Here is a 461373-nt window from a genome sequence, read left to right as displayed (position 1 = left end):
CATACCACATATTCTGTGTCAACGGCGCTTTGCACAGTTCGGCCATAAAGTCGGGAGAGCACATCATCAGTTTGGTATCGGAGGCGGCGTTATCGCTAAACCCCGCATTCATCCAGTCGATAAGCAGGGATGCGGTAATGCCTGTTCCGGCGGCGTCCAGGTCTTTTCCCGCCTGTGTCCATATCCCCTCCGTAAAATAGGTATCTTCCGGCTTCCTGTTGTATTTGTTCTTGACATTGCGGATTGCAGCCGATGAACGCCAGTATGAGTTGTTGGTTTCCTTGCGCATCTGATCCAGGGCCTGCTGGACAATATCCGAAATAGTCCACCTGACCTCTTTATTGCGCATCTCGAAGAAGGTGGATTCTTCCACTTCCGCGATGAACTTCTGGAGGTACTGGCTGGAAGGCGTCGGCAGGATGTTATAGACATCGGTGCGTATCTGGAACTCGGAAGCGGCGCGTCCGGCTATGGTAACTTCCGAATCTGCCGGGATGGCCGGGATTGTAAAGCCTGCGCCCTGCCCGTTCACGGCAATAACAATAGGCCTTCCGTCCGCGTGCCTGTCTACGACATACAGCAATAAGGGCCGTGTATCCTGTACATTTGTCCCTGCTTTGCCGTTAACCTTATATCCCAATACCCCCTTTACGATCAGGGTCTGGTTGATAGCTATAAGTGCATTGTCCTGCCCGTCTTCACCGAAAGTAAGGGGTGTTTGCGCACTGCCTCCTGCAAATGCGGTTGTTATTATACTGTCGGACGGTAAGGTGGCGACACTGTAATAAGTAACCACCTGAGACTTGCTGTTCTTTGTACGGGCTTTGCCTATACTCCGGGCGATGGTATCGAGGGGATACCTGTAACGGTTGATCTTTACGATCTCCGAGTCGATTTGCTCCAGCAGCAGCCTTTCTACGTTATCCTCCGTGAACTCTACCGACATCCCCTCATGACGGTTGGCCCCGTCCCCATGTGCGGCTACGCCCTGCGGCTTCCCGTTCGAGAACTCTATTTCCACAGCCGGGGCTACATCGGCTGTCATCGCTCCCGCATCCATCACCCCGAATACGGAACACAACAGCATGATTATTAACACGAATAATCCGCTGTCCTTCATTTTCTCATAAAATCTCTTCATCATTTTTATTTTATCGTTTTAATAATTTTCTCTTCGTACCATTGGCACATTTTCAAATTGGCATATTGGCACATCAACTCTTAATCTCCTTCAACTGGTCGTAAACGCTTTCGGGCCGTGGCTGGAACAACTGCCTGTCCTGTTCTTTCGCTTCCGGCCCTGTCCCGCTTCCCATATCCACAATACCATCCGGACGCTCCGTTTTCTCTTTCATCTTTGCCTTTATGGTTTGGTTCCTGCCTTCGATCTCGGCGGTTGCGATAGCTTCCTCAACATCATTGTCCCTGGTCTGGCCCTTGTCTATCAGTTCAAATATCTCCGTCGGGATATTACCCATCAGGAAGCTCTCCGCCAGTTGCATAAGCCCGTCATAAATGGCGTTTTTCCTTTCTTCCGGCAACTGGTTGTCGGCAACATACTGCCCGAACCTTTCCAGGGATTCCCGGAAGTTCTCCTGCGCTTCTTCCTGTTCCTTACGGCTTTGGGCCTGTGCCTGGTTATACTCCTGCGTACCCCTGATAAAATCCTCATCATCGCTGAATGCATCCGGGCCGTACAGTCTTCCCAGCGCATGGTTGAACGGGATTTTATCTTCCCCTTCGCCGAAGCTCATGCCGATAGCCGCGCCGAAACGGGGGTCTCCGGAGATATAGTCATGGAGTCCCTGTTGTCCCGACATGACTTTCTTATGCGTCCCTTTCAGGCCTGCATAGTCATTGCCTGCAAAGTCCCATAGTTGTTCCTCTGTCGGTTCACCTTCAAATCCGGGATTTGCTTTCATAAATTTTGCAAGGACGCCTTTACGTCCTGCCGGCTTTTCTGTATTTGTTACATCTGTTTCTGCCATATTTTTAATAGTTATACAGTTCCATCGATTCTGCATAACAAAAAAATGGAATAAACAAGGCTTTTGCCGTACTTCATGCAAAAAGTAATAACCATGTAAATAAGTATCCTTACATACAGTCCCGTGTTCCCTCCTAAATCCCGAATTTTAAACCGGGTAAGCAATTAGCAGATAAAGTGAAAAACTAAAAGTGATAAGTGAAAAATATTTTTCATTCTTTATTCTTCGTTTTTCGTTCTTCACTTTTCATTTAAAAATATTGGCACATTGCATTCTTAATTCTTCATTTTTCATTCTTAATTAATTTTTTCACATGGCTAACTTATTTTACGAAGAAGACAGGAACAAAGATTTCCTACAGGCTTGTGAAGCTGTCAGGAAAGAAGAAGGCACTCGCCTGACAGTATCCGGAATAGCATCCAAAGCCATCTATAAAAAGGCCGGGTCATTCTATATACATTATCGGGTTTATATGAAGATTATCAGTAACAATGGGAACAACCTGCCTAAGAATGAAATATCCAGGCAACTGCATACGGAAGTATTGAAACGGGCAAAAGAGATAATGCAGCAAAACAATTATACCCCTGCACAGGCAGCAAAAATATTATCGGAGCAACAAGCCCCGCGTTTTTATATATCGGAAGCACGGGCAATAAGCCTGTACTATAAACTACTGGGAAAGTAAAGTTAATGTGCTGATTATCTAATGTGCCGATGTGCAAATTAAAAGCATGAAATACCTGATTATCCTCATCCTGATACTAACGTATATATTCTTTGGGAATGAATTAGGCTATACAAATGTATCTCCGTTATATACTCATTTCACATATATATTCCGGCATGCGTCTGTACTTCATTTACTGATAAATTCACTCGCTTTCATCGGAATATACACCTCTATGGAGAAGCATCTGAATAAATGGGTATTCCTTGGTATATCTTTAGGTTGTTCTGCCCTGGCTTCCTTTGGTGCGATGTACGATAAACCCACTGTCGGTATATCCGGCATTGTTTATGCAATGACAGGATTATACCTGGGTATCACATTATTACATAAGCATATAAAAATAGCAGATACACGGAAGTACCTGCTATATATATGCTGTATTGTGATTTCTTTGTCCGTCAGCTTTGTAAAAGAGGATAGTAATTTTTTACTTCACCTGTACTCACTGGTAATTGGGATTGCCGTATCTGTACCTCTGGTACGGTTAAAATCACATAATGATCCGGACTGATTCCGGAATTTCATCTTATTGCCCTGAATATTCAACTCAATATGATTTTTTCACTTCATTTCCCAGTGTCCGCTTAATGTAACTATCTCATTTCTATTGTTAAAGACCGCAGCTAACCTTCGAAAATAGCGATCATCGCAAATATGCGCTTATACACGGACAGATACAATCTTTCAAACACTTTATAAGCGAATATTTAAGTGGGATATATATGTGCGGTTGCTGAAATTTATAAATATCACAACCACATGTAACTATAGTTGCGAAATAGGTAATAAACGGATAAAAATAGGTAATAATATTATGAATGCCGGCTTCTACCTTTGTTGTTACTTTGTGCTTGGTATAATAACCGGTAGCTGAAATGCCGGAATCCTTTCGCACAGGATGGCGTTTCCGTTGATTTTGTTTACATCTTTTCCGTACGGGAGGCATTCTTTTTGTACGGGCAGGTGTCCGGATTTTTTAATTGGATTCTATGATAAAAACAGGCAGGGTAAGCAGATTATCCACCGTTTTTCGTACGGTATGTGCGTTCATTTTTCCGCCTGGAAATTTGGAAGTTAGCCGTATTTTGTTAGAGAGAGAGAGAGAGAGAGAGAGAGAGAGAGAGAGAGAGAGAGAGAGAGAGAGAGAGAGAGAGAGAGAGCAGTACGCCCGCGTATAATAATTGTAATTGTAAATATATACTTTTTTTTAAAAGTACAATCCCTGTACAGTTTTTTAGACTGTGCAGGGATTTTTCGTTTTTCATCCGGGCCGTTTCGGTTCCGGACTTACTTGTTTTAAAACGATTGAGCCGGTAATTACCTGTCTCTCTGTCTATAAAAAGTAATTCAAAAAGCAGACCTCACAGGTATGTTGGTATTTTAATAATAAAATTGTGTATTAAGTATGAAGAAAAGAGTGATGTTAATTTTATCCTGCTTATTACTAAGTATAGGATACATTGCGGCGCAAACGACAAAGATCTCGGGAACTGTTGTCGATGAGTTGGGGGAACCCGCCATCGGGGCATCCGTTGTAGTTAAAGGTACCTCTATCGGCACTATAACAAATGTAGACGGAAGTTTCTCTTTAAATGTTTCAGCAGATAAGAAAACATTAGTGATTTCCCTTATTGGCATGAAGACCAAAGAGGTTGCGGCCGGAACAAATTTGAAGATTACGTTGGAAAATGATTCTCAGTTGTTGGATGAAGTAATGGTAGTGGCTTACGGAACCGCAAAGAAATCATCCTTTACAGGTTCTGCATCCGTAGTCAATTCTGATAAAATCAGTTCCCGGCCTATTACAAGTGCCTTGTCGGCGATCGAAGGAAATGCCACCGGTGTGCAAGTAAGTACCACTACAGGCCAACCCGGGGAGTCGGTAGGTATTCGTATCCGTGGATTTGGTTCTGTGAATGCTTCCAATGCACCCCTCTATATTTTAGACGGGTCTATTTATAACGGGAATCTGGCCAGTATCAATCCAAGTGACATTGAGTCAATGACTATATTAAAAGATGCTGCCTCTACCTCCTTATACGGTTCAAGCGCAGGTAACGGAGTCGTTTTAATCACAACTAAAAAAGGAAGGCAGGGAGCAGGTGTAACATTAAATGTTACACAAGGCTGGTCAAACAGGGCTTATGCTGATTATGCTAAAGTAGATGCATATGAGTATTACCCACTGCAATGGCAGATGTTGAAAAACTCAGGTGTTACCGGCGGCAAATCGCAAGCCGAAGCTGCCGAAATCGCTTCCAGAGACATTGTGAGTACATTGAAATATAATCCATTCGTGGGTATAGCCGATGGTGAAGTCGTTGGTCTGGATGGTAAACTAAACCCCGGAGCAACAAACCTGAAATGGGGTGATGACCTGGATTTTGAAGATGCCGCTTTTGGCAATGGCTATCGTCAGGAATACTCTCTCGGTTATAGTAGCAAAACTGATAAGAGTGACACCTATTCTTCCGTATCTTATCTTGATGATAAAGGCTACATGATGAAGACCAACTTCAACCGCATGTCGGCACGCTTAAATCACAACATCACTCCGGTTAAATGGTTTAAGTCAGGGGTGAATCTGGCTTATGCGCGTTCTCAATCTAATTATTCATCTTCTACTTCGGGCAATTCCAGTGCTTACAGCAATCTTACCCGTTTTGTCAGGGTCATGGCTCCTATATATCCTGTACACAGGCATGACCTGAATACCGGAGCCTACCTGGATGCCGCCGGCAATCCGACCACCAATCCGAAAGAATATATTTGGGACTACGCGGGGGCGCGCCTCTCCGGCAACGGCCGTGATGCTTTGGCGGAAACAGATTATAACAGCCGTCAGTTTAACCGGAATGATGCATCGGGGCGCACATATATCACCTTGACGCCCATTACCAACTTAACGCTTACCGCTAATTATAGCATCGATGGCACCGATTACCGTGCCAGAGTATATGAAAACCCGTTAGTAGGAGACGGAACCGCCGGTCCGGGACGTTTGGCTCTCACATCTACCCGGAGTACAACGCAAACATTGAATCAATTGATCGGCTACAATAAAGCGATAGGCAAGCATCATATCGATGTCCTGGCCGGCCATGAAACTTATATTTACTCTTACGAATATTTATATTCCATGAAAGTGGGTGAAGTATTCAGCGGCGTACATGAATTTCCTAACTTTACAACTATCAGCAGTGTTTCTTCTTATACGGACACCTATAAAAAGGAAGGCTATCTGGCTCGTTTGAACTATGATTATGATAATAGATACTATGGTTCTTTCTCTTACAGGCATGATGGAACTTCCCGTTTTTCCAAAGATAGCCGCTGGGGAGATTTCTGGTCTTATGGCGCTTCCTGGAGAATCTCCGAAGAAAAATTTATGCAGGATATAAACTGGATAGACAATCTGAAATTGAGGGTTTCTTATGGGGAAACAGGTGTTGACCGCACACTTGACGCCGATGGCGACAATGATTATTACCCTTATCAGACATTGTATGACCTGGGTATCAATAATGGGCCCGACGCAGGAGTGTATTTCTCTACTTTATCCAACAAAAATCTTGTATGGGAAACGCAAATATCTAAAGACGCAGCTCTTGAATTTGCTTTATTCGGTAAATTATCCGGAGCAATCGAATATTTTCAGAAAGACTCCAAAGACCTGCTGTTCAATGTACATGTGCCTACTTCCACGGGGGCAAGTTCACTGTTGCAGAACATTGGTAAAGTGAGAAACAGCGGTATAGAACTTGAGGTCAACTACCAGGTATTTAAGAATAATGATTGGGCGGTGAATATAGGCGCGAATGCCACACGCATCACAAACAAAATATTGAAGATGCCGGACGAAAACAAAGAAAACGGACTGATAGACGGTTCCAAAAAACTGATGGAAGGCAGTTCTATCTATGAATTTTGGTTGAGACAATGGTATGGGGTCGATCCTGCTAATGGCGATGGTTTATATCTGCTGGATACGGATGCTTACAACAAGGAAAAGGGCACATTAACCGCTGCTATCGAAAAAACAGTACAAGAAATAGATGGTGTCCCCGTGACAAATTCTTATAGTTATGCGAAATATGATTTTAGCGGAACCGCCATTCCTAAATGGTTTGGGGGTTTCAATTTCAATGTAGCCTATAAAGCATTCTCGCTAGGCGCTGTATTCTCCTATCAACTGGGAGGTAAAACCCTTGACAACATGTATCTCAACATGATGGATATGACTAATTACGGTTATGCAATGAGCATAGATGTACGAAAGGCATGGCAAGCCGAAGGCGATGTGACCGACGTCCCTCGCCTGGATAAGACAGCCGTGCATAATACCAATGTAGGACAATCTTATTCCACTCGTTGGCTGGTAAGTACAGACTATTTGAACCTGCGTTCAGTGAATCTATCCTACACTTTACCAAAGAACCTGCTTAATAAAGTGCAGATACGGGAGACCAAACTTACCTTCAATGCGGAAAACCTGTTTATGTTGAAAGCAAGACAAGGGTTGAACCCTCAACAGAACTTCAACGGTATTACCTATAACGTATATATGCCGGCAAGAACATTCACGCTTGGCCTCAACATGTCATTCTAAAAAATAAGCAATTATGAAACAGATATATAAAATAAAGATTAGCGTTGTCGCCCTTGCAGCATTGTTTATACTCTCAAGTTGCGACGACAGTTTTTTGGAAACCACGCCGACAGGTTCCATTTCTGAAGAGACAGTCAGCAGTACATTGGATGGCTTGTATATCGCCTTAAACGGAATTCATCGTAAGATGGTTTCACAAGACCTGAGTAATCAGGGAATGGGCGGTGAACCCGGCTTCATTATCGGACGCGAAGCTCATGGTGACGATATGACCTGGGATACACAAACATGGCACCAAACACATCATACATGGGCGATCAACACAAATGCAAGCTCTTCTTATAATTATGGCGTATGGAATACCTATTATCAATTTATTTTGAATGCCAATAAAATATTAGAGAATTTAGAAACCAAGTATGCAGGCTCTACAGAGCCTTTGGCAAACCAGATCAAGGGGGAATGTTTAGCTATCCGGGGCTGGGCTCATTTCCAACTCGTTCAGTACTACGCCAAACGTTATGCCGCAGGAGCTGGTAATAGCCAGTTAGGCATCCCCTACAGGGAATCATCGGAAGTAACAGAAATGGCCCGTAATACAGTTGAAGAGGTATATACAAAAATCAACAGGGATCTGACGGCGGCAGCTACTTTGCTGGAGGGGTATAAACCGGCTGTTAATCACTATAGCCCGGCTGTTGTTGCCGGACTCAGGGCAAGAGTCGCCTTAACTCAACAGAACTATCCTGAAGCCGCTACCCAGGCCGTTTTAGCTATTAATCTGGCTAAAGCCAATGGGAAGTCTGTCATGAAGCAGGCGGAACTTATGAATGGATTTGCTAACATTACCACAGCAACGAAGGAAGCCTTGTATGCTGCCATCACCCAAGATGACCAAACGGTGTATTTCTATTCATTCTATGCGTATATGTCATGGAATTTCAACTCCAGTTCCATTAAAACAGGGATAAAATGTATCAGCCAATCAACTTACGATTTAATGTCGCCAACCGATTTGCGCCGCCAATGGTGGGATCCGACCGGTACCGCCGCAGTACCAACAGTCAGTACCTATAACAAACGGGTTTATCAAAATCGCAAATTTACGGCCCGTTCCACGGCTGACGCGGTGGGAGATTTTGCTTTCATGCGTATTTCTGAACTCTATCTGATAGCTGCTGAAGCATATGCCCGCTCAGGACAGGATACTCCTGCAAGGACGTATTTGCAAGAACTGATCGCAGAACGTGATCCCGGATATACCGATTCAGGAAATACGGGAACTGCTTTAGCGGAAGAGGTTATGAATCATCGCCGTATCGAACTATGGGGTGAAGGTTTCCGCTGGTTTGACCTGAAACGTTTGAATTTACCTGTCAATCGTACCGGAAGTAATTTCAACCCGGCATTCTGTGGATTCTTAGAAAAACAACCGACAGATAATGGCTGGTATTATGAAATACCTAAAGCCGAAACGGACTATAATACATTGATGGAAAAGAACTATTAGATAATATAAAAAAGCAGTTTATGATACAGGGGACAGGATGCGCTCCTTTATGTCGTAACCAATTTATACAAACACACTCTTGATGCAGTGATGCATTGACATTGAAAGAGTCCGGGCCCGGGCTCTTTCGTTTTTTTTGCTATAGTTACACAGTTCCGGCCCGTTGAAATAAACGGTGGATAAACGCCCTTCCTTTTTCAGTCCATACGGTGATGGTGTTGGTTCCTTTCGTACCATCCTTCCGTTCGTAGCTATGTGTCCGTGGCCGGGTATAACCTTTGTCCTGGTACTTTGCATATAACAGCCATTGCTCCGACTGCCTGAACATGACGCCCCGGTCTTTTAATTCACGTTCCAGGGCAATAGCCGACATTCCCAGTTCTTTGGCTACCTGTGTCATCGTGTAAGTGGATGTGGATTGTAATACCTCATTCGTATAGGCAGCTTTAGGGGCTAAGGCTTTCACTTCGTTAACCAGTTGTTCATTCTGTCCTCCGAGTATTTGGAGCTGCTGCCTTTGAGCCTCCACACGCTTTGCCAGGGTATTCATGGCAAGAAGCAGCATTTCATCCTCGGATTGGGGGAGGGCCTTAGCTTCGAGTTCTTCCCAACGGCGGTTAACCTTTATCCTCAGTTCAATACTGTAACCCGTCATTAAGTCGAAAGTCTGCATTTTGGATAGTTCAAAATACCTGTCCTTCGTTTCCCCTCCGTTTGGTAATTGCCTGATGCTGAACATCTGTCCAATTTTGGGTAAATGTAAATTCTCATAATGTTCATTCAGCTTATCGCAATCCCGCAACACGTGTTGATGGTTTTTCCCTGTCAGCTCCGCAATTTCACGGCTCGACATTGTTTTCCGGTTAAAATTTTCTACATTTGTCATTGTCATAATATATTCCGTTTTAGGATGTATATTACAAAGAGGTGCCCGTTGTCGCTAAACTTTTGGTAGCCTCTTTGTTTTTGTTATATATCCGGTAAGACAAATTTATGCAGGATAAACAGGACACCGGAACTACCGCACGGATACTTATTTACACCCCTGTTACTTTTTGTATGAAGGCCCACTAATTCACTTTTCATTCTTCATTCTTAATTTTTCATTTTTCATTTTTCACTTTTCACTTAAAACCAATACCCCCTTCGCCTCCTTACATTTATCTTTTGCGCCAGTCCGATCATTATATCCGTCCTGTATTTCCCTGTGCCAGCCAAATAAACGGATGCATCGTCCGGGCTTTTATCCTTTAGCCATTCGTACATGATCCAGTCTTTTATAAAATGGAAGATGTAATCCTCTACAGGTCTTGCCATATGCATATTAAAATCATCGTCCATGCCCAGATATACAATATAATCCCTGTCCGTTGTAAAATCCGCCCTTTCAAAATAAGACACATTGACGGGTATGTCCTTTTGATATGCTGCCAGTACAGGGGCAACCTGTCCCTGCGCATGAAAAAATAATTCCCTGAACCTGGGCAGGTAAGCCTCATCGAAAACAAGCTGCTCAAACAGGGGATTACCGTTCTTATCCTGCCTCCTGACGGCAAGCTGGGACGATTCCTGCTTTACCGCCCGGAACACCTGTTCATGTGAAAATATAAATGTAAGCAGTTTCATCAGGCAACCTTCTTGTTATTGTTCAACATGTTTTGTATCAGCGGATTCGTATTCCGTGCGATCTGCTGCTGTATATCCTGCGGTACGACTCCCTGTCCGGCAGGTTGTACTGCCCGGCCCAGCATCATGTTCTCTTGCGCCTGCTCCGCTTCCATCCTTTTGGCCTTGATGGACTGGAGCAGCTTGTCGGCAAAGGGGAAAGCCCCGTTTTCAAGCAACTGCTCTATATCTATCTGCCCCAACTGGAACATCTGCATCAGGAAGTCGTTCATTACCATCCGGTATGCAGGCGTGGATGTGCTTTCGGTTATATTCAGGTCTATCTCCGCGTCGCGCACCAGCTTCGCATCATATACGATAGATTCCGGGCTCGCATTATTCCTGTTCAGGTTGATGTATTTCCTGTCGGGATAGAACTGCTGTATCAGCTTCATATTTTTCATATCCCTTTCTTCCCTCAGTTCCCTGAATGCCTCGTATATCTCGGTCAGGGATGTCGTGGAATTTTGTGTCTGTTGCAAATACAGGGAGGCAGGCGTTCCGGCAGCGGGAGCTTTGCCCTGTAGCGCGCCCTGCACGCCCGATATATCTTCCAGCAGTTTCAACTGTATGGAAAGCATATCGTATGCTCCCGTCTGTGACGAATTGGCGATGACCTGCTGCGGTATTTTCCCGTGTGCGGCGGGCTTGTATGCGATCACCCCGTTATATACGGCCCAACTGTCCGCGATATCGTCCATTGTATAACCTGTGGGGAGCGAATCTTCAGGAAACAGCAGCACTCCCTTGGCGGAAGCCAGCATAACAAAGTCCTGTAAGGTTATCAGCCTGTTGATATAGCGTTGCTGGTCGATAAAGTCCCCGATGAACGGGAAGGCCTGCCCGTCTATAAAGGGGTATATCTTGAATGAGAAGGGGTGCGATTCATGCCAGTAAGGCGTTTCGCCCTCTTTGAGTACATCCCCCTGCGGGGTCATGTAATAAAAATACCAGTATTCATCGATAAACCATTTATAGTCTATCAGCCGCATATCGCCCGGAGCAATGCCCTGTGCCGTCTGCTGCTGTATCCTGATATTGTTTTCCGTATCGAAGCCTGCCTTTGCGCTTAGTTCCTCCTTGTAAAACTCTCCCGTCAGCGTATCATGTACAAGGAGCCTTTCCTTGTATTCCTTTTTCCATATCTCGATAACCCTGCATTGTGCGGGATTGGCAGGCATAAAGAAATTCTTGCTTTCGTTTATATCCTGGTGCAGGGTATCGGCTACATAAGTAACGGTGGCTTCCTCATCCCTGCACCTCCCGTAGATATCCCTTATCCATCCGGCCTTTTGGGGAGAGCCGCCGGCAAACTGCGCCATTACCTGGTGGATGGACTTATCGTGCAACTGTCCTACCAGATGGCAATCGCTGTGCCGGGGGTCTTTCATGTCCGGGTCTACAAAGAAATCGTTGTAGTTGACAAGGTCGTTCCATACATCCATCTTGCCGTTGCGCCAGCCATACACGCTTTTGAAAATACCGATGCCGGAGAACAGGAAGTATTGCAGGTTTACGCTGTCCAGCCCCCAGAGCTTATTTAACTGGTATACATATTGCAGGGTTGCCGACATCATCTCGCCCTTCCCCTGTTCGTCCCTGTCACGGGAGACGCATACCGGTTCGGTCTGTGTGGACTGGAACACCCCGACTACCGAGCGCATGATGGAGCGCATACGGTTGTTCTGTAAAGGCACGCCTCCCTGGTTCAGTATATGCTGGCGTTCCGTGACTGTCTTGCAGCCGACCCGTATATGGTCGCCCCACTGGTCTTCGAATGTATATTTCTTGTTGCGCCTGGCATTGTTCCTGAACTTATCCAGTGCAGCCCATGCCGTATAGGCATCCGTCAGTACATGGTCGTTTTTTTTGAATGTGCCGCCGCTTACGGTATCTATCTTTTCCCTTCCCTTTTGTGGGAAATACTTAGCCGCTATTTTCAGGTTTACTTTTTTCGCTTCTGACATAAACAAGAGGTCGTTAATAATTTTTGAAGCGAATAAACCAATTATGCAGGAACGGGTATGTTCCCGGTGCAAAAAGTTATTTACCTGTTGATTGTTTGGGAATTTTGGTCAGGCTAATACATTTGAACCACTTCTTTCTTAAGGTTGGCAATTATCTTTTCCGCTTCTTTCTGTTCTTCCCCGTCCAGTTCCTTCAATGCGCTTTCATACTTCCTGATTTGTTTTATATACGGGTAGATACGCTTGTACCTCTCGATATCCGGGCTAAAACTGTTTATTTTGGCGGCAAATTCCTCTGTTGTCAGGTCTCCTTTCTGAGCCTGCTCCTTATATCCTTTCACTTTGCGCCGTGTCTCCTGCATATCGTCCGCTATTTTAAAATACTTCGGGTTCAAACCGCTGCCTGCCGTCATTAAATCGCTTCCGGAGGTGTAGAATGTTTTTAACGGTGTTTCGCGTACTTTCAGTTTAAGTTCCCCGGTGTCCGTCCAGTCATAAGCCTTGTATGACATATCCAGCACCTGCATACCCGTTGCATACAGTCCCCCGAAATACCCGTGTATAAGGTGATTCACCTCATCGGGATTAAAGCTGACGATACCTTTCTCCACACCATCCCCGCCTGTGGCCTTGTCTAATGATTCTCCTAACTTTACTAAGAATGCAGGCGCATAGGGTTCTCCTTTCTTATTGGTTCTGATACGCAAATATCCGGGCTTGTTTTCATCCGCCCATTCATTGGTTATCCTGCCGCCCGTATAGTTCCTGTTCGCTTTCAACTGGAAGAACGGCTTTACCGCATCCGGCATCATATCCGCCCAGCTTCCCCGGATCGAACCTGCCGGATTGGCCGGGATCAGGTCGGAAAACGACAGGATGACATCAGGCAATGTTTCTGCTATATCTTTTCTTCCGAAAACTGCCTGGTAGATATTATCCCCCATTGCATGGAAGACACGCAGTTCATGGGGGAGGGGAATTTTTACAAATCCGCTGCCTGTATAGATACACAGGTTATTCTGCCTTTCCCAGTCGCTTAGCTTCATATAATCGTCCAGTCCGTCATCCCCTCCGGTCAGTGCAGTAAGCAGCGGCATTAAAAATCCCGACATGGCATAGGAAGATACAAGGATAGCTGTTTTACCCTTATTCTTCTGTGCTACCTTTGCAAAGTTCGATAAGGCCTGGATACCTGCATTCACAAACAGGTATAAACTCCTGAACCATGCCGCGCCATATCCGCCCGCGCCGTTCCGGTTAAAGTTTACCGTTACTTCCTTGGCGTCCGATATGGATTGCACGACAGGGCGTCCCTGTTCCCTGCTGGTAATATAGACGGACAGCCGGGAGAGGTTCTCTGCAAACTCATTGCATCCTTCCAGCGCATCGAGGAAAGTATGCAATACGCTTTTACTATCCCCTTTTTTTATTTCCCGCTCTATTTTCCTGCGGACTGCATCGAGTTCCACCAGATGTGAGAATCCCGTCTTACCCCCGTTCATAATATATTCGATAACATAGCGGTCTGCTTTTTCCGATAAGTCCGCTTTATTCCTGATATAGCGTTGCAATGCGCCTGCCGAACGGGGTATATTGCTCTGGAATTGCAGGGCATACTTAGCATCTTCCTTAACGCCAAGTATGGAAGATGCAAAAATATAGTCGCGTGAAAAATTTGTCGCTACGAATATAGGGTTGCGGGTTGTAAAGTTGGCTGCCATCTGTCTTGATACTTTTGCTATAAACCGCAAATCCTTATGTAAATCTTTTGCATTTATCCCATTAATGGCACGGGCTACCGCAGGATTGCCATTGATATACACGGCATATTCGGCCCCGTTCTGTGAAACATATACTACGTGCTGGCTGGCCTGTGTCTTTTTGATAAACAGTCCCCCTATATCCAGTTTCCCCCGGTTTTGTACAGCCAGCCCCTGCTCCTGTAATTTTTGCATCCGTTCCTCAAATTCCTCTATATTTATCCTGTACTGATCCGTATTTTCAGAGTAGGCGGGAGCCTGTATCTCATAGACAGGGACGCCGTCTTCATTCAGCCCGGTTTGCATATACCAGGCCTTATTTACTCCGAGCAGTCCTGTCTTGTCTTTTAACGCCAGCCGCAGTATTGTCTGGTTCAGGATATTCCTGTTGGCGGAGCTGACCGCGCTTTGAGCCATTGAGAAGATAAAGGCCAGGGGGCTTTCCGAGCGTGTCCTCCGTCCTTTAGCCCTGATAAGCGGGGCGACAAAGTATGTCCCCATATTGGGGCTGTAGTCCCACCTGTCCTCCGCCGTTTCGTCATCATGCCCGCGCAGGGGGATATAATAGTCATACCTGCCAGCCAGTTCGTCATAGGTCTTTTTGTCTATCAGCCCGCCCTCAAGCTGTTTGCCTATGGAGAACAGGGTGGCATTCTTAACGCTCTTCCAGAAATGATATATAAGTTCTTCCCCTGCCTTGTGCTCAAATTCAGCGATAAACCCTTCGGCATGTGTTCCCACTTCTGCCTCTACAGCCGTAATCCCGGAGAAATCATCCGGCAGGTTTATCTCAAAGCGTCCGAGTTGCTGCGGCGTGGCATCCGGATACCGTTCCGCATACCGCCTGACAGCATCCTCTTTCATCCATTTATTCCGTTCCAGCCCGTGTTTGAGTATGGCATAGTTCTCGATGGCGCGGTAATCGAAGCCTGCTTTTTCCAGTTCGCCGACAGCTTTATTCAATGGCTTCTGGAATTTTTCATTGTAATTCTCCAACCCTGCATCTATCTTGCCGTTTATATGGGTGGCCTGCTTGTAATAGTCGTTATATCCGGCAATATCGGTTCCATGCCTGCGGAGAACGTCCAGGAACTCTTTTACCGCCAGATGCCTGTCTTCCCATGCTTCGCGGATACGGAAGCGGAAATTCTTTAGCCTGCCGTCCAGTTGGCGGCGTGCCGCTGCTGTCATGGCAGAATTGGTTGCAATGGCAATGTCACTGACAGACTGGAAGCGGATATCGTTGTCAGCCGGATCAAAAGAGCCTGTATTATCCGTAGCTGATTTTATCATGCCGCCATTTGCAAACGGGACAATATAAATATCCGACAAATCATTCTCATTATAGTCTTTATTGTCATAGATATTCCTGATAATATAAGGGCGTTGCTCATAAACAACATTCCGTGCCATATCGTCAAGCCCGCCAAGCCCCTCACTGCCTGTCATCGGATTATACAGGGGAATAGCATAAGAGTTATATGATTTTTTACCTGCGTTAAATTCCGCCGGGTTATCATGTTCCCTTATATTTAAGAATACACCGTAATTAACAGCATATTTTTTATGGGGGTAATTCTTCACCGGGATATCCTCTTTTACAGGTGTATGGTATTTTTTTGCATAACCTTTTGCCGTTTCTTTATTACTTGTGAAAAATACCGGCTGGCCTTTAATATACGGGGTAGTCCACCCCCCGTTCTTTGTCCCGTGATACACCACCAAAGGCTCACCATTCTCATCAATTACTTTACTTGCATTCCCAGGATCATTCTCCCAATCCCCGAACCAGTTTTTAAAGTTGGCAGTACGTACCTGTAGCCATTGCCTTTCGTTCAGATTTGTTGGCTCACCATTGGGAGCTTTCATAAACGTACTGTTATTAACCGAAAGCTGCTTTATCTGCTCCATTTCGGATAATTCCTGTTTGCTGATAGCTTCCGTATTTTTACTATCGTTCATATAACCGACCGAATGGGGAACCGTATCAATAAAATATAAATTACCGTCTTTTCCCATCAATACATTAGCAGGACGGACATCGAACAATTCATATTTACCATTGCTCCACACTTCGTGGCCGTTGCTCCAATCCCTTACTCCGTCTTTTTTGAAGCCATGTTCAGTAAGGAAACCATCTATCTCCTCCTGTGTCGCGTTGCGTTCTATATTTTTTATATACGGCTGTTCGGTCACCAATGATGGAAAGCCGTTCTTATTGTCCATAAATCCTTTGATTGTATATACTATGTTCGGGAATAAGGCGTTATGAGCAGATAATCTGTCCACAAGAGCGGCCATGTTATTTTTATGACCTGTGCCCTTTACATAAGAGAGGTTATTTAGTTTGGTAAGGGTGTTACCGTCCGGATTAAGATATACATCATTCTCTGATGTACCTGTTTGTTTCTGGTCGTGTAGTAATATTTTATCGTTCAGGTAATCTTTGTCAAACCACACATTATTTTGCCTGGCCCGATCCTTTAATACTTTCCTGAATACTGTCTTATCGAAGTAAGGGTCTATTCCCCTTGCTTCCAGTTCTTCGAGTTCCTCAGCATCGTAAATTGTGCTGACGCTTCCTGCGGTGTTGACGGCGGCAATGACTTTTGATATTCCGCTCCGCTTTTCTGGTTCTGCCACCAACCCACTGATGGCACTGCGTCCCATTGTTCCTGGGTTATCCAGTCCGGTTTCTGCTCTTCTGCCATATCGTGTATTGTTGTTATTTTTACTTTCTCCAAAGTTATTATTTTTTCCTGGATTTGTCAATCTTTCCCCTCCGAATAAATCCTTAACAGCCCTGTCTGTAAAATCAGATAAGGACATATCCTCAACAGCCATATCCGTATTGAACCCGAATGCTTTTTTGATAACATTCCAAACATCTTTTAACCAAACTTTTAGCTTGTTGACTGTTAACTGTTCACTGTTGACTGTTTTTTCCCCCTTGTCGCCTATAGCCATTGCAAGGGCCTCATCGATCTTCCTTTCTTCCGGTAAGCCGGAGTATGCGGGATTGTTATATATACATTCCCGGTAATACGGGGATTGCCTGATAAGTTCCACCCCCTTTTTCCACAATTCAGGATTGTTTTCTTTTATGAAAGAGTTCCATAAATGCCCGAACTCATGTACAGGCGTATTGGCGTTTATCCGGGTAGCATCCAGATAAATGACGCCATCCGGGGTTACATAGCCGTAGACATTGCCCTGTGTGTCTTTTATCTCCGGATTGCTTCTTATATTTTCATCCAGAACTACCTCAACTGCCAGCCCTGTTTGATTAAGAGTATCTATCAGGCTATTGAACTTTTCAGCAGGAATACTTTCGAAATTACCGGATGATGCTTGTATCCTGGTATCACTTTCCGGAGTATCCTCAATATTCTTTTCAACTATGCCGTCAATGTCAATAGCCTCTACATCTTCTTTCGCCTCTGCTTCTTCTATTTGTTTCAGTTCGGCTTCCATTTGAGCGTTAAGATCCTTAACCTTTTCTTCAGTAGCCCTCAACTCTTTTTCTTTGGCAAATGGTTGTCCTATTTGTGGTTCGTAAGCATCTATATCGCGTTGAGCTTTATCGATACCCAGCTTATACTTCTGTATCCCTTTATCAATATCATAACCGCTCAATAAGTCGTTTATATCATCGATTACATTTTGGATATTTGCGCCCGCCCGGCCTTCAAATACAGGTAAAATATTTTTAGGATCGGACATTAACGGATTATGGAGTTTAACATCAGGAGTAGTATAGAATATCTCTTTTGTTATTCTTGTTTTCTTCGTATCAGTATCATAATTCCTTGTGATATTTACAACAAGATCGACTTTAATGCCGTTTATAGCAATCGAATTTCTTATAATAGCATCATTACGAAGAAAATCTTCCCTAAGTCCGGCAGCTTCCTTATCTATTCTTTTAGTGATATGCTGATTTAAGACGATATCTATATCTTCCGGCGTATTGGCTGATACTTTACCGATCGATATAGTTGTTATCTTTCCGTCAGGAACAAGCCTTTGAAGTTCTTTCCTGTATTCTTCGAATCGCTCTATTGCCTGTCCGTTACCAACGATGATACTTTTTGCTCTTCTTACGGCTCCAGCCATGTACACCTGGTTATCTTCGTGGTATTGCCTGGCGTTTTGTAGCTTCTTCAACTTATTTTGCTCTATCGATAATGCCAGTGCAGCCTGGCTACCGGATAAATTAGCCATCATCTGGTTAAAGTTGCTGCTGTCCGTACTCTCGATGTCTGCTTCTTCGAGCATACGCTGGGAAACATCCCCTTTCATTATCTGGTCGATAAACTTTTTCTTTATCTCCAGGCGTTGGTAGCCTGTAACGTCCAAAGTCTTTTGCACGCCGACACGGAGAATCTTAATAGTCTTATCCATATTCAGGTGTGTATTACCCTGACGCATAATTCTACCGTTGCGTTGCTGATAATCACTCGGACGAAGCGGAGCATCCATATGTACTGCCATGTGCAGGCGTTCCTGTATATTTACACCTACACCTAATTTTTCGGTAGTACCCAACACTACACGAACATCTCCTTTATTCACCGCAATAAACAGTTTTTCCCTTGCGTCGTCCTTATCGAAGTCATTGATGATAGCAACCTGTCCGGCAGGAATACCATTATCTACAAGTTTCTGTTTTATTTCCCGGAATACATTGAAAGCCTTATCGCTACTTTGGTAACTGTCACAGAATATAGCAACAGTGCCTTTGTAGCTTTGTGTATCTTTTAGGTCTTGCACAACTTCCGCAACTGTTCTGTTCAGTTTGCTGTCCGGATGATCCGGCAAATCAGGATCAACCAGACGCACATCAATCGCAGCACGTTTAGCAAGTCCGAACATAACAAGAGGAATATAGGAGTTCTCTTTTTTCTCGGCACCACTCATACGGTCAAACTCTTCAAGTTTATTCCTGATAGCTTTCATGACCGATTTTAGCGGTGGTGTTTGCTCCAGCATAATATCCGCAGGCTTACCGCCTTCTACCCGTGGAGTACCGACACCCTCTTTAAGAGTAGATACTTCCTCTGTCAATACAGTATGAGTCACTTGTCGCCAGGCTGCTATCAGTTCCGGAACATTCGAGTAGGAAGAGAAACGGTTTGTTATTCTGAATTTACCGTTTGAGCCGAACTCTGCACTTTCCTCTATGCTTCCGAAATTGTTTACGAAGGCATCGAAGTTATTCATTTGCAAACGTCCCATTTCTGTACGTGGGTACAGGTAACGCATAAACGTCCACATTTCAGCCATTGTGTTGGATATTGGAGTACCTGTCGCCAACACAACATTCTTTCCGTTACGATTCTCCAATATGTATGATGATTTAAGCCGTGTACTTTGAGCGCGTTTCGATTCTGCCGTATCGATGCCTTTCACACGTTGCAGGGAAGTAACGAAGCCTAGTTTCTTATAGGCGTGTGCTTCATCTATCAGCAGGGCATCAATACCCAACTGTTCAAAGGTCATTGTATTATCGGTACGTCTGTCAAGAGACTTCTCGGCTTTTGCTTCTGCATTGGAACGAACTTTCTCGATATCCTTTACAGAACGCTTGCGCTTCGATTTTGTTGGAGTATCAGACTCTTCCTCTATATCCGGGTTTAGCGTGTTGTCCCTGTCTCTCTCCAATCGTTCAATCTCTTTTTTCAAAGCTCCCATCATCCTGCCTGCATTGGCTGCACCGTCTTCTTTGGCCCTCTCCATTTCTGCAAGAAGGTCCATTTTCTCTGAAATCTTTTCGTCTATGTATTGAGCGACACGTTGCGGATTGTCGGGTATCGAATCCAAATAGGAATGATAGAGCACGACAATATCCCAATCGTTATAGGCTATTTTGGCGAAAAGCTGCTGGCGCTGTTTAGCTGTCAGGTCTTTTTCGGATGGCGCCAATACTTTCGCGTTCGGATATTGGTTTTTAATCTCTTTTACAAATTGCTTATAGGTCGAACGCTGGACAATAATAGCCGGCTTTTTGGCCAGTCCCAGCCTGCGCATCTCCATTGCAATGGTAATAAGGGTAAGCGTCTTACCTGTTCCTACTTCATGAGCCAGAAGCGTAGCACTTTCCAATCCACGGATAACACCTTCTTTCTGGTGCTGGCGGAGAATCTTAGCTGTTCCATTCAGTTTCTTGAAAAATACATCTGCGTCCCCTCTTAAATGAGTGGAATAAATACCCGTTTCAGGGTCTAATTTAAGTCCTAAACTTTTGGCTTCCCTTACAACCAGTTCATTGTCCGCTTCTGTATTTTCTTTGGCTACTCGGTATTGATGAAGTTCTTTTCCGTTCTCCAGTTCCTTGGAGCCTAACGATACTACTTTGCCGCCAACACCGGGGAAACGGTCAAACGAATCAACATCTACCGCTGAATTCACAACTGCATTGAACGTATTGTTATAAATATTCTCCAGCTCTTCATGATATTCTTTCTTTTGTTTTACCCATGCTTCAAAAGTTTCGGCTATCTCTGTCTGTTTGGCTGCCGCCTGTGTTGTTTTCAGGGGGTCAGTAACAGTCTTTCTTTTACCATCTTCCCATACCTGCATAGATATGGTAGTAGTGGCGTTGTTCATTGCATTTAGAGCCAATGTACTTCCTGATGCTTCAGGCATACCCATTTGTATATCCCTGGCATTGTTTTTACCGGATATTTTTCCTATATATTTGTCGGTAGACGTTTTCGTCAGTTTTGCATTTACATCGAATGTTTCTTTGAAGAAATCTTCATACACATTAGTCGGCACCCATGTACTACCCAGAGTCAGCTTGATAAGGTTGATAGGAATATCGGCAGGAATAACTTTCGACAATTCCTCAATATTGCTGTCATATTCATTATCCTGGTTTGCTTGTTGAGCGATAGAAAGTTTATCACGGACATTACCGGATAGATATTGATTGCGAGCTTCTATAAGTCCGGTCTCCGGATTAACAAAGCCGATACGCTTACTGACTATCTCCGATTGTACCTCTTCATTTGTCTTATGAAGTAGCCTGGCTATATATGGTATATCTACCTTTCCGTTCTGATTTATAGATACACGAACAGCATCTTCTACATTGTCTGCTTTCGGTTCAATCTGGTTGTCGATAACACGCTTACTGAATATATCACTCTTAGTGATTGTCTTTTCTCCGTCCTTCCCATCCTCTATGTTTTCAATAGCGGAAACAGAGGGAAAATCGATATCATCCTGTAGGAAGTTTATCTTCTTATTCTCATTCAGGGCGCCGTATTTCTTCACAAAGTTGTCATATACCTTATTCAGGTTCTTACGGTAAGTATCAATATTAGCATCATTGTTATGCTCTGCCTCCAGTAACAGGTCTATGCTTTCTTTTATATCCAGATAGTCTTTTAATATTTCTGTTTTCGGATAACCTGCAGCTTTATTACTGTTCCAATCTACCGGGATAGCTTCGTTATACTGTATGATATAGGCCTGTCCGTCTATGATTGTCAGGCCGCCCTCTTTAGTTCCGTTATTGGCTACTGCTTTAGATGTGTCACTGGCAGGAGTAGTATTATATATATTGCCTGGCAGTTCATCAATCATCCGGTTGATTACTTCCTGTTGATTGATAGCTTTGACAGGTGCAAGCCTTTGTTCGGTAGGACGGATGGCATTACCACCCTCGAAACCGAATTTCATTTCCCCGGCCATCCTCGTGGGATTATCAAGGAAATATTTGTTATACACCATCCGGGCTTTCTTCTCCACCTCTCCTGTGTTATACCCCCATTGATTTTTTTCCTGTATGGTATAGGTAGCTTCACGCTCCATAACGGAATCCTGCATATTCCTGGCATATGGGGATATGCCGTTTACATCACGCTTACGGACAATGATAATATCGGCGGTTGCTTCCGTTCCAGCATCATTTTTGAATGTATCCGTGTTCAGGCGGACAGCATCTATAAAGTCCGCATTACCGTTATTGATAACCCAGTTACGGAGAGCAGAACTCTTATCGAGTGTAGATGATGTTGTGATAAATACCCCTATACCGCCTGCTTTCAGCGTTCTGACGCTCTTCGCTATAAAGTAGTCGTGTATATCAAACCCGGTGGATATATCCTTATTGTTGCTGTCATACACTTTAAAGTTGCCGAAAGGAACATTCGAGATAACAAGATCCATACTGTTATTGGCAATACGTTGTTTCTCGAATCCGGATATATTGATATTGGCATCCGGGTAAAGCAGTTTCAATATACTGCCCGAAACAGTATCCAGCTCAACACCCCTCAATCGGGATACATTGGATATGCTTTCCGGCATCAGGGCAAAGAAATTACCGATACCTGCCGATGGTTCAAGGATATTACCACCTTTAAAACCCAGCTTTTCAATCATATCCCATACAGAAGCGGTTACTTCCGGTGGAGTATAAAAAGCCGTTGTAGTGGATGCACGAGCCGAGTCGTACTCTTCCACTGTGAGTAAATCTTGAAGTGCTTTGTAATTTTTATCGTTTTGTTGGAATACAGAGGACAAACCTCCCCAGCCTGTGTACCTTCTCAGTACATTCATTTGTTCGGGAGTGGCTTTCTTTCCTGTTTCAATCAGACGCTTTGCCAGCTTGATTGCAGCAATATTAGCGTTTATCTTCGCTGTGTTACCTCTCGGTACTACATTTTCTTCACGGGATTGTCTGTTATTGTTGGTATTTAAAGTTTGGCCAGCGTATCTTGTATCTCCTGTATCATCTCGTCCGATATATACATCTCTTGAGGTTCCTCCGGTATATAGCTTGGTTCCAGAAGAGTCTGCATTATTTCCTGAACTTCGTCCGGATCGCCCCCGTTGCTCAACGTTTTCTGTTTCCACTGCAGGGCGTTGTTCACTTTGCGCTCTACCATCTGTTTGAGTTCCTGTGGTTCCTCCCGGAACATCCGCATCAGCATGTCCGGCTGGTATTCTGCCATTTTCAGCAATACGGTTGTCGCTTCGGTTGTCGCTATTAGTTTCATTGACATTCGTATTTGGTGTATTACTTTCTTCTTCAAATATAGTTAAATTATCAACATCAAAAGAGTTTACAATTTGAAAACTATCCATTTCTTCCCGGATGGTTTCCATACCGGGCATTTGCCGGGCTCCTTCGTAGAATGCTTTCAGGTAGGGACGGATATTGTCGCCCAGGTCATCTATCATCCGGCCTGCAAAATCTGCAAACTTCCGTGCGCCCGCTTCTATATTATATACCGCCATTTCTGCGCCGATGGCAAATAACTCCGGGTCGATACCGGCATTCAGGTTGTTCAGCTTGTCGCGCATCCGCTTTTTAAGCTCTTCGTATCTTTCGGTGGATACGAGTTTGTTATTGGCCCCGAATGCAAGGGAGAATTTTTCCGCTTCGTCTCCGGCTGTTTCATCCTGTACAGATGAACTATCAGGGGTAAATATGCTGTCTCCAAGTTCAGCCCTCTTATCATTATAGTATTGTATCAATTCCCTGTCGCTGTCCTCCGGTGTTGCCAGCAGGGGCGTTCGGTCAAAAGACCATTCAATCGCCGTTTGTTCCCGGTCGGTATATTCCCTGCCTAAAGCATTTCGAAAGTCCCTGAAGCTGATTTCTGAAAAGGGATGCCTTTTAACAAACTGCACCCAGGCGGGTATGTCCCATAAATAAACAGGCTGATCCCTTTTTAACCGTATTTCGGCATCGGTTGCTTGTGTGTAATACCTGCGGTCATTCGGATTCGTTTTCTGTATGCCGCCTGACTTTATCTCCCGCAGGGTCGATAATCCCTTCTTTTCAGGCTCCATTATTTCGTATTGGACACCGGAATATATGTCTGTGATGATATCCCCCTTTTTCCGGCTGCTTATCGAATGCAGGATGATCTGGTTTTCTGCCTTTAACGGTTCCGGTTCTCCGGCAGGAGTAATATTGGTTTCTGATTCAGCCGGGCTTATCTCTTGTTTTGTATCCGCTTTATCCGGTTGTATATTTTCATTTTCCGTATTTACTTCCGGACTATCCTCCTGCCCTGAATCCTCTGTTGACGTATTATTTATCCTCTCATTGCTTACCGGAGTTTCTTCTCCGGTTAACTGTCCGGTAATTTGCTGCCTGAGAGGTTTGCTCTCCTGTATAGCTTTTCTGACCTCTTCCCAATACGACAGGCGGTTGTTCAGTTCTTCCAACTGCTGATTGGCGGCACGCTTACCGGCAATATCCTTGTTTATATCACCGGTAGGTTTGGGAGCCTTAGCCTTATCTATCTGCTTCCGGATATTGCCGATAGTAGCGTCCACAACGCCCGACAATTCGGCTGTATCATTATATACTTCGCTCAATGCCCCGATAGTTGCCTCAACGGGAGCCTGTTCGAATAACAGGTTGCCTTTCTCATCCTTCGGTATCTGCCCTGTTGGTGTTAAATTGTCTTGTTCTCCTGCCGGTATATCCTTATTTTGCTGCCCTGTTGCTTGCAGGTTGTCTGCACTTTCAGGGGTAGTTGCCTGCAAATTGTCAGATTCCTGTGTTAACTGTTTACTGTTAACCGTTGACTGACTTACCAGTCCTATAATATCGGCAACAGGCACACCGTTCCCGTCGATGTCCATCATACCCTGCGGACGCAGGCCGTAAGCATCGTTGACAGTGCCCTGTACCCTTTCGCCTTTGTCGTTCCTGTATTCGACCAGCGAGCCGTTTTCCACGCCCTGTATATTATCCTGATTGATTATCCGGCGCGGTTCTGCTTCCACCTGCTCTCCTGTAACCGGGCTTACGATGATATAGTTGCCGCTTTGGGTTATACCTGTTACCTCTCCTGTAAATGTAATACCATTACCCGCTACATCCGCCGTTACCGTTTCTCCGGGCAGGTATTCCCTTACTTCCTCATTCTCCTGTCGGGATATGATGTTTGCCGTTTCTATTTCTATTAATTGGGCGATAGCATCCTGCGCGGGGATATTTTCCCCGATGCTTTCAATAAAGTCAATAGATGTTACCTGTTTGTTCCCTTCCGCATCCACATAGAATATCTGCTTGTCCGATGCTTCACTGTCTATGCTCCCGTCCTCACGCTGTACGATGTTCCCGCCGGTAACCTGTACCGGATTCCCGTTGCCTGCGATAACAGCGGATACAACGGCATTCATCTGCGGGTTGATATTTTCATCTGCCAGCCAGGCCATTTGTTGTTCTGCCTGCTGTATATCTTCCTGTTTGGCCTTATTTATCCCCGAATAGGCGGAATAGGCAGTCACATATTCCACAATGGCCCTTTTCCCGTTATCATCCAGCCGCTCATCCCCGATCACGGAAAGAAGTTCCTGTTTGAGTTCCGCCTCACTGCTGTTATCCACCAGCTTATTGAAAGCAAGTGCAGCCTGCGGTGCATCTTCCCCGAAATACTTATTCAGGCTGTCAGCCGATCTGTCATATGTTTGCCGTATGGCGCGTTTAGCCTGTACGTCCCTTATCCTGCCTATTCCATACCCTGTAGCATTGATAGCAGAGAAGGGTATCTGCATGATAGCCACCGCCCCGAATGTCTCCAGGTTCTGACGCGGATCGAAGAAGCCTTCTATCGTTTGTTCACCCCTGACTATATTTGCCAGGTCTGCATACTTTTCCTCTGCATATTCTGTGATTGGGCCTTGTATTCCTGTCGCGCTGCTTAGTCTTTTGGCTGCATTCGTTTTTAAGAAAGCAGGTACGGGTATTCTGAATTTCTGGAACAGCTTATCGAGGACGACCTCGCCGAGTACCTCCGACTGGTTTTCGATAAATGCGGAAGTCATACCCTGTCCTTGTGACTTCCTGTTACCGAACATGATATTCCCCTGTCCGTCTTTGTTCACGGCCTGTCCCTGCATCTCCTGATAAGCCATTGCATAAGAAGATGGGGAGAACATTGTCTGCACGGCAGGGCGTACACTGAGGTCTATGGCTCCTTTTGCCAGGCTGCTAGCTGTTCCTCCGATACCACGTGACAGTAGCAGGTTTGCCCCTGTCTTTGCAGCTAATGCAGATGCGCCTCCTTTTACGGCGCTGGCTGCCGCGCCGCCGATGGGAGCGGTAAGGATAAAGTCCCGCATAAAAGGAAGGGACTGTTTTGTTGTCTGTCCTATATTATACCAGCTACCCGGATCGACGCCTGCATTAATCTGGTCGGCAATATATTTGGCCTGTATAATGATGGCTTCTTCTTCACTTAACGAACCGGGGGCCTTTTGGTATTTGTCGATAACCTGATTCAGGGCTTTATCATTATAAAAGCTCTCTGTCAATACGGCCAGTTCTTTCAGGTCTTCATTTGTCAGATGTAGCCCTTTCCTGAATCCGTCGCCTTCTTTGCTTGCAGATAACAACAGTTTGGTATTCTTTAGCAGGTTGGCGGCTTTACCGAGTATGGCATCATTCCGGTAATTGGTTCCTTTCAGGCTCCATGCGCTTATATTGTGCCGCCCGGCGTATGCTTCCTTATTTTTCTCCGATGCTTCCCTTATACTTTCAATCCGGTTAAGCAGAATGTCCGCATCACCCTCTAATTGCCCTATAAACTCCTTATGTGCCTGTGCATAGCGTTTACCTTCTTCACTATTGGCGATATAGTCTTTTATAAATGCGGTTTGTTCCGGGGTATTCTCTTTTACGGTAGTCGGATAAGAGCCGCCACCCGTAACAGAAGGGTTGTAATGTGTTAGCTCCCTCGATACCTTGTTCCTCTCCAGCCAGTCTTTAGCGGCAGGCGGCAGGTCTTTATCTGCTACCGTTAAATCAGGAGTACGGGTATTAGCCAGATAGTCATTGATAAGGGATTGCTTTACATTTTCGGACAGGCTGCTGTCGTTCTTCACCTGCTCTACCCAGTCTTTTTCCTGCCTGTACCTGTCGACGGACATATCGAAGTATGCTTCCGGGCTAACGGGCATATTTTGCATGGTATTACTAATGGTTTCTTTTAACGGCTTACCTTTAAATGCGGAAATTCCTGACAGATCCGGCTCTTTTAATTGGGAAATATTTGTGTTTACCGGAATATCGACATAACCTTCTGTTCCATCTTTGAACCTGGTCTTCATTTTTTGAGGTTGATTAGCCCCAAAACCGGAGTTAAAGCCATTTAAAGGTTGATTTGCCGGAGTTATAGCCGCAGAACGGCCTTGTCCGTCCTGAATATCCGACCCTCGTGGGGTTGATATGCCGTTTTGTACCCGCCTGTCCTCGAAATCGGACAATTCCTTACGTGTGGCTTCCCTCGAACCGGGATATTTAGACAGAAATTTTTGTTCCTTTCCTTCCGGAACCAGGCGTATGTTACCTTTGCTGTCTATATAAAATTTATCAGGCATAAACGTTTCCTTTTTAAAAATTAGCAATATTACCCACCGATGGGAACTCTTCGTCTTCTTCCTCTTCCTCCGGTATCCCTGCCTCTTCCGCCTCTTCCGCCTGTACGGGAAGACTTGACGGCGCTACAGGCTGTGTAGCAGGAGGAACATTGTTGCCAAACCCCGGAAGCCGGTTGTTTTGTTCCCATTGCCGGTATGTGTTACTTCCACCTGTCGACGGGACGGAATAATCAGGAGCGGCGGGAGTTGAAGCAAAGCTGTTGTTATACTGTTCCTGCAAGTAGGCGGCGGCTATATCCGTCCTTTCTTTTTCGGTAAATGACCTGGGGGCTTCACCCGGTAGTCCGGGCTTACGGTCATATTGCGGATATCTGGCTTTGAATGCCGGATCGGACAATGCTTCCCGCGTGTACCTGTCTATTTCGCCTTTGGACATTTCAAATACGCGCACATCCGCTCCCAGTTGGTTATCTCTGACGGCTTCCCTATCAGCCGGATTAGCCTCGATCACCATCCGGTAGCCGGTGTTCTTACCGCCACCGGATGAAGAAACCTTTTTCACGTATGCCGACGTCCTGTTTTTAGCATCGCCAACACGCGACCATCCCTGCGCTACCATCGCTTTACGGTAGCTGTCCAGGCTCTTCTGGTTATCTTCCCTTACTTTGCGGTCTTTATCTTTGTTTGCTTGCTCCTGCGCCAGTTTATCATAGGCAAGGCGTTGTTTGTCTTCGAACTGGGCCTGCGCCTGATCCAGCTTTTGTTTTGCTGCCAGGACGCCCTGAATACCCTTCTTTCCGGTATTGTAATCATCCAGCATCCGTTGGAAATCTTTCAGGCGGGCATTGAACAGGCCGTCATTATACCGTGCGGATTGCTGCATATAGCGGTTCTCCAGTTCTTTGGCCCTGCCTGTTGCTTGCGACAGGGCGGATTGGCTGTAATCACGTTTTTCCACATGTGCGCCTTTGCCATAGCTGTACATCTGGGACAGTAAGCCTATACCGTCGGCAATGGAAGCTATCAGTTGTGCGTTCCTGACTTTCTTTTCATCCGGTGCAACAGGTTTGGGTATGGCAGATTCATAGTAACGCTGCAATATATTTTCCCCTGCATCCGGATCGAAAGGGGCCGTAAACCTGATTAACGCTTCGGGAGTAAAGTATTTAAGCAGGTGTTCATACTCGCCGTCATTCAGTCCCTGCGGCTTATTTGGGTATTTTACTGCCTGCCGGGTTGCTGTTCCTGCTGCCGGGTTGCTACCGTTTGCTAACAGATTGCTTTGTCTAGCTGCCGTTACACCCTCATATTGCTGTCCTGTTGCTGGCAAATTGTCCCCGTTTTGCCCGGTAGTTGCTTGCAGATTATCAAAACCCTCTGTTAACTGATGACTGTTTACTGCTAACTGTTTACTGTTAACTGCCAACTCCTGCTCATCCACAGGAAGAAAGGTGTTTACACCCTTCTTTTTGTCCTTAACCAGTATATCGTCCAAGATCATATTTTTTTAAATGAAAAGTGATAAGTGAAAAACGAAGAACATTCTTAAACGAAGAACTAAAAATGAAAAATGAAGTTGAAAGTAGTAAGCACTTATAAACCATAACTTTTCACTTATCACTTTTAGTTTTTCACTTTATTGAATTACTTCCCCCACATGCTTAGCAGGCTTCCCGCCGAATTACCCAGCATATTCAGCCCGTTGCTTTGCAGGTTCTCTCCCGATTGAGCCTTGCCCTGCATGATATTCATGCGCTGGTTGGCTATGCTTTCCCTGCGCGATAAATAACGGTCTGTAACACGGTCTTTCCACTGCCGGCCCATTGCCCCGATATTCGCATAAGTATCGGAGATAGCCTTATTGGCCTGTTCTTTGGCTACTGCCTGCTGTTCCGGCGTGGCTCCCGTGACAACCGCCGTATTGGCTATCGTCTTATTCTGCCTGCCCAGGTTGTCCCTCAACTGCTTCATCAGGTTCTGTACATCCGTCCGCTGTGTATAGTCCGATAAAGCATTGGCGTTATAAAATGATTTATTTTCCGTATCCTGCCTGTTCAGGTAGTCCTCCATCAGCTTGCGCTGTCCGGCTGCCTTATTACCCCCGATCAGGGAAGCACCCAGACCTACCACACCGCCTATTACAGCTCCCCAGGGCCCGAAGGCCGCCCCCGCTGCCGCTCCTTTTCCTGCGCCACTGGCTGCGCTGCCCATATCTACTGCCATATAGCCTGTTGTTTATAAGATAAATAGATTATAAAAGCCCATACGGGACTGTTAAGCCGCAAATAAAGGGATTGATACGGTCTTTGGCTGTTCCCTGTGCAAAAAGATGTGTAGATGTAAATAAGTATCCGCTACGGTGGTATGGAAGCCGATAGCGGCGGGTTATTTTTGTAAATCCTGTATTTAACAAAAATGATATGGCCGGAGTAAAAGGAAAAAGCGGTTTGAAGAAAGGTACTACCAACAATCCCAACGGGCGTCCCAGGGGGAGTGCCAACCTGCTGGGCAGGGAATTAAGGGATACACTGATCGGCAGGCTCACAAAGGAGGATATTATCAATAAGATCATGGATGATATACTGGCCCTTCAGGACCCTGCCGACAGGCTGAACCACCTGAAGAACCTCTATCCCTATATCTTCCCGCGTCCATTGGCCGACGAAGAGAAAAGCGCACTGAATACACAGTCGGTGCTCTTCAAACGCTTATCGCAGCCGGATGAAGAATAAGCCTGTGCCTAAAAAGGCAGGTCTGCGGCTTCCGTGGTATCCGCGATAAATTCCTGTTCCAGTTCCTCTGCGGATTTTGTAAAGCCGATGGATGACTGGCTACCCTGACAATAGCTCTCCAGGTAATCCGTATCATCCTCCTTTCCCTTTTTACCGTTGACAAACGGGACATACCTGCCGTTGGCATAGTCGTAGCTAAAGTAAGCCGCCCCGCATTTACCCAAATGTTTGAACTTGACCTTGTGCACATCCACGCGGACATGGTCTTCCCTGTAATCCCTGTAGACCGTAAACCCGAAGTCGGCCTTGTTGTAGAAGTTCGCCGACCCGTTCACGTCGTAGAGGTTGGGGGCTGTAGGTACGCCGCCTTTCATTTCCATCTTACGGGGATGGGCTACCAGGAATACCAGCACGTCTTTCTGGCGGGCGAATGTTACCAGCTTGCTGAGTAAGGCGGAGATATAGTTCGTTTCATTTGTTCCGTGAGGCATCTGGTGCTCTATCGCATTGTAGGGGTCGATGACAAGCACCCGGATGCCTTTCTTTTTGACCAGGAAGGAAGCCTTTTCCAGTATATTGCCGATACCGAAGTCCTCTTCCGGGTAAATGAATGAGAAGTTATCCCCGATATGGGCGCAGGCCCTTTCATATGCGCCGGGGCGCAGGGATTCCCTGTCGAAGCGTTTGCCTGTGAACTTGGATACCAGCTTTGCCGCCAGGTAGGGCAGCGGATGGTTCTCCGGGGAGAAGTAAGCGAATTTCAGGCCGTAGTTCAGGTTCAGCCGGACGGCTATTTCATCGACAAATTCACTCTTCCCGTGTGACGGTATCCCGGTAACGACGCACAGGCGTCCTGTTTCAAAGCTCAGCAGCCTGTCGAAGTCGCTGTGTCCCGTTGTCATTCCCGGATGCAGCCCCTCCCTGAAAAGCAGGTCGGCCTGCTGCCTGATATCCGGCAGGGTGAATATGCCCTCGATGCGTATCTCCTCCGCATTGGCGACAGCTATACGGAGCGATTCCGGGCCATACTTCACCAGGTGCTCGTTCGCATCCTTGCATCCCGGCCCGTAGGTGACAACCTTACAGCGTTCAGGCCCGAAGCGGCGGATCAGTTCGTTACGCAGGATAATGCCTTTCCTGTCGGTATCCACGGCAATGTAGACCGTTTGTTTGTCGTCGAAATACTCCTCGATGTAGTTATCCAGGTAAGCCGTGCCGTTCGCGCCGTTGGGAACAGAGACAACCGATTCGAACCCGCATTCGCCGAATGACATGCAATCCAGTTCCCCCTCCGTGATGATCACTTCTTCCTTTCCAACCGTAGAGTCCAGGTTATAGAGGATCAGCTCGCACCCTGCTTCGATGGCCCAGGCTTTATCCCCTGTCCTGTATTTTACGTTTACCACTTCCCCGTTCAGGAAGTAGGGGAATTGCAGGGTATTGCATTTCCTGTCTTTGGCCGGGATGTAATGCAGGCCCTCCGACAGCCGGAACTTCTTTAAGGTAGCCTGCGACAGCTTCCGTTCGTCTTCAAGGTAACGCGCCAGCTTGTCCGACAGCTTTGTATTGTTCTGCCATGCAGGCTTGCGGTAAGTCTTTTTCTCCATTTCCCTGTGGTTGTAATAATCTTTTTTCTGGTTGATGCTGCCGGAGAAGCCGCAGTAATGGCACTTGTACAATCCTTCGTCCAGGTTGACAGAAAGGGACTTGTCCAGCTTATGACGCCTCGATCCTTCCCGGCATTTCGGGCAAAGCGTTTTGACCTTGCCGGATGTCCTGCCGAAAGGTATTTCTATCCCTGTATCGCTCCATGTTCCCATAGCAGTCACATAAACCTCGGTTTGGACGGGTCGTCCGGCATTAAGCCGTAACGGGTTACCTCATCGTTCCATGCCTCCTGGCTGATATAGGTCTCGAAGTTCTTCCGGTACTGCTTATCAGGCGTAGACTCCACATAAAGCGGGATATGCTCCAGTGCCGTTTCCCTGCAATGATTTTTCAGGTTCGACCATCTCCTTTCGCTCGTTTTGCGGTTGCCTTTCATGCCGTACATCCGCCAGGCTTGTTCAAACGGAAATTTTTCCTCAGTCACACAAGATATAGATTTATCTATATCTATATTCTTGTTATCATTCTTGTTAATGGATGGGCTATTCGTCAATCTTTCGTGGGTCGCCCGTCCTTTCTTCACCGGTATGCCCGTGGTTCCTTCGTAATTGTCGGGGTTCTGGTAATAATCATAATTACAGATCGTTATCAGGATGCCCCGTGGGTACTTTCGTGTGGCGATCCGTCCGGCTGTTCGCAGGGCGTTCATGGTATGCTTCACCTGAGATTCGCTGTAACGCCCTGTACGGGCCCCAACCGTCCATGAAAGGGCCTCCCGGATCTCCCGGTAACTGCGGAACAGTTGACCCCGTTTTACCAGGTACCCGCCATACTCCGTATCCGAACTGTTGGCTTCCCTGAGCAGGTATGCCCAGGTCTCGCGCACACAGGGGGGAGACTTCGATATGGCGCTCTCACTGATGGCTCGCGGCTGCAAGATATAACCGCCTTTTATTGTCATTGTTTTTATTGTTATGATTAGATTTTGTTATATACCAGGTAAGTGTAATAGTCCGGCTTAACCATTCTGCCCTCCTTCCTCTAAACAGAATGCTAACAGTTCAATATATCCGAGATTCTTATCCCTGAATAATTCATGCGTCAACGTCTTCATGTATTCAATACTCGTTATACCTATAATTTCATTCCTGACTGCTACCACAAGGCCACAGTCCAGCGGTTTTCCGTCAAAGCTGCAACTGACCGGGCGTTTTGTTATCCAGCGTTTTTGTGCCCGGCTGTAATGGATGCCCCACCTTTCATAAATGTCCGCAGACCGTTGTATAATTACTTTCTTTACCATCTTTTTTTATTTTAATGATTATGGATTTATCTTCTGTTCTATTCCCCGGATGCCTGCAATTGCCTGATAACGCTATGCAATAATTCATTCTCAGTCCTCAGCGCCCTTATTACCTCATCCTTCGATTCCAGTTGTCCGGCGACAAGCGATTTTACATCGATGTTGAAGTTGTTTACCGTCATATTGATACTGCAATTATCACCCGCCTGGATCACATCCGCCTGTATGATCATCTCCGTATCCTTACCGCCTTTTGCCAATGTCCCGCCCATAGCCTTTTATTTGTTATATACCAGGTAAGTGTAATAGTCCGGCTTGTCCTTCCCGTTGTTATAACAGGACAGGATTTTGATACAGGCTTCCTTTACCCCGCAGAGGGACAATATCCTTTCTTCCGGCAGTTCAGGCCGGCTGATAATAGCTGTATCCGGCATTTTGAAAAAGTCATGCACCGCTTCCCCTTTCGATACCTCATCGCCTGTAACGTATATCACTTTTGTTTCCATCATTTACAGTTTAGATATATTTATCCTGTTATCCCGTTTTCTTCCATGACCCTGGCTACTTCACGGCTGACGGCTTCCTTCAGGAACACACGTTTCTTACTGGGCAGGATAAGCGTATCCCCCGGACGGTTGAACTTCTTCCCCTCGCGGATATGCTGCTGGAGCGTGGAACGCGCGATACACAGGCACAGCAGGCATTCCCCGTAAGACATATAGTTGTCTTTGAGGTAGTTGTAATCGTTCTCTGTTAACGGCATAATCTTTATATTTATAAGGTTATTATTTGGATACATAAACTCCTGTCGTTACATTTGCGGTGTGTGAAGCCGTTAAGGTTTATGACGGTTGTTTATATCCGTTTATTTGCTTTTATTATGCAAATATATTCCAATAGTGGATTATATTTGGATTAAAAGCATTATATTTGTGTCATGATTAGATTAATTTAACTTTTATATAAATGAAGGATTTTAAATTTCGGTTAAATGAGGCGATGGAAATGCGGCGCATATCCCGGTACAGGCTGGCTAAGGATTGCCATTTGTCTGCTACAACCATCACAAACTGGCTGGAAGGGAAGACCCTCCCTGACAAAACAAAGATCCGGGCGGTAAGCGAATATATGGACATTGATTCAAACTGGCTGCTGACAGGTGAGGGGAATATGATTTCCGGGACTCTCGGACAGCCAAAGGAAGATACGGACACAGGGGAAGATAAATGTATCTGTGGTAAACGGGAGACCCGTCCCCGCATCCCGCTGAATGCTGCGGCGGGGGCTCTGACCTGTGCGATGGATGGCGTCAGGATGTGTGATTGCGAACAAATCCCGGTAGTCAGCATATTCCCGGAATACGACTTTACGATGTTCATCAAAGGGGACAGCATGTACCCCCATTATGAAAGCGGTGATGAAATAGCTTGCAGGAAGATAAAAGGCTCGCAGTTTATACAGTGGGGCAAAGTGCATGTGCTGGATACTACGCAGGGACTTATCATCAAAAGGATATACGATGCAGGCGACAGCATCAGGTGTAACTCGTTTAACCCGGATTATCCGGACTTCGGGATACCGAAAAGTGAAATTTACTCCATTTGTTTGGTAGTGGGGCTATTGAGGCTGTAAGAACGAAAATGGATGATGTCCGGGAAAGCAAAAGAATGGTTGTTGCTAATACCGGAAAACAAATGTATCTTTACATAATCAATCTCATCAGGCGAATGTTATTTTCCGCATTTTTGTTACCCAGTTGTTACTCGCCATTTTCAAAAAGTAGGCTTATGTATTTATTATCAATTGATTACAAATACCATTTACCTTTATTACCTTTTTAACAGTTACGAGTTACTTCGCCCTGCGAGCAGTTACAAGTTACAGGTTGTTAACTGTTGACTGATGACTGTTAACTGAAAAGTCGTTTCGCTCCATTTGCTAATATGCTAATTTACCAATTTGCTAATTGAATTGACATAATTAAAATAACCATGAACAAGACATCTGTACTTCTGACAATTACACTTTGCCTGTTAAGCATTTCGGCGATTGCACAGAAGCGTATTTTTATGATCGGTGACTCCACTATGGCCGATAAAGTTTTATTTAAAACAGTTACCGACAGCATATCGGGTGATTCCATATGTGAACCTTTTCCTGAAAAGGGATGGGGACAGCTTCTTCCGGCCTTTTTCAATGATAATGTTGAAATAAAGAATTATGCAAAAAACGGCCGTAGTTCGCGTTCTTTTATTGCCGAAGGCCTGTGGCGGCAAGTCATAGATAATATAAGTAAAGGAGATTATCTGATTATACAGTTCGGACATAATGATGCTTCTATAGAGAAGAAAGAACGTTATACGACTCCGGAGGAATATGTGAAAAACTTTACAATGTTTGTAGAAAAAGCCAAAGCGAAAGGAGCAAAACCGATCATCTGCACATCGGTGGTAAGACGAAGATTCGATAAGAGTGGAGCATTCCGGGATTCGCATGGTGAATATCTCGATTTGGCACGGGGTGTAGCCAAAAAGGAAAAGACACCGATGATAGATATGTATGAAAAGAGCAAAGCTTTAATCACCGGGCTAGGTGACGAAGGCTCCAAACCATTATTTCTGCATTTGAAGCCGGGAGAAAACAGGAATTTCCCGAAAGGGAACACCGATAATACACACTTCAACGAAAAAGGAGCTACAGCAATGGCAGCCTTGTTTGTAGAAGGGCTTAAAGAACAAAATATAAAGGATTTAGTTAAAGAGTTGAAATAATGAATATAACAAAGAAAACGATTATAGGCTTTTTGTTTTGTATTATACCATTCGGTATCTCGGCGCAAGACTATGTATCTAAGGTATGGGTATCTGACTTAGGAAACGGCAACTATAAGAATCCTGTCTTATATGCCGATTACTCCGACCCTGACGCCTGCCGTGTAGGGGATGATTATTATATGACTGCATCCAGTTTCAACTGTATACCGGGACTACCGATCCTGCATTCAAAAGATTTGGTAAACTGGACTATTATAGGCTATGCTATAAATAAGATGCCCAAAGATGCTTCGTTCGGAAAAGGCGTGAATCATGGAGGTAGTGTATGGGCTCCGGCTATCCGCTATCATAAAGGCGAATTTTATATTTACTACGGCGATCCCGATTTAGGGATATTTATGACTAAAGCCAAAGACCCTGCGGGAGAATGGGAACCATTAACATTAGTAAAAGAAGGTAAAGGATTAATCGACGCCTGCCCGCTATTCGATGATGACGGACAAGTATATCTGGCGCATGCCTATGCAGGAAGCCGCGCAGGAATAAAGAGCCTGCTGGCCGTTACCCGCCTGACACCCGACGGCAAAAAGGCAGTAGGTGAATCGAAGATAATATATGACGGACACGATATAGACCCCACAATAGAAGGCCCTAAGTTCTATAAAAGGAATGGCTATTATTATATATTCGCCCCTGCGGGAGGTGTTGCTACCGGATGGCAATTAGCCATGCGTTCGGGAAATATATTCGGCCCATATGAAAGAAAGGTAGTAATGGATCAGGGTAAAACTGTAATAAACGGACCGCATCAGGGTGCATGGATAGACACGAAAACAGGCGAAGACTGGTTTCTTCATTTTCAGGATGTAGGAGCATTCGGACGCGTTATGCATCTGCAACCGATGATATGGAAAAATGACTGGCCTGTAATTGGCGAAGATAAGGATGGCGACGGCTGCGGTAACCCGGTACTGACTTATAAAAAGCCAAATGTAGGACAAGCATATCCGGTTGCCACTCCTCCCGAGAGCGATGAGTTTAACTCAAACACACTAGGCTTGCAATGGCAATGGCATGCAAACCCTCAGTCATGGTGGTATTTCACCAATCAGGAAAAAGGCTGTCTTAGCCTGTATTCGGTTCCGGTAGCTAATGACTATAAGAGCCTGTGGGATGTGCCGAACCTGCTGTTGCAAAAAACACCAGCTCCTGCTTTTATTGCAACGGTGAAACTTACATTCAGGCCAGATGCACGCTTCTATGGCGAACGTACAGGATTGGTAGTAATGGGTATAGATTATGCCCTACTCTCTTTCGAAAACACAAAAGATGGATTCGTATTATCTCAGAATGAATGTATTAATGCTGAGAAAGGGAATAAAGAGATTGTCAATGAATCCATAACAATGAAAGAATCTACAATTTATCTGAGGGTGAAGGTTATAGCCGATGCTACCTGGATCTTTAGCTATAGTACGGACAACAAGAGATATACAGACTTAGGTAAAAGCTTTAAAGCAAAAGAAGGTAAATGGATTGGAGCAAAAATCGGTACATTCTGTACACGCCCTGTTCTAAAGAATGATGGAGGGCGTGTCGATATAGATTGGTTCAGGATTACTGAATAAATGTTCTTTAGTTCAGATTGTTTTTAGGTTTTATTGGGAGGTGGAGGCAACTACTACTCATTGCCTCTCCCTCCTTGTATAAATGGCTTTTAAAACTCTGATATCTCACTCAATTCGGTCTTGAATCCCTTTACATCCGATAATACATACGGCTCTACACCTTTGGCTACTTTAGCCCGGTAGTTAATCAAACGGCAACCATCCACATCTTTCATCCAAATGGAAGGACGGTAATCCGGCGTCATAAAATCGACCTGCACATTATTGAGTTCTATATTACGTGCATGACGGATAAAGAAGCCCGACGCAGGTATGGTTCCGAACATCCACGGCTCCGGATATAAGCTCTCATTTTCGGGAGGAGTAAGCTTCGCATCCTCCGCCGTGCCGCCACCCTTATATAATATGCGGATATCCGACAGAGTCACATCTTCGATATGATAATCAGGCACACCGCTAATAATAGAAGCATAGCGTGAATCGGCATTATAGACATTGACATTACTGATCGTTATCCTCGACATGCGCCCCATAGGAGTACCTTTCGGACTTCTCATTCGCGAGCCCAGACGAAGAAAGATAGGAGCGTTCACTATATCCCGCATTGTAATATTGCTGATAACGATATCCTCCAGAAAGCCTCCGTCCACCGTTTCGAGGGCAAGACCACGGCAACGTTCGAATACACAATTGGATATGCTGATATTCCTGAATCCCCCGCTCGACTCCGTGCCCAGCTTTATGCGTCCGGTTACATACCCCTGATCCGGGGCTTGTGGCTCATCCCGCCGGAATGTACCGTCTATTAGCGAACCCTTGTCGTATCCGCTTACATAGCAATTAGTTATGGTTATATTCTCCGTATCCCGGAAAAATCCTAAGCCATAGCTGCTTTTCAGTACGATAGCATCATCCCACGGTGAATTTACCGAACAATCCGATATACGGACATTGCGGCAGCAATCTATATCGAAGCCATCCCTGTTTGTATCCACTTTTACATTGTGGATGGTCATATTATCCACGCCTGTAGCCAATAGCGCAAAATGTCCGCAGTTGACCATCGTCACGTCTTTAAGGATTACATTGCGGCATAGTTTCAAGCTCAACGCCTTATTCCCCACTCCGGGCAGCCGGCTTTCTTCGCGGGTAAGCCCGCGTCCGTCTATCATACCCTGACCGCAAACTGTTATGTTCCCGAGTTCTATCCCCCATATCAGGCTATTCTTCCAATGACTATGGCCGAAATCCTGAAAGCGGTTATGTTCATTATCCTCTGCGAGATCATATCCTGATGCTTCTCCGGGATAAGCGGCCAATAATACAGACCCGGCATCCAGATAAAGCGTTATATTACTTTGCAGACGAACAGAATAACTCAGGTATGTACCTGCAGGAAAGAATATTGTTCCTCCCCCGTTCCTTGCGGCATCTTCAATAGCCCGGTTTATAGCCGGCGAATCTATTTGTATGCCATCACCCTTTGCCCCGTAATCTTTTACATTATAAAAAACGGATGCATTCAAATTCAAACAACTGAAAATCAACAATATAAAAAATACATATTTCATAACATTCATTCTAACGGCATTAAACGGAATGTCCGCAATTCGGAAGCATTCCCGTACATTGTATGATGTCTCGACAGATTCCAGAATCCATCTTTCTCTTTTCCCTGACTATTATCATAATCGATAACAGCCCAGCAAAGGCCGATCAGTTTATCCTCCCACAATTCGGAAGCGACCGAATGATCCGCTCCTTTGGGTGAAGCATAATCGAACGGAGTTATATAAAACTCAAGTATAAGCTTACCACTTTCGCCCTCTTTGAAATTATAGTTGTATGCATAACCGGAATAAGGCTTCTCCCTGAGCCACTGCTGCGGGCCCCAATACATGCACCAATCCCCATTTTTGGCCGGGGTGTATATATGATAATTCTGAGCATGCCGCCCGTGAAACAACAGCCAGGCATCTTCCTTACTTACATCCCGGAACGGATAAAACTTATCTATAAAGGGGCCACCCGACCGGTCGCCGTCTATTACAACTTCGAATATATCGACCATAAGATCGTCACGCGCAAAAGACCAGTAATCGTCATAAGCTTCGTAAAGGAAGTATAGCCTGTTCAGGCCTTTCACCCATCCTACTTTCACTTTTATGTCCAGATTCGTCTCATCAGGGCGGCTGTGCTTCCCTTCGTCCTCGGTCATAGATTCCATGCCTATAGTATAGCTATCGGGCACAATATCCCAGTCATCTGTGTTTCCGTCTATCCGTGGAATTCTGTCTGACGGGAAACAAAATACACTGAACACCGTATCGGTCTGCCCCCATAGAGGACTGATAGACATATATTGTATGAAGAGTATAAATACAGCAATACTCTTTTTCATATCATTCACTAATTATACCGGCCGTCTCTTTCCGGAAGAGTGCAGGTAACATATAATGGTTATAATCAGCCTTTTCGTTTTGCCGGTATATACAGAAGTACTCTTTCTGTCCGCTTTTCAGAGGCAAAACAGCCGCTAAAGCCGGAGCATCCGTCTTTTTCCCCGATTCGAAGAAAGAGAGTGGAGACTGTTGCATATAGGCATCCGACAAACGGATTTCGGAAGAAACCGGCATGACAGCATTGATCGTTTTCAGTTTCATACTCTGCCCGTAATACAAAGTAAAGGCTGTCCACTCCACACTGAACACATTATACTTACAGTAAACCGGCCTTAAACTACCATTACCTGTCTTTTCCAATACCTCTCCATAAGCTCCTCCGTACGACCAGAACAGGGAAATATCATCCGGTATTTTTACAGCGGAGACCTCTATGATAACTCCGTCCGAAGAACTCAACGCGACCGCATTTACAGTAATTTCTCCTCCTTTCAATACCGGATCGGAAAGCCTGTATGTCAATTGCCTGCCGGACTGCTTTACATTTTTTACTTTAAAATCTCCCAGCCATTTACTGCTCTGTCCTTGTACAATCCCGAACTTTAAATTTCCGGCCATTTCGGGTAAAAGGAAGGAAAATTCGGGATGTGCGGCGCCTTTTATTTTCGCCTCTTTATTTACTCCATTCAGGGTATAAGGAAAATCCGTTTCTATAGCCACAACACCTGACGGGAAATGAACATTTTCACTATTTTTGATTATAACAGGCTCCCGGTTCTTCGCTTTTATATTTATATTGTCAAATTTCCAGTCTCTTGCATATCTGACATCGCCTATCCTGTCTACATTGGCATCTATATCACTGAAGTTGAAATTCTTCATCAGAGAAGTTTCACTCCCTTCCACACTCATAAACGTTTTCGAATTCCGTACCTTAAAACCGGATAGATATATATTATTGAAGTAGGGCATCCCTTTGTCCGGTTCCACTTCTTCAAGCATTTTCGCCCAATGTTCAGGTATTTCTTTGTCCGTATATTCTTTGGGCAGGGATGAATAGCTATATGATGGGTTCCAGTTCATTGTCGCTTCAAACACCGTTCTCACATTATCCATTTCTACATTCTTTATATAGATATGTTCAGTAGTGCCACCCCTGTTCATCGCTGATTTAAGGCGGATACCTACCGTTGTTCCCTTCGCTTTCAACCCTTCGGCAAGCACATGACGGATACCGCCCGAAGTCTCACTGCCGCATGTCAGCAAGCCGCCACCTGCACGCGATATACAATTGCGTATCACGATATATTCGGTAGGACGGTTTACCCGTAGACCATCGGCATCACGCCCCGATTTGAGACAAAAATTATCATCATTACAATCTATATCGCAGTTTTCTACTAATATATAGGATGATGAATCTATATCCACCCCATCCGTACTCGGCCCATGCCCTCCCACGTTGTTTTGGATAATAACCCCGTCTACAGTGCAATAAGACGAATAGAGAATCTGTATAGTCCAGAATCCCGCCTGACGAAAAGTAAGTCCCTTTACCGTTACATCCGACGATTCGGAAACCAAAAGTGTACGCGGGCGTTTACAATCGTAATCCACAATCCACCTTAACCCCTTAGCTTCGTAATCCTTGCGCATCGCCCAGTAGGAAGCCCAAAATACTTTACCTTGTGCATGTACCACACCTTCTCCGCTCACCATCACGTTTTTTTGTCCCAGAATATTTATTAACGCCGATGGCCACTGCATCTCTATCCCCGCAACCCGTGTATTCATCTCGGGATAATCTTTCAGATCGGTACTGCCGAGTAGAGTGGTACGCTTAGGAATAATAAAATGAACTCCTTCTTTCAGATAAACAGAGCCTGTAAGATATTTTCCCGGAGAAAAGGTAACAGTTCCGCCACCATTTCCGGCACATTCGTCGATGGCCTTCTGAATAGCTTTTGTATTCATTGCAATACCATCGCCCACCGCACCATAGTCGGTTACATTATACGACCTGTTATTTTTCGGTAAATTTCTCGCACCCGTTTTCCCTACCCAGTTCAATTCGGGGATACGGCTCGCATAAGTCATGCAAGTCACATATAAACAGATTATTAAAATGAAAAAACGAATACTATTTATCATAATTATATTTATTAGCCCCCTAGCCCCCATAGGGGGAACTTTTAATACAGCTGTATTCTCTTTGTGGCTTCCCAAAAGGAGCAGCGCTAAAAAGGTAACACATGTAACAACTTTTACAGTGAACAGTTAACAGTCAACAACTCGTAGGATGTAAAAAACCTTTGCGCCTTTGGTCTTTGCGTGAAACAAAATAAACAGGCTGCCTTTTCCGTAACTTGTACCCTGCTGGCGCGGACTTCCAGTCCGTGTCTTGTTGACAGGGCAAAAATGTTTGCTATGCAATACACAGACGGGACGTCTGCCCGAGCGAGGTGTTTACTCGTAATTCGTAACTTGTAACTGTTAAAAGGTAACAAAGGTAACACATATTACATATTTTAAAACCTGTAACATTTCACTCATTATCAACACTTTGACAACACTGTATAGATAAAATTGTTACTTTCCGATCACATTATTTCTTCCGGCTCTGAGACTTTGCCAGTTTCATCATTTCTATACCCGTATCGATGATAAGCCCCAGCCCATGCTTTTCGTTCTCGCCTACCGGACGGTTGTAATAGAAAGGCAAATCGTCGGTGATTCCCGTACCGACACATACATTCCTGAAATGCCCGTCTGCTGTTATCTGCTTTTCTTTCAAGGCCTTCCATGCAATCTGGGCTATAGCGGTATAAGCCGGATCTATCCATTTATTGTTCACAGCCTTAGCAATGCCATAAATATACATGGCTGTAACAGATGACTCGTCATACGATTCAGGCTTATCCAGCAACTGATTCCACATGCCATTTGCATTCTGGTACCGGGATGCACCGACAATCTGTTTTTCAAGCAGGGCTATAAGTTCCCCACGCCTCGGGTGAGTCTCCGGCATTACATCCAGAAGCATCACTAAGGAGACAGTTATCCAACCGTTCGCCCGTCCCCAGAATGCCACACCATTGCGTTTCATATCAGTATAATAGCAATGGTAAAACAGTTGCTTTTCGGGGCACCACAGGTAACCGGCAATATTGATAATCTGGCGTGCTGCCTCATCATAGTATTTCGCTTCCCCTGTCATCTTTGCCATTTGCGACAAAAAGGAGACACTCATATAAACGTCGTCGGCCCAGACCGTCATCTCACGGGGAAATGTCCGGCAAAGCGTACCGTCCGATAAGCGTACCTGCCCATTCATTATATGATCGGCTGCCGTTTCTATATATGTCTTATATTCCGCTCTCTTATCCAGCATATATACATCAATCACCGCCGCGCCCATTGCCCCGCAATCATCCAGTTCCTTTGTATTCCATAATTGTCCGAAAGGCCAGTGCCAATGTTTCCGGTCATTACGGAATGTATTTTTGAAATACCCGTAATTGGCAAAGCCAAAAGCGACATGATTTTTCGCATAGTCCGTATATTTCGGCTCATTGAGGTATTCACCCAGATGCATCATACTCATATCCAGCACTCCATTGGAATAATGCCACTCTGTAAGCGGACTTTTAAACCTGACGTCTTCACCTTTTGGTATCTCCTTTGTACTGTTGTATGTAACTCCGGTGGTGACTCCTACAAACTGTGTCACAGGTTGTTTCAATATATTGTCGGCGACAGCCCTTATACATTCTTCATCGGTACGTTGTTGTCCGAATACCGGGATTGATAATAAAGAGAATACTCCGAGAATGATTGATGCAGTTCGTTTCATATAATTATAAAAGTTTTTATTTCAAGATTTTATGTATCTGTCAATTTTATTCTATTCCATATCAGTTACCGTCCGGTTTTACCATCGAGGAGAATGGAGTGGCCGGAATATCGAATTTATCAGGGTCATCGGGATGAGCCGGATCGAAAGGCCTGACATCTTTTCTGATGTATTTTTTTACAGGCAGGTTATTATCGATCATGCCTTTTAGTATGCACCTGGCTATTTCGGTTCCTCCATAAGGATTGAAATGTGTATTATCAGCCAGCGGTTCTTTCTGATTCGGGAAAGTACCTGCGGGATAATAGACAAAAGCTCGTTTTGAACCTTCCACACCCCAAGCTTCATATAATGTCGCACTCATATTATTGAGGTCGATGAGTGTAATATTTTCTTCTTTTGCCAATTGCCTTACAGCGTCGGGATAATCGCCATGCGTATTTTTCACTTTCCCGTTATCATCAAAGAAGCGGCGGTGCATAGATGTTACCAATACGGGAATCGCTCCTTTTTCGCGGGTTTTACTAGCAAGATATTTCAAATCGCTTTTATAACTTGTATAGGGGCCTTTCCCCTCTCCTTTCTGTTTCTGGTCGTTATGCCCGAACTCGATGAACAGGTAATCGCCTTTTCTCATTTTAGAAAGGAGTTTGGCAAATCTTTTTGAGGCAACGAATGTATTGGCCGCTTCACCCGATTCTGCATAATTGGCTATCGCAATATCAGAGGTAAAGAATCCCGGGAAAATCTGCCCCCAACCGCACCACGGCTCTTCGGCTTCATCCACCACCGTAGAATTTCCTGCAAGGAATATGGTCGGAATATTATCAGCCTTTTCTATTTCTATCTTTGCTACTGCCGGATTCTTCCCGTTAAACTCCAACGTAAGTTTATCGTCCCAAATAAGTTTTCCTGTTTCACGCTTCTTTATCCGCACCGAATCCGTATCTCCGATTTTTGTATTACGAATATTCACGGCAAAAGTATGAGCCGAATATTTACCCTTTGAGGTTTTGATATTGGCAAGCATCAGCCTGCGCGACTCGGCTTTCACGGTTGTGTTGCTTTCACCTTTATTGCTGCCTAATACAACCGTTACTTTATAATTGCCTTCGGGTACATCTACGGAAAAGAAAAATGGATTCCCGTCTATCGGATTTGTATTCAAATCATAACCGTATACCGGGTTTTCACCATAGATAGTATTCGACGGCACAGATGTATAACCTTTTACAGGCTTATCCGTAAAGTTGAATCTATAAGCCGTCTGCTGTCCGAGGACAGTCATCGAACTTAAAAGAAGCAGAAAGATGTAACAGGTTTTTCTCATTTGATATACTGTTTAATCCATATGAAAAACTTCCTGCAACGGAATGGATACGGGCGAGTTATCCGGATTCGTATCCATAATATCAGCCATATAAGCCCACCATTTCTGCACAATCGGATTACCGCCTAAGTCCTGAGAGGAACTATCACCATCAATAACCTGATAACCAAACAATAGATTCGTTTCCTTATCCCAGAAAATCGTATAATCGGATACACCCGTATCTTTGAGTAATTGCTTCAGTTCCGGCCAGATAGCGTTGTGTCTTTTCTCATACTCTGCTTCGAACCCCGGTTTCAAATACATTTTAAAAGCTTGTCTTTTCATGATATGTTATTATTTCAATATATACTGGTTCAAAGAAAAACCATTCAGACTTTGTAAGCCTTCTATTACCGACTGCCCGTTTATGATAGCCCCGTCGTATGTTGTATGCACACTGTCAACGAACAGTTGCTTTCCTTTTTCTTCACCCATGGCATCGCATTTATCAGCCGTGCGATCATTGAGGTCGATAAATTCCACGCCTTCCTGCCGGGCCACTTCTTTTGCCCATTTGGTATATGTTTCGGTCATACGGTTCATTTTTCCGTTTGTCCATCTGTTGCCGGGTGTAGGAGACAGCACAACCGGTATGGCTCCGACCGCTTTCGCCTGACGGATATAGATACGCAGATAGTGACCAAAAGTGAACACTTCTTCGGGGCCTCCGTTACGTTCCATTATTACCACCTGAGACTCATCCCCCGTACCATTGAGTGAAGCACGCGCACGCCCTGTATTCAGAGGGCCGCCATCGTTATGTCCGAACTGTATAAACAGATAATCGCCTTTGCGGATACCCGGCAATACCTTATTCCAGAGATCTTCGGTAAAGAATGTCCGGCTACTGCGTCCGCCTAATGCATGATTTTCTACTGATATACGTGTTGTATCGAAAAATTGCTGAAAGAAGCTTCCCCAGCCCCACTGACCGCCATCACCTTTCCCCCGGCCATTCTTTACGGTAGAGTCGCCGATAAGGAATATCACCGGTGCTTTATCGTTTACCCGTGAGCTGCCTGAGGCGACCGCATCGGGACGTGTAGTGTCCTCTATCCCGAATATAGGGGACTTGGTTGTCTGCGGAGAAGTATAATATTGTATGGCACTGTCATTCATGCGCGGGTAGAATTTTTTCAACAGGTTTATCATTTCCGCTCCTGCCAGTAATACAGGCCCGTAACCATGCGCCGCATATACATTCACCGGACGGTAGTAATAGAATGCCGGATCAAATGCCATGCCTGTACCTACACAAGTACCTTCTACCTCTCCGGCATTGTTTATCTTGGTAGAAACCGCGTTCCAGCCCAGTTGCGCCACCGGACCGTAAGCCAGAGGATCTATCCAGCCTTTGTTTATGGCACGGGCGATACAATATACATATATCGCTGTAGCCGAAGTCTCCGGATACGAATCGTTTCTGTCCAGCAACTGATGCCAGAATCCTTCTCCCGACTGATACGAAGCTATTCCTTTGATATGCGCACGCAGTTGTTCCAGTATGCGTTGCCGTTCAGGATGGTTTTCGGGTAATACATCCAGTACTTCAGTCATAGTCAGCACAGCCCATCCGTTGGCACGTCCCCAGAAAAACGCAGGATGGTCTGCCATAGACTCTACCCAGCCATGCATATACAATCCTTTTTCTTTCACAAACATACGTTCCGAGAATTGTTTGATTTGCTTCACCGCTTCATTATAATATTTGGCGTCCCCTGTCAGTTTTCCCATTTGTACTATCGCAGGGATACTCATATACATGTCGTCGAGCCAGAGCGTGTTCATTTGCGGGCGCTTACGGGCAAATGTGCCGTCGCTCAGGCGGTATTCCTTATACATGATGTAGTTCATATAGTTGTCTATAATGCTTCTCAGCTCATAGTCAGGTTTGTCCGGTTGCAGCTTTATCATCGCGGCACACATAGCGCCTGCGTCATCGAGCGCATGAGGAGTAAGCATCTGTTTCATCTGCGGGTCGATAACCCCGTAATCGTTCATCAGTCTTTTGAAATGAGGAGCGGCATCCGACAATAATCTGAATCTGTCGTCCACATACTTATAATATGCCTTATCACCGGTAGCCTTCGCCACTTCAAGCATTCCGGAATAGGTTACCCCCCATTCATAACTCGCAAGGCGGAAATTACCCCGTTCCAGAATCGCATTTTTGTCCACTTTGGATAAGTCGGTAATTGCCTTATGGCTATCTTTATCTACAACCCGTGCCGGAGTAGCTTCATCCAGATATTTCAGGACCCTGTCCAAGGATGCTTTTATATCCTTTTCGGTCAGTTCCCTGTATGGAGTATTATAATCGGGAGTTAAAAGATGTAATGGCGTATTGAAATCATTTACTTTCTCCTGCTTCTTTTGAGCAAATAAAATGAAACAATTAAATAATAATACGCCCAATATAAATATGTTCTTTTTCATGAGATTTTTTATTACAAATAAAGCTTTTTCCACAGATAGAGAGTATGTAAAATCATTCAAATAGATAGAAATATGGTTCTATTCCTACTTATTTACCGCTTGATCTATATTTACGATCATCAAACTTAACTTCTTCCCATCGGTAAGATAACCGGACTGAATCAATATCCGGGTATTATCCGGACTGAACGACGGATGTGTATGATCCGGCTTCATCCGGTGATTTGCAGTCAACAACTTCCGTTCTCCGGTCATACTGTTTATAAGATAGACTTCCCCTTCGAAATTATCCGATGTTCCCCACTTTCCATCCGAAGTACCTCCGCAATGCCAGAATCCTGAACCGTAATCGAGTTGTCCGAGCAGCTGAACTTCATCAGTTCTCACATTAATGCGGAATAATCCTGTCGGTCTTTTCCGCAAACGGGGTAAATGTCCCATCACATTAAAATATACATGATCCCTGTCTACCCATGTTTCGTGTGTTACCCAATCGTCAGCATCTTCTACAAACAGGGGACGGTTACCCGAGCCATCCGCTTTTGTAATCCACATGCGCTGCGGAGCATCACCCCCTGTTTCCTGACAATATAATATCTCGCCCGCAAGGAAGGGGTTAGCTTGTACATGTCCCATTGTGAAAGGTACATCTACGACAGTAGATATATCACCTGTTTTCAGGTCAATAGCCCTTATACCAGAAGGTACCTGTGCTATACGGAACTCATTATCATCTTCTGCTTTTTCTACTTTTGCACCAATAAGCCGCACACCGACATATGCTTTCGTTTCACCGGCATCGAGTGTAAAACCACCAGACTCCGCCAGATGGGAAGGCAATACTGCAATAGCACGCTCGTAGGCTTCTTTTTGCTTTACCGTATTTCTGTAACTATCATTAAGTAATGAATCGAGATTTAACTCTATCAGTGTTTTTACATTATTCCCTGTTCTGAAATAATATAATTTATTGGAAAGGCGCGCCACATTCAGACTGCCTGTACCTGTACCCTCACCATCTGTCAACTGGATAATCTCCCCGGTCGCCTCCGATACGGCAAATGCCTGTGAATGCTTATCTGCCGAACGGTCGGAAGACCTGAAAACGATATACCTCCCATCCGAAGTCCATTGCGGATGCGTCGGATACAATTTGGCATCGCTATACGTACCGTTTGTAAGTGCCGTTATTGTATATCCGGTACGGGTATCTACCATCACAAATTTCTCAGAAGGAAAACGCTTGCCGATATCCGAAGCCCGGGTAAAAAGTGACAGGCAAAGGAGTACTATTAAGATTGTAGTATATCTATTCATCAATTAAATGTTATATAAACATAGTCCTTAAACTCGCATCCGCGATAAGTCACAGTCAGTTCAACTTTTGTTTTCTTACCTACAGGGATATCTTTTGTTGTTATTTTTCTTATTCTCTCGTTTCCTCCTACCGACCAGCTATATGTGTCATAATCCATTCCTGCATTGAGTTCTATATAATCTTTATCTACAACAATGTCCTTTACGGGAAAACATTTGCCCAAATCGGCTCCGAAATAAAACCCGGGTTGAGTAGGCTGGTTATAAGCCACATTCTGAGTGGCGATACTAATTCTGTAAACAGGGTCTTCGAGAAACGTATGAAACCTGTAATCAGTATCATGTGTAGATACATACAATCTCAGGTTCTTATTGTCTTTTGTCCTGAAAAGCACCTCTTCGCGCCAATCGCCGATAATATCGCCTTGCAGGCACGGAGTAGCTTTCGTCCCATTGTTGGAAAGGCATTCATCGGCAGAGAAAATGACCTTAGAGATCTTGTTTTTATAATCGTACTTTGTAATACTTACTTTATCCAACAACTCTCTCAGCAGATCTCCATCCCACCAGCAAGCCATATTTACCGATACATCCTTTATAGAAGGATTAATGCATTGTCCGTCCACATTGTAAATACCGTTGCTGAAATGCGACCACATCTCCACTCCGGTATGCTCAGGGTCAATATCGGCAGCCATACAGCGCCCTACATCCTCTGAAGATTTTATCTGAAAAAGGACTTCCCCCGTTGCAGCATCACGGTAACTGGAACCATCGCGCCTGTTTTCGTGGCAATCCCAAACCTGCAGTCCTTTTCTGCGGGGATCGAACACAGTCATATGCATCGCATCGCCATGCCCCATCTGTGTGCTATACAGGCCTTTCCCATCATGGTCTATTGCACACGAACCATATATAATCTCATCGCATCCGTCCCCGTCCACATCTCCTACCCTGAGGTTGTGATTGCCTTGTCCGGCATATTTCCCGTTTCCGGGCTGATCGGAGTCAAACACCCAGCGGTTTGTCAGCTTGCCCTTTCGCCAGTCAAAGGCGGCGAGCACTGTGCGTGTATAATATCCACGACACATAACCACACTCGGGTACTCCCCGTCGAGATAAGCGACACAAGCAAGGAAACGGTCTACCCGATTGCCTCTGGTATCGCCCCATACGCTTACATCACCTCTCTGAGGAATATAATCGATTGTAGACATTGCTTCGCCGGTCTGTCCATTGAAGACTGTAAGATATTCAGGCCCTTCTATTATAAACCCGTATTTATTCCGGTAGTCGGCATCAGCCTTACCTATGATATTTCCTTTTCCGTCGACAGTCCCGTCTGCTGTTTTCATAACAATCTCGGCTTTGCCGTCATTGTCCAGATCGTAGACCATAAATTGTGTATAATGCGCACCTGCACGGATATTCCGTCCGAGGTCTATACGCCATAATTTTTCACCGCTCAATTTGTAGCAGTCTATATATACATTTCCGGTATAACCGTTATGTGAGTTGTCATGGGCATTTGAAGGGTCCCATTTCAATATAACTTCATATTCTCCGTCGCCATCGACATCTCCTACCGAAGCATCATTGGGTGCATAGGTATATGTTTGTCCGTCGGGGGTCGCACCCGACGAAGGTATGTCCAATGGAATATTTAAGCAGCCAGCAGGTGCATTAGCCGGTAATGTGTAAGATTGTCCGTCAGCTTCCTTCCCTTTTAGTATTTGTTTCAACTGGTAAGTAAGGGCAACATCCGATTGTATCTTGTCCTCAAAGTATGTTTTTCCCGAAACAGGCTCTGCATTTATCTTTTTCCCGTTTCTGTATATATTAAAAGAAGCGTCTGAAGCATCCGATGAAAGATAACGCCAGCTTATAGAATTTGTATTGCTATTCTTCTTTACTACCACGAGTCCTCTCCCTAACTTCTCCCTTTTGAGCCTAGAATAGTCATAATTGGGTTGGGAGATAATATGTGTGGTAATAAGTAATAATAGGGAAAGTAATAGGTTGTACTTCATACTACTGAATTTTTATTTTATAAATGAGGGTGTGTCAAAAGGGGCACAGTACGATCAATGTGCTACCCTCTTTGTCATCCTGAGTGTAACGAAGGATCTCGATCCTGAGAAACGAGATGTTTCACTCCGTTCAACATGACAAAAAGAAAGTGAAAAATACTTTTGACACACCCTCATTTAAAGATATCCTTAGAAAACAGGCAGATTAATTACCATTCAGGATTTTGCATGGCCTGCTTTTCTCCTGCGGATAAAGATTGTCCGTTTTTAGTTACTGCATCGAGGAAAGTTTGTGGCAATGGACGGAGGTAGTGCTTACTTGCCTTAAAAGCCGAACCTGTAACAACCGAACCGTCATTAAATGCGTTAAACCGTTTTTCAAGCTGTTTGCTACGAGCCAGGTCAGGCCAACGGTGTAATTCACCCATCAATTCACGAGAACGTTCATTCATGATAAAGATCATAAACTTCTCGGCATCTGAACTTGCATTGAGAACATCATAAAATTCTTTTGTGGAATTAAATATATCACTTACCGACGTAAACTGCATTACACTCTTTGTAGAAGCTGTCGTCTCTGGCATATTATTGTTAGATTCGTAATATGTATTTGTTTCCGAATACACTGCAAATCCGGTACCACTCCCGTGTCCGGCGGAATTCTTCTTATAAGCCTGTCCACCATCGATATTTTTACTACGCACTTCCCCATCAGCATATCCGGCTCTCTCACGTAGCTTATTGATATACGGAAGAGCTTCACTGTATTTACCCTGACGGCCATAAGCTTCCGCAACCATCAGATAATCCTCTGCCGAACGGGCCAGTATGCCATCGCGGCATCCGAACTGATCTGCGACTGTAGTACGCGAACCATCACGGAATTTACTTAACGCAACATAACGTGATTTAGTCGCATATGTACCACTGTTACCATGATTCCCGATATATGATTTTTGCTCTCCTTCAAAATAACGGACAAATGTGTGAGGCGCAACAGGATAAAGCTTATTTACCGAATATCTTGTATCACCTGCATCATTCACAATGTAGCGCACAGCTTCTGCTCCTCCTGCAAACTTCTGTTTGTAAGTTGCTTTTCCGGTTTTAGGATCAATACTTTCTATCAAAGACGCATCCGGAATAAAAACTACTTGATTATTAACCTTAACTGTGTCCCATCGAGGAGCGCCTGTTGGATTATTGCAACGATAAGTGGTTATATAGCTTTTCCAAAAACGGGAATCATTTACCCTATCATATACATCAAGGGCATATTCGGTTGTACGTAAACGGGAAAACTCACGGTCACCCGAAATATCCCTCTTCAATCCCGCAAGATTCTGATAAAGAGATGGATAATATAAATGGACCTGATTACCATAACGACCTTTGGATGTGGCATCATTTGAAAACTGGGCGGCTAATACAACTTCCGTTACTTTTTCATTTGCACCGTTAGGTTCCTGATAATTCCACAAATCAACAAAATCATTACATAAAGGACGAGCGGTAATAACCTCCTTAGAAAATTTTATAACATCGTCTAAGTCCTGAGTTTTATAACTACTATTCCATGAATCATTCATTTCACTCGCGCGGAATAAACATGCTTTGGCTATAAAATGAGCTGCCGCCCATTTTGTTAAACGGCCTGTCTCGCTTACGCTGGCCGGGAGTAAATTATAGGCTTCTTTTAAGTCTGATATTACAAGATTGTATGTATCTTCAATACTACCACGTTCAAAATCAGTTTTTGCACCTATAACAGGTTCCTTTACTAAAGGTACTCCTCCGAATTGACAAACCAAACGGAAATAATTGAATCCTCTCATAAAATACCCTTCTCCCAAACGGGTATTATAATTAGCATTACCCGAATCATAATAGAGAGGAACATTCTTTATTAATATATTAGCTGAAGATATGCCGGAATACATATTGTCCCATAGTTCGGGCATTCCGGTACCCCTGCTAGGGTCAAAAGCCGATGTATAACTATTGTAAGGTTCCTGAATCCCGTCATTTGCCACAGCCATCTCGTCCGTCCCGTATTGCCACAAGGTATAGACCCATTCATAGTTGAAATGAAACTCAAGATTTTGATAGAGGCCGATAGAAAGTTTGTCGAGGCCTTCCTGTGTTTCGAAAGACTGCGTACTTTCTGTTGTTATCAATTTCTCATTGAGAAAATCAGCGCTACAAGACGAAAGGCCAAATATTGAGGATGCAATTATCAGCCCCGTATATAATATTTTATATTTATTATTCATAATAAGCATTTATTAAAATCCGACATTAATACCAAAAACAAAACTACGGTTGAATGTAGACCCACCTAAGTCCGGATCGATAAAGTCTATCTTTGAATAAATAAGGCCCGGATTCATACATTGTGCATAAAGCTTAAGATTATTAATACCTAAAGATTTGGTTATTTTTGGAGAGAAATTGTATCCTAATGAGATATTTCTCAATTTGACGAACGAACCGTCGCGATAGCTCATAGTAGATTTTTTATCATCACCGTTTTCGCCTCCCACACCTGGAGCATAATATTCTGCATCTTCATTCACTCCTTCAATCCAGTAGTCAAGTTTACGCATAGCAAAACGGCCGGAAAGAGTTTCCTCTCCTGTACGAACGGTAAACCCAAAACGGCCGTATAAGAAGAACGATAGTTCCCAGTTTTTATAGGTAAATGTATTCAATAGGCCTCCGGACCAGTCAGGACGCGCTTTCCCTACAATTTGCCTGTCATTATTGGCTTCTATATTTCCGTCTCCATTAAGATCCCTGACTTTCAACTGCCCGGGTTCACGACCATATTTTGCAGCTTCTTCTTTTTCGCTGGTTTTCCACACACCGTCGTAGACATAGTCATAATACGAGCCTATAGACTCTCCGACAAACCATCCGTTGGCTATATCCTGAGTCTTTCCATCTGCCAACTCTGTAATCTTATTTTTATCAGCAGAGAACGTAACAGACGAAGTCCATCCAAAATCTTTTGTTTGTATATTAGTTGTATTTAAAGTGATATCAATCCCTTTATTTTCAGTCTTTCCTACATTTGCCCAGGTTCTCAAATAGCCGGTCAGAGAAGGTAAACTTTTTGTCATCAACAGGTCTGAGGTTTTCGATTTATATAAATCGATAGAGCCTCCTATACGTCCTTTCAGGAAAGAGAAGTCTAAACCCAGATTATATTGGGTAGTCTTTTCCCATCCCAATTCCGGATTTGCCATTACTACCGGATCTTTTGCAGAAGGGTCTGATGCGACCATACCATTTACCGTAACGTCTCCGAAATGGTAATAGTTAGGAGCAATAGCACCTTTTGTCGCATATGCATCAATTGCCGAGTTTCCTGTAATACCCACACCTAAACGAAGTTTAAGCAAGTTGATCCAACTCATCTCTTTCAGAAATTCTTCCTGCTCTGCTCTCCAACCCAAAGCTGCAGATGGAAAGAAATCCCATTTATGCCCCTCTGCCAATTGAGACGCTCCGTCCCAACGCCCGGAAGCCGTAAGAAGATATTTATCTGAAAATGCATAATTCATACGAACCATATATGATTGGAGAGATGTTTCTGTGAGATACGTTCCATAGCTTTGGATATCGCTTTTCGAAGCAATGTTATACCAGAGTTCCTGTGATGAATTAACATAGCTTCTCATATTTGAACCTTCCAGATGATAGGCTGATGCACTTTGCAATAAAGTAAGACCTAAATTATGCTTGCCAATAGTCTTGTCGTAATACAACAGATTGTCCAGAGTCCATGAGCGTTTGGTTTCAGTATTGTACTGAGCCAGATTTTTCCCATCCCCATTTATAGATTCAGCCGGATCGGCTATACCTGTACGACCATAACGGAAATCGGGTCCGAACTGGAAACGGTACCGCAGTCCGTCCAATACCTCTGCCATCTTTCCCATATTCAATTCGGCATAAAAACTACCGAAAGCACGAAGATTCTGCCGTTGATTGTTACAATATTCAGCCTCTCTTATCGGGTTGATGATATTTACGTCTCCTCCCGGATTTCGGATATATCCCCCATTATCATCATAAGGTACAGTCCAGGGTAGCATACCTTGCAAAGCAAAATAGAGATTGGATGCACCCGTTGTACTCTTGCGAAAGTTATAACCATACTCCTGGTCTCCCCATGTGACATTCATGCTACCCCCTAATTTGAACCAATCGTTCGCTTGCATATCCACACTCGTTTTTGCAGTATATCTTTGATAACGTTGTCCCGGTTGCGTGCCGTCCTGATTTAAATATCCAAAGGAGAAATAAGCCTGCATTTTATCAGAACCTCCGCTGGCACTAAGTGTATGCTCGTGAGTAAAAGCCGTTTGAAGACCTGCGTCTGTCCAATCATAAGTAGGGACAAGGCTCCCATCCCAAGAACCGCCGGCCCATCCTTTTTTGAATTGAGCCCATGCATAAGGATCTTGTCCATATACCTTTTCATCATTCTCCATCGAAATAGTTGTAGATCCATTATATGTGCCTGCTTTTATCTTTGCCGCACGGCTATAATCAATCCATTCCTGAGAATTCATCATTTCCAGTCGGTCATGCATATTTTCCACGGAAAAAGTTCCTGAATAATTTATTGAGACTTTACCAGTCTTACCTCTCTTCGTTGTAACAAGAATTACCCCATTGGCACCTCTTGACCCATAAATAGCTGCAGCCGAGGCATCTTTAAGAACATCCACCGACTCTATATCGCCCGGATTTAAATTTTCAATACCTAATCCCTGTAATGGAATACCATCCACTACATATAAAGGGCCATTAGTCGCATTGATAGAGCGTTCACCACGTACACGTATAGAACCTGCTTCTCCCGGACGTTCATTAGAAGTTATATCTACTCCGGCTAGCTTTCCCTGCATAGCTTGTAAAACATTTTGCACAGGCATAGCTTTCATTTCTTTCTCGCCGACTCTCACCATAGCTCCGGTCACATCACTTTTCTTCTGAACTCCATATCCAACGACGATTACTTCATCCAGCATCTGTGTATCTTCCTGAAGTACAATCTTAATATGTGTCTGTGATCCTACCGTAATATTCTGCTCAATATAGCCGATGAGCTTTATATTGAGTACATCCTGGGCGCTTGCCACAACAGAAAAATTTCCATCATGATCAGTCACCGTTCCTTTTGTTGATCCTTTTACTGTTATTACAGCTCCGATTACACTATCTCCCAGATCATCGACAACTGTACCGGTTACAGTCTTTGTCTGCGCAAAAACTAATGTCGACATAAAAATGAGAATCAATGTCAACATACCTCTGGCTCTTAAGAGCCGTTTTCCATGGTAATTCCTCATAAATATTAATTTAAAATGGTAATTGAGTTTCGTGTGTTTAAATTCTTTTCGCTTTAGATTCTAAAAATTCCAACACCAGGTTTTTCATATTTCGATTTACAGCAGCAAAACTAAGATTAACATATTTTCAGAAAAATGTATTTTTGTTCATAGTTATGGAAATTCATCATTGATATTCCAAAACATACAATACCATAAAAACACAAATTCCGAAAATTGTTTATAGGAAACGGTTACAAGCCAGACTTTCGCAGATTGCAATACAAAGGAACATGACATCTGTAAAATCGTTCAATCTTATAGATTTTTAGCCACCCGGCCCCGAATAAACATTAGTTTTCGTACTTTTGATAAGAGTTTCAAATATTGTTAGCCTTATGAACCTATTGAAATCTATAGTCTTCATTATTCTATTCATTATCTTACCTGTAAAATCATACCCGGCAAAGGACAACAATTTACAGTTCACACAAATCAGTACGAAAGACGGGCTGTCGCAAAATACTGTCCGGGCAATTCTCGAGGATAAAAAAGGTTTTATCTGGGCAGGGACTTTAGATGGCCTCAACAGGTACGATGGCTATAACCTTATTGCTTACAAACCTCAGCTTAACAATCCGAATTCACTGATAGACCATCGTATAAAAGACGTTTTTCAGGACAAGGACGGGTATTTGTGGATCAAGACATACAAGAATGAATTCAGCTGTTACAATCCGGTTTCCGATTCCTTTGTAAACTATCATTCACAGGGAAATAAAATTCACGAAAACAATGCATATTATATAAATTATTATGAAACTTCGGATGGTACTATCTGGTTGTGGGGAAATACCAACGGTTGCCTGCGAATACGCAAAACGGGAAGTGGGTTTTCCACAAAGTCATTTCTTACCGGGAAGACAACAGAGAATAAGAAAGACTGTAAATTTCTCTTCGAAGACTCCAGAGCTGCCATATGGGTTGGCGGCGAATCCGGCCTTTTCATGATATCGGGAGATAAGACAGATACTCTCTTTTACAATAAGCATTCTTTTACTAAAGCAATAGAGCTTAATAATAAAATATACTTCATTACCGAAAAGTCGGTTATCGTCGAATACGATATTAAACGAAAATCTTTTCAGGAGACGACCAATTCTTCACTTAATGACGTTTATACCGATGTGACCAGACTATCAGATAATGAACTATTGATAACAACAAAAGCGTCGGGACTTATTTCATATAATATAAGCACCGGACTTTTTGACAAACCTGTTTGGGCAAAAGATCCGCAACTCGCAGGTAGTATAGAGTTCATAATTGATAAGAATCAGGGTATCTGGATATATAATCACTCCGGTATAGTATGGTATTATAATCAAAACAGCCGGAAGGTAAAAAAGATGGAATTAATACCATCGGCTATTGCTCAGATCATCGACTTAGAGAGATATAATGTATTCATAGATTCTAAAGGTTTCATCTGGATTACGACATATGGGAATGGACTATTTTACTATAATTCTGAAACTGAGATTCTACAGAACTATAAGTATAGCGCCGACAAAAACAGTCCGGCATCGGATTATCTCCTGTCCATCACGGAAGACAGATATGGTAATATCTGGATTGGGAGCGAATATGCAGGTATCATTAAGGTTACCAAACCCAATTACGACATACAGATTGTCCGCCCTGAGATAGAGACTTCAATTGGGAAAAACAACAATGTACGCACAATATATGCCGACGCATTCGACAAAACATGGGTAGGCACAAAGAATGGCAGCTTATATGTATATGAAGACATCCTGGAAGCCGGGAGATGTATATATAAAGATATGAATCCTTATACTTTGACCGAAGACTCCAGAAAAAGAATGTGGGTAGGGACTAAAGGAAAAGGCTTATACATCATAGATCTGACCACATACAAAGAAATAGCTCACTATACGAATATAGAGACAGATACCAATTCACTCAGCTACAATACCATCTTCAATATATATAAAGACAATAAAAGCCGTATGTGGATAGGCACTTTCGGAGGAGGGATAAACCTTGCCGAAGATACACCCGGCGGTATTAAGTTCAAACGCTTCTTCTTCGACGACGGCAACCGTAGTTATATCCGGTATATATATCAGGATAGTAAAGGACGTATATGGGCGGGAAGTAGCGACGGCATCATTTTATTCAATCCGGAAGAGTTGATAAAGAATCCCAAAGCCTATAAAACGTACCGTATGAACCTGAATAAGAAAAACGGGATCAACTGTAATGATATAAAGACAATATTTGAAGACGAAGAAGGCATCATCTGGATAGGTACTGCCGGAGGCGGACTAAATAAGTTCGTTCCTGCTACCTCGGAAAATGATGAACATTTTATAGCTTATACTACGGCAAACGGTTTGTCCGGTGATTTTGTATCAGGTATCCAGGAAGACAAAGAACATAATCTGTGGATCAGCACAGAAAGTGGAATAACCAAGTTTAATAAGAATACAAACACATTCATAATCTATCAGTTTTCTGAGAAAACATACGGCAACCATTTCAATGAGAATGCAAATATCCATTACAAGAACGGCAATATGCTGTGGGGCAGCCTCGATGGATTAATCGTTTTCAATCCCGAATCGTTCGTGCCCGACCAAAATACCCCGCCAGTTACGTTAACGGACTTTTTCATTTATGATGTCAAGGTCGAGGCCGGAATAAAAGGCTCTCCCCTGAAACAATCGATAAGCTATTCCGATAGAATAAACCTAAGCTATAAGCAGAATACATTCACCATCGAATTCGCCTCCTTAGTATTAAAAGATCCGGCAAAGAACAGGTACGTCTATATGCTGGAAAACTATGACAAGCAATGGAGTGCAATAAGCCACTATAATACAGCTACCTACAAGAACCTTTCACCGGGGAAATATATATTCAAAGTAAGAGGGACAAACAGTGATGGGATATGGAATGAAGAAGTCACTCAAATTGAAATCATTATCGCACCCCCTTTCTGGAAATCATGGTATGCCTATATTATTTATGGCCTGTTAGCAGTACTCCTCTTATATATCGCGTTCAGACTTATCTATAAGTTTAATATGCTTAATAATAACGTAAAGTTAGAAAAAGAGCTGACAAACCATAAACTGCGTTTCTTTACCAATATATCCCACGAGTTCAGAACCCCGCTTACGCTGATCAGGGGGGCTGTAGAAAACCTGAATGAACAGACAGGAGTGTCTCCGCACGCGATGAAGCAGATAAACATTCTGGGTAGAAACTCCGTTATACTCACCCGGCTCATCGACCAGTTACTAGAATTCCGTAAACTACAGAACAATGTATTGACGCTCGATTTGGAAGATACCGATATCATTGAGTTCTCCAAAGACATATATTCCAATTTTCAGGAAGCCGCCAATCAGAAGAAAATAGAATACTCATTTATCAGCGATACCGGCTCATACAAGATGTTTATCGACCGCCGCAAGGTAGATAAGATACTCTATAACCTGTTATCAAACGCATTCAAGTTTACTCCTAACGGGGGGAAAATAGAACTTATGATTTCTATAGACCAGCAAAAGCAAGTATGCCTTTTCAAAGTGAAAGATAACGGTATAGGTGTCGACAAAGATAAGCAGCATATGCTGTTCAGCCGCTTCATGCAAATCAACTTTTCGTCGGCCGGAACCGGTGTAGGTCTGTCTCTGGTAAAAGAATTTGTCGATGTGCATAAAGGCAGAATCTGGTACGAGAACAATGAAGAACAAGGTTCCATATTCAATGTGGAGATATCTGTAAATAAGGAAACTTACAAAGGCGAAAATTTCATTACTCCTACTCATTCCGATATTGTCTCTAATGAAAACAAGAGCAAGATCCTGTATCCGTCAGATACTACCGAAAATATCCAATTACCGGATATAGACGATTCCACACTCTCCAATTACAAGATGCTGATAATCGATGACAACGATGATATCCGCAATTTCCTGATCGATGAATTCAGCAAATACTTTATGGTAGAAGTTGCCGAAGACGGACAAAAAGGGTTGCTGAAAGCAGTCGAAATAAACCCTGACCTTATCATCTGCGATGTGATGATGCCTGCCATGGATGGATTTGAAGTGACGCGGAGACTGAAAGAGGACTTTCAGACCTGCCATATTCCTATCATCCTGTTAACGGCACACTCGTCGATAGAGCATCAGCTGGAAGGCATTCAGAGCGGGGCGGATGCATACATAATGAAACCTTTCAGCCTTAAATACCTTGTTACCAGAGTATTTAAACTAATAGAACAACGGGAACAACTGAAAAAACGTTTCTCAAATGAGTATGTGCTCGACGGCAACCTGATCACATCTACAGACAAGGATAAGGAATTCTTCAACATGATAGATAAAATACTGGAAGAGCATCTTGCCGACACAGAGTTTTCTGTAGATAGGTTTGCCGAATTAGCCAGGCAAAGACGTACTATTTTCTACAAAAAGGTTAAAGGTATAACCGGATTTTCTCCCAACGAACTCATAAAGATAAAACGGTTGAAACGCGCGGCCGAACTGCTTTTACAGGGAGAACTCACTGTATCCGAAATATCTTACAAGGTAGGTTTTGACGATCCGTTCTATTTCAGCAAATGTTTCAAAGCCCAGTATAAATGTTCTCCGTCGAAATATGGTCAACCGATAAATCAGAAAGAGTAAATTTATAAATCCTAAAAGTTGACAAACTTGACACTTTTTACACTATTTTGTCTCTGTCACTTTCAGCCTAAAAGGAAACAGATATATCAGTAAACAGTTAGCAGTTAGCAGTCAACAGTCAATAACTCGTAAGATGTAAAACTTTGCGCCTTTGCGTGAAATCTTGTAACCCCTAACTGTTAAAGGTAATAAAGGTAAATGGCATTTGTAATCAATTGATAATAAATACATAAGCCTACTTTTTGAAAATGGCGAGTAACAATTGGGTAACAAAAATGCGGAAAATAACATTCGCCTGATGAGATTGATTATGTAAAGATACATTTGTTTTCCGATATTAGCAACAACCATTCTTTTGCTTTCCCGGACATCATCCATTTTCGTTCTTACAGTCTCAGTAACCCCACTACCAAACAAATGGAGTAAATTTCACTTTTCGGTATCCCGAAGTCCGGATAATCCGGGTTAAACGAGTTACACCTGATGCTGTCGCCTGCATCGTATATCCTTTTGATGATAAGTCCCTGCGTAGTATCCAGCACATGCACTTTGCCCCACTGTATAAACTGCGAGCCTTTTATCTTCCTGCAAGCTATTTCATCACCGCTTTCATAATGGGGGTACATGCTGTCCCCTTTGATGAACATCGTAAAGTCATATTCCGGAAATATGCTGACTACCGGGATTTGTTCGCAGTCACACATCCTGACACCATCCATCGCACAGGTCAGAGCCCCCGCCGCAGCATTCAACGGGATACGGGGACGTGTCTCCCGTTTCCCACAGATGCATTTATCTTCCCCTGCATCCGTATCTTCCTTTGACTGTCCGAGAGTCCCGGTAATCATATTTCCCTCCCCTGCCAATAGCCAGTTAGAATTAACGTCCATATATTCGCTTACCGCCCGGATCTTTGTTTTGTCAGGAACTGTCTTTCCTGTCAGCCAGTTTGTGATGGTTGTAGCGGACAAATGGCAATCCTTAGCCAGCCTGTACCGGGATATGCGCCGCATTTCCATCGCCTCATTTAACCGAAATTTAAAATCCTTCATTTATATAAAAGTTAAATTAATCTAATCATGACACAAATATAATGCTTTTAATCCAAATACAATCCACTATTGGAATATATTTGCATAATAAAAGCAAATAAACGGATATAAACAACCGTCATAAACCTTAACGGCTTCACACACCGCAAATGTAACGACAGGAGTTTATGTATCCAAATAATAACCTTATAAATATAAAGATTATGCCGTTAACAGAGAACGATTACAACTACCTCAAAGACAACTATATGTCTTACGGGGAATGCCTGCTGTGCCTGTGTATCGCGCGTTCCACGCTCCAGCAGCATATCCGCGAGGGGAAGAAGTTCAACCGTCCGGGGGATACGCTTATCCTGCCCAGTAAGAAACGTGTGTTCCTGAAGGAAGCCGTCAGCCGTGAAGTAGCCAGGGTCATGGAAGAAAACGGGATAACAGGATGAGGGCCTCTTAGATTGTATCTTAAACTATAAAAGATGGAAACAAAAGTGATATACGTTACAGGCGATGAGGTATCGAAAGGGGAAGCGGTGCATGACTTTTTCAGAATGCCGGATACAGCTATTATCAGCCGGCCTGAACTGCCGGAAGAAAGGATATTGTCCCTCTGCGGGGTAAAGGAAGCCTGTATTAAAATCCTGTCCTGTTATAACAGCGGGAATGACAAGCCGGATTATTACACTTACCTGGTATATAACAAATAAAAGGCTATGGGCGGAACATTGACAAAAGGCGGTAAAGATACGGAGATGATCATACAGGCGGATGTGATCCAGGCGGGTGATAATTGCAGTATCAATATGACGGTAAACAACTTCAACATCGATGTACAATCGCTTGTCGCCGGACAACTGGAATCGAAGGATGAGGTAATAAGGGCGCTGAGGACTGAGAATGAATTATTGCATAGCGTTATCAGGCAGTTGCAGGCATCCGGGGAATAAACAGATATACTAACAAAATCTAATCACAACAATAAGAACAATGACAATAAAAGGCGGTTATATCTTGCAGCCGCGAGCCATCAGTGAGAGCGCCATATCGAAGTCTCCCCCCTGTGTGCGCGAGACCTGGGCATACCTGCTCAGGGAAGCCAACAGTTCGGATACGGAGTATGGCGGGTACCTGGTAAAACGGGGTCAACTGTTCCGCAGTTACCGGGAGATCCGGGAGGCCCTTTCATGGACGGTTGGGGCCCGTACAGGGCGTTACAGCGAATCTCAGGTGAAGCATACCATGAACGCCCTGCGAACAGCCGGACGGATCGCCACACGAAAGTACCCACGGGGCATCCTGATAACGATCTGTAATTATGATTATTACCAGAACCCCGACAATTACGAAGGAACCACGGGCATACCGATGAAGAAAGGACGGGCGACCCACGAAAGATTGACGAATAGCCCATCCATTAACAAGAATGATAACAAGAATATAGATATAGATAAATCTATATCTTGTGTGACTGAGGAAAAATTTCCATTTGAACAAGCCTGGCGGATGTACGGCATGAAAGGCAACCGCAAAACGAGCGAAAGGAGATGGTCGAACCTGAAAAATCATTGCAGGGAAACGGCACTGGAGCATATCCCGCTTTATGTGGAGTCTACGCCTGATAAGCAGTACCGGAAGAACTTCGAGACCTATATCAGCCAGGAGGCATGGAACGATGAGGTAACCCGTTACGGCTTAATGCCGGATGACCCGTCCAAACCGAGGTTTATGTGACAGCTATGGGAACATGGAGCGATACAGGAATAGAGATACCTTTTGGCAGGACATCCGGCAAGGTAAAGACGCTTTGCCCGAAGTGCAGGGAAGGATCGAGGCGTCATAAGCTGGACAAATCGCTTTCTGTCAACCTTGATGAAGGCCTGCATTACATCCCGGCTAAAGACAGGAAGTGCAATACCCTGCAATTCCCGTATCTCCTGAATATACCGTATTTAGCGAAAGCTTACGGAACAGGAAGGAGTAAGAAAGGCTGGAGTTACAAGGAGGCTAAGGATATTTTAAAATAGGAACCCAATGCGGAATCGTATATACTATATCCTGAAAAAGCAGGGCTGTCTTGCCGGTAGTGAATACAATCCCATAAAAGGGAATATCCGCCCTTTTATGAAAAACAGTGAAAATAAGGAAAATACCATAAAATGGGGAATTCCCCACTTTACGGTAGATTTTGAAAAACAGGGGCTTAAATAATTTATGTAAATAAGCAACACTTAAAATTGAAAAAAATGGAACGGAAATTTTTAAAAACAGCGGCTCAAAAGCCTTACATGATTGACAACAACGAAGGTATAAGTTTCAGTGTACAGGTAGTAACGCCTAAAATTGGCGGGGTTCCGGCACAAAAGGAGCTCTTATTCCTGGCCGGGGATATTATACCTGATAATTTGACAAAAGACGGATCTTTGGTTATATCCGTCACGAAGGATGATGCAAGGAAACTCATTGACAGGCTTACAAGGCTTGTAGATGAATTATAACATGTATAACAGGCATAACGGATATTTTATTGGGTTGCAGCAGGATGTAATAATACCCTGCTGCAATCATCCGGTAAACGACAGGAGCTTAGTCTTGGAATAGTTTAAAATACTTCTGACAGCTTCCTTGCTTTTAGTAATTTATCAATTGCCGTATACCTGGGAGCTTGCGGGGCCAGCCCTTTCTTATCCTTATCCAGCGGTATAGGCTTAATTTTTACAGGCTCTTTTACGTGAACGATGTATTTGTTCGTATCCTGGTATTTGTCTATGGATATTATTTCGGCATAGTATGTTATAGCCGATACGGGAGAGACCTGGTAAGCAGCTATATACTTTAGCCGGTCTATCATGGAGGCGCTGACACGGATGGCATACCAGCGGTTATTACCTAAGAATTCCCTTTCGAAGCCCTCTTCCCTGGCAGCTACCACTATCGTATTTAACTCTTCCGGTTTAAGGTTGCCGGTGGCTTCTGTCACTTCCCTGATCTCGGCATTAAACGGTGTGAATTTATGTATATAATCATCATTGTGCCTGAAAGTCTGGAATTCTATTATGTCGGTGTTGAGGGTCAACTGTCCCAGTACGTTTTCGAGTTCGGGTGAGGACTGGTCTATGATGACTACCGCATACAATGGCTTCTCGAATATCAGGCTCTCCAGGAAAGCATCTATATTACGGTATCCTGCGCGGATCAGGCCCTCTTCCACCTGTTTTGCCCTTTGTTCGTTACTCATCAGGTGGTCGAGCAGGAATGATTTTATCTTGCGGCCGCTGGCTTTATACGAGATCGCAAATTTCAGGAGCTGTGAACCTATGTGTTTATAAGGGTCATGGCTTGTAGGTTTGTTATGGTTATATTCATTGTTTATTCCCTTTGTTACAGGATTAGGCTACAAAAGTAATAAAAGCAACCGGGATAGCAATTCCCAATACCGGTATATTGCTCCCTGTACAGGAGGTAAATATAGCTTTTCAGTATTGGAAGGGTATTACCTGCTGCAAAAAAGATAAGAGGGTACCGGTCGATAAACAATACAAATCAGGCAGCAACAGCCGGCAAAATACGACCTGCACACCGGATTCATTTTTGTTAAATACAAAAATAACAAAAACAAATCCTGTATAACATGCTGTATATCATATAGATAGTTGCTAACGCTTGTTTTTGGCCGTTTTTACGGTTGTAGTTGCTGTCCGGTGTTGCTTTTAGCTTGGGTGGGTTGCTTGTGGGTTGCTGCTTATAGCTGATGGAAGCAACAGGAGCAACTGACAGGCAACAGGACAGTAGAGGTCATTGGATAGTCTGTGTATTTCAATCCTGTTTTATTTGATATATACAGGAATTGGTAAAGCGGATTCAATGTAATTGTTTGGAAATCATATTTGTTAATGCTTATAATCCCTTGCTGTCCGTTACAGACAGGAGCAATTTTATTATATTATTTATCCTGGTTCTGCTACCTGTGCATAACAAGGACAAAGACAGTGATATAAGATTTTTGCAACCAATAAGCATAAAAATTAAAGAGAATATTAATAATCAGACCGAAGTTCTGTTTTATGCCGAATGAGCAATTTGCAATTCTTCAAGAGTTAATCAGAAAATGCTTTCCTTATTTTATTCTTATCCAGCTTGAAATTAAAAATACGAAACTTATACCCCAATCCCAGACTGAAAGCCTGTGCCTTTATAGCTACTTTATTGTTACCTGTACTCAGCAAGCCGGGAAATCCCCTTTGATATGCAGCGTCAATGCAAATACCATTGGCAAATTCATAGCCGAAAATAATCCCTGCGCCAACATTCCAGCGATTCAGATACTTTTTTGCATCAAGCCCATACCCCGTGTAAGGGCCTATACCTACAAAAGTTTTCCCTGAACCGCTATTGAATTGACTAACTGCGTAAAGGTGCGCTTCAATTCCACGGTAGGTGAATCTGTTCATCCCACCGGATGAATTATCACGAATATTGGAAGTCGCATAGCGGAACAGAAATTCGCCTTGCAATGCAAAGTGTTCCCCGATTTCCAGTTTATCGTAGCTTCCAAGCGTTGCACCAATGCCCGGATTACTTTCGGTATTTATCGGATGGTAATCCGATAAGGCGATATTCGCTTTGATTCCTTTATAAAAGGTCAGTTTCGTCTGAGCGCTTACAGGAGTAAATACGGTCGCCAAAATTATTAGTGAGAAAAAATATTTATTCATTCTTTTTATCAATAAATGGTTAATAAATAAGTGATTGGATTCCATCAGAATGGAAAGAATAACAACTTCATCAATAGAAAAATGAGAAACGTTATCATAATTTTTATTATTTTAATGCACATGCCAATTATATTTTATCATTGAAACAATTTATTTATTTTAGGCTGGATAAGCCAGATTCCTACAGGAAAAAGCCAGACCAGAAAAAATGTCGCTTTGCAGTCGGCAAACGTTGCAGGTTTTTGTAATTCGATGCTTTTCAATGCTTTTGCTATGAAATAAAAGCAATAAAAAGCACAGCACATTGAAATCAAGTGCAATGGCGTGGTAATAGATAACATTTTCATATCCAATGCTTCTCCTGACGAAATTTCGAGAAACAAAAAGTACATCCATATCGAAGCAAATATCTCATGAGCGGCTGATATAAAAAGAAATACCTTGAATACCGGCAACTTCAGTACAGCCGTTTCCGGGAGTTTTCTGTGAAGATTCACTCCAAGCGAATAAAGCCAGCAGAAAATCAGTGAGATAAATACAATCGTCAGGACTGAAATTACCATAACCAATCCGGAAGGAATAGCTGAAAGCATATCGGCAATCCTTACCGGATTAATCATAAAACCGAAAGATAACCGTACCAAATCGCTGTTTGTTAAAACCATTGCGATGATTACCGTTTGAAGAATTACCGGAATAACAAGTAAAACTCCGAATAACTGCCAATCTTTGAGCTTCGGGAAAATGCTCATTGTCTGTTTTTTAGTTGATACATTTTGATTCATAATTATTTATATATTTTATTTGAATGTTTGTATTAGTCAATAGAGTGTTTACTCTATTGTTGTCAAAAAAAATTATACTCTTAATATATTATAAAGTTCATTCCATAAAATTTCCATTCTGGATTTCAGCGCCTCAATATCCTTATCCAGAACATAATCCATTCGATTACCGTCTGATGCATAGATAAACAGTTTAGCGGCAGCATCGTCGGGTATATCCTGTCTTATCTCACCGTTTTTCTTTGCAATTCCTATAATTTTGACCCACGCATTCGTTTCCTGCGCCTGTATTTTTAGCAATTCTTCTTGTAGTTCGGGAAAATATCTTAATGCTTCAAACAGGAAAGAGAAAAAATTCATATTCAAATCAGATTCCGTGTTTCTGTGTAATGTATTGAAGATATTTTGGAAATTGTTCAACGCATGCCGGATAAAATTATACAAGGAATCTTTGGGGGAGTTTTCAAATGTTTGGCGTGTCAGTTTAAACATATACTGTTCCACCACTTCTTTAAAAAGTTGCTCCTTATTTTCAAAATAGTAATAGAACGTGCCATTGGAAAGACCTGTCGCATGTATTATATCTTTCAATGTTACGGCTTTATAGCTTTTTCGCATAAAGAGCAGGAAAGCCTTTTTTAATATATGTTCTTTATTATCCTTCATTTAGTTGTAGAGCAAATACTCCACAAAAGTACAACAAGTTTTTTATTCACCAAATTTTTTTGTGTTTTTTTTCAGAGCGATTTGCAAATAATATTTTTAAAACGCTGAAATACAATAATTTTAAAATTATTTGTAGTGTCTGTTTGGTATCAAAAGTATTACTTCCTTTGCAGTGAGTTGTTTGAAAACAGTGAAAAACAAAGCAGACCTTTAGGTCTGCCCTGTTTCAAAGTCATATCCGTTCCGTAATCTGCTTTTCCAAACTTTCCAGTTTGTGCGAAAGGATTTCCATATCCTGACTGATTTTCTCTTTCGTTATTTTAGCGTAAATCTGGGTTGTCTTGATATTGGTATGCCCCATCATCCGGCTGACCGTTTCTATCGGAACTCCCTGTGAGATGGTCAAAAGGGTTCCGAAAGTGTGCCTGGCAACATGCGAGGTATAACCGCCGCCAATATAAATTGGAAACCGGAAGAATACTTGAGGAAAATTTGTAAAAGAAATAAGGCTGTAATGATTCGATTACAGCCTTATTTGCTTTATTCTTAGATTCAAACCCAATCTAAACAAAAAAAGAAGTTCACAAAATCACTTCGTTAACTTCAGGGCCTTAACAAAAACTTTACAAAACTACATCCATAAAAAAGCATGCGCAGTAAAAAGTTTTACGGAAGTTTAAATTAATATGAAAAAGATATTAGGCAATAGATAGGATATGTGGAAAGGATATCGAAATCCTGATATTTCTTTATAGACGATATCCTTGTCTGGAGAATCTGATGAAGTGGGTTCTTCGTCAAATTTGATGCAGTCTTTTATCCGGTTTTAGATAGCACCACCTTGCGCCTTAACAGTTCAAATCCGGCCCGTCCGTACATTTCCCTTTTCTTATTTTTGAGTCTGTTCACATTTCCTTCCACCAAGCCATTGGTCCATGGATAACGTATAGCATTACAAATTGCATCCCTGTCCCGGATTATTCCATTGACAAAAGAATTTATATTCTTGATATTGAACTGTTTTATTTCGGTTATCCAAGTATCTAGGGCATCTTCATTATCGCCATTAATAATCTTACGGAAAGACTGGCTAATATACCGTAATTCTTGCAGTAAGCTACTGGATGTAATAATTTCCTGAGCAAACTGGCTTTCACGGTTGCGTTTGCCTGTAGCTTCGCAGACTCCCCATTCGGGATTCGATACATATATAGCCAATTTACGCGCCGATATGGCTCCAAAGCGAATTTTCATTTCGATTTGCGGACTTATAGCCTGTTGTTTAACTTTATACTTGCCGGATTTATAGTCAGGAAAACAATAACGGAACCATTGGTAAAAAGGCGCAACCTTACCACGGAAACCTTTCCGGGAAATAGACCGGAATATATCCTTGACAGTTAACCCTTTGCGGCACCCTCCTTTTATTTCATCCAGATAATCCTCATAATTATTCGTGAATGTTCTGAACCTGGGGTGTAATTCCTGTCTGGCTAAATAATACCGCACCATGTTCCGGTTGATATGTAGGGTCTTTGCAATCTGCCTTTGAGAGAATCCGGATTTACTTAAGCGATGGATCTGTTCGAACAGTTCCTGCCGGCGATGAAGAGATGGTGGCCGAATAAAATCGATATCGGTACCGGTATCCGGCATATCAGAGGGCACATTTATATTTTCCGGATGAATATCCGGCGTTCCCTTTTTATGTTCTTCAGTAAAGGTTTTCTTTATTTCCTGATAGCGCAGGAGTACTTCGTCATAAATAGTATCACTCAGATTTTTTACCAGATGGAACTTATCTGCGATCTGGGAACTTCCGGGCAAAGCATCAGTGATAGCCTTGGCATAACTGCTGGCCCTGTCTCTGGTAACATATTTGACTTGCGGATATCCTGACAGCCATTTAACGACATCGGCATAGTCTCTGGAAGCCAACAAATCGATGGGGTGTCCGGTTTTAGCGTTGACAAGGATAGTACCATAGCTCATGCCTTTACGGCTGGCCCAGTCATCTATTCCCACGACATCAGCACCCTCTTGTATGGGAATATTTAACGGGCCGACAATACGCAAACAAGTCGAAGCGCTTACCGGCAAATGAATGGCATCGGTGATATAAGCTCCTTTCCGGGCTGAGATTTCAAGTAGTATTTTTTGAAGATAAACGGTTGTCGCTAACGTTCTTCTGGCGTAAGGCAATGCATAACCGGGATATTGCTCTGAAAATATTTTTTTCCTACATCGGGTATTTTTACAACTAAACCTGCGGACCTGTAATAGAATCCGGATACTATAACCTGATGCAGGCAAATCCATCAGTTTGCGGATATAACGGGAACGTACTGTCTTACTATGTCGCCCGCACGAGGGACAAGTGCCGTGTCCCTTAGTTGAATGAGCGTAAAGATACAACAGGTTTTCTTTAATAATGGACCTTTTTATTTTTACCTGCGCTGTTTCATATAACTTGCATATCCGGATATTACATCTATCCTTATTTGCTTTTTTATTCACTATCAAAATATTGATTATCAATACCTTGAAGTTACGAATTATTATTTGGATATACCAATATTTATACATCTATTTGCTTGATAATGAATAAATTAACTAATACACCCTCTGTCCTAAAATTATTGCATCAAATTTGACGAAGAACCGGCATACTCAAGATTATCCACCTTGTCTCTAAATAGACGATTATTATAAGGGTTTGATAATTTGCAAGCAACTGCTTCGTAATAGCAGGCAATATGTAAGCAATAAAGTGGTAAAATAAAGGTACCACACCAACAAGACAAAGCAATTTGCAAGCAATAAATTAAATACCTTCGGTTGAAAAGGGTAACTTCTGTTCCGGACAGGACACTATCCTTACTTTACTTTAATATTGTCCTGTAAGAGCGCAGCATATGTCCCGGAATGAAAGCCTTATCCAAACAGGCAGTGATATTTAGCCGGAGAAAGCTTGTACAGTATTATATAAAACGATATGTTTGCAGGGAGAATATAAAAATCATGTGAAAGTTAACTGAATAGACGCAGGTTTATGGATCATGCCGGACTTTTAAAACGGATTGCCGAACTGGAAGGGCAAATAGCAGCGCTGACTGCCGAGAAAGATAAACTGCTTCATGCCTTGACCCCACCGGAACCTGCCTCCCCACCGGAAAACCCGTCCACAGGTTCACCTGTCAACAAACATAGTCCACCCAGGCAAAAAATCGAATTATTCATGTCGCTGTTCCGTGGCCGGACGGATGTTTATGCCAAACGCTATTACAACAAGAAACTGGATAAGGGGCTTTATGTGCCTGCCTGCAAAAATGAATGGGATCAGGTATTATGCAAAAAGCCGGAAATAAAATGCAGGAATTGCAAAAACAGGGTACTCCTGCCCTTAACGGACGGGGTTATCGAACGGCACCTGCGTAACAGGGATGAATCCGGGAATGGTATTATAGGCATTTACCCGCTCCTGCCGGATGAAACCTGCCGGCTCCTGGCTGTCGGAACCATAATCATAATAGAAGAACTGGCGTCCGTCCATAACGCTGCGCACAAGCCAGATATATCCCTTGACCGCCTTGTGCTTCCCATCCCGTATAACCGGTATGGTGGTCTCGTCCGATTGTAAGTAATCCGCTTCCATGACCAGTTCCTGCAGGCGGAAGTGTAAAGGCCGCAATAAATCGGCCACTTCCCTGATCCATCCGTTAACGGTCGGGGGCGGAAGGTATACCCCTACTCGCTTGAACATCTCTATCTGCCTGTTTAATGGCAGATGGTCTACATACTTACCGACTGTCAGGTCTGCCAGCAAGCAGGAGGAAGCGTAACTTTTGGCTATCGGCAGAACCGGCATCACACCGGTTTTTATCTCTTTTGTATCTTTGCGTTTTGCCGTATGGCGGATGATCCGCTTAACATAGAACTTTCCGGGTTCATGCATCAGGAGCTCAGTCACTTCTTCTCCGGGAAGCAGCGTCCATTCCCCTTCATTATAGCCTTGAGGATAGATGTGGATTTCTTCACGGGGAAACTCTGCAGGCAGGGGCTTGCGCACAGGCTGTTTCTTATTTGCCACCCGGCGGGCCGTTATAGCCGCTTTTACCGCTTTTATTTCTGTCTCGGCTTCCTGTGCCGCCTCTTCTTCTCCCGGTAGCATATCAAAGCCTTCAAAGTCAAGCCAGCGGTCCAGGGCATCAGGTTTTATAAAACGTTCGGATTTTTTTCCGTATAGTTGACGCTGGAGTTCGCATACCTGTTTCTCCAGGTTACTTATCCTTAGGTCTTTTTTGGCTATGATGGCATCTTTTTGGGACAGTTGCTTATCATAAGCATCCTTTACAGACAACGGCTCCAGCTTTTCAGATGCTATTTCTCTCAGGCGGCTGTTCTCCCGGTAAAGGTGATCACACTTTTCCATGAGTTGCTTTATGAGGTTTGTGCTGTCTGAAGGCATATGACACTAATCTTTTATGATACTAAGATAGTGATTTTTCAGCTAAATTACAATAGTTTCCAGGGGATATTTCGTTATAAATTCCACTTATCCGGACGCCATCTCTTGTGCCGTTTTACCTTACCTGTATCTATCCCCTGAACCATCAGTACAAGCTCATTCCAAAAGGTTTCCTGTGCCTTTAGCCGGTTTTGGCCCGTATCCATATCAGGAAGGTGGAAGAACCCCTGCTCCAGCTTCATGTGGTAGATAACCAAGCCGCCGCATTCCATATGTAAGATTTTCATGGAAGTACAACTCTTGTTTATGAAGATGAAGGCCTCGCCCCTTTGAACATCCATGCCCATCTGGTTAGTCACAAGGCCGCTCAGGGTGTAGAAACTTTTGCGCATGTCGCACGGATACGGGTATAAATAATACCGGTTCGATTCGTTCAGGCTGAACATGGGCTATCGGCTCTGGTTTAACAGGATAAGCGTGCGCAGCATTTCCGGGGAAACAGGCCCGTTAAGCCGGACGGTGACCCCATTGGGATAGGCTATCTCGCAAGTACTCTGGTTGGGTACCGGATCGCAGGAGCAGTGCGGGGGATTATCACGTCCGGGTAACCGTAATTGTCCCCTGTCATTTATCCTGACCGGGATAAAATCACCGTTTTTTGTTAACAGCTTCTTCCGCCATTCGTAGAACCGGTCCGTCAGTATCCCTTCATTCGAACAAAAGGCTTTCGGCGTTAAGCCGCTTTCCTGATAACGCGCATAAATCGTTTCAAACTGCGACAGCGTCCATTTCTTACTTTGCATATAATTTCTTTTTTATTGCAAAGGTAGAAACCTTTTATCCCGCTCGTTGACAGGGTTTACCGAATACTTACTTATTACGCTACTTGACAGGGTTAACCGAATACTTACTTTTATCCCGGCAACATGCACTTGGTGGAAGGCTTACTCCTCATTCACATATACATTCTGATACTTGTTCTGATACACCGGCATCCGCCAGTAGGTTTTGTCCAGATCCCTGTCGATAAGCACATACCTGTAGTTAACGATGGTATCCGCGCTGGTATACCCGACCCGGCTGGTGCGGATCAGCCGCTCATCGGGAACCGGCATGTCCGGGTTCTTCCTCAATTGCCTGAAGGCAAACTGCACCTTGCCGTAGAGGGACGCGTAAAAACAGGTATCCGCGTCGCGTAAGACGAAACGCGCCATTTCATCCATGGCATAATCATAAGGCATGTATGCCCTGATTTTACTGTTGAAATGGAAGCAGCAGGCCAGTTGGACGATAACCACCAGACCGGTTAAAACCCGCCGGTTCAGTTTACCGGTATATTTCTCAAAGGAGATACCTGCAATAAAGACGAGTATGAACCCGTAATAGGAAAAGGTACGGGAAAAAGGGATGACCGAATGTACGGTCAGCAGGAGTACCGGCGCCAACAGCCAGACAGCCGCCACGGACAACCGCCGCTTATCTTTGTTTATAACCAGCGCCAGCAGGGACAGAACCAATACGGATAGTACAACATACCACTCCACACCGGAAATATCACGCAGCGCCGTTCCCAAAAAGGGAAACAATTCCTTCAGTACCGCAAGCCTGTCTCTGGGCGTAACGTAGCCGTTATTACCTATGGATGCGAAACCCTCCAGCAGGATGACCGGACTGTAAAGCAGCAGGACGGCCGCCGAGATGAACGCGCCGGACAGCAATTGCCGTTTAAGACCCTTAGGGTAAAAAACGAGCAGTATCACATTCAGCGTAACAAAAGGGTATAAGAACGAAGACATCGCATAAAAGCCAAGGATACTGCTTACGGAAAAAAACAGCCAGTCTTTCTTCCTGTTGCCGTCGTGGATGATATTATATGCCGCGTAAAGGGCGATGATCAGAAAGAGCAGGACAAGGTAGTATCCCCTCGACGAGAAGCCGTAAAGCAGGGACATAAATACTACCGGGTACAGGCCGGTGACAAATAAGGCGGTGTTGGTTTTGTAGTAACGTTTCAGAAACGACCAGCAAACCATCCATGTCAGCAGCGATAGCAGGATAGCGGGTATCCTTACCTTCACCAGGAGGTCTGTATAAGGCAGCAGCGTGGTAAAATGCAGTATAACCGAATGCAGTATATGGTTGTTGGGTTCCGGGTAATGCAGCATGCAGTAATATAGGGGTTTGGATGCGAAGCCTATGTAGGTGGCGGCCTCGTCGAAATGTACCGGAACGGTAAGCCCGAAATAAACGGTAGCAAAAAACGGGATGGCAAGGATAAGCATATCCGTTGTCTTCACATCATTGAACAGGTTCATCAGTGCACGCCGGAAGTAAAATAGCGATCGGCGCAGGTAGAAATACACGCTGTCGCACCGCCGGACGGCCATAGCTGCCAGCGCCGCCAGCAACAGCAATACCGCCAGCAGGGCGTAATAGTCTGCCGGTGCGGGGTGGGCCTGTCCGTATCCTCCGGTTACCTTATCTATACCGGTGATGAACTGACGGAAGCAGGCATAGCCTTTATATGGCAGATAGAGCAGCGCAAAGACAAACAGGCAGCAAAGGATTGCAAAGCCTGCCTTTAAAACTGGTTTCATCTTATTGTTTTGTAGGATGGTTAATGATGGGTTATTCTTTATTTCTATTTCTAACGTAAGCTATCAGGGCCGCTATGGCTAAAAGCCATATCCCAAGCCGTTTGCCGAGGTTTTTTAGCATTTTGCGTAGCCGTATCCACGGTTTTGCTAACCTGCCCTGTAAAAGCAAATTCCCGCCCGGACGTGATGCCGGGCGGGTTTCTGCGTATTTAGTTGGCTTCGACCTTTTTTTTCTCCTGCTAAGGGTAGCCTGGCGTGGCTGTTGCACAACTCACATTTTGCTACAAATTAAAATAAAATGGAGTTTTTTATATTCATAACAGGTTGATTTTCAATATATATTTTTTCATGAACAATGTCTGTTTTCATAAAATATTAAATTTGTTTAGTTGTGCAACAGACACCTGGCGCTACCCTAAGGGTGGGGAAGGTCGGTGGGGTTTAGCCGGCTATGAGAGCGGCTGAAATAGCTCGATAACAATCTTAAAAAAGTTTCTAGAAGCGTAAGAGGTAAAACCATACAGTTTGGGGTCGGTATTTCGCGGGAAGATATGTCCAATCAGAGAAGCCGGCGCTCGTGTGAGCGGCGACGTTCCCGGCCCAAGGCGTACTGACCGTTCCACTCGCAATTGCGATATTAATGGGGTTCCCTCCCTCGCCGTAGTGGTCGGCGAACGTAGCGACGGACGCAGTGAACACTGATGGAGCAGTGACGACGGGATATATGTTGCCCGAGGACGGGGTCAGGCCGAAGGCGGGAATCCAGAAAGATAGGACAGCGGAAGCGGGGGAATTGACCAAGGCATCCATGATTTGTGGAACGGTGGCCCACTTGGCTTCAACCCAAGCCCGCTGGTCTCGCTCTCCATGGTTTGCCTCGACGAACCACTCGTACATAGGATAATCGGAGAGATCAATGGCAGCATTTGCCCAGTCGGCATAATAGGCCGGGCCAGAAGCTGGGAAACTGGTCGCGTCAGGAGTCGACGTCGAGTAAGCCAGTAAAGGCGTCGCGCCCAGGGCCCAGCCGTGGCTATCGTCGGAAGCGTCCACTTGCGTCACCAACGCCATTGCGCCGTCCACCCCCAGAGGCACTATATCCCCCACTGCAAATTTCTTCGGCACATCAATCGGCGGGTATGTAAACGCAGCCACCTGACCCACACTCAACGTGATCATCCCCTCCGGATCTACTTCCATATCGAATGTATATTGCTTACCCGGCTCGAAGGTGAAGCTTCCCCATGCTTTCTTCCACCAGTCGTATACCCGGATGTTTTTCGTTTTCGCCTGCGCTTCAGGGCCCCCCACGCTGTATTTCACTTGCACATAGAAGTCCGTGGAATTCGGTGAGGCAATTGTGCCGGTGAACGCCGTAGCCTGCGGCATCACCATCAGGCCCTGCGTTTTCCCTGTGATAGAGGTATAATCCTTTCCCACGGTATTCGATGCGCTCAGGTCAACGGTGTAGTCGTCCTGTTTGGTCGGGTCAACCTGCCAGAAGTGCTCGTTAGACCCGCTTGTATAGGTCAGGTAAGCGGCATTTTCATATTCTGGCATCTGGGCCGTAGCGTAACTTGTGTTGTACGTCGCATATGTGAATGGTGATAAGTCCGTCGGTACGCCGCTGCTGTAGTCGTCATCCGCATTGGGTGTCACCCCGGATTTAGATAACAGTACATCGGGCTCCAGTTTCCAAGTCCCGGTCGTATACAGGTTCATTAAAGTCACCTCTTCTATTTTAACCGGTACGTCGGCCTTCTTGCTCCGGGCACGGAAAAGCACCCGGCTTAGCGCATGCTTGAAGTTAACAGGTACGGTACCGGCACTCAGTTCATCGCTGACCGCTACCAGCAGGTCTTCCTGCTTTTCGGGTAGGATCGGCACCGTATAGGTTATCTCCGGTTCCAGGTCTCCCTTGAAGCCGTTGGTCACATTCACGGAGTTGGCCGGGCTGTAAGCGAAGAACCTGACTTCTCCGTTGTCCGGCCATGTCTTTTTCGGGCTGTAATCCCATGAAGTCCCGTCTTCGGAGCGTGTCACCACCACCCCGTCGAACAGGCGTTTCTGTGCGTCGTCAGTACCCGCATTCCAGATGCCCTGCAGGGTGAAGGAAGTGATATCGGCCGTTACCGTACTGGAAGCTTTGGTTACCGGGCGGTCACCCAAGGCCCGGAAGTTGATCTCATTGCCTTGTCCCTGTAAGGATTGGGCAGGATTGTCGTCGCTGCTGCAGGCGACATATACGCCCGAAGCGGCCAGCAACAGGGCGAAACCGCCCATGCGTACCACATTAATAGTTTTGGTTTTCAAAATTTTCATATTTCAACTGTTTAGTAAATAATACCGGATTACGTTTGTATCCGGCGGGTTTTCTATTTTAAATAAATATTTCAAATAACTTCATCTGCTAATTGGCTAATGCAGCCGTTAGCTTATAGCCTTTAGCCTTTAGCAGCGCAAAGCGGAAAAGAGCCATCAGCTAACAGCTAAAACATTTGCTAATTTGCTCATCTGCAAATCTGCTAATAGCCCCGTATCCGAACCGCGGGGCGTCCCTACTGTATGGGAACGTGTGTATTGTCCCAGTCACCCAGGTCGACATCGAATCCTCCGTCCCCGCCCGGCTGGCCTCCGCCACCGCCGTCAGGCACAACCAGCCTGCCATCGTTGTAGAGGATGATATCGAACCCTCCGTTCTGTTCCCGCCAGGCCGTTTGTTCTTCCCATGTGCCGCGGCCTGACGGCCCGCCCATAGCCCCCAGTATCTGGATACCTACCGAGTCTTCCCACTTACCGTACCAGTAGCCCCATGCGCCGTAATAATAGCGGTTGGCGCTGCTCAATGCTTCCACCGTAAGGCGGATGTCCGGGTTGTTGGCATCCACAGGCCCGAAGGTGCTGAATTTGCCTGTTATCCAGTCACTAGTCCAGCCCTTTAGCGGGTCGGACGAGGCCCAGTCAGGGTTTTTACGGGCGAACAATTCCTTCTGCTCCTGAGTCCAGTTACGCCCCTGTCCCCGGGTGAGCGGTGTGACCCGCGTAAACAAAACGGTGGAAGGTGTGCCTGCCAGTGTACCTGTAACCGGGAAGTACGAAGCCGACATGCCCGATATGGCCCCGCTGTTCTTTGCCATGTTCGCGGCGCCCTCCACGCCGTATATCAGGAAAGTAAACTCGCGCAGTACATTCTGCGGGTAGAAATGGAGCTTCAATGTATCGCCCGCGCTGACGGACTGCTTTTCTACAAGCTGTTCGCGCGCATCGGCATAAAAAACATAGGGGTACGCCTCGGCAACAGTCGCTTCACCGGGCACCGGATCGGCATACTGGTTGTACAGGCCTGTAGTGGGTATATTATAGGCTTCGAACTGCCCGGCGTCCCTGCCCGTAGCCCTGAAATCTATCGTTTGAGGCCTGTAGTAGTCCAGGCATATGGCTGTATAGGTGTCCTCCCTGAGTTTTTCCATACCGCCCCGGGCCGGCAGGTCGGCTGCCACTATATCCCCTGTCCGGGGATACCAGTAAATGCGCATATACTCCGGCAATGTGTTCACGGGCTTATCCTCCCAGTGTATGACGACCTGTAGCGGCACTTCCCCGCCGGATGGCGGACACGGGTCGTCCACGCTCAGTTCGCGCAGGCATCCGGTAAGCAACAGGCATAATACAATGGGTAAATGTTTTAATATGCCAATGTGCCAATTATGCGCAAAGCGGTAAAGGCAAATATGCCGGTTACCCGGTGAAGCAGGCAACTGTTGTCTCCGCCGGGCGTTGTCCCGCAACAACAGCAAATGCTTTAAACGAAAAATGCTTTCCCGGTATAACACAGATAACTGGAAGCGGAAAATAGCTTTCCTCCCGTCTGAAATTCTGATTGTCGTGTTATTAACTTTCATATTTTATTCTTCGTTTTTCACTCTTCATTCTTCATTCTTCATTCTTCACTTTCCTCTTTTTATCCCCTGTTTTTATGAGCTTCCGGTTTTCAAAATATTTGAAATACTGCGAGCCTCACGGCTCACAATATTTCTCCATACACAAACGTTACACAAACTACATGTTTTTCAATGAGCATATTTAACTCGTCTTCAATTCGGTGAATGTTGTTTGAACATTGGCAAATAGCGCGAAGCGATATATAATTCTTCTTCATTTTTAATTTTTACATTGGCACATTTTCACATCGGCATATTGCCTCGCCTACGTTTCAGCGAACGTTGTTTGGTACATTAATTTCATTTCATTTGCTAATCTGCTAATATTCGAATTTGCTAATTTTCATATCTGCTAATTCTCAAATTATCCATCCCAAAGCGGTAGACCAGCGACACCCCCGCTCCCGTAGGGCCCCAGTAATTTCTTGTCCCGGTCTTTCGTTCCGGGTAACAGTCCGTACAGCGGCTGCGGTTGTAGGCATGGTATTCCCCTGTGAAATAGCCCGCATTCACGCTGAACTCCAGGTTCAGCTTTGCAGACAGCGGCAGGGAATAGCCATATACCGCTCCCGCCGACCAGCTCCAGTGGCTCAGGTAGCCGTAACTGTCGAGGCTTTTGGTGAACAGCCGCAGGTCGTAGACACCGCCCGTGAAGTATATCCCGGCAAAGTGGCCGTTCAAGGGGCTGCCTTGCCTGTTGCCCCACCACCGCCGTACTTCGAGTCCTGCGTAATTGACCTGGTGGCTCCGGTATTTGGGGCTTTTGGTGTCCCATTTGCTGAAAGCCCCGTTGACGGCTACCGACCAGTGTCCGGCAACAGGCACCTCCACCGAGAGGTTGGGCAGCAGCGCCAGGTCGTACAGCAGGTTGGTCTTCAGTGCCAGCCGCAACGGGGCTTTGCCCCTTAGGGGCCGGTATCCGTTCCTGGCCAGGCGTACAACCGGTACGGCCGCATATACCGTATCTTTCTTTATGCGGAACGCGCTTTTTTCGATATATACCGTGTCCCTTACCAGCTTTTCGGTATAGATATAAACCGTGTCCCTTACGGGCAGGGCCGGCCGGTAGCCTTCCAGCAGGCTTTTGAGGGGGCTTGCGTTTCCCCTGTGGATATAGCTGCCGTCTTTCATCTTCAGCCGTACGGACACGTATTGCAGCAGGTTCCACATTTGCTTTTCGCTCAGGCCGCGGCCGCTCTGCTGCAAAGCCTTGTATCCCTCGTGGTCGATTCCCATCGGCATTATATCCACCGGGAAGCGTTCGGCTACGGCAAGGTGCTGCCAGCGCAGGTAGGTCCACATCGACTGGGCGCGGCGGCGCGCCAGATTGAGGTTATACGGCCGGCTGCCCGAGGGTGAACAGCCGGCGATGATCTGGATCGTATCGATGCCCGCGACCACAGACGGGATATGCAGCAGCGAGTCCAGCGCATCGAACATGAGCCGGTTGTCCTGGTAGTCCCGGAGCAGGTCGGCCTTGGCGTAGGGGAAGTAAAACACTTTAGCGGCATAAGGGTCGATACTGTTTATGGCAGCAGCAGGGGAAGCCTGCGCACGGATAACCGCGGGTGAAAGGATGGACAGCAAAACAGCTATCACAAGCAACGAATGCCGCAGGTAGGCCGGGCTTATGTCTGTTCTCTTTTTCATATTTTTGTAGTCTGTTATATCACGCTATTCCTGTCAGGCGTCGTGTAATTGGTTGGATAATTAACGGATTAGCTCCGGCGAACCGACGGCATTGCCAAATCGGCATCCGCAGGAATACGGCTGAAGCGTGTGTAAAGTGGTGGATACAGGAACACGGAAACGCCAGATCAAAGATGCCGCAAACAGCATGCTTGATTTGGCGTTTACAAATATATAGGTATATTTCAGGCGCGTGTAAGACGGACGCCCCTGTAACAAGGCTAAGGTTAGTCTCTCTCAAAAGACGGCTAACTTCCAAATTTCCAGGCGGAAAAATGAAAGCCCGCATCCAAGGAAAAACGGCGGAAAATCTGCTTAAACTGTATAGTCTTATCATAGGATTCCATTAAATATACCAGCGCCGGCCCGTATAAACAGAATGCCTCCCGGACGGAATAAGTGTAAACAAATTCAAACAAATCACCGTCGTAAGCGTAAGGATTCTGGCATCTCTGGAAGCCGGATATTGTACTAATACAAAGTAACAGGAAAAGCAGGAGATGGTAATCAAAATACTATTACCCATTTTTACCCGTTTATTGTCTATTTCACAACTATAGGTGCATATAGTTGCGATAATGTTAATTATTAACAAGTGATCATTTGTAATAAGCTTAAAAATTAGTTTCAAATACGTAACCGGTGCTTTCCGGATCATAGCACGCTATTACCTCTATACTCCTCCAGCCCGGATACTGTGTAGCCGTCCGCCGCATTGCTGTCAGATAACAGTCGGCGGGCGTACTGCCTTCCACGGTTATATCCGCGGTACGGCCCTGCGGCAGGTGCAGCCTGAATGATCTGCAAACTATGCTGTCTTCCGTTTTTTCTTTTTTCATCCTTTTTCATCTTTTTTCCATATCCCTTACCGAAAACTCCCGGTCTGCAAATAAAGCGGCCAGCCCGGTCAATTGCTTTAAGCGCAGTATTTCATCCATGTCCATCCCGATATGTTTCGATATCCATGTGCCGGATTTTCCTATGGAGATCAGTTCCCTTACGATTTCCGACATCAGGCTTATGTCATGGGTACCTCTGGCCCGGTTATGGCGTATGGTTGAAGCCATCCTTTCACTCAGTTCCCGCCTGGACTCACGTATATAAGTCACGGGAAGCCTGCCCTGTGTACTTTGGGATATCTTACGTGATTTGCGCTCAGCCTTCCTGCGGTGAAACCCGTCCACGATCCGGATGATATCCTTTTCCGGACTGCCGACAACAGGCATGGTATAGCCGTCTTCCTCGATGGAGGTAACCAGCAGGGCCATTTCCGGCGGGGCAACACTGTTCGGGTTATAGTCGTTGCCTTCTATGTTTTCCGACCTTTCCCATGCGACGAAGTCTACCGGATGGTGTTTCATCGGGCTCACCTCATGTAACATCGAGCGGACATAATTAAGGGTGTCTATTTTTTCATCCGTATCTTTCATGTCTTTTATATACCGGCATACAGATGCAGTCATTTGTTGAAAAACATGATTTTCTTCGTTTTGATTTTTCATAGCATTTCTTCGTATTTCCGGATCAATTCCTGTTGCCTTAATATCTGCTTCTTTGTCATCGAGAAAGACAGGGTCCTGCACGTAATATCATTTTTAAGGATAGCCATGCACATACGTTTCCAGGAGAGGAAATCCGTTTTGTTATCCAGGCCGAGCAATGCATCCGGTATGGTTTTGAAACGCACGACATATTTGTCGCCCTTTCCCCGTTTGCTATACTGCCGGGTATTGACGATCATATCCGGGTCCAGTTCGAAGATGTCTTCCTCGCTAACAGGAGAACCGGTACTGTTCCAGTAACGGGTAAACTTTATGAATTTGGCCGTATATATCCTGCGGGTTTCTCCGGGAAGTGTTCTCAGCAGGAACTTACAGTAGCTTTTCCATGTATGTCCCTGAGGAAGGCTTATCCTCCCGGCTCCCGTTGCTTTGGTCCCGCAATAGATATTCCCGAAGTTGGCTCCGCTGACACGGTCTACTACTCTTACCCATGTTTCGGGCTCCAATACGTTGAAAAGGTTTAGCCCCGCCTTTTGCTCATCCCCGTAAGGCTCGCATATCCGCATCCCGGACAAAGGTACTCCCGCCATATAAAACAAATCGTAGATACTGTTATAGGGCTTGCGGTACCTGCCGTTGTATGTCCAGATATCCTCCGTGCGCCAGTCACAGATAGGGTAAAAGTTATAGGTATTGTCCGATATCCGGGTTGAGTAGCTTTTATCCTTATAGGAAAGCTTATCCTTCCGGGAGACGGCATGATAACGGTTCAGGCTTTCGTCGGCCCGGATACCTATCAGGCAGGCGGTCTTTTTATCCCCGTGCTGCCGGGCATACCAATCGCCGAACAGAGGAGTGAACTCTTCGAAAGTCATATTCTCCCTGTAAAAATCAAAGGGATGATTATCCTTATTGATAATGAAGCCATGTTCCGGCATCGGGCGTACCCATTTATCTTTTTTGGCAGGGTCCCAGAAGATCCAGAATGGCTCGTACATGGAAACCGCATTGGTAGTCGTCATCGGAAGGCACACCCAATAGGGTTCGATAAGGTCAAGGTTATCGAGGTACATCCGCTCTATAAAACGGGCGGTTCTTTTATAGGAAGCCTCCACATCCATATACAGCACACCGATTTTACGCTTTATCCCGTGCCGGCGCATATAGTCGAGGACAATATGGAACATCACCCCGCTGTCTTTGCCTCCCGAGAAAGCCAGGTATATATTCTCAAATTCCGAGAATATATATCCGGTACGCTCCAGGGTGACCTCATAAACATTCTTTTCACAGCCGCTCATATGATCTTTGCCATTTTAAAATACTTCGTCCATTCCTTATCTACAGAGAAGCCCATTTCTTCAAGGATAGGCCGGTCGGAATTGTCGGCAACGAAAGTAACGGGCGTCCCTTTCTCTACATCCATCAAGGCCCGTTCGATCAATATCCGTAACAAGTCCTTATCCTGCCAGGTAAAGTCGTTGCACAAACGGTCGTTGACAATGGAAATGAATCCGGTAACCATATTCTTCCCTTTGACGGAAATATACCAAAGGTGGTCTTCCGTGTTTTTGAAAGGGTAGCCTCCGTTCAGGCGGATAACTTCCGGGTTCATCACAAAAGGAGCGATCAGTTCATACAGGCGTTTATCCGTACCCCAGACCTTTTCTATTCGGCAGGTTTGTATATCGTAATAGTTCGGGTAACCGCGTCTTGCAAAGCCGTACGCGAGTTCTTACCTTTGAGGAAAAAACCTATGGAAACGAACGATTATGTGCGAGGAGTGGCGTTGAGCGAAGCCGAAGGCTTTGCCTTGATAGAAAGTTTTTATACAAGTAGACGGGGAGCCGAAGCGTGGTATAGAGGCTTGGGCATGTCCAAGCACACATTCTATAAGTGGAAGCACCGCTACGACGCCATTCACGCAGAGGGAGCACCGTCGGAGCCGGCAGCAGAACCGGAGCCCTGCCGCCTGGTCCCTGTCTGGATAGTAGATACGCCCTCCAGCGAAGTTGTCCGGGGTATAGAGGTTCGCTACCCGAACGGGGTGGTACTGGCCCTTCCGGCTGAGCCGGGCATCGGAATAGGCCAGCTGGCCGAACTGCTAAAACTTAAAGTCTGATGTTCAGCCTGGGAGAAACGGATAAGTATTACTTATATTCGAGTGCCTGCGACATGCGCAAAGGCTTTGACACGCTGTCGGGAATCGTCGCCTCTGTTATGCGGCATGACCCGGCCAGCGGCGAAGTTTTTATCTTTCTTAGTCGCAGCCGGCGAACGCTGAAATTGCTACATTGGGAAAGCGGGGGTTACGTTATCTATCACAAGAGGCTGGAGAAAGGACAGTTCAGCCGCCCTCATTATGATGAAAAGACAGGTTGTTACCGCTTAAAGTGGGTTGAACTGGTGATGATGACCGACGGCATCAGCCTGGAAAAAGTAGTGTACAAAAAAAGATACGAAAAACCCGTCGAAACCTTATAAATAAAAGGATTAACGCTTGTATATCCGGTAAAAAATGTGTATCTTTCATACATGGAATCAAAAGAAGATTTGGAAGAACAATTACGTCAGGTACTGAAACTCAACCATCAGCTGATGGAAGAACAGAGGGCGTTGGAAATGGAAAGAGAACATCTACTGTCCAAACTAAGCAAACTTACCGACGAACTCCTTTATCTTCGCCGGGCCATGTTCGGACGTTCGTCTGAACGCTATGTAAAGGAAGATCCCAACCAGCTGAGCCTGGCCTTCGAGGGTGTTGACAGCCTGCCGGAAGAAGAAAAGGCGCTGGTTGAAGAGTTGCGTCAAACCATTACTTACGAACGTGAGGCCAGAAAGGAAAATTCCTCTAAACCGGTACGCCAGGAACTGCCAGCCGGATTGGAACGTAAAGAAGAAATCATAGAACCCGATCCGATACCCGCAGGAAGTACCTGCATCGGTCAGGAAGTGACAGAGATACTGGAATATACACCGGGAACATTGTATGTGCGCAGGATTATCCGCAAGAAATATGCCTTGGCCGGCCATCAGGGCGTGGTTATAGCGGAACTTCCGTCCCTGCCGCTGCCAAAGAGTAACGCAGGAGCGTCGCTGCTGGCACACCTGCAGGTAAGCAAATACCAGGATCACCTTCCCTATTACCGTCAGATCGACATCTTCAGCCGGCAAGGCATAAAACTGGCCGCTTCTACCGTTAACGGCTGGAATGCCGGTTCAGCCTGCCTGCTGGAACTCTTATACCTCGAACTCAGGAAACAGGTGCTGGCATCGGATTACATCCAGATGGATGAAACCTTCATACCGGTAGTGGACAGGGACAAGCCCGGTGCAACCCGTAAAGGCTACCACTGGATCGTCAAGGCGCCGGAAGAGCGGAAGCTTTTCTTCCATTACGACCACGGCTCGAGAGGGCAGAAAGTGGTGATAGAACTGCTGAGAAATTTTAAGGGAGCCGTCCAAAGCGACGCATACGCCGCCTACGGGATATATGAGAACAAGAAGGATGTCTTGTTGCTGGGCTGCTGGGACCATGCCCGCAGACGGTTTGAGTCGGCATTAAAGAATGACCCTGTGCGTGCATCCTTTGCCATGGATCAAATACAGCTGCTTTACCGGCTGGAGAGGCAGTTCAGGGAAACCTGTCTTGTTCCCGGACAAATTGCTGTGGAGCGTAAGGCCAAAGCCTATCCCATCCTCAAGGCTTTCGAGCGCTGGCTGCTGGATGAGTATCCGAAGGTATTGCCGCAGTCCCTCATTGGAAAGGCAATCGCTTATACCTACAATATTTATCCCCGCCTGGTGCGCTATGTCATCGACGGAAGATATCAGATATCCAATATCGGTGCCGAGAATGGCCTTAGAGGCCTGGCCGTAGGCAGGAAAAACTATATGTTCTGCGGCAGCCATCAGGCTGCTTACCATGCCGCTATCATTTACTCCCTGCTGGGTACATGCAGGCTGCATGGCGTGAATCCCGAAGCCTGGCTTACGGATGTCCTGAACCGGTTACCTGATACCAAAACGGAAGACCTGCATCTGTTGCTGCCCGGAGCCTGGCTGCCGACGGGCCAACATTAATATAAATCCCTCAAGGGCGGCGATGTTCGCCGTCTGCCACACGAATAAAGTAGAGCCGGACGGTCATGTGACCGGACGGCTCTGTCTATTTTGTATGGATAAGCCCGAGGCTGCTGGCACCTGGATCTATGGACGCAATTCCCCGAACTATTACGGTACATGCAGGCTGCATGGCGTGAATCCCGAAGCCTGGCTTACGGATGTCCTGAACCGGTTACCTGATACCAAAACGGAAGACCTGCACCTCTTGCTGCCCGGAGCCTGGCTGCCGACGGGCCAACATTAATATAAATCCCTCAAGGGCGGCGATGTTCGCCGTCTGCCACACGAATAAAGTAGAGCCGGACGGTCATGTGACCGGACGGCTCTGTCTATTTTGTATGGATAAGCCCGAGGCTGCTGGCACCTGGATCTATGGACGCAATTCCCCGAACTATTACTGTATATCGATTTCTGTCAGGTTATTCATCGGTTTGCTTTTCAGGTGACACTTACGGTTCTTCCATGTTCCTTACAGGCAGTACATCGGGCCGGATAGTACAACCGGACGTGACTGTTTTATTTACGTATTTCATCATTTTCAGTGCAGGCTGAAAGCCAGGTTTTATTTTCATTTTATTCCTGTTTGGTTATTGTTATAAAAAAGTGGGTTGTCCGGACTTCTCACAAGCGTGGACAACCCGTCATGAAGACAAATAATATATCCCTCCGGTTTTAAGGAGGGAAAGACAACTAATCGTATCGTTTCATTATTATGGATATCCTGCTTCTTGTTTTATCCGGTCTTCCGTTTTCCCTGCGCTATCTTTATCCTGTTGCCGGTACCGTAACGCGCTTATCCGCTACGGTAGGGCCATCCTTTTAACCGTCCGGCGCCACGCGGTCCTTTGCGGGTCATCACGCGCTGACCCTCAAAGCGTGCGCCGTCCTCGATCTCCAGTTCTGCGGTCTCCAGGTCGCCGAGCAAAATCCCGCCTTTGCGCAGGAAGGTATGCCCGGTGATACCGGCATTGCCGTCCAGTAAACCGTATATATCCAGGAAGGCAGCCGAGATATTCCCGCGCACCTCTCCGCCGGGGCCGATGACCACGGCCTTTGTGCTGCAGATATCCCCGAGGACGGCCCCGTCGATGCGCAGGTCTTCACTGAGTTTTACCTCACCGGTGAAAACAGTACCGTTAGCCACTATGCTCGGAGCCTGAGCCTGCGGCCCGGTCCTCACATTCCTTCCCCTGTTCTTTATCTTTTTCACAACTGTTCCCATCTTTTATTCCGTTTTTTAGTTTTTTTATTTACTCAGTTACAGCTTACATGTATATATTTCATTATCATTTCTTCCTTGTCAGCGTTACCGGCATATCCTCTTCTCCAGCCATATGCAGGGTGCCTCTTAAGAGGTTTCCCTTGATATACATTCCGCCTATCTCAAGGATCAGCGGCGGACGGAGGTCGTAAATCAATGTCAGCGTCCCGTTTTTGATCGTCCACTGGAAAGTCAGGTTACAGGCGGGTTTAGCATTTGAAGCGGAACCGGCATAATATTGCTTGTCGGAGCCTGTACCGTTGTCTATGAAATACAGTTCGCTGGTCACGGGCCGGTCGTCGAAACTGAAGCCCAGATCTCCCACCCATTCACTGCCCATCAATTCGTCATAGATCTCTTCGTCTTTCTGACAGGAAGACAAACCAACGGTTAACACACACAATGCAACTAATTGCATAAAATGTTTCATCATTTTCATTTCACTATTTTTCATTTTACTATTTTTTAATAATCATATAAAGCTACCTTCTCCGCCAGCAAATCCCGGAAGGCTGACCGCTTCACGGTCAGGGGGCATGACCTCTATACTCCTCCAGCCCGGATACTGCGCTGCCGCCCGCCGCAAGGCAGCCATATAGCAGTCGTTAGGCGTGCTGCCTTCCACGGTTATATCCGCGGTACGGCCCTGCGGCAGGTGCAGCCGGAAGGATTTGCAGACGATGCTGTCTTTCGTTTTTTCTTTTTCCATCCCTTTTTCCATCTCCTTACATTTCACGTTCTTTTATGTCCTTATTTACCGTTCCGTCATCTTATATGTTAAGACACTCCGGCTTCCATCCGTACCCCGGGCACGTAATTCCAGTGTAGCCGGCAGCCCGGAGGGTAATACCCGGACCGATATGCCATAGAGGTATCCGCGTACCGGCAGCGGGAAATTCGGGCCTGCGACATATTCCCTGTCGGTTCCGTCTATCGAGGTCAGTATCCGCAGACGCGGGGGCTGTGCGGATTCATAGACATAGGTGATGCCCTGGTAGGTTCCTGCCGTCACAGGGTCCAAGGCTGCCTGCGGATAAGCGATCAGCTCCGGAGTACCGAATGTTAAAGGGTTGCCCGGTGCGTAGAGCGTACAGGGCGCGGTATTTTCCACAATAAAGGCATTGTCCGCGCCGGCTGCCGGATTCTCCAGGGTGATGCGCAGCTTGGCGCAGGCCCGTGTCAGGGTGATACCGGCCGGGCTGGCGGCGGATGTACCGCCCAGGTTGATATTTGCCGCCTGCCCGTACATGGGCAGCCCGGAGCTGAGCATCACAGCAGTGGTCAGCGGCCCCTGCGGGGTGGCCAGCGCCTTTATATCATTTACAGAAAGTATCGCGTTCAAAGAGGCTATATCATTGCAGTTGGCCACCACATAGATATCCCGGAACGCAACCGTAGCGGGATCCAGCGGCAGGCTGACCAGCGTGCAGTCAGCGCCGGAAGGCGTGAATCCCGTATGGATAAAGCGGTTTAACACGGTGTTACCCCCGGGGGCCGCCAGGAAGACGCTCAGGTCTTTTACCGCGTATTCCGCAGGCAGGTCGTCCGGGTCGGCCGCCGCCTTCAGGCCCGGCGCAGGCCTCAGTACAAGGGAGGCCTCCCGGGGAGTTTCCTGAAAGGGCTCCCCGTCGTTGTGGCAGGCGGTCAGCAGGAAAAGCGCCAGGGTGAATGCCATGTATATGTTACCGGTTTTCATTGTTCTTGGTTTTGTTATTCTACATTTCTGACACAGCGCGAGACGGTCGATGAGAAGCTATAGCGCTCGAAGCGCTGGTAGAGCACCTTATCATAATTGGCCGGATCGGCGTAATCCAGGTAACCGCTATACCAGTAGCCTTTGACCTGGTGTACCACTTCCATCGGGTACCAGTCTTCGATGCCCTGGAACGGCGGCGCCGGATAAGGCCATCCGCCCGGAAACTGCCGGCGTGTAACGACAATGTCGCCGGGGGTGAAAAAGTCATCGATGATCCCCAGCTTTTCGCTTCCGAAACTATCCCCTCCCTGCGTAGCGGTCAACACGTATTTGGACATATCCGTCCCGGTTAATTTTCCCAGCAGGTCCTGTGCCTGCCTGCGCAAAGGCACGGAATAAAAGGGCAGGCCGGAATTAATGCCGAGCCAGGTATTGGATTGCCATATCCTGTAAGTCTGGTCGAACAGCGCAAGGAACGACATCATCTCGCAGGAATTGATCAGCCGCCAGCCGGGGCCGTATTTTTTCTCACAGTAATACGCAGGCTGCCCCCTGATGATATTCGGGCCCTGTACATTGGGGTCCCACCAGTTGACCTGGTCGCCGTAAGCGCCCATTAATCCCTGTTGCAGGAATTCATTGGCCGAGCGTATCTCTATCTTCCCGCAGGAGGTAGGCACGATCACACTCGAATCGGTCGGTATCACCGGCGGGATGGCGATGCCCTGCCCGTCCTGGAAGATATACACGTAATCGTCTTTCTTCCACGGCTCCACACAGGTCTTTAAGGTGATGCTTCCCCCGGGGCTGATATAGGCGTTTATCCGGTAGTGGTAATTGCGTATGACACAGCTGTCCGACAGGGAAGGCACGGTACGCCGCTGGGCGGCCAGCCCGGCCCTGGCCTTGTCCGTGAGGATGGGAAAGGCCCGGTTGTTGATATGCAGCCCGGTGAAGCCGGCATTCCCGCTTTTGTTCAGCAGCTCGGGGATATAGAAAGGCCCCACAGCCCCGATCGAGTCCCCGGTATAATCCAGGCCTGCCAGGTCCCCGGCAGGGGAAGTCCCCGCCTGCCCGCTGTAATACGTGTCTGCCGCGGGAACCGAAAAAGCCAGCGCCACGTTTTGCAATTGTACCGAGGAGATCCTGCTGGCAGCCGGCAGGTCGCTGCCCGGCTCTTTCTTATAGAATACGACCTCCACTTTGGCTAAAGACCGTACCAGCTCTACTTCAGGTGTCGGTAAGGCCAGGGGTTCGGGGGAAGCTTCGCTACCGCCCTGCAATACGCTGACCGCTTTGTAATATGCCGACATCAGGAAGCGTCCCGGGGCGGAAGAATTGTCCGGCTTAAAACCCGGATCATAGGTCAACCGGCTGAAACGCGGATCACGCTGCAACTGCGACACACTGGTCACCGAGGCCAGCGCCTGGCTGAAGCCTGCATAGGCCGATTCGTTGGCAAAGAAATAAAAATCGTAGGTTCCCGGCCTGAACTTTATCCCGCGGCTCCGGCTTGCGAAACCGGCGGGAAAATCCGGCAGGCCATTGTAAACGGTATTGCCGCCTGCATCGAAAACCATCATCCGTACTTCGCTCACCCGGTCTTCCCCGCCCGCGTCTTCATTGATGCTCCCCGAAGAGGCTTTTACCGACAGGTAGATATAAGACTGGCCCGCATCGGGGTTCTGCGGGTCTTCTTCACGGCAGCCCGTTAGCAGCAGTAGCCATACGCAAAGCCGGATATATAGGAGCGTCCTGGATTCCATCGTTTTCATAAGTCGGTCGTATAGCTGTGTACCAGCCAGTTATTCACCCAAATTTCCGTAATCATATAGGTCCCGCACCGGCACTGGTCTTTGGCCGTGAAACGGATCGTGAAATCATGGTCGCAGGCCAGGTTCACTTCCGGGTTTTTCAGCAGCAGCGTTCCCAGCAGGTCGCCGCGGTACAGTTCGCTGTTATCCGCCCTGTTGCGTATGACCAGCGAAGTGTTGCAGCCTGTGGCCAGTTTCAGTATGGTCAGCCGTGCTTCCAGCAGGCTGCCGGTAAAGGCCGCCTGTGAACCGTAGGTTATCAGGTCATCGGGGGCTATGCTGCCGTCGGTATGCATCGCCCCGTTGGCCGATTCTATAAATACTTCATAATCGCCGGTAGGAGGAAGGCCTTCGGCCTGTACGGTCAGCCGGTTGGTGATTTCCTGCATATTGATTGCTACGGATTCAAAGACAGACCCGTATTCAGCCGGGTCGGGCAGGAAGACCACGGGGCTTTCCCCGTAATAGATGCGTTTGCCCTCCAGGCTGGCGGCCAGCCCGCCGGAACGCTTGAGGCGGAACAGCAGGCCGCTTTTTTCATCCGCCGGGCTGCGTTCGAATGCATCCGCGTCGAGCCCGGCCCAGGCCGTCACGCTGTACAGCCCGTTTTCCGCCTCCAGCCTGACGGTATAGTCTGCCGTCAGGACGCTATCGCCCCTCTGGCGGTCTGATACCGGCTTGCCCTGGCGGTCGAAGACGCGTAATTCCAGAGAGGATAAGCGCGGATATACCGTATCGGTATGGCACGGGGTTTTGCTGTACAGCCGCACATCGATCCCCTGCGGGCAGTCGTCCGTCTGCTCATAAACACAACCGCTGATACCGGACAGTATAAAGGCGCCCAGCAGGAGGTATCTTCGTTTCCTCCTGCCTGCCGACCCTTGCTTTGCCATCGTTTTGCGCATGCCTTTGCTGTTTGTATGGTTAATTACAGGTCTACGTCATAGGTATGTATCGTCCACATCAGCACCCTGATATCGACGGACATATAGGTGTCGGTCGAACTGAGCGGCTCGGTCGGGTCGACCGGGTTTTCCGGTTCCGGGCCGGTCGGTTTCGGATCCGGGTTATACGGGACATCCGGTCCGGACGGGATCAGCGGGTTCCAGTTCACACCGATGCGTTTGAACGAATTGATATTGACATGGTAGATATTATTCCTTATCACAGGCGAGTTGACCGGACGGGTGATGTTATCCGGGTTCAGCCAGATGTAATACAGCACTTTTCCGCCCGTATAGGTGGAAACAGGCTGGTTCTGTATGCCGGTCGTGTAATCCTGCGCTTTTTGGATGCTGGAATAAATCCGTCCGTCGGAGCCGCCAACATAGAAGGTGCCGCCTGTCAGTGCGCCTCCATCCCTGATCTGGGACGGGTCGGGCGTAAAGGTAGCCCGCACCAGTATATAGGCCGTATTGCCTTTCCGGTACTGGCTGCTCGATTCGTCGGTGCCGCGCTGATGGGTATTCTCCAGCAGGAACTTGCCCGGGAAGGTGATATGGCTACCGTCCGCCGGCTTTACAGGTACGATATCCGTCAGGTTCTGCAGGTCGGTGTAATCGTAGTAATTGGCCGCGGTGGACGTATAATCGACTCCCACCCCGGGCATATAATCAGATCCCCATGTCCTGGTGCTGCCGTCGGCATTGGCCTGCGGGAACAGGTAGACCGCTTTGGCCCCCTGGGCAACCGAATAGGTGATATTGGATACCGTACCGAGTTTGATCCCGTCCGTATTTATGACATCCGCTGACGCCGATGTGGTAATAATCGCACGCGATGGGATGCGGGTAACGTCCAGGGCGATCATATTTTTGCCGCTGGCGGTAACCTCCTCCGCGCTGATGCCGTCCTGTATGGTAAAGGTATTACTTTTTCCGCTCAGGGTCAGCAGGTCGGCATAGATGGTCAGCCCTTCGGGGGTGGTCACACTGGTGCTCCGGTCTATCCGCGCCAGGGAAGACAGCGGCAGGCCGGATGACAGTGTATAGAGGTAATCGTCACCGGGGATTGCCGTCAGCAGGGGCCCGGGACTGTTCAGGATAACAACCAGACGCTTATCGCCGGGAATCGTCTTAAAAGGTGTGGTAAGCTTTATCGCGTCACTCCCGTCGGCATTGCCTCCGAACAGGAAGTCACTTTGCCCGAAACGCCGCGCATCCAGCAGCGTGGCCCCGTCGGAAGAGATCAGGTACAGGTCCAGCGTGGCGAGCTCCGTTACTCCGGAATACTGCCCTACGGCATTGTAGTCCGGGTCATCGGCCGCCTTGGTCGACCGGCTCTGCGGCAGCGACAACGACAGACCCATATAGGTCGTACCGCGGGGGACGGTTTCTTCTTTTGTGCTTTCTTCATCCGAACTGCAGGCCGTGAATCCTGTCAGCAGGAACAGCGCTGTTAAAAAACTCCATAGCTTCCGTTTCATAATTTTAAGGGTTAATTGTTCGTATATATATTATTTATCTCTGCTTATCTCTTTGCTTTATCCCCTGCCACCGCAGGCACCGTATAGCTGATCCGGTACGCACACACGCGCAGGGACGGGTAAACCTCCCGCAGCAGGTAAGCGTAGGGCTTGCCACCGTTATAGGCTTTCAGCCGGGCTTTACGGGCGGATATGTCCGTAAGGTCGAGTATCTGCAGGACACCGGCTTTCTCTTCTTCGCCCAGGGCGTCGCTGTCTGTTACCGCGGCGCGCAGCCCTTCCCAGTTCTCTCCTTTCGAGCGCACGCTGAAGCAGCCGGCATCGAAGCCATAGGCCGCAACCATATAGTCACGCAGGGCTGCCGCGCGTTGTTCGGACAAGCTTATGTTATGGTTTAACGCTCCCTCGGGGGAGGCATAGGCCTCCAGGGTGATGCTTTCTATCCTGGAGCCCGGTATGTCCAGGACGGTCCCGACCGAACGCGCTATTTTGGCCAGCTCCTGCCGGTTATCCCCGTATTCCGGATAGACCACATAGCGGTCGAGGGGAAACAGGATGCAGGCGCTGCCGATTTCATGCCGGTACTCGATTTCGGGGCATGGAACGGTTACGGTATCGTACTGTATGACAGGAGGGTTTATTATTGGGGGTACAGCCGGAACAGGGTATGTCTCAGGCGTACCGTGCCGCCTGGTTGTACTGCCCAGGGTGTAGGAAACCGACAGGCCGGCCCTGGTCGGGCCCCGGTAATGCTTCTGACCGGATTCCAGTTTCTGTCCGCAGGTGCGGCAACCCTCCGGGCCTGTTCCACCGGCGGTGTATTTTGTATAGTCCACATACGCGTATCCGGCGCCGAGGGTAGCCTCCAGCGCCCAACGCCGGGAGAGGTTCCAACGGTACCCGACAGAGAGGCCTGCTCCGGTAAGCCAGCCCTGGTAACGGTAATCGTCGATGATCCCGGCGGTATTGAACTGGGCGCCATGAACGTGCAGGCCGGCAAAGAAGCCCCGGAACGACTCTTTCGTCCAGTAGCGTAATTCAGGCTGGAAGAGCAGCAGCTTCAACTTTTTACCGCCTGTAAAAGTCCAGGGATTGTAGGTCAGGGGAAGATCCAGGGTTAGTTTCCTGTCCAGGCGGAACTCGCCGGCGAGGTTCAGGCTGCCGGTAGCGTCGTACAGCAGGTTCGTCTTAAGGACAGCCGACGGTACACGGACGGTATCCGGTATGTCCTGGGCCTGTACGGTACCTGTGGCCGGGATGCAAAGCAGGATAGGCAGCACCGCCGCAAATATTTTGTCCTTATAATTTCTTTTGTTCTGCATATATCCGTTATTTGTTTACCAGTGCATTTTCTTTTTCTTTACGCGGGCAGTCCGGCAGTGAAACGGGAGGGTGACGCATACTCAATTTACAGGCGGACTCGCCGTTCAGGTCAATAAATTTTGATCCCTGTAAACCACCGGGCTGCATTCCAGCCCGCTGCCCATCCGGCACTGGCCCTCGAAGCGGGCGCCGGGTTCGATCTCCACAGATCCCGCTATCAGGTCGCCCTTCAGCATACAGCCTTTGCGCAGGCAGGCGCTCCCGCCGGCCGTGACAGTACCCAGCACGCAGCCATGGATATCCACTGTCGCGGCGATGATATTGCCGTCTACATTCCCCCCGGGGCCCACCGTAACAGCCTTCTCACTGTAAATGCTGCCTTCCACACGCCCGTCGATGTGCAGGTCTTCACTCAGGTGCAGGTCGCCGCTGAGAACAGCCCCCGACGACAGCAGGCTCGGGTCGCCGGCTACCGGCTGCTCCCGTTTTTTTTTCTTTCCGTACAGTTCCATCGCTTTATTCCATTTTTGTGTTTCTTCATCCTGGCCGGGTGAACCGCTACGCAGGCCGCGCAACAGCTCCAGATAACGGCTGTCCTTATCCAGGGGGTTCAGGCTGCGCAGCAGCAGGTCATATCCCCCGCACACGATACCCGTCTCCAGCGATATCTCATTCGCGCCGACACCGGACAGCTTCAGACCCGCTTTACGCAGGCCCTCCACATCGCTCACTACGCAGGCAAGGTAATCGGCATAGCCCTCCTCGCTGACGCGGAAAGCCGTCTCCATATTACACAGGCTCAGCACGATGCAGGCCGAGCGCTCAAAGCACATCAACGTACCGCCCAGGCGGTACAGGTAAACCATGCCTGTGTTTCCGGCTTCACGGGCAAGTATCGCTTCCAGGCCGGGTACGGACGATTCGTCCGCCATATCCTTTTTTAATCGTAGTGCATACATCGTTGTCCTTCTTTTAGTGTGTGTAATGAACCGGAGGCCGGAGCCTGAACCCGGCTGTTACCGGCTCCGGGGCGGCAACTGCGGCGCCAGGTACTGCTCGACGGCCTGCGCCGAGGCATCCTTGAGCAGTACATGCTTAAAGGCATCCAGCAGGTAGAGGGCCGGCAGGGCTTTCAGGTCGTATAGCTTCTTGCCGAACAGGGCCTGCCCCTTGTCATAGCTAATAATCCACGAGGGAGGCATCTCCCCGGCGTGCTTCTTCCATAAGTCCAGGTCGGAATCGGGATAGACGGCCAGTATGTCCAGCCGCCCGGATAGCAGCAGGCTGTTGATGACCTCCGACGAGGCCAGCGAAGCGGTCGTCTCCTTACAGGCGGGGCAATCCGGGTTGTAGAAAAACAGGAGCGTGTACTCTTTAGGCAGGCTGTACAGCCTGCCCGTTTGCCCACCCGCAAGGGTATAGGTGATATCCGTTGCCTTGTCGCCGACACGGTTCTTGAGCAGCATCTCCAGCTCGAAGGCCGCCCGCTGCCTGTCCGCTTCCGTGCTAAGGCTGTCGGCCAGGATATAACGGATAACCGGTATATAGGAGTCCTCATTGCGCACCGGGGAATTCGGGTCATACAGGTAATTTTTGTACAGTTTCAGGAAATGGCGGTACACCGTGCCGGTAGTATCCTCTTTGACCGTCCTGTCCAGCATGGCCGGGACCGATGCCTCCACCGCCGCCCGGTCCGCATGGGAAAAGACGTCCAGGTAATCGGCAAAGGCCTGTTCGGTGATCGCCGGCAAATGCACATACGCCGTATCGCTGAAATCAAAGTTATCCCAGTAATGGGCAATGAGGTAGCCGGCACGCTCCGCAGGGCGGGTAAGCTCCACGGGTATAACAGGCGGGACGAACCGCCGGACGGCCTCCGGAGCTTCCTGCCTGCCTGCGGCGGGCTTTTCACCTCCCCCGCAGGTCAGCAGGCAGAAGATCATAATCCCCAGAACCAGTAAGGGGTAGATGATAGAAATCAGTATCCTGGTGAATTTAAACATATCGTTTATTCTGTTTTTATGTGGTTTTTAATATACGTGTAACCTGTACGACGGTTCATGGCCGGAGCATGTATAGAACATCAAAAAAATCAGCAGCAGGATGCCTATAGCAACCAGTAACTCCCGCAGGAAGGCTCGCCTGGCTGTCCTTTTCCTTTTCATATGCTACCGGCCCGGCCCGTACCGCTTTCCGGGGCGGGCCCTTCCGGCAACACATCCGCATCTGCGGCGCCCAGGCGTCTGATCTGCGCATCCAGCCCGTATGCACGGACCAGTTCCGCGGTTTCACTATCCAGGCCGATCCTGTAAGCCTTACGCGGGTCGAGTTCCACCGCACGGACCAGGTGCCCGGCGGCATCGTCCCCCTTACCCATCCTGTACGACACGATGGCCAGCAGGTATTCGCTCCCGGCCGTGACCGGAAGCTGCACCAGTATATCGTAAGCCCGGCCGTTATAACCCAGGCAGGCCAGGCACAGGGCTGTATTATAGTCGGGGTAATCCTTGAGTATCTCCAGCGCCTGCCAGTATTCGCGCTGCTGCAAGAGGCGAAGCCCCTGCCCGTAGCCTTCCCGGACTTCATACTGCATCGAATCGGCGGAAACCATATGCGGGCGGCTCATATGGAAGGTGATGTCCATCCGCCGCAGTTTCGGGTAAACGGAGTCGTGGATGACCTTGTAATCCTGCCTGAACCTGGTTTTTATCTCCCGTTCCGTTTCATCGGGGTAGACGGCCCGGCCCAGCAGGCCCAGGATGGAATCCTTATGGGCGATACCGTCCCTTTGCCGCAGCTCTTTTACCAGGCCTTTCCAGTCTTCACCCACAGGGGAGGTCCTGATAAGGTCCCCCCGGAAGAAGGAAGGGTAAGCCGATACAAGGTAATCCTTCAGGGCTTCCGCGCGTTGTGCCGACAGCTCATGGTTCTTATCGTAGGATCCCTCCAGGGAGACGGATGACTGTATCTCCAGGCTGTCCAGCTGCAGACCCATTTCTCCAGTAAGCTTATTGTACGTGCTTATCAGCGTATCCGCCTGACGGCGGTTATCTGCGTAACGGTTATCGAAGCTGCCCTTAGCGGCCGCGAACTCCGGGTAGATGCTCAGCATGTTATACATATTACGGTACAGCTTCGTTGCGGTTACCATCAGCGAGGTATCTGCCAGCTGGGCCAGTGAGGAGATCATATAGGTAAGCGTATCGGAAGCGGCCAGGCTATAGGCGGAACGGTCTGTGGCTTCCACACGGCCGTCCATGACCACACGCAGGCGTCCCAGGCCGGGCGTTACGGGATAGTCCTGGCTATAATGATACCGCAGGCCGGCACCCGCAGCGACAAGGCTGTCCAGGCGCGCCCCACCCTGCCGGGGGAAGGGGATCATGCCATCTTCGGTGTCCCCCAGGCGGCGCAGCTTGCTTTCGTTTTCGGCGATAGCTTCATAAAAATAACTGTGCCGGGCGATCCGCACGGAATCGGCTTCGGTTGTGACATGGTTGGGTATATTTTCCAGCCTTGTACCGTTCAGGTAGAAATCCCTGTATTTACGCGGGAGGTTCTTTTCATTAAACTCCCCGCGCGGTTTATATATCGGCAACAGGTTCGCCCGTTTTTCAAATTTCCGGATATAGCGCGCCATTATGCCGGTGGTATCGCTGCCTGCGGCCAGGCTGCGCAGTACCTCTTCTTCCCCCCGCAGCATGTAATCATGGTAAAGCGCGTTGCGCCGGCCTTTGCGGCGGATATTGGCTGCTTCGTAACGCGCTTCCAGCAGCTTGCGCAGCTTCTCGTATTTATCGGCTTCCTTCCATTGCGAATAGTACATATCCCAGTAATACTCCTGTAGCCTGCGGATCTGCAGGCTGATCTTTTTCCGGTCCGGGAATATGCTGTCATAGGCTGAAGGATGGATAATCGAATTCTTATAGGCGTCATACTCCTTATAATCCTGCGCCTGCTTTTGCGCGAATACTTTTCCGTTCAGTACGAGCTTTTCCAGCGGTACGACCGAGTCGTTATGGAGGATCCGGGGAAAAAGGGTCACACGCCAGTTGTCGTCCAGCAGTTCTCCGGGAACATCCACGATAAAATCGATGCGGACACGGCCCTCGCGTTCGGGCGCGAATGTTTGCTTTAGCCGGGCCGTAACAACCACTTCATTCAGGTATTGCATCTGTTTCAGGCTGGTGGCCTGCTTCCTGAGGGAATCCTCCCGGCGGAGCGCCAGCGAGGTGTTGTCCGCATGCCGGTAGCTGACCCTTTCCTGCAGGGTGGCCTGTAAACCGGCCGCATCGCCGGGCAACCCGACATTGGCGCGTTTGGACTGCATGAACAACGGCCGGACCACCGGCGCGCCGCTCTTACAGGAAAAGAGCAGCAACCCGGACAGTACCAGCCCGGCCAGGCCATGCATACCCATACGGCGGGTAGCTCCGGAAAACAGACTGCCCATGTGTTTCCGTTTTACGTATATAGCAAATTTATTACCGCTTAATCTCATGGCAACCCTTTTCAAAAGTAATAAACAACACTGATGGATACCTTATCGGGTACGAGCCAGACCCCGGTCTGCTCTTCGATCTTCTTCCCGCAACGCTCGCAGGGGTACTTGTCGCGCCGGCTCCAGACAGCGCCTGCGCCGAGTTCGAATTCCATGCTCCAGTTTACGTCCATAGGAATGCTGTAGCCGGCCGACAGGCCCAGGCCGTAAGCCATGCCGTCGTAACGGTAGTCGCCGGCAAGCAGGCCGGCGAAATTGTAACGGCTGACGATCCCGTTAAGACCGAAAAAGTAACCCGTCGTGTAGGTCTGTACCTGCCAGTAGCGTACCCCCGGAAGGACTGTCAGGTTTTTCATCTTGAAGTCGTCCGTGAAATTCCAGGGGTTGTACTGCACCGGCAGGTGAAGGCTCCAGCGATCGTTCAAAGCCAGGGACGCTTCCCCGTTGAGCGTCCCGGTAATCAAACCGAGCATATCGGTCTTGACCGAGTAGGACTGCCCGTAGGATGCCGTGCTGACGGTCAAAAACAGCAGGGCGGCGCAGATGACGCCCCTTAACAATCCTTTGTTCCTTATTTGTTTTTTCATAATTAAACCTTTTTTGCGTTATTTAGAATTTATATTATTTCCTTGCTTGCCGTTTTTTTCCCGATAGCCCTGCTCCAGGCCAGTGTTTCATACGCCCGGTTCAGCAGCGGGAACCGGTCCTGCGGGATGTAAGTGGTCAGCCCCGAATGATGCGCTATAACGAACCCGTTATAACCGGGCATAAAATCCGCGGTGGAGGCCTTCCAGACCACGGCTTTGTCCACCAGGCGGCGCAGCTCATGCCGCTGTTGGTCATCAGCCAGTAAGCCCCCGTAGTAATCCCCGAAATCAAAGAACAGCCTGTAAGACGGATACCGGTCGAAATGCTGTATGCCGCCGATGTCAACAGCCGCGCCCGGGGTGGCGTTCTCCCGTATAAAGCCGGCCAGCGCCTCCAGCTCCGATGTCTTTATCACCGAGAGGGTAGCCGACCGCAAATCCCCGACCCGCCCGTCGGAGTAGCCGTAGGCTTTGCCCGCAAAAGCCCGCAGGCCGGGTTCCCCTTCAAACAGGTCGTTTACCGCCTGCGGGTAGACATCCGTAAAGCCCGGGGAGACGATCTCCGCACTGGAGGCCAGGATATAGGCGGTCTTGTCCTTCAGCTGGTAAGCCACCTCGATGCCGGCCATAAAGCAGGCCTCGAAGACGATATAGTCGAAGGCGCCAACGGGGATGGCCGACGCGAAATCCGCCAGCGCCATCTGGTCGCTCCCGTCGCTGAGTACGGTCTTGGCCCCGGACTTCGGATCGGACAGGGCGCCCTCCGGCAGCCAGCCCGATGCATGGGAGAAGACCAGCAGCCCGTAGCCAGGGGACGGGTACTGCTTCTTCACCTCCGAGATAACCGAAGCGAATACCTCACCTCCGGCCGAGTTGTCCTCTTCATACCGGCGGATCACCTTGGTGTAGGGGTTGCCCTTGTCGCAGCGGCACAGTTCGAGCAGCTGCGGCGCCGCATCGGCCGCGTCGTGGTAGACCAGCAGCCTGCCCCCCTGACGGGCATCCCAGCCCCGGCCCAGCGCTTCGAGCTTCGCGTAGCTTTCACCCGACAGGTTGTTGTCACCGCCCAGGTAGACCAGCAGCACATGCTGGGTGGCCTCGGGTTCCTCCCCGTCTCCGGTGCAGCGGCAAAAAAATACCGTGCAAAGCAGCAAGACAGGCAGGCAGCGCAACGCGATCCGGTACAGTCGGAATCTATCTTTATCCGTTTGTTGTTTTCTTTCTGTCATTTCCATATCTTTCTATCTATCCTCCTTTGCCTTCCGTTTATTTAAAACTGCGCGAATTATCACAACTCACGCAGATCTGAGTGTTTACATAATAACTACATAATGCCCGGTAAACCTGGTGCCACATAAACACTTCTCTTAGTTAGCTTGCTGTATGTTTCATGTTTTTACGTTTCATCTTTCCGGTATCCATTCAGTTGCCCCGGTCAGCCTCACCGGCGTCATACATCTGCCGGGTCAGCCGCGAAAGGGTGCTACAGTAATTAAACCAGGTCTGCCAGGCCTGCGTACAGAACCTTGCCAGGCCGGCATCGCCATACTGTAAGCCCGCCGGGGGCAGGCTGTAGTCCACCGCATAGGCGATACAGCCCGTGACGGAATCCACGTAGAAGCCGCCCCAGTCCAGCTGGCGGTTGATGGCCGACAAGCAGGCCCGCACCAGACGGGTATCTTCTCCCGCCGCGCTCATGGTGCTGATAAGGCGGCTCTCAAGGGTGGCCCCGCTGCAACTGAACAGGTTGCATACACAGCCGTTTTCATCCTCGTGGAAGAGGTAAACCAGGCCGCTGCCGGGATCGTACTGCCCTTCCAGGCTGTGGTCGCCCAGTATCCGCAGCAGTATGCCGGCATATATATCCATCGTGTCCTTTATTCTATGTTTGTTAATTATCATCGTATGTCTTTTTTAATCGTATTCCTTTTAAACAAACCACGCATATTATCACAACAGGCGTGGTTCCACAAACTTTACAAAACTACACAATCAGGCTACTTCACGGCCTGACGTCTTTTCTAACTTATACGGACCTTATGGGTCCGAAACTTTTTACCTGACAATTCATGGAGACTAATAAAAAGGGACCCTGACTGTCATCCCGACATGCAGGATCCCCACCTTAACACAAACTTTACAAAACTTTACAAAAACTACTTCCCAGCCTTTATTCCGGCTACGGAATTATGACCTTGACGCCCGCCGGCGGCCAAGGGTCCTTTTTTATATATCTTGTTCCAATGTCATTGTTTCTTTTATTTTTATACTCATAGCTCGTTACATTGTTCATAACGGCCGGGTAAATGCAGGCTCCCGGTGAAAGAGGTTATATGTATCATCAGAATCTAATAGGGAGCCTGCCAAACCCACTTACATGAACAATGTAATAATGAACTATAACGTTTTCAAGCCGGCAGTCGAGTGCCATATGTACAGCGGTTTTAGTCATGGTCCTGTATAATTGGCTCCTTTTCGCGCGTCGTCCGGCCGGAAACGGATAACAACAGCACAGGGGTGTCGTTGCATCTTCGTGCCGGATTACAGCTTGTTAGCTGTATACTCCGTTCGTTTAAGTACCGGTTTTCCCGGTTGTTATCGTTTTGATTCATCCTGTTATATATTTTTATCTGTTCGTATTCATTTATTTTTATCTATTTGTCAATTCCCGACCTTTGTTTTCTTTTTTAGTAGGGTAGCATAGCGCTTTCCTAGAGGGTCACAGTGACAGTGAACTGAGCCGGATTTGTTTGGCCTCAAATGACTTTGGCGAACTGTCGATTTATTAGCGCTCTGTTATTATAACGTAATCTAATGCGAGCCCAGTCCAGCTTGATTTGCCTACGGCGCGGTGCAAAACACCGATCTTGTACCCGTTTACGATTTTCGTCTCTCGGCCAGGCCTTATAGTCCAATAATAGGTGCCTCCCGCACTCGTGTTTGTCCAAAACCCCGGTGAGGGGATATCATCGTATGTGTAGTCATACCCCTCATACGCAGCCACTGCGGGATTAGTCACCCTACCTGGTTCGTCCACTAGTCTGAAGGTACGTGAATCTACGGGAACAAATTCTATATGATATTTCGGTGCATATATGTCTATTAAAGTGTCGTTCAGGATGGTGAAAGACATAGCGTTGACATTAGCCTCGGTAGCTGTAATGTATACTACCGAGCCCGCAGGCACATAGGAGCCCGGGGGTAGCGGTGTGGGGTCAAGCGCGGTACTTATAGTGAATGATCCTACACCCGTGCCGTAGATAGTACCAACATCGATTTTCACGCGGTCGTCGCCCGACTGCGTAACCGTTACGACATGGGTAAAGTTCCCTGACTGTATTTTGATTTTACCTTCGCGCGCTGCCCCGGTATTTTCCTGAAGCAGCACCGATACGGTTTCCATTGTGTTAGCATCTCCTCCTGGGTCATCTACCGAAAGCCAGCCGCCGTCCGGGGCCGTTGTACCGTCGGCTTCGAAACAAGAGATCGTCCAGGCGGCAGTGGATTTGACGGTGATTTTGTTGTCCGTGGATGCATCGGTTACCTCCTCATAGCCGAAGCTAAAGTCCGGCGCATTGACCGCCAGGTAATTCTTTGCATCCCAATAGACATCCGTAACGTTTTCATCGATGACGAAGACCTGTACGTCGATATTGGTAATGACATCCGTCGAAGCCAATGCGGCGGCAGCCGTAGCAAAGCCCGGGCCGCTGACCTGTGAGACGGTGAAGGTGTACCTATGGTTGCGTACGATCGGCATGAAGTCGCCTTTGGTGGTACCGCTAACGCTGCCGTCGTAGGTGAAGTCCACCGGATAGTAATAATCCACAAGGTTGTATGTCCCCCTGATAATGATGCGGGGGGCGGTCTGGGTGCTTATCGTTGCGGTTGTCGGGGCGGCCGCTTCGAAGGCATAGATCTCGCCGGCCATATTGGCCGACACCGCGGCCCCGGTGTATGTTATCGGGGAGGTGGCATTCTGTACCGCTCCGGGCAGGTTAGGCTGTGCCGGGGAAGCCCCGTATTGCGTATCGTCGTTGACCAGCAGGCCGTTTTTATTGAAGTTGTACAGCATCACGTCTTTGAGCGTAAATGTCGCTGCGGCGCTGTTGACGATATCCACACGCGCCAGCATGCGTACCAGGTTCAGGCCGCTGAAGGTCTGGCCCTGCCTGATACTGATGCCGTTGGTCGTCCCGGCTATTACTTCGCCCGTCATCGGGATGTAATCCGGTGTAGCGGTATCCCATTGTCCGCTGGCATGGGTATATTCGATGGCATTCAGTTCGCTAATGGGGCTGTCGTCGGCCAATGCGCCGACCTGGCTGTTGGCATTGGCGACCACCACCAGCCGGCTGTAATCGCCCGCAGGGATGGACAGGGTCACCTTGACATTTTCATTATTGGTGCCGCTGGAAGTTATATCCGAGGATGTGGCAACGATCTTCTGTTGAAGCTGTTCGGTGCCGCTGACATCCTTGTAGGCCAGCACGGTGAGCTGGCTCACCTGGTTTTCCTGCCCCGCGGTCATGCCGTAGGTCGAGGGTGTTCGGGCGCCGGGGATGCGAACCTCGAGGGTCACATTCTTTTCCCCGTTCTGACCCGGATCAGGCTGACCCGGATTATCGCCATCCGTGGTGCAGCCGGTAACGGCGACCAGACAGGCCAGCAAGAAAGCCAGTGCCATTATGTTATTTATGTGTTTCATTTTTCTGTATTTTTTTATATATCCTGTACAGCTTTTATCATCGTTAATCATATTCAACTCCTTTGTATAATATGCATTTGGCGTTCAGATCATTACATTTTTTTATACGTATATATGTTCCTCTTTCGATACCCTTTTGTAGCATTATCTGAGGCGTTAAAGAGCCGGTGTATTCGTTACCTTGTCGTCGCAGTGACGCCGTTTATTCGTCAGCCTGTGCTCCGGCAACCGGAACAGGATTCAGCAGGCTTCGACTTCCACTATCTTGCTTAACAGGCGGCCAACTCCTTCTCCCAGGCCGAAGCGGTCTGCGTGTAGTAAGGTACCGGGCGGATGTTGTGTTTTAGCATTTTACTCTTTACGTTTATTTTTGTTATATCCTTCGTTTAATTCAGTCGCTTCTCCCTTGTCCTGCCGTCCGTCTTTACGGCGTCAGGATGGCGGAAGGGCTATATGCTGGTTATCACCCGGTTAAAGGTGCTCCGTAGCCGCTTTATGGCGGATACTCCTTGGTTTTTATGTTTTGCCTTCATCCTGTATTTTTGTTTAAGCTATTAGTTTTCATTTATTTATCTCTGTTTGTCACCCCCCCGACCTTTTTTCCCTTTTATATAGGGTAGCCTGGCGCTACCCTATAGGGTGAGGGTGACAGCGAACTGACTCTGGTGCTGTTTTGGCACCTGGGAGGGGTGGCTTACGGGCTGTGCGCTATTAGGTGTCTTTCACGCACTTGGTGGTGGCGCGCATATTCGGCGAATTGTTGTAAACAGTACTAGCCCTTGTCGCGCTTGAGCTGTAATAAGTCCCCGGCACAGTGTTCGATTGTATGATCCTGTCGTTCGAATCCGCTAAGGGAGCGTCCGTCCAGACCGTCCAACCCATGTAATTCCAAACGAGGCCCGCCGGGCTGAACGTTCGGCCTGCCATGTCTACGTAGGAGAGACCTGCCGCCAGCCCGGCGTCAAGGATTTCATTGGTGTATTGTGGCATCGGCCATTTTGTGGTAGCGTAAGGCATGAGGTGCCACGGATCAGGGCAAGCGTCCACCCGAGTGCTTGCAGTATAGAACGGGTATTCGACGCTCTGTAAAGTGGTCATGATGGGAACACCTTCGATAGAGTTTTGTAACGTCCAGCAAACGCGAGATCGAAATAAGCCTGTATCATAGTTGTCGCGGTAGGTTAAGTAGACGTTACTTCCCATTGTTTGGGGTAGAGCGTGGCCAAACCGCCCACAATCGTCCTGAACAAAGTGGATCGTATATTTGAGGTTACCGGTAGTAATCACCGCGGCGCCTTCCAAGAACGCACTTGCGTTGTTGGGAGTGAAGGTCAGATTAACACTGGAATTTTGGGCGCCGCTTGATTGCGAAGGTTGCGCCCAAGTGAGAGTCGCAGCGGTTGTCGCATCCGAGGTATCGAAGTGCCAGCCGGACGGATCGTCCGTTTTTATCGTGATCGTTTTGCTTCCGGCATAAGCTTCAGTGGTTCCATCCAATTTGACCCACAGGTATGGCCGCGACACATACAGGTGGCTCTGGCCGGCTGTCACACTGCCATTGCGGTCGTTCCATGCCTGCACGGTTGCCTGTATTGTGGCTTTCCCCTCAAAGGCTTTATCCGGAGTGTCCGGGCCTTCAAGGTCTATTTTAGTGATGGTAACGTTATATGAATAATTACGCTTTACATCGTAGAACGCGTTTGTTGTATAATTCTTCAGGTCTACACGGTAGTAGGACTTTGTGAGGCTACCGTTGTAATAGCCGCCGACGACCAGGCAGGTGGCGTCCAGCGGATCTGTTCCGGCCTTGGCGATGTTATCGGCCTCGAAGGTATAGATCTTATTGTCGATTGTGTTCGTCGCCGAAGTGGTGAAGGGCCCGAACCTGGTCTTCTGAGCCATCTGGGCTCCTGCTACGATGGTCGGGTTAGTCACGTCTGTACCGGTCCAGTTATCAGGGATTATGCTGCCCTTCTGGCGGGGGTTGTACAGGTAGGCTTCCGTCAGGTCGAAGAGGACTTCGCCATTGGTGATATTGACCCGGGCCAGCATACGCGTCAGGTTGACGCTCAGCCCGCCGATGGGATTATAGCCTGATGTAACGGCCTGGTTGGTGATCTCGCCCCACATCGGGATGCCCGTCATGGTAGATGCGTCGAAAGCGGTACTCTGCTCCAGCAAAAGGCTGCTGATAACGCTCGCCTTGGTGGCTCCCGCAGAGATGGTTCCCAGCAGGGTTTCCACCTGTGTGCGGCAGTTGGCCAGCACGACAAGCGTCTGGTTGACGGCCAGTTCGGCCAGGATAACCTTAAAGGTATTATCGCCTGCCGTATGCCCTACGGTGGCACGGTAGAGGAAGGTTCCCCTGTCCACATCCGCAGTGCCTGCGGGGTCGGTCTGGAAGCACAGCACATCGACCGTATTGACCTTGGCCTCGTCTGTTGGCATGGCATAGGTCACCGGGCCGTCCGCCGGGTTGATGCCGGGTACGGACATTGTGATGGTTATCTCTTTACCCGGGCCGTTCATATCCACGGGATCATCGTTCCTGCACGATGTGTATGCGATCGTAAACAGGCCTAATACCCCGGTCACCAGCAGGGATAACCGGGAGCGCTTATACATTTTATTGGTTTTCATATCCTTGAGCTTTTTTTATATATTGCATTTTTTATATATGTCATACATCAGACTTTTCCTGTTACCGCTGCACGGGATTACCGCCAACCGGCCGGAACTGAATATGTCGTATTTATCGTTCATTTATATCTGTATGGCTCACTTAGCCTTTTTTCCCTTTTTGTAGGGTAGCCTGGCGCTACCCTGTGGTGTTGTTCGCCCACCCTGCTGTAACAGCACTGTACGCTGTACAATATTAAATGCACGAAGGGAATAAATCAAATACGCTCACCTACGTATTGTTACTCGACTACGCAGCGAATGGCAGAGGCGTATCCACGCGCTTGGTTCGAGTTTGTATTCAGGGCGCCAGGACCGAAATCAAGGTATTTTACATTATTACCGTTAATCGCAGATGAACCATATAAGCCGCGGCCGGTATCTAAAGCTGTTAAATTACCGTCGGCACGGCCGCGATGCCCGCAAGCGGGGTAGTAGCCTCGACCATTCAGTGTCCAGTCTGCACCGGTACCGACACTGAACCACTGCGACGTTAAGTCATACCACGGCGAGTCAGAGGTGGGTCCCGAAGCAGGAACCTTCCAACCTTCCGGACAAGGATCGTAAATGGTCTTCGAAGCCCCCCAAAGGGCGTCATTTTTAATGCTGGCTGTGATGCTGTACCAGTCATAACTGTTCGCACTAGACCCGGTATAGAATGTCAGCGGATTTGCCACAGCAACGCCGATATTGTAATTAGGGGAAGTACCCGCGGGAGCTTGGGTTTTTGTAACAGTGGCATAAGTTGGCTCGGTATTCGCAGTAGTACTGGCTGATCCCGGGAATGGATCCTTGCGGCCCCACTGGTACATCAGGCCCAGGGAGCCAACATCGCCCGGTGTATTGTTCATGGCGCCCAGGTTACGCTCCATAAAGGTCTGGCCGTTAGAAACGTATGTACCGGTTTCCGGATTATAATTTGTCACCCAGATATGCCATGACCACAGGATCACTCCACCCTTCTTAATGCATACCACACCGTTTCCTTCGGCTGATCCGGTACTGACAACTATATTGCCATATGGGCCGCTGCCATTTACCGTGACAGTACTAACCGCATTCGCATCGCTTTCCCATACCACTTCCGCAGTGAATGTTTCACCATCGTTTAGCTGTATGCCCAGGTCGGACATGTTGCAATTCCTGACAGGGATTGCGTAGTTATTTGTATTTGGAGCGACTATGAATGAATTTGCAGTAGGCGACATAACCTCCTGGTTCACCGTAACTATATGGGTAAATAGCCCGGACTGTATTATTAGTTTCCCTGTTCGTGCTGCTCCGCCATTGGCAGCAACCAGAACCGAAACGGTAGCCGTCGAGGTGGCAGTGCCTGTTGCGGGGTTGACCGATAGCCAGCCGCCGTTGGGAATAGATGTTGTTCCGTCCGCTTCGAAACATTCGATCGTCCAGGGGGCGGTGGATTTAACGGTGAAGGTATTGCCGGTGGAAGCGGCTGTCACCGCCTCATAGCCAAAATCAAAGTCCGGCGCATTGACCGCCAGGTAATTCTTTGCATCCCAATAGACATCGGTTAAGTTTTCATCGATGACGAAGACCTGCACGTCGATGTTGGTAATGACCTCCGTCGATGCCAGGGCGGCATCTGCAGTGGCAAAGCCCGGGCCGCTGACCTGTGAGACGGTGAAGATGTATTTATGGTTACGCACGACCGGCATGAAAGCACCTTTGGTGGTACCGCTGCTGCCGTCGTAGGTGAAGTCGACCGGATAGAAGTAATCTGTTCCGCTATAGGTACCCTTGATGATGATACGGGGTGAAGTGGCGATATTTGCCAGCACGGGGGCGGCCGCCTCGAAGGCATAGATCTCACCCTCCATCTTATTACCGGACTGCAATGCAGTGTAGTTATAGGTTAGCGGGGAGGTGGCATTCTGCAGGGTTCCGGGCAGGTTAGGCTGTGCCGGGGAAGCCCCGTATTGCGTATCGTCGTTGACCAGCAGGCCGTTTTTCTTGAAGTTATACAGCATCACGTCTTTGAGCGTGAAAGTAGAGGTTGCATTGTTGATTATATCCACACGCGCCAGCATGCGTACCAGGTTCAGGCCGCTGAAGGTCTTCGACTGGCCCTGCCGTATACTGATGCCATTGGTCGTTCCGGCTATTACTTCGCCCGTCATCGGGATGTAATCCGGTGTAGCGGTATCCCATTGTCCGCTGGCATGGGTATATTCGATGGCATTCAGTTCGCTAATGGGGCTGTCGTCGGCCAATGCGCCGACCTGGCTGTTGGCATTGGCGACCACCACCAGGCGGCTGTAATCGCCCGCAGGGAGGGACAGGGTCACCTTGACATTGCCGCTGCCGTCACTCGTGAATTCCGATGATGTGGCAACGATCATTTGTTGAAGCTCTTCGGTGCCGCTGATATCCTTGTAGGCCAGCACGGTAAGCTGGCTCACCTGGTTTTCCTGCCCCGCGGTCATGCCGTAGGTCGAGGGTGTTCGGGCGCCGGGGATGCGAACCTCGAGGGTCACATTCTTTTCCCCGTTCTGACCCGGATCAGGCTGAACCGGATTATCGCCATCCGTGGTGCAGCCGGTAACGGCGACCAGACAGGCCAGCAAGAAAACTTTAGTTATTAATTTCATCGTTCTATCTTTCTTTGTTAAGCATGTATTAAATCGTTATCTATCTTACCGGTTAATTATATTGTTATGTTATTGCAATACAGTGATTGTCATTACAGCGTGTCTACAGGGATGTTTCCCCAGTTCTCGAGCAGCGTGACGATAACCACATTCCCCTCGAATGAGATAAGGATCGGTATGGTGACCTCTTTGCCGTCAGCGATGACGATATTGTTGTCGGCTATGAATTTTTGCAGGTTTACGGTATGGAGCACTGTATTGTCCGTGCTGTTGTCCAGCACGTCTATCGTGATAGGGTTATCGGCCGTGAAGCGCAGCACGTCGCAGGTGGCCTGCGCCTGTTTGTTGCCCGTGTCTACCGTTACCGGCGGATAGTATGTCGTAGGGTTACCGTGGGTAACCATATTATAGTCGTATGCAGGTACAAGGTTGTTCACCCTGATATAAGGATAAAGGGAAGGCGGTGCGCCGGCGTCGGTGCTGGCCAGGCCTTTGACTTGTATGACGAGCCGGATATAGGCCGGTGTGAATGGTACCGTCTCGCTATTGGCTGTGTCCGGTTTGACCGTAAAGGTATGTTTGCCGTAATACAGGGCATCGTTGGTCGGTATGCGCGCGGAATTGAAGTAACCGGGATGAGCCGCTTCTTGCTGGCTTATACCGGCCCCATTGGACAGCCCGTTGATTTGAGTATTATCAAAAGCGTTCCCCCAGCAGACAGCTGTATAATCACCTGCCGGCAGGTATAACCGGACTCCCCGGAAGGCATCCAGATCGTTCTTATCAACTTGCACCGTCTCCACCAGCTTTCCGCTCGGATCGTATATCGCGACTGTCACCCGGCTGATATGGTCCGGAAAGTTCAGGTAGGAAAATGCGAGCGTCAGATTCTCATCCGGTGGGCAATCACTCAGGTCATCACCGATACATCCGGTGAAAAATACGGACGCAACTAGCAGGATTAATGTCTTCAGCTGTTTCATATGTGAATAATTTATTTTTGTAAGGCAATCGCAGGCAATAACCGCGTTACCGCTTGCTTGTTTATTGGCTTTATTTTTTTTGTCGTATCGTTTATTATACCGTTTTACAGGGTCCGTTTCCGGTAAGTTACCGTGAACCGCTTTATGATAAACCCTCCCGGGAGAGGAGGGGCGCCGGTCCGTTATACCCGGAACCCTTCCCCGTCCCTTCTGAAGGTTTTTGATTGGTTTCTCCGAAAGTAGCCGGGCAGTGTAAGCCCCGGCCCCTTTGAGGTGAAAGTTCAATAGCTGTTATTTAAAATACAGGATCAACGTCCACGTTTGTCCATGGAGTTACAGTAGCTGTTACTTGAATATTCTCAGTAGCATTTGTTTCCGGATCCGGAGCCAAATTTCCACCTCCTATTTTAATACCGTCACCAGTGGCAGATCCACCTATGCTGTATACTTTTCCGGGTTCCAATTGTGTTAACGGTGCTCCACCTACTTTCAGGTCTTTAATAGTAATATAAGCAGGACTAGGGAAAGAATAACCGGCAGCAGTTGCGTCCTCTATTTTTAATATGATATGGGGAATCACTGATTGGGCTACCCCGTCGATGGTTGTTCCCACAACCAACGATTTTACAGGCATTACATAATAAGACCATCTGTTAGCCGGTGTAAAGCTTGTAGCGCCTGTAACTCCTGTAAATTCATCTTTGAAACGTGCAGGGTATGAACCGTTGGTCCAAATTGCATCAGACTTGCCATAGCTCAGAATATTAGCAGTCGAAGTCGGCTTAGTTACATAGTCCGTACCGATTTGTGTGTATGTATTGTTGATATAAATCCCTGTCAGTTTGAAACTTGTCAATGGGATAGCTGCAAGCGGATCTGCCAAAATTTCTTTTATCTCGTACCGGGAAATAGCAGGAACCAGCATTACATTGGCTGTATATGCACCCGCACCTCCTGTGATAGTAGCGCGGCCGAATACATTAACACCTGTTTTCGGGTGGGTCTGACTGGCCTGTTGGAACAGTAGCTCGTTCAGTTCCGATAAAGGATCATTTGCCGCTATTGTAGTGATAGCAGGGGATGTTGCTATAGTCGCGGTATTGGCGACAATAACCACTTCGGTTACGGAACCCGGTACATCGGGAAATGTTTTACCTGACGTTACCTCCGCGGTAGTCAGCGTACCGACTTCTGCGATAACACCGCCACCGACGAAGAATACTGTCGCTTCGGCGATATCAGGTGTCACTCCTACAGCTGTCGCTTCATCGGCATAGGTCGACGGCACGGCGATACTCACGGTCACGCTTTTTTTAGGAAGATCGTCCGCCGGAGCGTTCGCATCGTCATTCGAACAGCTGCTGAATCCTAATAGCAGGGCTGTTGCTGCAATAATTGCATGTTTGAAATTTGTTTTCATTCTTTTTGTTTTAAAAATTTAATAAAATAAATAATCAATCGTCTGAATTTCTTAATTGAATTTTTGTAATTGATTTTTGAATTTTTCGAATTGTTTTTTTTGCTTTCTGACTGTTTTGCTTAATCGTTCTTTTGTTTTTTCCGGTTGTTTCTCCTGATCGTTTTTTCCGGGTATTTCTCTTAACTGTTTCTCTTAACTGTAACTGTTTCTTCCAGCTACGTTTAAATCGCTCCTTTCCTGATCTTTACGGCCCTCCTCTTTCCTTGTTGATACTTTTGTTACGTTTGTTTGTTTAATTATCATTACCTTTTATTTATATGTATGAATGGTTATTCGATTGCGGTACCGGCCTGTAAACCGTTGCCGGCGCGCCGTATGTCGACGCAAGCCGGTTTGCGGGGAAGGTTTACCGGCTTTTATACCGTTCCATTTTCTTGTTATCGACCCGTTTGGCCGTTACTTCCTCCAAGTTGCGGGCCGCTTCCTTGCTGCCGGCTGTTTTCGCCCGGTTAAACAGGGCTTCGGCCTGGTCGAGTTCCCCTGCCAGCAGGCGTATCACGCCCAGGTTGTTCAGTACGGCCGGATGGTTGCCGCCACCGGCTGTGCCGGCTGCCTTGTCCAGCAGGCGCCCTGCGCTATTCAGCTCCCCGTTCTCGATCAGCAGCGCCGCCGCGTTGACGTTTGCCGCCACATCACCGGGATAGTATCTGGGAATCGCTTCGAGCAATATATCCGTATAGTCCTTCGTGCCTTTGCCGTAACTTTGGGCCAGGTTGTAAAGCTCCAGTTGTGACAGGTCTTCCGGTTTGCGGCTATACAGCGATTTGCTTTCTTCGACAGTGTAATCCCTGACCGTATAGTCGACCTGGTATTCCACCCTGCGGAGTCCGGGGAACATATCCCGGAGCATCTGCCGGTAGGGCGCACCCTTTGCCAGGCGCATCAGGGCGCCTTCGCGTCCTTCCATTATTCCCGTGGTGGCGATAATGTCCAATATCTTATCTTTGTATTCCATACCGGAGGCCTGTACCTGTACGGCCAGCCCGTCCCAGTCCTCGGCCACAGAGGATACTTTGAAAAGGCCCTCGTCGAATCCGAACTTCGTTTTCAGGTAATCCCTCAGCGCCAGAGCCCGTTCTTTCGATAAACGCTCGTTGGTGGTGTACAATCCGTCGGGGGAAGCATAGCCTTCGATAAACAGGCCGGTAATCACCGCATCGGGGTTGTTTTTCACATCCGAGACGGCTTCGCTGATCCTGGCCAGCTCCGCGGGATTCCGGCGGAAACCGGGATCGATGGCCGACCTGCCCACCCGGAAGTCAAGGAAAGCCTTGTCCTGACGCCTGCGCGTCTTGACTTCCCTGTCCGGAACAAGGAAGGATACACCGGGGCTGACCTGATAGGGCACACGTGCTTCCAATTCCACCTTGCCGCTCAATGCCAACGCATACAGCCGTGATTCCTGCCTGTATCCCGTAACCTGCTGGTAGAGCACCAGGCGGGCGGAATCCATCCAGGATTCATAGGGGATTTTCAGGTTATACAGAAGTGTCGTATCGGTGGACGGACGGGTATTTACCTGCATCAAAGGACGATGATAGGCGGTTACCCGGTCCATGTCCGCAAGGGTAAAATAGCGTTCGTTCAGCTTTTGGCGCCGGTCACCGTTGACCAGTATATAGGGAAAGGTTAACATGTTGCTGTCCGGATCGCTACCGGTACTCAGCTCGGGAACCAGCAGCATCGATTGACCACGGGAGACGGCCCGGCCCTGTATGTGTACGGAAAAACTTAATAGCAGGCTGTCGCCCTCTTCTTTCAGCCCGGCGCTTTCAACCGACAGCCGGCCTTTATAGAAATCCTTATTCTGTGCCGGCAGGCTGAGCGCCGCCAACAGGAAAAATACAGCCGGTATATGGGAAATATGGAATCGTTTCATACGTTTCATTGTCTTATTTGATTATATAGATGATGGATATACCTGCCTTTGTAGGCCCGAAATAATGCTTGCTGCCGCTTTCCAGCAGCTTGCCGCAGGTTTTACACTCATATTTGTCATAATCCGAATAGGCATACCCGAAACCGAATGTGGCTTCCAGGCTCCAGCGGGGGGAGAGCATCCAGTGGTAACCGTAAGAAAAGCCCGCCCCGAAAAGGTCGCCCCGGTAACGGCTGGTCTCCAGGTCCGGGTACAGGTCCAGCGGCAGCTTGATAGCCCCCACATTGTAATTGGCATAGAGCGCATGCACACCGAAGAAATGACCGAAGAACGGCTCGTAAAGCCAGTAACGGAGCTCGGGCTGCACCAGTATATGCTTCAGCTTCCTATTCCCGCTATAGGTGAAGGGATTGTAATTAACCGGTATATCCAGTGTATAGCGGCTGTCCAGCCTGACTTCCAGCCCCAGGTTGAAAGTGGTGGTCGCATCGTACAGCAGATTGGTCTTGACCGCCAGGTGCGGCGAGGATAGCGGCAGGTTGCCTGCTTTGTCCTGCCCCCGTACGGAAACCAGGGCTATGGCTAGAAGCAGAAAGATGAATACGGATTGTTTCATAAAGGATGTCTGTATTTTTATGTATATATTTTTTATATATTATTTATTTGACTTCATGTTGATTGATCATCGCCTGCCGGTTCACTGTTGTATGACGGTTATTTCCGCCTTGTCCATCCACTCCTCGTAGGGAAGGGATATGCGGTAAGGGTAATCGATGACCGCCCTGCCGGCTGCCTGCAACAGCTTTTTTATATGGTAAGAGCGCAATATGTTGCTGCCAAGGCCCCATAAGGCAAGACGCAAAGACCGGTAGCGCGACCCGCCGGCGACCAGAACCATGGGTAACTCCCTGCGCCTGTCCCCGCCGTATAGTACGGGTATGAACCAGTGCGCCCGGTCGGCCGTGGCCATATCCCCCACAAAATGCATGTCCAGGCCGATATAAAACCGTCCGCCCTGCCGCTCCATCGTTACCGGAAAATAGTGAATACTGCACATCTGTTTGTATTGTTTTTGTTAAACGTTCCATCTGTTGCCTTACCGCCGCCTGTATACTGTTTATACCGTTTTATCCCCTCCCGGATGAACCGGAGTAAGATTGCATGCCCCCCTGACGGAAAGGCATGCATCGAGATATATTTATCTGATTCCGGCATCTGACACTTAGCAAGTGTCAGATGGTATGTAGACTGGATTGCAATCGTCTGTATATTAACACATTAACAAGCAATAAATAAATACAAGGGATAACTTCTGACACGAACCGTTAAACAGGCGGACCCCCGACGGCAGGAAAACCGGAGGGCGACGGGCTTTTAATTAATTGATAACCAATAGCCTTTCCGGGTACAAACCGGCCTGACACAGCAACAGCATCATTAAACATGGATTAAACAAACTCAAAACCAACTGAATATGGATTTATCATACCTTAACGAACACATGGCCTGCCGCAACTGCCAGAGCTGCGACAAGGGAACAAGACCGGCCATTGAAACCAAAGAAATCAGTACCGGCAGCAGCCATAAACAACAGGCCCTGCAGAGTAAGATCATCTTCCTGCTCAGGGGGGAGATCACCTATTCCTTCGGGATGTACAATAACCGCCGGATGCGCTGCGGGCAGGCGCTTTACCTGCCTGTAGGCTACAACTTCAGCTACAGGGCTGAATCCGGAGCCCTGCTCCTGTTCATACGCCCTTACTCCAAGCTGCAGTTCTGCGACTGCTACAGGCTGGAGGACCTGGTACACCGGACGCCGGATACGGGAACGGATTCCCCCTACCTGCTGGAAATGAAGGAACCCGTAAAGGGGTATACGGATATGCTGGCCTACTGTATACGCAAAGGGCTCTGTTGCGGATATTATAATGAACTGAAGATAAATGAACTGCTCTACCTGCTCGGGGAATTTTATTCGAAAGAGGAACTCGCGTTGTTTTTTCACGAGGCCCTGAGCGGTGACCCGGGTTTCTCCCTTTATGTGATGAACAATTACCACAACTACCACTCCCTTTCCGAGTTGGCCGCCGCGATGAATATGTCCCTCTCAGGCATAGAGAAGCGCTTCAGGAAGGTATTTAATATATCCGGGTACAAGTGGATGAACCAGCACAGGGCAAAAAAGATATACCATGCCCTCTGCACGGGGGATAAATCGCTAAACGAACTGCGCGCTGAATTCGGCTTTGCATCAAAAGCCTCATTCAGCCGCTACTGTAAGCAGCATCTGGGAGAACCGCCGGGCGGGATACGGCAACATCACAGGTTTGGGTGTGAAATAGGTAAAGAAAGTGTAAAAATGGATAACCGAATCTAACAACATTATTAAAAAATAACGCCTAACTTTGCAATTGTTTATATGCGTTAAACAAACTTATTCCGACACTTGCTAAGTGTCAGATGTTAAGATGAATAGATAAAATGAACGCAAAACGTTCGGTTTTGTGTTGTCCGGCTCAGAATATGCTCCTATTTTCCTCCTTTCAGTAAAAATATGCTTACAAATATAAAAATACTTTTTTATTTTCAGCCGGAAATAAAAGAAAATATGCCCTGCCATATAAAATAGCGGGTAAGCTGATCAAGAAATGTAAGCTATAGTTTTTGTTTGTAAAGGCATATAAACCGGTTTCAGCCCTACAGGCAGGCGAAGCCGGCGGTAGCGGATGGCGGGGAGACCAGGGCCAGGGCGATCTGCTCGTTGGCCCGGTCAAGGGTCGAGCGGTCGAAGGAGGCCAGGTAGGTATAGGTCATCTTTTCGGAGGAATGCCCCAGGCCCTCGCTGATAACCCACAGCGGCAGGTTCTGCTTCTTGCCGATGGTCGCCCAGCTGTGGCGCGAGACATGGGTCGTTAATTTCTCCCCAATGCCGGCCAGGGCGGATAATTTTTTCAGGCGCTTATTCTGGAGGCGCAGGCCGTTCTCGTATTGCAGGCGCGGGGATCTGTCCGCGTCCCGGATGACGGGGAAGAGGTAGGGGCTGTGGCGGACCTCGCCGCTGAAGCTGTCGATGATGCGCTGTAAAGTGGGCGTGACCGTCACCTCGATCTTCTGGCCCGTCTTCTTGCGGTAGTAGCTGATCACCCCCTGGCGGATATTCTCCTTGCGCAGGTAGGCCATATCCACAAAGCTCATTCCCCTTGCATGGAAGCAAAAGAAGAAATAGCGCCACGAAGTATAAAGGGCCCTGTCTGTAGTTTTATCCTCCCGCGGGGCTTCTTTAAGCTGCTTATGCGCATTTACAGGCGGCTGGGTTTGCCGTTCCAGTAAAGCCGAAAAATCAAGGCTGTTCAGCGCGCGGAGGCTTTCGATATCCAATGCCCGTTTACGGGTTTTCTGGAAGCCCGTGAAAACATGGTCAAAAGGATTCTCACGCCGGGCATCGATCAGTTTCTCCTTGACGGCCTTCCAATAGATGGCACGCAGCATACGCATATAGTAAGAGATCGTATTCATGGCCTTGCCCCGCTCCTTGAGGTAGGCCTCGAACTCTTTCATCATACAGGCGTTGATCTGGCTCAGGGGGATATCACGCCCCTTATTGAAGGTGATAAGCCCGCGGCTGACGGTGCGGTAAGCACGGGCGGTACGCTCCTGGCCGGCACGCAGCAGGTTGCGCTCCTGCAGCCCGGCAAAGCCGGAAAGGTTGGCCGGGTTATGCTCCCTATGGTAACTGCAAAGGATGTCATCAACGGTATAACGCCCCGATTTCTCCAGCCGCCCGGCCGCTTCTTCGAATTGTTCGCCGTAAGCGCAAAGGCTTTCGGTTACCTTGCACAGGTAAGGGTAGCGCGGGGAGCCCTCTTCAGGAAGATGTACCCTTTGCCCGGCCCCGTCCCATTCGTGGGGGTAAAGCCGGAAAGGGCTGGTGATGACTTTGACCTTGCGGCTGTGGATCAGGCGAAGGCACAGGCTGCCCTTGCAGCGCGCTCCGCTGACGGACTTGCGCAGGATAAACTTTAATGTGGCCATAATTTAATGCGTTATTGGTATCATATATTATTTGTGAACCTCTCTGTAATTTGTCCCTGAAGACCGGCGCACAGTCCGGGAATTCAATGAGCCCATTTGTGGCCCGCTTACCGGCGCCACTTACGTGCTTAAGCACAAAGGTAAGACAGACAAGCGGATTCAGGGCATTTTAGCCCGGATATTTATCGGGGAATAAGATTTATTCACCTTTACTGTTATTATCGCCCTTTTAGCACCATTATTTTAGAAGCGATGGACAGGGGCTGCATGCAGGAAGGATTTTCCTTGATATACAACAATAATATTTTATCAGGCAATATCCCGTAAAAAAATATTAAAATCATTATATTTACAGGTATAATTATGAACCAATTTTTCAAAATTATGTACAATACATCATCAAAAGCTGTATCTGCCCATGTAGCGGTTGCGGCATTTATCGGAAAAGTCTTTTCATTTAACAGCAGCCTGAAACTGCATCACTGGCATATTACAGGCCCAGGCAGCTATTCCGCCCACATTGCATTGGATCAGGCTATCGAAGACCTGCTGGATGTAACCGACCGCCTGGTAGAAACATCGTATGCTACAATAGGAGACCTGGATATCGTAATTCCTGAAACAAAGAATCCATCGGATATCGTAAAGCATGCGGAAGAGTTTGTCAAATACACGGAATCCCAGAGGGAACTGTTTACGGAAGCCTTCACCCAGGCTATTATCGATGACTATCAGGAAGCAATCCGGCAATTATTGTACCGCCTGAAACGCCTTCAATAACAGGTAGTAATCTTTTATCCAAATACCGGTATTTTCTTTATTCGCAATACCGGTGTTTGCCGTTTATTTATTCTTAAAGAAGGAGTTAATAAGCATGATTCCATGCCGGTACTTTTTAGCGGATCATTTTGAAACCTCGCACATCAATACCCCCTTTCCCGTCACATCCGCTTTGGCAATGGTAACGGCTTTTCCCGTATAGGTTTTAGCGACCGCCGTACCCGCCGCGTTCCAGAGTTTCCATGTATAAGTATATTCCGTACCTGCCGCGTCCAGCTCCTCTCCGCCGCGGTATAGCACTGCTTTAGCGTCCACATCGTTGGCGTCGTTCTTAATAATAAATCCCTTCTGGCTCACGATATCCACCATAACAGGGTCGGACATATCCGAGAAGGAGATAATATCACATACGATCTTATTGGCGGAAGCATTGCCTGCCGAAGTATCCGTGTCTTTAATCGCGCATTTGAAGGTTTCAAAATTCAGGACGGCATCGGCGGTGATGGTAATCTCATTGCTTGTCCACCCTGCCGTTACTCCGCGCGGGTTGGAAGAAGTCAGGCACGACCAGCCCGCTCCCAGCATGGCATTGTAATACGGGTTCCTGACCGTAGCCCCGGATGCGGCCTCCGCCGTCAACGCGGAAGTCAGGGTAACTGCTTTGGTCGAAGTATTGACCGTCGAGATCGTATGTGTAGCCGTACCGATAACAATCTTCCCCCCGGCCTCCATATTGGCTACCGAAGCGACGGTTACGGTAACGGCCCCGGTCGCGGCAGCAGCCGAAAGGGTCGTATTGGCAAAGACGGAAGAATCCTTGATACCCCAGCAATAGGTTACGTTGGTCGTATCGATTGCCGCCCCGCGCCACAGGTCGCAGTGCGCCTTTAACGAAGCGACCTCGCCGTTACGGAAAATGACCCCGTCCGGGGCATAGGCGATAGCGCAGATCGTGGCTCCCGCCGACTGGTGCCGGGTGAATTGTATCTCCGAGCGGAAAGCGATCTCCAGGCCGTTCGCATCAATATACACCGCTTCGAAGGTATACCGTACCTGCGGCGATGTAATGCTCATATGGTTCGTATTGACCGTCAGGGCATATTTGGATGCTGCTGCGGCTATAGTGCAACTGTCTTGTCCCGAGGTGACGGCTACTCCGTCCTTATACCACCTGGACGAGCCGGTCTTGATTCCGGGTGTCAGCGTAGCCGCGTTCCCTACTGAAGTAACCTGGTCGGCATCTCCCTTACCGCTGACGAACAGAGCAGGCGTCAGTACCAGGTAAGGGGACGCCGTCCATGCCGGGGCATAGGCGTTGGTATCTTTCGTATAAATCTGTGTCAGCGGCTGGTTGGAGCCGATAAATGCCTGGAGGCTGACCGCGTCGTTCTGGTCGATAATAGTGACCTGTCCACGCGCTGCTTTTTGTGCCATGATCCTTGTTTTTTATATTGTCGATAATATTACTTCGCAGTCGAATACCGCTTTGCGGTAAACATCCTCTCCGGTTATCTCCAGTGTTTTCCCCGTATGATCCACGCTGTTCCATAGAGCATCGCCGGCAATATCCTTACTGCTCCTTATCCACCTGAAATTCATATCCGGTATTTTTCCGGTCACATCTTCACTGCCTTTATATACCCTTGCCGACAATAGCGTTGAGACAGCTCCGTTTCTAAATACGGAACCGTTGGAAGAGTTTATATAGATAGAATACGCGCTTTGCCCGTCAAATTGTTTATAAATGGAGAAAATATCCTCAAATGCTTCGTCTTTATAAGTCGCTGTATAGCGGAGGGATAAAACATCCCTTCCCTCCCAGTAATGGCCTGTAGGCGATACCTGTATAAAATCCTTATTATTACCTGCTAATTCTTTCCATACTGATTCCGGGGAGAGGTACTGCCATTTCCTTGTTGTCCCTGTAAAGTTATGCTCAGTGGCGTAGATGGTGATCTCCACGGGATCGCAGGCCTCTTCAGGTTTATCCGGATAATGGAATATATCCGTACCGCTCAGGCTTACGGACTTGGGCAACAGGTTTTCCTGCGCTTCCGGATCGAAGTCCTCCCATTTGATCGTTACGTCCTGCAGGCTTATCGTATCTTTTGTCCATTTAAAGCGTCCCGAGGCAAAGTGTCCCGTGCCGTCGGGATTGATAACAAAAGAGTTGTCGCGGGAACTGATGGAGCCGTCATTGTTCAGCTTTAACAGGGGATTTTGTATCGTACCCCCGATACCACCTTTAGAAAACCAGGCCCCGTAATCTTCTACATAGGAAAGCGTCCCGTCTGTAGGCTGGTATTGAGACGGGGTGGAACCTGCCTCCAATTGCGGCGCTGTTATAAGCATTCCGCTGACAGGAGCTTCCAGCCGGATAATACAATCCGTCTCTTTTGAGTCCTTAAAGGTGAAAGGGACGGAATACCTCTTCCAATCTGTAGAATCCGCCTGTATATCCTGCAAATGGTATTCATCCTGGTATACTGCTATATTAGTGGCAATACCTGCTTTTATCCAAATGGAAAAACAATATTTTTTATTCCGATGGGATTCCCGCCATCCGGCTGATTGTACTTTCAGTTTTGTTGTGTTTCCGGTTATCCAGCATTTACCAATACCGACTGGGGAATGTTCTTCGAGGGGTGTAACAGGAGAGTCTGTAAACTCGCAGTCGATACTGTTTCTGATGACGTTCTTATGTATCTTTCCTACATAAAACGTAGAGCTGAACCCGTTCTCATCCCCGGCAGTCAGTGTCCCGGCAATATTGACGTTTTGGGTGGCATACATATTCCGGAAGTAAGCCCCGTAGCCATCAAGCACGCCAAAAACCGGGTCTGCGATCCCCTTTACTTTTCCGATCCGCACTTTTGCCGCGTTGGCGAAGGTGGATATATAGGATTGCAGGACAATATTCAGGTCCGCGATTTCAAACCAGTCTCCCGTCGCCTCCAGTTGCCGGGTAAGGTCAATATAGAGGCTGCGCTGATAATGCGATGGCAGGTCGATGGTTACCATAAACAGCCTATATTGCCATCCTGTATCGATACCGATGGTTTGTTCCCCATCCGCTTGCCCTGCGTCTTCCTTAAAACCTAAAGATACATTTACCCCGGTCATAGCTTTTGAAGCCCTGGCCTTAAACGAAACGATAAGACGCTGGGGATGGCTCAATTGTTTCTCTATCGTCTGCTTTATCCCTAAGAAGTCAGGTTGCCCCACCATTTCATTCCGTGTAATGCGGTATATACGGCCGGCATCCTGTTCCGATTGCTTATAGGCTGTATCCAGAAAAGGGCTTCCGCTACAACTATATTTATTCTTATCCGCATTATCAGGGTTTCCACCCGGTATATAGGGATAACATAATGAATGGTTATATGCCAGGCCGTCTATTACATCCAGATATGGAGCTTCACTGTCAGATGCCGTTAAGTATAAGGCGCCACTCCTGTCATTGTCATGCAGGTTGGTTACACGCACAAAATCCAATAGTTCACCACTCTGAGGTTCATCCCCTTCGATCAGCGCGCCTATGATATAGGAAGATTCTTTTTCGTCGATTATATCAACGCCTGTTTCAAGGACAATCATCAGGGAATAGATAAGGTTGGGATTGTCGAAATATTGCCTGCGGACAATATCCCCGACCTTCAGTCCCTGCATCTTTTTGGAACCGGGAGCTATAAGTATTTTATATTTGTTGTATGTTTGAGTTGCCATGATGGTGCTTTGTAAAATGGAATAGAGAGTAATTAATATTTTTCATCCATTATTGGCTGCTTATATTAATATATCTTTCAGGCTTGATTAAGAATAGGGTATATCAATAGGGACAGGTTTAAGTAATGATTTGCATCAGCACTTTTTCCTTGTAAATTAACCGGATATTTATATCTTTGCAAACCTTTAATACTAAAAAAACGAATATGAGCTTTGTATCGACCGGGGGCAAGATACAAACAAGGAACGACATGGCAAAGGAAAATAAGGATTAATTACCTTTTGATATGTATGTTTTTAAATAGCTAGTAATCAGTACTTATATAAGTATAAGAAACATAATAATTTACGAAAAACGAATAAAGTAACAATTATAAAAATCCATAAGTAACAAACAGGTAACAAATAATAGATAAAAAACGATTATGTAAATGAAAAATAAAAATCAAATTTTACTCTTGTTAACTAATATAAATAGCTATATATAAGTGTATTTAGTTTCATACATATCACTTTTGTTTTCGTTTGTTTTCTTGGAGAATTTTGGAGATAACTTTTAAAGGTAACAAAGGTAACAGTTTTTTCAGTGAACAGTAAACAATCATCAGTAAACAGTATCGTGGTTTGTCATATACTCTGTCCATTTCCAAATTTTTCGTTCCCTCCGCTCGCGCAGACGTCCCGTCTGTGTGTTGCATGTCAACAAGACACGGACTGGAAGTCCGCGCCAGCGGGTTAACTTTTCAGTTAACAGTAAACGGTAAGCAGGCATTAGTTTACAGCTCGTGACTCGTATCTCGTCTACTTGTATCTCGTGTCTCTTTTACTCGTAACTGCTTTAATCAATACTTCAAAGAACAGCTATAAGCTAAAGGCTAACAGCTCCTACCTATAGATAAAGTTTTATGTAATAATAAAGAAATTGTGAGTTATTATTATCTATAAAATAACTATTCCAACAAACCATTCAATATATCTTCAGAAACAGTAAAAGCCGTACCATGCCGCACGCCCACAGGGAAAACAATAGAATCGGAAACATCCTCCCATACTTTCATATCCTTCGACCTTACCGCTCCATATTTATGATCCCTGTATTTATCAAAATACACATAAACATATTCTCCAACTGATAACGGCGCAGGTCCTTCGGCCCAATAGTCTCCTGTAATAGGTTCTGACACCGTAACAGGAAAGCCGTAAGGCTTATCATTGGATACTACACGGATATTCTTCTCCGCCGGACTTGAATTTTCATTCTTTATAAAAAGATAGTAAAGCCCTTCCCTATCCAATATGGCACCGTCAATCACACTGAACCCCGGTTCAAAGAACAGTTTGGTATCGCTGAAGGTTTTGAAATCTTTAGTCGTTACATAATATTGCCTGTGATTTAATCCCTTTTCACTTTCAGAAGTAGGTAAATCCGGAAACACACCCGGTATAGTCGAGGCCCAGAAGATATAGAAAGTCCTGTCTTTCTTATCATAGAATAGTTCCGGCGCCCATGTGTTCTTCGTTCCTTCAAACTTTTCCATAACCGGAATATTCGTCTGTCGCGACCATGTTTTCAAATCTTTGGACGATGCATAGCCAATACCCTGATCCCACCAACCCGAAGTCCATACCATGTGGAAGGTACCTTCTTCGTCCCGAACGATACTGGGGTCACGCATCAGCTTGTCTTTTCCAATTTCAGGTTTCAGGTAAATGGAATCGTTATTCAATGCTTCCCATTTCATCCCGTCTTTGCTATATGCCAAATGCAGGCCGTCTCCATTTCCCTTGAAATACGAGAATAAATACACAGATTTTGCATCCTCGGCTTCTGCCGTTCTTTGCTTTCCTCCACAAGAGAAAAGAAGTACCGGTAATAAAATAAGGTTAATTAATGTCTTCATTCTTTCTCTGTCCTTTTTTGTTCTTTAACCGAATTATTGTTGTATAAAGTTATTCAATTATAGATATTTTTTCATATTGCCGGTTTATATTCAGAGCAAGCCTCATCATCATTCCTTCCATACAGAGACTCCCGCCGCAGGAATATCCTTACCGCCAATCACATATTTTGTGGTTGCGGGCAAAGGCAGCGAATATATTTTGTCCGCGTAATTCACTGCGATTCCAAAGCCGTCACGATATTCGATATGCAATCCCGCAGGCAAATCCGCTAATGGAATATTCAAAACGCCATACAGTTTTTTCAAAACAGCCTTTTCCATCTCCCCCTTTTGAGAATCCACCCCTACATAAGTAACCGTGCCTTTACCCAAACGATGAAATACTATTGCAGGACTTCCTTCATAAAAATCGCCCTCATATGTAGCCCATGTGTCAGTATTTGCTTCGGGAACCAATATTTCGCCCCAGCTTGTCCAGTCATATTTCCGGCCGTCGAATGCTATCCGGTCGGGAGTCCGGGGTTGCAGCAAATCGTAAAAATCAATCTTTGCTCCTATCAAAGAATAGATAGGTTCGCCAAAAGGAGCCTCAAACAATTGTCCGTTGCGTGATTTATGACCAGTGCGGCTCGTTAAAACCAGATTTCCACCTTGCTCCACATAGTTCCGCCAACGTTGCACCAATTCCCTGTCCAGCATCTCATATGCGGGAGCGATCATTACATTATATTCCGAAAAGTCGTTTCGTTCATCTATAAAATCGACAGGCGCCCCGAAGTTTTTCAATGCATTATAATACTTGTCTATATGCTTTTCAGTATCCCATTCGGTTGTCTGCCTGTTACGCTGTATTTCCCATGTATTCTCATGGTTATAAAGAATAGCGGTACGGCGTTTCTCATAACTGTCCGGATTTTTTGTACTACCCTTATATTCCCTGCGCAGTTGTGCGATCTCCTTTATAAACCGGGAATATTCTAGTCCGCTTTTTGTAGGTGTCACACCATCCGGGCCAACAATACCATAGTGATAAAGTTCCGTTCCGTATATCGGCTGACGGTAGCGGTAAGTACAAGTAAATTTGCTCCCTCCCGCAAATACATGCCACAACCACAGCCTGACTGCTCCGGGCAACGGTTGCGAATTTATCCTGCCCCAGTTCACTTGTCCGGGTTGCAGTTCCATCACGCCATACACCCCGTCTATAGTGCGGAAAAAGTCATTCGCCTTTGCTATTCTTTCCACCGGCCCTAAACGATAACCTTTGCGCCCGATACCATAATCTTCACCGAACACCATATAGCGGGTATAGGAGTGGAAGTCCAGCTCATTGCTTTTCCTCAGATGTCCGTCACTATATTCGGGAATGTAGTTAGTAGTAATCCATTGTTGAGGATTCGCATATTTACGTATAAGCACCGCCTGCTCATCCAGAAAACCAGCCATTTCGTCTGTTGTAAAACGATGGTAGTCGAGTATTTGATGGGAATTCATAAACATCTGTGATAAACGGGGAATGTTTATCTCCGAAAAACCAGAATATACCTGGCTCCAGAATGCTGTGCCCCAGGCCTTATTTACGGCGTCTATTGTCTTATATTTAGCCTTCACATAATCGCGGAACCGTTGCTGCGCGTCCTTCCCGTAATCCTGTGCCGGACGTGGTTCGTTGTCGAGCTGCCAACCCATTATACGTTTGTCATCCCCATAATGCTGCGCCAGTTTCTCTATCATCTTCATCGAATATTCCCGATAGAAGTTATTTGAAACCGAGGGGTGCTGGCGTGCGCCGTGATCCATCTTCGTACCGTCCTCATGTTCTATCAGCACATCAGGATACCGGCGTACAAGCCATACGGGAGGGGTAGCCGTGGATGTACACATAATCACTTTCAAGCCGTTTCTGCCGGCAATATCCACCGCCCTGTCGAGCCATGCAAAATCATACACACCTTCTTCCGGTTCAAGCTGCGCCCATGCAAATTCGGCATAATGCACAAAATCGAAGCCGAGCTCCTTTATTTGTTTCAGGTCGCGCTCCCATTGCGATTCGTCCCAATGTTCCGGATAATAATAAGTTCCTACTATCGTAAGGTCTTTCGGATTAAACCTGTCCGGATTTTGGGCTGTGAGGCCAAGTCCTAAAAGCAAAAGGAAGGTCAATAAAAACGTCTTCTTCATGGTTGTATTTTTCTTAATTCTTTTATTGTTACAGGGCCTAATAGTCCCGACGGAACAGGGTTCCACGTATCGAAACGCACATCTTTATAAGTGATGCTCACAAAGTTGATTTCCCGGAATATGCGCCATTCGATACCCCGCTTATCAAAATCGGCAATACGGTTGGCAGGCAGGTTGGTAACTTCGATCTCCAGTGTATTCTCGCCGTTGACAAGCAACTGTCCGATATTTGTTTCGAATGGCACGGCGAACAGCGTACCTGCATCCTTCCCGTTAACACGCACCCTTGCACTTTCACGGACATCACCCAGGCACAAACGGTATTCTTCATTCGCAGGCTTCTTAAAATTAAATTTCATCGTGTAGCGGGCAGTGCCCATATTCCTTTTAAGATTGTTATTGCCAAGTTCGGTCCATGAGCCTAACGTATGTAATTTGAAAGTTTCATCAATGGCCGGCTCACTTTCTACGAAGTTCATCTCCCATCCGTCTTTCAGTTCCGTTTGATTTCCTGCCGGTTGGTAATAATTCCAACTATCCGTTGTTATTTTGGTGTTAGTAAATGTTTTCAGGATAATGGATTCCCCCGGTTGCAACTGCATGTAAACTTCTGTTTTTCCATTCCGCTTTCTTATAGCCGCCTTGCCCTTTTGGCCCGTCATCGGATCAAAGAACATAGCACTTTCTGCATCTACACCCAAAGTCACCCAGTCATCTACACGTTTATTTTTCAGCATAGTAAAGAAATAGTGGTATCCGGTAGCATTCTTGCGGCGAATGAGTTGCCCGCCAAGTTCAGACACAAATATTTCTTTGTCTGCCCCGCATGCCGGTAATATTTCCCCATAGTCATTTCCGGTAATAATTTTCCCTTTACCGGATACATTCACAGAAACTTTACCGAATGAATCTATATCCGGAAATAATTTCATTACCGAAGTAAACTTTGCTCTCCTCTCTTCCAGATTAGATAATCCCGGAACATCGGAAGGATACTGTTCGGCGAAAATAACCGTAGCGCCTTGTTCCGCCAGTTTCTGAATCCGGGCCAATGTTTCAAGCGGGATCAGTTTTGCTGCCGGAAGTATAAGGGCTTTATAAGTGGTTCCACCTTCAGTCTTCAACAATCCGTTTTCTATGGTGGTTGTTTGTATAAAACGATCCGAAATATAGTCCAGATCATAGCCATTAGCCATTATTTGTTCCACAGCCCCGCAAAAATCAGGAAGACGGTCGCGCATTCCATGTATGGCAAAGGTGGTAAAATATTTTCCGCGTTGCCCTTCCCAAATATCATACATTGGCAAATACAATAAGAAGTCGTTATCCGGAGCTCCTTCCTGTAAAAACGACTGTATTCTTGTGATATAACTAAAAAACGCAGGGGCATCACGCCAGATGGAATTTGTCGGGGACATATCCACCGAAGCGTAAAATTTCCAGCCCGGCCAAGCTGCATCTTCAGGTGAATAAGTAGAACCATGAAAGTACACATGGTTTACACCTGATGTAAACATCTGGTCGATCTCCGGCTTACATTGCGATAAGGATGTGCGGAAATGCTCTGTCAGCCAGGTAAATGTTTCGGATGAAGTGTATTTTTTACCTGTTATATGTGCAGCCGAAGACGCATATTTCAGTGTGGTAGGATCTCCATCGTTCTCTTTCCGTATAGAATCTTTACGCAGATAAGGAATATCAAAATCTGTTATACCGAAAGATTCACATTCGGGAATATCTACCGCGGCATATAAATCCAGCAAGTTCGCAGGTGACCCATGAGCCTGATTCTTTGTAGTCGTATTATGTAAATGCGCCCATGTAGTCCATGCCTGAGTAAAGTTTTCCCGCAATATGTCGCCGACAGTTTCACGATAATCGCAAATGACACGTGCCGAAATACCTGTCGCTCCATCCCCCAGTAATTCGGGAAAATAGTCCTGTAGTTTATATCCACGCCTGCGCTCGAACTGATCAAGTAGATCCGGTGTCCAATCCCCGCCATATACTTCGTACGAATCGTTGAAGAAGCTATGCGGAAATGATATTTTATTATCGGAGAAAGCCTTGTCAAACTTGCCGAAATAGCGTTGTACCGCATCTGCATCGAAATGGTTAAGGACATAACCCTGTCCGCCGGGCGCGGCACGTTTTACCTGCTGGAATGTTTTTCCTATAAACAGAGCGACCAGGTTGTAATTATCGCCGGCAGGCGCTATCCATATCAGTTTTCCGTCAGAGCCTACTTTATCTGTTATATCCAGTTTTTCTCCTTTTGAAGAATAAGCGATCAGTTTGCTCAGATAAGCAACTTCTTTTTGCTTATCATCCTTTACCTGAACAGATTCTTTAAGTTCCTGTCCTCCTTTTAGTTCATATTGCTGAAAAATCGCTTTGGTTGCAGCATCTTCAATTGTAATTTCAGGCCCTCCGAACGGCCATCCCGTGCCCATATTCATATCTACCGCCATCCCCAAACGGCTGGCTTCCGATTCGGTAAAAGCTAACATTTGCATCCATTTTGGAGTCAGATAATCGATATAATGACTTTCACGGCCCTTAACTCCATAGATAGGGGTGATTTCCACCCCCCCGATTCCGGCCCTGCCCATCTCCTCCAGATTATAAGTCAGATTCACAGAATCGACATCGCTCCCCATCCACCACCAGCGGGTCCACGGCTTTGCTTCTTTTGTTACTTCGGGCCAGTCCGTTATGCCTTTATCCTGAGTACAGTTGATGAATGTTATCAGTAGTATAACTGCTAATAATAGTTTTTTCATGTTATTATCTTATAATATTTTTCAACTCATCCGGAGCATCTGTCGTATGTGTATTGATACGCTCTCCTTCATTCCTCACCAAATACTCTATTACAGACAGTTGCACTGACTTTTCGGGTACAAAATGAATTGTGTTCATATAGTTTATTATCGAGTAATACAGCTGTCTTGCCACAATACGTCTATCTGGTTCAGTTGTAATATCGGCGCTGCATACCATCATCTTGCCATTCCCCACATTGGCTTCAAACAATGTACCTAATTTACGGTTGATAAACCAGGTATCGATAGGCTGAATGATCGGCTGAAAACCGGCAGGAAAATTATTCATCTCCATCACCTGCCCTTTTTGCACTAGCTCCCACCACTGCAATCCGGTATAGAAGTCTGTAGGAAAATCTTTAAATACAGGATGATAATTATTTATCAATGAGCCTTCTGTATGTGGCGGGCGCATTTTAAACCATGAAGTATTCCAGAACGAAGGGGTCATATATTGTACGACGTCTTTGCCCTGTTCTACTTTTCCGGCTAAAAGCAGGAGGACTTTGCCTCCCTTGTCCAATACGCTTTTTGTTTGTCCGTCTATCCGGTTGGTTATGTATATATCCGAAGTATCCGCTTCCGGTAACTGTGCCGGATATACCCAGAAATCCCAGTTATTGGAAATATCCGTACAATCGAACGATATTTCAAGATTTAGTTTTTGTGCTTTATCGATTGATTGAAGCGCAAAAGAGACTGTGCCCAACTGCTGACAGTTGCCTATCTGAATATCTTTAGGCGAAAGTTGTCCTTTTGCCAGTATTTTCCCGTAAGTATCCGTTATACGCCATTTGACCGATTGTTGTCTCAATACATTTTCTCCAAAATGAGCGACCTCGATACGGGCGGTCATTGTCTCGTCATTTTTAAATGTAAATTTATCCATGCGGGACAATAAGACGGTAGGCGCACAAAACTTACGGAATTCGTCGGCATCAATATATCCTTTTTCTTCCCAGAAAGCATTTAATACACCAACCAGAGCGGTACCCTGCCCCGAGTAATCATTCAGGCTTAATAACTGAAATCCTGCATATTCGGGTGTACGCAATGTCTTTTCTATTTCATGTTTATAGCATAATGCCTGTAATTTGCCCGAAGCCATCAGAAAATCATAGGCCAAATCTCCCATGTGCCTGTCGGCCAAATCTTCACGGAATAATTCAAAATTACGGGCACGCATTACCCCTGTATATTTCTTTATCTCCGAAAAGTCGGGAAATACACACCATTGCCCTGTTTCGTGCGATACATAGGGCTGTTTTACCGTGTCTATACGTGACAAATAATCCGATTCCGATTCCGGTTGATTATCCCATGCAAGCCCTCTGGCTCCCGCTTTCACATGGAACTGATTGTGAGGCTGCCAAGCCCAGCTATTCCCCACCGAAGCACCTGTATAAACACGTCTCGTATCCGCTTCTTTCCAATAATCGACAAATTTACTTACCCATGGCACCCAACGCCCCCGGGGTTCATTGCCAATAGCAAACATGCAGAATGAGGGATAATTGCCATATTGCTTCACTATACGTTCAGCCTCTTTCCACAGATAATCATCTACAGGACGGCCGTCGCCTAAAGACGAACCATGATTAGGCCAGCTGGGTCCTTCAGGTTGCAAATAAAAGCCGACTAAATCAGCTGCTTCCATTGCTGCTTCAGGGGGACAAAATGAATGGAAACGCATATGATTAAGCCCGAAACTACGGCAAATACGGAAAATCCTTTCCCAAGAATCCACATCCATAGGAGCATAGCCTGTAAGGGGAAAAACACAATTTTCGACAGTTCCGCGAAGCATGGTTTTCTGACCATTTACATAAAAGTATTTCCCCTCTATCATAAACTCACGCATACCAAAGCGGACTTCTTTTGTATCTGTTCCTTTCGACGTCTTCAATGATACTGATAATTTATACAGGTTGGGATGAAACTCATTCCAGGTAAGCATTTCATCACCCATAAATAATTCCAGTTCTACCTTTGTAGACTGACTTTTAGCCGTATAATTTTGCAGAACCGGCTCTACCGTATGTACTTTCTCTCCATTGTAGCTTTGCGCCTTAAGTGTTATCTGCCCCGATGCCCGGCCTGCAATGGTGAGTCTTACCAGTGCTTTTTTATTCTTCAGGTCGGGATATAGCTGTACATCCTCTATATATGTAACTGAAGTGGATTGCAGTTCCAGTTTGCCGACTATTCCGTTCCAGTTTCCTTGTGTCTGGTCGGTTATACTGTGTGAATCTTTACCTACATCAATATCTTTTGTACGATTATCAATGCGTAAAGTAATAGTATTACTTCCTGCTTTGAGGAAGCCACTGATGTCAAAAACATGAGGAACAGAAAGAGAATTATCCGTACCTACTTCTTTTTCATTGATCCAAAGGCGGGATTCTGTATGCGGACGCTCCAAAAATAAGACGATCCGTTCTCCCTTCCAATCTGCCGGAATAATCACATCTTTCTGATACCACGCCGCACCGACATAGTATTTTACAGGAGTGAGCCAAAACGGAAGTTTAAGATTGTCCGGTTTACGGAACTTTTCTAACCTCGGATTGAAGAAAAACGAACTGTCGTATATACTGGCTGTCCATTGCGTAGTGAGCGTGACATCGTCCCCTTTGTAATTTTCGGTCATGGAACCGGGCAGATGGATATTATCGTTTAGTTTTTTACTAAACCATTTTTCTTTCTCCCCTATATCAGACCTGTCTACCTGAAACCGCCACTGTCCTTCTATGCTTATTGTTTTATTCTGAGCCTGAGATGTCAGGCAAATTAATAAAAATAGTGTATTGAGTAATATGGAAATGTATTTCATGGTTTTTCCCCGGTTTTATATTTTAAGGTAATTTCATATTATTACATGATACAAAAATACCGTTTAAGGGCATAAACAGGTATGTAATTTCATTCAAATACCTATATATTTTGACAAAATCAGGATAAATATGGCGGATGCATAATAATAGTATTAACCGGAGTAAGAGAAAATTTACATTCAACTACAAACTAAAAATTACCATCCATATCTATTTTTTTAGAGATTAATTTCCTTAAAAAGAATAATTATTATACTTTTGCACCTACAAAAAAGACTCCGTAGCTCAGTTGGTAGAGCAATTGACTCTTAATCAATGGGTCGAGGGTTCGAGCCCCTCCGGGGTCACTTTTAAAAACTTTGTAAGACGTTGTGATCAAGCCGATTGCAGCGTTTTCTTTTTCACAGGGATAGTAACAGGGAATAGAGTCAATTAAGCACAAGCAAAAAAACACTATTAATCAACCACATACACTTTGACAAATTTATTTTTGTAACTTAGTTGCAACTTAATTGTGCCGGTAAAGCATGGGACTCGCATTAATGGAAAGTCTATTTATAAATATATTAAGGAATGTCCTGTTATAAATAAGGCACTCAATATACTTAGCCGCTTGTCAGTGATAGCCGGCTAATTAATATAGAACAGAGATAAAATTATGGTAGAAAAACCTTTAGTAAATAAGGATTATATATTACAGAAATTTGAAGGAAAGGGAGGATGGACCTACGCTGAAATAACCGAAATCCCGATGCCCAAGACGGCTTTCGGAATGATGAAAGTAATGGGAAAGATAGATAATTATAAATTTTCCAATGTCCGTTTATTACCTCTTGGTAACGGGCATTTATTTTTAGCCGTCAATTCGGAATTAAGAAGAAAAATCAAAAAGCAAAGCGGCGACATTGTACATATTGTTCTATATGAAGATAATATACCTGCCGAAATTCCCGAAGAGTTAATTTTATGTATGAAGTATGAAGAGGGTATCTTCGAAAAATTCGAAACATACAGTGATGGCGGGAAAAAAGCGTTTATAGATTGGATATATTCGGCAAAAACAGAGCAAACAAAAGCAGAACGTATTGCCAAGACAATGATAATGATACAAAACGGAGAAAGGTTCTATGATAAAGTAAAGCAGCAGCAAAAGTAATTGTACCGCATTATTTTCTCTTCCTCACATCCTTTTCCTCAAACTCACAAATAGCCTTCACCCACTCATCTTTCAAAGGCATTGTATTTTTACTTGCCAGGTCATAAGTTACCATTGTAGAATTGCAGACACATTTTACCTCTTCAGTTTCTGTATCGATTAGAATCTGGCGTAGGTCGAAGCTCTTGGTTCCGATAGCCGTTACAGCAGTACGAACTGCTATATTGTCTGTACTGAAAATTTGGCTTTTAAACATAACCTCCAGATATACAACAATAATCGCTTCTTTTTCCCAGTCAACATTCGGGCAGACCGAACTAAAATAATCCGTTTTGGCCGTGTCATAAAAGTTTAGATATACAGCATTATTTACATGCCCGAATTTGTCAACATCATTGAAACGAATTTGAAGCGGTAAGGTGTGCTTATATACTATTTCTTCCATAAATATTTAAGTAAATTTACGGACACAAAGTTATAACATTTCGATAAAATATATAATTCTAAGCAACTAGAATTTAAAAGCAATCATATATTATTGAAAATGCAACCTTGTTATGAAATCTATATTTAGACCTTATCTTATTTAAGTTTTACCACATAAATATGATTGAAGTAATTGATTGTAGTTAATACCAATAATCAGCCGATATCAGGTCTATAGAGGATCGTCCGCGTCAATACAAATTAACCCGGACGATTTCCTGTTTTTAAATTCTGTTCCGCCTCATCGATAGCCGCTTATTAGCCTTATTATACGAACCGACTATCAACTAAGCCGGAGTCCCGGAAGAAAAGCATCTTAATATCCTTTATTTTGTGACCAATTGGTATTAGTATTCAGAATATATTTTGGAACAGGGAAGATACGGCGATAAAGTTCCGTTTTGGCACTCGGATTGATAATATGCTTATAACCCCAGTCATTTTCAAACTTACCGAAACGGATCAGATCATTACGGCGCCAGTTCTCATCGGCAAATTCACGGGCACGTTCATCCAAAAGCTCATCCAGTGTCGGATTCCGGGTAACTTTCGGAGCATGAACATAATCCCGGATCTGATTCATCAGAGACATGGGCGTATCCCCGTTAGTAGCGGTAGCTCCACGTAAAACAGCTTCTGCTTTCATTAACAAGACATCTGCAAAGCGGAAAATAGGTACATCATTACTTTGGTTACGACTCTGAGAAGCTGTCGTTTTCAGGTCCATATAGAATTTGATGGAACGATAACCCTGCGAACGGCCTCCATGAGCTGTATTGTCCACCGGCATAGTTTCATCCAATTTATTCAATGTGATATTTTTCGTCAATGTCACCTGCTTTCCGTCAACCACCCAGGGTGTAGAAGTTGCTTTGTAAGTGCTCGCAGAACGCACATATAATGGTCCGCCGATAATCTGTTCGTTACGATCATCTCCCGCCAGATTAAATTTGTCTACAAATTCGGAGTTAATCGCAAAACAACCGCCTACACTACTCGGCAAATCCACGCCATAGAATTCCTTGTTTCCATTACGGTGTGTCCAAAAGCGGGCGTATGTCATACCTTGCTGAGTTTCGCGATCGAAAGGCATGGCATAAATGAAGTCTTTGATATGTGCCCCGTTTTCCGAATTAAATTTAGACATATAGCTATCTGTCAGGTCAAATTTACCGGAAGTAATAATGTCGTCACAGAATTTCACCACATCACTTAGCTTATTATTCGCCATTGCGGGAGTATAGGTAGCCACATCGCCGCAAGTATAAACGGCCCAGTTCAGATAGAGCTTTGCCAACAGGGCATCGGCCATCCAGCGGGTAGGCTTTCCATACGTAGAGATATCAACATTCGTAGACAACAGATCGATAACAGCCAACAATTCCGATTCTATGAACTGAGCTATATCAGCACGGGGTGAGCGGTCTATCGCTTCGTCTTCCGCCAATATACGATTCAGCAAAGGTACATCACCATAGCTATCCATCAATACCCAGAGATAATAGGCACGGACAGCACGGATAGGCGCGGTTACAGCAGCCTCATCCCCTCCCATTTCTGCAATCAGTCCATTACAGGTTGTAATGCCCTGGGTGAAATTTTCCCAATAACCGATTGTAGCATCATCCGGCGTCCAGTTATGCAAAGCCATGTGATTATAACGGCCATTGTCGTAATAATCAGAACCATTAAAAGAAAAAGACATAGTTTCGTCTGAAGACAAAGTCTGAGCGTGATTATAATCACGTCCCAACGGGCCGCGCATAGCAAAATAAGCATTGGCCGCTTTTGCTTCCGCAGCAATCTCCGAATCAGGAAATTCTGTATACTGTGATTTAATATCTACATCGAGATCCGTACAGCTTGCTGCTAAAACCAGCAGAGCAACTGTCATGAATGATTTTATATATTTAACTTTCATATTCATAGTATTTTAGAAATTGACATTAACTCCGAACATAAAGGTACGCGTACGCGGGTAAGTCTGACGATTGTCGATACCCGGTTCTATACCACCCAGATTCACCTCCGGATCAAGACCTTTGTAACCTGTAATAGTAAATACATTGTTGCAGGTGGCATAAACGCGAAGTCCTTTGATATAATCATTCATACGGCCAAAGTTATATCCCAGGGTAAGGGATGACAGGCGTACATAGCTACCATTTTCCAAATAGCGATCAGATGGAGCATGAGAGTTGTTATCAGTTACCGGATTCTCATCTGCGATAGAAGCCAATACATTTTTCCCGGCCGTCACGTTACCGATATTGCTCAGGTAAGCGCGCGAAGCATTCAGTATTTTGTTACCGAATACACCCTGAAAGAATGCGGTCATTGTCCAGTTTTTATAAGTGAACGTATTGCTCCATCCTGCATTCAGTTTCGGTTGTGCCGAACCTGCTTTAGCACGGTCATCGTATAAAGGCTTGCTGGTAGTCACATACTCTCCGGTTTCATTATCGATATAGCGTCCGTCCTCCTGTTTCGTTACTTTACCTTCAAAACCTCCCTGATCTTTATAGATTTCAGTCAGGCTGCTTTCACTATATACATAAAAATTTGAAACTCCATCTTTAACTCCCGCCCATTTCCAAAGGTAGAACTGGCCGATAGGAAAGCCTTCCATCACACGTTGGTTGGTTGCAGTCGCAAAACCTCCGGCATCAACATTCGCTTTGTCGAAATAGTCGACAGAATACATGCTATTGGATAATTTAACGACCTTATTTTTATTGTGGGAAAGATTCAATGACGTTTCCCAGCTAAAGTCATTTGTTTTCACGGGCATTGCATTGATCGTTAACTCAATACCTTTATTACTGATTTCACCAACGTTAGTAGTCAGCCAGTTATATTGGTACTTGGTCGTGGAAACTGCATAATCGGCAATAAGATCTTTTGTACGCTTATCATAGTACTCGATAGTACCACCCAGACGGTTATTGAAGAAACCAAAGTCTAAACCTACATTGAACATGCCTGTACGTTCCCATTTCAAGTCCGGATTAGCATTGCGGGTAGCACCAAGTATATGGATCTGCTCTGATTCACCCGTCGAGGTCAAATGGTCGTACCAGCCTGTCGCACCGTAAATCTGGGTAGCAGTAAATACATCAAAACCTAATGAATTACCACTTACACCATAACCCATACGCAATTTTAAATCGTCAAATATATTCAGGTTCCTGATGAATCCTTCTTCTGAAAGACGCCATGCCAAAGAAACGGAAGGAAAAGTCGCCCATCGGTTGTTATTACCGAAAGCAGATGAGCCGTCACGACGAACAGTTGCCTGGAATAAATATTTGCTGGCGTAAGAGTAATTGACACGGCCGTAGAATGAAATCATGCGCAGAGTAGAAAGCGCCCAGCCTCCAAGACCATTCTTATCTATCTTATTTGCCATACCCATATTGTGGTAAGTCAAATCATCGTTATAATAATTATAAGTTGTCAATTGGAAACCATCGTTATCATTGGATTCTTCCCAAGAGTAACCGCCCATTAAACCAAATTTATGAACATCTTTGAATGTTTTGTCGTAGTTCAGGTATGTTTCAAAAACTTTCTTTTTATTGGTTACGGAAGAGCGTTCGGCCTTACCCTCCATACCGTTAGCAATCAATGACTTGGTAGAGTTATAATTACTATAGATATTTTGTTCGTTCTGATAGGCCAGACTTAAATTATAGACCAAGCCATCTATGAGTTTCAACGAAGCCTTACCGTTTCCCTGAATACGTTTGCTTTCCGTGTCATAGATATTTTCATTGATCAAAGCCACCGGATTATAGTTCTGAGAGATACCGCTATTTTCGTACCAACTGCCGTTATCATTGCGAACGGGCACCAACGGAGAATAATAATACATGGCATCCAATACGCTCTTTCCCTGAGTATCCATCGGGACGGTGTGATTGTTCGTTACACTGGCATTGACATTGAATGACAGGGTCAGACGGTCCTTCAAGCCTTTGGACTGAATAAACGCACGCCCAATCAGGCGATCCATATCTGTACCTTTAATCACCCCCTGACGTTCCATATAATTGATACTGGTATTGTAAGAAGTCTGTTCCGTACCTCCACTGATAGAGACATTATGGTTGTGGCTGACACCTGTGCGTTGTACTTCATCCTGCCATTTGGTATCGGCGCCTAAATCGTTAACCAGCTCGATACCTCCCGATTGTGCATAACTGCGAAGTTGCGCGGCATTCATCACATCATAATTCTTCATCACATTATCCACTGCTACATATGCACTGTAACTGATATTTGTATGTCCGGCCTTACCTTTCTTGGTAGTCACTATAATAACACCATTAGCCGCTTTCGAGCCATAGATCGCGGTTGCCGTAGCATCACGAAGAACGTCTATACTTTCAATATCGTCCGGCGAGATCAGAGATAAAGACATTCCAGGGATACCATCAATTACATAGTAAGGTTCCATCGCTGCCCCTGTACGTAAGGTGGAAGCGCCACGTAATGTGATAGAAGGAGTAGCATTCGGGTTACTGCTTTGGGTAATCGTCAGCCCGGGAACTTTACCTTGCAACAACTGGGAAGGATCTGAATAAACACCTACATTCAGCTTGTCAGCGCTTACCGTAGTGATGGAACTGGTCACATCTTTACGCGTCATAACACCATAACCAACCACCACCACTTCATCGAGAGTTTTGGCGTCTTCTTCCAAAGTAATGTTGATCACATTCTGGCTGACTTTTACTTCTTGTTTGGTAAAGCCAATGAAGGAAAATATGAGGGTTTGCCCTCTTTCCGCTTCTATTGTATATTTACCGTCTACGTCAGTAATATAACCGATTGTAGTACCTGCCACTAGTACATTGGCGCCTGCCAGCGGTTCACCTGTCTTATCGGTCACTATACCGGTCACCTTGTTCTGGGCAAATGCCAAGGTACTACTTAGCAAGAGCACAACAAAGAGCATTCCTCGTGTAAATGTTCTTTTTCTTTTTATTTGCACATTCAGCATAAAATAAAGTTTTAGTTAGAAATTCAGTTCTTATTTTCCTATGTATTTATAAGTACTGTACCAATTGTAGAAATATAATTTACCTGCTTACAGGTATCTTCTCAAAAGTTACAATACGAATCACGGTTATTTGATCAGCTATTTATTGAAGAAAAAGACAAACAGATTTTACATTACTCTTTATATAAAGCAGTGTAAAAGGGATACAGCAATCTTACTGTCCTCCATAATAAGTGTCAATCGGAGGGAGAAACGAAAATGTCTTTGCTTCCATAGTATTCCAGATTTTAATTACGGCAAATTTAAGTCAACAAAAGAAGACGCAGGGGGAAAATGATGCAAAAGAAGAGGAAAATAGTGAAGTTAACATTTTGAATATCCGGAGAGGTTCCCGATATTAAAAATAAAGTCGTACCTTTTCGGGCACTAATCGCACCTAACGGATACTAAAGACGGGAATTATCATGAAACGACATATCTCACTGGCCACCTTTTGGCTGATACAAGTAGTGGTGCTTTTTTCTCAGAACACAGACCGCTTTTTCGACCAATACAACTTCAAATTCATTACAGAAAGCAAAGGATTGCCTTATAGCTTCGTGAGTGATATTTTCAAGGATTCGGAAGGATATATCTGGGTTGCTACACATCATGGGATAGGAAGGTATGATGGTTATGAATTTCTGAATTACGACATGCAAACTGCACCTATACATTTGAAGAACGACTTTGTACACAAAATATGTGAAGACAATTATAAACGGCTCTGGATTGCTTCCGAAGGAGGAATTGATATTATTGACCTCAATACTTATTCTTCCTTCGAACTTAATCTACCCCCGGACAGCCCGTTACAACGGTTAATAAATGAATATGTCAGTACGGTATACAAAGACAAACGAGGCAATTTATGGTTTTCCGGTAACAAAGACCTATGGTGTATAGAATTGGATGAGAAAGGAAATATCAAAACCTATTATTGCCTGAAGAACGCTTCCGCTTCGCCTGTTCACGCGATCCTTGATATAGGCTGGGCCATCTGTGCAGGGATTGATAACCAGGTCTGCCGCATCGAGAAACAACCCGATAACCTCCTGAAGGCGAAGATCCTATCCGATAGTCTGACCTCTTTTAGTGAAGACTGGCGCATTTCATGCATGCAGGCTGATGGCGAATATCTGTGGATAGGTTCGAACCGGGGAGTATTCAAGTATAATCATACGGAACACAGCCTGAAAAGATACCGTTACTCTACTCATCGCTCAGGCATGTTGAGTCAGGCATATATAACGGACATCAAACTGACCGACAAAGAACATCTTATTGTATCTACTCTTAACGGGCTGAATGTCTATCACAGAGATACGGATACTTTCTCATTCATCCGTCAGACCAGTGAACAAAACGGCGCTACGGTCAACTGTAATGCGATTAACTGCCTGCTAACGGATGGGAAGATAATCTGGCTGGGCACCGAAACAGGAGGAGTCAATGTGCTTTCTCCGAAACGTCTGCATACCGAGTTATGGTCATGCGGAACATCTTCTGTCAATATGGATACTCCTACTCCTGTAAATGCAGTGGATGAAGATAAGGAGGGTAATCTCTGGATCGGGATGGTGGAACGTGGGTTGATGAAATGGAGTAAGGAAAATAAGGCATGCACCCACTATCTTTTTTCACCTAATGATATCACCTCCATCAGCAATAATACGATCAATGGAATCCTGATAGACTCTGACAACTATCTATGGGCATATACCTGGGGGGTCGGAATAAATGGTCTGGACCTGAATATCCGAAATAATCGTACCTTCAAACGCTATACCCGTGAGATCATACCTGAATTGGAAGGCGATTTCATTAATAGTGCCTGTGAAGATAAAATTAATCATGGGATCTGGTTTGGGTCCACCCGTGGAGTACATTTTTACGATAAACGAAAAAACACTTTCACAAGAATATTATTCGATCAGTCCGATAACGAATTTGAGGCTATACACGCACTTTTAATCGACCGGAAGAAACGTTTGTGGATAGGAACAACCCAAGGGGTCTTTATCGTCGACCTGCCATCTTTTGCCAAATCCAATAAACGATTCGATTATAAATACCTGAAGTATAAGCTGGACAGCCCGGAGTCGACACAACTGGAAAAGATAAACAGTATAATGGAAGACAAAAACGGCACAATCTGGCTGGGAGGCAATGGAAGCGGATTGTATCAATTGACAAATGACAAGAACAATCATTTCATCTTCAAGAATTATACGACAAGGCACGGGCTGCCCAACAATACGATCATTGGTATGGCAGAAGACGGACAGGGAAATTTATGGCTGGCAACCAATGATGGAATTTCACGGTTGAAAATCCAGTCGATGACATTCAGTAATTACACGCAAGCCGACGGATTACCTGCCACTCAGTTCTATTGGAATGGCATTCATTATTCAGCAATACATGATTTTATATATCTGGCTACTACAGACGGCCTGGTCATCATCCATCCGGAGAGTGAAACTTTATTACATACAGATTCACAAGTAAAATTGTCATCTCTGGCAATCGGAGGAAACACTATTTATCCATCCGGCGGTAATTACCTTGAGAAGAACATAACATTTGCTTCTAAAATCTTTCTACATGAAAAAGACAATCGCTTCTCCATCGGCTTTACTACACAGGATTATGGGAACAGTAGCCGTATCCGATTCGCATACCGGCTGAAAGGATATGAAGAAGAATGGAACGAAACACAGCCCGGAGAGCATCTGGCACGATATACGTCCGTACCTTCCGGAAACTATACATTGCAGGTGCGTGCAACGGATGAATTGGGACGCTGGTCGGATAAGATCACTGAAATAGAAGTTGATATCACTCCTTATTTCTATAAGTCCGGCTGGTTCTATCTGCTACTTATTGGGATAACCTGTCTGTTCATCTATTTATTGTATAAGAGAAAAATCCGTACTTACCGTGAACAGAAAGTACGACTGGAGAGTAAAGTCAAGCAACGCACACAGGAACTGGCAGTCCAGAACAAACAGCTGGAAGCCATGGCACAACACATAAAGGAAATAACGGAAGAAAAAATATCCTTCTTCACCAATATTACCCACGAGTTCCGTACACCCGTCACGCTTATCCATGGCCCTATCGAACATGCCCTGAAAGAAACGAAGAACGAAACTGTAAAAATGCAATTGCAGATTGCCGAACGAAACTCCCGCTATTTGCTCTCGCTGGTTAATGAACTGATGGACTTCCGAAAACTGGAAATGGACAAGGTCGTATTGGATAGGCGTCCGGAGAACGTTGTAGACTTCCTGTCCGAATTGCTTCTGCCTTTCAGGGTCTTTGCTAAAGAAAGACATATAGATATACAGACCTATTTCCGCCTGGATAATCCTTTCCTGATCATCGATGCAGCATATATGCGTAAGGTGATGGTAAATCTGATTTCGAATGCCATTAAATTTACACCGGACAATGGGCATATCAGCATATTTATGGCATCAGTCAAAAGACACGACAGGGAAAAAGCTCTTTATATAAATGTACGCGATACAGGACATGGCATTGTGACAGAAGACATGGAAAAAATATTTGACCGCTTTTATCAATCCAAAAAAGTATTGAAATACCCTGTTTATGGACAAAGCGGCACAGGCATCGGGCTTTTCCTTTGCTGGAAAATAGTAGAACTGCATGGCGGAGAAATATGGGCACGTAATAATCCTGACAAGGGAGCCTCATTCCGCATATTGATGCCATTAATTCCTGCCGGAGATGTAGAACTGACTGCCGGAGAAGACATGAAAATTAAGGAAGACAATCGCCTGCGGAATATATTACAACCGGCTGATGGAACAAAGAAAGAAACGGTTCTTATAGTAGAAGACAATAAGGATATGCGTTTGTATATCCGTATGCTACTTGAGGGTGATTATCGTCTGTTTGAAGCCGAAGATGGGAAAGAAGCCCTGCAAATTGTACAGAAGCATACGATTGATCTGATTGTCTGTGATCTTATGATGCCTGTAATGGATGGAATGGAACTATCACGCCATATTAAAGAAAATCTGGCGACCTCGCATATCCCTATTCTCATCCTTACTGCTGTTCACTCAGAACTTCAGGAGAAAAGAAGTTTTGAAATTGGTGTAGATGAATACCTCTGTAAGCCTTTTGACGAGGAAGTGCTCCGGCTCCGCATCCGTAACATTTTAAATTTGAGAAATAAGTACAAAATGATGTTCTCGGCAAGCAGCAACGTATAGGAACTGCACATACAGGAAGAATCCAGGGACAAGGCATTCATTGCAAACGCCGTCAATCTGATGAAAGAAAATTATGCAGAGCCGGAATATAATCTGGAACGTTTTGTCCGTGATATGGGATATAGCAAGACATTGGTAAACAATAAAATGCAGGATCTGACAGGTCAACCCATCGGACAGTTTATGAAGAATTACCGGCTGAATGTAGCACAAAGAATGCTACAGGAAGGACCGGGAGATATAAATGTCTCCGAAATAGCTTATTCCGTAGGCTTCAATGATCCCAAGTATTTCACTAAATGCTTCAAGGAGTTTTTCGGATATTTACCAAGTTCTAAACTTAATAAGAGATAAGTGTTTTTTTACTATTCGCCATATCTGTATGCACCTCTTATTTGTGTTAAATAGGAGTATGAATAAAGTTTGAACCGACTAAAACGAAAAGTGTAAATTCTCCACTTTACTATTTTCTTCCCAATCTTTCTTATTTTCCTCTTTTCATAGAGGATAAGCCGCTATTTTTGCATATCACCCTAAATAATGGATACTATGAAGATGAAGCCCAAGTTCTGTTTTCTCATTTTTCCTGCTTCCGGTCAGTCAATAAACAGAATTATTGCTGATTCAAAAATTTTGACAAGCAATTACTTCACCAGTCATTTCCGGAATAGGATATTAATAAGATACAAATGAGACAAACCATTTACACATATTGTTTCGCACTGCTTGCTATTATATTGCTACAGTCTATAATGTCGTGCTTCGGCGGCTACCGCGATACTATCGAAGATTCGCGGATAAAATACATCGATACCCGTGTCGGCACTGCTGCGAGCACAACTCATACAGCGGGTAAATTCGGAAAGAATACGGAGGAATACGGACAGACACTCCCTGCGGTACTCGAACCGAATGGCATGAATTTCTGGACTCCTCAAACACGCGATACAGAACAGAAATGTATAGCTCCTTATTATTATGCAGACACATTATTGCAAGGGTTCCGTAACTCTCACTGGATTGTAGGCGGCTGTACTCAGGATTATGGTTCAATGACGCTTATGCCTCTTTACGGGACTCTGCGCTGTCAACCCGAATCCCGGACAACCCGTTTTTCCCACCAGACAGAGAAAGCGACCCCGTCTTATTATGCCGCTCTCCTACCCGATGAGAATATTTATACCGAGATGACAGCCCGTTCCCGTTCGGCTATTTACCGTTTTACTTATAAGAAAGCAGGGAAAGGATATTTGATAGTCAATCCTAACAGCGATGAAGGTCAGGGATACATCTCCATCGATACGCTCAACAACCTGATTTATGGGTATAATCCTGTTCACCGCATTTATCAGGGCTGGGGAGAACCTGCCGGATACAGTGGCCACTTTATTATCCGGTTCAAGAAGAAAATAACAAGCTATGGGACATACAAGGGCGACTCCTTGTTTTCGCATACCAGACAAATAGGAAATGCTAAGCAGATAGGCATATACGCGGAATTTGATGTGGAAGAAGGAGAAGAAGTCCTGATAAAGGCCGCTTCATCTTTTGTCAGCCGGGAAGGTGCCATCCGTAATCTGGAGGCTGAAATTCCTCATTGGAACTTTGACCTGACAAGGACAGAGCTAAACCGGATATGGGAGCAACATCTTTCCACAATACAGGTGGAAACCGAAAACCTTGTGGATAAAGAGCAGTTTTACGGCGCCTTCTACCGGGCCTCTTTCCTCCCACGCACATTTAACGATGTGGACGGACGTTATCCGTCTTTTGCCAAAGGCCTTCCGATACGTCAGTTACCCGGGGGGGAAACGTACTATGAGGATTACAGCATGTGGGACACATACCGTGCACTACATCCTCTGATTAACATCCTCTTTCCTACCAAAGGCGGAAATATGATGCAATCGCTTGTACATAAATACGAACAAGGTGGCTGGCTACCTATCTTTCCCTGCTGGAACAGCTATACTGCCGCTATGATAGGCGACCATTCTATTGCCGCTATCGGCGACGCTTATAGCAAAGGTATCCGCAATTTCGATATTGAAAAGGCATATGAAGGGATGAGAAAGAATGCTTTTGAGACTCCTTCCGATCCGGATGAATATAGAAACGGCATGGGACGCCGTGCACTGACATCTTATCTCAAATATGGTTACATTCCCCTTGAAGATGCCGTGCCGGATGCTTTTCACACCAATGAGCAGGCTTCAAGGACTTTAGAATATGCCTATGACGATTTTGTCCTCGCACAGATGGCTAAATCTCTGGGCAAAACGAAAGATTACCAGGAATTGATATCACGTGCGGCTAATTACCGGAACGTCATTGATCCCCGCACCGGATACGCTCAGGGACGTCATGCCAACGGCACTTTCCTGAATGAATACAATGCTTTCGACTTTGCCCGGTTCATTACCGAAGGAGCCCCTTGTCACTATACATGGTATGCTCCTCACGACCCATACGGACTGATGGAGTGTATGGGTGGTAAAACAAACTATATAGCGAAGTTGGATTCCATGTTCAGCGAACAGCGCTATTGGCACGGTAACGAGCCATGCCATCAGATTGCCTTTATGTTTAACTATGCAGGAGAACCGTGGAAGACCCAACGTGCCGTACGCCACATTATGGCAACGGAATATATGAATACACCGGGCGGACTTTCGGGTAATGATGATGCCGGACAGATGTCGGCATGGTACATGTTCGCAGCTATGGGATTTTATCCTGTCTGCCCCGGTACGCCATATTATATGCTTGCCAGCCCTTCATTCCCCAGTCTTACCCTGCATCTGGAAAATGGAAAGACCTTTACTGTAAAGGCTCCGGATACATCCGAAGAGAACATCTACATACAATCGGCAACGCTGAACGGAAAACCTTATACACGTAATTACATTACCCATCAGGATATAATGAATGGCGGAGCTATTGAATTTGTTATGGGGAACGAGCCGAACCGGGAATGGGGAACCAAACCGAAGGATTGTCCGCCTGATATGATGGAGGCTGCAAAAGACTAACCATAGACAAGTAATTAATCAGAAAAGCTATATTTATGAAAATTAAAGCACTTTTGTTTACCTTATGCGCCATCTCCCTGTTAGGTGCCTGTAATAGCCAGAAGACAGGCGAGAGCACCTATAACATTATAGATTATGGTGCTAAGGGGGACGGAAAGACCGATGATGCCGCAGCAATACAGGCAGCGATTAATGCATGTTCCCAATCGGGTGGCGGCACAGTACTTATCCCCGCAGGACATACTTTTATGTGCAGTCCTTTTGAGCTGGCTTCATATGTCGAACTCCGGCTGGAATCCAATTCCCGCCTGCTCGCCAATTCTGACGAGACGGTATATACACAAAGCGCTTTCCGCGACAACCGGGGCGAAGGCATGATGTGGATACACGGGAAAGATCTGAAAGAGGTCTCCATTACCGGAAGCGGCACGATCGACGGGAACGGCGTCGCATTTATGGGAAAAGAGTTGGAAGACTCTTATGAATTGAAGCCCGTGACCGACTTTGATCCCCGCCCACATGTATTGACTCTCATCAATGTGGAGAGAACCGTGATAAGAGATATTACCATCCGCAACAGTGCCTATTGGACTGTTCACCTTATCGGCTGCAACGATGCTTCCATCGACGGCATCACGATACTGAATGACCTGAAAATACGCAACGGTGACGGCATTGATATAGACCATTCCAAAAACGTACGCATTGCCAACTGCCATATCGAGTCCGGTGATGATTGCATATGCCTGAAAAACCGGCGGGAGTTCGAAGAATACGGCTCCTGCGAGGACATTGTTGTAACAAACTGCACCATGGTCTCCCGTTCGTGCGCCATCAAGATAGGGTCGGAGAATATGGATAAGATCAATAATGTGTTGTTCAATAACTGCATTATCAAGAACAGCAACCGTGGCATAGGCATCCAGAACCGCGACGAAGGAACCGTCACCAATGTGATATTCTCAAATATGATCGTGGACTGCATGTTCTTCTCCGATGTATGGTGGGGAAAAGCCGAACCGATTTACATCACATCTTACCCGCGTGCCATAGGCAATCACAAAGATGCCGGCTGGCGTTTCCCGAAAGGAGCTACCGAAGGCCGATGCGGAGAAGTAAGCCGTATCTGTTTCTCGAATATCAAATGTACCAGTGAGAACGGTATTTTTATAGGCGGGGATACTCCCGACAAAGTCAATCATATCTATTTCAAGGATGTAGACCTGCTATTACAGAAACGTACTGCATACGAAGGCGGCATCTACGACAAGCGTCCGTGCGACGGTGAAGGCTTCATCCGTGATAAGACTTACAGTTTCTACATAGATACGGCATCTGATATCAGACTTGATGACTGCAATATTACGTGGGGTGACATTCGCCCGGATCATGCGGCTGAAGGCATCTGGCAAAAGAATGTCCGCAATTTAAAAATCACCAATTAAGTAGGAAACAGTATTCAATGGTACGCTATCGAATTATAACTTACTCTTGCATTTTCACTTACCAAAGTAATAAACAGGTCTGCGACCTTAAGATAAGGCTTATGAGACAATATATTATATTCACTATACTTTTACTAAGCGGACTTTCGGTCTACTCTCAACCGACGCCGGAACAAACCGGAAGTATTTATTACGCTTATCCTGCTCCTCCCGAGGTCTACACTCCTGCACCGGAAGGATACGAACCTTTCTACATCAGTCATTATGGCCGTCATGGTTCCCGCTGGATGACAGCGGACGAACGTTATATAGAAGTCCTGCACGTTTTTGACTCGCTTTATCAGCGTTCCGAATTGACTCCGCTCGGCATAGATGTCCGTAAACGCCTGCAACAAGTATGGGAAGACGCCCGGGGCAAGAGCGGCAATATCACCCCTCTGGGCGAACGCCAGCAACATGAAATAGCCGGACGAATGTACCATAATTTCCCTCAGGTATTCCGTGGAGATGCATTTATTGACGCCCGTTCGTCCACCTCGCTGCGCTGTGCCATGAGTATGAGTTATTTCACAGAACATCTGAAAGAACTGAACCCTGCATTGCACGTAGACCGGAGAGCTTACCAGCGATATATGGATTATATCGCCTACACCTCACCGGAAGGAGAAAAGTTTTCTTCTGGAAAAGCCCCATGGAGACGTGACTTCCGCGATTTTGAGAAGAAAAATGTTCGTCCGGAACGCCTGATGGCTTCACTGTTTGTAAATCCCGATGCAATAACAAATCAGGATGCCCTTATGCGTGGAATCTACTGGATTGCAGCCGATATGCAGAATGTAGACATAGATGTTACTTTCTATGACATCTTCCGGTATGAAGAATTAGCCGGGATTTGGAAAACAGTAAATGCCCGCATGTATGTCTGCAATGCCGGTGCTCCGCTTAATGGTGGTTTGATGCCCCGTTGCGCCATACCTTTACTACGCAATATAGTGGAAAGTGCGGAAACCGCTATAAAAGAAGGAACTCCTGCGGCCGATCTTCGTTTCGGACATGATACGCACCTCATCCGCCTGCTTACACTGATGCAGGTAGAAGGATGCAGTAATCAGGAAACCGATATGGAGAAATTCCATCTGGCCTGGCAGGATTACCGGGTTTCTCCTATGGGAGCTAATCTGCAACTTATCTTCTTCCGTAATAAGAAGAATGAGATACTGGTAAAACTTCTTTTAAATGAAAATGAAGTAAATTTACCTTTAGAGAGCCATACCGGCCCCTACTATCCGTGGGAGACAGTTAAGGCATTCTTTAAAGAGCAATTAAAACAGGACGAAACCGAAATACATCCGGCTACCCATAGTCCGCTCTCTGAAGATACGGACTACTAGAGCAACGGGTGTGAGGTTATCCATCTTAATTAGCTTTTAATCCGCTAAAAGGTAACAAAGGTAAATGGTTCTTGTAGTCAATTAATAATGAGCACATAAGCCTATTTTTTAAATTCAGTGAGTAACAACTGGGTAACAAAAATACAGAAAACAACATTCGCTTGGAAAGATTAAGTATGTAAAGATACATTTCTTTTCCGATATTACAAACTACCTTTCTTTTCCTTTCTGTAACATCATTATACAGGCAATAGTCGAGAGATAAAAAAAGATAATTGAAATAATTATATACCATGTATATTATCTATAATAAACTATATTTTATAGAATTTATAAATTAAAAAAACATAATCGAAACTATATACTCATCATAAAATCTATACGGCGACTCGCTGTGGTTTATCCTGACTATTTTTTGCTCATAGATATTGTGCTCATCTACCGTATAAAAGTTTAAGGTATAAACATACTTAAATTGCCTCCGCACTCAGTAGTAAGATAAACATCATATGGATAATTAAAACGACAGTAAACACATACACAGCCAAAAACTGCGCATAAATTGCAGCCAACCAAAAAGATAATAATAGAAACTAAAAAATTATAGCCTATGGTATAGGGGCGCAGTAATTATTTCGTATTATCTCCCTGCCGGTATCTCCCTGCTTCTATCATTTTTTTTACCAATCTTGCTGTTATTTAATCTTTTTACTTATTTTTGCATCAATTCCGGCTGGCTGATGCGTCAGTGTTTTGCCGGAAGGACATATTGATAACAGAAGCGTTTAAGATATTATCCCGAATTGGAATCTCGACAATTTCAGCTACTTGGGATGATAAACAAGAACGCTCACGTCTTTGTTATATACTACTCCCTCATACAAGGGGGTGCGCTATATCACAATGGGCGTGGGCTATTGTTTATTACTAAGTAGCGGGCAGTCGAGAGCCTCAATTCGGTAATAAATGATAGTTCCCACGCCTTTTTTGTGTGGTTACCAAAAGCCAAGAATACCTTTAACTAACTTACTGTCAACTATTTAAAAATCAGTTTATGAATCAGAAATTCAAAGGAACAGTAGCGCACAGCACAGTGTGGCGGGAGACTATATCAAAAAACCGCGTCAGGCCGAAAAACGCAGGAGTAGGAATTAACTTTTTAATGGAGGGAAACATGGAAATAACCGGTAGAAAACCGGATTTGAAAAGTCCTTCTCATGGTTCTTAAATAGGCAGATTACAAAGATATAATATTATTTTATAGACAAAAACTAATATTATAATATTTCTGAAAGCAAAATGATATGACAGCAACGGCAGGAATATTGAAATTTATAATTTAACTATATTATTATGTTCAAATCAATTATCAAAACATCAGCAAGTGCAACAACTTGCAGCGCAATAGGGCGGGAGACTATTCCAAAAAACGCAGTTGGCTCCAAAGTATACCGATTTATGAGCAAAGCGTTTTGCTTTTTGATGATAGCAACTGCTATTGCGAGTTTTGCCTCGTGCGATTCCCGCAAAAAGTTAAACGTACAGGAGTTTGAGGACAATTTCAGGGCGGCAGTCGCCATAGAGAAGTATACATACGATTATGGCTTGCCACAATCTTTTGCTCACACGACCGACCCTTACGGCTTGGCAAAAAGAGCAATCGAAATTTTCGATGAAGAAATAGCAAAAGGGAATTTGGTAGTTATTGAGCCTTACGATAATCCATTAGCGATTTCTGAAAAGTATGGCAAAACTTTGACTTTCATTGGCAAAGACAATCATTATTACTTCAAAAATGGACTCTTATATTTCGCAACAGGGGGATGGTCTACGGTGGGAGATGGTAAAATCTTTCATATTGGTGGAAGTCCTGTTTATTTTGTTTCGCAAATAGATAACTATAAAAAGTATTTTCAGGATACTTATGGCATCAGCGAGGAACTGATGGATTGCTTGGGCGACCTGTCTTATACAAAACGCACGAAACATTTTATCGAAGATTACGAGAACACCGTCCTGTCATTGACAAAGCCGGAATTAGTCTCAGAATCCGAGTCGGCAATCGTCCATAGGGTGAAAGACATAAATTCGGGATATGTGTTTTATGTTACCCAAGAATGGTCTGCCGATGGCGCGACAAGTAAAAAATCTTTTAAGTTCAAGAAAGAGTAAGTTTTAATTCATTAAACACAATACTTTAAATGAGAAACATTCCGGTTTTTATTCCTGTTTTGCTCGCAATTTTGTTGATTGCAGGCAGCGGACAAGCAAAAGCAAGCGAGAAAAACACTCAAAGCAGACTGACCGCGATAGGCACAACTTCCACGCCCGCGAATTCGGAAGTGAGTTTAACGCTTGTGCAACGCTTCCAGCAGCGTCAGCAGAAGACAAAATCGCCTGCCGACCGCTACGATGTGACTGTCAATTCGCCGAAGTCGGTCAATATCCTTGACACGAAAGACAAGTTTTATGTACATTCGCTCGAAGGCTGCCAGACTTCCGTTTACCGCCTGTCCGATTTTAAGCCGCTTGCCGTTGTCAACCATATGTTTGACCGCAGGAATCAGCACCTTTTCAGCGAAACCGCCTACTTCGATTACAAATTTAAAACACGAAAAAGCAGCCTGAACGTGTTCGCGGGCAAGCCCGTGGAAAGTTGCTTTTCGCACAACGGCAAATACCTGTGGGTTACTTACTACCGCCGCAGTTACGACCAGAATGCTATCGACCCTTCGGCGTTGTGCGTTATCGACACCGATGCCGATACCATTGTGCGCGTGATGCCCACCGCGCCGCTGCCAAAAATGATTGCCTGCTCTCCCGACAGCCGCACCATTGCCGTAACGCACTGGGGCGACAATACAATGGCGCTGATAGACGTTTCGTCACGCGACCCCAAAGCGTGGAAGTATCTGAAAAACATTACCATTGACCGCCGTTTGTTCTTTAAATTTGACGAAAACGATGCCGTGAAAATAGACCGCGACAATAATTGCGGGCATTGCCTGCGCGGAACGGTTTTTTCGCCCGACAACAACTTTGTTTTGATTGGAAAAATGGGTGGAAACGGTATTGCGGTAATTGATGCTGTCAAACAAAAATATATTGGCACGTTGGCGGGTATGAAACAGAATCTGCGGCATCTGGTTATCAAACACGGCTATATTTATTGCAGCATCAACAAAACGGGCTTTGTTCAGCAAGCCTCGCTTGACGATTTTCTGACACACGCCGCCAAAAATACAGGCAAACTTTTTACCGCGTGGAAAAGTGTGTATGTGGGCGAGGGAGCGCGGACTGTTGTTGTCAGTCCTAACGGAAAATACGTTTTCGCAGCGGTAAATAATAAAAGCAAGATTGCAGTTGTGCGCACCGCCGATATGAAAGTGATTGCCGAATGCGCCGCCGACAGTTATCCGGTGGGAATGGACATTAGCGAAGACGGCAAAACGCTGATTGTTACCGCGCAGGGAAAATCCGGCAACGGCGGCAACAGCGTGATGATATACAGCATTAAGAATAACAGATTAAAAGTATGAAAAAACTTTTGATCGCCATATTCTGTGTTATGCCTTTTTTATCGCGGGCTCAAACGCTTACAGCGTGCCGCGACATTGTAAAAGGCAGTTACAATTTCTGGTTTTACGAGCCTGCAAACGGCGATTCTGCAACAACCCGAAAACCGCTCATTATCTTTCTTCACGGACAAAGTTTGAGTGGAAACAGTCTGTCGCAGGTTTTGCACTACGGAACTGTTGACGCAATCAGAATGGGCAGACCGATTGACGCTTTCGTACTCGCGCCGCAAAAACAGAAAGACGCGTGGCAGCCGTCAAAAATCCTGGATTTGCTTGAATGGGCAACAGCACGTTACGCGATAGACACCGCCCGCGTTTATGTTGTCGGAATGAGCGCAGGCGGCTATGGCACAATCAATTTCGTTGGAACATATCCCGAAAAAGTTGCGGCGGCAATGGCATTGTGTGGCGGCGGCTCGTTGCTGTCTTCCTATTGCGGCTTGACAAAAGTTCCCCTGTGGATTATTCACGGCACGGCAGACCGCGCGGTTACAGTTGCTCAATCGCATAAAGTTGTAGATGCGATGAAGGCTTGCGGCGACACCACCCTGTTGCGTTTCGACCAGTTGAAAGGCGTAAATCATTCCCGCCTTGCCCGTTTTTTTTACTGGGAAAAAACCTACGAATGGCTGTTCGCCCATTCCTTAAACGACTCGGTAAAAACTGTCAGCCGTGACTTTAGTGCCGCACTTGCGCTTAAAGAGGCGTACCGGAATTTTGACAGAACGGCGCAAAAAAATACGGTTATCGACTCGCATCCGGAGGTAAAGAAGGCAGTAAAGAAGCGAAAAAAACATTAAAAACAAAATAAATTCAAAAAATCAGGAAAATGGAAAATCAAGTTTGCAGGGCAAACACACACAGTTTTATGAGCAAAAGATTTTGCTCGGTAATGATAGCAATGGTTATCGTGAGTTTTGCTTCGTGCGACTCCCGCAAAAAATCCAACGAACAGGGTTTAGCAAGGCAACAAGAAACAAAAGAAATAGAAGAATACCATGACGAAAAACTTGTCGGTTTCTGGAAACGTGCCTACAATATTGTAATGGAAGATGGTCGTAAACCTTATAATCGCGGACCTCAGCAACTTCAACTATGGAGCGACGGCGAAGGAAGTGCTGATGGATACCCAATCACATGGTCAGTAACAAAAGGAAGACTTAAATATTCGGATAAGTCAGGCATGATAGCGTGGATGGGCAAATACAAGGTAGATAACACCCATTTGATAACTTTCGATGCTGACGGAGGACCGAGGGATAGTTACAAAAAGCAATAATGTATAACTAACTTAAATTAAAATTCAGAAATATGCAAAAGTTAAATTTCAATCGCGCAAAAGCGCACAGTTTTTTGAGCAAAGCACTTTGTACTTTGATGATAGCAATGGCTGCCGTGAGTTCAATCTCTTGCTCGAAAGATGATGACAACGACAGCGGTAGCCTTGCTGAAACCATCTGGCAGTATGTTTACGTAAAAACGGGCACTTCTTTATTTTATCTCCAATTGGAGTTCACTTCCGAAACGGACGCTACGATGAAAGTAGTGATGTCTGCAAATGACATCATTACCGATGTAACTCAGCCAGCCGACTTCACTTACGAGTATGACGGCAAGAATGGTCTGCTCGATTGGGGAAGCAGCGAACCGCTTAATTTCACCGTCAGCGGCAACAAACTGACATTTGATGAGAGAACTACGGTGCAGGTGGGTATGGGCATACCTTTGGCCGGCACCGTATTCACGAAGAAATAGGACAACGGAAATATAGCCGCATGCGGTGGGACATTCACGGGAGGTCCCTCCCGACGGGTGCGGCTAAACATAACTTTTATTTTCGGGACTTCCCTATTATTTAATTCTTATATCAAGATGAAAAAGATTTTGTTTTTATGTGTATGCGCTTTCGTGGCGCTGGCAGCTTCGGCACAGGAAGTCGGAGACAAGGAAATAGGCGGACACATCAGTTCCCTTTCCGGTGATTTGAAGAAGTTCGGTATAGGCGCAAAGTTTCAGTATCAAGTGACCGAGCCTATTCGTCTGGAAGTGGCTGGAACATATTACTTCGGGAAGAAAGAAGAGCTGGTGAAGAGTGCCTATACTCTGGAAGTGAACGGACACTATCTGTTCCCCGTCAGTGAGAAAGTTACCCTTTATCCGTTGGCAGGCATCGGTGTAATCGGAGGCGGTAAGCCCGATTTGAAAGCAATAGTGGAGGGTAAAGCGAAGGGTCTTAACATTTCCGGGGACTACTTGGACGAGTGGATGGACAAGTATATGGACATATTGGAGGAAGACATGGAGGATATGGGTATGGAGGATTTCTGGGATGAGTACGGTGCTAAAGAAAAGTGGCTTGATGGAACCAAGATTGGTATCAATTTGGGCGGGGGCATAGACTACAAGCTAAACGAGACTGTTACGATCGGCGCCCAACTGAAGAAAATGTTCTTCGGCGACGGCTATTCTCCTATTGCTATCTCGGCGGGCATTACCTGTAAATTCTGATGTAAAAAAAATAAAAACAACTACGTACCAGAGTCTGAAATCTTGACAATTTCAGTTGCAAAGAGAAAATGCTCACGTCGTTGTTATATATCTTCCTCAGTGGACACGTTATATAATGGACGTGGGTATTGTTTATTATCTACAGAAAAAGGCTGCTAAGAGTCTCTGATTAAATAATAGTTCTCTCGCCTTTTTTGTGTGGTTGCCAAAAGTCGGAAATATTACAATTCACTCAATATAAATTGTTTAAAATTAGTTTTATGTATCAGGAATTCAAAGAAGTAGTAGCGCACAGCGCAATGGAGCGAGAACCCATTTCAAAAAACCGCGTCAATCCGAAAAACGTGAGGAGTAGGGTGTGTTTCATGTTGTTGACAGCAATGTTATTTTTGTTTTCAACGGCAAATGTATCGGCTCAAAATCAAAGTGTGAAGTCCCAAGTGGCGAAGCCGGATGTTATCACATTGCTAAACGGTGATGACATTAATGCATCAGTGCAAAAAGTTGGCGACACTGATATTGAGTACAAGAAATGGAGCAATAAGAACGGACCAGCTTACACATTAAAGAAATCAGAGATTTTTAGAATTTGCTATGCAAACGGGGAGAAAGATGTGTTTTTCAAAAAAGAAGAGCAGGCTGTTGTTGCACCCAATCAACAGCAAACAAACCCTCTACAATCAACAAACGCTTCACAGCAAACAGCGACAGATGCCCAATCAAATGAATATGTTGAGATTAATGGTGTAAAATGGGCTACCCGCAATGTTGATGAACCCGGAACATTTGCGGCAACTCCTGAGAGTCCTGGTATGTTCTATCAATGGAATATTAAAGAAGCAATTCATCCATCAGGAAAAGGGGGATATGTAGCAACAGGAGGCTCTTCAGCGAAAATATGGGACGAAGGTAAAGATCCCAGCCCAAACGGTTTCCGTGTTCCAACAGCAGACGAACTGAAAAGTTTGCTTGACACTGAAAAAGTAACTGGTGAATGGCTAATTCAAAATCATCAGTATGGGTACAAATTCACAGACAAAACGTCAGGAAATATCATTTTCTTGCCTGCTGCAGGTGCTTTACAGAAAGGTAAGAATACCATCGCAAATACGTTTGGTGACTACTGGAGCAGTAAGAAAAAGAATTTATTAATGGTAAACTTTCTCCAATTTTACAAAAAAAAGGCAGTAGTAAAAGGTTTCGGATACGTTGGTATCGCGATGCCTATACGTCCTGTTGTTGCCGAATGATTTTCGTTGTACGCCCACGTCAGGTACACGCGACTACAAATGCAAGTCGAGCAGCAATTTTAAAACCTGCGGGAACTTCGAAGCGAAAATGAGAGGTACAAATTATAAAAACAAATAAAGAAAGGAGAATAAATTATGAATTATTCGAAAGATACAGAAAGTTATGAACGCGCTGTTGCTGATGCAAAGAAAGGCAACTATAATGATGCTCTTGATGTATTGAAAAAACTGTATCAGGATGACCCTGGTAATAATGTTTTAATTGAAACAGCATACATAATATTTCAAGTAAAAAGTATAAGGCGGTTATTTATTTTCGCTATTGTTTTTGCCGTTATTGTAGCTGTTTTCTTTGGGTATATCTCCTCTGGTGGCACCGATATTTTTAGCGGAATCTGGCTAGGTTCTGGTCTCGGTTGTGCTGCGGAACATTATTGGAAACATGGGGAGTGGTGGGATGACGCGAAGAATGATTTTTCTAAATTCATTAGATGGATTTTATTCTTTATATTTCTCTTTGGAGGACCTGTTACTCTGCTTATAAGGTATTTGCTCAAGAGGAAATACATACAAGAACTGAAAAATTTATAAATCACAGAGTTTAGTTTCTTGCCGGAGTGTAACGAGTACACTACATTCGGCAGGAAACTAATCATACGAACAAAAGAAAGTAGGAAAATTTATGAACTCAAACATAACAAACGGCAAACTCACCCTGCCTAACGGCGGGAAGTACGAAGGTGAAATCATTGATGGCAAGCCGGTCGGCAAAGGCGTTGTAAAATTCGACGACGGCGAAACCTTCGAGGGAACATTCCTTAACGGTCGTCCGCACGGATGGTGCAAACGCTCGTGGGCTGACGGTATGTATATCGAAAGCGTGTTTGAAAACGGCTCGTCTGGCGACGAAGGCAAAGTGTATCAACCCGGCGTAGGTTTGTGTGAAGGTACTATCTATGGCAGGGGAAAATGCAGAATAGAGTACAGTAGCTGTAAGATGCCCGAAGGCTCATATTATGAAGGCGAGTGCCTTGATATGAAGCCCGACGGGTGGGGGAAAAAGGTGTTGGAAGGATGGTCTGAAACGGAGGGCGAGTGGCGCAACGGAGAGTCGCGCGGTTATTCCGTTAATATAGAGAGTGATGCTTTTGCCGCTCAAATTGGCGCAAAAACCGGATGGACAGGCGAGGGCATTATAACCCAAGGCGCACAGCGACAATGGTGGATTAGGACAGGTTCGGATATGAATAATGGAAAACCGACAATAATACGTGCCTCCGACGAGAATTTTGATATTCCGCAGGAAGATTTGCCCTTAAGCACTAATGCGCAGCTCTTTTTGGGGTTTATTGATATGTATAAAAAGAAAATCAGCGGATTAGAATCACAAATCAATGAACTTGCAACAAAAGACCAAAAGTTAGTTGCAGAATTTAACTCACAGTCCTCAAACGTTAATCATTTGCAGGATGTTGTTACTTCTTACGATAATGAGATATTGAATGCGGAAGATGGCAGTGATGAAGAGGATATGGCTTCTTTCTATGGAAACCTTTCAGAGCAAAATTTGGCAAGTTCCGTAGAAGAGTTGAATACTTTGCGCAGTCAGCACGAGCAAAATGTTTCCCGTTATAATGTGCTTAACGGAGAATGTGATTTACTGGAGAATCTTCTCACTCAACCGATAGAAAAGAAAGCGGAAGCGTATTATGAATGGTTAGTTGAAAGACTAAACGCTGCAAAATCTGCGGAAGAATACTCCGCTTTGGCAAATAAATTCAGCGACATAAGCGAGCACAAAGATTGCGCCACGCTTGCCGACAAATGTAAACAACGTGTAAATAAATAAAAAGAAAGGAGAAAAAATATGTCAGAAAATCAACTTATGGACAAACTCGTTGCGGGATACAACGATATGTGTAAAGAGTTGGAATCATTAGATTCTGAAATCAAAGAATCAGAGTCCGAAATTGACGACCTTGTAAAAAAAATAAAGGACTGGCAGGAGAGTTATGATAATTATTCTCGGATAAGGAAAGGTGCCGCTTATGGAACTTTGCAATACGAAATGGCTGATATGGCAATGAAGAAATTATTGCCTGAAATCCACAAGATGCAACACCACCGTGATGACCTTGTAAAAGAACACGATAATCTTGTAAAAGAACACGATTCGTTGAAAGAAAAACTTGGTAATACTCCCTCTCTATCAGCAGAAAAGAAAGTTGAAGCGTATTATAATTCGTTATGCAAACAAATGAACTGGTCTGCAAAATCCGAAGAGGAATACACCGCTTTGGCAAATAAATTCAGCGACATAAGCGGGTATAAAGATTGTGCCGCGCTTGCCGAAAAATGTAAAGAGCGTGCAAAAGAAGTGCATTATAATTTGTTGGTTAAAGAAATGCAGTCTGCAAAATATAGTTCAACATACTTCGTTTTGGCAAATAAATTCAGTGCTATAAGCGGGTATAAAGATTGCGCTACACTTGCTGAAAAATGCAAAAGGCGTGCAGAAGAAGTGAGAATAATAGATGAACTTGACAAGGAATTAAACACAAAACTTAAATCGCTTGACAATGACATAGCAGAATTAAAAGCAGAATTAAAAAAGGAAGAAGACGATTCTTCTTGGCGGGTTTTATGTGCCGGTGGAGTTCTCGGTATTATACTTGCTCTAATAGTTAAGGGAGGTGTAGGTTACGCGATACTTGGTGGCGTAGTCGGTCTTATCATTGGTTTTATCATTGCTGTTATCATTTGTGCTATTTTGGATTCAAAAAACAAGCCAAAATTGCAAGAATTTGAAAATAAAAAATCCGCTCTACGCTCCGAATACGAGAAGAAAAAGGAAGAAATAATAAAAAACTATCAATCATAATGATTACAGTTTATTTTATGAACGGCGGTCAAGCCGGCTATATCAGCGGTAATAACTTTTACACCACGAGCGGCAGTCAGGTCGGTTACGTCAGCGGTAGCAATGTCTATGAGATGAGCGGTCGGCAGGTTGGCACTGTGTGTGGCAATAATATCTATGCTATGGATGGTCGGCAAATTGGGAGTGTCAGTGGTAACACTGTTTATGCTGTCAGCGGCAGGCAACTCTACACTGCCAACGGCGCATCCACCGTGCAGACAGGTGCGGCAGGGCTGTTGCTGTTGTGATAACCTATGCTTCCGCACAATTGTTCGGTGCGTTGCGTCAAAGACTGACATACTCCCGTCCTCCCATCTATCAGGTTTCACAATCCGTAACACAAAGAAGGCTCCGTTTCAGGAGCCTTTCTTATATAAAAAATCAAACGTTCCATACTCCCGCACCTGTGGTACCCACCGAATGTTTCCACTGTCTACTTTGTACAGGTTTGTCCAGAAACCTTTAGAAAATATGATAATAACGCATGGTCTATTAAAGGGAAATAAATACTATTTTACCTTTTGATTTATATATATTTAATTATTTGATATATAGTAATAGAATAATTAAAAGTAACAGCATATTTTACATAAAATAGATATAGTAACAATTATTTCAATTTTCAAGTAACAGATAGGTAACAAAAGTAACAAGAAAACGAAGATATGATTAAAAAAATAGAGTTATGCTAGTTCGGCATATGTGTATATAACTATTTGTATATATGTTTATTAATTTTAATTACGGCATTTTAATTTTTTTGAAATTTTTTCAGACAACTTTTAAGGTAACAAAGGTTACACTTTTTCTAGCTATTACTTTTTACCCTCTGTGTAGCCTCCCTTTGGGGAGGTTGGAGGGGCCATTCCAATCTTTCAAAGAACTATCAGCTGACAGCTAATCAGCTATATACATAGATAAAGTTTTTAATATCTGATTCGCCTTGATAACATTTTTCAGGCAAGCGCCCTTTTCAGATCGCTAATTAAGTCCCCGGCATCTTCCAGACCTACAGATAATCTAAAAAGTCCGTCTCCTGCAAAATCATTCCATGATTCCAGTTGCTGAGGAGTTGAGAATTTAAACGAAGTTTTTAATAATTCATTGCTATCCAGATAAAAGATCAAAGAACGATGATGACCGAGCGAGACTGCATAATGAATTATTTGTAGTCTCTCCACAAATTTGCGGGCCTGTGACCTTCCGTTATCTATCTGGAAAGTAATAATTCCCGAGAAATTTTTCATTTGCCTCTTTGCCAGTTCATACTGAGGATGTGATGGCAAACCCGGATAAAATACACGCTTAACTTTCGGATGTTTTTCCAGATATGCTGCAATTTTGAGAGCATTCTCCTGATGAACCCGCATACGAAGAGGAAATGTAGCTAAGCCTCTTAATATCAGCCATGCGTTAAACGGGCTCAATACTCCGCCAAAACGGATGGCTGTCTTTTTCCGTAAAGGAACCAGATTTTCTTTACTACCCAGAATGACTCCGCCCAAAGCATCACCATGTCCGCCTAAATACTTGGTAAGTGAATGGATCACAAAATCGGCTCCCAGCGCCAAAGGTTTCGTAGCAGCAGGTGTTGCGAATGTTGAATCTACAGCCAACTTCGCACCCGCTTCCCGTGCAATTTCCGCCACGGCGGCGATATCTGTAAGGCGTAGCAGGGGATTGCAGGGAGTCTCTATATATATCAGGCGGGTATTTGATTTGACAGCCTCTTTCAGAGACTTCAGGTCGGAGGTATTCACTTTTGTGATTTCAATGTCTAACCCGGGAATCATTTCATTCGTCAATTCAGCAAGGGCTGCATAGGCTACATCACTTACAATCGCATGGTCTCCGGCCTTCAGTAAATGGAAAAGTAATGCGACGATAGCACCCATCCCGCTTGCAAAGGCAACAGCCGTTTCGGCTCCCTCGCAAATAGCCAGTTTTTCCTCCAGTTGATGAACGGTAGGATTACCCCAACGGGAATAAAGCCATGAATCATTTTCGTCAAGACCTTCAACGGAAAATCCGGCGTCGGCATCTGTAATAAAAGTTGTGGACATTATTAGATTCGGGGAAGAAGCTTTAGTCACAGGATCGGGAAATTCCCCTCCATGAATTGCTTTGGTTTGCTCTCCCGCATTCAGTAAAAAATCAGATTCTTTAGACATATTCTTCTCTTTTATGTTACTCCGTACTATATTTTCCGGATGACTTTAATACCAGCGAAGTTATATCCTTTATAAAAAAAGAAAAATACCATGTTAGTGGTATTTTCCAAATGAGAACAAAAATCTCTGTCTATAAATATTTCTGAAACCACCGGGTAATTTCGTCCAGGCGTTTGATCCGGTTTGTAGGTTTCCCTGACCGGGATAATTCATGGTTTTCATTGTTGAATATTATCAGGCGGCTCGGGACTTCAAAATATTGAAGGGCATAATACATCTGCACACCTTCAACCAACCAGCATCTGTAGTCCTGATCGCTATGGAGGAACAACGTTGGTGTATTTACCTTATTTGCATATTTCAGGGGAGACTGTTCCCATAGTAGCTCACTGTTTGTCCATAGATTATGACCGATGTATGATTCGGTAAAAGTATGTCCGATATCACTCGTGTTGCTGAAGGAAATCCATGAAGAGATGCTCCGTTGCGAAGCCGCCGCTTTAAATCTATTGGTATGTCCGATTATCCAGTTGGTCATATATCCGCCGTAAGATCCCCCGGTAACCCCCAAACGTTCTCTGTCAATAAACGGAACCTGTTCTATCGCTGCATCCACAAAAGCCATGAGATCGTTATAATCTACAGAGCCGAATTTACCACGCAGATCAGTAAATGCGTTTCCCCTCCCATTACTGCCTGTGGGATTGGTATATAGAACGGCATAACCCTGATTTGCCCAATACTGCATCTCGTGAAAGAATACTGTCCCATAAGTTGCTTTCGGGCCTCCATGTATATTTAGTATAGCCGGATATTTTTCGTTCTTCTTATAATTGGCCGGAGGCAGAATATAGCCGTTTAGTTCCCGTCCATCTTCATTTCTGAATTTTATTTCTATAGGTTTCACAACATTATGATTCTCAAACAGGGCCGTATTAATGGAAGTAAAAAGGGAAATCTCTCCTTTACTGTTGAGAAAATACACTTCTTCACCCTGTTGCTCTGCCATGGCTACAACCAGAAAGCCATCCTTATATGGCACATAATCGTTTATAGAGATATTTTCCGGCGAACGAACGGATATAGAGGTGTCTTTGTTATTTATGTGGATAAGTGGAGCCTGATCTATCACAGTTGAAACAAAATTAAACCCATCTTTATCAAATGTAATTTTGCTACGGCCCCCCGACTTGATATCAGAGCCGATACTATTGCCTATCGCATACAAATCGCCGTCATATATTCCTTTAATATTCCCTGATGACAAATTCAGACGATAAAATTCAGGATTCTCCTGTTTATTGCGTTCTAAGCTGCGATTGACCAGAACAACAAATTCATTATTGTCCGCAAACTGGATTTGGGAGTAAACGGCTTTATTGAACAAATTCCATTCTTTTTTCTCCAATGTTCCGGTATTCAATGATACCAGACTGTTATCTTGTGAAGCCTTCCTCCGGTATGTTTTACGGATATAAACCAGATGCTTCTTATCGGGACTAAGTTCTATGTCGGAAACCGTTTCCAGAGAATCTGAAAGGTCGGTGATTTTTCCTTTATCATAATAATAAAGGTGGGTACGGGTTCCACTGATATCACCCTGACCATTCGACCAAAAGGGTAATTCATCGAAGATACGATACCTTCCGTTTTCTTTTATGTCTTTCAGCACCTCCGTCCGGGATTCTTCTTTCGGAACCAACCGATAAGAAGCTGTAAAAAAGAAACGGTTTCCGTCTATTAGCCGGATATCTTTTACAGCATAAGGCAACCGCAGCCATTCTGTTGCTTCCTGATAACCTTTGGTCAATTTCTGAAATATTGTAAGCCGCTCTCCTTTCTTTAGTCTTTCTTTGTCCTTTTCATCGCGTATACTTTTGAAAATAATAGTATCATCAAGAAAAAAGTAATCGGAGACATTTTCTGAAGATGTCAATCTTAACTCCCTTCCATCCACCAGCTGATATAAGTCACTCCGGTATGTGTCTCCCTCTAAATCCGGCTGACGAAGGATAAAGAATATATCTCCTTTATTTTCTTTCAGATTAGAGATGCTCCTAACTTTCGTAAAAAAGTCGATGCCGACCGGTTCTTTGCCATAGGCCGAATATCCGTAACCTGCATAAATAGGAAAAAGAAAGACAGTCAGCAATACAATGGTATAAATTCTCTTCATATTTTTCGAATTAATTATAAAAATTGGAAGTGCCTGCAAGAAGCACTTCCAACAAATCCACAATCTGGATTTACCTAATTACCTATTTTAACTATACGGCCTTCTATTGTTTGTTCATCCTTCAATAAATTGTATATCGGACAAACTGCTTCTACGGCATCCCGCAACACTTTTATTTGTTCGTATGTTGCCGGAGATTTCACATGCACAGTATAATGAATCCCATACGGATAGCCGGGGACATTCTCAAAACCACTGCGCCCGGCACGAATATCGGAGGTGGCTTTTACATTCACTTCCAGCGAATCGAGCGGAATCTGGCGGGCAGCAGCCTGAATCAGGAAAATATGAGTAAGGCAGCTTGTCAACACGCCTAACTGATGTTCCTGAGAGGTAGGTCCGAGATCGCTTCCTCCCAGATATGCAGGATTGTCGTGCAATATACGGAACTGGCGGATCTGAAGCTGACGGACACCATTATTGTTTACTGTAACCACCAGACTATTACGGTTCTCTTTATTCGCCAGCGATGGATTCTTCTTTCTCTCTTCTTCCCGTTTCTTACCTTCTTCCTGAAGATGTAAGTACGCAGCACGCTTATATTTCAGATATTCACGGAGTCCGGGCTGCCCTCCTTCCGGTATCACCAGCTTATCGGGAGTCCGGGTATAATCAATTTCTCCGGTCACTACCTGCGGCTTTAGGATAAAATTGAATATCGGAGAATTTGCTTCCGCGCCCTTCCGTAATTCTTCCAGTTGCTTATCATCCGCCGATGATTTTATATATGCAGTATAGAGGAAGTTACGGGGATAATTTACTTTATTTGTAGGAGCGGCATCCGGGCGATTTATAATTTCGATTCTTAATGAATCGACAGGTATATTTCTCAGAGCTGCCTGGTTAAGGTAGCTATCTGCCAAGTCACTGGCTATGATCGCAACCTGCGATTCAGGTGAACCCGGCCCTACATTGTAACCCGCAAAGTCTGTCCCGCTATCGCTTATGATCTGGAAGCCGCGGATACGCATTCTCCGTAAGCCCGACCTCTGCTCTGCCGTGGTACGGGCTTCTAATGTCACAGCCTGTAATTCCTCACTTGGCAGGCTTTGCAATTTAATGAGTGCTTCCCGCCTGCTGAAAAGATAGTTACGCAATGGACTGGCATTCTGTTCAAATGTCTTTTTAACCGCATCTTTTACAAATACAGAACTGGGGCCTGTATTAGCATTATCGGTCTGTGCATCAACTGATGTTGTTCCAAATACGGAAAGTATAATAATAGCCAATATACTTATCCGTTTTTTTGTATCCTGTGAATAGATTTTCATATTGCTCTTTTTAATGGGTTTCTATTATATAATTTATTTATTCGAATCCGGCATAAGGATTTGCACCGGTCTTCGATTCGTTATAACCGTCGTATCCCCAGTTCTGCCATAAACCTTCAGGATTTATATTCCGTTGGGATTGAGGTATAGGAAAACGGTAGTTTTTGAGGCTTACGGAACTTTTCTTGTAACTCTCGTCTAATCCCGATTCCTTTAAGGTCCTGACGTAAATTCTCCATCTTACCAGATCGAGCCAATGGCTTTGCTCATAGGTAAGTTCAAACATCCTTTCCTGCTGAACCGCTTTTCTGAAGCCGTTGTAATCAAGCCCTGCCGGCAAATCGTCCGGAGATGTCTGATTTAGAGGGAAATGTTCGAAAGCTCTTCTCCGCACCTGGTTTATTGCGTCATAAGCATCTGTTGTCGGTCCGTTATTCAGTTCATTGATTGCTTCGGCTTTTACCAGCAAAATATCGGCATAGCGTATGATAGACCTGTTGATATTGCGGTTACTGGCCGATCCCAACGGGTCGCTGGCGTCGATATATTTACGATAGCGGGGACGGGTGAATGTAAAGACTGAATTTGTAGCAGGATTATACAATTCTTTGGCGTATGTTCCGCTTTTTCTCTGGTCACGATCGTCAAAAGCGTCATAATATTTATTATCCGAAATAAGTACGTGAGGAGTAGAATTACTGAAACCACTCGAAAAAGCACAATGGGCCAAATGGTTTCCTCCGCTACCGTCGGTAGCAGTACCGGAAGCATGCTGAGTTGAAAAAATACTTTCTTTCCCGTTCTTATTATTTACATTCCAGTTGTCCAGAAAATCTTCTTCCAGTTTGTATCCTGTTACACTATTGGCTGCGTCTACAGATTTCCGGAATCTATCTTTGCGGGCTGTGTCGCCCCCGCTTTCAGATGTTTGTGCCCATACCAGATATACTTTTGATAATAATGCATAAGCGGCGCCTTTGCTCGCCCTGCCTTTATCGCTGTCTGCATAACTGCTTACGTCCGGCAGATTATCCGCAGCACTTTTCAGGTCGTCTTCAATCTGTGCATACACCTCATCTATCGACGCGCGGGTCGTATTTTTTCCATCAACATTATGTAAGACAAGCGGCACTTCTCCCCAAAACTGTACTGCATAATAATAGTAATATGCCCGCAGGAACCTGGCTTCGCCGATAGAGCGTTTCTTAATGGATTCTGAAACGGTTTTGGATTCCGACAATTTATCTATGGCATCGTTTGCGCTTGTAATGCCTACATAAAAAGCAGTCCACACCGATGTCACATAACTATTGGTCGGCTCCCACTGTATCAAGCCTAATAATCCTCCGCCACTGTTCGGATTCTCCCCCGAAACAGTAGTTTCGGTGGTCAGATCTATCATGTACGCCAGCGAAGTGCTTATGCCGACATTCGGCGTATAAATCCCGTTGGTAAGGGCTATGGCGTCCTCATCCGTTACGGGAAAGTTTCCGCCCATCAGTTTGCCTATGGGCGTCACATCAAGACTATCGCTGCATGAAAGAATTGTCACCGATAATATTAAGGTATATAATAACTTCTTCATCTCTTTCTGATTTAATTATTTTATAGTAAGCTGTTTAATAAGATATATTCACGCCAAAAGATATTGTCTTCGCTGTGGGGTATGCTCCGGAATCTATACCGCTGGAAACTTCAGGGTCGTATCCTTTATATTTGGTAAAGGTCAATAAGTTTTGCCCCGTTGCAAAAATTCTGAATTTTGTCTGAGGAGCCTTTGTTATTTTCACAGGAAGGACATAACTCAGAGTTATATTTTTCAGACGTAAGAAAGAGGCATCTTCGATATAGCGGCTATCGAGCCATGTGGCCGATGTGACAGAGGCTTTAGCAATTGTGTTGGACGGATTCTGCGGCGTCCACCTGTCACGGAGTGTAGCTAATACATTGTAGCTGGTGGATGGTGATTCCAGCTCCTGCCGGAGTTGATTGTATAGCTGATTACCTTTACTACCCTGAAAAGCTGCAAATAAGCTCAATGATTTATATCTCAGTGTGGTCGAAAATCCGTAAGTGAAATCAGGTTGAATAGAACCTAAGACAACTCTGTCCTCATCCTGAGTAACTTTGCCGTCGTTGTTTTGATCGACATATTTTACATCACCGGGCTCAACACTCGTTTTCCAGCTCGGCGCAGGCACTTTCGAAATATCTGTTCCGGTTTGTACTATTCCATCGAAGACAACACCATAGAAAGAGCCTAAAGATTCCCCTTTCTTTATGATCGTATTGCCGGACAGGAAATAATCCAGATTACCGATATTGGTGACTTCATTCACATTTTTAGCAATATTGGCAGACAGATTCCATTGCAGGTCTTTCTGATCTATAATGCTGCCTGTCAATGCAAGTTCCACCCCTTTATTCGTAACATTGCCCACATTCATAAGCATGGTACTGAATCCTGTTGTTATTTCCACAGGCACATCCAGCAGCAGGTCGCTTGTCTTTTTATAATAAATATCGGCTATAATGCCTAATCTGCGGTTAAGCAGATTCAGATCAAAACCCAGATTATATTGCGATGTTTCTTCCCATTTCAGGTCGGGGTTTTCAGCATTAGCCCTGCCGTAAGCCGTAACGAGCTGATTATTGAAAGAATATACCTTTGTAGAGTATGTCGCTTCATATCGGTAGTCGCCTATCTCCTGATTGCCGACAACCCCGAAACTTCCCCTCAGTTTAAGATCATTGATGACCTTATTATTTTTCAGGAAAGGTTCTTCGCTGACGTTCCATGACAAACCGATGGACGGAAAATAACCCCATTTATGATTTTTTGCAAACCGGGAAGAACCATCCGCCCTGAATGTTCCGGTAAGATTGTACCTGCCGAGGAAAGAATAGTTGACCCTTCCCAGTACCGAATTGAGGATAGATTCCGAACCGCCAGAACTTGGAGATAAGAGAGTGGCGCCTCCCTGCAGGTTATGGTAAGACAATTGTTCGTTAGCGAAATTACTGGCCGATGCTATCGCGTATTCTATATCGGTGGTCTGGGTCGTATAACCGGCCAATATATCCACATAATGGTCTTTATTCAGCTTCTTTGTGTAATTGAGCGTATATTCATATTGCCACGAATCAAACCGCTTGTTTCCGATACTTCCATACCCTTTAGCCAGAAAACCTGCCGCAGCGCTGGAAGGCGCGAAAAAATTGAGGGTCGTATTACTCAGATTGGTTCCTGCGCTGACCTTAGCCACCAACGAGGGGATGATAGTATATTTAGCGAAAAAGTTTCCGATGACAGTATTATTTTTTGTCTGCGATGTAGTATTAACCAGATCCGATATTGCATTTACGGTACGGTCGCCAAATCGTAAATCCCCTTTTTCGAAAAGGTTATTGTAATTATAGCTTCCATCCTGATTATATATAGAAACTACCTGCGGTATCCTCAATACATAATCGAGCGAGTTTGAAACACCGTTCACATACAGTCCGTTATAGCTGCTCAATCCGCTTTGATCCATTTTACTGGCTGTAACATTCAAACCTACAGTCAGATTCGAGAATAAATCCCTTTCAAAGTTGAACCGTCCGCTATAACGCTTAAAGCCCGTGTTCAGCAAGATACCATCCTGATCGCTGTAATTACCAGATAAGAGAAACCTTGTCTTATCATCTCCGCCGCTTATCGAAAGCTGATGATTCTGGGTTGTCGCTGTGCGCAGGGCTGCATCCTGCCAGTTTGTACCTTCACCCAATTGTGCTACTTTATCAGCGGTAAGACCGGTTTCACTGATATTTTCGGCAGATGCGATTTCCAGATAAAGTTCGCCCCATTCCCGAGCGTTCATCAGATCGAGCTTTTTACGGGCTTGCTGCCAGCCGATAGAATATTGATATTCAATATTCGTCTTCCCTTTTTTCCCACTTTTGGTAGTAATAATAATTACTCCGTTTGCTCCACGCGAACCATAGATGGCCGAAGCGGACACATCTTTCAGCACCTCTATGGATTCAATATCACCGGGATTCAATGCAGCTAACGGATTCAATGCCCCGGCAGCACGGCTTATCCCGATATTGGCCGACGAATTGTCGTTATATATTATAACCCCGTCTATCACATACAAAGGCTCATTCCCTCCGTTTATAGAGTTTCCTCCGCGTATGCGAATGTTGGAAGTAGTTCCCGGCTGACCGGAGCTTTGGGATACATTCAAGCCGGAAACAGCCCCACCCAGTAATCCATCGAATGAAGTAGATAATTGCGATAACGCATCTTTTGAAACCGAAGAAATGGCCCCGGTAAGTTCTTTACGCTTCTGGGTACCATATCCAACCACGATTACTTCGTTCAGATAATTTAAATCTTCCGTTAAGGGAATAATGATCGGCCCGTTATTTTCATATACATCCAGTTCCTGCGATTTGAAACCCACAAGAGCCACCCTGATGGTAACAGGCAGCTGACCCGAAACAGGGAGAGAAAAGGACCCGTCTATATCAGTGAGACTACCCTGTGTGGTAGAAACCAATGCGACAGAGGCTCCCACCAGAGGCTCCCCGTTTTTTTCGTCTACAACTGTACCTTTTATTACTGTTTGCCCTATCATACTACCTGACAGCAATAGAAAGAATATGATAATGTAATAATACTTATTTACACGATACCTGTCTCTCTTATCGCTAAAAGAGCTAATTGTTTTTGCCATAATTTTTTAATGAATATCCATTGTAGCCAGGTATAGAAGGCTACAAGAAGTGTTTGTTTATAGATTGCTTAATTGAAGGATAATATCTTGCGCATTTATTAGTTCAGGAGTTCAGAACCTTTATAGTACAGTTCGGACTACCCCGGAATATATGCGGATATCAATCAGGGGAAATAAACCGATGGGTTTATTTTCGGAATAGTTAAATATAGGTTAACAACACATTCGCATGTGAAAACAAGAAGCCGGGCATTGATCGATGGATGATAATACATGTAGAGAATAAAACCGGGACAAATTCCTTTGTTCCTCATGTTCCCCTCCGGGTATGGAGAAGGCCTTAATGGTAATAAAATTTTTCATAGAGTCTTTTTATATTAGTTAATACTTGAATAACCTCATTCTCATATAGAGGTGCTTATTCCGGTAAATCCGGACTAAGATTCTTTTTATCGGTGTAAGTTGATAAGGCAGGCGTAAGAGTTCCGTCGCTGGTTATATTATGGGCATACCGGAACTCTCATTTATTCTTTTAAAACATCAGAGATTACATCATTTCTTCACTCTGTAATCGAGTGCCGGCTTCCGGTCTCCCAATAACGGTGCGTACCTGAAGCCATTTCCCCTGCGGGTATCGAATTCGGCTCTTATCTCCTTTACCAATCCGGGATTTGTGTATAATTCTATAGCCGAAAGGCTGAACACTTTAGCTGTATTTATCAGCGATTTTGTTCCTATTGTAGAACCTCCCGCCGCTACATTTTGCCAGCTATGCCCCGCACTTCCCGGTACAAAGGTCGCCGTATTGAAACTTACGGTAGGAACTACCCAGCTAACATCACCCACATCCGACGAGCCACCTCCCAGCGAAGGTTTTTCGTCTTCCAGAGGCTTCACCGATTCTGCATCTTTCAGTATGCTGATATCTTTATTCAGTCCCTTTACTATTTCCTCGGCAAAGGCCTTTTCACGTGCGTCATAATGCACGCCACCCACTATCTCGAGTTTACGCTGTACCAGTTCCGACAGTTTGCGGTTATTCAGACGCTCATAAAAACCGGATACAATTTCAGACTTAACTTTTGTCTGTGTCCCTAAGGCTGCACCTTCGGCTGCCTGCCCTATCCATTCCACAAGGTCTTTGAGAATCTCCCTTTTCGGACTCCGTATGTAATAGGACACTCTGGCATAATCGGGTACTACATTCGGGGCTTCGCCTCCATCGGCTATAACGTAATGTATCCGGGATGACATCGGCACATGTTCGCGCAAAAGATTGACCATATAATTGAGTGCTTCTACGCCGTCTAAGGCAGACCGGCCCTTATCAGGACTTGCCGCGGCATGAGCGGCTACTCCAAAGAAGCTGTAGTCTATCATTTGTATGGCTGTTCCCGTATCGGTTGTAACACCATTCCCGGTAGAAGGATGCCAGTCAAGGACGACATCTACGTCATTAAACAATCCGTCCCGTACCATGTAAACTTTACCGCCTCCTCCTTCTTCGGCAGGTGTACCGAATACTTTGATTGTACCTGTGTGTTTTTCTGAATCAAGCCATTGTTTTATAGCGACAGCCCCTGCGACTGCTCCTACTCCGAATGTATTGTGACCGCAACCGTGGCCGCTCCCTCCTTCAACCAAAGGTTTACGATAAGGGACTGTATCCTGCGATAACCCGGGCAAAGCATCGAATTCGGCCAGTACAGCTATCACAGGATACCCTGATCCGTAAGTGGCGACAAATGCGGTAGGCATGCCGGCAACTCCGGCCTGAACTGTAAATTCATTCTCTTTGAGATGGTTTTGTAGCAAAGCTGAACTTTCCGTTTCGAGAAAACCCAGTTCAGGATTACGCCATATCGTTTTCTGTAGTTTATCATACACAGAGAAAGACTTGTCCAGATAGTTAACGGACACATTGTTTAATGGGGTATTCTTTTTAATTTTCTGGGCAGATACAGTGACAGCTAATGTTGTCAGTGCTATTACCAACAATACTTTTTTCATTTTATTTCTTTCGTTTTATATCAATACAGGTCTGATCTGTTTTATCTGAAGCTATTGTATGCATTTATATTATTTCCGAAAACAACAGCGTTAACAAAGGTGCGGGTAGTGGCATCCCAAATACCTCTGAAAAGCGGGTCTTCAGCGAATAATACAATATTTCCGGAGCCTTGTCTTTCTGCTATTATCGAAGCCGATCCTTTCAGATTGCTTAACTGTGAAGCGGAGATATATCCATTCAGGAGCGGGGTATCTGAATAAACTGATACCGTAGCTGACGGATTCTTCGACGGAGCCAGAAAGAGGCTACTCTCACGAGTAACAGGTAAAGACACATTCGTTAACCCAAACGCTAAAGGATGCTTCAGGTTTATCTTTGTTTCGAATACCGATGTCGGAATTCTGTCTCTTTCCTGTGAAAATTGTTGTTCTGATTGTTTTTGCTGGAGAGAATCGGTCTTCAATTTCTGTAATTGTGCTGCACTTATTCCACTATTTACAGCCCATCTCGAAGCAGAGTTGATTGTAATCAATGTTCCTCCGTTGCGCACCCAGTTTTGCAAATCCTGAATTCCCTGTTTCCCGAGAAATGAATAATCACCTCCTGCCAACACAATCCGGTTAAAGCTGTTCAATGGAATTCTGGGAAATACGTTGTAATCAGCACGGATTAACTGATAATTCAGTTTCTGGTCGAAGAGATGCCAGACTTCTCCGGCCTCGGTAGAAGATATACTGCCCCCGGTGACAACCAGCACCTTCGGCCGTTCCACTGTGCGGAAAGCGCTGCTACCCAAATCCACCCCTTTTACACTATAGCCTGTAGAGACGGGTATTATCTCCACATCTGAGGCGACCGCCAATTTCTGTAATGTGGCATATAATTCATCCGGGCTTATAGTCTGGTTGCTGACAGGAATAAGCAGGCTTCCATAAGAGAAGTCTTTAGGTCCGTTCCCGGTTTGTACAGAAAAAGGGCTGAATGACGTCTTTACAAGAATGTTTTTTGCTAATAATTGGAAAAGCAGATGCTGGCTATGCGAATCCCTGTAATCTACAATGTAAGCATACTGTGATGTAGAGAATGATGTATTTGCAGATCTCTCCAGTTTCTCAACCCTGGCTCCGCGAACAGCTTTTGTTATGGAAGCATGCGACAGTCCGGATGAGTAAGCAACCGAAAATCCCGCGCCGTAACCCAGTTTGGACGGATCGGTATAATCTTTGGTTTCATCAAATATAATATTGACCAACGCACTGTTGGGTTGCCCGAGTGGAACAATGTATGATTTCCCTTTTTCGTATTTTACCTTATCCACCGTTATGTCCTCCTGATTTTCATATACTTCGAGGCGGTGGTCAAGTAACAGCTGAACAAACTTATGCAGGCGCGAAATATCATAACCATCTCCTACTATAAATGACTTGGAACTGTCTTTTCCTGTACGCGACACATCGAAAAATTCTTTCTGCAGGTCGAATAAGCTGTTTTTGTTAGCATTAGCGGCATCAACTGTAGCAATACTCGACACCAGTTGGTTGCGTACAGTAAAAGCAAATGTAACGATCCCATTCTCAGACTCCTGATGTATGCCTCTCGAAGAACCTTGTTCGAATAAAATACCCACAGCCCCGTTATAATCAGGGTATGTAGACCCAAAGGTTGGATTCTTATTATCGTAAGACTCTTTCGTATAGTAAAACGAACCGATTTTATCCAAAGCCTTTGAGTAATAATCAGCAAATAAACGGTTCAACTTATAAGTGGTTTGCGGAACAAAGCGGCTCTCATTTCCGTCCGGATCGGTGGGTTCGAAAAAGAATGTGCTATTTGTACCCATCTCATGATGATCGGCCTGTACATGCGGTAACCAATCCTGATAATGTGCAACCCGGGCTTTGCTTTCGGGATGGACAATATTAACCCAGTCGCGGTTCAGGTCGAACCAATAGTGGTTCCCTCTTCCGCGCGGCCATCCTTCAGTGTGTTCCCTGTCATACTGCGATGTATTATAATCGGTTATACTTGTATTCGAATTTACCCATGATACAAAACGTTCCTGTCCGTCAGGATTGCGCACCGGATCAATAAAGTAAATTCCATTTTCGAGCTGTTCTTTTACAAAATCGTTTTGAGCGGCCACATAGTAATATGCAGACAATAGAGCAGCCTCCGAACCCGAAGTCTCATTCCCATGAACGGTACTTCCCAGAAAAACAATTAACGGAGTATCCGGCTTCTCCCCTTTTCGGGCTTGCTGACGTGTCTCTTTGTACTTGTCTATATTCCGGATATTCTCAGGAGAAGAAACAATCAGCACATATAGTTTACGGTTTTCGTATGTCCGGCCTATCTCCACCAGCGAAACACGGTCGGAAAGGGAAGCGAGTTTCTCAAAATAAGCATTTATCTTATAATGTTCCGTAATACGGCTGCCTATTTCATATCCGAGAAATTCTTCGGGAGAAGGTATTTTGCTGTCGAACTGAACGGACGGATCGAAAAAATATGTGATTTTTTCCGCTTTAATACCTGTTACCGCCAATAAATAAAGAAAAAAACTGATAATGATGGTCTTCATAGTGTTCCTTTATACTGATTAGTTCAGCAAATCATTTAATGTCTTTCCTAATTCTTCACCTCTTATATTTTTAGCGACTATCACCCCATCCTTATCTACAAGCAGATTGGATGGAATCGCCCTTACCCCGTATAATTTAGCAGGCTCACTATCCCAATACAGAAGGTCTGAAACATGCGTCCATGTCAGGTTATCTTTTTTTATAGCTGCCACCCAGGCTTCTTTACTTTTATCCAGTGAGACCGCAAAAACATCAAAGCCTTTTCCTTTATACTCATTATACACTTTCACAACATTTGGATTTTCTCTCCGGCAAGGGCCACACCAGGATGCCCAGAAATCGATGAGAAGATATCCTTTTCCCAGACGATCGGACAGCTTTACCGGATTTCCGTCAGTATCTTTAGCTGTAAAGTCCGGAGCCTGTTTTCCGACAGAAACTGACTCCAGTGTTTTCGTCAACTCTTCGAGTACCTGCACATAAGGAGTTTTCCACAATGAGGAATCAAGCAACTGGATATTCGTCTTGATCTCATCGGGAGATAATCTGTACGAAAAATCCCGATACAGAGCATATGCCGAAACCAGCGATTTAGGATTCGCTTTAATAAATTCATCTATCTTAACCCCTCTCTCTTTTTTATAAGCTACAAACAAGTCCTGCAGCGCGGAACCTGTGACTACGCTATTACGGTAATAGGATGATGAATCCAGTTTTACAACAACAGGATCTTTGTCAAGGAACAGAAGCAATGAGCCTTTGGCCGTATCTAATGTCAATCCATATATTTCCGGCAATTGCACATTTTTCGAAAAACTGAATTGTCCGTCTACAACATCAGCAGAATCTATTACGCGATACATTTTATTTTCAAACTTCTGCAAATATACTTTTCCCTCCGAAACCCCTTCTACACTACCGTTTAAGGATAGTCCCTCAGGCTCTCCGGTTCCACAGGAGAATGTGACCAGAGATATTAATATTAATAGGATATACTTCTTCATTTTCAGTTATTTAAGTTGGGATTATTATTAATTTCATTTACCGGAACAGGAAACAGATAGTACGGACTATTCGGAACTAATGCCGTTTTATCAGGAAATGTCCATACATAATGGCCCTTTATAGCTATTACGTTCCCTCCCGGCAGAGCATATGTTTCTGTTGATTCTCTTCTATCGGGGGCTATCTGCAAGCGTAGAATATCGGGTAGACGAAATCCTTCTCCCCAAAGTTCGCGGCGACGTTCGACCAGAATTTCGTCTATCAATTGACTCTCCGTATAATCCGATGCGGAAATCTCTTCCAGGTTCCTTTTCACGCGTAATTCGCTCAATGCCGTTGCAGCTCCCGTAAGATCATGGTTACGGGCTTTTCCTTCAGCTTCTATAAGTACCATTTCTGATGAACGCATTAACGGAATATGACCGGACTGATCTGATTTATTGATAAATTTCTTGTATTTATACCAGCGGTACATCGGGTCGGTCTCTTTTGTAACAAGTTCAAACAATGAGAATCGTACATCCTGGAGGCTGAATAATTTCCTGAAATTCGGATCAGGCATAATACTCCGGTAACCGGTAGCCGGCGTCACATCGAGATACGCGAAATACGAGGCTCCTCCCAAATTCTGATCAGCTGTTTGAGGATGTCCCCATATCCATTCCACATTACTTACATCATTGAAGCCCTGTGTATATTGGCTCGCTTCCATTACCGGATAGCCGCTCCGGGCTTCAGCCGCATATTTTGCAGCCAGCTCCCATTGCCCTGTAGTGAGATAGGTTCTTGCAAAAAGACCTTTTACTACATTAATATCGGGACGGTTTTTTACAGAACGCCTGAATCCGGTGAGTAATTTTTCCGCTTCTGTGAGATCGGAAATCACACGTTCATAAACTTGCTCTACCGTAGCTTTCGGATTAGGAACGGAACTTGGCACGGTCGGCTCTGTATATATAGGGACTGCTTTAGCGTTCTTATCCTTCAAGTATGTGAACTGATACTGACGGACGAGGTTCAGGTAAACGAAAGCACGCAGCGCATAAGCTTGTCCCTTCAAATACTTCTTTTCTTCATCCGTACCTTGTGCTGCATCTACTTTTGCAATGATATTGTTTGCATTATCAATTATTTTATATTGCAATGTCCAGAAGAAAAGAGCGCGGCGTGTCGTATTATCATACGGATCACGATAAGGATAAGAATCCCTGTATCCGTAAACTCCGTCACGGGCTATAGCATCTTCACCCATTACCTCCTGTGTGAGTAATATTGCGCCATACCCCGGATTATCCTGCGATGTGGCATTCTCCATCAGATAACGCAAAGTCCCGTTGACTACTGCATTTATATTAGATGTCGTGGAATATGTTTCACTTCCGGTCAGGTCGCCCGATGGCGAGGTTTCAAAAAAACTGTCGCTGCAGGAAACAAATAGTACCGATGAAACAAACAATATATATATAATCAATTTTGATTTCATAATCGTCCTTTTATTTATTGGTTATTATTGTATGCGTTAAAATATTATGTCTATTCCGAACGATAACGACTTTTGAGCAGGATAACGGTAAAATGTAACACCATCTACGGCCTGTTCCGGGTCCATTCCTCCATGCCCGAAAAATGTCAGAAGATTCTCAGCATTAGCTCTCAGTTTCACCTGTTTCAGCTTTGCATGTGACAATACGGATGCAGGAAGATTATAAGTAAGATTCAGATTTTTCAGACGCGCATATGTAGCATCATATAAGAAGCGTGAGGAAATCGAGTTCCAGTTTGTAGTTGTAGTCGTAAGACGGGGGTAATTGGTATTGCGGTTCTCAGGCGTCCATCTGGTCAAAGCTTCTTGTGTCCATGTCCGGCCCTGATTGTTGCCTGTATGGGCAATCATCACTTCGTCGAGATCGAGGACTTTCCCTCCAATGCTGTACGACAGCAGGAAAGACAGCTCAAATTGTTTGTACGTAAATGTATTTGTTATACCTCCATATACATCTGGTAATGAACTTCCCTGAAAATATTGATCGGCATCTGCATACACATTCGTGGTAGTGCGTCCCGATATCACCTTATTCCCGTTCGCATCCGTTACATATTCATTCTTGTACCATAAAGCATCGCCATTTTCGGGATTTATACCTGCCCATTCGCGGATAAAGAAATCATAGACAGAGCCTCCGACAATCATTTTCTTTGTAGATCCAAGCTGCCCGATAGCACCGGCGATAATCTCTTTTTGAGGAAGTTCTGTTATTTTATTCTTATAATGTCCGAAATTAAGGCTCACATCCCATCTGAGATCTTTGTTTCGTACAGGTACAACCTGTATTTGCCCTTCGATCCCTCTGTTTCGTAATGCTCCTATATTTGCATCTATTTGCCCGAATCCCTGCGATGGAGCAAGCGGCCGGCTAAATAAAAGATCCTTTGATTTGCGTTCATATATATCTACCGATGCCACCAGCCTGTTATCAAACGCTGCAAAATCAATACCGAAATTGAGGTTAAGGTTTGTTTCCCATTTCAAATCCGGGGTTGGAAGTCTCGAACTGATCAATCCCGCTTGTCCTAAACTATTGTAAATAGAGTATAAATCCTGATAGGCGTAATAAGTACCGAGATTATCATTCCCTTGCGCTCCATAACTTGTACGGACGGTCAGATTGTCTATCCATTTTACAGGAGCCAGAAAATCTTCTGATTTTGCATTCCACGAAGCACCGACCGACCAGAAGTTACCCCAGCGCGAATCTTTGCTGAACCGGGATGAACCATCGCGACGAAAGCTGGCCGATAAATAGTAACGATGCAGATAATCATAATCTATTTTACCTAAATAACTCGCTAATTTATAGTTATCCGCTGCTCCGGTAAAACTGTTCAATAATGAAGCTGCTGCCGGTTCTTCCTTATCGAGAAAACCGAAGTTACTACGACTTCCCGACAAAGAGGATACATTATAAACATATACTTCGGGACCCGCAAGTATATTTATAAAGTGCCTGTCTTTGACATTGAAAGTATAATCCAGAAAACTATTCACCGTATAGCCGACAGCCCTGCTGGAACCTTTGCTTACAGAACCCCCGTTACTGATACCGGAGCCATAGGCAGGATTGGTGTATGAATGACTGGTACGTGCATTGTAATCAGCATTGACGCTATTCTTCCACTTCAAACCTTCCAGAAATGTAATAGTTGCATTTGCCCTGACTGAAACTATATCTTGTTTGTTGTCATATTTATTATATTTGGAACTGCCTAAAAGATTGTTTCCTGTCGCTGCCGAGCTCGGACGGTAATTACCATAGTCATAGATTTTGTCACCATTCGTATCAAGGACATACGACCCATCTGCATTCCGTTCATAGATCGGGTATATATCCGCTACTAAACGTTGGAAATTGGCAAAGTTACCCTGACTGCTGTCTGTTTGCGGTGGAGCGCTCTGTTTACTGGTAGAAGCAGAGATTCCGAAGCCGGTCTCCAACCATTTGTTTACTGTAGAAGTTACATTCGCACGGGTGTTGAACCGTTCGAAATCGGAACCTATTATAAAACCTTTTTCATTCAGATAGCCTCCCGAAACGAAGTATTTTGAATTATCGCTCCCGCCGTTCACACTCAAATCATATTGTTGGCGTATACCGGTACGGGACAAGGCGTCAGCCCAACTGTCATTCCATAATGGCTCTGCTCCGGCCAAGATTTTTCCATCAGTGCCTACCGGCTGCGGATATTGTGAACCGAATGGATTTATCTTTAGTGATCCTACCAGTTCGGCCGATGCATACAAAGCAGCGTTTTCCGCCGACTTGCCCTGATCCAACTGGTTATTGCGAATAGCCTCCCATTGCAGTTCATAGTATTCTTTAGTTGTAAGCGTTTTGTAATCTTTAATCGCCCTTGAGGTAAATCCGATAGAGGATGAGAATGCAACCGTCGGCTTCTGGTTAGATGCACCTTGTTTGGTACTAATGATAATAACACCATTTGCCCCACGGGAACCATATAACGCACTCGCCGTAGCATCTTTCAGTACAGATATCGACTGTATATCATTTGCATTAATGGCACTTATGCTACCTGCAAATGGTGCCCCATCCACTACATACAAAGGAGTACTGGATGCATTAACAGATCCTACTCCCCGCAAAAAGATGGCAGCATCGCTTCCGGGCTGTCCGGCCGACGATACGGATTGAAGCCCGGGAATAGCTCCTTGTAAAGCCTTGCTGATATTCGTTACCTGCAATTTTCCTATATCTTTATTACCGATAACGGCAACAGCCCCGGTGTAGCTGGATTTTTTAGCTGTCCCGTAACCGACAACTACAACTTCATCCAGTACATTCTGATTTTCCGAAAGCAAGATTGTAATTTCTTCACCGGATTCATAGACATCTATTTCCTGCGTTTTGAATCCCAGAAATGAAACAAGAAGTGTAATCGGGAACAGCTTATTCTCCGACAACTGGAATTTACCATCATAATCTGCCTGAACGGCATTATTGGTCGACTTCACTTTTACCAGAGCTCCCGATACGGGAATTCCGCTGCGCTCATCCAATACTTTTCCTCTAATTACTGTTTGCCCCTTTGCCGGGAAAGAAAAGAAAAGCAGGAAAAACAGGGATAGATAGAGATATTTTTTCTCCTGTAAGAGTAAATTTTTACCCTTATATAATTGTATATTTGTCATGTTCTAATGCCTTTTTAGAATATTAAGTGCTTCTTTATCCGGCTGCAATTGGAAAGGGAAGCACTTTTTCATATATTAAACGATTATTTCAGATTCATTGTATATAATACTTTTTCCAATTCTTTTACCTGGTATGTAAGTACTTTCTCATCCGGGGTCAGAATACCATAATCATGGTTGAATGTTTTGCCTTCTGTCAAAACCCATACAAGGAATTCTTTCACCGTTTTGTTTCCGGGGGAGTATGCAAAGCCAATGTTATCTACAGGGATCAAATCGATAGGCTCCGACTCCAATAACTCAATCATGTTGTCTATATTGACCGATTCCGTAAAATAGTTGCGGTATTCTTTTTTCACATCCAACGGAAGAATAGTGATATTGTCTTTCAACGCACGGGTATTAATGTCGAATATATTGCCCAAAGCATTGAATGTGACACCCGTTCTATCTTTCTGTATGGCATTTATGAGAAACGCATCATCGCCCGAAATCTTTTTACCTTTCAGGCTTGAAGAAGTATATCCGAAATATGACGCAAAGCTATGTGCTACTGATTCGTTGTTATTTCCCGAATATACAGTTATATCATAATCCGGTTTCGCCGGATTTGTGTCTTCGCTAAGTATATCCTTTTCAAAGAATAAATCTTTAATCCTTTTATCATTTAACTTTTTCTTAGAAAACTCAGCGAGTAACGGATTGTTCTTCCCTATAACAGGTAAGATGGCATATCGTCCGAAAAACAGGATTTGTTCGCCAATCTGCAACCCATTCTTGCTATTATTGGATACCACTACTTTTAAGGCAATATTTTCAGCCTTTATACTATTATCCGCCAGCTTGATCTGCGCCTGAGGATTCACCTTTGTGTATTCATCTATCCATTTTTCAATCAGCGGTGATGCAAAACGCGAGCTTTTGATATATATGGTTTCGTTTATATCATTTTGAGCAAATACCGGAGAGGAGATAAAAAGGACAACCAATATCGATTTGAGAAACTTCATTGTTTTCATATTTCTTCTATGTTATTGTTTTATATATTGTTATATAGAATTATATACCTTTATTCAGGTAATATTATTATAGAACCCTGCCCAGGGGGAATATAGGGAGATTTTATTTCTGAAAATAAAAAAGAGGTAAGATATAGCGGAAGCTATAATAAAGGCTCAGAAGCAACAACACATGGACATTCGCATGCCGGAGATAGTAGAGGGAGTAAAAAAGATAGAAGTAGAAGTAATCGTCAGAAAATCATGTATTCCGGAGGAATCATAACTTTTATCTTTCTGTCGTTTGATAAATCTTTTCATTTTGCTATTTTTTAGAAATTTAAAATCTTTTTGTTATTTGATTTTCATGAAACAAAATTAGGCTTCACCATCATTATATAAAATACCATGATGATGGTATTTTTATACCATGCATTAGGTATATCTTACAAAACAGAGAGTAAGAGTAGCATATTTTTTTATATTATAAGAATTATATTTTGAGAAGATTAGTAAACATTCTGTTGATATCACTAGAAAAATTACAAATCTCATAAATAATATGAATATACTAAATATACCGAAATCAGGAAAAGAGATCCTTTGTGTTTTAGGAAAATATTTAAAGATTCAAACTATCTTAAGCCTGCATCTGATTACAAATAACCATTAATTGTTATAAATTCAGAGAGATTCATATTCCGGTTCAACAACACCATCTGAAATGATTTCCTCATAGCCGATAGAGTTATAGATATCTGGCATCAGACAGCACAACAATCTTATAATAAACAGTTTAACAAGAAAACTACTCTGTAGAATGCAAAAACTAAGAGCTCATACAACACTCTTCACACTATCGTTTTTTGACATTTATTGTATTTTTGAATCTGTATTAACTTGTGGATATATTTTTTTTTAGCTTTATTTACACAAAATAATTATATCAGTATTCTTTCTAGGTTGCAATCACACTAAACTCTTCTTCCCTCTCTATGTGTAATGTTTTTGTCTCGAAACGTGTTTTTATAATCATAATATTTTTATTGTGCGGTTTCTTATATGTCTTTTCACAACAGGGAGAGGCCGTAAATAAAGTTATTGTAAAACTAAAGACAGAATTAGAGAAAGACATAACGGATAAAAGGTCATTGAAGAAAATAAGTGAACTATTGATTAACAGCGGCGATTACAATCAAACTATACATTATGCACTGCTTTTGGATAGTGTAGCTCAACTAACCAATGATGAAACTGCTAAGATGTACTCCTATATATATCTGGGTCAGGCTATGGTGATGAATGGAGAAGAACGGAAATCCAAGTATTATATTGATAAGTCTCTGGAACTGGCTACAAAATTATCCAACGATTCTGCATTAGCATCTGTATATAACGGATTAGGGCTGTATGCATCTAATATAGAAATGGATTATTACAGGTCTGTTAATTATTTCTTTCAAGGCATCGAAGCCGCAAAACGAAGTTCTCACGAACGTTTATATTCAATATTACTATGCAACATATCCGGAATATACTATCTGAAAAAAGATACGCAAGGCCTCAAATATGCGTTGGAATGCTATACTTTGGGACACGAAAAAGGTGATGCCTACCTTATTTATTGCGGGTCTACCAATTCGGCTTATATGTTCTTCTTGTTGGAAAACTATGACGAAGCACTGAAGTATATTAAAGAAGCTGAATTTATTACTGAAAAAAATAATTTCCACGACAAAACGAATTTATATAACTTATACGGAAATATATTATTCAAGTCGGGTGATAATAAGTCTGCAATAGAAGCTTATAACAAGGCTTTGAAATTTAAAGACCAATCGCAAATATCTTCAGTAGCCAACACATACCTTAGCTTGTCAAAAGTTTTTATAAAACAAAAACAATATAAAGAATCTGTTGCATTACTCGAACTTGGATTAGATCTTTCGATCAAGAACAAAAATACGATTCATGTACCGGAATTATATGAGTATATATCCATATCTTATGAATTAGATCACGATTACAATAATGCATTGAAATATTATAAAATTTTCCAATCCTTTTCAGATAGCATATACAATGCAGAGAAAGAACGTTCCTTAAGCGAACTAAGAATAAAGTATGATACTGAAAAGCATGAAAATGAAATAAAACAGAGTAAGTTGAGTTTGCTACAGAAGGAAAAAAGATTCCAGCTACTCCTTTTCGCTTTTATCCTGATCTTTCTTATACTAGGAGGAACCTACATTTCTTATTATAAAAAAAACAAATTATACCTTCAAATAGTAAAAAGAAATAAGGAAGCCATAAAACGTGAAGCGAACCTGAGGCAGCAAATAGACGAATTCAGGAATAGGATAGGAAAGGAAACCGGTACAGAAAAATATTCCGTATCATCGATGAGTGAGGAAAAAGAAGTAAAGCTATACGGAGATTTGACCAACCTTATGAGAAATGAACATATATACAAACAGAATGATTTGACAAAAGAAAAGCTGGCTGCACTATTAAATACAAACAGAACTTATTTATCGCAGGTCATAAACAAATATTCCGGTTTGTCATTTACTCACTTCATTAATACCTTTCGTATAGAGGATGCTGTTCATGTCTTGTCCGACCCCAATAATGATATTCCGCTTAAAGCTCTTTCTTCCGATATTGGGTTTAATTCTACGACTACTTTCTATACGGCGTTTCAGTCTTCGGTTGGTATGACCCCATCTCTATATAGGGAAAAAGTACATCAGCTGGAAAAGCAAGAACGAAAAAGACAATAACCGAATGCTCTCTAATCAACGATAATTATATCATTTTATCACTAAAAGTTTTACAAAAACAACAATTGCCAATATTGACGCATCATTTTCAGTTGTTTTAACAATTGTTTTCTTTTATTTTACCTTCTCGCATGTATTATTTGAAATAAGGTCTAATATGAAGAAAATTGTAGCTTTTAGTATTTTTATGATCTTTATCTTATTTAATATAGATAAAGCTGATGCACAAAACAACACGAAATCTGAATTTACAGTTTCCGGAATTGTTACTGATGAAGACCAACTCCCGATAATAGGAGCGGTCATCTCAGTAAAAAAAGATGGAAAAATTACAGGTGGCGCAACAACGGATACAGATGGACATTATACTATAAATGCCAGGTCGGAATCAGATTCTCTTATATTCTCGTATTTAGGATATATTCCCCGGAATTATATTATAGGAGGAAGGAGGGTTCTGAATGTCGAGATGCGATCATCGATAACGGGTCTGGATGAAGTAGTTGTTACCGGTTATCAGACTATATCGAAAGAACGGGCTACCGGATCTTTCTCTAAGGTAACATCAGGAACACTTGACAAACAACGGCTGAGCGACCTCAATACACTCCTTGAAGGGCAGGTTGCCGGTTTTACCGGAGGATTACTGAGGGGTACAACTTCAATGTATGGAACAACACAACCATTATATGTGGTAGACGGTTTCCCTATAGAAAATGTCAGGTATGATGCATATACCGGCAAAGCAACAGAAGGCCTTCCCGAACTTAATATGGAAGATATAGAAAGTATTACAGTATTGAAAGATGCCGCTGCAACATCGATTTATGGAGCCAGAGCAGCAAATGGAGTCGTTGTTATTATCACAAAAAAAGCATCAAAAGGGAAAGTGCAGGTATCTTTCTCCAGTACGTTCACCTTTTCTCCATATTCTTATTATAAAGACGGATTAACCAATTCAGGTGACATTATCGATATAGAAAGGGAATGGGCTTCAAACAATAAATCATTACAAGGTACCGATGCCCCGGCTTATGCTCAGCGTATGCTTGATTCCCATATATATCCGACCCAGGGGATAACATATATTCTTAATTATTATGCCGGAAAGATATCCGAAACTGAGCTTGAACAGAAATTAAACACTCTCTCTGCGCAAGGTTACAGCTATTATAATGATGTAGAGAAATATGCTAAACGAAATCCATTTTATCAGCAATATAATCTGTCGGTAGGAAAAACAACAGATAATAATATGTTCAAGACCTCCATTACATATCGCGATAACAAGCAGGCAGACCGTTACACCGACGATCAGTCAATAGGTGTTAACATTACAAATAACCTTGAGGTAACCAAATGGCTGAAACTAGACATCGGAACTTATAATTACTACCAGAAGCAAAATAAACAATCTTATGATGCCTTATCTCCGGGATACAAGTATATGCCTTATGATGTACTAAAAAATACAGATGGCAGTAATTATACGTCATTAGCTTCGTCACGGTTGACTAAAGATAATTATGCGCTGATAAGCGATTATGGTTTGTATAATATGGATATAACTCCGCTTAACGAACTGGGTCTGAATAGAGCGAAAACCAACAGTTTTCAAAACAGGACTTATGGCAGATTAAACATAGCATTTGCAGAATGGCTCAATTTCAGTAGCATGTTCCAATATGAATATGGTTCTGACCAGTATTCTAAACTATCAACCAAAGATTCTTACGCTGTACGGTCAAGGGTGAATAATATGGCTTCGCGGACAAACAATACAACAGTATTTAACATTCCATATGGTAATATTTATAACACGGTTGATTTTTATTCTAAAGCATACACATTGCGCCAGCAACTCAATTTTGATAAAATTTTCGGCCAGAAACATCAGGTAACCGCTTTGATCGGAAATGAGATCCGCGAAAATAAATATGAAATATCCAACAATACATTATTTAACTATGATCCTGATATTCTATCATATACTCTTATCGATGCAGCAACATTAGCTAAAGGAGTAAGTCCTTTCTGGGGAGGAACATTCTATTCTTCAGACATTGCTTCCAGGAGTGAAGTGACAAACAGATTTGTTTCTTATTATGGAAATGCAGCTTATTCCTACGATGATAAATATTTATTTACAGGAAGTTTGCGTTGGGACAGGTCCAATCTTTGGGGAACAGCCTCCAAATATCAAAACAAGCCTATCTGGTCTACCGGCTTGGGCTGGAATATAGATAAAGAATCATTTATGACCATTGGATGGATAGACCGCCTTAAACTGAGAACTTCCTATGGGATTGGTGGCAATATCGCGAAAGACAAAGCCCCGTATATGGTTGCTTATTACTCAACAAATGCAAATGTGGGAGGAACTCAGGGATCTATATCTTCTCGTCCCAATCCTTCATTATCATGGGAAAAAACAACCACAACAAATTTCGGTATAGATTTCGCCTTGTTTAAAAACAGATTAAGCGGGACTATAGAATATTATAATAAATACGGTAAAGACCTGCTTTCGAGCACAATGGGGGTACCAACTGAAGGATTCGGCTATTCCACGTATCAGATCAATAATGGTGAAATGAGAAACAGAGGTGTGGAAATAACCTTATCCGGAGATATTATCCGCACTAAAGATTTTACTTTAAACTCTACTTTAATTTACGGATACAATAAGAATAAAGTAACATATGTGAATGTTGAAGCACCCGTTTACTATCTTCAGATAGACTATCCGACAGCTTATCCCCGCATAGGAAATCCATACCAGGCTATATATGCCTATAAATGGGCCGGACTCAGCGCCGACGGGCTACCTCAGGTATATAATGAAAAGGGAGATGTTGTATCCTCTGTGCCTACCAGTCTTGATGCGATTGTATATGCAGGTACTACAGTACCGGTTCATAGTGGTTCGTTTAGCAGTAATATACGTTATAAGGATTTTGATTTATCGTTTATGTTGATATATGAAACAGGACACAAAATGCGTAATACCTTCTTGCCAACATTAGGTACTTCATATTCCAGCGCAGCTTATTCTTATATAACCAATATTACCGCAACCAACAAAGATATTGTAAACCGTTGGCGTACCTCCGGAGATGAAGCTCATACAAATATACCTCGCATTATTTTTGCAGAAAGCCCTTTCTATAGTAGTGATCTGTATAGTATATATGCCAATGCGGATATAAATGTAATTGATGCAGCCAATCTCAGATTGAGTAATATTTCCCTGTCATATAGCGTTCCTGCACATATTTGCAAGAAGGCATTCCTGCGAAACGCACGTTTACAGTTCAATATAGAGAACCTGTTCACTCTCACTAAAAGCCATGAGGCCAAATACCTGCTAGGCGGATACAATAGCCCTAACTATGTATGGGGGTTATATTTAAACTTTTAAATAATTAAATACAATTGATATATGAAAACCAATATATTTCCCATAAAATTATTATTTGTATTTGTTCTTACCTTGTCATTTACAGCATGTAACGATTACCTCGATATTCTGCCGAAGGGTGAAAGAATTCCTACTACCCTTTCCGATTTTGAGGCTTTGCTAAGAGATGAGTATGGAGCCCACAGGCTGGATGCATCCAATGCTATTAATCTACTGAATGACAGATATCAGACAATTGCTAATTTGAATTACTATCCTTTAACCAAGGCAAATTATATGTGGGATGAAAATGCAAACCGCATAGAGCTGAATAATTCGGATGAAACAATGTATTACGCCACTTATGCCTCTATCTCTACATGTAACCTGATTATAGGACATGCACCAACTGCGACAGAAAGCACAGATGCTGAACGTAATGAAGTGATTGCCTATGCAAAAGTACTACGTGCTATAAATTATTTTTATCTGGCAAATTTCTATGCTGAAACTTATCAGGAAAATAATGCTGCCACTAAAAACGCAGTACCCCTTATAACAAATGCTAATATCGGCGCTTCGTATCAACAACTGACCGTAAAAGGAATATACGATTTTATCCTAAATGACATGCAGGAAGCCTTGCCTTTCCTGAAATCTGAATCACCAACCCCTTTACATCCAAACTTAGGTGCGGCTTATGCATTTTATGCACGTGTGTATCTACAGATGAGCAATTATACGAAAGCCCTGGAATATGCAAATCTGGCTTTAGCCGAAAATAGCCAATTGTATGATTGGACAACGTATTATTCAGAAAATAAAACACAGATAGAAATTCCTGATTCATACACCACGACAGCTTCACCAACAGGGCATTACTATATTGAAAATTATTATTTCAGGCATGGAGCTTCATCCTATTCTTCAACAGAAAATCCTATTTCTGTCGAACGCAAAGCTAAATTTGAAGATGGGGATGCCAGAGCTGCTGCTCGCTGGAAAGTCAGAACTGTAGGGACAGAAACATATTGCGTAAGTACTACCCGTGGATTTTTCAACGCAGGAGGCATCACTACTACAGAAGTTTATCTTATTAAGGCGGAATGCCTTGCCCGCAACGGGAAGTACAGCGAAGCAATGAATGAGCTCAACAGGGTCCGGGAAAAACGTATTTTATCCGAAAAATATGTGCCACTTACAGCTTCTAGAGAGGAGGAAGCTATAGAATATATCCGTCGTACGAAAGACAATGAATTAATATTGACTATTATTCCTTTTGCCGATGCACGCCGATATAATACTGAGAGTAAATATGCCCGTACACTGAGCAAAATGGCAGACGGACAAACAATTTCACTGTCACCGGCATCTCACATGTGGACAATGCCTTTCCCTATGGGAGCAATTAAGAATCCGGGGAATGGTACAATTATACAAAACGTAAGTAAATAATAATAAAAAACATAATCGTCATGAAAATTTTAAAGAATTTATCGGCTTTTTTAATAGCAAGTACAATAATGATTTCTTGTACTGAAAAACCAGCTACATCATACACCATTGAGGGAAACCTTCAAGGCACACCGGATGGGGCTAAAGTTGAATTAATTCCGGGAGCTACCCATAAGGATGAAAAACCTGTTGCAGAGTCTGTCGTTACAGATGGGAAGTTTACATTTACAGGAGCCACCGATGAACCCCGGATATTTTATATACATATAGCTGAAAGCCGGGGCTTGGCAAAACTTATGGTTGAAAATGGGAAAATCAAATTAACCGGAGATGTAAAAAAGAATGAACAGGGCGATATTATTAATTATAATTTCGACGGTATAATAGTAAAAGGGAGCAAATCACATGACCTTTATCTGCAAAAAATATCTCCGAGAAAAATGTTGGACTCTTTATACACTGCTTACCATGATAATAATAAGGAAATATCGGAAGCTATCGGTCAGGCGCGTGCAGCCAAAAATAAGGCTCTGTTGGACTCATTAAACCAAACTGATGCGGCAAAGAAACTGGCTGCAGATGAAAAAAACTTCTTTGAAACTGTAGAAAAAACGATGAAGGGTATTATCATGGATAATAAAGATTCATGGTGGGGTCCGATGCTGATGCTGGATGTTATGAGTTATTTTACCGAAGAACAAAATCCTTGGTATGAAGAGTTTTCTCAGGAAGCAAAAAACAGCCATTATGGGAAAATCCTAAAAGCAGAATTATTTCCTGAAGGATTTGTAGGAAAGGCGCTGCCTGCATTTAACCTCGTAGGCAAAGACAATAAAGGAACAACTGTGGGAGAAATAAGCAAAGGTAAGAAATATACTCTTGTCGATTTTTGGGCGTCATGGTGTGCTCCGTGCCGCAAGGAAATACCTAACCTGAAGAAATTATATGAAAAATATTCATCGAAAGGATTTGAGATCGTTAGCATTTCAATAGATAAAAAAGAAGCCGACTGGGAAAAAGCCCTTAAGGAAGAAAAACTGGTATGGCCTAATTATCTGGATACGAAAGGCGCTAGTGATGCCCTTAATGTGAAAGCCATCCCGGCAATGTTTTTAATCGATGACAAAGGCATCATTATCGCAGAAAAAATAAGAGGTGAAGAGTTAGAGCAAAAACTTGCAGAGTTGTTTAAGTAAACGATAAGTAGCCTATGAAAAGAATATTCTTTGCATTATTATTTTCTTTTTTTACTATCGGTTCCATAGCTCAGATTCAGGAACCTGTAAAATTTTCGGCCGAACTGAAAATTACTTCAGATTCAGAAGCGGAAATAATTTTCACAGGAACGATCGATGATGGCTGGCATGTTTATTCTACCGGATTACCATCCGGAGGGCCAATTTCCTCATCCATTACGATAGAAGAAATTAAAGGAGCTGAAACAGATGGGAAACTTACATTCAGAGGCTCAGAAATTAAAGCATTCGATAAAGTCTTCGAAATTAATCTTCGTTATTTTGAGAAAAACGTAGTATTTGTTCAAAAAATAAAGATTACGGCCCCCGTATATCAAATAAAAGGGTATCTCGAATATGCAGCATGCAATGAGGAAAGCTGTTTGCCGCCGGCAGATGTTTCTTTCAATTATACAAACGGGAATGTTGAGGTTGCAACCGGGAACAGTCAGACTGGTGTTTCCGGTGTATCCGGCCTATCGGAGGTAGGTTCAGACTATTGGGCTCCTGTCATCAAAGAGTTGGATAACTTTGGCGAAACATTTGGAAAAGGTGATATACCCTGGATGTATATATTTATTACCGGCTTTTCAGGAGGGCTGCTTGCATTATTCACTCCTTGTGTATGGCCGATAATACCTATGACCGTGAGTTTCTTCCTGAAAAAGAATAAGGACAGGAAGAGAGGTATCAGGGATGCTGTAACCTATGGTGTATCTATAATTGTGATATACGTTCTTCTGGGCTTGGCCATAACTCTGATATTTGGGGCCAGTGCGCTTAATGCGCTATCGACAAATGCAATATTCAATATATTGTTTTTCCTTATGCTGGTTATATTTGCTGCGTCATTCTTCGGAGCTTTCGAAATCACACTGCCTTCCTCTTGGAGTACCGCAGTAGACAGCAAAGCTGAGAAAACCGGAGGACTTATAGGTATTTTCCTTATGGCATTTACTCTGGCTTTGGTTTCATTTTCCTGTACCGGGCCTATTATAGGGTTTCTGTTAGTAGAAGTATCTACGACCGGGAGTATTGTGGCACCGGCCATTGGGATGCTAGGATTTGCAGTAGCTTTGGCTTTGCCCTTTACATTCTTTGCTTTATTTCCGTCCTTTCTTAAATCAGCACCGAAGTCCGGTGGATGGATGAATGTGGTAAAAGTCTTTTTAGGATTTATAGAACTTGCATTCGCCCTTAAATTCCTATCCGTTGCAGATCTTGCGTATGGTTGGGGAATCCTTGACAGGGAAACATTCCTCTCGCTATGGATCGTTATATTCGGCCTGTTAGGGATATATATGCTCGGCAAGCTCAAATTTCCCCACGATGATGACGGTACTAAAGTCAGTATCCCGCGTTTCTTTCTCGGCTTGTTTTCTATTGCTTTTGCAATATATATGATACCCGGATTATGGGGAGCCCCGTTAAAAGCGATCAGTGCTTTCTCTCCGCCGATGAATACTCAGGATTTCAATCTGTATACAAAAGAAGTACATGCAAAATTCGATGACTTCGATATAGGTATGGAGTATGCAAAAAAGAACGGGAAGCCTGTCATGATTGATTTTACCGGATATGGGTGTGTAAACTGCAGAAAAATGGAATTAGCGGTTTGGACCGACAGTAGAGTAAGCAAGATCATCGATAATGACTATATACTTATTACATTATTTGTTGATGATAAACGCCCATTGCGACAACCGATATCAATTACCGAAAACGGAAAAGAAATTACACTTAAATCTATTGGAGACAAGTGGAGTTATCTACAACGGATAAAATTTGGCGCAAATGCTCAACCATTTTATATACTGCTCGATAATGACGGAAAGCCTCTTAACAAATCATATGCTTATGATGAAAGTATAGACAAATATGTCGAATTTCTGCAAACAGGCCTGAATAATTATAAAAAGTAAATAATACTCTTTTCTTACAGATGATCATAGAGGGAACTTTATAGTGTTGATAATACTGAAGTTCCCTCCATTACAACAGATTTTTCAGAGGAAAAATATTTCCAGCTACAATTTCCGCCCTAATGTTTTTTCCTGTATTGTCCATAGCCTGTAATAAATCATTTTTAGAGATTAGTTCCTCATATGAGCCTTGTTCTACAATACGGGACTTTCTTCCATTACGATTATAGTATCGGAAAAGGAGGTAAATAAACAAATAGATAAGTACCTCCTGATATCCTTCATATACTATTACTTCTTGTCGAAATAATTCGAAACCCTGTCGGGACTCAGCATCTGCCAAAGAGAAGCGACAGTCCAGCCGGGAGCAAAAATATCATTGTAAAAACCTTTGCCGTTCTTCCCGTAATCCCAATGAGTGTGTTGTACAACTTCGGGATAATAGCCGACTTTACCTATATCGAACATATGTCCTTCCACAGGCATCAGTTGGAGCATCGAGCTTTTTATTACAGATGAAAATTCAGAGAATCGAGGCTCTTTCCTTTCCACTGCCAGCCAATCGAGTATAGTGGCAAATTCGAAGATAAATACATCGATATGATTATTTTCAACCGATACATTACCCCAGCCTCTCGACTTAAAGCCTACATCACCCAGCATTTGTCCCTGGGCAAACGGTACGTCCCACATATAATACCACGAAAGACAGAAATACGCCGACTCTTTGCACAGGTCGATATAATGCTCACGCTCTTTACCCTTGGTTACAAAAGAAAGGTAATACATCGCCGTAGACGCGTAAAGGGATGCTTCTTTGTCCTCGCAATTAGCATCGAGTGTGGATGAAAAATAATCCGATTTGGAAATCAGTTCTTTTTCGAGATAAACCGCGGTTTTTCGTGCACTCTCCAGATAGTTTTTATCCTTAAAATAGCTATAAGCCATAGTCAGCGGCAGTGTTGCGGATGGTGTACTGCCTCCCGAAGCATCTGTAATATTAAAATTATCATTAAACTTACGCGGGAAGCTTCCGTCTGCCCCTTGTAGTTTAAGGAAATTTCCAAGTATGTTTTTAATCCTGCTCTCCCACTCAGGGTGCGAGCGTCCCTTTTTCTTCTCGTATTGAAGATAGTTCAGGATGGAGAACACCCCTTCCGACTGGCGGCGAATACTGTAAACATTAGGCTCGGCATTATGAGAATAGTCAACAAATTCGCGGAAGAAGCCGTTGGGAGTAAACCCGTTTGTCAAATAACTATCAAGTACTGCATTGGCCTTCCGTACTAAATCGGGACGATTATTTTGTTCCCCATATTCCAATGCATTGAATGCATTAATCAGGACACGTCCCACAAACCCAACTTCGGCAGAGCCTGTGCTCTTGCAATCATCGGTACGCAAATGTACACCGGAAAAATATTTCAGATCATACTTATCCACGAAACTTTCTGTAAAGAAATTGGTCATTACCTTTTTTGCCGACTCCGCATTATACCCGGTTTCAACTGTCTGAGGCTTAAATCTGTCGTATGAATACGTCCATACATCAGAAACAAAAGCAGAGTAATCTTTTACATTCCCCTTTCTGACTTCCCATACAAGATCGCGTGTCTCACCTTTTTCGAGTTTTTCGAAAGCCTGCACAGGTGGGATCAATGTTAGTTTGCGGACATATGCCTTTGGTGCTTCGTGGTAAGGAAAGCCAAATACCAAAGTCGAATTCTCGTCAATATTCCGGAAACCAGTATAACCAATTGATGTTTTCCCAGACAAGATGACCTCACCCGAAGCATGTTGAGCAATAGTCTCGTCCGCAAACTCATCGATCCTTAGTATAGTATAGTAATCGCCTGATTTTTCATTATATATTCCTGTAAGAGGAGTGCTCAGCCGGTCCTCTCTTACCTGCCAGCTATCGCTCGTATGGAAAGACGGGGCTTCCTTAGGAGAACGCATATTGCGGTGATACCAGAATCCCGGCATATAGAACTGGCAATCGCTATGCTTCATTTCAGGCAGCAGATAGGCCTGACTGAAATTGTAATAAGCCTTTTCTTTTGCTTTAATACTAACTGTGATACGGACAATACCGCCATCTGATGTTAGTTTCCTGCTTATCTGCAAAGGCAAATCCGATTCTGACTCCAAATTACCATCCTTATCGGCCGTCAGCTTATATGTTACTGATTTATTGCCGGGAACCTTTATCGAAATATTACTTGACAGCTGTTTGTCTATGGAGTTCGCATTTACGCAAAGAACAGATGCCACAGCAGTAATAAACAATAATACTTTCTTCTTCATATTTTAGTAAAATTTATTTGTAACGTGAATCAGCGGTTAAAACAGTAAACAGCAAACAATTAACAGTTAACGACTTGTTAAAAGGTAACAAAAGTAACAGATATATCAGCCAGTGATTAGCACTTATTGGTCAACAGTTAGCAGTTATTAGCCAACAACAACTATTTCATAGCCTTATTACCACCCGCTTTCAACTGTCAACTAAAAAAGGTAACAAAGGTAACAGATATATCAGTTAACAGTAAACAGTCATCAGTAAACAGTATCGTGGTCTGTCATGCTGAGGGAAACGAAGCATCCCGTCAGAGAGTAGTTAACAACCTGTCTCTCGTATCTTTCTCCCAAAAGGTAACAAAGGTAACAGTATTTACAGTCATCAGTCAACAACTCGTAAGATGTAAAACTTTGCGCCTTTGCGTCTTTGCGTGAAACAAAATAGAGTATCTTGTAACCCCTAACTGTTAAAAGGTAACAAAGGTAACAGATATATCAGTTAACAGTAAACAGTCAGCAGTTAACAACTCGTATCTTGTATCTCGTATCTTGTCTACTTGTAACTTGTAACTGCCCGCAGGGCGCAGAAATAACATTCGCCGAAGCGAAGGCGAGGCAAACTTGTAACTGCTTTAATCAATCTTTCAAAGAACTATCAGCTAACAGCTAAAGGCTATTGGCTTATTATATAGATAAAATTATATGAAAAATCTACACTTGTCCTTAACTGCTGATTCACATTGAATACGTCTCGCTTTTTAACTTCTTATTCCAGTTCTTTAATTTTTATATTCTTAAAGAATACCTCATCGCCATGATCCTGCAATAAGATATTGCCTTCGGTAAGATTTCCGAAATTCGGCCAGTTTTTATATTTGCTATAAGCAACAAGGGCGTTAAACATCTGGTTATTACGCTCATATTCTACAACCTTCACTCCGTTCAGCCAATGTTCTACTTTATTGCCTTTTACAATTACTGTTGCCGTATTAAAATCATTTATATCAAACTTAAATGAACCGCCTCTTTGCGATGGTATAAGGTCATACAAAGAACCCAGTGTCCTGTTACCTTTTACACCTAACTTGGCATCCGGATGGTTTTCATCATCCAATATCTGGAATTCACAGCCAATAGCAGACCCCTCACCTTTATTCAGGTCAGAGTCAACAAAATACTTTACACCGCTGTTTGCTCCTTTTGTGATCTTGAAGTCTACTTTCAGTATAAAATTCTTATACTTTCTCACGGTAACGATATCTCCTCCATTAGCAGCCTCAGCACCGCCACTCTTATGAACCCGGAGTACACCATCTTTTATGCTCCATCCTTTTTGAGGAAAAGCATCGAGTTTAGCACCTCTCCAGCCATCGGTGGTTTTTCCGTCCCATAGCAATTTCCATCCTTCCCGTATTTCTGTTTCGGTCAGTACATTGGGTTTTTCATTCTGAGCCAGCAGGCTAATAGTAAATAAAGAGACTGATATCAGCAATAATAATTTTTTCATGTATTTAATATTTTAAGTAATAGATAGAATTTAATAATATATATCAGAATTATAATGAATTCCTGTTGTTTTGCTTACCGGGTAATGACAGCCCCCTGATTATATTTTATATTCGCTTATAATTTCCACGATCGATCATAAATCCTTCGCTGTTCGGATACGAAAGAGATCAACAATCAAGATCAGTTACTTTTCTAAAAGAGCGACAGCACACCAAAGATAGGGGGCCTGACCATGATAATCTCCGGTACGGCGCGGACGGTCATAATAATACTGTTTGTCGTTCTTTTTATTTGTCCCTACACAAACCTCGCTTACACCGCCTTTCTCATCTATATAGTGAGTTAAAACCATCCAAGCTTTGCGGGCAGCGGGAGCATACTCATTGGCGTCCAGCCAGCCATTCTTAACACCGATAATGAATGCATAAGTAAACATGGCCGACCCTGATGTTTCCGCCCATGAGTCCGGTTCGTCTATCAATTGATTCCACATACCGCTTGGCCTTTGATAATTTTTCAAACTTTTCATCATTGTTCGGTAGCCTTCCATAATACGTGGACGGTCTGCATTGTCTTCGGGCAAATAACGAAGCAATTCCGCCATACCCGCAGCCATCCATCCATTGCCACGTCCCCAGAAAAACGGAACATCCGGTGCATGGTAGAAAAGTCCGTTCGGACGCTGCAATTCATCCAGATACATCACCATTTCTTTTGCTGCCCTGTCGATATATTTCTTGTCTCCGGTTACTTTATACGCCTGAGTCTGCACGATGGTAATCATATACATATCGTCGATCCACAGGCGTGTCTGCCATGTGTATCCTTTTTCTGCCCATGCCTTTTCCTCAGGTTTCGCGTTCGCGGGAACCTGCCACTGGGTATCAGCATATGGCATACCCAAATCCTTATACTTCTTTTCTTTCGTTATCTGATATAGTTCCAAAGGCAGGCTTCCGAACATATTTAAATCAACATGATTCTTAATGGGTAACAGTTCTTTTTCAGATTCCATTAAGAGATTAAACTTATTTTGCAGAAGCTTCAGAAGCTTTTCGTCTTTAGTTATCGCTGCGAATTTAAGAGACCCATTCCAATAAAACGTTTCCGGATAACTAATCCATTTCCCCGCATGAAGTGCATGCTTTGAATCTACAAAACGGTATGCCAAACGCTTTCCGACTTCTTCGGGTGTATATCCTTTGGGAAAATCTTTCAGCATATCAGTCTGTGCAAACACGAACTGAGTAGAGAAAACAAGTAATAACACAAATATTTTTTTACACATAAAATTCTTTTTTTTTATTAAATTAACGAATACCATTGACCGGCTGGACTGTAATTTTGCCGGTCAATAGTATTCAAACATAAAGACTAAAATTTACTCTGTTTTATATTCATCAGCTACAGCATCTTCCCAGTTATCCCATACCGGAGTATCAGGATTATAGCCATCATAGCCGTAATTTTGCCCCAGGTCACCTTTGTTGTTCGCCCTGATCTCCTTATTAGGAATCGGCCAGTAAATATTCTTTTTATCCATCATATAGTTGATGGAACCTTTGGTTGCATTAACGCTTATAGGGCCTTTATTATACATACCTTTCTTTGTAACACGCTGATACCAGTAGCTTCCGCCAGTAGCATCCGTACCGCTCTGTTTGTCGAAGGTATTCAAATTATAAGTATTTCCCCATTCGTCAGGTTTACCGCTACGGGCAAGGCATAGCGACACACGGGTCAACTCTACATTACGCCATTCTTCCCAGTACAATTCGCGGGCACGCTCATCCATAATGTCCCCGATAGTGACGGTAGAGTAAAGTTCGGTACATTTTGCTCTCTTTCTCACTTCATTCACATCATCCTTTGCTGTGGCATCGCCCAGATAAAACTTAGCCTCCGCCCTTATCAGATACGCCTCCGCCAAACGGTAAAGATACCAGTCGGCTATACCTCCATTTGTAGCGCCCCTGTTTCCGTCAGAGCCACTTATATTAGCTTCATTCACAGGGTCATCCAAATAGAATTTGTAATGAGGTACATCGAACCAGCGGCGGATAGTATCGCTACACAGCAGTTTTCTTACAGGTTTTCCCTCAATGACAGTATCATGAAAAAGTTTAACCGGTTTTCCAAACTCTGAGGACGCTTTATTATTTACGCGGTAATCTTCCATCCGTATCCAGTTGCCGGTGGCCGAACTGTGACGCAAGTCGGTGGCGTCCATTTTGCCGTTTACCTCCCATACTGTATGAGTCTGGAAGTAAGAAGGACGGAATGTAGCGATGCCTCGTCCGAATGCACGCATATAATCATACTTGGAATTATAATCAGCGCTATTGCGTCTTATGTTCATCAATGCCTGTTTGCTATCTTTTGTCTCTAGCTTTCCGTCAAAAACAAAAGGATATAGGATACGCATTGTTAACATTTTAACAAAAGATTCAGCTTCTGCCCCACGATTTGGCATCCCCATAATAACCTCTTTGTTCGCGGAAATAAGTTTATTTTCGGCACGGTGCATATCCCAGATTACATTACGGGTAATAGGCCAGGTGGCAGGTTCCCCGCCGTCGTTGAATGTTCCGAAATTTTCAGTCATTAGCGAATAGCCCGATTGGTTGATCAGAATATCTGTCTGGTCTTTGGCTTTGGCATACTCGCCCAATGCCAGATAACATTTTGCCAGCAACATGCGGCAGGCTCCTTTATTTATCATACCTATCACGGACATATCTTTCTGGTCAGGCACCCATTGCACGGCAAATTCCAAGTCCTTGACAAGCATTTGCAAAATGGCATCGCGTTTGGTCCTGCGGTAGTTTTGCTTAGGCACTTCTACCACTTTGGCTGTAAGCGGCACATCTCCATATTGAAAAACCAAAGCATAATAACGGAATGCACGATGGAAGTATGCCCTGCCTTTGAAAGCGTTTTTGGAGGCTTCATTCATTCCTTCAACTCCATCCACATATTGGATAATGGTATTGGCGTACATAACCCCTTTATAAGTTTCCTCATAGAAATACCACATGCTGTTTGTCCTGTCCAGGTTGTTCTGGGTCGATTGATCGCTTGTCGGTGTAAGCATACTTGCTATATTGTCAAGCATTCCACTCTTGTCGGTGGCAGAGCCAACCATCAGGTCGGAGAATATATATTCCGTTCCCAGGGTAAGCATTTCGTTATGGTCGGTCGAGTAATATCCTCTGAGATGGCGGTCACATATGGCCATTGCCGCCATCAGGCCCGATTCGGTAGTGAACGTGGCTCCGGGTTCATAAATGGATAACGGTTCGGGGCTCAGAAAATCCTCCGAACATCCGCTAAATAAGACTGCGCCTCCCATCAGCAAGCTGAGGCATATATAGTTCATTTTTTTTATTATCTTTTTCATATCTGTTACTATTAGAGGTTAAAAGGTTAAATTTAATCCCAGCGTATAAATACGTGTAGCCAATCCTCCATATTTTCCATTACCTGGATCGAAAGCCGGATCTACTTCAGGGTCACCATATTCCCAGTCTTTTGCCCATGTGGCAACGTTGCGAACAGAAGCATAAACTTTAACATTCTGCATATCGAATTTTGAAACCCATTTTTTAGGTAATGAATATCCTACGGAAATATTCTCAAGACGAATAAACGAACGATCGTATAATTTACCCGGACTGGCAGGCCCTCCTATCTTACTAGGTCCCTGGGCATTGATCCGTCCATACTGATTCGAAGGGTTGTCTATACCCCAGTATTCTTTTGCAGGCACATTCTGCAAAGCATAAGTCATACGTCCTCCATCGTCATCAAAATTAAGATAGTAACCTGCCAGACTCTTATGTCCCATATAAGAATAGATATTGAACGAGACAGTAAGGTCTCTCCACAATGTAAACTCGTTACGCACAGACCAATGGATAGGAGGCGATGTTTGTCCCAGGAATTGTCTGTCCTTGTCATTATACACTGGCTTAACAGAGCCATCAGCATTTACTATATCATCAGCGGTGTAGCTGTTTTCCACTTTAGGGTCACCCGGAACCTGTCCGTGTCTTGCAGCTTCTTCTACTTCATCTTTCTGCCATATTCCGGTAACACGATAGTTCCATATCTGGCTGACAGGTTTTCCGATAAACCAACCGTTTGTCAGGTCATCCATTTCTTTGCGGCCTGTTACATTGCCATTGGCGTCCAGCACGTCTTCATACTGGTAGTACAAGTGCTTTATCTCGTTTTTGTTGTATGAAAACCCGAATTTGGTAGTCCATTTAAAATCCTTGGTATCGATATTCAGCGTATTTAATGAAATTTCAACTCCACGGTTATCCACCTGCCCCAAGTTGGTAGTAATATTATTAAATGCCGTAAAGGTCAGCAGACTTTGTCTCATAATCATATCATGGGTTTTCATGTTATAATATTCGAGAGTACCCGATATGCGGTCGTTGAGGAATCCAAAATCAAGTCCAAAGTTCCAAGACGCGGTTTTTTCCCATTGCAGCTTAGGATTTGCCATCCGTTCCGCCATTAAGTAACGGTACAGGTTCAACTCCCCCTTCGAATCGATATAGCCATACATTTTACCGGCTCCTGCATAAAGGTTGGAGAGAGCCTGATAAGGGTCTGACAAACCTCTGTTTCCATTCTTTCCGTAAGATACGCGCAATTTACCGTTATTCATTATATGGCCCCATTTGAAGAATTCTTCGTTTGTAAACGTCCATGCAGTTCCTGCGGAAGGGAAAGTCGCATATTTATTGGATGCCCCGAATCCGGAATATCCATCCCGGCGAATAGTCCCGGTAACCATATAGCGGTCGTCGTATGAATAAAATAAACGGGCTAACAATGCGTCTGCCGTTTGGTATGTATCATAAGAATCGAACGTACTGTTTTCTTTAGTGCCATTTTTGGTATTGTGGAAACCTAATGCATCTGATGGCTGGATATTGCGGGCTTCAATGCGATCCTTCCATGATTGCAGTATCTCGGCTTCCTGCACAAGCGTTAGCATTGTGTGATGCTTTCTATTGAAAGTGTAATCCCATGCAATGGTATTGTTATGCGACCAATCGAAACGCTTTGCCTGTTCACGGTTTACTCCACGTGATGCGGGATCGGAACCCGGCAATTCGGCCGACATAAAATAACGGTCGTAGAAAAACTGGTAGCGTGGCGAAGCATTGAAAGTGTAAGTAACATTGTATGGCAGTGTTATTTTGGCATTGAGTATAGTATTCAATGTTGTGTAACCCTTTTCCAGTTCCAGGTATTGCTTCTGGAAATCGTAGTTATACCCCCTTTGAGCATAACTTCCATCCAAAGGATATTGTACAGGGTTGCCGTTCTCATCCGCATAATCGGCATAAGGGCTGTTGCGCAGCTGATAATCCAGGTCTATACCGACTTCACCGTCCGAACGGTTCTGAAAGTTTACGTTAGCGCCTATCTGAAGCCATTTGGTGACGTTAGCATCCAGTTTCATATTGGCGCGTATAGCTTCATATTCATCACTTTTTGCCGCCCCTTGATTTTTCAGGTAACCCAATGAAAAATAATAGTTTAAATTTTCTCCGGCACCGCTTATGCTGGCATTGTAGTCTTGGTTGAATCCTGTGCGGTAGGTCTTATCTGCCCAATCGACAGTCCTTCCCGCAAGAAGATTATCGAGAGCATTCCCTTTAAATTCCAAACGCTTGGCCCAGACACTCAGATCAGAATCACCAGTTCCGTTAACTGTATAACCACGCCATGTATCCTGAGATACGCCATAGCGGCCAAGACCGTCCACCCTTGCAAAATATCCGGTCGGAAATTGTAGGCTACCGTCTGTTTTTCTTGCCTGATATGCTTCATAAACACCGGTTTCCGGATTCACACCATAAGTTCTCTGTTCGAACCAATCCTGACGGTGTTGCAAATAGTCTTCCGGGCTGAACCTTGCGCGATAGTCGCTCTGTTGTGTAAGTCCGATGCTGGTGGTAAGGTTTATAACGGGTTTACCCTGTTTTCCCTTTTTGGTAGTGATAAGAATAACACCAGCAGCCGCTTTGGCTCCATAAACAGCTGCAGCCGAAGCATCTTTAAGAATGTCGATCTGGGCTATATCATCAGGATTGATTTCGGAAAGTTCCCCGTAAAATTGCATTCCGTCGAGAATGAGCAAAGGGTTATTGTGAGCGCCGTCGCTATAGACAGAACGCTGTCCGCGTATTTCCATGTTGCCACCACCTTTAGCAGTTGCGCTGTAACCTACCTGCAAACCGGGCGTACCACGCAAGATGTCCTGAACGGTCTTCGGATTTTCATTTGCCAGGGCATCGGGACGCACCTGGATAACAGAACCTGTCAGGTCCTTTTTTCTCATGGTACCATATCCTACCACAACGACTTCTTCCAGATTAAGAGCTCCCTCACTTATTACTATTTCATAGTGAGAATTTTCTGTTATTGTTACTTCCTGGGTAGTATAACCGATATAAGATACAACAAGTGTACCTTTCGACGGGACACTCAGTTTAAACTTGCCATCAAGATCCGTCATAGTTCCCAAAGTAGTGCCTTTTACCGCGACTGTGGCTCCGATCACAGGCTCCCGTTGGGTATCCAACACCGTTCCTGTAATATTTTTATTACTTGTCTGTGCATTCATATGAATGCATAAAAACATGCTGTATAAAATCAGCATACAAAATCTAATTTTTGAAATCATACAATACAGATTTATGGTTTAATTATATACAATTGATATATTTCATAGATATAAATATTGGGGGTTGTTAGGAATAATAGGTTTATCATTTTTTATTAATCCTCAAATTATCAGTAAGACTAACCGGATAAATCCTCGAATCTACTGTCTCTTCATTATCTTTCCATAGGCATAAATATTGGTAGTTAATTATTGATTATTGATTTTTCATTTTTTAATTTAGGTTGATTGCTATCAAACGCAGAAAACCTTCCTCCGGGTATTATATAGGGCATATGCTATATATCTTAATTCGTTAGGATTATAAGGTTTTTTGCTGGTATTTTAATAATGGAGGTTCAAAGTAAAAGAATCATGAATCAAATAAACGGGATAGCTTGTGCATTAAAGGAGAAATTCCGGTCAAACCGACCCTGTTGATTAAAAAGTATCATTTTCTGTTTATTTACATTTCTTAATATAGACCAATTTATCACTTAACGCTCATGACCACCGGTTTCAGGATATCATCGGCTATCTGCATAACCGGTACCGTTCCATTTGTAAACCGGACACTGGCAATATACATATGTCTCGGATGAATTTTCTCCTGATTGTTGTGTGCATGAAACACGATCTTCAGCTGTCCATTTTTGTCTTTAAACATGGCACTATGCCCCACGCCAACAAGTCTATCAGGCTTTTGCAAAATAGGGTTTTTATCGTATTTTGTCCAAGGTCCCATAGGTGAGTTCGCCGTAGCATAACCCACACCATAAAAAGGACTTTCGTAACTGTTTCCCGAATAGGTCATATAATACACGCCATTATATTTGGTAACAAAAGCACCTTCATTGACCCGGGGATGGACTTCTTCCCATGCCTGGGATACATTGATACATTTTGCTAAAGTAGAGTGCCTGATAGTTTTAAGATCATCCTCCAACTCTGCCACCCATATATTCAATCCATCGTTAAAGCGGTCGAAATACAAGTAAGGCTTCCCGTCATCGTCAATAAACAATGAATTATCTATACATTTTTCATCTGCGATCATTGGCTGTTTTTCATCCTGGACAAACGGGCCGAGAGGTGAGTCTGAGACAGCCACACATATGTGCTCGTCTGCCGAATAGTACATGAAAAATTTATTTTTCTCTTTTATATAATATACTTCAGGTGCCCAAAACCAGCGTTCGCCCCAGGAATCTTTCTGATGCAGAGCCAAAGCATCCGCTTTCTCCCAATGTGTCAGGTCCCCGGAAGTATATACTTCTATTCCATCTTTAGCATTTGTGCCATATGCGTAATAAACATTCCCGTGAAGCATTATAAACGGGTCTCCCAAGGCAATGGGACCGGTCTTCTCTAACTTGACTTTTCCGTTATTCTGGCAGGATGCTAATACAAAACTGAATAATACAGTTAGCAGGATATTGAGTATTTTCATTTGATAATAGATTTTTTAGACGCTCTTTAATATTTGTAACAATGAATTCGGGTAGAAGCAAAACTCGTTTACAAAAATAGCAGAGGAAGAATATGCTCCAGGATACTTTTTGAAATAAAAAGCGTAAAAATTAGTCAACATGATATGTTTGACCGAAAATTATCATATATTGATTACTTTTTATCATAAATATGCTTTCGACCCGATTTAACCGATTCATATATAAAGTAATTTTACTTATCAAAAACGCTTGCCGACAGATGAACCTAATTAAATATACCATCTTATTATTATCTGCTTTTACTAATTTGTTTTCGTTCTCCCAAAAAGAATCGGATTTTCATTTCAAAAAAATACAGGTTGACGAAGGACTGTCCGAAAATGCAGTTTATTGTATACTACAGGATTCGAAAGGGTTTATGTGGTTCGGAACAAAGGACGGATTAAACAGGTACGATGGAAGTAACTTCCGTGTTTTCCGCCGTAGCGCGGAGAAACCAAATTCGATAGGGAACAACTTTATACGGAGCCTGATAGAAGGGAAAGACCGGAAGCTTTATATCGGCACTGATGCCGGATTATATATAATGGATCCTGTGGAAGAAGTATTCAGAAAGGTAGAGAATACAACAAATAATAAAAAAGATTATCTGGCTTCTGCCGTCAATGCTCTTTATCAGGATCAAACCGGAAACATCTGGATAGCATCTATGAGTCAGGGCATATTTAAATATAATCCGAAACAAAATAAACTATCAAAAATAGAACTATCAAAAAATAGCCTGGACAACAACGCGAGTTGGACAATATACGGCGACCTCTCAGGAAATATTTGGGTAGGAACCCGCTTAGGCTTACTCAGGTACAATAAAGAAACAAACAAACTCGATCCCGTAGAATCCATGTTTGGGTTCTCCGAGGACTTCTCACACGAAACCCTATCCATAATGGAGGATAATAAAGGCAATTTGTGGCTGGGAACCTGGTCTAACGGTCTTTGCTTATACGACAAACAATCGAACAGTCATATATCGTACCTTAACAGGAACGATATATTTCAGTATGTAACACATATCAGGTCTATTTTTCAATACGATGATAAATCTTTATACATTGGTTCGGATGACGGATTATATCTATTCGATCTGGATACGAAGAAAGCCCAAAGAATAGATATGCCGCAACTACAGCATAGCCTCAGCGACCAGAATGTCTATTCCATCTATAGAGATAAAGAGAACGGAATATGGATAGGAACTTATTTTGGCGGAGTAAATTATCTGAATCCGTCCCAATTAAACATTGAAACCTATTATCCGGATCGCCGTGCCGGAACCTTATCAGGGAAAGCGATCAGCCAGTTCTGTGAAGATCAGCTTGGAAATCTATGGATCGCAACAGAAGACGGAGGAATAAATTACTTCAATTCCACAACAAAAAACATCAGTCAGCCAATAACAACATCTTACCACAACACACATGCCTTGCTCCTGGATGGAGATAATTTATGGATCGGGACATTTTCCAGGGGAATAGATGTATATAATACTAAAACGAAATCTCTGACTAACTATAACAGTAAAAGCGGAAACAACAACACACTGAACGACAATTGCGTTTTCTCGTTGTATAAAACCAGTAATGGTGACATCTATGCCGGTACTCCGGTAGGGTTAAATAAATATAATAAGGCTACCAATAGTTTTACACCCATAGAATCGATTGTCGGTTTTATTTATGATATAAAAGAAGACTATTCGGGTAATTTATGGTTGGCAACATATGGAACCGGTGTTATAAAACTGGATGCTAAATCCGACAAATGGGTGTATTATGACCGCATATTAAGCGGAGACAATCCCATCATAAACAGTAAATTAACCAGTATATACATAGACAGCCAGAGGCGAATTCTTTTCTCAAGTGAAGGAAAAGGTATTTTTATCTATGATTCAAAAAAAGACAATTTCGTAAATATTTCAGAATCGGATGGTTTGCCCAACAATGTAGTTTACGGTATACTCGATGACCCTTTCGGCAATTTATGGATCAGTTGTAATAAAGGTCTGGCATGCTTTAACTTATCTGCTCCTCAGAATTCGATTCTATATAATAAAGAAGATGGATTACAAAGCAATCAGTTTAATTATAAATCGAGTTATAAGTCAAAGAACGGAAAATTTTATTTCGGAGGCATAAACGGTTTTAACTCGTTTTATCCGCAAGACCTCAACGCAAATAAAAATATAGTAGTCCCACCGGTAGAAATCACAGGTATAAGTCTATTCGGAAATTCCGACCCGGAAACTGAAAACGAAATACAGATAAAACTTAATAAGGGACAGAAAATAAAATTGCCATACAATAAGTCGTCGTTTACTATATCGTATGTCAGCCTAAGCTATGTTACCCAGACAAAGAATCAATATGCCTACAAACTGGAAGGTGCCGATTCTGACTGGAACTATACCGGGAACAACAAGAGCGTGACGTACGTCAACCTGCCTTATGGAAAATATTGCTTCTGGATAAAAGCTACAAACAACGATGGTTTATGGAACGATGCCGGAGCTAAAATAGAGATAGAAATATTACCCCCGTTTTGGCTCTCATTACCGGCCAAGACTTTATACTTCCTTATATTAATATCATTGGTCTATGTTATCATGTCCCATTACTGGGCAAAAGACAGAAAAAAACGAATACAACAGCTGGAGGCATACAAAACAGAACAGGAAACTTTGGCCTTTAAATCGAAAATAGATTTCTTCACTACTATAGCGCATGAGGTGAGGACTCCGTTGAGTCTTATTACAGCCCCTCTGGAGGAAGTCATTAATATAAATGAAAATAATAGCGAGACAAAGCAAAACCTTCTGATCATTGAGAAAAACTGCAACCGGTTAACCGTACTTATCAATCAACTGCTCGATTTCAGAAAAATGGATTCAACTGTCTACGTCATAAATCCGGAAGACATTAATCTAAAAGAATTTGTTTACGAATTGTATGAGCGTTTCAAAAAGACAGCCCAGCGAAAACAAATAGACTTTGTATTAAATTTACCTCAGGATAAGGAAATAAGGATAAACTCCGATGTTGATGCGCTGACAAAGATAATTGGCAACTTATTGACAAATGCTTTGAAATACACAAAAAACCAAATCATATTATCTTTAGCCTGTAACAATGATAAGTCGTATACCATAACAGTCGAGGATAATGGAAGAGGAATATCCGACAGTCATAAATCGCTGATATTCGATCCGTTTTTCCAGGTTCAGACAGAAGACCGTAATATAGGCACCGGCCTGGGACTATCATTAGTAAAGAACCTGACTGATATTCTGGGGGGAACAATTCATGTAGCGGACGGGGCAAGTGGTGGAACACTATTCATTTTCCAGTTCTCAGATATAGAGCCATCATTTAATGAAACAACATCAGTTTTACCAGGCCAACCGATATCTCTCCAGACAGAAAGTACACTTCAACCGGAGACCGGCTATCAATACTCCATCCTGATTGTTGAAGACAACGCTGAAATGGCCTCATTTATAAAAAAGACCTTACTGAACGATTATACAGTCGATTCTGCACCCGATGCCTCAAAAGCGTTATTACTACTCGAAGAAAAGAATTACGATATCATCATATCGGATATAATGATGCCCGGTATAGATGGGATTTCTTTTACCAAAAAGCTAAAGTCAGATATTAGCTATAGTCATATTCCTCTGATATTACTGTCTGCCAAAACAGAAAATGCAGTTAAAATAGAAGGACTGCTATCCGGAGCTGATGTATTCATTGAGAAGCCATTCTCTACATCTTTTCTCAAAGCCCAAATTCTAAGCTTGCTTGAAAACCGCAAATCAATGCTGGAGGCGTTCAACCGTTCTCCATTAACATCCTATTCGATCCTCGTTTCCAATAAAAATGACGAGGTATTTCTCAATAAACTAAATGAAGAAATAGAAAAACATATATCGGAGGAAAACTTTTCAGTGGAATCATTGACCGGAATACTCAATATCAGCCGTTCCAATTTGCAACGTAAACTGAAAACTATAAGCGGTGTAACTCCGGGCGACTACCTGCGTAATTATCGTTTGAGAAAAGCCTGTAAATTACTGATAGAAACCGACATGAGAATAAATGAGGTTGCCTACAGTATCGGGTTCAACTCTCCATCTTATTTTACCAAAGTCTTTCAAAAAAGCTACAACATGTTGCCTAAGGATTTCGTGAACAAGCATTTAAATGAAAATAAAGATCAGTAAATATAAGTTTCATTACTAAACACACTGCATATATTATTCATCCTTATTTTTGGCCCCTCTCAGTTGTTGTGCAATCTGGGAATGTTTATCGGACAATTCAATATTCCCGATAGCCGCATAAGCCTCGGCTAAATATTCATGGCAGGCAGCATGACGGGGTTTCTGGTGGGAGGCTTGGATCAGATCGGTTAATGCCAGTTCCGCTTCATCTGTTTTTAGCCTGTTCTTACCTCTGTTATATAATGCTTTGAATGATAAAGGGCTTAATTCTACAGCCCTGTTAAAACACTTCATAGATTCATAATAATCCTCCTGATCGTAATAAGTAATTCCTTTTCTAATCCAGGCATCCAGATAGGCAGGGTCTAAATCCAGAGCTTTATTAAAGTTTGCCAGAGCAGCACGATAGTCCTTGTATGATACAATGCACTCATTGCCCATCTGATAATATTCCTTCGCTAAATTCTTTAATACTTCGGTCTGTTCATGCAGCCTGTTCTTTAATGCTATATTTTTTTCTTTAAGTGTATTTATTATATTCAGCTTTTTTCGGATATATCTTTGTTGCAACGGTTTTTCAATATCATAGCGGGCATGGATCGCCTTGAAGAAATGGTTTAAGAAATCATCAAAATTTCCTTCATCGAATTGCTCTATCGCCTCCCTGTATAGATAATTGGCATCCGATTCTTTAAGGGCCTTGTTTATTAATTGCTGATTATTGAACTGCTTGCTGAATTCAACAATTTCGGACCGGACAAATACGTCTGCTTTACTTATACTCTTTTTAAGGATCAGCCCGTCCAGCGAGGTACACCGGCTTAAAGCCACATAAGCCTGCCCTCCGGCAAAAACGCCCCCGCTAAAGTCTACAATTACATTATTGAAGGTAAGTCCCTGGCTTTTATGGATTGTTATCGCCCATGCTGCTTTCAAGGGCAGTTGTGTATATGTACCGATGATTTCTTCCTCAATCTTTTTCTCCTTCTCATTATATCTGTACCTGTAATTCCGCCATGTCTCCAACTCCACTTTCACCTCTATGCCGTCGTCTTTGAGAACATATACATGCCCTTCCTCATCTATTCCCGATACTATACCGATAGTACCGTTAACCCAGCGGCGGGGCCATTGCATATCATTACGGATAAACATAACCTGTGCCCGCTCCTTTAATACCAATTCCTGAGCCGTGGGAAGCGACGATTCCGGAAAGTCCCCCTCTTTGATGCCATAGCTGACAAATTCGAAGGTATCGAGCTCAGCCATCTTCTTTTCATTGATATAATCGACATTATCCCGCTTGGTGGCCAGAGTTATATACATATCTTCCTCTCTTGGACTGAAGCTCTGATTCACCCGATCATTGAGAAGGATAAGGTCATTGCTGCTCGATTTTCCGCTTCTTATGTTATTCAGTATTGAGATAAACTTTTCATCCGTCTGGCGATATATCTTTGTAAACTCTATGGGAATAAGGTGTATTTCGCGGAAAACATTCGCGGTAAAGAAAAAAGCATTCTGGTAGAACTTGCCGATTATCTCCCTTGTATCGGAAGTGACCACCGGTTCAAGCTGGAATACGTCACCTACAAATACAAGCTGCTTGCCGCCGAAGGGAATGCGCATATTATTTGAATAGACCCGGAGAATCCTGTCTATACAGTCTATCGTATCAGCCCTGACCATAGATATTTCATCAATGACTATAAGCTCCACTTCCTGTATAATCTTCCGATGTTCTTTCCGGTACTTAAAAAACTCAAAGATACGGCCACCAACAAGGCTCAGATCTCCATCATCGGGAGCCATCGGCCTAAATGGCAATTTAAAAAACGAATGTAAGGTCGATCCTTCCGCGTTTATCGCAGCAATACCGGTGGGAGCCAATACAACATATTTTTTCTTCGTTGTTTGGCAGAGATGTCTCAGAAAAGTGGATTTTCCTGTGCCTGCTCTTCCTGTGAGAAAAACGGATTGATTACTTCGTTCAATCAGGTCAAGAGCGTTTTTGAATTCTCTATTGGATATATCTATTGAGGTAGTCATAATGATAAAGCAAAAATAGGACTTTTTGTGTAAATCCTATTTTTTCTATTCCAATATTTCTATAAAATCCAGGCATATGGTTCTAACAATATTAATCTGACAGGCTATACCTTCCTGTCCATTGGACTTTGTGGATAACTCCGGGCGGCAAACCCTAATAATAAAAGGCAGGGGATCGGAAATCCCCTGCAATCCGGGAACAAAACAGCTTGCTTTATTTAATTCCCTTTTTGTATTTAAGTCACCATTTAATATTTACAGATACGCCTTCGGGATCATTCTCAAATTCCAGCAAATAAGTTCTGGACTGCTGATCCCAAGCGCCGGCAACGAATTCTTCTTTACCATCGACCTGCACGCTCACCGGATTCCGGGGCAGTAAAATCCGCGATACATTTGTCGTATTAACTGGACTTTTTGCTACAAACGAATAAGAATTCTTATCAGCCTTTTCTTCATAAACCCTGCACGCAGCAGCAAGTACCTGCGGTTTTTGTTTATCCGGAACCCTGTCTATATTCAAGTAGAATGCCTGCTCTCCGGACTGTATCATTTTCGATTTATATACAGGCAGTTTAGGATCGAACAGGTCGATAAGAGTGCCTTTTATCACATATGGTTCGTTACCGGTACTTTCGTCCAGAACAGCAACCAGGTCATAAACACCTCTTTGAAGATAAAAATTATTTTTGAAAAGCAATTTGCCCGCTTTCGCCTTCTGTTCATACATTCTTCTCACAACATCAATCAGTTGCTTATCGTTACCATTTTCCAGTACGAAATTTTTCGGATCTGTCCTGATAATATATACAGAGCCTTTCCCATAGCTGTATTCCCCTTCTTTAGGCGATGCCGCTATGTTCATCTGTTCAAATAAATGGCCGGAAGGAGCTGCATAATTATTGCCCCCTGTATTCCACCATTCCAGTACAGTCTGGAACGGATCGCTGTCGAGTCCGCTATATACCAATACGCCACCCGCTTTCACCCATTGAGCGATATGTGTATGGGCTTCCGGCGACAAAGGTTTCATATTCGAATAAGTCATAAGCAATACCTTTGTATCGGCCAGGGCTTCTTTATAGTCTAAATTTTCAATATGTACCGTTTTTACAGGTACTCCCCGCTTCAGAAAAGGTAAAGCCTGCCCGTAGAAGTTCGACAGCTGCGGGTCTTCATACCCCACATGTGTAGGAAATCGTTGAAACATCAGTGAATTAGCCATCAATACACTTATCCCGGCTGATCCTGTTACCTTGTTGTCCGACAAAGGCATATGATTCAAAGAGTTTACCATCACCTGCATCTGGGTAGAATAATGTCTTGGTATCCTTTCCCGCTGGTCACTATCCGGACTTGTCCTGTAAAGACCTTCATAAATACGCTCGGGCCAAGGCATTATCTCATAATCAGCTATATTGGGATATAGCAATTGTGCCGTAAATGTTGCCTGGTAATTCTTTTTATAGTCTGCCCAGTCTCTTGGCCAGTCTTCGATAGGGTCGGTCAGGAAAAACATTTTACGTCCCGTGGGGGCTGTCATGGATTCCATTGACCCGTATTCGAGAAAAGCCGTTTCAAACACCCTTTCTTTTGCCTTACCATTATAATAGTTTGGTTCGCGTGACGTCCCCGTCCATACCTGCGCTATATAGCCGTCGACACACGACAGGGAGGCCAAACTGGCTTCGGGACTGACGATCATCCATTGCGAATAATTGACAAGCGAATGTGTAGGTACATAGCACTTTACATCCATCCCTTTGCTTTTACCGTATTCCTTAGCATATGTAAATACTTCTTTTAAGGCATTATAATATAATTGGTATTTCAGTTTACTGGACAAATAGGTATTTTCGGGAGACTCATGCTGTGGCTTCCAGTCAAAGCCATAGAATTTTTTCCATTCCCGCTTAAAGGCTTCACTATAACCCGCGCGAGCCCAGAACTCCGGTTCTTCCATAAAGATGGCGTCAATACCGGCATCAATGACCCGTTTCACATGTTTTTCTTTTATGTATTTCAAATAATTTTCGGTGGGAACAATATAAGGTACCATATGTCCGTGCCATATCGTATCCCCGTTTTGTTGTACCTGTCCTTCGTCCAGATGCATTTTCCCATCCCACCGGCCGGTAAAGTATTCCTGATATTCACCCCATGCTATCCCTGTCATGAAGTGGACTGTATAACCCCTGTCACGCCATAACCGCACACGTTCTTCGAAAGGTATTCTCTTTGATTTATCGGATGGGTTTCCTCCTACTCCATATACCATAACGGCATCAGCCCTGTTATCTATTGTAGGCCTCCACTCCCGTGAAGTCTGGAATGTAGTCTTAACATTGTCTTTGATCTGGGCTTTCGGCAGAAGGGTAAGCCCAAAAAGGAATAAGATCAATACACTTTTTTTCATAGCTATATCCAAATTTATTCTTAATTGTTATTCCGAATCAATACAAACCTCAAAAAAGAGGGGAAAGGAAATATTCTTTACTTTTAAAAGTAAGTAATCAATAAAATTACTACAATATTTTCTGAATTAGTTATTTTTTTCCAATTCGTATCGTGCCAGGGTAGCGTATTCGGCAGCAAAAGCAAAGGTAAACATACCTTCCACCCTGTTATTGCCATTTTCACGAGTCCACCCTGCTAATAAATCAGGAGGAAGAAATCCTTTATAGAAGAAGTTTTCGTATCCGTAATCCAGGTTCTTCTGGAAACTATCGATATATGCAGACGCATTATTGTATGAAGGATATACATCGACATATGCACGCATCAGCACTCCATTGAACCAGTTGTTGAAGCCTATTATATCATATGTATAATACCCGGGCTTATTTACTCCCAGTTTAGCAAAATACCTGAAGCTGGCATCCGATAATTTTTTAGCATCTTCCACATATGTATTTTCTCCTGTTGCACGATACAAGTCGGCTGCACCGGAAAGCATGGAGCCGCAATTGTATGAATAGGCAGTTCCCACACGATCGCGCAGGTTGGTATGCTTGCGGTATGTCACGCCATTTACGGTTTCATATGCTACATTACAACCAGGGTCACAACCGCCCATCATATCGTAATACACTCCATCCCCGCGTAACAGGTTGGTCTTTTGCCATGCATAAACAGCGCCCGCAAATTTCAGGTAATAGTCACTTTTCTTTAAGGTAGCGGTTTTACGGCTGCCATCGGTTGCTATATATCTATAAGAAATCTCATCGTTCTTACCTTTATACAGTTCGTGCAACCATACCAGCGGACTTACTGCAGGCCCATTGCTACATGAATGCTTTGTTACATAGCCCGGCCCCCATGGAATACCTCCGTACTCTTTTCCATTGGTATCGAGAACACAGTCCCATCCATCCAGCACATAATCCGCCAGATATTCCGCTTCTGTCAGGTAAGTATTGCTACCCGTCAGCCTATAAGCTTCGATCAGTTCCCTCATTAACCACTGCTGATCGTCATATACATTATGGATACCTTCCACCTGTGCCGTTCCCTTAGCATTCCCCCTGTCTACTCCATATACGGACCAGTCTTTCGTTTGAGTATATGAGGTCAGACGGAACGTGCCCCTGTAATATGCTATATTATCATATAGTTTAGCCAACAAGGCTGTATAACGGTTAAAATGCTTGTCGTACAGTTCTGCCCGGCCGTTCTCCTTATGGGCTTTCAGTCCATGCAAAATTGCATTCACGGCCTCGATAGAGCTTGTATACATCCATACACTGCCTTTTTCATCAGCTCCATCCTTATTTACATTCGAATTTGTATAAGGATTATAATATCTCGACATTGCCATGCCTTCCCCTTTAAAGTGATAAGACACTGCACTGTCTACCAGCTGCATCGACCGGAGTATATTTTGCTCCGCAAGGTTGTCTGACCGGATAATTCCGGAATTATTGCCGCCTCCGTCATTATCGGCTTCAGTATTATCACTACATGCAGCTGTCATTGCTAAACAGGAACTTATGATAGAGCCCTGCAAGACAATGAACATAAAAACTCTCAAAATTTTCTCTAGTTTCATGTTATTCACTTAATATAAAGGAGTTGATTAAAAAGTAAAGTATCAGATAAAATGTATTTTAATTTTTCAGTTTATAATCAGCCAAAGTCAGCTACATAGTATTCTATATCAAATATATAGTTAAAGGGTTAAATTTTGGGTTAAAAGAGGGTTATTAACCGTAAAAAAATCATTAACCTGCCTATTTTATTCTCTATTTATTGAAACCTGGTCTCGTTCTTTAAGGATAAACGAAGTATATGACAAAAGCCATAAAAATTCAAGGCTGGGTCTCACTACGCCTCAAAACCGGCTAAATTTTCAAATAGCGGATAAGCCCAATCAGCTTTTTGCTCTACGCCGTCTCCACCGGACCAGGTTCCCCGCCTTTGAAATAAAGGCAGTTAAAGTAAAACCACGGTTTTATTTCTTATTTTCTTGTCATGCACTAAGGGAAAATTTAATCTTTTTGAAAAAAGTTTATCTATAGGTAGGAACTGTTAGCTTGTAGCTCTTTGAAAGATTATAATAATATTTAAAGATTGGGAAGAAGACAGATGAAAAAGCAGAAAAGTTGTCAACTTTGTCAAGTTTTAACAAGTATTAAGTTTTATGTGGTAAGTATAAAGTACTAATGCGTCAGCCACTGTTGACTGCTAACTGTTTACTGAAAGATGTTACCTTTTAACAAAAGCCTCAGTGAAACTAAGTGCCTTCTCAGTGGTTCTCAGTGTAACATGCAAAAACTGTTACTTTTGTTACCTTTTTAGAGAAAGATACGAGAGACAGGTTGTTTACTACTCGCTGACGAGATGTTTCATGTCTTTCAGCATGACAGACCACGATACTGTTTACTGCTAACTGTTGACTGTTGACTGTAAATGAAAAAGATCAACTTCTTATTACAACGGTTAGTTTTCGGGCGTTTATTCTGGCATTTTTTTGATTTAAAGGATTTTTAATATCTTTACGGCCAAAATCATTTTCTGATTTCAGTTATTACATAGCCATGATAAAAATAATAACAGTCGCAAAAACTTCTTTTTGCAAATATCTGTGTTATATATTTCTCATTTGGGGATTTTTAGTTTCGTCTGAATCATTTTCACAAGGGTTGAAATTTAACGGAGGAGAAATGCCTATAGACAAGCGTACATCTTATAATGTCTTTAGCAATAAATCTGTCGAATTCTCCCAATATTTTAATATTGAGTGTAATCTGTCACTTTATCCTGACACACCAATAGGATATATTATCCGGATCAAAAATGAGAAAAGTAATACAATCTATAATCTGTTTTACGACGGACAGGGACAAACCCATACCTTCAGCTTCAATGAAGAAGGTAAAAGCAATCTGTTTACAGCGGAAATAGACATGGATGAACTCCTCAATGTTCACTGGTTCAAAATGAGAATATCATTCGACCTGAAAAACGACTCTATAAAGCTCACCATCCACGATCATACATTCGGAGCAGGAAATGCAAATCTTCCCGATAAGTATTCTCCGGTCATTATCTTTGGTAAGAGCGATCATATTATCGATGTGCCCTCGTTTGGGATTAAGGATCTGTCTGTAGGAAATCAGGAAAAGTATTCCTTTCCTCTGAAAGAGAGTGAGGGCGATATCGTTCATGATTCGAATGGCAAGGCTTTAGGAGAAGTTTCCAACCCAAGATGGCTGATCAACGATTCCTACCACTGGACATTTTTAGCCTCATTCAAATCTAAAACTGTAGCCGGGGCAAATTATAATCCTGAAAAGAAGGAAATATATTATTTTAACCAGGATTCGGTCTATATCTATAATGTCAGATCAGGGAAAACAGGAATGAGGGCTTTTAGTAATAAATGTCCTGTACAGCTAGCTTTAGGAACTAATTTCATTAATACAAAGAATCACAGGCTATATGCCTACGAGGTTTATAATGACAGAGTACCGGAGGAGGTAACTATGGCGAGTATCGATCTGACCGACTTTGATAATTGGGAAACCGAGTCTACAGATGAACTTCTGTCCCAGTTACATCATCATGGTTCTTATTTTGATCCTTCCACATCCCGGTACACAATATTCGGGGGATTCGGTAATATGCATTATAATCAGAATTTTTATTCTTTCGATTTTAACTCTAAGGAATGGCAGATTCTCGGAGACTTTAAAGGAGACGTCATTTTCCCAAGATATTTTTCATCACTCGGATATCTGGAGAAAACAAATTCCATATATATATTCGGAGGTATGGGGAATGAATCCGGAGAACAAGTTGTAGGACGGAAATATTTTTATGACCTGCATGAGATAAACCTCACAACAAAACAGATCATAAAACGCTGGGAAATACCGTGGAATGAAGACAATGTAGTTCCTGTAAGGGGAATGGTCATACTCAACGATTCCTGCTTTTATACGTTATGTTATCCGGAACACTTTTCCGACTCATATCTCCGGCTTTATCAGTTTTCGTTGAAAGACGGGAGTTATAAAATCCTGGGCAATTCTATTCCCATACATTCGGACCGTATTACCACAAATGCCAATCTGTATTATGACAAACAGCTCAACAGTCTGTATGCCATTGTTCAGGAATTTGATGATGATATTGTTTCCGACCTGAAGGTTTACTCCCTTGCATTTCCTCCCATAACGGCCGAGGACCTGGTCAGCTATCAGCGTTCCGCCGAAGAAAGTGCAATACTGATAATAATTATTTCCTGTGTGGTTATTATAACCGTTACGGTCCTGTTCTTTATGCGAAAATCTTCCAGAAAAGTGCATAATATGAAACACAGGCTGAACAAGAATGCACTGGAAACTGCCCGCCCTAACTCGGTTTATCTTTTCGGAGACTTTACCGTACTGGACAGATCTGGTAAGGATATAACCTATATGTTTTCAGTGCGGCTGAAACAAGTGTTCTGCCTTATTCTGCAATACAGTATGGAGGGCGGCATCACATCACAGCGCCTGAGTAATTTGCTATGGCCTGATAAGCCCGAAGATAAGGTAAAGAATTCCAGAGGTGTTACCATTAATCATTTGCGAAAAGCCCTGAGCGAACTTGACGGCATTGAACTGGTTTATAATAAAGGCTGTTTCAGAATAGAGCAATCAGAAGAATTCTATTGTGACTACACCCGCTGTATGCAGATTATTTCGGCAAATGACACCGAAGGAAGCAAGCAGGAATTGGTGAAATTACTGGCCAGAGGTAAATTTCTGAAATCTTCGGATCAATCTTTGTTCGATTCATTCAAGACAAGTGTAGAGCACAAACTGGAACCCGGGCTATTACTGGAAATGGAAAAAAGCTTTGAAACTGAAGCCTATCAGACCACAATCAATTTCGCGGAGATCATTTTCAATATGGACCCACTGAACGATCAGGCTTTAGCTTATCAGATCAAGGCTTTGCAACGTTTAAAAATGGACGAAGAAGCCCGTATTAAGTATCAGGCTTTCGTAGTTGAATACAAGAAGACCATGGGAAATGATTATCCCCATTCTTTTAAAGACTTAAGCCGGATTAATCGAAATTTCATCGGATAATCCGCCGTCTTATTTTTCGTTCATTGTCAAAGGATTACTGGAACAATCTTTAATAATTACCCTTCCGTTTTCTTATTGGAAGACTCGGGAACATCTTTCTGAAACGAACCATATATGTCTTTATATTGGTTCTGGCGATAATGAAAGTTACAGCCAGGATAATTATCAGCATTCCCAAGGCAAGCCTTGGTGTCAACAGCTCCCCGAAGACAATTACGCCGAAAAACACGGCTGTTACCGGCTCTAACGCTCCCAGAATAGCCGTAGGTGTGGAACCGATGTATTGAATGGCACTTGTTGTACACAAAAAAGATATAGTGGTGGTAAAGACAGCCAATGCAAGCAAATTGCCCCATAAATACCAATCATCCACTATATACAGGCTTTTCCCGAAATCCACACGTACCAGAAATAGCGATAGACCAAAAAGCAATGCATAGAAAGTCAGTTTCAGGGTAGCAGTGCCTTTAAGTACTGATTTGTTGACACCTACAATATAAACAGCGTATGAAAGAGCCGAAACCATCATTAAGACAGTTCCGGTAAGACTGAGAGTGGAACCATCGCCGCCTCTGTAGAGCAACCCTATACCGAGCAATACCATTAAGATACATAATATGGTTTTGAATGTCAGTTTCTCTTTAAATCCGATTACCATGATCAGTGCTACAATAACCGGATAGACAAACAATAACGTCGATGCTATCCCGGCATCCATATAATTATAACTTTGAAACAATGTCAGGGAAGAAAGGGCAACAAGCAGGCCGGCAAGAACTAACGGGAATATTTCTTTAGGTTTCAATTTAAAATCACGTCCTCTGACCTTTATCATAAACCCTAATATAGGCAGGGCAAAAAGATAACGGAAAAACAGCACAGAATCAGCGTCCATTCCTGCCTGGTACAATGGTAAGGCAAATAAGGGATTCATGCCGTAAGTGGCTGCGGCAATCGCCCCCAATATATATCCTTTGGCCTTATTATTCATAGTTTGAAATTTGCGGCAAAATTACTATTTAAAATCTAGCAGGCTCAAACTATTCCGGTTAATTTTCTATCCGGTGATATCAATAGTTCTGAAAACAATGTAATCTGATAATATTCCCATAAGGCACGGCTCCGGTTCGATGTAAAAAAACAAAAATATTCAGAAGAAATAATCCCATCTCTCCTTTTTATTCTAATTTTACTAACTTTCTAATATTTATAATTTTGTAAAGAGAGGTTGCAGTTTATGAAGAAGATATTTTTCCTTATTTTATTGATATTATTCATTAATGATGTTTCTTCAAAGATATCACAGGATACAACTCTCCATAATATCCATAAGTTAATAGAACAGAAAGACATATACATGTCTGAAAAAGAAAATAAGATATCCGAGATAAAAAAAATGCTCAAAGTGCCCAATATAACGGCAGATCAGAAATACGGCATTAATCTCGACTTATATAATGAATACAAAACCTATATCTCAGATTCAGCTATTTATTATGTAAAACAAAATAATTTAATCGCTGAAGATTTAAAACATACAGAGTGGATATATGAATCCAGACTGGATTTAACTTCATTGTATATCATTGCCGGAATGTATATTGATGCCATAAATATTCTGGAATCGATAAACAGTAAAGATCTCCCGGATTGGCTACTTATCAAATATTATGATTGTTACAAGCAGTTATATAACTATTACTCAAACAATAACCCCTACACTCTCATATATGCGGAAAAAAGTAAATTATACAGGGATTCCCTGCTCAATGTCCTGGATAAAAAATCGAACCATTACAAAATAGTATATGCTGAAAAACTTTATGATAACTACCAGCTGAATGAAGCCAGGCAAATACTACAGGAACTCCTTGCCCACACAGAATCGGACACACATGAAAAGGCGGTACTCGCTTATGCCCTTGCAAATGTTTACAAGAAAGAAGGAAATATCGGCTTACAAAAACACTATTATGCCATATCCGCCACATGTGATATAAAAAACGCAATCAAAGAAAATGCGTCGATGCAGGCGCTCGCCTCCATTTTATATGAGACAGGCGAAGTGGAAAGAGCTTATGACTGCATAAAATCATCGATGGAGGACGCTATGTTTTGTAATGCACGGTTAAGAACATACGAAGTTTCCCAGATATTCCCCATTATAGACTCTGCATACAGGGAAAATATAAACAAGCAAAAGGCCGAACTGCAATTATTCCTCATTCTTGTCAGCGTATTGTCCATATTTCTGATAATAGCAGTTATATATGTATACAGGCAAATGAAAAGAGTTGCCCGTATACGTAAAGAACTATATAGGACCAATGTAAAACTGAACGAGTTGAATAATGACTTACAATCTACTGTTAACCAGCTCAATATTGTCAACAGGGAACTCTCGGAAGTTAATACTCAACTTTCGGAAGCCAATCAGATAAAAGAAGTATATATAGGACATTTTCTCGACCTGTGCTCGACTTATATCAACAAATTGGAGAAATACCAGAATACCCTTAATAAAAAGGCTGTGGAAAAGAAACTCGATGAATTATACAAGATGTTGAAGTCGAGACAAATGATAGATGACGAATTAAAGGAACTTTATGAAAATTTCGATAATATATTTTTGCACCTGTATCCCAACTTTGTTGAAGAATTTAATTCACTATTAGTAGAAGACGAGCAATTTGCACTAAAACCGAATGAATTATTAAATGTAGAACTCCGTATATTTGCATTGATACGGTTGGGCATAACCGACAGTTCCAAAATAGCAAACTTCCTCCATTATTCTGCGAATACGATTTATAATTATCGTACCAGGGTCCGGAATAAAGCCGCCGTCCCCCGCGAAGGATTTGAATCTATGGTCATGAAAATAGGTGCTATTAAGAAGAACTGAAGCATACCCTATCTATATTTTCGCAGGCACAAATATCAGTTAATAAACTATAATACAACTGATTGTATCTTTTTGTCTTCTATATTTTATCAATGCAAATTTTCTTCTAGCATTTACTCCTCATATTTTTGTATTTGAGAGGTTATACTCTTTTAAGTTTTGTTACCTAAAAGATAATATTAACCATAAATCAAATAAGAAAAACTAATATCATTAATTGTATAGACCATGAAAAAAAATCAAAAAAGGAAATGGGCCTATTTCAACAGGATAGCCCTGTTTATGCTCTCTTTGATCTTCGCTCTTAATTTATCGGCACAGAACAGGAAAAATATTACGGGAACTGTTTTTGATGAAAAAAGAGAAAGTATCATCGGCGCATCTGTTTCGGTAAAAGGCACTACCAATGGAACAATAACGGACATAGACGGTAAATTCTCTATAGATGTAAATGAAAGTGACATTCTAACAATATCCTATATAGGCTTTTTATCACAGGAAATTCCGGTTGCCGGCAAATCCGACCTGCAAATCATTCTGAAAGAAAATGCAGAAATGCTGGATGAGGTCGTAGTTGTAGGATATGGGGTAATGAGAAAAAAGGATCTGACGGGGGCTGTTTCCTCAATCGATTCAAAGACGATGCAGGACAAACCTGTCGCCAATATCGGAGAAGCTCTCCAAGGAAGAGCTTCCGGTGTGCAGATCATAAATTCCGGTGCGCCGGGTAGTAATGTATCTATCCGTATAAGGGGAATCAGTACCATTAATAACAGTGAACCATTATTGGTAATCGACGGAGTACCTACCGACCTTTCTCTAAATGCGCTCAATATGGACGATGTACAAACCGTAGACGTATTGAAGGATGCTTCTGCAACCGCTATCTACGGATCGAGAGGTGCAAACGGAGTAGTCCTTATCACCACCAAAAAAGGAAAATCCGGAGATGGCATCGTATCTTTTAGCGCCAACTGGGGGATACAGGATGCGACAAGCATACCCGACATGCTGAATGCCAGCCGGTTTGCATCATTCCACAATGATATGATAGCAAACTATAATGGCTCGGAAAGCCTGATGCAAAGGCCAGACTTTGCCGATCCTACAGCATTGGGAAAAGGTACAGACTGGATCGACGAATTATTCAGGACAAGCCTGATCCAAAACTATTCGGTATCATATTCCGGAGGTACGGACAACAGCAACTATTATGTATCTGCGGGAATCCTGGATCAGGAAGGTATTGTGACCGATACATCCTACAAACGCTATACAATCCAATTCAATGGCGAGTCGAAAGTTAAGCCCTGGCTTAAGTTTGGAAACAATGCAACATTAAGTCACGATAATAAAAAACAGGGTAGTTACAGCATTCGTGATGCGATGGCAGCCCAGCCTACACAGGCGGTTTTCAATGAAGACGGCACATACTCCGGCCCCGGCAATCCTGCCTATTGGTATGGAGACATCAAAAATCCGGTAGGAAACGCGAAAGTCAATAGCCAGAGTACCAAAGGATATAATCTGCTTGGAAATATTTTCGCTGAAATAAACATATTGAACAAAGTAACATTCAAGACTTTAGGCGGTATTGATTTCAAGTTCTGGGATCAGGGAAACTTCAGCCCTAAATATGACTGGAAACCGATACCTCAGCCCGAATCGTACCGGTATGAAGAATCGAATAAGAGTTTCACTTATCTGTGGGACAATACACTTACCTATATCGACACGTTCAACGAGAAACATCATTTGAATGTTATGATAGGTTCAAGCGCCCAGAACAATGTCTATAACAAAATGAGCGCAAGCATACAGGGCTTTCTGAGTGATAAAAATAACCAGTTATCCAACGGATTGAATCAGCCGACTGTAGGCGGAACCAAAAACGACTGGTCATTACTATCGTTCATGGGCAGGGCAAACTATAATTATGCAGACAAATATTTACTCACACTGACAGTCCGCCGTGATGGTTCATCCCGTTTTTCAAAAGACAATCGCTGGGGTACATTCCCTTCTGTGGCAGCGGCATGGCGCATATCGGAAGAGTCCTTTTACAGTAAAAACAAATGGGTAAGCGATGTTAAACTCAGGGCAGGATACGGTGTTACAGGGAATCAGTGGGGGATAGATAATTATGCCTATTTTACGAAGCTGAAAACAGGACAATATGTATTCAACGGCATTCCGGTTTCTACACTTTATCCACGTGTAATGCCTAATCCGGATGTAAAATGGGAAACCGTAAAACAATGGAATGCCGGTATCGACCTTTCGTTAATCAACCAACGCGTCAATCTTTCGCTCGATGGATATATTAAAAACACGACCGATATGCTTGTCCCGATGGCAGTACCTATTACAACAGGCTATAACGATGTGCCACCCGATGTGCCAAGCGTAAATGCCGGAAATGTCCGCAATGTGGGATGGGAACTGACTGTATCGTCCCAAAACCTCAGAGGAGAACTGGAATGGAACACAGACCTGAATGTTTCTTTCAATAAAAATAAGGTAATCAGCATGAATGATGGTGTTCCTTTGTTTACAGGCAACGATATTAATATGACGAAAGTATTGGTAAATGCAGAAGGTAATCCGATCAATTCATTTTACGGCTATGTAACCAACGGCTTATTTCAGAACTGGAATGAGGTCAATAACGCATCGATTCAGGTTCCGGGAGGAACAGCTCCGGGCGATATACGCTTCATGGACTTAGATAGTAACGGAGTAATAAATGATAACGACCGCACATATATAGGTAATCCCACTCCTGAATGGTCGTTTTCCATGAACAATAGCTTTGCCTATAAGGATTTCGATTTGCAGATATTCCTGCAAGGGGTTGCCGGAAACGATATTTACAATGCTAACCGCATCTGGCAGGAAGGAATGGCCGTACCTCAGAATCAGACAGCAAAAGTCCTCGACCGGTGGACAGGCGAAGGCACAAGCAATTCGGTTCCCCGGGCTGTATACAGCGACCCGAATAAAAATGCCCGCCATTCAAACCGTTTTGTGGAAGACGGTTCCTATTTAAGAATTAAAAACCTGACATTAGGATACACACTGCCGCAAGTTATTTCGAAGAAAGCTTATCTGCAAACAGTACGTTTATATATGTCGTGCCAGAATCTTTACACTTTCACCAAATATTCAGGATTTGATCCCGAAGTCGGAGCCAATGGTGTAGACCTGAGTACATATCCGCTTACACGTACAATCAGTTTCGGAGTGAATGTCAAATTCTAATATCAAAAAAGAAAAAATCATGAAAAAAATAATATATACAGGCTTTATTATATTAGCGTCCTTACTGGTTTCCTGTTCAGATTTTTTAGACAAGGACCCTTATGAAGACCCGAGTGCGGAAGCTCTGACCGATAAAGAATCCGCTATTGCCCTCGTGAATGGGGCATATCAGCCTCTACAGCGTCCCAAACTGTATAATATGCGTATATGGACACTGGATATTGTTGCCGGCAATAGTGAAGTAGGAGCCGGAGGCGGTACTGACGGGATCGAGACTGTCGACCTGGCCAATTTTGTAACCACTACCGATAATGCCGCGGCTCTGGATATATGGCGCGGTCCAAATCCCGGGATTCTGTATTGTAATACGGTACTGGAGAATATCCCTTCCCTGGATATAGACCAGACATTGAGAAACAGATGTATCGGAGAAGCGAAATTCTTAAGGGCACATTATTATTTCATCCTCGTACAATTGTTTGGCGATGTGCCATTGGCAACCAGCACACCTAAGCCGGGCGATAACCTCAAACCTGCCCGGACAGACAAAATGACCATCTACAATGAAGTAATCATCCCCGACCTGAAAGAAGCGATCGAACTCCTGCCTGTACGGGAGGAATATTCGGGAAGCGACATAGGCCGTGCATCTAAAGGCGCGGCGGCGGGTATGCTGGCAAAGGTTTATCTGACATTAGGAAAATATAAGGAAAGTCTGGAAATGTGTAATTTAGTGGAAAGCCTCGGTTATACACTGAATCCTGATTATAGTGGATGTTTCGGAGGCGAGGCTAAAAATAAAAATACAGCCGAATCTCTCTTCGAAGTACAATACTACGGACTGACAAAAGCTGGTTTCTGGGATGATGAAAACCAGGCTTGCTGGCTGAGTACATACATGGGTCCCAGAAACTCGGGATGGGTAGGCGGCGCTTACGGATGGAATCAGCCTACTCAGGAATTTACAGACCAGTATGAGGACGGCGATTTGCGAAAAGATAAAACGATCCTTTACGAAGGCTGTCTATCTTTCGACGGAAATACATATAAATCGAATATGTCAAATACAGGATATAATGTCCGTAAGTTCTTAGTGCCTCTTTCGGTGTCAGCCGATTACAATACAAATTCAGCAAGCGTTATTGTATTGCGCTATGCCGATGTGCTACTGATGAAAGCCGAGGCTCTGAACGAACTCGGGCAAACTTCCGACGCGGAAGAACCGCTTTATCAGGTAAGAAAGAGAGCAGGGCTGGCTAACCGTAGTGATGTAGAAGGACTGACACAAGATGAGATGCGGGATAAGATCAGACATGAACGCCGCATCGAATTAGCATTTGAAGGGCATCGCTGGTTCGACATGATACGGTGGGACAATGGACGGTATGCTCTCGACTTCCTGCATTCTGTAGGCAAAATAAACGCCTCACAAAAACATTTGTTGTTTCCTATTCCTCAGAAAGAGATAGATACAAATCCAAACTTAAAACAAAATCCGGGATATTAATTCTTAAAACATTGATTATCATGAAACCATTCAAAATAATAGGACTATTAACAATGTTATTGCTCGCCTGGTCTTGTACCGATGAGGATAATACTGAATATAATAAAGGCGGCCAGCCATTGGTTGTCAGCGCGTCAAAGGAGTCAGTAGAACTGGATGCTTTGAATCCGTCTTCAGAAGCCATAAAGTTCGCATGGACATCCGGCACAAACAATGGAACGGGGCTGGCTATAGATTATGTTTTCCAACTGGACAGGCAGGACGGTGATTTTGAAGATGGAATATCACTGGAAATAGGCCGTAATATTTACGAAAAATCATATAAAAATGAAGAGCTGAATGACCTGCTTATCGAAAAATTCGGCATGGCGCCATCTGCCGGAGCCACATTCCAATATCGTGTTATAGCAAAAGTAGCTTCAGAAAATATTGAATCCCAGATTTCGCCGGTACAGGCTATAAATATTAAAACCCATAAGCCTATTACCAAAACATTGTATATAATAGGCGGGGCGGCGCCGAACGGATGGAATGCCGGTGATGCCACCGAGATGAAACCCGTTACAAATACACCTAAAGCCTTCTCCTGGACAGGTGCACTCTCTACCGGGGAACTCAAGTTTATAACTACTTTGGGAGAATTCCTGCCTTCGTACAATAAGGGTGAAAATGAGACCAAACTAGTGCTTCGGGAGACAGATAATGATCAGGACGATAAATTTGTAATTACAGAAGGTGGTACATATACTATCAAAGTAAACCTGATATCAATGACTGTCAGCATTACAAGGGGAGAAGGCCCTGAATTTACCGAACTGTGGTTTGTCGGTAATCCCAGCGGCTGGTCATTCAAACCGATGACCGTTGACCCGCTCGATCCGTTCGTATTCCATTACAATGATGATTTATCCGCCGGCGGTGATTTTAAGATAGGGACAGTTGCCGGAAGCTGGGATGCCGTATTCCTGCGTCCTGTAACAGACCAGCAGTCGGCAGGGACTAAACTCGATGTGGATAAATGGGCAGGCGATCCCGATTATAAATGGAATATTTCCGGCGGTGTTTATAAGATAAGGCTCGATACCCGCGATATGAAAATAGATATTGTACCTTTTACGCCTTTTGCCATGATTTATATGATAGGAGACGCAACTTCCAGTGGTTGGGATATAGCTAATGCCGCGCCTATGACGGTCTCATCCGATCCGTATATATTTACATGGACAGGGACTTTAAATACCGGAGAATTAAAATTCACACTGGATAAACAGAGTGACTGGAACGGCGCGTGGTTCATTGCCGGTGAAGCAGATAAGAATCCGACCGGAGAGGTAGAAAACATAGTTTACAACTATCCGGGAGCAGGTGCAGACTATAAGTGGAGAATATCCGCGGGCGGAACATATACAATTGAACTGAACCAGTTGAAAGAAACTGTTATAATCAAAAAACAATAATAAAATTTATGGTCGGGGTGTATCAAAAGTATTTTTAGGTTCCTTTTTGTCATGTTGAACAGAGTGAAACATCTTGTTTCCGGAGAGCCGGGATTCTTCATTTCATTCAGAAACAACGTTCGGCAGTGTGAAGCGGAGCCAATGACAAAGAGAGTAACACTTTGATAGTGTATTTTTACTTTTGACACACCCTCACTACTTTAAGATGTTAAGACATGAAAAAAACATATGCATTCGTTCTATTTTATTTATCGGTTTTTCTATATAGTTGTGAAGACTATTATGACACAAATAATGATCCCGTAATATATGGTGAAACTTATTTCAAAGCAGATCTGAATACGGATAAAGCCTGTTATAAACCGGGCGAATCCATTCTTTTCACTTTGAAGGAGAAGCCTCCGGGAAATGTAAAAATCAGATACTCGCACCTGGGAAAAGTGATTTCTGAAGATGCCTTATCGTCTACTTCGTGGAGCTGGACTCCCCCATCCGATGATTACAAAGGATATATGGTCGACATTTATGAAGTTATAGACGGCAAGGAGAAGATATACCAGAGTATCGCTGTGGACGTATCGTCAGACTGGAAGAAGTTTCCCCGCTATGGATTTTTGTCTTCATACGGCAAAATTTCCGGAAGTGAGATACAAAATAATATAGAAACGCTCAACCGTTACCATATGAATGGCATCCAGTTTTATGACTGGATGCATGATCATCAGCGCCCCCTTGCCGGAACTGTTGAAAATCCTTCAGCTTCCTGGCCGGATCTCATCGGGCGAATATGCTATTTATCCACCGTTAAAGGATATATCGAGGCGGCTCATAATAAAGGGATGAAAGCCATGTTCTATAATCTTGCTTTCGGGGCCTTAAGTAATGCCGCAACAGACGGAGTAAAAGAAGAATGGTATATATTTAAAGACCAGGATCATTCCGAAAAAGACAATCATCACCTCGATGCACCTTTTCGCAGCAGTATTTACTTGACAGATCCGGGTAATACGGAGTGGCAGAATTACATGGCGGGCAGGAATAAAGATATTTACCAGGTGTTCGACTTTGATGGTTATCATATCGACCAGTTGGGAAACAGAGGAACCGTTTATGATTACAATGGAGATATTGTAAAACTTGACGAGATGTATATGCCGTTCATATCGGCAATGAAACAGGCTAATCCTGATAAACGATTAGTTATGAACGCGGTCTCCCAATACGGACAGCAGAAAGGCATCGCCAAATCCGATGTTGATTTCCTTTATACCGAAATATGGGATGAATCCAAAACGTTCGAACAACTATCACAGGTAATTCTGGACAATAACAATTATAGCGAAAATACAAAGGCTACAATTCTGGCCGCATATATGAACTATGCCAGGTCAGGCAATACCGGCTATATCAATACTCCGGGGATATTGTTGGCCAATGCCGTAATATTTTCATTTGGCGGGGCTCATCTGGAACTGGGAGAACACTATCTGGCAAACGAATATTTCCCCAATTCCAATCTGCAGATGAAGTCGGAAACAAAAAGAGCCCTTACACATTATTACGATTTCCTTGTCGGTTATCAGAATCTGTTGCGTGACGGAGGTGATTTTTCATCCGTCAATATCCAGTCCGCCAACGCAAAAATTTCCTTCGGGAGCTGGCCGGCATCGCAAGGTAATGTAGCCGTATCAGGCAAAAAATTTGCGGAAAGAGAAGTAATTCATCTGATTAATTTCACCAATGCAAGCTCTATGGAATGGCGTGATACAAACGGGACTCAAAAAGAGCCGGCTTTAGTCACCGATATACAGGTAAAAATAGGGGCATCTAAAACAGTGTCAAAAGTATGGCTAGCTTCACCGGACATCAATGGCGGAGTTGCCAGTAATCTGGAATTTTCCCAATCCGGAAACGAAGTCTTAATAACGATCCCTACGCTCAAGTATTGGGATATGATAGTATTGGAATATTAATCAGGAAAAGGTTAGAAGGTTATGATAAGAAAGGTTTGGTTATTTATTACAGGTTTAGTACTTTCTTCGGTAACATTGGTTGCCGGGGAATGTATTTCCTATACGAAAAACGGGAATCAGGTCATTTTCAATGGCAAAGACGGTTCAAAACTGTCTTTGACAATAAACAGCAGTTCTGTGGTAAAAGTCTGGTTCGACCAATCGGGGAAATTTATACGGAACAACGAATCATTTGCCGTAGTAAATGAGAATCTTGAAGATATAGGTAAAATAGATGTGAATGACGAACCGTCATGCTATGAGATCTTTACATCGAAGCTCCGTATCAGGGTAAATAAGAACCCGATGCAGTTACAGATATTCGACAAATGGCAAAAGCTGGTTTTCAGCGATTTTAAGGACAAAGGGCATATGGCTGATGCAAAAGCCGTAAAAGCCTTCAAAGTATTGCGTAACGATGAACAATTCTTTGGCTTGGGAGAAAAAACAGGCCCGTTGAACCGTCGCGGACGCTCTTACAAGATGTGGAACAGTGACCGGCCCTGCTACAGTGTTACGGAAGACCCTCTGGCAAAGAGTATCCCTTTCTTTATGAGCAGTTATCATTATGGTATATTCCTCGACAATACATATAAGACCGAGTTTAAGTTTGGTACCGAATCAGACGAATATTATTCATTCGAGGCCCCGGACGGAGCGTTCATCTATTATTTCATTTTCGGGAAAGACTACAAAGATATACAGGAACAATACATTGACCTGACCGGTAAACCGATCATGCCGCCCAAATGGGCATTAGGCTTCGCCCAGTCCCGCGGTCTTTATACAAAAGAAGCGCAGGCGCTGGAAGTAGCCGCTGAATTCCGCAAGCGCAGGATACCCTGCGATATTATTTATCAGGATATAGGCTGGACACAGTATCTGCAGGATTTCGAATGGCGTCGGGGAAACTATACCGATCCTAAAGGAATGCTGAAAACATTAAAAGAACAGGGCTTTAAGATGATTGTCTCGCAAGACCCTGTCGTTTCGCAGGCGAATAAGAAGCAATGGGAGGAGGCCGATAAATCGGGCTACTTTGTAAAAGATATCCGCAATGGCAAATCGTATGATATGCCTTGGCCATGGGGAGGAAACTGCGGTGTTGTCGATTTCACTATTCCCGGAGTTGCCGACTGGTGGGGCACTTATCAGCAAAAACCGATAGACGATGGCATCAGCGGCTTTTGGACAGATATGGGTGAACCTGCATGGAGCAACGAAGAAGATACAGACCGCCTGAATATGAAACATCACATCGGCATGCACAGCGAAATACATAATGTATATGGCCTCACATGGGATAAGATGGTAAAAGAGCAATTCGAAAAACGTAACCCGAACCGTCGCATTTTCCAGATGACACGCTCGGCCTATGCGGGCCTTCAACGCTATACATTCGGCTGGACCAACGATAGCGGGAACGGCAACGATGTACTGGAAGGCTGGTCCCAGCTCGAAAATCAGGTGGCAGTAGGGGTGTCTGCCGGATTAGGTGGCATCCCTTTCTGGACAACCGATATATCGGGCTATTGCGGAGATATTACCGACTACAATGCCATGGGTGAATTATATACCCGTTGGATGCAATTTGGTGTATTTTGTCCTTTAAGCCGTGCCCACCACGAAGGGGATAACGCGGTAGAACCCTGGATGTTCGGCGATGTAGTAGAGAAAAACAGCAAAGCCGCAATAGAACTGAAGTACCAGCTATTCCCATATTTGTACACCTATTCCCGCAAGGCGCATGATACAGGGTTGCCGATAACAAGGGGGCTGTTTATGGAATATCCTAACGATGCGGAAGCCGTTAAAATTGATAACCAGTTCATTTTTGGAGAAGAAATGCTGGTAGCTCCCGTATTGAAAAAAGGAGAACGGGTAAAACGGGTTTACCTGCCCGACGGGGAATGGATAGACTTTAATGATAAAAAGACTGTTTATCTGGGTGGCCAGACTGTCGCATACCGCGCGCCGCTAAATACAATTCCGATCTTCGTAAAAAAAGGCTCTGTTATCCCGATGATGCCTGTTATGCAATACATACACGAGAAGAAGGATTATCCTTTATTTATCCATATTTTTCCAAATTATGAAGACGAAACCGCAAAATTTGAACTATACGAAGATGAAGGTGAGAATCTCGACTATCTGAAAGATGTTTATTCAAAGACAAATTTTGCCTGTACTACTTTTGCCGATAGTTTTTCGACAACTGTCGAGCCTGAGGACAAAGGCTTTAAACAATCCGAAAAAAGGAATATTGTTCTCAGGTACCATCTGGATAAAAAGCCCGGTACGGTTTCTGTGGATGGTAATGTTACCAGTAATGTAGATGAAAAAATAATTCTGGAGAAACTGGAAAAAGATTTCGCGTCTCCGGAATGGTCCTGGAATGAGGTAACAAAAGAATGCTGGGTGAAGATACCTGATAAACGAAAATCCGTAAATATATCAATCAAATAAGATAAATATGAAGAAAACACTTATACTATTGGGCGTTTGCTTAATAGCGGGAATAGCTTTTGCTCAGGAATTAAGGTCTCCGGACGGGAATTTGGTTATGAGATTTTCCATACAGGATGGGGGAATACCTACTTATCAACTTGATTACAAAGGTAAAGCTGTTATCAAACCGAGTAAATTAGGGCTTGAATTAACAGGGAGTACTACCAAAGTAGAATTCGGAGCCGAAATGGATATAAAATCCGAAAACAAAGACCCGAAGACATCATTATACGATAATTTCGAGTTAGCCGGCACGGAAACAGCTGCTTTTGACGAAACATGGCAGCCCGTATGGGGTGAAACCAAAGACATCCGTAACCATTATAACGAGCTGGCGGTCACTCTCAACCAAAAAGGGACAGACAGGCAGATGGTAGTACGCTTCCGTTTATTTAATGAAGGATTAGGTTTCAGATACGAATTTCCGCAACAAAAGAACCTGATTTACTTTGTCATCAAGGAAGAACGTACCCAGTTTGCCATGACCGGAGACCACACAGCGTACTGGATACCCGGAGATTACGACACGCAGGAATATGATTTTACAACATCCCGGCTGTCGGAAATAAGGGGATTGATGAAGGGAGCTATTACTCCTAACGCGTCACAGACTCCTTTTTCCCCTACAGGTGTACAGACTGCATTACAGATGAAAACAGATGACGGTATCTACATTAATCTGCATGAGGCGGCACTAATAAATTATGCCTGTATGCACCTGAATCTGGATGACAGGAATTTTGTATTCGAATCGTGGTTAACTCCGGATGCCGGCGGCACAAAAGGCCATATGCAGGCTCCGTGCAATACCCCCTGGCGCACAATCATAGTAAGCGACGACGCAAGGGATATTTTGGCTTCCAATATCACCCTCAATCTGAATGAGCCCTGTAAAATAAAGGACACGTCATGGATCAAGCCTGTTAAGTACGTAGGTGTATGGTGGGAAATGATTACCGGAAAAAGTGAATGGTCATATACCTACGATCTGCCGGGTGTACAGCTGGGGATAACTGATTATTCGAAGGTAAAGCCTCACGGAAAACATGGCGCAACTACCGAAAATGTAAAGAAATATATTGATTTTGCGGCTGAAAATGGGTTCGACGCCGTATTGGTCGAAGGCTGGAATGTAGGCTGGGAAGACTGGTTCGGAAATTCTAAAGACTATGTTTTCGACTTTCTTACCCCCTACCCCGATTTCGACCTGAAAGGAATACGTGATTATGCCAAAAGCAAGGGCGTGAAGATGATGATGCATCATGAAACTTCAGCTTCAATCCGTAACTATGAACGCCATCTGGATGCTGCATATAAATTTATGAACGAAAACGGGTACACATCGGTGAAGTCCGGCTATGTAGGTAATATAATCCCACGAGGAGAGTATCACTACAGCCAATGGTTAAACAATCATTACCAATATGCTATAGAGAAAGCCGCAGAACATAAAATCATGGTAAACGCACATGAAGCGACCCGGCCTACAGGACTTTCCCGTACATGGCCTAACCTGATAGGCAACGAGTCGGCCCGGGGTACAGAATATCAGGCTTTTGGCGGCAGCAAGCCTAGCCATGTGACAGTACTTCCCTTTACCCGCCTTATCGGCGGCCCTATGGATTATACACCGGGGATCTTCGAAATGGACATCGAAAAAATCAATCCAAACAATAAGTCACATGTAAACAGTACTCTGGCCAATCAGCTGGCACTGTATGTAACGATGTATAGCCCCTTGCAGATGGCGGCCGACTTTCCGGAACACTACGGACGTTTTACCGACGCCTTCCGGTTCATAAAGGATGTGGCACTGGACTGGGACGACAGCAGGTACCTCGAAGCAGAACCGGGAGAGTATGTAACAGTCGCCCGTAAAGCCAAAGGAACAGGCAATTGGTTTGTAGGAAACGTGGCAGGGGAAAATGGATTTTCTTCTAACATCGTTTTTGATTTTCTCGATGAAGGAAAACAGTATGTCGCAACTATTTATTCTGATGCAAAGGACGCCCATTACAAAACCAATCCCCAGGCTTATGAGATAAGAAGAGCTATCATTACAAATAAATCCCGGCTGAAACAATACTCCGCGCCGGGAGGAGGTTACGCGATAAGTATTGTTCCTGTAACAGATAAAAAACAGTTGAGCGGATTAAAGAAGCTCTAACAGATCCGGTTAACAATTAAACCTGAATTTATAGATCCCCAAGTCTTTCGGCTTAGGGATTTATTGCTTTGTAAAGCCCTGTATTTAACTCCCGGATCTGAGACACCGTCTGCCATCTCCTTCACTGGAGTATCCCGGCCTCTTCTATGCCTTATATACCCGCATTGCCTTTTAGTACAAGGGCATTTACACGATTGCTAAATTGATTACATATTTGCATCAATAAGGCAAACACGCGAAATTAAATATTTTTGAAAAAGTTTATCTATATATGTAGATATTAGTTCTTTGAAATATTGATTAAAGCAGTTACGAGTTACTTCACCCTTCGGGCAGTTACGAGTTACAAGTTGGCTGGCGTTTTGTTTTGTTTCACGCAAAGACGCAAAGGCGCAAAGTTCTACATCTTACGAGTTGTTGACTGATGACTGTAAATACTGTTACCTTTGTTACCTTTTTGGAGAAAGATACGAGAGAAAGGTTGTTAACTACTCTCTGACGGGATGCTTCGTTTCCCTCAGCATGACAGACCACGATACTGTTTACTGATGGCTGTTTACTGTTAACTGATATATCTGTTACCTTTGTTACCTTTTGGGAGAGAGTGTGTCAAAAGTAATTTTTGCTTTCTGTTTACATACACTACGCTCCTGTGACCGTTGGTTGTCATGTTGAACGGAGTGAATTGCAAATCGCCGAAGCGAAGGCGAGGCAAACATCTCGTTTTTGGAGGGTCGGGATTCTTCATTGCATTCAGAAACAACGTTCGGCAGAGCGAAGCGGGCGTTATTTTCTGCTGTCATCCTGAGTGAAACGAAGGATCTCCTTCGATTTAGGAGATGTTTCACTTCGTTCAACATGACAAAGAGGATATAAGAATCTGCAAGGAAAAGAATTAGCTCCGCTGACCGTTGGTTCTTAATTTTTCATTCTTAATTCTTAATTGTTTTCCGTGTTACCTTTGTTACCTTTTAATAGTTACAAGTTACTTCGCCTTTCGGGTAGTTACGAGAAAGGCATTGTTAACTGATAACTGTTTACTGATAACTGAAAAGTTACCTTTTAATTATATATAGTTAACAAATACAAAAATCGCGAGATAAAGACAGAAAAAAAAGTGTCAGATATGTCAGTTTTTAACATTAAGAAATTAATAAAAGTTAATTTAACTAATAATTATAACAGCCAATTTCTGACGCGTTTCCCCTGTTACGGCAATGATTATTTTAAATAAATAATTATCTTTGTTATCAATAGAGTAAAACCACTTAGTTCATTTAATATCCACACATTTTCATGTAATGGAAATCAAAATCATAGACAATCAATGATCTCAAATCAGGAAAATGCCTCCCGCTGGCTGGGTAAAAAAATAGCCGAGGCGAAAGGGGCATATATTTCAGCTTCGTTATTTACGGTTTTAAGCGCGGGATGTTTTGTTGTTTTTTGCTGGTACCTGTCGGAATTCGCCGCTTTGTGGCTGAACGACGGACAGCTTCGGCCTAACACCCTGCTGTTGGCGCTGGTATTTCTCACAGGCAGATATATTTTTGCCCATTTCGCATCGTTGTTTAATTATAAGGCCGGAAATATCATCGTTTCCAGGGTCAGGAAAAAACTTTATCCGATATTGCTTAACAATAATCAATCCGACTCCGTATCGAGTACCTTATTCGTTACCCGGATAAGCGAAGACCTAAAACCCTTTTACGCTTTTTTCATCCCTTACGCGATGGCGTCGCTTCTGGTGAGCGGGATGCTTCTGGCAGTCAGTTTCTGGATGGAAAAGTGGGTTGGTATCGTGCTTTTGGTTTCATTAGTGGTCATCCCACTGCAAATGATCGTTATCGGCGTGGGTGCGGAAGCTCTTCATAAAAAACACATCAATCTTTTCCTGAAATATTCAGCAGTTTTTTACAACCGTCTCCAGACTATCGCCGAAATTGTCAATTTAGACAACTTCAAACCGCAATACCGTTTCCTGTCAGGGAAAAGCAAGGAGTTGAACAAAGCGACTACCAATGTGATGCGCGTAGCCATTCTGTCATCGGCAGTACTGGAGTTTTTTGTTACAATCTGTATCGCTATCATTGCTATCTATTTGGGGATGAGCCTACTTGGTATTATGACAGGACCCAATTACGGAAAAGGTTACGATTTTCGTACCGCATTATTTTTGCTCACTATTTCGCCATATTTCTTCTTTTACCTGCGAAAATTCGTGAGCGCCTATCACGACCGGAACAAAGCTCTGGCATCGGCAAAATTGCTGATACCCCTACTGAACGAAGATACAGATATGCCTCCGGCTGATGTGAAGGAAGAGTTTGGCTCTTTTGAGATCAATGACCTGAACTTTGCTTATCCCGATTCTCCGGTAAAAGTTCTGCATAACATCCATCTGAAATTACCTGCGAAAGGGCTGGTACTGGTGAAAGGTATTTCGGGTTCGGGGAAATCTACACTACTGAAAATATGTGCCGGAAGCCTGCCTGCACAAGACGGTACAGTTTCGGTAAACGGGAAAGACAATGCATGGTCGAAACAATGGTTGAAAGTGAACTCGTCGTATATGAATCAGTTTCCTTTCATCTTCGACGGAACGTTGCAATACAATGTTTTCCTCGATAAGGAAGCGGGTGGAAATAACCGTTATCCTGAATTTTTAGACAAAATTCTTGCCAAGAAAGAAGATGGTTGGCAAACCGCGTTAAGCCACAACGGTAAACAGCTATCAGGCGGGGAAAAACAGTTGGTTACGCTTGCACGCATGATGCTGCATCCTAAGCCAATAGCCATTCTGGATGAGCCTACGGCAAATCTGGACGCCGATACGGCAGAAGTTATTCTTTCGCAAATTGTAAAGTTGTCAGAAAATCAGCTGCTCATTGTAGCATCACATGAGAAAATGTTCGATGCTGTCGCTGATACAATCGTGAATTTAAACTGGGGAGAACAAATGAATTATGAATAAATTTATAGTAAAATATATATTACAGCCCTTAGCGGGAAAATGGTTGCGGGGCTTTTTCCTGTTGCTCCTCTGGACGGTGGCATTCATAGCCCTTCCTGCTATCTCCGGATGGTTTCTGGCTATTTGTAGCGTAGTATTCATTACTGCAAACACTACATTCTCATATCTGGTTCCGTCAGCTATTATCCGTTTATCGGCACTGTTCCGGACGGCTATGAGGTATTTCGAGCGGTTAGAAAACCACAAAACCACACTAGACGCCCAGCAAAGCCTGCAATTGAAAATATTCCAGTCGGTAGCCAAATTTCCCTATTTCAGGAAACAGGTCAACAACAATTCGGCGCTGCTCGAAAACAGCACACACGGTATAGACCAGATACTGAACCATATTCTTCTGTGGATACTGCCGTTTACCGCGCTCATACTCTCACTCAGCATCTACTTTTTCTTCCTTGCCGTATTCTCACATACCATAGCCATAGAATTTCTGGTTTCATCCGCTATTCTTCTATTTATTGTCCCTCAATTAATTTTCAGGAAAAACAGAAAACTTTACGGGGAACTGAAAGTGCATCGCGAGGGTAACAATCAGGCTCTCATTGAGAGCTTCAGGGGCCGGATAGAAATCTCGAAATACGGGATGGAAGGGAAGGCTATCGCACAATACGAACATAGATTGTTACAACTCGAACAGTTGGAAGAGAAACTGCAAATCAATTCGTTCTGGCTGCAACTGATTGCCGGACTGGGATTTAGTTACATTGCCGCATCCTTACTCTGGGATTCACACAATTACGATATAGATGCACCGGTAGCTATCGGAATTTTCTTCGGTATCATGGCGCAGGCCGAATTGGCAGAAATGCTTTTTTCGGGAAAATCTGAAAAAAGTGCGGTTGCACGCCAGATCAAAGATGTGGACACAATTATCAAACAAGGAGAACAGCCTGTGGAAACGGTGGAAATTCATTCCGGCATGGAAAGTCTGAACTTAAAGAATTTCAGTGCAAAAATACCTGAAACATCCGTGCGTACCAGCGAAGTGTCGTTAGAGATAAGAAAAGGTGAATGGATTGCGATCTTCGGTGAAACAGGGAAAGGAAAAACCACACTCCTCAACAGTCTTTTTCACCCCGAATATCGCCTGAGCGGCTCACTAACGTGGAACGATGATACGGAATTGCCGCGCCTGCCTGTTCCCGAATGCATTTATGTTACCCAGAAAGCTTATTTACTTACCGGAACACTGCGTGAAAATTTTGAGGGTTACCCCGATGAAGCGATTGAACAGGTATTGGAAACCGTCGATCTGGAAAGTTGGCGTTTGTCGCTTCCCGATGGACTGGCTAGCTGGCTGGGTGAAAACGGCGAGATATTGAGCGGCGGACAACGAAAAAAATTGCTGCTGGCACAGGCTTTGCTCAAAAAACCGCAACTGTTGGTCGTAGATGAACCCACGGCCGGTATAAGCTCCGAGAACGCGATTGCCATTTTCCGGAATATCAGACACCGACATCCCAATATTTCCATTCTGATGGCTACGCACCTGAAAGATTTTGAATATGTAGCCGATAAAGTGATAAGGCTTTAGGGCTCAAATTTACAGGGAGTAAAAAAGCTCCGGAGGGAAAAAGCACGAAATCTTGCGGCTTCCCGGTTCATACATAATAAAAGAGGAGCCGGAAAGGCATTTGAATACCTTTCCGGCTACAATATAAATTATTTCAGATGAAATACAGGAGAATATATTCCCTGATCGGCACCGGCAGTCCAAACGCAAATGCGGCCAAAAAGAGTAGCAGCATTATTTGCCTCATCGTTTATATCGAATGAATAGGAAAGAGAGCCTGTTTTAGCGTCAGCACCAGTGTAATCGATGCGGTCTATCCTGATATCATCGTCTACAAACTGAGTCCTGTTCACCAATAGTAAAATACGCTCTATCTGGCGGTTCGTCACAATTTGGTTGACAGTGAAAGTAGCAGTCACCTTTTTGCCTGATAGTTTCATATCGGCATTGGTTATTGTGAAATAAGGGGTTACCTCCATATTTTGCACAGTATTACCCTTGACAGTAATGTATGTGGTATCGCGTGAATTGACCCAAGGGCCATTGTTATCACGGGTCACCATCTTGTATTCTCCGTCAAACAATCTGGCGGAGAAAGAGCCGTCCTGGGTTACGAATACTTCAATAGGTGTATAATTCTGGTATCCACCCTGATATAGCTGCAAACGTACCCTTTCATTCGTGCCCCGCACCTGTATTGGTTCGCCTTTGTAAACGACTTTGCCGGCTAATAGAGATTCAGGGGCATCGTAGTTGTCTGTTCCGCAAGAAGTAAGTAAAAAGAAGAACAGCACTGCCTGTAAAATTATTGAAAATGATATCTTCATTTTAATCATATTATTTAATTATTGATAAGGATTCTTCTTCAATTTCGGATTTTTATTTATCCAACCTTGATCTATATCTGCATAGTAGTTCCGATCTTCAAAGTGCATATTGTTCGGGTATAGAAAGTTCATATTGACTTCTTCGAAGAACCACTTTCCATTGTTAGGATCGCCGGGAGCTACTACCAGGTAAGGATATAACCCTCTGCGCTTAGCTGTTTCGGCCTGCCTGTTCCATAACTTATCAGCCAGACGCCAGCGCTTCATGTCCCAGTAGCGTTGATCTTCGAATGCGAATTCTACGCGCCTTTCGTGAACGATGTTGTCGAATGTTACAGTAGCTAATGGTTTTACACCAGCACGTTCGCGTACCTTATTGATGTATGGCAGGGCATCATCAGCCTTATTGGTCTCTACCAGTGCTTCGGCGGCAATCAGATAGGCTTCAGCCATACGGAAGTATGTACTCCATGTGTCAGAACCGGTGAAAGTTGATGCTGATGGATTTTCATCAAGAAACTTAAGGATGGTAAATCCGGTCTTATTTACGTTTATATCGTTAGACATTATAGGTCCGTTGACAGAAGTTACCAGTTTCCCATTTGCATCTTTATCTCCCATATTGTCGAAGGACGCCGCAACCTTTCTCCAACTGCTTCCGTCTTTTACCAACTGTCCGGCTTGTAAAACGATCTCCGCTCCGCCGAAGAAAGAACCCGGATATAAGACAGTACCTCCCAGACGGGGATCTCTGGCTTCGAAAAGTTCGGTAGGCGTATTATAAAATACGGGGCTTGCAATAGTTCCGATATTGAACTTCGCACCTTGTCCGGGAGTTGCCGTATCAACAGGTTCAAATTCTTCAACCAGATTTAATAATACGGACAAATAGCATGATGTGGCTTCACCGGCAATAGAGCGTGGAATACAGTCCTTAGTATAATAATGTTTACTGTTAGGTACCAGATAGTCGCGTGACCATATTACCTCGGTATTGTTTGATTTCACACTGACTGCTTCGAAGAAATTCCGCGCTTTGTTGTCGTTCTTTCTTGCCTGCAATACATACGGACTGTTTTTCACCACATCGTCGGCAGCAGCAAACGCTTTCTGGTAATATGCAGAAGCTTTACCGGCATCGATACCTACAATACCACCCTCGACTGTCAGATTGGGATGAGTTACATTATATTTTGCCAAAGAACCTGCATATAAAGCGGCACGGGCTTCAAGCATTTTAGCTGTCCATTTATTGGCACGGGCCGAGTTCACATTGGTGGTTACAGGCAATGCACCGGCTATTTCGTTACATTCCTGAATGATGTAATCATATATCCCGGCTTCCGAAGAGCGAGGCAACTGCATCGTTGTAATATCCATGCCGGGAGTATAATCGAACACTTGATCTCCTACAATAGGCATTCCACCCAAACTGCGGGCTGTACAGAAATAACACCATGCGCGGAGGAAACGGGCTTCGGCGATCAATGGTTTCTTTTCATCTTCGCTTAAGACCGCGGTTGCTTTAATACCTTCCAGAAACTGGTTGATATTCCGAATTAGTGTATAGTCATATACCCTCCACCAATTGCGGTCAAAAGAATTAATCTCGTCCCTGTTGTGGCGGACGGCTTCGTCCAGAAACGAAAAATCATTTACTGCTCCGCCGGTATTCTGCCCCCATGTAACGCGTCCATAGAAGTTGGCCAGTGTGGTTTTTATAAGCTTGGGATCGCTGAAAACCTGGTCATTATTTAAAATTTTGTCCGGCTCCTCATCCAGGAACCCAGAGCAGCCTGTCAGTGATACAAACAGTAGTGTTGCTATCAGTATTATATATTTCTTCATGATTTCTTAAAACTTAAGATTTACACCTATATTAATTACGCGCATGGTAGGGTATCCCAAACCGTTGTCATCCTGTTGCTCGGGATCAATACCTTGTACATTGCTCAGGGCAAACAAATTGCTTCCTGCTACATATAAACGCAGACTGCTGATGTTTACTTTCGAGACAAGACTTTTAGGGAATGTGTATCCGAATTCCAGATTTCTTAATTTCAAATACTTGACATTTTTCTTCCAGAATGTACTTCCCCAATAGGTATTATCTCCGTTACGGTCTTTGAGTGCCATCGGATATTTTCCGGGAATAAGCGGACTTTTCGCATCCCATATATCAGATAAACTCCAGCTGTCTTCTAATAAGAATTGAGGGCTGTTACCGTTGTTCTGGAAAGCCCGCGCCTGCTCCCATTGTTGAAAATAAGTAGAGAATAACGATCCGGAAAAGTCGACGGCAAAGTCAAAGCCTTTCCAGGCTGCTCCCAGATTGATACCATAGTTGAATACAGGAGTTGCATCCTGGCGATAACCTATCGGACGTTCGTCCATACCATTGATTACTCCGTCTCCATTCATGTCCTTATATTTTACATCACCGGGCATAACGGTTCTGTTTCCCTGGCGGTCGTTATCGATAGGATAACCTGCTATTTCTTCCCAACTTTGGAACTGCCCGATGGCTTCTAATCCCCAGTTCAGATATCCGTAACGTTTTACGATACTGTTCCGGTATTTATCCCATGAGTTTCCTCTGCGGTCGTCGTAGCGTTCCCAGTCATAAAAGCGAGCGTATGTAGCATTAACTCCGACATTATAGGCGAAATCGTTCACATTGTCGCGCCAGCTTATCATACCGTCTACACCTTTGTGTGCATTAGAGTTCAGATTTTCGTACGGTACATCGAATCCTGCTTCGGAAGGAATTACAACATCCCACCTACGTTCCGGAATGCCTGTTTGTATGCGGCTAAAGTAGCTTACCTCTGCTCTTAACCGGTTGTTAAGGAATCCGGCATCAAAACCGACGTCCAGTATCTTCGCTTCCAGCCATGATAAGGTTTTTACAGGGAGTCCGCGGGCTTCCGAGCCTTTAATATACTGGCCGTCGAGAACAGCGCCTCCTCTGTCAAAATTATAACCTGACATATAGTCGAATGCACTGTAATTAGGGGTATCATCATTACCAACCAGACCATATGAACCGCGAATTTTCAGATAATCGAAAAATCCGGAGATTTTGCTTTCTTTCCAGAAGTCTTCTTCCGAGATTCTCCAACCTACAGAGGCTGAAGGGAAGAATCCCCAACGGTCGTTAGGCGGAAACTTCCATGAACCATCGTAACGGCCGGAAAGTTCCACAAGATATTTTTCCGCGAAGTTGTAGTTGACTCTACCAACCCATCCCATCCGGGCCTGAGGCTGATCCAGCGATTCGGTAAACTCTTTTATCTCATTCAGGTAAATATTTTCCATATTATTGGCAATAGGAGTAGACACCACCCTTGTGTGAGGATTTTTACGCTTGATAGTTTCCAATCCGGCAACAGCATCCAATGAATGTTGTCCGAATTTTTTCTCGTATGCCAACTGGACATTCGACGTCATTTCCGTTACTTCTTCATGTACACGTTCACGGTATGGCGTATTCATGGTATAGTCCACCAGATATTCGTCGGTTTGCTTGTCATACCTGAATAGGTCGTATGTATATTCGTGGTTATTGAACAATTTATTGGCGTAATAGTAGCTCACCAAAGCCTTAGCTTTCAATCCCTTGATTATTTCGTACTCGGCATTGGCATTTACCTGCATAACACGCCAGTCCTCAGTCATTTTACCCGATTTGTCGTAACTCAGAATAGCAAAATTCACCTGCTTGTCATCCGATGTAACCTGCGGATAATTAGGGTTGCCGTTAGCATAAGGACCTACTGTCGGTATGTTTCTCAATACGGCGAAACGCGGTAACCAATAGTCGTCTCCTCCCGGTACACCCGGATTGACACGTGACTCGAGACGCCCGTTAAAACCTGCACCTATTTTGAGCTTGTCAGTTACCTGAACATCCAGATTCATCTGGGCGTTGGTACGTTTAAATCCGCCATAGTTGCGGACAGTCGCATCCTGGTTCAGATGGCCGACAGATACATAATAATTTGACTTTTCCGACCCTCCGCTCACATTCATATCCACATACGATTGCGGTGCAGAACCCCAGATATAATCCTGCCAGTTGAAGCTCTGGTATCCAGGCTCCGTGCCTGCCATCCATTTGCCATACTCTTCGCGGGTATATCTGCGTTGGTCTTCTCTCATGCGGCCCTGCGAGATGAGCATGGTTTCTGATTGTACATACTTGGTTACATATGTTTTTGCGTCAGCAGGTTCTGCAAACTTAAAGTTGCTTTGCCATCCGTAATATCCGTTAACGGATACGGTATTCTTCGTATTTCTTCTACCTCTTTTGGTTGTTACCACGACAACCCCGTTGGCTGCCCGCACCCCGTAAATAGAGGCGGAAGCATCTTTCAATACCGAAATGCTCTCGATATCGTTGAAGTTGATGTTGTTAAACTGCCCTCCGTCGGACTGGATACCATCGATTACATACAGCGGATTACCCATGTTACGGATGCTGATTTGAGTGCTTCCTCCGGGACGTCCGTCTGTCTGGCGGGTATTCAATCCCGGGATTTTTCCGACCAAGGCTCCCGAAACCGTGCTGGCAGACGACCTTTCGATGTCTTTGGAACCGATAGTCGAGATAGCTCCGGTAAGAGTCGCTTTCTTCTGGGACAAACCGAAACCGGTTACTATAATTTCATCCAGAGACTGCGTGTCCTCCTTCATCTCCACCTTTATATTGTTTGTATTGGCTACACTTACAGATTGTGTTACAAACCCAAGATAAGATATTTCCAGAACCGCATTTGTATTTACCTCTAATGTAAAATCACCGTTTACTCCGGTTATTGTTCCGTTTTGCGTGCCTTTTTCTTTGATAGTTGCACCGATAACAGGTTCTCCTGTAGCATCAACTACAATCCCCGTTACACTTTTCTTTTCCTGCTGGAAAACGTTAGTTTGCAATAGGGCTTCTGAACTTTTCGCATAGGTATTATTAGTACCCATAACAGAAGAGAGCATCGCAAATGATACCAGGCACAGCCCGATTTTCCATTTTCTGCTCTTCCAATTTAATGCATGCTTTTTTTTACTCATAATTAATTAAATTAAAGAATTAATATACTTGGCTATTTTTTGTCTTTTTCCATATACGAATGGCTTTCTCATAGAATATTTTTTTGTCTTTTATCATTACACTTGCAGATTGCCCGGACAAGGGCTGCAGAGGATACACCCGTCGCATTCCAAGGGCTGTTAGTAACTAACCCTGTCTATATTCAGGAGGAGGACCTGTCAATACGTTCTTTTTCATGTTTATCTATTTTTAGGAAGTATAAATAGTATTATTGAGAGCAGGAATCCGGAGAATGCAGATACCGGTACTATCCTGTTATTTTTTATTTTCCGGATTAACAAGATTTTGATTCATTCCTGATTATGTACTTATTTTATCTGTATCTTTTGTTATTAGTGTCAGCATGGAAGTAGAACTAAGTATCAGGCAAAAGATCGTAACCCTTTTTGTAAGAAGCTTTACAATGTCTTTCATAAATTAAGATGTTAATAATTATTACTTAAAAGGCTAAGAATAGAAAATGGCTCGGACATCAGCATGATTCGGTTATTTTCAGTATTAAATTCTTTCAGGAATAGGTTTTCTGGTAATTATTAATTGTTTTCAACGCAAAAAGCCTTATTCCGGGAACAGGATGTTCGCCGGAATAAGGCTTTTATATTTAAAAAGTAACAGGTGAATATTATCTAAAATATCCGTCCTGTTGTTTTTTATTCTTTTTTTATCTAAATTACATTCTCTCTCTCTCTCTCTCTCTCTCTCTCTCTCTCTCTCTCTCTCTCTCTCTCTCCTCTCTCTCTCTCTCTCTCTCTCTCTCTCTCTCTCTCTCTAGTAAAATACAGCTAACCGCCAAATTTTCAAAAGAAAAAATGGATTTTTTTATTGATCTATTTTGTGAGATTTTACACATTATATATAAATAAGAAGATTTAAGGTATATATCACGTTTAGATTAATTATAATTCTTTTTTGACACTTGTCTTTTTTTGCTCAAATATTGGAATCACAGGGTTAATTAATGGGTTAAAATTGGGTTAAAACACTAAAATAAACATTAACCCTGCCAATTTTAATTCCAATAATTAATGCGAATCAGTAGTTGAGGTGTTCTCATAAAGATACAACCTGCTATGAGTGTCATCAGCATTCATTATTTATTGTATCAGAGTGAAGCTGAAATCTGTGGGCCGGAATGCTCCGCAGATTTTTTTGCATATCCTGTGAAATATTTTACCGGAACTTTATCTATATATTGGCTGATAGCCGGAGCTCTTTGAAAGATTGATTAAAGCAGTTACGAGTTTGCCTCGCCTTCGCTTCGGCGAATGTTATTTCTTCGCCCTGCGGGCAGTTACGAGTTACAAGTTAGTTCACTGTTTACTGCTTACTGTTTACTGTTAACTGACATATCTGTTACCTTTTTGGAGAAAGATACGAGAGACAGGTTGTTAACTACTCTCTGACGGGATGCTTCGTTTCCCTCAGCATGACAGACCACGATACTGTTTACTGATGACTGTTTACTGTTAACTGATATATCTGTTACTTTTGTTACCTTTTATATAGTGTTCTTTGTGTAAACCTTTGTGTCCCTTGCGGTAAAGAGTTTTAACCACTAAGTACACGAAGGGGGCACAAAGGACACAAAGACTAAAAAAGACTGTTACCTTTTTTTAGTTATGAGTTGTTAACTGTTGACTGTTTAGGGCAAAAGCGGAGGAAACAATAAATATTCGTCATTATAGCCTGTAATGCGTCGATAAATATTTAATACTACTTAATTTAAAATAAAACCTTTTCCACTAAGGGAGAAAACGAATAATTTTGAATTAACTTCGCTTTATATCATATAATATCATATGGACTCAAAGGTTTTAATTGTTGAAGACGATAGTGCATTCGGAATACTTCTAAAGAAATGGTTTAGTAAAAACGGATTCGAAGCATTGGTCAGGTCTACTTTAGATGAGGCCAGAAAGGATCTGCTAAAGACAGATTTCAAATTGATCATGACAGACCTAAGGCTTCCCGATGGGGATGGTATTATGTTATTGACATGGATCAAGGAGAAGGGAATAAGTACTCCGGTTATTATAATGACCAGCTATGGAGAGGTCCAAAGCGCCGTTGCCGCCATTAAGTTAGGAGCATTCGACTATATGGAGAAACCCATAAATCCAGATATACTGAAATCCAAGATAAATGAAGCCCTAAATCATATTCCGGTCCAGGCCCCTAAAGAAAATGCCTCTACCGTAAATATCGTATATGGCAAAAACACTTTATCTAAAAAAATGTATGAGCATATCGAACTGGTTGCGCCGACACATCTATCCGTGCTTATAAGGGGCGAAAGCGGAACCGGAAAAGAATACACAGCAAGAATGATACATGACAGCAGCGACAGGCACCATGCTCCGTTTATAGCCGTGGACTGCGGTAGCTTATCCAGAGAGTTAGCCCCGAGCGAATTGTTCGGGCATCTGAAGGGGGCTTTTACTTCTGCCATTGCTGATAAGAAAGGTGTATTTGAACAGGCCGAAGGCGGCACTGTTTTTCTGGACGAGGTGGGAAACCTGTCATATGAGGTACAAGTCCAGTTATTAAGGGCCATACAGGAACGGAAGGTACGTCCGGTAGGCTCGGCCACGGACATAAAAGTAAATGTAAGAATGATCGTTGCAACGAATGAGAACCTGGAAACTGCGATATCAGAAGGACGTTTCCGGGAAGATTTATATCACAGGCTAAACGAATTTACCCTGATAGTCCCCCCTTTACGCGAGCGGGAAGAAGACATTGTACTTTTTGCAAACAGCTTTTTGGCAGATGCGAATAAAGAACTGGAACGGAATGTGGAAAAGTTCTCGGACGATAGCATGCATATATTGAAACAATATCACTGGCCCGGAAATTTACGCGAACTGAGAAATGTGATACGGAGGACTGTACTTTTTGCAAAAGGGACAGAGATTACACCTGATCTTTTGCCTGAATTTATTCAAAGTCCGGCACAGACTGAACAAATCTCTTTATCCCCCATAGATGAACGTGAACAAATCCTTAAAGCTCTGAAAATAACAAAAGGGAACAAGACCAAGGCCGCAAACCTGCTCAATATAGACAGGAAGACCCTTTACAACAAGATGCATCAATATGGCATGGATATTTAATTTAGTGAGATCTTAAATAGTCGTCCGTCCGGGCTGTTATCTGTTCTGCATACTCAATCAGTTCGAGTATATCATCTTCCCATCCGGGATATACCTGATCCTCTCCGGACCGCCGGGAATCTATCTTCTTAAATATATCCAGCTTTCCGGCCGCACCAACCTGTATAAACATCGGCTGCATCTTATGAGTAATAAACTGGACCCTTTTGAAATCACTATCGAGCAATGCAGAGCGAAGGCCGGCGACATTCTCTGTTGTAGATTGTACGAATGAAAGCAGAACCTCACGTAATGCTTCGGGATCTTCCTCCAGGATTTCGCCGAGCGAACCGAAATACGTAGACTTTCCTCCCAGCAACAGCTTCAGATCACTAATTTCTACAGGCTTTTTCAGATAGGCTTTAAACCCAAGTTTGAGGAAATCATCATAGTTAATATCTTCCCGTGCCGTGATTATCGTAACCGGTATATCTGCCCTATTGTATTTCATCCGGCTTAAAACATCAAGGCCACTAAATTCCTCCATTTCCATATCAGTCAGTATCTCATCATATTGGTCTATTCCCAATATCATGTTTTCGAACTCACTGATATTATTGCATGTGGAAGGGATATGGCCTAAAGCCAACAACATATCGCGGATAATTGCCAGATAATATATATCATCGTCTATCGCTAATATTTTTTTAGGGATGAAAGCTTCAGTCACAATACCCTTACTTACAGGGATGGATACTTCGGTTCTGGTTCCTTTTCCTTCTGCCGAAGCGACCTTTATGTTCCCCTGAAATAAATCGACCAGACCTTTAACAACATACATCCCAAAACCTGAACCTTCCGACAGATGAGAGCTTTCATCTATCCGGCTAAATGGCCGGAATATATCATCGATCCGGTTTTGAGGAATTCCTACGCCTGTATCTTCTATCATACAATATAGCCTGGAATCAGAATATTTTACATCGAACCTGATGGAGCCTTCTATCGTATATTTAATCGAATTAGACAGGATATTTATAAGTATTTGCTTAATCTTCAGAGAATCCGATGACAATACCAGATTCTTATCAAAATCGAACAAATGAGATATCGTGAGGCTTTTCTGATTAGCAAGAGGAACGAACATGTCCACAGTCTCTTTACATAGGTCATATAAATTGAAGTTACGATTGGATATACTGGATGTGCCTTGTTCGATACTCGAAAATTCGAGTAAGTTAGCTAAAAGGGCTAAGATATATTTTCCAGAATCTTTCATCGTCCGGACTTGATAAGGCAGGAATTGCTTTGCCGTTTCTTTCAGTTCCAAAGTTCCGAGAATAGAATTAAGAGGTGTTTTAATATCATGTGAAACAGACAGCAGTAATCTATGACGACTATCCATTATTTGCTTGATCCTTACATTCGCCCTTTCTACATTCTGGCGCAGCCTGTAACTTTTGTTTACATCACTTATTATAAGCAATATAAAGATGAAGATCAAAATAAGGGCGACAGCACTGCTAATAATAGAATAGGTATTATTATTGCGGATCAATTGTTCTGTATTTTGTATCTCATCTAACCGGGTTTGGACAGTCTGACTATATAATTCAATTAGTAACGTTGTGATTTCAGAAGATATTTCCTGATCTGCTACAATAAGATTGTTTAAATTCCTTTCGATGGTAATGATCCTATTTACATAGTCATCTTTGGCCTGCTCTGCGATCTCCGTAACTTCAGATACGATATGCAGGGTATCGCTTTTGGGCAAGGTTAATGTATCCAGCTTAGACGTAGTAATTGCCGTTACTGTATCCGTACCTTTAGACGGAGAAAACAATTCCGACAATTTTTTCCAAAACCCCTTTTTAGAACCTGAATGGATTATAGTATCCTGTACTGTTGTGGTGACTAAGACGGTGTCTCTTTTAACGACCGGGTCCATGTCTTTTAGAATTTCATTAATCGATTCTATAGGATTCTTATTGCTAAACTGGCGATTCAGATTTGATACGATCTTACCCTTTTTAATCAAAAGCCAATTAATTTGTTGTAGTTTCTCGTTTTGCAGAGGATTCACATAGCTTAGGGAATCCATCAATTGTTCCACTGTATTCAGGCTTTCATTGAAAAGGCGGAAATGCTTTGTTTGCTTTGTAGATACATAGAGATTTAGTTCCGACTGGGATACGTTTACCGCATTAATCAATTTATTCAAAAAGGAGAGTTCTCGATAGTATTGTTCAATATTCCTTTTTTGGTCATCAATATCATCTCCCATTTTGTAGATATAGATAAGCATTCCACTGCAAATAACAGCAACAATTACATATATTAATACGGCTTTAAATCTTATATTCTTTTCGGGAGTTTCCAGCATCTTCTTATTTTTCTATGTGTACTATATATAAAACGAACAAATAACTATTCTATTTGGTTTTCCACAGTTCTATGTGTGTATTTTTTCCACAGTTCCACATTATCACCATTTAACCAAAGTAGAGCTCCATAAAACCAAAACAATAATAATCAACCAGTTACAATACACAAATCAAGTACATATCTTTTTGGCATAACTATTGTTTATTTAATAACGTAACTGAAGTTTACACATTTTGATGCTCATAATAATAATTAAAAAATTAAAGAGATGAAAAAAATGAAATTAATGATGTTGGCCATTGCGATAGTTTTTGGAACATCAGCTTTTGCAAATGTACAAAGTTCGTCAAGTGAAAATAACGCAACAGTTGCGATTAGCCAGACAAACGATGACGGATATGTAGAAGTAAAATTGGAAGATTTAAACGAGAAAGTTCAGGCAGCGATAAAAGGGTATACCGAATCGTATGATGTTTCAGCCCTCGGATACAATGCTGACAAGAAACTTACAAGAGTAACTCTATCTTCAAAGGCAGACCAAAGTATCAAAGTTGTGATACTGGACGATGAAGGTAAAGAATATGTAGAAGCTACTGCTGAATAAATATACCCAAATTTGATCAAGGCAACTTCACTAGGCCACAGGGGAATACTCAATGTATTCCCCTCCTCTTGTTTACTGACTGTCAAGAAGAAAAAGCTCCCGTAAAGATCTAATTTACAGAAACAATATATATTTTGCATCTTAAATTAGTGAAACTGATAAGCATCAGTTTAAGATCTATGGTGATCGGGAAGAAAATTCTCTATATAATATACAGCCTTATATAATTGCATAAAGAATATGTACCTGGAGAAATTCGCGGGTATAGTTCTTATACAATAATAGGTAAGCCGCCCATTCATCTGTCATTATATGGGTTCCATTTTTTACAACTTTTTGTATGATTGGCTCTAATGTCTTACGCTTGGCATTTGGTACAGAAGTAATTTTTAATTTTCCCTTACATTGTACCCGTTTTCACAGAAAACTGTCTTTTACAATGCGAACATTTCATTCATTTGCTAATCTGCTCATCCGCTTATTCACAAATTTACTATACCATTCTTTCAAAGAGCTAACGGCTAATAGCTTACTACATAGATAAAGTTTTCAATTACCAATTCGCATTCACTTTATTATTCTTTTGGCAGTAAAATATATACTCCCTATACCACTGGGGTCATAGGGAGTATACGATGAAATACTATCTTACTTACTTGGTTTACTATAACAAGACGGAATTTATACCTTCAGTACCAGAGTCTTCACTTCTCTTAGCAGCCTTTCAACAGCTTGTTATACCTGCCCCTTATCTGTCTAGCCGAAGCCTGATATGAGGGTTTATAGGGATAACTTTAGGTGGGGCTTTGATACCGATACCGACCAGTTGCAGGTTTATGCTGTTTTCATCGACCGTGAAAGTGAAGACAGCCTGTGTATTATCGGGTTCTATCTGTCTCTGCGGGATATCATTGACCCAAACAGGCGTATTGTTCACTAATTCGGAGCGGGTGCCGGGTGTAACATCAGTGATATGCCACTTTGAAGGGTCGCTGTTGGTGATCCTAACTGTGTAATTACCCTCCCGCAGGAAGTAGTACAAGTTGCCGGCCACACTGCGGAAAGTGCCGTCGCCGACTATTTCCATTTCGGGGCTGCCGATTATTCCCGTACCCAGAAGCATTGTCTTATAGGAACCTGTAAACTGAGATAAAAATGTGCTATTGTCTTCGCCTGCATCCAGTTTCCCATTGCGGTTCTCGTCGTAGAAAAATTTGCCTAATACCCCGGCCATAGCTGTCTCGGCTGCTATTACCGAGCCGTAAAGCCATGTACCTGAGCCATCTGCTTCACGCCAGCCTTTCTGGTAGCTGCGCCAGAAATTCAGGGTGCCCAGTACGGAGCCATCCTCCAACGAGATGCGGAAAGTGGTTTCTCCCTTGCTGCCGGAATCGCCCACCTTGGCGATATCTTGCGAGGCGATGAACTTCAACATGGTAACCTCTTCCAGAGTGTGTCCGGCAGCCAACAAGTTGGTATATGTATCCCACTGCGGCTTTACCGGAACCCAGCTGTCATCTATACCTCCCTCGGTGAATTCGGTGATAGCTCCCGTATCTATACTGTAGTAGGTGGTGAAGCCGGGGAGCACCACTTCTTCCTCCAGTATGGCCGTCCATTCGGGCTCATGAGGGGCCAGGCCTGGTTCCGATAAATGCGCATCCTGCAGCACCGTATTATAGAATAAATGATCATAATTGATGCCTATCTTTGGTATGGGCAGATAGATTTCCGACCCCGGATAATAAACATCGGCGGAAGTATTCTCATACCCTATACGGATTTCGGCATCGTGGTCGCCGGTTACGGTTGCTATAGAAACGTCGGTACCATTGTAGGAATAAAAGTCCTCTGTATTATCATTATTACCATCAGCGTTATTATCAATAAATACACGTATACCCAACGATACATTCAGTCCCGGATCTTGCACCACCGGTATTCCGGGGCTAATGTTGTTCACATTCCCGGCTATCGCTATTCCGTAGGAGGAGGTTTTTCCTGTCCAGTTATTTACGTCGGGTCCCGTAAACCCGCTTGTGCTGGCGGTAAGGGCAGACCGACCGAGATCGATATTTACTATATCCGCCATAGAAACGGAGGGATAGGCCGCCGAAGCGAGGCTGACATAAGCCATAAAGCGCAAGGTAAAGTAATTCTGGCCTCCGTAACGGTCGGATAAAGTTCCTGTATAATCTTCGTTTTGTGCATTGCGGGCTATAATATCGTACTTGTTGTTGACCTGTATGCGGTAGCTTGTCCATCGTATGCCATCGACAATTTGGGTTTTCGGTGTTCCCGTTACCGATGCGGGAACAAAAACAGGGCCATTCCTGCCTGCCGCCGAAAGTACCTGCAACGAGGCAGGGTCGAGGCCTATCCCTTCAGGCAAATTTATATAGAACGTAGGGTCTGTGATCTCATTAGAGTGCATGCTGTTTGACCAGGAATCGCCGGTGTTGGAGTTGACATCAAAATATATAGGATCGCCGGGAAAGAAAGATCCTCCTTTCTGATCGCCGGCCGGCAGGGTATATGTTTCCATCGAAGGATATCCCTCATGGGATGCGGAAACCTCTATTGTTCCCATCCCGGATGTTGTCCAGCCGATACTGGTATGGCTGGTAGCGGTCTGTGGCAGATTACTCATCACACCGTCGGGGGTGTCGGAGCTTATCGTCAGCGTTACATCCCCTTCTTGCCCGTTTATAAACTTTCCGTAATATACAGTTTGTCCGGTGGTACGATTGTTTGTGAAGTTGGCTACCTGTAATGTTTCCTGTACAATAGTCAGGTTGACCAGGTATTCATTATCCGCCAGCCCCAGCATTACAGGAGTAATCCTTGCCGAACCGTATACATATCCTTGCATGGTTCCGGTATAGTTCACAGTCCTACCAGCGCTGGTAAGGCCTGTAGCGCTTACGTTATAGTCCGTCGTGTTACTTCCCCCGCAGGGTATCTTTACTCCCCGTACCTGTGGCGAGGCTGGGAAAGTAAACTCATATTTCATGTTTTCCGCTACAGTCGGCCCATTATTCGCTATACTGAACTTTCCTACAGCCCAGTCGTAGGGAAAGTCTTGATCCTCATTCAGGTCGCGCCTGACTAAATTCTGCCCGGTCAGGCTAATGTCGATTTGCGGACGCACAGGTGTACGGTATGTGTTTACGGCATTTTTAAGCTTAGTATCACTATCTGCAACCACCATAGAATAGGTATATTGTGTGCCGTCGCCAACCAGTGAGCCGGTAGTAATGGATGTACGGGGTGTAAAATCGATGGGTACATCCCATTTGTTGTTTACCCCGTCTATTTCTGCCGTCCAGAATATCTCCAGGGCTGTACCTGTACTGGCATGTGCCCATTGACCTTTGCTGAAAGTAAAGGTTATTTCGTGTGCGGCGGTATTGTTGCTTACTTTAATATGCCCGTTGTTGAACGAACCCTCGGTAGAAGTACCCGGGTTCAATAGCCATACCCGACTGATATTAAAACCCTTGTAAGTAACCCCTTCTCTGTAGGGAATAGTGATAACGACTTCGTCGACATAGGGTGTCTCAAGTCCCATGCCCGAGTTGTAACTCGAAAAAGTCCATCCTGTATTGAAATCGGCAGTTCCCTTGTTAGGGTCTGTAGAATCAACGACGCCCTCTACCTTTCCGGAGTGCCCGTTATTGGCGCCTGAAATGCTGGTAGTTGCAATATAGGGAATGACAAGCTGGCTTATGTGCGCTTTTACATGGTTGGAAAGTTCAGATGTACCGCTTATCATATCCACTGTAATATCCGGTAAGGTATGGCTGGTAAACAGAGTTGCATCATAAGAGACTTCTATAGAGCCTGTGGCCAGAGCCGGGTCGGTATGCGGTACGAGCGGCATATCGATGGCCAGGGTAAGGGTGAGGACAATACGGTCGCAATTGGAGTTGAATGTATAAACCACCTTGCCATCGTAAGGGCGGATATTCTCCTCTTTTGTGTTAGTATTGTACGGACTCCTATCTCTATAGGTGGTGTATCCCGTAATTACCTGATCGGCGAAAGGTGTACCGTCTCTGGCAGTCAGTAAACTACTCGCTATCATGCTTTGTCTGTCACCCGGAAGGCTGAGCTGTGTGACACCATCGATAGCGTCGGTGCCCGATTTGACGGAGTATTCCTTTATCATATACCCGCGCGGAATATCGACCATTATCTCGCGCGTTTTCACAGAGCCCGGTAATGCAAAATCAGCCGTGATCTGCATCTGCACATTACCCGACTTATTGTTCATCTCTGCCTGGTGAGGCGTAGGCAGGGAATCGACGTTCGTCCAGATGGTACCGTCGCCCCATTTTACCGTCAGCGCATCCTGAGCATGCAGTACGGAGCTGAAACTACATACGGTGCACAGCAAGGTAAGCAGTGAAATTTTGAAAACAGTATATGTAGTTTTGTTGTTTTGATTTGTCATAATTCAATATTTTAGAGTGGTAAGCAGTAAGCAGATGGCAGAATCAAAGATTTACCAGTAGACTACCGACCGTTGCTAATCGCTATTTTACCACAAAAATGACATTGATATAGCTACTTTCCGGGATATTGGTGGAAAGTATCTCGTAAGTCATTTCCCCAGACGCATCGATATCTGTAATTTTCAATACGTCTGAAGGAGAATATGCCGTAACTATATAGTCGAGCTCACTACTACTATAAATCTTCGGCTGTACCTGAGTGAGTGCACTATTGGAAGACACGAACTGAATGTCGTTACTGTCACTTTTGGTGAATTGATTCACATATTCGTTATAAAGATTTACGCTCTGGGTGCCGACTGTCGAAACATCTAGATTGAACGACGGCATGTAGAACCATTTTGGGCTATTGGAATCCTGTACCTTTACCCAAGTGGCTCCGTCCCAGATATATTGCCCCTCGTCGAAATCGTTTGTGGTAGAAAGGTTGTAAACCAGCAGTCCGGTCAGTTTTTCTTTCAGATTGGGATTTGCAGTAATTTCTGCATCTGTAATGAAAGGCAGTAGCTTGCTTGCATCTACAAGATTGACACGCGGCAACAGCAGCCCGCCTCCGGAACCGGAGGTGAGTCCTGTGGTCGGTCCGCCGTTTGTAGATGAATCATCACTTTTCAGGTCGAGCAGTGCGCCCTTGATTGGTTCTTTATCTGCACCCACGGTTACCTGTGCATTAATGGTCACGGACAAGCAGATAAGGAAGACGAATGTTGTTATTAGTCTTTTAAATTTCAGTTTCATAATTCGTTTGTTTGTTACGATTTTCTGTAAAGCATTTGTTTTAGTCACATCATTTTTTTTAAAATTATAAAAAATGCAGCAATTCTTCCATACACCTTTTGTATCGGGTATGGATGTAAGTTTGTAATAAGGTTGGATATTATTTATCCTATTAATCCATTTTGTTTATATAATTTCTTACAGGCGTTGTCGCCGTTTTCCGGATTTGTAATCTTTGTTGTTATATTACAAAAGCTTATATACGCCTCCATTATTTGTCTTCCCGTCTGCTTCGATTATCATTTCGTCATTATAGTTTCTAACGGATTATCTCCTGTTTTTATTTTTTTTAACAAAAAAACTGTATCTTCTACAGGCGGCTATTATTAACCGGATATTGTATAGTTACATTTTATATTTTGCATAAATACACGCAACTATCATATTATCAGAAGATAAAATATAGATCTCAATGCTGTTTTCTGTCTGATTTTCATTATATAATTGAATTCTATTTGCAATTGCAAGTTATCTTTAAAATTTTATATAGATTTTATAGATTTCCGCCATTATGTTTTACATTTTCTCCCGGACATGTTAAAAAAAATCAATAATAGTGTACGGAATGAATGCTTTTATCAAGTTTAAATATCCGACTATCAGCTATTTGTTTTTTCGCAATTAGTATCTATTTCCATGTCCGAAACACACAATTATATTATGAGTAACGATTTTATTCGTATTCACCGAGGATATGTTATCAATCTTAATTACGTGGAGTCTATCGTAGGGAATACTATCAAAATGTTCAGCGGCGAATGGCTACCTATTGGACGGAAATTTCGGAAAACCGTAAATAAATCATTCCCGTTTGCCGTAACAAGAAGCCAGAAATACGAGTAAATATTGCTGTTCGGAGAACGGAATTCTTATTAGAAAAACATATTTCGCCCAAAATGTAAGGGAGCCGTTTTTTACCACTTTGTAGAAAATAAAAATCCTGAAATTCAATGAATTTCAGGATTTTACTTCATTTTACTTATTCTCTTTGTGGAGCTGGAGGGAACGTATCCCCTACTCTATCCCCCCTATAAATGAATATTTTAAAATTCTGAAATTTTGACTGTCCCCGAATTTAGCAGTGCCTGATTCCGCAAAACTAACTGAACATCATACAATTACAAATATATATATTTCTGTGAACAAAACAAAACTTTTAGAACATTGTTTTTCAGCAGATTATAGACAATAATTTGAAAAGCACTCCTTTTTTTCGGAGGGAACTGTATTTTGAGGGCTACAGATAAAGCTCTTTTACAGCAAAAAATTGTGGATTTTCTTGTTATTTTCTGCTTAAGAACGGCTAAATCTTTGGGATAAAATCGACTCACATTTATTTGCTATAAAATCAATGATTTCCATTCCTTTTTTACGAGGGATGCGAATACTCTCTCCAACGATCAGCATATCCTCTATTATAGGAGAACCACTATTGTTTACAGAGGTAGCATGCTCTCCATTATACCCTTCCCGGCTTAGGGTTAAGTCGTATGCGGGTGACAAAGACCATTTCCCTGCACGACAGATAAAACTGAAATTTTTAGCATGGTCGTCTTTATTATCCGTAAGGACATTAAAAACCATCCGACGGAACATTTCATCTACTTGTTCCGGATTCTGTGTCAGAAAACCGGTTAAATGAAGTAATATTTTATAGTCTAATTTAGGATTGTGAATAGACTCGTTGAGCAAAGCTCCTGCAGTAGCAATATGTAAACGTTTATCATTCTCCAGATCAAACCGCTTGCTTGCAAAATATTTTCCTTGCAGAAGTTTGAAGTCTGATACTTCAATACCGCACATACGGGCTATTTCATTATAACGGAATTCCATTTCCCCCATGTTCTTGGGGTCATATGTATTCCGGAATTTCACTAACCAGGCTCCCTCTTCATCCCGGTATAAACATTTCGGTCGACAACCTCCCGAGTTCCCGCTATTAAAATAGAGTACATCTGCACCATCATCCGTCTTTTCTGACAAGATATCAAGAGCCAGCTGTTGCAAATAGTCCAATTCAGGTAAAGTTTTTTCTTTTCCAACTAAAGATTCAGGTATATAGGATAAGGCTCCCATACCGGATGTCCCTACAATACTCAACCGCTGAAGCGGGGTAAGTGTACTGTCATCTATTCCTTGATTTTTCAGCAATCTATTCAGTAAATAGCGTCCGTATCCATCTGGAAGACTATCTTCAAATATGCCGAAATTACCCCAGAATGGTTCTGGTTTGGCAATAAACAAGTCTGATTTTAAAGGTAGTTCTATAGGAGATATAGAAAACCCGGATAATAGCCAACTCTTATCATATTGAAATGCGCATAGCCGATTATCCGGAGTCATCATTAACTCACCAACCTTCTGCTCTCTGTATTGAACTGATAATTTATTTACCTGTTTCATTCCGCCGTCCTCTTTTTCGCCGTTTATTCTGGTTTATAAGTTCAAGCTCTTCCATCGTATTGTAGATAGGTTGAGACAAGAGCTCTTTGATATCTTTAGCATAACCTAAAGCCTTGGTTAAAGCTATATACGAAGCTAAAGAAATCGTATATTTCTGCTCAAATTTAGCAATCGTAGCAGCAGGGATACCACTTATCTCAGAAAGGGTATTTCTTGATAACCCTTTTTCTAAGCGACGATTTTGAAGATTTTGTGCTAAAACTTTCTGAATATCTTCTACTGAATCAATATCAAAATTATACAACAAATACATACTATAATATCTATTAATGATAGAATACAAAGATAATAAATACTATAGTAAATTTTATTAAAATATTAAATATGAGATAAAAATTAATATGAGATAAAAAATGACAGGGATTAATGCTATCAATTGCTATCAATCCATTCATTACTAAAATCCTACATAGCTATAAATTATGGTAACTATATATGGCAATACCTTAAATTATATTTCTATAAACTTTGTGGTATTTCCATTATTTAGGTAAATCTTTTTTACTCATATCAATATCGTCCATTAGAAGAATGTAAATATTTGATAAGGTTACTAAAATAAACATTACCAAATCATAAAATAATACCAAACTTATAGTTGTCAAAGTAAGTTTTATGATATTATCATTAACTACTTTTTGAAGGACAAGCAAAATAATCAAAGCAATACAAATAATGATGATAAACGTAATTTGCTGCACGAAACTTCGCGTAAAATTACTAAAGCGTATCAAATAATTTTTAGTACTATTATCAGTCTTGTTTTTAAATCTTTCTATCCGTTGAGATAATTTATCAGGAACTGTAAATAATACACCAAATATTAATGCAGTGAATATGCTTAATACAGTCAATAATGTATCTATTATATCTTTCAAACTTATTTCCTTCCAAACCGTAATTATGCATATTACAATTGGGACAAAAATAAATCCTAAATATACTTGAAATTTTGACCTTTTATTTCCGTCAATATCGTACAGTAGCGATTTTATTCCATCTTTAATTATCCTATATATTTGTTTAAATATGAATGTCATCTTAATTTAGGTGTATATGATATCTGCCTTTTAATATCATTCAACATTCCTTTGGTATATTGATGAAGATCATCCCATTTTGGCAACTGAGAATTGTCCTCTTTCAGCGAATCATCCAATGTAATTGTCGGCAATATACTATCTATATTTGCTAATGTTGCATTAGCTCTTTTACCTTCTGAATCTACATAGAAAAGTTTTACTTTGTCTTGAGTTTCATCATAATCTGTATCAATTGCCTTTATTTGAGATTTTAATACATTCTTATAGTTTACAACTGATATAAAATCTTTAAAAGGTATTTTAAATCGGCTGAAGATAGATCTCCTTTTTGCATGTGTAAATGGATTAAAAACAGGGTTTAAAGGTCTGTTTGTATCTCTATTACGATGAACTACTTGTATTTCGCTAATGTATCCATCTTTCAAGAATCTGTCTATATATTCATCAGGAATACATTTGCTCCACTCAGCTTTGTAACCCTTAGCTATAAAATAGCTACTAAGTTGTTCTTTAAATAAAGTCGTACAGCCTGTATTTGTATAACTCTGCACCATTAAAATACCTACATTAGAATCAATTGGCATCCATATTTTGTAAAAATAATAAAGTGACGTTACACTATCTCCAGCAACTTTACTTGTAGGTATAGTTGCATTACTAGATTGATATATATCATATTCTATACCTGTAGCACCACCTTTGAATATCCCCCATACCGTATAGTCGTTAGAATCATAACCTTTAAACTGATCTGTTGTAACACTCATTGCTTGAGTATTATTCTTATTTGGCTTGAATGAAGAATTAAAACCGTTTATAAAATCTTCTAAAAAAACTTTCATATAATTTGCTTCATCTATTTCTTCAATAGATAAAGTATTAACGAAGTCTTTAAGTATACATTCATCTTTTTCTGTAAGATATGCTACTCTTTCTTCGCCACGAATCCTCCGTGTAGTTTCTTCTTTTATTTTCTTCAAAGTAAAATAATAGATGTCAAGTTTTAATGTGTATCCCATATAAATTATTCTTTAATTATAACATGTAACATATCTTAAACTTAAGAATCAGAAATAACAAATTTAATAACAATTGATTGATATCCATACATATATTTTAACAAAAATAAAATATTTGCGAATAACAACATGACAAATATGAATAAGATAACTATCGTTATTGAAATACTAGGTAACGGGGTTAAAGACACTATTATAACCGTTAAAAAGAATGTAACAACCATATTTTATTTGAGGAGAGCTTTGATTATAACCTCAAGAGATGTATACTCTTCGATTACACACTCTCTCAGAAAAGTTTTTTACTGAAAATATCCCGAATTGGGAGATAGCTCAGTAATATTATTTATTCATAAATTTATAAATGACATTAGGCTGAGTAACAAAATGGAGGCTATTTTTAATTATAAGGTCAAAGAGATCTTACGTGTTATAAGTATTGTAGTCCACTTCTTTTATTACTAATCACCTATTACAGGTTGCCCATAGGAAACTGATATTTAACTCATATGATTATGGAAGTTTCCCTTTTCTTAGAATTCATTAGGGTATTTAACAGTATGTACAGATTGAATAAATAATTCTCATCCTCATCGAAGAAATGCCATAAACATTCGTTAAATTTGCACTTTATGTCAATAGATGTATAATGTTATGAAGAAACAGAACAGTAGCCAGCTATTGAATATTGACGCAATGAGAGCGGATTAATAAGCGTAACCAATAAAATATGAATAAGCAACAACTTGCATCAAAGATATGGGCTTCGGCAAATAAAATGCGGTCAAAGATAGAAGCCAATGATTATAAAGATTATATTCTTGGTTTCATCTTCTATAAATTTCTATCCGATAAAGAAGAAAGTCTGTTAAGAAAAAGTGATTGGACGCAGGAAGATTTTCCCGAATTGAAGGAAGACGATGAAGAAACGGTGCGTTACTGTCAGCAGCAATTAGGTTATTTTATTTCATACAACAATTTATTTTCTACCTGGTTGAAGAAAGGTAGGGATTTCGATGTTTCTGATGTGCGCGATGCTATTTCGGCATTCAATCGTTTAATAAACGAAACGCACAAACCCGTCTTTGCAAAAATCTTCGATACGTTGCAAACAGGTCTGAGCAAATTGGGTGAAAGTGCCGGATCCCAAACCAAAGCCATTAGCCAACTTATCCAATTGATTAAAGATATCCCTACAGACGGTAGTCAGGATTACGATGTATTAGGATTTATCTATGAGTATCTTATCAGCAACTTTGCGGCAAATGCCGGGAAAAAGGCAGGAGAATTTTATACTCCACACGAAGTATCTGTTTTAATGTCGGAGATTGTTGCCCATTATCTGAAAGATAGAGACAAAATAGAAATTTATGACCCGACAAGTGGCTCAGGATCATTACTCATCAATATCGGTCGCTCCGTTGCCAAACATATCAGCAATAAAGACAATATACTATACTACGCCCAGGAACTCAAAGAGAATACCTATAACCTGACCCGTATGAATCTCGTTATGCGCGATATTCTGCCCGACAATATAAAAGCCCGTAACGGGGATACACTGGAAGATGATTGGCCATATTTTGACGAAACCGACAAGGAAAGAACCTACAGCCCACTATATGTGGATGCAGTAGTGTCCAATCCGCCCTATTCGCAAAACTGGGACCCTTCGAACAAAGAAGCGGATGCCCGTTATTCCCGGTACGGACTGGCTCCAAAGGCCAAAGCAGACTACGCATTTCTTCTTCACGACCTGTTCCATGTTAAACCGGATGGCATAATGACTATCGTACTGCCTCACGGAGTGTTGTTCCGGGGTGGAGAAGAAGAAAAGATCAGGAAGAACCTAATAGAATACAATAATATTGATGCCATCATAGGGCTACCCTCCAATATCTTTTTCGGAACAGGCATTCCTACCATCATCATGGTACTGAGGCAACAACGTGCCGATGAAGATGTATTAATAATAGATGCCTCCAAAGGCTTTGTAAAAGAAGGAAAAAATAATAAACTGCGTGCTTGCGATATCAAAAAGATAGCCGATGCAATTATCAACCGCAGCGATATTCCTAAGTTTTCCCGCAAGGTGTCTCGCAAAACCATACGCGAAAACGGGTACAACCTGAATATACCCCGTTATGTGGATTCATCGGCCGAAGCAGAATCATGGGATATATACGCCTCTATGTTCGGAGGCATTCCCAATGCCGAAATTGATGCTTTGGCAAACTATTGGGCAGCTTTCCCTACGCTACGGGCTCAGCTATTTGCCAATGACGGTACTCCCTATTCATCTCTGTCTGCCGAAGATGTAAAACAGACCATTGCTGACAATGCGGATGTAAAAAGCTTTATCAACCGTTTTAACGAAGCTTTCGCCACATTACCCGCTTACCTGAAAGAGGAGTTGATAGACAACATGCTGACACTGAAAATACAGCAGGAAGAGAATAAAATAAGTATCGATATTTTCAATCGGCTCACCGGTCTGCCGCTATTCGATAAATACTGGAAAATCCAGTGAGCGTTGCCCCCTCGTGCCAAATCTAAATTGACCCCTGAAAAAACTTTATGATTACCCCTAAATTATCCTGGTCGACGGGGTCATTTTTATTTTAGATTTACTTGTTTTTGTCTACCTTCATTTTTCTCACACTCTCACCGGTAAGTTCTATCTGATGCGCCGAGTGGACGATGCGGTCAAGAATGGCATCAGCGACTGTTGGTTCTCCTATTGCATCATACCAGTTGGCAACCGGTAATTGTGAGGTCACAATGATAGATTTGCGCTCATGACGATCTTCGATGATGTCAAGCAATATTGAACGTTCTTTAGCGTCAAGAGGAACAAGAAAGAGATCATCAAGTATAAGTAACTGACATCGTTCTATTTTCTTGAGTTCGGCCTCGAAGATCCCCTTTGTCTTTGCAACTTTTAGCGCTCCCATAAGTTTGGATGCATTGGCATAGTTAGTTCGTATTCCGTTCTTACACGCCTGATACCCAATGGCTGTTGCAATATAACTTTTGCCGGTTCCGGATGAACCGGTAATGAACAGATTCTTTCCTTGACGGATAAAGTCAAGCGACGAGAGCCGTTCTATATGGTTGCGGTCGAGACTTCGATTGATGGTATAGTCTATATTCTCAAGATAAGCCTTGTATCGAAAGCCGGCCCCTCGAATCAGGCGTTGTATGGAGGCATCCGAACGATAGTCCCATTCACGAGCCAATAGTAATGAGAGGAAGCCGTCAGCAGTCATAGACTCGGCAACGGTGGACTGCAGGCTTTCCTTAAAGGCGGCAGCCATACCATGCAGCTTCATACGGTTCATCAGATCCAGAGAAATGATATTTTGGTCTTTCTCCTGAGTAACGGGTGCGGTTTTATTATTTGTTTCCATTGTTGTTGTTAGTTTTTGTTGTTGATTTTGAGAAGTATTCACGTCCACGGATGTTCTTGTGGTGCGGAAGTGATAAGTTGGTGTCCGAGTCCTGATCAGCCTGTGGCAGAAAGTCTGCATCATCGCCCCGGTTCAGGATACCGATAACATCTTGATATCCGTAAACGCGCATCAATGAAGCACAGGCGCATGCCGCCACAAGCCTGTCCTGTCCGAAGGTCTTTTCCAAGGCTAGGATACCTCTGCATGAGCGGAAGGCCTGAGGCATATATTTCTTCTGCGATGCTACATCCTTGAGATAAAGCAAGACGATATTATCTATCTGAGTAGCTCGTTCAAAAACCTCGTCCAGATCCTTTTCGTAGCTACCATGCCTACCGGGAAGATTGTGTGCCTCCTTCCGAGTGTAGCCATAGGGAGTGTCATCACGCTGGTGGGTTGTTACCAGCCGCAGGCCATAGAAGATATCGAGAGTATCAGCATCGTAAACAATATCGACACGCTTGCCTACATATTCCTTTGGCACGCTGTAATGATGCTTCTTGAGAGTTACATAGCTATTACGCATCACGGTCACAGATTTGCGTTCCTTCATCTGATACCGCACAGAGGGTAAAGTTCGTAGATAGTCTTTTTCTACCTCTTCAAACAACTGCCTGCGAGACTGATTGCGTCCGGTAAGTTTTCTCTCGTTGAAACGACTTAGAGATTGGATAATGCAGGCATTGAGTGATTCCAAATCATGGAACATCAGACCTTCGAGATCGGTATAAACAGACTTGTACATCAGTTTTACAGCGTTCTCTACAAGGGCTTTGTCTTTTGGGTGCCTGACACGTGCCGGATATACACTACAACCATAATGCTCGGCAAAAGCGGCAAAGTCTTCGTTAATAACCGGCTCATTGCGATTGCTCCGAGTTACCGCCGACTTCAAATTGTCAGGGACGATTGCAAAGGGCACACCCTCATAGAAGTGTAGTGCATTCTCACATGCTTTTATAAGGTCTTCTTTCTTCTGCGACCAGACTGCCTCACAGTAGGTATAGTGGCTACAAGGAAGGATGGCTACAAAAACTTCAACGGATCTGACTTCGCCTGTTTGCTCATCAACAACCTCTAGACGGTCGCCCGCAAAATCAATATACAGCTGGTCTGCGGCGTAATGCTCAACGTGACCCACCGGACGTGATACAAGCCGATAACGTTGTATGTACGCGCCGAAACTTGCATGACGGAATCCACCCGGATGCTCTCGCCGGTACTCTTCATACAAAGATTTTACTGTCACTCCTTTGCGTGTAAGTCTTGCGGCATACTCAGGTAAGAGCGCCTCCAGTTCCAACTGACGCACTGAAGGGGTACGTTCCCTCTCACCGCTGCTTCCAAACATCTCCTCAAGGCGCTTCGCCGGCATGGACTGAAGCTGCTCCATTGGCATACCACTCTCTTGAAACAAACGCACATACTTGCGCACTGTGTTACGGGATAGCTCAAAGGTCGCGCTGATACCTTTTATACCCATCCCCATTGCATAGCAATGAAGAATGTTTGCTAATTTTGTTGTCATAGTAATTTTAGTTTTAACCCATCGACCAGGAGGGTAAATCTAAATTACATAAAAATCCCCTGTTGGTTTATATTCCGACAGGGGACATTTTTATTTTGGCGAAAAGGGTCAAACATATTTTGGTACATGGGGTCAATTTAGACTGGCACGAGGGGGCAACGCTCACTGGATTTTCCAATAGTTGTCTCTATACGCTGTCCTCCAACGGTTATACGCATAAAGACCGGGCTTTCTCCTTTTTTAGAGATTCTGGATGGTTTTACAAGGAACAAGGTCTTGAAGGTTTTTCTGCTCATAACTTTTAATTTTTTTGATGATTTATTGATTTTAAAAGTATGAGATTCAACTGTTACGGGCAGGTTTTAGATTCGGGTAAATTCTACAAAATGAATATATTACAATCAAAATCGGGGACACTTTTTCGGATTTACGACTGTCCCCGAATTTGTCAGTGAACTATCCCCGAATTTGCCGTTTTTTACCACTTTGCAGAAAATAAAAATCCTGAAATTCAATGAATTTCAGGATTTTACTTCATTTTACTTATTCTCTTTGTGGAGCTGGAGGGAATTGAACCCTCGTCCAAACAAGGAACTAATTTGCTTTCTACATGCTTATCTTCGCTTTAATTGTAGGGAATAGACAAGACCGAAGCCACCAATCTAAACCTTAGCTTCTTTATTTCAGATAAAAGCCGAAGCCTCTCCTATCCTATCTCCGATTTGCCTGCACCACCTTATCGGTACGCTTCGAAGCCACAGCTTCCGGGTGATGTCTTGTCCTTACACCTGTGCAAGGATTAAGCTATATCTACTATACTTCGATTAAGCAGCAAGAGCGTAATTGTTATTGCCAGTTAAATTTGTGACGTCTGAGATTATAGTGCCAGCCGACTATGCACTGCATGCTTACAAACCATTTCATCTCGCTGTCAAAGCCAGTCAGCCCCATGAGTTTGTTATCATCTGATATATAACGCTTTAATATCAAACCTTAGATATCGAGTAACAAAAAATGATAAAAATTTGTCTAAACAATATCTAGTGTAAAGATAATTCTTTTTTAGTATACATACCAAGTTCAATGGAGATTATTGCTAAGTTCCTAATCAAAGACTTAAATATATTAAACAATAAAAGATGAGATTCTCATAAAAACGGTCGATTATTTGAATCTGATCCGTATATCTTTTTAATATGCTTTTACTGTTTTTGTTATTCGTTTGTTACCTGAGCCCACAATAATAACATTCTTCTATTCACAAATAGAAATTACCTTTTTCCATGGATTTCTTGTGGATAACTTAGTACAGGAAAAGCTCAACATTCTTATAAAGGTGATTGTGCAAAACAACACAAGAGAAAAAAAGAGGGTAACATTGCTAAATGCTATAAAGTATAGATTGCTAAAAAATATAAGAGGTTCTTCCTATATAGAAAAGAGGGGGTATCAACAAGTAATGCAATACGTCCTCTATTCTAACAGGTTTTCGGACTTACCCTATCTTTATAACAGCCTCCCCATTCTGATTATGAACAGTAATATTGAGTTTTGTTCAAAGACTTCAGTAGAGTTTACAGCAGCGCGTTTGCCAAGGTTTTCCACCTGATTCCCTTTTCATCTTCAGCTTTCTTGTTACGCTCAGGCCATCAAAAGGGAGGTAATTGTTATAATTTAGATGGTATGTGTGTAAGGGATTGTTGGGTAAGTGACATGAATTGACAGCACGAACGCCCTCAACCTATCGCAATAACGCCTAAGATAATTTATTATTAACTAAATCTTGATTGTGTTATACAACAATTGAATAACCTATTTTAGTAATGTCCGCATAAGTTACTAATCTTGCTGATATCATTTTATATAGAAAATAAGTGAATAACATCATCGTATCTCAATAATAAGGCATTTTTTTGTATTTTTGCTCAATCGAATAATTGATAATTAGATTTTTGCAAGATGCCTGCTTCAGATAATATTTCTATACGAGATAAAAAATATTTTGAAGATTTCTTCAGACGTTACTATCAAACTCTATGTTACTTCGCATTTTCTTTTTTGAAAAATAAAGAGATATCTGAAGACATTGTCCAAAATGTTTTTATGAATATGCTCAATAACACTACAATCCACCTTAGCGAAGAGCACCTTAAACACACGTTGTATAAATCGATACGGAATGCATGCATAAATGAACTGAAGAAAAATGCACTACACTCAGAGGTAATAGAAAACATTATGATTGAGGAATCGGAAGAATATGATTCTAACTTGTTTCATGCCATCGTAAGAGTCGAAATATATCGCGAAATAATTGAGGCCATTAATAAATTACCGACCAAGTGCGGGGAAATATTTAAGCTAGCCTATCTTGAACAATTGGATAATGGAGAAATAGCAAAAGAATTGTCAATAAGCATCAATACGGTGAAAGTTCAGAAAAACAATGCTAAGAAATTATTGCGCGAGCAATTAAAGCACTTATACCCAATCATAACCCTCTTATTCAATCTGTAACAAAATCAAATCAAATCACTCGTTTAAGTGATATTTTGCATCTATTTATTTTTGTTTAATGTTAAAAAAGGCACTTTATCTAACAGGAGTGGTCGGAAGAAATTCCGATCACTTTTTGTTTTCTACGTTTTGAAGAAAATAGAAGGATCACCACCACACTGCACAACAATCATAGATATAATCAGGTTTCTCAATTCCATGGAAAATCTTCTTTTAGCAGTTTTATATCCAAGTTTATTAGCCTGTTTATATATCAAGATAAGTATAGCCACAATCAAAGTCATATATAGGATAACTTTTATTCCATTTTTATTGAGTGACACAAGAGTACTCACATTTAGTTCCTGCTTTATAAATCGGAAGAATACTTCGATATCCCACCTTCGCCTGTAAGCGTCCGTAATATCTTTGGCTGATAAGTTAAGCACATTGGTGATAAACCAAAATTCTTTATCAGGATCATCTTTGCTTTGTGCTACAATTAAGCGAAAAGGTACTTCTACCAGCTCTTCTTTGTAATGGATATTACCTCGTTTATTATTAATAGGCTTACCGGTATATAAATAAACTTCACTATCTTTCAAAAGCATCAAACTACCCAAGTCTAGATCAATATCATCGCTTTTCAAGGATTTTAGTTCAACATGTTTTCGATTCTCTTTTGCTCTTATTATAAAAGGGATAGATTCTCCGGAAAAATCTTTCATGGTTCTAGCTGACTGCAATCCTCTGTCCAAAATGTAAATATTGTGATGTCCGGTTTCTTGTTTCACATGACTTCTTATAACCTCAGGTAAAGCTGTTTCTTCGCCAGAGTATTTGGAGTCTGTAAATATCTTAACATCACAAGGTAAAATGCCATCAAAAGCAATGCTATACTTAACTGACTTCTTTCCGTTTTTATGGTCAATACCTTCTTCTAAGAGTTTGCTACAAGCTTCACTTACCATTGAAGAATCAACTCGTATCAGATTATATTCCTCTTTTTCTGTCGATGAATAGGCTGCTGAGAATTGTTCATAAATACATTCATATATTTGTTTGAAGAAGTCCGCATCAATCTTAGAAAGCCGTTCTGATATGGAACTTCGGCGAACACTCTCTGATTTGTCTAAGTTAAAAAGCATCTTGAAGACTGGATCATTAAAGGTATCCTCTAAGGTTCGCTGACTTAATCTGTCATTCTCTAAAATGCCATACATCAAAAGGTAAAACAATTTCTTGCCATGCAGAACTTTTGAATAATAGTCAACTTTTGTATTTTCGGATAAATGACTTAAAAGTGCCTCTGGAATAACTCCCAATAGTTGATTTATTCCAATCCTATGATCTTTAAATATTGCCATAAATATATGATTATCAATACTTAAAGATAATAAAACTATGTGATAAAAACAAACATAATCAGCTTAATATCAAATGATTATATAAAAAAATAGTCGGAAGATATTTCTTCCGACCACTCCTGCTTTATCTAATCCTTTTACATCTTTTAATTGTATTAATCAATATAGCTTATATCTGTTAGCTCTATTTCTTAATGAATATTGCTTTCTATTAAGGTTGAATTGAACATTAAACAATTGATATATGGAAATAAATCCATTTAAGTTTGCCTCTCTCCTTTTCTCTTATTTGAGGAAAGAGGATATTGATGAAAAGAAGCAGAAGGAAATAGAAGATCTGATGAATGGGTCTTCTGAAATTAAAACCTTACACGATGAATTGTGCGATAAAGAAAAAATAAGTGCTCAACTATCAATAATAAATTCATTCAATACGCAACCAGCGTATGAAAAGGTAACCAGACCCGTAAGATTACGACGTAGGTTGACGTTAGCCCTAAGGGTTGCCAGTATTGTAGCCATACTTGCTATCGCGATTCCCCTTATCTATATTCAAACAAGAGGGTCAAAGTACAACGCAGATTTGATAGGTAGTGGAAAAACGGTGCTGAAAACATCGGACGGAAATATTGTAAGCCTCGATACAATATCATCAATAGCATATCTCAATGATTTATCTGTTCACAATGAAAAAGGAATACTTACGATAACAGAATATGAAAAATCCGCCAAGAAAAGATCGAATGGTAATAATATAATAGAGGTACCATACAAAGGAACATATAAAGTAATATTGCCTGATGGGACTAAGGTAAATTTGAATTCGGGATCAACACTTGAATTTCCTGATCATTTTCTGGCAAGCGAAAGAGTTGTAAAACTAAAAGGAGAAGCCTTCTTCGATGTAGTGAAGGCAGATGGGAAACCATTTATAGTGAACACAAACAATATGTCGATACGAGTACTGGGTACAAAATTCAATGTAAAATCTTATGACAACGAGAGCAATAGCTATACAACACTGCTGGAAGGTAAAATCGAACTATCGACCGATAAAGAACTGAAATCGATACAACCCGGAGAACAGGTTGTATTGAATAAAAAGACTGAAGCGCTGGATATAAAAGAAATAGATACCGAGCCTATTGTAGCATGGGTAGATAATATGTTCTATTTCGACCGCACACCATTAGACGATGTAATGAGAAGCCTGAGCAGGTGGTACGGTGTCGACATCCGGTACGCAGATGATGATCCCAATGTGAAGAAAATAGTATACAGCGGTAAGGTAAGAATGTATACACATCCGGAGGATATACTGAGAAAGTTTGAAAAGACCGGAGGACTAAAATTTGAGTTGACAGACAACACAATCACAATATCAAAAAAGCAATAAATAAATATTTATTAATTCATTACAAATTGTATTTATGAAACAAAATCGGCATCATAAAATTAGATTGCGTTTTAATACATTCCTTGTTTTCATGCTAATAGGGACTTTTCACATATGTGCAAGTGCCTATTCTCAGACAGTAAGAGTGTCTTTAAATGTGAAGAATGCGACAATAGAAGAGGTTTTTCATGAGTTGGAAAAAGCAACTAATTATATATTCCTCTACAAAAGTGAAGTCGTTCAGGGAAAAAAGGCTGTAAATGTAGACGCTAACAATAAACCCTTAACACAAGTGCTTAACGAGCTACTGACACCGGTTGGTCTAACCTATACAATTGATGATAATGTCATTGTAGTTAGTTCATCCAAGAGTAATAGTGGAAATCCTCAACAAAGACCTTCGACCCGAGTTATAAAAGGAAAGGTTTTTGACGAAAGCAACTATCCATTGATAGGTGTTACAGTAAAGTTGAAAGGAAATAACAAGACTGCAACTTTCTCTGATACTGATGGAAACTATCAGATATCTATTCCTGCCGACGGAACGCAAACCTTAGTTTTTAGCTATGTGGGAATGGAACAACTGGAAATGACAGTTAGCAAAGGAGATATACTTAATGCACAGATGAATCTCTCATCGATAGGATTAGGCGATGTAGTTATTGAAGCCGGTTATGGACTTGCCCAAAAGCGTTCGGACATGGTAGGTAGCGCATATCAAGTTGCAGCAAAAGATATCCAGAATTTACCTTCGGCACGGATTGATAATCTACTGGAAGGTTTAGTTCCGGGGTTAGCAATCGGCTATAATTCCGATAGCGAAGGAAGCGTAAGACCGCGCTTATCGACCCGTATACGTGGCGAGGGCTCGTTAGGTGCTAGTTCCGAACCTATTTGGATTGTCGATGGAACCCGTATATATTCAGGCGAACGGACTAATATGGCTTATGGTGTAAATTCGACCCTAAGTCCATTGTCTTATCTCGACCCAAATGATATAGAAAGCTTTACGGTACTTAAAGACCCTTCTACTATTGCACTGTATGGTGCCGACGGTTCGAACGGTGTTATATTAATCACCACCAAAAAAGGAAAGATTTCTAATCCTCAGATTCGTGCATCGGTAAAATATAGCCTCGATAAAATAAACGAAAGCACACGATTCAAGGTGCTTAATGCTCAGGACTACATGACTCTTGCCAAAGAATCGTATATGAACAGGTATGCAGCAACTGATCCCGATATGACCTTTTTCCCATATCAGAATGTCGAAAATAATATGTACAGCCGTAACAACACCGATTGGTATGACAAATATTTCGGGACAGGAAATACCGCCGAGGTCAATGTATCTTATACCGGAGGTAGCGAAAAAATGCAGAATTATGTTTCAGCATCTTATTATCAGAAGGAATATGCGACCAAAGGAAATGACCAGCAACGGTTTTCGTTAAGAACAAATACAGATGTGGAGATTCTGAAAAAACTGACATTTTCTGTCAGGTCATCATTTTCTTATAACGTAAGTAATATATTCTCTCCGGGAACAGATTATTATGCCTTTTTGCCGATTATATCACCATATAACGAAGATGGTACTTATCGTATGTATTATTCGTATATAGAAAAAGACGCAGCAGGGAATCCATCTGAAAAATCAAATAAATTTTTCAATTCCTTGGCCGAACGCGATGAGAATGACAACAGGCAACGTACATTTGCCGGTATGGCAAACCTGTCTTTAAGCTATGACATACTAGAAGGTCTGAACCTTACCGGACAATTTGGGGTTGACTATAAAAGTACACAAGAAAACACATACGGAGCTATGAGCAACTGGTCGGGAAGAGACTCCAATGCCAATGAGCTGGGATATGCTACACGATCAAGTTCTAACACATTCTTATGGAACTCTGTTGTACGTCTCAATTATAACAGGACTTTCGGTAAACACACAGTGGGTGCGCTTGCCGGATTCGAAGCTTCTTCGGATGAGAGAAGGTATACTCAGGCAACTGGAAATACATTCGCCAACGACCACATCAAAGAAATAACCTATGCGGTAAATCGTATCGGGTCGAGCGGTGAGGTTATCAATCATGTTCTTTCATATTTCGGACAAGCCAGTTATTCATTCGACAGACGGTATTATCTGACATTGAATACTCGGCGCGATGGTAACTCCGACTTCGGGGAAGATGTACAATGGGCTCAATTCGGATCGTTAGGGGCATCGTGGAATATTCATAACGAATCGTTCTTCAATATCGACAAGATCGATGTATTGAAGTTGAAAGCATCTTACGGAACCTCGGGAAATTCTCGTCTCGGAAGTATGCAGGCCAAAGGACTCTATGATTATGGCAGCAGTTACAATGGAGATCCGGCTTCGGTAATGAGTTCTATTCAGAATAAAAAGCTAAGCTGGGAAACATCTTATATGACTAATATTGGTTTGAGAGTACGTTTTTTGGACAGATGGGATGTGGAAGTGGAAGTGTACAATAAGAAAACGGAAGATATGCTCAGCAACCATGCCATATCTATGACCACCGGTGCCACTGCAATTGATGCCAATGTGGGTAGTATGCAAAACCGCGGAATAGAGATAACAATAGAGTCTATAAACCTGAAAGCAAAAGATTTTGATTGGGTTACAACGCTGAATATGTCGCATACGAAAAATAAAATACTAGAATTGGAAGCTCCCAGATTGGGTTCTACAAATAAGGTTTGGGAAGTAGGTGGAGATAAGAATAGATGGAACCTTGTGCGTTGGGCGGGGGTAAATCCACGCAATGGAGAACCTCTTTGGTATGATGATAAAGGAAATATTACAAATGTATATAGTACAAGCTATGCCGTACCTTATAAAACATCGGTACCTACATGGGAAGGTGGCATGTCTAACGAATTCCGTTACAAAGACTTTAGTCTGAATGTATTAATGACTTATATGATAGGTGGATATGGGTTCAGCTCTTTCAGCAGTAACAACACCACTTCGGACGGATATCAGATAATGTCGCAAAACCAATCTGTAAATCAGCTGGATAGATGGCAAAGGCCCGGTGACTTGGCTATCTCTCCCAAGCCAATATGGGGCATATCGAACGGTTCATCCCGAACATCTACTCGTTTCTTATTTAACAAGACACACCTGCGGTTGAAGAATATAGCTTTGGGCTACAATATACCGAAAAGCTATGTGAGATCTGTCGGTATCGCCAATGCAAGTGTTCTACTTGCTTTGGACAATATAGCGATATGGACACCATATGATAAATCGGATCGTAACTCGTACCGCCAATCGATGAGTGGTTACCCAATGGAATCCTCTGTAACGATAGGATTAAATGCAACATTCTAAAAACAAACGAAAACAGATGATCATTATGAAAAATTTTAAAATAAAGATTAAATTATCGGAATTGTTACTATTTCTGGCTGTTGCATTATCTTCTTGTAGCGACTTTCTGGAAGTAACCCCCACCGGCAAAACAGTTACACCTACGGCCTTTTCGGATATGAAAGGTATACGAAGTGCTATGGCCGGATCATACTACACGATGTTCAGGTTTTACAGCGGGATCTATTACGCTTATCCGGATCTTGCAGCAAACATGGTTTCATTATCAACAACGGCATCTCCGGCTTCATTAGCGCTATACAATTATGAGATAGAAGATTTAGGTGCCGGATATTGGGGAACATTATATGAAGCTCTTGTCAATATAAACAATATTATAGAGTATCAACCTGCTCTTCTCGGTAAATATCCCGATAGTAAAACGGAGTTGGAAAGTATAAAAGCTCAGGCATTGTTTTTACGAGCCTTGTCTCATTTCGAATTATGTAAAATATATGGGCAACCTTATAATTATACTTCCGATGCAAGTCATTTAGGAGTACCTATCGAACTGATAGCTCCTAATTTCGACCACAAGCCGGCTCGAAATTCCGTAAAAGATGTTTATGCTCAGATTATCAAAGATTTGAAAGATGCTGAAGTTCTGTTTGGAAGTTCAAGTATTGGAACAGATGCAAAAACCAAATATACAGTGACTAAAGAGGCCGTTTATGGATTGCTGTCTCGTGTATATCTATATATGGAAGACTGGGAAAACACAATCAAATATGCAGGATATGTAATAGACAGAGTACCTCTAGTTAAAGGTAGCGATTATGTAGCGATGTATAGACAATTGGACAATAAAGAGACTGAAGTAGTATTTCGTTTCAATGGTTCCAAAAACCAGGGAAAAACGTTGCAAACACTTTTCAATCTCACATACAAGACCGAGACAGGCGGCATGGTAACACCAGTAGTTCCATCGGCGACAGTAGACAATCTGTTGCTCAGCTTATTCAGCCCCGACACCCAGTCCAGTGATATCAGATATAATTCTATTATAGAAAAAGTTACTTCGGGTAGCAGTGTGTATTATGTTACAAATAAGTTTAATGTTACGGATAACGATCCTACTTACGAACATTTTAATCCTATTATTTTAAGAAGTTCGGAAATGTATCTGAACAGAGCCGAAGCTTATCTGAATAAAGATGATTTGTCAAATGCCGCTGCGGATGTGAAAGCAATAATTGCCAGAGCTCTGAATAAAGATGTTGCAGATGTAACTGTTACGGAAACAAACAAAACCGAATTGAAAAGAATCATAGAAAATGAACGTGCAAAAGAACTCTGTTTTGAAGGGCACCAACTATATGATATAACTCGCAGAAAACAGGATATGGTACGTAGTATAACAACATCATCATCGATACAGAAACTAACTTACCCTAACGACTTGTTTCTAAAACCGATTCCCCAGCGAGAATTGGATATTAATCCTGATATGGTGGGTAATCCTACAGTAAACTGATAAAATAAGTTTTGATTATGAAAAGAATATATATAATACCGGTATTCATATTTGCAGTACTATTTTCGTCATGTGGTAAAGACGAAAATATTGTCTTCGATACTCCATTTATCTCTGTCGAACCTATCAACTCATCGAGTGCAGGCCCGATCAATACCGATCAGGAATTTGTTGGGGAATATATGTTATACATGAATGCACAGGCACAATCACAAAGTGTAATCGTTAAGTATGAAATAATCGCCGGCAACGGGCTTGTTGAAGGTGTAGATTATCAAATCCTGACAGAAGGTGAGACTCAGTCTTTCCTTCCCGGCATCTATGATTTGGCAATACGGATCAAATGGCTAAGAACATGTGTTCGTGATGAAGATAACAACATAATAAGTGACACATTGGATGGCACTAAAAACACGACACTTACTATCAGGTTATTAAGTAATAGTGCGGGCTTCACTTTAGGATATCCTGGCCCCGATCAGAAGTATAAAGAAATTGTAATAGAAAAGAAAAAGGCGGAATAACAGAATGGAATTTTATATAAAGCATATACTATTGGGGCTGGCCATAATGTTATTTTCAACCTCAGTTTCGGGGCAAAAACTGAAACAAAATCCGACTTTGATAAAAGGGCGTTTAGATAATGGGTTGACATATTATATATACCCGAATCAAACGCCTAAAGGAGAAGCTGTATATCGGCTCTTCATCAAATCCGGTTCAGTTTTCGAAGAGGATTCACAGAAAGGACTCGCTCACTTTCTCGAACATATGGCATTCAATGGTACGGCACATTTTCCGGACGATGGTATTGTCAGGTTTCTTGAGTCGAAAGGAGCTAAGTTCGGAAAGGACCTGAATGCACATACTTCTTTCAACGAAACTGTATATAAATTGCAGTTGCCTTCGAATAATCCCTTAGTTGTGGATTCTACTATGACTATTTTGTCCGATTGGGCAGGCAGACTGTCTCTAGATAGTCTTCAGATAGAAAAAGAAAGAGGCGTAATCATGTCGGAATGGCTGTCTAAGACCGGGCCAAAACAAGACGCTCAGAATGCGCTGTTGTATGAACTACTGAATAAATCTCGCTTCTCGGATCGTATTGTGATTGGTGACACTGCTGTTATTCAAAATTTTTCACACAAGGATATTAAAGACTATTACCAACAGTGGTATAATCCATCGTTGATGGCTGTCGCCGTGGTAGGAGACATTAATCCGACCGAGATAGAACGTATGATTAAAGAAAAATTCGGAGAACTAAAAACAACACCGAAAAAGAAGAAAGCTCCGACATATGCTATTGATAGTTATAAGGATATGGCAGTCAAAAGTGTTATCCACGAGTCATTAGATAAAGTGGAACTTGTAGCTGTTCAGTTATTACCTACACTGTCACCCGTTCAATCCGAAAAGGAATATCCGGCTTATTTAGAACGTGTTATACTCAACAGGTTGTTTAACGAACGAATGACTTCTTTATCATTCAATGATCCATCCTACAAGAAAGCAAATATTAGTGTTTTGAGTTTTCTGAATACAAAAAGCATATTATTGACATCGGTAGAACTCACGCCAACTAAGATTGACGATGGTATCAATACTTTTGCCCGGGAAATAGAACAGATATATAGATACGGATTTATTCCTCTTGAAATAGAAAAGGTGAAGAAAAGCTATCTGGCTTCTTTAAAGAGAAATGCTGAATCGGAGCGTCCTGTACCTTCAATCAATTTGATGAATGAAATATATTCTGACTTCTATGTAGGCAATAAGGTTGTGACGCAGGAGGAAGAGTATAATTTGGCAAAGAAATACATCTCAAAAATAGACTCTACATCTCTTACCAAGTATTTGCATAAGACAGCCGACTGGTCAAAAACTCACTTCATTCTTTCGGCTTTCGATAAAGTTGCAGAGGAACTTCCGTCCGACGACAACATTAAATCTGTTTTCTCTAAAATAAGCAAAGAAAATATTGCTCCATATAAGAAGACAGTGAATATCCCGGATCAGTTATTGGCATCATTGCCCAAACCCGGATCAATTGTAGATAAGCAATATATCAAAGAAATAAACGCCCATATACTGTCGCTGTCCAATGGGGCCAAAGTTGTATTTAAGTCGACCGACATAGACAAGGATAAGATCACCTTGTCGGGATTCCGTAAAGGAGGCTTATATACGCTCGATTCGCTTGATTTTGTAAACGGGCTATATGCCAAAAACGTGATTGGACTTAGTGGAGCAGGAAATATGTCTCGTGACGAATTGGCTCATTATCTGACAGGCAATACAGCTAAGATGCTTTTCTTAATCGATAACTCGCGTGTCGGAATGGGAGGTTCATCAAACAATGAGGATCTTGAGACCCAATTCCAATTATTATATCTGAAATGGATGTATCCGCGTATTGATACAACTATGTATGAACAGATAAAGAAAAATGCAATAGAATCTTATCGTACGGCCAATAAGGTAGAAAGTGGAAAGTTCTATGAGGATTTGTCATATATTCTTCAAGGCAAAGATTATACTAACCGGGAAGTTAGTGATACTATCTTAGAAAATGAATTGAAACTTGAGGCACTTATTCCTATATACAATCATTCTTTTGGCGGCGCCAAAGACTTTACTTTTGTTATTATCGGCGACTGCGATCTGGAAGCTGTTACACCCTATATAACCCAATATTTAGCTGCGTTGCCTGGTGGAGAGCCAAGCACATCATACCAGTACAAACGGCCGGCAAGAGTGGATCAGTATATCGTATTTGAACGCAACGATGGTGAGTCGCCGCGGGCAATTGTAAACCTTGTATTTCAGCAGAACAGAGTAGATGGAAGTTTGAGATTGGAAAATCTGAAAAATGGCATATTGAAGGCTGTAATAAGAACTAAGTTGCTGAAATCATTAAGAGAAGAAATGGGAATGGTATATAGTGTGAGTGTATCGGCCGGATCGGCAATAGCTCCCGAACCATTGAGCCGTCAGACAATAGGGTTTACGACTGCACCCGAAAATGTAGAAAAACTGTTGGATCGGACATTGAAAGAAATAGAAATGATGATCAATAATCCGGAGTCTTTCGATTCGGAACTGGCAGATATAAAAATGAACCTGATAAAAGAAATGAGTCTCGATGTGCAGAAAAGCTCATTCTGGAGTAGCTTCATACGAAATACTATTTTCAATAACGAAACTGATTGGAATTATGTATCCGATTATAATGATATCGTAAATAGCATTACGGCAAAAGATATAGCTTCATTTGCAGAGAGTAAAATGTATAAAGACAGGTTAATGGTGAAAGCCGTTCTTTATCCTAAGGGATATGATAAGACTGGAAATAAAAGTAAATAAAGAAAGTTATTCATCCATAAAATAAGAATTTTATGAAACAATTAATAAAAAATCTGTGCTATCCTCTTATAGCTGTGCTATTATTTTCGGCGTGTAGCGAAGAGGATAAATCCGTTTCAGCACCCGATATAGTTGGGGCCAAGTTGGTTTCTTTTGGTTTCTATGTCGAAGACAATGAAGGTGTTTTGGATAAAGATTATGTGGTAGATGGTCCTATAGTTGGTAGCGATATTGAGATGAAAATTCCATCTAAAATAGATAAATCAAGTTTGATAGCTCGTTTTACAACCTCAGAAGATAATCCTGCCGTAACGGTTAAAGGTACAGTTCAGGTAAGTCAGCAAACAGCAAATGACTTTTCAGTACCTGTCGATTTCGTCTTGACTAATACCAGTCTGAATAACAGGAAATATACTGTACGGATAAAAAGACCTATCGAGTGGATTAAAAAAGTCCGTTTCTCAGAGTTTCAATTAATGGATGCCATTCTAAAGGTTAATCCCGTAGATAATGTTCCATATGTTATGGGTATTAAAAATAATACGAATACAAGTTACCGGAAAGCTGTACTTTTAAAATATGAAAATGAGACATGGTCTATGGTTGGCGACACTATATCGAACGGCCAGACATCTGATATGGATTTCACTTTCAGCTCGACCGGAACCCCATATGTAGTATATACAGACTACACCAACGCTATACCACAAACAGCTACGGTCCAATATTATGATGGAAGTTCTTGGGTGGTAGTAGGTCGTAATTACAATGATGTGAGAGTTCAGTATAATAGTATTTGTTTCGATGCTATGGGAAAACTGTATGTTTTCTCTATGAATAATTTAGCCGGAGGTGTTGTTGGCCGTCGACTTATGAACATTAGTACTTATAGTGGAGGTTCGTGGACAACTAATCAAACAATGCCTGGACGAAGTTATAACTCTTATAATATGCGTTCTGTACTGAAAAAGGATATACTCTATCTGGCTGTAAATGATTATGCCAATATAAGTGGTACAATATCTGTGTATGTAAATAAAGATGGAGCATGGTCTACACTAGCCCAAGGAATGCGACACGAAGATGCAACTGAAGTTAATTATTATGACCTTGATATGGATGTGGACAACCAAGGAAATATATATGTAATGGGATTAGAGCGTTTGAGTAGTGGTTATAAATTAATTACTCACAAATATACAGCGAGTACCAGTTCGTGGAGTCTGTTTGCAACCCCTGTTAACCTTGCTTCAAATACGAGATATTTCTCTTTGGCACTAAACCCTCAAGGAGTTCCTTCTGTCACTTATAATAACACAGCAACTAATAGTACGACCTCATTTGTCACTATTGACAAAGAGGCTCAAACATGGACATCTCCATTTGTGTTCCCTAATGTGACAACAGGTAAAACCAATATTGCTTTTGGGTCTGATGGAACCGGTTATGCCATATATATTGACGAAAGTAAAAATCTCTTAATATGGGAATACATTGAAGACAATGAATAAATAATATTATTGATAAAGCAGAACACTACTTAGTTACTATGTGGGGGTATTGGTGTGTAATATATCGTGCCCCTACTTTTTTAATTGTTGAATAATATGAAAATAAAAGGTATTGTACTTCTTTGCCTCGCCGGGATATTCTCATTTACTATCGCAGCACAACAGGTAAAAGTGTCGGGTATTGTTTTCGAAGACAAGAACAAGAATGGAGTTAAGGATGCCTCGGAGAAAGGAGTAAAAAATATACTCGTATCGAACGGAAAAGAAATTGTTTTGACAGACAAGGCAGGAGCTTATACAATTAATACTTCTGTTGGCTCGTCTATATTTCCTATAATTCCATCCCAATATGGTGTCTGGAGGAAAAATAAGCCTCAAATACAAAATACGGCCTTTTTATATATTGACACATCGTTGACAGAAAATGAGAATCTTGATTTCGATATTCCTCTAATTCCACTCTCCGAAAAAAAGACATTCAGAGTAGGAGCCATCGGTGACATCCAAATGAAAGATTATCAGGAAATCAATTACGCCAACCAAAGCGTTATATCCGAACTATTGCAACGATCAGATATTGATTTCAATATATTTATGGGCGATCAGATAAATGAAACCCTTGATATTCTGCCCTCAGTTACACAAATGATAGAAAGCCTTCCTATGCCTTCATGGTTGCTCTTGGGAAATCATGATAGAAATGTACGAGGGACAAACCGACAGGATGATGTATTTAACCGTTATTTTGGGGCAAGCTATTATGCGTTTAATTATGGGAACGTACACTTTATCGTACTCAACAACGTCGCATCGAAAGGGGGGCGTGATTACACAGGACTGATCAGTGACGAGCAACTATGTTTTATAAAGAATGATCTTGCCTATGTATCAAAAGATAAAACCGTTGTAGTGTGCCAGCATATACCGATGGTCTACACTCGCAACAGGAATGCTTTTCTCGATTTAGTGAAAGACTATCCTACCGTACTTATATTATCCGGACACACTCATCAGATAAGCCGGCATATACTTGCACCTAACGTTCACGAACTGGGTGTGGGAGCTTCATGTGGAAACTGGTGGATAGGAGAACGCGACTGGTTGGGGATTCCTACAGCACTGATGCAGTGTGGAAGTCCCAAAAATTATTTTACAATAGACTTCGATAAGAATAATTATAAGATCAATTATAAAGGGATAGGACTGAGTGCCGACAGGCAAATGGATATATGGATTGGTGGTCAGGATACAGTAGATACTCATATTGAAGCACTGTCTCAATTGGATAAAAATCTTGTGGTAGCTAATATTTACGGTGGATCGGATAGTACTACAGTCATGATGCAAATAGATGCTGGAGACTGGATCGAAATGGATAAAACATCAATGGTTCCGCCGTCTGTCAGCCGTCTCATATACATGAATAACAAGGGTGGGTATCCCGCTTCATTCAGCCGAAAAGGGGCATTACGAAAAAGGGAATCGCCACACATCTGGACTGTATCATTACCTACGGAATTATCCATAGGAATTCATACAATAAAGATATATGCGAAAGATAAGTACGGATTCGAAGTGAATGGTTCAAGGCTTTTCAGCAAAACAAATTTCTAAGTATGCTCCCCCGCTCTGAATTATAGAAAAAGAAACACACACGGAATAATAATTGTTCCGTGTGTGTTATACATTTGGTTCTTTTAATTTGGCTCCTGGTTCAATAATCGCTCTGCAAAAATATTACACCAATACAAGCCGTCCAAACACAACAGCCCATTAAATATTAATGAGCTATTATTTTTTATTAAGGCACAATATGGATAAATTACAGATTATTGTGTTGGATAACCTTCGTTTTGTTCCAGATTTGGATTGCGTTGCAACTCATCTATAGAAAGAGGCCAAAACAGATCGGAACTACTAAATACGGCACCTGCGCCGTTTGTTGCCCCTATCAGAGGAACATATGTAACTTCACCTTGAGTCGTTTCAGAGATTACAGGAAACATCCCTGTACGTGAGCAATCATCCCAGATTTTAAATTCCAGTGGAAATTCGCGTAAGCGCTCTGTCCAACATTCTTTAATAAAGTCATCATTTGACAAAGCTTGCAGTTCGGTAGAGTATTGAGCAATTGTTTTTCCATTCATGTCAGCGCGGGCTTTGATCTCGGCCAGATATCCGGCAGCTTCAGAAGTCACGCCTTCGGGACTCGCCGCAATAGCTTCAGCAGCAACTAACAAAGCTTCAGCATAGCGAAAGAAATTCCAGTCCTTAGTTGCCCGTCCCGAATTCAGTAAAGCATTTTCATCATAATAATACCAGCATCCGGCACTTTCAGAAGACCATGTCCTCCCGTTATTCGGATTAGTATATGTCCAGTGGAAAAACTGATTAGGCTGAATACGTAAATCGTCTGCTTCATATACATTTAAGAATCTGTCAATCGGTCCATATACTCTTTCAAAAATTGAATATGTTCCAAAAACCGATACAGCTCCAGAAGAGAAAGCATATGTTGGCCACCATCCTCCGGAACTTATACTTTCATCATATTCCTGGGCATAAATTACTTCATCCAGATCATCTATACTGCGTAACTTATTATAAGCGCTTCCCAATGCTAAATCATCATTAGTCTCCAATCTATGAGGAGAACCCGTTACAATCCGGGCAGCATCAGCAGCATCAGAATATTTCTCCTGACGCAGATATACATTTGCTAATGTCATTGCTGCAATGTATTTCGAAATACGGTGTTCGTTCATAGCAAACATAACTTCCGGGAGTGTATTAACAGCTACAGTCAGATCCGCCTCCATCAATGCGTAAATATCTGCAACAGGAGTACGCCCCAATAGCAAATTATCCGTATATGATTCATAAGGTTCTTCGTACATTGGTACATCTCCAAATGTTTTTACCAGATAATAGTAATTAAAAGCCCGGAAGAATTTAGCTTCAGCCACCAATCTGTCTGCGTATGTTTCATCTATTCCGGGAATATCAGGAATATACTTAATCGCACTATTTGAAACATTTATTGCCAGATAACAGTTATCCCAAATATCGTTTAACAGATTAGAAAGTGTACTCAAACTGGTACTCCGTGTAAGCAGGCGGGCATACCTGCATGCTAATTCCTGCCCTTCGTAAGAATTGATAAAATAACCGGTCAACATACCGTCAATGGATGCATTAGGACCTACATAGGCACTACCGGCATTTGACATCCTGCCCTGTGCCCCAACTCTGTACAAAAAGTTTACATTAGCCAAAGCCTGAGCGGGCGTACTATAATATGTATCTTTGACAATTTGTGATTTAGGACTCTCTTCCAAAAAGCTACTACATGCATGAAAAGACAGCATAGTGATATATGCAAATATATATAATATTATTTTTTTCATCTTATTTATTTTTTAAGTTAATCAGAATGTAAGATTGATACCGAATGTAAATGTTCTTGCCCTAGGATATGAGAAAAAAGTCATATTTTGCCCAAACTTATCAGTATCCCCCTGAGATGTACTTTCCGGATCGTATCCTTTAAAATCGCCAGAGGTCACCAGGAATAAATTATTTGCACTTCCATAAACACGTAAGGCTGATACTCCAAGCGACTTACATAATCCCGGAGTGAATGTATAGCCTAATTGTAACATATTGCAACGGAGATAAGAGCCATCGACAACCCATGACGAGTCCACTGTAGTATCTTGTCCGGCATGACCTGAATTACTCAGGTATATCGCTTGTTGCATAGTATTCGGATTTGTTCCGTCATATGCCCCATGCAAAATCTCGGCAAGGCCGTTTGTAATACCAAAACGATCATATGTTGAGTGATAGAATTGTTGCATAGTCTCTACTCCCAATACAAATTGAAAGTCAACAGTCAGATCGAAGTTTTTATATCTGAAGTTGTTGATGAAGCTCCCGGTCCAGTCAGGCGTTCCTTTTCCCAAAATTTCTTTTTCTGTTGAACGTTTTGTTCTACCGACCTGCTCCAGGGTACAGTCTCCGGCATTATAATCTTCTAGTGTATAAACGCCATATCTTCTGTAACCATAGAAACTGTTCATATTTTCTCCTACCCGGATAATACTTTCTGCGCCCCCTACCCATGAATGCTGAAGGATATCTTCATCATTGTCTCCTAGTTTAAGAACTTTATTTTTGTTATAGTTCATATTTAAAGACACATTCCATTCCATGTCATTCGTTCTTACAGGAGTTCCGTTAATCAAAATATCAAATCCCTGGTTCCTTACAGAACCTATATTTCTAAATACCGATTGATACCCCGTAGAGTGAGGGATAGGGGTATCCAGCAACAAATCTGTCGTCTTCTTGGTGTAAAAGGAGACATCAAAGTTCAGACGATCCCTGAATAAACCGAGATCTACTCCTATATCCCATTGTGCTGTCTTTTCCCATTTCAAATCAGGATTTGCAATGTTGCTGATCCATGAATATGGACTACGCGTTCCATTTAATAAGAGTGTACCAGCGGAAACTTTTGCCAAAGAACTATAAGGATTTATTTCGGAGTTTCCTGTAAGCCCGTAACTTGTATGCAGTTTCAGATTGCTAACTGAAGTATTGTTTACTAAAAAATCTTCGTTACTTATATTCCATGCCAGGCCTGCAGAAGGGAAGAAGGCATATTTATTGTTTTCACCAAATTTAGAAGAGCCGTCAATACGTCCTGTAACTGTCGCAGAATAACGATCGTTGAAAGTATAAGCCATACGCAAGAAATAAGAGTTCATAGATTGTTTATTCCAATCAGACTCCGGTGAACCAGGTATTGTACCGGTTGCCATATTGTAATCCTCGTAGAAATCATCGTCAAAACCTTCTGTGTATAGCCTATCGTAATCGTATATAGTTTCAGACCATGAAATACCCGCCATAGCATTGATCCGGTGCTTTTCCAGTACCTTATTGAAGGTCAAATAGGTCTCCTCTTGCCAGTAAAAGGTGTTGCTATGCCATCTTTCAGCTCTTCCGTTTGGCATGGATATATTATTCAAATTAACAGAGGAATACTCTCTGTATTTTACCGCTCTATTATCCAGCCCAAATTGGGTTTTCAGATCCAGTCCGTCCATCAAATGGAATGTCAATGCGGCATTTCCAAATATCTTGGTATTATACAGCATCCGTTTTTGCAGGTCGAGTATCATTGCCGGATTAGACATCCCTTCGAATCCGAATGAATCATTCATCGAAGTAGATGTAGATGTGGTATAATCCCCATTTTTATCATAAATCGGCAACCATGGCAACATCTCTATCATCGTGCGGCGGGCCTCCTGCCCTCCTCCTGTTTCCGGTGTATACCGGCTCCATACATGATTCACCAGGAAATTAACAGAGGTAGATAACCATGGTAATGGCTTGTTGTCATAAGCGACTTTTCCGTTCAAACGTTTAGCATATGTGTTGTTTACAATCCCCTGGTTATCGGAAAAGTTTAAAAATGCCCCCACTGAAGATTTTTCCCCACCTTGCTGAATATTTAACTGATGATTGTGAGAAATTGATGTACGTGTCGCTTCTTTCTGCCAATTCGTGTCATATAAAGGATTGCCGTTTGCATCGAAATAATCTCTGTCCGTAAACCAATCTGTCCGATTCAACGACCAATTCCTTCCTTGGTATTTATTTTCATTTTCCAAACCAATCATGAAAGCGTCTGTCCATTCCTGGGCATTAAGTACATTCATATAGCGGGCTACAGAATTTATACTCATCGAACCTTGATAGCTTACAACCGTCCCCTCGCTTTTGAGACCTCGCTTGGTTGTCACCAGTATGACACCATTAGCCCCCCTTGCCCCATAAATAGCAGCTGCAGAAGCATCCTTTAATACTTCTATACTTTCTATATCATTAGGATTCAATAGGTGAAAATCCGATATAGCCACGCCGTCTACCACGTATAAAGGGTCGGAAGAAGAATTAATTGTAGAGTTACCACGAATAATAACCCGGTTCCCATAGGCTCCAGGCTGGCTGGAGTTGGAAAAAATATTTACCCCGGAAGCCTTACCCCGTAAATTTTCCAATGGGCTAAAGTTTTGGGCTTTTATCATATCAGCCCCTTTAGCTATAGCAATAGAACCTGTTACATCCGATTTTCTCATTGTCCCATAGCCAACAACGACAATTTCGTTGAGTTGTTGGCTATCTTCTATCATTACTACATTAATGGTTGTTCTTCCATTTATTTTTTCTTCATGGGTAAGAAACCCAATGTAAGAGAATTCTAATGAACCATTTGCCTCTACAGACAAAGAGAAATTTCCATCTACATCCGTAACTGTACCATTTGATGTACCTACTTCTTTGATACTAGCGCCAATAAGAGCTTCGCCCAGCTCGTCTTTCACATTTCCGGTAATATTTACTTTTTGAGCAGATAAGCTTATGCTCATAGAGCAAAATATTACCAATGCTAATGCCCTAAAAAGCTTATTTAAAAGCTTCTTTTGATTTTTTTTTCTTGTATCCATGTTAACAATTTTAAAATAAAAATTTATTAGTATTCTTTTTGACAGAGAATTCTTCTTTGTTTTCAATCAGAGGCTATCTTCTGGCTATTTCCGTTTCTTCATAATATTTGATGTATCTTCATAAAAAGTGGACTGAGTTTTTAACTAATCTGTGCAATAGGCATATCACTCTATATCCCTGAGAAGCACTTCTTCTTTTTCGCAGAAAAGTTTTCATGCACTCTCAGCCCTGATTATTATAGAGTTGCCTGTTATTTAAACGTTGAAAAGAGCGTAATAACAATATTCGTCACCAGAGAGACTTATATATCGTTTATCATCTGCCTGAAAGAAATACTGCATCAATTCCTTCATCTCAGACTTCGAGAGAGATTTAAGTGTTCGGCTTAGGCGTAGTAATACATTCAGGTATTATATAAAGGTTAAGGCTTTTTTTCTGAGATAATTTCCACTTTTTGAATCTAAAAACATTCTATTCTATATTTAATTTACCAAAGGAGTCACCATTCTATTAGAGATAATAGTCTGGAAAGTAGATACATTCACATTTACTACAGCAGGTGGAGACCGATAAGCCTCATCGTCGTATGGTTCCCCGATTTCATCTTTTGATTTAATACTATATCTGACAGCAGCCAACCCAATAAAATCACGAGCCGATGTAAAAGTGAGTTTTCCTTCCTGAAAATTAAACAACCAATTACCCTCTGCAGTATCATAAACAGTCATATCATCGACAACTACTCCCAAAAATTCCCCACTATCGTCACAAAAACGGAATGAATTTGGGTTCAGGTGCTCTTTATCTCCGATCTGCGTTTTTGTTATCTGCCCGCTATATCCGATATCGTTATCCAAAACATCAATAACAACAGGCTCCATCCGGGTCGTAGAGGCATAATCATCATAAGCTTCGGCCGAGGAAGGCAGAGATATTTTTAATTCCCTGAGTAAATGAATATCTGTTTCTCCTCCTGTACTGGCAGCAAAGCCAATACGTAAATACATCGGAATAGTTGCATCCAGGATAGTAGGTGTGCTTTCCGGATATACAGAACCACCGATAATGTTATCCCCTTCTAAATCATAGGCATTTTCAGCATATTCAACAAATCTTCTATACGGATAGTCGTTAATAACGATTGTCTCCGTTTCTCCATGCTGAATTGTGACTGATATTTCAAAGCCTTCATTAGAGTCCAAAGGGTAGATTTCAATAATAGCTCTCCTATAATCAGATTGATCTTCTCCTCTTAGATTGAAGTCCCCTCTATATGTATTTATGGAAGAATAGCCTCCTATACCGTTAAGCTGCCACCCTTCATTATTATTCAAGGTTGGCTGACTTATCAATACAGGGTAGCCCATATAGCCGTCGTCCATCCCGGCAATAGACGCAAAGTCTGCCACTTGCGTAGCTCCACCTCTGGCTCCACGTAGAGTTACATTACTGATGTATCTATCCCCTAAATCTCCGGAAATGTCAGGAATCCCATTTATCCGGGAGTCTCCCTGCCAAAACCTATTCTTGAAATTTCCGTAAGAATCCAGTGCTATACCCAGATATGCACCACTCAGTCCTGTTGCCCTGTTTACTGCATAATAGGAATTTGTTCTATTATAAGTATACCCTAGAGCTGAACCGATGCTTCCAATAACAGGATTGTTTATGCCTGCATCAAAGAAAAATACACACATTCCATCAGCACCACTACCACCATACATCAGATATTCAAACTCTATTCGGATGCCTTGTATCGACTGGAATTGATGATCTCCGATAAAAACTGCACCGAACCTACCGGTTTCGTTTGAGGTCAAACGCAGTCCCTCCGATGTAAACGTAGCATCGTTCTGTATCTGAGAATTCTGCGGTGTTACTATATCTATTTCCTCAGGCTGCGTTTCTGTTCTAAAACTTTGAGAATAAGGAAAATCACCATAATTCTGCGCCTGACCTAATTGACAAGTAAAAAACAGTACGACAATTATGATGCAACCAACTATATATTTATCATCCATAACATTATTATTTTAAAACGAATATAATGTTGATTAAAGAGTAAGCCGAGACAGCCTGCTTTATATTATACACCAGTATTCCGGAATCTGACAAAGATATTATCTCAAAGACATCTGTATCATAAACAGTTATATAGTAATAGAGATCGTTGGCAGCAGGCATATGTGGTATACTTGGAGGAGCATCAGAACTTTTCATCATCGGATTTTCAAATTGATCTCTATAAAGTTCATAAAGGTTTTTAGTAAAACCTTCGCCGGTTAATGATGTATCAAAAACCACAGAAGGCATGTAAAACCAGTTGGTAAAAAGAGAGCTTACCTTTTCCCACTTTTCCCCTGTATTATAGTATACCCCCCGCCCTACAAAACCATTTTCTCCGATATTATAGACAAACATACCTTCCTTGTGTTCTGTAAGCGGGGAGGGACTATCAATATCACTTAACTGTACTCTTGGCAATAAAAGACCTTTGGTCGAATTACCATTATCATCTTCTTTTAAATCTAAAAGAGCATTCTCATCAGGAGGAATCCCCGAACCAATAGTAACCTGCGCTTGTATATATAAGACCAGGCCCAATAGAACAGATAAAATAATAGCTCTCACTGCTATCCGGGAATGTTTTAAATTTATATATCTCATTTTATCTTCATTTTAAGTTATGATTGAATAGGATCAGATATTAACTCATTTTCAATAATATTGTAAATTCATAACAAGAACTGTTCGCTCTTTTTTAGTTTCAAAAGTATCTATTACTCTCAATTTTCATGTTCCAATTTTCACCCTTCTTCAGAATACATTTTCTTTTAAAAGAAGAAGGAACTCCTTATTTTCAATATTCAGAAAAAAAAGATTCGTTATCAGTATAATTTGTAATTTCAGGAAGAACGTCCGGAAACTTATTTGCTATTTGCAATAAACACTGCTGAGTAATAAACTAATTTTGGATAGCTAATTTCCTTTGCACTTAGTTGCATTTTTATCAACCTTTACCTCCCGGCATCGGGGAGTATTAGATATTTTTCGTATAAATTCACAAATTTAGAAATGGAATAATGGGAACCTCAATTTAATTTATATCTTTGGTATACCTATATATTATGTATATGGAAACACATGATTATAACAAGACTTTACTTGAGGCAGTAAGAGCTAAACTGCCCGCAGACATTAATCCAGTGTGGTTTGTTATGGATATCTTATCTATCGGAAAAGAAGCTGCTTATCGGCGTTTACGCGGAGAAGTATGTCTTAGCTTACAGGAAGCTGTACTCTTATCAAAAAAATTGGGAATCTCATTAGACGAAGTAACCGGAAACAATGATGAAAAAATCCAGCATCTACACATGCGTCTGGCTGAATTTGAGAACCCGGATGAGAATGATTACCGCATCCTCCAGGAATACATAGACATGCTTTTCAGTTCTCGCATGGATACTTTTTCTCATATAACTATATCTACTAATACTTTCCCGCAACAGATCTATCTGGGTTATAAGAGTTTACTAAATTTCTTCCTATTTAAATGGATTTACCATAACAAATCTGGACGGGGAAAGGCATATCACCAAGTGAAGATACCCAGCCGGATGCAACAGATTTTCAATGATTCGCTGCATGCATATAGACAATTTGCTTCGACCTGTTTTATTTTTGATAAACAAATCGGACAATCCTTAGTTACAGATCTGAAACATTTTGTCTCTATCGGATTAATAAGAGAAGAGGATAAAGAAAATATCCGCAGAGAAGCGTATCTTATGCTTAATTATATGGAGCAGGTCTGTATTGATGGAGTATATGAGAATGGAAATAAAGTCCAGATATACATCTCAGATATAAGCTTCGAACGGTCTTATTACAACCTCAAAATCCATGAGAATTATCTCAGCATCATTGAAGCCTGTATCCTCAACGGCGTAGCTTCTACGAATAAAACCAGCTATCTGAAAATGGAAGACTGGATCGATTCCCGGCGCAGGCTTTCTACTTTGATTACCCAGAGTGGAGAATTTCAACGTATTGAATTTTTCTCCTCGCTGCGTAAACTATTAGATGAGTTGTGATTTAGGTTTTTGGTCCAAAAGGTTCTTATCTCATGCTATTCTACACATTATTCAAAAATTCTAAATGATAATTCATAGTTCCCATATTGTTGACATGTTAGCAGATATGGCGTACTACGGAAATAAAGGCATTTTCTGTTTTGGAATACTTTCCGTAACAAGATTTATTTTCTAATACCATTTGTAACAAAATTCAAGTATGAAAACATATAATTACGACAAGGCTTTACTCGATGCTGTCAAAGCCCGGGTTCCATCAGAAGTCAATCCTGTATTTGTTATCATGAATGTGCTGTCCATAGGCAAGGAAGCTGCTTACCGCCGCCTACGCGGAGAAGTCCCGTTTAGTCTGAAAGAAGCGGCTCTATTGGCCAATGAGCTGGATTTTTCACTTGGCGAAGTTGTAAATACATCTCCAGACAAAAGATTTAATTACAGTATACACTTAGTTGATTTCGAAACGCCCAGTCCTAAAGATTATAAGATTTTAGAGGCCTATTTAGATGATGTCCGCCAGGGAAGCAAGGACCCTTTCTCTCAGTTAGCCATTACGTCGAACAGATTTCCTCAACAATTGTATTTACGTTACAAGAACATTACCCGGTTTGCCCTTTTCAAATGGATATACGAAAGTGGATTACGGGAGGCCAAAGCCTACCACGACGTAAAGATTGAAGAACGTATGCAAGAGATTTTCCGGGCTTCACGGGAAGCCCACATGCAGATACGAAACGCCTATTATGTCTTCGACAGGCAGCTGTGCTGGGCGCTGACGCATGAGCTGAAATACTTCGTATCCATAAAATTATTAAGGGAATGCGACGCAAGGGTTATCATGGGAGAAGTTCACAAGCTTTTGGATTATATGGAACAGCTTTCAATCACCGGCAAATATGAGAATGGAAATGATGTATATATGTATGTTTCGAATACACAGTTTGACAAGGCATTCTATAACTTAAAAGCTGGCCAGTATCATCTCAGTGTTATCCAGGCCTGCGTCTTAAATGGTCTGGCCTGCACAGAGAAAAGCTGCTATTATGAAATGAATAGCTGGATTCATTCACGCCGACGCATTTCTACACTAATTTCCTGTAGCGGAGAGCCGAAACGTATCTTATTTTTTAAGGATTTGCATCATCAATTGGACGAATTCTAATATACCAGAATAGCAATAAAAGAAACCAAGAAGAAAGTGCCTAAACTGATAAAGCAATTCCTTCTTGGGATCAGAACTAAAAAACTACAAAACCCTCTTATTTTAAATATCTATCTATAGTGTTACATCCTGACAATTATTTCATTATTTATAAATAATTCAACAAAATAAATCAGAGAATAGACTTAACAGTTGATCCGTATTAATAATATATTTCCGTTATAGTATTTCTTGATTGGAAATATAAAATTCCAAATCTATCCTCGATATTGATCCTGTCTTCCTTAACCAGATATCCTATAGACATAAATATAATAGTATCCCTGCAGTGAGTATGTTCTCCAATCTGTCTAAGGGTCATCTGCCCTCTTTCACATAAGAGCTCCCATATATTTTCAGCATTACTCCTGATGAAATTTTCCATTTGTTCTTGAGTTATATACATAATTGTCTTTACCGTGTTTATATTACTACAACAACGAGAGACTCGTTTGTAATAAGGAATCCTTATTGTGATTTCTTCCGAGCTACTGACTACAAAACTAGCCTATTATTTTCTACCGGCCGTTTCAATATGCATTTATTCCGGAATATCTTTTTCGCATCACGAAAATCGGTAAAAAAGGCGTATCAGTTTTTGGTATACAGATAAGCTCATTACTGCAAGAGAGAAATCGTTCAAAAAAATTATTGAGACGCTTCGAGAAAGTGAATTGTCCTATAAAAGTGATTTTCCGAAACCGAGGAGTTCCAGAAAAGAATCCCGCAAAATCACTTCGCAGGATTTCTAATAATAACATTAACAATGCAAAATCACAGACAAACATAAATTTTTAATATTTCCAGTTACGGGTAACTAAAGAAACTCATTTCCGGACATTAGCCTATTACCCCTATTTTCTTACTTCTTTATTCTTCTGTTAAGCTTTTGAAATGATATAATCCGAAATAAGGACTGACGCCAATTTATTCAGTTCCCCCTCCTAATGCCTTATATAAAACTACGGTACATTGTAATTGTTCCAGTTTATCATTGACCTGACTTATCAACGCGGATAAAAGATTTTGTTTGGCAGTAAGCACCTCTGTATAATTTGCATCCCCTGCTTTTAAGAGCTCTTGAGTGAAATAAACAGATCGTTGGCCGGTTTCGACTTGTAACTCTCTTGCTTTTTGTTTTTTCAGTAAAGATTCGAAAGTATATAAAACATCCGTAACTTCCTGTGCGGCAATCAAAACTGTTTGTTCAAAAATTAACAAAGCTTCTTGTTGTTGCGCTTTGGCTATCTTCAGGCTTCCAACCAGTTGCTTTCTCGCAAAAAGAGGCTGCGTCAATCCCCCGATTATATTTGCGAAAATATTTCCAGGATTGAAAAAATTAGATAATGTATTATTAGTAACATAACCTATCGATGATGAACTGAGGGTTAGAGACGGATAAAAGCTTGCTTGCGCAGCATTGGTAAGTTCAAAGGCTGAGCGGAAAGATAATTCCGCTTGTTGTACATCCGGACGTTTTGCCAACATTTGAACCGGAACCCCATATTGTAATCTGCTAGGATATTGCTGGTTATATATACTTGACCGTTCTATTTTCTCAGATTTCCTCCCAAGTAAAGTATTGATCGAGTTTTCCATTTGTCTGATTTGACTTTCCAGATCAGGAATAGAGGCCTGTGTACTGTATAAAAGGAATTTGCTTTGCTCTACTGCGGCTCCATTTTGCAATCCGGCCTTTTTAAGAGCTTCCATCGTTTCTACATTTTCTTCTAAAAGATCCACTGTTTCTTTCATAATAGCAAGTTGTTCATCTAAAGCAAGTAAGGAGTAATACGACAAGGCTACATTCGCAATCAATGATGTCTGAATCAGATTCTTATAAGCATAGCTATTCAAAAATTGAGCATATTTCGATCTGGATTGCCTGTTAAGTTTTCCCCAGATATCCAGTTCCCAACTTACCGATACACCTAAAGAATAGTCTGTAGAATGGTAACCGAGTACCTTTTCGCCATTACTCCCGTTACTGAAGCGGGATTGGTCTACTTGTCCGGCTAACGATATGTCGGGGAAATATGCTGCTTTAGCCATACTCAGGTTCGCTTCGGCTTGTTGTATGCGGGTATAGGCTATCTGTAAATCATGGTTTTTCTTTATTCCTTCATCTATCAAAAGGATCAAAAACGAATCTGTAAAATACTCTTTCCATGGAATACCGGTTATGGTAGTTGTATCGGAAGACGTCATTTCTCCGTATAAATTATCACTATCTATTTCAGGAACTTTGTATTTATTCATTACCTGACAGGCAGGAAGACCTGTCAGGATCATAAATCCTAATAAAGTAATATTCTTTATATATTTATATCTACTCATAATTATCTCCTGTTTTGTTGTGCAATAAATTCATCGTTTGAATTTACTATGCCCGATTTGCTAAACCTGTCTTGAATAGTTTGAAATATAATATAAAGGGAAGGTATAACCAACACCCCGACTAGGGTACCAATGAACATACCTCCGATAGCACTGATACCTATCGAGCGATTGCCGATTGCTCCTGCACCTGAGGAAACAGCCAATGGTAAAAGTCCGAAAATGAAGGCAAAAGAAGTCATTAAAATAGGGCGTAAACGGGCTTCAGCTCCATTTATAGCTGCATCTACGACACTCATACCCTGTTGGCGACGCTGAATAGCGTATTCGACAATCAGTATCGCATTTTTTGCCAATAATCCGATTAACATAATAAGGGATATCTGTACATAAATATTGTTCGTTATTCCCTGGCTCAATCCGAATACAGAGAGGAAAATGAATACACCCGATAGTCCCACGGGCAGAGAAAAGATTACAGCCAAAGGCAATATATAACTTTCGTACAACGCAGCTAATAACAAGTAAACAAAGATTAAGCACAGGCCAAATATCAATATTGTCTGGCTACCGGCATTTGCTTCCTCTCGTGTCATATCCGAATATTCGTAGCTGTATCCTGTTGGCAGACTTTGCTCTTTTACTTCTTCAATAGCTTTGATGACATCACCGGTGCTGTATCCTGCCGAATAATCCGGTATAACGGTTAGTTCCATAGAAGAATACAGATTAAAACGCGTACGGGTTTCCGGACCGGTAATGTCACTTACCGTCAGAAAACTTGTTACCGGAGCCATCTCCCCGCTTGCTGTTTTCACAAATATTCCGTCCAGATCATCAATTTTGGATCTATATTCGGGTGCCGCCTGCACCATTACCCTGTACTGCTTCCCATATAGATTAAAATTTGATATATATTGGCTGCCGATATATGCCTGTAAAGTACCCATCACATCATTTAGCGTAATACCTGCATCCTTGATTTTAGTCATATTGACGTCTAATTGTTTTTGAGGGAAATTAGGGTTAAAGGTGGTCATTGCCATCATTACCTCTTTCCGATGATTCATTTCTTCAATAAAATCATTCGTAACATTGTAAAATTCATATATATCCCCTCCTGTGCGATCTTGTAGATTTACTGTTACCCCGTTACTCAAACCAAATCCCTGAATAGTAGGTGTACCGAAAAACATAAAGGTAGCATTCTCGATAAAACTTGTTTTCTGTGTTAGTATTGCAGCAACTTCATTTACTGTTATTTTCCGGTTGTCCCAATGAGTTATACTTAACATAACCGATCCATACGAACTGGCATTACCACTCATGAAACTTATCCCGGTGATGCCGCCTAAGTGTTCTATTTCAGGAATTTCACTCGCTAATTCCAGAACTGCATTTACAACCGAATCTGTCCTCTCCAAAGAAGATCCGGGTGGTAATGTTATGCTGCCCATAAGTCTTCCGCTATCTTCTTGTGGTACAAATCCGGTAGGCATTACTTTCATTAAACCGAACAAAATACAGGTACAGACCAAAATAATCGAAACAGTAATCCATCGGTGCCTCTTTTCTCCCAGAAAGACAAGTGTTTTTCTATATTTTGCAGTTGATATATTAAATCCGATATTGAAAAAATAATAGAAACGTCTGATAAAGCCTCCTTTGAGGGAAGTTTCATCATTTGGCTTTAGAAATAATGCACACAATGCAGGACTTAACGTCAATGCGTTAACAGCAGAAATACTAATCGCGATCGCTAATGTCAAACCAAACTGTTTATAGAAGATGCCGCTTGTTCCCCCGATAAAACTAACAGGAATAAATACCGAAGCCATAACCAAAGTAATAGAGATAATAGCCGGAGCTATCTCCCCCATTGCCTTAATTGCCGCATCTTTTGGGTCTTTTATCCTATTTTCGAGTTCAGAATGCACTGCTTCTACAACAACAATGGCGTCATCAACAACAATCCCGATAGCTAACAAAAGTGCGAACAAAGTAAGCAGGTTGATGGAAAACCCCATCAACCATAGGAAGAAAAATGTTCCTATAATAGCTACCGGAACAGCTATAGCCGGAATAATAGTAGAACGTAGATCCTGAAGAAATATAAAAACAACTAAGAAGACCAGTAAGAAGGCCTCGATTAAAGTTGTAATAACTTTACTAATTGACGCATTTAAAAAATCACTGATATCTACTAAATAAGTTAATTTCAGTCCCGGCGGAAATTCTGATATGGCTTTCTCCAATTCTGCTTTTACATTCGTAAGCACCTCTTGGGCATTCGACCCGGGTGTTTGGTTAATGCGTACCATTACTGCCGGATTACCATCTGTAGACGTAGACGTATTGTATTGTAATCCACCCAATTCTACCGTAGCTACATCACTTAGAAGCACTATTCTTCCTTCATTCGAACGAACGATTACATTCTCAAATTCATTTACAGAGGAGAGTCGCCCTGTATATTTGAGTGTATATTGGAATGCCTGATTACTATTTTCTCCCAATTGTCCGGGGGCCGCTTCTATATTTTGGTCGCTTAAAGCGCTGATCAGTTCATCTGTCGATATTTTATAGGAAGCCATTATATCCGGTTTCAGCCAGATGCGCATAGAATATTCCCTCGACCCGTAAGCAGAGACATTTCCTACACCATAAACACGTTTTATCTGAGGGATGATATTGATGCTGGCATAGTTTTCTATAAACGTAGCATCATATGCCGGATTTTCAGATGAAAGTGACATCATCAGTATATTGCTGGTCTGTTGTTTCCTCACCGTTACCCCAGTTTGGATTACTTCGGCCGGAAGTTGCGATGATGCCTGATTTATCAGATTCTGAACGTTTACACTTGCCATATCAGGATTTATCCCTTGTTTGAAATAAACCGTTATATTAGCGGAACCTGTCTCGGCCGAAGATGTCATATAGGTCATTCCTTCCACTCCGTTGATGGCTTCTTCTAATGGAATAATAACACTATTCATAATCACATCAGCATTTGCACCGCTGTAAGTTGCCTCAACCCTTACCGTAGGAGGCGCAATATCAGGATATTGTTCTATCGGCAGCATGTTGAGTCCGATCATACCCAAAACAACTATAATGATGGATATTACAGTGGATAATACAGGACGCTCTATAAATGTTTTCAACATATCTTCTTGTTTTTATAGTTGTTAAACCTCAGATATCCTGTCAAACAGAATATATAATCTATACCTTTTGACCGTTATTTGATTAATAAGAAGCTGTCAAGCTTTCTTTGATCAATATCTTCATTCCGTTTCGAAGTGTTGCTATTCCATCGTACACGATTGTATCACCATCGGATAATCCATTTGTTACTGCGTAATTCTGTCCATCCGGTGTAGACTGAACAGATATAACCTGCTGTTTTACTGAATCATTTTCCAGTTTATAAACCAATACTTTATCCTGCTGGCTGAATGTCGCTTTTTGTGGTATTATAAAAATATCATTAAGCGTTTTTGGTATAACTATTTTTCCGCTTGTCCCACTCCTCAATTTTCCTGATTGGTTAGGGAATTCTGCTCGAAAATTAGCTGTACCGGTGGTTATATCTACCGTTCCTGTTATAGTTTCTATTCTCCCTTTTTCGCTATATTCGGAATCATCGGATAAGATTAATGTGACAGGAGGTATATTTTTTATTTTCTCAGACTGGGTATTACCCTCCACTCCTTTAAGGAAATCCATCAATTTACGTTCATTTAATGAAAAATAAGCATATACGTTTCCGGTATTAGCTATTGTCGTTAAAATATTATTACTATTAACCAAGCTTCCTTTGCGATAAGGGATAACGCCAACAACTCCATCTACAGGACTGGTTACTGTCACCCAACTGATCGTAGCCCGTGCATTTTTCAGGGTTGCTTTAGCTTGTTCCAAAGAGGCTAATGCCGTTTCGTAAGCATTTTCATATGTCTGTAATTGTACCTCACTTACAATTTCTTTTTCTGCCAAAGGGCGATAGCGGTTAACATTTACCTCAGCCGTATTCACCTGGGCTTTAGCACTGTTCACTGAAGCTTTGGCCGAAGTCAATGCCTGTTCTGATGAAGGAGAGTTTATTTTGAATAATAGCTGTCCGGCCCTAACCACAGAACCTTCATCTACATATATAGCCTCAATAAACCCATCCACACGCGGTTTTATTTCTATATCTTCCTGCCCTCTGATCGTGGCCGGATATACAGATTGCATATCGGCATCCTGCCTGTTCAAAACCATCACAGGATACTTAAGAACCTCTCCACTCCGACCTGTTGTATTACTGTTTCCACATGAAGCAAAGATTAGCAGCACAATTGCCCCAATAAAAATTATTTTTGTTTTCATTATTATCTAATTATTAAAATTATTCAGTTCCCGGGATAGTGATAGTAGTTGAATTGTAAGATTCTCTTTATCAATATTACGGTAGAGGTTGTCACAGCAATTCGCCATTTTAACAAATGCTGTCTTGTAAAGATTTTTCCCATTATCCGTCAGCCCAATATATATCACGCGGTTATCTATTCTTCCCCGTACACGTGTAATCACACATCCTTTTTCCAGATTGCGGAGAATGGTAGAGGTCGTCATCGGGTCAATCCCTGTTTCTTCTGACAAGTTTACCTGTATAATATCCCTTCCGGATGCGCTCATATCATATAGTGACTCCAGAATTTCAAATTGGGAGCCTGTAAGTCCAAATTCATCTAATATCTGTTTTTTGCTTCTTGACCAAAGTTTCAGAACATGACTGATCAATGTATCGATATTTATATTTTCCATGCCGGATGTAGCCCTATTCTTTTCCATATCTCATAAATTGCATTTGTAAATACTTTTATTTTCAAAAATGGAAATTATGAACTATTCCTACATCTCAAAAAAAAAATCAATGAACAGAAAAACTTTCTATACGAAACACTTATAAAGATTCAATTATATAGTTTTATAGATAAAATCTGGTCATATTTCCATTTGTGAAAGGTTTCAGTACTTTAATAGGTATTATCAGGTTATTGATTGAATATATTTGTTTCTTTATCATTATCGCTATTACCTTTATACTGAGTCTTATAACTTTATATTGATTTATGAATAGGATATTAAACCATATACGATCTTCAAAAGAACTTCAATTAATAATTGTTTGGACAGCCGTATTTGTCATGTCATTAATACATATGTTATGGGCAGGGGTAGTATTAGCTCTAATAATAACTTTTATAACAATAGTAAGCCTGTTGATAATATATTTAATGACACAGAGGATACTTGTTCCCGTATTATTGATAAAAGGAAAAAAAGAAAAATACATTATTTTTTCATTTATTCTACTTGTATCATTAGCTTACATTTGTAGCTTATTAGAAATCTATACATTTCAATATTTTGAAGTGGAATCCAAAGATGGATCTCATTTTATTTTTGCTTTGGCAAAATTTCTGGCATTATCTATCCTGACATTTGCCATATCAAACATAATTTTCTTCTCTAAAAAAACGGTAGAAGACAAGAAACAAAAAGAAAAGTTTCTTTTAGAAAAAAGGATGTTGGAAATGAGGGTACTTAAGTCTCAAATCAACTCTCATTTTATTTTCAATGCCCTGAATAATATCTATTCCATGGTTTATTTTAAAGATGAATATACATCGGGCTACGTATTAAAATTAGCACAGATGATGCGTTATGTGATGGATGATTGTGAAACGGAATTTACTCCATTGGCTAAAGAAATTGAATATATAGGAAACTACATTGACTTTCAGAAGTTGAGGTTTGAGAACGATAAGAATATCGTTTTTACTTACAATGTAAAAGATAATGCCAGTATTTCTGTTCCTCCTATGCTTTTCCAGCCCTTAGTGGAAAACTGTTTCAAGTATGCACCTCTCGAAGTCGATCCCAAAAGCTATGTGTACATCGATCTGGAAGCAGATAATAAACAAATCCGGTTTACATCGAAAAACAACCAGCCTGTTCTTAAAAATAATATATCAGCAAAAAGAATGGGAATAGGAATTAAAAATGTAAAAAGGCGTTTATTTCTTTATTATGGAGATAGTTATTCCATAGATATTTTGGATTGTACTGATCATTTTAAAGTCGAATTGTTAATCCGTTTATAAAATAAAATTGATTATGGCCGAGATATTAAAAGTCCTTCTTGTAGATGATGAGTTTCACGCCCGGAAACTGTTATCGGAATATATATCGAAGTTACCTTTTCTTGAGATAGCAGGAATAAGTTTAAATATATTCGAAGCGATGAATATATTCAAGGAAGAAAAGATAGATATTTTATTATTAGACATTCAGATGCCTGAAATCTCAGGATTGGAGTTTGCCCGGAGTTTAAAGAATCCTCCATCAATTATATTTACGACTGCATATTCGGAATACGCAGTTGAAAGCTACGAACTGGATGTAGTCGACTATCTATTAAAACCTATTGCTTTTCCACGTTTTTTGCAGGCGATAAATAAAGTGATCGAGAAAAGGAATAGAATTCATAATACATATCAGGTTGCTCAAACTTCTGCACGAGCTGAAGAGATAGAAGACAATAGTATAGCTATGAAAAGCGGACATAAGTATTATAAGATAAATTATACAGACCTGTTGTATATAGAAGGTCAAATGGAGTATGTTACTCTTCATACTGTCAAAGAGAAAATTATGGTTCTTGCATCATTGAAAGGTTTAGAGGAAAGACTACCTGTGAATAAATTTATAAGAATACATAAGTCATATATTGTATCAGTCAAACATCTGGAGCTAATTGATAAGAATTTTCTTCATATTGCCGGAAAAAAATTACCTATAGGAAGAAGTTTCAAAGAAGAACTTCTGCGAAGATTAGAGAAAATGTAGAATAGAATAAAAGCCTTCCTTCTTGAGAAGTTTTGCATGAATAATTGTTTCAGAATACTTCAGTTTTGCGAATGGCGCACATTCACCTAATCAACCTGTTTAATCAGCATTGTGCGTATATACAATTTATATTTTGAATTAGGTATATCTGTAAACTATATATGGTGTTTACATAAACGCTATATATACAAACTAATATTTTAAATGAAAAAGTTATTAACAAGAGTCTATTTCGGTTATTATGTCGTTCTGACAAGTTTTGTGATGCTGGCCGTACGCGCCGGAGTCGGTATGCAAACATTAGGATTCATCATAGAACCTATGCAAAATGAAATGAAATGGAGCACGACTGGTATTACTTTCAGCCTGACATTCCAGTTAATAGTCGCAGCAGTTCTAGCTCCGTATATAGGGAAAAGGCTGGATGTTTTCGGCGCAAGAAACATCCTGACCACCGGCTTGGTTGCAAACGGCGTCATGCTTGTATTGATGGCCTATGTTCAACAATTGTGGCAACTGACTTTAATGATAGGACTTTTGGGAGGCATCTCGCAAGCATGTATAGGTAACTCTCTGGTTATGCCATTCATATCTAAATGGTTTCATGAAAATCGCGGGACAATGATGGGTATCGTATCTTCAGGGGCAAATCTGGGAGCAGCCATCCTTGCTCCGGTAGTTGTGTTATTGATGAACAGCACGGATAACTGGCGTTCGACCTGGTTTCTTATCGGATGGCTACCGATTATTATCTCTCCTTTCGTCTATTTTATCTTAAGGAAAAATTCAAAAACGGAAAAGGGGAGTACAGATAAGCTAACTTCTTCGGCTCCTCTACCACTACAAAAAAAATCTCCGGAAATCTCTTTTACAGTTAAAGAGACTTTGAAAACACCTGTGTTCTGGCTACTTATAATTGCATGGAATCTTGCAGATTTTGTTATGAAAGGAGCATTACTTAACCGAATCCCGTTCTCTTTGGAAATGGGATATGAAATTACAGATGCTGCGGGCATTGTAGTCGTATACGGCATCATGGCAATTATTGGGAAAATAGGCGCAGGATGGTTTTCGGATCGTATTTCGCCCAATATGCTGGCTGCTCTTCTGAGCTTGTTTCAAACTTCAGCCTTGATCATCTTTGTTTACGGAGCAAATAAGACAGCTTTATATTTAGCTTATTCTATCATTAGCGGGTTAAGCAGCGGCGGTATTATCGCTCTTATGCCGATCATTCTAGCCAAATACTACGGGAGCAAGTTTCAGGGTGCCATAAGCGGTATTACCAATCCTTTATTGTTGTTTGCAGCTTTGGGAGGGCCGTTGTCCGCGTCAGTAATACAGGACATTACGGGAAGTTACAAAAACGGCTTTATCCTATACATGTTCCTTTCCGTTGCTACCGTTATCTTATTTGTCTTTTTGAAAAAGCCGGGATATTCCGGTGATAATTATAAATCTGAAAAAGTATAAAAGAAATGAAAACAATTGCAATCTTATATCCGGGAGAGATGGGATCTGCTATAGCAAGCTGCCTAATCGAACATGGATACCATGTGGTTACTTACCTTGAAGGGCGCAGTGAGCAGACCATATATAATGCTGAAAAATACCATCTCCGAAATATAGAATCTTTGCCCGAATTGATATCCTTGGCCGATGCTGTTCTTTCAATTGTACCACCTCATGCCGTCATACCCGTGGTAGAACAACATATCCGGGCAGTTATGGAAACGGGAATAAAGACGCCATTTATCGACATGAATGCCAAATCGCTAGAAACAGCCCAAGTCATTGCAGCCAAAATGGACTTGGCGCAAATCCCTTTTACAAATGCATGTATCATCGGAGAATCTCAACGGATACAGGAAACCGGGCATATTTATACAAGCGGAGTTAGGTCGGAACTTCTTTCTGTAATATTAAAGGGGTCCATACAGGAAACCTATCTGGGAGATCAGGTGGTGAAAGCGACACAAATGAAAATGTGCTTCACCGGCTTTAATAAAATAATTACCGCATCTATTTTCGAAATGGCATTGGCTGCCAATCATTACGGGCTTTTCGATACTCTCTTCGGAGAAGTAAATACAAAATTACCTGGAATTATGTCTGAACTGGGAAGGCTTATCCCCTCATACTCCAAACATATAAAACGTCGTACTGAAGAAATGGAAGAACTCTCTAAAATGCTCTCTGCATCGGGGACACAGTCTTATATGGCCGAAGCCAGTGCAAAAACATATGCTGAAATCGTTTCGAAAGAATACTTTAAAAAGGAAAAAGCGTCCACAGCTGATAACGTCTGGGATTTTTTGAAATTATTGCATTGAACAGCAAACTCAATTCAAAACTTATTACATCGTCAATTCATTTCAATCAGTCAAGAAAAAGTAATTGAAGATTTTATTGAAAAAGAACTTAAGAACATTCAATAATATCTTTTTATTAACATGGAAAAACAGTATACGGAACCTGGTGCAAAATGGAATCAGTTTGAGGTTTCCGGTAATGCTAAACTCTTCTTTTAACAACACTCAGAAAGATGCATAAATCCTGATTAATCCATTGATAATTCAGCATCTCAAAGCTACACCTTGTCGATTTATGCATCACAAAGCAATAAACCCGGCTATCAGCCGGGTTTATTTATATCCAGGAATACCAAATGAAGTGGTATAATCTTTCATCTCAAATTCATTAAAAAAATGTTGGGATAATGCATCTAACACATATCCCAACATTTTCTTGCGTTTAATTATTTCCCTGAAACCAATTTACCCTTTTCTATATAGCTCATATCACCAAATGACTCCAATTTAAATTTACCATATTTGTAAGTTACTTTACATACAGCTGCATTCCCCATATGTCCGGCATCCGGTTTCTTTCCATAGCTATCAAGATCTGAAAGAAAGATTCCAATAGACATACCATGACCTACAAGCAGAATATTTCCGCCACCATTTGCAGCCTCTTTTTCCGCTATTTCGCGGATAGCTTTTTGCCCCCGGGCTTTTACCTCATTGTAGTCCTCTCCTATTCCCAGTGTTTCCAACGCTTTGAATGAATCCACCATATCTTTTAGTAATGCCGGATTTTTCTCCATAGCAGCCATCATTTCTTTGTAAGACTTGTAGTGTAAGTACAGAGCTGCGTCATTCCACATTTTAGGATTGAATTCGCCTTCGTAACTGCCAAAGTTAGTTTCGCGTACTCCCGGTACTTCAGTCACTACCATATCTTTCTGGCCTTTAGCATCCAATACTATACGGGCTGTTTGACGGGCGCGCCCCAAGTCGCTGGAATATGCGGCTTTGAACTGAATGTTTTCTTCTTTCAGACCTGCACCTAAATATTCAGCAACTTCTACCCCTGCCGGAGTAAGGGGAGTATCGGCCCAACCCTGCACACGGTCCATTGTATTCAATATCGTTTTACCATGACGGGTAAAATAGAACGTAACTGTATTATCTTTCGTTCCTCCTTTTTGTGCAAAAGAGAATGGCATAATGCCTAATAAGACAACTAATAGAAATAATTTACATTTTTTCATAATATGTATTTTTATTTTCTTAATAATTCTCCGGTTTTTAATATGAGGGTGTGTCAAAAGTATTTTTCACTTTCTTTTTGTCATGTTGAACGGAGTGAATTGCAAATCGCCGAAGCGAAGGCGAGGCAAACATCTCGTTTCTCAGGATGACAAAGAGGGTAGCACATTGATAGTGCTGTTCCCCTTTTGACACTCCTTCATTTTTATAGAATTGTTTTGTGTATTGCCGCATTGCAGCTATAAGGTCTGAAAAAGTCTTTCCTATTTCTTAAATATTAGCAACACAGGATAATGATCAGAATAAATATCAGTAAAATCATCTTTTATGATATCACACTTTACAATATCATTCTTCATATTAGCACTCACATAGAGATAGTCGTAGCGAAGAGGGAACGTCGACTGATCATAGAATAATTTAGTTGGGGCAGATGGCACAAATTGCGGATGAGATACTTTGAATGCATCAATAAATCCGAAATCCAATATCTTCTGTTGTATTGTATAATCCAACTCATCATCCTTCCCCAGATTTTTATTATGTGGTCTTTTCTTTCTGTCTTCCCTGATAAAATCGCGCAATAAGTTATTGTCATATCCGCTCTTATCCAGTGGGGACACTGAATTCAGGTCACCCATAAACAACCATTTCCAATCAGCAGGTTTCGATTTTACAGTTGCCAGTATCTGGTCAACTTCATAACCTCTCTTCTCCGATGAAAAAGGATGAAAGTGTGTCACTACAAAATGATGTCCTTCGATTTCGGCAGTGAGGAATCCATGAGAAGCATTTTCTACAACACGGGTTACATTCACAATCGGATATTTGGAAGTAATAGCGACCGGAAAACTGACTGATCCATCCGGAGCCGGTTCCCTTACTATAAATACATAAGGATGACCATAACTTTCTGCAAATTTCTGCAAATTATCAGGATTGGACCCTTTAGGAGCAAATTCAGGATTTTGTTGTGTAAACCCGTTCATTTCCTGTAACGCCAGAATATCCGGGTCCTGCTGTTTTATCCATTTTGCGAACCGGGATTTATTCTCTGTACTATCCTGCCTCATACCCCAGTAAACATTATAACTGATTAGTTTAAATGTTTTTCCTTCCTGAGCTAACGCATATGAAGGAATAAGAATACCAGCAGACAAAAGCATTAATATTTTTAGTATTATCTTTCTCATAATATGCTATTTAAGGATGATCAGAATTTAATCTTTGTCTTAAACTCGATAGTAAACGGACGAATATATGTGCCCACCAGGGGTTTATCATAAAGAGCTGTCGCCTGTTCCGCAGTTGTTGTATTTGTTCCTGAAATAGAGCCTTGAGCACCACTTTGGTTCAACAAGTTTACAGCACTAATGGAAAAGTCCACGTTTTTGTCATATTTGAAGTTCAATCCTGCAAATGTTTCCCAACGCTCGGCAAATACTAATGTATTAGGATAGTTTGCATATTCTTTACTAAAATACCGGGCACTTGCCCATAACCTGAATTTACCCCAAGAGTAACTGGGATCGATTTCGATCAGAGTTTTCGATACGCTGCGTGCTACATTCCCATTGTTACTGAACTTTTCCCCGAACACTTCAAATTCATAATTTTCATATTTAGGATTCTGAAGCGTTAATAAAGCATGCAGCTGGAATCCTTTGAAAGGCTTGAACAAAATGTCGGTAGTCCATCCGATAGTATTTACATCGTAACTGATCGTTTGTTTTTCAGTTATGGTTTCACCGGCTATGACTTTGTTGAATGTAGAGTTATTTTTAAAGTTTGTACGCTTGATCTTTGTCATTTTAGATACTATATTAATCATTGGATGATTAAAATAGACACCTGCCGAGAAACCAGGGATTTCACATTTTTCGATACCCGGATCGTCCGCTCCGGCATACATACTGAGTTTTCCCGCCTGCTGAATATACATAACATCCGCAAGGAAACCTAAGTTCACCGGTTTTTCCGGTGTGCCTAAATTCGGGAGCGCCTTCCATGTAGCACTAGCCGTACCTGTGATATTGAACCAATCTTTCTTTACATCTGTCGTTTTTCCTGATACCCAGTTTGTTCCCCCGGCCTTCCGGTCTTCGGCCGAATACCAGTCTCCATCTATTCTTTGCCATTCCAGTCGTGTGCCCATATCGATGGTAAGCCGGTCATTAACAGTCCATTTCTCTGTACCCACAACCGCCATTTTATTATCTGTCCCATTGTAATATTGCATAGCAACATTATGATTCCTGTTGCCATGCTGATCTGTTTTAGATACCCAGTTTGTTCCATCGAATTGTTCATAAACCAATGCTCTTGGATTTGGAGCAGCTTCAAACTGATAACTATATGTGGCCATATTCACTTTGTCTGCATTATAATACCAGTTGTGAAACCCTACCATCCAATGATGCTTTTCCGATTTCTTGCTTAATTCGAGACGAGCCATTACCGTATTCTTCACAGTACTTGGGGCAGCGATCATCATACCGTTTTGTACAAGACCAGTATAAGGTTGATCCGGATGATCTGCATAAAAATATCTTTTATCCCCTTCTTTAGGTGTCGCACTTGGTTGCTCTGCATTACTGATATTGGACAGGTATGGGTTGTACATACCGGAGTTTGCATAATGATAACGTAATGTATAGTCCAGTACCATATTGTTATCAAATTTATGATCCCCCATCAGGTCTATAACATGAGAAGTACTAGCCAGATCTTTCATAGCATCCCATGCTTTTGCTTCTCCTGTTATTGGATCTATCACATTCAATATACCAGATTGTTCTAAGTATGAATCCCGACCTATCCTGAATCCGGAAATTTTATCCACTGTTCCATCCTTACGATATATGTACGGACTATTTTTAGTATTTATAGCTTCACTATATGCAAATTTATATTGCAACCCTATTTGTCCTCTGCCATATTTCTTGTTAATGACCCCTTTATATATCTGAGTTTTATCCATGAATGTAGATATATTGGAGCGAAAAGTTCCAGGGTCCATATTTATAAATGCTGTGAGAGAATAATAAAAGCCATTCTTCATTGGCCCGCTGATACCAACATCACCTCTTAACAATCCGAATGAGTTAGTTGTAAAACCGGCAGAACCTTTAAATTTTTCAGTACCTCTATTTGTCCAGGTACTGACAGATACGCCGACATCACTCGCAAACAAAGCTGTTTCGGAAACATTTAGCACGCCGAATTTTGCAATTCCGGCATCTTGTCGCCACAGGGCGGTAGGCATCTGCCCCATATAGTCATATGTCACAGGTAATCCATTTTCTAAAATAACAGTTCCACCGACACTGGCAGGCAATCCAATATTTACAGCGCGTGGTCCGTTATCCGCCGAAGCATTCAGCATCACATTGGCTGTCCCTCCCGCTTTAGGATCTGCTACTTTTATAGTATCCGCCGGTGTCTTAGTTTGCGATATAGCAGCAGAGACTCCCATTGTAGAAACCAGAGCTAGTAGTAAAGCTCGAGAATAAGTTCTTTTCTTCATTGTTTAAAGTATTAAATAGGGTTAAAAAGGTTTTCTTCTGAATTTAAGGTTTAGCGTACTTACTTGTGCGATTATCTTTTATCATACCTTTCCAGTTCATACCAAAAGCAAAGTCATATACATTACCCTCAGTATCTTTGTGACATTCCATATCATACGGAACGTCCTCATATTGTTTTTCTACAGTTGACATATTAGCCGGCATCTGTACAGGAAGTAGTCCTGACGGTTCATATTTTCCGGAAACAATATCCAGTATTGATTGAGCGGAGCTCCCGAAATTTACAATTATACCATCCATATATTTTTCAAATTCATTAAATATCATCGGATTAGACACATCTACGATTGCAATCACAGGTTTGTCTACCATCATCTCCCTAGTCTTGAGCAAAACATCCAAATCATTAGAGTTACTCGTTCTTGTTGATTTTCCATTATAAGAACGATTCTTAATATCAGGATCTATAACAGGATCACCTGCTGCAATACTATGTTCTCTGGCTTCTGTTGCTGTATATGGATCGTATTGAAGCGAAATTGGAATATAACCATTCCCTCTGGCTTTGCGATCGGTCAAAGAATACCCCCCATGCTCGCTCTTTGGATTACTCACAAAGACCATGGCAAAATCCGCTTCTGCCGGATTTGCAGTTACATTGTAATATTTCTTCACAATATTTAGGTTTACAGGATAATCTAGTTTTGATTCAGTCCATATTCCCCACCAGTTCTTAGCAGAAGGGGTATATACTTTTGGTATGAACACTGTTTTACGATCTATAATAGGAAGGACATTATTTTTATTTTTTAATAAAACCGATGATTTCAATTGAGCTTCGTATCCTGCTTCCATAAATTCAGGATTACCAACAATTTCTGAGCTTTCCTGTGGATTCAGATATGGATTTTCAAACAGTCCGAGACGAAATATATTTTTAAGCAAACGAACAGCTGATTGTTCAAATCGTTTTCTCATATACGACTTACCAAATTCTTTCTCTCCCATTTTATAGGCTTCAAGAACCGGGCCCTTTTCGTTATTCCCTCCGAATTGATCTACTCCGGCTTTGATTGCTAAATAATGCCTTTCCGCAATAGATTTATCTTCTACGCCCCATGGTTTACCGGCAAATACATCGGGAGTTTCCCCTTCATTAGCTGTAATCAACCAATCGGTACAAACAACTCCATCATACCCATACTTCTCACGCAGCAAGTCTGTCACTATATATTTATTAAAACCGTTTGCATAATTAGAACCATCTTTAGACTGATTATACGATATTGTATAATAAGGCATTACTGCAGAGGCCGTCCGGGTCTTCCCATCGAGATTGAACGCCCCTTCTGTGAAGGGTTTCAAATGCTCTTCAAAATTATTACCCGGGTACACAGCAAACTTACCAAAAGCCCAGTGTCCATCGCGTCCACCTTCCTCAGGACCTCCACCCGGCCAGTGTTTGACCATTGCGTTTACACTTTTATACCCCCATCCATCAGCTATTTCATCTTTACCGGCAGAATCCTGAAAACCATCTACATAAGCCCGGGCCAGATCCGTAACCAGTTTTGCACCCTCTCCAAAGGTCATCCCCATACGAAACCAGCGGGGTTCTGTAGCTAAATCTATCTGTGGTGATAAAGCCGTACCAATGCCCAGCGCCCGATATTCGGCAGAAGCTATTTCTCCAAACCGCCTTACTAAATCCGGATCAAATGTAGCTGCTAAACCCAATTCCCGGGGCCACATAGATATTGTACCGCCACCGGCATTGAATTCTGCATCACTTGTTGTTGCATGACGCGGGTCAGAACTGGTATTCCCTGGTATTCCAAAATCTATACCTTCCAGAAACGCCTGCATTTCATTATTCCATTTCGCCGCGATTTCCGGACTTTGTATAGTCATTACTAATACATGCCGAAGATTGTCTTCTTTCAGAAATTGCTTCTGAGCATCTGTCAGATCCCATGGATTAGCCCCACTTTTAGAAAAAGGTTTACCATCATATGTACTTGAACCAAAACCGAAATCCTGTGCAGGGATGGTTTGATGTATGCTATAAAGCATAAGGCCTGCAATTTGCTCTATAGTCATCTTTTGAGCTAAATCTCCAGCTCTTTGATCTACAGGCAGGCGCCAGTCTTCATATTTATCAAGTTTACCATTCTTATTCAGGTCTTTAAACTTAAGTCCACCGACTGTAATTATCTTCACTCCGGAGTTTGGAGAATAAGCCAGTGTAGCTCCATTGCTATTTTCTACAGTAATAAACTTTTCTTGAGATTGGCTATATAAGGTAATCAGTATAGCTCCAATTAATAATAGTGTGTTTCTCATGATTTCTTATTTTATCGCTAAAAGTGCGTTATTATGACGCAAATATATTTTTAATATTTGGATTTTGAATCAAAAAGTGCGTCAAAATAACGCATAAATGTTTTACAACATATTTTATGTGTCCCATTGACGCACTTTGAATATATTTTAATTATTACCTTTGTACTTATAAGATCGAGCAATATAAGTTCCAACAGAAGATGAGTACAAACAAATTATGGCCATATAATGCGGAGAATATCCATCCGGGATTTTCTGTCGATTGTGTCATTATCAGTTTTCACAAAGGAAAGCTAAAGGTATTGTTGAATAAATTCAACCTTGAAGATTACTGGTCTCTGCCCGGAGGATTTATGCTCAATAGTGAAGCCGCAGATGAAGCTGCATACAGGATACTAAAAACGCGGACCGGATTAACCAATATATTTTTAAAACAATTTTATCTTTTCAGTGATCCCAAAAGGACGATAATGAAGCAAAATATAGATTTTGTAGAAAGGAATGAAACGACAAAAGGTGAAGGGCAATGGCTTTTAAGAAGATTTATCTCTCTGGGTTTTTATGCTCTTGTTAAATATGATGAGGTAAAGTTAACCTCCGTAGAGGGTGAATTATCCAAGTGGTATGATATCAATATCCTTCCCAATCTGTATTCAGACCATAATAATATAATAAAAACAGCTCTTGATACAATCCGTACAATGTTACCTGTAATACCAATAGGATATGAATTGCTTCCGGAAAAATTTACCATGACCGAATTACGTAAGATATATGAAAATATCCTTGGTAAAACACTCGACCGACGCAATTTTCAAAGAAAAATTCTCGCTGAAGGCTATGTATTTCAATTAGAAGAAAGAAAAAAATCTCAGGTGTACAACGCACCCATATTATACTCGTTCAATTTGCAAAACAGAGATGAGAACTTTCTGGGGAAGTTTTAATATAATCCGGCTATATTTCAAATTCAGCATCTCCCATCTTTTTATACTTTTTATAAGAAACGTATAACAATCCCATTACTAACAGGCTTATCAGTATAATGAGAATAATGGTAGAATCGAATTGCATCTCCCCCGCATAACTGTGCATTCCCCCAAGAAAGTAGTTCACACCAAAATAAGTCATCAACACAGTAGAAAATGATAGTAGGCCAAAGGCATGAAAGAAAAACAGATTCGTAAATATTTTCAGATTTTTCTGGTGAATAATCAGACTATACACAAGAAATGTTATCAGCGCCCATACCTCTTTCGGGTCCCATCCCCAATAACGTCCCCACGATATATTTGCCCATACAGCGCCTATAAAAATACCGGCGCCCAAAAATAAAAGACTGGGATAAAGACAGATCAGACTGTAGATTTTATTCTGTTCCAACTTCTTCAGAGTATCCGCAGCATCTTTATTCCGACATAGAGCTATCTGTATCAATGAAATAAGACTGTTAAGCATAATAAAAGCCAATAGTGTATAGGCAAGCATAATCACTGATACGTGAATGCTTAGCAGTGGGGAGGAAAGGACGGGTACCAATGGCGTTATCCGGGGATTCATCATACCCAAATGAGCGACCAAAAGAGAACAGCCCGAGATTAAGTAGCCGAATGATACTATTAAAGGCATTTTGCGTCCTGCTAAAACGGCGATCAACATGGCTGACCATGCAATAAGAAGCATCGTTTCAAATCCGTTACTGAACGGCAATCTTCCTCCGATATACGTTCTGATCCCAATAGAAAAGGTATGCACAATAAAAGATAGAATAAGAATACCGAAGAATATCTTATCTGCATGCTTAACCCTCTTATCCGCCAGAAAAAAGACACATAAGAGTGACAATAATCCCAGAGTAAGATTTATTTTAAACAAGATCGAGGTAAAATTTACATTGGTATAAAAGATCTCTATATCACGATGCAGGTCTGATGGAAGCACTTCCTTTGCATTCGCTTTCTGATAATCACTTATCGTTTCAAGAGCAAGCTTCGCATTCTCTTCGCTATTGACCGAAATTGCCTGATAATAAAACAAAAGAGAATTCCTTATCAGTTTTATATTTTTCTGTTCATCTTTAGTTCTGAGATTTTGCGTAGGGTAAAACCACTTTACATCATTATCAATCTTTTGCGGATATATCTGTAAAAGGCTCCCGTTATGAAGCATATTGATTAATTGTATCTTCTCATCCAGCTTTTCCACCTCTTTCAACAAAGACGTTTTTGGCGAATTACTGCTCAGATCTTTCCAATACTTACTTAGCTTATAGTTACCTTCCGTATCATAGAAATCTATCAATGCAGCTTTTTCGGTCTCGGCATTTAATTCTTCTTTCAGCATACCATCCTTTACCTCGAACAAGGCTACCTGTTGCCATTTGTCAGGAAAAAAGAGAAATCCCATCAGGAATTGATTTGCATCGAGATAACTGAATGATGTCTTCCCTGTAATTTTCAAAGTGAAATCATGGGCAAAGGTTGCTACAGGGCTTATTCTTCCATCGTACAGCATCCATAATTTACAGAATTCCTTTACTTGCTTTTTGTTTACTGACAAGCTATCCTTAGTAAGAATCTGAGAAAAACAGGAAACCGGAATAATAAATAATATGATTATCAATGCTTTTTTCAGGAGGGGATGATTCAGCAACTTCCGGAAAGCATTCTGAGGCGAGAATAAATACCAGATCATCGCTAAAACGAATAAGGCATAACCGGCATAGGTCAGAGGAATTCCCCAACTATCATGGTTGACACTCAATATACTTGTTCGCCAATCGTCTTCGAAAGACGACTGATAGAAGCGGTAGCCATCGTAACTGAATATATTATTCATAGACACCTCTGCTATCGTGGTTTTGCCCGACAGTTTATCCTTTATGGAGAAATGCGAAATATAGTCGGCCGGAGCATTCGTCCCCGCATAGTATGAAACATAGAAAGTATCCAGCCGCATCCGGAAAGGTAGCTCAACGGTATCCGCGTCAGCCTGCATTTTGCTGCAATCCGTATCTTTATTGAGAATAACATAGCCATGTTCGGCAAACAGTTTTGTACAAAAAGCCCCGGCTAGTATCAGTATAAAAGAAATATGGACAAATAGCAATGACAAATTCCTGTACATCTGCCCTTTTACAATTCCTGTAAGGCTGAGTATAACTAATAATCCCCACAAAGCGGAGAACCACCATGAGCCGTATATATGAGAATAGGTATATTCCGAACCATGACTCTTTTCTACAAAGGTTGCCAAAGCCATAATAACGGAAAGGACAAAAACACCCCAAAAAGGAAGCTTCTGTAATGAGAATAATGCCAACAATCTATTTTTCATCTGTCAAGATCAGAATTTCTCAAACTGATTCGCTTCTATTTCTTTGATTGCAATACATTCTATTTCTATCAGCCATCCCGGACGGCAGACAGGAGCCCATACGATTACTTTAGGCAATTCTTTATAATATTTATCAAGATAATCAGAAACTATCTGATAGTCTGCCGTATCGCGCAGATATACAATCATTTTCGAAATATCATTCATTACCGCATCCGCCTCAGCGAGCAGAACTTCTATATTCTCTATTGTCCGCTCTATCTGTTTTTCAATATTGGTAAGATGTACAATTTCGCCTTTATTATCTATACTGGCCGTGCCTGATATGAAAATATGCCTGCGATCGCCATAATCCACCGTAGTTCCCCGCTCGAAAGTCACCCCGTATTCGTGGGTAGGATTCAGGTGAGTAGAGGCATGGAGATATTTGATTTGTTCCTGAGAAATACCTTTAACAGCATAAGCGTCCATCAATACCAATGTCTGAGCATTTGTATACCGCCCTTCTATACCTGTACTTGCAATATAATGAGTCTCTTTATTCAGACCTTCTCTGTTGAAGCAAGCAATACGGGCCTTTACCATCTCTGAGTAATGAACATCTACTCCCTGCACATATATCCAGGTGCGGATACAATTATCCTTCAACGTGCAACCATGCAGATACAATGATTCCAGATATGTATTGAAAATACATTCCGTCTCGGCATACTCATCCTTCAATGACTTCTGCAATTGGGTATTATAAATATGCTTAAAATGAGGGCGCGACAAAACTGTTGTACCATAACCATCTGTATGTATTCTACTATCAGCGACAAAATATGCCCACATGGATACTTTTGTTCCATTCAGAGGAGGCTGTTGTACAACAGAAACGGCAGCGTTCTCATTCTTCTGTTTCAAAAATTGGGATTGATTGACAGCATCACTTACAAAGTACCGTTTCAATACCAATGTGGAACCAAGTAATATATCCGACTGTTGCAAACGTTCCAGCGCGGCTTCTATATCTCTGTACTGAATTTCAGCATTGTTATATTTATTATTTAGCTCAATAATGGCATGATATTCTGCCACCCCGCCTTCGGGTAAGAAGCAACTTAAATTTATATTGACGGACAAGTCGTCCCATCCTATATTTCTATATTTCATTTCTGTTTATGATTATTCACTTTTAGCCCCGCCTTTTATCCACTGCCCGACCAGAACAATATCATCATCTTTAAGAGAAGAGAGACTCGAGTGTTGATTCTCTAAGGCTTCGCCTTTCAATATATCCATCAGATAACTATTCTGGATATTTCCCGGGCTTATCCGCATTTTATCAGGATTATGCAATGCCGTTATATCTACCAAATCTGCATGACTCCTGCCTTCGGTTAAATGCAGGCCCGCAGCGGCAAATCCGCTTCCCCCGTGACACTGGAGGCATTGAGAAAACACCTGTTTCTGCACCCGCCCAAACATTGCCAAATCGATATTTTGAAGTGGAATTTCAAAATCTTCCTGCGGCATATTAACTATCGGATAGGTATAAAAAGGATAAATCTTATAGTTACTATGTTCTTGTACGAGGTATAATGCCAGATATGTTGTATTCTCCGGAATATTAGCCAACGAGACCGTAACCACTCCATTATCTGAGGGTTTAGATATTACTTTCGATGATATTGGATACGCCAGATCATCGTTGAAAGATCCGAACACTATCTTATAGCTTTCAGGAAAAGCCTCGATGTGTGTAAATTGGAAACTGACAGAAACATCTACATCCGTTCCGCCCGAAGTCTTATCTTTAGGATATATATCCCCACTATCGCAACCTGAAGTAATGACAGACAATAAGACGACAAACAATATCCAAAATTTTATCAAATTATTCTTTCCCATGATTTTATTTATCAGAAAGAAAATTGGAACATTACCTGTGCAAAATGTTGAGCAAGACCTAAGTCATCATTATCCCTCTCCAGTTGGTTTTCGTGACCCCATTTTCCCAGATACTGATACATAGCCTGTAATTTCAGGTTATAACCGACAATATAATAATTGAACCCTACTGCCGGAGCATTCAGGATTCCATCGGTTCTGGATGAATTACGGTCAAAAAAGTCATATCGCGCCGCCAATTGCATTTTCGGATTGACAAAATACCCTCCCTGAATATAGCCGCCGACAAAATCGTAAGAATGAGAAACCTGCTGCCTTTCTACAAAATCCATATTTAAATAATAGGCTTCTGCCGAAATATACCAGCGGTTATATAAATAGGAAAATTCCAGACCTGCACGGAAATCATTACTTGCCTGCCAGTTGGCTTCCACATTGTAAGAAGAAGAAAGCGCGACTAAAAATTTATTATTATTCAAATCATCGGGGCTTCCCTGATGGGTAGGCATCACACCCTTAGGCATATAGGCAATACGCCCCGAGTATAACAGTGACGGGATGTGCAGATCGTCGCTGATAGTCTTCTTCGCGCTATTCACAGTTATGCCTGTTCCATTAAAAATCCCTACCCTGTATTCCCATTTATTCTTAATCAAGCCATGTACCTGTACGCCAAGATCGAACCCGGTCGCAAAATTAGGATTGACTGAATTTATAGAATATGGAATATTAACCGGAGCTGTGAGCGAAACAGGTAACGATGGGAAAAGCGTTTCTCCCAATGTCACAAGATAGGCCTGATTAAAAGGAGTTTTAAATTTCCCCACACGGAAGCGCAATTCATCTTTCAAATTGAGGTCTGCCCATGCTTGCTGAAGCAAGGCATCTCCCGACTGAGCCGCATTCAACGTAAGATTGAACGTTACTTTTCCGAAAGCCTTTCCGGCAAAACCGATCAATGCGTTTCCTATCTCAAAGCCGCTATTGGCTACATTATCCTGATCGTCGGCACCTATCTGCTCATCATCGTAGTAATTCATCTTGGCCGATGCCTGTACAAGAGCAAAGGGTTTAAAAACAAAGTCCCCGGCCTTACTTTCGAAGCTGAATCCTTTCTTTCCGGCAAGAGGGATAACATCGCTTTCGATATATTTATCATTATTATCACTCTCCTGTGCTAATAAATTTACGGATAGAAGTAATCCTGCGAATAATAAAAATCTGAATTTCATATCAATGTATTCTTTTCTATTTAGTTTAAAGTGAATTGAGGAATATCTGCAAAGCGTCCCTGTCTTCTTTCGACATGCGACTGAACAACTCCCGCGACACACTACCCTCGCCTCCGTGCCACATGATAGCCTCAAGAAGGTTCCGGGCACGCCCGTCGTGCAGAAAGTGCGTATGTCCGTTTACAGTTTCCTGCAAACCAATGCCCCACAACGGAGTTGTACGCCACTCATAGGTATAAGCCGCTCCCGATTTATAACCGCTGTCCAGCTCACGTCCCATATCATGCAAGAGAAAATCGCTGTATGGATGTATCGTCTGGTTGCACAGCCATGGAAGGCGTGTCCCGTTAAGCAAAACAGGGGCATCCTGCCGGGTGTGTAAAGTAGGGGTATGACACAGATGACATTTGGCTTTATAGAAGTTCTCTTCGCCTTTTTTCACCAGTTCATGCGTAATATTCCGCCGTGCGGGGACACCCAATGTGCTCAGATACAGATCGACATTCTCCATATCATGTGTTGATATCTGGATACCGTAATGTGAGTAACCAACGTTCTGAGACTGTCCTTCGCTCACTTCGAGCGGGTAGCGGTCGTTTGTAACTCCCAGGTCGGACGAGAAACCTAATTCTACGGTCAGGTCTGCATGATGTGCTTTATTCCCGCCCACTCCTATCATAGTTTTGTTACGTTCCTGTATGACGGCAAGCCGTCCCGAAATTCCGTATTCGGGATAGTTGCTTTGTGCAGCCAACCTTCTCAATTCATCTGGATCGAGCGCCATTATCTGCCCCATGCCAACATGCCGGAGAGGGATACGTACATCAATAATCAGATCTTCCGGTTTTATTTCATCGGCATACCATTCCGATATAGAATAATGAGGAGTGATGAGAGAGTACTTCTCCCCATCAGGAAAAGAATACTCTTTCTCTTCATAAGTTACCTTAAGCTTACCCTCCGGCTCAACCCCTACAATAGATTGATCATGTAAGACTCGTCCATATTGACGAAAAAAGGCTCCATTCTTTCGTGTAATATAAGCAAGCATAGAAGAGAAGCCATATTTACCGGAACCTCCTTCCGAAAAAAGAGTGGGATAAGTCCGCCCTGCATTCTTATGGCAACTTCCGCACGAATAACCTGCGTAGAGAGGGCCAAGCCCTCCTTTGTTCGGATCGGACTGGTCTGTTGTCCGGGGATCATCATAAAGTTGATCTCCCAGATTGAATCGGGTCAGCATATCACCCTTCACCCACGGCGCAGGAGTATCATATGCCCTGATCCCGGACATAAATACGGTAGATGTTCCGGCCGATAATTCGTCCGGATGCGCAACTTTTCCATTGGGCTTGTAAATGATATCATCGTCGTTGTCGCTACAAGCTGTAAATGCCGTGATGCAAAGACACATCACGACACCAACTTTTAAGAATTTATATCTTAACATAAATAGTTTTTCATAAATCTGTCAGAATCTAAGTAATATTGTTATTCCCTGATTCTCCTATTTGTTGATTACTTAGTATAGAGAAAAGAGATTATTAATCTTTCAGCTGTTTAATTTTCTCGAAACTCAATTGTAAATCGGTACAAGCATCAATTGCCGCATCCACTTTAGCTCCGGTCAGATTGTTGCGGAAAGGACGTTGCATCCCTTCATTTATCGCTTTATATGCTTTGTCTATTGCGGCAGTAATCTCTGTATCTAAAGCTGCATTCTTAGACTCTACAAAAACAGACATGCTGTGTTGGCTTCTGTTGGATGTTGTTTTATTCAATCCCCCGAAATACGAGTTGCGAATACTGATAATATTGTTTGCATAGTCATCGATTGAGTTCCAGCTATACCATGACTCCACTTCTAGAACCGCTTCGTCGGTTCTTCCATCCAGAGCCAAATCTCTCGGAGCTCCTATTTTCTGGGCAGCAACTTCATCTGCGATTCCGGCACATCCTTCAATTATATTATCAATGGCATCATCCATTGTGGCAAGGTCGACACCACTGCTTGTTATTGCATTCTTGAAATTATAAGCAAAATTGTATTGGGTAGGATCTTCGTCAAACGTATTAATTACAGCCTGATCCTTTGCACTGATGTTTTGAGTTCCATTCCATGCAGCCCACAACATGATGCAGTCATTTCTAAGATATTCGGTTGCTACTACTAAATATTGGATTTCTGCATCGGAAAGAGGCGTAGAGGAAAGCACTTTAGGATTTCCTTCCGAGAATATGAGGTATTCGATTGTATGAAAGCCATGAACACCCGGGTCCATAATCTTATCGATAGTAATATTTCCGGAATTGATTATTTTATCTATATCTCCTTTCTTCAGAGGCCATGAATCCAAAGAAGGGTCAAGACCCAGCCTGTCTGCCGGTCCGTATAAACAACTTTCACTTTGCTCCCAAGGGATACGTGTGGCACGCCAGGCTGCACAAACAGCATTCAGGTTTGTTTGTGTTCTTCCGTTACTGGCGTTAAATGTTTGCACCGCATCATAGAGGGCCCAGGCCTTATTTTTCATATCTGCATACGTAGGAAGTATAACATCATCTGTATATACTTTCAGCACCTGGGTAAAATCATATCCATACCCGTCATCTGTAAATTCACCTCCGGGACTGTCTTCACCGCATGAAGAAAAGAAATATAAAGCAGAGAATAACAGTAAAAAATAAACGCTTAATTTTTTCATTATTTTGGTTATTATGTAAAATTGATATTAAAAGGATTCGGATTAATCAATATTCTTATTTTTTGAAAAACCATCCGGTATACACCAAAGCCAAACCGAATGTATTCTCATCATTATAGTTTCCTCCATCAAGCCTTCTGTTCGAATAATCGGCTTTCAGAACCATATTAGGCAACAAGTTATAGTTTACACCAAATGTGAATATATTCCGTTTGTTTATAGGCATTTCGGCCATACCTTCCTCTACATTTTCAGCACTGTTATAATATTCATATCTTACGAAAGGCATTAATCTTTCTTTTGTCTTGAAAAACGACAGGATATTATATCCGGCCTCAATGGAATATGTTACAGCATTTTTCGCCACAGGTGTCCGGGAGAAACCTGTATTTTTCGATACACTTTTGTTTATTTGAGATACTCTCTTCGACGCGCCGAGGTTTCCATATACAAAATTACCCCTCACAGCCAGATTCTTTGACAGGTATTGGGCATCCGCCGAAATGATGCTGACAGGAGCTTTTATACCGGTCATCTTTTGAGGTTTACTTGCATTCTTTGCCGTGTTTCCATAATATCCGGATGCACTTAATCTCAAATTCCTGATTCCTTTATATTCTACCCTTCCGGCAACTGCGGGATTGGTCATCGTAGAACTTTCAAATATGCTTTGACGCCCGCCTTTTATCCAATTGGCCGATGAGAAGCCATTGGGATCAAGTCCGTTAATAAGCATCAGTTCGTATCTGAACCCGGAGAAATAACCGAGTACCGATATCCCCGTTTCATGCCATGTGCAGGGTAATATCGTAGATTCACCCTCCGGTCTGGTTGTTCCGAAAAAGAATATAGGTTCGTGATGCGCATTCGTAATGCCTATAGGGACAATCATATGCCCGGCCCTGATATTAAAGGCATTACTAAACCGTTTGGTTATATGGAACTGTTCCAGTTCTATTTCACCGCCTTTCTCTATCTCGGTTTCATATTCTCCACCTTCTTCATATTCAAGTTCCATCGCAGAACCTGTACCTCCGTATTCTATCTCAAGTTCGGTAGAAAATACAATGTCAGGCCTGAATTTATATTCGAACGAAAATACAGCTCTGGGTATTGAAATATAAGAGCGTTTGTCGCTTGGTGCTCCTGCCGGATCTTTATACCTGTCGGGACCATAATCCATTTGCTGAAAAAGAATCTCTCCGTATCCTCCAAAACGATATTTATTGTAATTCCATTCGGGAGGAGTATCTGCTGCGATTGTATCGCTTTTTTCAGGGATAGCCTCTTGCTGGGCTAAAATTTTATTACAGAAGAGGATTGATAGTAGTATTAATAACGTAATCTGGGTCTTCATAAATTTTATCTATTTATAATAGACGACAAATGTACAGGTGTTAATTTTATCTAACAATCACTATTTTTTATTATATTTTGATAAAACCATACCTACATCTAGGTATGATTTAGTTAAGAAAAACAAACTTTTCACTACAGAATAATATTGCATGCTCGATTTAAAACCATATAGGCGATATGAATGGTATAAATAAGAGAAATAAATCAAAAAGGCTCCCTAAAAAGACAAATACTACATAAACCTATCCTTCAGACCGTCATACACTTTAATAAATAACAACTTATTAATCAATTAAATACAGGATATATCTTTATAACATATCCTCCGCCGGGAGCCATCAAAACAGGCAATTTACGATCTACCGGAATATCTATAACCTCTTTCCTGTAATCGCGGGCGGCTTTACCGGCATTCACTCCATCCTTAAATACTTCACCTTTGAACCTGCCTTCACCCAGAAAAGACAGATCCAGTTCAAGGCTTCGTGCATCCCAGTTAGTCATGGAGCCGACATACCACACATCTCCTTTCTTACGGGCAATACTTATATATTTCCCTATTTCCCCGTTCAATGAGATTGTGTTATCCCAAATAGTTGGCACTGAGGCGATATATTCTGTACATTCTTTCTCTCGCATATAATTGGAAGGATTATCGCAAAGCATATTCAGAGGAGATTCGAATATGATATATTGTGCAAGTTGACGACAGCGCGTACCCTGACTCATGGCTTCACTATACACAGACCTGTAATTGCTCTTAGTCGCGTTACGCATCGCACCCTGGGTATAGTCTACCGGGCCGGCGACCTGACGGATAAACGGCATTGTAACATCATAAGTTACCTGATCGGTATCTGCATCCCATTTCATCTGCTCCAGCCCGAATACACCCTCGAAATTGATAACATTGGGGTAAGTGCGTTGCAATCCGGTCGGTTTATATGTACCATGATAGTCCATCAGCATTTTGTACTTCGCGGCAATCTGAGCCCCTTTGCGATGGAAGTCCACCATCAGCTGATCGTCTCTATCCATAAAATCCACCTTGAATCCTTTTATTCCCATTTCGGAATAATGTTTACAGATACCCTCCATATCACGATTGAGCGCCCAGTATCCTGCCCATAAGATAAGTCCTACATTTTTCTTGCCGGCATAATCTATCAGTTCTTTCAGGTTTATTTCCGGTACAACCTGCATTAGATCAGCTTGCAGGTTCACAGCCCATCCTTCATCCAGAATAACATATTCAATACCGGATTTTGAAGCGAAATCAATATAATACTTGTAAGTTTCGTTATTCACCCCCGTCTTAAAGTCCACACCATACAGATTCCAGCTATTCCACCAGTCCCAGGCCACTTTCCCCGGCTTCACCCACGAATAATCTCCACGGGCAGGGCTAGCAAGTTTATAGACCATATCGTTATTTGCCAGCTCATAATCTTCCGATGAGATGATTACCGCACGCCACGGAAATTCCGTAGCCCCCTCAAATTTAGCAATATAAGGTTCCACGGAATAAACCTCACCCTGCAACATATTATGGCCGCCTTGCTTAATTTCATCCGGATAAGGAGCAAATACGCCGGAGAGGGTATTACCTCCTGTCTCATTATACAGGTACATACCCGGATAATTCATTAAATCGGCCTCTGCGAGACATACCTTTTTCCCGTTAATACCTTCAATAACCAATGGTGAAAAAGCCAAACGCCCTTTTATCCATTCAGATAAGAGACTATGTTCATATATATTTTCGAACGAATTATAAAACTGCATTTCAAAAGTTGTGTTCTGATAACCGGTCTTAGCCCTCTTCGACTGGTTATCCCTCACATAAGGGATAAAAGCCTTGGTATCGCCGGGGAAATTAAAATCGGCTTGTTCATTTACAACCACAAAAGGTTTCTTCGACGTAGACACAAAACGATAAGCGATACCATCATTATATGCCCTGAATATCACGCTGTAGTCTCCCCTGAATTTTAAGGAAAGCTCATTGTAACGATCTTCAATCTTGTTCTTCTTATAAATAAGGGCGTCGATAGTTTGATTTATTGTCCGTGTCGATGATTTTTCCAATTCAGCATTGACGCCATAATTAAATCCGTCGCCTAAAGTCATGGAGGCAGCAGATCTGTCAAGCATCAGATCTCCTTGATGAAACACAGAATACTCTATGGTTTTACCTATAGATATATTAACTTCAATCTTGCTATCAGGTGATTTCAGAGTAAATTGCTTTTGTGCCAGGATATTCGCCTGACAAAAAACTAAGCTTATCAATAGAATCAAAAAAGTATTATTTCTCATTGGTTTATTGTATTCTTATTTATAAATAATTATTTGGAAAACATGCTGAATTAAGTAATTGATCGCAATTAATGACACATTTCAAACTTTTTCAACTCTATATTTCCTCTTTTTATTAATCGTTTATTTTTCAAGCATATATCATCAAAAGGTAACAAAGGTAACAGATATATCAGTTAACAGTAAACAGTCATCAGTAAACAGTATCGTGGTCTGTCATGCTGAGGGAAACGAAGCATCTCGTCAGAGAGTAGTTAACAACCTGTCTCTCGTATCTTTCTCCAAAAAGGTAACAAAGGTTACAACTTTTACAGTCAACAGTAACAACCCGTATCTCATATAACTTTCAACTTACTACTTAAAACTTACTATTTGTTAAAAGGTAACAAAGGTTACAGTTTTCGCTCATTTTCCGATAGTAGCTTTTTATCTTTCGCATATCACATCAAATCATTTACATACAGATAATTAAATTCATTATTTATTACAAAATTCAAAGTATAAAAACCATATATATAAATATTTTATATTGCTTCCGGATTTTCTATATCTTACTACGGCTATTTAATAACCTCACTATATTCTCCACAGTTCTCTCCACATTTTCTGCTCCTTTCATCATCGCTTCCCCGATAGTCATTGCTCCGGGTATAATCCCCAAGATAGCATCAAACCCCATACTGTACAACTGTTCTATACCCTCTCCTATATACCCGGCAATAGCTATCACTGTTTTATCTGCCGCTTTTGCAGTCCGTGCCACCCCAAAAGGTGTTTTCCCGTATTGTGTCTGAAAATCGATACCACCTTCACCCGTGAATACTATATCCGCTTTTCGTACGATTTCTTTCAGATTGGTATAATTGATTATAATATCAACCCCTTTTTCCAAACGGGCATTGGTAAAGGCTAACAATCCGGCTCCCAAACCACCTGCGGCTCCGGCACCGGGTACATCTTTCACTTCTTTTTTCAAGTCCCTGGAGATAATCCCTGCATAACGATCAAGCGCATTATCCAGAATCGTTACCATTTCAGCAGTTGCACCTTTTTGCGGGCCAAAAACAAAAGACGCTCCGGTCTTGCCGCAAAGCGGATTTGTAACATCACAGGCAACTTCAATATCCACATCTTTCAACCTCGGGTCGAGTGAAGAAATATCTATCCTGTCCAATCCGGCTAATGCAGCCCCTCCCGGGGGAAGCTCCCGTCCTTCTTTATCCAGAAATTTCGCTCCGAGCGCCCGGGCAAAACCCGCACCACCATCATTGGTAGCACTCCCTCCTATTCCAAGAATAATTTTATGAACACCCCTGTCGAGACATGCCTTTACTAATTGCCCTGTACCATAAGTCGTGGTATTGAGTGGATTTTTTGTATCCTCATTCACAAAGTGTATTCCACTGGCAGAAGCCATCTCAATAGCAGCAGTTTTGCCATTACCCATAATTCCATACCGGGCTTTTACTTGTTTACCCAAAGGACCTGTAACGTCCAGTTCATAGATAGTCCCGTTTGTTACATCTACCAGCGACTGCATTGTACCTTCTCCGCCATCGGCCATCGGTACTTTTATACATTCCGCATCGGGTAAAACTTTCTTTATCCCGCGTTCCATGGCATCACAAACCTGCTTCGCAGTCATCGAGCCTTTAAATGAATCGGGAGCCAGAACAAAAACGGTATTTTTCATATATGATAAATATTTGTTTAAACTAAATGATATAAAGTATGCGATTGTATTGTAGAATTAAATATTCTAATCTTCTCGACATAATTCTATTCTTAATTTATATAGGGAATTTTAGCTCAATCCTGCCGCGCCCTCCCGGGCTTGTCCTCACTTTTGGCATTGCCCAAAAGTAAGCAAAAAGCTAGCGCTTCGTTCCTCGGCGACCTGTCAACGGTTTGCCGGCTGAAAGAGACAAACGGGCTATCACCCCGTCCCTTTCTACGCCGACTGCACCGGACAGGTGCCCGCCTGCGGCACTAATGCGCATCCGCTGACGCCTTAGTAAGCGAAGCCCTTTGATGAATAAATACGCGTCAGCAGGCGCCGTATGCTTCACGGACGGGCACCCGTCAGGAGAGAAAGGCTAAAAAACGAAAACGTGTTTGAGCTTATCCGACGATTCGGATTATACAAACCCCGGAGCGAGTTTTTTCGTTTAGCCGTCTCTTCTGCTAACGGGTCGGCCTTTGAAGTGGGGCGCTAAAGCACTTTTGGTTCCTTTTGGGGCTTTGGCCAAAAGGAACACAAGGAATTTTAATTCCGCGTAGAAAAAATGCATAGAATAATTGAACATTTTCGTTAAGCAATGAAGGCAGAATCAAATTTATTTGAATTATGCCATTGCGAGAAAATGACTAATGAAATTGAACTATTCTATATAACAATAAACATTATCCATTCCTCAAAATATAAACCCATACAGAACTGTAGAAACAATTGTCATAACCCCACCTATAATGGCTTCATACGGAACAACTTCCATACGCTCCTTTATCGACATATACATCGAACCTGCCGTTACATGAAAATAATTCCCCTGAGGAAGCTGGTCTATCACCGTTGCCCCTGTGTGCACCATCACCGCCGCTGCAATAGGTGCCGTCCCTATATCAAGAATGGTTTTACCGAAAGAACCCGAAGCCAATATCACCCCCGTGGATGTCGAAGCGGTTGCTGCCGCCATCAAAACTCCTGCGATAGGGGCAAGAAACGTCCCGGAAATTCCGGATTCATTGATAAGAGCCACAATCCTTACCGATAAATCCGATGCGGATATCAATCCGGCTATCGCTCCCGCGCCTATCAGTATAAGTACAGTTGCGGTCATACGGTTCATACCGCTTGCTGTATAATCGAGTATTTTCTTTGCCTTTCCCATTGCCATCATCCCTATTATCCCGGCTACAGGAAGCACATACATCGCATCCAGCTTCAGGCTTTGCAATGCAGGTATCCCAAAGACAGAACCGACAGGATTGACCATTAACAATAATATCGCAACCACCGGTGCAACAATCGCTTTACGAAAAGGGGGATAATCCGAGGTATCGGCAGGCATTTTTATATCGCTGTCCTTTATCTCCGATCCTTTATTTCTTATCATCGTAGCCACAAAAACAGTCACAAGCAATCCGAAAACCGCAGGGATAAAGCCATAGAGCATGACATCACTCAACTCTACCCCGAAGCCATTGGCAACTGCAATAGAATTAGGATTAGGAGATATTACATTACCAGCCTTCCCTCCGCCCGAAAGAGCTAAAAGAAGGGCTATCTTGGAAAAACCCATTGTTTTAGCGACCGACAGTCCGATCGGGGCAACAATCAGCACTGCTACCGGAATGAATACTCCTACGGCCGTGATTATCATCGTGGCCAAGGCAAGAGCAAGAATGGCTTTACTGCCCCCGAGCTTTCTTACGATAGTCTGCGCAATGGTTTCCGCAGCACCCGAGTCCATCATGACCCCGGCCAGTACCCCGGCTGCCAATACCCTGACTACAATACCGATAATACTTTGCGTCCCATTAATTATAATAGTGGTCGTCTGTAAGAAGTCGGCTCCCCCGATCAGGGAGCCTGTTATCGCGCCCAGAAATAAAGAATAAACAGGATTCAGCTTTTTTAAAATCAGGATGATCGCTATCGCCAGACCGATCAGGGCTCCATACCAGTGGATGGTTGCTGCTTCCATATATAGTTTATTTCAGGTTCTTGATCCTTATGTTTTTAAACTTAACAGGCGAACCATGACCAAGGAAACCTATATGTCCTTTTTTGTTGAATAGTCCCGGATGATTTTTCTTATCAGGTATCCCGTTTTTAGTCGCTTCTTTTATATTTCCGTCAAGGATAACAGTCCCGTTAAGAGTTATCTTTATGTTATCGCCATTAGCAATAACTTCCTGATAATTCCATTCTCCGACAGGCTTCAGATATCCTCTCTTGGCCGGAATAATACCATAGACCGAACCATGATACTGATACGGGGCAAGATTGCTGTACACAGGAGCTTCATTATCCAGAATCTGCAGTTCCATACCAACATAAGCGGCATCACCTTCCATCGGGGTACGGATACCCAAACCATTGTTTGCGCCGGAGGTCAACTGAAATTCGAAACGGAAAATAAAGTTGGAAAATTCTTCTTTCGTATATAGATTTCCTCCGTGGGCACTGCTTGGATGCAGTGATATACAGCCATTCTCCAAAATATAGTCAGTTATGTTTCCTGTCCACTGGTCCATATTGGTTCCGTCAAAGAGAATATAATACCCCTCCTTTTTTTCTTCGTCCGGGAGCAGGAAGGGCTTAGGAGGAACTAAACTACTCAGATGATCGCGAATAGCCTGTTTCTGGTACTCAGCATCCGGATTATCAAGAACCAGGATCACCTTATTTAATAAATCTTCCACATTTTTCCCTGCAAAATCTTTATTGACCAGAGCTATCGTCATTACAGCCTGGGCAGCTTCCTGTTGCACAGACGCGTCATCGAGATATTTCCCTGCCGCCAGCATTGCGGGATATACATTGGTTTTACCAAGCTGGGTTAATATAGATTTCTTTTGCGCGGTAGTTCTGGCCAGCAACAAGGCATTGTCAAGATAGCCGAACCGTTCTTCCGCCTTGATCTGAGGCTTAGAGACAAGCCCTATATATCCTGATAAGGAGCGGTCAAAATAGGCGGACAAGCCGGTATCTTTACAGATAGCCAACAAGTCTTTGGCTGCCTCCATACCTTTCCAGTCGAGCAACGACCGGAAAGCGACTTCCTGAGCTTCGCCAGTAGAATTTTTGAAGCCTTCGGATATTATTTTTAATGCCTGTTTGTCTCCGGTTGCGGCTAAGACAGGGTAGTACAGGTATTTTTTATCTGAAGAAGTTTTATCCATCTGGTTAATAACCAAAGTCACCTGCTTATCTGCAGGATATTCCGATAATGAATTTATTATAGCTTGCTGCACCGGAAATACGAAAGAAGCATCGGATTTTTCCAACAACCCATACAGACCGGATAAATTACCGGAGGTACTGACATCTTTCAGTGCTGCATAGGCAGCCGCCTTTACATCTTGTGAATCCGATGTCAATAAGCCGAATACTATATCACCATATTTCGACGCTTTTCGGACTGCCAGTAATTCCAAGGCGGCAACTTTCCCGTCATTGGTCGCCTTATCCATTACGGGAACAATAGCAGCAGATATATTTCCATTCATAGATAACAGGCCATTTTTAGCCATCAACACAACTTCCTTATTATCAGATGCCAGCAAATCCGCCAGAGCCAGTATAAACTTATGCCCTCCGATTCTGACCAAAACATCTATGGTCGCTTTTTTCAGGACCATATCATTGTTTTCTAACTGCTCAATGAATATATCTGTAGCGAAGGAACCTACTAATGCTTTCTTCTTTTCATCTGCGCACTCCTGTAAAAACCAGTTGGTAATATCCGTTTTTACTGCCGGCTGTGCTTTTCGCATTGTTTTTAACAGTTCCCTATACATATTTCCGGAAGCAAATTCCGATGCAAAATTCAGAGCAGCAAACCGATAATTCCTGTTATCCTCTTTCAGTGCAGCCTGCAATAGCTTTAACACATCGCCGGTATTTGCACTCATCAGTATTTGCAAAGCAGCTTCACGCATATGTCCCTGACCTGCTTTTTCGGCTTTTTTCATCAAATCATTTGCCGACTTCGCCACATCTTTTGCGTCACCCTTATCAAGCAATCTTTTCAGCAGCGCTATGTAAGCCTCTGTCGCTCCTGATTTATCCACCGCATAACCCGCCTTCTCCGCGGCTAAGGACAAATCTTTTAAAGAAGCTTTTGATCCGCAACGGCTTAAAGCATACAGTGCGGCTTTCCGGGTATCGTCGTCCTTATCATTGCCCAATATAGCAAGTAATTTTCCTTCCGCGTCTGCTACCTGCATTTCAGCGATAGCTTCGATAATATCTTTTTTCGCCTTTTGATTAGTCGCCGTAGCAAGAGCATCCAACAGTGCCTTGGCGGCATCATCGGATTTGATCGAAACCAATGCACGACAAGCCGGGCCACTTAAAGATTCATCGCTGATAAGCGACGACAGTTTTTCCACAGTTTCGTCTTTTCCTACGATCTGGAGCTGACGGATAATAAAGGCTTTGATATCTTTACTATCAGTCATATCCAATGCTTTTATATAAGCATTAGAAACAGTTATACGATTTGCGTCCTGTCCCTCAGCAGAAACATAGCAGGAAAGCCCGTTCAGGACATATTCCACCTGAGCATTGCTTCCTTTACCGGGAGGATTTATCATTTTTATCAACTGAAAAACACCTTCTTCCTTGGTCGAAACAAGGTCATTTAACAGCGTATTGTATTGTTCTGCATTCTGAGCCGGCATCTGCGCCAGAACATCAGCAACGATAGTCTCAACCGTTCTCCCTGCCGGAGTCTGGCCTAAAGCCATAAGACAATATATATAAGCTAAACATAATAAATATATCTTTTTCATAAAAATCACTTTAAGATTAAACCATTATATATTCCACGGAGAGCGCATTAGTTGATCCACAAGACGGTTTGCCGCCTCATCATTGATAAACTCAAGTCTTACCGGATCGAAATGCAATGTGCGGTTTAGCCTTAATGCTACAAGTCCCATATTCACAATAGTTGCAGACCTGAATCCGTTTTGCTCGTTGAGGACAAATGTTTTCCGGGTTTTCACACTTTCTATAAAGTCCGTGACCTGGGGTTCCGGTTCGGGATAGTCGGCCAGTTTCTTTTCCCAACCGGGAATATCGCATACGAAGTTTTTGTACACATTTCCCTTAGGGCCTGATATATACGGAGTATCAGGATTGCCATAATCACCTCCCCACAATACGATCTGGCAACCATCGTCATACGTATAAGTTATAGAACGCCAGACACCGATGGCATCGGGATGCTGTTGAGGCGCATCTACCTCCACTTTTACAGGACTTGTATGGTCTTTACCCAAAAGATACTGAACGGGATCTATGTAATGCTGTCCCATATCGCCCAATCCTCCGCCATCATAATCCCAATAACCACGGAATGTGCTATGTACACGGTGGGAGTTATATGGTTTGTACGGCGCGGGTCCGAGCCACATGTCATAATCCAGTTCTTCAGGAACAGGTTGCGGTTCAAGATACTCTTTTCCTACCCAAAAGAATTTCCAGTCGAATCCGGTATGTTTACTAATCGTTACTTTCAGCGGCCAACCTAACATCCCACTCTGTACCAGCTTCTTTAACGGCTGAACGGGAGTTCCCAATCCATAAAAATTATCTTTGAAACGAAACCATGTATTCAACCGGAACATGCTTCCGTATTGTTTTACAGCTTCCATCACCCTCTTGCCTTCTCCTATAGTACGGGTCATAGGTTTTTCGCACCAAATGTCTTTTCCGGCTTTGGCCGCTTCTACAGACATGATACCATGCCAGTGCGGAGGGGTTGCTATATGGACAATATCGACATTTTTGTCCATAATGAGATCCCTGAAATCATGGTATGCCGCTATTTTGTCTGTGACAAGGTTTTTACCTAATTCCAGGTGTTTCTTATCTACATCGCAAACTGCGACTAAACGTGTACCAGCATATTTAAGATGTCCACGTCCCATATTTCCTGTTCCAATTATGCCCTTAGTAAGCTGATCGCTGGGAGCTATATAGCCATTTCCCAGTACTTGCCGGGGAATAATTGTAAGAGCAGTGAATGCCCCTAAAGTCTTAATAAAATTTCGTCGGTTAGTTTTCATAATATCTGCTATTTATATTTCATGGTTTAGCGTTTCAAGGTCCAGAACTTCAATATTTATAATATAAATCTTCTCAACTCCGCTTGTACAAATAATTTGCAGTCTATATAATTCTTTTTAAGCTTTATACAATACAAATCTACAAACAGTAATGATTGCCGAGAAAAGAGGGAAGTACAGATTATATATCTGTACTTCCTCAAAGATAAGATTATTTCCGTTACCGTTGAACGATAATTTTCAGTTTACACTTTCTTCCATAGAGTTTTGTCACTCCGGAATAATCGAATCCGGCCAGTCCCGGAGCAGAGTAGTGTGCACTCATACCATTGCCTGAAGCTGGACGATCTATTTTACAGCCATCCTTCAAAGCATCAGAATCGTCCGGAGCTTCCAGTACTTTTATTATACCCCATTTAAATTCACCATCTATATTGCGACGGTTAAAAGCAACATATGTACCTTGTTTAATATTGTGGCTACAGGCATCCACCTGATCTGTAGATGCTCCCTGACGCCACATAACAAGGTTGTTTGTCGTAGCAGTAGATGCAGCTAAATAGCTTTTAAGTCCATCCAACGCCTCGAAAGTTTGCCAATTACCGGTGGCGTCTTCAAAAAAATTATCTAAGTCCATACTTGTAGCAAGGACATCGGTGATTATCTTAAAGTTAGAAAGATTTAGTGTCATGGTAGTTAACCATTGAGCATCTTGTTGCCTGCCTACAGGTCCTCCATTAAGGCGGCTTGCACCAACAAATGCAAATCCACGTTGTGCAGTATAAGCAAAATTAGTCTGGTTACGCCAGATATTTGCAAACATAAAGTCAACATTACCACTACTTGCCGAGATTGCCTCATTTAAGGACAGTACATTCTTAACAGTTCCGTTTACGTTTACTCCATCAATAGAGAATATATACGGCTGGTTCGGATCACCCGGATTTTCCCATTCCGGAGCCATCTCTACATTATCAAATATATAAGCTCTGCCCGGAGGTATTCCTGTTATCCCTTTAATATCCACGAAGTGTACTTTCTCTACATTTCTGATATCGACAGCTTTAATCATAATCGCATCTGCTCTTTCATCATCTACAACAAGAGAGAACTGGAATAATTTTTCTTTATCGTTCGATACAGCAATATTCTTTACATCCTGAAGTTCAAGATATGGTGATTTCTGAACCAAACCATAGCTCAAGGATTTAAGCCCCTCAATGGAAGATACCACCCCCTCCAAAGAAACACTTCCATTTAATTCTACAGACTCTATCCCGGCCGGATTTGTTGTGATTTTCGGAGGTATTCCTGTTATCTTTTCAATCGAAATATTCTGAACCACTTGTTTTACATAAATATCATTGGCTACAATCGCAATACCACCTGCGTCTTCAGCATTTACTGGAACTTCAATAGAAAAGCTATAAGTATTTGGAAATTCCGCTAACTTCACATGCACTCTTTTGTTCGCGTCGATTTCTTCATACCCGTCTGCCGTTTTACGCAAAAGAGTCCCATAAATATTCCGTAACCCATTAGGAGCAGTAACGGTACCTTCCACTATTTTGTTGGTATTTATATCCACTTCGCTATATGATGTTTCAGAAGTCAGGCTTACTGTCGGAGGCGGATAAGCATTATCGTCCAGATAATTGGTCGCTTTGTCGTCATCGCCACAAGCCATAAAAAGAGCAGCTACCATAAACGAAACACACAATAATCTATATCTGATATATAATAGATTCTTTTTCATATTCATTCATTTTTAGTCATTAATTAGTCTCTAAAGTTAACGTCGTGATAATCGGTAAATGATCTGATAATTGGACAACCGGTGTGTATGATTTCACAATTTTCCATACATCCGATGCCGGATAACAGAATATGTAATCTATTTTAGATTTTGGGCTTTTAGCCGGAATCGTAAAATCCATAGTGCTCACCTGCATCCAGTTTTTCATACCATTGGCAATTTCATCCGAATCGGGTCTGGCATTAAAATCACCGCATAGTATGATCGGTGTTTCAATCGTCATCAATTGTCGATTAATGAAATCTACTTGCGCCCTTCTCACTTCTGAGGTTGTGTAATCGAGATGCGTACAGGCAAAAGTGATTGATTTTCCTTCAGATAATTCTACTTCTCCCGTTAAAAGCGCCCGCCGCTCTTTTGCTCCTTCCGGCATTGGCAAAAATATACGCTGCGACTGACTGATAGGATATTTACTAAGTATGCCAATCCCATAATATCCTCCGGCATAATCTATTGTTCTGCCATAAAGGGATAGCATTCCTGTACGAAAAGCCAGTTCTGAAATAAAATTCTTGCCATTCTGATGCGGGGCCCTTGTTCTCGAAGTATTTACATCCACCTCCTGTAAGGCAACGATATCAGGATTTTCTTTCTTTATAAAATCGGCAAATTCTTCCAATGAAGCCAATTCTCCAAAACGAAGGTTATAGCACAAAACTTTAAGTTGTACTTTATCCTGTGCCAGTAAGTTTATTGCTGAAAAAGAAAGGATTATCAGTATATATACACGAAAGTTAAATATCTTCTTCATCTGTATTTTTATTTGAGTAATTCAATCTGGATAAGAAAGCTTTTAATATCTCCTGATATGGCAGATTCGTTCGTGTCCCTCAATTTCCATTTTGACGAACCAAGAATATATATACAATATTCGCTCGATTTATTTACATTATCAACGATATTCAGCATATAAGAATCTTTCGTTAAAGCAGTGCTCAGAGACGTCACCAGCTTGGACACAATATTTCTCTTAACAGTACCGGCAACTAATGTTGAAACAAAAAGATTATTTTTTATGGAACTGACAGCAGCTGCGATTTGATCCTCTGAGCTGAAAGATCCGGACGAGAATCTCATTTTCAACGAAGAAGTAAATGGAATCTCTGCCTGAAACATCCAACAATCTGCAGACAAAACCGTTTGTTGCATCTCATTTAATGCCTGACCGAGAAGTATCGTATTTCCCAGATATTCATTGCCGGTTTTTCCATGAGGAACAAAATAAGGCATATAAAGGGACTGATGCGCAACTTTCGCAGCCGGATTCAGCATCTCCGTTGCCGAAAAAGAAACATTGGTATTGTTGAGCAAGATTACATTTTGCTCTGTTGCCTTTATTGTATTCACTACGGAACTGTAATTCGTATTCGGGAAGAGGTTTCCGGCCGATAAATCGGATATTACCAGAACCTTGGCAGTCCTGCTTTTATCCCATACATCATCCTTTCCACCGCCACCACCATTGCCTCCGTCATCACCACTATCGGACGAACAGGCCAGCAATAGCGTGAATAACAGTATTCCTATCAGTTTTATTAAATCTTTCATATCCGGTTATTTATTATATTCAACATCCGTGACTAAGGCACAATGGTCTGAAATCCCGGTTTCTTTTAGTATCTCATAGGATTTTACAGTCCATTTTCCTGTAGGTTTAGCAAAAATATAATCGATCTTACTTGTAGGAATTGCCGGGAAAGTCGGGAAATTATTACAAATCCGTTGCCAATTGGCCATTCCCTGCACAACAGCATTTTCTCCGGGTTTGGCATTAAAATCCCCCGCCAATATAGTAGGAAATGAATTTCCGACATATGAATCCAACTGGCGCGCCATATCTAAACGCACATTATCCGTTGAATGGTCGAGATGAGTAGCCGCCACCCGCACTTTTTCGTTGCTTCCGGGTAATATTACATCGATATAGAGAACAGTCCGCTTTTCTTTCATATCGGCAGAACTGCTAGTCAACGGGTTATTGGAGATTTTCTGTATCGGATATTTTGACAGGATAGCAACCCCATATTCTCCCTGTTGATAAACTATGGCCGGGCCAAAAGCAGAGAACATCCCCAACTCCGCTGCCAACTCCGTCGTAAAATCTTTTCCTCCATTTCTGGCAGTAAAGTAATCCACTTCCTGCAAGATGATAAAGTCTGGATTATGCTTTTTTATCAAAGTAGCAAACGGTTTGGCTGAATAATTAACCATCTGTCCCGACATGCGGGTATTGAAATTCATCAGCCTGAATGATGTCTGCGCCATCAGCGTCCCATTAGCCAGCAATCCTAATAAAACACAAATAATTAAATATCTAATCTTGTTCATCATAATCATTTATTTTGATAATTGTCATTCCCATCCCGGATTGTTTGGTTTCAGATTAGGATTTAATTCCATCTGCCGGTATGGAAGTGAGAACAGATAATTTTTAGGACTTGAGAAAACACGGGAGTCATCAAATATCAGGAACCCTTTATCGTCAAATTTGGTAGTTGCTGTAAATACCGCCGGATCGTAAGCATAGTCTTTACGGATACCTTTCATAATTCCTTTTTCCTGACGTTCGGGTGTTTCAGATTTATCTACTCCTAATTCATAGCCTTGTTTCCATCTCATAAGGTCGTACCAGCGATGCCCTTCCATAAATAATTCTACACGGCGTTCACGCTGAAGTTCCGTTTTCAGATCCAATCCGTTGCTCTGCAATTCTGTAAGGATCATTTTCTTCATCCCTACCCTGTCTCTCAATTTATTGATCGTTTTATCAATAACATCCTGATCCAAAGAATTCAAGTTGAACATGGCTTCAGCATAGTTAAGAAGCACCTCCCCGTAACGGATAAAGATTATATCATTATCATCCTGATTGTAAAGAGGAACTTTAGATGGCTCACAATATTTACGGATATAATAACCTGTATAAGTCACAGCTCCCTTTCCGTCATTATTGAACTTAGGAGAACGGAAAACATTTGTTTTGGATGCGTCTTCGGCAGCATTTGTCGTGCCTCTGCCATCCACTTTGCCGTACCACTTGTCGTATCCCGGATAGACGAAAGACTGTTTTAACCGGGGGTCTCTGTTAACGAATACACTATCATATGCGCTATAAGCCGGAGTATATGTTCCGTCCCCTTTATATAGTTTTGATTTTTCGATAGGCAAACCATCAGTACACAGGTAACTATCTACCATAGATTTGGTAGCATTAAATCTTATGATCTGGTCGGGAACCTGTAATTCGCGGCTCAAATTATGCCTTGTCGGAGATGGCAGATCGAAATTATAAACATAAGACAGAATAGCTTCTTTATTATTAGCCTTACGGGATGCCCTTCCTTCGAAGGTGAATAAATCAAAATAGTCCTGGTTTGGACGTCCTGTTGTATATAGTTCGTGATAAGCATATTCTCCGGCCGGCATAAGGGCTTCGCAAGCTTCTTTTGCCACAGTCCACCTTTCATTCTGCAATGCGACGCGTGATTCCATCGCTTTTGCAGCAGCGCCTGAGATTCGGCCAAAGCTGGTGGTTGCCGGTTCTATATAACGGGGTAAAGATTTCGCGGCTGCATCCAGTTCTTCCAACATAAAATCTACAATTTCGCTGCGGGAAGTACGGGCATCAAACAACCTGTCATCACCCGGAGGTAACGGCTCTGTAATAAATGGCACATCACCCCAGAAACATGTAAGATAATAGTAAATAAACGCTCTGAGGAATCGTACCTCTCCGGCATATTGGTCCAGTTTTTTAGTGTCGACAACACCTTCGGCCCGTTTATAATTAGCCAGAAAATAATTACAACGCCTCAATTGTTTGTATGCATCTTTATAGCGGCTATCCAATGTAGAGAAGTCTGATCCGTACAATCCGCTTCCTACCTGTCTCCAACCACTGAGAGTATACCATAAAGCATTATCGCTCAATCCTTCCGAGATATTAATCATCATATCTTTCCCTATCAAAGCCCAGTAACAGCCATTTGCCGCATTTTTGACCTGCAACTCCGATTCCCAAAAGTTAGCATCGGTTAGTTCGTCTAACGGAGTCTTTTCCAGAAAGTCATCATTACAGGAAAAGAGTATAGCTGAAAATACGAATATAAAGATGTATGTAATATTCTTTTTCATAATCAAATGTGTTTTTAATGAAGACTTATATTTACACCAAATACGAAAGTTTTTATCTGAGGATAATTACCTCCACCCTGAATAGGAGTTTCCGGATCGCTGGAAGAGAAATAATCGGAAATAGTGAACAGATTATCTGCCGACACATAGAAACGGCACTTGTCTATTCTCACATGCTTTGTCCACTTCGCAGGTAATGTATAACCGATCTGTATATTTTTCATTCTCAGATACGATGCATCCTCAATCCAGAATGTAGAAAAACGCTGGTTATAACTTTGATTATATGTAAAACGAGGGTATTTTGCATTCGGATTCGGATTAGACGCCTGATAACGATCCTGATGGAAAGTCTGAGGATATGTCGACTGGTCGGTAAAGGCATGGCGGGCAGGCCCGTAAATGTATCCGTCTACTTTACCCACTCCCTGAAGCAAGAAACTGAAATCAATACCTTTATATTCTATATCGCCTTTCAGGCTAAATGTATAACGAGGAATAGAGCTCCCGACTACTCTCCTGTCTTTATCCAAGTCGATAGCGCCATCCCCATCAAAATCCTTATATTTTATATCTCCGGGCTGTACCATTCCTGCATCGCCGGACATAATCGGAAACTTCGGATTCATATACTTACCCCTTGCCGCGTCATAATATTCAAAGTCGGTAGGCATGGCTATACCATCGGCGACTAAACCGTAAAATGCATCATATGCTTCTCCTTCTTTGGATATAGTATATGTTCCAATTTTGTCTGAATCCCATTTTGTAATTTTATTTTTCACGTCGGCCAAAGTAAATCTTACTCCATAGTTAAGATCTTTGCCTACTCTGTCTCTCCAGTCTATCTGCATTTCCCATCCTTTATTTTCCATTTCGTTTCCGTTTTCATCCGGATCTTTAAGAAATCCACCTGCGGCGGGTTGTTCCCTGTTGAATAATATTCTTTTGGTTTTTCTTACGTAATAATCTCCTGTGAAAGACAGTTTATTATTCAGCACATTGATATCCAACCCAATATTGGTAGTATGTAGCATTTCCCACAACAACATAGGATTACCTATATATGTCTCAGCATATCCGTCATTTGGAACTGCTCCTAATGCCGGCACAGACACAGAACCTATACGGGAAAGATAAGGGTAGAGATCCGAACCCATAGAATATTGATTACCAAGTATCCCCCACGATCCGCGCAGTTTTAACTGATCCAGGAAGCTCCTGAAGTTATCCATAAAACTCTCTTCGGAAATACGCCATCCGGCAGAGAAAGATGGGAACCATTCTCCACGATAACTTTTATCAAACCGGGACGTTAAATCGTAGCGAAGATTCGCTTCCAGAAGATATTTACTTTTATAGTCATAGTTTAAACGCCCGAAGCCTGACCGCATAGACCAATGGCTGGCAGCAGACGAGTTTGCCTGAGTATCGGCAGATCCGAATTCAAGGACAGGATCTTTTTCCGTTATCAGATTCTTTCTCGACGCATTAAACTGGTCGCTTCTTTGCCATTCCTGCTGATAACCTAACATGGCATGGATACTGTGATCTTTGATTTTCAGGTCATAGTCTGTCTGAATAAACAAGTTTTGGCTAAGAGTACTGTAATCGCGGTTTTCGATAGAGTTTGGCGTATTGGTTGTATACCATATTTCGTCAGAATCCGGATAGTAGAAATTGATCGTTTTACTAAAAAGATTCCTGAAACTGTTGGACTGGCGGGTTATATAGTTTGCCGAGGCCGTCCAGCCTTTCATTATAGTTGCTTCCACTGTAAAGTTACCTGTAAACTCATTCGATCTGAAGTTCTGGCCGCCACCATCGGTAAGATATGCAACCTGGTTACTTTGTCCTCCTCCATATCCCCATTTCCCGTCAGTAAAACGAACCGGAACTAACGGACGGGTTCTCATCGCATTATATAAAGATCCCGCGGTAAGATCAAAAGATGCATTAGGCGCGGTAAAATTTCTTTCGACATATCCCATATTGGCCGTAATATTAAATATATCCGCGACTTTTGTGTTCAGTTTTAAACGTACATTATGCCTTTGTGAGCTGGTAGATTTTCCTACTGTTAAGCCCTTTTGATCGAGATAACCGTAAGATATCAGATACCCCATGTTTTTCGCTTTGCCGTCTACACTTGCATTAAAGTTATATTGCGGCGCCGAAGACCTGAATACGGCATCTATCCAATCGGTGTTAGCGTAATAATTGGGGTCTGAGCCATCAAGGACTTTCTGTATATCCGCGGCTGTATAATTCTGATTACCTCCGATATTTGCCTGAGCCTCATTCTCCCAGGCCATAAAGGTAGGGCTGTCTGCCATTTTCGGCATTTTGGTAGGCTCTTGTATTCCTATATAAGAATTGATATTGATATGGGGGGCACGTTCGCTGCCTTTTACGCTTTTAGTAATAATCAATATTACCCCGTTTGCAGCACGGTTTCCATATATTGCCGCCGAGGCAGCATCCTTCAATACAGAAATACTTTCTATATCGTTCGGGTTTATAATATTCATATCGCCTTCGGCTCCATCAATTAATATCAATGGACTATTGTTGGATACTGAACCAATACCCCTGATCTGTATCGATGCATTGGACTGTCCCGGTAAACCTCCGTTTGCACTTGCTGTAACGGTCATTCCCGGGACTAAGCCCTGCAAACCTGTAGATACATTGGTTATCGGACGCTTATTCAGTTCATCTGGGGTGATAACACCGACAGAACCAGTCAGGTTGATCTTCTTTTGCGTGCCATATCCGACTACTACTATTTCATCCAGAAGCTTGTCTAATGGTTGTAATACGATATTAAATTCCGCCTCGTTCCTGATTTTTATCGACTCTGTCTGGTAACTCACATAAGAAACTTCCAAAACCTCTCCTGGAGATGCTTCGATAGAAAATTTCCCATCTATATCCGTCAGGGTGGCGGTAGTGGTTCCTACTATCTTCACTGTAGCGCCGATCAACGGTTCTCCCTCACTATCGGTCACAGTCCCTTTCATCGATTTTTTATTACCGGCAGGAATTTGTTGTGTCTGTGGTTTCAGTATTATTTGCCTGTTCAAAATTTCGAAGGAAATACCTTTTCCTTCAAATACTTTTTGCAGGATGGCCGGTACCGTCTCATTTCTGAAATTTGCAGCCACTTGCTGATTCATATTAATCGACGAATTAAAAACAAATGTGTAATTCGTTTTCTTCTCTATTTGAGCCGTCAGCTCTTTAAGTGACATCTCTCCGGCAATACTGATTTTAGATAAGGTTTGATTTGTATTTGCTATTGAAGGTAAAGAACAAAGAGAAAACACGAAAAAAGACAAAATTGCGATAAATCTGGTCGTTTTTATCATAGTTTAAGTTGTTAAATTTTTGAATAAACTATTATCTTTGCAACAGACAATGGGTATAATAACCTCCTACTAAGAATTTATTCTTAGCAACTTGTGCTTGGTATTATGATCAAATTGTTGCTTGATTCGGGTTAAGGAATTTGGGGTTTCTTAGCCCGTTTTTCACTCTATCTATATCTGATGGTCACCTCCTCTCCCTTTATTTTGTAAGTTATTGGGGTTATTTTATTTATTAACTCGAGTATTTCCGTCAGCGATTCTGTTTTTATAGTCATCCAATAGTATTCACGCGATATTTTACCCTCTATAGTAATATTGACACCATACCAACGCTCCATTTTGGATATGACTACCGGCATAGGGTCATTTATAATTTTGAGTTGTCCATGCCGCCATATACCATCTATTTCCGGGTCGCAGGTTGTCAGTTTAAAACTATTTTTATCTTTGTTTATAACTATTTTTTCATTAGGCTTCAATACTCCAAATATCTTGTCATTCATCTTTCCCACAGAGACTTGTCCGGTCATAACAGAGACTGATATTTCTTTGTCCCGTTGGTAAGCCTCAACATCGAACGAAGTACCTAACACACTCACTTGTATATCATTAACCGCAACCTTAAAACTTAATCCTTCATTCCTCGTCACATCGAAGAAAGCTTCTCCATCCATCTTTATATTCCGGTTATCCACTCCATAACCGGTATTATAGGTTATTCTTGTGCCCGAATTCAACCATACTAATGTTCCATCAGGCAAAAAGAGTTTTGTCTTGTGCCCGGGAGGGGATTCGATGGTCACCTCTTTTTGTAAAGGTTTCGTTGCCTTTATCTGAAAAAGAGAAAAGGAGAAGCCTATAAGTAAAGCAATAGTTGCTGCAATACCGGCCATTTGTAAAAGTGTTTTCCGGCTATATGATTTCTCTGTGATTTCATTTACCTGTGTACCTTCTTCACTGATGTTATTTGAAGATGATTCTATACGCTCTTTAAAAAGATCGAAAGCCTTGTCTTTATCATATTTTTGACTCTCTTTAATATATTCAAAAGAATAATATATTTTTTTTATTTCCTCAAAGTAGGACACATGTAATTCAGACTCTGACAACCAAAGCTGCAGTTCATCATTATCTTCTTCCGAAAGTGATCCTTCAAGAAAATCTATAATAAGAGTAAGTTTATGCTCGTCTATATTGTGGTATTCTTCCATTTATAATGTTGCTTATATAATTAAAGACAAGCCAAAATGAAAAGAGGGTAAATCAGAATAGATTTTTTTTCAATAAAATTAATAAGAAGGGTATTAATACATTTATATAGTCTTTCAGATCGTTTCTCAAACGGGACAATGCTACCTTCATATGATATTTTACAGTATCGACCGAAACATCAAGGGTCTCAGCTATTTCCTGATACTTCATATCAGAAAATCTGCTCAGTTCAAATACCCTTCGGGTTAAGTCCGGCATACTGGCAAGACTATCCTTAATTTTCAGATCAAGCTCTGTTTCTATCAGTTTTATCAATGGAGAGTTGTCCGGGTAAGCCAGTACATCCGTATTTTTTTCCATTGATGACCGGAGTTCCGTTTTTATGCCTTCCATTTTTTTCTCTCTGATCAGATAATTTATCGACGTGTTCTTAACCGCACTCATCAGATACCCGCGCAAAGAACTGTTGATAATCAAATTATCGTGTTTAGACCAAATAGAAAAAATGACATCTCCTACAATCATTTCTGCTATATAAACGTCCTTCACATACTGATAAGCATATGTACATAAAGCCTGATAGTGATAATCATATATATACTTATAGGCATGCTCTTTTCCTGCTATTAAGTCTTTTATCAGATCTTGCTCCTTATCCATGATGCAAAAATGTCTTTTATGCTTAGCTTGCCCTGATTATAGTCTTTTTACAAAAGAGACTGATACTGCACTTTTAGGTTTATCTATTTAGGGCCTCTATTTTGATCTTACAAAAATATCCCATTATCCATCTTTTTTCGTTTCTTTTTTGTTTCTTTTCAGTTTCTTTTCACTTAATCTTTCTTTTCATTCAGATTGGAAAAAACAGCCCTGAAAAGTTGAACCGGATAATAATTAAACAGGCACCTGGCTCATCGTTTCAAATTTAGCTTTTTTTCTTTAATACCAAAATTTTACATTTATCTTTAACTTGATAAATACTTCTTCTTTATTTTACAGATATATATTCTGTATATAAATAAAGTAAGTATATACTAACAGGCACCAGCTAAATTGTAAGACAGATATCCCAATATAACAAAGAAAATTATTATTTCCGGACTCCTATGGCAGGACAAAAAAAGAGACTGAAAATCATCAATCTACAGTCTCTTTTAATTTATGATATTGAAGTCTGTTAACGATTAAGCTTATAACCCCGTTTTTTATTTACCAACCAGCAGATTGTTCCTTTTAATCAGTTCTATTACATCCAGACAGATTTTATATTGGATACCTCCAGATCTTTTATTTCAATATTATTACCCCAGAAATGAAAACCTTCCTTATTGTTTACATCAGGGCTTCTTTCCATTGAGTAAGAATATGCGCCTCCATCGATAAATACTTCAATAGATGTTTTATCTATATATATGTCGGCCGATAACTCCATACTTGTCATATCTTCGGGAGAATAGAATATTCCGTTGATCCTGGTAGAGTTCAGGTCATAATCGAGAATCCTTTGCCCGAAGAGATTGAAACCCGCGCTGGTCGCATGAGACAGTTTTATTCTGGCCTTTACCCTTAGGCAATCCGCCGAATAAAATTCTTTCAGTAACTCATTTGCTTTATCTGATGTCAGATTATTCCATTTACGGGCCGGAACGAAAAGTTGTTCCGCTTCCCTTACTGGAATATTGAATAATCTCACACCGTCTTTTGTATTCTTTAATTTCAGTTCTGTAGGCAAAAGCATCATTCCATTAAATGGCATACCCGGATGGCTTATGCGTCCCCAACCGATCTGTACGCGCCGTCCGTCCGTCATACTGGTAATAGTCTGAGCTGCATATATTGATCCGCTGCAATATAAATATTTCCCTTTTTCGGGAGTAAACACTTTTCCGTCAAACGAGCCCAGCATATATGTCCCCGATGCTCCGTACATAACCCATTTGGTATTGTCCGGATTATCATCTATAGCCAGCTCGAAGAGTTCGGGGCATTCCCAGAATCCGGTAACATGGCTTTCATATTTCCAATCCTTAAGGTTTGCAGAAGTATATATTGAATGTCCGTCACGTTCGTTGAGCACCATTACCCAATGGTTGCCGGGTGTGTACCAGAATACTTTCGGATCGCGGGTATCCTGGCTGTTCCATATATGTTTGGAATCAATAACCGGATTACCTGTATATTTGGTAAATGTACGTCCTTTATCCAGACTGTAGGCAATACACTGCACCTGTTTTTCAGAACTGGCAGCAGTATAAGCGGCGATCATAGCCGGGTTCTGCCCTTTATTATAACCTGCTGTATTATCGTAATCTATAACTGCCGATCCTGAAAACATCCCTCCAAGATGATCCGGATATAAAGCATCGGGAAGTTCTTGCCAATGTATAAGGTCTTTACTTACGGCATGTCCCCAGTGCATATTTTCCCATTCCCTTTCGTACGGATTATGCTGGTAAAAAAGGTGATATTCCCCGTCATAATATATGAGTCCGTTAGGATCATTAATCCATCCGCGGCGGGTTGTGAAATGGAATTGCGGGCGATTTTTTTCTTTGTACAGACTATCCTGTCCTGCAATGACGTCATCCTGATATATTCTGTTCAAGGCTTTATCACTACCTTCGTAACTTATTGTAATAGTCTTGCCTTTCAGGTCGGCGACATCTTTAAACACCCAATAATCGGCTCCTTCCGGTGCTAACCGGATAACGACCGACAAATCGTCCTTACCATCTGTTTTAAATGTCATCCTTGCCCGGTCCTGCCTGTGCGATACAGGGAAATTCAGATATTTCTTATTGACTTTAATTTTGATTTCCCCGGCTGATATGGAAAGACTCATAAAAATAAAAAGGCTTGCAGTCAGCACCTTTAATGCTAGTGGTTTCATCTGGTATATTTTAGTATTAAATAATTCATTTAAGTATAACATGACATCCAATTTTTGAAAGTCATTACATTTCGTACTGCAAACATAAAGCTAACATTCTTTTATATTGATAAAAATGTTGTAAATTCTTATAAAAATGTTGTATTCTTTATTTCCATCTTATCGCAACTCGAATTAAATAGGAAAATTAATAAAATGATTTGAGCAAAATAAATTACATTTGCAATGTTGTATCATAATTTTCATAGTGTGAGAACATCATAAAAGTTTTATTAACAATACGGTAAAATCGGACAGAGAACAGATCCGGCAGTTATAGTTCCGGGAAAAGATGTCGCCAGAAGTCATGTGTATCCGGCGGCACCTCAAAAAGGATAAGAGTTATTACAAAAAAGGATTGTTCAGAAAAACCGTTTATTATATTTGTATTGTATTCAATCATAAGTAGTAACAATGTCTCCTCCATCTGTAAATAAAAAAGACACCTTATCAGACTATTGGCTTTCATTTGTTAATGGAGACAAAGAGGCATTTGCTGATTTTTACAACCAGGGTTACAATATACTTTATTCTTACGGGATGGGTCTTGGAATGGACAGCCAGCAAGTGAGAGATATTATTCAGGATATTTTTATCCGGTTATATACTAACTCTGATTTGATTAATGATCTGTACACCATTAAACCATTTCTCCTGCGATCTGTGCGAAATGCATTTCTGAATATAAAAAAAACAGAAAATCGGCATACAGATTTCGAACAGATCAATTTTGAATTAAGATATTCGATTATAACAGATGATATAGAAGACACGGAAAAGCAGGAACATCTCAAACTTCGGATAAAGAATATATTATCGGTACTAACTCCCCGTCAAAAAGAAATAATTTACCTACGCTTTATACACCAAATGGACTATGAAGAGATATCTCAAATCATGTCCCTGTCGGGGCAGGCTGCACGAAACTTACTGCACCGGGCAATAACAAAGGCCCGGGAGAATGACAATAATAAGGATTTATTAATTCTTATTATCCTGTTTATCCATATACATTGATCAAAAAAAATAAAAAAAGTATATAGGGACTGATTACAAAATCAATCTTCGGTTGTATTATATGAAAACAGCTAAATTTTTTGCATGAAAAATTATGATACAATAGAAGATTTTTTGCTGGATGATGACTTTTTGCAACTGGCGCAGGGTTGCGACAAAGAAGCGCTGGAGCGTTATATAATGGCGAACCCTGATAAAGAAATCATAATAAAGCAGGTTCTGCTACTGCTTCGCAATATCGAAATAAAACCAGATTTAGCCACTCAGGAGACTATCGATGAAGATTGGGGAAAATTTGTTTCCGCTATTGAAAAGAAAAAAAAGAGAAGACCTTTTTTATGGATAAGTTCTGCTGCAGCCATTTCTTTGATATTCATTGTATCCTATTTCTTTTTTTTACACACGAAGCCATCCATCACCAAAGAGCATGAGCTATTATCAATGCTGGACTCTATCAGTATAAACTCTGACGAAGTAAGAATAATTTCAGGAGATTCACACACTTATGTAAATGAAAACGATACTATAAAGCAAACCAATGAAGGCAGCCTTATTGTCGGGAACGATGAAATAAAATCAGCCGATATTAAAGATCAATTTCTACAATTAATTGTTCCAAATGGAAGGCGGGCCACTATAAAGTTCTGTGATGGCACATTTGCCTGGATAAATTCGGGATCAAAACTGATGTATCCTAAAAAATTTGCAGGAGAAACACGTGACATATATATTGATGGTGAAATGTATCTTGATGTAGCTAAAGATGAACGGCATCCTTTTATCATACATACAAGTAAGTTTGAAGTGAAGGTTCTGGGCACACAATTCAACATTTCGGCTTACAACAAAGATGCCTCAAATTCTGTGGTTCTGGTAGCCGGGAAAGTCGAGGTTACATGTTCGGGTAAAAAAGGTGCGTTAATGCCCGATCAGGGATTCTTCCTGAAAGATGGAAAAGAATGTATAAAAACTGTTGATGTATACAAATATATATGCTGGAAAGAAGGCGTAATGGTATTTGATACAGAACCGTTAAGCTCTATAATACAAAAACTCAGCCGTTATTATAATGTGGAAATACATGCTGATGATGAGTATATATCTGATCTGTACAAAGGTAAGTTAGATCTTAAAGATTCAGTTGAAGACGTATTGAAAAGCATATCCCTGTCCAGTCCGTTTGTAATAAGAAAGGAAAACAATATTATATATATAGAATAAGCTGGATTTTTTACAAATATGTGTGTGCGCAAACACCAATATAATTTATTTAATAAGTAATTAAGTTTTATCCCTAAAAAACCGAAACTATGAAAAACGCCGGAAAAATGCCATGCCACAAAGTTCAGATGTAAAATCATTGTTCATTTTATTCATTTGCAAATAATGAATTGTTAGTTCATTCAAAAATCTTTAATCTTATGAAAAAAACACCTAACCTTTTTAAAGATTGTAGGCAAAACAATCTTTTCCTGAAAATGATGAATTTATACATTGTATTGTTATTCTTCAGTATCAATACTGTATATTCAGCAAGTGCACATTCACAGACCGTCAATTTATCTTTGAATGTAAAGAATGTAACTCTGGATAAGTTATTTACGGAAATAGAAAATTCTACAGAGTATGTTTTCTTTTACAAAAAAGATATTCTGAATGAAGAAAGGATATCTGTCAAAGCTGAAAATAAAAATTTAGAAGAGATACTGAACAGTGTGTTGATCCCCCGCAATATGAACTATCATATCAAGGGGAAACAGATCATTGTTGTTAAAAACGGTCTGTCAGAAGAGCACCTTTCCGAATATCAACAAAAACCTGCTTACAGAGTAAAGGGACGAATCCTCGACAAAACAGGAGAGCCGCTTATCGGTGTATCGATAGTACAAAAAGGAACGACTTCCGGTACAGTGACCGATGTGGATGGTCATTTTACAATTAACCTGCCCGACGAAAACGCTGTTCTTGTTATATCTTATATCGGCTATATCACTCAGGAAGTCGCCGTAAAAGGAAAAACCGAACTGAATATTACACTAAACGAAAGTACAGCGGCATTGGACGAGGTGGTGGTTATAGGATATGGTGTAGTAAAGAAAAAGGATTTGACAGGTTCGGTCGGCCAATTGTCGTCCGAACGGACTAAAGATCTGAAAGTATCGGATGCTACCCAAATAATGGCCGGGCAAATTGCCGGTGTGCAAATACAACAGATCGGAGGAACACCCGGACAGGGCGCCACTATCAGAGTCCGCGGCTCAGGCTCCATATCGGCGTCGAGTTCTCCGTTATACGTGGTCGACGGATATCCGTTAGGAGATCAGAACCTGAATTCTGTTAACCCCAGCGATATTGAATCTATTGAAGTTTTAAAAGATGCGTCAGCAGCCGCAATTTACGGTTCACGGGCCGCTAACGGGGTTGTTCTTGTTACTACAAAGTCGGGTAAAGCCGGAAAAGTGAATGTCAACCTTGATATGTACTATGGGTTCCAGAATATAACAAAAAAGATAGACATGCTCGATGCCCAGGAATTTGCTATGTTTAGTAAAGAAGCATTTAATAACAACTATGTCGACAGAGTATCCGGAGCAAAGGCAAGCGATCCGCTAAGTGCCCGCCCGGCAGGAAACCGCTATCGTTATCCGGCGATATACGATGATGCAGCAGCAATGGCAGTTATAGGAGCCGGCACAGACTGGCAAGACGAAATATTCAGGTCTGCCCCGATTCAGAATTATCAGTTGACGGTAACCGGAGGAGACCAGAAAACAAAATATATGTTTTCCGGCGGATATTTTGGACAGGACGGAATTATCATTGGTAGCGACTTTAATCGTTTCTCTGCCCGTGCTAAGGTAGATACAGACTTCAATAAATGGCTGAAAGTAGGGATTAATCTGGCCCCGTCATATATGAATTCCAAAAAAGTAGGACGCGGACACTGGGCCAGTGACGGCGTTGTTAATGCAGCTTTATCCACATCGGCTATAGTGCCGGTATATAAGGAAGATGGTACATACGCATCGCAGGCGATGTATGCTGTAGCCGGTGACGGACTTACGGGAGTGCCGAATGCTGTAGCCCTGGCAAATGGAATAAAGGACGAAAATACAAATCTTCGCCTGTTCGGTAATATGTATGCAGAATTTTCATTAATGAATAATCTGAAAGTAAAAACTACTTTAGGCGCAGACTTCAAAGAGTGGAGAAATAATTATTTTCGTCCGTCGACAGTCCCTAAAAACGGAGTCGAAGCCCCCCTTCCTTCCACAGACAGGAAAGCAACGGCTGAAGCTTATGAGATATTCAACTGGTTAAACGAAAATACAATATCTTATTCGGGTACTTTCGGCCTGCATGAGTTAGATGCTGTAGCCGGATTTACATTACAAAAAAACAAATACACACAAAATAAATCAGAAGGCTCTGATTTTCCGGACGATATAATACAAACAATTAATAATGCCAAAGTAAAAACCGGAACTTCCGATATAAATGAATGGTCTATGGTATCATACCTGGCGCGTGTTAATTACAGGTTTAATAATCGTTACTACCTCACAGCTTCTATACGCTCCGACGGCTCTTCCCGTTTCGGAAAGAATAATCGTTACGGTTATTTCCCTTCGGGTTCCATAGCCTGGAGGATTTCCCAGGAAGACTTTATGAAAGGAATAACATGGATCGACGACCTTAAAATCCGGGCAAGTTTCGGCCTTACAGGTAATAATAATATAGGTAATTATAACGCCATTGGTACGATGAGTACCCAAAATTATGTTCTGGGAGCCGGAACAGGTAATGTAGTGACCGGCGCAGCTCAGAAAAGCATTTCGAATGCCGACCTAACATGGGAGAAAACAAAGCAATTTGATGCCGGAATTGAATTGAATATACTCAGAAACCGTCTTTCGTTCGTTGTGGATATTTATAAGCGTATCACTACAGACCTGTTATTGAATGTGGATATTCCGACTATAACCGGATTTAAGAATGCATGGCGCAATATAGGAGAAATGAATAACAAAGGATTGGAGTTTGGTATTAACAGCGTGAATATAATGAACAAAGATTTTACATGGACCACGAACTTTAATATATCAACCAATACAAATAAGGTGGTTAAACTGGGACCGACAGGAGATCCGATCCAGAGTGACGGAGGAGCCGGAACAACCCATATAACCATGATTGGCGAGCCTATCGGCAGTTTCTATGGTTATAAACAGATCGGAGTTTATATGAATGCGAATGATCTGGCAAACAGCCCCCGTATGTCCGATTCGCATGTCGGAGACGTTAAGTTCGCTGATATCGACGGAAGCGGTTCTATAGACGCGAATGACCGTACTATCATCGGAAGTAATATGCCTGACTTCGAATGGGGTATGATGAACCAGCTGACTTATAAGGGTTTCGACCTTAGCATCTTACTACAGGGTGTGCAAGGACGTGATGTACTGCACCTTGCCAAACGGTTCTATACACAGATGGAAGGAAACCAGAATCAGATGAAAGAGGTACTCAACAGATGGCAGTCGGAAGCAAATCCGGGAGATGGCTGGACTCCGCGCGCCAATTCGCTAACCACTGGACAGAATAATGCGGTTTCATCCCGTTGGGTCGAAGATGCCTCTTTCATACGTATCAATAACCTTACTCTTGGCTATACGTTACCTGTGAATCTGGCAAGCAGGCTATCTATGCAACGTGCCCGTATCTATTTTTCCATTCAGAATCTGGCCACAATAACAGACTACAGCGGGTATAACCCTGAAACGAGCTTCCAGGAAGACAGCGTACTGGCTCCCGGCACCGATTACGGTGCATATCCACTGGCACGGAGTTTTACTTTTGGGGTAAATGTAACATTCTAACAAATAGATTAATATATGATTATTATGAAAAATATATATAAATTATTATTACTATCGGGTATCTGCTTAAGTTTGATATCATGCGACGGTTTTTTGGACCTGCAACCAAAAACAGAATTATCTATTGATCAGTATTACAAGACTCCGGAACAATTTACAGCAGCTGTAAACGGAGTTTATTCCGCGTTGCAGGAGGGTAACCTGTACGGAAACTGGTATGTTATGTCCGAGATTCCATCCGATAATACACGCAATGCCTTGTCCGGTTCGGTAACAGATCAGGATGAGTTCGACAAATTCTATATTCGTACAACAAATCCGTATATTGCCGATTTCTGGAATAAATCTTACGATGCGATAAACAGATTAAATACAATCCTGGGACGGATTGACAATATCTCTATGGATGACAATCTGAAAGAGCACTATAAAATGGAATGTAAGTTCTTGCGGGGATTATTGTATTTCAATGTGGTCCGTGTATATGGCGATGTGCCTTTAGTGCTGAAAGAGGTCACAATAACAGAAGCGTACGATTATGCGCGTGAAAGCAAGGATAAGGTATATTCCCAAATAATCTCAGACCTGACAGAGGCTGAAAAATTACCGAAATCCTATCCGGCCTCCGATATAGGACGTGCAACTTCCGGTGCGGCAAAATCCCTTTTGGGAAAAGTTTATCTCACTCTGAACAATTATCCTGAAGCCGAAAAGAAACTGTTGGAAGTAATAAGCGGCGGGGAATATTCTTTACTTGAAAACACGGCCGGTTCATTAAATATAGATGGATATGCAAGTGTATTCAATGCGAATAATCATAATAGTAAAGAAGCTGTATTTGAGGTCCAGTTCAAAAAAGGAGGTTATGGAGAAGGAAATAATTTCCCGAACGCATTTGCTCCTGAAAACTCAGGTACAAGTGTAATTTCTATTGGTGGATCAGGCGGTAATAATGTACCCGAACAGGAGATGTATGATTCCTATGGTGCGGGAGACCTCCGCCGCGATTTTTCTATGAGGCTGGGTTATATCAATAATAAGACAAACAAATGGGTCGATTCACGTTATGTAAGCAAGTATTTCGATACCCCATATCAGGACGGGGACTCTAACAACAACTTTCCGGTAATACGGTATGCGGATGTATTGCTGATGTACGCCGAGGCCTTGAACCGAAACGGAAAGACTGCCGATGCCTGCGCATATCTCAACAAGGTGCGTCGCCGGGGATACGGATACCAAACAACAGAAACAACCTCTGTGGATATCAACACGACCGACAAGGATGCCTTTTTATTAGCTGTAGAGAATGAACGCAGGGCGGAACTCGCATTCGAAGGACATCGTTGGTTCGATCTGGTTCGCACAGGCCGTGCAATTGAAGTCCTAAAATCGAAAGGATATAAATTGAACGAAACAAACCTGATTTGTCCGATACCTCAAAAGCAAATCGATGTAAATCCCAAACTTTCGCAGAATAATTATAAGATAGAACCGAAATAATTCCATAACAGGCAAGAAGAATATATTATTCGTTTTCCGGATTATATATTCTTCTTTGCTTATATTCGGAATACAATTTCACCATACGTGAAATTGCCGTATGCAATAATAAAGATATAATTGATATGAAATATTATTTAATAGCAGGATTCCTTTTATCAATATCATGTACCGGGCAGCAGGTAAATTATCAAAAATATGTAAATCCTCTCATCGGAACCGACATAAGGGTAATAGAGGGGAAAGATAAAAGTTCGACCGAAGAGCGGGGGCAGAATATGCCTGCGGTAGGAGTTCCGCATGGAATGACAAACTGGGTTGCACAAACACAGGCTTCTGAAAAAAAATGTTACCCTCCCTACTATTATTATCAGCATGCGATACAAGGCTTCAGAACCAGCCATTGGATGAACGGGTCCTGCACACAGGACTATGGAAGTGTCACCATTATGCCAATGACAGGCAAACTCGAAATAGACCCCGAAAAGAGAGCTTCGGCATTCAAGCATACGAATGAGGTTGCAACACCTTCTTATTACAGTGTATTGCTTGATGATTATGATATTCAGGTTGAAATGACCGGATTGTCCCGGGGAGGAATCCTGAGTTTCGATTATAAGAAAACCGGAGACCGTTATATTATAATAGAGCCTAATAGTGATGAGGGTGAAGGATACATTAAAATAGATCATCAAAAAAAGGAGATTACAGGATATAATCCCGTACACCGTATCTATCAGGGATATGGGCAACCGGCCGGCTTTAGCGGGCATTTCGTGATACAGCTGGACGCCGGCATCGAGCAATTCGGAGTATGGGTGGGGGATTCTGTGATCGACAGAGGAAATGAGGCACAAGGCCGGAAAAATAAGGTGGGGGCCTGGGTGAAGCTAAACCCTTCTGTTCATAAAGTATTGGCAAAGATCGGGACTTCTTTTACATCTGTGGAGAATGCCCGTGAAAACCTTGAAGCCGAAATTCATGGGTGGGATTTTTCCGCTGTCCGGAACAAATCGTCCGACATATGGGAGAAAACCCTCGGACAGATTGTTGTCACCGGAAACAACGGGGATGATAAAGTACGGTTTTATACAGCGCTGTATAACACGCATTTTCTACCAAGAACATTTAGCGATACAGATGGTTCCTATCCGGCTTTCGACGGCAACAAAAAGATAATGAAAGCCGGAGGATTCACCTATTATTGTGATTTTTCGATGTGGGATACGTTCAGGGCTGTCCACCCACTCTTTTCCATATTGAATCCTGCACGGAATGGAGACATGGCACATTCTCTCATACTGAAAGGACAGCAAGGTGGATGGTTACCTATCTTTCCTGCCTGGAACAGTTATACAGCAGCAATGATCGGTGATCACTGCCTGTCAATGATTGGAGATGCTATTATAAAAGATACTCCGGGATTTGATTATGAAGAAGCTTACTCCCTGATGCGCAAAAACGCTTTTGAATCCAACCGGGATCACCAAAGTTATATAGACGGAAAGGGACGAAGGGCGATGGAGTCTTATCTGAAATATAACTATATCCCATTAGAAGATGAAGTTCCGGATGCATTTCACAGGAGAGAGCAGGTATCCCGTACTTTAGAATATGCGTATGATGATTTCGTATTATCTCAGGTTGCCCGGAAACTGGGAAGAACCGAAGACTATAATATATTACAGGAACGGGCGAAAAACTATAAAAATGTGATAGACCCTGAAACCGGATTTGCCCGGGGACGTTATGCCGATGGTAAATGGGTCTTGCCTTTCGATCATACAAAATTTGTATCCTATATATGTGAAGGCACTCCTTACCATTATACATGGTATGTTCCGCATGATGTTGAAGGACTGGTTGATATCCTGGGTAGAGACCGGTCTATCAGCTATCTGGACACCTTCTTCGATGGTGGGTATTATTGGCATGGCAACGAACCCTGTCACCATGTAGCCTATCTGTTTGCATATTTGGGAGAGCCATGGAAAACTCAGAAATGGGTGCATGAGATTATTAATAAGGAATATTTCAATTCTCCGGATGGCCTGTCAGGAAACGACGATTCGGGACAGATGTCGGCCTGGCTGGTGTTCAGCATGATGGGTTTTTATCCCGTATGCCCTGGTATGCCATATTATGTAATAGGAAGCCCTGCTTTTGAGTACATAGAGATTAATCTGGAAAATGGGAAACAATTTAAAATCGAGGCTAAAAACGTTTCGGATAATAATATTTATATACAATCGGCTACGCTCAACGGGAAACCTTATGATAAAAGTTACATCCTGCACTCGGATATAATGAATGGCGGGGTATTGTCTTTTCAGATGGGAAATATCCCGAACAAACAATGGGCATCTTCTCCTGAATCCGTCCCATATTCTTCCGGGACAAAACAGGCCGGGAGCAAGTGACCTCTGTTTGACCAGATATTCATTATTGTACGATAATTTTATCTATATATTTAACGATGACCGTCAGCCGTTAGCGTGTAGTTCTTTGAAAGAATGAATTTAATGTGCCGATTAGTCAATATGCCAATGTGCCAATGTTAAAAAAAGTCAGGTAGAAAATAGTAGAAAAAGTGTCAACTTTGTCAAGTTTTCTTGTAAACTATTGGCTAACAGCTATCAGCTAATAGCTAAAAATGTGTTACTTTTGTTACCTTTTTTAATAGTTACAAGTTACTTTGCCCTGCGGGCAGTTACGAGTTACAAGTTAGTTCACTGTTTACTGTTAACTGATATATCTGTTACCTTTTTTGAAATAATAAATACCTAATACTTTTATACATATGAAATACATTTCTTTTCTGATTTTTTTTAATGTTCTCGTCTCTGTTAGTATAGCTCAGAGTGGATGTTACAGTAATCTGAAGAATGATACTTTAGTCATAGGAAACAGGCTGATAGAACGGAAATTTCTGTGGAATAACGGCAACCTTATTACTTTTTCGGTTACAGATAAAGTTAATAAGAACGTTTGGATAAATGTAGACCACAGACCCGATCTATTTATATCGGATAGAGACAATGCCACGTCCGGTAAATGGGATATACGCTACGTGGAGGAAAATCCGATTCATACTGCATATCTGGCCAGCGAGGTTACATTCTCTTTAGACGGAACAGATATAAAAAGAATATACAAAGTATATGAGAACAGCCCTGTCGTATCCTGTGAAACATATCTGAAAGGAACTACAAGCAATGTCTGGCTGGTGGAAAATGGAAATAAAGCAGATCTGAAAAATATAGAATCAACGAAAGATTTTACTCAAAAAGAGCTAAATCCTATTTTAGACCGGATTTCGCTGGCTGGAAAACATTGGAAAATACGAACTGTCCGATTTTTTGATGTTACCGACAGAAACAATAATCTGGTAGCTGAATATAATACTCTGTCATACAGGAAAAACTCTTACAAAGGGAATCTGTTTATCGCCCGGAATGAAGAAAATGAGCGGGGGCTCTTCTTTCTGAAAGAAGCGCCTTGTCCGGATGTTCAGCTGGCTTACCCGGGTTCTGATTTTGTCTCCGAATTTGGAGATTTTGCTGTCGTGGGTATGGGCGTGGTTCCGGACGACCTCAATAAAGACCAATGGGTGAAAACATACAGTTGCGCTTTGGGTGTTTATGACGGTAGCGATCTGGATCAGCTGACTGCATTGAGGATGTACCAGAAGAATATCAGAAAAATCTTATCTGACAGGGATGAAATGGTAATGATGAACACATGGGGAGATCGCAGCCAGGACTCGAAAGTCAATGAATTATTCTGTCTCGATGAGGTCGAAAAAGCCGGAAAATTGGGCATATCTCATTTTCAGATTGACGATGGATGGCAAACCGGGAAAAGCCCCAACTCGGCGGTAGCCAATGGTTCCTTTAAGAATATATGGAACAACCCGGACTATTGGACGCCGGATAAAACGAAGTATCCGAGAGGACTTCATCCCATTGTAGAGAAAGGAAAAGAATTGGGGGTTGAAATCTGTCTTTGGTTCAATCCGAGTATACAGGATGACTATGCCGATTGGCAAAAGGATGCACAAGCCATAATTAGTTTGTATAAAGAATATGGTATTCGAACGTTTAAAATAGATGGTTTATCTATTCCGTCAAAAAGAGCTGAAACAAATTTGAGGAAGCTGTTCGACAAAGTCCTTTTAGAAACAAAAGATCAGGTCATATTTAATCTGGATGCTACCGCAGGCCGCAGGAGCGGGTATCATTTCTTTAATGAATACGGCAACATATTTTTGGAAAATCGTTATACCGACTGGCAAAACTATTATCCGTACTGGACTCTAAGAAATCTATGGCAATTGTCAAGATATGTTCCGGCTGAAAAAATTCAGGTCGAATTTCTGAATAAATGGAGAAACACCGCTAAATATGGGAGTGATGTATTTGCGCCTGATAACTATAGCTTCGAATATCTGTTCGCAATAACAATGGCCGGCCAGCCTTTAGCGTGGTTCGAAGGAAGTGGATTGCCCGCTCAGGCATCAGGGATTGTAAATTATATCGAGCCTTATCGTAAGATACAACATGACTTTCATTGCGGGGTTATCCTTCCAATAGGGGATGAGCCTTCCGGCAAATCCTGGACAGGCTTCCAGTCCATATCCGGGGATAAAGGTTATCTGCTTATTTTTCGCGAAAATAATCCGGCAGGCAAGATAATGCTCAAGACATGGCTGCCAGAAGGTGTAGCTGCCAGGTTTTCTCTTATAACGGGCTCCGGTTCAGACTTTGATTGTACTCCCGACCATAATGGGTATATAGAAGCAGAGCTAACAGACATAAATAGCTTTGCACTATACAGATATGAAACGATAAAATAATCTCAGGAAATAAATAAGGCTGTAAAAAGAATATGGATGCACCGATTCAAAAGAATACCCAAAGTCCATTATAAGGCTTATTGTTATCTTATGAATCTATTTATTCAATATTAGGTTTTGCGGTAATGCCGCAAGGAAGCTCATATTCAATTATTTGTCGAACGTTGTATTTGTAGGACCGGATCTACCTACCCAATAACTGATATCAGGTAGGTAAACCTTGCCCCTAAAATGCTAAATGGATAATTAACTTAAAATCAAAATTATAATATTCTATTGTAATAAACTCGAATATATGCAAGGAGCGTTAGAATTATTTAGCAGACAAACCCTCTGCAAATCCGGCATAAGCATGTTTGCGATTATAGTCCGAATTCCAGAGGCCGATCGGCTCGCCGCCTCTCCAGCTCGAACTTGCCGGACTATCCGTGGCGGCCCATTGTGTAATACCATAACGCTGAGCTTCCGGAATAATCTCGAAGTAAGTTTTCACAATGTATTTATAAAGTTCGGCTTGCTCACGGAGCTGTTCGTCAGTGGCATCTTCCGTTTTAATACCCTTGCCGTCAACATTTATACCCATATCCAGTTCAGATATTTTTATCAGCTTACCGGTAGCGGCCAATAGTCGGAAATGTTCAGCAATGGTTTCCTTATTCACTCCATTTAAGCTAACATGCATCTGTGTGCCGATGCCGTCTACTTTCACACCTTTGCTTTCGACATACTTCACATATTCAATCAGTCCCCGGCATTTATCCAGACTGTTTTCAAGACCGTAATCGTTGATAAAGAGTTTATCGTCAGTATGACCTTCCTGACTACGCGCTATCCGGATAGCAGTTACTGCGTAATCTTTACCCAGGTAATCCTGCCAGTAGAACTCATCGGCGCCCATATCGGTTTTACCGACACCGGTTTTCAGTTGGGAAGGATCAGGCCAGTCTGACATCGGCTCGTTCACTATATCCCAAGCTTTGACGGATTTGGAAACGGTCATTATACCCGAGATCCATGTTTCTAAAGCGTTCGTGAGAATTTCCTTTTTCTCTTCCGGAGTTTTTATGATCCAGATACCGCCTTCCGTATATTTCTCAAACCTCATGTTATCGAAATAGTAATTAGTAGCGGTTTTCCCCAAATTAAACGCGATAGCTGTCACTCCGGCCGTATTGTCATCGATGGTAATTTCCTTTGTATAAGTGGTCCATTCGGTAGTAGAGTTAATGGTACCGACAAAATCCCAATGTTTGTAGGACTGAGGAACGATATGTGCTTGCGTTGAGAATGAAGCCGGAGCATCGGCGCGGACATTCATGATGAAACGATATTTTTCCCCGGTTTCAGTGGCCGTCGGAAATGTCATAAAGAACTGACAATCCCAGTCATTGGCGCGAACTTCCGCATTGGCGATTTTCAAAGCTCTTCCTTTTCCATCAAATCCCGGACTTATAAAAGACTGAACGGCATTACTGTTGCCCGAATAGTTAGAATTATCACCGGTTTCAAAGTCGGCTCCTGATACTGGTACATATGAAGGTCCGCCACCGGAACCGTCGTTATACTTTTCAACGGTAATATTGTCGAAATAATACGTAGTCGCCGTCAAACCAAGATTAAATGCGATGGTGTTAGCAGTAGCCTGGTCGTCCGAAATCGTAATTTCCTTTGTAAAGGTCGTCCATTCGGGAGTAGCCGTAATGGAGCCGAAGAAATCCCAATGCTTGTATGCGCCCGGTGCAGTATGTGCCTGGGTACCGAATGTTGCATTCGCTTCTGCCCGCACATTCATCGTCAGCCGGTATTTTTCGCCTGCCGCCACCGGCTTTTGGAAGGTTACAAAAAGCTGACAATTCCAGTCATTTTCCCGTACTTTCTCGTTGACGATTTTTAAGGCCCTGCCTTTGCTTTCAAATCCTTCGCCTGTAGCAGTAAAGCTTATTATATTTGTAAGATTGCTTGAATAGTTGGAAGCATCATCGGTTTCAAAGTTGGCACTGAAAAAGCTGTCCCATGAGGGTTCACCCGTACTCGGGATAAACTTGTCGGCAATCAGGTTGTTTAAGTATTTGGCATTCTGATTGGCATGCCAGCAGAGAGTATGACCGAAGACCGAGACGCCGGCCTTCTGGGCTGTCTCCAGAAATGTAGTTACATTGGCGAGATTGAGGCTGCCGTCGTCTTGAACTACTGCTCCATGTTTCATTTCCCATCCGGCTACGATTTCGTCGAAATTACTGTTTGCAAGCCTGTAAACAACACCTTTTGCGTTATATTCCGATACGGAAACCCCGAGTCCCAACTTGAAATTGGGATTTGCCGTACGGTCAATGTAGGACTTTAGTACATCATAATCGTTTAGGTATTTCAACTCCGCTATCGATGAAGGTTCTCTAACATCGAACATTAGCGGTGCATCGTCAACACAGGAAGCCAAAACAACCGTCGATATCAAAGTCAGTAATATTTTATTAATATATTTCATACGTACAAAATTTAAAAGTTTTACTTCAGAACCGGTTTAAAAGTTTCCGGTTTGACGCCCCGGTCGCGAATGACGAGCGTATCAACGGTAGAAACCTGCATTTTCCCGAAATTAATATTGTAGCTGAGATAGATAGCGTCACGATCCTTATCGCCCCAGCTTCTCTTTTCGCCTTTGACAACGTATTGTCCGCTTCCGCTCATTGTAACTCCCTCACTGCCCGATGAAACAGTACATTTACCAGAGTCGTCGAAAGAGAGTAGCAGCGTACAGTCAAGTAGATCGCCTGCAGCGTCTGTGATTCTGAGCGGCAGTTCAACCATATTGAGAGAGCGGGTATGAGTACTGACCACTTCGTCTTTTTCGACATACTCTTTGTGACGGATTACGGTCTCATTCTTATCTCCGGTTATCACGTCCTTACCACGACGCAGGTAGTTGGCATGATATTTATTGATATACTTGATTGCATACAAGATATAATCTTTCGGAAGAACGTCCCAGTCTTCGGCTCTCACTCGATTTGGAGTATTCGCCAACGGGGTTCCGGTAAGGATCTTGTCAACATTCTTCACATCGGTCATTACCAACGGAATCACATAAGTGTTTTTAACAGCGAGGGGATCTGCGAAGAAAGCGTCAGTCAGCTGAACAACTACTCCTCCCAGAATTTCACCTTTTTTGATTACGATTTTTCCGGTGGAAGAAAGGGTGTAATAATTGGAAGGCATGGGCTTTACTTCGGCTCCGCCGTCGAAGGTCAAGCCGTTGCATAATGCATTGTCGATGCGAAAACCAATCTCTACATCCTTCTTGTTTTCATAAACTCCGCCCATTGTAGCCATTATCTGGCACTTATGCTCGTTGTCGAGGGAAGTGTCATATACATCCTCACCGATCACTATCGTGCGGACAGGCGTCTGGTATGCGAAATAAACGGCAGTATAGTCGTAGTCGGGAAATTCCCAATCACCATTCTTACAGGATGTGAATATTCCGCTTATAATTATCAATATTAACAGATATTTTTTCATTTTTCTTCATATTATTTGTTTGACATAAGACTACCATCCCTTGTTCTGAATGAGGGCACTGAATTTAAGCGTTTCATCATAAGGGATAGGACCATAATACATGTAGTCGGCATATGAACGATTTTCCACTGAAGGTATAACTTCATGTACTCCAGCAGTGATATTTATACCTTTTGCCGCCTCAGTGATTGGCGCTTTCCAGCGGCGGAGATCCCAGAAACGATGTCCTTCGAAACAGAGTTCGAGACGGCGCTCGTTATGTATAAGCTCACGCATAGCATCTTTGTTTCCTTTTACAGATTCAAGATAGGCGTCGTTATTATCTTTCCCTACACCTGCCCTGGCACGGATAGCCTTGATGATGTCGTAAGCCGAGTAACCGTTACCACCGGCTCCGGTAGGGCCCCAAGCTTCATTTGCCGCTTCGGCATAGCCCAATAATATTTCTGTGAACCGGATGAAAGGCTTGTAGTGGAACTGATTTGTTGGAGAACTCGGATTGGCATTCACATCCTGACGAAGCAGTTTTTTCATATAATAGCCTGTACGGGTAGAGGTTTCTGCATGTTCAAGAGCATCGTTGTTTATACCGTCGGCGGCAGTTGTTATTACTGAGTTTTGGCTTCCGGCTTTGCTGCCATTATAGATAATGTACAGGCTCAAACGCGGGTCGCGGTTAGCATATGGATTATTGGGGTTGTATCCGGCAGAAGTGTGAGTAATGGGATAACCGTTAGCCATCGGAAAAGCATCTACTAAATTCTGTGTTGGGTTAAGACGTCCGCGTCCGAAAATAGAAGGAGGGAAATGGTCTTCTTCGAGGGTACGGTTTTCCTCGCGTCCGCCCCTCCAAAGTATTTCCTTTACATTTATCCCCGAATTGGTATTGATAATATCTGAAGCATTGGCATACCATGTCAAACCTTTGGGATCTATCTGGTTTGCAGGATTTGATCCCAGTCGGTTAAGCACGATAGCCATCTGTTGAGCTGCATCTTCCCATGTGTATGAAGAACCTGTGCTATACGCCGGACTAGCGGCCAGTAAGGTAGCTTGTGCACGAACGGCCTCGGCGATAGCTCCACTCATGCGGTTGCGCGACAAATTACCGAATACACGGGTATATTGAGCTGCTGTTACACCTTTAGCTTTATATTTCTCCGGCACCAGGCTTTCACTTGATATGTCACCATAACTTGATGGAAGAAGGCTGGTTGCCAGCTCTACATCTGCATAAATCTGGTCGATACATTGCTGAAATGTATTTCGAGGCAGGTTGAATTCGGAAGAGACCGTTTCGGAATGAGTGAGTATGGGAATACCCAGGCATTGTCCGTCTTCACCCCATCCAGCGTGATTCAACAGCAGATGATACATGTAGAGGGCGCGCATACCATAGGCGTCACCTTTCATGCGGTCTCTGAACATTTCGGATACTAATGGGTCACTTGCCCAATTCACATCATCTACGAGTTCGATGAACTGGTTGATATACTGCACCGATGCACGGAGGTATTGCCACCTGTCCATTGGATTATTGTTCGATCTCCACTGTCCGGTAGCCATACGCCGGTAATTATTGCCGGGATCGTTCGATACGGCATCATCGGTAGCAACATCATTGAACGACCATGAGCCCAGTGGATTGCTTATATAGGCATGTCCCAACAAACCTTGCGCAAAACTCGGCTCGTTATATAACGATTCTACGTTCCTGAAATTCTCGGGAGCTGGTTCGAACAGGTTTTCGCAGCTTATGAGAAAGGGAATCATAACTAATAATTTGAATATATTTTTCATACGATTATTTTTTTTTAGTTAGAATGTCGCTTTCAAACCAAGATTGTAGAAGCGAGTCTGAGGAGCACTACCCACATTCATCTCCAGGTGTTTCCTTTCTTTTGAAATTGTTAGAAGGTTATAACCTCCAAAGTATATACTGAGTCCTTTGACAAATTTATCTCTAAAGACATTTTCAGGTACATCGTAGGTTAGTTGCACCTGCGATAACCGGAAAGCATCGGTCTTGTAGAGCCAGAAGTCGGAATTACGGAAATTATTGTCTCCGTTGGTCGTCGTAAGACGCGGATAGGTTGCCGTGTTCTTCGTTTCTTCCGTCCAGCGATTACGTACAACCTCCGAATACTTATTGTTGCTCCTTACCCAGTAATAGCTACTGTTCTTGAATCCTTTACCTCCATAATTACCGCTTCCCATTACAAACAGGGTAAAGTTTCGGAATTTCGCCGTAAAATTGACGCCCAAAGTGAGTGGATTGTCCCAGCGTCCGAGGAATACTTCGTCGTTGCTGTCGATACGTCCATCGCCATTTTGATCCTTATACTTTATATCGCCCGCTTTCACCTGTCCGAAAGTCTGGTTAGCTGCTGCCGCTTCGGTATCATCCTTGAAGAACCCTAGACTTTCCAAGCCCCAGAGGCCGTTGAGTGCCCTACCCACACGTGTTTGGTAGTCGAATTCATAAGTTTCGTCGCGCCGTGAAGCTGTAATAGTATTATACAGTCCACTTACACCGAATGTAAGATCAAATTCTCCGGCTTTTTTGTTCAGGTTTATACTGAAATCTACACCCGAACGATCATCTATATTATAATTTACATAAGGGATGATGGAAGAAGTGGGGTAACCTACCTGAGTAAAGTATATAGGATACAGGGACGTAGCGCGGGTTATGCCGCCATCCATCTTGTTTGAAAACCAGTTCAAATCAAATGTAATCAGCTTGTTCAGCAGAGAGCCGCGAAGTCCTATGTTCACTTCTTTGCGTTTAACAAACGTAAGGTTGGGATTATTGCCGCGGTTATATTCGGTAGCAGCCTCTCCGCCAAGGTCGCCCCATGACCACCATCCTCCTCTTTGCAGGATACTCTCATAGAGATAATAGCCCATTTCGTTATCACTTGTTGTGATATCCAGATCCTGACTGATGATACCACCCGAAACCGACAGTATTAAATCGTCAAGAGCAGAGATATTTTGGAACACAGGCTCTTTAGTCAGACGCCATCCTAAGGTAACCGTTGGTGAAAATCCGGCGCGATTGCCTTTCGGTAGTTTTGCCGAATAAGGCACGGCCGCACTGAAATCGGCATAATATTTTTGGAGAAAGTTATAAGAAAGCTGAAGTCCCAAATTAATGTTTGTCATGTTATGATATTGTTCGCTTAATTGACGTTGCCAGCCATTAGCTACCAACATAGCATAGAAGTTGTGGGTATTGTTGTAGACTTTTGTATAGTCGAATTGCCCTGAAAAGAACTGGGTACTCCTGTATGACGTATTGTCAATATTCTGATTTCCTGTCTTCTCGTCTTTTCCGTACTTTGTGAGACTTGCAATCACATCTTTCCCGTTGTAGTTTGTCCAAACCGGAGAGTAGGTCGCATAGGTGTTTGAATATGCCTGATTGTAGGTTGAAGCATAGTCAATTCCGTATTTTGTACGAAAGAAAAGACCGTCCAAAACATCGCGGAGGTTGAAATCTATGCCTGCATTGAACTGGAATTGACGACTTACAAACTTATTTTCGCCTCCTGCATAAGCAGCTGCTATAGGATTTGTTGGGTCCAGCTGTGTACCGCCCAGGAAATATTTTCCGTCGATAATATAATTACTTGCATTTAATAATGCCAGCGAGTGCTCATCATTCCCTTCGATATAGCTAATTGGTATTAAAGGACTTACACGATTGGGACGTAACGTAGCCGCACCATTCCAAAAATCTCCGTTTGCAGTTTTTAAATCATAGAATGTCGCATTCGCATCCACTTTGGCCGAAATCAATTCGTGCAGACTCAGATCAATATTACCGCGCGCAAAGAGGCGGCTTGTACTGTTGTCCTTAGCATTTCCTACATTCAATAACGAACCTTCATTATAGTAACCTACCGTTGTATAAAATCGCGAACGGTTGCCACCGCCGGTTATTTCCGCCATTGCTTCAGAGCGGGCATATGCCTGTTTAAGATAATCGGAAGAATAAAAATCGACATTTGGATAACGGTACGGATTGGCACCCGAACTGTAATTATAAATATCTTCTCTTGAATAAAGAGCCGTAAGTCCGTCGTTTTCGCGGGCTTCATTGTATAACGACATATATTCCGCCGAGCCTAAATATTTAGGATATGCCTTCGGAGTATTCACTCCGAGGTTGGCACGTACCGATATTGTACGTTTACCTATTTTACCGCGTTTCGTGGTTATCATTATTACACCTTTTGATGCACGGCTACCATATAGCACGACTGCCGCAGCACCTTTCAGAACAGTTATTTGCTCAATTTCGGTAGGAAGGACGTTATTGGCATCGCGGGGAAATCCGTCAACCAGTACAAGATATTCGCCCATACCCCAGATACCGTTGCCTATACCTCCGACTACATCCAGGTAGCCCAAACTGCTTAGACTGTATGATTTAGACATCAGTTCTGTCATATCGATATATGAAACGCCTCCCATGAAGTCTTCCTTATTAACCTTACGAAAAGCGACTTCTATGGCTTTATCGTTATCGATGCTCAACGTATCGATGTCTGTATCGAAGTCTGTTTTATCCGTATTCTGAGCGGTGGCGTTGCCGCAACAAAAGGCTAGTATTGCGCAAAATACGACTATTTTTTGTATTTGTTTCATTACTAATTCTTTTAAAAGTTATCAATCAGTTACCAGCCCGGATTTTGCCCAAATTCAGGATACAAGCTGACATCGTCAGTTTTGAGAGGAAGCCAGTAGTGCTTGGACGAAAGATTGCGGGTTACAAGGATTTCTTCTTTGAAATTTTTCACGCCGTTTTCTTTCGGGTCCGCAGCAGGGTCAAGCTGCGCTGCACGGTCAAATCTCTGACGGGTCTTTATATTGTAAGGGTATTCCGTGAGAAGCAGCCAACGGCGCAGATCGTTGAAGCGGTGCGCTTCAAACGATAGTTCTACAGCGCGTTCCCTGCGTAATTCGTCCATGAATCCATCAAGTGACGATATATATTTAGCATTCAGGTGTCCTATACCTGCGCGATCGCGAACGGTATTGATGGCATCTGCCGCCGTCTTGGAAAATTTACCTGATTTACCGGTTGCTGCCCCATAACCTTGAGCTGCAGATTCGGCGTACATCAGATAGACGTCGGCAAGGCGCAGCCAACTCAGGTGGATATGGAGCGCGGTGCTGTAACCATAGTCATTGTCGTATGTATTAGCTCCAATGGGGATAAATTTATAATTGAGATAACCTGTACGGCTTTTGTTGCGGTCATCGTTACTGTAATTCCCTCCTGTATAAAGATTTGCATACTGATATTCGTTTGCCGACTGGGTTACTTTCCGTCCATCGTAGAGAATGTCGTTATAGAAACGCGGATCACGGTTTTTCCACGGATGTGTGGGGTCGAAACCCGATTCAGGGTCATTCAGCGGCAATCCGTTTGCCATTCCGTAGTAATTGACGTAGTTTGCCGTCGGACATAATACAATGTTATCTCCGTTTGCCATGGCCTGTACCTGATATGAGTTTGCCTGCCGCCAATATGAGTCTGGTCCATAAGTCGGCCCTCTCATGATGGCTTCCGTTCCACCGGGCATCAACCAGCTTTGGTGATTGGTATAAAATAACGAACTGTAATTTTCGAAACTAACTAATGAATACTGGGTCTGTCCCGATTCGACAAGGTTGAGCAATTCACCAAAAGTGTCAGCAGCCCGTTTGCATAAATCAGCATCGTATGTTCTGGGTCCATTAACTCCGTTCGCCATCAATGGACTGCCTGCCCACAACAGGTTTTTGCCAAGGAATCCCAATGCCCATATTTTATTCACACGCAAGGCATTTTGTCCCGATGTGCGACGTCCGATTTCGGTGTCGTCCCAGTTGACAGGCAATAAATCGGCAGCTTTACGGAAATCGGCAGCTATTTTTTCCGCACATTCTCTATATGTCATGCGTGGTAAAATTAGTTTTTCATCGCTAGGTAATACATAGTCAATATATGGAAGCCCCCCCCAATATTGTATCAGTTGGAAGTGAAACCATGCCCGGAAAAAATAGAGTTGACCGGCAATAATATCTTTTTCAGCCTGGGAACCGTCTACCATCATTCCTTTTTCCAAGGCTTCCAGTCCCATGTTGGCCTTGCGGATACCTGCCCAGGAGCCTCCCCATAGAGATTTAGCAAACCTGTCACCTGTACTGCTCCAGGTTCTGTCGAGAAAACAATCACCTTTGTTAATATAAGCACGGTAGTTGCCTCGGTCGATATGGAAACCCATTAGGTATTCCCCGCTTCCGATAGTGATAATTTCGTCTTCGCCCCAATTAAAAGAGCTTACCCAGTTGTGTTTAGCCACATCTGGGATCAGGGCGTACATTTCTTCCGTAAACCCTTGAAAATTATTAAAATTACGGAATGCCGTCTCGCCGGATATAACTGATTCCGGATCACGGTCTAAATAGTCTGTGCAGGAAGTAATCCCAAACAATACAGAAAGTATCCCGCAAAATAGATAGTATTTTATATTTGTTCTTATCATGGGATGGATTTTATAATATTACTTTAATACCTATATTAAAACGTTTTACGGTCGGATACGCTCCTTGTGAAGCCCATCCCGTACCGGCAAAGTTCGATTCCCGGTCGTCAGGCATTCTTGTCCACAACCAGATATTATTTCCGTTCAAATAAAACTTTAAACTGCTAAGGCCTAGTGATTTTACCCATTTTTCGCTAGAAAACGTATATCCTATTTCGGCGTTTTTCAAGCGTATGTAGGAGCCGTCGTACATATAACGTGTACCGGGCGTATAAGAACTTGCAACTGTGCTCCATCGCGGTAGTGGCACATCTGCATTCGGGTTGTCTTTCGACCAATAAGAGCCTTCATCGAATACAGTGTTGCGCGTTCCGCCAAGGCTGCTAAATACTACCTGACGGGTCACATTTGTTACTCCATAAAATTGAAGGAATGCGCTCCATCCCTTGTAATCTACTCCCAATGTTGCATTGATAGTATTTTGGGGAGTTCCCGAAAAGCCGTAAGGAATATTGTCGAAAGTAGAAATAACACCGTCGGCATCGTAGTCGAGGATGATATAGTTGCCTGGCATACGGGCGTCGTCAAGAGCATCATGCGCAGTGCTACCATACAGTTCGTCGTAATTATTATAATAACCATGACTTACATAAGCATATGGCTGGTCGTTGGCTTTGCCCGCCGCTTTTTGGTACTCTGGTTTTAATATGGCGTCATCTTTTTCAATAACTTTGTCTTCAGCATGTGTATAAACCATATTCCCCCACAACCGCAAGTCCCTGTTAAGTTGCTTGTTCAGACGTAGTTCGACTTCATATCCCTGCGTATTAACTTTTCCAAGGTTAGCCGTTGGCGCAGTAGTTCCGAAATAAGAAGGAACAGCACGTGAACTTCCTGCAATCAGAACATCGGAACGTTTATCCTTAAAAAATTCGAAAGTTCCTGTAAGCAATCCGTTAAATATAGCCAGTTCAAGGCCGAGATTCATTTTCGTAACCGTTTCCCAATGCACATTGGGATTTCCTACAGCTGCTTCCCGATACCATTTATATGGGCTTTGGGGTGGGTTATTGCCGGTCAAGCCCTGAAAAAAACCTCTGTCCGAGAGGTATTCCCATGTAGTCATATATAGCCATCGGCCGTTGACCTGATCATCGCCAATTTGCCCGTAAGAGCCCCTTATTTTCATCATATCCAGCCATTTCAGGCCAAGCGATTTTATTATTGGCTCTTCAGAAACCATCCATCCGAGTGCTCCGGACTGGAATAAAGCGAAACGATTATTGGAAGCAAACTTTTCGGAACCGTTGTATGCTCCGTTATATTCGGCGAAATATCTTCCGGCAAAATCATAAGTGGTACGGTATACCCAGTTTTCACGATAGGAAGGTATCATGCTACCTGTTGCATTTTCCTCGCGACTGAAGTCACCCATTATTCCTATATTATGTTTTCCGAACGAATTGTTGTATGAGATCCGTCCGGAATAGTACAATCGGCGGTATAAACTCTGGTTATTGACCTGGCCTGCTCTTGCCGTCCAGTTAAAAGTGTTCTGCGTGTCGAATTTGTTGTTTACGTCGATAGTCTGGTCAGTATAAGATTTTCCGGTTTCGGGATCAATCCACTTATGCAGGTTGGTGTTCTGGTATAGATTGTTAATACCTCTTTCGGTTTCCTGATAGCTATTGTCGAACGAAATCTGTCCTTGCACTTTCAAACCTTTCAGCAGCATGCCCAGGTCCTGTTCAAGAACAAAGTCGGTAGTAAGGCGGTCGGTGGTAATGTATTCGATACCGGTTGTCGCGATTGATTCTACTGAGTTTTGAGCAGCTTGCGTGGGACTCGGATAATAATATCCCCACGAGCCATCGCTGTAACGCGGGAGAAAGCAGTCGGGCGCTATACCATACAAACCTGCCCACATGGTATATTCATAACGTTTATCTGCAGGGGTTGTCCTTTTTCCATGTGAGCCTGACAGATTAACGCGTAAAGTAGTGGATTTTGTAAGTGAGAAATCCAAGTTACTACGAACATTGAGGCGATCGAACCCGTATCCGAGTTTGTCATGGTAGCTAAAGTCGGTGTCGTACCTGCGGAAAAGGTCGCCTTCGTTCACATAGTCCACGTTTGTGAAATACTTTACAAAGCTATTTCCGCCCGAAATGCTGACATTCGCATTGTAGGACATTCCGAAATCTTTGAGCAACTCTTTTTCCCAATCTACATTCGGATATCTTTCGTATTCTGCGAGATTTGCCGGATAACGGTATTTTTCGATGACCGATTGCGGAGTCATGTAGGCCCATGCTTCGGGTTTAAGTCCCAATTCGCTCTCTACTACTCGGTTGCGTACACTTAATGCATCATAAGAGTCCATTGTTTTAGGTAAACTTGAGGGCACTTTTATGGTTGTGCTTATATTGATGTTGATTACAGGACGTCCTTCCTTTCCGCGCTTTGTGGTAATCAGTATAACACCATTTGCCCCGCGCACACCGTAAACGGCTGTTGCAGATGCATCTTTCAATACAGAAATTGTTTCTACCGAATTAATATCGACACTTGTCATCGGGCGTTCGATGCCGTCAACAAGGACAAGCGGGTCGGCATTGTTCCATGAACTGCGTCCACGGATGATGATGCGGGGATCTTCCTCACCCGGCATACCGGTACTAGACATGGTTACAACGCCCGGCAGGTTACCAGTTAATGCTGCTCCGATGCTCGATACACCACCGGCGCGTTCCAGCACTTTACCTGTCGTTTGAGTAATGGCACCTACGACACTGGCTTTTTTTTGTTGTCCGAAGCCGACAACGATTACTTCCGACAAGCTAACTTCATTTTCTTTCATGACAACTGTAATATTGTCTTTCCCGGCGGCAATGTTCACATCTTGTGTTACCATTCCCATATAGGAAATGACAAGTGTCTGGCTTCCTTCCGGAATGCTCATGGTAAATTTGCCATCTACATCGGTAGCCGTGCCAACTGAAGCTTTACCTTTCAGCACAACGACAGCTCCAATAATCGGTTCGTTATGGTCGTCCAGTACTGTTCCCCGTACAGTCCGGTTATTCTGCGCGAACACCGACAAACTACCGAAGAAAACGAGCAGAAGCCATATACATGCCGACCGAATTTTTCTTTTCTTTTTTGATTTGTTTTTCATTCTCATACGATTTGATTTAATTGTTATACAAATTCGTTTTACTTTTATTTTTTTAAGTGTTAACTTGCGATAAAGTTAAAGAGTGTTATTACCGAATGACATTTGTTTTTAGATATTTGATATTTGATTTTAGATAATTTTGAGTATTTCTTTATTGATTATTTATCGTAAATGTTTCATATTCTTTAACTGCCGTTACATGTCCATAAAAGCTTTCTCTCGATGATTATGATTATCTTAGCTTTATGGGAAATATGTTTAGGTAACACAGTGATTATCTACGATACAGTACAAAAGAGACTATAGCTGCCGGTTTACCGGTAATAGCAAATAACAGATTGAGTCATGAGACAGTATTACACATTTTTTGTCTGAGAGAAAATTTTATCGTTAGAGGAAATTCATGGTTTGGAATATGAAAATGCAGAAGGATTATTTAATTATCGATGAAACCAGAATAGAAAATTAAGAAAGCGATTAGTTCCGGAAATCTAAATAATCTATAAATAGACACAAAACCTCATCCCAACTTTGATAATTAATACTCATAGGAAATACTCAATGGTTGGAAAGGCAGCCCCATTTTTACCTTTTTGTTTGCAATCTCAAAGAAAATTACTCCTTGTATCTTTATGGAAATCCTGCATTATTTCCTCATAGCAGATAAACAAACCCGCATTCCGGAAATGTTGCAATTAAAAGATTGTGGAATTTATATAAAATGCTTTCGTAAAAAAACATACTTCTTCCCGGCTTGAGTAGGAACATCATATTCAAATATCTCTTTTAATGAAATCCCTTTCAGTGAAGCTTCCCGGGATATGATCGGTTTTGCAATGTCAGCCGGGGCCAGAAGCAGATTAGAGTTATTACCTTCTGATTTACTTAATTCTTTCCCGGTAAGAGGTACATGCGCGCGAATACGCAAGTTACCGCCAAGCTTCGACAATATTGAAATTTCCGAAACCTCGCCGTCCTTCCATTTCATCGAGATCTCGAATCCGCCACGTGCCATAATCCCTGAAACCGATCCATTTTTCCATACATCGGGAAGAGCCGGTAATAAGTGAACTGCGCCATCGTGACTTTGAACGAGCATTTCAGCGATGCCTGCAGTTAATCCGAAATTTCCATCGATCTGGAAGGGCGGATGCGCGGTAAACATATTAGGATATGTTCGTCCGTCTTCGTTCCCTTTTCCTGCCAATGTTAACATATTACTCACTATTTTATATGCATGGTTACCATCAAGCAGACGCGCCCAAAGATTCACTTTCCATCCGATAGACCATCCTGTAGCCATATCCCCCCTGTATATTAAAGAGTTTCGGGCCGCTTCGAATAACGCGGGATTAGTATATGGTGATATCTGATTACCCGGATACAAGCCATACAGATGCGAAACATGACGATGCTCGTTTTGGGGGTCATCTTTATCTTCCAACCATTCCTGTAATTGGGAGTATTTCCCGATATGCATAGGAGGTAGTTTACTTACCATAGCCAGCAGCTGATTCCGATACTCTTCATTTTCACCCAGAATATTGTTTGCCTGCGCTGTTCTGGTCAACACATCGAAAACAAGTTGATTATCCATTGTACAACCTGCAGACACTGGCCCATGCTCGGGAGAGACTGAAGGGCAAACTACCATCCACCCATATTTGGGATGTTCTACCAAAGACGATAGAAAATAATCTGCTGCACCTTTCATTGCAGGATAGACATCGGCCAGATATTTCTTATCGCCGGTAAAAAGATAATGTTCCCAAAGATGTTGAACCAACCATGCTCCTCCTGTGGGCCACATACCTGCCGCCGCAAAATCGATAGGACTGGTAACACGCCATATATCCGTATTGTGATGTGCAACCCATCCTCTCGCACCATACATAGTTTTTGCGGTTTGCTGCCCACTTTCCGACAGGTCTTTTACCATCTGTATCATCGGTAAATGCATTTCGCTAAGGTTGGTTACTTCTGCCGGCCAGTAATTCATTTCTGCATTAATATTGATGGTATATTTACTATCCCAGGCCGGATACATACTGTTACACCAGATACCTTGCAGGTTAGCAGGCTGCCCACCGGGTTGTGAAGAACATATCAACAAATAACGTCCAAACTGTGTCAATAGTGTAACCAGCGCCGGATCATGATTTTTCTGAAAATCAATAATTCGCTGAGTAGTCGTTGATTTCATCGCTTCAGGTACATTTCCCAAATCGAGCTTGAAACGCCTGAATTGCTTACTGTAAATATCCGAGTGATTTTTCAGTGCTGACCTATAATCTATTTTTAAAGCTTTAGTCAGAGCATCGGAAGCCTTTTTAGCCGGGTCGCCTTCGACAGATTTATAATTGATAAAATTGGTACCTATCGAGATATAGATGGTCGCTACTGTGGCACCAGATATCGATATTTTACTGTCTGTAACCTCGATCTTTCCATCCTGATTTTTTATCTGTGTATGTATTTGATAACGGATCTTTCCTTCTATGCCCTCATGATCTGAGCCTTTACCTTCCAGTATCAATGTATTATCTTTTTTTGAGATCGTATGTTGGGACTGGTTGGTATATTCCGTCTCAAAGTTAAGTGCTCCTTTCTTCCCGGCGGTAATTCGCATAATAATTACATCATCAGCGAATGAAGAAAAAACTTCACGGGTATATTTTACTCCGTTTACAGTGTAGCGTGTAGTGGCCAAAGCCTTGTCCAGATCAAGCTCCCGGCAGTAACCCTGATAGTTCTGGTGTCCGGGGAAATTAAGTATGACACTACCTGCCGTTTGGAAAGGCATTCCATGTGTTTTGGTAAAGAATGTCCGGTTTATCAATTGGTCTGCCTCCGGGGTCTTCCCCTCAAATATCAGTTCGCGGGCTTCTGGTAATGCTCCTAAAGCCTTTGGATTATCGTTTCGGTATGGACCTCCGCCCCAGATTGTTTCTTCATTCAACTGTAACTCTTCCTTTTCAGGGATGCCATATATCATAATTCCAAGCCTTGAATTACCCAAAGGCAAGGCTTCTTCCCAGATTTTGGCAGGTGTGTTGTACCATAGTTTGAGATCCTGTGCCGATAAGTCGTATATTAATATACAACACATTATAAAAATATACAATCTATGTTTTATCATCTTTACGTTACTTTTTATTTATACAAGGTCAACATTTGTTTCGCATAACGTCTGCCTAACTCTCGATACCCTTCTGCACTAAAATGCAGACGATCTGCAACCCCTTCACATCCATCGGAAGGTATGATGCAGGCATTAGGAATAACATCCGGTAACGTCCTTATTATTTCATTCATTCCTGAGCAAGCTCCATTTTGGTCTGCATTAACCAGTTCGCCGACAAGTAGAGGTATCGAATTAGCTTCAAGGTTTATATCTCTTAAGAGATTATCATACACGCCTTATTTAAACTCCCAATAATCTAAAAAGAAAAGATTGTCTTTTTGAGAATTACTTTTAAAACAAAGATACAGATCATGTACACCTCCGGCTCCCTTAATCAGGCACGACATAAGCTTATATCTATCCATAGCTCCCGAACGTGTTACAGGTAATGTTCCTATAAGTTTCCCTGTAGTACTACCCAGGCGAAGCTCAATATACCCCCCATCGACGCTACATGCTGCCATAACAGAAAATTCCCGGGCGCCCTTTTTGAAATCAATCCCACGGAGGCATAAAGACTCATTATTATCAATATTTGTCAAACAAATCCTGCCATCAGGCATCTTTTCCGTTTTTAGACCGTAACCCCACGCCATAGTTTCAGCCTCTACGCGGCGGTAAGGGTTGAATGGTTCGATTTGCTCCAAAATTGTCTCCGCCCAATAAGGTACTTCTTGGATAGTCCCATCTGTATTATAGTGCATTTTTGCAGCCATAGACGATCTCCGCTCGTGATGTTTAAAGGTTTCCAGATGCATTAATTCATAGCTTAATCCGAAAACATAAGAACTACCCTTATAGTCGATAATGCCCGGATGATTTCCCCGGCTACGGTGAGTTGGCTTCATGATATGCCCTTTAGTTGTCCACGGGCCGGTTGGCGAATCGCTCATAGCATAACCGATCCCCTCAGGACAGCAAGTAGAGGCAAATGCCATATAATAATGCCCATTTCTTTTATATACCCAAGGCCCCTCCTGATAATGTTCCGGTTTATTTTCCAACTTCACGATGTCGCCTGAATATGATATCATATCCTCATTGAGTTTTACATAGTAAACATTTGGATTACCCCAATACATATAAGCCTGACCGTCGTCGTCAATGAATACGCTCGGATCGATATCGTCCCAATGCTCTTTTTGCCATACAAGTGGTTTGTTTATAGGGTCTTTAAATGGACCATAAGGGGTATCGGCTACAAGTACACCAATTCCCTGACCGTGCAGGGGGCAATACATATAGAACTTTCCGTTCCGCTCAATACATTGTTGTGCCCAGGCTCCATTATCGCGTGTTGCCCACTTAAAGTCTTTTAAGGTTGCAACTATTCCATGGTCAGTCCAGTTTACCATATCGGTAGAAGAATACAGCAACCAGTCCAACATCTTAAACCCTTGAGCATCATCCTCATCATGAGTGGTATAAAGAAATACAGTATCATTGTAAACCATTGGAGCCGGATCGGCCGTATATTTAGTTTGAATAAGAGGGTTCTGAGCAGAGCTGACAATAGGCAAGTTCAATAATATTTGAACGAGTAGTGGCAAAAATATTAAATGAGTTTTCATATCTATTTATTTTTTACTTTGATAATACAAATCCGCCTCGTGACTGAAGGGTTACTTCCAGAATTCCGTTTTTATTTATATTCACTTCTTTTTGTATAATTTCTTGCTTCTTACCGTCACAGATGAGCCGTACTTTCATCCCTGCATACATAGGTAGTTCTAATTTCAGGTTTAAAGGTTCTTTCTGTGCATTTACACCTGCAACATACCATTGGTCGCCGGATCGCCGAGCTATCACTGTGTATTTTCCGGGATACCCATCAATATATAATGTTTCATCCCATGTAGAGGGAACTTTTTTCATAAAGTCAAGAGCAAAATCTTTCGTATCGAAAAGGTTATTGGGTGTAAGAGCAAACATCTGTACCGGATTTTGAAAAAGTATAGCAGTCGCTAATTGAAAAGCATCCGTAGTCAGGCGCTTTTGTCCTTCTTTATTTCCTTTGTTAAGGTATTTATTTAATAAAACGCCTCCAAACTCCATAGAACCGACAGTATTGCGGATAAAAGGATGAAGAGATGCGTAAAAGGCTTCATCATTTCTCACGCCTTCCGAAAAAATCAACATTTCGGAAGCCAGCACCGCTTCGCTTCCGACATAATTCGGATACATACGTTCCCAACCACGAGGAAGGGTGCAGCCATGAAAAATAATCATCAGTCCGTAATCGTTGGCATCGGATAGTATATCTTCATACAAGCGCATTGTTTCTTGTTTATCTCCACCGAAAAAATCGACTTTCAAGCCTTTAACTCCTGCATCTTTTAACCATTTCATCTCTTTCTTACGCTCCACTGATGTACTCATTTTATTTCTTGGTCCTTGTGGAGCATCATTGAAACCCCCGTTAGAATTATACCATAGGAAAACATCTACATTTTTAGAATTGGCATATTCAATCAGTTTCAACATCTTGTCATAGCCGATATTAGTATCCCATAATGCATCTATTAAGATATATTCATATCCCATTTCAGATGCCAGGTCAATATATTTAACCTGATCATCCCAATTCATACTATTATCCTGCCATACGATCCAACTCCATGTTCCTCTACCATGTTTATAGTTCTTTGTTGGTTCATATAACGGTTCTACTACATCAAAAGGGATGGTAGTTTCTACAATTGGTCTCAGATTTTCGCCTATGGTAATTGTTCGCCAAGGTGTAGTGCCAGGCAAGCTTAACTGGGCACCAACACTCCCAAACCCATTGTTTTCTTTCTGATTTGGATATTCGACAGTATACAGACCCTCTTTATAAGCACTTAAATGTGAGGCGCAATATAAGCTGCTTACTCCCGTTTCGGAAAGTAAAGCCCAACCATCCTCTCCTACCTTGAAAAGTCCCGGAAATACATAACCTGTATTAGACTTGGTATCTCCGATAGGAACGTCAGCCTGATAACCTGATTCGTAACTAGGAGAAGTCCGGGCAAAAGCTCCCATTGGGCCCATCATATAAGACAGGAATGCAGTCGTGTATGAAGGAAAACGAAAGCCTGTGATCTCTGCCACTACTACGCATGCCCTACGATCACCCCATGCAGGAAGTTCGTACCGGAAAGCAATATCATTATTACTTATTTGGAAAAGAACAGACATCTTTTGTTCTTTTCCATTCTGAAAGGTATATTTCAGCGTGTTCGCTTCATAGTTTACCTCTGAACGTTTAATTTTATCTTGTGTATATGTTTTACTTATTTTATTTTCCGATTTTCCAACAAACGATAGACCGGTACTAAAATCACCTTCGTTTGTTTGTAATCCTAAAGGTGATTTTTCAAGGATCACCGCATTCTTATAATTTACAGTATACAACAGTTTTCCATTCTCGATAAATATTTTCAGATTTAGATCTTTGTTAGGACTTGTAATTACAGCTTCTTGTGAACGAACAAATGAAGATGTTATTAAAGAACAAAAAAGTAAGATTAACGGTAAAAAAGTTTTCATAGCGTTTTTGTCAGTTATTATTTAAAATTGTCAGATTAATGTTATGTTTAGGGTTTGCAGGTCTTTGTTATCAGAACTAGTCCCATAAAGAATCTCATAATCGCCGGATAATATGTTCATCCTTAAAGTTGCAGGATCATACCATTCAAAAAATGAAGGTTCTAGCTCAAATGTAAGATCTTGTGATACATTAGGAGGTAGTTCTATTCGCTTGAATGACCGAAGTGTTTTTATCGGACCGCCACTATCTACTTTTTTCACATACACCTGAACTGTTTCAGAGCCTGTGCGTTTTCCCGTATTTTTGACGGGGATAACCAACTTTATTTTTTCTCCTGCTTTGGCTGATATACTACTTGCGGTAGCCCTACCTATATCAAAGGTTGTATAACTCAGTCCATAACCAAATGGAAAAAGAGGTTTATCTTCCAGATATCGATAAGTGCGCCCCTTCATATCATATTCTTCAAAATCGGGTAGCTGATCGATATTTTCATAAAATGTAATAGGTAATTTACCTGAAGGATTATATTTTCCAAAAAGGACTTCAGCTATAGCCTGCCCCCCTGACTGACCGCCATACCAAGCCTGCAATATAGCTTCACAACTTTCACTTTCAGGCATTAAACCTATAGCTGAACCCGAACAGTTGACCATGATTACTCTTTTTCCAGCCTTCTTCAATGCCTTTATGCAATTTCTTTGTGAAGCTGGTAATTCAATATCTGTGCGATCACCCCCTTTAAATCCAGGCATTTCGATAGGCATCTCTTCTCCTTCGAGTTCACCCGATATTCCTCCTGCAAATACGACGACATCTATATCTTTTAATCTGTTGACAAGACCTTTATAGTCGACAGGAGATTCTTTCCCCATGTCGAAATTCAAATTCGCATTTGTAAAATCGTAGTTCTGTGTGAAATTTATTTTTATATCATACTGTTTTCCTTTTTCCACTTTATAAGGAGTGCGCCTGGCGACAAACCGCCATGAGCTATATTCAGAGACAAGTTCATTATTAATAAAGAGCTGGCAATCTCCTACTGATTGTATTTTGAATACAATTTCCTCAGTTTCCGGCGCAATAAATGATGTTTCATAAACAGCTGAAAAATTTTGTAAATTGACTTTATCGGCAAAGGGATGCTGGCCTGTTGTAGATAGCCTCATGGGTTTATCGTACTGTATAGTATTTATCGCATCTCCGGTTCGTTGTTTATTATTCCAATATGTTGCTTTAATCCCCGTTTTCCCATCAGCCGTAGATCTTGTTATATAAGACTCAAGAATCATATCATCTACTATATCACAACCCTTTTCATAAAAAATATCTTTACCTGCAATAGACTTAATACCTTCTAATATAGTTACCGTTTTTACGGGAATACCATTGTAGTTACCCCACATCAATTTTGCATCATCTGCATTAGGGCCGATAACAGCTATTTTCTTTTTGCTGGAAAGAGGTAGGATATTATTTTTGTTTTGTAACAAAGTCATCGACTGGCGAGCCATTTCCAACGCTAAGGCCTGATGTTTCTTACAATTAATTATTGTATCGGGAATATTTGCCCAAGGTACGATTGAATTATCATCAAAATCTCCTAATCTGAAACGTTCGGTCAATAATCGCAAAACACTTTTATCAATATCAGCTTCATATATCAAGCCCCGTGAGACAGCGTCGACCAGTTCATGATAAGTATATCCAAAACCACACTCTACATCGGTACCCGCCAATACACCCTTAACCGCTGAATGTAGTGCATCGGATGATACTTTATGAGAAGTATAGAAATCTGCAATTGCGCCGCAGTCAGAGACGACCATACGCTTAAAGCCCCACTCATCGCGAAGAATACGTTTTAATAAATGGTTGTTGCCACAACAAGGATCATCATCCTGACGATGATAGGCACACATTACCTGACTCACATCTGCTTTTTGGACTAAGACCTGAAACGCAGGCATATATGTTTCCCACAGATGCCGATTGTCCAGATTATTCAGGTTTAGCACATGTCTGTTCCATTCAGGTCCTGAATGAACTGCGTAATGTTTGGCACATGCTAAAAGTTTCTTATATTTTGCATCTTTAGGTCCCTGTAAGCCGTTTACAACCGATATGCCCATTCGCGAAGTAAGGTAAGGGTCTTCACCATATGTTTCCTGACCACGCCCCCAACGTGGATCGCGAAAAATATTTACATTTGGTGTCCATACCGACAACCCGTTATCTTGCCTGCGTTCATCTCCTTTCTTCTCTCGAAAATGAAATATGGCACGCGCTTCATCGGATATGGCATCGAAAACATGGTATAACAACTCATCGTTGAAAGATGCAGCCATTCCGATAGGCTCGGGAAACACTGTTACTCCTCCCTGATTAGCTACTCCATGTAAGGCTTCGCTCCACCATGCAAATTTCTTTACTCCTAAGCGAGTGACTTCGATTGAATTATCACCCATCAATCCTACTTTTTCTTTTAATGTCAGACGTGATAAAAGGTCTTGAGCTCTTTCTTCCGGAGTTAAATTTGCATCTTTATAAGGCATTATCTGCGCGAATGATGCGATATAGCAGCATAACGCTGATATAAGTATTATAATCCTCATAATATTAAGTAATTATTATTTAAATATCCAATAATCAAGATTGAATAGTTCTCCATCAGCTCCCTTAAATACAAAAAACAAGTCGTGGATTCCGCCTGTTTTTTTCACCTTAGCGGAAAAGCTGCCCCAAGTATCTGAATTCCCTGTTTTATCGATTTTGCATATTCCTATCAATGCTCCATCAGCTTCATCCAAGCGAATTTCGATCTCTCCTCCTGCAACCGGGGTCGCAATAATTTCAATAGATTTAACTCCTTTAGCAAAATCAACGTTTCTCGCTTTTATATAATCATTATTATGGATTGAAGTCAGATAAACTCCTCCTTTACTATCTTTCTTTGTCTTCACCCCCTGTCCCCAAGCCATAGTTTCGGCTTCTGTCCGTCTATAAGGATTCAGTGTTGCAATAGGAGAAACACCTTCTTTTGTAGGTTTTATGTTTGGGAAAGTACCATCGGCATTAAAATTAAACTCTTCGATGCATGTAGAACGTCTGAACCCATGTTTGGATATTCCTTGATTATGGTAAAAAAAATAAGATTTTCCCTTATAGTCCACAATACCGGGATGGTTGGTAAATGCCAGATCTTCGTAGCCCTTATTCATTATTACACCCCTATAATTCCAAGGTCCGTTAAAAGACGATGCTGTAGAATAAGCTATATATTCGGGGATACCACCAACCGCATATATCATATAATACAATCCGTTCCGTTTATAAAGCCATGGCCCTTCTTCAAACAACGTATTTGCACGGTTGGGATCATTGCGTTCCAAATATTCAAATTGTTCTTTATTCATATCCAGTTCCGCAATCCCCATTTCTTTATCATAAGATATCATATCCTCATTGAGTTTCACATAGCAGACTTTACCATTACCCCAATAAAGATAAGCTTGTCCGTCATCGTCAATATATACTGTAGGATCAATATCTCCCATTTTACCCGTATATACTAATGGCTTGCCAATCGCATCTTTGAATGGTCCGGTAGGACGATCGGATACAGCCACACCTATCACATGCCAGTTTCCCGGGTATTCGCAGCATACATACCAGTAAAACTTCCCGTTTCTCTCTATACACTGGGCTGCCCAAGCAGATTTGGGCTTTGTCCATTTGAAATCTTTATAGAAAAGCTGTACTCCATGATCAGTCCAGTTTACCATATCGACCGTAGAAAATACCTGCCATTCATTCATATCGAAATAACTGGCGGTATCCGCATCACAGCCCGTATAGAGAAATAATGTATCATTGTACACCATGGGGGCCGGATCGGGAGTATAAAATGTTTGGATGATGGGATTCTGGGCCCTTACCATCACTACAAATATGAAAGAGAATGTTACTGTCAGTAAATAGTAATTCAATTTATATCCCATATATTATAATTTTAGTTCTAATTTGTTTCCATTATATTCTACTTCTTTTTTCGTTCCATCCTGAAGTATTACAGTGAATTTTCTATTCGATAACATACCTTTATACGAACCTTTTCTTTCTCCAATGGTTAATTTGTGAGCAGAATCATTCCATGTAACAGGTATTTCTGTATATTCACCTTTTTCATAATTGTAGTTGTCAAACTCATCCTCATATAAGATGAAAGAGCCATTTGCTCCTGTATAAACCCGAAGCTGCAGATTATCCCATTTTTTTTCGGTAGCATATTGCACCTTTGGCCCAAGGGGGATTATACTGCCGGCTTTAACAAACAATGGTATCATATCAATTGTAGTTTCTAAAGTTATCTGCTGTCCACCATTATATTTTTGATTTGTCCAGAAATCATACCAGACAGTACCTGCCGGTAGATATACATCCGTAGCCTTTTTCTCTTTAAAGTTTACGATCAGATTCCCATCAGCATCTCTTGATTCGGTACGGTTCCATCCATCTTCTTCATTTACTTTTACTACTTTTTCTGTAGTATATTGGGCATTGACGATAGGGGCTACTAAAAACGCTTTACCAAACATGAATTCATCATTCAAATTCAAGGCATTCTTATCTTTTGGAAAATCCATTACCAAAGCACGCATAAAGCTCGATTGTTTATTCGTTACTTCCCACGATGTTGAATAAATATAAGGTAATAAAGAATATCGTAAATTGATAATTTTCTCTATAGCATCGTATATCGGTTCGCCTTTCTCTCCAAAATGATATATTTCCCTGGGAGTATCTGTCCCGTGTGAACGCATCATCGGATTAAATGCTCCGAATTGCAGCCAACGCACATAAAGTTCCTGGAATAGAGGATTCTTAGTTGCGCTACCATCATTCCAATTCTTATTGTATTGTCCTGCAAAAAAGCCACCTATATCACTGTTCCAATGAGGTAGGCCACAGATGGAAAAGTTGAGTCCGGCAGGTATCTGGTTACGCAATGATTCCCATGAAGAACCGACATCACCCGACCATACATTTGCTCCGTAACGTTGCTGCCCGGCAAATCCGGACCGGGTTAGAATAAATACACGTTTATCCGAATTTTCGGCACGCTGATGTTCGTACACCCCGCCTACTGTCATTAAAGGGAAAGCATTCCTTACCTTTCGGAAAGAGCCTAAGTAAGTTTTCGTATTCATATCTTCCGGCTTCCAATCTAAATGATCAGGCTCGGTAGAATCCATCCACCACCCGTCCATTCCGTATTTCAATATGCCTTCGCTTAGATATTTCCAGTAAATGTCGCGGGCTTTGGGGTTATATGCATCGTATACGCGTACGCCTGACGGATAGTCTCTATCCGGTGGCCAAGAGTCCATACCAGACTGAGGCCATGTGGAAAAATTGAATAACATTCCGTTCTTATCCAGCTCCCTATAAGGCTTTGTTGCCGGACCAAATGACGACCAGATAGAAATAATCATATGGGCATTCATGGAATGTATATCGTCAACCATCTTTTGAGGATCATTAAAATCCGGATTCTTAAAATCCATTGCATTCCACAGGTAGTTATGTCCCCAGTATTGCCAATCTTGAATTATACCATCGATAGGAACACCTATTTTTCTGTATTTTCTTACTACACCTGTAATTTCTTCTTGACTCTTATAGCGTTCTTTACTTTGCCAATAGCCATATGTCCATAACGGAAACATAGGTACCTGCCCTGTAAGGTTTCTCATTTGAGCTATAACTCCATCAGAATCGCTTCCCTGCATGAAATAATAATCAATGCAATCCCCCACCTCAGATATAAATGAGGTTTCCTTCTCGTCGTCTTTGAAAGTGGTCGGGGAATAATTATCCCAAAACACTCCGTATCCTTTGTCTGACTGAAAGAATGTAACCACATTCTCAACATTGCCTTGAATCAGGTATTTGGTTTGGTTACGTTGCACCATTTTTCCATTTTGCAACTGGCCTAAACCATATATAGATTCATCTCTATCGAGCAGATAAGGCTGATATACTTTGAATGTCTTAGTTCCTGCATCATTAAATTCGGTGAATACAGGAGCTTTTTTCTCTTTAAATAAAACTTTATTATTGATATTGTAAAAAGTAATTAGCCCTGTTTTCAGATTTACATTAACAAGTAATTTGCTACTTTTTAGTGTTACAACATCACCCTTTTGTGTTACAGTAAATGCTGTATTTTCGGGTGTTGCCACGACTGAAAGACTCTCTTTTGTATATTTCCAGCCGTTGGGTGATTTGACCACTCTAATGGTTGACGGAGTGTAGAATTGCAATTCTATACTTATAGAATCAATCTCAGTTTTGATTCCGTTAGCTGTTTTCTGAAAGTTTTGGCCTATTATTGATAAGCTTTCTATCAGCAAAAAAAACAACCATAAAAACTTTGTAATTAATCGGCTTTTCATGATTAAAATATTTTGAATTTAATTAATATGTTAATCTTAGTGTTGGTAATACAAAATTACTGATATAGACACTTCATTTACTTCGTTTTTAAACAATAAACCTTATATTTTAGACAGATCATATAATATACTCTCTATTTTAAATAAAAAGTCCTGATCCCCTATTATATTATTGCTGTTATCTCAGGATTCGGGGAATTTGGCTTTTTACTGTGGTTTATTCAGAAGTTAAATAAATTCGGTTACGGTTTAAAGTATCAAACTCTTTAAAGCCTTTTTTAGCGATTTTTGGTCAACGCTAGTATGATGTATTAGGTTTTTACTGGATATTCCAACTCTTTAAAAGTATAAATAGGGTTTTGTTAGAAAAGCTCCTATCCCGAATCTATGTGAACGATCAAGGAGCAAGAAGAGAATGATACCCTGCATTGTTTTCAAAATATACAATCTTCAGACTGAGTAATTAAGAGAGAAATTTATACTTACCAGATCGGTTTGATCTAATATTCTGTTGGAGCTTTACCAAAATATTTTCTGAAGGCGGTACTGAAATAATTTGCACTCGAAAAGCCACACATTTCACTTACTTCGGTTATGTTATAGTTTCCTGATTGAAGTAGTTCGGATGCATAATTGAAACGTATTGCCTTAATAAATTCTATAGGGGACTGACCTGTAAGATTTTTCATTTTTTGATACAACAAAGAAGGGCTGACATTCATTGCTGAAGCAAATTCATCTTTTCCAAATTCACTATTATCAATATTCTTCCGTACAATATCAAGAGCTTTTTTAATAAAGCGGTCATTCAGTTCGTTCGAAAAGACATTCTCCTTATTTCCGGTTGCATTTATCATTTTTAAAGTTCTCTCCCGAACAATTTCTCTATTTTTCAAAATAGACTCTATACGTTTTGTAAGAACCGTTATATCAAAAGGTTTTGTTATGTAATCATCCGCACCCAGACCGAGACCCTCTAATTGTTTTGTTTTATCGGATAATGCTGTCAGTAATATTACTGGAATATGAGAAGTTTGGAAAGTTGATTTAATCAGTTGACACAATTCAAACCCGTCCATATTGGGCATCATAATATCCGAAATAATCAAATCCGGTATTTTTTTATTGATCAGATTCCAGGCTACTTCTCCATCATTAGCTACAGATATATGAAATAGCTCTTGCAAAGAGTTTTTCAAAAAGTCCTGCAACTCATTATTGTCTTCAACAACTAATACATGCATTTTCTTGGATCTCTCACTTCCCTTTTCTTCTGAAACGGCTTGCTCTGTTTCTATTTCAGGGTGAACAATATTTTCCTCTCCATTTTCCTGCCCGAAATGGCTAGAAACCGTCTCCTCAATTTCAACTCTTCTGTAAGGGATAGTTATTATAAAAGACGAGCCTATATTTTCTTTGCTATTTAAAATGATCTGACCTTTATGCAAATCAACATAGCTTTTAACCAATAATAATCCGATCCCAGATCCGACCATTCTGGAGTTTACAACATTATCCCCCCTGTAGAATTCTCTGAATAAAAGTTTCTGAGCTTTAGAGCTGATACCTAAGCCATAATCTTTAACTTCCAAAGACCAGGAGCATTTGTTACAATCAAGTATAATATCTATTCTGCCATTCGAATGCGAATACTTTATTGCATTTGAGATTAAATTATCTACTACTTTTTCAATCTTCAACACATCAATTGCCGTAAAATATGAGGATTGGTTGAAAGAAAAATTAAGTTTAATATTTTTTTTCTTACTTGCTTCTTCAAAAATCAGGATTCGCCTGGATAATAGATTTACGATATCTGTCATAACCAGAAATATCTGTCCTTTCCCCAAATCTACTTTTTCAAAATCGAGTAGCTGGGTAGCTACAGAAGATAATCTATTAGATTGTTCACTGGCTAAATTCGAGTAATATCTTAGATTTGCAGGCAGTTCCCGGGCATTATTCAATTGTTCGATTGGAGCGCTGATCAGAGTCAAGGATGTACGTATATCATGCGCCATATTGGTAAAGAACTGTATTTTATCTTTAATGTGTTTTTGCTTTAGATGGCTCGAATATGATTTAATGAGATAGATAATAACACTGGATATGACCATTATGATGATAAGGCGAAACCACCATGCTTCCCAAAACGGAGGAAAAACTTCAATATCAAGAGAACGTTCATCGATAATTTTTGATAGAGAACTGTCATACATTCTTATGCTTAATTTGTAATTTCCGCTAGGGAGGCTGTTATATGTAACCAGTCTTAAGTTAGACGGATGACTCCATTTTAAGTCTAAACCTTCCATCTTCCAAGAAAACTTAATATCTTTAGTATACATGCCAAGAGGCAGTAACTCTAAAATAAAGTTATTTTGCTTATGACTCAAATCAAGACCAGTCTGTTCATTTACAGGCACTCCCTTCAACAAACTATGATATTCCCGGATTGAACGTCCCGAGATACTTATGTTTTGAAGAAAGATCTTGCCTTCAATTTCGTTCTTATAAAGAATATATGGATTAGTGATGACACCACCTTTATTGGTACCCCATATAATATTCCCATTCTTCATTAAGAAATGAGCATTTGTATTAAATGACACTCTCGAAAGAGACAACAAAGAAGGAGAAGTATATGCCTTCTTTTTGTTTATATCAAATTGACATAACCCGGCCTCCGTACCAAGCCATAAATAACCATTGATATATGTAATACTATTTATATAATTGGACAAAATACCTGATTCTGTTGAATATTTTTCAATCGTCTTGTTTTTATAATCATAGCAAAGTAACCCTTCTCCTGACGTTGTTATCCAAATATTATCATCAAGAACTATGATATCCTGCACATAATAATTATTAATTAAGACTTCGAATTCGCCGGTACTTTTTTTCAATGAAACCAAGCCATATGTGCAAGCGAGCAATATTATATCTGAAGAAAGTTCTGAAAAAGAATTAATAGGTTGCGATTCATAAACTCGAAACTTATTCTCTTTTTTTTGATAGCAAATTATATTACGAGTCCCTCCCATCCATATATTCCCATCCATATCTTTGAATATATCGGATATAAACTGGCCAGAGAAGCCTGATTTGTCTCTATCGTGAAAATAATGGTTTATTTCTTTCCCTGTATTTCCATTTATCACATAGACACCTGAGGAGTAAGTCCCTGCCCATATATTTCCTGCATCATCTTCACATAAAGCCATGAAAACCTTGGCTGCATTCCTTTTATCATGAATATACCGGTACCAACGGTTTGACTTGACATTCCAACGACTTAAGCCATTGTTCGTCGCAAACCAGATATCCCCCTTCTTATCTTCCAAGACTTTATTAACATTATTATTTACTAAAGAGTTAGGATTGTTGATTTGATGATTTATTATATCTATATCTGACAATTTCTGGTTGAAAAAAGAAAGTCCCCCTGTAAATGTTGCAATCCATATCCTTTCATCTTTATCACAAAAAATATCATAAACGCCATCACCTTGAAGTGAGAACGGATCATTTACATCCTCTTTATATATATTCAAGATTTTTGTACCATCCCTTGAAATCTCACAAATACCTTGCCCATCTATTCCTATAAGGACTGAAGATGCCTGTTTCTTCCTTATCGTAAGTATCGGTTGCTTGGGTAACTCATCCTTTATAATTTCTTTTAGCTTTTTGCTTTCAATAGAATACAGGAAGAGTCCATTAGAGATTGTACCTATCCAAATTTGGTTAAATTCTGTATCATAGAAAAAACTTGACACTTGAATTTCATTAACGGCTGAGTATTTATGGATATATTCAAGTTTTTGGCTCTGTGTATTGAATATCCCTATGCCGTTTATTGTAGCAAGTATTAAATTATGATCTTTATATAAATCGACCTGTTGTACTTCTGCTTTGCTGTTGAAAGCAAGTGTTAATGCTTGATTTGAATATTTGTATAAGCCTATTGTAGTTCCTATCCAAAGAGTTCCGTTTTCATCAATAACAAGTCCTAATATATTTGCATTAACATCATTTAGGGCTTGCTTGATATCTACAAATAAATCGAAGCAATCATAGAGTTCATTGTAAATGAAAATTTGACCATTACTCGTAAAAGCTATTAGCTTCGAATTTTTATAGATAAGCCTGATGAAATAAAAATCTTTTATTGTAACAGGAAGATTATATAATCTGGAATCATTTTCTGAAATTCTCAATATACCGGTTTTAGAGGCAGCCCAAATAAAGCCGTTATCGTCTTTGCATATTGAATAGACTTCTCTCACCAATGTTCCATACATCGTATTTACGGAATAGAACTTCACATTAGATGAAAATATTTCATTGATTGGAAATATTATTAACATCAGAACTAATATCCTGAAGATATTAGTTAAATAATTAATTCTTCTGCATTTCATTAGTGATCAGAAATAGGTTATAAATGCAAATTTATAAAAAAAATCAAATTAAGTGTTTGTTTAACACTATTATTAAAGCAGATAATCAATAAAATTAGATAAATGAATGCGATAATAATTCTGCACGTCATATATAAGTAATATCCATGTAGTTCTTTCCACACTATCCCTTTACCCATTCGTTCAAGCTGTTGAAAATAGGTTCGGGCAAATGATGGATTTGTCTAGAATTAGATTTTAATTGTCTAAAATTGAATGACAAAAAATAACATACGCAATTATTTTTGTGAAATTATGTATAATCACACGATATAATGAAATCAACATCACGGGGTACATCAAAATAAAATTATTAGAATATAAAATAAATAAAAGAATCTGAAATGAAAATGAATATTTATTACTTGTTATTCTCTTTGTTTGTATTTCCTCTTTTTGCTTGCAATGTAAAACATGACGCACAAAGCAAAAACGAACCTTCTTTGAAAGAGGCTTTAAAAGGGAAGTTCTATATAGGCACAGCTCTTAACCTGAACCAAATACAGGGAAAAGACACAGCATCACTGAATATAGTAAAAGCCGAATTCGATGCGATCGTAGCAGAAAACTGCATGAAAAGCATGTATCTGCAACCAAAAGAAGGTGAGTATTACTTTGAGGATGCCGATAAATTTGTAGAATTTGGAGAGCAAAACAATCTTTTTATCACAGGGCATTGTCTGATATGGCATTCACAGGCTCCGGCATGGTTCTTTATCGACAATGAAGGAAAAGAAGTATCAGCTGAAGTTCTTAAGCAACGAATGAAAGCCCATATTGCAACAGTTGTATCTCGTTACAAAGGACAGATAAAAGGTTGGGATATTGTCAATGAGGCGATCATGGAAGACGGATCATATCGTGAAAGCAAATTTTACAAAATACTGGGAGAAGAATTTATACCTCTGGCTTTCCAGTATGCCCATGAAGCTGATCCTGATGCGGAACTATACTATAACGACTATAACGAATGGTATCAAGGTAAACGGGAAGCCATTGTCAGATTGGTAAGATCATTTAAAGAAAAAGGCATACGAATCGATGCGGTAGGTATGCAAGGTCATATTGGTATGGATGGGCCCAGTCTGGAAGAGTATCAGGCGGCTATAGATGCTTATACATCTGCCGGTGTTAAAGTTATGGTTACCGAACTCGATCTTAGCGCCCTCCCGTCACCCCGTCGCAATACGGGAGCAAATATCTCTGAGATAGAAGCATATAATCAGAAAATGAACCCTTATACAACCGGCCTGCCGGATTCGGTCGTAGTTGCATGGACAGAGCGCATGGGGAATTTTTTCAAACTTTTTTTAGATAATAAGGAGAAAATAAGCCGTGTCACCTTGTGGGGTGTAACCGACAGAGATTCATGGAAAAACAATTTTCCGATGAGAGGCCGTACCGATTACCCTTTACTGTTTGATAGACAATATAAAGCAAAGCCAATAGTCCGGGAAATCATCACGATGGCTGGTCTTCCTGATAACAAAGCACAAAATAAGGAATAAACGCCTCTATCCTATTTAAAAAGTTCATTTTAATATATCTAAATCAAATGAAACGAGCTCGATACTTATTTCCGCAGGACTATATGGCAGACCCGTCTGCACACGTATTCGAAGGTAAAATCTATATTTATCCGTCCCATGACTGGGAAAGCGGTATTCCCGAAAATGACAACGCTGACCATTTCAATATGAAAGATTACCATGTATTCTCTCTCGGTGAAGTCGACGGGCCGTACACCTACAAGAGCTCCCGTTATCGGATGGACTACTCACCATAGTATCGTAGAATACAAGGGCAAGAGGTATTTATTCCATCACGATTCTGTACCATCGGGTGGTAAGACATGGCTCCGCAGTATGAAAGTCATAGAGCTGGAATATAATCCGGACGGAAAAATTAAAACAATTCAAGGATTCGAAAACGGATAGGTTATTTTTAGGTTTAAGGTTTTTAGGTTTATGCCTCTTTTTTTGCAAGGGCGGATTAAAATTCGCCCTTGTATTTAATATCAATATTATTCAGAATATAGTATGACATTCTGTAATATTTATTTCATGATTATTTTATATTGAGATATCTTTTGTCCCAGGCAAAAAACAGAAGGCACTTATGGTTACATTTTACTGAAATATAGCTAAATTGAAATCAATAATATCATAATATAAAAGCCTGGCTGTAAACATGGCAATGGAAGAATTAACAAACCATTGGAAAGACAAGTCCATAGGATTCCATTTAAGATTAATCCAGCTACTTTGGAATTATACCCAAATAGTTTTAAAATAAAATGTCAATAAGATTAAAATTAATATATAATGAAAAAGATCAAGTCAAAGTCAATTTTATCAAGAAAGTACAAGTCAATTATATTAACGGCCTTTTTCTTGCTTACATCTATCCCTGCCATGCGCGCTGTCGGGGAAAAGGGCAAAGTTACAACAACCCCTCCTGTATTTACAAACTTTGTATATCAGGGAGATGATAAAGTCTATAATGAAAATCTGTTGAAAGCGGATGAATTTTACAATCCGATTCTTCAGGGTTGTTATCCTGACCCTAGTATTACCCGTAAAGGAGATGATTATTATTTAGTTTGCTCATCTTTCGCAATGGTCCCGGGAGTCCCTATTTTCCATTCCAAGGATTTGGTCAACTGGACCCAGATAGGACATGTTCTTGACCAGACTTCCCAATTGAAGGTGGAGACAGCAGGTATAAGCATGGGTATATATGCTCCTGCCATCAGATATAATAAATACAACGATACCTTTTACATGATTACTACCCAATTTGCCGGAGGATTTGGAAATATAGTAGCAAAGACGAAAGATCCTCATAAAGGATGGGGAGACCCTGTCAAACTTAAATTCGATGGCATAGACCCATCCCTATTTTTTGATGATAATGGTAAGGCCTATGTAGTACATAACGACGCACCAAATAAAGGTGAAGGATTATATAATGGGCATCGTGTAATCAAAATTTGGGAGTATGACCTGGAAAATGATCAAATAATCCAGGGTACCGATCAAATAGTAGTCAATGGCGGAGTCGATATTACGAAAAAACCGATATGGATCGAAGCTCCTCATATTTATAAGAAAAACGGTAAATATTATCTGATGTGCGCAGAAGGAGGAACAGGAGGCTGGCACAGCGAAGTTATTTTTATAAGTAACTCACCCAAAGGGCCATATACCCCAGCTCCGAGCAACCCTATATTAACCCAAAGATATTTTCCACATAACAGGGTCGATAAAGTAGATTGGGCTGGCCATGCCGATTTGGTAGAAGGCCCGGACGGTAAATATTATGGAGTGTTTCTGGCTATTCGTCCAAATGAAAAGAATAGGGTAAATACAGGCCGCGAGACATTTATATTGCCTGTAGATTGGAGTGGTACATTCCCAGTTTTTGAAAATGGGCTTATACCAATGGAGCCTAAATTGAAGATGCCGCAAGGAGTAAGTAATCAAACCGGAAAGAATGGCTTTTTCCCGAATGGAAATTTCACTTTCACCGATAATTTTTCATCAGAAAAATTAGACGATAGATGGATCGGCGTAAGAAGCTGGCGGGAAGATTTTACTAAAATAACAAAGAAAGGATTACAAATAAATCCCTTTTCGATCACCATTAAAGAAGCAAAACCAATATCCACATTGTTTTACAGGCAACAACATAAAAATTTCACAGCTACAGTCACCTTGGATTATCTTCCTAAGTCAGAAAACGATTTAGCTGGCATCACGTGTTACCAAAGCGAATCGTTCAATTATGTATATGGTCTCACGAAAAAGGGGAATGACTATTATTTGGTCTTGGAAAGGACGGAAAGAGGTAAATCTACAATCATCGCCAGCGAAAAAATAGATGTACGCAAGCCTGTCAGCCTGCAAGTATCAGCTCAGGAAGACGAATATAGATTCAATTATTCGATGGATAACACTAACTTTAATAATCTGGGAGGAACTGTATCCGGCGATATTCTTTCTACGAATGTTGCCGGAGGCTTTACCGGGGCTTTGATAGGGTTATATGCAACTTCCGGTAATGATATCAGGTTGTAAAACTGTTTTATATATTTTAAATAATAGCATCCTGCTATTTTAATTTTATCTCAGAAAGATGAAAAATATATTCTTACTCTGTTTATTAATTGGGGGATTCAGTGTTTCTGCAAACAGCCAGAATATTCTGAGTGCCCCGGAAGGTTACGACATGCTCCGTACAGGGATTTTCCACGGGAAGATAGATACGATAACATATCCTTCAGCCACCGTCGGTGCTGATCGCAGAGCTTTGGTTTATACCCCTCCGGGGTATTCGCAAAACAAAAAATATCCAACTCTCTATTTGTTGCATGGTATCGGCGGGGATGAAAAAGAATGGTTCAACCATGGTGATCCCCAGGTGATACTGGATAATCTGTACGCTGATAAAAAAATAGTGCCTATGCTCGTAATTCTACCCAACGGGCGGGCGATGAAGGATGACCGGGCCATAGGTAATATTATGGAAGCTCCAAAGGTACAGGCTTTTGTCACTTTCGAAAAAGATTTACTTAATGACCTAATACCTTATGTAGAGAAAAAATTTCCGGTACTTAAAAACAGGGAAAATCGTGCCCTGGCAGGACTTTCGATGGGAGGCGGACAGTCTTTGAATTTTGGATTAGGCAATTTGGATAAATTTGCTTGGATTGGAGGTTTCTCATCCGCACCCAATACTAAGGAACCACAAATGCTCTTACCTGATCCTGAGAAAGCGAAGAGCAGCCTGAAATTACTATGGATTTCGTGTGGAGACAAAGATGGTTTACTTAATATTAGCAAACGCACTCATGAATATCTGGCTCAAAATCAAATCGCTCACATCTATCAGGTAATCCCTGACGGTTATCATGATTTCAAAATATGGAAACAAAACTTATATATGTTCTCCCAATTACTATTTAAACCTGTAACAACTGAACTGATAGATTTGTATAGTAATATTCCGAATGAACACCTGTTTCCGGTTCCGGCTTCCACCAACGTTCCGGGAGCGCAATACCCTCAAATTTTGCCGGATAATAAAGTTCTTTTCCGGATTAAAGCTCCTGATGCACAAAGAGTACAGGTTGATCTCGGTAGGAAATACGACATGGTAAAGGAAGAAGAAGGCTCGTGGGCTATCACTACCGATCCTATCGCAGAAGGGTTCCATTATTATTCTATTCTGATAAACGGGGTAGCGGTCTGCGATCCCGGAAGCCAGACTTTCTATGGCATGAGCCGTATGGCAAGCGGCATTGATATTCCTGAAAAAGGAGTAGATTATTATAATATCAAAGACATACCTCATGGACAAATACGTCAGGTACGTTATTATTCTAATATAACCAAAGTATGGCGCCGGGCTTTCGTTTACACTCCTGCCGGATACGATGCCAACATCTCGGAACGTTATCCTGTGATGTACTTGCAACATGGAGGTGGTGAAGACGAAACAGGCTGGTGGAATCAGGGAAAGATGGATGCGATTATGGATAATCTGATTGCCGAAGCAAAAGTTAAGCCAATGATTGTAGTGATGGACAATGGCTATGCTATTGATCCGGATAACAACAAAAGACAATCCGGGCAGGGTATAAGAGGTTTGTTTCAGAACAAAACGCTGGAGAATGTCTTCATGCAGGAAATTATTCCAATGATCGATAAAGAGTTCCGGACTATTTCAGACCGCGATCATCGTGCTATGGCCGGACTTTCGATGGGAGGTTTCCAATCGTTCCAGATAGCAATGTCTAACATTGACAAATTTGCTTACGTTGGCGGGTTTAGCGGCGGGGGATCGATACAACAAGACTATGAATTTTCTAAAATGTACAATGGCGTATGGGCTGATGTGAATACTTTCAATCAAAAAATGAAAGTGGTTTATTTAAGTATCGGGACAGACGAACCTGCTAATATGTATCAAACAGTCAATAGTTTCCATAAAGAAATGGAAAAAACGGGAATAAAACATATGTACTACGAATCTCCCGGCACTTCTCACGAATGGCTTACATGGCGACGATCGTTGCATCAGTTTGCAGGATTGATTTTCAAATAATTAAAATGTAAATTCGATTAAAAGATCCGGAAAAAGGAACTTAAAAATAACCGCTTATTAAAATTATCAAATAACCATGAATAAAAAGATCACAACCGTTTTGTTGACAACGTTGTTTGTCATAGGCTCTGCTTCAGCACAAAACATTAAAGAAGATTTCAGCCCCTCAGGACTAAACCAACCGGGGCAGTTGTACCCACAGGTAAACTCGCAAGGTTATGCCCGCTTCAAAATCGCAGCACCTGATGCCCAAAATGTATCCGTTAGCCTCGGTTTAGGCGGACGAGGGGGTACTGTTCTGAAAAAAGCAGAAGACGGAACATGGATGGGAACCACTGAGGGGCCAATGGATGAAGGCTTTCATTACTATCACCTGACAGTAGACGGAGGTATGTTCAATGACCCCGGTGCATGTAATTTTTTTGGATCGAACCGTTGGGAAAGCGGAATCGAAATACCTGCTTCCGACAAAGATTTTTATAAACTAAAAGATGTACCTCATGGGCTTGTGAGCCAGGTGTATTTCCCGTCAAAAAGCATCAATACCTTGCGTCGGGCTTTTGTATATACTCCCCCCAAATACGGAGAAGATCCAGATATGCGCTATCCGGTTCTATATCTTCAGCATGGCTGGGGCGAGGATGAAACGGCATGGACGAATCAGGGTTTCGCACACCTTATCATGGATAACCTGATAGCTGAAGGAAAAGCAAAACCTTTTATTATCGTAATGACCTATGGCATGACCAACGATACCAAATTTGGGCGAATTGGAGATTTCAAAATCGAACACTTCCAAACCGTTTTGATCGATGAACTTATCCCTTATATCGATGCTAATTTCAAAACTTTAGCGAATCAGCCTAATAGGGCAATGGCCGGTCTTTCGATGGGTGGAATGGAAACAAGGATGATCACACTGGCCCGTCCGGATATTTTTTCGCATTACGGTCTTCTCAGTGGCGGTACTTATGCCCCATCCGACATCAAAGACAAATCGGCGCTGAAACTTGTCTTTATGAGTTGCGGAAGCCGTGAGAATCCGGATAAAGTGACGCAATCCGCAGAAGAACTAAGGTCTGCCGGTATCAATGCAGTTTCTTATGTTTCCAATAATACGGCTCATGAGTTTCTCACATGGCGCAGAAGCCTGCGGGAACTTGCCCCTCTATTGTTTAGATAGTGCGTAGAAGATCTCAAACTGAATATATAGAAAGCTCTGAATCTGAAAATAAAGTCGAAAGATCTTATTATAATAATTCTTTGAAAAATTCAATTGAATGAAAAATTATATATTAACAGCCCTTTTTCTTCTATCCTTAACCTGTTTCGGACAGGAATATTCTCAAAACTGGAAAGATGTGAGTTACATAGGGGACTCAGCCATTTACCACCGTCTGGATATTTATCTGCCAAAGGTAGAAAAGAGCAGCTATCCAGTCGTAATTTATATTTACGGGAGCGCATGGTTCTCCAATAATGGGAAGGGAGCCGATATGAATACGGTTGGCAAAGCATTGCTCGATGCCGGCTTTGCAGTTGTCACACCGAATCACCGTTCGAGCCTCGATGCCAAGTTCCCTGTTCCGGTCAACGACATAAAAGCAGCCATCCGTTTCATACGTGCTAATGCTTCTGTATATAGGCTTGACACCACCTTTGTGGAAATTTCGGGTAGCTCGTCAGGCGGTAATATGGCGGCAATTGCCGGCACGTCGCGGTTTGTGAAGCAATGTACTCACGGTAATACAACTGTTGACATGGAAGGCATCGGCCCGTACACCCAATTTAGCAGTTCTGTCGATGCCGTGGTCGATTGGTTTGGTCCTACCGATATGCTGGCGATGGATTCCTGTGGTGGTACGGATTTTATCCATAATGCCCCTAACTCGCCGGCATCGGCTTATATCGGAGGTCCGATTCAGGAAAACAAGGATAAATGCTCGCTGGCAAGCCCTATCACATATATTGATTCCACTGATCCGCCTTTTTTGATCTTCCATGGTGACAAAGATCGGGTGGTACCTTACTGTCAGAGCGAGCTACTCTTCGAAGCGCTTCAGGAGGCCGGAGTACCGAGCCGTTTTTATCTGGTATCCGGCGGTCAACACGGGCCGGGAGTGCATGTACCCGAAAACCTGAAACTAATGGTTGATTTTTTTGTCAGTTGCAAAGAAAATAAATACTCAAAATAGTAATCATTTAATTATCCGGGAAACAAAAAACATGAGGAAAACATTTATTGTCTTGCCATTATTATCAATAGTATTGTCGCTTTCAGCCCAGAAAACAACAGTTCTCTCACCGAACCGGAAAATAATCGTCGAACTTTTTAATACACAAGGCACGGAGAAGGGAGAATGGTTTTTAAAAGTGAAATCTTCCGATGAAGGTAAAACATCTGAAGTAATACCTCAAATTGCTTTAGGCCTCAATCGTAGCGATCAGGATTTTTCAAAAGAACTGAAATTTTTGAAAGCGGGAAAAATATTGTTGATTAATGAAGAATATACGGCCATACATGGCAAACGATCTCAATGTTCTAATTCGGCCAATGAAGTGGTGGTTGCCTTTGAAAATCCTTTAAACGCCAAAATGAACCTTATACTGAGAGCTTACAACGATGGTGTGGCTTTTCGTTATGAGTTTCCTGAAAAGTCGGGGTCATTTGTAATGAAAGATGAACTCACTGCTTACTCGATTCCAGATAGCACCAAACGATGGCTGCAAAAATTTAATCCTGCAAACGAAGGTATATATACTTTTATGAAAGATGGGGAAGTGCAGCAGGATTGGGCCTATCCGGCACTCTTCAATACTCCTGAAAAAGATTCCTGGTATCTGATACACGAAGCCGATCTGGATAGAAATTATTGCGGAACAAAACTCTCCAATGTCTCTGATAAAACAAAATATAAACTTATATTCCCCGATCAATGGAACGGACGCGGAAAAGGAGAGTCTTTACCGACTATCTCTTTACCATGGAAATCACCTTGGCGTGTAATTATAGCCGGAAGCCTTGCGGACATTGTAGAATCTACTTTAGTTGATGACGTTTGTCCCCCATCGGTAATATCTCAAACGGGTTGGATTAAGCCGGGGGTGGCATCTTGGAATTATTGGTCGGATAACCATGGGACACGCAGCTACAAAACTGTTTGTGCATTTGCCGACTTGGCAGCCGGAATGGGATGGCCTTATACTTTGCTTGATTGGGAATGGGACTCCATGGGCGATGGGGGAAAATTGGAAGACGCACTTACATACATTCATTCAAAAGGGATTAAACCTCTGATGTGGTATAATTCCGGAGGCGATCATACATGGGTTGGATCAACTCCTAAAGACAGAATGCTTACACACGAAAATAGGATTGAAGAATTTACAAAACTGAAAAAACTAGGAGTAGTGGGTGTGAAAATCGACTTCTTCGAAAGCGAGAAACAGGATATGATCAAGTATTATCTGGATATTCTGGACGATGCAGCCAAATTTGAAATGTTAGTTTATTTTCATGGTTGCTTAGTGCCCCGTGGTTGGGCACGTACTTACCCCAACCTGATGACATACGAAGGTGTTCGAGGAGCCGAATGGTATAACAATGGCCCTGAATTCACCACTACTGCACCGGAGCATAATACGATTCTTCCATTTACACGCAATGTGGTGGGTGCTATGGATTATACGCCCGTAACTTTTACCAATTCGCAATTTCCACATATCACAACATACGGACATGAACTTGCTTTAAGTGTATTGTTTGAGTCAGGCGTCCAGCATTTTGCCGACAGGCCCGAAGGATATTACACATTACCCGATGCTGCCAAGACATTTTTGAAAAATGTTCCTAACTCATGGGATAATACGAAATTACTCGAGGGCTACCCCGGCAAGGACATCATAATTGCCCGACAGAAGGATAACGAATGGTACATAGGAGGAATAAATGCTGACAATATGATGGAAAAAAGAAAGAAATTATCGTTCAATTTTTTACCGGAAGGAGTAAAATATAAACTCATTTTGATAACGGACGGCAAGCACGACAAGGAGTTTTATACCCAATATTTAGTTGTGAATAAAACGTCATCAGTAGATGTAAAGCTGCTCAGGAGAGGAGGTTTTGCAGCTTGCCTGAGTCCGATGAATTAAGGTTGACTAATTCAATTTACAGATATTTATCCGCTGATATATTAGCAATTATAAAAAATATAACAAATAATTTTCTGTTTATGAAAAGGAGTATTTTATTAGCATTGTTTTTATTGTCTCTTTTTGTTGTTAGGATTGGTGCTCAGCCTTCAAAAGGAAATCTAATTCCTCCTGAAATAGAAGATCCGGAGTGCCTTAGTATCAATAAAGAGCCTTACCATGCCACTTTGATGCCTTACGCCACCTTGCAGGAGGCTTTGACGGCCAAACGCCATGCGTCGTCATTGTGCAAAAGCCTCAATGGCAACTGGAAATTTAACTGGGTGCCGGCGCCCGATAAACGCCCGGTGGATTTTTACAAATCCGACTTTGATGTTTCGGATTGGAAAGAAATCCCTGTTCCTTCAAATTGGGAAGTGCACGGCTATGGCACGCCTTTTTACAGGAATTTGGGCTACACCATAAAAAAAGATTTTCCACGGGTAATGAGTCAGCCCGAGGAATGGTACACGGCTTACAAAGAACGCAACCCGGTGGGTAGTTATCGCCGTGACTTCGTGGTGCCGGAGGAATGGAAGGGACAACGGATATTCATCACTTTTAATGGTGTGGATTGTGCATTTTTTATCTGGGTCAACGGTGAAAAAGTAGGTTTCAGCGTAAACAGCCGTAATGCTGCCGAGTTTGACCTTACAAAGTATGTAAAACCGGGCAAAAACATGATAGCCGTAGAAGTTTATCAATACAGTTCAGGTACATGGTTGGAAGATCAGGACATGTGGCGTTTACACGGTATATTCCGTGATGTTATACTTTGGAGCTCTCCACAGGTACATATCCGCGATTTTTTTGTGAAAACGGATTTGGATACAAACTACAAAGATGCTACTTTAAGTGTGACAGCTAAAATCAAAAATTATAATGATAAAACTGCGAAGCCTCAGATATTCACAGCCACGCTCTACGACAAAGAAGGCAAGGAAATAGCTAAGAACAACACTATAGGCACATCGTTGAAAGCTAATCAGGAGGAAGTATTGACTGTGAAAATGCAAATATCGAATCCTGCGAAATGGACTGCCGAAACTCCTGATTTATACACGGTGGTACTGACAAATTCGGAAGGGGAAATTTTGTCTCAAAAAATCGGATTCCGAAAGATAGAAATCAAAGGGCGTGTTTTTACGGTTAATGGTGTACCAATCAAGTTGAAAGGTGTAAACCGCCATGAACATTGGTCGGATGTAGGGCATGCTATTACCGAGGAACAAATGATTCTCGATTTAAAGGCAATTAAACAAGGTAATTGTAATCATGTGCGCACCAGCCATTATTCTAATGATCCCCGTTGGTACGAGTTGTGTGATGAATGGGGAATCTGGTTGGTAGCAGAAGCCAATATGGAATATCACGGTTATGACACACGGTTTGATGAAGAACCCACTATAAAAGCTGCTATTGTCGACCGTAATGTCGCAAATACAGAAAATTTCAAGAATCATCCTTCGGTGATTATATGGTCTCTTGGTAACGAAGGCGGAGGAATAAGTTCCAACCTGAAAGCTGCTATGAATGCAGTGAAAACCATCGATTCCACACGGTTTGTCCATTACGAACGCTTTGGAGCCGGCAGAAATAATCCTGCCGATCTGGAAGGACGTATGTACGGTACTGCGGCCGATTACGCCGATATGGTTAAAAACTGGGGAATGAATAAACCTCTTTACGTTTGTGAGTTTGTACATGCAATGTTCAACTCGATGGGGTCACTTGACGAATACTCCAAAGTATTTGACGCTTATCCTGAAATACTAGGCGGCGCCATTTGGGAATTTCAGGATCAGGCATTGTGGAACAAACGTAATCCTGATCGTCCCATCTTAGCTTACGGCGGTGGTTTTGGTGAAGCTCCTAACGATCATTACTTTATACACAAAGGGGTAGTTTCGTACGACAGGGCAACAGAGGGAAACAAGATGAAACCTCATTTCCCGGAAATGAAAAAGGCTTTTCAATGGATTGACACAGAATTAGTTGACGCTGTAACCGGAAGCATTCATATTAAAAATAAATACCAGTTTATTTCTTTGGATGGTTTTGATCTATCGTGGACTTTGAGCGAAAACGGGAAAGAGATTGATACCGGAAAAATAAGAATACACCCTACTTGGGGAAAAGGACTCTTTACAGCAAATATCCCGTATAAAATAGAACAACCAAAAGCCGGTGCCGAATATTTCCTGCGTATTTCATATAAACAAAAGGAAAAAACATTCTGGGCGGATAAAGGTTTTGAAGTGGCTTCTGCGCAGTTTAAACTTCCGGTCAATACTCCTCCGGTGATCGAAACTAAAGTAACCCAACCGGTGAAACTCGTTCAAAATACGCAATCTGCTATTATTTCGGGTAAAGATTTTTCCGTAAGCTTTGACAAGAAAACGGGTTTTATTTCCCGGTTGACCAAAAATGGCACTGAACTTTTGACGGCCGATGGTGGACCTAAACTACACTTGTGGCGCGCTTCGCATCGCAACGATGATGATTGGGCATATAGGCAATGGGAAAAATTTGGAGTTACCACACTTAAATATACTTTGGTCGATTTCAAAACAGAAATTATAGATAATACTTCGGTGAAGGTAACTGCAATAACTAAGGCCGACGGAAAAGACGGTTTTGGAGTTTATCATTCCGCCACTTATTTAGTTCGGGGAGATGGCTCTGTAAAGGTGGACAACCACATTCAATTTGTGGGTTTTCGTATCAATCTGGCCCGAATAGGAGTGCGTATGTTACTTGATAAAAAGCTGGACCGTATGGCGTTTTTCGGATGTGGTCCGTTCGAGAACTACTCGGACCGCAAAAGCGCTGCTGATATAGGATTATACGAAATCGGCGTAAACGAACAATATGAATATGAAAAGCCAATGGAACGAGGTAACCATGAAGAAGTACGGTGGGCAGAATTAAAAGGCAAGGATATGCCTTCATTGCTGGTTCAACCGGATAAAAATCTGATGCAGGTGTCGGCAATTCCTCATACCGATGAGCAAATGTATCCGGTTGAATATAAAATTGATTTACCGGCCAGCACCGCAACAGTGTTGATTGTTTCCACTAAAACATTGGGCGTGGGATCGAATAGCTGCGGTCCCCAACCTCTTGAAAAATTTAAGGTATATGCTGATAATACGTCTTTTAGCTATACCATCAAATTATTTTAATTTAAATATAATACATATATGAAAAGGTTTTTTTTAATATATAGCATCCTGGCAGCTTCATTCTCAATGAGTTTAGCCGACAATCCTGTGATTCAAACGCATTTCTCACCCGATCCGGCACCAATGGTTTACAATGGAACGGTGTATATGTACACAGGCGACGATATTCCCGGAACTGATTTTTATTATATGACCAAATGGCGTGTAATGTCTTCTACCGACATGGTTAACTGGACAGATCATGGGAGCCCTATTTCGCTCGAATCTTTTGAATGGGCACGTGACCGTGCCTGGGCTGCTCAGTGTATCGAGCGCAATGGCAAATTTTATTGGTATATCTGTGCTCAAAGTACCCAAAACGATATGGCAATAGGCGTCGCGGTAGCCGATTCTCCCACCGGGCCTTTCAAAGATGCGCTTGGTAAACCATTAATCATTAACGGAAGTTGGTCGAATATCGACCCGACAGTATATATAGATGATGATGGCCAGGCTTACCTCTACTGGGGAAACGGTAGTCTTTATTATGTAAAGTTGAATAAGGATATGATTTCCTATTCGGGTGATATAGTTACCGTTCCAATTACCATGGAATCCTTTGGAGGCATAAGAGGTAATAAAAACGCTGAAACACCCAACAAAGACATGTTTGTAGAAGGTCCCTGGTTATATAAACGGAACAATTTATACTACATGATGTTTGCAGGAATGGGAAAGGGTGGTGAAACACTTTCTTACTCTACAAGCGCAAGTCCTATAGGCCCCTGGAAATATCAAGGAAAAATTATGGAAGACCAGAAACTGAACAGTTTTACCAATCATGGTGGTATTATTGACTACAAAGGTAATTCATACCTTTTCTATCACAGTGGTTTGTTACCCAACGGAGGCAGCTATGGCAGAGCTTCATGTATAGAACAATTCACTTACAATGTCGACGGAACTATTCCTGCTGTAACAGCTACTAAAGAAGGGCCTGAACCGGTAGGTGAAATAAATCCATACAAACGTGTTGAAGCTGAAACGATGGCTTGGTCCCAAAAATGCTCTATAGATCAAAGTACCGATATTGGGGTATATGTTACCGCTACTCGTATGAATGGTTATACAAAGGTTAGAGAGGTGAACTTCGGAATTAAATCGCCCAAGTCTTTTTCGGCCTCTTTGGCTGCCGGAGTCGACGGCGGAATTTTGGAAGTTCGCCTCGATAGTATTTCCGGACCGATTATTTCATCTGTGCAGTTACCACGTACGGGTGGATGGGAAATATTTAAAACTTTTACGATGGAACTAAAACAGGAAGTAACAGGGAAACACGATGTCTTTTTTTGCTTTAATGGCCAGAATATTACTGCCGGACGCGAATTGTTTAATTTTGATTATTGGGTTTTTGATGAAAATTAATGTCAATTCGTAGTGCACGATAATATTTACCAATACTCTACGCTTATCAACAATAAAATAAACAAATAGAAATGATTAAGAAGTTTTTCTCCTATTTTATGGTACTGACCACTTCAATATTATTAGTTGAAGCCACAGCACAAAATCAAAAAGGTCATAATCCTATCATATTCGCCGATGTACCCGATATGTCAATGGTTCGTGCAGGCGATTCATATTATATGTCGAGCACAACTATGCACATGAATCCGGGTGTGCCCATTATGAAGTCGAATGATCTGGTCAATTGGAAAATAGTAAGCTATGCATACGATACCCTCGCCGATGTGGCCGCATTGAATCTCACGAATGGCAAAAGTACTTATGGCAGAGGTTCATGGGCCAGTACTATCAGGTATCATAAAGGCCTGTTCTATGTCACAACCTTTGCCCAAACAACAAATAAAACATATATCTATACTACAAAAGATATAGAAAAAGGCCCTTGGAAAGCGGTATCTTTCAGCCCGTCTTACCACGATTGCAATTTATTCTTTGATGATGATGGACGAAATTACCTGATCTACGGAAATCACAAACTTAATATCGTAGAGTTGAATGATGAGCTTACAGGCATCAAAGAAGGAACCGACCATACTCTGATAGAAAATGCCACGGCTCCTTCCGGGCAACCGGGATTAGGTGCAGAAGGGTCGCAACTCTTCAAAGTGAATGGTAAATATTATCTTTTCAACATTACCTGGCCTAGAGGAGAAGGTGCTATGCGGACAGTCGTAATCCATCGCGCCGATAAGATTAACGGTCCTTATGAAGGCCGTGTAGGACTGAAAGATCTGGGAGTGGCTCAAGGCGGGCTTATAGATATGCCGGATGGCACATGGTATTCATACCTTTTCCGCGATTATGGCTCAGTCGGACGTATCCCGTACCTGGTTCCTGTCAGATGGGAAGATGGCTGGCCTATACTCGGCATCAATGGCAAAGTTCCGGAAACACTTGACTTGCCTGCCAATAAAAGTTTGATTCCGGGTATAGTCAACAACGACGAGTTTACCCGTAAAAAGGGTGAGATTGCTTTACCTTTAGTATGGCAGTGGAATCACAATCCTGATAATAACTTATGGTCAGTAACAGAGCGTCGGGGATATTTACGTCTCAAAACCAACCGTATCGACTCGCTATTCCTCCATTCACGCAATACTCTTACCCAACGCACTTTTGGCCCTGTATGTTCAGGTACGACATTGCTGGATGTGTCGCATTTAAAGGACGGAGATTTTGCGGGATTGTGTGCATTGCAAAGAAAGTTCGGGTTGGTAGGAGTAAAGAAAGAAGGTAATAACAAATATATTTATATGGTTAGTAACAAAACGGATAAACCTACCGAGTTACAGAGCATCCCTGTCTTTCAGAACAATATTTATCTAAAAATAGAATGTGATTTCAGGGATAAAATTGACATAGCATATTTCTTTTACAGCCTCGATGGAAAAACGTGGAATAACATTGGACAACCGCTTAAAATGGAATATACGTTAATGGAACATTTTATGGGCTACCGTTTCGGATTATACAATTATTCGTCGAAAATAGCTGGCGGATATGCTGATTTTGATTACTTCCATATCAGTGATAAGATATCTGAAAGTAAGTAAAGATGTATGAATTGATATGTAATACTTTGCGTATTTTGAATTAATACGGCCTATTACTCATTAAAAAATTATAGTTCCCAAATGAAAAAATATAAAACATTCGCCATTTTATTGCTGGTGATTTTATCTAAATTGTCATTTGCTCAGAACCCGATTATCCTTAATCAGTTTACGGCAGATCCTACAGCCAGGGTGTTCAACGGAAAGGTGTACCTCTTTCCATCACATGACATTCAGGCTCCTGACGGTAAAAATCTCCGGAAAGACTGGTTTTGCATGGAGGACTACCATGTATTTTCATCGGATAATTTAACAGACTGGGTAGACTATGGAATCATCGTTACTCAGAATAAAGTACCCTGGGTCGATTCTATGTCTTACAGTATGTGGGCACCCGATTGTATAGAGCGGAACGGAAAATATTATTTCTATTTTCCGGCCAATATAAAACAGACTGATTTGAATGGGAGAAAAGGGTTTGGTATAGGTGTGGCCATTGCCGATAGACCGGAAGGGCCATATATGCCGCTACCTGAACCCATTGAAAATGTCAGTGGAATTGATCCTTGTATATTCATAGACAAAGATGGCCAGGCGTATTTATATTGGTCGCAAGGAAATATTTACGGAGCCAAACTGAAAGAAAATATGACGGAGCTCGAATCGGAGCCCGTTGTTTTGAAAGATTTACCCGAAAAAGGACTAAAGGAAGGGCCTTTTGTTTTTGAGAATAACGGAATATACTACCTGACATTTCCACATGTCGAAAAGAAGACTGAAAGGCTCGAATATGCAATGAGTGACAAACCTCTCGGGCCATTCAAAATGACGGGGGTAATTATGGATGAATCGTCTACAGGATGCTGGACAAACCATCATTCACTCCTGAATTTCAAGGATCAGTGGTATCTCTTTTACCATCATAATGATTTATCTCCCGGGTTTGATAAAAACCGTTCGGCCCGTATCGATAGTTTGTTCTTCAACCCCGACGGTACTATTCGTAAAGTAATTGCCACTTTACGCGGAGTAGGTTTAACCGATGCAACCCGCGAGATACAAATCGATCGTTATAATCAGATAAGCGAAAAAGGCGTTGAAATTCAATTTCTGGATACACTCAACAAGTTCAATGGGTGGAAAACTGTATTTAACTCCACTGATGCATGGATCCAGTACAACAGTGTTGATTTCGGAGACAAAGACCTGAAAACAGTGAGTGCAAAAACCTTGTCAGAAAAGGGTGGTATTATAGAGATTCGCCTAAATGGAATCCGAGGTACACTTCTTGCCGAGATAAAAGTCCCGGCAAGCAAAGATTGGAAAATAACCACGGTACCTGTTCAAAGGTTCAACCGAGGGATACACAACTTATATGTAGTAACAAAAAGTTCCAATAAAATAGAGATTGATTGGTTATCTGCAGATTGATTGGGGTGAAATATTGGAGGAACTAACTCTCCGTCATAATATTGGAATGAGTAAAAAATTAAACAGTAATTAAATTAAAATCATGACGGAGAAAGAACCGTGCTTTTGGTAGTCAAGAATCCAGAGGAATGAACCCCAAAAAAGAAACCGGACAATCATAGAGAAACTAGTACAAAAGGATAGGCTTTCTTCATTTTTCTCAATTTAGGTATGTGCATCAAAAAGGGAGGTTTACACGCTGTGTAAACCTCCCTTTTCTTCGTAGCGGGACGGGGACTTGAACCCCGGACCTCATGATTATGAATCATGCGCTCTAACCAGCTGAGCTATCCCGCCAACTTTATGTTAGCGGGTGCAAAAATAGAAGATTATTTTATATAATACAAACTTCCGGCTCGAAAATAACAAAAATATTTCCCTCCGGTCTTCCAATGAAGCTTGTAGGCCTGTATAAATTCACTAATAAAAATTAAGAATGACATCTTTCATGATAATATTTGCCTTAACATTTTTCTTTTTACTACTTTTGTACACAATTTGAGTTTCTGTAGTTAATGCTAAAAATTAAACGACTATATACATTCGTCATCCAAACATTCCTGCCTGTCTTTGCTATGACATTTGTGATATGTTTGTTTATTGTACTGATGCAATTCCTGTGGCGCTATGTTGAGGACCTTGTTGGGAAAGGGCTTGAGATTTCTGTCTTAGCCGAACTCTTCATTTATGCCGCCTTCCAGCTGATACCGATGGCTTTACCCCTATCTCTGCTGTTAGCTTCACTTATGGCATTCGGTAATCTGGGCGAACGGCTCGAACTCCTTTCCATCAAAGCATCCGGAGTCTCGCTGCTCAAGGCAATGAGACCTCTGATAATACTTGTCGCTTTTATATCCGTGGGTGCATTCTTTTTCCAGAATGAAGCAATGCCTCGTATCCAGGTTAAACTCAGGGCGTTGTTATGGTCAATCAAACAAAAATCGCCCGAACTGGACATTCCGGAAGGCTCTTTCTATAGCGACATCCCAAACTATAACCTGTATGTGAAGAAAAAAAACCGTGAAACCAAGATGCTGCACGAAGTCATGATATACGATACCTCCAAGGGATTTGACAACATGGCTGTCATAGTTTGCGATTCGGCTCTAATGAGAGGTTCGGAAGATAAAACCTTTCTTTTATTAAATTTGTACCACGGACAGCAATTCTCTAATTTCCGGCAAGCTGAAATTAATAACACGAGCAGTAGAAGCAACAATCAGTTTGTGCCATATAGCCGGGAGAACTTTAAAGAAAAAGAAGTTATCATTCCTTTTAATACCGGATTTGACCGGATGGACGAATCCAATCTGGAAGGAACACAGATATCCAAGAATATCGTTCAACTCTCTCGATCTATCGACTCCATGAGTGTACGGCTGGATAGTGTAAATATCAGGGACCGGAAAATAATAGGGCAACACACATATTTCGCATACCGGAATACTGAAGCATACCAAAATAGGATAAAAGAAACCGACTCGCTAAAAATTGAGAAGCCAAAAGTTTCTCTAAAAAAGGAACAACCGGCCAGAATCGACTTCGACTCCTTGCTGAACTCTTACAGTAAAGAAGAAATGGCGCAACATTTAATGTCTGCTGCCAGCGAAGCGGAAAATAGCCGGTATAATATGCTGGAGTCTACCCAAAAAGCAGGACTTCAAAAGAATATCAGATATCATGAAGTAGAAAGGCACCGGAAATTCACCTTATCTTTCGCCTGTCTTATCTTTTTCTTCATCGGTGCGCCTTTGGGTGCTATTATCCGCAAGGGTGGATTAGGAATGCCTGTGGTTGTGTCCGTCGCTTTATTCATCGTCTATTATATAATAGACAATATCGGGTATAAAATGGCGCGCGACGGCGTCTGGGAAGCGTGGCAGGGTATGTGGCTCAGTTCATTCGCATTATTCCCGTTAGGCGTATTCCTCACTTATAAAGCGATGAATGATTCCGCCTTATTCAATCCTGAAGCATATGGTAAATTTATACGGAAGATCTTCTTTATAAAGACTCCTCCAAAGATCAGCGATGAAAGGCGCAATATTATTGTCAAGAAAATACCTGATGTATCGGAGCTCGATCTTCAACCCGAAATCCTTAATGGTCTGCGCGCTATGGATACCGACAAACTACGGGATTTGATACAGAATTATAAGAAATACAATTACGAAAAGGATACGCAGCTGGCTGCCCTGAGTATCCTGAAAGAAAGAGGAGCAGAAATAGGCGGGATCATAGATAAACAAGACGCACAATATATGGATAATGCCGAATTCCTGTATGACTATAGTTCTAAATGGACTATGGCAGGTTATATCTTATGCATCTTTCTCCTGATAACCAATCTGACAGGGTTTTCATGGATCATCGACGTTTCATATCTATTCTTGTTTATACGGTCGATGTTTTACTATTTTGCTTTTTACACCAATATTAAGAAGCGGTCTAAACTATACCATTTCTTTATTGTAATATTCTCATTTATGTTCTATCCTCTCGTATATTTCTATGTTACCAGACAGATAGGCAAGGATAAAAAAGAAGTTGAAATCATTTCATACTCTTAAGTTTTTAAGGAAAGATATATAATATGGAAAAAATAAAACTGGATACAGTAGAAGAAGCCATAGAAGAAATAAGGAATGGCAACTTCGTTATTGTTGTCGATGATGAAGACCGCGAAAATGAAGGAGACCTCATCATTGCCGCGGAAGCCATCACTCCCGAAAAAGTAAACTTTATGGAGACACATGCCAGAGGGCTGATTTGCGCGCCTATAACAGCAGAGCGATGCGAAGAACTTGATCTGCCAATGATGGTGACCCACAATACTGCGACTCACGCCACGCCTTTTACAGTATCTATAGATTTACTCAAGAATGGTGTAACAACCGGAATTTCGGCCTACGACAGGGCGCAAACGATACTCGCCCTAACCCGGAAAGACACTAAACCCGAAGATTTCGGCCGTCCCGGACACATTTTCCCTCTACGGGCAAAAGACAAAGGGGTACTTAGCCGTGTAGGACATACCGAAGCATCGGTAGACCTTGCCCGCCTTGCCGGATTATATCCCGCAGGAGTTTTAATAGAAATAAAGAAAGAAGATGGCGAGATGGCGCGTTTACCCGAATTACGCGAAATGGCCGACAAATATAACCTGAAACTGATATCGGTAGCCGATCTTATAAAATACAGACTCGAAAGAGAATCACTGATAGAAAAAGGCGCCGAAGTGAATATGCCTACCGAATACGGGCATTTCCATTTGATTCCCTTCAAGCAAAAATCGACAGGGCTGGAACACGTGGCCCTCATAAAAGGAACATGGGAAAAAGATGAGCCTATCCTCGTCAGGGTACATTCCTCCTGTGTAACAGGCGATATATTCGGCTCTATGCGTTGCGAATGCGGAGAACAGCTGCACAAGTCGATGGAAATGATTCAGAAAGAAGGAAAAGGAGTAATCGTATATCTCAATCAGGAAGGACGGGGAATCGGGCTAATGGCTAAAATGGAAGCATACAAACTTCAGGAGGAAGGATACGATACAGTAGATGCAAACCTTCATCTGGGTTATCGTGCCGACGAACGAGATTATGGCGTAGGTGCAGCTATTCTCAGGGAATTAGGCGTTAGTAAAATGCGCTTATTGACTAATAACCCTGTCAAGCGAAAAGGTCTGGAGTCTTTCGGGCTGACTGTAGTAGGCAACGTACCTATCGAAATCACACCCAACAAATATAACGAGTTCTATATGCATACGAAAAAAGAGCGTATGGGACACGATTTACATAATGTAGATTAATCAGAAAAAGGTCAACAACCTAAATATAATAAATAACTATGTCACAAGTATCAGCACGTATAGCGAGCCTTGCAGTTTCAGAGACCCTGGCTATGTCGCAGAAAAGCAATGAGTTGAAAGCTCAGGGCATCAATGTTATCAATCTGAGTGTAGGAGAACCGGATTTCTTCACGCCCGCCCATGTAAAAGAAGCTGCGAAAAAAGCCATCGATGATAACTTCTCTTTCTATACACCCGTGCCCGGCTATCTGTCGCTCCGGCAGGCAATATGCAAAAAACTGGAAACAGAAAACGGGCTTAGCTATAAGCCCGAACAGATTATTTGTTCCAATGGGGCAAAGCAGGATGTTTGTAATGTAGTGCTATGCGTAGTGAATCCGGGTGACGAAGTGATCATTCCCGCTCCATGCTGGGTTAGCTATGTGGAAATGGTAAAACTGGCTGAAGGTAAAAGCGTGGTAATCCGCACAGGCATCGAACAGGATTTTAAGATGACTCCTGCCCAACTGGAAGCAGCTATTACTCCGAAAACAAGGGCTATTATATTATGCTCACCTTCGAACCCTACAGGCAGTATCTATTCCAAAGCCGAACTGGAGGCAATAGCGAATGTATTGGCTAAGCATCCGAATATCATCATCATCGCAGACGAGATATACGAACATATCAACTATCTGGGAAAACATGAGAGCATTGCCCAGTTCGAAAATATAAAAGACCGTGTTGCCATTATCAACGGAGTATCCAAAGCATATGCCATGACAGGCTGGCGCCTGGGATGGGTAGCCGCGCCCCAGTGGCTTGCTTCGGCCTGTAACAAGTTGCAGGGGCAATATACATCAGGAGCCTCATCCATTGCTCAGAAAGCTGCAGAATCGGCTTATCTGGGAGATCAGCAATGTGTGGAAGATATGCGCCAGGCATTCCAACGCCGTCGCGACCTGATTGTAAAGCTGGCTTCTGAAATAGAAGGGTTTAAAGTGAATAAGCCGGAAGGGGCTTTCTACCTGTTCCCCGAATGCAGCTATTACCTGGGCAAGTCGTACAATGGGCGGCAGGTCAATACATCGGCAGACCTGGCGATGTTCCTGCTTGAAGAAGGCCATGTGGCTTGTGTGGGCGGACTTGCATTCGAAGCTCCTGACTATATCCGTTTCTCATACGCTACTTCTGATGAGAATATTGTGGAGGCAATGAGACGGGTGAAAGAGACACTAGCGAAGTTGCAGTAAACATAACATCTACAGATAAAGAACAAAGGCTGGTTCCTTATTGGAAGCCAGCCTTTATTTTTATATTAAGATTCGTTATTCAGAAATAACTCATATAATACACAAAAGCCACATTCTTTTATAAAGTAATATGGCAATGTGAACATAAAAATGTTAAAATTGAAAAAGATTGTAACCTTTTTATTTTTTTTGCGACATATAAGTATAAAAGTTCCGGCTCAAGCGCTAACACTTTATAATAAAATCTATATTTGTGTGTTCATATTTTGCATATCTAACAGTTTACAAGCGTGATAAGAATTAATAATTTGAACAAGACCTACTACAACGGTGCTCCTTTGCACGTTTTGAAGGGAATCAATCTGGAAGTTGAGAAAGGAGAATTAGTGTCTATTATGGGGGCCTCCGGTTCCGGAAAATCCACATTGCTGAATATTCTCGGCATACTCGACAACTATGATACAGGTCAGTATTATCTCGATAATGTATTGATAAATAAACCAAGCGAGACATATGCAGCCGAATTGAGAAACAAGAAAATAGGTTTTATTTTTCAGTCTTTCAATCTTATCTCATTCAAGAATGCAATGGAAAACGTTGCGTTACCTCTTTATTATCAGGGGATGAACCGCAAAAAAAGAAATAAGCTGGCAATGGAATACCTCGACAAGATGGGACTGGCCAGCCATGCCGACCATTTACCGAACGAATTATCAGGAGGTCAGAAACAACGTGTGGCCATAGCCCGCGCCCTCATAGCGCAGCCCCAGGTAATACTGGCCGACGAGCCTACCGGAGCTTTGGATAGTTCAACATCGAGGGATGTGATGCAGTTGTTGAGGGAAATAAATACAAACGATGGTATCACAATGCTTATCGTAACGCACGAACAGGCTGTAGCCAATGCCACCGACCGCGTAATACATATAAAAGACGGTATAATAGGCTCGATAGAAACAAATGAGAACCCTGTAATAGAGATGTAAGGGTGCAAACCTCTTTTTATTATCCGAAAAGTAAAACAACAGGAACAGATAAAATTTGTTGAATTATATATTCAAATTCCGTCCGTTCCTTAAATAACACCTTGTCTATGTTTGATTTTGACTCGCTACGGGAAATACTCTCAACTATCAGCAAAAATAAGCTGCGGACTGCGCTTACAGGCTTTGCTGTGGCTTGGGGAATATTTATGTTGATAGTCTTGTTAGGAACCGGAAATGGTCTGAAGAACGGAGTAACTTCAAACTTTTCCCGTAGAGCACAGAATTCAGTCACTTTATGGCCGGGATGGACTTCAATGCCATATAAGGGATTTCCCACCAACAGAGAAATCAAATTTGACGGACGTGATTATGACCTGATAAAAAATAAGATCCCGGAAGTACAATATGTTTCAGCACGGATAAGTAAGACGGTCAACCTGTCTTATCTCCAGGAATATGGCTCATGGTCGCTTGACGGGGTTTCCCAGGATGCAGCATATATAAACAATATCAAGGTAAGAAGCGGGGAAGGTCGTTTTCTGAATAAAATTGATGTGGATAATCGCAGAAAAGTAATAGTTATCAGTCAGGAAATAAAAAAGATATTATTTAAAGATCAGGACCCTTTAGGAAAATATGTAATAGCTGATAACAATATGGCATATCAGGTGATAGGGATTTATGACGACGAAAATGAATTCCGTAACAATCCTCCGGCTTACATACCCTTCACAACTGCCCAGATGCTTTACAGTAAAGGTTTTGGATTCCGGCAAATCGATTTCACCATAGTCGGGTTAAATACATTGAAACAGAATCAGGATTTCACAGAAAGATTGCGTCAGAAACTGGGTAAATTGCACGAGTTCGATCCCGCCGACAGGTCTGCCCTCTATATCCGTAATACCGCTGAAGACATGATTGAAGCAAACATGATTTTTTCAGGCATCAACATATTTCTATGGATAATAGGCGGCGCTTCCCTCATGGCAGGGATAGTAGGAGTAGGCAATATAATGTTGATCACAGTAAAAGAACGTACCAGGGAAATAGGGATACGAAAGGCAATAGGCGCAAAATCAGGTTCAATATTGAGACTGATCATATTGGAATCCATCCTTATAACTACCATCGCCGGCTATATAGGAATGATCGGGGGAATAGCCATAAATGAATTCGGGCTGATGACCGATCTGATATTTAGCATGCCTACCGACGGGCCTCCGATATTCAAAGATCCCTCGGTCGATTTATCAACTATCCTTAAAGCAACCATAGTCATGATAATAGCCGGTGTCGTATCGGGATTTATGCCTGCGCTGAAAGCGACAAAGATAAGTCCGATAGAAGCCATGCGGGCAGAATAAAAAAAATAAAATTAGCGCAATATGTTTGATTTAGATAACTGGCAGGAGATATGGATTACCATCAAGCGAAACAAGCTACGGAGTTTTCTTACGGGCTTTGGGGTATTCTGGGGGCTTTTCATGCTTATTCTGCTCATCGGACTGGGAGGTTCTTTGCAGGGAGGAATATATAAAAACTTTGAGGCTTTTGCCTCCAATTCCTGCTTCTTCTGGACACAACGTACAAGCGAACCTTATGATGGGTTCCGGAAAGGGCGTCAGTGGACGATGAAGACAAAAGATGTGCAAGCAATAAAAGATAAAGCCAAATCGGTGGAATATGTATCTCCGGTACTGTTTATTGGCGGTGGCGACAAAAATGTAGTTAACGGGAATAAATCGGGAAGCTATGGTGTCAGAGGCATATATACGGAACACTTTAAGATAGAGGGCCAGCACGTTCTGCAAGGACGCCTGTTTAATGAGATAGATGTAGATAAGAGCCGCAAGGTCTGTATTATCGGCCGGGAGGTTTATGAAACATTATTTGCCAAAAGCGAAGATCCTATAGGAAAGTATATCAGGGTAAATGGCATTTATTTTCAAGTGATAGGGGTCATCCGGCCAAAATCGAAAATATCCATTGGAGGAGATGTGGAATCATCGGTATTTTTACCATTCTCTACTACCCAGAGGGCTTTCAATCAGGGACAGGATATTTATTTCATGGCATGCACCGCCAAGCCCGGCTATCCGGCATCAGTTGTAGAACAAGAGGTAAAAAGTATATTGAAGGCCGCACACAGCATATCTCCCTCAGACGAAAAGGCAATAGGCAGTTTCAATATAGAGAAAGAGTTCCAGATATTCAATAATCTGTTCAGCGGAATTGATATATTGATTTGGTTTGTTGGAATAGGGGCCCTGATGTCCGGTATCATAGGGATAAGTAATATCATGCTGGTCACCGTACGGGAACGTACCCGGGAAATCGGTGTACGCAGGGCGATAGGGGCCAAACCGCTTTCCGTTATGTTGCAAATAATGAGTGAGAGCTTCGTATTGACAGCAATCGCGGGATTTTCGGGATTTTTCTTTGGCGTGCTTATTTTAAGTATGATAAGTCAGGGGATGAGTAGTATGGCTAACGAAGATATGATTTTCTTACCTCCGTTAGTCTCCTTTGGAACAGCAATGGCTGCTATGGGAATACTCATCGCATCGGGAATTTTTGCAGGCCTGATGCCTGCTATGCGGGCTCTTAGTGTAAAAGCTATAGACGCTATCAGGGACGAATAAATTTATCTATATATAAATTGCCGGCCCATAGCCGCAACATACAAGACTCTGTAGAGTCAGAGACTGTAAAATAAAAAATGTGGCACACCAAAAAGTATGGGAAAGTTGTAACCTTTGTTACTTTTTAACAGTTACAAGTTACAAGTTACTGCGCCCTGCGGGCAGTTACGAGTTACAAGTTAGTTCACTGTTCACTGATAACTGTTAACTGATATATCTGTTACCTTTGTTACTTTTTGGATGATGATCGATAATATAACAGAAAAAAAATTGTAAATATATATTATATGAAAAAGGTTCTCAGAATAGCACTGTTTGTGATTATAGGATTAGTGGTCCTTGGCACATTCTTTTTCCTTTGGAAAAAATCGCAGCCGAAAGAAGTCAGATACGAAATCGCTACCGTTGAAGAAGGAAATGTGGAAAATACTTCAGTAGCCACAGGTAAGGTATCGCCCCGTGACGAAATCCTTATTAAACCGCAGATATCCGGTATTATATCGGAGGTTCTTAAAGAAGCAGGTGACTTTGTAAAACAGGGGGATATTATTGCCACCGTAAAGGTTATTCCGGAAGTTGCCCAGTTGAACTCAGCCGAATCACGCGTGAATGTAGCACAGATAAACCTTACACAGGTAAAAGCCGAACATGAACGCCAGAAAGACCTGTTTGCAAAAGGTGTGATAGCCAAGGAAGAAATGGACAAATCGGATGCCGATTACAAAAAAGCCGTCGAAGAACTGGAAAATTCGAAAGACAACCTCGATATTGTAAAAACAGGTATCTCTAAAAAAACGGCACAATATAGCAACACACAAATCCGTTCTACCATCACAGGTATGATACTGGATGTTCCTGTAAAAGCCGGAAACTCGGTAATACAGGCCAATACATTCAACGACGGTACTACCATCGCTACAGTAGCAAATATGAATGACATGATATTCATCGGAAAAATAGATGAAACTGAAGTAGGCCGGGTACATACAGGCATGCCGATCAAATTGTCGGTAGGTGCTATCGAAGCTCAGAAATTCGACGCTATATTAGAGTATATCGCGCCTAAAGGAGTAGAGGAAAACGGAGCTATCCTGTTTGAAATAAAGGCCGCAGCCCGCATTCCCGATACAGTGATGGTGAGAGCAGGATATAGCGCCAATGCTGAGATTGTACTGGCTAAGGTTGAAAAGGTATTGACAATACCCGAAAGTACGATCACATTCAGCAACGACTCTTCTTTCGTTTATATACTGACCGATACTACCAACCACAAGCAGGTATTTGACAAAAAGCTGGTAAAAGTAGGATTGTCGGACGGAATAAAAGTAGAAGTAAAAGAAGGGCTCAGTAAAGGACAGAAAATCAGAGGAAACGAAGTTTCGGACAAGCCTAAAGAAGCACCTAAAAATTAACAGACTCATATGAAAAAGTACATAATATCATGTGGTTTATTACTTGTTTGCCTATGTTCCCAAGCACAGAGCAAATGGACACTGAGACAATGTGTCGATTATGCTGTCCGGAATAACATAGAACTGAAACAGCAATCGCTGGAAGTAAAAAACTCGGAAATAGACCTGAGTACCAGCAAGAACAGTCGTTTACCCGACCTGAATGCCAGTATGGGACAAAGCTTCAACTTCGGGCGGTCTACTTTGGGTACGAACGTTTCTGAAGCGGTAAACTCATCCCGTTCTTCATTCGGTATATCTACCTCTGTTCCCATATTCACTGGTTTCAGGATTCCTAACCAGATAAAGGCCGATGAACTGACTTTGCAGGCTGCTATGGAAGGTTTGAAAAAAGCCCAGGAGAATCTGGAATTACAGGTGGTTTCCCTATACCTCGATGTATTGTTCAAAAAAGAAATCCTCAAGGCATATCAGGAGCAGGCAGGATTGAGCAAACAGCAGGTAGAGCGTACCAATATGCTGGTTGAATCAGGCAAGGTACCAACATCGCAATTATATGATATAAAGGCCCAACTGGCAAAAGACGAATCAAATGTAACAATGGCCGACAACGATCTGGCCCTATCGCTGCTGAATTTGTCTCAGGCTCTGAATCTCGCATCAAATGAGGCTTTCGATATTGAAGAACCGAAAATAGATAATATAGTGGACAACAATTTGGGTAGTGTACTGCCGCCCAATCAGGTCTATCAGATGGCGTTAGGGATTAAACCGCATATAAAAGAAGCTGAATACAAACTTGAGAGCAGCAAAAAGACCCTGAAAGTAGCTCAGTCAGGTTACTGGCCTACCCTTAACTTCAGCGCAGGTTACAGCACTTCATATCAGAATGTATCGGGGCAAAACAATGTGAGTTTTAGTAAACAGATCCGAGATTTCGGCTCCGAATATTTGAGTTTTAGCTTAAGTATTCCTATCTTTAACCGTTTCGAAACAAGGAACAAAGTGCGAAGTGCACGCCTAAGCATCGAGAACCAGAATTTAGCGCTTGACAATGTGAAACTTGCATTATATAAAGAGATTCAACAGGCATACCAGAGTGCTATTTCTTCGCAGGCTAAGTATAATTCGGCGAGCAAAGCTTATGAAGCTGCTGATGAGTCATTCAAATATGCCCGGGAACGTTACGACATTGGTAAATCGACTGTATTTGAATTTAATGAAGCTCAGACAAAATTGCTGACCAGCAAATCGGAACGTATACAAGCGAAATACGATTTTATATTCAGAGCAAAGATTCTGGATTTCTATCAAGGCAAAGAAATCGATATAGAATAAAGATATAGTAGTTTAGTGAAGCGCCTTCCATAATGATTAAAGCCCTGTGATATGTAAAATCACAGGGCTTTTTTATTATACCGGCTTATAGTATCGATGAAGAAGGCTTTCCCTTTTTCAGATTATCCGAAGAGCTTTTCCGGATAAATCCTCTCATCTACCAGCTCCTGTATGCGTAAGGCTACTTCGGGCCGGTCGGTAGCATATGTGATGCCAAACCATACAGATGGTGTATTTATCAGCTTCACCTTCACTTCTTTCTTTTCTACCAAATCATTAACCATCGTAGGAATCAGAAATTCCGCCTTGAGGTTGTTGTGGTTTTCTTTCAGGAAGTTCTCAAAACTTTTTTCCGACAAGTCAAAATAGTCGGGTGTGAAACCCCACATATTCATCGATACAGGAGTTGTATCAGTCAGTTTTTTCCACGTACCATCTTCATCTTTGTAGCAAGGAACACCATCGATGCGTTCTATCTGCGTCCGTTCCACGACCTTGGTCAGATAGTTTTCATCATCGAGCTGGCATATGCCACGCGCTACTGTTCCGCTTTCGGAAAGGGTATTACCCAAGAGATAGCCTATCATACAGTAATTATGCGTCTTATCCGCCATCGTCTTAAGCATACCTGCCAAAATCTGGAAACTGGCACGACCATAGAAATCATCTGCATTAATGATACCAAAAGGTTCATGAATAACATCTTTTCCCATCAGCAAGGCATGGTTTGTCCCCCACGGCTTTTCTCTTTCGGGATTCGGCACAAACCCTGCAGGTATATAGTCTAACTCCTGAAAAACAACCTCTACAGATATTTTGTCCTCATATTTTGATATCACTTTTTCTCTGAACTCTTTCTCGAAAGAGTGCCTGATAACGAATACTATTTTACCAAAACCTGCCTGTATAGCATCATACACAGAATAATCCATGATGGTCTCCCCATTAGGGCCAAGTCCGTCAAGCTGTTTGAGGCCTCCGTAGCGGCTACCCATTCCGGCCGCCAAAATGAACAATGTAGGTTTCATATTGTATAATTTTAGTGAGTATACCGGAATTCCGGCCTGCCAGAGTTCATTTCCTGCAAACCAGAATTCCCGATTAACTACAAATATAGCTAAATTTTATCAAATCCGTTTATTATCTATCTTCTCCAAATATACTTCCATAGCGGTGGTACTCGTAGGCGATACTTTGTTCTTTGAGATAATGAAGCATTTCGAGACGTCCTTCCACAAGCGGCTTGTTATTTGCGATATGTTTGCCAAGTTTCGCAGCTTTCAGATATATAGCATCGGACGCAGCCGGAGAACAGATGCGGATACGTTCATAGTTATCCATCTCTTCCACAAACCTGTCTTCGTCCTGCATTTTGATAACGATTCCCAATAAAGTCAGAGCTGCTTTCTCAATAGCCTGCAATTTACTGTCCGAGCCCGAAATACTGACTGTAAGAGGAGTTTTAGCAGTGGTCACAGCCGAAAGGATCAGCAAAATATCGCACAGGTTATCATTCTCCTGAACACGCAGGCCTATGCTCTTCAGCGGCAGGTAACGGAATATGTTTTCCTCTCCGTAAATATGATTTACATCTCTCTCTAAAGAAAATTCCGTCCCCCAGGCATTTTTGTAGCTTTCCACGGCATAGTTCAAGCGGTTTTTATCTTTATCGGCATCTACCAGATCGCTCAACTGTGATCTGACGGAGGTCGCAGGAACTTCATTTTCAGCAAACTCTACAAAACAGGAAACATAATTAGGCCCTCCAGCTTTGATACCACCGCCAAACGCAGAACGTTTCATTCCGCCAAACGGCTGGCGGTTGACGATTGCGCCCGTAATTCCCCTGTTTATATACAGATTACCGGCTTCGATACTGTTCTTCCACAACAACTGCTCTTCTTCATCCAGACTTTGCAATCCTGCCGTAAGCCCGTATTCAGACGAATTGGCAAATTCGATTCCCTGCTCCAAATCATCTATACAGACAACAGACAGGAGTGGAGCGAACAATTCGTTCCTGAATGTAAAGCTCGCCGGCTTCACACCCCATTTTACAGTAGGTTTGAGTATATACTTCTTCTCATCGAGAAATTCCGGTGCCACAAGCCATGATTCTCCTTCTTCAAGGTTTTCTATTGCATGCAGGAGTTTATCGTTGTCGTTGGTTATCATCGGCCCCACCATATTCATTGTGTCCCATACGCTGCCTGTACGCATACTGGTTACCGCATCTTTCAACTTCGATTTGAAATTTTCATCATTATAGGTCTTCTTATCAAGCAATAAGAGCGAACATGCCGAACATTTTTGCCCCGCATTACTAAATGCTGAAGAGACTATGTTCAGGATAGCGTGATCCTGATCGCCGTTACCTGTAAGTATGATAGGGTTCTTTCCTCCTGTTTCCGCCGAAAGCGGTGTCTTCGGGCTGTTTTCCAACAAGCGGAATGCGGTATCTGTCCCCCCTGTAAGTATCACATGCTTAATAGATGGATGCGCTGTCAGATAGTTCAAAGACGAACGGTCGGCACTACATACCACCTGCAATGTCTCTTTTGGCACACCTGCATCCCAGAAACACTTAGCAAATTCCCAGGCGACAGGCAGGGCGACAGTCGCGGGTTTCAGTATCACGGTATTGCCCCCTGCCAATGCAGCAGCTACTCCCCCGACAGGGATAGCCAAAGGGAAATTCCAAGGTGGGATAACAAGGATTATACCTTTAGGTGTATTCTCTACTGTTTTCAGTTCATCGAAATGCTTCATTGTAATGGGATAGAAGCGACAGAAATCGATAGCCTCCGACACTTCCACATCCCCTTCCATAAAGGTCTTACCCGTAATGGCAGACATACAGCCTATAAGGTCGCCACGTCTGGCGCTCAGGTTGTCGGCTACCTGATGGAGTATCTCGTTGCGTTTATTTATATCTGTCTTTCTCCACTGCGGCTTATCTTCTCCGGCAATGGCGATTATTTCCTTTATCTGCTCCAATGAGGAAAGGTTGGCTTCACAGAAGCAGACCTCATCATTTCGACTGCGGTCATAATATTTTTTCTTATGCCCGGTTATCTCTTCCCTATCTCCTATTTGCACAGGCACAATGAAGTTCTTGTCATTTACCAACGTGCCCCATTTGCGTAGCGATTCCAAGGCCCATTCACGATTCTCATGCAGGTCGAGATCGGTATCGGGCTCATTACGGAATACATTAATATCTTTTACCGGAACTGGCTTTTCTTTCCTGTTTTGTGAACGGAACGATTTTGGTTGTACACTGTCTTTCAGTTTATATGCTTCTGCAAACTGGTTGGCAAGGAAATTCCATTGCGGACTGCCCAGTTTCAGATTGAACGAATAGCTAAGGAAATTATCTTTTCCCGTATTTTCATCCAACCGGCGTACCAGATAAGACACAGCATTCAGGAAATGTTCCTTTTTCACAACGGGTGTATATAGTATGATCTGTTTTCCAAAATTACGCATCACACGCGGCAGGTTATTTGCCATACCTTCCAGCATTTCGAAGGTCACATATTCGGATGTTCCATACTTTTCACTCAGCAAATAAGCGTAGGCAATACTGAAAAAGTTGTGGGAAGCTACGCCCACATGCATCGCTTCGGCATTTTCGGGTTGTAAAGCAACATCGAGTATGTGCATATAATTTGCATCTACATCTACTTTGGTAGGTAATACAGGGTTTGTCCATCCTTTCAACGATGAAATAATGCTTTCCATTTGCAGGTTCGCACCTTTCACCAGACGCATTTTCAGCGGTGCGCCTCCTTCGGCATAACGTTTCCTGGCAAATTTCAACAAGCGTTCCTGAAACAGTCCCGCATCAGGAAGATAAGCCTGTACAACAATGCCCGCATTGTAATTTTTGAACTGCGGCATGCCCAATACTTCTTCGAATACATCGAGTGTGAGCTCGGTATCTTTATATTCTTCCATATCCAGATTCACGAACTTCGGTTTGGTAACCCCGTCCTGATCTGTATACGGATAATCTATTGCCTGCTGATATATTGTGGCTACCAGTTTACAGAGTTCTTTTTTATTCTGTTCGTAGCTTAAAGGATGTATTTGCGCGTAAATACCTGACAGCTTAATGGAAATATAATTGATATCGGGTTCTTTCAGTGCTTCCAGATAATGCAGGTAACGGTGATTGGCTTCCCCATCTCCAAGCACAACTTCACCCAGCAGATTCACATTCTGCCCTATCTTACTTTTCCATCTGCCGGACAGGTGACCGGTAAGAGCGGGGCGTTCTTCCGAAATGATTATCTTATCAGTTTCTTTACGCAGCCTTTCTTTAAACAGGGGAATAGAAATACCATCGAACAGATAGCCTATGCTTGTAAACAACCTTAGCTGAAAACGGTCGAACGGACTAAAAAAATCAGGCACACCGTATTCTTCGATCAAGAGCTTCATCCGCTTCGCCAGCTTCTTATTATCCCTTACCTGAGAAGACTCGTCCAACATTTTAGACAACAATGTTTTATTAGCAGGAGTCTGTATAAGCGAAGCATATTTTTTCTGCTCTTTTACTTCCTGCGGAGTTAACTCTTTTTCTGCTTTGTCGAGAAATTGTTTTGCCCATTCGAGGACTTCTGTAGATGTGATTTTTTCCATTAGCGCATTAAGTATTAACTGTATTATTTTTTTGTTCTAAGTTAAAATAAAAGTGTGAGAATAAAGTTGTTTTGAGATAAAAAAATAACAGGGGGGCGTTAATGCCTGCACCATTAACTTCATGAAGGAGGTATCCGTCGGATAAAAAGTATTAAATTATTTGATATATCAATGATACCGGTTACCACAAATAAAATTAATATTTTTTAACTTATTTATTGGGGACTATTATTTATTTTTGCAGCAACAAACCAAACAATACAATTCTATTTTAATGAGTTTTTCTTTCATAAAATATACATCTACTTGCTTCAATTTTCCAACTGAATATTTGGAAGTTAGTTATATTTTATTAGAGAGAGAGAGAGAGAGAGAGAGAGAGAGAGAGAGAGAGAGAGAGAGAGAGAGAGAGAGAGAGAGAGCACACACACACACTAGCCATACCTTTCACATTTCTTATTTTGAGTAATGTCAGGGTTGTATATGCCTATATCAGCCACATTATTATCCTTGCGAGTGTATGCGTGCGCGATATATTATTTTCCGAAGTCAAAAACAAATATAAGATCCGTTTCTTTACGGACGGAAGAATTCTCATACCCCGCCATATTCTTTTTCAATCCAGCATACACATCCATCCATTCTCTGCAAAAGTTTTGATACCCTGTGAAAAGAGTGTCTCTTCATTGTCTTTACTCCTTTTTCCTTGGCCATCGCCTGGGAAAGTACCGGATAAGAATATGGGATATTGACGCTTTTACAGGAAAACGGTTATAACAGAAAGACAAAACTAATAAATATCACAGCAGACAAATTGAGAAGCCTATTTTCATAAACTAAAAAACAAAACCAGGATGAAACAAGCAAACTACAAACAAAAACACCGAAAAGGCGTAATATTTAAGATATTATCGCTGCTGGTGGCAATATTAGCTATGAGCCCTGCAATACATGCACAGGTGACCATCGGATCAAATACCGAACCGAACAACGGGGCGATGCTCGACGTCAAAAACAATGATAATACCGTAAATGCCAATGGAGGAATTAATTTTCCACGGGTGCTCATCTCCGATTTTACCCCAACCACAGATAACGATTTTGCAGCCTCGATAGGAGCTACAGACAGTTGGGACAGGCAGAAACACATAGGCCTTGTAGTCTACAATACCGGAACCCCTGCAGGTTTGCATATCTGGAACGGGACACAATGGACAGCGGTCGGTGGTGGTAGCGGAGCTTCCCCATGGAATATCTCCGGAACCTCGAATGCAGCCACATCAAATACCGATAATATTTACCAGATGGGAAGTGTATCTGTCGGAATAAGCGGGGCTGCCGATCCTACAGCAGCTTTAAATGTAGTTTCAACGAATAAAGGAGTATTACTTCCAAGAGTAGAGTTAACAAGCTCTACCGACAATGTAACTATACCCAATCCTACTACCGGCTTACTGGTATATAATACAGGAGCCAACACGAGTTTCACCACCGTAGGCTATATGTTCTGGGACGGTTCACAATGGAGGCTCTTTGCCAATGCTTCTTCAGAGGCTGGATCTGCCACCTTGAATTGCGCGGGAGCACAAATGAGCCCGGGTCAGCAGATTGTGGATGCAACTGCTATCATAGCAGGAACCGTGTTGCAAGTACCATATACGGGCGGTAACGGCGGTAGCTTTAACGGCGCCACGCTCGTTTCCACCGGCAACCCGGGTGTAACCGCTACCATCGCAGGCAGCATGTTGTCGGTAGGCAACGGTGTGCTTAACTTCTCGCTATCAGGCACACCTACGCTAGACCAGCAGGCGCCTAACGGTATTACCTTCGATCTTACACCTTTTCTGAATGCTAATACCGACATCTCCGGCTGCAATCAGGTAACCGTAGGTAACACGCTGACCGCCTCGATAGAAGAAACCGCAGTGATGGGCAATTTTATGCTCGTTACGGATAATACGGGAAATGACACGGGCACACGATATTATGCCTTGCAATGTAACTCACCCGACGGCAAGTTTTCGATAAGGGCCGAAGTACCTGTCACTCAAACCTCCGTGAGATCCGGCAACCAGTATCTTAATGTACAAGTGAGAAATAATCAGAGCTCCGCCGTACCTGTGATATGGAACTTCAATACAGACTATGGCGGCTCTCTTAGCACTATGGGGGTTTTAACTATACCATCTCAGAGATGGGGTGGCGACCAGGATAGCGGCAATAGTTGGACTAATGCCACGGGAAGCAACACCAGCAATGGAGCCTATTGGGGACAAGTAGGTATTTACGATGGTGAAAATAATGGACCTGAATACCGACGTTATACATGGATTCCGATAGGAGCAAATAATAAAGTATGCTATGAGGCTACCATTATGGTGGCGCTGGATACAACTACCCCGGCGACAGCAGTACATCCGACATTGATAAAATGCTATATTAAATTTAGTCAGGTAACAGCGCAATAGCACCGTTGAGATAATACAGATATAATGAATATAAGCTAATATGGAAATAAAATAGCTTTGTTTAAATCCCTTTATATATACTCCAAAACAAACGGGGGACGTTGAGAAACGTCCCTTATCTGCAATATGAATCAAATACCCCGGCCGGCGCAGGCCAGCAGATTTTTCTTTCTGAAAAAATCAAAGATTAAACGTGATTGTTCAATCTTTGGAAAATAATTTATCTATAGAATAAGAGCCGATAGCCTTTAGCTGTTGGCTGATAGCTCTTTGATGTATTGATTAAAGCAGTTACGAGTTACTTCGCCCTAGGGCAGTTACGAGTTACAAGTAAACGAGATGCAAATAAACAAGATACGAGATACAAGTTGTTAACTGATGACTGTTTACTGTTCACTGAAACAAGTGTTACCTTTGTTACCTTGCCCGCTCGCGCAGACGTCCCGTCTGTGTGTTGCGTAGCAAACATTTTTGCACCGTCAACAAGACACGGACTGGAAGTCCGCGCCAGCAGGACCCTCAATCCCCCAAGGGCAGGGCTGTTAAGTTCTCGACTTTGTTCTGTTATTTTCTGCTGTCATTGGCTCCGCTTCGCTCTGCCGAACGTTGTTTCTGAGTGGAACGAAGGTCTCGACCCTGAGAAACGAGATGTTTCACTCCGTTCAACATGACACAGAGGGTATAAAAAATTAGAACTTAACAGCCCTGCCCAAAGAGGACTTATATTACCCCCCAAACGATTTATATATATTAGATAGTAAGAGAGGACAGGCGCAAACGCCTTTTGTCTAAAGGGATTGAGAGAGATGCACCCCCGAACGCGCCGCAAAACGAAAACTATTTTTCTTATATTTTACTTATATCGTAGGTGAATTTTTTTTGAGGCTTTAAATGAGGTTTAAAGGGGTTTTAAATACTTTTTCTATTGCAGTGTAATATTCTAAATATCGTTTACGTAAAGCATTACGTAAAGTTTAGGTTAACTAAATTAAAGTGTCAAAATGATTTCACGGGAACGATGTTTAAATGTTAAAATATTACGCAGGCGAACAGGAAGGCGAACAACAGACGAACAAAAATTAAATATCAAAATGCTATTTAAAATATAACAGGGGAATAAACAGCGGAACAACGGCGGAACAAAATTATTTTATCAAATTGTCAGTTTTATAGGGTATTCCATCAATAAAAATAAATTCTATTTCTGAAAGTTTTATAATAGTGCTTTCGGAGGTTATAAAACAATTTATTTGCTCTGTCTCAAAAATAATCCACTTCTTTTGTATTGGAGGTTGCCACCTCCAGTATTTTTTATAGTAAGTAGCGTTTTTCCTTTCTCCGTTGTATAACACTATGTTATATTGCTGTTTATCTTTTAATTCCATGATAAAATAAAAAAAGGGTATTTCTAAAAATACCCTAAAGCCTCTCACATATCCCGAAAGATTTTGCAATGGCCGGTGGCTCTACAAAGGTAGTAAAAAAAGTTTAAAGTTTGTAAGGCTTACAAACTTTATTATAAGCTATATCAATATATTTCATTAAAATATCAAGCCTTACAAACTTTGTCATAGAATTTAAACAAAATTTTATTTTATGGCAAAAAATTCATTCAGAGTCAGTGCATTGAAACAAGGCGGGAAAGCATTGATAAGGATAACGGGAACTATCGAAGAGTCAAGTTCCGCATTATTCCAATCACAAATTGACAGCCTTATAGAAGATGGTATAAACGATGTACATCTTTACATCAATAGTGAGGGCGGTTCGTGCTTTGCCGCCGCTGAAATTGTAAATATCATTCAATCGAATTTTAGCGGACGTATTACAGGCGAGGGCGGCGCGTTGGTTGCAAGTGCCTCAACATTCATCGCATTACATTGCAGTACGTTTGTGATGCCTGAAAACGGTATGTTTATGATACACAAACCATCGGGAACTAAAGAGGGCAATGCAAGAGATTTGGAATCATTTACAAAATTGCTGCGTGATATTGAAAATCAATATTATAACGTATATAAAAATAGAGTAGTAGATGTTTCGATTTTAGACGAACAATGGAACGCGGGCGACTGGTGGATGACAGCACAGGAAGCCAAAGAAAACGGCTTTATCACGGAAGTTAAAGAGCAAATAACTATTGACAGCAAAACGGCAGCTTTGATTTCGGCGTGTGGTTGTCCCCGTTCAAAATTTCCACAAGGAAAAAGTAATCAAAAAGCAAATGAAAATACAGGCGATGAACTTACACAAATCGCTGAGGCTTTGGATTTACCTACTGATGCAACCCTAAAACAAATATTAGAAGCTATTGCCGTACTTAAAGGAGAGGAGACGCCGGAAAAAGCAGTTGAGACGGCTATTAAGGTCGGTGCAATAGAGGCTTATGAAAAAAGCGAATTCCTGATAATAGCCAAAAACAACCCTAAAACCTTGATAGGGCTTATACGTAAAAGAAAAGAGCAAACAAAATCACAATTGAATGCGAAAATAGATAAAACGTTAAATACGGCAATCCTCGAAAAACGATTTGTAGCAACGGCAAAAGGTGCATGGAAAGTATTATTTGACCTTGATTTTGATGCGGCAAACGCGGTATTACAGCATATTGAGCCATTGCAAAAGATAGATTTCAAACAACCGCATACAAGCGGCGGGAATCGTGCCGGCTGGACGCTGGACGATTACCGAAAAAAAGACCCGAAAGCATTGCTAAAAGACCCGGAACTATACGACCGATTATTAGAAAAAGAACAAATTAAATAATTATAAATCAAAGAATTTAAGTATGTCAGGACTAAAGAAAGAAGTTTGGATTAACCAACTGAAAGAAAGATTTTACCCGGATAGTTCGTTTCTCAATTATGTAAAAGATTTCAGCGCATTGGTAGATAATGATGCATTGAATTTAGCAGAGGCGGGAATCGACCCTAATGTATTGATAAATAATACAACTTACCCAATTGCGGTTGTAAAACGCGAGGACACACCTATACGCATCGAATTGGATTTGTTTGAAACAGAAAATTCCCTTGTCCGTAGACCGGAAGCTATTGAATACGCATACAACCAATTAGAGAGCGTAATAATGGGTCATCGCAACGTATTAAAAGCCACCACAGGAGCAAAAGCCGCACATGCTTACGCTCCTGATGAGAACACGGTCGATACGCCGGTAATACAAACAACAGGCGAGGCATATAAAGGGCGAAAGCGTATGTCATTTGAAGATATTTTGTATCTGAAAGAATATTTTGATAATGCAAATATACCATTAGAGAATCGTTTTCTTGTATTGAACCCCGCACATCTTACAGACTTGATATCGTTTGATATTAAGGCGTTCAAATCAATTACGGATTTTGTAAACGGACAGCCGAACCGCTTCGCTGGCTTTGGTATGCTTCAATTCTCAAAAACGGCTTATTATGACAGCGATTTGAAGAAAAAGGCTTTTGCATCCGTACCGATGGATGGTGACGGGTTTTGTTCGTTTGCGTTCCAAGGCGATGAGGTAATGAAAGCGGACGGCGATATACATATGTACGCAACGATGGACGACCCGAAAGAACGGGCGGCAATAGTGGGCTTTGATAAACGTTTTGTTGCCTTGCCTATCCGCAATAAGGGTATAGGGGCAATAGTGAGTACAAACGCTTAAAATCACATCCATATGGCTTACAATAAAGAGTATTTATTGTTGAAAATAATAGAAATACAAAATGTAGTTTTGGAAGAAAAGAAAAAGGGGTGGCGGAATCAAAAACAAATATATGAAGAACTTATCGCCCCGAAATATTTTATATCTAAATCGACTTTTGATAAGTATCTGGGCCGGAATGCAAAAAAAGAATTGGCGGAGTTAAAAGAACGTAACAGGCTGAAAGATATTGCAGCCGGGGAACGCGAAAAGGTTATTGACAGAGGGGGGTGTTATGTCTAAAAAAAACAAAGTACCCCGGTTTAAGGATATCGCGCAAAAATTAGAACGGGCACGGCCAGTAATAGCAGGGGTCGAGGGTGTTAATCATTTTAAACATAGCTTTGTGAATAATGGTTTTACCGATACTTCCCTTACTCCATGGCCTAACAAAGTCAGCCCTTTGGGTGGAAAAAGGATTTTGCAAGGTAGGACCAATTCTATGAACCTGATGCAAAGTATTCGTGTAATGGAAAGAAGCTTAGATCATTGCGTGGTAGGTACTGATATTCCATATGCCGGATTTCATAATGAGGGGGCAATTATCCGGGTGAGTATGAAAATGAAAAAATGGTGGTGGTATCAATATTATTTGCTTGCTCCTAGGGTTATGAAAAATAAAAACGGAACAATAAGCAAAGGCCGGAATAATGCCAGGGCTAACGCTAAAGCTCAATTTTGTAAAACAATGGCTTTAAAGAAAGTGGGCTCGGTGATTAGAATACCTAAGAGACAGTTTATAGGCGTCAGCGAAACTCTAAATAATAAAATGGTATGGGTTTATTACGATTATTTAAATGAATTGATAGCGAAGGCAAATATAAAGTAACTCCAATGTGCTAAAAAATAAAAGGGCGGGTGAGTTAACCCGTCCTTTTTCTTTGGCAGATTCTTGGCGTTTCCCCCGCGAACCGTAGATATGCCATAGCAGAGCCTTAGGCGGTTATCTGAATGCAAAGATATAGAAATAATCGGCTGATTATCAAATAAAATTGTAAGGTTTATAATAAAAAGGCGCGTTTGTTGTGTCTTATAATACCAAATTAAACAAGTATATGAAAGAAAAAAAAATAACGTTAGAGCAAATTGATTACAATCTACTAAAGAAAAAGGCTTACGACCTTGTAGTTATACAAGGCAGACCACAAAAGGAAGCCGCTAATATCCTTAACCTTTCGGAGAAAACATTGTCCGTATGGTCTAAATCAGGGAATTGGCAGGAGTTAAAAGCAGATAACGAAATAGTGAATTTTCGCAAATTTCTTAGTGATAAGATTTTTGACCTGATGGCAGATATTGCCCTTATTGATGATAAGGAGTTGAGAACCCGCATTGCTAACAAACTAACCGGAAAAGGGGGTGTATTATAAGTATATTGAAAAAATATATCCTCAAAAACTTGCATATCCAAAACTAAATACCTTACTTTGCTTTCGACTATTACATATTAATCTTGGGCAAAAGAAATCAACCGATTTTATTTTAACAAGATATAAGGGAACGCCCCTATGGTGGTTAGAACGAAAGAACTAACAACTTATTCGCCCTGCGTATATGTGATAGTCACACCTACGGGGGCGTTCTTATTTTATCGCAATTCTTATAAAATGACTATCAATAAGAATTCAACAAAGGCTTACAAACTGCCTAAAATCAAAGTTTCGTACAACGCCGACCCATCGGACAAAATGAAAACAATAATCAATATGGAAGACGCCGCAAAAACATTCTTACCGGTATTCAACGGGTTTATGAGGCATCACGAGGAAGTATGGGTTATGTACCTGAACCACGGACTAAAGATTATAGGCGTATCGCAGATAAGTAAGGGGGGCTATTCCGGGACGGTTATAGATATCCGTATAATCATCCAAATAGCGTTACAGTGCAACGCATCGGGTATTATAATGGCGCATAACCATCCGTCGGGTAACCTGAAAGAAAGTAGCGATGATATAGAGTCTATGAACTCCCTGAAGACAGCTTGCGGCTATTTAAATATAAATCTAGTGGATAACCTGATACTTACCGACATGGGCTATAATAGTATGATGTTAGACAAGATAAAGTTTTGGATAAGTTGAACAACAGGGCTTAATCTTTTTAACATATTTATAAAAGAGCATTGTGTTATCACAATGCTCTTTTATATTTCAAATATACTATTTTAATTAATATATTGCTGTCTTTTTGCTATATGTTTAAATATGTAAATTTTGTACATTTGGTTCTGTGTTTTGTGCGATTTGGTTTTTGCAATAATAAATAAATTCTTTTTACTACTTAATAATGAAATATATTGAAAAAAGTGTCAAGTTTGTCAACTTTTTAATGAGCTGAAATTAGACGGTAAAATAAAGAATGCCTGATTATCAATTTTTCATTCTTTATTATTAACCGATTCCTGTTATTTTTGTAACCATTATGAATAAAAGCATCCTGCGTCTGGCAATTCCGAATATTATATCCAATATTACTGTGCCGCTTTTGGGTATGGTGGATATGTATATAGTGGGCCATCTCGATTCGGAGGATTATATCGGGGCAATTGCGCTTGCGACAATGATCTTCAATTTTATTTATTGGAGTTTCTCTTTCCTGCGCATGGGGACAAGCGGATTTACGGCCCAGGCGTATGGTGCGGGTAACCAACAGGAGCAAACCAATATCCTGCTTCGTTCGCTCGCTGTAGCAACGGGGGCCGGTGTAGCTATTATACTCCTGCAATATTTCATTGCCCATGTAGGTTTTTATTTGCTGAATGGAGAGCCTGCGGTAAAAGGATACGCCCTCGACTATTTTTATATATACATCTGGGCTGCCCCGGCTATTCTGGGTATGTACACATTTAACGGCTGGTATGTGGGGATGCAGGATGCCAAAATGCCGATGGTTGTAGCCATTGGGGTTAATATAGTCAATATCGGGCTGAGTTTTGCCTTTGTCTATGGCTTTGGGATGAAGATAGAAGGGGTGGCATTGGCTTCCGTATGCGCACAGTATACGGGGCTTCTTTCGTTCCTCCTTGTCTGGAATATAAAATATGGCTGGCTGAAACAATATGCCAATCTGAAGGTGCTGAAAGATTTATCGTCTTATATTCCGTTTTTTAAGGTCAACAGTGATATTTTTATCCGTACGATGGCTCTTGTAGCCGTTACTACCTTCTTTATGTCTGCCTCCGCAAAGTCGGGTAAAGATGTATTGGCCTCCAATGCCCTATTGATGCAGTTGTTTATTCTGTTCTCATATATGATGGATGGGTTTGCCTATGCTGCCGAGGCGTTGACAGGCAGATTTATAGGGGCTAAAGACAGGATCAAGCTAAAATTCCTTGTCAGACGGCTGTTTGTCTGGGGTATTGTTATCGCTTCGTCCTTTACCCTTATCTATGTCCTCTTTCTGGATCAGATATTGGGTATTTTGACCGATAAGCAGAATATTATCGAATTCAGCAGGCAATTCCATGTCTGGGTGTATATGATTCCCTTTGCGGGCTTTTCTGCTTTCCTTTGGGACGGGGTATTTGTGGGGGCGACGGCTTCCCATCAGATGCGTAATTCCATGCTCATAGCAGTTGCCGGATTTTTTGTATTGTATTTTGCTTTTTCAGATATTTATGCGAACAATATCCTGTGGATTGCGTTTATTGTGTATCTGGCTTTGAGAGGGATAGTGCAGAGTTTTATGGCTTCTGCTATTTTGAATGATTCCAGATAGTTGATAATCAATTTAATAAATTACTTAACTTGTTATGAGCAAAATTGCAATAGTTTACGGTTCATCTACCGGGGCCACAGAAGCGGTAGCAGAAAAAATTCAGGCATTGTTTGACGATGCTGCACTTTTCAATGCGGAAAGTGTAAGCGTTGATGATTTGAAACCTTATGACTTTTTGATTTTCGGGGCATCTACGACAGGAGTAGGCGATTTACAGGACGATTGGGAAGTTCTTCTGCCTAAGGTTGAAAAGATGGATTTTACCGGAAAAAAAGTTGCTCTATTCTCACTGGGAGACAGTGCTTCATTCTCCACAAGTTTTGCGGGAGCAATGTATTACATATATAAAGCGCTGAAAGGAAAAGTTGAAATCGTGGGTTCGGTATCTACCGACGGTTATACATTCGACGACTCAGATGCTGTTATCGACGGCCGCTTTGTCGGTCTGGCATTAGATGAAGATAACGAGTACAACGAAACCGATGCACGTCTTGCTGCGTGGGTGGAAGATTTGAAGAAATATCTGGACTGATATATTATTTAAGGTTACAGACCTTTTATTACTTTGACTGGTAAAATAGCTTAAGTCAGTTAGAGCTAATAAATATAGTATTGATATTTACTGTTATTTAGTTTGTGTATATAGTAAGAAGCCGGATAATATCCAATATCCGGTTTCTGTCTTTACAGAATGTCCCTGATCTCTTCCAGTCTGGCGACTGTGTGGGTCGGCTCGAAATCTTCGGAGGACTTGTTTTTGGGGTTATACCATATCTGGTCCAGTCCGCTGTTGTAGGCCCCGCCAATGTCTGTAAACAGGTTGTCACCAACCATTATGATGTTTTCGGGTTTAACCCCGATTTCTGTCAGGGCATAAGTGAATATATCCGGATGCGGCTTGTTCACCCCGACTTTGTCGGACAGGATAACCTTATCGAAGTAAGATGAAATACCGGCGCTTTCCATCTTTATGTATTGCATTTCGGTGAAGCCGTTGGAGAGAATATGTATCCTGTAACGGGGATGCAGGTAGTCCAGCAGTTCTTTTGCGCCTTCTACCAATACGCCTTTTTTCATTATCCGGGCTATGAAATCGTCGTTTATAGCCAGAGCCTGCTCTTCGGAGACTTCTTCTATGCTGTTCAGAGGGCCTATAAAGCGTTCGCGTTGCAGTGTCTGCTTGGTGATCTGTCCTCTGCCGTAGAGTTCCCACAAATGGCTTACATTTGCGTAATAGATGGTATAGAAGTCATGGAAGGACGGGAAGTAGCGGCTGAATGCATAGTCATCATATATTTCTGTTAATGTGAGGCGGGTATTCTCTATGGTGTCTATCAGTGTGTCGTCTAAGTCGAGAAGTATGTCGCTGTATTTCATATAGGGATTATCTTTTACGCAAAGATAAGCATTTTAGTGGCAAATTGCAGATATAAAAACCAGAAGTCCCTCCGGTCGGTTAAGAGGGGAGGGACTGTGAGTTATATCATCATGTTGTTTGTTCAACCGGCGGCATTACTCATGATATGAGATGCATCCAGAATTATCTTTAACAGGAATAATATGGCGATTACATATACTGTGGCTGATACATCTTTGTATTTTCCGGCGCATACCTTAATGAAAGCGAAGCTTAGCATACCAAATACAATACCTTCGGCAATGCTATAAGTGAAAGGCATAAATACGATGGTAAGGAATGCGGGAAGTCCCTCGCTCATGTCACTGAAGTTAATCTTGGCTACAGAAGAGATCATAAACAGCCCGACAATAATAAGAGCCGGAGATGTAGCTGCTGCCGGAACCATCAGGAATAACGGAGCAAAGAACAGGGCAAGTATAAACATCATAGCGGTACTGACAGAGGTTAGTCCGGTACGTCCGCCCGATGCTACGCCTGATGCGCTTTCCACATATGCGGTAATGGTGCTTGTACCTAAGATAGAGCCTACTGTAGTTCCTAATGCATCGGAGAACAGAGCTTTTTTCATTTGAGGGAAGTTGCCGTCTTCATCGGCCAGCCCTGCTTTGGAAACAACGCCGATCAATGTGCCTACAGTGTCGAAGAGGTTAACGAACAGGAGGGTGAATACCACCACTAGCATATTGAACGATAAGATATGGTCCCATTCGAATTGGGCAAAGATAGGTGCGATAGATGGCGGTGTACTGATGATACTGGAGTCTGGTAGTGTTACATCGCCCAGAATGATACCGAAGATAGTTGCCACAACTATTCCGATCAGTATGGAGCCGTTTATGTTCCTTACGAATAGTACAGCAGTAACAATCAGACCTAAGAAGGCGATCCATACGCTATGTTGGGAAAAGTCACCCAGTGCGACCAGTGTGGCCGGGCTTGACACCACTATTCCGGCATTCTTTAGTCCGATCAGAGTGATAAAGAGACCTATCCCGACAGGTATGGCGTCTTTCAATACCTTCGGTATGCTCTTTACTATCAACTCCCGTACATTGAAGAATGTGAGGAGTATAAAGATGATGCCTTCGATGAATACAGCAGTCAGGGCAAATTGCCAGGAATATCCCATTACGCCGCAGATGGTGAATGCAAAGAAAGCATTTAAGCCCATTCCGGGAGCTTGCGCTATCGGAAGTTTGGCGTAGAGAGCCATCATCAGGGTCGCGAAGATTGTAGCCAGAGCTGTTGCAGTGAACAGGGCGTCTTTGTCCATACCGGTAGTCGATAATATACTAGGATTGACTATCAGTATGTATGACATGGTCAGGAAAGTAATAAGCCCGGCAAGAAGTTCCTTGCGGATGGTGGTCTTATTCTCTGTTAGTTTGAACGTTTTTTCGAGGAGATTTTTCATTGTTTTTCAAATCTTAGAAGTTCCACTTAGCGGCTATTGTAGGGTTGATATAGGCCTTGTCTTTCTTCGTGAGGAAATTATTGCTGATTTCTATTTCACTACCTAAAGCCAGGTTAGGGGTAACATTATACCAGAACTGAGGTTCGGTCAGGAATACGATTTCTTTACCGCTTTGGGTATCCGCATGGGATTTAGCCTTGTTTTGTGTCCAGACATCCATGAAGCCGCAAACCCTGAATTTGTTGTCGCATAAGTCGACACCCCATGTAACGGTCCATTGTACGTCATTACTTACTTTCTCAAAAGCATTGTATTTATATACAACATACGTTCCTAAAATGGCTTTACCTACCATTGTAGAGTATGATGCACCGGCCATGTACGCATTTGCTATTGAGAACCCAAAGCTTTTGGCATTTCCTACTCCTCCATTAAACTCGACATGAGCCATAACGGGACTTTTGCCTAATTTAATGTCGCGGGCAATTTCGAGATACATAGTACCAATGTTTCCCCGGCTTTGGTTAAAATCCAAATCCACAAACATAAATGTCGAACCCCATTTATCAGGCTTGAACATTTCAAATGTTGCCGTGAAATAGTTTTTTTCGGAGATTTTGTCTCCATGTAATGCATGACGCGGATCGAAATGCAGTTGAAGATTTTGCGCATACGCTGAAAATGAAAGCATTAGTAGCCCTAAAGAAAAGAATACCTTTTTAACCATAATTATAAGATTTGAGATTTAGATGCAAAAATAAACAAAAAAACCACCTGTTGATATTTCATCTGCTATTTAACAGAATAAATTTATCTATGCTATTTTATATGGTATTAAAATGCTTATTTATATAAGAATTAAAAAGTGACGAAAAATATGTTTCGTAATTTTTTGTTTATTTGTTTTGAAATATAAAAAAATGTCATACCTTTGCACCGCTATACGAAAAAACGGGATGTAGCGCAGTCCGGTTAGCGCACCTGCTTTGGGAGCAGGGGGTCCCAGGTTCGAATCCTGGTATCCCGACGGAAAACAGCAAGGGGGTCAGATATTATATCTGACTCCTTTTTTATATCCCAGAAAAGTCAAAACAAAAAATTTCCGAACTTTGTTTGGCTTTAACACCTGTTCTACCAATTTTAACATAAGGAATAAATCTCTAATACATTTCTAATAATATTCTAATACATCTCTAACAGTCTTCCGGATATCATAACCCTACTTTTGTGGCAAAAAAAATAAGAACCATTAAAAGTTATGATATTATGAGGCTTTTCAAATGGAACAAAACGCAGAATACCCAGTATCAATTCAATAGCGAAAAACTATTCCAGGCAGCATCACACTCTAACAAGCACATTTACTCTTTGCTGGATTCGCGAAGAGAAGGGTTGTATGTTGCAGAAGCTGCGGAAAGACTGAGGATTTTCGGCAAAAATGAGATAATAACAGAGAGCAATAATAAGTGGTTTATCATACTCATAAAAGCTTTTATCAATCCATTTATCGGAATATTGATGTTTTTAGCGGTCATCTCCATTATACTCGATGTCATTCTGGCTGCACCCGACAAAAGGGAATGGATAACCGTGGTAATCATAACTTCCATGGTAACATTGAGTGGTCTGCTCCGTTTCTATCAGGAGTGGAAGTCTAACAAGGCCGGCGAAGCCCTCAAAAAGATGGTAAACAATAAAGTCTCCGTTTTCCGTAAAGGTTCGGAGGCATATACCGATATAAATATAGTCGATCTGGTTCCCGGAGATGTTATATTCCTTTCGGCTGGCGATATGGTCCCCGCAGATGTCCGGATTGTAGAAGCAAAAGATTTATTCGTTAGCCAGTCTTCTCTTACGGGAGAATCCGATGCAGTGGAAAAGACCCCTCACCTTATAGAGCATTCTCCGAAAACAGGAAGTGTTATAGAACTGAACAATATATGTTTCATGGGTTCGAATGTGGTTAGCGGCTCCGCTAAGGCAATCGTTATCAACACCGGCAGTAATTCTTATCTGGGAACTATTGCCCGGAATATTGTGGGAAAACGTTCCCAGACCAGTTTTGACAGGGGGATTAACAATATCAGCCTTCTCCTTATACGGTTCATGTTGTTGATGGTCCCTTTTGTATTCTTTATCAATGGATTTACAAAAGGGGACTGGTTCGAAGCTTTTCTTTTTGCTATATCGGTGGCTGTGGGATTTACTCCTGAGATGCTTCCGATGATAGTTACCTCCAATCTGGCTAAAGGGGCCGTCAAGATGGCCAGGCATAAAACGATTGTGAAGAATCTCAACTCTATCCAGAATTTCGGGGCTATGAATATTCTTTGCACAGATAAAACAGGCACTTTAACACAAGATAAGATCATACTTGAAAGATATCTCGATGTCGAAGGCAATGATAGTTTGAGAGTGCTCCGGCATGCCTATTTCAACAGCTTCTTCCAGACAGGGCTGAAGAATCTGATGGACAAAGCTATACTGGCCCATTGCGAAGAACTTCAGTTTCAGGATTTAGGCAAAGAATATAATAAGGTAGATGAAATACCTTTCGATTTTAACCGCCGCCGGATGTCTGTTATTGTTGAGGATAAACAAGGCAAACGGCAAATTATAACGAAAGGGGCTATCGAAGAGATTGTGTCTATCTGTAAATATGCTGAATTTGAGGGCAAGGCGGTTACGATAACAAAACAGATAAAGGACAATTTGCTTAATGTAGGGGCGCAACTCAACATGAAGGGAATGAGAGTGTTAGGTATCGCTCATAAAAGCTGGGTGCAGAAGGAGCATTCTTTCGCTGTAGAAGATGAATCCGAAATGGTACTTATAGGTTATCTCGCTTTTCTCGATCCTCCTAAAGCGTCAGCCTCTGAAGCTATCAAAGCTTTGTACGAACATGGTGTGGAAGTAAAAGTGCTTTCGGGAGACAATGCCTTGATAACTAAAAATGTCTGTATGCAGGTCGGTATTAATGCCGGGAATATTTTATTGGGGCCACAGATTGAAACGATGGACAATGATGAACTTGAAAAAAAAGTTGTCAAAACCAATATTTTCGCAAAGCTGACCCCTTTACAAAAGTCGAGGATAATAGAAATACTGCAAAGCCATAACAATACGGTAGGCTTCTTGGGAGACGGGATAAATGATGCTGCCGCATTGCGTCAGGCTGATATCGGTATTTCTGTGGACACGGCAGTGGATATTGCCAAGGAGTCGGCGGATATTATTCTGCTCGAGAAAGACCTGATGGTGCTGGAAAGGGGTGTTGTCGAAGGAAGAAAGATATTCGGGAATATCACGAAATATATCAAGATGACAGCCAGTTCCAACTTTGGGAATATGTTCAGCGTTCTTGCGGCAAGCGCATTTTTGCCCTTTCTGCCAATGTTGCCAATACATTTGCTCATTCAGAATCTGCTTTACGATATTTCTCAGATAACTATTCCCTTCGACAACGTGGACAAAGAGTATCTGCGGAAACCACGCAAATGGGATGCTTCGGATCTCAGGCGCTTTATGATACGGATAGGGCCGATAAGTTCTATATTCGATATTGCGACTTATCTGGTGATGTGGTATATATTCAAATGTACCACTCCCGATGATCAGTCGCTGTTTCAGTCGGGCTGGTTTATCGAAGGACTGCTTTCCCAGACGCTTATTGTACATATGATACGTACCCGGAAAATACCATTCATACAAAGCCGGGCTTCACTGCCTGTTATGATGACCACTTTTGCCGTAATGGCAGTAGGGATTGTCATTCCATTTACCGGCCTTGGTGCATCTATAGGTTTTGCTCCGCTGCCCTGGTCTTATTTTCCTTGGTTGATAGGCATCCTTTTGAGTTATTGCTTTTTGACTCAACTGATAAAGGGTTGGTATGTCCGCAAATTTTTGAGATGGCTGTAAAAATATAAATAACAATGATTTCATTTACAACAAATATAGGACTGGCTCTATTCCTGGGCATGTATAGGACTCGAATGCCAGTTGCGTCAACGTGTGGCAGGATTGCGTACTAATGCGTTCGTAGCTTTCGGGGCGGCCACATTATGGCGCACCGCAGCTATAGGTGCATTCTGCGGACTCGGTTATATCTATGAGCCATTGATTGGAACTGCATTTATTGTTGCAATACATATATCAGTTAACAGTAAACAGTTAGCAGTAAACAGAGAACTAACTTGTAACTCGTAACTGCCCTAGGGCGAAGTAACTCGTAACTGCTTTAATCAATACGTCAAAGATCTACCAGCTATCAGCTACCTATATAGATAAATTATTTTCCAAAAATCAAACATTCTCTTCTAATGGTTTTCTAATGATATCCTAATACTTCTCTAACATTCTGAGAAAACGTAATACCCTACTTTTGCAGCGAAATAATAATCCTAAAAAGATGAATATGAAGTATCAGGTACAATTGCAGGTTGTATTACTGTCATCGGTAATATGCTTTACTGCCTGTAAAAACAAAGATGTGGAAAATGAGGTGAAAGGCTATCACGTGAAAGGGGATACTGTTTATATAGGCAGTGATAATATCCTTACTTCAAAGATAAAATTATCGGATGTAGAGGTAGAGCCATATTCGAGAGAAGTGATAACGGCAGGAACAGTTCAGCCTATTCCTACGCAGTTTGCATACATAGCGCCGCCTTTTTCGGGACGGATTGTCAAATCGTATATTAAAATGGGGCAGCGTGTAAGTGCAAATACCCCTTTGTTCGAGATAAATTCCCCTGACTTTACATCGGCTCAGAAAGATTTCTATCAGGCGCATTCAGCGAAAGAACTGGTCCAAAAAGAATTGAAGCGCAAAGAGGATCTGATAGAGAACGGAGTCGGTTCACAAAAGGAGTTGGAAGAAGCATTAAGCGCTTTGCAGATAGCCGAAAAAGAGTACGAAAATGCACATGCCGCGCTTCTGGTCTTTCAGGTAACCCCTGAAAATATGGTGCTGGGGCAATCTTTGATCGTACGTTCCCCGATTTCGGGGAACGTTATCGGAAACAATATTGTGACGGGGCAATACATCAAAGATGATTCCGAACCCATAGTCACTATTGCCGATCTCTCACAGGTGTGGGTCACAGCTCAGGTAAAAGAAAAGGATATACGGTTTATCCACGAAGAAGATGATATTGAAATGCATATACAGGCATATCCCGGCAAAATTGTCAAAGGGAAAGTATTCCATATAGAAGAAGCTGTGGACGAAGCTACCCGTTCTATAAAAGTATTGTCTGTTTGCGATAATAAAGAAGAATTACTCAAAATAGGGATGTATACCACTGTACACTTCCTCGACAAATCGTCAGGCTTTGTCCATATACCTGAGACAGCCTTATTGCAGGGCGAGAAATACAGTTATGTATATGTACTATCAGCACCCGATACCTATGTGCGTACACCGGTGGAAGTAGAGGTTTCGAAAAACGGAAAAGCCGTGATCGCAGAAGGACTGGGATCTGGCAGTAAGATAATCAGTGAAGGTGGATATTATTTAAAATAAACGAGTTATGAAAAAAGATTTAATGTTGACAGTGATCCAAAAGCGCTGGGTTATACTCTGCCTTTTCATTATACTCTGTTTTTTCGGATATTATTCATGGAAGCAGTTATCCATCGAAGCCTATCCCGATATTGCCGATGTTACCTCTCAGGTAGTGACCCAGGTGCCGGGACTGGCAGCGGAAGAGGTAGAGCAACAGATAACAATACCTATCGAAAGGGCCTTGAACGGCTTGCCGGGTATGCATGTCATGCGAAGCAAGAGTACTTTTGGATTGTCGATGATAACTGTCGTGTTCGAAGACGGAACAGAGGATTACTGGAGCCGCCAACGGGTTCAGGAAAGGCTCGATGAAGTGGAGCTGCCATATGGCGCTGTGCCGGGACTGGACCCGCTGACGTCGCCGACAGGAGAAATTTATCGCTATATCATTGAAAGCGACAAACACTCTTTGAGAGAGATCACTGACCTGCAAAACTGGGTAATCATCCCACGGATAAAGCAGGTGCCGGGTGTGGCCGATGTAAGCAACTTCGGAGGGATAACCACCCAGTATCAGGTAGAGGTAGACCCTCAGAAACTGGAGCAGTATCACCTTTCTCTAAATCAGGTGATTGATGCTATAAAGAACAATAATTCCAATGTCGGCGGCAGCGTGCTGAACCGTGGCGACTTGGGCTATGTGGTACGTGGTATCGGCCTTATATCCGGTTTGGAGGATTTGGGTAAAATTGTCGTTAGCTCGGAAAACGGTGTTCCGGTCTTCTTGAATGACATAGGTAAGCTTAAGTATGGAAATCTTGAAAGAAAAGGTGTTTTCGGATACACCGACCGTAAACGTGAATATTCGGAAAGCATAGAAGGTATAGTCCTGCTACTGAAGCATGAAAATCCTTCCACTGTACTGGAAGGCATCAAAAATGCAGTAAACGAGCTGAATAATGAGATCCTGCCCGATGGGGTAAATATCCATACCTTTCTCGACCGTACCGAACTGGTGGATACAACCCTTCACACCGTATCACGGACCCTGCTCGAAGGAATGGTCTTGGTTACCGTTGTACTTATCGTCTTTCTGGGAAGCTGGCGCGGAGCTTTGCTGGTGGCCGTTACTATCCCTGTATCGTTGCTTATAGCCTTTATATTGATGCATTTGACCGATATTCCCGCTAACCTGCTGTCATTGGGCGCTATTGATTTCGGTATCATAGTTGACGGGGCTATTGTGATGCTGGAGACGATACTCAAAAAGCGGGAAGATCATCTACAGGAATATCTGGACGAAAAAAGCATATCGAAACGTGTTATAGAGGTTGCCAAGCCAATTGCTTTTGCCACTGTCATTATTATCACTGCATATCTGCCCCTTTTTGCTTTCGAGCGTGTCGAACGCAAGTTGTTTACACCTATGGCATTTACTGTGAGCTATGCCCTTTTTGGAGCCTTGTTGGTAGCTTTGTTCCTGATGCCGGGCATCGGATATGCTTTGTACTGTAAACCGAAGAAAGTATATCATAACAAATGGCTGGAAAAACTCACTTTGAAATATTCCGCTGCGATAAACAAGATATTGGAAAAACCCCGAAAAGTGATTGCATCCGTTGCGGTGATTTTCATTTGTGCCATTGGCCTGACTATGTTTGTCGGAAAGGATTTTCTTCCGGTACTCGACGAGGGTTCGATCTGGATGCAGGTAAACTTGCCACCGGGGATATCAGTGGAAAAATCGAGGGAGCTGTCCGATACGCTTCGTCAACGGACAATGAAATATGCCGAAGTTACATATATTGCCGTTCAGGCGGGACGGAACGATGATGGAACAGACCCTTTCACCCCATCGCATTACGAAGTGTCGGTAGGCATAAAGCCATATAATGAATGGCCCGGAGGGAAAACCAAGAACGACCTGATAGACGAATTGGCGAAAGAGTATGAATCGTTACCGGGTTTCCGTGTAGGTTTCAGTCAGCCTATGATCGACGGGGTAATGGATAAAATTGCAGGGGCTCACAGCGAACTGGTTGTCAAAGTGTATGGCGACGAATTTAAAGAGACACGGAGGATTGCCGAAGATATAATGAACACATTGAAAAGTGTGGAGGGCGCGGTAGATCTGGATATAGACCAGGAACCGCCTTTACCCCAGCTCCAGGTTTACATGAACCGGGATGCCATTGCACGCTATGGTTTGAATGTTTCGGATGTAAGCGACCTGATCGAAGTTGCCATCGGAGGGAAAGCTATATCGCAGGTTTACCAGAACGACAGGGTATATGATATTACCTGCAAGTATGAAGAAAATTCGCGCAATACGCCTGAAAAAATTGCAGGACTGATGCTTACATCGCCTGCCGGAGCAAAGATCCCCTTGTCGCAGGTCGCGGATATTAAAATGAGCACGGGAGAGAGTACCATTACACGCGAAATGAACAAACGTCATCTGACGGTGAAATTAAATCTTCGCGGGCGGGATCTGGCTTCATTTTTGGATGAGGCGCAACGCTCCATTGAAAAGAATGTAAAATATGACCACAATGATTATCATATCAAATGGGGAGGGCAGTTCGAAAATAAGAACAGGGCTTATTCCCGGTTGGCGGTTATCGTTCCGTTAGCATTGTCCATAATGTTTGTCCTTCTTTATACCGCATTCGGTAAGTTCCGGCAGGCAGGCCTTGTGCTTTCCATTGTTCCGCTTGCTCTGTTCGGGGGTATGCTGGCGCTGAATGTACGGGGCATGACCCTGAACGTATCTTCTGCCGTTGGCTTTATCGCCCTGTTCGGGGTAGCTATCCAGAACGGGGTGATCATGATCTCGCATATCAACGGTTTGCGCAAGAACGGTATGCCTCTCCTGAAAGCGGTATCCGATGGTTCCCGCCATCGTTTCCGCCCGGTGCTGATGACTGCTACGGTAGCCATATTGGGTTTGCTGCCTGCTTCCCTGGCAACAGGGATAGGTTCCGATGTGCAGCGTCCGCTGGCTACAGTTATCGTTTACGGGCTGATATTCTCTACCGTTATTACATTATTTGCCCTGCCTGCTTTCTATTATCTGATAGAGTCGAGAGTTGAAAAATCAAGAAAAGAACCTGAGTATGAAAATTAATAAATTGAAATCCATAATAATAATAAGTTTCATCTCTGTGAATTTTGTGACTGGTATCCGGTCGCAAAATTCTGTGGATGGGACGCAGCAAGCGATATCTTTCTCCGAATTTCTAAACCGGGTCGGCAGAAATAATCTCGGTTATTTAGCGGAAAAATATAATGTAAGTATAGCCGAAGTGGAAATAATTGCCCAAAAGGTATTGCCCGATCCCGATTTGGTGTTTGAAGCCGCCGATGAAACTTTCACTTTAGGTCTGGCCTATAACCTGGAGTTGGGGAATAAACGCGGTGCAAGGGTACGGCTTGCTAAAAGTAAGGCAGAACTGGAAAATCTGGCTTTGGAATATTATTATCAGGAATTGCGGGCTGAGGCAGCCAACTTGTTTCTGGATGCTATTCAGCAAAAAGAGCTTCTGTCCGTGAAAAAGAGTTCTTATGAATACATGCTCCAACTGAGCCGGTCGGATAGTGTCCGCTTTAAACTGGGGGAAATAACGGAAACAGATGCAAGACAATCGAAACTGGAAGCCGCAACTTTGCTCAACGATGTATTCGAACAGGAAGCAGTCTATAAATCCGCTTTGGTTGTTCTCAATCAGTTTATGGGAAGATCATCCGACACATTGAACATTCCATCGGGAAAGTGGGATCTTTTAAACAGGGATTATATGCTCCCGGAGCTTACTGCCACAGGGCTGTCCAATCGTATAGACCTTCTTGCCGCCCGCAAGAATGTTGAGGTCTCGGTCAATCAGCAAAAGTTGGTGAAGGCGGAACGGAAAACGGATCTGGGTTTGTCCCTCAACTACGAACGCGACTGGCATGGATTTATGCCACCTTCCCGTTCCTATACGGCTGGCATCTCTATTCCCCTGAAAATATCCAATCTTAACAAGGGGGCGGTAAAGGTTGCGCAACTGGGTATTGAACAATCGGAAGTGCAGAGGCAAAATACGGAATTGCGGCTTCATTCTGAGATTTCACAGGCTTTTTTTCACTTCGAGGCAGCAAAGAAAAAGGTAAGGCAGTATCAGACCGGCCTTCTGGAAGAATCGTATAAAATACTGGACGGGATGGTTTACAAGTACAAAAGAGGGGAAACCAGCATTATGGAGGTATTGATCGCTCAGCGGACATATAACGAGGTTCAGGAGCAATACCTTGAAACGATGAAAGGGTATGCTTCTTCACTGGTCGATTTGCAAAAAACATGTGGTATATGGGATATTGAGTTTTAAAAAAGCTATCTTTGCTTTATACCTTTTGCCCGTAAAGTATGAAAAAAATACTTGTTATAGAAGATGAGAAACGGATAGCCGAACTTCTGCAAAAAGGTTTAGCGGAATTTGGGTTTGAGGTTAACGTGGCTTTTGACGGAGATACCGGAAAACGGCTGATTAACTCAGATTCCTATGATCTGGTTATCACAGATATTATCCTGCCGCACTACAACGGATTCGAACTGACCCAGATAATTAAAAGTAAATATCCGGATACTCCTGTTATTATGCTTACGGCTCTGGGAGCGACAGATGATAAGCTGGATGGATTTGATGCCGGTGCGGATGACTATATGGTAAAGCCATTCGATTTACGGGAGTTGAACGCCCGGATAAATGTCTTGTTGAAAAGGCATACCGGCCAGACGGAAAAAATTGTAACCGCCGAATTAAGATATGATGATCTGGTCATGCAGCTGAACACCCGTAAGGTGTTCCGTATGGAAAAAGAAATAAAACTGACCCCGAAAGAGTTTAATCTCCTGAAATATCTGCTCGAAAATCCTGAAAGGGTATTGCCCCGTACCGAAATAGCCGAAAAGGTATGGGATACACACTTCGATACAGGTACTAATTTTATAGATGTATATATTAACTACCTGAGAGGCAAAATTGATAAAGGTTTTGATAAGAAGCTTATCCGTACAAGCCCGGGTGTCGGATTTATTCTGAAATCGGAAGAATGAAAATAAAGACTAAAATAGCGCTCAGGTATTCCATTGTCACAGCAGTACTGGTTACAGTTTTTGCGACCATAATCTATTTTGTTTCAGCTCACGACAGGAAAATTGAGTTTTATGACGATCTGTATAAGGAAGGTATCTCTAAGGCTAATTTGTTCTTTGAAGCTAAAGCCAGCCCCGAAACAATGCATTCCATCTATAAAAACAATATCGAGTATATTGATGAAGTGGAAGTCGCTATCTACGACACGCAGTTTGGCCTCCTGTATCACGACGCGAAAGATATAGATATTGTAAAGGAAACACCCGAGTTGATAAGAAATGTAATTAACAGTAAAAAGAACATTGATTTTTATGTGGGGAAATATCAGGCTGTAGGTTTTATTTTTCACTATAATGCTTCCCGATATGTAGTCACTGCAGCGGCATATGATGGGTACGGCTATAATAAGTTGCACAGGCTTGTCGTTAATCTGGCTGTATTGACTTTTGGGTGTATCATATTGTCTTTTTTACTAGGGTATTTCCTTGCCAGAAGGGCATTGAAACCTGTTTCCATGATGTCTGACAAAATGAAGGATATTACCGCAAAGAATTTACACCTGCGTTTGCTGAATTACAATCAGTACGATGAATTCGGAGAACTTGCCGCTTCTTTCAACAAGACACTCGACATTATCGAGTCTTCATTCGAATCGCAAAAGATGTTTGTCAGCAATGTATCCCACGAATTGCGGACTCCGCTTGCTACCTTGATCGGCGAGATAGATTATGCACTTTTGAAAGAGCGCACTGTCGGGGATTATATCAATACCTTACAAAACTCAAAATATGATGCTGCCCGGTTAATTAAGCTGGTCAACGGATTATTGGATCTTGCCAAAGCAAGCTACGAAGAAAGTAAGATATCCATGAGCGAAGTGCGTATCGATGAAATAGTGCTGGATGCCAGGGAAGATGTATTGAAATCCAATTCTTTGTATAAAGTTGAACTGCAGTTCTCCCATCCCACGGAGAGTGATGCGGAGCTAATCATTACAGGTAATGAATATTTACTCAAAACAGCCTTTGCCAATCTGATGGAAAACAACTGTAAGTTCTCGGATAATAAGAAATCTACCGTTAAAATATCTTCGGAAGAAAATGTTATTCATCTAAGTTTTACCGACACAGGTATCGGCATTCCCGCCGAAGACCTGGGTAATATTTTTAAGCCGTTTTACAGGGGTAAAAACAAGGAGTTCATTGATGGAAATGGGATAGGACTGGCCCTTGTTGACAAAGTTATCAGAATTCATAAAGGAAAGATCAGCATTGATTCGGTTACGGATATGGGGACTGTATTTAATATTGATATGCCTAATATCAGGCAGTAGTTTCTTACCTTCCAACGGGATCTTATTAGTTTGATAAATCTGTTTGTTACCTATAGTTTAATTAATGGCTTTTGTTAACTTTGTAGCGATTTTGAGAAATTCAACAAAATATGGCAAAAGAATTAAAAGAACTGACACCAAGAAGTAAGGATTACAGTCAGTGGTACCTCGATTTGGTATTGAAAGCGGATTTAGCGGAGAATTCCGCTGTGCGTGGTTGCATGGTGATCAAACCATATGGCTATGCAATATGGGAAAAAATGCAGCGTCAGTTGGACGATATGTTCAAAGAAACAGGGCATATGAATGCTTATTTCCCGCTTTTCATCCCCAAATCATTTTTAAGCAAGGAGGCCGACCATGTGGAAGGTTTCGCCAAAGAGTGTGCTGTAGTAACTCATTACCGCCTGAAGAACGATCCGGACGGGAAGGGTGTAATCGTAGACCCTGAAGCAAAACTGGAAGAGGAACTGATTGTACGTCCTACATCAGAGACTATTATATGGAATACTTATCGCAACTGGATACAGTCTTATCGTGATTTGCCTATTCTGGTAAACCAGTGGGCGAATGTTGTCCGTTGGGAAATGCGTACACGCCTGTTTCTTCGTACAGCCGAATTTTTGTGGCAGGAAGGGCATACCGCTCATGCAACAAGAGAAGAAGCTGAGGCGGAAACTGTACAGATGCTGAATGTGTATGCGCAATTTGCCGAAGAATATATGGCAATGCCTGTTATTAAGGGTGTAAAATCGGCTTCGGAACGTTTTGCAGGAGCTGTCGATACATATACTATTGAAGCTATGATGCAGGATGGTAAGGCTCTGCAATCGGGTACATCACACTTCTTAGGCCAGAATTTTGCCAAAGCATTTGATGTAAAATTTGCGGACAAGGAAGGTAAAATGGATTATGTATGGGCTACTTCATGGGGCGTTTCTACTCGTTTGATAGGCGCATTGATAATGGCACATTCAGATGATAATGGTCTGGTGCTTCCTCCAAAACTCGCTCCGTTTCAGGTTGTAATTGTTCCTATCTATAAAGGGGAAGAACAATTAGCCCTTATCAATGAAAAAGTGGATGGTCTTGTAAAATCGCTGAAAGCATTGGGCATCAGTGTTAAATATGATAATGCCGATAATAAGAAGCCGGGCTGGAAATTTTCGGAATACGAATTGAAGGGGGTGCCGGTACGTCTGGCAATGGGTGCGCGCGACATGGAAAACAATACCGTAGAAGTTGCCCGCCGTGATACACTGACAAAGGAGACTGTGTCGTGCGACGGACTTGATGTATATATCAAAAACCTGCTGGATGAAATTCAGGCGAATATATACAAGAAGGCTTTCGACCATAGAACTGCGCAGACCATCACTGTCGATTCTTATGACGAATTCAAGGAAAAAATAGAAGAAGGTGTCTTTATTCTTGCTCACTGGGATGGAACAGCCGAAACAGAAGAAAAGGTAAAAGCCGAAACCAAAGCTACTATCCGTTGTATTCCTCTCGAAGGAGGTAAAACACCGGGTAAGTGTATGGTGACAGGTAAGCCGTCGGCTCAGCGGGTGGTATTTGCACGCGCATATTAAAAATATAATATACTTACTTAAGCCTTTGAAATTCTGATTACAGAATTTCAAAGGCTTTTGTTTTATCTATTTTCATGAAATACGCAATCAAACATTAAGCAATGCGGATTGAATTACATGTTCTTTTTTAAGATCTCCTTATTTTTCCACAAGAATCTGTAACGTTTTATTTTTATATGCGTCATATATAATAGAAAGCGCTTCAATAAAATTCAGTAAAAGGAAATTTTAAACCAAAAAGAGTGTAATCATGAAAACGATATTTTTATCCATTATATTAGCTGTGTTGTTCTCTGTAACAAATCTATATGCAGGCGAGCCGGAACCTAAAATTTTTACCAATGTAGAACCTACCGGATGGGGTACATTGAAAGAATATACTTACTTTGATGACAGCGGTCTGAAAGCTGTTAAGAAGGAAGTTTGCAGTTATGATAAATCAGATAAGCTATTCAATAAGACAATTTATAAGTGGGATGGCGATTCCGGATGGACAAACTTTCAGCAATATACTTACGAATACAACGATAATGGGCTGGTGGCTAAAATAGTTCGTGCCGACTGGAATAAAAAATCAAAGAGCTGGTCAGCTAATGTCAAAGAATTTATTCATACCTATAACTCCGCAGGCGAATTAATTGCCATAAAATGATAATAAAGAGAAGTCAAAGCCTTTGGCAGTAATGGTAACACGCTGTTAAAGGTTTTGATTTTCCGGTGATTATCTGTTCAGAATATATTTTTTATTTTATGTAGTATGTATAACATAGTATTATTGTATATATTTTATTATGTATTGTGTATTACATCTGATTATTAGTGATTTAAATATTGTTAAATGAAATATTTTATTGAAATAATCTGTAACTATTATCATGCCGGTTGCGTCATATTAATAGAAAACGATTAAAAATCGAAAAGAAATAAATAACAATAACTATAAAAGATACAATCATGAAAACAATTATTTTAACTTCAGTCCTTACAGCTTTTTTATCAGTAACAAGTCTTTATGCAGGTGAACCTAAAACAAGAGTTTATAGCAATGAAGAAATCTCCGCGACAGGAGTAGTTAAAGAACTTATCTCTTACGATATGGAAATGGGCCGTCCGTTGGATAAAGTTGTATATTATTACAATGCAGACGGACTTATTCAGAAAAAAGTCTTATATAAATGGGATGGTAATGGCGGTTGGATCGGTAGTCAGAAATATGACTATGAATGTAATGGTGAGGGAAAGATTATAAATCTTATCTATACCGAATGGAGTGATAAGTTAAACACGTGGTCTTGCCGCTCGGAACAGCTGGTGCATATATATGACAGTGAAGGGGAGTTGCTTGCAACAAAGCAGATACACCTGAATAACGACGGCGATTATCTTATGTCCCAGAAATAAGAAGTATACACTCTTTCTCTATATATAAAAGCCCTGCTCCCCGGATGAATGACGGGGGCAGGGCTTTTCCCTTTTTTGTTGTCCGGAAAAATATGTAATTTTAGAAATTATATCAATGTTATAACTGATGACTGACACAACAAATGTAGGACTGGTATTGGAAGGCGGTGGTATGCGCGGGGTTTTTACATGTGGCATACTCGACTATTTTATGGATAATAATATTACGTTTCCATACGCAATCGGGGTATCTGCCGGTGCATGCAACGGGCTGTCTTATATCTCAAAACAGCGGGGCCGTGCCAAATACAGCAATATCGACTTGCTGGCTAAATATAAATATATAGGGTTCAAACATTATATTAAGAAACGCAATATCATGGATTTTGACTTATTATTCCATGAGTTCCCCGATAATATCATTCCCTACGATTATGAAGCCTATTTCTCTTCTCCCGCCCGTTTCGAAATGGTGACATCCAATTGCCTGACGGGAAAAGCGGAATATTACGAAGAGAAAAGCAATAAGGAACGTGTTATAGATATTGTTAAGGCTTCGAGCAGCCTGCCTCTGTTATGCCCCATCACATATGTGGATAATATCCCGATGCTCGATGGGGGTATCTGCGATTCTGTACCGGTTGTCCGGGCAATGGAACAGGGATACAGCAAAAACGTAGTGGTACTTACCCGCAACAAAGGCTACCGCAAGGAAGGCAAAGATATAAAAGTACCTTCTTTCATATATCGTAAATATCCGGCTATGCGTGAGGCATTAAGTAACCGGAATAGCTTGTATAACGCCCAGCTCGATTTAGTTGATAAACTGGAAGAAAAAGGGCAAATATTCGTCATCCGTCCGAAAGAACCCATATTGGTAGACCGCATAGAAAAAGATGTGGATAAACTGACCTCTTTATATGAACAGGGGTATGAATGCGGAAAAGATATTTATACAATGAATATTTAAATAAAAAATACACTCTGCCTTATTGTTTTTTTTAACATATATATACAATTCTCATCTTTGCCTGTAACTCCTTTTGTGTAAAAGGATGCTTAATGTATTTATTACAATATGACGGGTATTCTTATTGTCTTGTGTATGATATTTAAGTAGCAGTATTACAATTATTTACGATAAGTTTTTCTCTGTAATAGTTTGATGTGTAAATATTATTTGTACTTTCGTGTATCACATTCTATGATTAAGATACCATGAAAGCAAATTTTATCCATACATATGTATCAGTAGACTGTGTTGTCTTTGGCTTTGAAGACGATCAGCTAAACATTCTCCTTGTTCAGCGTGGTGCTGATAAAAAAGGGGTGAAGGATATGAAATTACCCGGGAGCCTTATATATACCGAGGAAGATGTAGATGATGCCGCCCACAGGGTTCTTTTTGAATTGACAGGGATCAAACGGATGTCATTGAAACAGTTCCGTTGTTTCGCCTCACCCGACCGTGCAAAGAATCCGGATGATGTAAAATGGCTCGATGTAGCCTATCAGCCCAATATAAACAGGTTGATAACCGTTGCTTATCTCTCCCTTTCCAAGGTGGACCGTAAACTGAATAATATCTCGAAATATAAACTGACAGAGTGGTGCCCGATCTCCAAACTTCCACAAATGCCGTTCGACCATAACCGGATAGTGAAAGAATCCCTGACCGAGATCCGCCAATGGATAGAATTTGATCCCGCAATTGTTTTCGAACTACTCCCTCAGAAATTTACAATAAGCCAGTTACATAAATTGTATGAGGCAATCTACAATAAAGCGATCGATATACGCAATTTTCATAAAAAGGTAGCTGCAATGCCGTATGTTATGGCATTGGAGGAGAGGCAGAAAGATGTTTCTCACCGGGCTGCCCGCTTCTATAAATTCGACAAAAAGGAGTATAATAAAAGAAAGACTAGTATATAATCTGCCTCTCTGGCTATTCCCCATCTGGGGGACAGGGGGCTAATAATTTTGAAAAACATGTATTTATTAGGTTACGACATAGGCAGTTCGTCTGTAAAAGCCTGTCTGGTAAAAGCCGATACAGGCACGATCGTTGCATCGGATTTCTTCCCGAAAGAAGAAATGAAAATCACCGCGGTAAAATCAGGCTGGGCGGAACAAGACCCTGCCGACTGGTGGACAAACCTGAAACTGGCCCATCAATCGGTAATGCAGAAAGCTGGGGCTAAGGGAGAGGATATTCAGGCCATAGGTATTACCTGGCAGATGCATGGATTGGTATTGGTAGATAAGGACAAAAATGTCCTGCGTCCTTCCATTATCTGGTGCGATAGCCGTGCCGTGCCATATGGCGAAAAAGCCTTTAAGGCGATAGGTGAAGAAAAATGCCTTTCTCATTTGCTGAACTCTCCGGGTAATTTTACAGCATCCAAACTGGCATGGGTGAAAGAAAACGAACCACAAGTATTTGAAAAAATAGATAAACTGATGCTTCCTGGCGACTATATCGGCATGAAACTTACAGGAGATATTGTGGTAACTATCGAGGGTATGTCGGAAGGTATCTTTTGGGATTTCAAGACAAATGCATTGTCGGAAGACGTACTCAACTATTATGGAATACCGAAAAGCTTTTTCCCTGAGATAAAACCGATATTTGGCGTACAGGGAAATGTGTCGGCTGAGGCAGCAAAGGAACTGGGATTGAAAGAAGGTACTCCTGTTTCTTACCGTGCGGGCGACCAGCCTAACAATGCGCTGTCTCTGAATGTATTCGAACCGGGAGAAATAGCATCTACGGCCGGAACATCTGGTGTTGTATATGGCGTATTGGATCAACTCAATTATGATAAACTTTCGCGTGTAAATACATTCGCCCATGTTAATTATACCCCCGCCCTGACCCGCCTTGGAGTTTTGCTGTGTATCAACGGTACAGGTATCCTCAATTCGTGGCTGAAGCGTAATCTGGCATTGGAAGGCCTTTCATATGCGGATATGAACGGCTTGGCTGCTCAATCTCCGGTCGGAGCCAAAGGGTTAAGTATAATCCCGTTTGGTAACGGGGCAGAACGTGTTCTTGAGAATAAGGATGTAAATTGTTCTATACACGGTATTAATTTCAATATACATGACAAGAAAGATGTACTCCGCGCAGCTCAGGAAGGCATCGTGTTCTCATACGAATACGGAATGGAGATAATGCGCGGGATGGGTATGGATATTCATACCATAAAAGCCGGTTATGCCAACATGTTCCTCAGCCCTGTTTTCGCGCAAACGCTTGCCAGTGTGAGTGGAGCAACCATAGAACTCTACAATACGGACGGTGCTGCCGGAGCTGCAAAAGGCGCGGGTATCGGTATCGGGCTGTACGCATCGAATAAAGAGGCTTTCGCTTCGCTCGAAAAATTGTCGGTGATAGAACCGGATACAGCTCATAGGGCGGAATACAGGGAAGCGTATGAGCGTTGGAAAAGTCTTGTGACAAAATAATATTTAATAGTTAACCAATTAGAAGCGGAAATTATGAAAAAAGTATTGTGTATAATTGGACTTGTCGGTTTAGTTTGTTCGTGTTCTGAGTCCCGTCAGGTAAAATGGGTAAGTACAACACCCGATTCCTGTTTTGTAGAAAACCCGTCGATAGTCATGACAGAGGCAACTGCTGAAGCTGATGTAACGATATTGACAGATAAACATCTACAGACCGTAGATGGTTTTGGCGGGTGCTTCAATGAACTCGGCTGGGTTACTATCTCGGCATTGAAAGATGCAGATCGGGACGCTGTGATAAAAGACCTGTTCAGCGAAGACGGGATGAATTTTACGCTCAACCGCATGCCTTTGGGCGCGAACGATTTTTCCCGGGACTGGTATTCGTACAATGAAACGGATAAGGATTTCGAAATGAAAGACTTTTCTATCGACAATGACAAGGAAACGCTGATACCTTTCATAAAAGCTGCTCAAAAAATAAATCCTGATGTGAAAATCTGGGCATCGCCCTGGTGTCCGCCTTCATGGATGAAATATAATAAGCATTATGCATGTAAGCCGAATCCGAAAGTGAATGATCTGGAAGGAAGTCCCGCTCAGGATCTGGAAGGAACAAATATGTTTATTCAGGAGCCTGAATACTTCAAGGCTTATGCCCTATATTTCAGGAAATTTATAGAGGCTTATAAGAATGAAGGCATAAACATCGGAATGGTCGCCCCTCAGAATGAATTTAATTCATGCCAGATATTTCCGTCCTGTACATGGACAGCCGCAGGTCTCAGCACATTTATCGGCGGTTATCTGGGGCCGCAAATGAAGGAGATAGGAGTAGATGTGATGTTTGGGACAATGGAGAGAGGAAATGCTTTGCTGGTCGATACCATCATGCAGAATAAGAGCGGAGAATATATTTCCCAAATCGGCTTCCAATGGGCCGGAAAAGAGTCTATTGCCAAGATACACGAAACATATCCCGGAATGAAGCTGATGCAGACCGAAAGTGAGTGTGGCGACGGAAAGAATTCATGGAGCCAATGTTTCTATATATGGAATTTGATGAAGCATTACTTTAACAATGGCATATCTGCTTATATGTACTGGAATATCTCACTTGATAAAGACCCTGCAAACAACCGCTGGCAATGGCCGCAAAATTCATTGATTTCGGTAGATCAGGAAAATAAAACATACAGGTATAACCCTGAATATTATCTGATGAAACAGTTCAGCCATTTTATAAAACCGGGAGCAAAGCGTCTTTCTACTGAAGGTAGTTATGAAAACATGCTCGCGTTCCTCAATCCTGACAGTTCGGTGGTGATAGTGGCAGCAAACGAGGAAGATGCCAACCGGATTCTGAGGATTAAAGTAGATGACCAGATGATGACCGCGGATATGAAGATGAAGTCTATTAACACATTCCTGATAGAAGCGAAAAAGTAAAATTATTATACATTGATCAATCATTTTAAATAACAAATTTAATTATGGAAATTTTAAAAGGTACAAAAGAATTCTTTCCGGGAATCGGAAAAATCAAATTTGAAGGAAAAGAAAGCAAAAACCCGTTAGTTTATCGTTTCTACGATGAGAATAAAGTAGTGATGGGCAAGAGCATGAAAGACTGGATGCGTTTTGCTATGGCTTACTGGCATACATTGTGCGCTAACGGCGGCGATCCGTTCGGCGGGGCAACTATCCATCATCCGTGGAATATCGGCAATGATGCTATCAGCAATGCCAAATACAAAATGGACGCGGCTTTCGAATTTATGACTAAAATGGGAATACCATACTATTGTTTCCATGATATAGACTTAGTAGACGCAGGTGGTTCCTGGACAGAGTATGAAAAGAATCTACAAACTATCGTAGATTATGCTAAAGAAAAACAAGCGGCCTCAGGTATTAAACTTCTGTGGGGTACAGCTAATGTGTTCAGCCATGAGCGTTATATGAACGGAGCGTCTACAAATCCTGATTTTGACGTTGTTGCCTGTGCAGCTACTCAGGTAAAGAACGCGATCGACGCTACTATCGCTTTGGGTGGTTCTAACTATGTATTCTGGGGCGGTCGTGAAGGTTATATGAGCTTATTGAATACGGATATGAAACGTGAAAAAGATCACCTTGCACGCTTTCTGTCAATCTCCCGTGACTATGCCCGCAAACAAGGATTTACAGGTACATTCCTGATTGAACCTAAACCGATGGAACCTACTAAACATCAGTATGATTTCGATACAGAGACTGTCATTGGATTCCTTCGTAACTATGGTTTGGATAAAGACTTCAAAGTAAATATCGAGGTTAACCATGCCACACTGGCAGGCCATACATTCGAGCATGAATTGCAGGCTGCCGTTGATGCAGGGCTTCTGGGTAGTATCGACGCTAACCGAGGCGACTATCAGAACGGATGGGATACAGACCAGTTCCCTATCGACCTGTACGATCTGGCTCAGGCCTGGCTGGTATTGCTTCCGGCAGGAGGTCTTGGTAATGGCGGTGTTAACTTCGATGCTAAGATCCGTCGTAATTCAACAGACAGAGATGATTTGTTCATTGCGCACATTTCGGGTATGGATGTATTTGCCCGTGGTCTTTTAATCGCTGCTGATATCCTTGAAAAGTCTGATTATAAGAAACTTCGTCAGAATCGTTATGCTTCTTTCGACAATGGAGATGGTAAAGCATTCGAAGATGGTAAACTGACTCTTGAAGATTTGCGCACAATTGCTCACAAAGTAGGCGAACCGCAACAGATAAGCGGTAAGCAAGAGCTGTATGAAGCTATTGTAAACATGTATATTTAATTAGTTAGTTACAAGTTACGAGTTACAGGTTACGAGTATATCTTAACCCTGCCTGCTTGTAACTTGTAACTCGTAACCTGTAACTAATAAAGAACCAATGAATAACGAAGTAAGTAAATCATATACCATAAAACTCACGCTCATTGCTACCCTCGGAGGGCTGCTATTCGGATACGATACGGCAGTTATATCGGGTACAGTGGAGTCACTGAGGCATTTTTTTATAGACCCTATGGGTTTGCCTCTCAATGAAGCAAATGCAATGGAGGGGTTTGTTATAAGCAGTGCGCTGATAGGCTGTATCTTCGGTGCAGCAATGGCTGGCTGGGTAAGTCAGACTTTTGGCCGCAGAAAAGCATTATTTGCGGCTGCTATCTTGTTCTTATTGGCAGCTATCGGTTCGGCATGGCCCGAAATAGGCTTCCGTATGCCTGGCGAAAGCGACCATTCATTTGTATATCATTTTGTATTTTACCGTATAATAGGTGGGATAGGAGTAGGTATAGCCTCAATGGTGTCGCCTATGTATATCGCCGAGATCGCTCCACCGGATAAACGGGGAAGCCTGGTAGGACTGAACCAGTTTGCTATCATTTTCGGTATGCTTATCGTGTATTTTGTCAATTACTTTATCGCTAAACAAGGCGATACCGAGTGGCTGCATACTACAGGCTGGAGATATATGTTTGCCTCACTGGCAATCCCGTCTGCTATTTTCTTTTTGTTGCTGTTCATCGCACCAGAAACTCCGCGCTGGCTGGTAATGAAAGGACGTATACAACAAGCGGAGGGTATCCTCAATAAACTTGTCGGCAGCGTAATGGCAAAAGCTGAGATAAAGGAAATACAGGATAGCTTCGATAAAGAAGAACCCGTATCTCTAAAGCCTTACTACCGCTTTATGATGACATGGCTCATATTGTTTGTTGTCGGCATCATATCCCTTTCTCTGGCGGGGATTCCAAGCGCGTTGGAGATATCTATGATTGTAAGCTTCCTTATAGCACTGTATGTCCCGATCAAGTCATACGGGTTCCTTATTATTATGACAGGTGTTTTATTATCTGCATTCCAGCAGTTCGTCGGTATCAACGTGGTATTGTATTATGCTCCTGAAATATTCAAGAGTATGGGATCGGGTACCGATTCGGCGTTATTGCAGACAATTATTGTCGGTATCATCAATCTGTCGTTTACTGTACTGGCTATCCTGACGGTGGACAGATTCGGGCGTAAACCATTGCTGATAACAGGCGCTTTGGTTATGGCCGTATCCATGTTAGGTTTGGGGACATCCTTTTCGCAAGGCCTTCCGGGAGGACTTAAACTTGTGTTCATGCTTACATACACAGCCGGGTTTGCCATGTCGTGGGGACCTGTTTGCTGGGTGATGCTGGCGGAGATATTCCCGAACTCGGTTCGCTCCAGCGTAATGTCTATTGCCGTAGCTGCACAGTGGGTATCGAATTTCCTTATTTCGTGGACATTCCCTATTATGGACAAGAATGATACGTTGGTGGGTATGTTCAATCACGGATTCTCATATTGGATCTACGGAGCATTGGCGATCTTTGCAGCATTGTTTGTATGGAAGCGTTTGCCGGAGACAAAAGGAAAGACGTTGGAAGATATGGAAAAACTCTGGAAAAAGTAAAACTGTAGAATTTAATCTTTTTAGTTAATAAAAAAGCAGAAGAAACTCAATGTATTCTTCTGCTTTTTGTTTTGTATATTGTCGTATCCGGTTAAATATTATCGATTGGCTTATACTTAGGGACTAATGATTTCATTATGACCCAGCCTATAAGATAAGCTACAGCACAAACACAGAAAATAATAAAGTAACCTGCCGGTTTTCCTTCAAATCCCATAAATGTCAATTGAGTTTCATCTGCATATACAAATAAGTTACCTGCGGATTTTTGCAATATCATGGAACCGATACCTCCGGCCATACCCCCGATACCGGTAATGGATGCGATCGCTCCTTTAGGGAACATATCGCCTACCGTAGAGAAGATGTTGGCCGACCACGACTGGTGGGCTGCACCTCCGATACCTATCATTATCACAGGCAACCAGGGCGAAATTGTACCTAATGGTTGAGCGAATAAGACCACTAGCGGGAAGAATGCGAATATTAACATCGCCCTCATTCGTGCGGCATATGGGTTCAATCCTGTTTTATTCATAATGATGGTCGGTAATTTTCCGCCGAAAATGGATAACATGGTAATCGCATACAGTGTAAAGATTAGCGCTATTCCCAGTCCTTCGGAAGTTTTAATACCAAACTGTGTGTTCAGGTAAGATGGAGTCCAGAAGAGGAAGAACCACCATACACCATCGGTCATGAATTTACCGATAGCAAAAGACCAGGTCTGCTTATAAGAGAAACATTTCCAGAAAGGAATCTTTTTTTCTTCAGTCTCTTCTCCGCTATCTACTGTTCCGTTTTCATGTTTGTCTTGTTCGATATATTCAAGTTCGGCTTTATTCACATACTTGCTTTTTGCAGGGGAATCATATAGGAATATCCAGAATCCCATCCAGATAAAACCTAGCGCACCGATAACAATAAAGGCCATTTCCCATCCCCAGAATTTTGCCAATAGAGGAATACTTAAAGGTGCGACTAACGCACCGATCGAAGCCCCGGCGTTGAAAATAGAAGTGGCATAAGCCCGGTCTTTTTTAGGAAAGTACTCAGCGGTTACTTTGATAGCAGCAGGGAAGTTCCCGGCTTCTCCTAATGCCAGTACGCAGCGGGCAAATAAGAAGCAATACATACTGAAAGTCGCAATTACCACAGCTACTTCACCAGTAGCGGCAGCCAGTTCGGCAGCGCTATGCAGTCCTACATGTGCTTCTGTGACAAGTCCGCAGACAGCATGAAGGCAAGCTCCAACGGACCATACCCCGATAGCCCAGAGGAACCCTTTCTTACTGCCCAGCCAGTCGATGAAGCGACCTGCAAACAACATACAAGCTGCATATACAAAAGAAAATACAGATGTAATTGTACCGTAATGGGATTCATCCCAATGGAACTCCGGCTTGATAAATTCATCCCAGGTGAGAGACAATACCTGCCTGTCCAGATAGTTAACTGTCGTGGCGAAGAAAAGCATTGCACAGATGGTCCACCTGTAGTTTGTCATTTTTTGATTATTCATGGAATTGTTTTAAGATTTATATTATTTCCTGATTTTAGCTATTATGGCCAGTGCATCCTTACACATTTCCGTTATTTTGCCCCAGTCTTTTGCTGCAATCACATCTTTAGGAAACAGATTAGATCCCATACCTACACAGGTTACTCCGGCTCCGAACCATTTACTCAGGTTCTCTTCGGTGGGGGTTACCCCGCCTGTTACCATTAGGCTCGACCATGGCATAGGTGCTTTTATCCCTTTTACAAAAGCAGGGCCTACAACGTCACCCGGAAAAACTTTTACAACTTCGGCTCCCAATTCCTGAGCATAACCTACTTCCGATACGGAACCACAACCGGGTATATAGGCTACCTGACGGCGATTACATACCTTAAAGATATCAGGATTGAGCAACGGACCTACCACAAAGTTTGCCCCGAGTTGTAAAAACAAAGAAGCGGTACCTGCGTCAACAATTGAGCCGATACCGAGTATCATATCCGGGCATTCTTTTGCTGCCCATTTATTCAGTTCGCCGAATATCTCGTGTGCAAAATCTCCACGGTTGGTAAACTCGAAAGCCCGTACTCCACCTTCGTAACAAGCTTTCAGTACTTGCTTGGATGTTTCGAGGTCGCTATGGTAAAATACCGGTACCATTCCGGTTTCTGCCATTACTTGGCAGGCTTTTATCCTTGAGAAACGCATATAAGTGAAAAATTAAAAGTGAAAAGTGAAAAATGGAAGAAATCTTCATTTCTCACTTAAGTTATTTTTTACAGTTTTAACAGATGATATCAAAATATAAATTAGTTCGGAACAATCAGAAGCTAAACTTTCGTATTCAGATACTGATATATAGTTGGTATCTTTTAAAAGACAAATCCAATAGTCAGTTTCATTCGCTTCTTTAAGAGCAATACTTAATTTATGCACAAAGTCAGATTTGCTTTGGGCAAATTCAGCTTCTCTTATTAAAGCTCCGACTGCTGTACCACTACGCAAAACCTGTTTTGATAATACATACTCAGATTTTTCTTTTTGTAAAAACTGAATAAGATTGACTATCTTGACAGCAAAAGCATAACTTTTTACTACAAGTATTGATTTTTCTTTTTTGATTATATTTTCGTTATTATCCATCTTTAAAAATTTGAAGTGAAAAGTAAAAAACTACTGATACATATTTTTAGTTTTTCACTTTTCACTTTTAATTCATTTACGGTTGCTTACCAATATAAGCCAATATACCTCCGTCTACATACAATACATGCCCGTTTACGAAATCCGAAGCTTGTGATGCGAGGAATACTGCCGGACCATCGAGGTCTTCCGGAGTTCCCCAACGTGCGGCAGGAGTTTTTGCTATGATAAATGAATCGAACGGATGGCGCGAGCCGTCAGCCTGTTTCTCACGTAGAGGAGCAGTCTGAGGAGTTGCAATATAACCCGGTCCGATACCGTTACATTGAATGTTGTATTCTCCGTATTCGGATGCGATATTGCGGGTGAGCATTTTCAGACCACCTTTGGCGGCAGCATAAGCCGATACCGTTTCGCGGCCGAGTTCGCTCATCATAGAACAAATATTGATAATCTTACCATGACCTTTTTTTATCATGCCCGGTATAACAGCTTTTGCAACGATAAACGGTGCATTGAGGTCCACATCTATAACCTGACGGAATTCGGCAGCGCTCATTTCTATCATCGGGATGCGTTTGATGATACCTGCATTATTTACGAGGATGTCGATAACGCCCACTTCTTTTTCTATCTGCGCAACCATTGCATTTACTTGTTCTTCGCTGGTCACATCACATACATAACCTTTGGCTTTTATTCCGGCTTCTTCATATGAGGCCAGACCTTTATCCACAAACTCTTGTTTCAGATCGTTGAAAACAATAGTAGCACCTGCTTTTGCCAGTGCGGAAGCGATA

The 461373-nt window shown here is 42.4% G+C and carries 292 protein-coding genes, 3 tRNA genes, 1 other RNA gene, 9 pseudogenes and 1 riboswitch (2 of these 306 cut by a window edge); of the genes and pseudogenes, 130 read left to right on the top strand and 175 right to left on the bottom strand.

Going from position 1 to position 461373, the window contains the following annotated elements:
- Both ACYQ3L_RS25620 and ACYQ3L_RS25615 read right to left on the bottom strand, forming a co-directional pair.
- Positions 1 to 1144, bottom strand: partial view of an SU10 major capsid protein gene (locus ACYQ3L_RS25620; RefSeq protein ID WP_380002038.1) — the 5' portion only. Its footprint begins 299 nt before the window's first position; 1144 of the gene's 1443 nt are visible here — the first part of the coding sequence; the start codon lies at positions 1142 to 1144; the stop codon falls past the left edge of the window.
- A gap of 70 nt (positions 1145 to 1214) precedes the next feature.
- Entirely contained in the window at positions 1215 to 1988 is a 774-nt protein-coding gene (locus ACYQ3L_RS25615) for a hypothetical protein (RefSeq protein ID WP_459952519.1), read from the bottom strand.
- A gap of 313 nt (positions 1989 to 2301) precedes the next feature.
- Here ACYQ3L_RS25615 and ACYQ3L_RS25610 point away from each other — a divergent pair, with 313 nt between their 5' ends.
- The 6 genes and pseudogenes from ACYQ3L_RS25610 to ACYQ3L_RS25585 all read left to right on the top strand — a co-directional run bounded on the left by ACYQ3L_RS25610 (position 2302) and on the right by ACYQ3L_RS25585 (position 8840).
- Positions 2302 to 2676 carry a hypothetical protein gene (locus ACYQ3L_RS25610; protein ID WP_459952518.1) on the top strand — a complete coding sequence of 125 codons (375 nt, stop codon included), beginning with the start codon at positions 2302 to 2304 and terminating at the stop codon, positions 2674 to 2676.
- Between the two features lie 46 nt (positions 2677 to 2722).
- Positions 2723 to 3232 (top strand): rhomboid family intramembrane serine protease, encoded by a 510-nt coding sequence (locus tag ACYQ3L_RS25605; protein ID WP_459952517.1) that lies wholly within the window; start codon positions 2723 to 2725, stop codon positions 3230 to 3232.
- Positions 3233 to 3710: 478 nt separating this feature from the next.
- Positions 3711 to 3899, top strand: coding sequence for a hypothetical protein (locus ACYQ3L_RS25600; RefSeq protein ID WP_459952516.1), 189 nt, complete (start codon positions 3711 to 3713; stop codon positions 3897 to 3899).
- A pseudogene (locus tag ACYQ3L_RS25595) lies at positions 3860 to 4021 on the top strand (hypothetical protein); the annotation flags it as partial. The gene ACYQ3L_RS25600 and the pseudogene ACYQ3L_RS25595, both read left to right, overlap by 40 nt.
- Before the next feature lie 105 nt (positions 4022 to 4126).
- A complete protein-coding gene (locus ACYQ3L_RS25590; RefSeq protein WP_379995093.1) occupies positions 4127 to 7330 on the top strand; it encodes a SusC/RagA family TonB-linked outer membrane protein in 3204 nt (1067 codons plus the stop codon).
- Between the two features lie 13 nt (positions 7331 to 7343).
- Positions 7344 to 8840, top strand: coding sequence for a RagB/SusD family nutrient uptake outer membrane protein (locus ACYQ3L_RS25585; protein WP_379995096.1), 1497 nt, complete (start codon positions 7344 to 7346; stop codon positions 8838 to 8840).
- 145 nt (positions 8841 to 8985) lie between these two features.
- Here the strand turns inward: ACYQ3L_RS25585 and ACYQ3L_RS25580 are convergent, their stop codons facing one another.
- The 6 genes from ACYQ3L_RS25580 to ACYQ3L_RS25555 form a co-directional block, all read right to left on the bottom strand.
- Positions 8986 to 9732, bottom strand: a complete 747-nt coding sequence (locus tag ACYQ3L_RS25580) for a phage antirepressor KilAC domain-containing protein (RefSeq protein ID WP_459952515.1) — start codon at positions 9730 to 9732, stop codon at positions 8986 to 8988.
- 236 nt (positions 9733 to 9968) lie between these two features.
- Positions 9969 to 10466, bottom strand: a complete 498-nt coding sequence (locus tag ACYQ3L_RS25575; RefSeq protein WP_380002070.1) for a hypothetical protein — start codon at positions 10464 to 10466, stop codon at positions 9969 to 9971.
- Positions 10466 to 12472 (bottom strand): portal protein, encoded by a 2007-nt coding sequence (locus tag ACYQ3L_RS25570; RefSeq protein WP_380002072.1) that lies wholly within the window; start codon positions 12470 to 12472, stop codon positions 10466 to 10468. Before ACYQ3L_RS25570 ends, ACYQ3L_RS25575 begins: the two co-directional genes overlap by 1 nt.
- Positions 12473 to 12585: 113 nt before the next feature.
- Positions 12586 to 27588 (bottom strand): LPD38 domain-containing protein, encoded by a 15003-nt coding sequence (locus ACYQ3L_RS25565; protein ID WP_459952514.1) that lies wholly within the window; start codon positions 27586 to 27588, stop codon positions 12586 to 12588.
- A 13-nt stretch (positions 27589 to 27601) separates the two neighbouring features.
- Entirely contained in the window at positions 27602 to 29089 is a 1488-nt protein-coding gene (locus ACYQ3L_RS25560; RefSeq protein WP_380002109.1) for a hypothetical protein, read from the bottom strand.
- Positions 29090 to 29232: 143 nt separating this feature from the next.
- On the bottom strand, positions 29233 to 29811 hold the full coding sequence (locus tag ACYQ3L_RS25555) for a hypothetical protein (protein WP_380002111.1): 579 nt from the start codon (positions 29809 to 29811) through the stop codon (positions 29233 to 29235).
- 197 nt (positions 29812 to 30008) lie between these two features.
- Here ACYQ3L_RS25555 and ACYQ3L_RS25550 point away from each other — a divergent pair, with 197 nt between their 5' ends.
- Positions 30009 to 30320 carry a hypothetical protein gene (locus ACYQ3L_RS25550; RefSeq protein WP_380002113.1) on the top strand — a complete coding sequence of 104 codons (312 nt, stop codon included), beginning with the start codon at positions 30009 to 30011 and terminating at the stop codon, positions 30318 to 30320.
- Between the two features lie 8 nt (positions 30321 to 30328).
- Here the strand turns inward: ACYQ3L_RS25550 and ACYQ3L_RS25545 are convergent, their stop codons facing one another.
- The 6 genes from ACYQ3L_RS25545 to ACYQ3L_RS25520 are packed head-to-tail and all read right to left on the bottom strand — an operon-like array spanning position 30329 to position 33994.
- A complete protein-coding gene (locus ACYQ3L_RS25545) occupies positions 30329 to 32140 on the bottom strand; it encodes a bifunctional DNA primase/helicase (RefSeq protein ID WP_380002115.1) in 1812 nt (603 codons plus the stop codon).
- A gap of 5 nt (positions 32141 to 32145) precedes the next feature.
- Complete coding sequence (locus ACYQ3L_RS25540; protein ID WP_459952269.1) at positions 32146 to 32889, bottom strand: hypothetical protein; 744 nt, start codon at positions 32887 to 32889, stop codon at positions 32146 to 32148.
- Between the two features lie 57 nt (positions 32890 to 32946).
- Complete coding sequence (locus ACYQ3L_RS25535) at positions 32947 to 33231, bottom strand: hypothetical protein (RefSeq protein ID WP_379998105.1); 285 nt, start codon at positions 33229 to 33231, stop codon at positions 32947 to 32949.
- A gap of 38 nt (positions 33232 to 33269) precedes the next feature.
- A complete protein-coding gene (locus ACYQ3L_RS25530; RefSeq protein ID WP_379998103.1) occupies positions 33270 to 33503 on the bottom strand; it encodes a hypothetical protein in 234 nt (77 codons plus the stop codon).
- A 6-nt stretch (positions 33504 to 33509) separates the two neighbouring features.
- Positions 33510 to 33740, bottom strand: coding sequence for a hypothetical protein (locus tag ACYQ3L_RS25525; protein ID WP_379998101.1), 231 nt, complete (start codon positions 33738 to 33740; stop codon positions 33510 to 33512).
- A 17-nt stretch (positions 33741 to 33757) separates the two neighbouring features.
- Entirely contained in the window at positions 33758 to 33994 is a 237-nt protein-coding gene (locus tag ACYQ3L_RS25520; protein ID WP_459952266.1) for a hypothetical protein, read from the bottom strand.
- Between the two features lie 203 nt (positions 33995 to 34197).
- On the opposite strand from ACYQ3L_RS25520, the gene ACYQ3L_RS25515 reads away from it, so the two are divergent.
- From ACYQ3L_RS25515 to ACYQ3L_RS25505, 3 genes are all read left to right on the top strand, one after another.
- Positions 34198 to 34863, top strand: coding sequence for an XRE family transcriptional regulator (locus tag ACYQ3L_RS25515; RefSeq protein WP_459952513.1), 666 nt, complete (start codon positions 34198 to 34200; stop codon positions 34861 to 34863).
- A gap of 359 nt (positions 34864 to 35222) precedes the next feature.
- Positions 35223 to 36002 (top strand): rhamnogalacturonan acetylesterase, encoded by a 780-nt coding sequence (locus tag ACYQ3L_RS25510; protein ID WP_379997741.1) that lies wholly within the window; start codon positions 35223 to 35225, stop codon positions 36000 to 36002.
- Positions 36002 to 37633, top strand: a complete 1632-nt coding sequence (locus tag ACYQ3L_RS25505; RefSeq protein ID WP_379997739.1) for a glycoside hydrolase family 43 protein — start codon at positions 36002 to 36004, stop codon at positions 37631 to 37633. Before ACYQ3L_RS25510 ends, ACYQ3L_RS25505 begins: the two co-directional genes overlap by 1 nt.
- 89 nt (positions 37634 to 37722) lie before the next feature.
- Here ACYQ3L_RS25505 and ACYQ3L_RS25500 read toward each other — a convergent pair whose 3' ends face one another.
- From ACYQ3L_RS25500 to ACYQ3L_RS25445, 12 genes and pseudogenes are all read right to left on the bottom strand, one after another.
- Entirely contained in the window at positions 37723 to 39204 is a 1482-nt protein-coding gene (locus ACYQ3L_RS25500) for a rhamnogalacturonidase (protein ID WP_379997737.1), read from the bottom strand.
- 5 nt (positions 39205 to 39209) lie between these two features.
- Positions 39210 to 40034 carry a hypothetical protein gene (locus tag ACYQ3L_RS25495; protein WP_379997735.1) on the bottom strand — a complete coding sequence of 275 codons (825 nt, stop codon included), beginning with the start codon at positions 40032 to 40034 and terminating at the stop codon, positions 39210 to 39212.
- A gap of 1 nt (position 40035) precedes the next feature.
- The gene (locus ACYQ3L_RS25490) at positions 40036 to 42132 is read right to left on the bottom strand and encodes a DUF4450 domain-containing protein (protein WP_379997733.1); all 2097 of its coding nucleotides are present in this window, start codon (positions 42130 to 42132) and stop codon (positions 40036 to 40038) included.
- 508 nt (positions 42133 to 42640) lie between these two features.
- Entirely contained in the window at positions 42641 to 43888 is a 1248-nt protein-coding gene (locus ACYQ3L_RS25485) for a glycoside hydrolase family 88/105 protein (protein WP_379997731.1), read from the bottom strand.
- A gap of 61 nt (positions 43889 to 43949) precedes the next feature.
- Positions 43950 to 45218, bottom strand: coding sequence for a rhamnogalacturonan acetylesterase (locus ACYQ3L_RS25480; protein ID WP_379997729.1), 1269 nt, complete (start codon positions 45216 to 45218; stop codon positions 43950 to 43952).
- A 12-nt stretch (positions 45219 to 45230) separates the two neighbouring features.
- Positions 45231 to 45545: an L-rhamnose mutarotase gene (gene rhaM, locus ACYQ3L_RS25475; protein WP_379997727.1), complete on the bottom strand. Its 315-nt coding sequence runs from the start codon at positions 45543 to 45545 to the stop codon at positions 45231 to 45233.
- Positions 45546 to 45554: 9 nt separating this feature from the next.
- On the bottom strand, positions 45555 to 46250 hold the full coding sequence (locus ACYQ3L_RS25470) for a rhamnogalacturonan acetylesterase (RefSeq protein ID WP_379997743.1): 696 nt from the start codon (positions 46248 to 46250) through the stop codon (positions 45555 to 45557).
- 57 nt (positions 46251 to 46307) lie between these two features.
- Positions 46308 to 47696 (bottom strand): annotated as a pseudogene (locus tag ACYQ3L_RS25465) (glycoside hydrolase family 88/105 protein); the annotation flags it as partial.
- Between the two features lie 84 nt (positions 47697 to 47780).
- A complete protein-coding gene (locus ACYQ3L_RS25460) occupies positions 47781 to 49013 on the bottom strand; it encodes an oligogalacturonate lyase family protein (protein WP_379997725.1) in 1233 nt (410 codons plus the stop codon).
- Complete coding sequence (locus tag ACYQ3L_RS25455; RefSeq protein ID WP_379997723.1) at positions 49013 to 51043, bottom strand: rhamnogalacturonan lyase; 2031 nt, start codon at positions 51041 to 51043, stop codon at positions 49013 to 49015. Before ACYQ3L_RS25455 ends, ACYQ3L_RS25460 begins: the two co-directional genes overlap by 1 nt.
- 209 nt (positions 51044 to 51252) lie before the next feature.
- Complete coding sequence (locus ACYQ3L_RS25450) at positions 51253 to 53316, bottom strand: RagB/SusD family nutrient uptake outer membrane protein (protein WP_379997721.1); 2064 nt, start codon at positions 53314 to 53316, stop codon at positions 51253 to 51255.
- A 12-nt stretch (positions 53317 to 53328) separates the two neighbouring features.
- A complete protein-coding gene (locus ACYQ3L_RS25445) occupies positions 53329 to 56406 on the bottom strand; it encodes a SusC/RagA family TonB-linked outer membrane protein (protein ID WP_379997719.1) in 3078 nt (1025 codons plus the stop codon).
- Positions 56407 to 56783: 377 nt separating this feature from the next.
- Between ACYQ3L_RS25445 and ACYQ3L_RS25440 the strand changes: the two genes are divergently transcribed.
- Positions 56784 to 61112, top strand: a complete 4329-nt coding sequence (locus tag ACYQ3L_RS25440; RefSeq protein ID WP_379997717.1) for a hybrid sensor histidine kinase/response regulator transcription factor — start codon at positions 56784 to 56786, stop codon at positions 61110 to 61112.
- A gap of 386 nt (positions 61113 to 61498) precedes the next feature.
- Here the strand turns inward: ACYQ3L_RS25440 and ACYQ3L_RS25435 are convergent, their stop codons facing one another.
- Positions 61499 to 62164 (bottom strand): XRE family transcriptional regulator, encoded by a 666-nt coding sequence (locus ACYQ3L_RS25435; RefSeq protein WP_459952265.1) that lies wholly within the window; start codon positions 62162 to 62164, stop codon positions 61499 to 61501.
- A 203-nt stretch (positions 62165 to 62367) separates the two neighbouring features.
- Here ACYQ3L_RS25435 and ACYQ3L_RS25430 point away from each other — a divergent pair, with 203 nt between their 5' ends.
- The 7 genes from ACYQ3L_RS25430 to ACYQ3L_RS25400 are packed head-to-tail and all read left to right on the top strand — an operon-like array spanning position 62368 to position 64653.
- On the top strand, positions 62368 to 62604 hold the full coding sequence (locus tag ACYQ3L_RS25430; protein WP_459952266.1) for a hypothetical protein: 237 nt from the start codon (positions 62368 to 62370) through the stop codon (positions 62602 to 62604).
- A gap of 33 nt (positions 62605 to 62637) precedes the next feature.
- Positions 62638 to 62865, top strand: a complete 228-nt coding sequence (locus ACYQ3L_RS25425; RefSeq protein WP_459952267.1) for a hypothetical protein — start codon at positions 62638 to 62640, stop codon at positions 62863 to 62865.
- A 6-nt stretch (positions 62866 to 62871) separates the two neighbouring features.
- On the top strand, positions 62872 to 63105 hold the full coding sequence (locus tag ACYQ3L_RS25420) for a hypothetical protein (protein ID WP_459952268.1): 234 nt from the start codon (positions 62872 to 62874) through the stop codon (positions 63103 to 63105).
- 40 nt (positions 63106 to 63145) lie between these two features.
- Positions 63146 to 63889 (top strand): hypothetical protein, encoded by a 744-nt coding sequence (locus ACYQ3L_RS25415; RefSeq protein ID WP_459952317.1) that lies wholly within the window; start codon positions 63146 to 63148, stop codon positions 63887 to 63889.
- A complete protein-coding gene (locus ACYQ3L_RS25410; RefSeq protein ID WP_380002165.1) occupies positions 63886 to 64182 on the top strand; it encodes a hypothetical protein in 297 nt (98 codons plus the stop codon). The genes ACYQ3L_RS25415 and ACYQ3L_RS25410 overlap by 4 nt, the downstream gene beginning before the upstream one ends.
- 7 nt (positions 64183 to 64189) lie before the next feature.
- Positions 64190 to 64366 carry a hypothetical protein gene (locus tag ACYQ3L_RS25405; RefSeq protein WP_380002159.1) on the top strand — a complete coding sequence of 59 codons (177 nt, stop codon included), beginning with the start codon at positions 64190 to 64192 and terminating at the stop codon, positions 64364 to 64366.
- 35 nt (positions 64367 to 64401) lie between these two features.
- Positions 64402 to 64653: a hypothetical protein gene (locus ACYQ3L_RS25400; protein WP_380002161.1), complete on the top strand. Its 252-nt coding sequence runs from the start codon at positions 64402 to 64404 to the stop codon at positions 64651 to 64653.
- A 104-nt stretch (positions 64654 to 64757) separates the two neighbouring features.
- Here ACYQ3L_RS25400 and ACYQ3L_RS25395 read toward each other — a convergent pair whose 3' ends face one another.
- From ACYQ3L_RS25395 to ACYQ3L_RS25370, 6 genes and pseudogenes are all read right to left on the bottom strand, one after another.
- The gene (locus ACYQ3L_RS25395) at positions 64758 to 65393 is read right to left on the bottom strand and encodes a hypothetical protein (RefSeq protein WP_380002163.1); all 636 of its coding nucleotides are present in this window, start codon (positions 65391 to 65393) and stop codon (positions 64758 to 64760) included.
- Positions 65394 to 66252: 859 nt separating this feature from the next.
- Entirely contained in the window at positions 66253 to 66870 is a 618-nt protein-coding gene (locus ACYQ3L_RS25390) for an outer membrane beta-barrel protein (RefSeq protein ID WP_379994403.1), read from the bottom strand.
- A gap of 137 nt (positions 66871 to 67007) precedes the next feature.
- Positions 67008 to 67655 (bottom strand): hypothetical protein, encoded by a 648-nt coding sequence (locus tag ACYQ3L_RS25385; RefSeq protein WP_379994404.1) that lies wholly within the window; start codon positions 67653 to 67655, stop codon positions 67008 to 67010.
- Between the two features lie 72 nt (positions 67656 to 67727).
- Positions 67728 to 68321, bottom strand: coding sequence for a TetR/AcrR family transcriptional regulator (locus tag ACYQ3L_RS25380; RefSeq protein WP_379994405.1), 594 nt, complete (start codon positions 68319 to 68321; stop codon positions 67728 to 67730).
- A gap of 232 nt (positions 68322 to 68553) precedes the next feature.
- A pseudogene (locus ACYQ3L_RS25375) lies at positions 68554 to 68763 on the bottom strand (tyrosine-type recombinase/integrase); the annotation flags it as partial.
- Between the two features lie 374 nt (positions 68764 to 69137).
- Entirely contained in the window at positions 69138 to 70838 is a 1701-nt protein-coding gene (locus ACYQ3L_RS25370; protein WP_459952512.1) for an ISL3 family transposase, read from the bottom strand.
- 535 nt (positions 70839 to 71373) lie between these two features.
- On the opposite strand from ACYQ3L_RS25370, the pseudogene ACYQ3L_RS25365 reads away from it, so the two are divergent.
- Positions 71374 to 71775: pseudogene (locus ACYQ3L_RS25365) on the top strand (TOTE conflict system archaeo-eukaryotic primase domain-containing protein); the annotation flags it as partial.
- Between the two features lie 54 nt (positions 71776 to 71829).
- Here ACYQ3L_RS25365 and ACYQ3L_RS25360 read toward each other — a convergent pair.
- The 7 genes and pseudogenes from ACYQ3L_RS25360 to ACYQ3L_RS25330 form a co-directional block, all read right to left on the bottom strand.
- A pseudogene (locus ACYQ3L_RS25360) lies at positions 71830 to 72789 on the bottom strand (IS66 family transposase); the annotation flags it as partial.
- 74 nt (positions 72790 to 72863) lie between these two features.
- Positions 72864 to 73235, bottom strand: coding sequence for an IS66 family insertion sequence element accessory protein TnpB (gene tnpB / locus ACYQ3L_RS25355; RefSeq protein ID WP_459952316.1), 372 nt, complete (start codon positions 73233 to 73235; stop codon positions 72864 to 72866).
- Positions 73236 to 73238: 3 nt separating this feature from the next.
- Complete coding sequence (gene tnpA, locus ACYQ3L_RS25350; RefSeq protein WP_459952315.1) at positions 73239 to 73592, bottom strand: IS66 family insertion sequence element accessory protein TnpA; 354 nt, start codon at positions 73590 to 73592, stop codon at positions 73239 to 73241.
- Between the two features lie 141 nt (positions 73593 to 73733).
- Positions 73734 to 75386, bottom strand: a complete 1653-nt coding sequence (locus tag ACYQ3L_RS25345; protein ID WP_459952511.1) for a hypothetical protein — start codon at positions 75384 to 75386, stop codon at positions 73734 to 73736.
- Between the two features lie 495 nt (positions 75387 to 75881).
- A complete protein-coding gene (locus tag ACYQ3L_RS25340) occupies positions 75882 to 77708 on the bottom strand; it encodes a fimbrillin family protein (protein WP_459952510.1) in 1827 nt (608 codons plus the stop codon).
- A gap of 236 nt (positions 77709 to 77944) precedes the next feature.
- On the bottom strand, positions 77945 to 79288 hold the full coding sequence (locus tag ACYQ3L_RS25335; RefSeq protein WP_459952509.1) for a DUF5119 domain-containing protein: 1344 nt from the start codon (positions 79286 to 79288) through the stop codon (positions 77945 to 77947).
- 375 nt (positions 79289 to 79663) lie between these two features.
- Positions 79664 to 80458, bottom strand: coding sequence for a DUF3575 domain-containing protein (locus ACYQ3L_RS25330; protein WP_459952508.1), 795 nt, complete (start codon positions 80456 to 80458; stop codon positions 79664 to 79666).
- A gap of 279 nt (positions 80459 to 80737) precedes the next feature.
- Here ACYQ3L_RS25330 and ACYQ3L_RS25325 point away from each other — a divergent pair, with 279 nt between their 5' ends.
- On the top strand, positions 80738 to 80899 hold the full coding sequence (locus ACYQ3L_RS25325) for a hypothetical protein (protein WP_459952507.1): 162 nt from the start codon (positions 80738 to 80740) through the stop codon (positions 80897 to 80899).
- A gap of 731 nt (positions 80900 to 81630) precedes the next feature.
- Here ACYQ3L_RS25325 and ACYQ3L_RS25320 read toward each other — a convergent pair.
- The 4 genes from ACYQ3L_RS25320 to ACYQ3L_RS25305 form a co-directional block, all read right to left on the bottom strand.
- Positions 81631 to 81855 (bottom strand): hypothetical protein, encoded by a 225-nt coding sequence (locus ACYQ3L_RS25320; protein ID WP_379994406.1) that lies wholly within the window; start codon positions 81853 to 81855, stop codon positions 81631 to 81633.
- 6 nt (positions 81856 to 81861) lie between these two features.
- Positions 81862 to 82377 (bottom strand): ParB N-terminal domain-containing protein, encoded by a 516-nt coding sequence (locus ACYQ3L_RS25315; RefSeq protein ID WP_459952547.1) that lies wholly within the window; start codon positions 82375 to 82377, stop codon positions 81862 to 81864.
- Between the two features lie 137 nt (positions 82378 to 82514).
- Positions 82515 to 83819 carry a DUF3440 domain-containing protein gene (locus tag ACYQ3L_RS25310; RefSeq protein WP_459952457.1) on the bottom strand — a complete coding sequence of 435 codons (1305 nt, stop codon included), beginning with the start codon at positions 83817 to 83819 and terminating at the stop codon, positions 82515 to 82517.
- Positions 83816 to 84136 carry a phospholipase D-like domain-containing protein gene (locus ACYQ3L_RS25305; protein ID WP_459952506.1) on the bottom strand — a complete coding sequence of 107 codons (321 nt, stop codon included), beginning with the start codon at positions 84134 to 84136 and terminating at the stop codon, positions 83816 to 83818. Before ACYQ3L_RS25305 ends, ACYQ3L_RS25310 begins: the two co-directional genes overlap by 4 nt.
- A gap of 138 nt (positions 84137 to 84274) precedes the next feature.
- Here ACYQ3L_RS25305 and tnpA (ACYQ3L_RS25300) point away from each other — a divergent pair, with 138 nt between their 5' ends.
- Genes tnpA (ACYQ3L_RS25300) through ACYQ3L_RS25285 form a run of 4 tightly spaced genes read left to right on the top strand, consistent with a single transcriptional unit; the run spans position 84275 to position 86887 of the window.
- Positions 84275 to 84640, top strand: coding sequence for an IS66 family insertion sequence element accessory protein TnpA (gene tnpA / locus ACYQ3L_RS25300; protein ID WP_459952460.1), 366 nt, complete (start codon positions 84275 to 84277; stop codon positions 84638 to 84640).
- The gene (gene tnpB, locus ACYQ3L_RS25295; protein ID WP_459952231.1) at positions 84640 to 85002 is read left to right on the top strand and encodes an IS66 family insertion sequence element accessory protein TnpB; all 363 of its coding nucleotides are present in this window, start codon (positions 84640 to 84642) and stop codon (positions 85000 to 85002) included. The genes tnpA (ACYQ3L_RS25300) and tnpB (ACYQ3L_RS25295) overlap by 1 nt, the downstream gene beginning before the upstream one ends.
- A 51-nt stretch (positions 85003 to 85053) precedes the next feature.
- Positions 85054 to 86601, top strand: a complete 1548-nt coding sequence (tnpC, locus tag ACYQ3L_RS25290) for an IS66 family transposase (protein ID WP_459952459.1) — start codon at positions 85054 to 85056, stop codon at positions 86599 to 86601.
- 22 nt (positions 86602 to 86623) lie between these two features.
- The gene (locus ACYQ3L_RS25285; RefSeq protein WP_459952505.1) at positions 86624 to 86887 is read left to right on the top strand and encodes a transposase domain-containing protein; all 264 of its coding nucleotides are present in this window, start codon (positions 86624 to 86626) and stop codon (positions 86885 to 86887) included.
- Between the two features lie 205 nt (positions 86888 to 87092).
- Here the strand turns inward: ACYQ3L_RS25285 and ACYQ3L_RS25280 are convergent, their stop codons facing one another.
- From ACYQ3L_RS25280 to ACYQ3L_RS25170, 23 genes are all read right to left on the bottom strand, one after another.
- A complete protein-coding gene (locus tag ACYQ3L_RS25280) occupies positions 87093 to 87215 on the bottom strand; it encodes a hypothetical protein (protein ID WP_459952344.1) in 123 nt (40 codons plus the stop codon).
- Positions 87216 to 87436: 221 nt separating this feature from the next.
- Positions 87437 to 87865 carry a bactofilin family protein gene (locus ACYQ3L_RS25275; RefSeq protein ID WP_459952343.1) on the bottom strand — a complete coding sequence of 143 codons (429 nt, stop codon included), beginning with the start codon at positions 87863 to 87865 and terminating at the stop codon, positions 87437 to 87439.
- A 64-nt stretch (positions 87866 to 87929) separates the two neighbouring features.
- Positions 87930 to 88358 carry a hypothetical protein gene (locus ACYQ3L_RS25270; protein ID WP_459952342.1) on the bottom strand — a complete coding sequence of 143 codons (429 nt, stop codon included), beginning with the start codon at positions 88356 to 88358 and terminating at the stop codon, positions 87930 to 87932.
- An 18-nt stretch (positions 88359 to 88376) separates the two neighbouring features.
- Positions 88377 to 88625, bottom strand: coding sequence for a hypothetical protein (locus tag ACYQ3L_RS25265; RefSeq protein WP_459952341.1), 249 nt, complete (start codon positions 88623 to 88625; stop codon positions 88377 to 88379).
- Positions 88626 to 88658: 33 nt separating this feature from the next.
- Complete coding sequence (locus ACYQ3L_RS25260; RefSeq protein ID WP_459952340.1) at positions 88659 to 89276, bottom strand: hypothetical protein; 618 nt, start codon at positions 89274 to 89276, stop codon at positions 88659 to 88661.
- A 338-nt stretch (positions 89277 to 89614) separates the two neighbouring features.
- Positions 89615 to 91375, bottom strand: coding sequence for a hypothetical protein (locus ACYQ3L_RS25255; protein ID WP_459952339.1), 1761 nt, complete (start codon positions 91373 to 91375; stop codon positions 89615 to 89617).
- Positions 91372 to 92307: a FimB/Mfa2 family fimbrial subunit gene (locus ACYQ3L_RS25250; protein ID WP_459952338.1), complete on the bottom strand. Its 936-nt coding sequence runs from the start codon at positions 92305 to 92307 to the stop codon at positions 91372 to 91374. Before ACYQ3L_RS25250 ends, ACYQ3L_RS25255 begins: the two co-directional genes overlap by 4 nt.
- Before the next feature lie 35 nt (positions 92308 to 92342).
- On the bottom strand, positions 92343 to 93839 hold the full coding sequence (locus ACYQ3L_RS25245; RefSeq protein ID WP_459952337.1) for an Mfa1 family fimbria major subunit: 1497 nt from the start codon (positions 93837 to 93839) through the stop codon (positions 92343 to 92345).
- Positions 93840 to 93883: 44 nt separating this feature from the next.
- Entirely contained in the window at positions 93884 to 95161 is a 1278-nt protein-coding gene (locus tag ACYQ3L_RS25240) for a DUF3575 domain-containing protein (RefSeq protein WP_459952336.1), read from the bottom strand.
- A gap of 105 nt (positions 95162 to 95266) precedes the next feature.
- Entirely contained in the window at positions 95267 to 96121 is an 855-nt protein-coding gene (locus tag ACYQ3L_RS25235; RefSeq protein WP_459952335.1) for a bactofilin family protein, read from the bottom strand.
- 57 nt (positions 96122 to 96178) lie between these two features.
- Positions 96179 to 97165: a DUF5106 domain-containing protein gene (locus ACYQ3L_RS25230; RefSeq protein ID WP_459952504.1), complete on the bottom strand. Its 987-nt coding sequence runs from the start codon at positions 97163 to 97165 to the stop codon at positions 96179 to 96181.
- Between the two features lie 158 nt (positions 97166 to 97323).
- Positions 97324 to 99615, bottom strand: coding sequence for an OmpA family protein (locus tag ACYQ3L_RS25225; RefSeq protein WP_459952503.1), 2292 nt, complete (start codon positions 99613 to 99615; stop codon positions 97324 to 97326).
- Between the two features lie 59 nt (positions 99616 to 99674).
- Positions 99675 to 100250: a DUF3575 domain-containing protein gene (locus tag ACYQ3L_RS25220; protein WP_379993831.1), complete on the bottom strand. Its 576-nt coding sequence runs from the start codon at positions 100248 to 100250 to the stop codon at positions 99675 to 99677.
- 29 nt (positions 100251 to 100279) lie between these two features.
- Positions 100280 to 101485: a clostripain-related cysteine peptidase gene (locus ACYQ3L_RS25215; protein WP_459952502.1), complete on the bottom strand. Its 1206-nt coding sequence runs from the start codon at positions 101483 to 101485 to the stop codon at positions 100280 to 100282.
- Between the two features lie 187 nt (positions 101486 to 101672).
- A complete protein-coding gene (locus ACYQ3L_RS25210) occupies positions 101673 to 102152 on the bottom strand; it encodes a hypothetical protein (protein ID WP_459952501.1) in 480 nt (159 codons plus the stop codon).
- An 883-nt stretch (positions 102153 to 103035) separates the two neighbouring features.
- The gene (locus ACYQ3L_RS25205) at positions 103036 to 105009 is read right to left on the bottom strand and encodes a BACON domain-containing protein (RefSeq protein WP_459952500.1); all 1974 of its coding nucleotides are present in this window, start codon (positions 105007 to 105009) and stop codon (positions 103036 to 103038) included.
- 660 nt (positions 105010 to 105669) lie between these two features.
- Positions 105670 to 107598, bottom strand: coding sequence for a hypothetical protein (locus ACYQ3L_RS25200; protein ID WP_459952499.1), 1929 nt, complete (start codon positions 107596 to 107598; stop codon positions 105670 to 105672).
- A gap of 281 nt (positions 107599 to 107879) precedes the next feature.
- Positions 107880 to 110249, bottom strand: coding sequence for a BACON domain-containing protein (locus tag ACYQ3L_RS25195; protein WP_459952498.1), 2370 nt, complete (start codon positions 110247 to 110249; stop codon positions 107880 to 107882).
- 92 nt (positions 110250 to 110341) lie between these two features.
- Positions 110342 to 111232, bottom strand: coding sequence for a FimB/Mfa2 family fimbrial subunit (locus ACYQ3L_RS25190; RefSeq protein ID WP_380000248.1), 891 nt, complete (start codon positions 111230 to 111232; stop codon positions 110342 to 110344).
- A gap of 295 nt (positions 111233 to 111527) precedes the next feature.
- Entirely contained in the window at positions 111528 to 112652 is a 1125-nt protein-coding gene (locus ACYQ3L_RS25185; RefSeq protein ID WP_380000250.1) for a hypothetical protein, read from the bottom strand.
- A gap of 406 nt (positions 112653 to 113058) precedes the next feature.
- Complete coding sequence (locus ACYQ3L_RS25180; protein WP_459952497.1) at positions 113059 to 114591, bottom strand: DUF3868 domain-containing protein; 1533 nt, start codon at positions 114589 to 114591, stop codon at positions 113059 to 113061.
- A 13-nt stretch (positions 114592 to 114604) separates the two neighbouring features.
- A complete protein-coding gene (locus ACYQ3L_RS25175) occupies positions 114605 to 115207 on the bottom strand; it encodes a DUF3575 domain-containing protein (RefSeq protein ID WP_379997562.1) in 603 nt (200 codons plus the stop codon).
- An 81-nt stretch (positions 115208 to 115288) separates the two neighbouring features.
- Positions 115289 to 115648: a hypothetical protein gene (locus ACYQ3L_RS25170; protein WP_379997560.1), complete on the bottom strand. Its 360-nt coding sequence runs from the start codon at positions 115646 to 115648 to the stop codon at positions 115289 to 115291.
- Positions 115649 to 116065: 417 nt separating this feature from the next.
- Here ACYQ3L_RS25170 and ACYQ3L_RS25165 point away from each other — a divergent pair, with 417 nt between their 5' ends.
- Positions 116066 to 116968, top strand: a complete 903-nt coding sequence (locus ACYQ3L_RS25165) for a helix-turn-helix domain-containing protein (RefSeq protein WP_459952496.1) — start codon at positions 116066 to 116068, stop codon at positions 116966 to 116968.
- Between the two features lie 320 nt (positions 116969 to 117288).
- On the opposite strand, the gene ACYQ3L_RS25160 is transcribed toward ACYQ3L_RS25165, so the two are convergent.
- Positions 117289 to 118623, bottom strand: a complete 1335-nt coding sequence (locus ACYQ3L_RS25160; protein WP_459952289.1) for a phage integrase SAM-like domain-containing protein — start codon at positions 118621 to 118623, stop codon at positions 117289 to 117291.
- Positions 118624 to 119007: 384 nt separating this feature from the next.
- Between ACYQ3L_RS25160 and ACYQ3L_RS25155 the strand changes: the two genes are divergently transcribed.
- A complete protein-coding gene (locus tag ACYQ3L_RS25155; protein WP_380002040.1) occupies positions 119008 to 119403 on the top strand; it encodes a DUF5856 family protein in 396 nt (131 codons plus the stop codon).
- Between the two features lie 123 nt (positions 119404 to 119526).
- Here ACYQ3L_RS25155 and ACYQ3L_RS25150 read toward each other — a convergent pair whose 3' ends face one another.
- From ACYQ3L_RS25150 to ACYQ3L_RS25125, 6 genes are all read right to left on the bottom strand, one after another.
- Positions 119527 to 120837 carry a hypothetical protein gene (locus ACYQ3L_RS25150; RefSeq protein ID WP_459952288.1) on the bottom strand — a complete coding sequence of 437 codons (1311 nt, stop codon included), beginning with the start codon at positions 120835 to 120837 and terminating at the stop codon, positions 119527 to 119529.
- Between the two features lie 12 nt (positions 120838 to 120849).
- On the bottom strand, positions 120850 to 123129 hold the full coding sequence (locus ACYQ3L_RS25145) for a hypothetical protein (protein WP_459952287.1): 2280 nt from the start codon (positions 123127 to 123129) through the stop codon (positions 120850 to 120852).
- Positions 123130 to 124079: 950 nt separating this feature from the next.
- On the bottom strand, positions 124080 to 125030 hold the full coding sequence (locus tag ACYQ3L_RS25140) for a glycoside hydrolase family 43 protein (protein ID WP_379996464.1): 951 nt from the start codon (positions 125028 to 125030) through the stop codon (positions 124080 to 124082).
- A gap of 108 nt (positions 125031 to 125138) precedes the next feature.
- Entirely contained in the window at positions 125139 to 127211 is a 2073-nt protein-coding gene (locus ACYQ3L_RS25135; protein WP_379996466.1) for a beta-galactosidase, read from the bottom strand.
- Positions 127208 to 129994, bottom strand: coding sequence for an alpha-L-rhamnosidase (locus tag ACYQ3L_RS25130; protein ID WP_379996468.1), 2787 nt, complete (start codon positions 129992 to 129994; stop codon positions 127208 to 127210). Before ACYQ3L_RS25130 ends, ACYQ3L_RS25135 begins: the two co-directional genes overlap by 4 nt.
- Positions 129995 to 129998: 4 nt before the next feature.
- On the bottom strand, positions 129999 to 132869 hold the full coding sequence (locus tag ACYQ3L_RS25125) for an exo-beta-1,4-galactosidase (protein WP_379996470.1): 2871 nt from the start codon (positions 132867 to 132869) through the stop codon (positions 129999 to 130001).
- A 275-nt stretch (positions 132870 to 133144) separates the two neighbouring features.
- Here ACYQ3L_RS25125 and ACYQ3L_RS25120 point away from each other — a divergent pair.
- Both ACYQ3L_RS25120 and ACYQ3L_RS25115 read left to right on the top strand, forming a co-directional pair.
- Positions 133145 to 133217 (top strand) — tRNA-Lys (locus tag ACYQ3L_RS25120).
- 311 nt (positions 133218 to 133528) lie between these two features.
- A complete protein-coding gene (locus ACYQ3L_RS25115) occupies positions 133529 to 134026 on the top strand; it encodes a YdeI/OmpD-associated family protein (protein ID WP_379996472.1) in 498 nt (165 codons plus the stop codon).
- A 10-nt stretch (positions 134027 to 134036) separates the two neighbouring features.
- Here ACYQ3L_RS25115 and ACYQ3L_RS25110 read toward each other — a convergent pair whose 3' ends face one another.
- The 3 genes from ACYQ3L_RS25110 to ACYQ3L_RS25100 all read right to left on the bottom strand — a co-directional run bounded on the left by ACYQ3L_RS25110 (position 134037) and on the right by ACYQ3L_RS25100 (position 139517).
- On the bottom strand, positions 134037 to 134471 hold the full coding sequence (locus ACYQ3L_RS25110; protein ID WP_379996474.1) for an acyl-CoA thioesterase: 435 nt from the start codon (positions 134469 to 134471) through the stop codon (positions 134037 to 134039).
- Positions 134472 to 134828: 357 nt separating this feature from the next.
- Entirely contained in the window at positions 134829 to 136433 is a 1605-nt protein-coding gene (locus tag ACYQ3L_RS25105) for a RagB/SusD family nutrient uptake outer membrane protein (RefSeq protein ID WP_379996476.1), read from the bottom strand.
- A gap of 12 nt (positions 136434 to 136445) precedes the next feature.
- Positions 136446 to 139517 (bottom strand): SusC/RagA family TonB-linked outer membrane protein, encoded by a 3072-nt coding sequence (locus ACYQ3L_RS25100; protein ID WP_379996479.1) that lies wholly within the window; start codon positions 139515 to 139517, stop codon positions 136446 to 136448.
- Positions 139518 to 139981: 464 nt separating this feature from the next.
- Here ACYQ3L_RS25100 and ACYQ3L_RS25095 point away from each other — a divergent pair.
- From ACYQ3L_RS25095 to ACYQ3L_RS25020, 16 genes and pseudogenes are all read left to right on the top strand, one after another.
- Positions 139982 to 144157 (top strand): annotated as a pseudogene (locus tag ACYQ3L_RS25095) (two-component regulator propeller domain-containing protein).
- Positions 144158 to 144492: 335 nt separating this feature from the next.
- Positions 144493 to 146835 (top strand): GH92 family glycosyl hydrolase, encoded by a 2343-nt coding sequence (locus tag ACYQ3L_RS25090; RefSeq protein WP_379996481.1) that lies wholly within the window; start codon positions 144493 to 144495, stop codon positions 146833 to 146835.
- Between the two features lie 35 nt (positions 146836 to 146870).
- The gene (locus tag ACYQ3L_RS25085) at positions 146871 to 148280 is read left to right on the top strand and encodes a glycoside hydrolase family 28 protein (protein WP_379996483.1); all 1410 of its coding nucleotides are present in this window, start codon (positions 146871 to 146873) and stop codon (positions 148278 to 148280) included.
- A 101-nt stretch (positions 148281 to 148381) separates the two neighbouring features.
- Entirely contained in the window at positions 148382 to 149671 is a 1290-nt protein-coding gene (locus ACYQ3L_RS25080; RefSeq protein ID WP_379996485.1) for a histidine-type phosphatase, read from the top strand.
- A gap of 1054 nt (positions 149672 to 150725) precedes the next feature.
- Complete coding sequence (locus ACYQ3L_RS25075) at positions 150726 to 150899, top strand: hypothetical protein (RefSeq protein ID WP_379996487.1); 174 nt, start codon at positions 150726 to 150728, stop codon at positions 150897 to 150899.
- Positions 150900 to 151129: 230 nt separating this feature from the next.
- Entirely contained in the window at positions 151130 to 151843 is a 714-nt protein-coding gene (locus tag ACYQ3L_RS25070; protein ID WP_379996489.1) for a hypothetical protein, read from the top strand.
- A gap of 59 nt (positions 151844 to 151902) precedes the next feature.
- Positions 151903 to 153210, top strand: a complete 1308-nt coding sequence (locus tag ACYQ3L_RS25065; RefSeq protein ID WP_459952495.1) for a YncE family protein — start codon at positions 151903 to 151905, stop codon at positions 153208 to 153210.
- Positions 153207 to 154049, top strand: coding sequence for a carboxylesterase family protein (locus tag ACYQ3L_RS25060; RefSeq protein WP_379996495.1), 843 nt, complete (start codon positions 153207 to 153209; stop codon positions 154047 to 154049). The genes ACYQ3L_RS25065 and ACYQ3L_RS25060 overlap by 4 nt, the downstream gene beginning before the upstream one ends.
- 68 nt (positions 154050 to 154117) lie before the next feature.
- Positions 154118 to 154528 (top strand): hypothetical protein, encoded by a 411-nt coding sequence (locus ACYQ3L_RS25055; RefSeq protein WP_379996497.1) that lies wholly within the window; start codon positions 154118 to 154120, stop codon positions 154526 to 154528.
- A 74-nt stretch (positions 154529 to 154602) separates the two neighbouring features.
- A complete protein-coding gene (locus tag ACYQ3L_RS25050) occupies positions 154603 to 155004 on the top strand; it encodes a hypothetical protein (RefSeq protein ID WP_379996500.1) in 402 nt (133 codons plus the stop codon).
- Positions 155005 to 155121: 117 nt separating this feature from the next.
- Complete coding sequence (locus tag ACYQ3L_RS25045) at positions 155122 to 155757, top strand: outer membrane beta-barrel protein (protein WP_379996503.1); 636 nt, start codon at positions 155122 to 155124, stop codon at positions 155755 to 155757.
- A 260-nt stretch (positions 155758 to 156017) separates the two neighbouring features.
- Positions 156018 to 157007 carry a hypothetical protein gene (locus ACYQ3L_RS25040; protein ID WP_379996505.1) on the top strand — a complete coding sequence of 330 codons (990 nt, stop codon included), beginning with the start codon at positions 156018 to 156020 and terminating at the stop codon, positions 157005 to 157007.
- Positions 157008 to 157142: 135 nt separating this feature from the next.
- Positions 157143 to 157598 (top strand): hypothetical protein, encoded by a 456-nt coding sequence (locus ACYQ3L_RS25035; protein ID WP_379996507.1) that lies wholly within the window; start codon positions 157143 to 157145, stop codon positions 157596 to 157598.
- 91 nt (positions 157599 to 157689) lie between these two features.
- Complete coding sequence (locus ACYQ3L_RS25030) at positions 157690 to 158856, top strand: MORN repeat-containing protein (protein ID WP_379996509.1); 1167 nt, start codon at positions 157690 to 157692, stop codon at positions 158854 to 158856.
- Between the two features lie 18 nt (positions 158857 to 158874).
- Entirely contained in the window at positions 158875 to 159888 is a 1014-nt protein-coding gene (locus ACYQ3L_RS25025) for a hypothetical protein (protein ID WP_379996511.1), read from the top strand.
- Positions 159888 to 160175 carry a 5-fold beta-flower protein gene (locus ACYQ3L_RS25020; protein ID WP_459952494.1) on the top strand — a complete coding sequence of 96 codons (288 nt, stop codon included), beginning with the start codon at positions 159888 to 159890 and terminating at the stop codon, positions 160173 to 160175. The genes ACYQ3L_RS25025 and ACYQ3L_RS25020 overlap by 1 nt, the downstream gene beginning before the upstream one ends.
- 708 nt (positions 160176 to 160883) lie before the next feature.
- Here ACYQ3L_RS25020 and ACYQ3L_RS25015 read toward each other — a convergent pair.
- From ACYQ3L_RS25015 to ACYQ3L_RS24965, 11 genes are all read right to left on the bottom strand, one after another.
- Positions 160884 to 162098: a trans-sulfuration enzyme family protein gene (locus tag ACYQ3L_RS25015; RefSeq protein WP_379996513.1), complete on the bottom strand. Its 1215-nt coding sequence runs from the start codon at positions 162096 to 162098 to the stop codon at positions 160884 to 160886.
- A gap of 130 nt (positions 162099 to 162228) precedes the next feature.
- Complete coding sequence (locus tag ACYQ3L_RS25010) at positions 162229 to 164274, bottom strand: alpha/beta hydrolase family protein (protein ID WP_379996515.1); 2046 nt, start codon at positions 164272 to 164274, stop codon at positions 162229 to 162231.
- A gap of 74 nt (positions 164275 to 164348) precedes the next feature.
- Positions 164349 to 165605: an OsmC family protein gene (locus ACYQ3L_RS25005; protein ID WP_379996516.1), complete on the bottom strand. Its 1257-nt coding sequence runs from the start codon at positions 165603 to 165605 to the stop codon at positions 164349 to 164351.
- A 37-nt stretch (positions 165606 to 165642) separates the two neighbouring features.
- On the bottom strand, positions 165643 to 167190 hold the full coding sequence (locus tag ACYQ3L_RS25000) for a RagB/SusD family nutrient uptake outer membrane protein (RefSeq protein WP_379996518.1): 1548 nt from the start codon (positions 167188 to 167190) through the stop codon (positions 165643 to 165645).
- A 34-nt stretch (positions 167191 to 167224) separates the two neighbouring features.
- Complete coding sequence (locus tag ACYQ3L_RS24995) at positions 167225 to 170329, bottom strand: SusC/RagA family TonB-linked outer membrane protein (RefSeq protein ID WP_379996520.1); 3105 nt, start codon at positions 170327 to 170329, stop codon at positions 167225 to 167227.
- Between the two features lie 552 nt (positions 170330 to 170881).
- The gene (locus ACYQ3L_RS24990; RefSeq protein WP_379996522.1) at positions 170882 to 172339 is read right to left on the bottom strand and encodes an amidohydrolase; all 1458 of its coding nucleotides are present in this window, start codon (positions 172337 to 172339) and stop codon (positions 170882 to 170884) included.
- Positions 172340 to 172380: 41 nt separating this feature from the next.
- The gene (locus ACYQ3L_RS24985; RefSeq protein ID WP_379996524.1) at positions 172381 to 174921 is read right to left on the bottom strand and encodes a M14 family zinc carboxypeptidase; all 2541 of its coding nucleotides are present in this window, start codon (positions 174919 to 174921) and stop codon (positions 172381 to 172383) included.
- Positions 174922 to 174939: 18 nt separating this feature from the next.
- A complete protein-coding gene (locus ACYQ3L_RS24980) occupies positions 174940 to 175926 on the bottom strand; it encodes a redoxin domain-containing protein (protein ID WP_379996526.1) in 987 nt (328 codons plus the stop codon).
- A 2-nt stretch (positions 175927 to 175928) separates the two neighbouring features.
- Positions 175929 to 177410, bottom strand: coding sequence for a RagB/SusD family nutrient uptake outer membrane protein (locus ACYQ3L_RS24975; protein ID WP_379996528.1), 1482 nt, complete (start codon positions 177408 to 177410; stop codon positions 175929 to 175931).
- A 36-nt stretch (positions 177411 to 177446) separates the two neighbouring features.
- A complete protein-coding gene (locus ACYQ3L_RS24970) occupies positions 177447 to 180632 on the bottom strand; it encodes a SusC/RagA family TonB-linked outer membrane protein (RefSeq protein WP_379996531.1) in 3186 nt (1061 codons plus the stop codon).
- An 83-nt stretch (positions 180633 to 180715) separates the two neighbouring features.
- Entirely contained in the window at positions 180716 to 181651 is a 936-nt protein-coding gene (locus ACYQ3L_RS24965; RefSeq protein ID WP_379996534.1) for a hypothetical protein, read from the bottom strand.
- Between the two features lie 1130 nt (positions 181652 to 182781).
- On the opposite strand from ACYQ3L_RS24965, the gene ACYQ3L_RS24960 reads away from it, so the two are divergent.
- From ACYQ3L_RS24960 to ACYQ3L_RS24940, 5 genes are all read left to right on the top strand, one after another.
- Positions 182782 to 184413 (top strand): helix-turn-helix domain-containing protein, encoded by a 1632-nt coding sequence (locus ACYQ3L_RS24960; protein ID WP_379996536.1) that lies wholly within the window; start codon positions 182782 to 182784, stop codon positions 184411 to 184413.
- A gap of 157 nt (positions 184414 to 184570) precedes the next feature.
- Entirely contained in the window at positions 184571 to 187834 is a 3264-nt protein-coding gene (locus ACYQ3L_RS24955) for a SusC/RagA family TonB-linked outer membrane protein (RefSeq protein ID WP_379996538.1), read from the top strand.
- 21 nt (positions 187835 to 187855) lie between these two features.
- The gene (locus ACYQ3L_RS24950) at positions 187856 to 189268 is read left to right on the top strand and encodes a RagB/SusD family nutrient uptake outer membrane protein (protein ID WP_379996540.1); all 1413 of its coding nucleotides are present in this window, start codon (positions 187856 to 187858) and stop codon (positions 189266 to 189268) included.
- Positions 189269 to 189288: 20 nt separating this feature from the next.
- Positions 189289 to 190464 carry a redoxin family protein gene (locus ACYQ3L_RS24945; protein WP_379996542.1) on the top strand — a complete coding sequence of 392 codons (1176 nt, stop codon included), beginning with the start codon at positions 189289 to 189291 and terminating at the stop codon, positions 190462 to 190464.
- A 14-nt stretch (positions 190465 to 190478) separates the two neighbouring features.
- Positions 190479 to 192425 carry a protein-disulfide reductase DsbD family protein gene (locus ACYQ3L_RS24940; protein ID WP_379996544.1) on the top strand — a complete coding sequence of 649 codons (1947 nt, stop codon included), beginning with the start codon at positions 190479 to 190481 and terminating at the stop codon, positions 192423 to 192425.
- A gap of 291 nt (positions 192426 to 192716) precedes the next feature.
- Here ACYQ3L_RS24940 and ACYQ3L_RS24935 read toward each other — a convergent pair whose 3' ends face one another.
- The 6 genes and pseudogenes from ACYQ3L_RS24935 to ACYQ3L_RS24910 form a co-directional block, all read right to left on the bottom strand.
- Positions 192717 to 194732, bottom strand: coding sequence for a hypothetical protein (locus ACYQ3L_RS24935; protein ID WP_379996546.1), 2016 nt, complete (start codon positions 194730 to 194732; stop codon positions 192717 to 192719).
- 760 nt (positions 194733 to 195492) lie between these two features.
- Positions 195493 to 196143: pseudogene (locus tag ACYQ3L_RS24930) on the bottom strand (3-keto-disaccharide hydrolase); the annotation flags it as partial.
- 276 nt (positions 196144 to 196419) lie between these two features.
- A complete protein-coding gene (locus tag ACYQ3L_RS24925; RefSeq protein ID WP_379996548.1) occupies positions 196420 to 197523 on the bottom strand; it encodes a glycoside hydrolase family 88/105 protein in 1104 nt (367 codons plus the stop codon).
- A 93-nt stretch (positions 197524 to 197616) separates the two neighbouring features.
- Positions 197617 to 199635, bottom strand: coding sequence for a RagB/SusD family nutrient uptake outer membrane protein (locus ACYQ3L_RS24920; protein WP_379996550.1), 2019 nt, complete (start codon positions 199633 to 199635; stop codon positions 197617 to 197619).
- An 18-nt stretch (positions 199636 to 199653) separates the two neighbouring features.
- Positions 199654 to 202887: a SusC/RagA family TonB-linked outer membrane protein gene (locus tag ACYQ3L_RS24915; RefSeq protein WP_379996552.1), complete on the bottom strand. Its 3234-nt coding sequence runs from the start codon at positions 202885 to 202887 to the stop codon at positions 199654 to 199656.
- 532 nt (positions 202888 to 203419) lie between these two features.
- Positions 203420 to 204376 (bottom strand): glycoside hydrolase family 43 protein, encoded by a 957-nt coding sequence (locus ACYQ3L_RS24910; protein ID WP_379996554.1) that lies wholly within the window; start codon positions 204374 to 204376, stop codon positions 203420 to 203422.
- Between the two features lie 260 nt (positions 204377 to 204636).
- Here ACYQ3L_RS24910 and ACYQ3L_RS24905 point away from each other — a divergent pair, with 260 nt between their 5' ends.
- Positions 204637 to 208659: a two-component regulator propeller domain-containing protein gene (locus ACYQ3L_RS24905; RefSeq protein ID WP_379996556.1), complete on the top strand. Its 4023-nt coding sequence runs from the start codon at positions 204637 to 204639 to the stop codon at positions 208657 to 208659.
- Between the two features lie 33 nt (positions 208660 to 208692).
- Here ACYQ3L_RS24905 and ACYQ3L_RS24900 read toward each other — a convergent pair whose 3' ends face one another.
- The 3 genes from ACYQ3L_RS24900 to ACYQ3L_RS24890 all read right to left on the bottom strand — a co-directional run bounded on the left by ACYQ3L_RS24900 (position 208693) and on the right by ACYQ3L_RS24890 (position 214726).
- Positions 208693 to 210708, bottom strand: a complete 2016-nt coding sequence (locus ACYQ3L_RS24900) for an AAA family ATPase (protein ID WP_379996558.1) — start codon at positions 210706 to 210708, stop codon at positions 208693 to 208695.
- A 241-nt stretch (positions 210709 to 210949) separates the two neighbouring features.
- Positions 210950 to 213124, bottom strand: coding sequence for a hypothetical protein (locus tag ACYQ3L_RS24895; protein ID WP_379996560.1), 2175 nt, complete (start codon positions 213122 to 213124; stop codon positions 210950 to 210952).
- A gap of 126 nt (positions 213125 to 213250) precedes the next feature.
- Positions 213251 to 214726: a glycoside hydrolase family 76 protein gene (locus ACYQ3L_RS24890; RefSeq protein WP_379996592.1), complete on the bottom strand. Its 1476-nt coding sequence runs from the start codon at positions 214724 to 214726 to the stop codon at positions 213251 to 213253.
- Positions 214727 to 215870: 1144 nt separating this feature from the next.
- Here ACYQ3L_RS24890 and ACYQ3L_RS24885 point away from each other — a divergent pair.
- Complete coding sequence (locus ACYQ3L_RS24885; RefSeq protein ID WP_379996562.1) at positions 215871 to 218288, top strand: DNA-binding transcriptional activator; 2418 nt, start codon at positions 215871 to 215873, stop codon at positions 218286 to 218288.
- A 49-nt stretch (positions 218289 to 218337) separates the two neighbouring features.
- Here the strand turns inward: ACYQ3L_RS24885 and ACYQ3L_RS24880 are convergent, their stop codons facing one another.
- Complete coding sequence (locus ACYQ3L_RS24880; protein WP_379996564.1) at positions 218338 to 219279, bottom strand: DMT family transporter; 942 nt, start codon at positions 219277 to 219279, stop codon at positions 218338 to 218340.
- Positions 219280 to 219525: 246 nt separating this feature from the next.
- On the opposite strand from ACYQ3L_RS24880, the gene susR reads away from it, so the two are divergent.
- From susR to ACYQ3L_RS24835, 9 genes are all read left to right on the top strand, one after another.
- Positions 219526 to 221193, top strand: coding sequence for a SusR family glycan utilization regulator (gene susR / locus ACYQ3L_RS24875; protein ID WP_379996566.1), 1668 nt, complete (start codon positions 219526 to 219528; stop codon positions 221191 to 221193).
- Between the two features lie 228 nt (positions 221194 to 221421).
- A complete protein-coding gene (locus tag ACYQ3L_RS24870; RefSeq protein WP_379996568.1) occupies positions 221422 to 224454 on the top strand; it encodes a SusC/RagA family TonB-linked outer membrane protein in 3033 nt (1010 codons plus the stop codon).
- A 19-nt stretch (positions 224455 to 224473) separates the two neighbouring features.
- Complete coding sequence (locus tag ACYQ3L_RS24865) at positions 224474 to 225961, top strand: RagB/SusD family nutrient uptake outer membrane protein (RefSeq protein WP_379996570.1); 1488 nt, start codon at positions 224474 to 224476, stop codon at positions 225959 to 225961.
- A gap of 20 nt (positions 225962 to 225981) precedes the next feature.
- Positions 225982 to 227418, top strand: a complete 1437-nt coding sequence (locus ACYQ3L_RS24860) for a SusE domain-containing protein (protein ID WP_379996572.1) — start codon at positions 225982 to 225984, stop codon at positions 227416 to 227418.
- A 215-nt stretch (positions 227419 to 227633) separates the two neighbouring features.
- Entirely contained in the window at positions 227634 to 229391 is a 1758-nt protein-coding gene (locus tag ACYQ3L_RS24855) for an endo-dextranase (RefSeq protein WP_379996574.1), read from the top strand.
- 21 nt (positions 229392 to 229412) lie between these two features.
- Positions 229413 to 231896: a glycoside hydrolase family 31 protein gene (locus ACYQ3L_RS24850; protein ID WP_379996576.1), complete on the top strand. Its 2484-nt coding sequence runs from the start codon at positions 229413 to 229415 to the stop codon at positions 231894 to 231896.
- Positions 231897 to 231903: 7 nt separating this feature from the next.
- On the top strand, positions 231904 to 234105 hold the full coding sequence (locus ACYQ3L_RS24845; RefSeq protein WP_379996578.1) for a glycoside hydrolase family 97 protein: 2202 nt from the start codon (positions 231904 to 231906) through the stop codon (positions 234103 to 234105).
- Between the two features lie 1327 nt (positions 234106 to 235432).
- On the top strand, positions 235433 to 237079 hold the full coding sequence (locus ACYQ3L_RS24840) for an ATP-binding cassette domain-containing protein (protein WP_379996580.1): 1647 nt from the start codon (positions 235433 to 235435) through the stop codon (positions 237077 to 237079).
- Entirely contained in the window at positions 237072 to 238670 is a 1599-nt protein-coding gene (locus ACYQ3L_RS24835) for an ATP-binding cassette domain-containing protein (RefSeq protein WP_379996582.1), read from the top strand. The genes ACYQ3L_RS24840 and ACYQ3L_RS24835 overlap by 8 nt, the downstream gene beginning before the upstream one ends.
- Positions 238671 to 238798: 128 nt before the next feature.
- On the opposite strand, the gene ACYQ3L_RS24830 is transcribed toward ACYQ3L_RS24835, so the two are convergent.
- The 4 genes from ACYQ3L_RS24830 to ACYQ3L_RS24815 all read right to left on the bottom strand — a co-directional run bounded on the left by ACYQ3L_RS24830 (position 238799) and on the right by ACYQ3L_RS24815 (position 245376).
- The gene (locus ACYQ3L_RS24830) at positions 238799 to 239476 is read right to left on the bottom strand and encodes a DUF3823 domain-containing protein (protein ID WP_379996584.1); all 678 of its coding nucleotides are present in this window, start codon (positions 239474 to 239476) and stop codon (positions 238799 to 238801) included.
- An 18-nt stretch (positions 239477 to 239494) separates the two neighbouring features.
- Positions 239495 to 241324: a RagB/SusD family nutrient uptake outer membrane protein gene (locus tag ACYQ3L_RS24825; protein WP_379996586.1), complete on the bottom strand. Its 1830-nt coding sequence runs from the start codon at positions 241322 to 241324 to the stop codon at positions 239495 to 239497.
- Between the two features lie 6 nt (positions 241325 to 241330).
- Entirely contained in the window at positions 241331 to 244543 is a 3213-nt protein-coding gene (locus ACYQ3L_RS24820) for a SusC/RagA family TonB-linked outer membrane protein (protein ID WP_379996588.1), read from the bottom strand.
- A gap of 710 nt (positions 244544 to 245253) precedes the next feature.
- On the bottom strand, positions 245254 to 245376 hold the full coding sequence (locus ACYQ3L_RS24815) for a hypothetical protein (protein WP_459952493.1): 123 nt from the start codon (positions 245374 to 245376) through the stop codon (positions 245254 to 245256).
- Between the two features lie 1006 nt (positions 245377 to 246382).
- Here ACYQ3L_RS24815 and ACYQ3L_RS24810 point away from each other — a divergent pair.
- Positions 246383 to 247696, top strand: coding sequence for a sigma-54-dependent transcriptional regulator (locus ACYQ3L_RS24810; RefSeq protein ID WP_379994213.1), 1314 nt, complete (start codon positions 246383 to 246385; stop codon positions 247694 to 247696).
- A gap of 1 nt (position 247697) precedes the next feature.
- Here ACYQ3L_RS24810 and ACYQ3L_RS24805 read toward each other — a convergent pair whose 3' ends face one another.
- Entirely contained in the window at positions 247698 to 250061 is a 2364-nt protein-coding gene (locus ACYQ3L_RS24805; RefSeq protein WP_379994212.1) for a hybrid sensor histidine kinase/response regulator, read from the bottom strand.
- A 270-nt stretch (positions 250062 to 250331) separates the two neighbouring features.
- Between ACYQ3L_RS24805 and ACYQ3L_RS24800 the strand changes: the two genes are divergently transcribed.
- A complete protein-coding gene (locus tag ACYQ3L_RS24800) occupies positions 250332 to 250667 on the top strand; it encodes a hypothetical protein (protein WP_379994211.1) in 336 nt (111 codons plus the stop codon).
- A 255-nt stretch (positions 250668 to 250922) separates the two neighbouring features.
- On the opposite strand, the pseudogene ACYQ3L_RS24795 reads toward ACYQ3L_RS24800, so the two are convergent.
- From ACYQ3L_RS24795 to ACYQ3L_RS24785, 3 genes and pseudogenes are all read right to left on the bottom strand, one after another.
- Positions 250923 to 251078, bottom strand: a pseudogene (locus tag ACYQ3L_RS24795) (transposase); the annotation flags it as partial.
- 337 nt (positions 251079 to 251415) lie between these two features.
- Positions 251416 to 255123 carry a hypothetical protein gene (locus ACYQ3L_RS24790; RefSeq protein WP_379994210.1) on the bottom strand — a complete coding sequence of 1236 codons (3708 nt, stop codon included), beginning with the start codon at positions 255121 to 255123 and terminating at the stop codon, positions 251416 to 251418.
- A gap of 82 nt (positions 255124 to 255205) precedes the next feature.
- Complete coding sequence (locus ACYQ3L_RS24785) at positions 255206 to 255922, bottom strand: hypothetical protein (RefSeq protein WP_379994209.1); 717 nt, start codon at positions 255920 to 255922, stop codon at positions 255206 to 255208.
- Between the two features lie 675 nt (positions 255923 to 256597).
- Here ACYQ3L_RS24785 and ACYQ3L_RS24780 point away from each other — a divergent pair.
- A complete protein-coding gene (locus ACYQ3L_RS24780) occupies positions 256598 to 256804 on the top strand; it encodes a LytTR family transcriptional regulator DNA-binding domain-containing protein (protein ID WP_379994208.1) in 207 nt (68 codons plus the stop codon).
- Positions 256805 to 257254: 450 nt separating this feature from the next.
- On the opposite strand, the gene ACYQ3L_RS24775 is transcribed toward ACYQ3L_RS24780, so the two are convergent.
- From ACYQ3L_RS24775 to ACYQ3L_RS24760, 4 genes are all read right to left on the bottom strand, one after another.
- Positions 257255 to 258364 (bottom strand): type II toxin-antitoxin system HipA family toxin, encoded by a 1110-nt coding sequence (locus tag ACYQ3L_RS24775; protein WP_379994207.1) that lies wholly within the window; start codon positions 258362 to 258364, stop codon positions 257255 to 257257.
- A complete protein-coding gene (locus ACYQ3L_RS24770; protein ID WP_379994205.1) occupies positions 258348 to 258677 on the bottom strand; it encodes a helix-turn-helix domain-containing protein in 330 nt (109 codons plus the stop codon). Before ACYQ3L_RS24770 ends, ACYQ3L_RS24775 begins: the two co-directional genes overlap by 17 nt.
- A 229-nt stretch (positions 258678 to 258906) precedes the next feature.
- Positions 258907 to 259464, bottom strand: coding sequence for a hypothetical protein (locus ACYQ3L_RS24765; protein ID WP_379994204.1), 558 nt, complete (start codon positions 259462 to 259464; stop codon positions 258907 to 258909).
- Positions 259461 to 260486 (bottom strand): hypothetical protein, encoded by a 1026-nt coding sequence (locus ACYQ3L_RS24760; RefSeq protein WP_379994203.1) that lies wholly within the window; start codon positions 260484 to 260486, stop codon positions 259461 to 259463. Before ACYQ3L_RS24760 ends, ACYQ3L_RS24765 begins: the two co-directional genes overlap by 4 nt.
- 730 nt (positions 260487 to 261216) lie before the next feature.
- Between ACYQ3L_RS24760 and ACYQ3L_RS24755 the strand changes: the two genes are divergently transcribed.
- Entirely contained in the window at positions 261217 to 263016 is a 1800-nt protein-coding gene (locus ACYQ3L_RS24755) for a type I restriction-modification system subunit M (protein WP_379994202.1), read from the top strand.
- 97 nt (positions 263017 to 263113) lie between these two features.
- Here the strand turns inward: ACYQ3L_RS24755 and istB are convergent, their stop codons facing one another.
- From istB to ssrA, 4 genes are all read right to left on the bottom strand, one after another.
- On the bottom strand, positions 263114 to 263896 hold the full coding sequence (gene istB, locus ACYQ3L_RS24750; RefSeq protein WP_459952321.1) for an IS21-like element helper ATPase IstB: 783 nt from the start codon (positions 263894 to 263896) through the stop codon (positions 263114 to 263116).
- Positions 263883 to 265466 (bottom strand): IS21 family transposase, encoded by a 1584-nt coding sequence (gene istA / locus ACYQ3L_RS24745; protein ID WP_380002093.1) that lies wholly within the window; start codon positions 265464 to 265466, stop codon positions 263883 to 263885. The genes istB and istA overlap by 14 nt, the downstream gene beginning before the upstream one ends.
- Before the next feature lie 137 nt (positions 265467 to 265603).
- Complete coding sequence (locus ACYQ3L_RS24740) at positions 265604 to 265762, bottom strand: hypothetical protein (RefSeq protein ID WP_380001426.1); 159 nt, start codon at positions 265760 to 265762, stop codon at positions 265604 to 265606.
- A gap of 256 nt (positions 265763 to 266018) precedes the next feature.
- Positions 266019 to 266415: a transfer-messenger RNA gene (gene ssrA, locus ACYQ3L_RS24735) on the bottom strand.
- A gap of 514 nt (positions 266416 to 266929) precedes the next feature.
- Positions 266930 to 267135: riboswitch (cobalamin riboswitch) on the bottom strand.
- 290 nt (positions 267136 to 267425) lie between these two features.
- Between ssrA and ACYQ3L_RS24730 the strand changes: the two genes are divergently transcribed.
- Complete coding sequence (locus tag ACYQ3L_RS24730; RefSeq protein ID WP_380001424.1) at positions 267426 to 267983, top strand: RNA polymerase sigma factor; 558 nt, start codon at positions 267426 to 267428, stop codon at positions 267981 to 267983.
- A gap of 122 nt (positions 267984 to 268105) precedes the next feature.
- On the opposite strand, the gene ACYQ3L_RS24725 is transcribed toward ACYQ3L_RS24730, so the two are convergent.
- Positions 268106 to 269329, bottom strand: a complete 1224-nt coding sequence (locus tag ACYQ3L_RS24725; protein WP_459952373.1) for an IS4 family transposase — start codon at positions 269327 to 269329, stop codon at positions 268106 to 268108.
- A gap of 244 nt (positions 269330 to 269573) precedes the next feature.
- Here ACYQ3L_RS24725 and ACYQ3L_RS24720 point away from each other — a divergent pair, with 244 nt between their 5' ends.
- The 7 genes from ACYQ3L_RS24720 (at position 269574) to ACYQ3L_RS24690 (ending at position 282099) form a co-directional block, all read left to right on the top strand.
- Positions 269574 to 270725 carry a FecR family protein gene (locus ACYQ3L_RS24720; RefSeq protein ID WP_379993596.1) on the top strand — a complete coding sequence of 384 codons (1152 nt, stop codon included), beginning with the start codon at positions 269574 to 269576 and terminating at the stop codon, positions 270723 to 270725.
- A gap of 157 nt (positions 270726 to 270882) precedes the next feature.
- Positions 270883 to 274095, top strand: a complete 3213-nt coding sequence (locus tag ACYQ3L_RS24715) for a SusC/RagA family TonB-linked outer membrane protein (RefSeq protein WP_379993597.1) — start codon at positions 270883 to 270885, stop codon at positions 274093 to 274095.
- Between the two features lie 25 nt (positions 274096 to 274120).
- Positions 274121 to 275608, top strand: a complete 1488-nt coding sequence (locus ACYQ3L_RS24710; protein WP_379993598.1) for a RagB/SusD family nutrient uptake outer membrane protein — start codon at positions 274121 to 274123, stop codon at positions 275606 to 275608.
- Between the two features lie 17 nt (positions 275609 to 275625).
- Positions 275626 to 276132: a hypothetical protein gene (locus tag ACYQ3L_RS24705; RefSeq protein ID WP_379993599.1), complete on the top strand. Its 507-nt coding sequence runs from the start codon at positions 275626 to 275628 to the stop codon at positions 276130 to 276132.
- 4 nt (positions 276133 to 276136) lie between these two features.
- Positions 276137 to 278974 carry a M16 family metallopeptidase gene (locus ACYQ3L_RS24700; RefSeq protein WP_379993600.1) on the top strand — a complete coding sequence of 946 codons (2838 nt, stop codon included), beginning with the start codon at positions 276137 to 276139 and terminating at the stop codon, positions 278972 to 278974.
- 32 nt (positions 278975 to 279006) lie between these two features.
- Positions 279007 to 280485: a hypothetical protein gene (locus ACYQ3L_RS24695; RefSeq protein ID WP_379993601.1), complete on the top strand. Its 1479-nt coding sequence runs from the start codon at positions 279007 to 279009 to the stop codon at positions 280483 to 280485.
- Positions 280486 to 280581: 96 nt separating this feature from the next.
- A complete protein-coding gene (locus ACYQ3L_RS24690; RefSeq protein ID WP_379993602.1) occupies positions 280582 to 282099 on the top strand; it encodes a calcineurin-like phosphoesterase C-terminal domain-containing protein in 1518 nt (505 codons plus the stop codon).
- A gap of 215 nt (positions 282100 to 282314) precedes the next feature.
- On the opposite strand, the gene ACYQ3L_RS24685 is transcribed toward ACYQ3L_RS24690, so the two are convergent.
- The 4 genes from ACYQ3L_RS24685 to ACYQ3L_RS24670 all read right to left on the bottom strand — a co-directional run bounded on the left by ACYQ3L_RS24685 (position 282315) and on the right by ACYQ3L_RS24670 (position 289674).
- Positions 282315 to 283892, bottom strand: coding sequence for a RagB/SusD family nutrient uptake outer membrane protein (locus tag ACYQ3L_RS24685; protein WP_379993603.1), 1578 nt, complete (start codon positions 283890 to 283892; stop codon positions 282315 to 282317).
- 21 nt (positions 283893 to 283913) lie between these two features.
- Positions 283914 to 286928 carry a SusC/RagA family TonB-linked outer membrane protein gene (locus ACYQ3L_RS24680; protein WP_379993604.1) on the bottom strand — a complete coding sequence of 1005 codons (3015 nt, stop codon included), beginning with the start codon at positions 286926 to 286928 and terminating at the stop codon, positions 283914 to 283916.
- 561 nt (positions 286929 to 287489) lie between these two features.
- Positions 287490 to 289028 (bottom strand): L-type lectin family protein, encoded by a 1539-nt coding sequence (locus ACYQ3L_RS24675; RefSeq protein WP_379993605.1) that lies wholly within the window; start codon positions 289026 to 289028, stop codon positions 287490 to 287492.
- A gap of 7 nt (positions 289029 to 289035) precedes the next feature.
- Entirely contained in the window at positions 289036 to 289674 is a 639-nt protein-coding gene (locus ACYQ3L_RS24670) for a hypothetical protein (RefSeq protein WP_459952492.1), read from the bottom strand.
- Positions 289675 to 290141: 467 nt separating this feature from the next.
- Here ACYQ3L_RS24670 and ACYQ3L_RS24665 point away from each other — a divergent pair, with 467 nt between their 5' ends.
- Together ACYQ3L_RS24665 and ACYQ3L_RS24660 are read left to right on the top strand one after the other, a co-directional pair.
- Positions 290142 to 291101: a hypothetical protein gene (locus tag ACYQ3L_RS24665; RefSeq protein ID WP_379993607.1), complete on the top strand. Its 960-nt coding sequence runs from the start codon at positions 290142 to 290144 to the stop codon at positions 291099 to 291101.
- A 199-nt stretch (positions 291102 to 291300) separates the two neighbouring features.
- Positions 291301 to 292260 carry a hypothetical protein gene (locus ACYQ3L_RS24660; protein WP_379993608.1) on the top strand — a complete coding sequence of 320 codons (960 nt, stop codon included), beginning with the start codon at positions 291301 to 291303 and terminating at the stop codon, positions 292258 to 292260.
- Positions 292261 to 292462: 202 nt separating this feature from the next.
- On the opposite strand, the gene ACYQ3L_RS24655 is transcribed toward ACYQ3L_RS24660, so the two are convergent.
- From ACYQ3L_RS24655 to ACYQ3L_RS24635, 5 genes are all read right to left on the bottom strand, one after another.
- Positions 292463 to 292684 carry a winged helix-turn-helix domain-containing protein gene (locus ACYQ3L_RS24655; RefSeq protein ID WP_379993609.1) on the bottom strand — a complete coding sequence of 74 codons (222 nt, stop codon included), beginning with the start codon at positions 292682 to 292684 and terminating at the stop codon, positions 292463 to 292465.
- Between the two features lie 542 nt (positions 292685 to 293226).
- Positions 293227 to 294636: an efflux transporter outer membrane subunit gene (locus ACYQ3L_RS24650; RefSeq protein ID WP_379993610.1), complete on the bottom strand. Its 1410-nt coding sequence runs from the start codon at positions 294634 to 294636 to the stop codon at positions 293227 to 293229.
- A 2-nt stretch (positions 294637 to 294638) separates the two neighbouring features.
- A complete protein-coding gene (locus ACYQ3L_RS24645) occupies positions 294639 to 297806 on the bottom strand; it encodes an efflux RND transporter permease subunit (protein ID WP_379993611.1) in 3168 nt (1055 codons plus the stop codon).
- A gap of 82 nt (positions 297807 to 297888) precedes the next feature.
- The gene (locus ACYQ3L_RS24640; RefSeq protein WP_379993612.1) at positions 297889 to 299013 is read right to left on the bottom strand and encodes an efflux RND transporter periplasmic adaptor subunit; all 1125 of its coding nucleotides are present in this window, start codon (positions 299011 to 299013) and stop codon (positions 297889 to 297891) included.
- A 6-nt stretch (positions 299014 to 299019) separates the two neighbouring features.
- Positions 299020 to 299478 (bottom strand): MarR family winged helix-turn-helix transcriptional regulator, encoded by a 459-nt coding sequence (locus tag ACYQ3L_RS24635; RefSeq protein ID WP_379993613.1) that lies wholly within the window; start codon positions 299476 to 299478, stop codon positions 299020 to 299022.
- 446 nt (positions 299479 to 299924) lie between these two features.
- Between ACYQ3L_RS24635 and ACYQ3L_RS24630 the strand changes: the two genes are divergently transcribed.
- The 4 genes from ACYQ3L_RS24630 to ACYQ3L_RS24615 all read left to right on the top strand — a co-directional run bounded on the left by ACYQ3L_RS24630 (position 299925) and on the right by ACYQ3L_RS24615 (position 303872).
- On the top strand, positions 299925 to 300794 hold the full coding sequence (locus ACYQ3L_RS24630) for a sensor histidine kinase (RefSeq protein ID WP_379993614.1): 870 nt from the start codon (positions 299925 to 299927) through the stop codon (positions 300792 to 300794).
- Positions 300795 to 300807: 13 nt separating this feature from the next.
- Positions 300808 to 301539 (top strand): LytR/AlgR family response regulator transcription factor, encoded by a 732-nt coding sequence (locus ACYQ3L_RS24625; protein ID WP_379993615.1) that lies wholly within the window; start codon positions 300808 to 300810, stop codon positions 301537 to 301539.
- Between the two features lie 204 nt (positions 301540 to 301743).
- Positions 301744 to 303012: an MFS transporter gene (locus ACYQ3L_RS24620; RefSeq protein ID WP_379993616.1), complete on the top strand. Its 1269-nt coding sequence runs from the start codon at positions 301744 to 301746 to the stop codon at positions 303010 to 303012.
- A 5-nt stretch (positions 303013 to 303017) separates the two neighbouring features.
- A complete protein-coding gene (locus ACYQ3L_RS24615) occupies positions 303018 to 303872 on the top strand; it encodes a DUF1932 domain-containing protein (protein ID WP_379993617.1) in 855 nt (284 codons plus the stop codon).
- A gap of 425 nt (positions 303873 to 304297) precedes the next feature.
- Here ACYQ3L_RS24615 and ACYQ3L_RS24610 read toward each other — a convergent pair whose 3' ends face one another.
- The 4 genes from ACYQ3L_RS24610 to ACYQ3L_RS24595 form a co-directional block, all read right to left on the bottom strand.
- Complete coding sequence (locus ACYQ3L_RS24610; RefSeq protein ID WP_379993618.1) at positions 304298 to 305095, bottom strand: histidine phosphatase family protein; 798 nt, start codon at positions 305093 to 305095, stop codon at positions 304298 to 304300.
- A 261-nt stretch (positions 305096 to 305356) separates the two neighbouring features.
- On the bottom strand, positions 305357 to 306286 hold the full coding sequence (locus ACYQ3L_RS24605; RefSeq protein WP_379993619.1) for an endonuclease/exonuclease/phosphatase family protein: 930 nt from the start codon (positions 306284 to 306286) through the stop codon (positions 305357 to 305359).
- Positions 306287 to 306306: 20 nt separating this feature from the next.
- Complete coding sequence (locus ACYQ3L_RS24600; RefSeq protein WP_379993620.1) at positions 306307 to 308619, bottom strand: TonB-dependent receptor; 2313 nt, start codon at positions 308617 to 308619, stop codon at positions 306307 to 306309.
- A gap of 43 nt (positions 308620 to 308662) precedes the next feature.
- Positions 308663 to 310963, bottom strand: a complete 2301-nt coding sequence (locus ACYQ3L_RS24595; protein ID WP_379993621.1) for a glycoside hydrolase family 3 protein — start codon at positions 310961 to 310963, stop codon at positions 308663 to 308665.
- Positions 310964 to 311163: 200 nt separating this feature from the next.
- Here ACYQ3L_RS24595 and ACYQ3L_RS24590 point away from each other — a divergent pair, with 200 nt between their 5' ends.
- A complete protein-coding gene (locus ACYQ3L_RS24590; RefSeq protein ID WP_379993622.1) occupies positions 311164 to 311910 on the top strand; it encodes an NUDIX hydrolase in 747 nt (248 codons plus the stop codon).
- Positions 311911 to 311920: 10 nt separating this feature from the next.
- Here the strand turns inward: ACYQ3L_RS24590 and ACYQ3L_RS24585 are convergent, their stop codons facing one another.
- The 22 genes from ACYQ3L_RS24585 to ACYQ3L_RS24480 all read right to left on the bottom strand — a co-directional run bounded on the left by ACYQ3L_RS24585 (position 311921) and on the right by ACYQ3L_RS24480 (position 344985).
- On the bottom strand, positions 311921 to 314299 hold the full coding sequence (locus ACYQ3L_RS24585) for a cytochrome c biogenesis protein CcsA (RefSeq protein ID WP_379993623.1): 2379 nt from the start codon (positions 314297 to 314299) through the stop codon (positions 311921 to 311923).
- 9 nt (positions 314300 to 314308) lie between these two features.
- The gene (locus ACYQ3L_RS24580; protein ID WP_379993624.1) at positions 314309 to 315454 is read right to left on the bottom strand and encodes a Rid family hydrolase; all 1146 of its coding nucleotides are present in this window, start codon (positions 315452 to 315454) and stop codon (positions 314309 to 314311) included.
- Positions 315455 to 315466: 12 nt separating this feature from the next.
- Positions 315467 to 316192, bottom strand: coding sequence for a hypothetical protein (locus tag ACYQ3L_RS24575; RefSeq protein WP_379993625.1), 726 nt, complete (start codon positions 316190 to 316192; stop codon positions 315467 to 315469).
- 11 nt (positions 316193 to 316203) lie between these two features.
- Entirely contained in the window at positions 316204 to 317424 is a 1221-nt protein-coding gene (locus ACYQ3L_RS24570; RefSeq protein ID WP_006799955.1) for a porin, read from the bottom strand.
- Positions 317425 to 317449: 25 nt separating this feature from the next.
- Positions 317450 to 318838: a di-heme oxidoredictase family protein gene (locus ACYQ3L_RS24565; protein WP_379993686.1), complete on the bottom strand. Its 1389-nt coding sequence runs from the start codon at positions 318836 to 318838 to the stop codon at positions 317450 to 317452.
- Between the two features lie 130 nt (positions 318839 to 318968).
- Positions 318969 to 320129, bottom strand: a complete 1161-nt coding sequence (locus ACYQ3L_RS24560; RefSeq protein ID WP_379993626.1) for an imelysin family protein — start codon at positions 320127 to 320129, stop codon at positions 318969 to 318971.
- A 55-nt stretch (positions 320130 to 320184) separates the two neighbouring features.
- A complete protein-coding gene (locus ACYQ3L_RS24555; protein WP_379993627.1) occupies positions 320185 to 321486 on the bottom strand; it encodes a hypothetical protein in 1302 nt (433 codons plus the stop codon).
- A gap of 290 nt (positions 321487 to 321776) precedes the next feature.
- On the bottom strand, positions 321777 to 323807 hold the full coding sequence (locus ACYQ3L_RS24550) for a retaining alpha-galactosidase (protein WP_379993628.1): 2031 nt from the start codon (positions 323805 to 323807) through the stop codon (positions 321777 to 321779).
- A gap of 544 nt (positions 323808 to 324351) precedes the next feature.
- Positions 324352 to 325500 (bottom strand): glycerate kinase family protein, encoded by a 1149-nt coding sequence (locus ACYQ3L_RS24545; protein WP_379993629.1) that lies wholly within the window; start codon positions 325498 to 325500, stop codon positions 324352 to 324354.
- A gap of 181 nt (positions 325501 to 325681) precedes the next feature.
- Positions 325682 to 325876: a hypothetical protein gene (locus ACYQ3L_RS24540; protein WP_379993630.1), complete on the bottom strand. Its 195-nt coding sequence runs from the start codon at positions 325874 to 325876 to the stop codon at positions 325682 to 325684.
- Between the two features lie 345 nt (positions 325877 to 326221).
- Complete coding sequence (locus tag ACYQ3L_RS24535; protein ID WP_379993631.1) at positions 326222 to 327514, bottom strand: GntP family permease; 1293 nt, start codon at positions 327512 to 327514, stop codon at positions 326222 to 326224.
- A gap of 7 nt (positions 327515 to 327521) precedes the next feature.
- Positions 327522 to 330329, bottom strand: a complete 2808-nt coding sequence (locus ACYQ3L_RS24530) for a 3-keto-alpha-glucoside-1,2-lyase-like domain-containing protein (protein ID WP_379993632.1) — start codon at positions 330327 to 330329, stop codon at positions 327522 to 327524.
- A 24-nt stretch (positions 330330 to 330353) separates the two neighbouring features.
- Positions 330354 to 331610: a Gfo/Idh/MocA family oxidoreductase gene (locus ACYQ3L_RS24525; RefSeq protein ID WP_379993633.1), complete on the bottom strand. Its 1257-nt coding sequence runs from the start codon at positions 331608 to 331610 to the stop codon at positions 330354 to 330356.
- 220 nt (positions 331611 to 331830) lie between these two features.
- A complete protein-coding gene (locus ACYQ3L_RS24520; RefSeq protein ID WP_379993634.1) occupies positions 331831 to 333366 on the bottom strand; it encodes a hypothetical protein in 1536 nt (511 codons plus the stop codon).
- Between the two features lie 19 nt (positions 333367 to 333385).
- The gene (locus ACYQ3L_RS24515; RefSeq protein WP_379993635.1) at positions 333386 to 334177 is read right to left on the bottom strand and encodes an endonuclease/exonuclease/phosphatase family protein; all 792 of its coding nucleotides are present in this window, start codon (positions 334175 to 334177) and stop codon (positions 333386 to 333388) included.
- An 8-nt stretch (positions 334178 to 334185) separates the two neighbouring features.
- Positions 334186 to 334974, bottom strand: coding sequence for a hypothetical protein (locus ACYQ3L_RS24510; protein WP_379993636.1), 789 nt, complete (start codon positions 334972 to 334974; stop codon positions 334186 to 334188).
- A gap of 6 nt (positions 334975 to 334980) precedes the next feature.
- Positions 334981 to 335757: an endonuclease/exonuclease/phosphatase family protein gene (locus ACYQ3L_RS24505; RefSeq protein WP_379993637.1), complete on the bottom strand. Its 777-nt coding sequence runs from the start codon at positions 335755 to 335757 to the stop codon at positions 334981 to 334983.
- 21 nt (positions 335758 to 335778) lie between these two features.
- A complete protein-coding gene (locus tag ACYQ3L_RS24500; protein ID WP_379993639.1) occupies positions 335779 to 337560 on the bottom strand; it encodes a RagB/SusD family nutrient uptake outer membrane protein in 1782 nt (593 codons plus the stop codon).
- Positions 337561 to 337574: 14 nt separating this feature from the next.
- Positions 337575 to 340931: a TonB-dependent receptor gene (locus ACYQ3L_RS24495; RefSeq protein WP_379993640.1), complete on the bottom strand. Its 3357-nt coding sequence runs from the start codon at positions 340929 to 340931 to the stop codon at positions 337575 to 337577.
- A gap of 167 nt (positions 340932 to 341098) precedes the next feature.
- On the bottom strand, positions 341099 to 342142 hold the full coding sequence (locus ACYQ3L_RS24490; protein ID WP_379993641.1) for a FecR family protein: 1044 nt from the start codon (positions 342140 to 342142) through the stop codon (positions 341099 to 341101).
- A gap of 52 nt (positions 342143 to 342194) precedes the next feature.
- Positions 342195 to 342803 (bottom strand): RNA polymerase sigma-70 factor, encoded by a 609-nt coding sequence (locus tag ACYQ3L_RS24485; protein ID WP_379993642.1) that lies wholly within the window; start codon positions 342801 to 342803, stop codon positions 342195 to 342197.
- A 586-nt stretch (positions 342804 to 343389) separates the two neighbouring features.
- Positions 343390 to 344985: a glycoside hydrolase family 32 protein gene (locus ACYQ3L_RS24480; protein ID WP_379993687.1), complete on the bottom strand. Its 1596-nt coding sequence runs from the start codon at positions 344983 to 344985 to the stop codon at positions 343390 to 343392.
- A 501-nt stretch (positions 344986 to 345486) separates the two neighbouring features.
- On the opposite strand from ACYQ3L_RS24480, the gene ACYQ3L_RS24475 reads away from it, so the two are divergent.
- The 6 genes from ACYQ3L_RS24475 to ACYQ3L_RS24450 all read left to right on the top strand — a co-directional run bounded on the left by ACYQ3L_RS24475 (position 345487) and on the right by ACYQ3L_RS24450 (position 357327).
- The gene (locus ACYQ3L_RS24475) at positions 345487 to 346089 is read left to right on the top strand and encodes an RNA polymerase sigma factor (protein WP_379993643.1); all 603 of its coding nucleotides are present in this window, start codon (positions 345487 to 345489) and stop codon (positions 346087 to 346089) included.
- 84 nt (positions 346090 to 346173) lie between these two features.
- The gene (locus ACYQ3L_RS24470; RefSeq protein ID WP_379993644.1) at positions 346174 to 347310 is read left to right on the top strand and encodes a FecR family protein; all 1137 of its coding nucleotides are present in this window, start codon (positions 346174 to 346176) and stop codon (positions 347308 to 347310) included.
- A gap of 200 nt (positions 347311 to 347510) precedes the next feature.
- A complete protein-coding gene (locus ACYQ3L_RS24465; protein ID WP_379993645.1) occupies positions 347511 to 350969 on the top strand; it encodes a SusC/RagA family TonB-linked outer membrane protein in 3459 nt (1152 codons plus the stop codon).
- Positions 350970 to 350993: 24 nt separating this feature from the next.
- Positions 350994 to 352472 (top strand): RagB/SusD family nutrient uptake outer membrane protein, encoded by a 1479-nt coding sequence (locus ACYQ3L_RS24460; RefSeq protein WP_379993647.1) that lies wholly within the window; start codon positions 350994 to 350996, stop codon positions 352470 to 352472.
- Between the two features lie 125 nt (positions 352473 to 352597).
- Positions 352598 to 354892: a GH92 family glycosyl hydrolase gene (locus ACYQ3L_RS24455; protein WP_379993648.1), complete on the top strand. Its 2295-nt coding sequence runs from the start codon at positions 352598 to 352600 to the stop codon at positions 354890 to 354892.
- A gap of 380 nt (positions 354893 to 355272) precedes the next feature.
- On the top strand, positions 355273 to 357327 hold the full coding sequence (locus tag ACYQ3L_RS24450; RefSeq protein ID WP_379993649.1) for an alpha-galactosidase: 2055 nt from the start codon (positions 355273 to 355275) through the stop codon (positions 357325 to 357327).
- A 313-nt stretch (positions 357328 to 357640) separates the two neighbouring features.
- On the opposite strand, the gene ACYQ3L_RS24445 is transcribed toward ACYQ3L_RS24450, so the two are convergent.
- From ACYQ3L_RS24445 to ACYQ3L_RS24380, 14 genes are all read right to left on the bottom strand, one after another.
- The gene (locus ACYQ3L_RS24445) at positions 357641 to 359812 is read right to left on the bottom strand and encodes an endo-1,4-beta-xylanase (protein WP_379993650.1); all 2172 of its coding nucleotides are present in this window, start codon (positions 359810 to 359812) and stop codon (positions 357641 to 357643) included.
- A gap of 20 nt (positions 359813 to 359832) precedes the next feature.
- Positions 359833 to 360846 carry a DUF5627 domain-containing protein gene (locus ACYQ3L_RS24440; protein WP_379993651.1) on the bottom strand — a complete coding sequence of 338 codons (1014 nt, stop codon included), beginning with the start codon at positions 360844 to 360846 and terminating at the stop codon, positions 359833 to 359835.
- Positions 360847 to 360876: 30 nt separating this feature from the next.
- Positions 360877 to 362646, bottom strand: a complete 1770-nt coding sequence (locus ACYQ3L_RS24435; protein WP_379993652.1) for a RagB/SusD family nutrient uptake outer membrane protein — start codon at positions 362644 to 362646, stop codon at positions 360877 to 360879.
- An 18-nt stretch (positions 362647 to 362664) separates the two neighbouring features.
- A complete protein-coding gene (locus ACYQ3L_RS24430; RefSeq protein WP_379993653.1) occupies positions 362665 to 365502 on the bottom strand; it encodes a SusC/RagA family TonB-linked outer membrane protein in 2838 nt (945 codons plus the stop codon).
- A 29-nt stretch (positions 365503 to 365531) separates the two neighbouring features.
- Positions 365532 to 367388: a RagB/SusD family nutrient uptake outer membrane protein gene (locus ACYQ3L_RS24425; protein ID WP_379993654.1), complete on the bottom strand. Its 1857-nt coding sequence runs from the start codon at positions 367386 to 367388 to the stop codon at positions 365532 to 365534.
- Positions 367389 to 367398: 10 nt separating this feature from the next.
- Positions 367399 to 370572, bottom strand: a complete 3174-nt coding sequence (locus ACYQ3L_RS24420; RefSeq protein ID WP_379993655.1) for a SusC/RagA family TonB-linked outer membrane protein — start codon at positions 370570 to 370572, stop codon at positions 367399 to 367401.
- Positions 370573 to 371278: 706 nt separating this feature from the next.
- On the bottom strand, positions 371279 to 373705 hold the full coding sequence (locus ACYQ3L_RS24415) for a glycosyl hydrolase family 95 catalytic domain-containing protein (RefSeq protein ID WP_379993656.1): 2427 nt from the start codon (positions 373703 to 373705) through the stop codon (positions 371279 to 371281).
- A 14-nt stretch (positions 373706 to 373719) separates the two neighbouring features.
- Positions 373720 to 373983, bottom strand: coding sequence for a sialate O-acetylesterase (locus ACYQ3L_RS24410; protein WP_379993657.1), 264 nt, complete (start codon positions 373981 to 373983; stop codon positions 373720 to 373722).
- Positions 373984 to 373986: 3 nt separating this feature from the next.
- Positions 373987 to 375321, bottom strand: a complete 1335-nt coding sequence (locus ACYQ3L_RS24405) for a glycoside hydrolase family 43 protein (RefSeq protein WP_379993658.1) — start codon at positions 375319 to 375321, stop codon at positions 373987 to 373989.
- A gap of 13 nt (positions 375322 to 375334) precedes the next feature.
- Positions 375335 to 377278, bottom strand: a complete 1944-nt coding sequence (locus tag ACYQ3L_RS24400; protein ID WP_379993659.1) for a glycoside hydrolase family 97 protein — start codon at positions 377276 to 377278, stop codon at positions 375335 to 375337.
- Between the two features lie 30 nt (positions 377279 to 377308).
- On the bottom strand, positions 377309 to 379894 hold the full coding sequence (gene xyl3A, locus ACYQ3L_RS24395) for a xylan 1,4-beta-xylosidase (protein ID WP_379993660.1): 2586 nt from the start codon (positions 379892 to 379894) through the stop codon (positions 377309 to 377311).
- Between the two features lie 15 nt (positions 379895 to 379909).
- Positions 379910 to 381280, bottom strand: a complete 1371-nt coding sequence (locus ACYQ3L_RS24390) for a glycoside hydrolase family 43 protein (RefSeq protein WP_379993661.1) — start codon at positions 381278 to 381280, stop codon at positions 379910 to 379912.
- 3 nt (positions 381281 to 381283) lie between these two features.
- On the bottom strand, positions 381284 to 383737 hold the full coding sequence (locus tag ACYQ3L_RS24385) for a glycoside hydrolase family 31 protein (RefSeq protein WP_379993662.1): 2454 nt from the start codon (positions 383735 to 383737) through the stop codon (positions 381284 to 381286).
- A gap of 500 nt (positions 383738 to 384237) precedes the next feature.
- Positions 384238 to 388044: a hybrid sensor histidine kinase/response regulator transcription factor gene (locus ACYQ3L_RS24380; protein WP_379993663.1), complete on the bottom strand. Its 3807-nt coding sequence runs from the start codon at positions 388042 to 388044 to the stop codon at positions 384238 to 384240.
- Between the two features lie 503 nt (positions 388045 to 388547).
- Between ACYQ3L_RS24380 and ACYQ3L_RS24375 the strand changes: the two genes are divergently transcribed.
- The 11 genes and pseudogenes from ACYQ3L_RS24375 (at position 388548) to ACYQ3L_RS24325 (ending at position 406180) form a co-directional block, all read left to right on the top strand.
- Positions 388548 to 389711: an endo-1,4-beta-xylanase gene (locus tag ACYQ3L_RS24375; RefSeq protein WP_379993665.1), complete on the top strand. Its 1164-nt coding sequence runs from the start codon at positions 388548 to 388550 to the stop codon at positions 389709 to 389711.
- Positions 389712 to 389758: 47 nt separating this feature from the next.
- A pseudogene (locus ACYQ3L_RS24370) lies at positions 389759 to 390140 on the top strand (hypothetical protein).
- Positions 390141 to 390527: 387 nt separating this feature from the next.
- Positions 390528 to 392282: a glycoside hydrolase family 43 protein gene (locus tag ACYQ3L_RS24365; RefSeq protein WP_379993666.1), complete on the top strand. Its 1755-nt coding sequence runs from the start codon at positions 390528 to 390530 to the stop codon at positions 392280 to 392282.
- Positions 392283 to 392340: 58 nt separating this feature from the next.
- Positions 392341 to 394311 (top strand): alpha/beta hydrolase-fold protein, encoded by a 1971-nt coding sequence (locus ACYQ3L_RS24360; RefSeq protein WP_379993667.1) that lies wholly within the window; start codon positions 392341 to 392343, stop codon positions 394309 to 394311.
- A 76-nt stretch (positions 394312 to 394387) separates the two neighbouring features.
- Positions 394388 to 395494, top strand: a complete 1107-nt coding sequence (locus ACYQ3L_RS24355; RefSeq protein ID WP_379993668.1) for an alpha/beta hydrolase-fold protein — start codon at positions 394388 to 394390, stop codon at positions 395492 to 395494.
- A gap of 97 nt (positions 395495 to 395591) precedes the next feature.
- On the top strand, positions 395592 to 396506 hold the full coding sequence (locus tag ACYQ3L_RS24350) for a prolyl oligopeptidase family serine peptidase (RefSeq protein WP_379993669.1): 915 nt from the start codon (positions 395592 to 395594) through the stop codon (positions 396504 to 396506).
- 31 nt (positions 396507 to 396537) lie between these two features.
- Positions 396538 to 398466 (top strand): glycoside hydrolase family 97 protein, encoded by a 1929-nt coding sequence (locus ACYQ3L_RS24345; protein ID WP_379993670.1) that lies wholly within the window; start codon positions 396538 to 396540, stop codon positions 398464 to 398466.
- An 80-nt stretch (positions 398467 to 398546) separates the two neighbouring features.
- Positions 398547 to 401690 (top strand): glycoside hydrolase family 2 TIM barrel-domain containing protein, encoded by a 3144-nt coding sequence (locus ACYQ3L_RS24340; protein WP_379993671.1) that lies wholly within the window; start codon positions 398547 to 398549, stop codon positions 401688 to 401690.
- A gap of 18 nt (positions 401691 to 401708) precedes the next feature.
- Positions 401709 to 403094: a glycoside hydrolase family 43 protein gene (locus tag ACYQ3L_RS24335; RefSeq protein ID WP_379993672.1), complete on the top strand. Its 1386-nt coding sequence runs from the start codon at positions 401709 to 401711 to the stop codon at positions 403092 to 403094.
- A gap of 71 nt (positions 403095 to 403165) precedes the next feature.
- Positions 403166 to 404749 carry a glycoside hydrolase family 43 protein gene (locus tag ACYQ3L_RS24330; protein WP_379993673.1) on the top strand — a complete coding sequence of 528 codons (1584 nt, stop codon included), beginning with the start codon at positions 403166 to 403168 and terminating at the stop codon, positions 404747 to 404749.
- 81 nt (positions 404750 to 404830) lie between these two features.
- On the top strand, positions 404831 to 406180 hold the full coding sequence (locus ACYQ3L_RS24325) for a family 43 glycosylhydrolase (RefSeq protein WP_379993674.1): 1350 nt from the start codon (positions 404831 to 404833) through the stop codon (positions 406178 to 406180).
- Positions 406181 to 406442: 262 nt separating this feature from the next.
- Here the strand turns inward: ACYQ3L_RS24325 and ACYQ3L_RS24320 are convergent.
- A tRNA-Met gene (locus ACYQ3L_RS24320) sits at positions 406443 to 406516 on the bottom strand.
- A 218-nt stretch (positions 406517 to 406734) separates the two neighbouring features.
- Here ACYQ3L_RS24320 and ACYQ3L_RS24315 point away from each other — a divergent pair.
- From ACYQ3L_RS24315 to ACYQ3L_RS24280, 8 genes are all read left to right on the top strand, one after another.
- A complete protein-coding gene (locus ACYQ3L_RS24315; RefSeq protein WP_379993675.1) occupies positions 406735 to 408789 on the top strand; it encodes an LptF/LptG family permease in 2055 nt (684 codons plus the stop codon).
- A 23-nt stretch (positions 408790 to 408812) separates the two neighbouring features.
- On the top strand, positions 408813 to 410030 hold the full coding sequence (locus ACYQ3L_RS24310; protein ID WP_379993676.1) for a bifunctional 3,4-dihydroxy-2-butanone-4-phosphate synthase/GTP cyclohydrolase II: 1218 nt from the start codon (positions 408813 to 408815) through the stop codon (positions 410028 to 410030).
- A 38-nt stretch (positions 410031 to 410068) separates the two neighbouring features.
- Entirely contained in the window at positions 410069 to 411262 is a 1194-nt protein-coding gene (locus ACYQ3L_RS24305) for a pyridoxal phosphate-dependent aminotransferase (protein WP_379993677.1), read from the top strand.
- Between the two features lie 290 nt (positions 411263 to 411552).
- On the top strand, positions 411553 to 412248 hold the full coding sequence (locus ACYQ3L_RS24300) for an ABC transporter ATP-binding protein (RefSeq protein ID WP_379993678.1): 696 nt from the start codon (positions 411553 to 411555) through the stop codon (positions 412246 to 412248).
- Positions 412249 to 412355: 107 nt separating this feature from the next.
- On the top strand, positions 412356 to 413615 hold the full coding sequence (locus tag ACYQ3L_RS24295; RefSeq protein WP_379993679.1) for an ABC transporter permease: 1260 nt from the start codon (positions 412356 to 412358) through the stop codon (positions 413613 to 413615).
- A 21-nt stretch (positions 413616 to 413636) separates the two neighbouring features.
- Positions 413637 to 414893 (top strand): ABC transporter permease, encoded by a 1257-nt coding sequence (locus ACYQ3L_RS24290; protein WP_379993680.1) that lies wholly within the window; start codon positions 413637 to 413639, stop codon positions 414891 to 414893.
- A gap of 287 nt (positions 414894 to 415180) precedes the next feature.
- Positions 415181 to 416305 (top strand): efflux RND transporter periplasmic adaptor subunit, encoded by a 1125-nt coding sequence (locus ACYQ3L_RS24285; RefSeq protein WP_379993681.1) that lies wholly within the window; start codon positions 415181 to 415183, stop codon positions 416303 to 416305.
- A 9-nt stretch (positions 416306 to 416314) separates the two neighbouring features.
- Positions 416315 to 417643: a TolC family protein gene (locus ACYQ3L_RS24280; protein WP_379993682.1), complete on the top strand. Its 1329-nt coding sequence runs from the start codon at positions 416315 to 416317 to the stop codon at positions 417641 to 417643.
- Positions 417644 to 417765: 122 nt separating this feature from the next.
- Here the strand turns inward: ACYQ3L_RS24280 and ACYQ3L_RS24275 are convergent, their stop codons facing one another.
- Both ACYQ3L_RS24275 and ACYQ3L_RS24270 read right to left on the bottom strand, forming a co-directional pair.
- Entirely contained in the window at positions 417766 to 418671 is a 906-nt protein-coding gene (locus ACYQ3L_RS24275; RefSeq protein ID WP_379993683.1) for a glycosyltransferase family protein, read from the bottom strand.
- 112 nt (positions 418672 to 418783) lie between these two features.
- Positions 418784 to 422290: a bifunctional proline dehydrogenase/L-glutamate gamma-semialdehyde dehydrogenase gene (locus tag ACYQ3L_RS24270; RefSeq protein WP_379993684.1), complete on the bottom strand. Its 3507-nt coding sequence runs from the start codon at positions 422288 to 422290 to the stop codon at positions 418784 to 418786.
- A gap of 274 nt (positions 422291 to 422564) precedes the next feature.
- On the opposite strand from ACYQ3L_RS24270, the gene ACYQ3L_RS24265 reads away from it, so the two are divergent.
- Together ACYQ3L_RS24265 and ACYQ3L_RS24260 are read left to right on the top strand one after the other, a co-directional pair.
- A complete protein-coding gene (locus ACYQ3L_RS24265; protein WP_459952491.1) occupies positions 422565 to 422759 on the top strand; it encodes a hypothetical protein in 195 nt (64 codons plus the stop codon).
- Positions 422760 to 423144: 385 nt separating this feature from the next.
- Positions 423145 to 424758: a hypothetical protein gene (locus tag ACYQ3L_RS24260; RefSeq protein ID WP_379993685.1), complete on the top strand. Its 1614-nt coding sequence runs from the start codon at positions 423145 to 423147 to the stop codon at positions 424756 to 424758.
- A 1145-nt stretch (positions 424759 to 425903) separates the two neighbouring features.
- On the opposite strand, the gene ACYQ3L_RS24255 is transcribed toward ACYQ3L_RS24260, so the two are convergent.
- Positions 425904 to 426143, bottom strand: coding sequence for a hypothetical protein (locus tag ACYQ3L_RS24255; protein ID WP_380002081.1), 240 nt, complete (start codon positions 426141 to 426143; stop codon positions 425904 to 425906).
- A 211-nt stretch (positions 426144 to 426354) separates the two neighbouring features.
- Between ACYQ3L_RS24255 and ACYQ3L_RS24250 the strand changes: the two genes are divergently transcribed.
- From ACYQ3L_RS24250 to ACYQ3L_RS24215, 8 genes are all read left to right on the top strand, one after another.
- Positions 426355 to 427524 carry a Clp protease ClpP gene (locus tag ACYQ3L_RS24250; protein ID WP_380002083.1) on the top strand — a complete coding sequence of 390 codons (1170 nt, stop codon included), beginning with the start codon at positions 426355 to 426357 and terminating at the stop codon, positions 427522 to 427524.
- A 22-nt stretch (positions 427525 to 427546) separates the two neighbouring features.
- Complete coding sequence (locus ACYQ3L_RS24245; protein WP_380002085.1) at positions 427547 to 428419, top strand: hypothetical protein; 873 nt, start codon at positions 427547 to 427549, stop codon at positions 428417 to 428419.
- 12 nt (positions 428420 to 428431) lie between these two features.
- The gene (locus ACYQ3L_RS24240; protein WP_380002087.1) at positions 428432 to 428701 is read left to right on the top strand and encodes a hypothetical protein; all 270 of its coding nucleotides are present in this window, start codon (positions 428432 to 428434) and stop codon (positions 428699 to 428701) included.
- On the top strand, positions 428694 to 429287 hold the full coding sequence (locus ACYQ3L_RS24235) for a hypothetical protein (RefSeq protein ID WP_380002089.1): 594 nt from the start codon (positions 428694 to 428696) through the stop codon (positions 429285 to 429287). Before ACYQ3L_RS24240 ends, ACYQ3L_RS24235 begins: the two co-directional genes overlap by 8 nt.
- 226 nt (positions 429288 to 429513) lie before the next feature.
- Positions 429514 to 429828, top strand: a complete 315-nt coding sequence (locus ACYQ3L_RS24230) for a helix-turn-helix domain-containing protein (protein ID WP_380002091.1) — start codon at positions 429514 to 429516, stop codon at positions 429826 to 429828.
- 138 nt (positions 429829 to 429966) lie between these two features.
- On the top strand, positions 429967 to 430542 hold the full coding sequence (locus ACYQ3L_RS24225) for a JAB domain-containing protein (RefSeq protein ID WP_380002092.1): 576 nt from the start codon (positions 429967 to 429969) through the stop codon (positions 430540 to 430542).
- A 340-nt stretch (positions 430543 to 430882) separates the two neighbouring features.
- Complete coding sequence (locus ACYQ3L_RS24220; protein ID WP_379999484.1) at positions 430883 to 432178, top strand: MATE family efflux transporter; 1296 nt, start codon at positions 430883 to 430885, stop codon at positions 432176 to 432178.
- A 34-nt stretch (positions 432179 to 432212) separates the two neighbouring features.
- The gene (locus ACYQ3L_RS24215; RefSeq protein WP_291113102.1) at positions 432213 to 432710 is read left to right on the top strand and encodes a flavodoxin; all 498 of its coding nucleotides are present in this window, start codon (positions 432213 to 432215) and stop codon (positions 432708 to 432710) included.
- 152 nt (positions 432711 to 432862) lie between these two features.
- Here the strand turns inward: ACYQ3L_RS24215 and ACYQ3L_RS24210 are convergent, their stop codons facing one another.
- The 3 genes from ACYQ3L_RS24210 to ACYQ3L_RS24200 all read right to left on the bottom strand — a co-directional run bounded on the left by ACYQ3L_RS24210 (position 432863) and on the right by ACYQ3L_RS24200 (position 435739).
- Entirely contained in the window at positions 432863 to 433555 is a 693-nt protein-coding gene (locus ACYQ3L_RS24210; protein WP_379999486.1) for a YjjG family noncanonical pyrimidine nucleotidase, read from the bottom strand.
- A 122-nt stretch (positions 433556 to 433677) separates the two neighbouring features.
- Complete coding sequence (locus tag ACYQ3L_RS24205) at positions 433678 to 435012, bottom strand: NCS2 family permease (RefSeq protein ID WP_379999489.1); 1335 nt, start codon at positions 435010 to 435012, stop codon at positions 433678 to 433680.
- A 13-nt stretch (positions 435013 to 435025) separates the two neighbouring features.
- A complete protein-coding gene (locus tag ACYQ3L_RS24200) occupies positions 435026 to 435739 on the bottom strand; it encodes a DUF5020 family protein (protein ID WP_379999491.1) in 714 nt (237 codons plus the stop codon).
- Between the two features lie 225 nt (positions 435740 to 435964).
- Between ACYQ3L_RS24200 and ACYQ3L_RS24195 the strand changes: the two genes are divergently transcribed.
- From ACYQ3L_RS24195 to xylE, 16 genes are all read left to right on the top strand, one after another.
- Positions 435965 to 436039: transfer RNA gene (locus ACYQ3L_RS24195), tRNA-Pro, on the top strand.
- A gap of 239 nt (positions 436040 to 436278) precedes the next feature.
- Positions 436279 to 438933, top strand: a complete 2655-nt coding sequence (gene mgtA / locus ACYQ3L_RS24190; protein WP_379999494.1) for a magnesium-translocating P-type ATPase — start codon at positions 436279 to 436281, stop codon at positions 438931 to 438933.
- Positions 438934 to 439429: 496 nt separating this feature from the next.
- Positions 439430 to 440539: an efflux RND transporter periplasmic adaptor subunit gene (locus ACYQ3L_RS24185; RefSeq protein WP_379999497.1), complete on the top strand. Its 1110-nt coding sequence runs from the start codon at positions 439430 to 439432 to the stop codon at positions 440537 to 440539.
- Between the two features lie 7 nt (positions 440540 to 440546).
- On the top strand, positions 440547 to 443648 hold the full coding sequence (locus tag ACYQ3L_RS24180) for an efflux RND transporter permease subunit (protein ID WP_379999500.1): 3102 nt from the start codon (positions 440547 to 440549) through the stop codon (positions 443646 to 443648).
- Positions 443638 to 444888 (top strand): TolC family protein, encoded by a 1251-nt coding sequence (locus ACYQ3L_RS24175; protein ID WP_379999502.1) that lies wholly within the window; start codon positions 443638 to 443640, stop codon positions 444886 to 444888. The genes ACYQ3L_RS24180 and ACYQ3L_RS24175 overlap by 11 nt, the downstream gene beginning before the upstream one ends.
- Positions 444889 to 444926: 38 nt before the next feature.
- Positions 444927 to 445616 (top strand): response regulator transcription factor, encoded by a 690-nt coding sequence (locus ACYQ3L_RS24170; protein WP_379999504.1) that lies wholly within the window; start codon positions 444927 to 444929, stop codon positions 445614 to 445616.
- A complete protein-coding gene (locus tag ACYQ3L_RS24165) occupies positions 445613 to 446989 on the top strand; it encodes a HAMP domain-containing sensor histidine kinase (protein ID WP_379999506.1) in 1377 nt (458 codons plus the stop codon). The genes ACYQ3L_RS24170 and ACYQ3L_RS24165 overlap by 4 nt, the downstream gene beginning before the upstream one ends.
- 110 nt (positions 446990 to 447099) lie before the next feature.
- Positions 447100 to 448581, top strand: a complete 1482-nt coding sequence (gene proS / locus ACYQ3L_RS24160; protein ID WP_379999508.1) for a proline--tRNA ligase — start codon at positions 447100 to 447102, stop codon at positions 448579 to 448581.
- Positions 448582 to 448828: 247 nt separating this feature from the next.
- Positions 448829 to 449233: a DUF3836 domain-containing protein gene (locus ACYQ3L_RS24155; protein WP_379999590.1), complete on the top strand. Its 405-nt coding sequence runs from the start codon at positions 448829 to 448831 to the stop codon at positions 449231 to 449233.
- Between the two features lie 302 nt (positions 449234 to 449535).
- On the top strand, positions 449536 to 449982 hold the full coding sequence (locus ACYQ3L_RS24150; protein ID WP_379999510.1) for a DUF3836 domain-containing protein: 447 nt from the start codon (positions 449536 to 449538) through the stop codon (positions 449980 to 449982).
- A 127-nt stretch (positions 449983 to 450109) separates the two neighbouring features.
- The gene (locus ACYQ3L_RS24145) at positions 450110 to 450952 is read left to right on the top strand and encodes a patatin-like phospholipase family protein (RefSeq protein ID WP_379999512.1); all 843 of its coding nucleotides are present in this window, start codon (positions 450110 to 450112) and stop codon (positions 450950 to 450952) included.
- A 248-nt stretch (positions 450953 to 451200) separates the two neighbouring features.
- Positions 451201 to 451917, top strand: a complete 717-nt coding sequence (locus ACYQ3L_RS24140) for an NUDIX hydrolase (protein ID WP_379999514.1) — start codon at positions 451201 to 451203, stop codon at positions 451915 to 451917.
- 57 nt (positions 451918 to 451974) lie between these two features.
- Complete coding sequence (locus ACYQ3L_RS24135) at positions 451975 to 453453, top strand: xylulokinase (protein WP_379999516.1); 1479 nt, start codon at positions 451975 to 451977, stop codon at positions 453451 to 453453.
- Between the two features lie 33 nt (positions 453454 to 453486).
- Positions 453487 to 454902 (top strand): glycoside hydrolase family 30 protein, encoded by a 1416-nt coding sequence (locus ACYQ3L_RS24130; protein WP_379999518.1) that lies wholly within the window; start codon positions 453487 to 453489, stop codon positions 454900 to 454902.
- A 44-nt stretch (positions 454903 to 454946) separates the two neighbouring features.
- Positions 454947 to 456275: a xylose isomerase gene (xylA, locus tag ACYQ3L_RS24125; RefSeq protein ID WP_379999521.1), complete on the top strand. Its 1329-nt coding sequence runs from the start codon at positions 454947 to 454949 to the stop codon at positions 456273 to 456275.
- A 97-nt stretch (positions 456276 to 456372) separates the two neighbouring features.
- On the top strand, positions 456373 to 457929 hold the full coding sequence (xylE, locus tag ACYQ3L_RS24120; RefSeq protein ID WP_379999524.1) for a D-xylose transporter XylE: 1557 nt from the start codon (positions 456373 to 456375) through the stop codon (positions 457927 to 457929).
- A gap of 91 nt (positions 457930 to 458020) precedes the next feature.
- Here the strand turns inward: xylE and ACYQ3L_RS24115 are convergent, their stop codons facing one another.
- From ACYQ3L_RS24115 to ACYQ3L_RS24100, 4 genes are all read right to left on the bottom strand, one after another.
- Positions 458021 to 459451, bottom strand: a complete 1431-nt coding sequence (locus ACYQ3L_RS24115) for an MFS transporter (protein ID WP_379999527.1) — start codon at positions 459449 to 459451, stop codon at positions 458021 to 458023.
- A gap of 21 nt (positions 459452 to 459472) precedes the next feature.
- Positions 459473 to 460138 carry a bifunctional 4-hydroxy-2-oxoglutarate aldolase/2-dehydro-3-deoxy-phosphogluconate aldolase gene (locus ACYQ3L_RS24110; RefSeq protein WP_379999529.1) on the bottom strand — a complete coding sequence of 222 codons (666 nt, stop codon included), beginning with the start codon at positions 460136 to 460138 and terminating at the stop codon, positions 459473 to 459475.
- Positions 460139 to 460183: 45 nt separating this feature from the next.
- A complete protein-coding gene (locus tag ACYQ3L_RS24105) occupies positions 460184 to 460573 on the bottom strand; it encodes a four helix bundle protein (protein WP_379999531.1) in 390 nt (129 codons plus the stop codon).
- 76 nt (positions 460574 to 460649) lie between these two features.
- Positions 460650 to 461373: the 3' portion of a gluconate 5-dehydrogenase gene (locus ACYQ3L_RS24100; protein WP_379999533.1), read on the bottom strand. The gene runs 71 nt beyond the window's last position; only the last 724 of its 795 coding nucleotides appear in the window; its start codon lies off the right edge, out of view; the stop codon is at positions 460650 to 460652.

This window comes from Dysgonomonas termitidis, from assembly GCF_054657735.1.
This window is presented reverse-complemented; position numbering and strand designations above follow the sequence as displayed.

Excerpts from the sequence above, each read along its gene's own strand:
- ACYQ3L_RS24350 (WP_379993669.1), top strand. The coding sequence starts at position 395,592 with ATGAAAAATTATATATTAACAGCCCTTTTTCTTCTATCCTTAACCTGT.
- ACYQ3L_RS24115 (WP_379999527.1), bottom strand. The coding sequence starts at position 459,451 with ATGAATAATCAAAAAATGACAAACTACAGGTGGACCATCTGTGCAATG.
- ACYQ3L_RS25005 (WP_379996516.1), bottom strand. The coding sequence starts at position 165,605 with ATGAAAATCTATTCACAGGATACAAAAAAACGGATAAGTATATTGGCT.
- ACYQ3L_RS25535 (WP_379998105.1), bottom strand. The coding sequence starts at position 33,231 with ATGGTAAAGAAAGTAATTATACAACGGTCTGCGGACATTTATGAAAGG.
- ACYQ3L_RS24950 (WP_379996540.1), top strand. The coding sequence starts at position 187,856 with ATGAAAACCAATATATTTCCCATAAAATTATTATTTGTATTTGTTCTT.
- ACYQ3L_RS24430 (WP_379993653.1), bottom strand. The coding sequence starts at position 365,502 with ATGAAACAAATACAAAAAATAGTCGTATTTTGCGCAATACTAGCCTTT.
- ACYQ3L_RS24465 (WP_379993645.1), top strand. The coding sequence starts at position 347,511 with ATGAAAAAAACACCTAACCTTTTTAAAGATTGTAGGCAAAACAATCTT.
- ACYQ3L_RS24680 (WP_379993604.1), bottom strand. The coding sequence starts at position 286,928 with ATGAGCATAAGCTTATCTGCTCAAAAAGTAAATATTACCGGAAATGTG.
- ACYQ3L_RS25525 (WP_379998101.1), bottom strand. The coding sequence starts at position 33,740 with ATGATGGAAACAAAAGTGATATACGTTACAGGCGATGAGGTATCGAAA.
- ACYQ3L_RS24560 (WP_379993626.1), bottom strand. The coding sequence starts at position 320,129 with ATGAAAAAATTAAGCGTTTATTTTTTACTGTTATTCTCTGCTTTATAT.
- ACYQ3L_RS24420 (WP_379993655.1), bottom strand. The coding sequence starts at position 370,572 with ATGAGAATGAAAAACAAATCAAAAAAGAAAAGAAAAATTCGGTCGGCA.
- ACYQ3L_RS24895 (WP_379996560.1), bottom strand. The coding sequence starts at position 213,124 with ATGAAAAAAAGTGTATTGATCTTATTCCTTTTTGGGCTTACCCTTCTG.
- ACYQ3L_RS25440 (WP_379997717.1), top strand. The coding sequence starts at position 56,784 with ATGAACCTATTGAAATCTATAGTCTTCATTATTCTATTCATTATCTTA.
- ACYQ3L_RS25240 (WP_459952336.1), bottom strand. The coding sequence starts at position 95,161 with ATGCAGAACAAAAGAAATTATAAGGACAAAATATTTGCGGCGGTGCTG.
- ACYQ3L_RS25135 (WP_379996466.1), bottom strand. The coding sequence starts at position 127,211 with ATGAAGAAGACGTTTTTATTGACCTTCCTTTTGCTTTTAGGACTTGGC.
- ACYQ3L_RS25330 (WP_459952508.1), bottom strand. The coding sequence starts at position 80,458 with ATGAAAGACGGCAGCTATATCCACAGGGGAAACGCAAGCCCCCTCAAA.
- ACYQ3L_RS24230 (WP_380002091.1), top strand. The coding sequence starts at position 429,514 with ATGAAAGAAAAAAAAATAACGTTAGAGCAAATTGATTACAATCTACTA.
- ACYQ3L_RS24170 (WP_379999504.1), top strand. The coding sequence starts at position 444,927 with ATGAAAAAAATACTTGTTATAGAAGATGAGAAACGGATAGCCGAACTT.
- ACYQ3L_RS24695 (WP_379993601.1), top strand. The coding sequence starts at position 279,007 with ATGAAACAATTAATAAAAAATCTGTGCTATCCTCTTATAGCTGTGCTA.
- ACYQ3L_RS24365 (WP_379993666.1), top strand. The coding sequence starts at position 390,528 with ATGAAAAAGATCAAGTCAAAGTCAATTTTATCAAGAAAGTACAAGTCA.
- ACYQ3L_RS25265 (WP_459952341.1), bottom strand. The coding sequence starts at position 88,625 with ATGGAAAAAGGGATGGAAAAAGAAAAAACGAAAGACAGCATCGTCTGC.
- tnpB (WP_459952231.1), top strand. The coding sequence starts at position 84,640 with ATGTTCAGCCTGGGAGAAACGGATAAGTATTACTTATATTCGAGTGCC.
- ACYQ3L_RS24240 (WP_380002087.1), top strand. The coding sequence starts at position 428,432 with ATGGCTTACAATAAAGAGTATTTATTGTTGAAAATAATAGAAATACAA.
- ACYQ3L_RS24135 (WP_379999516.1), top strand. The coding sequence starts at position 451,975 with ATGTATTTATTAGGTTACGACATAGGCAGTTCGTCTGTAAAAGCCTGT.
- ACYQ3L_RS24760 (WP_379994203.1), bottom strand. The coding sequence starts at position 260,486 with ATGGGATACACATTAAAACTTGACATCTATTATTTTACTTTGAAGAAA.
- ACYQ3L_RS24670 (WP_459952492.1), bottom strand. The coding sequence starts at position 289,674 with ATGAGATATATAAATTTAAAACATTCCCGGATAGCAGTGAGAGCTATT.
- ACYQ3L_RS25145 (WP_459952287.1), bottom strand. The coding sequence starts at position 123,129 with ATGGCAACTCAAACATACAACAAATATAAAATACTTATAGCTCCCGGT.
- ACYQ3L_RS24390 (WP_379993661.1), bottom strand. The coding sequence starts at position 381,280 with ATGGGATATAAATTGAATTACTATTTACTGACAGTAACATTCTCTTTC.
- ACYQ3L_RS24805 (WP_379994212.1), bottom strand. The coding sequence starts at position 250,061 with ATGCTGGAAACTCCCGAAAAGAATATAAGATTTAAAGCCGTATTAATA.
- ACYQ3L_RS24480 (WP_379993687.1), bottom strand. The coding sequence starts at position 344,985 with ATGAGTCTTTCCATATCAGCCGGGGAAATCAAAATTAAAGTCAATAAG.
- ACYQ3L_RS24900 (WP_379996558.1), bottom strand. The coding sequence starts at position 210,708 with ATGACTACCTCAATAGATATATCCAATAGAGAATTCAAAAACGCTCTT.
- ACYQ3L_RS24165 (WP_379999506.1), top strand. The coding sequence starts at position 445,613 with ATGAAAATAAAGACTAAAATAGCGCTCAGGTATTCCATTGTCACAGCA.
- ACYQ3L_RS24555 (WP_379993627.1), bottom strand. The coding sequence starts at position 321,486 with ATGAAGACCCAGATTACGTTATTAATACTACTATCAATCCTCTTCTGT.
- ACYQ3L_RS25000 (WP_379996518.1), bottom strand. The coding sequence starts at position 167,190 with ATGAAGAAGTTATTATATACCTTAATATTATCGGTGACAATTCTTTCA.
- ACYQ3L_RS24610 (WP_379993618.1), bottom strand. The coding sequence starts at position 305,095 with ATGAAAAAATGTAAATTATTTCTATTAGTTGTCTTATTAGGCATTATG.
- ACYQ3L_RS24105 (WP_379999531.1), bottom strand. The coding sequence starts at position 460,573 with ATGGATAATAACGAAAATATAATCAAAAAAGAAAAATCAATACTTGTA.
- ACYQ3L_RS24975 (WP_379996528.1), bottom strand. The coding sequence starts at position 177,410 with ATGAAATCAAAATTGATTATATATATATTGTTTGTTTCATCGGTACTA.
- ACYQ3L_RS25070 (WP_379996489.1), top strand. The coding sequence starts at position 151,130 with ATGAGCAAAGCGTTTTGCTTTTTGATGATAGCAACTGCTATTGCGAGT.
- ACYQ3L_RS25075 (WP_379996487.1), top strand. The coding sequence starts at position 150,726 with ATGAATCAGAAATTCAAAGGAACAGTAGCGCACAGCACAGTGTGGCGG.
- mgtA (WP_379999494.1), top strand. The coding sequence starts at position 436,279 with ATGAGGCTTTTCAAATGGAACAAAACGCAGAATACCCAGTATCAATTC.
- ACYQ3L_RS25315 (WP_459952547.1), bottom strand. The coding sequence starts at position 82,377 with ATGAAACACCATCCGGTAGACTTCGTCGCATGGGAAAGGTCGGAAAAC.
- ACYQ3L_RS24245 (WP_380002085.1), top strand. The coding sequence starts at position 427,547 with ATGTCAGGACTAAAGAAAGAAGTTTGGATTAACCAACTGAAAGAAAGA.
- ACYQ3L_RS25285 (WP_459952505.1), top strand. The coding sequence starts at position 86,624 with ATGTTCGCCGTCTGCCACACGAATAAAGTAGAGCCGGACGGTCATGTG.
- ACYQ3L_RS24690 (WP_379993602.1), top strand. The coding sequence starts at position 280,582 with ATGAAAATAAAAGGTATTGTACTTCTTTGCCTCGCCGGGATATTCTCA.
- ACYQ3L_RS24535 (WP_379993631.1), bottom strand. The coding sequence starts at position 327,514 with ATGGAAGCAGCAACCATCCACTGGTATGGAGCCCTGATCGGTCTGGCG.
- ACYQ3L_RS25545 (WP_380002115.1), bottom strand. The coding sequence starts at position 32,140 with ATGGGAACATGGAGCGATACAGGGATAGAAATACCTTTCGGCAGGACA.
- ACYQ3L_RS25045 (WP_379996503.1), top strand. The coding sequence starts at position 155,122 with ATGAAAAAGATTTTGTTTTTATGTGTATGCGCTTTCGTGGCGCTGGCA.
- ACYQ3L_RS24925 (WP_379996548.1), bottom strand. The coding sequence starts at position 197,523 with ATGTGTAAAAAAATATTTGTGTTATTACTTGTTTTCTCTACTCAGTTC.
- ACYQ3L_RS25200 (WP_459952499.1), bottom strand. The coding sequence starts at position 107,598 with ATGAAAACCAATAAAATGTATAAGCGCTCCCGGTTATCCCTGCTGGTG.
- ACYQ3L_RS24755 (WP_379994202.1), top strand. The coding sequence starts at position 261,217 with ATGAATAAGCAACAACTTGCATCAAAGATATGGGCTTCGGCAAATAAA.
- ACYQ3L_RS25055 (WP_379996497.1), top strand. The coding sequence starts at position 154,118 with ATGAGCAAAAGATTTTGCTCGGTAATGATAGCAATGGTTATCGTGAGT.
- ACYQ3L_RS25255 (WP_459952339.1), bottom strand. The coding sequence starts at position 91,375 with ATGAAAACGATGGAATCCAGGACGCTCCTATATATCCGGCTTTGCGTA.
- ACYQ3L_RS25205 (WP_459952500.1), bottom strand. The coding sequence starts at position 105,009 with ATGATTAACGATGATAAAAGCTGTACAGGATATATAAAAAAATACAGA.
- ACYQ3L_RS25090 (WP_379996481.1), top strand. The coding sequence starts at position 144,493 with ATGAGACAAACCATTTACACATATTGTTTCGCACTGCTTGCTATTATA.
- ACYQ3L_RS24200 (WP_379999491.1), bottom strand. The coding sequence starts at position 435,739 with ATGGTTAAAAAGGTATTCTTTTCTTTAGGGCTACTAATGCTTTCATTT.
- ACYQ3L_RS24255 (WP_380002081.1), bottom strand. The coding sequence starts at position 426,143 with ATGGAATTAAAAGATAAACAGCAATATAACATAGTGTTATACAACGGA.
- ACYQ3L_RS25555 (WP_380002111.1), bottom strand. The coding sequence starts at position 29,811 with ATGGCAGTAGATATGGGCAGCGCAGCCAGTGGCGCAGGAAAAGGAGCG.
- xylE (WP_379999524.1), top strand. The coding sequence starts at position 456,373 with ATGAATAACGAAGTAAGTAAATCATATACCATAAAACTCACGCTCATT.
- ACYQ3L_RS25140 (WP_379996464.1), bottom strand. The coding sequence starts at position 125,030 with ATGAAGACATTAATTAACCTTATTTTATTACCGGTACTTCTTTTCTCT.
- ACYQ3L_RS24215 (WP_291113102.1), top strand. The coding sequence starts at position 432,213 with ATGAGCAAAATTGCAATAGTTTACGGTTCATCTACCGGGGCCACAGAA.
- ACYQ3L_RS24235 (WP_380002089.1), top strand. The coding sequence starts at position 428,694 with ATGTCTAAAAAAAACAAAGTACCCCGGTTTAAGGATATCGCGCAAAAA.
- ACYQ3L_RS25500 (WP_379997737.1), bottom strand. The coding sequence starts at position 39,204 with ATGAAATATGTATTTTTTATATTGTTGATTTTCAGTTGTTTGAATTTG.
- ACYQ3L_RS25150 (WP_459952288.1), bottom strand. The coding sequence starts at position 120,837 with ATGGCACAAAAAGCAGCGCGTGGACAGGTCACTATTATCGACCAGAAC.
- ACYQ3L_RS24140 (WP_379999514.1), top strand. The coding sequence starts at position 451,201 with ATGAAAGCAAATTTTATCCATACATATGTATCAGTAGACTGTGTTGTC.
- ACYQ3L_RS24275 (WP_379993683.1), bottom strand. The coding sequence starts at position 418,671 with ATGAAACCTACATTGTTCATTTTGGCGGCCGGAATGGGTAGCCGCTAC.
- ACYQ3L_RS24450 (WP_379993649.1), top strand. The coding sequence starts at position 355,273 with ATGAAATACATTTCTTTTCTGATTTTTTTTAATGTTCTCGTCTCTGTT.
- ACYQ3L_RS25480 (WP_379997729.1), bottom strand. The coding sequence starts at position 45,218 with ATGAGAAAAACCTGTTACATCTTTCTGCTTCTTTTAAGTTCGATGACT.
- ACYQ3L_RS25570 (WP_380002072.1), bottom strand. The coding sequence starts at position 12,472 with ATGTCAGAAGCGAAAAAAGTAAACCTGAAAATAGCGGCTAAGTATTTC.
- ACYQ3L_RS24765 (WP_379994204.1), bottom strand. The coding sequence starts at position 259,464 with ATGACATTCATATTTAAACAAATATATAGGATAATTAAAGATGGAATA.
- ACYQ3L_RS25015 (WP_379996513.1), bottom strand. The coding sequence starts at position 162,098 with ATGTCTAAAGAATCTGATTTTTTACTGAATGCGGGAGAGCAAACCAAA.
- ACYQ3L_RS24810 (WP_379994213.1), top strand. The coding sequence starts at position 246,383 with ATGGACTCAAAGGTTTTAATTGTTGAAGACGATAGTGCATTCGGAATA.
- ACYQ3L_RS25125 (WP_379996470.1), bottom strand. The coding sequence starts at position 132,869 with ATGAAATACATTTCCATATTACTCAATACACTATTTTTATTAATTTGC.
- ACYQ3L_RS24800 (WP_379994211.1), top strand. The coding sequence starts at position 250,332 with ATGAAAAAAATGAAATTAATGATGTTGGCCATTGCGATAGTTTTTGGA.
- ACYQ3L_RS25385 (WP_379994404.1), bottom strand. The coding sequence starts at position 67,655 with ATGAATCAAAATGTATCAACTAAAAAACAGACAATGAGCATTTTCCCG.
- ACYQ3L_RS25585 (WP_379995096.1), top strand. The coding sequence starts at position 7,344 with ATGAAACAGATATATAAAATAAAGATTAGCGTTGTCGCCCTTGCAGCA.
- ACYQ3L_RS24865 (WP_379996570.1), top strand. The coding sequence starts at position 224,474 with ATGAAAAAAATAATATATACAGGCTTTATTATATTAGCGTCCTTACTG.
- ACYQ3L_RS25515 (WP_459952513.1), top strand. The coding sequence starts at position 34,198 with ATGAAGGATTTTAAATTTCGGTTAAATGAGGCGATGGAAATGCGGCGC.
- ACYQ3L_RS24150 (WP_379999510.1), top strand. The coding sequence starts at position 449,536 with ATGAAAACAATTATTTTAACTTCAGTCCTTACAGCTTTTTTATCAGTA.
- ACYQ3L_RS24520 (WP_379993634.1), bottom strand. The coding sequence starts at position 333,366 with ATGAAAAAGAATCTATTATATATCAGATATAGATTATTGTGTGTTTCG.
- ACYQ3L_RS25505 (WP_379997739.1), top strand. The coding sequence starts at position 36,002 with ATGAATATAACAAAGAAAACGATTATAGGCTTTTTGTTTTGTATTATA.
- ACYQ3L_RS25435 (WP_459952265.1), bottom strand. The coding sequence starts at position 62,164 with ATGAAGGATTTTAAATTTCGGTTAAATGAGGCGATGGAAATGCGGCGC.
- ACYQ3L_RS25130 (WP_379996468.1), bottom strand. The coding sequence starts at position 129,994 with ATGAAAAAACTATTATTAGCAGTTATACTACTGATAACATTCATCAAC.
- ACYQ3L_RS25105 (WP_379996476.1), bottom strand. The coding sequence starts at position 136,433 with ATGAAAGTTAAATATATAAAATCATTCATGACAGTTGCTCTGCTGGTT.
- ACYQ3L_RS25455 (WP_379997723.1), bottom strand. The coding sequence starts at position 51,043 with ATGAAGTACAACCTATTACTTTCCCTATTATTACTTATTACCACACAT.
- ACYQ3L_RS25340 (WP_459952510.1), bottom strand. The coding sequence starts at position 77,708 with ATGAAAATTTTGAAAACCAAAACTATTAATGTGGTACGCATGGGCGGT.
- ACYQ3L_RS24270 (WP_379993684.1), bottom strand. The coding sequence starts at position 422,290 with ATGGAAAAAATCACATCTACAGAAGTCCTCGAATGGGCAAAACAATTT.
- ACYQ3L_RS25220 (WP_379993831.1), bottom strand. The coding sequence starts at position 100,250 with ATGAAAAAACAAATAAGGAACAAAGGATTGTTAAGGGGCGTCATCTGC.
- ACYQ3L_RS25400 (WP_380002161.1), top strand. The coding sequence starts at position 64,402 with ATGGAACGGAAATTTTTAAAAACAGCGGCTCAAAAGCCTTACATGATT.
- ACYQ3L_RS24205 (WP_379999489.1), bottom strand. The coding sequence starts at position 435,012 with ATGAAAAATCTCCTCGAAAAAACGTTCAAACTAACAGAGAATAAGACC.
- ACYQ3L_RS25550 (WP_380002113.1), top strand. The coding sequence starts at position 30,009 with ATGGCCGGAGTAAAAGGAAAAAGCGGTTTGAAGAAAGGTACTACCAAC.
- ACYQ3L_RS24905 (WP_379996556.1), top strand. The coding sequence starts at position 204,637 with ATGAACCTAATTAAATATACCATCTTATTATTATCTGCTTTTACTAAT.
- ACYQ3L_RS24940 (WP_379996544.1), top strand. The coding sequence starts at position 190,479 with ATGAAAAGAATATTCTTTGCATTATTATTTTCTTTTTTTACTATCGGT.
- ACYQ3L_RS24310 (WP_379993676.1), top strand. The coding sequence starts at position 408,813 with ATGGAAAAAATAAAACTGGATACAGTAGAAGAAGCCATAGAAGAAATA.
- ACYQ3L_RS25495 (WP_379997735.1), bottom strand. The coding sequence starts at position 40,034 with ATGAAAAAGAGTATTGCTGTATTTATACTCTTCATACAATATATGTCT.
- xyl3A (WP_379993660.1), bottom strand. The coding sequence starts at position 379,894 with ATGAGGATTATAATACTTATATCAGCGTTATGCTGCTATATCGCATCA.
- ACYQ3L_RS24355 (WP_379993668.1), top strand. The coding sequence starts at position 394,388 with ATGAATAAAAAGATCACAACCGTTTTGTTGACAACGTTGTTTGTCATA.
- ACYQ3L_RS24785 (WP_379994209.1), bottom strand. The coding sequence starts at position 255,922 with ATGAAACTGAAATTTAAAAGACTAATAACAACATTCGTCTTCCTTATC.
- istB (WP_459952321.1), bottom strand. The coding sequence starts at position 263,896 with ATGGAAACAAATAATAAAACCGCACCCGTTACTCAGGAGAAAGACCAA.
- ACYQ3L_RS24180 (WP_379999500.1), top strand. The coding sequence starts at position 440,547 with ATGAAAAAAGATTTAATGTTGACAGTGATCCAAAAGCGCTGGGTTATA.
- ACYQ3L_RS25530 (WP_379998103.1), bottom strand. The coding sequence starts at position 33,503 with ATGGGCGGGACATTGGCAAAAGGCGGTAAGGATACGGAGATGATCATA.
- ACYQ3L_RS24435 (WP_379993652.1), bottom strand. The coding sequence starts at position 362,646 with ATGAAAAATATATTCAAATTATTAGTTATGATTCCCTTTCTCATAAGC.
- ACYQ3L_RS24525 (WP_379993633.1), bottom strand. The coding sequence starts at position 331,610 with ATGAAAACTAACCGACGAAATTTTATTAAGACTTTAGGGGCATTCACT.
- ACYQ3L_RS25025 (WP_379996511.1), top strand. The coding sequence starts at position 158,875 with ATGTCAGAAAATCAACTTATGGACAAACTCGTTGCGGGATACAACGAT.
- ACYQ3L_RS25610 (WP_459952518.1), top strand. The coding sequence starts at position 2,302 with ATGGCTAACTTATTTTACGAAGAAGACAGGAACAAAGATTTCCTACAG.
- ACYQ3L_RS25030 (WP_379996509.1), top strand. The coding sequence starts at position 157,690 with ATGAACTCAAACATAACAAACGGCAAACTCACCCTGCCTAACGGCGGG.
- ACYQ3L_RS24415 (WP_379993656.1), bottom strand. The coding sequence starts at position 373,705 with ATGATAAAACATAGATTGTATATTTTTATAATGTGTTGTATATTAATA.
- ACYQ3L_RS25225 (WP_459952503.1), bottom strand. The coding sequence starts at position 99,615 with ATGGGCAGTCTGTTTTCCGGAGCTACCCGCCGTATGGGTATGCATGGC.
- ACYQ3L_RS25540 (WP_459952269.1), bottom strand. The coding sequence starts at position 32,889 with ATGACAATAAAAGGCGGTTATATCTTGCAGCCGCGAGCCATCAGTGAG.
- ACYQ3L_RS24705 (WP_379993599.1), top strand. The coding sequence starts at position 275,626 with ATGAAAAGAATATATATAATACCGGTATTCATATTTGCAGTACTATTT.
- ACYQ3L_RS24495 (WP_379993640.1), bottom strand. The coding sequence starts at position 340,931 with ATGATAAAAACGACCAGATTTATCGCAATTTTGTCTTTTTTCGTGTTT.
- ACYQ3L_RS24630 (WP_379993614.1), top strand. The coding sequence starts at position 299,925 with ATGACACAGAGGATACTTGTTCCCGTATTATTGATAAAAGGAAAAAAA.
- ACYQ3L_RS25405 (WP_380002159.1), top strand. The coding sequence starts at position 64,190 with ATGCGGAATCGTATATACTATATCCTGAAAAAGCAGGGCTGTCTTGCC.
- ACYQ3L_RS24910 (WP_379996554.1), bottom strand. The coding sequence starts at position 204,376 with ATGAAAATACTCAATATCCTGCTAACTGTATTATTCAGTTTTGTATTA.
- ACYQ3L_RS24475 (WP_379993643.1), top strand. The coding sequence starts at position 345,487 with ATGTCTCCTCCATCTGTAAATAAAAAAGACACCTTATCAGACTATTGG.
- ACYQ3L_RS24260 (WP_379993685.1), top strand. The coding sequence starts at position 423,145 with ATGAAACAAGCAAACTACAAACAAAAACACCGAAAAGGCGTAATATTT.
- ACYQ3L_RS25445 (WP_379997719.1), bottom strand. The coding sequence starts at position 56,406 with ATGAGGAATTACCATGGAAAACGGCTCTTAAGAGCCAGAGGTATGTTG.
- ACYQ3L_RS25390 (WP_379994403.1), bottom strand. The coding sequence starts at position 66,870 with ATGAATAAATATTTTTTCTCACTAATAATTTTGGCGACCGTATTTACT.
- ACYQ3L_RS25040 (WP_379996505.1), top strand. The coding sequence starts at position 156,018 with ATGTATCAGGAATTCAAAGAAGTAGTAGCGCACAGCGCAATGGAGCGA.
- ACYQ3L_RS25010 (WP_379996515.1), bottom strand. The coding sequence starts at position 164,274 with ATGAAGAGAATTTATACCATTGTATTGCTGACTGTCTTTCTTTTTCCT.
- ACYQ3L_RS25325 (WP_459952507.1), top strand. The coding sequence starts at position 80,738 with ATGCAGCAGCGAGTCCAGCGCATCGAACATGAGCCGGTTGTCCTGGTA.
- ACYQ3L_RS25245 (WP_459952337.1), bottom strand. The coding sequence starts at position 93,839 with ATGAAACGGAAGCTATGGAGTTTTTTAACAGCGCTGTTCCTGCTGACA.
- ACYQ3L_RS25590 (WP_379995093.1), top strand. The coding sequence starts at position 4,127 with ATGAAGAAAAGAGTGATGTTAATTTTATCCTGCTTATTACTAAGTATA.
- ACYQ3L_RS24990 (WP_379996522.1), bottom strand. The coding sequence starts at position 172,339 with ATGAAAAAAGTATTGTTGGTAATAGCACTGACAACATTAGCTGTCACT.
- ACYQ3L_RS25110 (WP_379996474.1), bottom strand. The coding sequence starts at position 134,471 with ATGGAAGAAATAGTATATAAGCACACCTTACCGCTTCAAATTCGTTTC.
- ACYQ3L_RS24935 (WP_379996546.1), bottom strand. The coding sequence starts at position 194,732 with ATGAAGAAGAAAGTATTATTGTTTATTACTGCTGTGGCATCTGTTCTT.
- ACYQ3L_RS25270 (WP_459952342.1), bottom strand. The coding sequence starts at position 88,358 with ATGAAAAATAGTGAAATGAAAATGATGAAACATTTTATGCAATTAGTT.
- ACYQ3L_RS24570 (WP_006799955.1), bottom strand. The coding sequence starts at position 317,424 with ATGAAATTCAGATTTTTATTATTCGCAGGATTACTTCTATCCGTAAAT.
- ACYQ3L_RS24995 (WP_379996520.1), bottom strand. The coding sequence starts at position 170,329 with ATGGCAAAAACAATTAGCTCTTTTAGCGATAAGAGAGACAGGTATCGT.
- ACYQ3L_RS24720 (WP_379993596.1), top strand. The coding sequence starts at position 269,574 with ATGGAAATAAATCCATTTAAGTTTGCCTCTCTCCTTTTCTCTTATTTG.
- ACYQ3L_RS25020 (WP_459952494.1), top strand. The coding sequence starts at position 159,888 with ATGATTACAGTTTATTTTATGAACGGCGGTCAAGCCGGCTATATCAGC.
- ACYQ3L_RS24345 (WP_379993670.1), top strand. The coding sequence starts at position 396,538 with ATGAGGAAAACATTTATTGTCTTGCCATTATTATCAATAGTATTGTCG.
- ACYQ3L_RS24655 (WP_379993609.1), bottom strand. The coding sequence starts at position 292,684 with ATGGAAAATTTCATCAGGAGTAATGCTGAAAATATATGGGAGCTCTTA.
- ACYQ3L_RS24295 (WP_379993679.1), top strand. The coding sequence starts at position 412,356 with ATGTTTGATTTTGACTCGCTACGGGAAATACTCTCAACTATCAGCAAA.
- ACYQ3L_RS25600 (WP_459952516.1), top strand. The coding sequence starts at position 3,711 with ATGATAAAAACAGGCAGGGTAAGCAGATTATCCACCGTTTTTCGTACG.
- ACYQ3L_RS25185 (WP_380000250.1), bottom strand. The coding sequence starts at position 112,652 with ATGAAAACAAATTTCAAACATGCAATTATTGCAGCAACAGCCCTGCTA.
- ACYQ3L_RS25345 (WP_459952511.1), bottom strand. The coding sequence starts at position 75,386 with ATGAAACCAGTTTTAAAGGCAGGCTTTGCAATCCTTTGCTGCCTGTTT.
- ACYQ3L_RS25425 (WP_459952267.1), top strand. The coding sequence starts at position 62,638 with ATGGAAACAAAAGTGATATACGTTACAGGCGATGAGGTATCGAAAGGG.
- ACYQ3L_RS24265 (WP_459952491.1), top strand. The coding sequence starts at position 422,565 with ATGAGTTTTTCTTTCATAAAATATACATCTACTTGCTTCAATTTTCCA.
- ACYQ3L_RS25335 (WP_459952509.1), bottom strand. The coding sequence starts at position 79,288 with ATGAAAGTTAATAACACGACAATCAGAATTTCAGACGGGAGGAAAGCT.
- ACYQ3L_RS24110 (WP_379999529.1), bottom strand. The coding sequence starts at position 460,138 with ATGCGTTTCTCAAGGATAAAAGCCTGCCAAGTAATGGCAGAAACCGGA.
- proS (WP_379999508.1), top strand. The coding sequence starts at position 447,100 with ATGGCAAAAGAATTAAAAGAACTGACACCAAGAAGTAAGGATTACAGT.
- ACYQ3L_RS24780 (WP_379994208.1), top strand. The coding sequence starts at position 256,598 with ATGTCCGAAACACACAATTATATTATGAGTAACGATTTTATTCGTATT.
- ACYQ3L_RS25460 (WP_379997725.1), bottom strand. The coding sequence starts at position 49,013 with ATGAATAGATATACTACAATCTTAATAGTACTCCTTTGCCTGTCACTT.
- ACYQ3L_RS24380 (WP_379993663.1), bottom strand. The coding sequence starts at position 388,044 with ATGTATGGAACATTGGTGAGAGAAGTCTATTCAATATGCAAAGACGAT.
- ACYQ3L_RS25415 (WP_459952317.1), top strand. The coding sequence starts at position 63,146 with ATGACAATAAAAGGCGGTTATATCTTGCAGCCGCGAGCCATCAGTGAG.
- ACYQ3L_RS24955 (WP_379996538.1), top strand. The coding sequence starts at position 184,571 with ATGAAGAAAATTGTAGCTTTTAGTATTTTTATGATCTTTATCTTATTT.
- ACYQ3L_RS24220 (WP_379999484.1), top strand. The coding sequence starts at position 430,883 with ATGAATAAAAGCATCCTGCGTCTGGCAATTCCGAATATTATATCCAAT.
- ACYQ3L_RS25210 (WP_459952501.1), bottom strand. The coding sequence starts at position 102,152 with ATGATAATTAACAAACATAGAATAAAGGACACGATGGATATATATGCC.
- ACYQ3L_RS24740 (WP_380001426.1), bottom strand. The coding sequence starts at position 265,762 with ATGAGCAGAAAAACCTTCAAGACCTTGTTCCTTGTAAAACCATCCAGA.
- ACYQ3L_RS24315 (WP_379993675.1), top strand. The coding sequence starts at position 406,735 with ATGCTAAAAATTAAACGACTATATACATTCGTCATCCAAACATTCCTG.
- ACYQ3L_RS24685 (WP_379993603.1), bottom strand. The coding sequence starts at position 283,892 with ATGAAAAAAATAATATTATATATATTTGCATATATCACTATGCTGTCT.
- ACYQ3L_RS24145 (WP_379999512.1), top strand. The coding sequence starts at position 450,110 with ATGACTGACACAACAAATGTAGGACTGGTATTGGAAGGCGGTGGTATG.
- ACYQ3L_RS25275 (WP_459952343.1), bottom strand. The coding sequence starts at position 87,865 with ATGGGAACAGTTGTGAAAAAGATAAAGAACAGGGGAAGGAATGTGAGG.
- ACYQ3L_RS24675 (WP_379993605.1), bottom strand. The coding sequence starts at position 289,028 with ATGGATGATAAATATATAGTTGGTTGCATCATAATTGTCGTACTGTTT.
- ACYQ3L_RS25180 (WP_459952497.1), bottom strand. The coding sequence starts at position 114,591 with ATGAAACGATTCCATATTTCCCATATACCGGCTGTATTTTTCCTGTTG.
- ACYQ3L_RS24280 (WP_379993682.1), top strand. The coding sequence starts at position 416,315 with ATGAAAAAGTACATAATATCATGTGGTTTATTACTTGTTTGCCTATGT.
- ACYQ3L_RS25160 (WP_459952289.1), bottom strand. The coding sequence starts at position 118,623 with ATGGCCACATTAAAGTTTATCCTGCGCAAGTCCGTCAGCGGAGCGCGC.
- ACYQ3L_RS24585 (WP_379993623.1), bottom strand. The coding sequence starts at position 314,299 with ATGAAAAATAGATTGTTGGCATTATTCTCATTACAGAAGCTTCCTTTT.
- xylA (WP_379999521.1), top strand. The coding sequence starts at position 454,947 with ATGGAAATTTTAAAAGGTACAAAAGAATTCTTTCCGGGAATCGGAAAA.
- ACYQ3L_RS25320 (WP_379994406.1), bottom strand. The coding sequence starts at position 81,855 with ATGAAAAAAGAAAAAACGGAAGACAGCATAGTTTGCAGATCATTCAGG.
- ACYQ3L_RS25085 (WP_379996483.1), top strand. The coding sequence starts at position 146,871 with ATGAAAATTAAAGCACTTTTGTTTACCTTATGCGCCATCTCCCTGTTA.
- ACYQ3L_RS25485 (WP_379997731.1), bottom strand. The coding sequence starts at position 43,888 with ATGAAACGAACTGCATCAATCATTCTCGGAGTATTCTCTTTATTATCA.
- ACYQ3L_RS24185 (WP_379999497.1), top strand. The coding sequence starts at position 439,430 with ATGAAGTATCAGGTACAATTGCAGGTTGTATTACTGTCATCGGTAATA.
- ACYQ3L_RS24700 (WP_379993600.1), top strand. The coding sequence starts at position 276,137 with ATGGAATTTTATATAAAGCATATACTATTGGGGCTGGCCATAATGTTA.
- ACYQ3L_RS25450 (WP_379997721.1), bottom strand. The coding sequence starts at position 53,316 with ATGAATAATAAATATAAAATATTATATACGGGGCTGATAATTGCATCC.
- ACYQ3L_RS24285 (WP_379993681.1), top strand. The coding sequence starts at position 415,181 with ATGAAAAAGGTTCTCAGAATAGCACTGTTTGTGATTATAGGATTAGTG.
- ACYQ3L_RS24650 (WP_379993610.1), bottom strand. The coding sequence starts at position 294,636 with ATGAGTAGATATAAATATATAAAGAATATTACTTTATTAGGATTTATG.
- ACYQ3L_RS24855 (WP_379996574.1), top strand. The coding sequence starts at position 227,634 with ATGAAAAAAACATATGCATTCGTTCTATTTTATTTATCGGTTTTTCTA.
- ACYQ3L_RS24965 (WP_379996534.1), bottom strand. The coding sequence starts at position 181,651 with ATGAAAACAATGAAGTTTCTCAAATCGATATTGGTTGTCCTTTTTATC.
- ACYQ3L_RS24645 (WP_379993611.1), bottom strand. The coding sequence starts at position 297,806 with ATGTTGAAAACATTTATAGAGCGTCCTGTATTATCCACTGTAATATCC.
- ACYQ3L_RS25195 (WP_459952498.1), bottom strand. The coding sequence starts at position 110,249 with ATGAAATTAATAACTAAAGTTTTCTTGCTGGCCTGTCTGGTCGCCGTT.
- ACYQ3L_RS24425 (WP_379993654.1), bottom strand. The coding sequence starts at position 367,388 with ATGATAAGAACAAATATAAAATACTATCTATTTTGCGGGATACTTTCT.
- ACYQ3L_RS24500 (WP_379993639.1), bottom strand. The coding sequence starts at position 337,560 with ATGAAAAAGAATATTACATACATCTTTATATTCGTATTTTCAGCTATA.
- ACYQ3L_RS24870 (WP_379996568.1), top strand. The coding sequence starts at position 221,422 with ATGAAAAAAAATCAAAAAAGGAAATGGGCCTATTTCAACAGGATAGCC.
- ACYQ3L_RS25420 (WP_459952268.1), top strand. The coding sequence starts at position 62,872 with ATGGGCGGAACATTGACAAAAGGCGGTAAAGATACGGAGATGATCATA.
- ACYQ3L_RS25155 (WP_380002040.1), top strand. The coding sequence starts at position 119,008 with ATGTACAATACATCATCAAAAGCTGTATCTGCCCATGTAGCGGTTGCG.
- ACYQ3L_RS25520 (WP_459952266.1), bottom strand. The coding sequence starts at position 33,994 with ATGCCGTTAACAGAGAACGATTACAACTACCTCAAAGACAACTATATG.
- ACYQ3L_RS25235 (WP_459952335.1), bottom strand. The coding sequence starts at position 96,121 with ATGTATGCACTACGATTAAAAAAGGATATGGCGGACGAATCGTCCGTA.
- ACYQ3L_RS24385 (WP_379993662.1), bottom strand. The coding sequence starts at position 383,737 with ATGAAAAGCCGATTAATTACAAAGTTTTTATGGTTGTTTTTTTTGCTG.
- ACYQ3L_RS24625 (WP_379993615.1), top strand. The coding sequence starts at position 300,808 with ATGGCCGAGATATTAAAAGTCCTTCTTGTAGATGATGAGTTTCACGCC.
- ACYQ3L_RS25575 (WP_380002070.1), bottom strand. The coding sequence starts at position 10,466 with ATGAAACTGCTTACATTTATATTTTCACATGAACAGGTGTTCCGGGCG.
- ACYQ3L_RS25190 (WP_380000248.1), bottom strand. The coding sequence starts at position 111,232 with ATGAAACAGCTGAAGACATTAATCCTGCTAGTTGCGTCCGTATTTTTC.
- ACYQ3L_RS24600 (WP_379993620.1), bottom strand. The coding sequence starts at position 308,619 with ATGAAGAAAAGAACTTATTCTCGAGCTTTACTACTAGCTCTGGTTTCT.
- ACYQ3L_RS24970 (WP_379996531.1), bottom strand. The coding sequence starts at position 180,632 with ATGACAAATATACAATTATATAAGGGTAAAAATTTACTCTTACAGGAG.
- ACYQ3L_RS24405 (WP_379993658.1), bottom strand. The coding sequence starts at position 375,321 with ATGAAAACTCATTTAATATTTTTGCCACTACTCGTTCAAATATTATTG.
- ACYQ3L_RS24890 (WP_379996592.1), bottom strand. The coding sequence starts at position 214,726 with ATGTTCATTGTCTTGCAGGGCTCTATCATAAGTTCCTGTTTAGCAATG.
- ACYQ3L_RS24840 (WP_379996580.1), top strand. The coding sequence starts at position 235,433 with ATGATCTCAAATCAGGAAAATGCCTCCCGCTGGCTGGGTAAAAAAATA.
- ACYQ3L_RS24620 (WP_379993616.1), top strand. The coding sequence starts at position 301,744 with ATGAAAAAGTTATTAACAAGAGTCTATTTCGGTTATTATGTCGTTCTG.
- ACYQ3L_RS25560 (WP_380002109.1), bottom strand. The coding sequence starts at position 29,089 with ATGATCTTGGACGATATACTGGTTAAGGACAAAAAGAAGGGTGTAAAC.
- ACYQ3L_RS24375 (WP_379993665.1), top strand. The coding sequence starts at position 388,548 with ATGAAAATGAATATTTATTACTTGTTATTCTCTTTGTTTGTATTTCCT.
- ACYQ3L_RS24830 (WP_379996584.1), bottom strand. The coding sequence starts at position 239,476 with ATGAAGATATCATTTTCAATAATTTTACAGGCAGTGCTGTTCTTCTTT.
- ACYQ3L_RS24400 (WP_379993659.1), bottom strand. The coding sequence starts at position 377,278 with ATGAAAACTTTTTTACCGTTAATCTTACTTTTTTGTTCTTTAATAACA.
- ACYQ3L_RS24305 (WP_379993677.1), top strand. The coding sequence starts at position 410,069 with ATGTCACAAGTATCAGCACGTATAGCGAGCCTTGCAGTTTCAGAGACC.
- ACYQ3L_RS25615 (WP_459952519.1), bottom strand. The coding sequence starts at position 1,988 with ATGGCAGAAACAGATGTAACAAATACAGAAAAGCCGGCAGGACGTAAA.
- ACYQ3L_RS24335 (WP_379993672.1), top strand. The coding sequence starts at position 401,709 with ATGAAAAGGTTTTTTTTAATATATAGCATCCTGGCAGCTTCATTCTCA.
- ACYQ3L_RS24325 (WP_379993674.1), top strand. The coding sequence starts at position 404,831 with ATGAAAAAATATAAAACATTCGCCATTTTATTGCTGGTGATTTTATCT.
- ACYQ3L_RS24590 (WP_379993622.1), top strand. The coding sequence starts at position 311,164 with ATGAGTACAAACAAATTATGGCCATATAATGCGGAGAATATCCATCCG.
- ACYQ3L_RS24470 (WP_379993644.1), top strand. The coding sequence starts at position 346,174 with ATGAAAAATTATGATACAATAGAAGATTTTTTGCTGGATGATGACTTT.
- ACYQ3L_RS25115 (WP_379996472.1), top strand. The coding sequence starts at position 133,529 with ATGGTAGAAAAACCTTTAGTAAATAAGGATTATATATTACAGAAATTT.
- tnpB (WP_459952316.1), bottom strand. The coding sequence starts at position 73,235 with ATGTTCAGCCTGAACGAATCGAACCGGTATTATTTATACCCGTATCCG.
- ACYQ3L_RS24510 (WP_379993636.1), bottom strand. The coding sequence starts at position 334,974 with ATGAAAGATTTAATAAAACTGATAGGAATACTGTTATTCACGCTATTG.
- ACYQ3L_RS25580 (WP_459952515.1), bottom strand. The coding sequence starts at position 9,732 with ATGACAATGACAAATGTAGAAAATTTTAACCGGAAAACAATGTCGAGC.
- ACYQ3L_RS24575 (WP_379993625.1), bottom strand. The coding sequence starts at position 316,192 with ATGGGAAAGAATAATTTGATAAAATTTTGGATATTGTTTGTCGTCTTA.
- ACYQ3L_RS24790 (WP_379994210.1), bottom strand. The coding sequence starts at position 255,123 with ATGACAAATCAAAACAACAAAACTACATATACTGTTTTCAAAATTTCA.
- ACYQ3L_RS24290 (WP_379993680.1), top strand. The coding sequence starts at position 413,637 with ATGTTTGATTTAGATAACTGGCAGGAGATATGGATTACCATCAAGCGA.
- istA (WP_380002093.1), bottom strand. The coding sequence starts at position 265,466 with ATGACAACAAAATTAGCAAACATTCTTCATTGCTATGCAATGGGGATG.
- ACYQ3L_RS24980 (WP_379996526.1), bottom strand. The coding sequence starts at position 175,926 with ATGAAGAAGTATATCCTATTAATATTAATATCTCTGGTCACATTCTCC.
- susR (WP_379996566.1), top strand. The coding sequence starts at position 219,526 with ATGAAGAAGATATTTTTCCTTATTTTATTGATATTATTCATTAATGAT.
- ACYQ3L_RS24665 (WP_379993607.1), top strand. The coding sequence starts at position 290,142 with ATGGAAACACATGATTATAACAAGACTTTACTTGAGGCAGTAAGAGCT.
- ACYQ3L_RS25215 (WP_459952502.1), bottom strand. The coding sequence starts at position 101,485 with ATGGAAATGACAGAAAGAAAACAACAAACGGATAAAGATAGATTCCGA.
- ACYQ3L_RS24595 (WP_379993621.1), bottom strand. The coding sequence starts at position 310,963 with ATGAGAAACACACTATTATTAATTGGAGCTATACTGATTACCTTATAT.
- ACYQ3L_RS25230 (WP_459952504.1), bottom strand. The coding sequence starts at position 97,165 with ATGTTTAAATTCACCAGGATACTGATTTCTATCATCTACCCCTTACTG.
- ACYQ3L_RS24640 (WP_379993612.1), bottom strand. The coding sequence starts at position 299,013 with ATGAAAACAAAAATAATTTTTATTGGGGCAATTGTGCTGCTAATCTTT.
- ACYQ3L_RS24505 (WP_379993637.1), bottom strand. The coding sequence starts at position 335,757 with ATGATGAACAAGATTAGATATTTAATTATTTGTGTTTTATTAGGATTG.
- ACYQ3L_RS24835 (WP_379996582.1), top strand. The coding sequence starts at position 237,072 with ATGAATAAATTTATAGTAAAATATATATTACAGCCCTTAGCGGGAAAA.
- ACYQ3L_RS25165 (WP_459952496.1), top strand. The coding sequence starts at position 116,066 with ATGGATTTATCATACCTTAACGAACACATGGCCTGCCGCAACTGCCAG.
- ACYQ3L_RS24825 (WP_379996586.1), bottom strand. The coding sequence starts at position 241,324 with ATGAAGAAATATATAATACTGATAGCAACACTACTGTTTGTATCACTG.
- ACYQ3L_RS24530 (WP_379993632.1), bottom strand. The coding sequence starts at position 330,329 with ATGAAAAAGATATATTTATTATGTTTAGCTTATATATATTGTCTTATG.
- ACYQ3L_RS25060 (WP_379996495.1), top strand. The coding sequence starts at position 153,207 with ATGAAAAAACTTTTGATCGCCATATTCTGTGTTATGCCTTTTTTATCG.
- ACYQ3L_RS24710 (WP_379993598.1), top strand. The coding sequence starts at position 274,121 with ATGAAAAATTTTAAAATAAAGATTAAATTATCGGAATTGTTACTATTT.
- ACYQ3L_RS24360 (WP_379993667.1), top strand. The coding sequence starts at position 392,341 with ATGAAAAATATATTCTTACTCTGTTTATTAATTGGGGGATTCAGTGTT.
- ACYQ3L_RS25380 (WP_379994405.1), bottom strand. The coding sequence starts at position 68,321 with ATGAAGGATAATAAAGAACATATATTAAAAAAGGCTTTCCTGCTCTTT.
- ACYQ3L_RS24455 (WP_379993648.1), top strand. The coding sequence starts at position 352,598 with ATGAAATATTATTTAATAGCAGGATTCCTTTTATCAATATCATGTACC.
- tnpC (WP_459952459.1), top strand. The coding sequence starts at position 85,054 with ATGGAATCAAAAGAAGATTTGGAAGAACAATTACGTCAGGTACTGAAA.
- ACYQ3L_RS25490 (WP_379997733.1), bottom strand. The coding sequence starts at position 42,132 with ATGACTTATGCGAGCCGTATCCCCGAATTGAACTGGGTAGGGAAAACG.
- ACYQ3L_RS24340 (WP_379993671.1), top strand. The coding sequence starts at position 398,547 with ATGAAAAGGAGTATTTTATTAGCATTGTTTTTATTGTCTCTTTTTGTT.
- ACYQ3L_RS24635 (WP_379993613.1), bottom strand. The coding sequence starts at position 299,478 with ATGGAAAAGAATAGGGCTACATCCGGCATGGAAAATATAAATATCGAT.
- tnpA (WP_459952460.1), top strand. The coding sequence starts at position 84,275 with ATGGAAACGAACGATTATGTGCGAGGAGTGGCGTTGAGCGAAGCCGAA.
- ACYQ3L_RS24460 (WP_379993647.1), top strand. The coding sequence starts at position 350,994 with ATGAAAAATATATATAAATTATTATTACTATCGGGTATCTGCTTAAGT.
- ACYQ3L_RS24515 (WP_379993635.1), bottom strand. The coding sequence starts at position 334,177 with ATGAAGAAGATATTTAACTTTCGTGTATATATACTGATAATCCTTTCT.
- ACYQ3L_RS24130 (WP_379999518.1), top strand. The coding sequence starts at position 453,487 with ATGAAAAAAGTATTGTGTATAATTGGACTTGTCGGTTTAGTTTGTTCG.
- ACYQ3L_RS24225 (WP_380002092.1), top strand. The coding sequence starts at position 429,967 with ATGGTGGTTAGAACGAAAGAACTAACAACTTATTCGCCCTGCGTATAT.
- ACYQ3L_RS24985 (WP_379996524.1), bottom strand. The coding sequence starts at position 174,921 with ATGAAGACCATCATTATCAGTTTTTTTCTTTATTTATTGGCGGTAACA.
- ACYQ3L_RS24845 (WP_379996578.1), top strand. The coding sequence starts at position 231,904 with ATGAAGAAAACACTTATACTATTGGGCGTTTGCTTAATAGCGGGAATA.
- ACYQ3L_RS24615 (WP_379993617.1), top strand. The coding sequence starts at position 303,018 with ATGAAAACAATTGCAATCTTATATCCGGGAGAGATGGGATCTGCTATA.
- ACYQ3L_RS25175 (WP_379997562.1), bottom strand. The coding sequence starts at position 115,207 with ATGAAACAATCCGTATTCATCTTTCTGCTTCTAGCCATAGCCCTGGTT.
- ACYQ3L_RS24580 (WP_379993624.1), bottom strand. The coding sequence starts at position 315,454 with ATGAAATATAGAAATATAGGATGGGACGACTTGTCCGTCAATATAAAT.
- ACYQ3L_RS24885 (WP_379996562.1), top strand. The coding sequence starts at position 215,871 with ATGCCTATAGACAAGCGTACATCTTATAATGTCTTTAGCAATAAATCT.
- ACYQ3L_RS24250 (WP_380002083.1), top strand. The coding sequence starts at position 426,355 with ATGGCAAAAAATTCATTCAGAGTCAGTGCATTGAAACAAGGCGGGAAA.
- ACYQ3L_RS24730 (WP_380001424.1), top strand. The coding sequence starts at position 267,426 with ATGCCTGCTTCAGATAATATTTCTATACGAGATAAAAAATATTTTGAA.
- ACYQ3L_RS25170 (WP_379997560.1), bottom strand. The coding sequence starts at position 115,648 with ATGTGCAGTATTCACTATTTTCCGGTAACGATGGAGCGGCAGGGCGGA.
- ACYQ3L_RS24330 (WP_379993673.1), top strand. The coding sequence starts at position 403,166 with ATGATTAAGAAGTTTTTCTCCTATTTTATGGTACTGACCACTTCAATA.
- tnpA (WP_459952315.1), bottom strand. The coding sequence starts at position 73,592 with ATGCAAAGTAAGAAATGGACGCTGTCGCAGTTTGAAACGATTTATGCG.
- ACYQ3L_RS24920 (WP_379996550.1), bottom strand. The coding sequence starts at position 199,635 with ATGAAAAAGATAATAAAAAAAATGAACTATATATGCCTCAGCTTGCTG.
- ACYQ3L_RS24175 (WP_379999502.1), top strand. The coding sequence starts at position 443,638 with ATGAAAATTAATAAATTGAAATCCATAATAATAATAAGTTTCATCTCT.
- ACYQ3L_RS25310 (WP_459952457.1), bottom strand. The coding sequence starts at position 83,819 with ATGAGCGGCTGTGAAAAGAATGTTTATGAGGTCACCCTGGAGCGTACC.
- ACYQ3L_RS25080 (WP_379996485.1), top strand. The coding sequence starts at position 148,382 with ATGAGACAATATATTATATTCACTATACTTTTACTAAGCGGACTTTCG.
- ACYQ3L_RS24915 (WP_379996552.1), bottom strand. The coding sequence starts at position 202,887 with ATGAATGCACAGACAAGTAATAAAAATATTACAGGAACGGTGTTGGAT.
- ACYQ3L_RS24485 (WP_379993642.1), bottom strand. The coding sequence starts at position 342,803 with ATGGATAAGGAGCAAGATCTGATAAAAGACTTAATAGCAGGAAAAGAG.
- ACYQ3L_RS25565 (WP_459952514.1), bottom strand. The coding sequence starts at position 27,588 with ATGCCTGATAAATTTTATATAGACAGCAAAGGTAACATACGCCTGGTT.
- ACYQ3L_RS24605 (WP_379993619.1), bottom strand. The coding sequence starts at position 306,286 with ATGAGAAAGATAATACTAAAAATATTAATGCTTTTGTCTGCTGGTATT.
- ACYQ3L_RS25035 (WP_379996507.1), top strand. The coding sequence starts at position 157,143 with ATGAATTATTCGAAAGATACAGAAAGTTATGAACGCGCTGTTGCTGAT.
- ACYQ3L_RS24880 (WP_379996564.1), bottom strand. The coding sequence starts at position 219,279 with ATGAATAATAAGGCCAAAGGATATATATTGGGGGCGATTGCCGCAGCC.
- ACYQ3L_RS25510 (WP_379997741.1), top strand. The coding sequence starts at position 35,223 with ATGAACAAGACATCTGTACTTCTGACAATTACACTTTGCCTGTTAAGC.
- ACYQ3L_RS25605 (WP_459952517.1), top strand. The coding sequence starts at position 2,723 with ATGAAATACCTGATTATCCTCATCCTGATACTAACGTATATATTCTTT.
- ACYQ3L_RS24565 (WP_379993686.1), bottom strand. The coding sequence starts at position 318,838 with ATGTGTCTTTGCATCACGGCATTTACAGCTTGTAGCGACAACGACGAT.
- ACYQ3L_RS24945 (WP_379996542.1), top strand. The coding sequence starts at position 189,289 with ATGAAAATTTTAAAGAATTTATCGGCTTTTTTAATAGCAAGTACAATA.
- ACYQ3L_RS24660 (WP_379993608.1), top strand. The coding sequence starts at position 291,301 with ATGAAAACATATAATTACGACAAGGCTTTACTCGATGCTGTCAAAGCC.
- ACYQ3L_RS24440 (WP_379993651.1), bottom strand. The coding sequence starts at position 360,846 with ATGAAAAAATATCTGTTAATATTGATAATTATAAGCGGAATATTCACA.
- ACYQ3L_RS24770 (WP_379994205.1), bottom strand. The coding sequence starts at position 258,677 with ATGTATTTGTTGTATAATTTTGATATTGATTCAGTAGAAGATATTCAG.
- ACYQ3L_RS24820 (WP_379996588.1), bottom strand. The coding sequence starts at position 244,543 with ATGAGTAAAAAAAAGCATGCATTAAATTGGAAGAGCAGAAAATGGAAA.
- ACYQ3L_RS24860 (WP_379996572.1), top strand. The coding sequence starts at position 225,982 with ATGAAACCATTCAAAATAATAGGACTATTAACAATGTTATTGCTCGCC.
- ACYQ3L_RS24490 (WP_379993641.1), bottom strand. The coding sequence starts at position 342,142 with ATGGAAGAATACCACAATATAGACGAGCATAAACTTACTCTTATTATA.
- ACYQ3L_RS24550 (WP_379993628.1), bottom strand. The coding sequence starts at position 323,807 with ATGAGAAATAATACTTTTTTGATTCTATTGATAAGCTTAGTTTTTTGT.
- rhaM (WP_379997727.1), bottom strand. The coding sequence starts at position 45,545 with ATGAAAAGACAAGCTTTTAAAATGTATTTGAAACCGGGGTTCGAAGCA.
- ACYQ3L_RS25280 (WP_459952344.1), bottom strand. The coding sequence starts at position 87,215 with ATGAAAATAAAACCTGGCTTTCAGCCTGCACTGAAAATGATGAAATAC.
- ACYQ3L_RS24545 (WP_379993629.1), bottom strand. The coding sequence starts at position 325,500 with ATGAAAAATACCGTTTTTGTTCTGGCTCCCGATTCATTTAAAGGCTCG.
- ACYQ3L_RS24210 (WP_379999486.1), bottom strand. The coding sequence starts at position 433,555 with ATGAAATACAGCGACATACTTCTCGACTTAGACGACACACTGATAGAC.
- ACYQ3L_RS24775 (WP_379994207.1), bottom strand. The coding sequence starts at position 258,364 with ATGAAACAGGTAAATAAATTATCAGTTCAATACAGAGAGCAGAAGGTT.
- ACYQ3L_RS25250 (WP_459952338.1), bottom strand. The coding sequence starts at position 92,307 with ATGGCAAAGCAAGGGTCGGCAGGCAGGAGGAAACGAAGATACCTCCTG.
- ACYQ3L_RS24445 (WP_379993650.1), bottom strand. The coding sequence starts at position 359,812 with ATGAAATATATTAATAAAATATTACTGACTTTGATATCGACGGTTGTT.
- ACYQ3L_RS25100 (WP_379996479.1), bottom strand. The coding sequence starts at position 139,517 with ATGCTGAATGTGCAAATAAAAAGAAAAAGAACATTTACACGAGGAATG.
- ACYQ3L_RS25395 (WP_380002163.1), bottom strand. The coding sequence starts at position 65,393 with ATGAGTAACGAACAAAGGGCAAAACAGGTGGAAGAGGGCCTGATCCGC.
- ACYQ3L_RS25430 (WP_459952266.1), top strand. The coding sequence starts at position 62,368 with ATGCCGTTAACAGAGAACGATTACAACTACCTCAAAGACAACTATATG.
- ACYQ3L_RS24725 (WP_459952373.1), bottom strand. The coding sequence starts at position 269,329 with ATGGCAATATTTAAAGATCATAGGATTGGAATAAATCAACTATTGGGA.
- ACYQ3L_RS24850 (WP_379996576.1), top strand. The coding sequence starts at position 229,413 with ATGATAAGAAAGGTTTGGTTATTTATTACAGGTTTAGTACTTTCTTCG.